Below are 461,373 nucleotides of genomic sequence, written 5' to 3'. Positions count from 1 at the left end.
CCGACCAGATCGCCTGGATGCAGGAGAAGGTCGGCGACTACCCCTTCGAGACGTACGGGCTGCTCGTCGCCGAGGCGCGTACCGGATTCGAACTGGAGACACAGACGCTCTCCCTCTTCGAGAGGGACCTCTTCGCCCGGACCGAGTACCCGAAGTGGTACGTCGAGTCGATCATGGTGCATGAACTGGCCCACCAGTGGTTCGGCGACAGCGTCTCCCCGCGCACCTGGTCCGACCTGTGGCTCAGCGAAGGACACGCCACGTGGTACGAGGCACTCTTCGCCGAGGAGAAGGCCGACAAGCCCATGGAGGCCCGGATGAAGGCCGCCTACCGGTCGTCCGACACCTGGCGAAGCGCCGGCGGACCGCCCGCCACGCCGAAGGAGGCCGAGCCCGGCCGGAAGCTCAGCATCTTCCGCCCGAACGTCTACGACGGCAGCGCCCTCGTCCTGTACGCGCTGCGCGAAGAGATCGGCCGCCCCGCCTTCGAGCGGCTGGAGCGCGCCTGGGTGAGCACCCACCACGACGGTGTCGCCGACACGGCGGACTTCGAGCGCCTGGCCACGGGCATCGCGGGCCGCGATCTGAGCGGCTTCTTCAAGGCGTGGCTCTACGCGGAGAAGACCCCGCCCATGCCGGGACACCCCGACTGGAAGAGCGCGGGGCCCGAGGAGAAGGCCGCGAAACGCGCCGGGTGAACCCCGCGGGGCGCGCCCGGTAATGCCCGAAGGGTGTGCCCCGTAACCCCGGGAATTCGAGTGACGAGACGGGGCGTGCCGTGCGAACATCTTCACGTCGACGGCACTTCGGGTCGGCGGCACGGCCCTGCGGCCCGGCGGGAATCTCCCGGCGGTCCCGGGCGTTGAGGTGAGTGACGGGCGAGGAGTCCGTCACCCGTATCCCCATCGACGTAAGGACCCAATGACCTCCTCTTCTTCCCCTTCCCAGGACACACAGAGCCTCGCGCAGAACCACCCCGACGGTCTTCGGGCCGATGCCCTGATGGAAGAGGACGTCGCCTGGAGCCACGAGATCGACGGAGAGCGGGACGGCGACCAGTTCGACCGCTCCGAGCGTGCGGCCCTGCGCCGTGTCGCGGGCCTCTCGACCGAGCTTGAGGACGTCACCGAGGTCGAGTACCGACAGCTCCGTCTGGAGCGCGTGGTACTCGTCGGTGTGTGGACCTCGGGGACCGCGACCGACGCGGACAACTCACTGGCCGAGCTGGCCGCCCTCGCGGAGACCGCGGGAGCGCTCGTGCTCGACGGTGTCATCCAGCGCCGGGACAAGCCCGACGCGGCCACGTACATCGGTTCCGGCAAGGCCAACGAGCTGCGGGACGTCGTGCTCGAAACCGGCGCGGACACGGTCATCTGCGACGGTGAGTTGTCGCCGGGCCAGCTCATCCACCTCGAAGACGTCGTCAAGGTCAAGGTCATCGACCGGACGGCCCTGATCCTCGACATCTTCGCCCAGCACGCCAAGTCCCGGGAGGGCAAGGCGCAGGTCGCACTCGCGCAGATGCAGTACATGCTGCCGAGGCTCCGCGGCTGGGGTCAGTCGCTGTCCCGTCAGATGGGCGGCGGCTCGGGCGGTGGCCTCGCCACCCGTGGTCCCGGTGAGACCAAGATCGAGACGGACCGGCGCCGTATCCGCGAGAAGATGGCGAAGATGCGCCGGGAGATCGCGGACATGAAGACCGGCCGCGACATCAAGCGCCAGGAGCGCCGCCGGAACAAGGTGCCCTCGGTCGCGATCGCCGGCTACACCAACGCGGGCAAGTCCTCGCTGCTCAACCGCCTCACGGGCGCGGGCGTACTCGTCGAGAACTCGCTGTTCGCGACCCTCGACCCGACCGTGCGCCGGGCCGAGACCCCGAGCGGGCGGCTGTACACGCTGGCGGACACCGTCGGCTTCGTACGGCATCTGCCGCACCACCTCGTCGAGGCGTTCCGCTCCACGATGGAGGAGGTCGGGGACTCCGACCTGATCCTGCACGTGGTGGACGGTTCGCATCCGGCGCCGGAGGAGCAGCTGGCCGCCGTGCGTGAGGTCGTCCGTGACGTGGGTGCCACCAAGGTGCCCGAGATCGTGGTGATCAACAAGGCGGACGCGGCCGACCCGCTGGTGCTCCAGCGGCTGATGCGGAACGAAAAGCGCTCCATCGCGGTCTCGGCCCGTACCGGCCAGGGCATCGCGGAGCTGCTCGCGCTCATCGACGTCGAACTGCCGCACCCCTCGGTCGAGCTGGAGGCCCTCGTGCCTTACACGCTCGGCCGGCTGGTGGCGCGGGCCCACGCCGACGGCGAAGTCCTCTCCGAGGAGCACACCCCGGAGGGCACCCTGATGAAGGTGCGGGTGCACGAGGAACTGGCGGCGGAGCTGGCTCCGTACATTCCGGCTCCGGCAGCCTGAACCACGCGACCGCACCCCAGGTAAGCGCACCGCACGTACGCAACGGCACGTACGCAACCGCACGTACACAACGGCACGTACGCAACGGCACGTACGCAACCGGCAACCGCAGCGAAGGCCCGTCCCCCGGTAGGGGGCGGGCCTTCGGTGTGCGTACGGCGTACTGCGTACCGCGCGTGGGTGTGTACGGCGCTGCGCTACTTGGCGCCGTACTCCTCGCTCATGTTGTCGTAGATGGCCTTGGCGCCCTTGCCCAGTTGGGGACCGGCCAGCCAGATGCTGTCGGTCGGGCCGATCGACGTGTTCGAGACGAGCACGGTCTTGCCGTCGACCGCGCGGAACCAGCCGCCGCCGGACGAACCACCGGTCATCGTGCACCCGATGCGGTACATGGTCGGCAGCCCCGGGCTGAGCGAGAGCCGGCCCGGCCGGTCGACGCACTTGTGCATGATCAGGCCGTCGAAGGGTGCCGCCGCCGGGTAGCCCCAGGCTCCCATCGTGCCCGCGTTCGTGGCGGCGGGCGTGGAGAAGTCCACGTCCAACGCGTTGCCGACCGTCTCCTCAAGGGACTTGTCGCCGGCCTCCGGCTTCACGTGCAGCACCGCGTAGTCGTACGGGGCACCCGCGCCGCCCGACTCCGACCCGCCCGCGATCCACTCGTCGGAGGTCGAGGCCCAGTCGGCCCAGAACTGGCCGTACGGGGCGATCTCCTCCTGCGTGGCGTTGCCCAGTTCGGCCTCGGACTTGCCGAGGTCGTTGTAGGCGGGCACGAAGGCGATGTTGCGGTACCAGCCACCGCCACCGCCGGCGTGCACACAGTGACCCGCGGTCCAGACGAGGTTGGATCTACCGGGATTGCGCGGATCCGTGACGACCGTCCCGGAGCAGACCATCGAGCCCTCGGGGGAGTCGAAGAAGACCTTCCCGACCGGCGCGGCGTTCTCGTGGTACGGGGTCTCCTCGCGCTCCGCCGTGACCGGGGCGGGCGCCGGGTCGCTGACGCCCTGCCCGGCCGCCGCGTCCTTCGTGGAGACCGTCTTCTGCGGGTCCTCGGCGGATGTCATCCGCTCGGGCTTCCAGAGTCCCTCGATCACCGGATTGACGAAGTCCTGGGCTTCAGTGAGCCACTTGTCCTTGTCCCAGTTCTTCCACTCGCCGTCCTTCCAGTCGTCGACATCGATGCCGTGCTCCTTGAGCCTGTCGGCGATGTCGGCCGGAATTTCGATCTTGTCGGAACCGGAGGACTCGGAACCGGAGGACTCGGAACCCGTGGCGGCCGGTTTGTCGGCGGCCTTGTCGTCCCCCGAGTCGCAGGCGGTGCCGGTGAGGGCCAGGGCCGCGGCGAGTCCGGCGGCGGCGAGGAAGCGGCCCCGCCCACGACTACCCGCGAAGGACGGACGTGTGGAACGCATGGTGTGGTTACCCCCGATAGAACGTGTATTTCTGACCTGCGGGTCGGGCACATACGGGTCGGGCACATACAGGTTGGGCACCTGTAGGTCAGGCACCTGTAGGTCGGGCACCTGCGGGTCGGGCACTGCGGTTCAGGCACCTGCGGGTCGGGCGCGGAGAACGCCGGTAAGCCCCTCCGCGGAGCCCGTGCCACCGCGACAACCTGACTGTGCCCGGGAGTCGAGGGCGAACGGCGGCCGGCCGGTGAATGATTCCGTGAGGCCCACCCTGCCGCCGTCCGTCCCCGTGCCGCTACCGCTGTGCCGCGTACTTCTTGCTCACCGCGTCGTAGATCCCCTTGGCCTCCGTGCCCAGGTGCGGACCCGCCAGCCAGCCCGCGGTCACCGGGCCGATCGAGGTGTTGGAGACCAGCGCGGGCTCGCCGTCCGAGCCCGTCGCGACCCAGCCACCGCCCGAGGAACCACCGGTCATGGTGCAACCGATGCGGTACATCGTCGGGTTGGATCTGACGAGCGAGAGCCGGCCCGGCTTGTCCGTGCACTGGTACATGGTCTCCCCGTCGAACGGCTTCGCCGCCGGGTAACCGGTCGCGGTGATGTCCCCGACCTCGGACACGGCCGGAGCGTCGAAGTCGACCGGGAGCGCCGAACCGACGGTCTCCTCCAGGGACTTGCCGTCGCCCCCCTTCTCCGGCGTCACATGAATAACGGCGAAGTCGTACGAGGCGCCCTCGCCGCCCGTCGGGCCGCCCTGCTCGATCCACTGGTCCGAGGTCTGCGCCCAGTTGCCCCACCAGACGCCGTACGGAGCGACCTGCTCCTTGGTGGCACCAGCGTTCTCGGCCGCCGACATGGCGCTGTCGTTGTACGAGGGCACGAAGGCGATGTTGCGGTACCAGCCGCCCTTCTTGCCCGCGTGCACACAGTGGCCGGCGGTCCACACGAGGTTGGACTTGCCCGGGTGGGCCGGGTCCTCGACCACGGTCGCCGAGCAGACCATCGTGCCCTCGGGGGAGTCGAAGAACACCTTGCCCGCCTCGGGCGCGTTCTCGTGGTAGCCCGCCGGAACGGCCTTGGCCTCCACGGGAGCCGGCTCGGGGTCGGTCACGCCCTGGTCACCCGAGAGGTCGTTCTCGTCGACACCCTTGCCCTGGTCCGGGTCCTCGGCCTCGCGCATACGGTCCGGGTCCCATAGGTCCGCGATGATCGGGTTGATGTAGTCGCCGGCCTCGCGCAGCCAGTCGTCCCTGTCCCAGTTCTTCCAGGCGCCGCCCTTCCACTTGTCGATGTCGACGCCGTGCTCTTTGAGTCTGTCCTTGATGTCGTCCGGGATCTCGATCTTGCCGTCACCGGCCGCGGCGGCGGACGTCTCGGCAGCCGCGTCGGCTTCCTCGCCCGAGCCGCAGGCGGTGGTGGTCAGAGCCAGCGCGGTGGCCAGGCCCACCGCGGCCAGCACGGGGGAGATTCTGCGGCGCGGGCTCTTCCCTCGACGGGCGGCGAAGAGCGGGCGTATCGGTCGCATGGTGTGGACTCCCCCTGGAGGTGAACGAACAACTCTGTGCCGCCACGCGGAACTTCGTACGGATCCGGGGACCCGTGCGTACCCGACGTGGACCGTGGGTGCTGATCAGCGAGGATCGCCGAACGGCACCACAGACTATGCCGTTGCTGTGGGGGACTTCCGACGGACCCGCAACGGTTCCGTCACGGCAGGGATCTCAGGTCCGCCGTTGCCCTGCGCGGTCCTCGTCGTTGGTACGTACGGGGGACGTTCCGGCCGCGTTCATCCCCCTGACGCCTCCCATCGGGTGGACCGGCAACTCGCCCCTGGACAACGTGGCGCAACCAGCGTGGACGGCGTACGGCGTACGGCGTACGGCGTACGGCGTGAACAGCGGGAGGACGACAGACGTGACTGTGACGGAGTCCGCACCCGAGGCGGCGCCCGCGACACAGGAAGCGGCGGGGGCGCGCGCGATGCAGGGGAAAGCGACGGCGCGCACGGCGCACGAAACCGCGACCTTACGCACGGTGCATGAGAACGCGACGGCGCGCGCGGCGCAAGAGGGCATCCTGCGACGGCAGTCGGCGCGCGAGTCGGCGGCGCGCACCTACGCGCGCGCCCTGCCGATCGTCCCCGTGCGGGCGCGCGGGCTGACCATCGAGGGCGCCGACGGGAGCCGCTACCTCGACTGCCTCTCGGGCGCGGGCACGCTGGCCCTCGGCCACAACCACCCGGTCGTCCTGGAGGCCATCCGGAAGGTCCTCGACTCGGGAGCCCCCCTGCACGTCCTGGACCTGGCCACACCCGTCAAGGACGCCTTCACCACCGAGCTGTTCCGTACGCTGCCGCCCGGTCTCGCCGACCGCGCGCGTGTGCAGTTCTGCGGCCCCGCGGGCACGGACGCCGTGGAGGCGGCGCTGAAACTGGTACGCACCGCGACCGGACGCAGCGGCATCCTCGCCTTCACCGGCGCCTATCACGGGATGACCGAAGGGGCGCTCGCGGCATCCGGAGGCGCCCCCGACGTACGGGTCACGCGCCTGCCCTATCCGCAGAACTACCGCTGCCCGTTCGGCGTCGGAGGCGAGCACGGGGCCGCACTCGCCGCCCGTTGGACGCAGTCCCTCCTCGACGACGCCAAATCCGGGGTGACGAGCCCCGCGGGCATGATCCTCGAACCGGTGCAGGGCGAGGGCGGAGTGATCCCGGCCCGCGACGACTGGATGCGGCGGATACGGGAGATCACCGCGACGCGCTCCATTCCACTGATCGCCGACGAGGTGCAGACGGGGGTCGGCCGGACCGGCACCTTCTGGGCGGTCGAGCACAGCGGTGTGACACCCGACGTGATGGTCCTGTCCAAGGCCATCGGCGGCAGCCTGCCGCTGGCCGTCGTCGTCTACCGCGACGACCTCGACGTATGGGAACCGGGCGCCCACGCCGGCACGTTCCGCGGCAACCAACTCGCCATGGCGGCGGGCGCCGCGACCCTCGCGTACGTCCGCGAGAACGGGCTCGCCGAGCGCGCCGCCGCACTGGGCGACCGCATGATCGGCCGACTCCGCGCTCTGGAGTCCGACTTCGCCTGCGTCGGAGAGGTGCGTGGCCGAGGACTGATGATCGGCGTCGAGTTGGTGGACCCCGAGAAGCCGTCCGCGACCCCAGGAGGGCCTCCCCCCGCCGCGCCCGAGCTGGCGGCTGCCGTCCAGCAGGAGTGCCTGCGACGCGGACTGATCGTGGAACTGGGCGGCCGGCACGCCGGCGTGGTGCGCCTGCTACCACCACTGACGATCACCGACGAGCAGGCGACCGCGGTACTGGACCGGCTCGCTGACGCGGTGGCCGAGGTGGCGAAGACACCCACCGGCCGAGGTGGCGCGGGCGCCCGAAAGCTGCCGGCCGACCGCACCGACCGCACCGAGCAGACCGAACAGACCGAACAGACCGAACACGCAGGGTAGGGCGGTCGACCTGTGGGGGATCCGGGACCGGGAGCGGGTGCCTCCCCGCTGACAACGGCGTCGACAACGGCGTCGACAACTGTCAGGACTACCCGGCGGACCCTCCATCTCCCCGCCCCGACCAGGAAACGCACAGGTGTCACCTATGCCGGAACAGCCCCGGCTCGTCGCCGTACGAGCCTGAACCACCCCCAAGGAACCCTTTTGAACGCCACGCCCGCATCCGACGGACGCCCCCAGCCCCACGAGCGAGCAGCCTGCCGCCCGCAGGCCCCGCTCGGGCCGGGGGCCGAATCGGTCCCCCGGCAGAAGGGAGGGGCCAGAAAGTCCGAAGGACTGTACGGTGCCACCACCGATCTGCTGGAACACCCCGACCCGCACACCGCCGCCCAGGCCGCGGCGGTGGAGAACCTGCTGCGCTGCTGGGTACGCGAGCACGACCTCCCCGCACCTGCCGACGGCACCCTGCGCATCCCCCTTCCGGCCAGTGGTACGGCCCTCGTCGTCCCGGTCCAGTACTGGTCCCTCACGGGGTGGCACCGGCTGGGCCCTCCTCACCTCGCCAGCGCCCCGGACCAGGCCCCTCCCACCGACGCCGTCACACTCGCGGCCCTGCTGGGGCGCGAGATCCCTACGCACGGGATCCCGACACACGAGATCCCGACACACGAGATCCCTACGCACGGAACTCCTACGCACGGAACTCCTACGCACGGAACTCCTACGCACGGGGCTCCTACGCACGGAACTCCGGCGTACGGGGCGCCGACAGCGTCCGTCGAGTCCGCTTCCGCTTCCGCCTCCGCGCACGCGTCCGCCGAAGCGACGACCCCCACTGCTCCGGGTGCGACCACCGCCGCAGCGAGCGCCTACGTCGCCTCCGCCGCGGCCACCGGGTTCCGGGCCTCGGTCGACGACGGTGACCTGGTCGGCCGGGTCGCGGACTCACTGCGACGGACCGTCGTGTTCATCAGGGACCGCAGGGAGAACCCCGCCGACGGCTCCGACCTCTTCCTCTCCGCCGAACAGTCACTGCTGCTGGGCCACCCGCTACACCCCACACCGAAGAGCCGCGAAGGGCTCTCCGTCGCCGAGAACCGGCTCTACTCGCCGGAGTTGCGCGGCTCCTTCGCGCTGCACTGGATGGCCGTCGCTCCCTCCGTGCTCGCCACCGGCTCGGCGTGGACGGAGCGAGGCCGGCCCGTACCCGCGGAACAGCTCACCTCCCGGCTCGCCGGTGCCGGACTGCAACTGCCCGAGAGCTACGCCGCGCTGCCGATGCACCCCTGGCAGCTTCGTGAAGTCCACCGGCGCTCGGAGACCGGGAGACTGCTCACCGCCGGACTCCTCCGGGACCTCGGCCCCCACGGCTCCCCGTGGCACCCCACCTCCTCCGTCCGCACCCTCTACCGCTCCGGTGCCCCCGCGATGCTGAAGCTGTCGCTTGGCCTGCGCATCACCAACTCCCGCCGAGAGAACCTCCGCAAGGAATTCCACCGGGGGGTCGAGGTCCACCGACTGCTGCGCGCCGGCCTCGCCGACCAGTGGCAGGCGACCCACCCGGGCTTCGACATCGTGCGCGATCCCGCGTGGCTCGCGGTGAACGAGACCGACGGCACCCCGGTGACCGGCCTCGACGTGATGATCCGTCACAACCCGTTCACGCCGACCGACGATGTCTCCTGCATCGCCGGGCTCGTCTCGCCGAGGCTCGGGAGCATGTCCACCGGGCAGCGGCACCCCGAGCCGACCCGGTCCGTGGCCCGGTCCCGGCTCACCGAGATCGTCACCCGGCTCGCCGGCCGCACGGGCCGGCCGCGTGGAGCCGTCGCCGCGGAGTGGTTCCTGCGCTACCTCGAACACGTCGTCCGCCCCGTCCTCTGGCTGGACAGTGAGGCCGGCATCGCGCTGGAGGCACATCAGCAGAACACCTTGCTCCTGCTGGACCCGGAAGGCTGGCCCAGGGGCGGCCGCTACCGCGACAACCAGGGCTACTACTTCCGCGAGTCCCGGCGCGCGGAACTGAACGAACGACTGCCCGGCATCGGCGAGCACAGCGACACCTTCGTCTCCGACGCGGTCACCGACGAACGGTTCGCCTACTACCTCGCCATCAACAACGTGCTCGGCCTCATCGGCGCCTTCGGCTCCCAACGCCTCGCTGACGAACGCCTGTTGCTGGCCGCCTTCCGCCGCTTCCTCACCGATGTCGCGTCCGGCCCGGCCCGCCTGCGGCGAACAACCCTGCCCGCCCTTCTGCTCGACTCTCCCGTCCTGCGCTGCAAGGCCAACCTGCTGACCCGGCTGCACGGTCTCGACGAACTCGTCGGTCCGGTCGACACCCAGTCCGTCTACGTCACCATCGCCAACCCCCTTCATTCCTGAGGACCATGACCCACTCCGTCTCCTGAGAGGAGCGTCGCCGTGCCTCCCCCCGATGCGCGCACCGACGCCGACGCCGACGCCGCCTACCGCGCCGGCGCCCGTGGCGAAACGGGCCCCGCTGCGGGCAGCGCAGGCAGCCCGGACAGGCCGGACAGCCCTGGCAACGCGGACACCCTCGACCTGCGTCTGCCCGACGATTACCTCGCGCTCTTCACCAAGGACGCTGAAGCAGCCGGGGCAACCGGGGCAGCCGAGACGGCCGGGGCAGGCGGGGCGGCCGGAGCAGGCGAAGCAGCCGAATGCCGGGACGCCGCATCAGCCACGGAGCGCGGAGAGCCCAGCGGCGGCGAACAAGACGGCGGGAAGCAGCACCCGACGCCGCACGGGACGGGACCCGCCCGCCTCCTCACCTCCGCCGGTGAGGACCTGCTCGACCGCGTCGGTGACTGGGGGCAGACGGCCACCGCTGCGGGCGCCTTCCACCTGATCCCCGTACACCTCGCCCGTGACCTTCCGCTGATCACTCGCTGGATGAACGACCCTGCCGTGGCCGCCTTCTGGGAGCTCTCCGGCCCCGGTACGGCGACCGAGGGCCACGTGCGTGCCCAACTTTCCGGCGACGGACGCAGCGTCCCCTGTCTCGGCATGCTGAACGGCACACCGATGAGCTACTGGGAGATCTACCGCGCGGATCTCGACCCGCTGGCCCGCCACTACCCGGCCCGTCTGCACGACACCGGGGTCCACCTCCTCATCGGCGGTGTCGCCCATCGCGGGCGGGGACTCGGCACGATCCTGCTCCGTGCTGTCTCCGACCTCGTCCTCGACCGTCGTCCCTCCTGCGCACGAGTCGTCGCAGAGCCCGACCTTCGCAACACCCCTTCCGTGTCCGCGTTCCTGAGCGCCGGCTTCCGGTTCTCCGCCGAGGTCGATCTGCCCGACAAGAAGGCAGCCCTCATGGTCAGGGACCGGGCCCTGCGCGATCTGTTGTAGCGCCGTCACTTCCAGTACACCGCTCTTCCCGATCAGGTTCCCAGTCGAGGAGTCCCTGTGCCGAACCCGTCCGCCGCCCCACCTCCCGGAGAGCCGTCACGTCTCTACGATCCCCCGGAACTGAGCCCGGAAAGATGGGAGGAGGCGGGGCGCCGCCTCCTCGCGAAGATGATCGGCGAGTTCGCGCACGAGGAGATCCTCCTGCCGGAGCCGACCGCGCACCGCACCGGCGGTGCGGCGGCAGCCGACGCTGCTGCGAGTCCCTCCAGCGCCTCCAGCCCCTCCAGCCCTTTCAACGCCGGGGCTCCCGGCGGGTCCCAGGGAACCAGAGGAGACGATTCGCCACTCGATACGGAGGCTCAGCGACCGCCCACCGCGCCGCCCGTCCCCGGGCCCACGACCGCGCCTCCTTACGAGCCCGAGCAGGCCGGCGCCGCCCCCGATGGCGAGCGCTCCTACACACTGCGCCTCGACGCCGGTGGCATCCTCGCCTTCCGCGCCCGCCGCGGTGCGTACGACAGCTGGCGGGTGGACCCGGCGTCACTCACCCTGACCGAAGCGGCCGGGACAACCAGAAGCCCCACCGCCCCCACCGCCCCTCCGGCATCCGGCGACCCCGAGCCACCCCCGCACCAGCGGCCCTACACCGACCCCCTCGACTTCCTCACCCGCGCCCGTGCCGTGCTTCGTCTCGACGGCGCCACCCTCGGTCACGTCATCCGCGAACTGTCCATCACACTCGCCGCGGACGCCCGGCTGGACCACACCGCCCTCCCGGCCGCCCGCCTGGCCGATCTCGGGTACGCGGAGCTGGAAGGCCACCAGACGGGTCATCCCTGGATCGTCCTCAACAAGGGCCGGCTCGGCTTCTCCGCGACGGACGCCGCCCAGTGGGCGCCCGAGGGCAGAAGGGCGACAGTCCTTCCGTGGATCGCCGTCCACACCTCGCTCGCCACCTATCGGGGTGTCCAGGGCCTCGACAGCGCCGACCAGCTCTACGCGCGCGAGCTCGACCCCGCGGTCCGCAAGTCGTACGACACCGCACTGCGCACGCGAGGCCTCACGCCGGAGTCGTATCTCTATCTGCCCGTGCACCCCTGGCAGTGGAACGACGTCGTGCTGCCGCTCTTCGCGCCCTCCGTCGCCGCGGGGGCCATCGTCCCCCTGCCCCCGGACGGTGATCTCCGTCTGCCCCAGCAGTCGATCCGTACGTTCCTGAACACTTCACGCCCGGACCGGCACACCGTGAAACTGCCGCTGTCCGTACTCAACACCCTCGTGTGGCGCGGGCTCCCGACGGAACGGACACTCGCGGCCCCCGCCGTCACCGCCTGGATGCACGGGCTGCGGGACACCGATCCCTTCCTGCACGACACCTGCGGGGTGATCCTGCTGGGCGAGGTCGCGTCCGTGACGGTCGGACACCCGTTGTACGACACGCTGCCGGAAGTCCCCTACCAGTACAAGGAACTGCTCGGCGCGATCTGGCGCGAGCCGCTGTCCCGCCATCTCGTGCCCGGTGAACGCGCCCGTACGCTCGCCGCTCTCCTGCACACCGACCCCGAGGGCCGTGCCTTCGCGGCGGAGCTCGTCGACCGCTCGGGCCTCGACCCGCGAAGCTGGCTGCGCCACCTCTTCGCCGCGCTGCTGCCGCCCCTGCTGCACTTCCTCTACCGCTACGGCACTGTGTTCAGCCCACATGGCGAGAACGCGATCGTTGTCTTCGACGACCACGACGTACCGGTGCGGCTCGCGGTGAAGGACTTCGTGGACGACGTGAACGTGAGCGCCGAGCGGCTTCCCGAGCATGCCTCCATGCCGGACGACGTACGGGCCGTGCTGCTCACGGAGCCGGCCGCCTTCCTCACGCAGTTCATCCACTCTGGGCTCTTCGTCGGTGTATTCCGCTATCTGGCGCCGCTGTGCCAGGAGCAACTGGGAGTTCGCGAGGACGAGTTCTGGTCACTCGTCCGGGCGGAGATCCTCCGGCACCACAAGCTCTTCCCGGAGCTCAAGGAACGCCACGAGACGTTCGACCTGCTCACTCCCCGTATCGAGCGGCTCTGCCTCAACCGCAACCGGCTGCACCTCGACGGCTACCGGGACCGGCTGCATCGCCCGCACGCCGCCGTGCACGGCACCGTTCCGAACCCCCTCCACCAGTCGTGATCACACACAGCGTCGACGCCCGTGTCCGCGTCCTGATCACGTCCCCCTCCACCGCCGCGATCACCCGGTTGTCGGTGCCGACCCGTAGGGTGGTCGGGCTATGACAGAGCCCTCACTCCCCGAACTCCTGCACGCCGCCGTCACAGCCGTCGGCGGCACGGAGCGCCCTGGCCAGGTGACCATGGCCGAATCCGTCGCCCAGTCCATCGACGACGGTTCCCATCTGCTGGTCCAGGCCGGCACAGGCACCGGAAAGTCGCTCGGCTACCTGGTTCCCGCGCTGGCGCACGGGGAGCGGGTCGTCGTGGCGACGGCCACCCTGGCGCTCCAGCGGCAGCTCGTGGAGCGGGATCTGCCGCGCACGGTGGACGCCCTGCATCCGCTGCTGCGCCGCCGACCCGAGTTCGCGATGCTCAAGGGCCGGTCGAACTACCTTTGCCTGCACCGTCTCCACGAAGGAGCGCCGCAGGACGAGGAGGAGGGCCTCTTCGACCAGTTCGAGGCGGCCGCACCCACCAGCAAGCTGGGCCAGGACCTGCTGCGGCTGCGGGAATGGTCGGACGAGACCGAGACGGGGGACCGCGACAACCTCACCCCCGGTGTCTCGGACCGGGCCTGGTCGCAGATCTCCGTCTCCTCCAGGGAGTGCCTCGGCGCCTCGAAGTGCGCCTACGGAGCGGAGTGCTTCGCCGAGGCGGCCCGTGAGCGCGCCAAGCTCGCCGACGTCGTCGTCACCAACCACGCGCTCCTGGCGATCGATGCCATCGAAGGCGCCCCCGTCCTCCCGCAGCACGAGGTGCTGATCGTCGACGAGGCCCACGAGCTGGTCTCCCGGGTCACCGGCGTCGCGACCGGCGAGCTCACCCCGGGACAGGTCAACCGCGCCGTGCGCCGGGCGGCGAAGCTCGTCAACGAAAAAGCGGCCGATCAGCTCCAGACGGCCGCCGAGGGCTTCGAGCGGCTGATGGAGCTGGCCCTGCCCGGCCGCCTTGAGGAGATCCCGGAGGACCTCGGGTACGCGCTGATGGCCCTGCGGGACGCAGCCCGTACGGTGATCTCGGGGATCGGGGCGACCCGCGACAAGTCCGTCACCGACGAGGACGCGGTCCGCAAGCAGGCCCTCGCCTCCGTGGAGAGCGTCCACGACGTGGCGGAGCGCATCACCAACGGCTCCGAGTGGGACGTCGTCTGGTACGAGCGGCACGACCGCTTCGGGGTGTCCCTGAGGGTCGCGCCGATGTCCGTCGCGGGCCTGCTGCGCGAGAAGCTCTTCACGGACCGCTCCGTCGTCCTGGCCTCGGCCACCCTGAAGCTCGGCGGCGATTTCAACGGCGTGGGCGCCTCCCTCGGCCTGTCCCCGGAAGGCGTCCAGGGCGAGGACATCCCGGTCTGGAAGGGTCTCGACGTCGGCTCGCCCTTCGACTACGGCAAGCAGGGCATCTTGTACGTCGCGAAACACCTGGCCAGACCTGCCAGGGACAGCGACCGCGGGGACATGCTCGATGAACTCACCGAGCTGATCAAGGCGGCCGGCGGTCGTACGCTCGGCCTGTTCTCCTCGATGCGGGCCGCCCAGCTGGCCGCGGAGGAACTGCGCTCCCGCGTCCCGGAGTTCCCCATCCTGCTCCAGGGCGAGGAGACACTCGGCGAGCTGATCAAGAACTTCGCCGCGGACCCGAAGACCTGTCTGTTCGGCACGCTCTCGCTCTGGCAGGGCGTGGACGTCCCGGGGGCCAGCTGTCAGCTGGTCGTCATGGACAAGATCCCCTTCCCGCGCCCCGACGACCCGCTGATGAGCGCCCGACAGAAGGCGGTCGAGGAGGCCGGGGGCAACGGCTTCATGGCCGTCGCGGCCACGCACGCGGCCCTGCTCATGGCTCAGGGCGCCGGCCGCCTCGTGCGGGCGACGGAGGACCGGGGTGTGGTCGCCGTGCTGGACCAGCGGCTCGCCACCGCTCGCTACGGCAGCTACCTCAAGGCGTCACTGCCCGACTTCTGGTACACGACGGACGGTAACCAGGTGCGGCGGTCGTTGGCCGCCATCGACGAGAAGGCGCGTAAGGCGGAGGAGGCGGAGGAGGCGGAGGAGGCCGAGGAGGCCTGAACGTCACAGGGGCTGCTCCCTCCGGTGAAAGCCGGGGGAGCAGCCCCTGTGACGTGTGACGCTGCGGACGGACCGCGCAGAAGCCGCCCCGAGGACGGGACGGCACCCTGAGGACGGGACAGCACAGGGCCCCGGAACCGGCGCAGTGGTTCCGGGGCCCGGTCGGGGTGGATCCTCAGATCCGCCGGAGCACCGCCACGACTTTCCCGAGGATGGTCGCCTCGTCACCGGGGATGGGCTGGTAGGCGGAGTTGTGCGGCAGCAGCCACACATGGCCGTCCTCGCGCTTGAAGCGCTTGACCGTCGCCTCACCGTCCAGCATGGCCGCCACGATGTCGCCATTCTCCGCGACCGGCTGGCGACGGACGGTCACCCAGTCGCCGTCGCAGATCGCGGCTTCGATCATCGAGTCGCCGACGACCTTCAGCACGAACAGCTCACCGTCGCCGACCAACTGCCGGGGCAGCGGGAAGACGTCCTCGACCGACTCCTCGGCGAGGATCGGACCACCGGCGGCGATGCGGCCGACGAGCGGGACGTACGACGCCGCCGGCTTTCCGGCCGTGTCGGTGGGCTGCGCGGTGGACTGGTCGGATCCGCGGACCTCGTAGGCCCTGGGGCGGTGCGGATCGCGGCGCAGGAAGCCCTTGCGCTCCAGTGCCATCAGCTGATGGGCCACGGAGGAGGTGCTGGAGAGGCCGACGGCCTGTCCGATCTCCCTCATGGACGGTGGGTATCCCCGCCGCTGGACGGAGTCCCTGATGACCTCGATGACGCGGCGTTGCCGGTCGGTGAGCCCGGAGCTGTCCGCCCGGATGCCTGGAGGTCGGCCCGGCAGGGAGCGGGCGGGCTTGGGCCCCTCCTGGTTCGCGGTTTCATTCATGGCTTGCACCGGCTCAAATTGGCCCTGGGAGCGGTCCTGGGCAGTGATGGTGGCACTGTCTGCGGTGGTGGTCACGTCGGCCCCTCTCGTTCGTCTCCCTGCTGGACAACGGTAGTTGCTTTCGAAAGGTTGCGCCAAACACACGTTCGAGTGAAAAAACGCGAATGGCCTTACGTGATCACGCGTCTGGGTGTATGGCTACCGCTGCACGAGGCGGACGAAGGTGCTCGGTGCCGCACTTTCTCGTACTTTCGCCGCCGATGCCGTGGCCTTGTGGGTCGGAACGGGGCGAAGGCCAGTCTGCCATCAGGTGCCCGGTGGATCGGGAACCGGCCCCCGTACCGCTGCCGCACACCGTATCCCCGTACGCTCCCCGCCGGAATGGACGCGCGGCACATGCCGATACGGGTGCGACACGCGCGTAGAGCGTGAAATCCGGGTCAGGCCCTACATATAGTGGTCGGAGTTCCGCAGCGGCCCAGAAGTTGTGGTCCCCCGGTCTTCCAGGTCCTAGGTCATCGCCTATGCTTGGGGCTGCTTCGAGGGGCTCACGGGCCTGCCGAGGCTATCGAGTCGTGCTGTGCGAGGAGGGTTGGATTCGATGCATTGCCCCTTCTGCAGGCACCCCGACAGCCGTGTCGTCGACAGTCGTACGACGGACGACGGCACGTCGATCCGCAGGCGCCGCCAGTGTCCCGACTGCGCCCGTCGGTTCACGACCGTGGAGACGTGCTCCCTCATGGTGGTGAAGCGGTCCGGAGTCACCGAGCCGTTCAGCCGTACGAAGGTCATCAACGGCGTCCGCAAGGCCTGCCAGGGGCGGCCCGTCACGGAGGACGCACTCGCTCAGCTCGGACAGCGGGTCGAGGAGGCGGTGCGGGCCACCGGGAGTGCCGAACTGACCACCCACGACGTGGGACTGGCCATACTCGGCCCCTTGCAGGAGCTCGACCTCGTCGCCTATCTGCGGTTCGCGTCCGTGTACCGGGCGTTCGGCTCGCTGGAGGACTTCGAGGCAGCCATCACGGAACTCAGGGAAGAGACGCAGGGCCCCGCCACGGCCGACGAAGACGTGTGCGAGGGGTGCCAAGGAAGCGACCGCGGGTCCGGTGAGGCTGTCGAAGTCCCCGTGCCCGCAAACGCCGCCGACTGACGAGAAGGGCCGGCACCGGCCCTGCCGATCGGCGGCGACCACATACCTGTTGCGAGCGGACGCGTAGGCGGTGCTCGCAATACCAGAAAACACACCGTGCCCCGGGAAGAACGAGGCACTTCAGGGCGTTTTAGCCTGATACAGGGAGGCGGCATGACAGAGACGGCGAGCGGTCCGGCACGAGGTTCCCGCGCGAAGGGCACCAAGGCCACCAAGGGACTGCGTATCGAGCGCATTCACACCACCCCGGGCGTGCACCCGTACGACGAGGTGTCCTGGGAGCGCCGTGACGTCGTCATGACCAATTGGCGCGACGGCTCGGTCAACTTCGAGCAGCGTGGCGTCGAGTTCCCCGACTTCTGGTCGTTGAACGCGGTCAACATCGTCACCAGCAAGTACTTCCGGGGTGCCGTGGGCACTCCGCAGCGCGAGGTGAGCCTCAAGCAGCTCATCGACCGCATCGTGAAGACGTATCGGAAGGCCGGCGAGGACCACAACTACTTCGTCTCGCCCGCCGATGCCGAGATCTTCGAGCACGAGCTGGCGTACGCCCTCCTGCACCAGATCTTCAGCTTCAACTCGCCGGTGTGGTTCAACGTCGGCACGCCCCAGCCGCAGCAGGTCTCCGCCTGCTTCATCCTGGCCGTCGACGACTCCATGGAGTCGATCCTCGACTGGTACAAGGAAGAGGGCATGATCTTCAAGGGCGGCTCCGGCGCCGGCCTGAACCTCTCCCGGATCCGCTCCTCCAAGGAACTGCTCTCCTCGGGCGGCAACGCCTCGGGTCCTGTCTCCTTCATGCGCGGTGCCGACGCCTCCGCAGGAACGATCAAGTCGGGCGGCGCGACGCGCCGCGCGGCCAAGATGGTCATCCTCGACGTCGACCACCCCGACATCGAGGACTTCATCCAGACCAAGGTGAAGGAAGAGGAGAAGATCCGCGCCCTGCGCGACGCGGGCTTCGACATGGACCTGGGCGGCGACGACATCACGTCCGTCCAGTACCAGAACGCCAACAACTCGGTCCGCGTGAACGACACGTTCATGAAGGCCGTCGAGAACGGCGAGAAGTTCGGCCTGACGTCCCGTATGACCGGAGAGGTCATCGAGGAGGTCGACGCCAAGGAACTCTTCCGCAAGATGGCGGAGGCGGCCTGGGCGTGCGCAGACCCGGGCATCCAGTACGACGACACGATCAACCGCTGGCACACGTGCCCGGAGTCCGGTCGTATCAACGGCTCGAACCCGTGCAGCGAGTACATGCACCTGGACAACACGTCCTGCAACCTCGCCTCGCTGAACCTGATGAAGTTCCTGAAGGACGACAACAAGGGCCGCCAGTCCTTCGACGTCGAGCGCTTCTCGAAGGTCGTCGAGCTCGTCATCACGGCGATGGACATCTCGATCTGCTTCGCGGACTTCCCGACCCAGAAGATCGGCGACAACACCCGCGCCTTCCGCCAGCTGGGCATCGGCTACGCCAACCTCGGCGCCCTGCTGATGGCGACCGGTCACGCGTACGACTCCGACGGCGGCCGCTCCCTCGCCGGCGCCATCACCTCGCTGATGACCGGCACCTCGTACAAGCGGTCCGCGGAGCTCGCCGCGGTCGTCGGTCCGTACGACGGCTACGCCCGTAACGCGCAGCCGCACCAGCGCGTCATGAAGCAGCACTCCGACGCCAACGCCGTTGCCCCCCGTGTGGACGACCTGGACACGCCGATCTGGGCCGCTGCCACGGAGTCCTGGCAGGACGTGCTGCGTCTCGGCGAGAAGAACGGCTTCCGCAACGCGCAGGCCTCGGTCATCGCCCCGACCGGCACCATCGGTCTCGCGATGTCCTGCGACACCACCGGCCTTGAGCCCGACCTCGCCCTGGTCAAGTTCAAGAAGCTGGTCGGCGGCGGCTCGATGCAGATCGTCAACGGCACCGTCCCGCAGGCCCTGCGCCGCCTGGGCTACCAGGAGGAGCAGATCGAGGCGGTCGTCGCCCACATCGCCGAGAACGGCAACGTGATCGACGCTCCTGGGCTGAAGACCGAGCACTACGAGGTGTTCGACTGCGCCATGGGCGAGCGTTCCATCTCCGCGATGGGCCACGTCCGCATGATGGCCGCGATCCAGCCGTGGATCTCGGGCGCGCTCTCCAAGACGGTCAACCTGCCGGAGACGGCGACCGTCGAGGACGTCGAAGAGGTCTACTTCGAGGCGTGGAAGATGGGCGTCAAGGCGCTCGCGATCTACCGCGACAACTGCAAGGTCGGCCAGCCCCTCTCCGCGAAGACCAAGGAGAAGGCGAAGTCCGCGACCGACGCCGTCACGGCCAAGGCCGAGGACACCATCCGTACCGCGGTCGAGAAGGTCGTCGAGTACCGCCCGGTGCGCAAGCGCCTCCCGAAGGGCCGCCCCGGTATCACCACGTCCTTCACGGTCGGCGGCGCCGAGGGCTACATGACCGCCAACTCCTACCCGGACGACGGTCTCGGCGAGGTCTTCCTGAAGATGTCGAAGCAGGGCTCCACCCTCGCGGGCATGATGGACGCCTTCTCGATCGCCGTCTCCGTAGGCCTGCAGTACGGCGTGCCCCTGGAGACGTACGTCTCCAAGTTCACCAACATGCGCTTCGAGCCGGCCGGTATGACGGACGACCCGGACGTGCGGATGGCACAGTCGATCGTCGACTACATCTTCCGCCGCCTGGCGCTCGACTTCCTGCCCTTCGAGACGCGTTCCGCCCTCGGCATCCACTCGATCGACGAGCGCCAGCGCCACCTGGAGACGGGCTCGTACGAGTCGAGCGAGGAGGACGTCGACGTCGATGTCGAGGGGCTGGCCCAGTCCGCGCCCCGCGCGCAGGAACTGAAGGCCGTCGTCACCCCGAAGGCCGAGGTCGAAGCGGTCAAGCCCGCTCCGCAGCAGGCCCACACCAGCGCCGAGCTGGTGGAGATGCAGCTGGGCATCCAGGCGGACGCCCCCCTGTGCTTCTCCTGCGGTACGAAGATGCAGCGGGCCGGTTCCTGCTACATCTGCGAGGGCTGCGGTTCGACCAGCGGTTGCAGCTGATCCCTGGCGGACCCACGCACCGAGCGGACCCACGCACCGAAGGGGCGGCACAGTCACAGACTGTGCCGCCCCTTCGGCGTGTGTGCGTACTTCCAGCGTGTATGCGTACTTTCAGCGCGTGTGCCCAGGGCACGTGGCTTCAGGACGCGTCATCGTTGCCCATGATCCTCGCGAAGGTCGCCGGATCCGCGTCGAAGCCCCGGACGGCGGGACGGAAGGTCCACTCTCCGGAGTTGTCACGTACGAACTCCGCGACCGTCGTGGCCGTGGCCCCGAGGACGCCGCCGAAGTCGTCCTCGGACAGGACGGTGTAGCCCTCACGGATCCGCAGGGCCGGGTTGGTGACGCCGACGAACGTGCGCCGTCCGGTGCGCTGCTGAATGGCGACGCCGACCATCACGCGCGTGTAGCGCTTGTCCAGACGATTCAGCTCCAGGGTCATCACCTCGTCCCAGCCGAAGCCCTTGCCGTCCTTGCTGTCCCGGTTGAGATAGATGGTGCCGTCCGGGGAACGGCTGCCGAAGTGCACTACGTAGTCGGGGTTCTCATGGGTGTCGGTCGCGAGATAGGTGGCGGCGACGATGTCCAGATCGATGGCCGGTTCCCCGGTGGGACTGGGATCCCATTTCACCGAGACCTCGACCTTGCTGATGCCCTTGTTGAGGCCGTTCACCGCACATCCCTCCTGGTGCCCCTGCGTCGGCCGCCTCAACTGCTGGGCAGGTGAGGCGTGTTGCCCATCGTGCCACGCGCACGGGGGCGCTCGCGCGGATGCAGTGCGCCCGAGGGTGACCGACGCCACGTTCCTGGGCCTTACGATGGCGCCGTGCTGGTCAAGTGGATTCGCTGCACCGTGGTGGACCGCCGCGGTTTCGAACGGGGACAGCGAAAATGGGCGGGACTTCTGGGGGAGCCGGGATTCCGGGGGCAGGGCGGGGGCTGGAGCCGGGGAAGGCCCGGAGTCGCCCACATCTTCGCCTTCTGGGAGAGCCGTGCCTTCTACGACTCCTTCATGGCGCGCTCCCATGACCGGCTGGCCGCGTCCCAGTCGGGCACCTTCAAGGACCAGTACGCCACACTCTTCGACCACCGTTTCGACGTGAAGACCGGCTTCGAACCGCGCTTCACGGAGGCCGATCTCGTGCGGGTGGCGCACTGTCGCGTGCACGAGGAGCGCGCCGAGCATTTCGCGCTGATGCAGGAGAAGGTCTGGAACCCCGCGATGGCCGGCTCGCCCGGCATGGTGCGGGGCCTGTTCGGCGAGGCGCCCGGCCCCGAGTTCCTGGTCCTGTCGATGTGGCAGTCGGCCGCCGAGCACGGCAAATACCGCGCCGAGCGGGTGGAGCGGCTCGCCCTGCGAGCCCAGATAGAGGCGGACGTCGTGGCGCTCACGGGGGACATAGTCCAGTTGGAACCGACCTGGACCGTCTGAGTAAGCCTTCATGGCGTCCTGACGGCGTCCTGACGGAGTTCCATGAGGCCGCGATTTGTGTGACCTGCGACGTATGAAGCCCGTACGAGTGCTCGATCGGGCGTGACCCGATCTAGGGTTCCGGTATGGCACGTCCACGGCGCATCGTTCTTGTCCGGCACGGCGAGTCGGTGGGCAATGCCGATGACTCCGTCTACGAGCGTGAACCCGACCACGCTCTGGCACTCACCGAGAAGGGGTGGCAACAGGCGGAGGAGACGGGCAAGCGGCTCAGAGAGGTCTTCGGCCGCGAGCCGGTAAGCGTTTACGTCTCCCCGTACCGCCGCACGCACGAAACCTTCAGGTCCTTCCATCTGGACCCCGGCCAGGTCCGCGTCCGCGAGGAGCCCCGGTTGCGCGAGCAGGACTGGGGGAACTGGCAGGACCGGGACGACGTACGGCTCCAGAAGGCCTATCGCGACGCGTACGGGCATTTCTTCTACCGCTTCGCACAGGGCGAGTCGGGCGCCGATGTGTACGACCGGGTCGGCAACTTCCTGGAGAGCCTCTTCCGGAGCTTCGAGGCACCCGATCACCCGCCGAACGTGCTCCTGGTGACCCACGGTCTGGCCATGCGGCTGTTCTGTATGCGCTGGTTCCACTGGACGGTCGCCGAGTTCGAGTCGCTGTCGAACCCTGGGAACGCGGAGATGCGGATGCTCGTCCTCGGGGAGGACGACCGCTACACGATCGACCGTCCCTTCGAACGCTGGCGTGATCCGGAGTCGTACGGGGCCACGGGGTAGTCGGCTCATGGCGTCACCGGGGTGGTAGCGCACCAGGATGGTGTTTCACCAGGGTGGTGTTTCACCAGGGTGGTGCTGTATCCGTCATCCGCCAACTGTTGTCCGGCGACTGTCGTCCGTCGTCCGTGTCTGTTGTCTTTTGTCTGGAATCCGTGCGCAACGAACTAGAGTGGCAGGGCGATGACCGCTGACTCCTCTTCCGCCGGGCGCTTCGACCGTGCCCTGGCCAGCCTGCGCGGTCTCGCGGTCGGGGACGCGCTGGGCTCACAGTTCTTCGTGCCCGCGAACTATCCGCTGCTCCAGGACCGCGCATTGCCACCAGGGCCCTGGAAATGGACCGACGACACGGAAATGGCCGCCTCCGTAGTGGCCACTTTGGCCGCCCATCACCGCGTCGACCAGGACGAACTGGCCCGCTCCTTCGCCGAGCACCATGACGCCGACCGGGACTACGGTCCCGCGGTGGACGGGCTGCTCCGGCAGATCAGGGAGGGTGGTGACTGGCGCGAACTGTCCTCGGCCCTCTTCAAGGGGCAGGGCTCGTGGGGCAACGGCGCGGCGATGCGGATCGCCCCGCTGGGCGCCTGGTACGCGGACGACCCGGAGCAGGCCACGCACCAGGCCGAGATCTCGGCGTATCCCACCCATCAGCACCGCGAAGCGGTGGTCGGCGCCATGGCCGTGGCGGCCGCCGCCGCGCTGGCCGCGGCGCCGGGAGGGCCGCCCAGGCCCGACGCGCTGCTCGACGGTGTCATCGATCTCGTGCCGCGCAGCGCCGTGGGCGCGGGTCTGCGGCGCGCTCGGGACATGCTCGACTACGGGGACACGACCACGGTGGCGGCCGTCCTCGGCTGCGGCCGGCGCACGACCGCGCACGACACGGTGCCGTTCGCACTCTGGTCGGCGGCGCGGGCCCTCGGTGACTACGAGGAGGGCTTCTGGGCCACCGCTCAGGTGGGCGGCGACATGGACACGACCTGCGCCATCGTCGGAGGCGTTGTGGCCGCCGGGGCGGCCGGGGCCCCTCCCGCGAAGTGGCTTGAGCGCACCGAGGCGCTGCCGGGCTGGCTGACAGCGGCAGATGCGTTCTAGGCGTCGGGGGCCGTTCAGCAGCGCTTGAGGCGAGCTGTTGGCGGTTGACAGCGGGTGCCGGGCTCAGCTCGTGGGCCACGCGCGCGTGCCCTCTTTTCGCCCGCCCCACGTGTCGATCCCTGTCACAGACCTGCCACAGAGAAGCCTTGCCCCGCTGTCCCGAGAGCCCCGCGGTTACCCTTTCCGCCACGCCGATCGTTGATCATCAAGTCGTCGGCGCCGACGAGAAACCGGTTCCTGAGCTTCCCCCGCAGCCGTGTGCTGCGTGCTGCCCGGACCGGTCGGGGAGGGGGTCCTGTGTCCGACAAACCGTCCGAGGCCGAGCCGCGAAGGTCGGAGACCGAGGAGTCAGCGGATGCTGTGGTGCACTCCGTCAGCGATGCCGATGCCGATGACGATGGCGACGGCGATGCCGATGACGATGGCGACGGCGATGCCGATGACGTCGAGGAGTCGAAGGGCACCGTTCCCGCGGACCTCGACGGGGACGAGAACCGGGACGGTCCCGCCGTGGAGTCCTGGTTCGCGGACATCCAGGCGGATACTCCGGCGCCCGTCCGTACCGCGACTCTCTGGGCCGCTCTGGCCACCGGACTGCTCAGTATGCTTCTGCTCGGCGAGGGCCTGGCGCTCAATCTTCTGCTGGTGGCGATACCCATCACGCTCGGCGTGTACTTCGCGGCCGGGAGGGCGGGCCGACGACCACGTCCCTGGACGCTGGTGTGGGGCGGCGGCGGACTCGCCCTGTTGATCGTTCCGGCACTGCGTGACGCCGCCTGGCCGTCGTTCCTCGCCATCGTCGCCGCTCTGGCGGTGGGCTCGCTCGCCCTGCACGGCGGTCGTACCTGGACAGGGATGCTGTTCGGTCCGATCGGCCTCTACACCTCGCTGGTCACCGGTCCGGGCTGGGGCTGGCGCGGATTGCGCGAACGGACCGGCGGGGCACGCGGCAACGTAGGCCCGGTGCTGCGCGCGATCGCGGTGGCCGCCGTTCTGCTGGTGGTCTTCGGCGCCCTCTTCGCCGGCGCGGACGCGGCTTTCGCCGACCTCCTGGCGGACCTCGTGCCCGACGCGTCGGTCTCCGGTGGTCCCTGGCACGCCGTCCTGTTCGTGATCGGCGTGGTCGGTGCTCTGGCGGCGGCGTACACGGCTGCGGCACCCGTGCAGTGGGACCGCGTCGCGGTGCCTCCGGGCCGTGCCCGCGACCGCGTCGAGTGGGCGTTGCCCCTGGTCCTGCTCGTCGCGCTCTTCGCTGTCTTCAACGCCGTCCAGCTGGTCGTGCTGCTCGGGGGATACGACGCCGTCCTGAGGAAGACCGGCCAGACGTACTCCGAGTACGCGCGTCAGGGCTTCTGGCAGTTGCTCCTGGTCACACTCCTCACGCTGCTCGTCATCGTCCTCGCCCTGCGCTGGGCGCCCCGGGACGACTTGCGCGACCGGACGCTGGTACGCACCGTCCTCGGCACCCTCTGTGCCCTCGCCCTCGTGGTCGTGGCCTCGGCGGTGCGGCGTATGGACATGTACGTGGAGGCGTACGGGCTGACCCGGCTGCGGATCTCCGTGGTGACCGTCGAACTCTGGCTCGGCCTGGTCATCGTGCTCATCATGGCGGCCGGCGTCCTCGGAGCCCGCTGGCTGCCGCGCGTGGTGCTGGCCGGCGCCGCCGCGACAGTGCTCGTCTTCGGGCTCGTGTCGCCCGACGGACTGATCGCCGAGCGCAATGTCCAGCGGTACGAGCGGACGGGCACGTTCGACCTCGACTACGCGCGCGGGTTGTCCGCCGACGCCGTGCCGGCTCTGGACAAACTTGATGAGCCTCTGCGCTCCTGTGCCCTGAAGACCATCGCCGAGGACCTGGGGGAGAACGCCGGCCCGTGGTACGCCACGAGTTGGGGCGAGGCACGCGCCCGGCACATCCTCGACGAGCGCAAGCCGTCCCCCAAGGCCGACTGGCGCGTGTGCAGCCGCTTGGACCAGGAGCTGGCGTACCGCTGAGGCGGGGCGCAGAGGGCGCGTACCGCTCACGTACCGCTTCACATACCGCTTCACGTACCGCTGAAGTCGCCGCGCGCCTGCTGCGTACGCGCCGCTTCGGACGGGTCCGTGCGATGTGCCGCCGCATCGACCGCGTAGGAGCCAAGGAGCCAAGGAACCAAGGAGCCAAGGAACCAAGGAACCAAGGAGCCAAGGAACCAAGGAGCCAAGGAACCAAACAGGCCGGGCCGCCGTTTCTCATACGGCGGCCCGGCCTGTTCATCGCTTCCGGGACGCTGGTCGGTCAGCCCGCCGCGACCCCCGCCGTGCCCGACAGCGCCTCCAGGTCGCTCTTGCGGACCCGGATGACCAGTGTGGCGACGGCAAGAGCCAGCACGGCCATGGCGACGGCCGGCAGGAAGGCCGTGGAGATGCCCTGGGCGAGCACCTCGTGACTCCAGGGAGCGGGCAGCTGGTGCGTGGTGGCGAACTCCGCCTTCTGCTCGGCCGAGGCGTTGGCCATGAAGTCCGTGACCTGCTTCTCCGCCTCGTCACGGCTCGCCGTACCGAAGACCGTGGTGAGGATGGAGAGGCCGAGCGAACCGCCCACCTGCTGTGTGGCGTTGAGCAGTCCGGACGCGGCGCCCGCTTCGTGGGCGGCGACTCCGGAGACCGCGGTCAGGGTCAGTGTCACGAAGTTCAGCCCCATGCCGAAGCCGAACAGCAGCATCGGACCGAGCACCCCGCTGACGTACGAACTGCCGGGGTCGATGAAGGTCAGCCAGCCGAGCCCGATCACCACGAGGGTCGAGCCGACCACCATGAACGGTTTAGGGCCGAGCACCGGCAGGAACCGCTGCGACAGACCCGCGCCGGTGCCGATCGCGAACGTGATGGGGAGGAAGGCCAGGCCGGCCTCGATGGGCGTGTACTGCAGCACGTTCTGTACGAAGATGACGATGAAGAAGAACATGCCGAACATCGCCGCGGCCAGGCTCAGCATGATCACATACGTACCCGAGCGGTTGCGGTCGGCGAACATCCGCAGCGGTGTGATCGGTTCCTTGGCCCGGGACTCGACCAGCGCGAAGGCCACCAGGAGGACGATCGCGGTGCCGAAGGACGCGATGGTGAGACTGTCCCGCCAGCCCTCCTCCGCGGCTCGGATGAAGCCGTAGACGAGCGAAGCCATACCGAGCGTCGAGGTCAGCGCGCCGGCGATGTCGAAGCGTCCGGGATGCCGCTCGGACTCGCTGATGTAGAGCGGTGTGACCACGGCGATCAGTACACCGATGGGTACGTTGACGAAGAGGACCCAGCGCCAGTCGAGCCACTCGGTGAGCATGCCGCCGGCGAGCAGCCCGATCGCGCCGCCGCCGGCCGAGACCGCGGCGAAGACCCCGAACGCCCTGTTGCGCTCGGGCCCTTCGGGGAACGTCGTCGTGATCAACGCCAGCGAGGTGGGGGAGGCTATCGCGCCGCCCACCCCTTGGAGTGCGCGTGCCGCCAGCAGTTGCCAGGGCTCCTGGGCGAGTCCGCCGAGCAGCGAGGCGACCGTGAAGAGCAGGATGCCGGACATGAAGACCCGGCGCCGGCCGAGGATGTCACCGGCCCGGCCGCCGAGCAGCAGCAGACCGCCGAACGTGAGCGTGTAGGCGCTGACCACCCAGGTGAGATCCGTGGTGGAGAACTTGAGCGCGCCTTGAATGTGCGGGAGCGCGATGTTCACAATCGTCGCGTCGAGTACCACCATGAGTTGGCAGGCCGCGATGACGGTGAGCGCGATGCCGGGATGCCCCTCCCGGCGGGCTGCTCCTGGCTTCTGATCTTTGATCAACGGAGAGGTTGTCACTATTGAGTCCCCCACGAGTGCGTTAGTGAACGCTCGCGTTCACTGTCGCGTCAAAAGGTAGTGAGTCCCCGACAGTGAACGCAAGCGTTCACTGAAGTCGCTCCCGACTGGCGCCACTTGACCGCTCACGGACCCCCGCCCGTATGCCGCGTACGTACATGTGTGCGAACGTGCGTGCCCCTCGCCCGCTCACATGGAGACAGGCTCATGGTTACTTCGAGTTGGACGGCCGCCCCCGCTCAGGCGGCCTCCCCGCGCAGGCGCGGCGCCGTACTCGAACGCGCGATCCTCGATGCCGCGCTGGAGCAGCTCAGCACGGTCGGCTGGAACGGCCTCACGATGGAGGGTGTCGCGGCCGGCGCCCAGACGGGAAAGGCCGCGGTCTACCGCCGCTGGCCGTCGAAGGAGGACCTCGTCGCGGACGCGCTCCAGGCCGGGCTGCCGTCGCTCGTGGACGTACCCGATCTGGGAAGTGTGCGGGACGACCTGCTGGAACTGTGCCGGCGGGCGCGCGAGGCGATGTTCTCGCGCCCGGGATTCGCGCTGCGCTCGGTGATTCACGAATGCGACTCGTCCCAGGCCCAGCGTTTCCAGGAAGTGATCCTGTCGGGGGTCGTGGAGCCGACGATACGCCTGCTCGGCGAGGTCGTCGACCGTGGAATCCGGCGGGGAGAGGTCCGGCCGGAGGCGGCGAACTCCTATGTCCTCGACGCCATTCCGGCGATGATGATGTACCGCTCCAAGATGTGCGCGAGCGAATGGAACGAGCGGGACATCGAGGAGATGATCGACCAGCTCATGGTTCCGCTGCTGCGACCGGACGGCGCCTGACCGGGCTTCCGCGGGCACCTTGGGCGGGCCTCGGGGTGATGCTGGGCAGGCTTCGGAGTGGCCCGTGGGCGAGCCTCCGTGTAGCTCCTGGGCGGGCTTCGGTGTGGCTTCTGGGCGGGCCTCGGTGTAACTCCTGAGGGGCCTCGGGGTGGCCAGGTCGGAGGTGTGTCGGCGCTGGGGGGAACCGGGTGTCGTGTGCGGTTCCGGGCGGCGTAGGCTGAGCCTGTCATGCCGTACGAACCACCAACCCACACCGTCGAGCGCTCCCTGCGCGCCACGACCGGAGCGAAGGTCATTGCCGGTGTCGACGAGGTGGGGCGCGGCGCCTGGGCCGGCCCGGTCACCGTCTGCGCGGCGGTCACAGGCCTGCGTCGCCCGCCCGAAGGCCTCACCGACTCCAAACTCCTCACCGTCAAGAGGCGCACAGCACTCGCCGAGATACTGGCGGAGTGGGTGACGTCGTACGCCCTGGGGCATGCTTCTCCGGAGGAGATCGACCAGCTGGGGATGACGGCCGCACAGCGGCTGGCCGCCTGCCGCGCCCTCGAAGCGCTGCCGGTGCGTCCCGATGCCATCATTCTCGATGGAAAACACGACTACCTGGGCATTCCGTGGCAGGTCCGCACGGTGATCAAGGGCGACCAGTCCTGCGTCTCCGTAGCGGCGGCCTCGGTGATCGCGAAGGTCCAGCGCGACAAAATGATGGCCGAACTGGGTGTCGACCATGCAGACTTCGGTTTTGCGGCCAACGCCGGGTATCCGTCACCGGTTCACCGGGCCGCGCTGGAGATGCGGGGCCCCACCCCGTACCACCGGCTGTCGTGGGCGTATCTTGATGCGCTGCCCCAGTGGCGGCACCTCAAGAAGGTCCGCAGTTGGGCGGATGGAAGCGTTCCGGAGATCGAAGGGCAACTCGGCTTCGACTTCTGACGGTTCTGTTCGCACTCATGTGCCACCCGCTTGCGCGAGTCGCACCGGCGTTTGATAAAAATCAGCTCATGCCTCTCATTCCCGAGGAGCCTCAGATTCACGAGAGTGCCCAGGGTCCCCGCGTCAGTCCGGCCACCGGCCGGACCGCGCCGACCCCCCGCCCCGTACCCGGCCCCCGCCCCGCGGCACCTCCGCGTCCAGGCCGTCCGGGTCCTGTCCGGCCGATGCCGCCTGTGCAACGCACGCCGCGCGACACGGCCGTCGCCAAGCCGGGGCCTGCCGCTCCGGCGGCCCCAGCCCTAGCCCAGGCCGCAGCCCCAGCCGCAGCCTCGACTCCGACGATCCAGCTGATCCCGGCCTCGGCCGAGGGCGCGCTGGACGCCGCGGAGGAAGCGGTCGACCTGCTCCTGGACTCGGGCAGGGCCCCCGGTGAGGTGCTGGTGATCACCACCGGCGAACCACACCCGTGGGCCGCGCACGAGCTCTCCTTCGGCGAGGCCGCGTACTGGGCCCAGCACGACGCGGGAGACGACGTGTTCTACGCCGACGCCTCCGCTGTCGGTCGTGCCGCGTCCCGGCCCGTGGTCGTTGTCGCCGTCAATGGCGGGCCCGACGCCACCGCTGCCACCGCGCTGCCGCTGGCCCTCGGCCGAGCCGGTGCCCTGCTGATCTGCTGCGGGGACCCGCAGCAGATCAACTCGGTACTGGGCGCGGGGGTCTGAGAACCCCGCTCTTCCAGGGGGTTCTCACGGCTCGGATGCCACCGCGGTGGCATCCGCTCGGAGCATGCACAGAGGACGGTTCGACGTGTGCCGGTACGGGGGACGTGCCGGCGTGACGCCGTCGTTGTGATGCGGCCGTTGTGATGCGGCGTGCGCGTGAACGCGTGAACGATTCTGATCGCGGCACGGTCATGCGTATCTGCACGACGCCGAGATCCGTTGGAGTCGGCCGAGGTCGTCGGCTTCTGCGCGCAGTCCGGTGTCGACTCCGATATCAACTGCGATACCAACTCCGGTGTCGGTTGGGCTCGGTTTCGGCGTCGCGCGCGGCTGTGCGGTTGTTGCGTGCGGTCGTGCAGGTGCAGGTGCAGGTGCAGGTGTTTGTGCCGGTGCTTGTGCGATGTGTCTGCGGGGTAGTTGTGTGCGTCGGTTGGTTTGACGCGTATCGCCGTAGCAGCCGTGTGCGTGAGTTCCTGGTCACGTCGTGCGCAGGGGCGGTTCGCGGTCGGGCTCGTGCCGACGGCCGAAGTCGGCCGTCGGCTCAGCGTGCGGCCGCGCGGCGCAGTACCTCCGAGGCGGACCCACCGGTGCGCGGCTGTATGGACTCGGCCGCCGCGGACGACTCCAGCGATTCCGGTGGCGAGTCCGCGTTGGGCCGGCGGCCTCCGCGTCCCTCGCCGAGCACCTGCCAGCCGTCACGTGTCAGCGTGATGTACGCCCCGCAGCGCAGGCCGTGCAGTGTGCAGGCGTCGCGCAGCCCCCACATCCACGCCCCGTCCTCCTCCGTCCACCGCGCGTCGCCGTCACGGCAGTAGAGCAGCACGGCGGTACGCACCGGTGTGCGGCGCCGCAGGTCGTGCGGGATGACCCGGCGCAACTGCGCGAGCAGCGCGTTGCGGAACATCCAGCCGTCCGCCGGAGCCGACCGTCTGACGAAGGAAGCGCTCGCGTTCAGCCGTTCGTCGGGATCGAGCACCGCCACGATCGCGGTCGTGGGGCCGGGCCGATGCCGGGAGTGCAGCCCGCTGACGACCTCCCGGGGATTGCGCAGAAGCGGAATCCCCGCAGCGGCCCATTCGGCGGGTTCGAGCATCCGGGTCAGTGGATTGGCGGAAGTGGCGGCCGTCGACATCGATGCCGCCGAGGACGGAGCGAATCCGAAGGTCACGGTCCTCCCTTCGGCTACGCGCCCACACAGCGGGCGAGGTCGGACTGGGGGAGCGCGCCGCAGCACAGCCCGAACGGACAACCTCGGGAGGCCACGCGGGGCGCGAGGCCAATTCTTCCTGTCGAACTTGGTTGCGGCAACGAGCAATTGGGGTCACCGACCGTTATCTGGCGATCCGCTGCTTATATCCCTGCTCGGTATTTACCACCGCACCGCAGGAATCAACCTTGTACGGCGAGTACCAGCGGCAACACCCCCTGTGCGCCGGCCCGCCGCAGCATGCGCGCGGCCACCGCGAGCGTCCAGCCGGTGTCGGTCGAGTCGTCCACGAGCAGGACGGGTCCATCGGCTCCGGCGAGCGCCGCGGCCAGACCGGGCGGCACCACCAGCGCACCGTCGAGGGCCTTCAGCCGCTGCGCGCTGTTGCTTCTGGAGACCTGTGCGGCGTCGGCGCCCGGGGCGTACTCGATGGAGCCCAGCAGGGGCAGGCGGCCGACCTCGGCGATCCGCGCACCCAGCGACTGGACGAGCTGCGGCCGGCGCTGCGAAGCCATGGTGACGACGCCGACCGGGCGTGGCATGGCGCCGGAACCGCCCGAGGCCCAGCCGCCCGGCCCCTTCGCCCAGTCGGCCAGCACGCCGACGACCGCCTGAGCCACATCATCCGGAACAGGTCCGTCCGGGGTCTGGGGGCCGAGCATCGGCCGCAGCCGGTTGCCCCAGCCGATGTCCGAAAGCCTTCCCAGCGCCCGTCCGGTCGCGGCCTGTTCCCCGGCCGGGATGCGTCCCTTCAGGTCGACGCCCACGGCGGGCAGGCCTGTGGGCCACATCTTCCGGGGATCCACTTCGATACCCGCGCGGCCGAGCTCGCCACGCGCCGAGTCCAGGGCGGACGAGGACACGGCGTCGGAGAACCGCGGCTTCGTGCAGGTGTCACAACGCCCGCACGGGGCGGCTCCCTCGTCGTCCAGCTGTCGGCGCAGGAACTCCATCCGGCAGCCGGTCGTCGTCACGTAGTCGCGCATGGCCTGCTGCTCGGCCGCGCGCTGCTTGGCGACCCACGCGTAGCGCTCGGTGTCGTACGTCCACGGGGTGCCCGTGGAGATCCAGCCGCCCTTGACGCGCTTCACGGCGCCGTCCACGTCCAGGACCTTGAGCATCGTTTCGAGCCGCGACCGGCGCAGCTCCACCAGGGGTTCGAGCGCGGGGAGTGACAGCGGGCGACCCGCCTGCCCGAGAACATCGAGGGTGCGCCTGACCTGCTCCTCCGGAGGGAAGGCGATCGATGCGAAGTACTGCCAGATCGCCTGGTCCTCCTTGCCGGGCAGGAGCAGCACCTCGGCATGCTCGACACCACGGCCCGCGCGACCCACCTGCTGGTAGTAGGCAATGGGTGAGGACGGCGAACCCAGGTGCACCACGAAGCCGAGGTCGGGCTTGTCGAAGCCCATGCCCAGCGCCGATGTGGCGACAAGGGCCTTGACGCGGTTGGCGAGCAGGTCCTCCTCGGCCTGCTGGCGGTCCGCGTTCTCCGTCTTCCCCGTGTACGAGGTCACGGTGTGCCCGGCCTGCCGGAGGAAGGCGGTGACCTCCTCGGCGGCGGCCACGGTGAGTGTGTAGATGATCCCGGAGCCGGGCAGCTCGCCCAGGTGCTCGGCGAGCCAGGCCATCCGATGGGCGGCGTCCGGCAACTGCAGCACGTTCAGGCTCAGACTTTCGCGGTCCAGGGGGCCACGCAGGACGAGGGCGTCCGTGCTTCCACCGGTGCCCAACTGCTCGGCGACGTCGGCGGTCACACGCGCGTTGGCCGTGGCAGTGGTCGCGAGGACCGGGACGCCAGAGGGAAGGTCGGCGAGCATGGTGCGCAGGCGGCGGTAGTCCGGGCGGAAGTCGTGGCCCCAGTCGGAGATGCAGTGCGCCTCGTCCACCACGAGGAGACCCGTCGCTGCCGCCAGCCTGGGCAGCACCTGGTCCCGGAAGTCCGGGTTGTTGAGCCGCTCCGGGCTCACCAGAAGGACGTCGACCTCACCTTCGGCCACCTCGTCCTGGATCGTGTCCCACTCCTCCGAATTGGACGAGTTGATGGTCCGCGCCCGGATGCCGGCGCGTGCGGCTGCCTCGACCTGGTTGCGCATGAGGGCGAGGAGGGGGGAGACGATCACGGTGGGACCGGCTCCTTGCTCCCGCAGCAGCGCGGTCGCGACGAAGTACACGGCGGACTTGCCCCAGCCGGTGCGCTGCACGACCAGGGCCCTGCGCTTGTCGGCCACGAGGGCCTCGATGGCGCGCCACTGGTCCTCGCGCAGCCGGGCGTCGCCCCCCGGCGCGCCGACGAGGCGGGCGAGGACGGTGTCGGCCGCTGTGCGCAGCTCTTCGTTGCTCATGGCCCCATGCAACCCGATGGGTCGGACATCGCGCGAATGAGCCGGTCCGCTGTGGACAACTTCTGACGTGCTCATGGTCCTGGTTATCCACAGGGCAAAGCGGAATTCCGGGTTTCGCGGGATGGTCACGGCATGACGAACCACAGCGAACCAGCCGAGAACCTCGGCGACGGCGACACCGGCCGACGCGACGAAACTGCCGAGCAGAACAGCACGGACAGGCAGAGCAGGCAGAGGAGGCAGAGCAGGCAGGACGGGGCGGACGGGTGGGGTGAACTGGGCGGACCGGGCATGGATCACGTTGGACGGCGGGATAGCCACGACCGTACGACCTCTGTCGGCTCGGCACAGGGCGTGGCCGCCGACGTACACGGCGCGGCCGGCAGCCTGGGTCCGGACCACCAGGTCACCCTCCGCACCCCGGCCGAACTGGCCGATGCCCTGCCGTACCTGCTCGGGTACCGGCCCGAGGACAGCATCGTGCTCGTCGCCCTGCACGACAGGGACGGGCGTGGCCGTTTCGGCGGCCGGGCCCGACTCGGCATCCCGAGCCACGCGGACGACTGGCCGTCCGTGGCGCAGCAGTTGACGCACGGTCTGGTGAAGGGCAGCGAGCGCAGGGGTGCCCTGCCCGAGAGCATGGTTGCCTTCCTCTGCCAGGAACCCAGGGAAGGAGAGTCGGGCCGGGCAGTGACGGAACGCCTGCGTCCGCTCGCACAACTGCTGCGCAAGGCCTGCGGAGTACTCGATGTCCCCGTGATCGAGGCACTGTGCATCTCGGACGGCCGCTTCTGGTCGTACTGCTGCCCCAGCGAACACTGCTGTCCGCCGGACGGTACGTCCATGGGGCTGCCGGGCACGTCTGTGCTGGCCGCGGCCGCCACCTATGCCGGGCTTCAGGTGCGGGGCACCCTGCGGCAGCTACGGGCGAGGCTCACTCCATGGGAGAGCGAGGCGGCGCTGCAGCAGGAATCCGCCCTCGACGCGGTGAGCATGGCGCTGATTCCCCGAATTCTGGACGACGGGAGCCGCGCCGGTGTGGCGGCCAGGACCCTGGAGCTGGCTCACCAGGTCATGTGCCGGTTCGCCGACGCCACCTCTGCCGCTCCTGGGCCCGGCACACTGCCGGCGGATCTCCGGGACGACGAGCTACTGCGTCACGAGGAGGCGGCCACGTTGATCCTCGGTCTGCAGGACCGCACGACACGGGACCGGGCGGCGGAGTGGATGGAGGGGGACGAAGCCGGACCGGCTCTGCGCCTCTGGCGGGCCCTGGCACGCCGCTGCGTCGGATCGTACGGGGAGCACGCAGCGGCGCCTCTCACGCTCGCCGGGTGGGTCGCCTGGTCCTCCGGCGACGAACTGGAGGCCCGCGAAGCACTGGCCATGGCGCTCGGAGCGGATTCCGGGTACCTCTTCGCCCGCTTGCTCCACCAGGCGTGCAACGAGGGTCTGGACCCGGAGTCGATCCGCCGCTGTCTACGAGGGGAGCGCGCCGACCGTGTCGACGGTGAGGTGCTTACCCCGCCGGTGGCGGGTGTGGGGCCGTCGGACGCCGATGGGGCGCCCGGAGATGTGCCGGCGGGACCTGTCAGGGTTTCCGCCCGCCACCGACGTCGGTCGCGGGTAACGGAGGGCGCAGCCGACCGGCCTGGTTCCCGACCGGCCGGTGCCGGTGGCACGCGCCGCCCTCGGTCCGCCGCTTCCGGCTCCGGGGCCCCCGCAGAGGGAGGTCCAGGCCGAGGCGGCGACAGCGCTGGTGGTGCGGCTCGCCCTCGCCGAAGTGCTGGGAACACGGGAAATGCCGGGCGGACCGGAACGCCGAAGAGCGTGGCGAGGGGTGAGGCGAGGGGTGAGGCGAGGGGTGATACGAGGGGTGAGGCGAGGGGTGATACGAGGGGTGAGGCGAGGGGTGATACGAGGGGTGAGAGGTGAGGGGTTTTCGGTGAGGTCGACGGGGTGCGAGTGGGGGTTTTTGCCTGTCGGGGTCAGGGTCGGGCTCGGGCTCGGGACTAGAGCCAGGGCCTTGGTCCGGAGATGGCAATGTCAATGGCAATGGGCACGGGTGTCGTGCAGGTGGTGGAGTGGGTCGTCTTCGGGCCGGCGTGAGGCAGCCGGACTCCGGTGTGGAGGCGGGTCGGGCGTCGGTGTCGGCGGATCGGCCGGTCGGGTCCGATCGGTGGGCATCCGCGGTCGAGGGCGTGACTCGGGACAGGCCGGCCCCGTTCATCTGAGTGGCGCAGCCCTCAGGCGTGCCGTGCCATCGCATCGGCCCCGCCCTGTCGGAGCCCTCGCACATCGCCGAGCCCTCGTACACCGCCGAGCACCCACTCAGCGCACGGAGCACAGAAGAAGCCGCCCCATGCCTTCGCCCACCCCGTCCTCCATGCCTTCCGTTCCGAACAGCGACCCCTCGCCCTTCGGCAGGTCCGCACAGCCCTCCATAGGCCGCGGCGCTGTCCCGGCCCCGCAGCCAGCGCCGGTCGTGCAGCGCGGCACGGTGACTCCGCCACCCGCCCACGCCGCACTGATCTGTGTCGCCCTGCCAGGACTGGCGATCTCCACGCAACAGGGACAGCTGACGGGCCATGGACTGGAGGGCTTCTATCGATCAGGTCGGCGCGTGCTCTCCCGATGCCGGCTGCGGGTGGCGGGCCGGGAGCCGCTCGCCGTCCAAGCCTGGATGGTCGCGCCCGACCAGGCGCGATTCGTGGCGGTCCTGAGCCTCTCCGCCGACGGTGGACCCGACCCGGACGTCCTGGTCGAACGCATGCGATACGCGGACGGCACGGAGCGGATCACCCTGCGCAGTGCGGCCGGCCGGCCTCTGCGCCTCCCCGTCGAGGTGGCACTCGGCACGGACCTGGCCGAATTGGGTGCGGTCGCGGCGGGGAGGGCCGGCCCCGATCTGCCGGCCAGTGTCCACGACTCGGGCATGCGGTGGTCGTGTGCCACCGGGCACTCCGTTGTCACGGCCGACCCGCCGCCTTCCGACGCGCTGGCCTCGGCCGGGCTGCTGCGCTGGGAGTTCGAACTGCCTCCCGGCGGCACCCGGAGCGTGGAGCTGAAGGTACGTCGGGCAGGGGCAGGGGGAGGGGCCATCCGGGCCGTCGTACGCGGGGCCAGTCCACTTGCTCCGGCACGGGCCGCAAGTGACGATCCCAGGGTCGCGACGCTCCTGCGCACGAGCATCGAGGATCTGCAGGCTCTCCTCCTGCGTGATCCCGCGCAGCCGTCCGACACGCATCTGGCGGGCGGGGCACCCTGGCGCTGCGGATTGGCACCGGCCGAGGCCCTCGCGGCAGCACGCATGACTCTGCCGCTGGGCACGCGCCTCGCCGCGGGGACCCTGCGGACCCTCGCCCGCACCCAACTCGTGGGCGCTGGACCTCGATCCGGTCTGATTCCTGGCCCGCGCCGGCAAGTCGGCGCCCGACTGCCACCGAGCTGCACGGGGCAGGAAGCGACGCTGCTGTTTCCCGTGGTGCTCGCGGAGGCCCGCCGCTGGGGGCTGTCCGAGCCGGAGACGGAGGAGTTGCTGCCCGCGGCCGAACGTTGCCTCCAGTGGCTGCGGTCCGCCGTCGGTGACGGTACGTATCTGGGGGACCCGCACCCGGGCGGGCCGTGGCGCTGTGAGACGCAGGCGCACGCTCACCGGGCCGCTCTGCTGGGCGCCGACATCCTCGACGCGTACGACAGAGGAGGCGGCGTCGAGCTGCGGCAGTGGGCGGAGAAGATGAGGACAGCGTTCCGGGAGGATTTTTGGATCGAGGACAGAGGTGGCGGCAGACCGGCCGCTGCCCGTCTGCCGGGTGGACGGCTCGTACCGCACCTCGGCTCCGGCGGTGCCCACCTGCTCGACACCGGACTGCTCGGCGCCGGCACACCGGCGCCGGGTCTGCTCGACATGGTGCAGACGGAACAGCTCGCGCGCCTGTTCGGCGGGCCCGCCATGGACTCGGGCTGGGGGCTGCGCAGCCTCGGTGTGAAGGAGACGGGCTACAACCCGTTCGGGCATCGGAGCGGGGCCGTGCGCGTCCACGAGACGGCTCTCGCCGTGGCGGGACTGGCCGCCGCGGGTCACGAGAAGGAGGCAGGTTCACTGCTGCTGGGCGTGCTGGCGGCGGCCGAGACCTTCGGTCACCGGCTGCCGGAGATGTACGCGGGGGAGCAGCGTACGGAAGGCGGTTCCCCGGTTCCGCATCCAACGGCCTGCAGACCGGCGGCCACAGCCGCCGCCGCCGGCGTCCTCCTGCTCGCCACGCTCACCGGGATCCGTCCCGACGCCCCGGCTCGCACGGTGACGCTGCGTCCGGTACGCGGTGCTCCTCTGGGAGAGATCGGGCTGACCGGCCTGCGGGTCGCGGGCGCCCCCTTCTCCGTACGCGTCAGCAGGCTCGGTCTGGCCATGGTCGAGGAGGCGGCCGACGGACTTCAGTTGGGGGCGTGAGGGTCAGTCCCCCGCCGACCTGGTCTCACGGGGGGCGCGGTGTCCTGTCCGAGAGCGTCGGATCAGCCATGTGAGCGACCGGTGAAAGGAGTGTTTATCGTCAGGCAGACGACTATGATCGCGGCATGCCCTACGACCCGTCAGCTTTCGCGCCGTTCGCCGTCACCGTCGACCTGGTCGTGCTGACCGTGCGTCGTCACGCCCTGTGCGCGCTGGCGATCCGCAGGGGCGAGCCGCCCTTCCAGGGGCGGTGGGCGCTGCCCGGCGGTTTCGTGCGGCCCAACGAGGACCTGTCGCAGGCCGCGGCGCGGGAGCTGATGGAAGAGACCGGGCTGTGCGCGCATGCCCCGGATGCTCCCGCGCAGGCGAACGGGGCTCACCTGGAGCAGCTCGCGACCTATGGCGACCCCAAGCGTGACCCGCGCATGAGGGTCGTCAGCGTCGCCCATCTCGCCCTCGCGCCCGACCTGCCCGCGCCCAGAGCCGGCGGAGACGCCAACAGCGCGCGTTGGGCTCCTGTCGAGGACCTGCTTCAGCAAGGTGGTTACGGACGTGACGGGGAACAGGCCGCGCCGCTCGCCTTCGATCACGCCCAGATCCTGTCGGACGGCGTGGAGCGTGCCCGTTCCAAGATCGAGTACTCGTCGCTGGCCACGGCTTTCTGTCCGCCCGAGTTCACGGTCGGCGAGCTGCGCAGGGTGTACGAGGCGGTGTGGGGGGTGGCGCTCGATCCGCGCAACTTCCACCGCAAGGTGACCGGTACGCCGGGTTTCCTCGTTCCTACGGGTGGGACGACGACCCGGCAGGGCGGGCGCCCCGCCCAGCTCTTCCGGGCGGGTGGCGCCACCCTGCTCAATCCGCCGATGCTCCGCCCCGAAGTCTGACGCCGAGCCGAGAGCGATCGGCCACGACGCCGACAACCCGGCCAAGCGGCCGGACCGGTACGGAGACTGCTCCCTCGCACGCCCAAGGTGACCGGAAAACGGTATATATCGCGCTATCTTGCTTTGGGTGATCCAGGCCATCGGACTGACCAGTAACGCCTGCAAGGAGTTGCCACCCGCTGTCGACGACGTCTCCTTCGAGGCGCCCGGCGGCCGTGTCACGGCGCTCCTCGGAGCCCCGGGCGCAGGCAAGACGACCGCCCTCAGGCTCATGCTCGAACTGCAACAGGGCCGCGGTATCACCTACTTCAGAGGCCGCCCGCTGCACCGCATCGCCCACCCCTCGCGCGAGGTGGGAGTTCTGCTCGGCGAGGTTCCCGGCCACCCGGCACGCACAGTGCGAGGCCAACTCCGCATGCTGTGTGCCGCGGCGGGCGTACCCGCACGCCGCGCGGACGACGTCCTGGAGGTGGTGGGTCTGGTCAGCCTGCGCGACGAACGTCTGGGAACTCTCTCGCGAGGTATGGACCGCCGCCTGGGTCTCGCCTGCGCTCTGCTGTCCGATCCGCACACCCTCGTGCTCGACGGTGCCACAGACGGACTCTCCGCTCGCGAAAGCCGCTGGCTGCACGGGGTGCTGCGGGCCCATGCCGGTGCGGGCGGCACCGTGCTGTTCGCCACGGACGACCCCAGGGAGGCCGCGCGGACGGCGGACCGGGTCGTCACGCTGGAGAAGGGCCGGCTCGTCGCCGACCAGGAGGTCGCCGATTTCGCTCGCACCCGGCTCCGGCCCCGAGTCGCCGTCCGAAGCCCGCACGCCGCTCGGCTCGGTGCTCTGCTGATCAAAGAGGCCCGCGCTGCCCGGTGCTCCGTGGAGGTCGTGCGGGAGGACGGCAATCGCCTCTCCGTGTACGGCAGCACCTGTGCCGACATCGGCGAGTCCGCCTACCGCCACGGCATCCTCGTACACCAACTCGCCGACGAGATTGGAGACATGGGGGCGACGCCAGCGCCGCAACCGCAAACGGAACCTCAACTGGAACTGGAACCGGAACCGGAACCGGAGAAGAGTCTTCGCGAGACTGAGACTGAGACTGAGACTGAGACTGAGACTGAGACTGAGACTGAGACTGAGACTGAGACTGAGACTGGCGCTGAAGCCGAGGTCGGAGTCGGGGGTGCGGTCGTGGCGTCGGTGCGGAGTGCGGGGGTGCAAGGCGTGCGCGAGCTGTCGCCCCTGCCGCCGCCCATCACCGTCCGCCAAGGCGTCGGCCCTCTGTGGCCGCTGCGCTACGAGCTGCGCCGCGCGGCGGGGGTCGGCACGGGCTGGCTTACTGCGGCCGGCGTGCTCGTCGTCTCCGCCCTCATCGCCGTACTCCTGGCCAGAGCGGGACACACGCCGCAGTCGCGGCTGCTCGCCGCGTGGCCGCGGGACTTTCCCCTGCCGCCCGCGGCGCTCGGTGCGGGGCTGCTCGGTGCCTTCGCCAGCGGTGACGAGTTCCGTCACCCCGCCCTGGCCGCGGACCGCGGCACCGTCCCCCGTCGCCTGGGGCTGCTGGCCGCCAAACTCGTCGTCGCCGCGGCCACTGCGCTGACGCTCGCCCTCGGCGTGGTGGGTCTGAACGCCGAACTGCTCTACCTCGTCTACGGACGGGAGCTGACCGGAGTTCCGCCGGACTGGATCCCCTTGGGTGCCAGTTGGATCGGCCTCGTGATCGGCTGCGCCTGGGCGGGGGTTCTGGCGGCAGGGATCTTCCGGTCCACGACCGCCGGCCTCGCGGCGGTCCTCGCCGTGCCGATCCTGGTCGTACCGATCGTGCAGAAGGTTTTGGAGGGGCCGTCGGTCCGCACGGCTGCCGGGGTCTCGACCCGGCTGCGTGAGCTCGTACTGGTGCGGTGGCCGTTCGGGGGCGAGCAGTATCTGGTCGCTGCGGCAGGGATGATCGCTCAACCCGTCGCCAGCGCACTGATGTTGTCACTCACAGCTCTGCTCTGCGCATATCTGCTCACGACCCTGCGGAGCCGGGTCCGATGACGACCGCCTGTGCACGTGTGTTCCCCTCATGTGCGCAACTCCGCGCAGAACGCCCATTTCTTTCCGATAAGGCGTCAATTGCGACGGGGTGAGCGATCACCCTTTCGTGTGCTTTTCACCAAAGACCTCAAGGGAGTTGGAGACGACGCCGACAAATGATCCGTGACTACCCTTGCGCACGCCATGATGACCGCCGCCCGTTCCGCAGACTCCGGCCTCACCGGTCCGGGCGAACTCGACCGCTACCCCTATGCGGAGGGCCCCGGCGTAGACCGCGTCAGCAGCTCTGTGTGGGATGCCACGGACCCGGACCTGGGCCGCATGGGCCGACGTGCCGCCGGAAGTCGCGGCCGCGGCCTGCATGGCCAACTGGTTCAGCAGCTGGGACAGATGATCGTCTCCGGTGACCTGGGCGCCGACCGCCCGCTCGTCCCCGAGGAGATCGGCCAGCGATTCGAGGTCTCCCGCACCGTCGTCCGTGAGTCCCTGCGTGTCCTTGAGGCGAAGGGTCTGGTCAGCGCCCGCCCCAATGTCGGCACACGTGTACGTCCGGTCAGTGACTGGAACCTCCTGGACCCGGACATCATCGAGTGGCGCGCCTTCGGTCCGCAGCGTGACGACCAGCGTCGTGAGCTGAGCGAGCTGCGCTGGACGATCGAACCGTTGGCCGCCCGCCTCGCCGCCGGACACGGTAGGCCCGAGGTGCAGCAGCGGCTCACCGACATGGTCGAGATCATGGGTCACGCGATGGGGCAGGGTGACGCGCTCACCTTCTCGCGGGCCGACGCGGAGTTCCACTCGCTGCTCATCCAGGTCGCGGGAAACCGCATGCTGGAGCACCTCTCCGGGATCGTGTCGGCCGCGCTCCAGGTGTCCGGCGGCCCGATCGCGGGCTGCGACCGGCCGAACGAGGCATCTCTCTCGCACCATGCCCGTATCGCCGACGCTCTCGCGGCGGGCGACGCCTCGGGCGCCGAGGCGGCCATGCGGCAGCTGCTCACAGTCCACCCCGAGGTGGAGCGCGTCGTGCCCGCGCCGCGCGAGCACTGATCGCGTACCGCGGGTGGCGCGGTCGGGGGCGTTCGCCCCGCGTGGCACTGTTCGGCCGGCGAACCGTCTGCCGCCGGGCCCCACCGGATTCCTGGAGGATCCGGTGGGGCCCGGCGGTGCGATGGATGCTGGAATCGTCCGCTGACCACCTCTGACCGTATCTGGCCGCTTTTAGGTGCTTACGGGGTGTGACTCGGGCCACGCAGATTGGGCGTAACACTCTTCGGGACAGCGCGATGACCTAAGAGGTGACAGCCGAGTAGGGAATATGGGCGCCGCTTGAGGCGCTGTGACTCTTCCCGGCTCCCGCCCGCGCCGTCGGCCCATTCCAAAGTCGGCGGTCGTCGGCTCCTCTCCGCAGTGGACGGGGCCGGAAGCCGTTTTCCAACGTTCCGAGAGGTTGTTCGTGTCGGCCAGCACATCCCGTACGCTCCCGCCGGAGATCGCCGAGTCCGTCTCTGTCATGGCGCTCATTGAGCGGGGAAAGGCTGAGGGGCAGATCGCCGGCGATGACGTGCGTCGGGCCTTCGAAGCTGACCAGATTCCGGCCACTCAGTGGAAGAACGTACTGCGCAGCCTCAACCAGATCCTCGAGGAAGAGGGTGTGACGCTGATGGTCAGTGCCGCGGAGCCAAAGCGCACCCGGAAGAGCGTCGCAGCGAAGAGTCCCGCCAAGCGCACCGCCACCAAGACCGTCGCGGCGAAGACGGCGACGGTCAAGAAGGCCACCGCCACCGCCACGCCGGCGATGCCCGAGGTCGACGATCCCGCCGAGGACGCGACCGCCAAGAAGGCCGCGGCCAAGAAGACGACCGCCAAGAAGGCAGTCGCGAAGAAGACCGTCGCCAAGAAGGCAGTGGCCAAGAAGACCGCCGGCAAGAAGGACGACGCCGAGCAGGTCGACGACGACGACGCCGAGGAGACCCCGGGCACGGCCAAGGCCGGCGAAGGGACCACCGAGGACGGCGCGCAGGGCTTCGTGCTGTCCGACGAGGACGAGGACGACGCGCCCGCGCAGCAGGTCGCCGCGGCCGGTGCCACCGCCGACCCGGTCAAGGACTACCTCAAGCAGATCGGCAAGGTCCCGCTGCTCAACGCCGAGCAGGAGGTCGAACTCGCCAAGCGCATCGAGGCCGGTCTGTTCGCCGAGGACAAGCTGGCGAACGCCGACAAGCTCGCGCCGAAGCTCAAGCGCGAGTTGGAGATCATCGCCGAGGACGGCCGGCGCGCCAAGAACCACCTCCTGGAGGCCAACCTCCGTCTGGTGGTCTCCCTGGCCAAGCGTTACACCGGCCGCGGCATGCTCTTCCTGGACCTCATCCAGGAGGGCAACCTCGGTCTGATCCGCGCGGTGGAGAAGTTCGACTACACCAAGGGCTACAAGTTCTCGACCTACGCCACGTGGTGGATCCGTCAGGCGATCACCCGCGCCATGGCCGACCAGGCCCGCACCATCCGTATCCCGGTGCACATGGTCGAGGTCATCAACAAGCTCGCACGCGTGCAGCGCCAGATGCTTCAGGACCTGGGCCGCGAGCCCACTCCGGAGGAGCTGGCCAAGGAACTCGACATGACCCCCGAGAAGGTCATCGAGGTCCAGAAGTACGGTCGTGAGCCGATCTCCCTCCACACCCCCCTGGGTGAGGACGGCGACAGCGAGTTCGGTGACCTCATCGAGGACTCCGAGGCGGTCGTCCCGGCCGACGCGGTCAGCTTCACACTCCTCCAGGAGCAGTTGCACTCCGTCCTGGACACCCTGTCCGAGCGCGAGGCGGGCGTCGTCTCGATGCGCTTCGGTCTCACCGACGGTCAGCCGAAGACCCTCGACGAGATCGGCAAGGTGTACGGCGTGACGCGCGAGCGCATCCGCCAGATCGAGTCCAAGACGATGTCGAAACTGCGTCACCCGTCACGCTCGCAGGTCCTGCGTGACTACCTGGACTAGGCCTCGGCCGTAGTACGCCGTCGAGGGCCCGGTTTCCCGTCATGGGAGCCGGGCCCTCGGTCTGTGCGGAGTGCGGAGCGCCGTCGGCTGGATCACTCTGGGTGTCTCGTGACAACCCCGGAGTGAGGAGCGCGCATGCATCGTACTTTCGCCCGTGCACTGGCCCTCGTGGCCACGGCGGCCGTGATACCGCTGGCATCCCCGGCCCCCGCGACGGCCGACGTCGTCATCGGCGGCTACCCGGCGGAAATCGCCGAGACCCCCTGGATGGTGGCCCTGTCCAGCCGTGACCGGTTCGGGACAACACGCGCGGGACAGTTCTGCGGGGGAGTGGTGATCGCGCGGGACACGGTGCTGACGGCCGCACACTGTCTGGGCGAGGACGTACTGGGCGCTCCCCCTCGGCAGGTCCGAGATCTGAGGATCGTCGCAGGTCGCGGAGATCTGCGGGCGGACGGGGGCAAGGAGATCGCCGTGCGCGACATCTGGATCAATCCGCGGCACGACAGCTACACGAATGCCGGGGACTTCGCCGTACTCACCCTCTCGGAGCCGCTCGCCGCCGGTTCGGTCATTAGCGTGGCGGGCGCCGAAGACGCCGCGTACCGGCCCGGTACGGGCGCTGTGGTGTACGGCTGGGGCGACACGACGGGGGACGGGGACTACGCGAGCTCCCTGCGGGCCTCGCCTGTCCGAGTGCTGCCCGACGCCGTCTGCGAGGAGGCCTATCCGGGCAGTGCTGACGGAACGTACCTCGTTGACTCCATGCTGTGCGCGGGAGAGGCGGGTGGTGGCCGGGACGCCTGTCATGGGGACAGCGGCGGACCCCTGGTCGCCCGCGGGCGGCTGATCGGCCTTGTGTCGTGGGGGAGCGGCTGTGGGCGGGTCGGTAGCCCCGGGGTCTATACGCGGGCCTCAGGGGCCGTCACAGCGCTCGCAGCGGGCCGCTGAGAGCTGCTTGACGGCCTCGGTGGGCAGGACGCACCTTCCGCAGCAACGAGCGCGGGCGGCCGTCCCTGGGGTCAGGGGCGGCCGCCCGGTCACCGGCCTGTGCCGGAGATGGCTCGTCGTCTGCGCGAAGTGTCAGTGCTCTTCGTCATTGGCGCTTGCCGGGGCGGCCGTCAGCCGCTCCGTCTCGTCCTGTATCTCAGCGGCGATCTTCTTGAGTTCCGGCTCGAACTTGCGCCCGTGGTGGGCGCAGAAGAGCAGTTCACCACCGTTGAGGAGGACGACGCGCAGATATGCCTGGGCGCCGCAACGGTCGCAGCGGTCAGCGGCCGTCAGTGGGCTCGCGGGGGTCAGAACAGTAGTCACGTCGCCTCTTCTCTAGCTCGACGAGCTGTCGTACCAGGGTCAACATCCAACCAGGCCGAAAACGTTCCCGCTCGTGGCTCTTCCTCGAAAAAAATCTTTCCGAGTCGGCTGTCTGCTGCCGGTTGGCGGCGAATGAGCCGTATTGCGTGTCTTCGTGTCTTACGGGTTCGCGCTCTGTCAGGTTCAGTCCCCACCGGCTGGCTTGCCGGTTGTTCTTGAGGACGTGCCCGGAGCCTAAATGGTTCATGCCTGGAAGGGAACGTGATATGTACTTCACTCCAACGAGGGATCGAACAGGCATACGACTCTGGACTAGTCTGCGTTTGGGGCGAGGGTGGCGTTACAACGGCTCTACCAGGCCTCGGTACCCTCAGACCGGTGACCGAAGCCGGACCCTTACCCAAAAGGGCCCCAACTGAAATTCAGCGAGGAGCGAACCGCGTGACCGCCGAGACGTCCGTGCCGTCCACAGCCCTGCTGACCGGAGCAGACCGGGACGGTTCCAACTACACCGCGCGGCACCTGCTCGTCCTCGAAGGTCTAGAGGCCGTGCGGAAGCGCCCGGGCATGTACATCGGCTCGACCGACAGCCGCGGTCTGATGCACTGCCTCTGGGAGATCATCGACAACTCCGTGGACGAAGCCCTCGGAGGCTACTGCGACCACATCGACGTGACCCTGCATGACGACGGCTCCGTCGAGGTGCGGGACAACGGCCGGGGCATCCCGGTCGATGTCGAGCCCAAAACCGGACTTTCGGGCATCGAAGTCGTCATGACCAAGCTGCATGCCGGGGGCAAGTTCGGCGGCGGCTCGTACGCGGCCTCCGGCGGTCTGCACGGCGTGGGTGCCTCCGTGGTGAACGCGCTCTCGGCCCGCCTGGACGTCGAGGTGGACCGCGGGGGCAACACCCACGCGGTGAGCTTCCGGCGGGGCACACCCGGTGCCTTCAGGGGTGACGGCGCCGATGCCACGTTCGACGCGTCCTCCGGGCTGCGCAAGCTCAAGAGGGTCCCCAAGACCCGCACAGGCACGCGCGTGCGGTACTGGGCGGACCGCCAGATCTTCCTCAAGGACGCCAAGCTCTCCCTGGAACACTTGCACCAGCGTGCCCGGCAGACCGCCTTCCTGGTGCCCGGCCTGACCCTGGTCGTCCGTGACGAGTTCGGGCTCGGTGAGGGCGGCAGCAAGGGCGAGGAGTCCTTCCGCTTCGACGGCGGCATCAGCGAGTTCTGCGAGTACCTGGCCTCGGACAAGCCCGTCTGCGACGTGCTCCGCTTCTCCGGTCACGGCAGCTTCAAGGAGACGGTCCCGGTCCTCGACGACCACGGGCAGATGACTCCGACCGAAGTCACCCGTGAACTGGGTGTCGACGTCGCGATGCGCTGGGGCACGGGCTACGACACGACCCTCAGGTCGTACGTGAACATCATCGCCACGCCCAAGGGCGGCACCCACGTCACGGGCTTCGAACAAGCGGTCGCCAAGACGGTCAACGAAGTGCTGCGCACCAAGAAGCTCTTGCGCGTCGCCGAGGACGACGTCGTCAAGGACGACGCACTGGAGGGCCTCACCGCCGTTGTCACCGTGCGTCTCGCGGAGCCCCAGTTCGAGGGGCAGACGAAGGAGGTGCTCGGCACCTCCGCGGCTCGTCGCATCGTGACGAACGTGGTCTCCAAGGAACTCAAGGCGTTCCTGACATCCACGAAGCGGGACGCGGCAGCACAGGCCCGTGTCGTCCTGGAGAAAGCGGTTGCCGCCGCCCGTACGCGGATCGCGGCCCGCCAGCACAAGGACGCTCAGCGGCGGAAGACGGCCCTGGAGTCCTCCTCACTGCCCGCCAAGCTCGCCGACTGCCGCAGCGACGACGTGGAGCGCAGCGAGCTGTTCATCGTCGAGGGCGACTCGGCACTCGGCACCGCCAAGCTCGCCCGGAACTCCGAGTTCCAGGCACTCCTGCCGATCCGCGGAAAGATCCTCAACGTTCAGAAGTCGTCCGTGTCCGACATGCTGAAGAACGTCGAGTGCGGCGCGATCATCCAGGTCATAGGAGCGGGTTCGGGGCGCACCTTCGATCTCGACGCCGCCCGTTACGGGAAGATCATCCTGCTCGTCGACGCCGATGTCGACGGCGCGCACATCCGCTGTCTGCTCCTGACCCTCTTCCAGCGCTACATGCGGCCCATGGTCGAGGCCGGCCGGGTCTTCGCGGCAGTGCCGCCGCTGCATCGCATCGAGCTGAGCCAGCCCAAGAAGGGCCAGGACAAGTACATCTACACGTACTCGGACCGTGAGCTTCGGGAGACCCTGCTCGAACTCCAGCGGAAGAACGTGCGGTACAAGGACTCGATCCAGCGTTACAAGGGTCTCGGCGAGATGGACGCCGACCAGCTGGCCGAGACGACCATGGACCCGCGTCACCGCACACTGCGCCGGATCAACATCACCGACCTCGAAGCCTCCGAGCAGGTGTTCGACCTGTTGATGGGCAACGACGTCGCTCCGCGCAAGGAGTTCATCTCCAGCTCGGCGGCGACGCTGGACCGCTCCCGCATCGACGCGTAGGTGGTCCCACCGACACGTATGCGGTTCGAGGGGGCCGGCCGGAATTCCGGTCGGCCCCCTCGAACCGCATAGCTGTGTGCGGGCGCGGGGAAGTACGCAGGAGACATGCTCCACCCGGGGGTGGAGACAAGCGGTCGCCAAAATCCACCCACGATCCACCCCGGCTCCGATCCGCAGTCCGACGCGTTTCCGTAGCGTCGAAGGCGTCGACAGCACTCGCTGCAGGCACCTTCCTCTAATCGCTCACGGAGGCCGTCATGTCCGGGCTTGTCGATGTCCTGGCGATCCTCGCCGTAGTCGTCCTGGTGGTCGCCCGCCAGTTCCGCCCTCGGCGGCTGGACGCGGACAGGCGCTGGTGGGTCGCGCCCGGGATACTCATCCTTCTCGCCGTGCGCGAGCCCGGTCTGCTGGATCCCGGCCATCGGACGGCATCGGTTCTCCTCCTGGGTGCCGAACTCCTCATCGCCCTGGTCACCGGTCTCGGCTGGGCATGGACCACGCGCCTCTGGGCGACGCCGGACGGAGCGGTGTGGAGCAGGGGCAGCAAGGCCGGCGTCTGCGTCTGGATCACCGGCACAGCCCTGCGGGCGGGTCTGGTCGGCCTCGGCGCCGCGTTCGGCCTCCACCAGGACACCTCGGCCCTCCTCCTCGGGCTCGCTCTGACGCTGCTCGTCCGCTCCGGGATCCTGGCACGGCGGGCGCAGGAACTGCGGTCGGCGACCGGGCAGAGCGCGGCACACGGTGAAGACGTGGCGCGCCCCTTGTGGAAGGAGCGCGTGTGACGGAGAACGTCTGGCAGCGCTGGCCCTCCCGTGAAGCGCTGTCCGGAGAGGGGGTGCACAGGGCCCGGCGCGCGTTCACGCTGGCCTCGCGCGTTCTCGCCGTAGTCATTCTTCTGGTGGCGACCTTCAAGGACAGCGACCTGCACGGCTGGGGCATCGCGGCAGCCGTCCTGGGTGTCCTCGCATGCGGATTCGGGGCCTGGGGTTTCACCAGGACCACGCTCGACCACCGGCTCCTGCCCTCTGTTGGACTGTTGGCCCTGCTCTTCGCCGTCGCCGTGGTGGCATATGGTGCGGGGTTCCGGGCGCCCGCCCTCGTCCTGTGGTGCGTGTGCGGCGTCATCGCGATGGAGCGTTTGCCCTTGATGACCGCCCTCCCCGCCACCTGCGCGGCGCTGGGAGCGTACGCCGCCGTCAATCACGACGGCCCGCTGTCCACCGTGGCCACGACCGGAGGAATCGCCCTGGCCGGCTACGTGCTCCGGCTGGACGCCGAGGCCCGGGGTGGCACCCAGCGGCTGCTCACCCAGGAGCGTGCGGCGCGGGCGGCGGAGGCGGAGTCCGCGGCACTGGCGGAGCGGGCCCGGATCGCGCGGGAGATCCATGACGTACTGGCGCACAGTCTCTCGGCCCAGCTCGTGCACCTGGAGGCGGCCCGACTGCTGATAGAGGGAGGAGGTGCGAAGGACCAGGTCCTCGACCGTGTCGTGGCCGCGCGAAGAATGGCCCGTGAAGGGCTCGCCGAGACCAGGCAGGCGCTTTCCGCGCTGCGCGGTGAGCTGTCCCCGCTGGAGGAGTTCCTGAGCGAGCTCGTCGCCGAGTCCGACAGCGCCGCCGTCACCGTCACGGGTGAAAGGCGGCTGCTGCCGGCCGAGGCGTCCCAAGCGGTTCGCAGAGTCGCCCAGGAGGCACTGACCAACGTCCGGAAGCACGCGCCGGGCGCCAAGGTCCGCATACGGATGGAGTACGGCCGGCACGAAGTGACGCTGCGCGTACGGGATTCGGGCGCGCCGCCGGGAGAGTTCACGCACTCCGGCGCCGGATACGGTCTGGTCGGAATGCGGGAGCGGGCCGAGCTGCTGGGCGGCTCGCTGGAGGCCGGGCCGGACGAGGAGGGGTTCGTGGTGACGCTGAAGGTGCCCGTATGACGGAGGAGCGCGGTGCGGCACCGGCCCGTGTCGTGGTGGCGGACGATCAGACCGTGGTGCGCGAGGGCATCGTGATGCTGCTCGGCCTGCTGCCGGGGATCGAGGTCGTCGGCGCGGCCGCCGACGGGGAAGAAGCGGTACAGCTGGTGGCCGAGCTCGACCCGGACGTGGTGCTGATGGATTTGCGTATGCCCCGCTGCGACGGAGCCGAGGCGACCAGACGCATCAGGTCCGAACACCCGCGGACGCAGGTTGTCGTGCTCACCACGTTCGCGGACGACGAGTCGCTGTTTCCCGCTCTGAGAGCGGGCGCTCGCGGCTATCTCACCAAGGACGCGGACGGCGACGAGATCGTCCGAGCCGTGCGGAGCGTACTGTCCGGGGACGCGGGACTCTCGCCGGGCATCCAGCGGCGTTTGCTGGAGCGACTGTCGGAACCGGAGGTCGCCGCGCCCGCGCAGGAGGCTCCGGACGGGCTGACCCTGCGGGAGACGGAGGTGCTCGTGCTGATCGCCGAGGGCCTGAGCAACCAGGAGATCGCCCGCAAGCTGCAAGTGTCCACGGCCACGGTGAAGACCCACATCAACAACCTCTTCGCCAAGACGGGACTCAAGGGCCGTGCTCAGGCCGTCCGTTACGCCTTCGGGAAAGGACTTGTGCGGCCACCAGGGGGGTGAGTCACCTGATGGGGTGAAGTGCGCGGAGAGAAGAGTCAGGGATCTTCCCGTTCTGTCCATCCTTGGGCACGCGGCCGAATCGGGCGGCGGACAAGGAGAGTTCGGTGGAGAAGCACGACGGTCCCGACCCCGGACAGGTCCGGATCGACGACCCCTGGTACGACGCGCTCGCCTCCGGGTGGGGCGAGTTGGACGGTACGGGTGCGCCCGCTCCCGCTGTGCCACCCGCGCGCGGGGAGCGGGAGGACCTGAGCGCGCGGGCCGCCGATGTCTATCTGGAGGTGCAGCACAGTGCCGCCTTCCAGGAGGTGCGCAGCCGGTATCGGCGGTTCGTGATTCCGGCCGTCGCGGTGTTCTTCACCTGGTACGTGGCGTATGTCGTGACGGCGACCACGGCGCCGGCCTTCATGGCGCGGCCCGTCGTCGGCGCGGTGAACGTGGCGATGGTCGCGGGGCTCGGACAGTTCCTCACGACGTTCCTCTTCACCTGGGCGTACGCGCGGCACGCGCGGCTGCGCAGGGACCGGGCCGCGCTCGATCTGCGCTGGGACACACAGGAGCTGACGCGCAGCGTCGCGGGTGGTGAGAGGTGACGGGGAACCATCAGACGCTGGCCCTGCTGCTCTTCAGCGTGTTCGTCGCGATCACACTCGGCATCACGACCTGGGTGAGCCGTCACCGGCATGGTTCGGCGGAGGAGTTCTATGCGGGCGGCCGGCTCTTCTCGCCGATGGAGAATGGTTTTGCCATCGCGGGCGACTACATGTCCGCCGCCTCCTTCCTCGGTATCTCGGGGCTGATCGCGCTCTTCGGTTACGACGGGCTGCTGTACTCGGTGGGGTTCCTCGTCGCGTGGCTGGTCGTCCTCTTCCTGGTCGCCGAACTGGTGCGCAACTGCGGGCGGTTCACGCTCGCCGATGTCGTCGCCGCCCGTATGAGCGAGCGGCCGGTGCGGATCGCGGCGGGAACATCCTCGGTGACCGTGTCGGTTCTGTACCTGGTCGCCCAGATGGTCGGGGCGGGCAGCCTGGTCGCGCTGCTGCTGGGAGGCACGAGCGAGGCGGCACAGACCTGGACGGTCATCGGCGTCGGCGCGCTCATGGTCGTGTACGTGTCGTTCGGCGGGATGCGAGCCACCACATGGATCCAGATCGTCAAGGCGGTCCTCCTCATGGGCGGGGCGATCGCGTTGACCGTGCTCGTCCTGGTGCGGTTCCACGGGGACTTCGACCAGTTGCTGCGTACGGCGGCGGAGCGGAGCGGACACGGGAAGTCGTTTCTGGCACCGGGCCTGAAGTACGGCGGGGACTGGACGGCGCGCCTCGACTTCATCAGCCTGGGACTGGCTCTGGTGCTCGGCACGGCGGGCCTGCCGCACATCCTGTCCCGCTTCTACACCGTGCCGACCGCCCGTGCGGCCCGTCGCTCGGTCGTCTGGTCGATCGGGCTGATCGGCGGCTTCTACCTGATGACGATCGTGCTGGGGTTCGGAGCGGCGGCGATCGTCGGCCCCGATGCCGTACGCGGGTCGAACGCGGCCGGGAACACGGCGGTTCCGCTGCTTGCGCTCGATCTGGGCGGCGGGGCCTCATCCACTGGAGGAACGGTTCTTTTTGCGATCGTCGCCGCGATCGCCTTCGCCACGATCCTGGCGGTGGTCGCCGGCATCACGCTCGCCTCCTCGGCTTCCGTGGCGCACGACCTCTATGCGTCGCTGCGGCGCCGGCGTGCCAAGCCGCGTGGTGAGGTGGCCGTGGCGCGGGTCGCCGCGGTCGGGGTCGGCGTCGTGGCCATCGGGCTCGGCCTGCTCGCGCGCGACCTCAATGTGGCGTTCCTGGTGGGACTGGCCTTCGCGGTCGCCGCGTCGGCGAACCTGCCCGTCCTGCTGTACTCGCTGTTCTGGCGGAACTTCACGACGCGCGGCGCGGTGTGGTCCGTGTACGGGGGCCTGGTGCCGGCCTTGGTGCTCGTGGTGCTGTCGCCCGTGGTGTCGGGCAGGCCGGGTTCGCTGTTCCCGGGCGTCGACCTCCAGTGCTTCCCGCTGGACAATCCGGGCCTGGTGTCCATTCCGATGGGCTTCCTCGCGGGCTGGCTCGGCACGGTCACTTCGACGGAGGCGCCGGACGAGGCCAGACACGCGGAGACGGAGGTGCGGGCGCTCACGGGGGCGGGGGCGGTCTGAGGGGCCCGCGGGGGTTCTCCGTCAGGGGCGGGTCGCCCAGACATAGCGGTGTTCGGGGCGGCCCGCGTCGCCGTACTTCAGGCTCAGGGTGGCGCGGCCGGTGCGCTCAAGAAGCTTCAGATAGCGCTGGGCGGTCTGTCGGCTGAGACCGGTCCGCTCGGCGATCTCCTGGGCGGACAGGGGGCTTTCCGCGTTCACCAGGGCTTGGCGCACCGCCTCCGCGGTGGTGGGGGAGTGCCCTTTGGGCAGGTCCGGTTCCGTGCCCGTCGAGAGGGCGCCGAAGATCCGGTCGACCTCGGCCTGTTCGGCCTCGCCGCCGCCGTCGAGGGTGCGACGCAGTTCGGCGTACGCCTCAAGTTTCGCGCGGAGCCCGGCGAAGGCGAACGGTTTCACCAGGTACTGCAGAGCGCCATGCCGCATCGCGGCCTGGACCGTGGTGATGTCACGGGCCGCGGTCACCATGATCACGTCGGACTGGAGGCCCCGCCGCCGCATCTCCTGGACGACCGCGAGACCCGTGTCGTCGGGCAGGTAGTGGTCGAGCAGCACCAGATCCAGCTGGGGCAGCGCCTCCATCTGCCGCAGGGCCTCCGCCGCTGAGTGCGCCTCGGCCGCGACATGGAAACCCGCGACCTTCTCCACGTAGGCGGCGTTAACCCGAGCGACCCGGACATCGTCGTCCACGACCAGTACCTCGATCATCGCGGCTCCTCCTTGGTGGTCGTGGCGGATCTCTCCCGTGCGGGGCCGGGTTCCGGCTGGGGGGTGAGCGCGGGTTCCGCGAGGGCTTCCGGCAGCACGACGGTGAATTCCGCTCCTCCGCCCTCCGCCTGGGCGACCTGCGCGCTGCCACCCTGCCGTTCGGCGAGCCGGCGTACCAGCGGCAGGCCGATCCCGCGCCCCCGGTGGGCCGGCGGTTCCTTGGTTGACCAGCCGTCCGTGAAGATCAACTCATGTTGCCCGGCGGGAACCCCCGGCCCGGTGTCCCGCACCCTGAGCACCGCTGTACGCCCTTCGGCGCGCAGTTCGACCTCCACGCGCGCGTGGAGGGTGCCCGCGACGGCGTCGAGCGCGTTGTCGACGAGGTTCCCGACGATCGTGACCAGTCCCCGGGCGTCGACCAGTTGGTCGGGGAACAGCGTCCTGTCGGAGACCGTCAGGGCCACGGCGCGCTCCGCCGCGACGGTGGCCTTGCCCACCAGGAGGGCGGCGAGCAGCGGATCGTGGATCCTCTCGGTGATCTGTTCCGCGGTGGCCCTGTGGTCGCCGACCACCTCGCCGACGAACTCCACGGCGTCGTCGAACATCTCCAGCTCCAGCAGACCGAGCAGTGTGTGCATCCGGTTGGCGTGCTCGTGGTCCTGGGCGCGCAGGGCGTCGATCAGGCCGCGGGTGGAGTCGAGCTCGCGGCCCAGCTGCTCCAGCTCCGTGCGGTCCCGCAGTGTGGCGACGGCGCCGCCGTCGTCGGTGGGCATGCGGTTGGCCACCAGGACCCGCTGTCCTCGGACGGTGAGCAGGTCGGTTCCGCTGACTGTCCCGGCCAGCACATCGGCCGTACGTCCCTCGCCGAGCGCCGTGCCGAGGGGCTGCCCCACGGCTTCGTCGCCCAGGCCGAGCAGTCGCCGGGCCTCGTCGTTGAGGAGCCGGATCCTGCCCTCGCGGTCCAGCGCGACGACACCCTCCCTGATGCCGTGCAGCATGGCCTCACGTTCCGCCAGGAGTCCGGCGATGTCCGAGAAGGCCAGGTCACGGGTCTGCCGCTGTACCCGCCGTGAGATCAGGTAGGCGGCCAGCGCGCCCACGGCCATCGCCCCGCCCGCATAGGCGAAGAGCCCCGGGATGGCATGGATCAGGCGGGCCCGCACACTGTCGTACTCGATGCCGACCGAGACCGCGCCGACGATGTCACCGTCGGCGTCGCGCAGCGGCACCTTGCCGCGTGCCGAGCGGCCCAGTGTGCCGTCGTCGATCTGCATGACCTCCCGGCCGGCCAGCGCCTGCTGCGGGTCGGTGGAGACGCGTCCCCCGATCTCGGCGGGATGGGTGTGTGACCAGCGCACGCCGTGCATGTCCATGACCACGACATACTCGGCCCCGCTCGCCTTGCGGATCCGCTCCGCCTCGGCCTGGACGGGTCCGTCCGTCGAGGGGCGCGTCGACGTCAGCTCGTCGGCGAGCTGTGGCCGCGCCGCCGTGGTCTGTGCGATGGCGAGCGCGCGACGCATCGCCTGGTCGTCCAGCTGGTCACTGAGAGGGGCGAGGAACAGACCCGTCGCGAGTACGGCGACTCCGGCGGCGATCGCCACCTGCATCAGCAGCACCTGCGAGAACATCCGCCTCGGCATGCCGAGGCGGAGTCGTCGAGCAGGGGGAGTGGGGCTCATACCCATGACGGTACGGGGAACGGCGGACCGGCCCGTACGCGAAGTGGCGTGGATCTCGTTCTGATGCCGTGGCCAGCGGGCCAGCCGGGCAGCACGGCGGTGGGCAGCGGGCCGGTGGGTCAGCAGGTCAACGGGTCAACGTGTCAACGGGTCGCGGGGCTTGTGGCGGCGGTATGTGACAGCTCACGCACCGCCGTCACGTCCATGCGGGCCGGGGAACCGAGCGCGGAGCCGCAGCTCTCCGCACGGGGCGGCGACGAGGCACCCTGGCTGACCGCGACGAGCCAGTGGCGGCCGTCGGTGTGGGCGATGGTCACCTCCCAGAGGGGTGCCTCGCCCTCGGTACGGACCACGCTCAGCGCGCCCGCCGCGTCCTCGCGCACCGCCGTGCGCACCGCCAGCTCGGCGGCCTGGCCGGGGCGTTCCCAGGCGGAGCTGCCGCGGCACCCCTCGGTGACGACACGCCCTTCGCGTACGCCCTGGAGGACTTCCTTCACGGCATGGGCCTCGGCGCGCCCGTACGCGTAACCGAACGGCAGGACGAGGAGGGTGGGTGAGAAGCGGTGGCCTCCCAGGTGTGTGACCTCCCATGCTCCCGCCACCCCGGAGGCGGCGAGTTCGGCGGCGAGGGGTCGGCCGAGCAGGGCGCAGCAGCGGTCGCGCTTGCCGTTGGTGCACACGAGGGCGAGTGGGTCACCGGCGTGGGGGCGGCCGTCGAGCGCGGTGTCGAAGGCGCCGGACAGGCCTCTGCCGAGCGCGGTGAAATCAAGTTCGAGCAGCTGTTCGGGGTCTGATGTGGTGGCGCTGTGCAGCCATACGTTCCCCGGAGTGGTGTGGGCCGCGTACACCTGGCGCTCGGCGACCTTGTGACAGTCCGCGTGGCGTCCGGGGCGGCGGATCAGGGCAATGCGTACACCGGTGTCCTCGGTGGCCTGCTCCAGGGCGCGGCCCAGTACGGGATCCAGGTGACTTGATGTCAGCGCTTCGGCGCCCCAGGGGCCGGGCTGTTCGACCAGCAGCCACGTCCGCGCCGTGGCGGCGGTCCCCGTGAGGGGTTCCTCCAGGCCTTGTGAGACCTTCGCGCACGTACTCACAGAGGTGAGCCTAACCTGACTTGGCTCGATGCGGCCTCCGGGACGTGCCGGGGGCGGGTGCGTAACCCGGGGCGCCGATGACGGAACCGGGCTGAACTTCGATGGGTGCGTGGCGGACTCGCGGCTCCAACCCGGGCTGTTCCGTGGTTGGCGTTCGGAAACGGAAAGGGCCTGGCTGACGGTGCAGCCAGGCCCGCTCTATGAGGGCTCTCCGTGTCTTGCCGTGTTTTGTGCCATTAACGCCGTAGGTGGTCGGAGTGCACGCCTACGGTGTTCGTTTCGTACGGAGTTTCCTCCGGTCAGGCATCCGGGATGTCGAACTTGGCGCGAATGAGGGTTTCCCGAGTGATGACCACGATTCGCTCGTCGCTCGACCGCCCCGCGTCGGCCGGTAGTTTGCCGTCAAGAGCCTCAGTTCTGTCGGCGCCGATGACGGCGAAAGAGCCGTCACTCAGCTCGAAAATATCTGGACAGGTGCCGCCGTCCAGGCTTCCGCGTTGCTGGGGAGATGCGCCAATGCGTCGAATGATGTCTGGTGAGGTCACAGAGGGTAGTTACACCAAAGCGTGGATCATGCGCAACCGGAACGTGCACACGGAGGTCACGCTGAATTGACCATGGACGGGAGAGTTCATGGCTTGGATACGAACAGGTCCTGCTCGTCGGGGATGTCGGCCTTGGCGCGGATCAATGTCTCGCGGCTGACGACCACGATGCGCTCGTGGTCGGCGCGAACGGCGTCGGCGGGGAGCTCGGCGTCTAGGTCCTCAGTGGCGTCGGTGCCGATCACGGCGAAACTGCCGTCACTGAGTTCGAAGATGTCCGGGCAGGTCTGGCCGGACATGCTGCCGCGTTCGCGGGGTGAAGAGCCTATGCGACGGATGATCTTCAATGTAACCCGCTCCAAGCAGTCGGGTGGATGGGACGACAGCAAGCTGTTCGAGCCTTGCTGTCGCGCGCGACGAATCAGGTCACCTGTTCACCGTGCTGCGCGGAGTCTGGGCGCTCGGATGGATTCACTCGGGCGGGTCTCCTACGACCCACCACTCGTCGGTGTCGGCTTCGTCCAGGTCATTGATGAGGTTGTCCATCATCCGGCCCACCCGGGCTTCGACCGAATCCGCCACAAGACTGGCGCGCGCCGACCGAGTTGCCTCCCAGTACTCGCGAAAGATCGGATTCTGCACGGTGTGGCGCAGGTGGCCGAAGAGTTCGGCTCGGTTGACGTTGCCGATGCGGTAAGCCAGGAGCGCGTTGGTGTACAACCCGTTGGCGAAAAGGAGCTGCCGGTACTTGGATGGTGGAATCGCACCGGCGTGCGTGTCGAGAACAGCGGCCAGTGACGGGTCCTCCAGCGCTTTGCTCAGCAGCTCCCAGTGAAGGCGCTGCTGGTTGGCAAGGTTGATGTGCTGCTGTTCGCTCAGGCGGACCCTTCTGGACTGCCGCTGTTGCGCGACGAGAACACCGACGGCGGCCGCGAAGGCAACCCCGGCTGCTGCTGCCGAGCTGCACCCTCGTATGCCAAAGTTCTGTGTGGCCATGTCAACCCCCGGATCAGGCGGCCGTCCGCCGGTCGTCGGTGCGGGTCGACTGATGGGGACCGGCGAGCGTTGGGCGGCGCTTGCCGTCTCCCAGGGTGCCCGAGCGGGTCTGATCGGCTGGGAGGCGGAGAGGCGGCGCACGGAGGTAAGCGCGGGTCGCGCAACTCGGCGCCTTGCCCAACGTGTGCCCCGCGAGCGCCGCTAACAATCGTTCACTTCCAGCGCTTTCCGGGGCGGCTCGTATCCTTGGCGGGCATTCGTCCCCCGTCGTGAGAGCCGGTACGCGAGCCGGAGCACGCAATTGGTGTGAGAGAGGTCGCGTGTCGAGTCAGGCGAGCCCTCAGCAGATCCCGGTCCTCGTCCTCGCCGGTTTCCTCGGTTCCGGGAAGACCACGTTGCTCAACCACCTCCTGCACCGAAGCGGAGGCAGCCGTATCGGTGCCATCGTGAACGACTTCGGCGCCATCGAGATCGATGCCATGGCCGTGGCCGGCGCGCTCGGCGACTCCACCGTCTCGCTGGGCAACGGGTGCCTGTGCTGCGCCGTCGACGCCAGCGAACTCGATCTGTATCTGGACCGGCTCGCCCGGCCCTCGTCCCGGATCGACGTGATCGTCATCGAGGCGAGCGGTCTCGCCGAGCCGCAGGAGCTGGTGAAGATGCTCCTGGCCAGCGAGAATCCGCACATCGTCTACGGCGGACTGGTGGAGGTCGTCGACGCCGCAGAGTTCGACGCCACCCGTGAGAAGCATCCCGGGATCGACCGGCACCTCGCCATCGCCGACCTGGTCGTCGTCAACAAGGCGGACCGCGCGGCGGACCCCGACCGCGTGATCCGGCTCGTGCGTACGCTCGTCGACGGTGCCGCTGTCGTACCCGCCTCGTACGGGAGGATCGACCCCGAGTTCCTCTTCGACTGCCGGCCGACCGAGGAACGTATCGGCCAGTTGTCCTTCGACGACCTGCACCGGGACGAGGACCGTGACCACGGCGACGGCGGGGCCCAGGAACACCTCGGGCACCTGCACTCCGCCTACGAGTCCGTCTCCTTCACCTCCGAAGTGCCCCTCGGGCCCCGGCGGTTGATGGACTTCCTCGACAGCAGGCCCGACGGCCTGTACCGGATCAAGGGATACGTTGACTTCGGCGCCGCCGATCCGCACAACCGGTACACGGTGCACGCGGTGGGCCGGTTTCTGCGCTTCTACCCGGAACCCTGGGCTCCGGGTGAGCGGCTCACCCAGCTCGTGCTCATCGGGTCCGGCATCGACGCCCTCGCGCTCGGCAAGGAACTGCAAGCCTGCAAGGACGACGCCCCACACGCCGACGAGCGCAGCATGTGGGGCGTCCTGCGATACGTACAGGAGCAGGAGCAGGAGCAGGAGCAGGAGCAGGAGCAGGAGGTGGCAGGTCGGGGTGGTGGGGCCGACCTGCCGGACGGCGAGCTCTAGACCGGGCCCGCCACCACCGACACCGTCTTCGCCAGGGAGACACCCGAGCCGTCGCGGCGCGGGTCCATCTCCGGCAGCTCCGCGGGCGTCCCGTCCTTCTGCGCGGCCCGTGCGGGAGCGGGGCCCGCCCAGCCCAGGCTCAGGCAGTCCTCGCCCTTCAGGAACCGCTGGCAGCGCACGCCACCCGTGGCGCGGCCCTTGCGCGGGTACTGGTCGAACGGGGTCAGTTTGGCCGTGGTCTGGACCGAGTCGTCCAGTGTGCCCCGCGAGCCGGCCACGGTGAAGACCACCGCGTCCACGGCCGGGTCGATGGCCGTGAACGAAATGACCTTGGCGCCGTCCGTGAGTTTCACACCCGTCATACCGCCCGCTGGCCGGCCCTGCGGACGCACCTGGGACGCCTGGTAGCGCAGCAATTGCGCGTCGTCGGTGATGAAGATGAGGTCCTCCTCGCCGGTGCGCAACTCGGCCCCGCCGACGATCCGGTCACCGTCCTTGAGTGTGATGACCTCCAGTTCCTCCTTGTTCGACGGGTAGTCCGGGACCACGCGCTTGACCACACCCTGCTGTGTGCCGAGCGCCAGGCCCGGCGACGACTCGTCCAGCGTCATCAGGCAGACCACCTGCTCGTCGCCCTCCAGATTCAGGAACTCCGAGATCGGCGCGCCCCCCGAGAGATTGGGAGCCGAGGCGGTCTCGGGCAGCTGCGGGAGGTCGATGACGTTGATCCGCAGGAGCCGTCCGCTGGACGTGACCGCGCCGATCTCGCCCTGGGCCGTCGCCGGGACGGCGGAGACGATCAAATCGTGCTTGACGCGCCTGCCCTCGCTCTCCCCGAAAGGGTCACCGTTGGCCGTACGCGCGAGCAGTGCCGTCGACGACAGGAGCACCCGGCACGGGTCGTCCGCCACCTGCAGCGGAACGGCCGTGGCGGCGGAACCGGCGGACTCCAGCAGCACCGTACGCCGGTCGGTGCCGAACTTCTTGGCCACCGCGGCCAGTTCGGCCGACACCATCTTGCGCAGTTCGGCGTCCGAGTCCAGGATGCCGGTCAGCTCGTCGATCTCGCCGTTGAGGCGGTCGCGCTCGGTCTCCAGCTCGATGCGGTCGAACTTGGTCAGCCGGCGCAGCGGCGTGTCCAGGATGTACTGCGTCTGGATCTCGCTCAGTGAGAAGTGCTCGATCAGGCGCTGCTTGGCCTGGGCGGAGTTCTCACTGGAGCGGATGAGGCGGATGACCTCGTCGATGTCCAGCAGGGCGACGAGCAGGCCCTCGACCAGGTGCAGCCGGTCGCGCTTCTTGGTGCGGCGGAACTCGCTGCGGCGGCGCACGACCTCGAACCGGTGGTCGAGGTACACCTCCAGCAGTTCCTTGAGGCCCAGTGTGAGCGGCTGGCCGTCCACCAGCGCCACGTTGTTGATGCCGAAGGACTCCTCCATCGGCGTCAGCTTGTAGAGCTGCTCCAGGACCGCCTCCGGTACGAAGCCGTTCTTGACCTCGATGACCAGGCGCAGGCCGTGCGAGCGGTCGGTGAGGTCCTTGACGTCGGCGATGCCCTGCAGCCGCTTCGAGCCGACCAAGTCCTTGATCTTCGCGATCACCTTCTCCGGGCCGACGGTGAAGGGCAGTTCGGTGACGACGAGGCCCTTGCGGCGCACCGTCACGTTCTCCACCGACACCGTCGAGCGGATCTTGAAGGTGCCGCGACCCGACTCGTACGCGTCCCTGATGCCGGACAGGCCGACGATCCGGCCGCCCGTGGGCAGGTCGGGGCCCGGGACGTACTTCATGAGCGTTTCGAGATCGGCCCCGGGGTGGCGGATCAGATGGCGGGCGGCGGCGATGACCTCGCCGAGGTTGTGCGGCGCCATGTTCGTCGCCATGCCGACCGCGATGCCTGACGCGCCGTTGACCAGGAGGTTCGGATACGCGGCCGGGAGGACCGACGGCTCCTGCTCCTGGCCGTCGTAGTTCGGGCTGAAGTCGACGGTGTTCTCTTCGATCGACTCCGTCATGAGGGAGGTGGCGTCGGCCATCCTCGCCTCGGTGTACCGCATGGCGGCCGGCGGGTCGTCGTTGCCCAGCGAACCGAAGTTGCCGTGGCCGTCGACCAGGGGCAGCCGCATGGAGAAGGGCTGGGCCAGGCGGACCAGCGCGTCGTAGATCGACGCGTCGCCGTGGGGGTGGAGCTTACCCATGACCTCGCCGACGACGCGGGCGCACTTCACATAGCCGCGGTCGGGGCGGAGCCCCATCTCGTTCATCTGGTAGACGATGCGGCGGTGCACGGGCTTGAGGCCGTCGCGGGCGTCCGGCAGGGCTCGGGAGTAGATGACCGAGTACGCGTACTCAAGAAAAGAGCCCTGCATCTCGTCGACGACGTCGATGTCGAGGATGCGCTCCTCGAAGTCGTCGGAAGGCGGGGTCTTCGTGCTGCGGCGGGCCATCGCTGCTGCGACTCCTTCACAGTCTCTGCCGGGGCATGAACGGGTTCTGACGCGGTCCATTGTGGACCGCAGTACTGACAACGCGGACCACGACCCGTCCGTACGGGCCTGTCGGGCCGGGTGCGCGACCGCCCCAACAGGCCCGGCGGGCCCCGATCGAGGCGGCCCCGGAGGCTCCACGAGCGCGACCCGCGACTGCCCGCGGAGGTCTGAGGACGCTACCGCCTCACCGGTCGCGCAAGTTCCCCGCGCCCCTGAAGGGCTCCCTCGGAGGAGTGCGGGTGCCCGTACAGCCGTACGGGATGCCCATGATGCTCGCGTGCTCGCTCTCGGCGTACCCGATGCGGGAACTTCGCCAGCTGTCCGCGCGCTTGCATACAGTGGCACGACTAGCAGGAATTCAGCAGTTTTCCGCGATCGAAGGGACGTACATGCCCATGGGTCACACGGCCACAGCCGAGGCCGGTTCCGGCGGCCTGACAGCGACCGAGCACCGCCTGGCCAACGGCCTGCGTGTGGTGCTCTCCGAGGACCACCTGACCCCGGTCGCGGCGGTGTGCCTCTGGTACGACGTCGGCTCGCGTCACGAGGTCGCGGGCCGCACCGGGCTCGCCCACCTCTTCGAGCACCTGATGTTCCAGGGTTCCGGCCAGGTGAAGGGCAACGGCCACTTCGAACTGGTCCAGGGAGCGGGCGGTTCGCTCAACGGCACGACGAGTTTCGAGCGCACCAACTATTTCGAGACCATGCCGACGCACCAGCTGGAGCTCGCTCTCTGGCTGGAGGCCGACCGTATGGGTTCGCTGCTCGCCGCGCTCGACGACGAGTCGATGGACAACCAGCGGGACGTCGTCAAGAACGAGCGCAGGCAGCGTTACGACAACGTTCCCTACGGCACCGCCTTCGAGAAGCTGACCGCCCTCGCGTACCCGGAGGGCCACCCCTACCACCACACCCCGATCGGGTCGATGGCAGACCTGGACGCGGCCACCCTTGAGGACGCGCGCGCCTTTTTCCGCACCTACTACGCGCCCAACAACGCCGTGCTGTCGATCGTCGGGGACATCGACCCGGAGCAGACGCTCGCCTGGGTCGAGAAGTACTTCGGTTCCATCGCGGGACACGACGGCAAGCCCGCCCCGCGCGACGGCTCGCTCCCGGAGACCATGGGCGGACAGTTGCGCGAGGTCGTCGAGGAGGAGGTCCCGGCGCGCGCGCTGATGGCCGCCTACCGGCTGCCGGAGGACGGCACGCGCGCGTCGGACGCCGCCGACCTCGCCCTGACCGTGCTCGGCGGCGGCGAGTCGTCCCGGCTCTACAACCGGCTCGTACGCCGTGACCGCACCGCCGTCGCGGCCGGGTTCGGCCTGCTGCGCCTCGCCGGAGCGCCCTCCTTGGGGTGGCTCGACGTGAAGACGTCCGGCGACGTCGAGGTCCCGGTCATCGAGACCGCCGTCGACGAGGAGCTCGCCCGGTTCGCCGAGGAGGGCCCCACTGCCGAGGAGATGGAGCGCGCCCAGGCCCAGTTGGAGCGCGAGTGGCTGGACCGTCTCGGCACGGTCGCGGGCCGCGCCGACGAACTGTGCCGCTACGCGGTCCTGTTCGGCGACCCCCAGCTCGCCCTGACCGCCGTGCAGCGCGTTCTCGACATCACCGCGGAGGAGGTCCAGGAGGTCGCCAAGGCCCGTCTGCGCCCTGACAACCGCGCGGTGCTGGTCTACGAGCCGCTCGCCCCGGACGAGACCGACGCGCCCGAAGAGACCGACGCCGCCGAGGCCGGCGGCGGCGCCGCCGACAACACCGACGAGGAGGCGGCCAAGTGACCGAGCTCGCCACGATGGAGTTCCACCCGCAGCCCCAGGCCGGCGAGGCCAGGCCCTGGGCCTTCCCGGCGCCCGAGCGCGGCACCCTCGGCAACGGCCTGACGCTGTTGCGCTGCCACCGCCCCGGCCAGCAGGTCGTCGCGGTGGAGATCCTCCTGGACGCCCCGCTGGAGGCCGAGCCCAAGGGCCTCGACGGCATCGCCACGATCATGGCGCGGGCCTTCTCGGAGGGCACCGACAAGCACTCGGCCGAGGAGTTCGCCGCCGAGCTGGAGCGCTGCGGCGCCACGCTCGACGCCCACGCGGACCACCCCGGCGTACGGCTCAGCCTCGAAGTCCCCGTCTCCCGCCTGCCCAAGGCGCTCGGCCTGCTCGCCGACGCCCTCAGGGCACCCGCCTTCGAGGACGGCGAGATCGAGCGGCTGGTGCGCAACCGGCTCGACGAGATCCCGCACGAGAGCGCCAACCCGGCCCGGCGGGCCGCCAAGGAGCTGTCCCGGCAGCTCTTCCCGGCGGACTTGCGGATGTCGCGTCCGCGCCAGGGCACCGAGGAGACGGTCACCGCGATCGACTCGGCGGCCGTCCGCGCCTTCTACGAGAAGCACGTGCGCCCCGCCACGGCCACCGCGGTCGTCGTCGGCGACCTCACGGACGTCGACCTCGACGCGCTGCTCGGGGACACGCTCGGTGCCTGGACCGGATCGCAGGCCCAGGCGCGCCCCGTGCCCTCGGTGACCGCCGACGACACCGGCCGCGTGATCATCGTCGACCGGCCCGGAGCCGTCCAGACGCAGCTGCTCATCGGCCGCGTCGGCGCGGACCGGCACGACCGCGTGTGGCCCGCCCAGGTGCTCGGCACGTACTGCCTCGGTGGCACCCTCACCTCGCGCCTGGACCGTGTCCTGCGCGAGGAGAAGGGATACACCTACGGTGTGCGGGCGTTCGGCCAGGTGCTGCGCTCCGCTCCGGACGGGACGGGCGTCTCGATGCTCGCCATCAGCGGCTCCGTGGACACCCCGAACACCGGCCCGGCGCTCGACGACCTGTGGAAGGTGCTGCGCACCCTCGCAGCCGAGGGCCTGACGGACGCCGAGCGCGATGTCGCCGTGCAGAACCTGGTGGGTGTGGCGCCCCTGAAGTACGAGACCGCGGGCGCCGTCGCGGGCACGCTCGCCGACCAGGTCGAACAGCATCTGCCGGACGACTTCCAGGCGACGCTGTACAAGCAGCTCGCCGCGACCGGCACCGTGGAGGCCACCGCGGCAGCCGTGAACGCGTTCCCGGTGGACCGTCTGGTGACCGTCCTCGTCGGTGACGCGGCGCAGATCGAGGAGCCCGTCAGGGCCCTCGGCGTCGGCGAAGTCAGCGTCGTGCGAGCCGAGTAGGGATCGGTGACCGGGCAGGGCCTGAGATCGAGCAGGACCTGTCACGGCCGGGGCCCGGGTGGCTGGACGAGTCACCCGGGCCCTTTCCTGTCCTTCTACGCCCACGGTGTGTCCGTATTGCAGGGAAGTTGCCTGTCTGCCCTGTGGCGTGCGCTACAAAAATGGTGATCCGTTTGTCTATTGAAAGAGGCGCCGCTTAGCGTCGGTCCGGCTGTTCGTCAGGCACTGCGCCGCGTCCGCGGCACCGGACAGTCATCGCCGAGTCCCCGTACGGCGCGAGCCAGGGGAGCCGGGGACCCATGTCCCTGGGGTGAATCGGACGCCCTTCCCGAAGGGGGTCCGTAGGAGACCTTCCTGCTCCGAACCCGTCAGCTAACCCGGTAGGCGAGAAGGAAGGAAAGGACCAGCCACTTCATGGCGTTCACCCGCGCCACAGGGAAGCACCGTCTTCCCAGCCGCATGACGCGCACCACCCGCAGGACCGTCGGCGTCGCCGCCCTGGCCACCACCGGTGTCGTGGGCACGCTGGCCGCCCCGGCGTTCGCCGCCGAGAGCGAGATCGAGCAGACAGGTCCCCTCAAGGCCGTCACCATGGACGACCTGGTCGCCCACGAGATCGACGCGCAGGCCGCCGCCCAGCGCCAGGCCGCCGAGCAGGCCGCCGCCCGCGAGAAGGCCGAGGCCGCCGCTGAGAAGCGTGCGGCGGAAGCCGCGGCCAAGGCCAAGGCGAAGGCCGAGGAGGAGCGCGAGGCCAAGGTCCGTGCGGCCCGCGAGGCCGAGCGCAAGCGCCTCAACGCCTACACCGCGCCGATCACCGGCTCGTACGTCTCCACCTCCTACCAGGCCGGTGGCGGCGTCTGGTCCTCCGGCAGCCACACCGGCATCGACTTCCACGCCGCCAGTGGTACCGCCGTGCACGCGGTGGGCTCCGGCACCGTCGTGGAGGCAGGCTGGGGCGGCTCCTACGGCAACCAGGTCGTCATCAAGATGGTTGACGGCACGTACACCCAGTACGGGCATCTCTCGTCCATCGGTGTCTCGGTCGGCCAGACGGTCACTCCGGGACAGCAGATAGCCCTCTCCGGGGCGACCGGCAACGTCACGGGGGCGCACCTGCACTTCGAGGCGCGGACGACCGCGGAGTACGGATCCGACATGGACCCCGTCGCGTACCTTCGCGGGCACGGCGTGAACGTCTGACCGCACGGCACCCCGCACCGCACCGCACTGCCGCACGGCACCGCACTGCCGCACGGCAGCCTCCGTCGAAGGCCCCGGCCCCGGCTCACCGAGCCGGGGCCTTCGCGCCTTCGGACGGCTTCCGGTCACTTTCGCACCGGACGACTGCCTGTTCACAAGCGCGGTGTGTCCAAAAAATATCCATGGATTCCCGGCTGCCTTCGGAATTTCCCGTTCTCTGCAATAGAGTCACCGAACAAGCGTCAATCGACCGCGTTTCGCGGGGATTAAGGCGGAGGTCCGGTCATGCGTATTCCCGCGCGCTCGGTATGCACGGCGATCCGGGACGACATCGTCGCGGGTGTCTACGAGCGCGGCAGCCGGCTCACCGAAGAACTGCTCGCGCGCCGCTACGGCGTCTCGCGGGTTCCCGTGCGCGAGGCGCTGCGCACCCTGGAGGCGGAGGGCTTCGTGGTCACCCGTCGGCACGCGGGCGCGTGCGTCGCGGAACCCACGGAGCAGGAGGCCGCCGACCTCCTGGAGATGCGCGTGCTGCTGGAGCCACTGGGCGCCGCCCGTGCCGCCCAGCGGCGCACCGAGGCCCATCTCAAGGTGCTGCGCGGCCTGGTCAGGCTCGGTCAGGAGCGGGCGAGGCGGGGCAACAGCGAGGATCTGCGCTCGCTCGGCGGCTGGTTCCACGAGACGCTCGCGCAGTCCTCGGGCAGCCCGGCGCTGACCTCGACGCTCGGCCAGCTGCGGCACAAGATCGCCTGGATGTACTCGGTCGAGGCGTCCGCGCACCCCGCCGAGTCCTGGACCGAGCACGGGGCCATCGTGGACGCGGTGGCCCGCGGTGACAGCGACCGGGCGAGGACGATCACGGCGCTGCACACGGAGCGGGCGACGTCCGCCCACCGGCTGCGGTTCCCCGGCGGTGGCCGCGCCGAGCGTGTGAGGACTTCGCAACATCCCGTAAACACGGCGGGCCCGCGGCATTAACAGAAGAGCCGTATACAAAGAGGGATATTCGGCGGGGTCCTATTTCTGGTGCCCTTTTCTTCCGCGTGCCTGAAATTGTCGGGCACGTCATTTTCGTGCGCGCGGAAGCGGGCGGAAATCGATACGCCACGCGCAGGAAAACAACGGCTCCCGGCCCCGTACGTGCAAACCCGTGCGTGCAACCCGTGCGCGCAAAAACGGCGGAGCCGCGTCGCCCGGGGTGGGGGTGACGCGGCTCCGCCGTACGGGATCCGACGGGCCCGATGGGGTCCGACGGAATCCGGGAGGCCCGAGGGGGCCCGACGAGGCCCGAGGAGGTCCGAAGAGGTCCGAGGATGCCTGCGGGTCAGACCGTCTCGGGGAGCTCGTCGAGACCTTCGGCGACCAGCTTCGCCAGACGGTCGAGCGCGGCGTCCGCGCCCTCGGCGTCGGAGGCCAGGACGATCTCCTCGCCGCCCTGGGCGCCCAGGCCGAGGACCGCGAGCATGGACGCGGCGTTGACGGGGTTCCCGTCGGCCTTGGCGATCGTCACGGGGACGCCGGTGGCCGTGGCCGCCCGGACGAAGATGGAGGCGGGACGGGCGTGCAGGCCCTCGGCCCAGCCGACGTTGACGCGGCGCTCAGCCATGTGATGCTGCCCTTCAGGTGTCAAGGTTGTCTAGACCAGTGTTCCATACGGTGAACGGTGAGGCGTGCCTTGCGCGGGTGCGGACCCGACTCCAGGACTGCCCCGGCTCCAGGACTGCCCCAGTCCCAGGACTGCCCCGGCCCCACGATCGCCCCGGGCCCTCAGACTGCCCCGGGCCCCCGCCGGACGCGAACCCGCCGTTGTCCGACCCGAGTCGTACTCTGGGCCCCATGCAGACCCCGCCGGACCGGCACGAGTACCCCGCTCACTGGGAGGCCGACGTCGTCCTGCGCGACGGCGGCACCGCGCGCGTCCGGCCCATCGCGGCCGACGACGCCGACCGTCTCGTCAGCTTCTACGAGCAGGTGTCCGCCGAGTCGAAGTACTACCGCTTCTTCGCGCCGTACCCGCGTCTGTCCGCCAAGGACGTCCACCGCTTCACCCACCACGACTTCGTGGACCGGGTGGGACTCGCGGCGACCGTCGGCGGCGAATTCATCGCCACCGTACGGTACGACCGCATCGCCGCGGACGGCCGGCCCGCCTCCGCCCCGGCGGACGAGGCGGAGGTCGCCTTCCTCGTCCAGGACGCCCACCAGGGCCGTGGCGTGGCCTCCGCCCTGCTCGAACATGTCGCGGCCGTCGCCCGTGAGCGCGGCATCCGCCGCTTCGCCGCCGAGGTGCTGCCCGCCAACAGCAAGATGATCAAGGTGTTCACGGACGCCGGGTACCAGCAGAAGCGCAGCTTCGAGGACGGCGTCGTACGCCTGGAGTTCGACCTGGAGCCCACCGACCGTTCGCTCGCCGTGCAGCGCGCGCGGGAGCAGCGGGCGGAGGCGCGTTCCGTGGCCCGGCTCCTCGCCCCCGGTTCGGTCGCGGTCGTCGGAGCGGGCCGCACACCCGGGGGAGTGGGCCGCAGCATCCTGGAGAACCTGCGCGACGCGGGCTTCACCGGGCGCCTGTACGCGGTGAACGGAGCACTTCAGGAGAAGGAGCTCGCCGGGGTCCCGGCCCACCGCTCCGTGCGTGACATCGGCGAGCCCGTCGACCTCGCGGTGATCGCCGTCCCGGCCGAACGGGTCCCGGAAGCGGTGGCGGAGTGCGGCGAGCACGGGGTGCAGGGGCTGGTCGTGGTCTCCGCGGGATACGCCGAGAGCGGCACCGAGGGCAGGGAGCGCCAGCGCGAGCTCGTACGCCAGGCGCGTACGTACGGAATGCGCCTGATCGGGCCGAACGCCTTCGGAATCATCAACACCTCTCCCCGGACCCGGCTCAACGCCTCGCTCGCGCCGGAGATGCCGCGCACCGGACGCATCGGCCTGTTCGCCCAGTCCGGAGCCATCGGGATCGCGCTGCTGTCCCGTCTGCACCGGCGCGGCGGCGGCGTCACCGGGGTGACGGGCGTGTCGACCTTCGTCTCCTCCGGCAACCGCGCGGACGTGTCCGGCAACGACGTCCTTCAGTACTGGTACGACGACCCGGACACCGATGTCGCGCTCATGTACCTCGAATCGATCGGCAATCCGCGGAAGTTCACCCGCCTCGCCCGGCGCACGGCCGCGGCCAAGCCGCTGGTCGTCGTCCAGGGCGCGCGGCACGGCGGAGCCGCGCCCCAGGGGCACGCGGTACGGGCCACCCGGCTGCCCCACGCCACGGTGTCCGCCCTGCTGCGGCAGGCCGGGGTCATCCGGGTGGACACGATCACGGAGCTGGTCGACGCGGGGCTGCTGCTGGCGCGCCAGCCCTTGCCCGCGGGCCCGAGGGTGGCGATCCTCGGCAACTCCGAGTCGCTCGGGCTGCTGACGTACGACGCGTGTCTCGCCCAGGAGCTGCGGCCGCTGCCGCCCCGCGACCTGACGACGGGCGCCACGGCCGAGGACTTCCGTGCCGCGCTGGCGCACGCTCTGGCCGACGACGCCTGCGACGCCGTCGTGGTCACGGCGATTCCGGCGGTGGGCGAGCGGTCCGCGGCGGACGCCGCTCTGGCGGAGGCCCTCCGTTCGGCGTCGGCGGCGGCTCCCGCCAAGCCGGTTCTGGTGGTGCACGTGGAGCTGGGTGGACTCGCGGAGGCACTGTCCGCGGCAGCCGGCACCGCACCGGCCGGGGGCGCCGCACCGGCCGACACCGCAGCGACGGGGGAAGCCGTACCGACCGGCAGCACATCGGCAGCAGCCGGTCCACCACCACAAGCCGCTCCCGTGCTCCCCGGGACGGAGAGCGTCGAGGCAGAGAGCGTCGAGACGGAGAGCGCGGGTACGGAGAGCGCCGGCACGGAGAGCGCCGAGGTGGACTCCCGGCTCATCCCCGCCTATCCCGCCGCCGAGCGAGCCGTGCGCGCGCTCGCCGAAGCCGTGAAGTACGGCCAGTGGCGGCAGGAGTCCGCCGATCCGGGGCGGGTGCCCGAGTACGAGGACATCGACGAGAAGGGCGCGGCCGAACAGATCGACCAGCTCCTGGCCGACGCCGCCGCACGACCGCAACCGCAACCGCGACCCGAGGCGGAAGCACAACCGGAAGCAGAACCGGATGCAGAACCGGAAGCTCAACCGGATGCACGGCCCAGTGGACCTGAGGAGGCCGCGCTCACCCTCGGCCCCGACGACACCTGCGCCCTCCTCGCCCGGTACGGCATCGACGTCCGTCGCGCCCTGCCCGCCCCCACCCCCGGAGAGGCGGTCGCGGCGGCGGAGCGCCTCGGCTACCCCGTGGCGCTGAAGACCACGGCCCCGCACCTGCGGCACCGCGCCGACCTGGGCGGCGTCCGCCTCGACCTGGCGGACGAGGAGCAACTGCGGCGCGCGTACACCGAGTTGACCAGCCTCTTCGGGGAGCCCGAGGAACTGCGCCCGGTGGTACAGGGCATGGCGCCACGCGGCATCGACACGGTCGTACGGGCGGTCATCGACCCGGCCGCCGGAGCGGTGCTCTCCTTCGGGCTCGCGGGAGCGGCGTCGGAACTGCTCGGAGACACCGCACACCGACTGATTCCGGTCACCGACCGCGACGCCGCCTCACTGGTCCGATCCATCCGGACCGCGCCCCTCCTCTTCGGCTGGCGCGGCTCGGCCCCGGCGGACGTCGCGGCACTGGAAGAACTGCTGCTGCGCCTGTCACGGCTTGTCGACGACCACCCCGAGGTCGTCTCCGTGTCCCTGGAACCGGTCGTCGTCGCCCCGCGCGGGCTGAGCGTGCTCGGTGCCTTCGTACGGCTCGCGCCGCCGCCCGCCCGCGACGACCTCGGGCCCCGCACGCTTCCTGTGTACTGAGCGGTGCCTCGCAGTCAGTACGCCCCCGTAGAATGGACGTCATGGCCAAGACCAGTACGACGACCCAGGGGCTGCGAGCGGCGATCGAGCGCAGCGGCTACTACCCGGCCCTTGTGGCCGAGGCGGTGGAGGCCGCTGTAGGGGGCGAGCCCATCCGGTCGTATCTGGTCCACCAGGAGACGACGTTCGACGCGAACGAGGTGCGCCGGCATGTCACGGTGCTCGTCCTCACGGGCAACCGCTTCATCGTGAGCCACACCGACGAACAGGCGGCGGACAGCACGTCCCCCACGCCGTACGCGACGACGTCCACCGAGTCCGTGAAGCTCGGCCGTATCTCGTCCGTCGTGCTCAGCCGGGTCGTGGCGAACCCGGAGAAGTACGTGGTGGGGACCCTGCCGCGCGAGGTCGTCCTCACCATCGGCTGGGGCGCGGTCGCCCGTATCGACCTGGAGCCGGCGGCCTGCGGCGACTCCAACTGCGAGGCGGACCACGGCTACACGGGCAGTTCGACGGCGGACGACCTGAGCCTGCGGGTCAGCGAGGCCGGTGACGGGCCGGACGCCGTGCGCCAGACGCTCGCCTTCGCGCAGTCGCTCTCCGAGGCGACCACGGACGTCACCCGCTGATGTCCCAGCAAGTCTGGGACGACCCCGAACCGCTCACCGTCGAATCCGCGCCCGTACCCGCATACGGAACGGGTTCGCTCGCCGACCTCCTGCCCACGCTGGCCGCGGGCATGGACGTACCGGACATGACCGCCTCGCTGGGCGAACTGAGCCCGGCCGACCGGAACTGCGTCTTCTTGATCGACGGCCTCGGCTGGGAACAGCTGAAGGCGCACCCGGACGAGGCCCCGTTCATGAGCTCCCTGCTGGGCAGCTCGCGCGGCGGCACCGGCCGGCCGCTCACGGCGGGCTATCCCGCGACCACCGCCACCTCGCTGGCCTCGGTCGGCACCGGCCTGCCCCCTGGAGCGCACGGGCTGCCCGGCTACACCGTGCGCAACCCGGAGACCGGCGAGCTGATGAACCAGCTTCGCTGGATCCCCTGGACCAAGCCGGACAAGTGGCAGCCGTATCCCACGGTGTTCCAGCTGGCCGACGCGGCGGGTGTGCACACGGCCCAGGTGTCGGCCCCGCACTTCCAGAACACCCCCCTGACCAAGATCGCGCTCAGCGGCGGCACGTTCCACGGACGGCTGACCGGCGAGGACCGCATGGACATGGCGGCCGAGCAGCTGGCCGCGGGGGACCGCTCGCTGGTCTACACGTACTACGCGGAGGTCGACGGCAAGGGACACCGTTTCGGCGTCGACTCCGACCCCTGGCGCGGACAGCTCATGTACGTGGACCGGCTGGTCCAGCGCCTGGCCGAGCAACTTCCGCCGCGCGCGGCCCTGTACGTCACGGCCGACCACGGCATGATCGACATCCCCTTCGGTGAGCAGCACCGGATCGACTTCGACGAGGACTGGGAGCTGCGCGCGGGCGTCGCCCTCCTCGGCGGCGAGGGCCGGGCCCGGCACGTGTACGCGGTTCCGGGCGCCGAGTCGGACGTCCTGACCTGCTGGCGTGAAGTCCTCGGCGAGCAGTTCTGGGTGGCCTCGCGCGACGAGGCGATCGCCGCGGGCTGGTTCGGCCCGCACATCGACGAGCGGGTGTACGCGCGCATCGGCGACGTGGTCGCGGCCGCCCGGGACGACGTCCTGATCACCGCGTCCGAGCGGGAGCCGAAGGAGTCGCTGATGGTCGGCAACCACGGCTCGATGACCCCGGCGGAGCAGCACATTCCGCTGCTGGAAGTGCGTTCCTGACCCTCCGCCCGCGGCGCGTCACCCCCTGCTCAGCCCTCACGCCGCCTTTGCTCCACCGCTGCCTCACCCCTGCTGAAAGGTGCTGGACCCCCCATGCCCGAGCTGGTCTTCTTCTCCGGAACCATGGACTGCGGGAAGTCGACGCTGGCTCTGCAGCGAATCCACAACCGGTCGGCAAGGGGTCTACAGGGCGTGATCTTCACACGTGATGACCGGGCGGGGGAGGGGAAGCTGTCTTCGCGGCTCGGTCTGGTGACGGATGCTGTCGAGACGGCACCGGAGATGGATCTGTACGGCTATGTCGTGCATCAAATGTCGCAGGGCGACAGGGTCGACTACCTGATCGTGGATGAGGCACAGTTCCTGGCGTCCGAGCAGGTCGACCAGTTGGCGCGGGTCGTGGACGACCTGGACCTCGACGTTTTCGCCTTCGGGATCACGACCGATTTCCGCGCCAGGCTCTTCCCGGGCTCACAGCGACTGATCGAGCTGGCGGACCGGATAGAGGCGCTCCAGGTGGAGGCGATGTGCTGGTGCGGGGCGCGTGCAACGCACAATGCCCGCACGGTGGATGGCGAGATGGTGGTGGAGGGTGAGCAGGTCGTCGTCGGCGATGTGAACCGCCCGACCGCGGAGGTCGGCTACGAGGTGCTGTGCCGGCGTCACCACCGCCGCCGCATGACGAGTGCCGCTGGGCGTGCGGGCGCGCTCTCGCCGGACGTCCTGCCGTTTGCTCCCTCTTGAGCCTCGCACTTCCCTGTGCCCCGGTGGGGGCGCGTCCGCTGCCGATGGGCCGCCCGCGTGAGGGGTGCGGACTCCGGACCCCGGCGCCTTCACCGGCTCGGGGAGCTGGGCGAGTGGACGCCGGAGTCGAGCAACGACGGGCCCTCGGTCCATGAGACGCCCGGGCCGCTGTGCCGCACACCGGTCCCACGCTGAGGCAGGATGGGGCCAAGAGGACATCGCCCTCATCATGAAGTCTGCGCCGTCCGACGGCACTTGTAGCGCAGGCTCACGCGGTTGCGCGTCTGGCGGAGAGAAAGGTGCGACGGTTGGCTGAGGAGAGGACGGCCCCGGTCCCGTCGCCCTGGATGACGCTGTCCGGCCGGTACGGACGCGCCGTCGCCCGTGCATGCGACATGGGTATCGCGCTGGCGGTCCTGGTGGCGGCGCAGTACTACGGAGCTGAGTACGACCTGCTCCTGGGCGGGCTGATGGCACTGTGCCTGCTGGCCCGCAGACCGTTCCCCGGCACGGTGCTGGCAGCCGTCCTGACGCTGAGCGTCGTCCAGTTCGCCCTGCACGGACTGCCCGAACTTCCGCTGGCGTCGGCGCCGGCCTCGTACGACGTGGCCGTGCTGTTCGCCATGATGTCGGTCATCCACCATTCCCGGACGCCCTGGATGCCGTATCTCGCGGGCGGCGTGGTGCTGTTGGCCTCGGCGGCCGGGACGGTGGAGACGGCGGCTCCCGGCATCGAGCCGTCCGTCGATCTCGAATCGCTCCTGATCCTCTGGGGACTGACGCTGACGGTCTGGCTGACGGCCTTCGCCCTGCACACGCGGCGCCTCTACGCCGAGAGCCAGGCGGCCCGCGCCTGGCACGTCGAGCGGGAACAGGAGCAGCGCGTCCGGCTGGCCGCGGCCCGGGAGCGGGCCGAGATCGCCCGTGAACTGCACGACGTGGTGGCGCACAGCCTGGCCGTGATGATCCTCCAGGCCGACGGCGCCGAGTCCGTGCTGCGGAAGTCGCCGGACATGGCGCAGTCCGCGCTGAAGACGATCGCGGCGACGGGCCGGGACGCGATCGACGACATGCACCGCGTCGTCCGGGTGCTGCGCGAGGGGAACCCGGACTCCGCCGACAGCGGCCCGGCACGGCGCCTCGTCACCCTCGACGAGATCAAGGTCGTCGCCGAACGCGCACGGGCGGCAGGGCTGACCGTGGACGTGTCGGTCGAGGTCGGCGAAGGACGGCTGTCGCCGGCGGAGGAGATGACGGCCTTCCGTATCGTCCAGGAGTGCCTCACGAACGTGCTCCGCCATGCCGGAGCCGGGGCCGGGGTCGACATCCGGCTCCACGAGGAGCAGGGCACACTGCTGATCGGTGTGGTCGACGACGGAGCGGGCACCCTCGCCGGCCGCGGCATCGGTGGGCGCTCCGGAGGCAACGGGCTCGTGGGGATGCGCGAGCGGGCGGAGCTGGCCGGCGGCAGCTTCGAGGCCGGCCCCCGGCTCGGCAGCGGATGGCACGTACGTGCCTCGATTCCGACAAGGACGAAGTGATGACGCAGGCAGGCAGGCCGATCCGGGTGGCCGTGGTGGACGACCAGCCGCTGATCCGGGCCGGTTTCTCCATGGTGCTGGCCGGTCAGGACGACATCGAGGTCGTGGGTGAGGCGGAGAACGGGGCGGACGCCCTCGACCTGCTGCGAAAGGTCGAGGCGGACGTCGTCATCATGGACATCCGCATGCCCGTCATGGACGGCATCCAGGCCACGGAGCAGCTGATGCGGATGGACGATCCACCCGGGGTGCTGGTGCTGACCACCTTCGACAACGACGAGGACGCGTTCGCGGCGCTGCGCAGCGGAGCGGGCGGCTTCCTACTGAAGAACGCTCCCGCCGCGGAGGTCGTGAACGCCATCCGGGTCCTGGCCGCGGGGGAGTCGGTGGTGGCGCCGCGTATCACCCGGCTGCTCCTCGACCGGGTCTCCGACCGGCTGGGACCGGCTAACGGACAGGGCGAACGGCTGGACGTCCTCACCGCGCGCGAGCGGGACGTGCTCGCCCTGGTCGCCCGGGGACTGTCCAACGCCGAGATCGCGGCGGACCTGTATGTCGCGCAGGCCACGGTGAAAACGCACCTGGGCAACCTCATGGCGAAACTGCACCTGCGGGACCGTGCCCAGGCCGTCGCGTTCGCCTACGAGTCGGGGCTCGTCCGTCCCTCCCCCTGAGAGTTGCGGTCCTTCCCCCGAGAGTTCCGTCCCTCCCCCTGAGAGTTGCGGTCCTTCCCCCGAGAGTTCCGTCCCTCCCCCTGAGGGTGCAGAGGCGCCGCCGGATTCTGCCCCTGGGGGTGCAGGAGCCACCCCGCCCGGTGGGCCAGATCCGTCGCGTCCGATCTCAGATTCGTGGCCGATGCCCGGCGGGCCGCCGAACTCCAGACTTCTCACTGTCGCCGAACGCGGCCGAGAACCACACTGGAGGACCCGATGAGCACCATGCCCACCACGCCCACCACACAGAACCGCAAGCGGAACCGCCTCGTCATCGGCGCGGTCACGGCCGTGATCGCCGCGGCCCTGGCCGCCGGGGCGGGGTACTGGTGGCAGGACCGCAACGAGCTCAGCCAGGCGTCCGCCGAGGACTGCAAGCTGGCGCAGCGCATCGTCACCGAGGCCGAGGGGATCTCCACCGGCCCCGTGCCGGACGCGGAGAAGTGGTGGAAGGAAACCGGCGACGAGCGTCGCGCGCAGATGAAGGACGGTTACCTCGGAGCCAAGATCTCCCAGTACGAGGGGTGGGCGCTCGGGGCCGCCAAGAAGTCCCCCGAAGCGCCGTCCACGAAGGACGTGAAGAACCTCCAGGAGGACGCGCAGGGACACTGCTCGGATTCCGGCGTCACCCTCTCCATGCCGCCGCTCGGCTCCTGACCCGGATCGCGAGAACTGTTCCCATGGCTCTCCACACCGCCCGCGGTCACACACCGGACGACGTCATCACCGCTACCGCCCTGGTCAAAACCTACTGTCAGGGCACCGCCGAGGTGCGGGCCCTCGACGGGGTGTCCGTCGGCGTCCAGCGTGCCCGGTTCACCGCCGTCGTCGGCCCCTCCGGGTCGGGTAAGTCGACCCTGATGCACTGCGTCGCCGGACTCGACACCGTCACCTCCGGCAGCATCGTCCTGGACGGAACGGAGATCACCGGGCTGTCCGACCGGCAACTGACCCGGGTGCGCCGGAAACAGATCGGGTTCGTCTTCCAGTCGTTCAACCTGCTGCCGCAGCTGACGGCCTACGAGAACATCGTGCTGCCCGTCGCCATGTCCGGCGGGCGCCCGGACCGCGAGCTGGTGGACCACCTCTGCGAAGTCCTCGGCATCGCGAACCGGGTGTCGCACCGACCTGCCGAACTGTCAGGGGGCCAGCAGCAGCGGGTCGCCGTGGCCAGGGCGCTGGTGGCCCGGCCGGCCGTGGTCTTCGCCGACGAACCCACCGGCAACCTCGACTCCCGGGCCGGCGCCGAAGTCCTCACCATGCTGCGCCGGTCCGTCGACGACCTCGGCCAGACGGTCGTGATGGTCACCCATGACCCCGAGGCCGCGCGGTACGCGGACCGCGTGCTGACCCTCGCGGACGGACATGTCGTGAACGACGAGCACGCCGCCCCCACCGGGCGGGCCGCCGCACTCGCCACCGACGTCAGGGAGGGGCGGCGATGAGGACTCCCTGGCGTGCGACCGTCCTGGGCTCCCAGGTGGCGGAACTTCTGAGGCGGCCCGGACGGTTCGCGGCGACCGGACTGTCACTGCTGATCGCGGCATTCGTCGTCTTCGGGGCCGTCATGGCTCAGCAGATCATCACCGCGACCGTCGTCGAGAAGTTCCGCGGAACACCGGAAGCGGTGTCACTGGTGCTCACGCCCGGCGACGACGGCAACGACGGCGACGACGACGGTGAGGACATCGGCGAGGCCCGCCTTCGCGAGGTCCGGAAGACGCCCGGAGTCACCGAGGCCGTCGGCCGGATCGACGGTGGCAGTCCGCTGGCCGGCAGCGCCGTCGAACGCTACCTCGATCTGTCCGCGGACCCCGGCACCGGCGCCCTGGCGGAAGTCCGGTTGCTCAAGGGCACGTACCCCTCAGGCCCGGGCCGCCTCGCCGTCAACACGCAGGCCGCGCGGGAATACGGTCTCGCTCCGGGATCGTCGCTCACCCTGCTGCAGCCCGAAGCCGACGGAGACGGCACCCGACGGGTGACGGTCGAGGTCAGCGGCATCGTCAGCGGCATCGCCACGAACGACATACAGCCCACGGGGTACGCCCCGGGCCCTCAGCTCGGCGAGCTGCTCGGCGTGTCGGACTATTCCCGTATCGACATCCGCACCGACAGCCGCGCCGACACCGCGTCCTCGGCGTCCGGTTCCGTGTCCGCGGAACTGACGGAGCGGATCCGGCAGGCGGTGCCCGGAGCGCGGGTGCGGTCCGGGGACGAGGTGCGGGCGGAGGAGGCCAGTGCGGCGGTGGCGGAGGCGAAGGACATCCTGGAGCTGGTCACCGTCTTCCTCGCCGTCGCCGTCGGCGCGGCCGTTCTCGTCGCGACCTCCACCTTCCGCATCGTCTTCGCCCGGCGCGTACGCCAGTTGGCGCTGCTGCGTGCCATCGGGGCGACCTCACGACGGCTCGCCGCCGCGCTCGTCGCCGAAGGAGCGGTGGTCGGCCTGCTGGCCGGCGCGACCGGTGTGGTGGCGGCCTGGACCTGCGGGCAGCTCGTCCCTCTGGTGGCCGGGCGGTTCGGGCACGACCTGTTCGCACCCTCCCAGGTCCCGCTGACAGAGGCCGTTCTCACCGTTCTCGGCACTGTTGCCCTGGCGATCCTGGCTGTCCTGGCCCCCTCCCTGAGCGCCTCACGGGTCTCCCCGCTGCAAGCCCTGCGGAGCGCGGCGGGCGGGCAGGACACGGCGGGCGGCATCGGACGGACCCTGCTGGGCCTGCTGTGCGCGGCGGGCGCCGCGGGTCTCGCATGGCAGCAGTACGGCGGACTGCCCCAGCCGGGCGACGCGGAGTACGACCGGTTCGAGGCGCTGACCGTCGTGGTGCTCTCGGGCGGGCTGGCCTTCCTGGCCCTGATCGCGATCGGCCCCCGTCTGGTCCGGCCCGTGCTGTCGGCCGTCGCCGTGCCACTGCGTCGCACCGGTGCGGCCGGGCGCCTCGCGGTCGCGGGCGTCGGAGGCGCGCCGGGACGGGCCGCCTCGGTCTCGGTCGTCGTGGCCCTCGGCGTCTGCCTGGTCGGCTCGACCCTGACCTGCCTCGCCTCCCTGAACGCCTACGAGCGGTACCGGCAGGCGGTGGAGGCACCCGCCGACTTCCATCTGTACGCGAGAGACAGCGACTCGCTGGACCGGTCGCTGGCCGCCGATCTGACCTCTCACCCCGAACTGGCCGCTGTGACCGCGTTCCGCACGGCGGAGGTCGTCGAGAGCACCCGCAGCGCGACGATCTCCGACCTCGACCTCACCAGCGTCCGCTCCGGCGTGGGCCTGACCGCCCGTACCGGCTCCCTCGGCAGTCTCGACCCCGCCCACGTCGTAGTGGACGCCGATCACGCGCATCGGCTCGGCGTCCGGGCGGGCGACCGGGTGACGCTGAAGTTCAAGGGCCGTCCCGTCCAGCTCACCGTGGCGGCGACGCTGCCCGGAGCCGGACCCTACGGAGGGAACTTCTTCGTCCCCGCCGCGGACCTCAGCGGTATGGGAATGGCCGCGGCGCCCACCACGGTCACCGCCAACGCCTCGAAGGACGGCGCTCAGGGGCGCATACGCGCACAGCGGGCCATCACCGACACGCTGACCGGCCCTCAGCGCGGCGACGGCCGCGTCATCGCCGAGGACTCGGCAGGACAGGCCGGCGAGTCGGACGACCTGCGGACGATGGCCACGACAGTGATCATGGTTCTTGGACTGACCGTCCTGGTGGCGGTGGCCGGAGTCGCGACCACGGCGAGTCTCACCGTCGTCGAACGCAAGCGTGAGTTCGGGCTGCTGCGGGCCCTGGGCCTCAGCGGAGCGGCCGTGCACCGCATGGTCACGGTGGAATGCGGGCTCTACGGCGTACTGGGCGGAGTCCTCGGTCTATCCCTCGGCATGCCGTACTCCTGGCTGGTGGTCCGCGTCGCCCAGACGAGCGCCCCGTTCAGCGTCCCCGCCAGGGAACTCGCGACGGTCTTCACCGTCCTGGTCCTGGTGACCGCCGCCGCGGGAATGGTGCCCGCCCTCCGCGCCTCCCGGACCTCACCGACAGTCGCCGTGGCCCAGACCGAGTAGCCGCAAAGCGGTCGGCATACCCACCAGGGACCCGGTGGGTATGCCGCGTTGTCGTTGTCGTTGTCGTTGTCGGTGTCCGTGTCGGTACGGGTCCGGGTCCGGGCGTGTTGTCCTTCCGGCGCGCGAGCGCCGTGGCCACGTGCCGCGAGGTGGAGCAAGTGCTAACGAGGCTCAGCGGGTGGTCCGTACCAGCGAGAACGCCGCTCCCTCCAGGTCCGCCACCATGGCGACACGGCCGTACGGGCTGTCGTGGGCCGGTTTGAGGACGTGGCCGCCCAGTTCGACGACCAGGGCCACGGCCGCGTCCACGTCGACGGCCTCGAAGTACGTCAACCAGTGGGCGCCCCGGTCGCGGGGCAGGGCGTTGCCGACGCCATGGATTCCGGCCACCGGGCGGCCCTTGATGTGCAGGGTGACGTAGTCGGAGTCGGCCGAGACGACGGGCTCCTCCTCGTAACCGAAGACCGTCTCGTAGAACTTGGCGACACCCGCGGATTCACGGGTGACGAGCTCGTTCCACGTGGGGGCCCCGGGGACCCCGGCGATGCCCGCACCGAGATGGGCCGCGGCCTGCCAGACGCCGAACACGGCGCCCGAGGGGTCCGAGGCGATCGCCAGGCGACCGGCGTCGTCGGCGACCAGCGGACCGACGCCGACCGTGCCGCCGCAGTGCCGGACGGTCTCCGCCGTCAGGTCCGCGTCGTCCGAGGCGAAATAGGGCGTCCACGCCACGGGCAGATGGCGGTCCGGTGGAAGCTGGCCGATGCCCGCCACCTCCTGCCCGTTCAACTGCGCCCGCACATAGGCACCCAGCTGCTGCGGACCGGGCCGGAACTCCCAGCCGAACAGTTCCCCGTAGAACTCCTGGGTCGCGGCCATCCCGTGCACCATCAGACTCACCCAGCAGGGCGCGCCGGGCGTGTACGCAGAGCCGTTCAGGCCGGCCGACTCCCGTGCCTCGGTCATCGTCACCCTCTCCTCGGCGCCTCGCGGGGCGCCTTCACTTCCGCTGTCGAACCGGGCCTCACCACCGTCGTGGACCACGGCGCCCGGTGCCGATGGTCGCACCACCGGCGGTCGGCCGCGCCACGGCCGAACGGCCCACGGCGCGAGGATGCCCGTATTCCTGTTGCCCATCCGTTTCCCCGCGATTGCCTCGGCATGTCCGACGGCCGTACAGCGTGTGCCCGTTCCCGCACGCCGTGTGGTCGGGTCGGCCCGGCGGAGCACAGTAGCCGGACCCGGACGTTGTAGCCACCCCGTGCGCGAGGATGGTGGCCATGAACGCCATCATCTCCGCATCCCGACTCGCGAGCGACCTGACGGGGCCGAACCCGCCGGTCGTGCTGGACATCCGCTGGCAGCTGGGTGGTCCCAACCTGCGCCACTCCTACGAGGAGGCGCATATTCCGGGAGCCGTCTACGTGGACCTGGACACCGAACTCGCCGGCCCCGCCGGCGCGGCGGGCCGCCACCCGCTGCCCGATCCGGAGGTTTTCGCCGAGGCCATGCGCGCGGCCGGGGTCTCCGAGAACCGTGACGTCGTCGTGTACGACGGAGGGCTCGGCTGGGCCGCCGCGCGGGCCTGGTGGCTGTTGCGCTGGACGGGTCACCCGTCGGTGCGTGTGCTTGACGGCGGCCTCGCGGCCTGGAGCGGTCCGGTCGAGAGCGGCCGTGCGGCTCCGGCCGCCGGAACCTTCGTACCGGCTCCGGGGAAGGTGTCCCTGCTCGACGCCGACGGCGCCGCGGCGCTGGCCCGCACCGGTCTGCTCCTCGACGCCCGGGCCGCCGAGCGCTATCGCGGCGACGTCGAGCCGATCGACCGGGTCGGCGGCCACATCCCCGGCGCGGTCTCGGCGCCGACCACCGGGAATGTGGCCGAATCCGGTCGCTTCCTGCCGGCCGGGGAACTCGCCGACCGCTTCGCGTCCCTGGGGGTCGACGGCTCTTCGGAGGTCGGCGTCTACTGCGGGTCGGGCGTCTCCGGAGCGCATGAGGTTCTGGCGCTGGCGGTCGCGGGCATTCCGGCCGCGCTGTACGTGGGGTCCTGGTCGGAGTGGTCGCAGAACGACGGGCGCCCGGTCGCGACCGGCCCCGATCCGCAGTAGCGCCCGGGGCGCGACAGCGGGTCGGGCCGACAAAGCAGCGCTGACCGGCAGGGGATCGTGGACCGGTGAGCAAGCGTGAACCGGTGAGGAAGCGTGAACCGGTAAGGAAGGGCGGACGGGAGAGCAGAGGGCCCGCACCGAGACGGTGCGAGCCCCTGCCACTTCCTAGTCCTGCTTCTTGCGTCGCGTCCCGAAGACGATCTCGTCCCAGCTCGGTACGGCCGCTCTGCGTCCCGGACGGACACCGTCCGCCTCGGCCTGCCGGTCGGTGGCGCCGACGAGCCGGTCGCGGTGGCTGGCCACCGAGCGCGGCATGAGCACGTCCGCGTAGGCGGAGCCCGCCGAGGCAGCGGGAACCTGCGGCTCCTCCACCTCGGGCTCCGGGACGGGCGGTTCCTCCTCCGCGAGGCGTTCCGTGGTCGACGTCGTGGAGGCCGCCGAGGCGGCGGGTCCTGCCGAGGGCCTCTCGGGCACGACCATGTCACCGCGGAAGCTGGGCACCGCCTCCAGGAGGCTGGTCAGCGAGTCGCGCTCACGCTCGCTGACGCCCTCCTCGATGTCCGGCTCGGACGACGGCGGCAGGCTCGGCCGCTCGATCTGCCGGTCCAGGGCGCGGTCCAGCGGACGGTCGCGGGGCAGCCGCGCGATGCGCGGGACGAACGGGAAGCTGGGTTCGGCGGCGCCGAGGTCGTCGGACTCGCCGATCAGCGAGCGGGCCTCGTCGTCGACGGCCTGGACGAGCCGCCGGGGCGGGTCGTACGTCCAGCTCGCGGAGTGCGGTTCGCTCGCCACGCGGTAGACGAGCAGCACCTCCCAGGTGCCGTCGTCGCGGCGCCAGGAGTCCCACTGGACGGTCTCCTTGTCGGCGCCGCGGTGCAACAGGCGCTCCTGCACGGCCTCGCCGAGCTGGGGACCGGTCGTCTCGCCGGGGCGGCGGACGGGCGTTTTGCGGGCCCGCTCCGCCATGAAGGCGCGCTCGGCGAGCACGGGTCCCTCGAAGCGGCGGACCCGGTCGACGGGGATACCGGCGAGCTGGGCGACCTCTTCGGCGGATGCACCCGCACGTATGCGTGCCTGGATGTCTCGGGGGCGGAGATGGCTCTCCACCTCGATTTCGATCTGGCCGAGGCGGGGACGGTCGCCGCGTACGGCGGCGCGTAGACGCTCGTCAATCGGAAGCGTGTACTCCGTGCTGTCCGCAGCCTTCAGCACCAGCCGTGTGCCGTCGTTGGAGACGGCCACGACACGCAGTTCGGGCATGGGGACCTCCCGGGTGGTGCCTGCCGACGTCACGTGCGTCGCTGCTTCCGCTAGTCGAGTGTGGCCTGCCCGGGTGCAGCCTGCCACAACCTTGCCGAATTGCCCGGCGTGTCGGACGGTGGCCCGAACTCGCCGTTATGGCACGGTTACCTATTCGCAACGCTGAGTGACAAAGCTCATCACCCTGTGCAACGGGCCCCCTCTCGGCGGTCCTGTACGGCTCCGGACACCCTGGCGTGCGTCCGGTCCCAGGGCTCGCAACAGTACTCCATTCGGGCCACTTGCGTGGATCGGCACGCCACCGAACTTCTGTCCGGAGGCGGGAGTTGGCCGCCCGGGGTGACGTTCTCGTGATCATGTTGAGACTCGTTCTTCACATGATCGCCAGAAGTGCGGGGAGCCGCTTCGACCGTACGTCCTGTGCTCGGGCAATCGGTCGACACGACGGCTGCTCACGGCCCGCCTGAACCGTTATTCGCCCAGGATCCGCCGCAGGTAGTCGTTGCCGAAGCGCCGTTGCGGGTCGAGGCGGTCCCGCAGTGCGGTGAACTCGCCGAAGCGCGGATAGACGCCGGCGAAGTACTCCGCGTCACGGGTGTGCACCTTGCCCCAGTGGGGCCGGCCCTCGTGCGCGGTGAAGATCCGCTCGGCGGCGCTGAAGTACGCCTGGTACGGCGTCCCCCTGAACATGTGGACCGCGATGTACGCGCTGTCCCGGCCGGAGGCGGTGGAGAGGGTGATGTCGTCCGCGGGGGCCGTGCGCACCTCCACCGGGAAGCTGATGCGCAGAGGCGAACGATCGACCATGGTCCTCAGCTCGCGCAGTGTCTCGACCAGAGCGGCTCGCGGAACCGCGTATTCCATCTCCGTGAAACGCACCCTGCGAGGAGAAGTGAAGACCTTGTAGGGAATGTCGGTGTAGGTGCGCGCGGACAGGGCGCGGCTGGAGATCCGGGCGATCGAGGGGATCGTGGCGGGGACGGCCCGGCCCACGTAGTTGGCCGCCTGGAAGACGCCGTTGGAGAGGAACTCGTCCTCGTACAGGCCGCGGACGGTGCCGACCGGCTTCTCCGGGCCCACGCTGCGGTTGTTGCGCTTGGTGTTGCAGTTGCCGGTGTGGGGGAACCAGTAGAACTCGAAGTGCTCGTTCTCCGTGCACAGTTCGTCGAAGGAGCCCGTCACCTCGTCGAAGCTCATCGGCTCCTCACGGGCCGAGAGGAGGAAAAGGGGCTCTACGGAGAAGGTGATCGCGGTGATGATCCCCAAAGCGCCTATCCCGATCCGGGCCGCCGCGAAGATCTCGGGGTTCTCCTCCTCGGAGCAGGCGAGGACCGAGCCGTCGGCGGTCACCAGTTCAAGTCCCGTGATCTGGGCGGCTATCGAGGCGGAGTCGCGGCCGGTGCCGTGCGTGCCGGTGCTGGTCGCGCCCGACACCGTCTGCTCCATGATGTCGCCCATGTTCGTGAGCGACAGACCCTCCCGGGCCAGGGCCAGGTTGAGGCGCTTGAGCGGTGTGCCGGCCTCGACCGTGACGGTGCCGTTGTCACGGTCGATCCTGCGGATGCCGGTCAACAGTTGAGGGCGGATCAATACGCCGTCGGTCGCCGCCGCAGCGGTGAAGGAGTGGCCCGTACCGACGGCCTTGACTCTGAGCCCGTCCTCGGCAGCCTGGCGCACGGCGGCGGAGAGCTCCTCGACGGAGGCCGGAGTGACCTCCCGGGCCGGCCGGGCGGTGACGTTCCCTGCCCAGTTACGCCAGGTGCCGCTCTTGCCGCTCACTGTGCTGTTCATGGGTTCCTCCCCGCTGCGGAACCGGCCTGCTGAGCCGGCGATACCCGAGGAAACCCACCGCGACCGCGACAGCTCCGGCCGCGACCGGAACCCCGTACCCGGCCCGCGCCCCGGCTGCGTCGATCACCCAGCCGGACAGGGAGGAGCCGAGCGCGACCCCGACCGCGAGCCCCGTGCTCACCCACGTCATGCCTTCGGTCAGTTTCGCACGTGGTACGTGCAGTTCGACGAGGGCCATCGTCGTGATCATCGTCGGTGCGATGGACAGGCCCGCAACGAACAGCGCCACAGCCAGGAACGGCAAGTTTCCGACCAGTAGCAGAGGGATCATACTCACGGCCATGGCGCAGATGCCCAGTACCCACCTGCGGGCGGGCGCCCCCGTGAAGCGCAGCAGCCCGAAGGCGGCCCCGGCCACGCAGGAGCCCGCCGCGTAGACGGCCAGGACGATGCTCGCGGCACCTTTGTGGCCCTCCTCGTCGGCGAAGGCCACGGTGACCACGTCGACCGCGCCGAAGATCGCGCCGGTCGCCACGAAGGTGGCCACCAGGACCTGCAGTCCGGCCGAGCGCAGCGCCGAGCCTCCCGTGTGGTGCCCGCGGGGATGCGGCGGGGGCTCGGTGGCGCGCTGGGACGTCAGCCAGAAGACACCGGCCGCCAGGAAGCAGGCCGCGAGCAGCGGCCCGGCCTCCGGGAACCACACGGTGGACAGGCCGATGGAGATGATCGGCCCGAAGATGAAGCAGATCTCGTCGATGACGGACTCGAAGGCGTACGCCGTGTGGAGTTCGGGCCTGCCGCGGTAGATGAGCGCCCAGCGGGCCCTGGTCATCGCACCGACGCTCGGTACGCAGCCGATACCGGCCGAGCAGAGGAACAGCACCCAGTCCGGCCCGTCGAAGTGAGTGGTGAGCAGGAGCCCGGCGGACGCGGCGAGCGCGGACAGCGTGGCCGGCCGCAGCACCCGCCGCTGTCCGTGCCGGTCCACCAGGCGGGATATCTGGGGCCCGAGCACCGCCGCGGACAGCGCGATCGTCGCCGAGAGGGCGCCCGCGAGCCCGTACCGCCCGGTGACCTGGGAGATCATCGTGACCACGCCGATGCCCATCATCGACAGCGGCATCCGGCCGAGGAGGCCCGCGCCGGTGAAACCCCTGGAGCCGGGTGCGGCGAACAGAGCGCGGTAGGGGCTGAGCACGGGAGGTCTCCGGTGAGGGTCCGGTAAGGCGTGTATCCGACTGATACAGCTTACGAGTCAGGTGACCCTAACCCATGTGTGGATTTTCCCGGTCACTGCGTCCACCTCCCGTTCGGCCCCCGCCGATGCCCGGCTGTCGGAGGCGGGTGGCAGGATCGAGGCATGCGAGACGTGCTCGATGCCACCCCCTACGACGCCCTGCTCCTGCTCTCCTTCGGCGGCCCCGAGGGCCCCGACGAAGTGGTCCCGTTCCTGGAGAACGTGACCCGGGGCCGGGGCATCCCCAAGGAACGCCTCAAAGAGGTGGGGCAGCACTACTTCCTGTTCGGCGGGGTCAGCCCGATCAACGACCAGAACCGCGCCCTGCTGGACGCCCTGCGCAAGGACTTCGCGGAGCACGGCCTGGACCTGCCCGTGTACTGGGGCAACCGGAACTGGGGGCCGTACCTGACCGACACCCTGCGCGAGATGGCCGCCGACGGCCGCCGCCGCGTCCTGGTGCTGGCCACGAGCGCGTACGCCTCGTACTCGGGCTGCCGGCAGTACCGCGAGGACCTGGCCGGGGCCCTGGCGACCCTGGAGGGCGAGGGCCTGGAGCTGCCGCGGATCGACAAGCTCCGGCACTACTTCAACCACCCGGGCTTCGTCGAGCCGATGACCGAGGGTGTCCTGAAGTCCCTCGCCGAGCTTCCCGAGGACGTCCGCGCGAGCGCGCACATCGCCTTCACGACGCACTCGATCCCGACATCGGCGGCGAACACCTCCGGACCGGTGGCGGGCCACGGCGACGGCGGGGCGTACGTGCGCCAGCACCTGGACGTCGCCCGGCTCGTCGCGGACGCGGTGCGTGAGCGGACCGGGACCGCGCACCCCTGGCAGCTCGTCTACCAGTCGCGCTCGGGAGCCCCGCACATCCCGTGGCTGGAGCCGGACATCTGCGACCACCTGGAGGAGCTGCACGGAGCCGGCGTCCCCGCGGTCGTCATGGCGCCCATCGGGTTCGTCTCGGACCACATGGAGGTCCTGTACGACCTCGACACGGAGGCCACGGCGAAGGCCGCGGAGCTGGGGCTGCCGGTGCGCCGTTCGGCCACCGTGGGCGCCGACCCGCGGTTCGCCGCCGCGATCCGCGACCTCGTCCTGGAGCGGGCCGCCACCGAGAACGGCGGAGACGTCTCGCCCTGTGCTCTCGGCGCCCTCGGCCCGAGCCACGACCTCTGCCCCGCGGGCTGCTGCCCGGCCCGCGCCCCCAAGCCCGCCGCCGCGGGCGCCGACAGCCCGTACGTATGAGGAGCCCCGTGACCGCCACAGCGAACGACGAGCTGAAGGCCGAACTGCTGGAGATCGCGCTCGACGCGGCCCACCGCGCGGGCGCCTTCCTGCGGGACGCTCGCCCCGACGACCTGGGCGTGGCGGCGACCAAGTCCAGCGCCGTCGACGTCGTCACCGAGATGGACATCGCCTCCGAGAAGCTGATCACCGGTCTGCTGGCCGACGCCAGGCCGGACGACGGCGTACTGGGGGAGGAGGGCGCCGACATCGAGGGCAGCAGCGGCGTCCAGTGGGTGATCGACCCGATAGACGGGACGGTCAACTATCTGTACGGCCTGCCCAGTTGGGCCGTGTCCATCGCGGCCCGCAAGGACGGCGAGACGCTCGTCGGGGTCGTGCACGCCCCGATGCGGGCGGAGACCTACCGGGCCGTCCTGGGCGGCGGTGCCCACGTCGACGACCGCCCCGCGCGCGTGCGGCCCGCTCCCGACCTCGGGCTGGCCCTCGTCGGCACCGGCTTCGGCTATCTCGCCAACCGCAGGACCCGGCAGGCCGAGGTGGTCGGGCAGCTGATCGCCCAGGTCCGCGACATCCGCCGCGGCGGCTCGGCGGCCATCGACCTGTGCGACGTGGCGACGGGCCGCCTGGACGCGTACTACGAGAGGGGACTCAACCCCTGGGACTACGCCGCGGGTGACCTGATCGCCCGGGAGGCGGGCGCGCTGACCGGCGGGCGCCCCGGAGAGCCCCTCTCGACCGACCTGACCGTCGCGGCCCCGCCCGGCCTCTTCGAGACCCTCCAGTCCCGGCTCGACGAACTCGGCGCCTGGCACGACTGACACCGCACGACTGACACCGCACGACTGACACCGCACGACGGACGCAGCGCGACGGACACCGCGCGACAGACACCGCGCGACAGACGACCGAGCGGGGCCCCGGGCTGGATCTGCCAGGGCCCCGCTCCTGTCACGAACTCGGTCAGACGTGTGACACGCCGACCTGAACACCGTGCTCCGCGGCAAGGCGGTGCAGGTCGTCGAGTTCCGCCTGCTCGACCTCCGCGAGGAAGTCGTCGCCGGTCTCGCGAGCCATGGTCAGGTCGGACTCGGTCGCCCTTATGCGCTGCAGAAGTCCTGTGGTGAATGCGTCCATGCTGCGCCCCCTCGTCCTGGGTCGTGGGTCGGTGGTGGCACGGGGGTGTGCCGGTCGGAAGGGGCGATCACGTCTCCAGGGATGCCCGGCGCTGCCCAGCCGAGCGGCGTCAGTGCCGGACACCCACGCCCGCCCTGCGGAAGCGGAGCATGACGTACCGCCGGGTGCTGCGGCACAGGCAGAGCGTGATCGCGGGGTGTAAAGCCGTCCTCCCCTTGCTCCCTTTCACGGAAACCTCAACCCTCCGAGAAAATCTGGCATTCCCCGCTCCCGAACCCGTCTTACAGCCGACTTATGGCCGAAAAGGGCAGGATGGAGTCCCACCCTCCCCGCCCTCGGTTGCGTTCGAGCGGGAGGACCCCATCGGACCCCGCCCGTGTGTGCGAGAAGTCGCCGCGCGGGCGGACACAGGAAGGACAAGCGACGTGCGCGTACTCGTCGTCGAGGACGAGCAGCTGCTCGCCGATGCGGTGGCCACCGGACTGCGCCGGGAGGCCATGGCCGTCGACGTCGTGTACGACGGCGCGGCCGCCCTGGAGCGCATCGGCGTCAACGACTACGACGTGGTCGTCCTCGACCGTGACCTCCCGCTCGTGCACGGCGACGACGTCTGCCGGAAGATCGTCGAGCTCGGCATGCCGACCCGCGTGCTGATGCTCACGGCCTCCGGAGACGTCAGCGACCGGGTCGAGGGACTGGAGATCGGCGCCGACGACTACCTCCCCAAACCCTTCGCGTTCAGCGAACTGACGGCACGCGTGCGTGCGCTGGGCCGGCGTACGAGCCTGCCGCTGCCGCCCGTCCTGGAGCGCGCCGGGATCAAGCTCGACCCCAACCGCCGCGAGGTGTTCCGCGACGGCAAGGAGGTCCAGCTCGCGCCCAAGGAGTTCGCCGTCCTGGAGGTCCTGCTGCGCAGCGAGGGCGCGGTCGTCTCCGCCGAGCAGCTCCTGGAGAAGGCCTGGGACGAGAACACCGACCCGTTCACCAACGTCGTGCGGGTCACGGTGATGACCCTGCGCCGCAAGCTCGGCGAGCCGCCGGTCATCGTCACCGTGCCCGGCTCCGGATACCGGATCTGACCCCGATGACCACCACCCCCGCGCCTCCCAAGGCGCCCCCGAAGCCCACCTGGGACCCGAGGAAACCGGAGCCACCCTTCCCCTGGCTGCGCCCGACCATCCGGATACGGCTCACGCTGCTGTACGGCGGCATGTTCCTGATCGCCGGGATCCTGCTGCTGTCGATCATCTATCTGCTCGCGGCCCAGGCCCTGCACGAGGGCAGCGGCGTCGACTTCCAGGTGACCGGCAGCAACCTCGAACTCACCAGTGCAACCTGCCCGCAGTTGAGCGGGGCGGGCAACAACCAAGAGCTGAACGCCATGCTCAAGGAGTGCACCGCCGTCCAGCGGCAGCACGCCCTGGACGGACTGCTCAGCCGCTCGCTGATGGCTCTCCTCGGTCTCGCCGTGATCGCCTTCGCCTTCGGCTACGCGATGGCCGGGCGGGTTCTCTCCCCGCTGGGCCGCATCACCCGTACCGCGCGTGCGGTGGCGGGCTCGGACCTGTCCCGGCGGATCGAGCTGGACGGCCCGGACGACGAGCTCAAGGAGCTGGCGGACACCTTCGACGACATGCTGGAGCGGTTGCAGCGGGCCTTCACGGCCCAGCAGCGGTTCGTCGGGAACGCCTCGCACGAGCTGCGGACGCCCCTGGCGATCAACCGCACGCTCCTGGAGGTGCACCTGTCCGATCCGGGCGCCCCCATGGAGCTGCAGCAGCTGGGCAAGACCCTGCTCGCCACCAACGAGCGCAGTGAGCAGTTGGTCGAGGGCCTGCTGCTGCTCGCCCGCAGCGACAACCAGATCGTCGAGCGCAAGCCGGTCGACCTCGCCGAGGTCGCCTCGCAGGCCATAGACCAGGTGCGTGGCGAGGCGGACGTGAAGGGCGTGGAGGTCCGCGGGGAGCAGGCCGCCGCGGTCGTCCAGGGCAACGGCGTCCTCCTGGAGCGGATCGCCCTGAACCTCGTCCAGAACGCCGTGCGCTACAACGTGGCGGAGGGCGGCTGGGTGGAGGTGGTCACGCAGGTACAGCACGGCCAGGCCGTCCTCACGGTGTCCAACACCGGGCCCGTGGTCCCCGCGTACGAGATCGACAATCTTTTCGAGCCGTTCCGGCGGCTGCGCACCGAGCGGACGGGAAGTGACAAGGGTGTGGGCCTGGGACTGTCGATCGCCAGGTCGGTGGCCCGTGCCCACGGCGGCCACATCGTCGCGGAACCGCGCGAGGGAGGTGGCCTGGTGATGCGAGTCGCCCTACCTATCTGAGAACATGTCGCCGACACGCGAGGATGTTCGCTTTGCGCGGAATTCACCGGGCGGGCGAAAGGCTGGCTCGTGTGTGATCGATCACAGGGCCAATTTCCGGTCATCTACCCTCCGTGATCGACAAGACTGCCGGGAGGCCGGGAAAATCCGGGTTTTCGGGGGTCGAGATCACGGGAAGTACACGGTGAGACGCCTTTGAAGTGCGGCATTCGGACCGTGTACGGTCCGCTTCGCCATCCAAGCCGAACACTCCTGAGGAGTCCGGTTGGGTGTCGATTGAGTAACAGACCTTGATGTGAGGCAAAATCTCCGCCTCAGGTCGGGCACAAGTCCGGCCTCTCACGCGTTACCTGCGCTGAGACACCGCAGACACCCAGAGGGGGAGAGCGACATGGCAACGGATTACGACACCCCACGCAAGACCGACGACGACGTCGACTCGGACAGCCTTGAAGAACTCAAGGCTCGCCGGAACGACAAGTCGACTTCAGCGGTCGACGTGGACGAGTTCGAGGCAGCCGAAGGCCTGGAACTTCCCGGAGCGGACCTTTCGAACGAGGAACTGGCCGTCCGGGTCCTGCCGAAGCAGCAGGACGAGTTCACCTGCATGAGCTGCTTCCTGGTCCACCATCGCAGTCAGCTGGCCCGCGAGAAGAACGGTCAGCCGATCTGCCGCGACTGCGACTGAGGCAGGGTCGGCCGTGACAGGCTCGACCCCGCCCTGGAAGCGCCGCTTTCGTGACCGGGGAGCGGACGGTCCGTCTCAGGACGGCTTGCACGACGACGAGCGGGGCCACCCGGCCTCGCTCGAAGCAGGAGACGCGACAGGCGCCTCCGGCGCCCTGGAGGTGCCGGTGACCAAGGCGTCTGTCGCCAGACGCCGGGCGGTCGCCGTCGGCCACGGGGTCGCGGAAGGCGTCCGTAAGGGCGGCAGCCGGGCCAGGGCCGCCCTGGCGTACGTCACCGACCGCATCATCGAGATCGCCCCGCGGATCCCCGTACGCGACCTCGCCGCACTCCGGAAGCAGTTTCCGGGCCTGGGGCCCGAACAGCTCGCGGACAAGCTCGTCGCGGGCGCGTGCAACGCGACGTCCACCGTGGGCGCGAGCGTCGGCGCCGCCGCGATGATGCCCGTACCGCCGGCCATGCCCACGGAACTGGCCGCCGAGGTCACCGGCGTCGCCGCGATCGAGCTGAAACTGATCGCCGAGCTGTACGAGGTATACGGCCTGCGACCGCCCGGCAACCTGAAGGAGCGCTCCACCACGTATCTGAAGTCGTGGTCGGAGGAGCGCGGCATCGACGTGACCAAACCGTCGACGCTCAACGCGGCCCTCGGGGGCCAGATGAAGCGCGAGCTGCGCCAGCAGATCATGAAGCGCACGGTCCGCAACCTGCCGAACCTCATGCCGTTCATGGTGGGCGCGGCCGTCGGGGCGGTCATGAACCGCCGTGACACGAGAAAACTCGCCGACCGGGTCCGCGGGGACCTCCGCAAGATGCAGGTGCCCTGGGACGCCCTCCCGGCGCTGCCGCCCCTGGAGGAGCCGGCCGACCCGCTGAGCATGGGCCACCTCCGCAAAGAGCTGGGGAGCTGACCCGCACGGGCCGCCACCCGCAGACCTCTCACGGCGGGCAAAGTTCTGACCGGCCGAAGGAAAAGTTTCCGTACGAAGATACGAGTACACGTGCGAGTACACGTGCGAGACCGCGTACTCGCACGCGTTATTCGTACGGAAATCTGTTCGGGTTCGGGCTCGGAGACAGATTCAGGTCGGACACCGGGACGGCCCCGGTGCGGTCCGGCCGCGGTCGCCGCCCGTCTACGCGGCCGTGCGCGCGGCCTCCAGGGCCGCCGCCAGACGCTGCGGGTCGCGGGTCGACAGATAGACGTACGGAGTGGGGTCGGCCGGGTCGGTGATGTCCACGCGCAGGGCCGTGGGGACGTAGGCCCGCAGCAGCATGTGGGCGCGCGCGTCGGCCTTGAACGACCGCCAGGCGCGGGCCTCTTCGGGGTCGAGGACGTGTGCCTCGCCCAGGGCGGAGACCGGGATCCTGGCGTCCCCGGCGATCAGGGCGCCCCCCACCACGCGAATCCGCGCGGAGCCGTACGAACTGGCCACCACCGCCGACACCGCCGTGCCGCCCACCAGGCCGCCCAGGAGGGGCAGCGTGCCGAAGGGGAGCAGGATCAGCGCCATCGAGACGCCCACCAGCAGGCAGACGAACCACCAGGATCGGGGCGCGGTCAGACGTTCTTCGTACGGTGAGGCGGAGGGCTCCATACCGCCAAGCCTGCCACGGTGCGTGCGGGCCGCTGACGCGGAGGTAAGGTCTGCGCCTGTGAGTGGTACATCTTCGGCCCTGCGGCCCCCGGCCGACGCCGTGGCGCCGGTGCGCCATCCCGACGCGCCCGCCCCGGGCGAACTCCTCGGCGCGCACTACGACCGGTGTTTCGGCTGCGGCGGCGGACAGCCGCACGGACTGCACCTTGAGGCCCGCGCGGGCGACGGGGTGCGGATCACCGCCGAGTTCACCGTGCGGAGCGCGCACCAGGGCGCTCCCGGCCTGGCGCACGGCGGCGTTCTCGCGAGTGCCCTCGACGAGACCCTCGGGTCGCTGAACTGGCTGCTGCGCGCCATCGCCGTGACCGGCCGCCTGGAGACCGACTTCGTACGGCCCGTGCCCGTGGGCACCGTGCTGTATCTGGAGGCCGAGGTCACTGCGGTGGCCGGACGCAAGATCTACTCGTCCGCAACGGGACGGATCGGTGGCCCCGAGGGGCCCGTCGCCGTCCGCGCGGACGCTCTCTTCATCGAGGTGAAGGTCGACCACTTCGTCGACAACGGCCGGCCGGAGGAGATCCGGGCGGCCATGGACGACCCCGACCAGGTCCGTCGTGCCCGTGCTTTCGAGGTGAACCCGTGACCCCCGCCCAGGCCCCGGTGGACGTGCTGATCAAGCGCGTCGACCCGGACGTACCGCTTCCGCACTACGCGCATCCCGGCGACGCCGGCGCGGACCTGCGGACCACGCGGAGCCATGTGCTGGAGCCCGGCGAACGCGCCGTGCTCCCCACCGGGGTGTGCATCGCGCTCCCCGAGGGGTACGCGGCCTTCGTGCACCCGCGTTCGGGGCTGGCCGCCCGCTGCGGTGTCGCTCTCGTGAATGCCCCGGGGACGGTTGATGCCGGGTACCGTGGGGAGATCAAGGTGATCGTGGTGAATCTCGACCCGCGCGAGTCCGTGCGGTTCGAGCGCTTCGACCGGATTGCCCAACTGGTCGTCCAGCAGGTCGAGAAGGTGAGCTTCCAGGAAGTCGCGGAGCTTCCCGACTCGGCGCGGGCCGCAGGGGGCTTCGGGTCCACCGGCGGGCATTCCGCGGTGGGCGGCACTACGGGTGGGAATCGATACGCTTCGGTCGTATCCGACCGGGAAGGACAGTGACGTGTTCGGACGTCGCAAGAAGGGCAGTGCCGCCGAGGACGCGGCGGGCGAGGCCGAGCAGGTCGTCGACGGAGTCGACACTGAGGCGGACGGGGCGGAGCGCGAGCGCGTGAGGCTCGAACCGGAGCCGCGCCCCGACGGTCCCTGGGACAGCACCGAGGTGCGCGATCCGGCCGACGGCCGGGTCGACCTGGGCGGTCTTTTCGTGCCCGGGGTCGACGGCATGGAGCTCCGGGTGGAGGTCGCGGGTGACGCGATCGTCGCGGCCACCGTGGTACTCAAGGACAGCGCCGTCCAGCTGCAGGCCTTCGCCGCTCCCAAGCGCGAGGGCATCTGGGGCGAGGTGCGCGAGGAGATCGCCACCGGCATCACCCAGCAGGGCGGTGTCATCGACGAGGTCGAGGGGCCGCTGGGCTGGGAGCTGCGCGCTCAGGTACCGGTGCAGTTGCCGGACGGCACGGGCGGCTTCCAGGTTGTCCGGTTCATCGGTGTGGACGGTCCCCGCTGGTTCCTGCGCGGAGTGATCTCCGGGCAGGGCGCGGTGCAGCCGCAGGCCGCCGGTCTGCTGGAGCAGATCTTCCGGGACACCGTGGTGGTCCGCGGTGAGGGCCCGATGGCCCCGCGCGACCCGATCGTGCTGAAGCTGCCGGACGACGCACAGATGGTCGCCGAGAATGTGCAGCAGGAGGAGCAGGCCGGGTCCCGCTTCTCCGGCGGCATGGGGCAGTTGCAGCGCGGACCGGAGATCACCGAGGTTCGCTAGGCGCTTCGACGGCCGCGTACCCGTACGTGTGCGACGGGCCGCACTCCCTTCGGGGAGTGCGGCCCGTCGTCGTGTGCGACCGGCGCGGCCACTGCGGCCTGGTTGATGTTTTCGGGACCGTGAACCGCAGGTCATCACGGCTGCGGTGGGCGGTGGGCGGGGCCTGGGGTACCCGCGGACGGGCTGGGTGGGAGCGCGGGTGGCGGTCGCGACGGGAGCGGCGGTCGCGAGTGCTCCTCCTCCCTCACTCTCTTTTACTCTCTGCACTCACGTCTGGACATTCATGGCTTGCGGAGGCCCGAGTGTGGGCCGAATGGGTGAAGAAAGCCCCATTCGCAACCCGGATGTGGCTACGCTGCGTCACCTTGGGCATGACGAAGAAGGGTGGGGTTTTCAAGTCCCTTGATCCACACCCGACTTGCCGAGCTTGCGAATCCATGGGGGATGCGAAGTGGGTACCAACTGGATCGAGAAGGCGCAGCGCTTGGGCGACGGGAGCATCGGAGGCGCGATGGCTCATCCGTCGGTACCGGGCCGTGTCGTCTGGCACACCACGGAGAGCGGCACGGGTGACGACGCCTTCAAGTCTGTGGCGGCGCTTCTGATCCGTAAGACCGCCGAGCCGCACCTGCTATACGATCCGACGACCGACCGGCTCGGCCAGTTCGGCCCGCTGAACCACAGCGCCCGCGCACTGCGCAACGACGGGTCGACGAGGACCAACCGCGTCGGAAAGGTATGCATCCAGATCGAGGTGCTGGGACGGGCCGCCGAGCCGTTCACGAAGACCTGGGAGCCGGGTCCGCACTACAAGGCCATGATGGCCGCGATCCGTTCCTGGAAGATCCCGGACACCTTCCCGGCCGGGCGCCTCGCGACCTCGGCCGCCGACGCCACCAACCGCCCCCGCTCGGTCTGGATGAGCAAGGGCGGCCACTACGGCCATGCGAACATTCCGGGCAACGACCACTGGGACCCGGGCGACATCGACCGGTCCGCCCTCTTCGAAGCGGCCCCGGTCGAGAAGTCGGGCAACGCCGGCGCGCCCGTCAAGCCCGTCGTCGACCTCAGCAAGCTGATCGCCGCCGCGCGCCGCGACCCGGGGCTGCCGCAGGGTGACAAGACGCACGGGCCGGACGTCCTGGTCGTCGAGAAGGCTCTGGTGGCCGAGGGATTGCTGCCCGCTCAATGGGCCGACGGATCCTTCGGCAGCAGGACCGTCGAGGCGTACGCGGCCCTGCAGCGCCGGTACGGCTTCAGCGGCGCGGAGGCGAACGGCATCCCGGGGCAGACCACACTCAAGAAGCTCGGCCGGCAGCACGGCTTCAGGGTCAAGGATTGAGCGGTCCGCGGACCGCGGACCGTAGACCGTGGGTTCCGTCGGCGGTCGGCGGTCGGCATCCGGTGTCCGCAGGCCGTATCCGTCATCGGTGTCGGACGTTTCTCGTGACACGTCTCTTGACGCGGACATGGTCTGTACCTATGGTCACCGGCCAACGCCTGTGTTCATAAAGGCATCCTGCGTTCACATACGAGAACGGATGGCCCCCATGAAGCCGACCGCTCCGGTCCCCCCACGTCCCTCACGCCCCGCGCGCCACCGAGGGGCAGCCCGCTTCGCGCTCCTCGTCACCGTCACCGCCCTGATGGCCGGCGCCTTCGCCTGGCCCGCCGCCGAGCGCGCCGAAGCGGCCCCCGCGACCTTCGCGCACCCCGGAGTCACCGTCTCCCGCGGCCAGTTGGACTTCGCCCGACAGCAGGTCAACGCGGGAGCGCAGCCCTGGAAGGGTGCGTACGACCAGATGATGTCGAGCAAGTACGGCTCGCTCACACGCACCGCCAAGCCTCGCGCGGTCGTGGAGTGCGGCTCGTACTCGAACCCCAACTACGGCTGCACCGACGAGCGCGAGGACGCGATCGCCGCGTACACCCAGGCGCTGGCCTGGTACATCACGCGTGACGCCCGGTACGCGAAGAAGGCGATCGAGCTGATGGACGCCTGGTCCGCGACCATCAGGGACCACACCAACAGCAACGCGCCGCTGCAGACCGGCTGGGCGGGCTCGTCCTGGCCGAAGGCCGCCGAGATCATCAAGTACACGTACGACGGCGGCTGGGCGAACTCCGGGCGTTTCTCGACGATGCTGCGTGACGTGTATCTGCCCAAGGTCATCAACGGCTCGAACTCCAACGGCAACTGGGAGCTGTCGATGATGGAGGCCGCCGTCGGTATCTCCGTCTTCCTGGAGGACAAGGCCTCGTACGACAAGGCCATGGCCAAGTTCCGCACCCGTACGGCCGCCTACGTCTACATATCCTCCGACGGCGCCCTGCCGAAGACCGTGCCGAGCCAGAACCTCGACACCACCCAGAAGATCGTCAACTACTGGCAGGGCCAGTCCACCTTCGTCAACGGGGTCACCCAGGAGACCTGCCGCGACTTCACCCACACCGGATACGGGATCTCCGCGATCGCGCACATCGCCGAGACCAGCCGCATCCAGGGCCAGGACCTGTACGGCACCGACGTCGGCGAGCGACTGCGGCACGCGCTCGGCTTCCAGGCCAGGTACGAGCTGGGCGAGGCGGCCCCGAGCTGGCTGTGCGGCGGGTCGCTGCATCTCGGACTCGGACCGGTCACCGAGGTCGGTTACAACGCCCTGCACAACCGTCTCGGCATCGCCATGAGTAACACCGAGCGGCTGACGGCGCAGAACCGTCCGGCGGGCAGCAACAATTTGTTCGTCGCCTGGGAGACGCTCACGCACGGCGACAACCCGAGCTGAACCGTTGCAGGTCCGGGCGTCGGACGGTGATAGTGACGCCCGGTCCACGGGGGACACGGGGACACGGGGGAGGGGCGAGAGACATGACTCAGGTCGCCACAGACACGGACACGGTCGCCACGGACACGATGGTGCGGGTGGAGGGCGTCCGCCGCTCGTACGGGAGCGGTGCCACCGCCGTACACGCCCTGTGCGGGGTGTCGTTCGACATACCGCACGGGGAACTCGTCGCTCTCAAGGGGCGTTCGGGGTCGGGCAAGACCACACTGCTGAACGTCGTCGGCGGACTCGACGAGCCGGACGGGGGCCGGATCACGGTCGACGGACTCGACCTCTCCGGACTCGGCGAGAACGGGCTCCTTGAGCTGCGCCGGGACCGTATCGGCTTCGTCTTCCAGTCCTTCGGGCTCATCCCGATCCTGACGGCCGCCGAGAACGTGGGCGTGCCCATGCGGCTGCGCCGGACCGACCCGCGCGAGCGTGAGGAACGCGTCGAGTTGCTGCTCTCGCTGGTCGGGCTCGCCGACCAAGCGGCACAGCGGCCCGGTGAGCTCTCCGGAGGGCAGCAGCAGCGCGTCGCCATCGCCCGCGCCCTCGCGAACAGCCCGGCGCTCCTCATCGCGGACGAGCCCACCGGCCAGCTCGACGCCGAGACCGGTATCGGGGTGATGGAGCTGCTGAGGGCGGTCGTTCACAGCGAGCAGGTCACCGCGCTCGTGGCCACGCATGACGCCGCCCTCCTGGACCTGGCCGACCGGGTCCTGGAACTGAGCGACGGCGAGATCCTGGAGAGCTGAGGCCCTGGTTCGTGCCGGGGGCATGCCCTTGCCCCTGGATTTCGTCCGCGGGTCCGGTGGGGGCTGGTCGCGCAGTTCCCCGCGCCCCTGAAAGCTGGAGACGAGAAGATTGCGCCGTTCCCCGCGCCCCCAAGGGGCTCGCGCGCGTCAGGGTTGTGTCAAAGACGTCCGTCTGCGTGGTTCCCGTCCCTTTCGCCCGGATCGTCGGCCGTAGGGTCTACCCAGTCACGAGGTGCGTTTGGGAAGACAATGAGGCCATGGGACGCGGCAAGCTTCGGATCTACCTCGGTGCGGCACCCGGCGTCGGCAAGACGTACGCGATGCTGTCCGAGGCGCACCGCCGTGTCGAGCGGGGCGCGGACTGTGTGGTGGCCTTCGTGGAGCACCACGACCGGCCGCGTACGGAGGTGATGCTGCACGGACTGGAGCAGATCCCGCGCAGGGAGCTCGCCCACCGGGACACCGCCTTCACCGAGATGGATGTCGACGCGGTCCTGGAGCGCGACCCGGCCGTCGCCCTGGTGGACGAACTGGCGCACACCAACGTGCCCGGCTCGCGCAACGCCAAGCGCTGGCAGGACGTCGAGGAACTGCTCGCCGCCGGCATCGACGTCGTGTCGACGGTCAACATCCAGCACCTCGAATCGCTCGGTGACGTCGTGGAGTCGATAACGGGCGTACGCCAGCGCGAGACTCTCCCGGACGAGGTGGTGCGGCGGGCCGACCAGATCGAACTGGTCGACATGTCGCCCCAGGCGCTCCGCCGCCGGATGGCGCACGGCAACATCTACAAGCCGGACAAGGTCGACGCGGCCCTGTCCAACTACTTTCGCCCCGGCAATCTCACCGCGCTGCGCGAGCTGGCCCTCCTCTGGGTCGCCGACCGGGTGGACGAATACCTCCAGCAGTACCGGGGCGAGCACGGCATCCGCTCCACCTGGCAGGCCCGCGAACGCATCGTCGTCGGCCTCACCGGTGGCCCCGAAGGACGTACGCTGATCCGCCGGGCCGCCCGGCTGGCAGAGAAGGGCGCCGGCGGCGAGGTGCTCGCCGTCTACATCGCCCGCAGCGACGGCCTCACCTCCGCCTCGCCCAAGGAACTCGCCGTCCAGCGGACCCTCGCCGAGGACCTCGGCGGCACCTTCCACCACGTCGTGGGCGACGACGTCCCGTCCGCGCTGCTGGAGTTCGCACGCGGCGTCAACGCCAGCCAGATCGTGCTGGGCTCCTCACGGCGCAAGGCCTGGCAGTACGTGTTCGGACCCGGCGTCGGCGCCACGGTCGCCCGCGAGTCGGGGCCCGACCTGGACGTGCACATCGTCACGCACGACGAGGCGGGCAAGGGGCGCGGCCTGCCGGTCACCCGGGGCGCTCGCCTGGGCCGGTCCCGGATCGTCGCGGGCTGGCTGACCGGCGTCGTCGGCCCGGCGGTCCTCGCGCTGCTGCTGATCAACGCCGACGCGGACCTCGGGCTCGCCAACGACATGCTGCTGTTCCTGACCCTGACCGTGGCGGCGGCCCTGCTCGGCGGACTGCTCCCGGCGCTCGCCTCGTCGGCCTTCGGCTCCCTCCTGCTGAACTACTTCTTCGCCCCGCCGCTGCATCAGCTGACCGTCTCGAACCCCAAGAACATCGTCGCCATCGTGATCTTCGTGGGTGTGGCCATCTCGGTCGCGTCGGTGGTGGACCTGGCGGCCCGCCGCACCCACCAGGCGGCCCGGCTGCGCGCCGAGTCCGAGATCCTCTCCTTCCTCGCGGGCAGCGTCCTGCGCGGCGAGACCAGCCTCGACGCCCTGCTGGAGCGGGTCCGCGAGACCTTCGGCATGGAGTCGGTCGCCCTGCTCGAACGCGCCGGCGACGTCGATCCGTGGACCTGCGCGGGCAGCGTGGGCCCGCATCCGCCGACGCTCCCCGAGGCCGCCGACGTCGACATGCCGGTCGGCGACCACACCGCGCTCGCCCTCTCCGGCCGGATGCTGCCCGCCGAGGACCGCCGGGTGCTGGCCGCCTTCGCCGCCCAGGCCGTCGTCGTCCTCGACCGCAAGCGCCTGCAGCAGGAGGCCGACCAGGCCCGCACGCTCGCCGAGGGCAACCGCATCCGCACGGCGCTGCTGGCCGCCGTGAGCCACGACCTGCGTACGCCGCTGGCCGCGATCAAGGCCGCCGTGTCGTCCCTCAGGTCGGACGACGTGGCCTGGTCCGAGGAGGACGAGGCGGAGCTCCTGGAGGGCATCGAGGCGGGCGCCGACCGGCTCGACCACCTGGTGGGGAACCTGCTCGACATGTCCCGCCTCCAGACCGGCACGGTCACCCCGCTGATCCGCGAGATCGACCTGGACGAGGTCGTCCCGATGGCCCTGGGCGGCGTACCGGAACACAGCGTCGAACTGGAGATCCCCGAGACCCTGCCCATGGTCGCCGTCGACCCGGGCCTGCTGGAGCGCTCGGTCGCCAACCTCGTAGAGAACGCCGTCAAGTACAGCCCCGTGGGCGAGCGCGTCCTCGTCGCCGCCAGCACGCTCGGCGACCGGGTGGAGGTGCGGGTCGTGGACCGGGGCCGGGGTGTCCCGGACGAGGCGAAGGACCGTATATTCGCCCCCTTCCAGCGCTACGGGGACGCCCCGCGCGGCGCCGGGGTGGGCCTCGGCCTCGCGGTCGCCCGCGGTTTCGCCGAGGCCATGGGCGGCACGCTCAACGCCGAAGACACTCCTGGTGGGGGCCTCACCATGGTTCTCACGCTCAGGGTGGGCTCCCGCCGCCCGGAAGGCCCCGCGGAACCCGTGCACGCAGAGGCCGTGCGAGAAGAACCCGTACAAGAAGAACCCGTACAAGAAGAACCCGTACAACCGGAAAGGCAGGCTTCATGACCCGGGTCCTCGTGGTCGACGACGAGCCGCAGATCACCCGAGCCCTCGTGATCAACCTCAAGGCACGCAAGTACGAGGTCGACGCGGCCCCCGACGGCGCCACCGCCCTCCAGCTCGCCGCCGCCCGCCACCCCGACGTCGTCGTGCTCGACCTGGGTCTGCCGGACATGGACGGCGTCGAGGTGATCAGAGGACTGCGTGGCTGGACACGGGTGCCGATCCTCGTCCTGTCCGCGCGGCACTCCTCCGACGAGAAGGTCGAGGCCCTGGACGCGGGCGCCGACGACTACGTGACCAAGCCCTTCGGCATGGACGAGCTGCTCGCCCGGCTGCGCGCGGCCGTCCGCCGGGCCGAGCCCACCGGCGGCGGCGAGGACGACGTGATCGTCGCGACGGAGGACTTCACCGTCGACCTGGCCGCCAAGAGGGTCCACCGGGACGGCCGCGACGTACGCCTCACCCCGACCGAATGGCACCTCCTGGAGGTGCTGGTGCGCAACACGGGCCGTCTGGTCAGCCAGAAACAGCTGCTCCAAGAGGTCTGGGGCCCCTCCTACGGCACCGAGACGAACTACCTGCGGGTCTACATGGCCCAGCTCCGCCGCAAACTGGAGGTGGACCCCTCGCATCCGCGGCACTTCGTCACCGAACCGGGGATGGGGTACCGGTTCGAGCGTTAGTGCTACGGGTACGTTCCTGTCAGCGGTCCCCGGTACGCTTTGAGGTATGAGTGCTGTCCCTCGATCCGAAAAGCCGGCGGGCCGGTTCCGGCGCATGATCGACCGGCTCTCCTCCTCCCAGGAGGACCTGGAGTCGGAGGAGCTGCGCGAGGACTCCGAGACCGCGGGCTGCACACGCATCGGTGACTGCCGCGACCGACAGGTGGTCACGGTTACTGGTACCTTGCGCACGGTCACCCTGCGCCCGAGGGCCGGTGTCCCGGCCCTGGAGGCCGAGCTGTTCGACGGTTCGGCCGCCCTGGACGTGGTGTGGCTCGGCAGGCGTTCCATCGTGGGGATTGAACCGGGGCGCAAGCTGATGGCGTCGGGCCGTATCTCGATGAGCCGGGGCCGGCGCGTGCTGTTCAATCCGAAGTACGAACTCAGACCCCTCGGACGGGAGTAGCCGGTGACGTCGCTCGACAAGCCGACCGAAGACGCCCAGCGGGACGCGCGGGATGCGCAGGACTCACGGGCGGTGACCGAAGCCGCCCTTTTCGAGGCGTTCGGCGGTCTGCGGGGCATGATCGAGACGGTCCTGCCGGGCCTGCTCTTCGTCACGATCTTCACGATCAACAAGGACCTGCACTCGGCGGCCATCGCCGCCCTCGGTGTCTCGATCCTGCTCGTCGTGGTCCGTCTGGTCATGAAGGACACCGTCAAGCACGCGTTCAGCGGTGTCTTCGGTGTCGCCTTCGGTGTCGTCTTCGCGATGATGACCGGCAACGCGAAGGACTTCTACCTGCCGGGCATGCTGTACACGCTCGGTCTCGCCCTCGCGTACATCATCACAACGCTCGCCGGGGTCCCGCTGATCGGCTTGATCCTCGGCCCGGTCTTCAAGGAGAACCTCTCCTGGCGTACGCGTAATCCGGGCCGCAAGAAGGCCTATGCGAAGGCCAGTTACGCCTGGGGCCTGATCCTGCTCACCAAGTGCGCGATTCTCTTTCCGCTCTACTGGTGGGCCGACACGACTCAGTTCGGCTGGGTTCTGATCGCGCTGAAGATTCCGCCCTTCCTGCTCGCGGTGTGGCTGACGTGGGTGTTCCTCGCGAAGGCGCCGCCGCCGATCGATGTCTTCGCCGAGATGGAGGCCGAGGAGAAGGCAGAGAAGGAACGGCAAGCCGCGGCTCGCTCTGCCGAGTAGGGACCCTGTGCTGGTGCGAGCCACCGGGGGCTGCCACCGGGGGCTGCCGCCCCCGGACCCCCGCGTCGGCCTGAACGGCCTCGTCCTCGAACGCCGGACGGGCTGAAGTACTGAGGGGGCGCCCGGATCTCTCCGGGCGCCCCCTGCTTTCGTATCTTCGGGCAGGGCGTCAGCCCGTCGTGCTCTCCCGGCGTACCGACAGCAGGTCCTCCAGTTGTTCCTCTCGGGCCTGGGCCGCCACGAAGAGGAGTTCGTCGCCCGCTTCCAGCGAGTCCTCGCGCGTGGGAGTGAGGACCCGGGTCCCGCGGATGATCGTGACCAGCGAGGTGTCCTCGGGCCAGGCCACGTCACCGACCTGGGTGCCGGCGAGCGCGGACTCCGGTGGCAGGGTCAGTTCGACGAGGTTGGCGTCGCCGTGGCTGAAGCGGAGCAGGCGGACCAGGTCGCCGACGCTCACCGCTTCCTCGACCAGGGCCGACATCAGGCGGGGGGTCGAGACGGCTACGTCCACCCCCCATGACTCGTTGAAAAGCCACTCGTTCTTGGGGTTGTTGACGCGGGCGACGACCCGCGGGACCCCGTACTCGGTCTTCGCGAGCAGGGAGACGACGAGGTTGACCTTGTCGTCACCCGTGGCCGCGATCACCACGTTGCAGCGCTGGAGCGCCGCCTCGTCCAGGGACGTGATCTCGCAGGCGTCGGCGAGCAGCCACTCCGCCATGGGGACGCGCTCGACCGAGATGGCGGTCGGCGCCTTGTCGATCAGCAGGATCTCGTGCCCGTTCTCCAGGAGCTCGCCCGCGATCGAGCGGCCCACGGCGCCGGCACCGGCAATGGCGACCCTCATCAGTGACCGCTCTCCTCTTCGGGGCCCTCGGCGAACGACGCCTCGACCTTCTCGATGTCGTCCGTGCGCATCATCACGTGCACCAGGTCGCCCTCCTGGAGAACCGTCTGCGAGGAGGGCAGCACAGCCTCACCCAGGCGGGTGAGGAAGGCCACGCGTACGCCGGTGTCCTCCTGGAGCCGGCTGATCCGCTGGCCCACCCACGCGGTCGACGTATGCACCTCGGCGAGCTGAACCCCGCCGGTGGGGTCGCGCCACAGCGGCTCGGCGCCCGACGGCAGCAGCCGGCGCAGCATCTGGTCGGCCGTCCAGCGGACGGTGGCGACGGTGGGGATGCCCAGGCGCTGGTACACCTCGGCGCGCCGCGGGTCGTAGATACGCGCCGCCACGTTCTCGATGCCGAACATCTCGCGGGCCACCCGGGCGGCGATGATGTTCGAGTTGTCGCCGCTGGAGACGGCGGCGAAGGCGCCCGCCTCCTCGATGCCCGCTTCGCGCAGGGTGTCCTGGTCGAAACCGACGCCGGTCACACGACGGCCGCCGAAACCGGAGCCCAGTCGTCGGAAGGCGGTGGGGTCCTGGTCGATCACGGCGACCGTGTGCCCCTGTTGCTCCAGGGTCTGGGCGAGAGCGGAACCCACTCTGCCGCAGCCCATGATGACGATGTGCACGACCGTCCTTCCGGTGTGAAAAGTACTGCTCAGGCTGAAACAGGGTCTCAGACCGACGCCCAAGCTACACACGCGCGGTCCGTCGGCGGCACCCCCGTGCACATCGGCCCCGCACCGTGACGACGATCGACTCGTCGGTGATCAGCGGCGGCTGATGCTGCGCACGCTGACGAGGGCCAGGATGCCCAGGCCGACAAGTCCGGCCGCGGCGCCGATGAGCTCGGCGGTGGCGCTGGTGAGTTCCGCGGTGGCGAGCATGAAACCTCCATGAATTGGCAAAGGGGAGCAAAGTTTTGGCTTTTTTCATATAGGCATGGAGATTCGCCTGGCCAGGGATTACATAAGCGAGCGCACACAAGATTTCACTCGTAGAGCAGATCCCTGTCACAGATCCCGCCGATCAGGCCTTCCGGCGGGCGGGGAAGGGTGGGCGAGGCCGTGTTCGAGCGCTTACGATCCTCACCGTGTCCAAACTGACCGACGTGCCCAAACGGATCCTGATCGGGCGCGCACTGCGCAGTGACCGGCTCGGAGAAACTCTCCTGCCGAAGCGCGTCGCGCTCCCCGTTTTCGCTTCCGACCCGCTCTCCTCCGTGGCGTACGCGCCGGGAGAAGTGCTGCTCGTCCTGTCCATCGCGGGCGTGTCGGCCTATCACTTCAGCCCCTGGATCGCCGTCGCGGTCGTCGTGCTGATGTTCACCGTCGTGGCCTCCTACCGGCAGAACGTGCACGCCTACCCCAGCGGCGGCGGCGACTACGAGGTGGCCAACACCAACCTCGGCCCCAGGGCCGGTCTCACCGTCGCCAGCGCGCTGCTCGTGGACTACGTACTCACCGTCGCCGTGTCGATCGCGTCCGGCATCGAGAACCTCGGCTCGGCGATCCCGTTCGTCGTCGAGCACAAGGTCCTCTGCGCGATCGCCGTGATCGTGCTGCTCACCCTGATGAACCTGCGCGGGGTCAAGGAGTCGGGGAAGCTCTTCGCGATCCCGACGTACGTGTTCGTGACCGGCGTCTTCCTGATGATCGCGTGGGGGGCGTTCCGCGGGATCGTCCTCGGCGACACCATGAAGGCGCCGACCGCCGACTTCACGATCAAGGCCGAGCACCAAGGGCTCGCCGGCTTCGCCCTCGTCTTCCTGCTGCTGCGCGCCTTCTCCTCCGGCTGCGCGGCGCTCACCGGCGTCGAGGCGATCAGCAACGGCGTCCCGGCCTTCCGCAAGCCCAAGTCCAAGAACGCCGCGACCACGCTCGCGGCGATGGGCCTGCTCGCCGTCACCATGTTCTGCGGCATCATCGCCCTCGCCATGGCGACGAAGGTCCGCATGGCCGAGTACCCGGCGCACGACCTGCTGGAGAACGGGGTCGCGGTCGGCTCCGACTACGTCCAGAACCCGGTGATCTCCCAGGTCGCCGAGGCGGTGTTCGGCGACGGCAGCTTCCTGTTCATCGTCCTCGCCGCGGCCACCGCGCTGGTCCTTTTCCTGGCCGCGAACACCGCGTACAACGGCTTCCCGCTGCTCGGCTCGATCCTCGCCCAGGACCGCTACCTGCCGCGCCAGCTGCACACCCGCGGCGACCGGCTCGCCTTCTCGAACGGCATCGTGCTGCTGGCCGGCGCGGCCATCCTGCTGATCTGGATCTACGGCGCCGACTCGACCCGGCTCATCCAGCTGTACATCGTCGGCGTGTTCGTGTCCTTCACGCTGAGCCAGACCGGCATGGTCCGGCACTGGAACCGTCACCTGGCCACCGAGAAGGACCCGGCCAAGCGCCGCCACATGGTGCGCTCGCGGGCCATCAACGCGTTCGGTGCCTTCTTCACCGGCCTTGTCCTGGTCGTCGTCCTCGGCACCAAGTTCACGCACGGCGCCTGGGTCGCCCTGCTGGGCATGGTGATCTTCTACGCGACGATGTCCGCGATCCGGAAGCACTACGACCGGGTGGCCGAGGAGATCGCCGCGCCCGAGGGCCCGTCCGACGACAGCGTGCGCCCCTCGCGCGTCCACTCCGTCGTCCTGATCTCCAAGATCCACCGGCCGGCGCTGCGTGCCCTCGGCTACGCCAAGCTGATGCGCTCCGACACCCTGGAGGCGCTCAGTGTCAACGTCGACCCGGCCGAGACGAAGGCCCTGCGGGACGAGTGGGAGCGACGCGGCTTCACCGTGCCGCTGAAGATCCTCGACTCGCCGTACCGCGAGATCACCCGGCCTGTCATCGAGTACGTGAAGGGGCTGCGCCGCGAGTCCCCGCGTGACGTGGTGTCGGTGATCATCCCCGAGTACGTCGTCGGCCACTGGTACGAGCACCTGCTGCACAACCAGAGCGCGCTGCGGCTCAAGGGCCGGCTGCTGTTCACACCGGGCGTGATGGTGACGTCCGTGCCCTATCAGCTGGAGTCCTCCGAGGCGGCCAAGAAGCGGGCCCGCAGGCGTTCGGAGTGGACCGCTCCGGGCTCGGTGCGGCGCGGTCCGGCGGAGCACCGGCCGAAGGAGCCGTCGGGGCCGTCGGGGCCGTCGGGCCCCAAGCGCTGAGCGCGCCCGCCGTTGCCAGCGGCTTGTGGTGAGCGGCCGGGCGGCATCCACGTAGACTGGTGGGCTGTGGTCCGGCCGCTCTGGCCGTTCGTTCCCCCCTTTCGCATCTGGAGTCACCCCGCCATGCAGGCAGAACCGAAGAAAACGCCGGCGGGGTCGCTCGTGGGGCAGGAGTACGAGGTCGAGGTCGGCCCCGTCGCGCACGGCGGGCACTGCGTCGCCCGCAACGACGCCGGCCAGGTCCTCTTCGTACGGCATGCGCTGCCCGGTGAGCGGGTCCTCGCGCGGGTGACGGACGGCGAGGAGGACTCGCGCTTCCTGCGCGCCGACGCGGTCGAGATCCGGGAAGCCTCCAAGGACCGGGTGGAAGCCCCGTGCCCCTACGCGGGACCCGGGCGCTGCGGCGGCTGCGACTGGCAGCACGCCAAGCCGGGTGCGCAGCGGCGGCTGAAGGGCGAGGTCATCGCCGAGCAGCTCCAGCGGCTCGCGGGCCTCACCCCGGAGGAGGCGGGCTGGGACGGCACGGTGATGCCGGCCGAGGGCGACAAGCTGCCCCCCGGCGAGGTGCCCGCATGGCGCACGCGCGTGCAGTACGCGGTCGACGCGGACGGCAACGCCGGTCTGCGCCGCCACCGTTCGCACGAGGTCGAGCCGATCGAGCACTGCATGATCGCCGCCCCCGGAGTCTCCGAGCTGGGCATCGAGAAGCACGACTGGTCGGGCATGGAGTCCGTCGAGGCGATCGCGGCGACCGGCTCGCAGGACCGCATGGTGATCCTCGAACCGAGGCCCGGCGCCCGGCTGCCCCTCGTCGAACTGGACAAGCCCGCCTCCGTCATGCGCGTCGAGGAGCACGACGGCGGCATCCACCGGGTCCACGGCCGCGCCTTCGTCCGCGAGCGCGCCGACGGCCGTACGCACCGGGTCGGCAGCGGCGGCTTCTGGCAGGTCCACCCGCAGGCGGCCGACACCCTGGTCAAGGCCGTGATGCAGGGCCTGCTGCCGCGCAAGGGCGACATGGCGCTCGACCTGTACTGCGGCGTCGGCCTCTTCGCCGGCGCCCTCGCCGACCGCATCGGCGACAAGGGCGCGGTCCTCGGTATCGAGTCCGGCAAGCGCGCGGTGGAGGACGCCCGGCACAACCTCGCCGCGTTCGACCGCGTCCGCATCGAACAGGGCAAGGTCGAGGCGGTCCTGCCGCGCACCGGCATCACCGAGGTCAACCTCGTCGTCCTGGACCCGCCGCGCGCCGGCGCCGGCAAGAAGACGGTCCAGCACCTCACGTCACTGGGCGCCCGCAAGATCGCGTACGTCGCCTGCGATCCGGCGGCGCTGGCGCGGGACCTGGCGTACTTCAAGGAGGGCGGATACCGGGTGCGGACGCTGCGGGCGTTCGACCTGTTTCCGATGACGCATCATGTGGAGTGCGTGGCGATCCTTGAACCGGTGGCGAAGGGCGCCTGACCTGCGGTTTTGCGCGTGCGCGTTATGTGCGGTGTGGGCGTTACGAGCGATATCTTGACGCTGAAATGACGCTCGTGACGCTCATTTGACGCTCGTTCTGATGGGGAGTCAGGCGCCTTGTCGGGCAGGTCAGACCCTGTCGAGGTGGCGAGCGTCGATGGGACGCCGAGGGCTGTCGACGCTGAGCGCAGACCTGCTGAGTCCTGCTGGTCAGTTGTCCAGGAAGACACCAGCGAGCGCCGTGACCTGCCGCGATGGGTGGCTCCGAGCTGCTGACCTGCGTGAACGGCCTTTGGGCTGTTGCGCGTTCAAGCCTGTTGATGCAGCCGGAAGTCCCAGGAGGCTCCCACAGCCCGGTGTCACTCTTTCGGTCCTATGCACAGTGTGTGGGTGGGGTGTGGGCTGGTGTTCGTGCATCGGTGGTCGGCCCTGAACGAACGGCAACGCGTGCTTCTCGAACGGCTCGCGGCCGGAGAGGAGCCCGGGCTCTGGGCGCCGGGTGAATGGCGCTCGGCTTATGCCCTGCGTGATCGCGGGCTCCTGACTATCAGCCGCGGTGGCGGTGACGTACGTATCGAGGTCACTGAGGCCGGACGGTTCTCACTTCGGCATGGTCATCATCCAGACGACCCGGCGTTCGCGGACGTCCGTGTTCACGGGGTGTCCGCCGAACCTGTGGCGTCGGCGAAAAGGGGGGGGCTGGCGCGAGGCCACGAGCCGAAGGCGCAGTCCGCCGCCTTATGGCGAGCGGCCTGTCGCACGCGCTCGACAGGCGAAGGCGCGGGAGTTGATCGAGCGGCTGGTTACCGAGGGGCGTGTTCGCCTTGCCGACCTCGATGACGGCGAGGTTGCGGAATGGCGGCGTGTGGTCAACTACGCGAAGCGACATGGCTTGGAGCCGCAGGGCAAGCGCATCGAGAAGGCGGGCCTCGGCGGGCGTGGGTTGGAGATGCGCCTTGTGGAGGGCCCTCATCCCAATTCACGGAGCCAGCGGCCGAAGGACGACGCGTTGGTGGTCCCGGTCCCGAGCGGCTGAGTTCCCTCCATCCGACCGTGGTTGCGCTCAGGGACGACGAGGGGCAGCTGGTGATTCCGCCGGTGCTCCGTCGCCGGTCGCTCCTGATGCTGCAGGCGTTGGCTGCCGAGGCGGTGCGGCGAGGGTACGAGGTCAGGCGCGGCCGGTTGTACTACTCGCAGTGTGAAGGCGGAGTGGACGTGGTCGTCGACGGCTTCGCGCACGCGGTCACTGTTAGGCAGGAGTTCCCACAGTCCACGAATCCCGAGCGCTCCGCGCGTCTCGTGGCCGAGCTTGACCACGGTCGTTCCGGCCAGTCAGGCCGGCCGGGTCGATGGCGGGATCGAAAGGGCCGGGTGCTTGAGGACGCCCTGGGGTTGATTCTCGGGGAGATCGAGGCGCGAGTCCTGGAAGACGCTCGGCGCAGAGACAGAGAGGAGCAGGCCAAGGCGGAGCGTGCAGTTCGCTGGCGAGAGGTTATGGAGGAAGCGAAGGAGCGAGCGGTTCAGGATCAACTCGCCGAGGTGCTTCGTGAAGAGGCCGAACGCTGGCGGGAGGCCGTCGTGCTTGGTGAGTACTGCACGGCACTGGAACGTCGTCTCGGCGAGCTGGGCGGTGCCATGGATGAGTCGGCTCTGGACTCGGCCCGGCGCTGGTTGGAGTGGGCGTACGGCTACGCGCGGGCGCTCGACCCCTTGACCCGGCTTCCGGGGATGCCGCACACGCGTGAACCGACGCCGGAGGAGCTCGAACCACATGTGAAGGGATGGAGCCCTTACACGCCGGAACGACGAGGCGGACGGTGACTTGGGAGTGAGCATGTCTGTCTGTGGCTGTCGAACACGGTGGCTTCTTCGCCGTAAGCGTCCCCGAGGACCGTGACGGAATGCCGCGGAGCAGAGACGTCGCCATGTGGAGCACTGGATGACGACGTCACCCGCTGAGCCAAGAGATCCGAGAGTCTCAATCGCCCTCCGTGTGAGCCGACGTACGTTCATCCTAGGGGCATGACTCAGGCCGAACCCTTGCTGGCACCGCGTGGTACGCCGAGCATCACGGCGGTGACGCGACGCGACCTCTTTGACTACCTGCGCGGCGAGGGCGGTCCCTGGTGGGGACGGCTCGATGAGATCGACTTCCTGGGGGGGCTTGTACGACTTGGACGGTCTGGCGTCGACGGACTTCCGGTTCACGACGGCGCGTGGCGACATAATCCAGCACCGGATCAACAATCCATTGGACTTGCCGGACGACTGGGTCTTCGAGGACCCACGCTTCCAACTCCTCAATGGTCCCGATGAGGTGCTTCTCGCTTTCCTGGCACGGCTCGTTCATCCGGAGGTTCAGCTTGACGCCGACCAGTCCTCCCGACGAGTCGAGGAGCTGAACCGCCTCCTCGGGCCGGACGGCTGGACGTTCCGTACCTTCGAGTTCCTATCGGGCCGGCCGATTTACACACCGTTCGCCATACAGGCCACGGGCCCGATGGTCTCCCTGCCGCTTGCCGACGACGACACCGGAAAACTCGACCTCGTTCTCGGGCAGACCTACAGCCTCCTCGGCCGCGACGGCGAGGAGGTGGCTCGCGACCTGCTCCGCGCGACCGTCCTGACGCTGCGCGGAGACGGCGGCATTTACCACCCCATGCCCGGTGACCGATGGACGGACGATACGTACGCGGCTGTTCTCACCGTGGATCGCGTGTTGCTGCCCGCGTTCACAAAAGCGGTCACTGACGCGATCTGGCAGCGGCTGGAACCCGTGCTCAAAAGTCTCCAGCGCCAGGATGTTCAGTCGCTTGTGGTCGAAGGCGACCTGGAGCCCCTGCCGGCCGTCCCACCGGACTGGAGGAACCAGACGGCCGACGCCGATCCGCCCATCGCTCGACGTCTCCGCATCGGTCTGGTGACCCCGGAATTCGACGTCACACGGCAGGACTTCTCTGACCTTGAGATCCGCGGCACCGGACTTCCCTACTTTTACGACATCCGCCGAGGTCGTCTGATCACCGAGTTCCTTCTTGACGACCGGCCGCAGGTGGCCACGTTGTGCCACGTCACACTCATCAACAAGGATGGCGTCTTTTCGCCCAGGATCAAACTGTGGAAGAAGGACAAGACCAAGGCTGAGAGGACGGCCGCCATGGTGGCGATTCCCGGCACCGAGGCCCCTCAGATCGTCAAGGCACTCGTTGACACCAGCGATGTCCACGAGAACTTCTGGAAGGTCATCAGCTTCCTCCAGAGCTGTGTCGGGCTGGACATCCCCGGAAGCAGCCTACGGCTGGTCGCCGGCGACGAAGCCGAGTTGGCTCGACTCCTGGCCGACCAGGACCGCACGACGCTCCTCGAAGCCGTCAGGACGGCCGTCGGCGGCGCCCTCACGGAAGAGGACATCCGGCTGATCAGTAACCGCAAGGCGCAACTCCAGCGGTTCAGGCAGTTGTTGAACAACCCGGAGTTCTTCGAGTGGGAGCACGGGGAGGCAGGGCCGGAGGCGGTCTGGCAGGGCTTCTTCGAGGAGAACCCGTGGATCTTCGGGTACGGCCTCAACCTCGTCGCCTGTGGCCCCCTCGACGACGGCAAGCTGGAGCGCATCACGGCCGGCGCCAACATCTTCACAGGGGCAGGAAAACGCAGTGACGCCGTCATGCGCTCCAAGGGCTTCATCAGCAGCCTGCTGTTCTGCGAGATCAAGACTCATAAGACGCGACTGCTGGCCAGTGCGCCATACCGGCCCCCAGACGTCTACCAGGTCTCCAAGGACGTCGTCGGCGCCGTGGCGCAGGTGCAAAAGACCGCGCACAAGGCCCTACGACTGGTCAGCGGTGAACTGCACAGGCACTTTCGGGACGACGGCGCCCCGACCGGCATCGAAATCTCCACCGCCCACCCCCGACAGGTACTGGTGATCGGAAACCTCGGCGAGTTCACCGACGGCGGCGCGGCGAACCCGGAGAAGATCACCTCCTTCGAGCAGTACCGGCGATCTATCCAGGACGTCGAAGTCATTACGTTCGACGAGCTCTACGAACGGGCCTGCTTCATCGTGGAGGACCACTGAGGCGCAATCGACCGCACGGACGAGTGCCCACCACATGCGGTGCTGTCAGTACACGTCGCGGACGTAGCGCTTGTCTGCGGCCAGGCGCCTGACTTACGCGGCGGCTTCGTTGGTGTCCATGCCTCCGTGGGCGGCGGCGATGTCCTTGAGGGCCTGGTCGACGTCTTCGGCCATGCGGCCTGCGTCGCCGCAGACGTAGAAGTGGGCGCCGTCCTGGAGCCACTGCCACAGGCGGGGGCCGTGTTCGCGCATCCGGTCCTGGACGTAGATCTTGTTGCGTTGGTCGCGGGAGAAGGCGAGGTCGAGGTGGCCGGATGCCTGGTATGCCTCCAGGTCCTGACGGTAGTAGATATCGGTGGTTTCGCGTTGTTCGCTGAAGAAGAGCCAGTTGGGGCGATGGGTGCAGTCGGTGCGGCTCGGATGGGACCAGCTTCACGACCATGCAGCAGTTGGATGTGCGAGCAGGTCCTCGGGACCGAGCCCGCGGCTGAGGACGAGAAGCAGCCGCCGCGTCGCACGCAGGCCGACAAATGGGCGAAGAACTACAAAGGCCGCCAAGCAGTTCTACGAGCGTGAGAGACACCCTTCAGGTCCCGAGGAAGCATGTCGAGCGGATCGGTGGCGAGGACCAGGAGGAGTGGGAGCACAAGCTGGGGGCCTGGATCGGGAATCAGCGGAGCAGGGCGGCGACGCTGACGCCGGAGCGGATGGAGAAGCTGTCCGCGATCGGGATGCGGTGGTCGTAATGGCCATCGTCGTCACCGCGGTCGCTGCCCTCGCGGCCAGCTATCTGCTCGGGCGGCTGCGCCCGTGCAGTGGAAGGACGGCTGGGCGTCCGATCAGGAAGAACCCAAGCGGTTACAGCCGCGGTGCAGAGAGCCGATGTCCCGGAGCGGTTTAGCCGAACAGGGCCGGGTGCGGCCGCTATAGGCCGGCGGCAAGCCGGGCCGGCCTGTGCTTGGTCTGCCGCCGCAGCGCTTCTACAGGTCGGCGATGCCCTTGGAGGTGCGGGCGGAGTTGGTGGCGGGGCGGGCAAAGCCTGGGCGACCAGCAGGTCGGGAAGAGGCGAGCCATGTGATGCTACTTACGTTTGAGGCGGCGGACCCTTGGCAGCTCCGCCGCTTCTAGCGCCGCCGACTTTGGCGTGATCATGCTCGGCTGGAAAGTTCATTCACCAAGTGGGTCTCCCTTCCTAGAGTCCCTCCTCGTGCCCTTTTTCGCACAGGAGTTCCATAGGAAGGACGCGGTGCATCGTGCAACAACACCAGAGATCCCGCTTAGCGCCAAGACGCAGACGCCTCGGACACATGGCGGCGATCGCCGCTCTGCTGCTGACCGCGCAGGCCGGTATCGCCCTGACCGGGCAGGCCGTCGCGGCCCCCACTCCGGGTGACGGGGAATCCTCGGTCGGCGGCGTAGAACCCTCGAAGGCGGACATCGAGGCGTCGGACCGGGCCTGGGCCGCCGCGCACGCCAAGGGCTCGCGGGCGTGGGCGCTGGCCGAGGCTGAGCGGACCGGGAAGAAGACCGTCGTCACCGACGAGACGTCGGCGACCACCTACACGGTGGCCAATCCGGACGGCACGCTGACCTCCGAGCTGACCGCCGGTCCGGAGCGGACCTGGCAGGACGGCGCGTGGCGGAAGGTCGACGCCACCCTCACCAAGGCCGCCGACGGCACCATCACCGCCAAGGCACATCCGAACGGGCTGCGGCTGGGCGGCAAGGGCGGCACGCCGCCCAAGTCGCTGCGCGCCGCGCAGGACGCCACAGCCCGGGACCTGGTCACCCTCGGTGCCGGCGACGACCAGGTGACGCTGGGGTGGAAGGGCGGTCTGCCGGAGCCCGAGCTGGACGGTCCCCGCGCCCGTTACGAGAACGCGGTGCCCGGCGCCGATGTCATCGTCGAGGCCACCCGTACCGGTTTCGAGCAGTTCGTGGAGATCGGAGAGCGGCCCTCCGGCGCCTACTCCTACACCCTGCCCGTCAAAGCGAAGGGCCTGAAGGCGAAGGCGAACAAGGACGGCTCGGTCACCTTCACCGACGCCGCCACCGGCGCCGAGCGCGCCGTGATGCCCGCCCCAGTGATGTGGGACTCCGCCGTGGACAAGAGGTCCGGCGAGCACACCAACCGGGTCCGTGTCGCCATGGAGGTCGTCGACAAGGGCGCCGGTGAGATCGACCTGGTCGTCACCCCGGACGCCGGCTTCCTCGCCGACCCGGGCACCCGGTACCCGGTGACCGTCGACCCGTCCACCTCCGCGCTGACCAACACCTTCGACACCTACGTGCAGCAGGGCGAGACCGTCGACTGGTCCAGCGACGTCGAACTCGACCTCGGCAACCCCGGCACCACCAACTCCAACGGCACCCCACGCACCGCACGCTCCTTCATCACCTGGAACACCACACCGATCCAGGACGCGCTGATCGTCGACACCAACCTGTCGCTGTACAACTTCCACTCCGGCAACACCGACTGCAGCGCCCAGAAGTGGACCGTCTGGGACACCACCGCCCCCTCCACGTCCTCGCGCTGGACGTCCCAGCCCACGTGGAATCAGGAGTACCACTCCTCCACGGAGACCAAGGGCAACCCGTCCTGCACGGCCACTCAGCCGGACGGCTGGATCAACGCCGACGTCGACGCCCTCGTGCAGACCTGGGCCTCGGCCAAGGCCACCCGCGGTCACATGGGCCTGCGCGCCGCCACCGACTCTACCGACGCGTGGAAGCGGATCAACTCCGCGAACGCCACGGCCAACCAGCCCAAGCTGTCGGTGACGTACAACTACCGTCCCTCCGACGGCACGAACCGTCAGGCGGGCGGCCCGTTCCGGTCGTACGCGGGGGTTTGGGCGGTGAACACCACCACCCCGACCCTGCGGGACACCTTCACCGACCCGGACGGTGACACCGTCAACGGCACCTTCCAGGTCTACGACGCCGCCACCAACACCCCGATCACCACGCCGGCGGGTGAGGGGCTGCTCGTCTCCGCCTTCGTCGCCTCGGGCACGCCGGCGTCCGTCACCGTACCGGCCGGCCAGCTCCGGGACGGCAAGACCTACAAGTTCCGCACCAACCCCTACGACGGCACCCATTACAACCTGAGCTGGTCCGGCTGGACCCAGTTCGTTGTCGACACCACCGCACCCGGCGAGCCGGCCTCCATCACCTCCGCCACCTACCCGGAGAACTGGGGCGGCGGCGGCGCCGGCGTCGTGGGCACCTTCGACGTCGCGACCGGCGACGCGTCCCCGTACGAGGTGCAGTACCGCCTCGACCCCTACGAGGACGACGCCGCGGACTACGGCTGGTCATCCGTACGCACCACCACGCCGACCGGGTCCGGCAGGGCCGTGGCGCCCGAAGCCTCCTACACCGCGACCCCGGCCGCCGACGGCAACCACCTGACGCAGACACGCACTGTGGACCGGGCGGGCAACGTGGGACCGATCAAGGACTACGGGTTCACCGCCGGGAACCGGAACTACAACCGCGCCCAGAAGGTGGACATCAAGCTCCCCGTGCTCGACACGGCCTCCGTGGACCCGGTGCTGACAGATGCCCCGCAGCCGCCGCCTGCCCACCCGGACGACGGGAACATCGCGTGGAAGGGCTGGGAGCCGCGAACCTTCGACAGCGGCGGCACAAGGGTGACCGTCACCCCGCTGCAGGAACGCTCGCTGGAGGGGACCCGTAAGGCAGCGAAGGAAGCCGCTCAGCGGGACAAGACCCGGGCGCCCGACTACCCGGACCCGATCATCAAGGGTGACTGGTGCCAGCCCTCTCTGTACGGCGAAGCGCAGAAGTCGCTGATCACACGCAATGAGGCGTGCCTGTTCTTCGGCCTGGATTTCACCGCGACATACAGCTGGAACGGCGTCCCGGTCGCCGAGCATCACGCATCCTTCGAGGTCGCTTACCAGGTCAAGACCGACCCGAAGAACGGCGACATCAAGACGTGGATCCAGATCAACCCCATCTTCAACGACTTCCCCGGGCATGACGAGTCGGTGCTGCTCGGTGCGGGAAGCGAGGATGCGTACATCGACTCCATGTGCTTCAGTGCTGCCTGCGAGGGAGCCGTGGACAGCAGGGACGTGAGGAACTTCGACTTCTACAACGACCTGAGCTGGAAGGGCGGCGGCGACAGTCAGCCGGTCGACACCCACATGGCCACGGGAACGGCCAGCCACAAGTGGGACGGTTCGGTCAACAGCGCCACCGGTTCCCGGGACATCGACCTGTCGAAGGGGCTCCCGGTCTGGTTCATCGGCCAGTTCGACACCTACTACGAGCCGGCCGAGGGCAAGAAAGACGACACCTTTCACACTCCGTTCCGCTCTCCGCGCATCGACGTGCGCTGCGACAAGGTCACGGCGAACGGCGCCGACCCCGGCTGTGTGCTGCCGCAGTACTTCCCTCAGTACAAGTTCAACACCGGCAAGTACCCGGCCGCCGCGGCGCATGCCTGGCTGATCCAGAACAAGTCGAAGGTCAAGGGAAGCGGCAAGAACCGCTCCGATCCACTGACCTATCTGCCGCCCCAGAAGCGAAACGCGACCGGCTATGACACTGATAACAACCGGGAAAAGGTGATGTGCTCCAAGTCCCGGTCCAAGCGCACAGACGGATGGGTTCCCAGCAAGCCGTTCCTCAAGCACCCCTGGACGGCCCTGCACCCGGAGATCACCGAAGGCGCCGCTGAAGGGATCTCCTGCGATGAGTTCCCGTTCTCCTCCACCTACCAATCCCCCGGCACGCCCAAGGTGAACGGCGGGATGAACACCGCTGGTGCGAACGGTGGCGGCGAGTGCATCCAGACCGTTGCAGCCAAGACCGACGACGGCAGTGAACACCTGCTCGATGACACCCGTTACGACGCCCCGACGTTCGCGGAAAACTGCGGCCGGTCGTCGATGTCGCTGAAGGTCAACTCCGGATCGATGAACAAGTTCGGGTTCACCGATCCGACATTCATCAAGACGTTCCGGGTTCTGGACGGCGACGCCTACACCCTCGACCCGGGCAATGCCTGGTTCAAGGCGTGTGACCCGTCCAAGGCCACACTGGTCTGCACGATGGCCAAGCCGTAGCAAGTAATCCTTGACGGTCCCCGCCCGGATCCGGGCGGGGACCGCTTTGGTCAGTGAACCGGGCTCCAGTGCTCCGCGGCATCCGTCAGCCAGGACCCCTGAGGACGGTCCCAGATCAGGCAGCCCCACACGACGCCGGGCACATCGGAGCCCATCAGGTTCGCAGGGCCTACGTTCAGCGTGCGGTGAACGCTCTCCAGGTAGACGGCCATCGACGGGTAATCGGGCGTGCCGGCCGGGTTGTCCTCGAACGACCACTTCCCGACACCACGGGCGCCGATGTAGGAGCCCTGCAGTGGAGCGTCCTCGTCGTCCCCCGTGAGCCAGGGAACCACCTCGGCGCCCCAGAAGTCCTCCGTCCCAGGCCCGGGAAGGCGCGGCCCCAGCGCCTTGGACGGCGACAGAAGCAGCCCGTCCGGGAAGAACGCCCCGGAGAAGACCTCGCCCTGCTCGTCGGCATCGATGTCCTGGTGCTCCACACCACCGCACAGTCGCCACAACTGCCGAAGTTCAGCGGGAAGTTCAAAGCCGAGGCGTTCGCGGAGAAGAGTATCGGCGCGCTCGATCTCAGCCTCGGACGCGGGCGGCAGGAGTGAGGCGTGCGAGAGGGGTGCGTGTTCGGCGAGCCATGCGGTGATGTTCCGCCAGGCCGCCTCGACGCGGGCGGGGTCGGTGTTCTGTTCGACAGGCATGCGGGCAACCGTAGTGCAGGGCGATGGACGGGACGACTGCCTCATGGTCGGTTCGGAGGTACCGGTGCGGACCTGGCGAAACCACGGTCCCGGCGCGGCCGACGGCCCTCACCACTGGACCGACCCGGCAGTCACAGCCGTCGGCGTGAGCGGCATTCGCGCGAGAGGCACTGTGCATGAGGTGCCGTTCGCCTCGACGTATGAGTCCGTCCGCGGCCCGTCGCCGCGGGCAGGAAGACCCCGGCTGGCAGCACGTTCACTTCGGCGTCCGTCTCCGCGGCCGACAGCTCAGCCAGCACCTTCGAGACGGTCTCCCGCGTGATCTCCAACCGCGACAGGTTCACTTGAGTAGCCTCCTGCCTGAGCGCCGACTCCGCGGCCTCTGCCCGCAGTTCCCCGGCCCGCCGCCGAGCCGCGGCCTCCCGTGCCTCGAGCTCCTCCGGCAAAGACACCATGGCGCCCCACCTCCACTCTGCAACGGTAGAGGGAAGTCGCAGTCTCGCGCCCTGTCAACCAGCGTCTTCCCGGGGCAGTCACCCCTGAAGGGCAGCACACCCGAATCTGTTGGCGCTGACGCGACGGGAGTGTGAGGCTGCCGTCCCAGGGCACCGATGAAGAAGGCCCAGATGATGCACGACGCGGCACTCAAGCAGCTCAGCCGCCTTGCGCGAGAAGGCATGTCGGATCCGACCGCCTCATTTCAGGCCGGGCTGGACGCCCTGATCACCGGCGTTGAGAGCCCTTCACTCGCCATGCCGGCGGGACTCCTTCGCGCAGCGAGGAGCCCGAAGCACCCGAGATCCGAGGGGCCCCTCACTCCACCAGCACCGCGGGGTGCTGCGGCAAGCCGGAGCCGTCTACCAGTTCCGACACATCGAGTTTCAGCGGTATCTTGCGGCAAGCTCGCGACAACGGTGAAGCGCGACGGGTGGGCCACCGTTGCCGGCTCCGGCTGATGTTTCTGCGTGGGCACGGGCGAGTACGCGCAGCCCGACCCTGTGACATGTGATGAAGCGTCAGACATGGAGTGGCGTGGCGCGGCGCACCTGGATCGGATGGAGAAATTGAGCACAACTCTCACCGACCGTGACGGCTCCCTATGATCGCTGCCAGATCCCGAATGACGACGTCAGAGCCAAGTGAAGGCATCTGCGAACTGACACAAGGAGTACGCAATAGAGCAGGCGCTTAGAAGGCGCCTGCTCTATTCCTCTTGGCGTCGGCAATCAGTCGAGCGCGTTGGTAGGCACGCTCCTCCGCGACGCAGGGGCGGGCTGATTCGCTGACGGCAGACGCATTAAGTGCGCAATGGATTGGAACAGCGCGGCGAAGCAAGCAAACCTAGAACGGTCCGGAAGAGCGCTGTCACGCCCCGCTACGCGTGCATACATCTTGACGTCGGGAGTGTAGCGCCGGGCGCAACATAGCCGACGATCGCCGGTTGGCCAAACCGGCGAACCCGTAGACCATTGCATTTGCCAGGGGACGCCTGTACGTCCCGATTTTCCGTGTTAGGGGTCAAGTAGCGTGCCGCATCCTGCAATAGACGAATCGGCCATGCTTTCTTCGGAGCAGATACGCTCCTTGCTGAGCTGGGTGCGGGAAAACACGGAGGCGCAGAGCGCTGTGTACCCGTTCCTGGCCTCCATCGAGAAGGCGGCCTTGCTTCCTGGTGAGGCGACCGCTCTTCGAGTGGACGATTTGATGCTTCCGGATGGCCGGGTCGGTGAACTGCTGATCCGTGCCGGTGAAGGTCGGAAGGCGCCCGTCGGTCCTCGGCTCGCCGATCTGCTGAAGGAGTGGATCAGCAGCGCAGGTCTGAAGCCAGGTGATCTCCTCTTCCCCGGTAAGAGCGGTGCACCGCTGTCGTCTTCGGCGTATCGGCGGGTGTGGAAGCAGGCTCGCGAGGCCGTTCTTAGCCCGAACGAAGTGGAAGTGGGTCTGGGGAAGCACGTCGCCAGCCTGCGCGATTTCCGTGTGGCGACGTGGCTCACAGCGGACATACCGCCGTGGGCCGTTGCCGAGTGGGTCGGCATGACCGCGAACTGGGTGGCCGTGCGTTACCCGCACTGTTTTCGCACGGGGCGTGCCGAGATTGACTGGGACTACCTGGCCGAGGTACTGGCACTTCCGGACGTGTCCACGTCGTAGTTCTCGCCCCGCGCTCTGGCTGTTTCCAGAGCGCGGGTGCCTTGAATTTTCCTGATAAACGTCGCTGGCCTTTACCCCAACGGCGTTGTCACGAGCACAACCACTCTCCCTGACTCGGTCTCACTGCCCTGACGAGGCTGGTTGACCTTCGTATCTGGACCGGTTGATGGTCCGGCTGTCGACTCGTCGGGCGTCCATCTCCCCACACCTTCAAGGACCCACCCATGCCCGCCCGCCTGCTGTCCATTCCCGCCGTTGCTGCCGCCCTCGATGTCGACCGCCGAACCGTCTACCGATTCATCGCCGCTGGCGACCTGCCTGTCATTGACCTCCGTACCGGTCCAGGGCGGTCCCGCGTGCGGGTCCCGGCTACCGGTCTCGACGAGTTCATCACCCGCCGCACCGTCGTATCGCCGGCAGCACGCCGCTGACCCTGGCCGTTGCGGCCCCGTCACCGTTGAACAAGGAGTAGAGCCTCGTACATCCGCAAGTTGAAGTCCGGCAACTGGCAGGCCACCGTACGCAACCGGGCAGGAGACCGGTTCAGCGAGTCCTTTCCCCTCAAGGCCCAGGCACGCGCCTGGGGCATCGAGATGGAGACCCAGTTCGCCCGCGGCGGACTGCGCGATCCGCGGGTCGGCGAAACGGCGTTCCGAGACTGGCACGACCGCTGGTGGAACGCTCGCATCGTCGAGCCCCACACCCTGCGGGGCGATGCCTCCAGCATCAAGAACCACGTCATGCCCTACTGGGCCGACTGGGAGATGCGGGCCATCACCCGCATGGACATCCAGAGCTGGATCCGGGCCCTGGTCGAGAAGGGCGCAGGGGCCGCCGCGATCAAGCGGGCCTACAACCTGACGTCCTCCATCATGCGCGCGGCCGTCGACGACGACGTGATCGCGGTGTCCCCCTGCCGCAGCATCGACCTACCGACCATCGCGGTCAAGCCGCCGCAGTGGTTCACGCTCGACCAGGCCCAGAGCGTCTTGGACGAACTCCCCGCCGCGTGGCGGACAATGTGCCTGCTCGGCTTCTATACCGGGCTGCGTTGGGGCGAACTCTCCGGTCTGCACCGCCACCGCATCGACACGCGTTGCTCGCGCCTGTTCGTGGTGGAGGTCAATACCAACAGCGGCATCAAGGAGTACCCCAAGAGCTCCAGGAGCCGCAGAGAAGTCCCGCTCCCACCCCACGTCCTGGAGGCGCTTGAGCACCACATCCACAGGCTCCACCGGGACGCCGTGGTCTTCACCACTGTCACCAAGGGCCGTACCGGACGCCTCCTCGCCGACAGCAACCGGCGCCGGCAGACCTGGTGGCCCGCCGTCGGAGGCGCCTGCTACTTCGACAGCGACGGCGAGCAGCAACTCGTCCCGCACTATCCGCCACACTCGATGCGTCACACCTGCGCTTCTTGGCTGGTCCAGAAGGGAGTCTCGCTCTACGAGGTCCAGCACCTCCTCGGTCACGAGAGCTTCCAGACCACCCAGCGCTACGCCCACCTGCAGCCGGACGCCCACAAGGCTGTCCTTGGCGCTTGGGAGCGTCTGGACGCTCCGCTGAGCATTGCTGCATAAACCTTCTTGCGCCCTGTCCTTCGTGGACAGGGCGCAGGTGCTTGCGTAGTGCAGACGCAGGGTCAGGGGCGCTGGTCGGTCGGCTTGTCGTTCCTGGGCGGGATGAGGGCTGCCCGGGCGCTGGACGCCTGGTCGGGTGGCGTGGTGGCTTGGTGGCCGTGGAGTCGGTAGACCATTTCGTCGGGACAACGGTCGAGGCGGGCTTGGCGCCACGCGGCGTCGTACGACAGGGTGGTTGTGCTGCGCCGTTGAATGGCCAGGGCCCGAAGGCTGGTGAGGGGGGCCAGCAGCGCCCGCCACAGGACGAGCTTCATGGATGCGCCCTTCGCGACGCCCCGTCGGACCCGGATATGTCCATCGGCGCGATGCCGCTGGGCAGGCTGCCGCCGTTGAGAGCCTTGAGGGAGTCGGACAGCACGAGCATGGCCTGCTGTCGCTTCTCGATGTTCGTGAACCCTTGGCCGACTTGCTCCCATTGCTGCAGGAGTGGGAACCACCAGCGGTCGCAGGAGCAGATCAGGCGCGCGAGGCGCTGGAGTTCGGCAACATGCTCGTCGCCCAGGACACCGGGGGCGTGGTGTTCAAGTTGGTCCAGGACGACGAGGTCCGGGTGATCGTAGAGGTTCTTCTTCAGGAAGCGCAGGCGGCGGATGCGCTGCTCGTCTGCCGCCCGCTGTGCCAGTAGCTCCTGCGCTGTGCTGGGCAGACTGAGAGCCGCGTGGGTGTTCAGCAAACGGTAGTTCGGGGCGCGGCGAGGCAGACAACCGAGGGCGGCGTTGACAGCGTCCTGTGCGGCGGGCACGTCCGAGGCTTGCAGGCGCGCCGCCGTCTCGAGCGCCGTGGCCTGCACGGTGGCACGTACTGTCTCCTCCACCTTGGGAGGCACCCGCCAAAGCGGTCGCCAGGTGATTGTGTACACGGCGTCGAAGGTGATGCCGTCGGTAGCGCTGGGCAGCAGACGCGGCTGGGCAGACCTACTTGTACGGACTGCGCGGCGCAATGGCCACCTCATGCGAGGTTCGTTTCGAGCGGGAAGACCGTGCGTAGACGGCTGTCGACGAGGTGGTTGTGGAAGTCGTCGGCCACGCTGACGCCCTCAACGGTGGAGATGCCGCGCAGTTCGTTCATGAACCTCCAACTGGCCGAGAACATGTTGTGGCCGCGCAGCGCCGGCAGGAGCTGGTCGCGCAGCTGCGTGTAGGCGCTGGGATCGTCGGCACAAGTACGGATCCAGGCTGTCAGACGCGAGATGACCTCGGCGGCGGTCTCGGAAGAGGACAGCAGGTCATGGACGGCACGCTGTACGTCGATGTCCGTGGGAGGGGAGCCCACGAGCCACGGCGTGCCGTCGTGGTGGACGGTCATCAATGCGAGGAAGGCCAGTGCGCCGCTGCGCGCGGAGGAGACCTTGCCCTGCTGCCAGCTCTGGACCTCACCGGCCAGTCGCTGGGCGATGGTGGGGTGTGGGACCAGAGAGTCGAAGGCAGCCTGGACTTGGCTGACTACGGTGGGGTCGGTGTTCTTGTGCGCGACGCGGCGCAGACGCACCATTGCCCGCTTGGCCAGAGATGTGGCGACAGAGGCGTCCTCCAGGATGCGTCGGCACAGTGCAATCACGGCGGGCGCGTAAATCTCTTTCTCCGCCCACCCGTACAGCGCTTCCCACGCCAGTCGTCCGACGTGTTCGTTGCGCACGGCGCTTTCCATGACCGCGCCGAGCATCTTTGGCTGACTGCTTCCGACGAGGCCGCCCAGTGTCGTGAGGTAGTCCACCGATCCGTGCCGCACGGTGAGCTCGGCCAGTGCAGCCACTGCGTGGTCTTCCGGATCGGGGCTTTGAGCTGTCGCGACGAGCCAGGTCAGCAAGGGCTCACGCATGACGTCGTAGTTGTCCCAGACGTACTCCAGCACCGCGCGCCCATAGGCGGGCCGGTCGAAGACCACGGTGTCCTGCAGGTCGACTTGGCCCCCGACATCCTGGATTCGTCGGCGCATTCCCCGTCCGGCCAGCGCACTGAGGGTCGGCGAGAATCCTGTTGCTGCGTCGGGAGTGTCGGGGGAGTCCCCGATGGCTTTCAGTAGAGCGGCTGCACTGCGCGCGACGACGGGCATGGGTGCGGACTGCTGCACTGCCAGGGCCAGCAGCAGACAACGGTCGTCCACGGTGAGTGAGGGGTTGTCGTGGGTGTGTAGGCTGCTCATCTCGCCGAACCGGCTGTCGAGTTCACCGCGCCAGTCGGTCAGCGCCGCGATGATGCGTCCCTCCAGGGCGGCTGGGCTTCCACCCTCGCCGTCTGCCTGCACTCGCGACTGCTGGGAGCTGGCGTGGATGTGTTCCTTCCAAGCCGTCACGGCGGCGTGCGCGGCCCGCACCGCGGCTACCGCCGTCAGTCCGCGCAAGGAAGCGGTGGCCTTGGGGAGGGACCGCAGCGATGTGACCAGCTGTCCGTAGCCGTAGGCGTCCAGATGCGCCTTGACCACTTCCTGGGCATCGGGCGCCTCGTGCAGACGAACCACTTGGATGCCATCACGATCGCTGAGGCGGTGATCCTTCCAGAGGTCCGGTGCCACGGTCAGCGCCAGATAGGAACGGCAGCCCTGGAGGTGAGTGGCGTATTCCGACAGTGCGTTCAGGAAGTCGGCCGATACCTGGTCGTTCTCCGGATGCTTGAGGTCAAGTTGGTAGGCGTGCGCCTTCTCCAGAGGCAGGCGGCCCTTGCTGGGGGTCTTCCAGTCCGCGTCCAGCTTGACCACGGTGGTGTTGGCAGCAGTGTGCTCGGCGAGAAGGCGCAGTGCGAGGGTCGTCGAGCCGCAAGAGCGGGGCGCGATGATGATGATCACGGATTGGTGGGGGCGGCCGGTAGTGGGATTGACGATCTGCTCCCAGATCGTGTCCCAGTGTGAGCTGCGAACAAACGGCTGAGCGAGTAGTCCCTCTCGACTTTGTTCGACGCCCTCCAGTAAGTCCTGCGTTCGGGTCTCCAGGATCAGCTGTTCGATGACGTTGGCGACGACGTCGGCGTCCCCGTACAGGTGTGTGGCTGCACCGGCGGTTTCGTGCAGTCGTGGCGCGGGCTGGACAGCCCCCGGCGGCGGGGGAGCCGGGGCGGGGGATGGGCTGTCGGGGTTCGCGTCCGGCCGATCGGGAGCGCCGGTGCCCGGACGCAACCGATGCAGCCAGCTGCCGGAGCCGTTGGACTGGTTCTCACCGGCTTCGCTGGTCGGCGGGGTGGTGTCGGAGGGGGTGGGGTCGAACGGCACGTCAGGCATACGGGTGCTCCAGGGTGATTGTGGGGAGACGGGAAGGGCTAGCAGCCGTGTGTCTCACCGCTGGCGACGGTCGATCCGCAGGTTCTCGATGCGATTGGCGATCGTGGGGTCGCTGACCCGACCGTGGAACTGGAACGTGCCGCCGCTGTCGGCAACCGGTGCCGTCGGCGCGTGGCTCGGCTGCGCGGTAGGGGAGGGTGCAGAAGCCGGTGATGCGGCATCGGTGAGGTAAGGGCGTACGGCAGGGCCGGTCAGGCCCGGCACGTGAATCCGGCAGGGCTGCTCGAAGCCGGGCTTGTCGCTGACGCGGGCAACCGTCTCAAGGAAGTGGTGCGGGCTCAGATCCGGCGTGCGTCCCGCGTGCACGGTGCGCTGGAAGACGACCTCGGAGAGCGCGGCCGCGAGGAAGGCGCCGCTGTCCTTCGCGGCGGAGAGTGCTTGGCGGGTTGCCTGGCTGTCGAGCAGCCGGGCGGTCTCGTTGATGGCAGTACCGCGGTGGTGGGGCAGGGACAGCGGCCCGACGTGCACGCTGGCCCGCAGCCGCAGGTGCGGACTGCTGGCCAACCTCTGCCGTTCATAGCGCACCAGCGCCGCATTCAGCCGGCCCAGCAGCGGGTCCACGAGCCGGGCCAGCACCGAGGGCGGGAACAGCAGGATCGCTCCGTCGCCGCTGTCCTTGTAGCCGCCGGGGAAATCCTGCGGGGCAGGCAGATGGCACTCGGCGAGCACGTTCGCCACGATGTCGTCCACGTCGCACCGCGTGGCGGCCATCTTCGCCTCGGGGATCTGACTGTACTTCTCCATGTCGATCGCCACGAGGGCGAGTTCAGCGGGCACGTCCAGGGGCTCTGCGTGCAGCGGCGCATCCATCGGGCACCGTCCTTTCAGCACAGGCGGTCAGGGGAGTGCCCATGCTGATCGGGCGGGACGGCCGCCGCTGCCCAGCAGTGGGCACGGCTGAAGTGCGGCCCGTCACGCCTGCGTACGTGCGTGCGACTGAATCGAATGGATGTCGCGAACAAGGAGCCCGCCACCAGAGGTGGTGCGGACCCAGTCCTGCTCGCGCCACGGCTTGAGCGCGTTGACCACCCCGTTGCGAGAAGCCCCGATCATCTGAGAGAGCTCCGTCTGTGTCAGACGGACGGCGAGATCCGAGGCAGAAGAGGACGCGGCATCGACCAGTCGCGACAAGGCCGATGCCAGACGCAGCGGAACCGACGCTGTGGCCAGTTCGAGCCGGACGGCCTCCGACTCCCTGACGCGGGCAATGGCATGGCGCAGCAGAGGAGCGAGCAGGTCATGCTCGTCGACAAAGGTGAGAAAGGCGGGGGCCGGAATGATGTGGATGTGGCAGGGCTCGGCGGCAATGACTGTGGCGGTGCGCGGCTGAGAGTCCAGAACCGCCAACTCTCCAAGCAGCTCACCGGCGCCGCGCACGGCGAGCAGTGTCTTTTCCCCACCGGTCCCGGCCAAGGTGATCAGCGTTGACCCGGATTCCAGCACGATGACATGTGTTGCCGCATCTCCTTGGCGCAGCAGCACACTTCGAGCGGGACGGATGCGCTGCGGTGCCAGCGCCCTCAGGCGGACCCATAACGCGTTACCGATCACCATGGCATGCGGCTGATACATACGTCCCCCTGCTGCGCGGCCCCGACACACACTGAGGCGATCTTCTCAATTAACCGGAAAGCAACTCAACAGGCATATTCCAGCCATTAGAAGAGCTGCCAGGGCAAAATCCACGGCCAGGCGGGCCGCGCGCAGCTTTCTGTCCGCCAGCCGGGCAAGAACCCGCAAGCGACGTGCCTCGACGTGTTGTTCAAGCTCCCCAGGCGCAGCTGCACTCACGCCGGACCTGAGGGGTACGACTGCCTCGGCCAGCAGTTCGGCTCGCAATCCTGCCCCTGGGACCACGGGTCGCAGCACGAGCAACGCAGCCCCTATTGCGAACAGCAGCAACAGGCACATCAGTACTAGGGAGAAAACCCCGATGGGGGGCAGGCCGTCCGTACTCGACAGTACGGCGACCCCTGCAGCCAGCAGTCCACCGGCTATTCCACACAACGCCGTTGCTTTGGTATCCGCCCGCTGCACTTCGACGAAGGCGCGTTCGGCGTGCGCTTGCAGCCGCTGAATCACTGTCGGAATGCCCCATGGCTCCTGCATATCGACCTCGTCCTCCGCTACCGCCGCGTGCTTGTCATGGCAGTAGCCAGCCTGCTCGCGGAGGCCAAGGAGTGTTGCCTATCGCAGGGCACGAGGAGCGCTGGTTCCCTCACTCCTCGGCTGTGCGAACGCGGTAGTCGTAGAGGTGGGTTGTGTCTGTGCCACGACGTCATGTCCGCAGAGAGGTGCGCTCGCAGCATGTCTGCGGCTTGTCGCTCTACAGCGGCGAAGACTTTGCCTTACGTTGCCGTCGAGCTCATGAGTTGCGCCCCCGACAAGGTTCTCTGGCCAGCATTCGCCCGCAGATCTCTTGGCTAAGCGCGCCGCAACCGTCAAGTGATCATGTGTGGCGACGATCAGGCGAATCCGCCCTTGCGGGTGGGGTCAGAACTGACTCCAAAACCGGGCGTAAAGAGATCCTGACCTGCGGTTTGGTGCGTACACATTGCGCGAGGCGCGGGCGCTGACGTTCTCGATCGGTGCCGGTTGGCTGGCTCTCCGTTACCGATTCACCACGAAAGGCGCGCAGTACGTGCGAAAATCCCACCGGTCGATCATCACCGTGGAGAGTGCGTGCCGCCCGCGGCACCGGGGGAGGGGAGCCTCACGTGGCCCTGCTGTCGTTGAGCCCGAAGTGGCCCACTCTTCCCGACTATTTCCACAACTGGGCGCTGGTGGATGTGGAGACCTCCGGGCTGAGACCCGGCCGGGATCGTGTCCTCTCGCTCGCGATCCTCACGCTGGACGCGCATGGCAACCAGACGGGGGAGTTCTCCACCCTCCTCAATCCGGGCTGCGACCCCGGCCCGGTGCACGTCCACGGACTCACCCCGGCCCGTCTCGCAGGTGCGCCCACCTTCGAGGAGATCGCGCCGCAGGTGGGGGCGCTGCTCAGCAGTCGTGTCCTGGTCGCCCACAACGCGCAGTTCGACTACGACTTCCTGGCCCACGGGTTCGCCCACGTCCGTTCCTGGGTGCCGGTGAGCAGACGGCTGTGCACGCTGGCTCTCAACCGCCTGGTCGGCCCCGCGACCCTCGATCTCAAGTTGGGCACCCTCGCCGCGCACTACGGCGTGCGCCAGGAGAAGGCCCACGACGCGCAGGACGATGTACGCGTACTCTCCGGCATCCTGCGCGGTTCGCTGGGCGCGGCCGAGCAACTGGGCCTGTCCCTGCCGCTCCTGGACTGCCCGCCCCGGCAGGACTACAGGCCGTATGTCCCCAAGACGGCGTGCGCGTACCGCAATTCGGGTCGTTTGGAGTCGGGCGGGGCGCTGGTGCAGGGAATGAAGGCCGCCATCACCGGCGACACTCAGGTCTCCCGCGAGGAACTGGTCGCCCGCTCGGTGGCGGCCGGGCTGAACATGATGACCTCGGTCAGCGGCCAGACCAGCGTCGTTGTCACCAACGATCCCGGCGCCGGATCCGCCAAGCTGCGTCGCGCCGCGGACGAGGGCGTGCCCCTCGTAGACGAGCCGACCTACCTGCGACTGCTGGAGAGTGTGCAGCCGGGCCAGGCCAAGGGCACTGCCCAGCAGCGTCGCGCCGTCGAGACGCCCGCGAGTGCGACGACCGTACAACCTGAACCCGTACCGGGCGTTCCGGCACAGCGCACGGCCACGTCAACCGCGCCCGCTGCCCGTACGGACCAGTCACTCACCGGACGCAGGGTCCTGGTCCTGGGCGGCGCCCACGAAGAGGCCGCCGAGGCACGCGCTCGTGCTGTCGCCCTTGGTGCCTCCGCGGCGGTCAACCTCTCGGCCGGCGTGACCGACGTCGTCGTGCTGCCCGGTGGCGAGGCGGACCGGCGCATGAGTCGCATCGCCGCCCTTGGCCTCCGCGTCCACGAGGCCGACTGGCTCCTCGCGCCTACGCCCGCGTCGGCACAGAGCATGGCCGGGGACCAGCTGGACGTGGGAGAGGTACTGGTCCGAGGTGCCGTCAGCGACCTGTCCGACACCGCAACGCCCTGGACGGTTGCTGCCACGTGGCGTCAGCAGACCGCCTGCGACGTGGACATCGTCGCTTTCGCGGTCGACGCGCAGGAACAGGTGGCGGGAGACGAGGACTTCGTCTTCTACAGCGCACCCGAGCATCCGGACGGCACCGTGCGGCTCGCCACGGACGGCCCGACGGAGCAGGCCGTCACCGCCGACCTGGAGCGTCTGCCCTTGGAGATCCGCAGGGTCGTCATCGCCGCCGCGATCGACGGTGCCGCGACCTTCTCCGACGTAGGAGCCATCGAGATCACCGCCACCTGCGGGATCGGCGCGGCCCCGACCGCCCGGGCCACCCTCGACGCAGCCACCACCGAGCGCACCATGATCCTCGCCGAGATCTACCGCCGAGGAGAGGGCTGGCGGCTGCGCGCCGTCGGGCAGGGCTACGACCATGGCCTGGCTGACCTTGCTCGCGGCTACGGCGTCGACGTCGCCGAATGACAGATGGGCTCCCAATTGACCAGCTGCTGTTCTGGCTGGTCGTGACGCTCGTTTGACGCTCTGGGTGTCCGAGGAGCCATCCAAAAGAGCCGTAAGCCGGTACTGACCTGCGGTTATGTCAAGCGCCTTGCATGGTGATCTGTTTCCGATGACGCATCATGTGGAGTGCGTGGCGATCCTTGAACCGGTGGCGAAGGGCGCCTGACCTGCTGATCTACGGTAGAGGGATGACCTCGCCGGTGTCGACGACATGGCACCGCTCAAGTTTTTGACGCTGGATTGACGCTCGGTCCGAAGATCTGGCTCGGCCTTTTCCGGCCGCGTCCAGGGCGTGTGGAGGCAGGCGAGGCGGCTGCCTGATGTCTTGTCTTATCGGGTGGCGATGCCGCGCCAGGCGGTCAGCTCGTTTCATCGGGCCGTACCTGCTGATCGGCGGGGTTGAATGCGGACAAGGACCCCTTCCCGGTCCAGGGGAGGCGGTGCCTGTCGTGAGAGCTGTGCGAGACGACGACGCCCGCCGGGAACCACGCCACGGGGCTCCCGCACGGAGCCTTAAGGCGAAGAAGCCCCGCAAGCCCCACACCGGAGCGCTCCGGTGGGGCGGTCGCCAGGAGGTGGAGCAGTCGTCCGCCTGTTCGTCGGAGATCCTGGGGCTCCCGGGGCCCCAAGGGATCACCTCAGAGGGTCCGGAAGTTCGGGCGCCGGTCGGAAAATCTGGGTGTCACGGATGCTGGGGACGCGGCCGGCTGTGTCGACACCATCCAGGGCATCGGTCCCGCTCCGTCGCCGAATGGTGGTCCGGCCCAGCCGTTGGGTGGCTCAACCTGCACCGCTTCGTCCATGAAGCCCGCCTCTCACGCTGGTGGCGGCCACCGGCCTCGCCGCCGCTGAGGTTCCCCCGCCGACGGGAGCCTCCCGCGCCGCAGCTTCGAGTCGGTAGCCCGCGCCCGCGAGGAACTCGGCCGCCCCGGACCAGAGGGACTTCGGCTCGCAGGGGCGCGGGAGTCGGGTGCGCGGTTGGACGTTCGTCATGCGCAGGCGGTGTCGTTCTTCGGGACTGTTCCGTCGAGCAGGTACTTGTCGACGATCCCGGTCAGGCAGTCGTTGACGCCGTAGGTGCCGTGTCCTTCGTCGTCGACGGTGAGATGGACACCGACTCCCTTGCCCAGCTCGTCCGCCATCTTCTTGGCTCCCTCATAAGGAGTGGCGGGGTCGCCGGTGTTGCCGATGACGAGAACAGGGTCCGCGCCGTCAGCGGTCACATCGACGGTGGGGGCGTGGCCGGCCACGGGCCAGTCGGTGCACTGGAGCAGTTGCCAGGCCATCCAGTCGCCGAACACGGCAGATGCCTTGCGGAATGCGGGAAGGTGCTGACGCACGTCGTCGGTGGTGAAGCGATCCGTGTGGTCGGCACAGCTCACGGCGGTGAAGGCGGGATTGAGGTTGGAGTATCCGTCGTCGGAGCGGCCGTTGAGGCCTTCGGAGAGGTACAGCAGCACGCTGCCGTCCCCCTTGGCGGCCATGATCAGTGCGTCCCTGAGCACCATCCAGCCCATCTCCCTGTCGTAGAGGGCGGCTGCGATGCCGTTGAGTGCGAGGCTCTGGGTGAGGGGGCGTCCGAAATCCGTGGGCAGGGGCTTCGAGTCCAGGCTCTCGATGAGCGCGGTGATCTCCTTCTCGCCCGCGGCCGGGCTCTCTCCCTTGAACGAGCACACTTTCTGCTTCACGCAGTCCTCGGTGAAGCTCCGCAGTGCGCCCTGGAATCCTTCTGCCTGGCCGAGTGCGTTCGCCAGGACGTTCTGGGTGGGATCGACGACGGCATCGAGGACGGTGCGCCCGACGTTCTCCGGGAAGAGGTGGGCGTAGACGCCGCCGAGTTGCGTTCCGTAGGAGATGCCGAAGTAGTTCAGTTTCTTTTCCCCGAGGACGTGACGCATCAGATCGAGATCGCGTGCGGCCTCCTGTGTGCCGACGTGGTCCAGCACAGCGCCCGAGCTGTTCTCGCAGGACTTGGCGAAGGCGCGTACGCCACGAACGGCGTCCTTCTCCTCCGCGGTGTCGTCCGGCGTCGCGTCCGCAGCCAGCCAGGCGTCCATGGCCTTCGTGTCCAGGCACTCCACACCGGCACTTTCCCCGACCCCGCGTGGGTCGAAGCTGACCAGGTCGTAGCGCTTGTGCAGTTTCCTGTAGTCGTCGTCGGCGAAGAGGGGAAGCGACGACACCCCGGAATCACCGGGGCCACCGAAGTTGAAGACGAGAGACCCGAGTCGTTCATGGCCGGAATCCCGCGAGGCCTTGGCCCGGATGAGAGCGAGGTCGATGGTCCTACCGTCGGGATTCGCGTAGTCCAAGGGTGCCTTCATGGTGCTGCACTGCCATGTCGTCCCGTCGGACAGATTCTCGGGTTTGTCACCACCGCCCTGAATCGTGGACGGGGCAGAACACGCGGTCCAGTTCAGTTTCTGGTCGCTGAGGGCGGCGGGGACCGAGGGGGTCGCGGCGGATCCGTCGGTGTCGGCGCCGGGGCCGCAGGCTGTGACGGTGGCGGCTGCCAGCACGGCGAGCGATGCCAGGAGGACGGCGGTCCGGGAGGAGTGGTGGTGGGGCATGCTTCTACCGATCTGAGGTCGTTGCTGATGAGAAGCACGGATGCTCAAGCGTCGATTTCCTGGCCGTGTTGCCGGCGGTCGGCGCGTGTGCCCCGGAAGGACTTGAATCCCCGGACCGCCTGCGAGACGAGTACGGCGAACACGAGACTCGTGCTGACCGTAAAGACAGACGACGCCCATGTGCCGACGTCGCCCGTTGCCGATTCCAGCGCCGCCAGCAGCTTCCTGTCGACGGGAAAGGAGACGGCGGCCACGCCGACGACGAGCCAGAACGACGTGTTCTTCAGCGGCTTGGCCATGACAACGATGACCAGAACGGCGACCAGGACGATAATGACGTCGGTTCGATGCATGTGTTGATCGTCTCGCCCCGCGACGGCCGCGGCGTCTACCACCAGGAGGAACGGCTTCTAAGCCGGAAGGCATAGAAGGGCGGCCCGACGTTCGGACCGGTCGGGCCGCGGCGCACGAGGTCTGCCCGCGCGAAGCCCGACTGCTGCGCCCGGCTCTACACTTGTGCCGATGGGAAAGACTCGACGCCTGCTCCTGCCAGGCGTGTTCGCGATGGCGCAGTCGGTTCTGTGGTTCGCCGACATCGCGACGCTGGAGAACCCTCCGAGCGCCACGACGTGGATCACTGTTCTCACCGCCACGGCACTCTCCACGCATGCGCTCGAACGACGGAACCGGGCACCGCTGCCCGCCCTTGCCCAGGTCCTCGCGTCGTCCGTGCTGGTGCAGGTTCTGGCGCCGCCCGACACCATGGGCATGGTGGCAGGCCTGGCGGTCCTGGTGGTGATCTTCTCCGTCACCGCTCTGAGCGACTGGACCATCGGCCTGGGCGCGACCGCCGCTGCCGCCGTCGTACAGCTCCTGCCGGGCGCCGTACTGTACGGATTCGGCAGCGCTCTCGCCTTCGACTGGCTTGTCACCGTCTGCCTCTACCTGGTGGCCTGTGCCCTTGGCGCCGGCCGTCGGCACTGGCTGCGGGAACGGCAGGTGACGCGGCAGCGGCTGGCCCGCGCCGAGCAGGAGCGGGGGCAGGCCGCCGCCACCGAGCGGGACCGGCTGGCACACGAGTTGCACGACATCAGCGCGCACCACCTCACCTCGGTCGTGGTGTCCGTCGAAGCCGCCCGCAGGCTCGGTGACAGCAGACCCGAACTGGCCGCGGAAGCGCTCACGTTCGCGAGCCGCACCGCGCGGGAGACCCAGGTGGCGCTGCGGCGTCTCGTGGCAGTCATGCGAGTGGACGAGGAACCGGCTCCCCAGTCGATGACTGCCTCGATCGAGGCCCTGATCGCGGGCTTCGGCAGACTGGGGCGGCCCATCTCCGTATCCCTCCCCGCCGATCTCGTCGGCCCTGCGGCGAAGGCGGCATACGGCATCATCCGGGAGGCCCTGACCAACGCCCTGCGTTACGCGCCGGGTGCCTCGGTCGCCATTCGGGCGGAACGAGCCGGGGAGGCACTGCGCCTGACCGTCGACAACGGCAGACTGCCGGGCGGCATCGGCGGCGACAAGCTGGGTATCGGCTCCGGCCGTGGTGTGGACGGCATGAGCCGGCGTGCCGCAGCCATCGGCGGGCAGCTGTCCGCGGGGCCCCGCCCTGACGGGGGTTGGCGCGTACACGCCGTACTGCCCGATGCCCGGTCCGTACGGCAGTCGGCCACGGGACGACGGCGCGACTTCACACGAGAGCAGCGGAGCGTGGATGGGGCGGTCTTCGGCTCGGTCACCGTGGCGTCGTCGGGCTATGCCCTGGAGAAGGCGGTGGACGCCGGCCAGGGAGTCTCGGTCTGGCTGCTGCTCATGCTGTTGACGACCGTTCACGCGCTGCCGCTGCTGTGGCGCCGACGAGCCCCCTGGCTGGTCCTCGCGGCGATCGGAGCCAATGTCCTCGTCTGGCCGGTGCTGCTGGCGTGCGGTGTGCTGCCGTCGTCCGCCGCGAACTGTCTCGTGGGAGGCGGAACCGCCGAACTGGCCGCTGTCTACGCTGTCGCGGCCTACGGCCGCGTTCTGAAACCGGCAACCGTGCCTGTCGGCTGGTGTGTTCAGTCCCCGGCCGCACAGATGACGTTTCCGCCTGGTCACCGGCTGTCATATCTGGCGGTTCCTGCCACGGTCCTCTCGTTCGGCGTCTCGATGACGGCTGCCTTCGCCGGCGACGGGATGCTGCTGGGGGAGTCGACCGGTCCTTTTCTCGTGCTGTTCGTTCTTGCCGAGGCGCTGCTGGGGCTCGGTCTGGTGTTCACGGCGGTGTGGTGGGCGGGGTGGCTGATGCACATGCGCCGAAGGCGGGTGCTGGCCCGCGAGGACGCGACGCTCACCGGCCTGCTGTCGAGCACGAGGGACATGGTCCACAGCGAACGGCAGCGAGTCGCCGGCGGTCTGCAGGAGACGGTGCTGCAACAGGCCACCCTGGTGATCTCCTCGGCGGAGGCGGGCAGTCTGAACGACGTCGCCGCAGCCACGAGAGCGACGCTGGCCGCCATGCGGCAGCTGCTCGGGAGCCTGGATGCGGGTAAGGCGCCGACGGTCCCTCGGGAGGCCGCCTTGCGGAGCGCCCCTGGTACGTAGGAGTGGCCGACGCGAGACCCGTCTGTACAGGCTGTTCGGGGTCGATCGTGTTCAGTTGCCCGTGGGTGTGTGGGCCCGTCTGGCATGCCCTGCTCATGGCCGCCATGGGAGGATGCGACGCGGGCAAGACGCAGGCAAGGGGCCCGTCATGGGCGAGGTGAGGAGATGTGCCATCAGCATCCGAGTACTGGTCGTGGATGATCAGGCGATCGTTCGCGCGGGTTTCGTGGCGATTCTGACGGCTGAGGCCGATATGACCGTGGTCGGCGAGGCCGCGGACGGGGACGCGGCCGTGTCGATGGCCGCCGAGCTCACGCCCGACCTGGTGCTGATGGACATCCGTATGCCCGGTATGGACGGGCTGACGGCCACCCGGCTGATCACGCGTCACACCAGTGGCACCAAGGTACTCGTGCTCACCACGTTCGACCTCGATGCCTACGTCTACGAAGCTCTGCGTGCCGGGTCCTCCGGTTTCCTGCTCAAGGATTCCGAGCCGGAGGCCCTTCTGGCCGCGATAAGGGTTGTCGTCTCCGGTGACGGAGTCCTCGCGCCCGCGGTCACGGGACGTCTGATAGCGGCTTTCGCTCACGGAGCCCCGGTGACTCCGGAGATCAGCGGAGCCCTGAACAGCCTCACCCATCGCGAACGCGAGATCATGACTCTGGTGGCCACGGGTTTGAGCAACGCGGAGATCGGAGAGCGCCTGGGGCTGGCCATCGGCACGGTGAAGGTCCATGTCAGCGCGGTACTCAACAAGTTGGGCTGCCGGGATCGCGTGCAGGCGACCATTCTCGCCTATGAGAGCGGGCTGATCCGTCCGTTGGGGATGTCCACTCCCTGAGGACTCTCAACGCCGCGTTCGGACTTCGCCGAGGGGTGGCCCGATCCTCCCGCGCCTGCCAATCCTGCCGCGCCTGCGGCGTACCGGAGCCGCTCGTCCGCGTCAGTCGCTTTCCTCCCTGTGCGGGGCGAGGCGCTCTTGGAACAGTACGCCGCCCCGGATGTCACCGGCAGCGTCGGACAGTTCGCGCTCCTCGCAGTCATCGGCACCCGGACGGGCAGGTCGCGGTGTCCTGAGCGGGCATCAGACCGGCAGGAGCGTCAGGACGGAGACCCGCGACCCGGATGGCGTCGTCGTGGCCAGCGTCAGTCCGGCTCGCTCGAAGAGGTTCCGGAACTCGTCGAGGTCGCGCTCCCGTCCGGTCGACAGAGCCATCATGTTGAGGTCCATCAGCGGTTCAAGACCGGGCGTGCCCACCTTGTCGACAAGGAGCTCCATCACCAGTACGCGTCCGCCGGGCTTGAGGGCTTCCCGGCAGTTGCGCAGAATGCGAACACAGGCGTCGTCGTCCCAGTCGTGCAGGACGAACTTCAGCAAGTGCACGTCTGCGGACGGCACCTCGTCGAAGAAGTCACCGCCCACGAAGGTGAACCGGTCGGTGACGCCCAGGCTCGCCGCGGAGGCGTCCGCCTCGGCACCCACGTGCGGGAGGTCGAGGACCACACCGGTCAGGCCGGGATGCCGCTGCATGAGCGTCTGGACGAGGTTGCCTCCGGCGCCACCGACATCCACGGCCACCCGGGCGTCCTCAAGATCGATCACGTCCGCCAGCGTGTGGGCCAGCCCACGGGTCATGGCCGTCATGGCGTTGGTGAAGACCTCGGCTTCTCCCGGGGCGGCGGCAAGCCAGTCGAAGATGGGTGCGCCGAGGGCGGCTTCCGCCTGAGGGGTGCCGGTGCGAATCGCGTTCGCCAGCCGCCCCCACGGCAGCCAGTGCGACTCGGCCCCGCCCCACAGCGCCAGGTCCCGCAGGGAATCCGGGGCGTCGGAGCGCAGGGTGTCGAGCAGAGGTGTACTGGTGAACCGCTTCCCGTCGGTGGAGGTGGCCAGGCCGAGGGAGGCACACGCCCGCAGGAACCGGAAGGTCGAGTCGGGGTCCGACGACTCCGCTTCAGCCACCTCCGCAGAGGTGGCACCGTCGCCGAACAGGTAGTCGGCGATGCGCAACTCGGCTGCGGTGCGTACCACTTGGGTGACCCAATACCCGGTCATCATCTGGAGCATTCGCCCCGTGTCACCCACCGGCTGTTCCGCGGAACCCGCCGCGACGAAATCATGCTCGAACAAGGTCATGCATTGAGCATGGTTCCCCGGAGGCGCCCCGGCGTCATCCGCCAAGAGGAACAGCAACCAGGTCGCTGGACATAGTTCCACCGGCGGACGGCAGGCCCTGGGCTCGGTGAAGGCGCCCTGTTCCCCTGCCGACGCCACCGACGATCTCGTACGACCGCCGTACGACCGCCGTACGACCGCCGCACGACCGCCGTACGACCGCGTGGACCGCGAGACGCTCACTTTCGGCTGCGCGGGCGGGCACTCCGGCCTCCCGCCTTCCGCCTCTCGCCTCTCGCCGCACGCCGAGGGCGTCGAGGTCCGGTCGGAGGTCAGTGAGACACGATCACGCACATCGCCCTGACCTGCAGGAGGTGACGACCGCCGACTGAGCCGGTGCCGGGTCGCCGCGCTCGGCGGTCCCGCACCGGGACGGCCAGCCGTTCGGCCAGGGTTCGCCCATGCTCCTGGCCACGGATATATCGTGACGCTCATATGACGCTGCGGACCTCCGTGGTGCTCACGGCCCCGAGGGAAATGCCGCTGACCTGGACGTATGCCTGTTGACGGATGTGACACGGGAACCTCCCAAGCTCGATCGTCCGGGCCGAGGCGGTGCTCGTGTTTCCGGCGGACGGCTGGGTCGCCTGCATGTCGATGGGTGCGAGTGGGCGCTCGGGTGTGTGAGCCGAGGTGCGGTCCGTTCGACACCATGGATCGGCACGGTGACCGAGGGAATGCGCAAGGTGGCCCTCGGCGCGCCCTCGCCCACGCGGCCGGGCCCGCGGCACAGCCGACGAGCCGCTCCGCCGTCAGGAACGTAGCCGCGCCTCCTGGAGCCGCTGCGCCGAACGCGGCCTCGCGGTCGACTTCTCAAGCGGGCGACGAGACTCTGCCACGGTGTCCCGCGCCGCGCTGGTGTTCGCGTGGCTCACTCGGCGTTCTTCTGCAGCAAGCAGTCGTAACTCAGCTGCAGGGTGTCCGCGATCGCCAGGGTGGTGAGCCCGCTGGTCACCGCCCGGGTCGTGCTCGGCCAGAGCAGACGGGCGCCGGTGAAGGTGGTCGTCAGCCACACGCTCAGGCAGAACGGGCAGGTCACCAGCTCGCCCACGGTCGACTTGACGGCCCCTCCGCGCGGACTCTCGCTCACCTCGGCGGGGCCTGTCGCCGACTCGTACCGGGTGAACGGCGCCCGGAGCGGGCTCGTCACTGACCCCTTGCTGAGCAGTCGGCTCAGCCGGAAGACGGCCGTCGCGGTCAGCGCGATGTCCCAGGGTTCATAACGGTCGGGCAGCTTGGTCTTGTGCCGCGCGAGCACGGCGGCCCAGGCGGCCGTGTACCCGCCAAATGCGACGACGGCCCCGAGGTGGCCGCCGAGATGGCGTTCCTTCCGCGGTGCGTAGGCTCTGGCGACTCGGCGGAACGCTTTCCCGACCCCGTGCAGCCGGCTGTCTGTCGCTTCTGCTTTCTGGTTCACAGCGGCCTCCGCCGGACGGTGTCGATGGTCGGCCCCGTCCGATCCCCGGGACCGAACCCGAGGGAACGCGACGGGGAGAATCCCGACCTGGTGTGCAGGTCTCACAAGTAACCATGCGGCGGGTGCCGAAACAGCGTGCCGTGCCTGTTGTGAGGCGTGCCGAATCGCGCCTGTAGCGGGCGAGATCGAAGCGGCCGCCGCCTTCGGCAGCGGGTCGCTGGAAGAGCGGTCGGGTGGTGTGATGGTGGGAGGGCCCGGCAGGAGAAGGCCGACGGCCCGGACGGCCCGGACGGCCCGGGCGTGAGGGGCAACCTGAGGGCTGTCTACGGCAGGAGGCCGAGATGAGCGAGCAGACACCGTCCCAAGCCGAGGGGGAACGGGAGGACGACGACGTGACGGATGACGGGCAACCGGAGCCGGACACCCGCGAGACACCGCGCACGACCCCGTCACAGGCGGAAGGCGGGAGCGGCGGGAGCGGCGAGCAAGAGTAGAGGGTGGCCTCGACGGGCACCTTCGTTTATCGCGCCAGTACCCCGAGTGCGCAGCCGATGCCGACGGAGCAGGCCACGAGCGCGGAGCCCCAGGCCGCGTGGCGTCTGAGGAGGTGGTGACGGAGCTGCTGGTAGCGCGTCTCGTACTCCTTGCGCAGCCCCCGCGCCCGCTCGGCCGTCGTAGCGAGCATGTGCCGGGTCAGGGCCATGCGGCGGTCCACGTAATGATGGGTGACGTCCTGGGCCTGTGCCGCGGTCAGCCACGACATCGCGATACACAGCGCTTCGGCTTCCCGGTGTGCCTCTTGGTGGCAGGAGCGGGCCAGGAGGAAGCCCTCGGCCTGGGCCGCGATTCCAGTGACCGCTTCCCTTGGCGCGGGGTGGTCCGGGCGGGGCATGTCTACCGGTCGCCTTTGTGGTCGCCGGGGTCGACGAAGTCGCGCTGTCCGGTGTGTTCGGCCTGATCGAGTTTCATCACCTGGGGGTGGTGCAGGTCGAAGGCGGGGGATTCGGAGCGGATCTTGGGCAGGGTGACGAAGTTGTGGCGGGGCGGGGGGCACGAGGTCGCCCATTCCAGGGAGCGGCCGAATCCCCAGGGGTCGTCGACCTCGACACGCTCGCCCTTCTGCGCGGTCTTCCAGACGTTGTAGAGGAAGGGCAGCGTGGACAGGCCCAGGAGGAAGGCGCCGATGGAGGAGATGGTGTTGAGGGCGGTGAAGCCGTCGGCGGCCAGGTAGTCGGCGTAGCGGCGTGGCATGCCTTCGGCACCGAGCCAGTGCTGGACGAGGAAGGTGGTGTGGAAGCCGACGAACAGCGTCCAGAAGTGGATTTTCTCCAGGCGGGTGTCGAGCATGGTGCCCGTCATCTTCGGCCACCAGAAGCTGAAGCCGCCGAACATGGCGAAGACGATCGTGCCGAAGAGCACGTAGTGGAAGTGGGCGACCACGAAGTAGCTGTCGGTGACGTGGAAGTCCATCGGGGGAGAGGCGAGGATGACGCCGGTCAGTCCGCCGAACAGGAAGGTGACGAGGAACCCGGTGGCCCACAGCATCGGGGGCTCGAAGGACAGGGAGCCCTTCCACATGGTGCCGATCCAGTTGAAGAACTTCACCCCGGTGGGCACGGCGATGAGGAAGCTCATGAAGGAGAAGAAAGGCAGCAGTACGGCGCCGGTGGCGAACATGTGGTGGGCCCACACGGTCACCGAAAGGCCGGTGATGGCGATGGTGGCGCCGATCAGCCCGGTGTAACCGAAGATCGGCTTACGGGAGAACACCGGAATGATCTCGCTGATCACGCCGAAGAACGGCAGCGCGAGGATGTACACCTCAGGATGGCCGAAGAACCAGAACAGGTGCTGCCACAGCACCGCCCCGCCGTTCTCGGGGTTGAAGACCTGCGCGCCGAAACGCCGGTCCGCTTCCAGCACCAGCAGCGCCGCCGCCAGCACGGGAAAGGCAAGGAGCACCAGGACCGAGGTCAGCAGCACGTTCCAGGTGAAGATCGGCATCCGGAACATCGTCATGCCCGGAGCGCGCATGCAGATGATCGTGGTGATGAAGTTGACCGCACCGAGGATGGTCCCGAACCCGGACAGCGCAAGCCCCATGATCCACAGATCGCCGCCGATGTAGGGGGTACGTTCTCCGCCGCTGAGCGGGGTGTAGGCGGTCCAGCCGAAGTCCGCGGCGCCCTGAGGGGTGAGGAGGCTGCTGAGCACGATCAGACCGCCGAAGAGGAACAGCCAGTACGAGAGCATGTTCAGCCGGGGAAAGGCCACGTCGGGGGAGCCGATCTGCAACGGCATGACCGCATTGGCGAACCCCGCGAAGGTCGGGGTGGCGAACAGCAGCAGCATCACTGTGCCGTGCATCGTAAATGCCTGGTTGTACTGCTCCGCCGACAGGATCTGCATGCCCGGGCGGGCCAACTCTGCCCGGATCGCCATGGCCAGCGCGCCGGCGATCAGGAAGAACGCGAACGATGTGATCAGGTACAGGTGACCGATCTTCTTGTGATCCGTCGTCGTCATCCATGAGACGACGACGCGGCCCCGGCCACGACGCCCCTCGGTCGGCACCAGCGTGACCGGTTCCGTCTGCGCAGTCATCACATGCCCTTCTTCCGCGAACCTGCATGTCGTTCCAAAGCTCCCTGACGGCACGTCGGGACCACACGCGACGCGCTGGCAAGCCGCGTGACACAAGCCGCGTGACAGATGCCGAATCACCAGATGGGTGAGAACCACACCGGTCACTTTCGGCCGTTCTCCAGCCCCGGTCCCAGGTCAGGTGCAAGGGAGGGTCCCGCACCGCACGGCCGCAGGGTTTTCCGGGCAGTCGGGGCATGGGATCTCGTGGCGCGGGCACATGTTGGCGCGACAGGTTCAGTGACCGGAAAAGGAGCGCGACGGGCCTGCGTGGCAGAGGGCCCGCGTGCACCGGAGCGACGTGAAGATCGGAGTCGTCATGATTGTCCTTGGCGTCATATTGCTCATCATCGGCCTGCTGGTCGGCATCTCGTTGCTGACCACGATCGGTGGAGTACTCATCGTGGTCGGCGCGGTCCTGTGGGTTCTCGGCGCGACCGGACGGGCGGTCGGCGGGCGCAAGCACTACTTCTGAGAATGGCAGTGCCCGTCGTCCGTGTGGCGACGTGGATGAATCTTCCTGGCCTGGCCCGGAGCCCTGCGGAGCATCCTTCCGCAGGGCTCCGGGCCATGCCGGGGGCGTGTCAAGGCCACGGGCCGGCCGAGACCGGCGGGGTGGCGTGGGATCGCCGGCCCGGCAGTTCGCCCCGCACGGCGATGAGCTGGTGACGCTGGACGCGCTCGAAGGTCCGACGGTCGACGTAGCGGTTGACCAGGCGCCAGTGCCTCGCACCGCGGGTGGCACCGGAACTGCCGGCGAGCGGACGGACGCATCTGCTCCACCGGGCGTTTCGGACGGGAGCTGATGAGCCACTCGTGGATGGACACGTGTTTTGGTGCACACGAGAGGCAAGGAGGCCAGTCGATGTCGAACCCGCAGCAGCCCGAGGTGCGGCGCAGTGACAAGGGCGCGGCCACTCCGCAGGACAGCCAGGCCCGCAAGGCGGCACAGCCCGCCCGTGGGAACGGCCGCCACGCCCATGGCACGGACCGCGGCGACAAGGGCGGAGGGGAAGGCGGCGGTACGCCGCCCGAGCAGCAGCCGGACCACCCGGCCTGAATCCCCGTTGCCGTGCGGCAGGGCGGGGCCGTGACGGCGCCGGGGGCCCTGCGACGAGTCCTGACGTCGCCGGCAGGGTTCCCCGCCCCGGCGGAAAAGGGGTCCGTTCGCTCGCGGCGCCGACTCGTCGCGGGTTCTCTCAAGACCGGAACCGGTGAGACCGAAGCCCGGAACCGGTGACACCGAAGCCCAGAACCCGTGAGACCGAAGCCCGGAGCCGGTCACACCGAAGTTGAGCCGAGACGTACGAGCCGGGGGGCCCGAGGCCTCGGACCTGGGGAGGCAGCATGGCCATCACGACCGACGTCGCGTACGCCCGTATCGGACGGGAAGTGACCGCTCGCGCTCAGCAGCTGTGGGAGGTCGCACTGGAGCTGCACCGCACGCCGGAGCTCGCATTCCAGGAGCACCGGGCGGTCGAGTTGCTGACCGGGCACTTCGAGCGGGCGGGCTTCCTCGTCGAACATGACGTGGCGGGCCTGCCCACGGCGTTCATCGCCCGGACGGGTGACGGCGACGGGCCCTGCGTCGCGCTGCTCATGGAGTACGACGCGCTCCCGGACATGGGGCACGCCTGCGGACACAACCTGATCGCCGCGGCGGGACTGGGAGCGGCGCTCTCACTGCGCGACGCGCTGGAGCGGGTCGACGGCACGCTCCTCGCGGTCGGCACCCCGGCCGAGGAGGGCGGCGGCGGCAAGGTGACGCTCACCGAGGCGGGGGTCTTCGACGGGGTCGACGCCGCCCTGATGTTCCATCCGGGCGTGCACACCTGGACGTGGGCGCCGTTGACCGCGCAGTGCCAGGTGCGCGTGGGATTCCGCGGTCGCGCGGCGCATCCCACGGGTGACCCGACCGAGGGCGTCGACGCGCTGGCGGCGCTCGTCCAACTGTTCAACACGCTCGCCGTGCTGGGCCGGCGCCTGCCACCCGGATCGCACGTCCAGGGCATCGTGACGGAGGGCGGCACGGCCACCAACATCGTGCCGGCCTTCGCCGAGGGCCTGTTCGGACTGCGCGGCGAAACCACGGCCGCGCTCGACGACCTGGTCGCCGAACTGGAGCGGTGTGCCGAGGGCGTCGCGCTGTCCACCGGTACCACGGTCGACACGGCGCGTGTGACGGCCGGGTACGAGCACTTCCGCGACAACGACGTGCTGTCCGGGCTGTTCGCGGGGCATCTCGCACGGGCCGGCGTTCCCGCCCGGGAACCCGAACCGGGGGTCTACCTCGGCTCGTCGGACATCGGGAACGTCAGTACGCGGGTCCCCGCCATCCATCCCTTCGTAGCGATCATGGACGAGTCGGGCAGCGACCACACCCCGCAGTTCGCCGAGGCCGCCGCCGGTGAGCGCGGGCGTGCCGCGATGCTCGCCGCGGCCGAGGCGCTGGCCTGTACGGCGGCGGACGTGCTGCTCACCCCCGGGACCGCGGAGCGGGCGTGGCGGCGCCTGCGGGAGAAGGCGGCAGCCGGCCGGTAGTGGCGCGGGCCCGGTCTGTGAGGGCTCGTAGAGCCGCCGGTCCGGCGCCGCCCGCCGAACGGGTGCGCCCGGTTCCGCGGTACACCTGCACGGCCGCACCTGAGGCGGCGAGCCGTTTCCCTCCCACGAGGCAAGGGCAGTCGAGGCACATGGACCACTCGAAAGCGCCGGTACTCGAAGCCCTGGCGGCCTACCACGCCGAAGGGCAGACCCCCTTCACCCCGCCGGGCCACAAGCAGGGACGCGGCGCCGACCCCAGGGTCCGCGAGGTACTCGGAGACGCGGTCTTCCACTCCGACGTACTGGCGACCAGCGGGCTGGACGACCGGACGTCCTCCCACGGCGTCCTCGCGGAGGCACAGACCCTGATGGCGGACGCCGTCGGGGCCGATCACACCTTCTTCTCCACCTGCGGCAGCTCGCTGTCGATCAAGGCGGCGATGCTGTCGGTGGCCGGGCCGCACGAGAAGCTGCTCGTGGGGCGCGACGCGCACAAGGCGGTGGTCTCAGGACTGATCCTGTCCGGTATCCGGCCCGTCTGGGTCACCCCGCAGTGGGACTCCCGGCTGCACCTGGCGCACCCGCCGTCCGCGGAGGCGTTCGAGGCGGCCTTCGCCGAACACCCCGACGCGAAGGGCGCGCTCGTCACCACGCCCACGCCGTACGGCACCTGCTCCGACCTGGCCGCCATCGCGCGGGTCTGCCACGAGCGGGGCAGGCCGCTCATCGCGGACGAGGCGTGGGGCGCGCACCTGCCGTTCCATCCGGACCTGCCGACCTGGGCGATGGACGCCGGTGCCGACGTCTGCGTGACCTCCGTGCACAAGATGGGCTCGGGACTGGAGCAGGGTTCGGTCTTCCACCTCCAGGGCGAGCTGATCGCCCCCGAGGTGCTCAGGAGCCGTGAGGACCTTCTCGGCACGACGAGCTCCTCGGTCCTCGTCTACGCGGCCATGGACGGGTGGCGGCGCCAGATGGTCGAGCACGGCCGGGCCCTGTACGACGACACGCTGGCCCTCGCCGCATCCGTACGGGACCGGATCGCGGACATCGAGGGCATGCACGTACACGGGCGTGACGACTTCTGCGGCAGCGGCCTCGCGGCCGACATGGACCCCCTCCAGATCATCGTCGACATCACCTCGCTCGGTACGACCGGCTACCGGGCTGCCGACTGGCTGCGCGAGCACCACCGGATCAACCTCCACCTGTCCGACCACCGCCGCATCAGCGCCCAGTTGACCCATGCCGACGACGAGGAGTCCACGAGGGTCCTCCTGACGGCCCTGCGGGATGTCGCCGCACACGCGGACCAACTGCGTCCCGCCGAGCAGGTCGACGTCCCGGACCCCGAACAGCTCCGGCTGGATCAGGTCATGCTCCCGCGCGACGCGTTCTTCGGACCGACCGAACAGGTGCCGTGGGAGAAGGCGATCGGACGGATCACCGCGGAGATGATCACTCCGTACCCGCCCGGCATTCCCGCCGCGGTGCCCGGCGAGCGCCTGAACGCCGAAGTCCTGCGCTATCTGCGTACCGGCGTGGACGCCGGCATGGTCGTGCCGGACGCCGTCGACACCTCGGTCAGGACCGTGCGTGTCGTCGCCGAGGACTGAACCGTCCGCCGTGACCCCCGGGAGACGTGCCGCCCGACCCGGCCGCGCACCCCCGCGTCTGCGGTTCGTCCATCCCGGAATGATCCCCCACCTCGAAGATCATGTCGTTGCTGATTCCTCGGGCCGGCGATTCCACAGATCGTCACTCGGGCATACTCGGGCGCCCATGTTTCGCTCCATCATGAGCAGTGCCGCGTCCGCCAGATCAGGGTGGATGTGGGCCACCGCGTCGCGCGGGATCGTCACGTCGAAATGACGGATGTGCGCGTCCAGGGCCGAATAGAGGACGCACTGCTCGGTGACCTGACCGCACAGGACCAGATGGTCGATGTGCTGCTGCGACAACAGATAGTGAAGGGGCGTCTCGTAGAAGACCGAGTGGCGTGCCTTGATCACGAAGAGCGAGGACTCGTCGGGGCGCAGTGGTTCGACCAGGGACGCGTGCTGTCCTGCGAGTGTCTTCTCCAGCAGCTCACCGTGGTGTGAGCGCCATTCGCCGAAATTGTCGTTGACGTAGATGACGGGAGAGTCGCTGTCGCGTGCCCGTTTCAGAAGTGAGGCCACTCGGGGCACCACCTTTCTCACCGAAGGCAGCAGGAGTTCGGCATCCGGGTGGTCGTAGGTGTTCATCATGTCGATGACGATCAGAGCGGTTCTGCCCATCGGCTTCCCATGCCCCTTTCCCGAAACCTGCTGTGTGAGCGTGAGCCGCGGACGCTCGGTGTCGTACCGGTCGGGCGACTGCGCGACCAACGCGGCTCAGGAACCTTCAGTCGCCGTGGGTCCCGCCGGATCGGCGGGACCCACGGCACGCGCGTGATTCAGACCGCGGTGGGGAAGCGGTCCCAGACCCGGTGGCGAGCCAGCAGCGGGACCAGGCCGGTGAGTGCTGCTTCACCACTGTCGGCGAGCACCACGCCAGGAGCGCCCGCGGCCACCCCGGCTGCCTCCAGGACGGTTTCGGCCCCGGCCCAGCCGCCGATGGCCTTGGCGTGCCGGAACGCCTCGGAGACCAGCAACAGCAGGCGTGGGTCGAGCGCTGTCCGGCCGGGCGCTCCGGCCTTGGCGTCCCGGGCGCCGTAGGCGTCGTCACCCAGGGCTGGTGCACCGGCGAGGACGACGGCGTCGAACTCGATCGAGCGGGCGGTGGCGAAGGTCCGCTGAACGGTGATCGCGTCGGCGCCCGTGCCGATCTCTCCGCCGGCGGGTGCGACAACCAGCGGGACCATGTCCGCGTCCAGTACCGCCTGGCGCAGTGCGCGCACACCGTCGGGGTCCGTGGCGCCGTCGGTGACGATGCCGATGATCCGGCCGTCGGAAGGCCATTCCTGTCCGACCTGGGACAGCGCCGGGCTGGGTTGCACGTCGACGGGCGGCTGACCGGCCTGCGGAGCGGGCAGACCCAGGCCCTTCGCCACCCGGGCACACAGTTCGGAATCGATGTTGGCGAGCGCCCTCAGCTGCCGTTCCTTGATGGCGCCGCTCCAGCACTTGCCGAGCTCGAACGTGTAGGCGGCGATGATGTGCTCGCGTTCCACCGGGGACATGCTCAGCCAGAACAGCCGGGGCTGGCTGAAGTGGTCGGCAAAGCTGGTTGGGGCTTCGCGGACCTTGCGGCCGGCCGGTACTTCGACAGGTGTCTCGATGAAGGCACCGGTGTCCGCCCCTGCGAAGAACGGGCAGCCTCCGTCCAGCGAGTTCGGCTTGTACGGTGCCACGCCGGTGTGCACGGCCTGCTGGTGGAATCCGTCGCGGAGCATGTCGTTGACGGGCGCATGGGGCCGGTTGATCGGGATCTGGCCGAAGTTGGGCCCCGCGAGACGTGTGAGCTGGGTGTCCAGGTAGGAGAAGAGCCGTCCCGCCAGGAGCGGATCATCAGTGACGTCGATTCCGGGGACCAGGTGTCCGACGTGGAAGGCGACCTGCTCGGTCTCCGCGAAGAAGTTGCTCGGGTTGCGGTTGAGCGTCAGCAGACCGACGGGCTGGACCGGGGCGAGCTCTTCGGGGACGATCTTGGTGGCGTCGAGCAGGTCGATACCCTCGAAGGTCTGCTCCGCGTTGTCCGGGAAGACCTGGATGCCCAGCTCCCACTGCGGGTGGGCGCCGGCCTCGATCGCGTCGGCGAGGTCACGGCGGTGGAAGTCGGGGTCGACGCCGCCGGCGATCTGGGCTTCCTCCCACACCTGGGAATGCACTCCCAGCTTCGGCTTCCAGTGGAACTTCACCAGTGTCGTGCCGCCCGCACTGTCGACCAGGCGGAACGTGTGCACTCCGAAGCCTTCCATGGTCCGGTAGGAACGGGGGATGCCCCGGTCGGACATGTTCCACATGGTGTGGTGCTGGGCCTCGGTGTGCAGCGAAACGAAGTCCCAGAACGTGTCGTGCGCACTCTGTGCCTGCGGGATCTCGCGGTCGGGGTGCGGTTTGCCCGCGTGGATGACGTCGGGGAACTTGATGGCGTCCTGGATGAAGAAGACCGGGATGTTGTTGCCGACGAGGTCGAAGACTCCCTCCTCGGTGTAGAACTTCGTGGCGAACCCGCGGGTGTCCCGCACGGTGTCGGCGGAGCCGCGGGACCCGAGCACGGTGGAGAAGCGGACGAAGACGGGTGTCTCGGTGCCCTTGCGCAGGAACGCCGCGCGGGTGACGTTCTCCGCGGTGCCGTAGGCCTGGAAGATGCCGTGCGCTGCTGAGCCGCGGGCGTGGACCACGCGCTCCGGGATGCGCTCGTGGTCGAAATGCATGATCTTTTCGCGCAGGTGATGGTCCTGGAGCAGAACCGGCCCGCGCGCGCCCGCCTTGAGCGAATGGTCGGTGTCGTACAGCCGGGCGCCCTGCGCGGTCGTCAGGTAGGAACCGCTCTGAGCCTTGCGGGCCGGCTCGGCGCCGGTCGGCTGGCCCGTGGGACTGACCGTTTCAGGGGTGCCCTGATCGGGCTTGGGCGGCAACGGCCCACGCGGTTCCGTGGGCTCCTCCAAAGCTACGGGTTCAGGGGAAGGCGCGCCGGGAATCCCCTCGGCGGGACCGCTGTCGCGCAGGGTGTCGGCCAGTTTCTCGGCGGCGGCTTTCAGTGGATTGACGTCGGCCATCGTTCCTCCAAGCTAAGGAGCAGGACTACACACTCATGACCGCCGCGGCCCGGAGCGTAACGGGCGGCTTACCGACGTCCGCCCGACAGCGGACACAGCCTCCGCGTATCCGGCTGCGGCCGGTCATGGCAGCGCAGGTACCCCTCTGCGGGGGTGGAAACCGCTGGCTACTGGTCAGAATGGTGACGTGCTGTCTCGAACGCGCGTGCCGGCAGGCGGTGGTCACATCACCGGTGCCTTGTTGTGGCCTCAGGGGCTCCCCGGCCAAGTCGATCAAATCTCGCAGTCGACCCGAAACCATGCTTGCCTGGAGAGCGGGCATTCGCCCGAGCCCGAGCGCCTCCGTCCGCTCGGCCGTTCCATGTCGGCCGAACACACCTGTCTCCCGCAGCGACAACGTGATCTGCCTGCTCATGACACGTAGCAAGGGACTGCTCCTGACACGTAGCAAGGGAACGCACCTGCTTCTTGCCGGACGTCTGAGGCGGGTGTGGACCTGTATCGCTTGGGAACCCACGTGGCGTCCGGGCTGGATCGCCGGGCATCTCGGGACTGTTCATCGTGAGTACCGGTTCCCCGGTCAGGGGCCCTGCTGAAGGAGTGGTGCGATGGGAACACCGACCTGGGCACCCGCTCCGCCCGCGGTGTCCATCACGCCGCCGGGCGTCCACGCCCCGCAGTGGGACACCGGACTGCTCACGCACGCGCTGCGTCGGGAAGACATCGGTTCTCGGTGACCGACCAAGCGAGCGTGCCGTACGGCCCCGTGCTGAGCCGAGAGGAACTCGTGGTCGTCCGTGCGCAACGTGCCTGAGCACCAGTGCAGCACCGACGTCCACCCCGACGTCCACTTCGACGTCCGATTCGACATCCAACCAGGGCCGGGCGGGCCGCCCCGCCCGTCCCTGCACCGACAAGACAGAGGAGGTAGGTCCTCGTGACTCAGAACCCCGCCCAGAAGCATCCGCGCCCCGAATTCCCTGATCAGGAACAACAACATCCGGGCTGGACCGGCCCCATGGACCCGCCGCCCGACCACGGGGAGACCTCGTACGAGGGCACCGGGATCCTCCGCGACCGCAAGGCGGTGGTGACGGGAGGCGACTCGGGCATCGGCCGTGCCGTCGCCCTCGCCTACGCCCGTGAGGGCGCCGACGTACTGTTCACCTATCTGCCCGAAGAGGTGAAGGATGCGCAGGAGACCGTCTCCCTCGTCGAGGAGGCGGGCCGCACAGCTGTCGCGGTCGCCTGCGACATCCGTGTGGAGGACCAGTGCCGGCAACTGGTGGAGCGTGCCGTCGCCGAGTTCGGCCGCATCGACATCCTCGTCAACAACGCCGCGTACCAGATGTCGCAGACCGACGGTATCCAGGCCATCTCGACCGAGCAGTTCGACCGCGTCGTACGGACGAACCTGTACGGCATGTTCTGGCTGTGCAAGATGTCGTTGCCGCACATCCCGTCGGGCGGCTGCATCATCAACTCCGCGTCCGTGCAGGCGTACAAGCCCAGCCCGCATCTGCTGGACTACGCGACGACCAAGGGCGCCATCGTCACGTTCACCCAGGGGCTGGCCCAGATGGTGATCGGCGACGGTATCCGGGTCAACGCCGTCGCTCCCGGGCCGGTGTGGACACCCCTGATCCCGGCGACACTTCCGGACACCACCGAGTTCGGCAAGCAGGCGCCGATCGGCCGACCGGCTCAGCCGGCCGAGATGGCACCCGCCTACGTCTTCCTGGCTTCACCACAAGCCAGCTACATCACGGCGGAGATCCTGAACGCCACCGGCGGCACGCCGCTGCCCTGACCGGGCACGCCCGCCTCACGGTTCCAGCGGCGCAGGGGCCGCGAGGAGGTCGTCGCCATTGACCGCGTCGCGGCTCTCCCGCGGGCAACTCGGTACGGCGGCAAGCGCGTCGCAGGTGACCGAGCCGACACAGTCCCCTGTCCCGGCGCAGCGCAGCCATCGCTGGTCCCGGTCGTTGCACAGAGCCTCCGCCAACTTGAAGCCGCAGGTCAAAGGGCTGGTGTGACCGATCCTCGGGGTACTCGTGCTGGTCGTGGGCGGGAGCCCACGGAGAAGATCATCCGTCAGCGGTTGATTTCGAGGTTCGTCAGGACGAGCAGGGCGCGCAGGAGGCGGGTGGCGCGGGCGGGGTCGGTGCGGAGCTTGGTCAGGATGCGCCAGCTCTTGAGGTGGGCGAAGCCGTGCTCGACCGGTGCACGTCCGACGGCGAGGACGCGGTTGGCCTCCTTCTCGCCTCGAGTGAGCTTGTGGGTACGAGTGGCGATGTAGCCGGTGACGATCACGGGGTCGAGGATGTCGTTGTCCAGGCCGCGGAAGCCGAGGTCGGCCAGCGCTCCGAGGCCGACGGTGCGCAGGTGGGTCAGGATGTGGTCGTGGCGGGCGGCGGTGTTGTCGTGGGTGCGGCCGGGTCGGGCGGCGGATATCCAGATCAGGCGCCCGTTCTCGTCTGTCAGGGCGAGGAAGTGCAGGCCATGGCTGCGGTGCTTGCCGGAGTAGTTCCGCCGGTCGGCCTTGCCGGTGCGGCGCTGGGTGCGGATGAGGGTGCCGTCGATCAGGACCACCTCCCCGCCCTTCTTGGCGACCTTCTTCAGGGCGCGGTCCAGGCGCGGCGCCTGGGCGGCGAGCAGCCCGATCAGCTCGTCGCGCCAGCGGCGGACGGTGGACTCGGACACATTGTTTCCGCCGGCCATGTCGGCCAAGCGCTGGTCGTGACGCAGCACGGCCAGGACGATCACCGCGATCTTCCCAGGCGGCAGGATGCGCCACCTGGAGCGAATCGCCTTCAGGCGGCGCCGTAGCAGATCGGCGAGGTGGTTGACGGTGCTCGTGGACAGCGGCAGACGGCACTGGTAGACAAGCGGGCAGTTGTCCTCGGCGCGCTCTACGGTATTCGTCACACAATTCCAACGGCCTCCGGGTACACCCTGGTTACGCCCGTGCCAAGCCGCTCCGAGTGGCGGTGTTGCTGCTCACAGGCGGGTGGTGAACCGGCCGTCGGGCAGTTTCCGCAGCCAGCCGCGATCGACGAGTTTGATCAGCTTGCTGCGTAGCGGTTCCAGTTTGGCTTTCACGCTGACGTCCACGCCCACCACCTCGCCGACCTCACGGGCCATGACCGGTCCGGCGGCCTGCCGCACGGCGGCGATGATGCGCTGGTAGTCCCACGGCAGGGCATCCTCCTCCACGCCCGGCTCGCGGTGCGGGATCAGCATCACCGCCCGTCCGCCCACCTGCCCCGGCATCGGGCGGGTTGAGGAACGCTCCTCAGCGAGCTGCCCGGTCACCCGCTCAAGGACGCGTTCGGCGACGGCGAGCTCGTCACGCTCGGCCCGCACTTCTGCCAGCTGCTTGGCCAACTGTTCTTCGAGTTCGTCCAGTTCCGCACGGCGCGTGGTGATCCGTTCCAGCAGTTCGGGATCCAGCATGAGCAGAATCGTAGGGGCCATCGGGCCTCCGCGGTCAGGAAGTGGAACGGGCCCGCACTCCGTGCTGGAGAAGGTTTCGAGCAGCTCGTCGTCAGTGCGCCCAAGGCAGACGAACTGCCTCGATTTCACTGTCGTTCAGCAATGCGTTGATGAGGTCGGGGGGCCCGGCGACCTTGGTGCCCCACAGGTCGTAGTCGGTGCACAGGACCCACGAGCGGTCCTCGGCCCAGAGGTTGGACGGGCTGAAGTCGGCCTCGGACTGGTCGTACAGGATCTCGGCGTCGCCGATCCGGCCCGCGCGCACATGGAGGTTGTCGAAGTCGATGGCCCCCAGCGTCATCGGGTTGTAGTAGGCCAGGCAGCGGGTGTCCGGGCCCGCAGGGCTGAACTGGGTGAGGATGCCGATCAGCCGGTTCCACGTCTCACGGTCCAGGCTCCCCTCGGTCGGCGGGACCATGCCCAGCGGCCAACTGCCCTCCTTCTTGGCCGAGGGAAAGCAACGGTAGGAGGGCATCAGCCCGTCAGGCACGACCGGGTCGCCGCTCCGCCGGGCCAGCTCCGCCCAGCGCAGCCGCCGCCAGCCGGGGCCCGGGTGCTGGGCACGGCCCAGCCCTCCCCCGGTGGCGATGCCCACGGCGTCGAGGTCAATGCTTCCGACGACGTGCGGCTGGACACTCCCGTCCGCCAGCCGCGCCTGGTGGTACTCGTGGTACGACACATCGGCCGGCCCCAGATTGTGCTCGTACATAGCGTTGAGCACCCACACGGCGTCAGGCATCGCCGGAGGCATGAACCCCGTGATGCCATCACCGCACAGCTCCAGCAGCCAACCGGTGACCTCGGAGGGCATGAGCGGCCACAGGCTGGACATCGGGTTCGGTTCCTCGGACATCCGCTCATGATCCCAGGCGCGGATCCGCGCCTCTGTGAGGGGCCGACATGACGCCATCCCGAACCCCGCCCCCCGAGGCCGCTGGCTAACGATCTACGCCTCAGACACCCGCCCACGACCAGCACGAGTACCCCGAGGATCGGTCACACCAGCCATTTGACCTGCTACTTCAAGTTGGCGGCAGCTCACAGACCGACACCACGCTCTCCCGGCCATCGTGTGCGCCGTAGGGGCCCGCACCGCGCCCGGTCACCGGGCCCCTACAGGCTCCGCCCTACCGCGGCACCGGGGCGGCAGCCTCGCAGATCGCGACGTCGGCGGTCCGACCGTCCTGAACCGCGGCGCCGGGCGCCTTCCTCGGTACCGTCCGCCGGAACCGCCCCGACGTCGGTGCCGCACCCGACCTGCGGTTGGGCCGGGCATGAGGGCTGTGGCCGGCATGGGCGTGCCAGGACGGCGCGGACGGGGGATGGTGGTGGTATGACCGGCTCCGCGCTCATCGTCATCGACATGATCAACACCTACGAGCACAAGGACGCGGAACTTCTGCTGCCCGCCGCCGAGGCGGCGCTGCCCGCGATCGTGTCCTTGCTCCGCCGGGCCCGCGCGGACGGAATCCCGGTGATCTACGCCAACGACAACTGGGGACAGTGGCGTTCCCATCACGGCGAGCTGCTCGACAAGGCCCTGGCGACGCCGCATGCCGCTCTCGTGGAGCCCTTGCGTCCGGACGAGGAGTCCTTGTTCATCGTGAAGGCCCGGCACTCCGTCTTCTTCGAGACGCCGATGACGTACCTGCTGGCGGAACTGGACGTCGGCCGGGTGGTTCTGACCGGCCAGGTGACCGAGCAGTGCGTGCTGTACTCGGCGCTCGACGCGCACATCCGGCATCTCGACGTCGTCGTACCCACGGACGCCGTGGCCGCCATCCACCCGGAACTCGCGGAAGCCGCGCTGAGCATGATGCGGCGGAACATGGACGCGGAGATCACGCGGGCCGCGGACGTCGTGTGGTGAGTCGGCTGCCGGGGGAGCTGCTCGGCGACCTTCACCCAGGGCAGGCCCCGGATGGTCACGGCCGGCGGCGAACGGCGACGGCGACCGCGACAACGCCGTGGCGCCGGGGCCGGTCCGGGTCCCTCTTGTGGCCTGCCCCTTGTTTTCTGTTCTCGCGATGTTGAACGAGCTGCGCCGCCGCGGAGATCGTCGACCGACGCCACCGGTGGTTCACCCGTCCCGTGACGCCCGCCACCGCGCGAGTGCCGCGGGCAGATGCTCCTCGATGTATGCGGGCAACGGCTCGTTCTGCGTCGTCGCGATGAGGGCTTTCGCCACATCGTGCACCTTGGTGTTGGAGTGCTGGGAGACCCAGACCAGGATCTGCCAGCCCTCCTCGGCGGTGCACGACCAGGCCGCCATCAGCACCCCGCGCGCCATGTCGACGACCGGCCGCCGCTCCAGTGCCTCCTTGAGCTGCTCCGTCTCCGCGAGCAGTTGCTCTCCGGTCGGCATCCCGCTCTCGGTACGGCCGACTTCACGCGCTGTCTCGCGCGACGCACCACGCGGGGGTCGTTCGGCGAGGTCGCGCCGGGGGCCGGGGCGCTGGGAAGGGCGCATATATGGACCCTTCCCGTCCGTTGCTCCTCGACACATCGACACATCGACACATCGACAGTTCGGCGTTATCGCCGGGCCGTCAGGACGAAGCCGCTGCGTGGCGCGGTGGGGATGCGCCGCAGCGGGATGCCGAGATCCTGGGCCGGTACGTCGTAACGCAGCGCGGCGAGCCGGGGGACGAGGGTTTCGAGGACCGTCAGCGTGACGTCCTCGCCGGGGCAGCGGTGGTTGGCGGCGGGATCGCCGCCGCCCTGCGGCACCAGTTCGTCGCGCTCGGGCTCACGGCCCAGGAAGCGGCCGGGGTCGAAGGTGTACGGCTCGGGCCAGAGCCGGGGGTCGTGGTTCTGCCCGTACAGGTCGAGCAGGACCATGCCGCCGACGGGGATGTCCTGCCCGTCCCAGCGCAGATCGGTGGTGGCCAGGCCCCCGATGAAGGGCGCGAAGGGATAGAAGCGCCGGACCTCGTGGGCGAAGGCGCGGGCGTAGGCCGCGTCACCGTCGGCGAGGAGCTTGCGGTGCGAGGGCCAGCGGTGCAGGGCGTGCGCGGCGAAGGTGAGGAACCACGTGACCGCCACCGTCGGGCGGATGACGTTCAGGATCTCGACCGCCGCGGTGTGCGGATCCAGAGGCTGCCCGTCGGCGTCGACGTGGGCAGCCGCGGTCGCCAGTACGGAACCGGCCGGAGCCTTCTCCGTACCGTCGCGGACCGCCGCCACCTGCTGGGCGATACGCGCCTCCTGACGGCTGCGCGCACGGCGTGCCCGCAGATGGCGCGGCCCCGCCGAAGCGAAGCCGTCGACCATCGCGATGAGATCGCGGGCCGTCTGCCGGGCGTCGTCGTCGGTACGGGGGATGCCGGACCAGGCACAGACCGCGCGGGTGAGCAGCAGGCTCGACTCGTCGAAGAGCACCACCTGGTCGAGGCCGGCCCACCGCTGACGGGCCAGGTCCCACTGGGCACCGAGGTGATCGGCCAGTGAGCCGAGGCCGTCGCGGTCCTTGAGCAGAGACATGAACAGGGCCTTGCGCACCCGGTGTTGCGGGCCGTCCAGTGTGTGTACGGCCCCGCGCCCGAACAGTGTGTCGAGAAGAGGGCCCGGCAAGGCTCCCTGACGCTTGATGTGGCTCTCGTCGTAGAAGAAGCGCACCGCTTCGGGGCCGTGGAGCGCCACGGTGTTCTTGCCCATGAGGCGGGTGCGCACCGGTCCGCCACGGCTGCGCCGGCGACGGTCGGGCAACCACGCGTAGCCCTGGGCCAGCAGTGCCATGGTGCTGTCGAACACGTGAAGCCTCTCTGCGGCTCTGCGGCTCTGCGGCTCTGCGGTGGTGGTCAGGAGTCGCGTCGGTCGCGCCGCTGGACGTCGTCCTGGGCGTCCTCGTTCGGGGTCAGGGCGTCTGCCGCCTCGCGGTCCTTGCCGCGTCGCTCTCCGCCGTCCACGACGGTCGTCTCGGCTTCCTCCGCCGCGTGCAGAACCTCGTCGGCTGCCGTCCTGGGGTGCTTCCCGTGCTCGTCGTGCGCCGACTTGTGCTGATGCCGGTGCTCGTGGTCATGGGTGGTCATGCGGCGGCTCCTCCTTCGTCGGCGAGTCCGCCGCGGGGGCGGCGGACTCGCCCGTGTGCTTCCTGGCGGTCGGTCGTCGGTCGTCGGTCGTCGGTCAGCGGCCGAGGGCCTTGGCCAGTTGCTGTTTGTTCATCGACGAACGGCCGTCGACACCACGCTTCTTCGCCTCCGCGTACAGCTGGTCCCTGGTCGGCCCCTGGGCGCCGCTGTGGGAGCGCTCGCCGCCGCGCTGCGGGGCGGACTTCTTGTCCCGGGTGGATGTCTTGGCGGCCGTCTTCGACTCGCCGGAGCGTGCCCTCTCCTTGTTCACGGTGCGTGCCGCGATCTCCTTCGCACGCCCCGTGGAGGTGCCGCGCTTCTCGGCGCCCTCCTTGATGTGCTCGTACTGACGCTCTCGCTTCGCGTTGGAACCCTGCGGCATGACGAACTCCTCCCGGACTGGGGGCGGGCGGCTCGGCCGGACCCGCGTTCGGACGACTCTGCGCGTACCCCTCGGTCGGCTTCTCACCCGGAACACGCGTTTCCCATCTGATGCGCAGCCCCACCGGGTGTGCGAGCGGACCGCGACCGAACGGATGAGCCGACAACTCCGCCCGGGCAGGGAGGTGGGTGTCCGACGACCGACTCCGCGCCACCACCTCCAGGGGTGTGCGCCAGGCGGTGTCCTCCCGGTCGCTCGGCCTGGCGACGGCCCGACTCCTCCTGTCCTGGCTCGCCCGGTCCATCGCGGGGGTCGCGGGCCTGCGACGAGGAGCGGTCGCGGCGGCTCCGGGCGGCCCATGACGCCGGATGGCCGCGGATGGAGCACCGCAGGTGTCGGCCGTCCCGCCGCGGGGCACTCGTCGGCAGCGGCCGATCGCCTCAACCCGCCGACCGCCGGCTCGACCCCGTCCCGACGGCATCCCGACAGTCACGCCCCGGTGCGAGATGTTCTCGCCCCCCGCAGCGGAAAGCCCCACACCATGGATCACTCGACAGCTCCTGTACTCGACGCGCTGGTGGCGTACCAGGCGCAGGACCAACTGCCGTTCACACCGCCCGGTCACAAGCAGGGCCGGGGCGCCGACCCGCGGGTGCGGGCCGTACTGGGCGACGCCCTGTTCGGCGCGGACATGCTCGCGGTGTCCGGGCTCGACGACCGCACCACGTCCCAGGGGATTCTGAAACAGGCCGAAGCCCTGATGGCGGACGCGGTGGGCGCCGATCACACGTTCTTCTCCACCTGTGGCAGCTCCCTGTCGGTGAAGGCCGCCATGCTCTCGGTCGCCGGGCCGCACCAGAAGCTCCTGGTCGGGCGTGACGCGCACAAGTCGGTCATCTCCGGCCTGATCCTCGCGGGAATCCGCCCGGTGTGGGTCGACCCGCAGTGGGATGCCGATCTCCACCTCGCCCACCCGCCGTCCCCGGAGGCCTTCCGCGCGGCGTTCGCGGAGCACCCGGACGCGCGGGGGGCACTGGTCACCAGCCCCACCCCCTACGGCACCTGCGCCGACATCGGAGCCATCGCGACGCTCTGCCACGAGCACGGCGTGCCGCTGATCGTGGACGAGGCGTGGGGCGCCCACCTGCCCTTCCATCCGGAGCTGCCGACCTGGGCGATGGACGCCGGTGCCGACGTATGCGTCACCTCGGTCCACAAAATGGGCTCCGGGCTCGAACAGGGGTCGGTCTTCCACCTGCGGGGCGACCTGGTAGGGGTCCAGACCCTCGCCTCCCGCGCCGACCTGCTCGACACCACCAGCCCCTCGGTGCTCGTCTACGCGGCCCTCGACGGATGGCGCCGACAGATGGTGGAACACGGCCATGAGCTGATGGAGGGGGCTCTTGCGAGGGCCCGGCGGGTACGAGCCGCCATCGAGGGCATCGAGGGCCTGCACGTCAACGACCGTGACGACTTCTGTGCCCCCGGGCGCGCCTTCGACATGGACCCCCTCCAGGTCTTCATCGACCTGAGCGGGGTCAAGTTCAGCGGTTACGACGCCGCCGACTGGCTGCGCCGGCACCACCGCGTCAACCTGCACACCTCCGACCACCGGCGTATCAACGCCCAGCTCACGCACGCCGACGACGAGACGACCACGGAACGGCTCCTCGACGGTCTGCGCGACCTGGTCGCCCATGCCGACGAGCTGCCGCCCGCCCCGGACATCCGCGTCCCGGACCCGGGGAGCCTGCGTCTGCGACAGGTGACGCTGCCGCGTGACGCCTTCTTCGGCGAGGTCGAGCAGGTTCCCGCGGACAGCGCGGTCGGACGGATCTGTGCCGAGATGCTCACGCCCTATCCGCCCGGGATCCCCGCGGCGCTCCCGGGCGAGATGCTCGACCGGGCCGTGGTGGACTACCTGCGCAGTGGTGCCGACGCGGGGATGCTCATTCCCGATGCCGCCGACAGCAGCGCCGACACCATCCGTGTGTCCGTGCACGACGTCGACGCGGACTGACACCGTCCGAGCGCGGACCGGCTGGTGGCGCGGGCTGACGTTGTCCGGGCGCGGGCCGGCTGGTGGGTCCGTGCTCGGAGTCGGGTGCTCGGGTCAGACCGTCCGCGGCGGCAGCGGGCGTACGGCCGGTCCCTGGAGGACCGAGCCGTCGACGCCGAACCGTGAACCGTGGCACGGGCACTCCCACGCGGTTTCCGCCTCGTTGAACGCGACCAGGCAGCCGAGATGCGTGCAGCGTGCCGACACGGCGTGGGCCGCGCCGGCCTCGTCGCGGTAGACGGCACAGCGCTGCCCCTCGACCCGTACGACCGCGCCCGAGCCGGGGGCGATCTCGTCCACGGAGTCGACGTGGGTGGGCTTCAGCCGGTCGCCCACGAAGTGCTTGGCCACTTCCGCCTGCTGTTTCAGCAGCGTCGCGCCCTCCCGGACGGTGCTCCACAGGCGACGCGGGTCGTACAGCCCCGCCCACTCCGGTTCAGCGCCGGTGAGCGTCGACGCCAGCAGCTGTCCGGCCATGGCACCCCCGCTCATGCCCCAGCCGGCGAAGCCGGTCGCCACGTACACATGGCGTGCGCCCGGATGGAACGGGCCGACCAGCGGCACGCCGTCGCTCACGTGGTTGTCCTGGGCCGCCCACCGGTACGCCGTGTCGCCGACCGGGAAGTGTTCGTGCATCCACGCGTCGAGCCGCAGGAAGCGCTCGTTGCCGTCGCCCGTGCCGGGAGTGAAACTCTCGCCGGTGACGATGAGCAGCCGCCGTCCCTCGTCGAGCGGAGCGGTACGCACGGACCGCTTGCCCAGGTCGTCCGTGATGTACATGTGCTCCGGCGCCGCCGAGGCGGGCAGGGGAGCGGCGACGACCAGTTCGCGGCTCGGGGACATGCGCGCGAAGTGCAGGGCGCGGTCGAAGACCGGGTAGTGCGTGGCGACGACGACGTCGTTCGCCGTGATCGTCGTGCCCCGCTCGGTCGTCAGTTCGCACGGGCTGCCCTCGGAGAGGCCGGTCACCCGGGTCCGTTCACGGATGACACCTCCTCGCGCGGTGATGTCGTCCGCCAGGGCCAGCAGATACTTGCGCGGATGGAACTGGGCCTGCCCCGTGACGCGTACCGCCGCGGCGACGGGGAACGGCAGGTCCGTCTCCGTCACGAGGTCGGCGGCCAGCCCCGCTTCGGCGGCGGCCTCCGCCTCGGCCTCGAACGTGGCACGCCGGTCCGGGTCGACGGTGAAGGTCAGGGCCGACGAGCGCTCGAAGTCGCAGTCGACGCCGAGTTCCGCCGCCACGGACGCGACCCGCTCCACCGCGGCCTGCTGGGAGTGCGCGTACTGGCGCGCGCCTTCCTTTCCGCGTGTGCGGCGCAGGCGTTCGTACACGAGCGAGTGCGCCGCGGTGAGCTTCGCCGTCGTGTAGCCGCTCACCCCGGCGCCTACGCGGTCCGCGTCCAGCACGAGGACGTCGCGTCCGGCCCGGGTCAGTTCCCAGGCGATGGACAGGCCCGCCATGCCCGCCCCGATCACGACGACGTCCGCCGTCGTGTCGGTCTCCAGTGCCGGCCACCGGGTGCCCGGCGCTGTGGCCATCCAGTACGACTCGGCGGTGCCCGGCAGTTCAGATCGCGTGGTCATGAAGCACGGGTTCCCGCATCGGCCGAAAGGAGACGTGGGGAAGCGAATCTTCCCCTGAGCGGCCCTGTCCGGCCCCGTCCGCACGGTGCCCTCGCCCGGACGGTCGTGTCCGGCATGCCCCGAACCGGCCGACGGGGGACCGTGGGTGCGCAGGGATGGGGCGCCTCCAGGCGGCCCACCGGCGTCCCCGGCGTGATCGAACGAGGAGACACCTGTGCCCGAACCGGCTGATCGCCACCGCTCCGCGATGTCCGGTCCGGCGTCCGGGACCGGCGGCATCATCCGTGTCGCCTCGGTTCCCGCCGGGCACGTGTACGTGCGCCACCTGTCCCCGCCGGGCGGCGACCGCGTGATCCGGCTGGCCGACCCCCGCCCCTGCGGCGCCCCCAGCGGGTCCGCCCAGTGGTGGCCGCCCGTCATGCTCGACCCGGACTGGGTCGACGAGCACGCGGACACCTTCGACGTCTTCCATCTCCACTTCGGCTTCGACGCGCAGACTCCGCAGGCGCTGGAGGACTTCGTCGAAGCCCTGCGCCGCAACGGCAAGCCGCTCGTCCAGACCGTCCACGACCTCGTCAACCCCCACCACCGGGACGAGGGCGAGCACCGGGCGCAGCTGGACGTGCTCGTCCCGGCGGCGGACCGGATCGTCACGCTCACCCCGGGTGCCGCGCGGGAGATCGCCGCACGCTGGAGCCGTACCGCGCTGGTCCTGCCGCACCCGCACGTGGTCGGACAGGCCGGTCTCGTACGCCCCCGGCCCGTACGCGACACGTTCACGGTCGGTCTGCACGCCAAGAGCATCCGCGCCAACATGGACCCGCTGCCGGTGGCCCGGGTGCTCGCCGACGCGTTGTCGGAACTGCCCGACGCGGTGCTGCGCGTCGACTGCCACCCGGAGATCGACGATCCGGCGAGCCACTGGTACGCGCCCGGAGTGCTCGACGAACTGCGCGAGATGGACCGCAAGGAGCGGCTGCGGTTGTACGTCCACGACTACTTCGACGACGACGCGCTCTACGACTATCTGATCAACCTCGACGTGTCCGTGCTGCCCTACCGCTTCGGCACCCACTCCGGCTGGCTGGAGGCGTGCCACGACCTGGGGACCACCGTCCTCGCGCCGTCCTGCGGGTTCTACGCGGAGCAACGGCCCTGCCTCGGCTACGGACACGACCGGGACGGGCTCGACGAGGCGTCGCTGCGGGAGGCGGTGCGCACCGCCTACGAGGAGCGGCCCGTCTGGCGGGCCGACCCGGCCGACCGGCGGGCCGAACGTCTCATGCTCGCCCGCGCGCACGAAGCGCTCTACGCGGACCTGTGGTGACGGCGTCCGCCGAGCGGCCCCCACCGCGACCCGGCCCCACCGCCCCCTTGCGGATCGCCCTGATCGCCTCCGCCCGGCATCCGATCCGTGACCCCTTCGCCGGCGGTCTGGAAGCGCACACCTGGACGCTGTCCAAGGCCCTGCGGGCCCGCGGCCACGAGATCACGATCTTCGCGGGGCCGGGCTCGGACCCCGGCCTCGGGGTGGTGGAGATACCGTTCCGGCCGCCCCGGATCAGCGAGGCCGCCTGCCGGGACACGAGCATGGTGGCCGCGCACTGGCTGGCGGAGCACCACGCCTACCTCCAGCTGATGCTCGACCTCTCCCGGGAGCCGACGCGGTACGACATCGTGCACAACAACAGCCTGCACTACCTGCCGGTGGCGATGGCCGCCGTGCTCTCCGTGCCGGTCGTCACCACCCTGCACACCCCGCCCACCCCGTGGCTGGAGTCGGCCATCCAGGCGCCGCCGCACTGCCCCATGCGGTTCAGTGCGGTCAGCGACCACACCGCCGCGGCCTGGCGGCACGTGGTGCCCGCCGCCACCGTGGTGCGCAACGGCATCGACACCGAGCGCTGGCGCCCGGGGCCCGGTGGCGAGGAGCTGGTCTGGTCGGGCCGGATCGTGCCGGAGAAGGGCGCGCACCTGGCGATCGAAGCGGCACGTCTCGCGGGGCGGGGGCTGCGGCTGGCCGGGCCGGTGGGGGACACGGAGTACTTCGAGACGTGCGTCCGCCCCCGACTCGACCGCACGATCACCTACGCGGGCCACCTCTCCCAGCCGGAACTGTGCGAGCTGGTCGGCTCCTCGGCCGCCGCCGTCGTCTCGCCCTGCTGGGACGAGCCGTACGGACTGGTGATCGCGGAGGCGCTGGCGTGTGGCACACCGGTGTGCGGGTTCGCGCGCGGCGCGCTGCCGGAGATCGTCACGGACGACTGCGCCCGGCTGGTCGAGCCCGGCGACCGCACGGCGCTGGCGGCGGCCGTCGAGCCGACGATCGCCCTGTCCCGGGCCGCCGCGCGACGCCACGCGGAGGCCTTCTGCTCCATGGAGGTCATGACCCGCCGTTACGAGCGCTTCTACCGCTCGGTGTCGGCATGATCGGCTACTACGTGCACCACCAGGGCAGCGGCCATCTGAACCGGGCCAGGACCGTCGCCGCGCACTGCCCCGTCCCGGTGACGGGTCTGTCCACCCTTCCCGAGCCCCAGGACTGGCCCTGGCCCGGGAACTGGGTGCGGCTGCCTCGCGACGACGACGGCGACCCCGCCGCGCTCCGCGACGTGACGGCGGGCGGACGGCTGCACTGGGCGCCCGTCGGGCACGCCGGGCTCCGTGCGCGCATGGCGCTGATCGCGCGGTGGATCGAGGCGGCCTCGCCACGGCTCCTGATGTCCGACGTCTCCGTCGAAGTGGCTCTGCTGGCACGGCTGTTGGGCACACCTGTCGCGGTGGCGGCGATGCGGGGCGAACGCACCGACCCGCCGCACCGGATGGCGTACGACCTGGCCGACCTCCTCCTCGCCCCCTGGCCGGCCGCGCTGCCCGAACCGGGCCGGCCCGCGTGCTGGTCGGCCAAGACCGTCCACACGGGCGCCTTCTCCCGCTTCGACGGCCGCCCGCGGCCCGCGCCCGCGCCGGGGCGTACGGACCGGTCGCGTACGCCGCGCAGGGTGCTGCTCCTGCTGGGTTCGGGCGGGAGCGACGTCTCACCCGGCGAGGTGAAGGCCGCGCGGGCGGCCACCCCCGGCTGGGAGTGGACGACGCTCGGCGGTCCGGACGGCGGCTGGTCGGCCGACCCGTGGGCCGCCCTGTGCGCGGCGGACGTCGTGGTCACCCACGCCGGCCAGAACGCGCTCGCCGAGTGCGCCGCCGCGCGCCGCCCCGCGGTGGTCGTCCCCCAGGAACGCCCCTTCGGCGAACAAGCCGCCACGGCCCGCGCCCTGACACGCGGCCACCTCGCGGTGGTCGCCCCCACCTGGCCGACCCCCGAGAGCTGGCCCGCCCTCCTGGAACAGGCCCACGAGCGGGGCGGAGACCGCTGGTCCCTGTGGGCACCGGGCAACGGTGCGTCCCTGGCGGCGACCGCCCTGGCGGAGGCGGCGCGGGACGCCGCCCCCGCAGGGCATCCCGGTGCCCCCTGATGCGTACCGCCGTGATCACCATCGCCGCCGGTCGGCACGGGCATCTCGCTCTGCAGCATGCCGGGCTCGGCGGCGGGTCGTGGGTGCCGGAGCAGTACGTCGTCGTCGCCATGGGGGACCCGGGAGTGGGCGCCGTTCTCGACGGGCGGCGACCTGCAGCGAGCGTCGTCGACTGTCCGGTGCGGGACGGGAGGCTGCCGTTGGCCCGCGCCCGGAATCTCGGCGCCGCGCATGCCCTCGCCCGCGGTGCCGAACTGCTGGTCTTCCTGGACGTCGACTGCGTGCCCGGTGACAGGCTGCTGGAGCGGTATGCCGAGGTGGCCCGCGAGCCCGCCCGCCCCCGCTCCCTGCTCTGCGGCACCGTCGCGTACCTGCCGCCGCCGGACCCCGTCGGCGGCTACCGGCTCGCCGATCTGCCCGCGCTCGCCGAGCCGCACCCCGCGCGGCCCGCCCTCGCAGCGGGCGAGACGCGGGACAGCACCGACCACACCCTGTTCTGGTCGCTGTCCTTCGCGCTGACCGCCGACACCTGGCACGCGGTCGGCGGCTTCTGCGAGGAGTACGAGGGGTACGGCGGCGAGGACACCGACTACGGCCAGCGGGCCCGCGCGGCCGGTGTCCGGCTCACCTGGGTGGGCGGCGCACCGGCCTTCCACCAGTACCACCCGACCTCCAGTCCGCCGACGGAGCATCTGCACGACATCCTGCGCAACAGCGAGCTCTTCCACCGCCGTTGGGGCTGGTGGCCGATGAGCGGCTGGCTCGACGCGTTCGCCGAACGCGGACTGATCCGCCGGAACCCCGCCACCCTCCGCTGGGAGCCCGCCCCATGAGCGTCCTCCATGCGCCACCAGAGCCGGTCGACCACACCGCACACCGCCTCGGCGCCTCGGCGCGGGTCGGTCGTGGTGCGGGCGGCTCCGCGAGAGGCGGGGCGCCCCGGCGTGTGCCGCGTACCGCCCGCGCCGTCGTGCGCTTTGATCTGCGGAGGAAAGCGTCGCGCCACGCAGGGCGCCGACGAGGCGACGACTCGTCGACGGAGCGCTCGGCATGACAAGGAACGCGGCTGGGAACGTGTCTGGGAACGTACCTGGGAACGCGGCTGGGACAGCGGCTGAGAACCGGACCGGGGGCGAGCCCGGCACCCACCACTGGCTCTTCGGCGACCAGCTCGGTCCTCATTTCGTCGATCCCGCGCGCGGCGGCCCGCACCGGGACGCGCCGCTGCTGATGATCGAGGCCCGCAGTGTCCTGCGCCGACGGCGGTTCCACCGCGCCAAGGCCCATCTGATCCTGTCGGCGATGCGCCACCGCGCCGCCGAACTCGGTGAGCGCGTGCGCTATGTCAAGGCGGACACCTACCGCCAGGGCCTGCGCGAGGCGGTCGGGGACGCCCCGGTGACCGTCCACCACCCCACGTCCCACGCGGCCCTCGCCTTCGTACACTCCCTGCCCTTCGTACGTGTCCTGCCGGCCCGCGGTTTCCTCGTGTCGCACGACGAGTTCAAGCGCTGGGCGGACCGCCGCGCCACGAAGCACCTGCTCCAGGAGGACTTCTACCGCTGGGTCCGCCGGACGCACGACCTGCTGATGGAGGGCGACCGGCCGGTCGGCGGGCGCTGGAACCTGGACCACGACAACCGGCGGCCCCCGCCGCGCGGCGCCGCCGACCTGGGCGTTCCGGCCCCGTACCACCCCCGCGAGAGCGAGATCGACGACGAGGTGCGGGCCGATCTCGACCGCTGGGAGCGCGAGGGGGACGTCGAGTTCGTCGGCGAGGACGGGCCGCGCGGGTTCCCCGCCACCCGCCGGGAGGCGCTGGCCGCGCTCCACCGCTTCGTCGAGCACCGGCTGCCGACCTTCGGCGCGTACGAGGACGCGGTTCTCGCCGGGGACGCGACGATGAGCCACAGCCTGCTCTCCTCCTCGCTCAACCTCGGCCTGCTCGACCCCGCCGAATGCGCCGAGCGCGCGGAGGCGAGCTGGCGGTCGGGCGACGTACCGCTCAACAGCGCCGAGGGGTTCGTACGGCAGATCACCGGCTGGCGCGAGTACGTCTGGCACGTCTACTGGCACTTCGGGACGCGGTACCGCGAGAGCAACGCCCTGGGCCACCACGAGCCGCTGCCCGACTGGTTCACGGAACTGTCCCCGGACGCGACGGACGCGAACTGTCTCTCCCACGCCCTCGGGCAGGTCAGGGCCACCGGCTGGACGCACCACATCCCCCGTCTGATGATCCTCGGCAGTCTCGCCCTGCAACGGGGGTGGGACCCCGGGGCCGTCACCGACTGGTTCCACCGCAGCTTCGTCGACGGCTACGACTGGGTGATGGTCCCGAACGTGGTCGGCATGTCGCAGTACGCGGACGGGGGCCGCATGACCACCAAGCCGTACACGTCCGGGGGCGCGTACATCAACCGCATGAGCGACTTCTGCGGGCCCTGCCGCTACAGGCCGACCGTGCGGGTGGGCGAGGACGCCTGCCCCTTCACCGCCGGGTACTGGAACCTCATGCACCGCCACCGCGCCCGGTTCGAGCACAACCCGCGGATGACCCAGGCGGTACGGGGCCTCGACCGCCTCGCCGATCTCGAAGAGCTGCTGGAGCAGGAGCGCGACCGCAGGGACTGAAGGTGAAGGCAGGGCCCGGCCCCTGCTCCGGAGAGGAACAGCACGTGGAGCCCGAACAGCAACCGCTCTTCGAGTGGTCGGACACGGCACCGGCGCCCGCGCCGCCCGCGAGTACCGGCGGGACAGCGAGTACCGGCGGGACAGCGGACGGGTCGTCCGCGTTCCGGGACAGCGCTCAGGCCCGCCGGATGCTCGACGTACGGGAGGTGTACGCCGAGCCGGCGGCCCTCGACTCCCCGCGCGGGCAGCAGATCATGGCCCGGCTGCCCGGCGTGCGGGTGACCGAGGTCGACGGCCACTGGCGCATCCCCTCCCTGCACGGCAACGACGGCAACATCGCCCGCTGGGTCCGCATCAAGACCGACACACTCGTCCTCGGCGTCAAGCACAGCCTCACCACGCGCCCCAACGGCAGGTCGGCCGACTGGATCGCCCCCGGCCCCTCCAACGGCTGCGCGATGGCCTGCGCGTACTGCTACGTCCCCCGCCGCAAGGGGTTCGCCAACCCCATCACCCTGTTCACCAACATCGAGGCGATCGTGGCCCACGTACAGCGGCACGTACGGGCCCAGGGCCCCAAACCGGAGCCCAACCAGTGCGACCCCGAGGCCTGGGTCTACGACATCGGTGAGAACGGTGACTGCTCCGTCGACGCGCTGGTCTGCGACAACACCGCGGATCTCGTCGCCGCGTTCCGCCGTCTGCCGACGGCGAAGGCCTCCTTCGCGACCAAGTTCGTCAACCCCGACCTGCTCGCACTCGACCCGCGGGGCCGCACCCGTGTGCGCTTCTCCGTCATGCCGACCGACGACGCCCGGCTCCTCGACATCCGCACCAGCCCGGTCCCCGAGCGCATCGCGGCGGCGGCCGACTTCCTCGACGCCGGTTACGAGGTCCACTTCAACCTCTCGCCCGTGGTGCTGCGCCCGGGGTGGGAGCGGGACTGGGCCGACCTGCTCACCCACCTCGACGACGTCCTGCCCGCCCGGGTGAAGGAGCAGGCGGCGGCCGAGGTCATCATGCTGACCCACAACCAGGCGCTCCACGAGGTCAACCTGGGCTGGCACCCCCGTGCCGAGGACCTGCTGTGGCAGCCGGAGATCCAGGAGACCAAGCGCTCCCAGAACGGGGCGCTCAATGTCCGCTACGCCCTTCAGACCAAGCAGCGGGCCCTGGCGCGGCTGCGGGAACTGCTGGCGGCGCACGCGCCGTGGCTGCGTATCAGGTACGCCTTCTGAGACGGGTACGCCTGCTGAGACAGGTACGCCTTTTGAGACCGGTGGGAAAGGGAACCACGTCCCGTGCGGGTCGTGGTCCCGCAGGCCGCGGGTGAACGGAGGAGGAGCGTGATGCGGTTCCGGACGAGTGACCTCACGGGCCCCGGCTACGGCCGACGCCGGCACGGCAGCGGGTTCCGCTACCTCGACACCCAGGGCCGGTCCCTGCCCGACGGCCCGGAGATGCGGCGCGTACGCGGTCTCGTCATCCCGCCGGCCTGGCGGGACGTCTGGATCTCCCCGCACCCCAACGGCCACATCCAGGCGGTCGGCACGGACGAGGCAGGTCGCCGCCAGTACCTCTACCACCCCCTCTTCCGCGAGAAGCAGGAAGCCGCCAAGCACACCCGCATCCTGGAGGTCGGCGCCGCCCTGCCCGAGGTGCGACGGCAGGTCGGCAAGGGCCTCGAAGGCTCGGGCCTGAGCCGGGAGAGGGTGCTCTCGCTGGGGGTCCGCCTCCTCGACCTCGGCTTCTTCCGCGTCGGCGACGACCGGTACGCGAAGACGAACGAGTCCTACGGCCTGACGACGGTCCGGCGCCACCAGGTCACCTGCAGCAAGGGCGCGGTCGGCTTCGACTACGCGGCCAAGAGCGGGCGCCGCTACTGCCGCGAGATCGTCGACGAACAGGTCTACACCGGCGTCCGGGCACTGCTCCGCCGCCGCGACGACAACGACCACCTCTTCGCGTACTACGAGGCACGCCGCTGGCACACCATCGACGCGACCGACCTGAACGGGCACCTGCGCGATCTCGCGGGACTGGACATCACCAGCAAGGACTTCCGGACCTGGCACGCCACGGTGCTCGCCGCCGTCGCGCTCGCGGTGTCGGCCGAGGTGGCGGACACCTCGCCGGCCGCCCGGAAACGGGCCGCCGCACGGGCGGTCCGCGAAGTCGCCGGCTACCTCGGCAACACGCCGTCCGTCTGCCGGGCCTCCTACATCAACCCGCGCCTGTTCGAACTCTTCGACGAGGGCAGGACGATCGCGCCCGCCCTCGCGTCCCTGGGCTCCGTACCGGCGACGGGCGCACTCGCCACGCAGCCGGTGGAGGAGGCGGTACTGCGGCTGCTCGGCGCCCGGTAGGCGGAGTCCGGCGGTCGGAATATCAGCAGTACCCGCGTGGTTGTCCGCCCTTGTCGATCAACAAGGAGGCCCCATGTCCACGATCCGTCGTCCCCGTGCGCTGCGTCCCGGCGATCTCGTCGTCGTCACCGCGCCCTCGGACCGGCTGGAGCCCGGAGACGAGCCGCTGCTCGCCCGCGGTGTGGCGATATTGGAGCGGATGGGTTTCCGCGTGCGGGTCAGCCCGATGGTCGACACCGCGCGGAGCCGCTGGTGGGCGGCGGGCGCCCCGGCGGAGCAGGCCGCCGAGCTGAACGCGCTGCTCCGGGACCCCGAGGTGCGGGCCGTCGTCGCGCACACCGGTGGCCAGGCGACCATCGGCTATCTCGATCTGATCGACCTGGACGCGATCCGCGCCGACCCGAAGCCGATCCTCGGTTACAGCGACATCTCCGTGCTGCACATGGCGTTGTACGCCAGGACCGGCCTCGTCGGCTTCCACGCCGACATCGCCACCCACGGTTTCGGCGGCGACTGGTACACCTTGGGCGACGAGGCCCGCCGGTCCGAACTGGTCGACCTCTACACCCGTGTGCTCACCAGGGCCGAGGCACCGGGCGCGCTGCCGGCGGGCGGCACGTGGGAGACCTGGCGGCCGGGCCGCGCGCAGGGCCCCCTGTTCGGCGGCCTGCTGAACCGGCTGGTCCAGGTGCAGGCGACCCCCTTCGCACTGCCCGCCGAACGGTTCGACGGCGCCGTCCTGTTCTGGGAGGAGCTGCAGCGGCCGGTCACGCGGATCTGGTGCGACCTGCACACCCTGCGGCTGTCCGGTGTGCTGGACCGGATCGCCGGCATGGTGGTCGGCATTCCGCACGAGGTCACGCCCTGGGAGGGCGGCGGGGAGCAGGTCGGTCTGCGCGAGGTGGTGCTCGACGTCCTCGGGGAGCGTGACATCCCCGTCCTCGCCCAGGTCGACTTCGGCCACACCTCGCCGAACCTGCCGCTGCCCCTCGGCGTACGCGCGGACGTGGACGCGGACAACCGGACCCTTTCCCTGCTCGAACCGGCGGTCGAGGCAGCCGCGGATCGCTGACCGGCGGTATCTCCTCCGACCCGTTTCCGTCCAGTTTCCGTCCAGTTCCCGACCAGTTGGACGCCGCCGAAATGCGCCCCGCCACGAAGGGCTGGACAGTGGTAGGGGGCGTCCATCGCGGGGGCCGAGGTCGAGGGAGCGTGCGGATCGTGGCGAAGGACAAGAAGCTCAGCAAGGGTGACAAGGTCTCCTGGAGCAGTCATGGGCAGACCGTCCCCGGCAAGGTGAAGAAGAAGATCACGGGACGCGCCGAGGTGGCGGGCCGTACCGTCGACGCCTCGAAGGACGAGCCGCAGTACGAGGTCGAGAGCGACAAGTCGGGCCGCAGCGCCGTCCACAAGCCCAAGTCGCTGCGCAAGAAGAGCGGCGGCTCATGAGTGGCGGAAGCGGAAGGACCGAGACCGACACGGATCGCGCGGACACGGTCAAGGAGTTCGGCGAGGCCGTCAACATGACGCCCAGCGCCCTCAAGAAATGGCTGGACACGGACGACTCGAAAAGCGTGGGCCAGTCGGACGGTGACGGCGAGAGCGTGGGCCACGCGTCCGGGCGCCGTATCGTCCGCCTGCTGGAGAAAAAGAAGGCAGACCTCACCGACGACGACGTCGCCCACATGCGCAAGGTCGTCGGCTATGTGCACCGCCACCTCAAGCAGCGCCCCTCGGGCGACGTCACGGACACACGGTGGCGCTACTCCCTGATGAACTGGGGCCACGACCCGAAGTCGTAAGGGGACGGCCAAGAGCGTCAGGTGCTGTGCTTCATGGAAGCCGTCTCGATGAACCCCGCCCATGCTTCACGCGACAGGCGTACGACCGGCCCGGCCACGGCCTTCGAGTCCCGGACGTGCACAACTCCCGTACCGGCCGCGATCTCCACGCACTGACCACCCTCGGCTCCGCTGTAGCTGCTCTTGAACCAGGTGAGGTCGGATGCGATGGCCGAGGACTCAGCGTTGTTCATAGCGATCCCGACAACCCTTCGATGAAAGCCAACGACTCTCGCGGAGTGAGAGCCTGTGACCGGATAATCCCATAGCGCGCAGCAGCGAGAACCGTCTGTTCCGGGTCTGTCTCCTGTGACTGAGGGGCGCGTCGGCCGGTCCGGCTGATCCCGCTGAACGCCGTGCACGTGCCACGTCATGCACGCGGGGCGGGTGGCAGCCCAGCCCGCTCCGGCGATGTCCGCTCGCGACCTATGATGCGATCCCGGCCCTCCACCTGCTTGGAGAAGACGCATGACGGATGCGAGCACCGGCGAAGTGGTCGTGAACAGGGCGATGTCCCTCGATGGGTTCATCGCCGGTCCCGGCCACACGATGGACTGGATCTTCGAGCACATGACGTCGGTGACGTTCCCTGAGGTCATGGCGGCCACGGGCGCCATGCTCATCGGCCGGGGCACGTACGAGGTCGGCAAGCGCATGTCCGACGAGAACCCCGACTACGACGGCGGGGCGCAGTTCGTCCTCACCCACCGCCCGCCTGACGAGCCGGACGCCGGCGTCACCTTCCTCACCTGCGACATCGAGGAAGCCGTGGCCACGGCACGCCGCGCCGCCGGCGACAAGAACCTGGAGATCCTCGGCGCCGACGTGGCCGCACAGTGCCTGCGGCGCGGCCTCGTCGACGAGATCCTGGTGTACGTGCTGCCGGTGCTGCTCGGCGACGGCGTCCGCTTCACGCCGCCGGGCCTCGACCGGATCGACCTGGAACCGTTCAGCAGCGTCCAGTCGGGCGGGGTCACCATGCTGCGCTTCCACGTGCCGAAGTAGGCACGCCCGCAAGTAGGCACGCTCGCAACTACCGGTCTGCACGCGAAGAAGTCCGGGACGGCCCTGGAGGGCCGACCCGGACGTCATTCCTGCGTGACTGAAACGATCAGACCAGGTCGAAGCGGTCCGCGTTCGAGACCTTCGTCCAGGCCGCCACGAAGTCCTTCACGAACTTCTCCTTGGCGTCGTCGCTCGCGTAGACCTCGGCGAGCGCGCGCAGCTCGGAGTTCGAGCCGAAGACCAGGTCGGCACGGGTGCCGGTCCACTTGACCTCGCCGGTGGAGGCGTCGCGGCCCTCGAAGGTGGTCTGGTCGGACGAGGTGGAGCTCCACGTGGTGCCCAGGTCCAGGAGGTTGACGAAGAAGTCGTTCGTCAGGGTTCCCGGGGTGTCGGTGAAGACGCCGTGCGCGGACTGGCCGTGGTTGGCGCCCAGGACGCGCAGGCCGCCGACGAGGACGGTCAGCTCGGGAGCGCTCAGCTTGAGCAGGTTCGCCCTGTCGAGCAGCAGGAACTCGGCGGGGAGGCGGTTGCCCTTGCCGAGGTAGTTGCGGAACCCGTCGGCGGTCGGCTCCAGCGCGGCGAACGACTCCACGTCCGTCTGCTCCTGCGACGCGTCGGTGCGACCCGGCGTGAACGGCACCTCGATGTCGACGCCGCCGTCCTTGGCCGCCTTCTCGACGCCCGCCGCACCGGCGAGGACGATCAGGTCGGCGAGGGAGATCTGCTTGCCGCCGGTCCGCGCGGAGTTGAAGGACTCCTGGACGCCTTCCAGGGTGCGCAGCACCGAGGCGAGCTGGTCGGGGTTGTTGACCTCCCAGCCGCTCTGCGGCTGGAGACGGATGCGCGCGCCGTTGGCGCCGCCGCGCTTGTCGCTGCCACGGAAGGTCGAGGCCGAGGCCCACGCCGTGGACACCAGCTCGGAGACCGTGAGGCCCGAGGCGAGGAGCTGGCTCTTGAGCTCGGCGATGTCCGCCGCGTCGACCAGCTCGTGCGTGACCGCCGGGACCGGGTCCTGCCACGGCAGGGTCTCCTCCGGAACCTCCGGACCGAGGTAGAGGGACTTCGGGCCCAGGTCACGGTGGGTGAGCTTGTACCAGGCACGGGCGAAGGCGTCCGCGAACTGGTCGGGGTTCTCGTAGAAGCGGCGCGAGATCTCCTCGTACGCCGGGTCGAACCGGAGCGCGAGGTCGGCCGTCAGCATCTTCGGGGCGTGGCTCTTCGACGGGTCGTGCGCGTCCGGGACCGTACCGGCGCCGGCGCCGTCCTTCGCGACCCACTGGTTTGCACCCGCGGGGCTCTTCGTCAGTTCCCAGTCGTACTCGAACAGGTTCTTGAAGAAGCCGTGGCTCCACTGCGTGGGCGTGCTCGTCCAGGTGACCTCAAGGCCACTGGTGATGGTGTCGCCGCCCTTGCCGGTGCCGTAGGTGCTCTTCCAGCCGAGGCCCTGCTCCTCGAACGAGGCGGCCTCGGGGTCGTCGCCGACGCTCTCCGACGGGCCCGCGCCGTGGGTCTTGCCGAAGGTGTGACCGCCCGCGATCAGGGCGACCGTCTCCTCGTCGTTCATCGCCATCCGGCGGAACGTCTCACGGATGTCGCGGGCCGAGGCCAGCGGGTCCGGGTTGCCGTTCGGGCCCTCGGGGTTGACGTAGATGAGGCCCATCTGGACGGCGCCGAGCGGGCTCTCCAGCTCACGGTCACCGGTGTAGCGCTGGTCGTCGAGCCAGGTGGTCTCGGGACCCCAGTAGACGTCCTCGTCGGGCTCCCACACGTCGGCGCGGCCACCGGCGAAGCCGAAGGTCTCGAAGCCCATCGTCTCCAGGGCGACGTTGCCGGTGAGGATCATCAGGTCGGCCCACGACAGGCTCTGGCCGTACTTCTTCTTGACGGGCCACAGCAGACGGCGGGCCTTGTCGAGGTTGACGTTGTCCGGCCAGCTGTTCAGCGGCGCGAAACGCTGCTGACCGGCGCCGCCGCCGCCGCGACCGTCGCTGATGCGGTACGTGCCGGCGCTGTGCCAGGCCATACGGATCATGAGCGGCCCGTAGTTGCCGAAGTCGGCGGGCCACCAGTCCTGAGAGGTCGTCAGTATCTCGGCGATGTCACGTTTGACCGCGGGAAGGTCGAGGCCCTGGAACGCCTCGGCGTAGTCGAACTCCTCACCGAGCGGGTTCGACACGGCCGGGTTCTTGGCAAGGATCTTCAGGTTGAGGCGCTCGGGCCACCACTGACGGTTGTCTCCGCCCTGGGTCGGGTGCGGGGCGCGGCCGTGGGCGACCGGGCAGCCGCCCGACTCCTGCGGCTCAGGGTCCGTGACGATCGCGTCATGGTTGTCGGTCATGGGGAATCCTTCCGAACGGCGTGGTTCACATGCTCAGGAACTACAGGAACAGGAGTTGCAGGAGCCGGAACTACAGGAATTACAGGAACTAAAGAGGGGTGGAAGCGGGGGCGCAGGCGGGGCACAGGCCCCAGTAGATGACCTCGGCCTCGTCGACCGAGAAACCGTGGTCCTGGGACGCGGTGAGGCAGGGGGCGTGGCCGGTCGCGCAGTCGACGTCGGCCACGACTCCGCACGACCGGCACACGAGATGGTGGTGGTTGTCCCCGACGCGTCCCTCGAAGAGGGCCGGGCTGCCGGGCGGCTCGATGCGACGGACGAGCTTCGCCGTGGTCAGCGCGTGGAGCGCCTCGTACACGGCTTGCAGCGAGATGTGGCCCACGCGGGCCCGTACCTCGGTGGCGATGGCCTCCACACCGAGATGAGCACCGGACCGCACGGTTTCGAGCAGCGCGACACGGGCGGCCGTCACCCGCAGGCCGGCGCCGCGCAGCTCTTCGGCGGTCGTCGGAGTCCGGGGTGCGGTCATGCCCCCAACCTACTGACATAAACACGAACAGTTCAAGTAAACGAACGGTACAGGTTTAGGCGCGGAGGCCGTGGCTCAGTACACGTCCCTGACGTAGCGCTTCTCCGCCGCCAACTGCTTCAGGTACGCCGCGGCCTCCGTCTCGCCCAGCCCGCCGTGGGCGACCGCGATGTCCCGCAGGGCCCGGTCGACGTCCTTGGCCATGCGGGAGGCGTCGCCGCAGACGTAGAAGCGGGCGCCGTCCTGGAGCCACGACCACAGCTCGGGTCCGTGTTCGCGCAGCCGGTCCTGGACGTAGACCTTGGCGCGCTGGTCGCGGGAGAAGGCCGTGTCCAGCCGGCTGAGGGTGCCGTCGGCGAGGAAGCCGTCCAGCTCCTCCTCGTAATAGAAGTCGGTCGCCCGGTGCTGTTCGCCGAAGAACAGCCAGTTCGGTGCCCGGTGCCCGAGGGCCCGCCGCTCCTCCAGGAAGCCGACGAAGGGGGCGATGCCGGTGCCGGGCCCGACCATCACCATCGGGGTCGCCGGATCGGCCGGGGGCCTGAAACGCGGAGAGCGCTGTACGAACACGGGTACCGGTGTCCCCGCTTCGGCGTCGGCGAGGAAGGGCGAACAGACCCCGCCACGGGCCCGCCCGCCGAGGTTCTCGTACCGCACCACGGAGACCGTGAGTGACACGTGGTGCGGGTCGGTGAGCGGGCTGGACGATATGGAGTACAGGCGGGGCTGGAGCCGCTTCAGGACCCCGGCCCACTCCTGGGCGCTCGCGCGCACCGGGTGCTCGGCGATGACATCGACGGCCTGTCGCCCCCAACTCCACTTGGCCAGCCCGTCCTTGTTGTCGGGCCGCAGCAGCCGCCGCAAGTCACGGTTGTCACCGGTCCGTTCGGCGACGAAGCGCAGCAGATCCGGGGAGATGCGGGTGATGTCGAGATGCCGTCGGAGGGCATCGCCGACGGAGGTGTGCCCAACTCCGGCGACTTCGACGGTGGTTGTGGGATCGAGTCCGGCCACTGCCAGCCATTCATCCACCAGCGCGGACGAGTTGAGCGGCCGTACGCCGAGCGCGTCCCCGGCCTCGTACGCCAGCGGGACGTCACCGCCCCGGGTGTCGAAGGTGAACCGGCGCACCTCCTTGCCCGCGCCGGGCAGGCTGAGCAGCCGGTTCCCGACGAGCCGGGCGGTGACGGCGGCGGGTTTCCCCGACGCGGTCGACGCGGGGGCCGGTGCGGCAACCGCTGCTGCCGGGGCGGGTTCCCGGCCGGTGGCGAGCGCGCCGACCACCTGGTCGAGCCAGGCCCGCGCGGGCACCTCGTAGTCCGGCTCGCAGTCCGTACGCGGAGCGAGCCGCACCCCGCCCAACTCGTCCAGCCGCTGGTCGAGCCGCCGACCGTGCCCGCAGAAGTCGTCGTACGAGGAGTCGCCCAGGGCCAGCACGGCATAGCGCACGCCGTCCATGCGGGGCGGCTCGGGCAGCTCCAGGGCCGCCCAGAAACCGGAACCGTTGTCGGGAGCCTCCCCGTCGCCGAACGTACTGGTGACGAGCAGCAGGTCCGCACCCGGCGGCAGGGCACGCGGGTCGGCGTCGTCCATGCCGAGGAGCGTGGCCCTGTGACCGCCGGCGGTGAGCCGCTCGGCAGCCGCCGCGGCGAAGTCCTCGGCGTTCCCGGTCTGCGAGGCCCAGAGGACGACGACTTCGCGGAGGGGAGCGGGGGCCCGCGTGACCCGCGGGATGTCGGTTGCGCGGGAGTGCATACCGGCGAGAACACCGTTCAACCAGAGCGCGTGATCCGCGTCGAAGGGCGCGTCCGAGGGAAGTACGGGCACACCGGGTGAGCCCGCGGGGAGTCCGGCGAGAAAGCCGGTGAGGTACTGGCGCTCGGAGGAGGAGAGGACAGGCGGGGGACCGGGCTCCAGCCCGAGAACACCGGCGATCGCAGCCCCTCCTGCCCCCGTGCTTTCAGCCCCTCCGGCGTTTGAGGAGCGGGGGCCCGGGGGCAGCGCCCCCAGCGGGGAGGAAACCCGCGTCAGAGCCACCGCACACACCTTCAGCTCCGGCTGAAAGGACACAGGATCAACGGCGTCACTGGTGACGGCATTGACGCTCAGATACTCCCCGAACAGGTCGTTCCAGTGGAACGGCGCGAACAGACACCCCACCTGCACCCGGTCCGTCACGACCGCGGGCAGCACGGCACGCCCCCGCCGCGAGGCGACCTCGACCCGGTCCCCGTCACCCACGCCGAGCACGGCCGCATCGTCCGGATGCACCTCGACGAACGGCCCCGGATCGAGCTTGTTGAGCTTGGCCACCCGCCCCGTCTTCGTCAGCGTGTGCCACTGATGCTGAAGCCGCCCGGTGTTGAGTACGAAGGGAAAATCGTCGTCGGGCAGCTCGGCGGCGGGCATGTGCGGCCGGGCATGGAACACGGCCCGCCCACTGGCCGTCGGAAAGACGGGGCCACCGGACCCGACGTACCGGATCGGATTCCGGTCGGGCCCCTCCTCGTCCGCGACCGGCCACTGCACGGACGCACCCCGCAACCGCTCGTACGTGACCCCCCGCAGATCCCATCCCGTCGCCGGGTTCCACGCGCGCTTGATCTCCTCGAAGATCTCCTCCGCGCTCCCGTACGAGAACCCCTTCTCGTAGCCCATCTCGCAGGCCACGCGCGCGATGAGCCGCCAGTCCGCGAGCGCCTCGCCGGGCGGCTCCACGGCGGGCCGGGCGAGCGTGAGGTCGCGCTCGCTGTTGATGAGGACGCCCTCGGTCTCGGTCCACATCGCGGCGGGGAGCACGACATCGGCGTACGCGTTCGTCTCGGTCTCGGCGAACACGTCCTGCGTGACGACGAACTCGGCGGCCTCAAGGCCCTCGATGACCGTCCGGCGGTTGGCCATCGAGGCGACCGGATTGGTGCAGATGATCCAGCAGGCCTTGATCTCGCCGTCGGCCATCTTCCGGAACATCTCGACCGTGCCCCTGCCGACCCCGTCCTTGCGGAGGGTGTCGGGCGGCAGCTCCCACAGCTCCTCGACGAAGGCGCGCTCGGCGTCGACGAGCACGGAACGCTGCCCCGGCAGACCGGGCCCCATGTACCCCATCTCGCGACCGCCCATGGCATTGGGCTGCCCGGTGAGCGAGAAGGGGCCGGACCCCGGACGGCAGATCGCGCCGGTGGCGAGATGCAGGTTGACCAGGGCGTTCGTGTTCCACGTGCCGTGTGTGGACTGGTTGAGGCCCATGGTCCACAGGCTCATCCACTCGCCCGCCTCGCCGATCAGCCGCGCGGCCGTACGGATGTCGTCCTCCGGTATGCCGGTGATTGAGGCGACGGCGGCGGGCGGATAGTCGGCGAGGAAGCCGGGCATGGCCTCCCAGCCCTCCGTGTGGGCCGCGACGAAGGCGGGATCCGTGTGCCCGTTCTCGTGGAGCAGGTACAGCAGCCCGTTCAGCAGGGCGAGATCCGTACCCGGCTTGACCCGCAGGTACAGATCGGCCTTGTCGGCGGTGGCGGTGCGCCGCGGGTCGACGACGATCACCTTCGCGCCCGCCGACTTCACCCGGTCCATCATCCGCAGGAACAGGACCGGATGGCAGTCGGCCATGTTCGAGCCGATGACGAGGAAGACGTCCGCCGACTCGAAGTCCTGGTACGAGCCGGGCGGCCCGTCGGCCCCCAGCGACAGCTTGTAACCGGCACCCGCGCTCGCCATGCACAGCCGGGAGTTGGACTCGATCTGATTCGTCCGTACGAAGCCCTTGGCCAGCTTGTTCGCCAGATACTGGGCCTCCAGGCTCAGCTGTCCCGAGACGTAGAGGGCGAAGGCGTCGGGCCCGTGCTCGTCGATGACCGCGCGCAGCCGCCGCGCGGTCTCGGCGATCGCCGCGTCCACGGACACCGGTGCGGGCCCGGCTCCGCGGTCCTCCCGTACGAGCGCGGTGGAGAGCCGCCCCGGCGCCGCGAGCATGTCCGCGGTGGTCGCCCCCTTGGTGCACAGCCGGCCGCGGTTCGCCGGGTGCGCCTTGTCCCCGGACGCCTTCAGGACCGTACGCCGCCCGTCGGGGCCCATCCCGATGTCGAGGACCATGCCGCAGCCGACGCCGCAGTACGAGCAGACCGTGCGCACCTGGGACATGGGGGAGGACGTGGGGATGGTCGTGCTCACGCGCTGCCCTTCGCCGGCTTCTCTCAGGGTTCCGACTGTACGAATTGCCCGTTACGCCTGTGTCACGTGGCGCGATCTTGAGGGGTTACGCCCGTCACACAGCGGTGGCCGGCCCGGTGTGAGGAGCCGGTGCGAGGGTTCCGCAGACTACGGCGGTCGGCTGCGGACCGTGTCGCATTCGGCCGAACGGGTGACCATGCGCAACAATGGCCCGACAACGACTGGTGCAGGCAATCAGCACGATTCCGGGCACTACTCAGGCACGACAGGGTGGGGGGAGCCGGTGAACAGCCACGACGTCACCGATGAACAGTGGGAAGGGCTCGCCCAGGTAGTTCCTCTGCGCGGCCGCGATGCCTGGCCGTCGGCGGTCGGCCATCGGGCGCCGCCGGAGGCCGAGACCGAGACGCGGCGCCGCTTCGTGGTGCTGCGCATCAACATCTTCGCGGACGCCCGCGAGGTCGCCGAGACCCTGATGGCCGGTATCCCGGTCCTTCTGGATCTCACCAGCGCCGATACGGACATCGCCAAGCGTGTGCTCGACTTCAGTACGGGTGTGGTCTTCGGCCTGGCGAGCGGGATGCACCGGGTCGACAAGAACGTCTTCCTGCTGACGCCACCGGGCACCGAGGTGGCGGGGCTGATGCAGGGGGCCGGGATCCCCGGCGTGTGACTTCTCCGCGCGGACGTTCTCGGCGCGGACCTTCCCGGCAACCACTGTGTTCCCGGCAACCGCTGTGACCGGGTACCCCGATCGTAGGAAGGTCCGCGGACGAAACGGTTCCGCCTCGGGGCGGAGTCCTACGGTCCGGACATGACCGTGCCTCTCCGCTGCCCCGCAGGCGAAAAGATCGCGCCGTTCCCCGCGCCCCTGACGGGGCCGGGGCGCGCGGAGGCGGAACAGCCTCGTCCCGACCGGCCGAGCGTCACCGAGTTGCGGCTGTCCGCGTTCGCCGCCCACCGCGGTGCCGGATTCCCGCTCGGGCCTCTCAGTCTCCTCTGCGGGCCCAGCGGCAGCGGCAAGTCCAGTGCCTTGCGGGCCTACGAGGCACTGGCCCGGCTCGGCGGCGGCGCCGAACTCGGCGAGGTGTTCCTGGACCCGGCCGCCTGTGTGCCCGAGTGGGCCCGGCCCGACGCCCAGCGGCGCCGCGGGTTCCGTATCGGCTGCACGGCGGACGGTCCCGAGGGTCCCGTACGGCTCGATGTGGCCGTACAGGCCGAGCCACACCTTCGTATCGTGGGCGAGCGGCTGACCGCCGGCGGGCGCACCCTGCTGGAGACGGCCCTGCGAAATCCGGGCCGCGGGGCGGTGCAGGCGGCCTGGCACACGGCGGGCCCGTCCCTCGTGACGAGGGCGGCGCTTCCCGACGACCGGCTCGGCACCGCGCTGCTGCCGCTGCGGGTAGCGGGCAGGACGGACGGCCAGCGCCAAGTCCTCGCCGCCGCCGAGCAGATGGTGGTCGCGCTGCGCTCGGTCTTCGTGTGCGACCCGCTGCCCCGCTCCGTGCGCACCGAGGTGCCGCTCGGCGCGGGACGGCTGCTGCGCGGCTGCGACAACCTCGCCGAAGTTCTGTGGCGTACGCGTTCCGAGTGCGGGCGGCGGCACGGGCTGCTGGTCGACGCGGTGCGGGCGGGGTGCGCGGGGCCGGTGTGCGACGTACTGGCGGAGCCCGGGGCCGGTGGGGCGGTCGGCACTGTTCGGGCATGGCTCGACCGGGGCGACGGGCTGCGGACACCGCTCGGCCGACTGGGGAACGGGGAACTGCGCTATCTCGCGCTGGCCCTGGTGCTGCTCACCGGGCCCGGCGTACTGGAGGTCGACCCGGTGGGGGAGGTGCCCGCGGCGCTGCAGACGCTCACCGTGCTCGTCGACGGGTTCGACCGTGATCTGGACGCCCGGCAGCGGGAGGGGCTCGTACGGCTGGCGGCCCGGATGTGCGAACGGGGGCACATCCGGCTGGTGGGGGCCGTGAGCGACGCGTCCTGGGCGGCGGGGGTGGACGGGGTGACGGTGGTAGACCTTGCACCGTGACCGAACTTGATGTGGCGACCCTGCAGCGCCGGCTGGCCGCGTTCGCCGCGGCGCGGAACTGGGAGCCCTACCACACGCCCAAGAACCTCGTCGCTGCGCTCAGCGTGGAGGCGTCCGAACTTCTGGAGATCTTCCAGTGGTTGACGCCCGAGGAGTCGGCCCGGGTGATGGACGACCCGAAGAAGGCGCCGCGCGTACGGGACGAAGTCGCGGACGTGCTCGCGTACTTGCTCCAGTTGTGTGACGTGCTCGGGGTCGATGCCCTCGCGGCGCTGGACGCGAAGATCGAACGGAACGAGGTGAGATTCCCGGTGGGGGAGTGACTCACCCCGGACGGCCTGCTGCCTGCTGCCGACTGCCCCCGACCGCCTGGCTCTGCCAACTCGACCAACCGCGCCAACTCCCGTGCTGTGCACGGAAAAACGGACCAACAATTCCGATTGTCACTCTTCGTAGTTGTTGATCTGCTCGTATTCGATTCCGTGTCCGCAGATTTCAGACTTCCTCTGGCTTTTCGTCCCGAGGTACCTCACTCTGGGTAGTGGCAGGCGGAGTTCGGGCAGGCGTGTGCACAACGCGTCGGGACAGACGGGGACAGTGGATGGATGCGGTGCGGCTCATCGGTGCGAGCAGGTGTGCCCTGATGAGGAGCGGCGACGCCTCCGGGACCATGGCCGAGGCCTGGCAGGCCCAGGCCCTCGCCCAGGCGATAGGCAGTCGGCTGGCGGTGTCCGGACCCCCCGAACTGCGGGGTGAGGCCTTGGGGTTGACGGAACTGGCCGGTCGGGGTTGCGGGGTTCTGGGCGCTCCGACGGTCGATGTCAGCAGCTTACGGGCGGCGCAACTGACCGAGCTGGGTGATGCGCGGCGGGCGCTTCTCGAACTCGGAGGGTTGCTCGGGGAGGTCGGGATCGCCCTGGTCGGTATAGCCTGCGCGGCTGCGGACGAGGGGACGTACTGGCAGTGCATGGAGGCGATCGACGCGGCGGACGAGTCGCGGGACCGGGTTCTTGAGATGTTGCGAAGACTGGCGGTCCGGGATCAGGGGGCGGCGGCGGGGTAGTGGGCTTTGCCCCCTGGCCCCTCAAGCCCCTCACCCCCTCGCCCTCTCGCCCCCTTTGTCCTCAAACACCGGACGGGCTGAAAGATGCCTACGGGCTGAAAGACGCCTTCCGGCGAGCCGGTCACGGGGGCGGATTTCACCCGACCGGGGGTGTGGACGACCGGCGGTACCGATGGGGTCCACCGGCGTGCGACCGTGCAGGATGGAGGCATGGATCTTCGCATCTTCACCGAGCCCCAGCAAGGGGCGACCTATGACACCCTGCTCGCCGTGGCGAAGGCCACCGAAGACCTCGGCTTCGACGCCTTCTTCCGCTCCGACCACTATCTGCGCATGGGGTCCGTGGACGGCCTCCCCGGCCCCACGGACGCCTGGATCACCCTCGCCGGACTCGCCCGCGAGACCAAGCGCATCCGCCTCGGCACACTGATGACCGCCGGCACCTTCCGCCTGCCCGGCGTCCTGGCGATCCAGGTCGCCCAGGTCGACCAGATGTCCGGCGGCCGAGTCGAACTGGGCCTGGGCGCGGGCTGGTTCGAGGAGGAGCACAAGGCGTACGGCATCCCGTTCCCGAAGGAGAAGTTCGCCCGCCTGGAGGAGCAGCTGGCGATCGTCACCGGGCTGTGGGAGACCAAGGCCGGCGAGACCTTCACCTACGACGGCACCTACTACCAGCTCACCGACTCGCCCGCGCTGCCCAAGCCGGCGCAGTCCAAGGTGCCGGTGCTCATCGGCGGCCACGGCGCGTCCCGTACGCCGCGCCTCGCGGGCCGGTACGCCGACGAGTTCAACATGCCGTTCGCGTCCGTCGAGGACAGCGAGCGCCAGTTCGGCCGGGTGCGGGCCGCCGCGGAGCAGGCCGGCCGCAAGGGCTCCGACCTCGTCTACTCGAACGCGCTCGTCGCCTGTGTGGGCAGGGACGACGCCGAGGTGGCCCGCCGGGCGGCCACGATCGGCCGTGAGGTGGAGGAGCTCAAGGCCAACGGCCTGGCGGGTTCCCCGGCCGAGGTCGTCGACAGGATCGGCCGTTTCGCGGAGATCGGCTCCCGGCGGATCTACCTCCAGATCCTCGACCTCGACGACCTGGACCACCTGGACCTCATCTCCTCCCAGGTCCAGTCCCAGCTCTGAGCGGCGGTGCCCGCAGGGGCGCGGTGCTGTGTCGACGGCCCCGCGCCCTCGAAAATGCCTGCGTGCGGCGGAAGTGTTCGCTGTACGTTGGGCGGGCGCCCGGACAGGGCAGGTTTCCGCAGTTCAGATGACATTTCGAGGCAGCTCAGTGTTCCTTTCGATCAGTACCACCGGCGCCCCGGGGCGCCCCGCGACCGAGCTCGGGTATCTGCTGCACAAGCATCCTGACAAGGCGCAGGCGTTCAGCACCTCCTACGGCAAGGCGCACGTCTTCTACCCCGAGGCGAGCGCGGAGCGCTGCACGGCGGCGTTGCTCCTGGAGCTGGACGCGGTGGCACTGGTCCGGCGCGGCAAGGGCAGGGGCCGTGGCGGAGCGCCGGACGCGGCTCTCGCGCAGTACGTCAACGACCGCCCCTACGCCGCCTCCTCGCTGCTCGCCGTGGCGCTGAGCAACGTGTTCTCCAGCGCGATGAAGGGCGTCTGCCAGGCGAAGCCGGAGCTGCCCGCCCGCCCGCTGCCCCTGCGCATCGAGGTGCCCGCACTGCCGGCCGCCGGCGGCACCGATGTCGTACGCGCGCTCTTCGAGCCGCTCGGGTGGACGGTGAGCGCGGACCCGGTGCCGCTGGACACGGAGTTCCCCGAGTGGGGCGACTCCCGGTACGTGAGCCTCGTACTCGAAGGCGATCAGCGCCTGGCCGACGCGTTGCGGCACCTCTACGTCCTCATGCCGGTGCTCGACGACGCCAAGCACTACTGGGTCTCCTCCGACGAGGTGGACAAGCTGCTGCGAGCCGGGGAGGGCTGGCTGCCTGACCACCCGGAGCAGGAACTCATCACCAGCCGCTACCTGGCGCGCCGTTCGACGCTCACCCGGCAGGCCATGGACCGGCTGGAACTCGTACGGCTCGCCGAGACGGACGACAACGCGGTCGAGGAGATCGACAACGCCGTCGACGAGCGGACGGACACCGCGGAGGCGCCCGTACCGCTCGCGGTCCGGCGGCGGGAGGCGATCGTCGCCGCGCTGCGGGCGACCGGTGCCAGCAGGGTGCTCGATCTCGGGTGCGGGCAGGGCCAGTTGGTGCAGGAGCTGCTGAAGGACACGCGCTACACCGAGATCGTCGGGGTCGACGTGTCGATGCGGGCGCTCACCGTCGCCGCGCGGCGGCTCGGCCTGGACCGGATGGGGGAGCGGCAGTCCGAGCGCGTCGAACTCGTCCAGGGCTCGCTCGCCTACACCGACAAGCGGCTCAAGGGATACGACGCGGCGGTGCTCAGCGAGGTCGTCGAACACCTCGACCTGCCGCGGCTGCCCGCCCTGGAGTACGCGGTGTTCGGCTCCGCACGCCCCAGGACGGTGATCGTGACGACACCGAACGTCGAGTACAACGTCCGCTGGGACACCCTCCCGGCCGGCCATGTGCGCCACGGCGACCACCGCTTCGAGTGGACGCGCGCCGAGTTCAGGGCCTGGGCGGGCGAGGTGGCCGAACGGCACGGGTACGGCGTGGAGTTCGTACCGGTCGGGCCGGACGATCCCGAGGTGGGTCCGCCGACCCAGATGGCGGTCTTCGCACTGCGCGCACAGGACACGAAGGAGGCGAAGGCCGCATGACCAGCACCGACAGCACCAGCACCGACAGCACCAGCACCGACAGCAGCAGCACCGACAACAAAGTGCGTACCCTGCCCGTCACCGACCTCTCCCTCGTCGTGCTGATCGGCGCGTCCGGCTCGGGCAAATCCACCTTCGCCCGGCGGCACTTCAAGCCGACCGAGGTGATCTCGTCGGACTTCTGCCGGGGCCTCGTCGCCGACGACGAGAACGATCAGAGCGCCGGCAAGGACGCCTTCGACGTCCTCGGCTACATCGCGGGCAAGCGTCTCGCGGCGGGCCGGCGCACCGTCGTGGACGCGACCAGCGTGCAGTCGGACAGCCGCAAGCAGCTGATCGAGCTCGCCAGGAAGTACGACGTGCTGCCCATCGCCATCGTGCTGGACGTGCCCGAGGCAGTGTGCGCCGAGCGCAATGCCTCGCGCACCGACCGCCCCGGCGTGCCGCGCCGCGTCGTCCAGCGGCAGTCCCGCGAACTGCGGCGCTCGCTGCGGCACTTGGAGCGCGAGGGCTTCCGTAAGGTGCACGTCCTGCGGGGTGTGGAGGAGGCCGAGACCGCCGAGGTCCGCACCGAGAAGCGGTACAACGACCTGACCCACCTCACCGGACCCTTCGACATCATCGGCGACATCCACGGCTGTGCCTCCGAACTGGAGTCGCTGCTGGCCACGTTGGGCTACGCGGACGGCGTGCACCCCGAGGGGCGTACGGCCGTGTTCGTCGGCGACCTCGTCGACCGCGGCCCGGACTCCCCGGGCGTCCTGCGCCGGGTGATGTCCATGGTCGGCTCGGGCAACGCCCTGTGCGTACCGGGCAACCACGAGAACAAGTACGGCCGCTACCTCAAGGGCCGCAAGGTCCAGCACACCCACGGCCTCGCCGAGACCATCGAGCAGATGGAGGGCGAGAGCGAGGAGTTCACGCGGCAGGTACGCGAGTTCGTGGACGGGCTCGTCAGCCATTACGTCCTCGACGGCGGCGGGCTCGTCGTCTGCCACGCCGGCCTGCCGGAGAAGTACCACGGCCGTACGTCGGGCCGGGTGCGCTCGCACGCGCTGTACGGCGAGACCACCGGCGAGACCGACGAGTTCGGGCTGCCCGTGCGCTACCCGTGGGCCGAGGACTACCGGGGCCGGGCGGCGGTCGTCTACGGGCACACCCCCGTGCCGGAGGCCACCTGGCTCAACAACACCATCTGCCTGGACACCGGAGCCGTGTTCGGCGGCAAGCTCACCGCGCTGCGCTGGCCCGAGCGCGAACTCGTCGACGTACCGGCCGAGAAGGTCTGGTACGAGCCGGTCAGGCCGCTGGCCTCCGAGGCGCCTGGCGGCCACGAGGGACGGCCGCTCGACCTCGCGGACGTGCACGGCCGCCGGGTCGTCGAGACCCGGCACGCGGGGCGCGTCTCCGTGCGCGAGGAGAACGCCGCCGCGGCCCTGGAGGTCATGAGCCGCTTCGCCGTGGACCCGCGCCTGATGCCGTACCTGCCGCCGACCATGGCACCCACGTCCGCCTCGCGGGTGGAGGCCCGCGGCGGAGCCGCCGACGAGCACTTCCTGGAACACCCGGCCGAGGCCTTCGAGCAGTACCGGGCCGACGGGGTCGCGCGGGTCGTGTGCGAGGAGAAGCACATGGGCTCGCGGGCGGTGGCGCTGGTGTGCCGGAACGCGGAGACGGCGCGCGCACGGTTCGGGGCGACGACCGGGGCCACGGGCGCGCTGTACACCCGTACGGGCCGCCCCTTCTTCCCGGACTCGGCGCACTCCGCGGACTCCGTGGAGGGCTCGGCCGCGGGTGTCTCCCTCACCGAGGAGATCCTCGGGCGGGTGCGGGACGCCGCCACGGAGGCCGGCCTGTGGGAGGAACTGGAGACGGACTGGCTGCTGCTCGACGCCGAGCTGCTGCCCTGGTCGCTCAAGGCCGCCGGCCTGCTGCGCTCGCAGTACGCCGCCGTGGGCGCCGCGGCCGGGGCGGTGTTCCCGGGTGCGGTGGCCGCACTGGAGAGGGCGGCGGCTCGGGGCGTCGAGGTGGGGGAACTGCTCGCCAAGCAGCGGGAACGCGCCGTCGACGCGGCTGCTTTCACCGACGCGTACCGGCGGTACTGCTGGCCCACGTCCGGTCTGGAAGGAGTGCGGCTCGCCCCCTTCCAGATCCTCGCCACCCAGGGACGGAGCCTGGCGGCCGTGCCGCACGACGAGCAGCTCGCGCTGATCGACCGGCTGGTGACGGCCGACCCGTCCGGACTCCTGGGGACCACCCGGCGCCTGTTCGTCGACACGGACGACCCGGCGTCGGTACGGGCCGGGGTCGACTGGTGGCTGGAGCTGACCGGCCGCGGCGGCGAGGGCATGGTCGTCAAGCCCGTCCAGGCGGTGGCACACACCGGGAACGACCGGCTGGTCCAGCCGGGCATCAAGTGCCGGGGCCGGGAGTACCTGCGGATCGTCTACGGGCCGGAGTACACGCGGCCCGAGAACCTCGACCGGCTGCGGGGACGCTCCCTCGGCCACAAGCGCTCACTCGCACTGCGCGAGTACGCGCTGGGTCTTGAGGCCCTGGACCGGCTCGCCGGGGGCGAACCGCTGTGGCGGGTGCACGAGGCCGTGTTCGGCGTGCTGGCGCTGGAGTCGGAGCCGGTGGACCCTCGGTTGTAGGCGTCGGAATCCGGTCAGCTCGCGCGTCCGACGGTACGCGTTGGGACATCGCGTACCGGGGTTCCAAATGTCCCTGGTTAAGGCCCACTCGGCGTGCTAGCTTCGCAGGTCGGTCAGGCAGGCGTACCGGCTCACGGGGGACGGTCGGTGGAGGCAGGAGTGGGTTTTGGTGAGCCCGGTGGTGAGTCCGGGCGTGTGCCGGGCCTTCAGCTGCTGTTTCAGCTGACCGAGGCCCTGTGCGAGTTGAGCTGTCTGGAGGACCCGCAAGGGCGTGTGCAGTTCGCCGTGGTCCTCGGCGAGCAGCTGACCCAGCAGGTCGATGTGCGGGGCGGCAAACTGCGCGAGGACGCCGTGACGATGGTGCGCATGGCGTTGAGTGTCACGGGCGGAGAGCACGTATTGGTAGGGGTGGTACGGGTCTTCGAGGGGGAAGAGGCTGCTGCCGGGTTCGAGCGGCTGCTCGTCCCCGTCGTTCCGGCCGCCGCCTCCGTGGCGCTGCCCGGCCCGCTGTCCGAGTACGAGAAGAACAAGGCGCGTGCCCTTCTGGACGCGGCCAAGGGGGAGGTCTCCGCGAGCCGCCTGCGGGACGAACTCGTTGAGGAACTGCACGGGGTGGATCTGCCCATCGGGCTCTCCCCCGGACAACTCCTGGCCTATGTCGCCGAGTTGAACGTCCAGCCCGACGGCCTGCCGCCGGCGGTGCTGCTGGTCGACCGGGCCGCCGGGCCCGCCGGGGCGCCGGGGCACCGCGCCGAGATGTCCGCCTGGGTCGACGGCTGGGCAGAACGCGCCGGCCTGAGCGAGGCGTTGGAGGAGCGCAGGGTCCAACACGCCGCGGCGGCGTACGACCCGGAGATCCCGCGCTGTCTGATGGTGGCGGCCGAACCGGCCCGGGACGGCTCCGACGAGATCGTCGTACGGGCCTGGCTCAACACGGCGCCCGGCCGCTGGGACCCGCAGCCGGGTGAACCCGCCACGACCGACCTCGACGGTCTCGGGGCGGCCGTCGAGGTCGCTCTGCGCCAGGGCGCCCGGCTGTGGCCGGCGCAGCGGGACTCCGATCCGGGTGGACACGAGCAGTCGCCGCCGTACATAGAGTTCATCCTTCCGTACGACCTCCTCAACCACGATGTGGCCGGCCTGAGGATCGGTTCGGGCGACGGAAGGCCGATGCCGCTCGGGCTGAAGTACGGGATTCACTTACGCAGCCTGGAACGGATGCGTACAGATGATGTCCTGGTCAGACTGCAGTGGCTGGAGCGTTGGCGGACCCTGCGGCGGCACGGGGTCGCCGTCTACGGCTGGAGCGAGGCGGACGCCCAACGGCTCGACGAGTGGCAGACCGCCCTCGCCGGGGAAAGCAGACATACGGCCGTGGTCCTCGACGCTCCGGCCGGGGCCTCCGCCATGGAGGCGCTGAAAGCCGCCATCGCCGAGGGGATCGGCCTGGCGATCTGGGACCGCAGGGGGGTCTTCATCGAGGAGCGGCGGGAGGTCGTCACCGCTGTCTTCGCGTCGGTTCCGACGCCCGCACAGATTCCCATGGCCGTTCACCGCCTCCGCCGAAAAGCCGAACTCAACACCCAGGGACCACTGTTGCTCGGGCGGCACATCGCCTTCCTCTGGGACGACCCCACTCGACTCGTTGACATCCAGAGCACTGATCCCGGCGATCTCGCCAGCGAGGAGGCACCCGCGTGAGCGCGCACGAGCAGCAGGAGCAGCAGGACCTGAGCGCGTCGGGAGAGCCGGGCCGTCCGGAGGTGAGTGTGCCGGACGAACAGGAGCAGCCGGATCCACACGGCTGGCGGGTGTTCCACGCCACCGGCCGCGTCCCCGGCGAATCGCGGCCGCGACTGCCCGAGGCTCCGCCGTGGCGACGCTTCCGGGGTGCCCCGCCCCAGCCGTCGCCGCCGGACGACGAGGAGGCCGCGCTGCGGCGCCTTGGATCGAGTGAGGCCATGCCCCAACTGGGCGAGGACGAGATCGACGCGGTGAACGCCGCCCTGCTGCTGCGCCGGCCGCTCCTGGTGACCGGGCCACCCGGTATCGGCAAGTCCACCCTCGCGTATCTGATCTCCCGCGAACTGGGTCTTGGGCGCGTTCTGGAGTGGAACATCGTCAGCCGTACGACCTTGCGCGACGGCCTGCACATCCATGACGCGATGGGCCGGGCCCAGGCCATCGCGGCCTGGCAGGCCGGCCTGCGGGAGGCGGCGTCGGCGGGCACGGCCCCGGCGGTGGAGGCCGGCCGGTCAGCAGGAGGGGAGGGGAGGAGGGAGACGGACGCCGGTTCCACCGAAATCATGTGCGACAACCGGGAGGTGACGGCACATCAGCGTGCGCCTGTTCTCGGTGACTTCATGACCCTCGGGCCTCTGGGGACGGCTCTTCTGCCCTACGATCGACCCCGGGTCCTCCTGATCGACGAGCTCGACAAGAGCGACATCGACCTGCCCAACGATCTTTTGCACGTCCTGGAGAACGGCAGTTATGACATCCCGGAGCTGGTGCGCGACGCCGCCGACACCGCGCTCGTGCACACCAGCGACCCGGGAGGACGTGCCGTCGTGGCCGGTGGCCGGGTCGAATGCAGTGAGTTCCCGGTCGTAGTGATCACCAGCAACGGAGAGCGGGAGTTCCCGGCCGCCTTTCGCCGCCGCTGTCTGCCGCTGGACATGCCCACCCCGACGCGAGAGCAGCTTCTGGCCATTGTGGAAGGGCATCTGGGGGCCCCTCCGCGGGACACCGAGGGGCTCGTGGACCTGTTCGTACAGCGGGTGCAGGCGGGTGGCACGCACTCGCTCGATCAGTTGCTCAATGCTGTCCAGTTGACTACTGCGGGTGGTTTCCAGGCCGAGGGTGGCGGGCGTAAGCTCTTGGAAATGCTCCTACGCGACCTCGCGAAGGGCCGCTGAATGACCGGGTTTCCCAGGGGGCGCGCATCCGGACCCGGCGACGGTGAGCCCGCCTCGGGGCCGTCGTCCCCTTCGGTGCATCCCGAGTCCGTCGAGTACGCGAGTCGGCACGGGGCGCGGTCCGTCCACGCCCCCGACGGGCACCGCACCTCCCACGGGGACACGGAGACCGGAGGGTGGCACTCCGATGCCGAGGGTGCCACCGCACCGCACTGGCAGACGGTCGCCGACGCGGTCTATCTGGCAGCTCACTGGATGCGGCACAACCGTCCCGCGGCGGGCCAGAGGGCCCCGGTGGCCGGTGACGGCGTACCCGAGCACCGGCCGGACTGCCGGCCCCCGGCTTCCGGCGCCGGCGGACGAGAGGCCGGCGGACGAGAGGCCGGCGAAGACGGAGAAGCGCCGAAGGGGCCGTCGGACGGGCCCGCGGAGCCGGTCTCCGGTGAAGCGTGGGACGACCCACGGCCGCCGGGCGGGGCCCTCGGCGACACAGGCCGCCCGGACGGACGGCTGCCGTACGGCGATCCCCTGTCGCGGCCCCGGCAGACGGGTGGCCGCGCGCCGGACCCGTCGGCGTTCTCCCGCCTGTTACCCGTCCCCGATCCGGAGGGACCCGAGAGGGCGCACCCGGGCCGGCCTCTGCTGCCCGTGTCCGGGCCGGAGGCCACCGTGCGGGGTCCGGGCGGGGGCACGGCCCTGCTCGCCCGCGCCATGCACCGGCTCGCCCGCCGTGTGCCCTCGCGGACCACGATGGAACTCGACGAGGAGACGACCGCGGAACGCGGAGTCGTGGACGGCATGTGGATGCCTTTTCTGCGGCCCGCCCGTACGTCGGCGTTCGATCTGGTGCTCCTCGTCGACGACGCTCCCACGATGAGGATCTGGCAGGACGCGGCGGCCGGGCTCGCCGAGGCCGCCGAGCAGAGCGGCGCCTTCCGGGTCGTACGCACCGTCAAGGTGGAGTTGCCGCGATCGGGCGGCCCCACCCTCCGCTGGTCCACCGGACGGACGCTGGCGTCCCCAGCGGAACTGCTCGACGGAGGCGGGAGCCGGATCTTCCTGGTCGTCACCGACGGCCTGGGGCACGGCTGGATCTCCGCCGCCGCGGACACGCTGCTCCGCCGCCTCGCGGGCGCTGGGCCCACGGCTCTGGTGCACCTGCTTCCGCCTCACCTGCGCCATCGCTCCTCCCTCTACCCGTATCCCGCCGTGCTGGAGGCAGGTGGCTTCGGCGCGGCCAATGTGGGTCTCGCCGACTGGGCGTCGCCGGGCGGCTCCGATCCCATGCGTCCGCTGCCGGAGGCGGGTGACGGGTGCGTTCCGGTGCCCGTGCTGTCCCTGAAACCCGGTTCGATCGCCGCCTGGGCCGACCTCGTGACGGGCAAGCGCGGAGTGCGCCGCGCCTTGCCCGTCGTGCTGGCCGGCGCCCTCACCAAGGGGGCGCCCGCACCGGGACTGCGCCCCCCACGGCTTCCGCGCGCCGCGACGGCCGCCGTGCGCCGGTTCTTCACGCTGGCCACCCCGGCGGCCCGTCGTCTCGCCACCCAGTTGGCCGCCGTCCCCTTCGAGTTCGACCTGGTCGAGCAGTTGCGCAAACGGACCATGCCGGAGACCGGACCCGCCCATGTCGCCGAGATCCTGATGGGTGGTCTGATCGACTGGGACGGCGGCGACGGCCGTCCGGAGTTCGCGGACGGCGTCCGGGAAGCCCTGCTCGCGACCACCACCAGGACCCAACTCGCCCTGACCGTCAGCATGCTGGGGGATCTCCCGGCCGCGGGGAAGCGCGGTGTCGCACTGCGCGCCGCGTTACGGGACCCGGCGGGGGCCACGCTCCCCGACCCCGGCGAGCGAGGCTGGCTGCGGACCGAGCTCGCCGTGATGCGTGTGCTGGCCGGCCCCTACTCCGAACGTGCGAAACGTATCGACGCGGGCTCCGCCGGATTCGGGCCCCCTGCCGTGTCCGGGCCCGCACCCGCCCCTCCCGCGACCTCAAACCACCCGGAAAGTGGCGGGTCGGCCGGTGGCGGGAGGGGGAGTGATCCAGGGTTGGTCGTCCCCGATCCACCTGGAGAGCCTGTGCCGCTGGTTACCGACATGTCCCGACCGAAAGCCCCGGAGGCTGAGCCACCCATGCAGAGCACCACGACCGGAACGTCGGCCCTATTGGTGAGCGTTCCCCTGCGGAACACCTCGTTCGTGGGCCGCACGGCGTTGCTCCGTGCCGTGGAGGACCAACTCGGAGCTCAGGACACGGCGGCCGTGCTGCCGCACACGCTTCAGGGCATGGGAGGCGTGGGGAAGTCGCAGCTCGCGCTGGAGTACGTCTACCGGCACCAGCTCGACTACAAGGTGATCTGCTGGATTCCAGCCGAGCGGGAGAGCCTCATCCTGGCTGCCCTCGCGGGTCTGGCCGCGCGCCTGCGGATCACCCCGGCGGGTCCGGAGGGCGGTCTGCCCGCGGCCAACACGGCGGTGCCCGCCGTTCTGGAGGCGCTCCGTACCGGCATGCCCTACGACAACTGGCTGCTTGTCTTCGACAACGCCGAGAATGTCGAAGCGGTCCGGTCGTACTTTCCCGCCAACGGGCCGGGAAAGATCATCGTCACCTCCCGCAACCGCGACTGGGAGAGGGTCGCGACGCCGTTGCCGGTGAACGTCTTCGAGCGCGAGGAGTCGATCCAGCTGCTGCAGAAGCGCTCCCCGGATCTGTCGGAGCGTGACGCGGACCGGCTGGCCGAGGCCCTGGGCGATCTGCCGCTCGCCGTCGAGCAGGCCGGTGCCTGGCGCGCCGTCACGGGCATGCTCGTGGACGACTACCTCGCACTGCTGAGCGAGCGCAGCCCCGACATCCTGCACCTGGACCCGGCCCCCGACTATCCGGTCTCGGTCGCCGCCGCCTGGGACATCTCACTGGAGCGGATCAAGGAGAACAACCCGGGTGCGCGGGAGCTCCTCGACATCTGCGCCTGCATGGCCCCCGAACCCGTGCCGCTGTCCATGCTGCGCGGCAAACGCGGCGTCGACATCACACCCGACGTCGACCCGCTCCTGCGCGAGTCCATCAAACTGAGCCGCGCCATCCGGGACCTCAACCAGTTCTCCCTGGTGAAGCTGGACCTGCGCTCGGACACCCTGCAGATGCACCGCCTGCTGCAGAACGTACTCCTCGCCAAACTGAGCGCCGAGGAGCGCGCCCGTATGCGGGACGCCGCCCATCAGCTGCTGTCGGCGGCCAAGCCCGGGCACTACGCCTCGTCCATCGAGTGGCCCGCCTACCAGGCACTGCTGCCGCATGTGCAGGCCTCCGAGGCGATCACCAGCACGGATACCTGGGCACGCGAACTGGTCTACGACACCGTGCTGTTCCTCTACTACTGGGGGGACCACGAGAACGCGGTCGAGCTGGCCCGGCAGGCCTGGCGCACCTGGCTCGCCGCTTCTGGCGAGGAGGACATCCACGTCATCAGGATCGCGAAGATCTTCGCCTTCGTGCTGCGCGTCGTCGGTGAGGTGGAGGAGTCCATCCTGCTCAACGAACGTGCCCTCGACGTGTCGCGCCGGGGGAACGTCGACGCCGAGGACCTCATCGACTCCATGACCCAGCTCGCCGCCGCCCGGCGTCACCAGGGCCGGTTCACGGAGGCGGAGGAGCTGGACCGGGAGGCCACCGAGCGGGCCCGCACGTTGTTCGGTCCTGAGGACCCCAGCACCCTGAACGCCGCGCACGGCTGGACCGTCTCGCTGCGCCTGTGCGGTGAGTACACGCAGGCGGTTCCCCTGGACCAGGAGACGGCCCGGCTGCGCGACCGGCTCTTCGGGCCCAACAGCGGCCTGACCCTGAACACCCTCAACGGCCTCGCGATCGACATGCGCGAGGCCGGCGACTACCCGGGAGCCCGCGACTTCCAGGAGGACGTCTACCGCAGGGTGCGCGAGCTGTTCGGCGACGAGAACATCACCACCCTGCGGGTCGCGCGCAACCTGGCCGTCTGCAGGCGCCGTGACGGAGCGGTCACCGAGGCGGCCAAGCTCTCCGAGGAGACACTGCGCCGTCTCGTGCCGGGCTACGGGCGCGACCACTACGACACGCTGTCGACGGCGATCAACGTGGTCGTCGACCGCCGCCTCACGAACGACCTCGACCGCTCGCGCGAACTGGGCGAGGCCACGATGCGCAGTTACGAGCACCGCCTGGGCGAGAACCACGCCTACACCCTGATCACGAAGGCCAACCTGGCCGCCACCATGCGGGCCCTCGGCGCCCTCGAAGCGGCGCGGGAACTCGACGACGACGCGGCCCGCCGGCTCCGCGACACCCTGGGATCCCGCCATGTGACGACCCTGACCGTCGCACTCGGCCAGGCCAACACGGCGTACGCGGGCCTGGACTTCGACCTGGCCCGGGAGATCGACGAGACCACCCTGCCCCTGCTGGCCGCGACCGCCGGTGAGGACCATCCGCTGACCCTGTCGTGCACCGCGAACCTCGCCATCGATCTTCGCGGCCTGGGGCGCAGGGCCGAAGCCGACGAACTGGAGCGCAAGGCGGTGGAGGGATTCACCCGCGTGGTCCGGGGCGACCACCCCTGGCTGCTGTCGGCCCGGCAGCGCCGCCGCATCGAGTGCGACCTGGCGCCGGTGCCGATGTAGTACCGGAGCCGACACGGAGCCGGGCGGCCCCGGCCACATCCGACGACGGCCCGGCGGGGGGTGGCACCCGGTGCCGCCCCCGCGCCGCGTCAGCCCGCTTCCGGGACGGGCCGTGGGCTGTCACCCGGCGGATGCCAATGATCCTGCTCCCCGGCCTGGGACGGCACATCGGCGTGCGCCGTCCCACCGACGGCCGCGCGGCGGGCCGGGCGGCGCCCTCGCGGTCGCCGGACCAGCAGCAGGAGCGGCTGGGTGAACAGCGTGGTGGCCAGTGCCATGAACACGAGGACCGTGTACAGCGGGGTGCTGAGCAGCCCGGCCTGCAGGCCCGCGTTCAGGGCGATGAGTTCGGTCAGGCCCCGAGCGCTCAGCAGAACGCCGACCGTCCACGCGTCCTGACTGCCGAGACCACCGAACCGGGCCGCGGCCGTCCCACTGCCGATCTTCGTGACGACGGCCAGCGCTGTCACCACCAGCAACGCCAGCCAGCCCGTGGAGTCCATGCTGTTCAGCGCCACGGACTGGCCCGACACCACGAAGAAGAACGGCAGCAGCAGCGAACTGACACCGTGCAGGGGCCGCAGCAGGTCCGGATCCAGCCTCCCGCCCTCCTCGCGCGGGACGACGCTTCCCGCCAGCAGCGCTCCGAAGATCACGTGCAGGCCGATGGCGTGCGTCAGCCAGGCCGACCCCAGGGCGAAGCCGATCAGCAGCGCGAGGCGCAGTGAGGGCTCCATCCGGGTGCGCCACAGCAGCAGACGCAGCGCGGGCCGGGCCACCAGGAGCATCGCGGCCACGAAGACGACGGCGATCGTGAGCCGCACCGGCCAGCCGAGCGCCTGGCCGTGTCCGTTCTCCAGCAGCGTTCCGGCAAGGACCGTCCAGCCGATCACGTCGAGCAGTCCGGCGGCCGACACGGCCACCACCCCGGGTACCGTGCGGGCCAGACCGTTCTCCCGCACGATCGCCGTCAGCACCGGCACCGCCGTTATCGACAGGGCGACACCGACGAAAACGATCATGGAGGGGGAGAGCTGACGTGGCATGCCGAGGCTTCGCAACTGCTCGCCGAACAGCAGGGCGCAGCCGCTGCCGACGGCCATCGGCACCACGAACGCGGTCACCGCGACGGTCACCGAGGCGCGCGCCCTGGCCCCCAGGATCTTCAGATCCAGTTCGTAACCGACGGCGAACAGGAACACCACGAGGGCGAACTGCGCGAAACCGGTCAGCGCGGGCCCGATGCCCGGCGGAAACAGGGTGGCGTACGCGTCCGGCGCCACCGCACCGAGGAGTGAGGGACCGAGAGCGATCCCCGCGGTCAACTGGCCGACGATGTACGGCTGTTTGAGCTTGCGCGCCAGCCAGCCCGCGGCGTGCGCGGCCACCAGGACCAGAGCCGAGGCTCCTACGAAATGCGTGACCATCGCGTCAGGGCTCACGGCGTCCCCCGGTAGAGCAGCAGTCGGACAGCAGGGCCGGCCCGGAACGCCGTGCGCGGATTCCGGGCAGAACCAACCTTTGTGCAATATCGTGGAGTTGACGCCGTGGCAGCAGTCGTAACGGCGGTCGTACGGGGACTCGGCCCCGTGTCACGGGGGGCGCATGTCGACGGTCGTCTTCGTCCATGGGACAGGTGTACGCGAACCGCACATCTCGATACTGACGGACCGGGTGGCCGCCGACCTGACCGCCCTGCGCGCAGGACTGCGTTTCGTGCCGTATTCCTGGGGAGACACGCACGGCGCGGCACTCGCCGCGGGCGGGGCGAGCCTGCCACCCGAAGGGAGTACCTCCCGAGGGCTCACGGAGCTGCCGTCCGTACCCGCCACCGGTCCCGACGAGCCGGACGACGCGCAGGCCTGGGCGGTCCTGTACGCGGACCCCGACGCCGAACTCGCACTCGCCGCGGCCGGGGCCGAGCCCGACGCCGAGCGGCCGCCCGGCTCCCCCGTCCCGGAGCAGGGGCTGCGCTCGCGCCTGCTCGAACTGGCCGCCCAAGGTGACCTGCCCGCAGCGGAGCTGGGCCCCGGGCTGGGGCGTGCCGCCGCGGAACTGGCCGGCCACCGGCTGCTCGGCCCGGCCGCGGCCGTCCTGGCGCCCGACGACCTCGCGATCCTGGCGGCCCGGTGGCTCGCAGCCCGCCTCATCGCCGAAGCGCTCGCCGCCGACAGCCCGCTCGTCCCGGCCGGTGACACCCGCGACTCCGTCGTCGACCGGCTGGCCCAGGCGCTCGGAGCACCGCCCCGAGGCACGGAACGCGGTCTGCGCGCCCTGTTGTTGCGGATGGGGACCTCGGCCGCCTCCCGCGCCGTCGTGCGCCGCCGGCGCGCCCTGACCGAGGCCGCCCATCCCGCCGCCGGGGACGTCCTGCGCTACCTCAGCCGCGGCGAGGCGCTCCGCGCCGACCTGCGTGCGCTCCTCGCGGACCTCGACTCGCCCGTCACCCTGATCTGCCACAGCCTCGGCGGCATCATCGCCCTGGACACGCTGATCACCACCCCGCTCCCTCAGGTACGCCTCCTGGTGACAGCCGGCTCCCAAGGGCCGTTCCTGTACGAGTCCGGGTCGCTGCCCTCCCTCGAACACCCCGCGCCGCTGCCGCCGCACATGCCGGACTGGCTGAACCTGTACGACCCGCGCGATCTGCTCGGCTACCTCGGCGGCGGCCTCTTCCCCGGCCGGGTCACCGACGTCCGCGTCGACAGCCGTCAGCCGTTCCCGGCCGCCCACAGCGCCTACTGGACCAACCCGGCCGTGTACCGGCACATCGTGGACCGACTGCCATGACCACGGCGGAGCGGCGGACCGTCCGGCAGGTGGATCCGGCCAGGGTCCACGCCCTGATCGTGGGCATCGAGAGGTACGACGCGGGCCACGCCTGGAACCTGCCGGGCCCGGCCCGCGACGCCCTCGCGTTCCACCGACTGCTGCGCGCGGCGGGGGTTCCGGACGCCCACCTGCGGCTGCATCTGGCCCCGCTGCCCCCGTTCGTGCCCGACACGGAACACGCCCCCGCCGACCACGCCACCCTGCGCCGCGTCCTCGTACGCGAACTGCCCGCCCACTTCGGCGACGTGCTGTGGGTGTGGTGGGGCGGCCACGGTGTGCTCGACCGGGCCGGGCACACCAGGCTGTTCTGCGCGGACGCCACCACCGCCGACAAGGTGGCCGTCGACCTGGAGTCCGCGCTGACCCGCTACGCCAGTGACGCCGTGCCCGGCTTCGCCGAACAGCTGTGGATCGTGGACGCCTGCGAGACCTTCGAGGAAGTACTCGCCTTCCGCGACCCGCTGCCGCCCGACGTGCTTCCCGCGGGGCATCGCACCCTCGTGCACCAGCAGACGCTGCTGCGGGCCGCGGGCCGCGGCCGGGAGGCGGCCAACGACCCCGCACGCGCCACGGGGCTCTTTTCGGAGATTCTTCTCGAACTGCTCGCCGAGCGTTCGGGCACGCTGCCCGCGCCGCCCGATCCGGAGGAGCTGTTTCCGGCCGTAAAGGCCCGGATCTCGGCTCTCAGAAAGGCGGGACGGACGGCGCAGCACCCCGAGATCCGGTTGTGGAGTCCCGAGCGGACCGAGATCGTCGCACCGCCGTCGAAGGCACGTCCCGCCACGCCACTGGTGCGCGCCGTGGACGCGCTGGTCGCCTATCCGTTGATGAACGATCCCGCCGAGCGGCAGGCCGTGGTCGCCGCGCTGAACCCCCGGGTCACGGGAACACTCTCCCGTCACCCCAAGGCCCGCACGGACGCCACTGTCATCCTCACCGGGCTCGCCCGCCGTCACCCCGAGGTGCTGTGGGAGCTCTACGACGCCGTCGTGGCCCTGGACGACGATCCCGACCTGGGGAGTGAACTGGCCGAAGCCCTGAGGGAACTGGGCGCAGCGGACGAACACGGACACGGCCGCCGGTGATCAACTGGCGTGATCGTACGGGTTTCCCATACGGGCAGGGTTCGCCATGATGGACAGGACACGGGGCATCGCGTGCCACCGTGCGAGAAGGGGGACGCATCTTGGACCAGTCGCTCGCTCCGCACGAAGCCGAAGCCGCAGCCCTGGGGACGGCCCCCATCGCAGGCACCCCCGTCTGGGAGTCGGATCTGGCGGATCTTGAGACGGTGCCGCTCGTCGCTGTGGAGAGCCTCCCCCCGCTCCGGCCCACCGCCCGCGTTCTCGCGGAGGTGCTGCGTTCGCGCGAACGCATATGGGGCGACGGCGAACCGCAGGGCAGGGCGGAGTAGCCGAGCCGCATCGGCGCTTTTGACGAGGCCGGACCTGACGGACGCAGTCACCATCGGAGGTCACCTGGCATGACGAGCCAGCAGCACGGTGGGCGGCCCCTCCGGATGCCGGACCGCCTCTTCGCCGAGTTCGCCGCCGGTGGAGGCTCGGCCGAGGCGCTCGCCTTCCTGGAGCGGGGCGAACGGGCCCGTCGACTGCTGCTCCTGCGCACCGTCCTCGCCGGCGTCGACGGGCTCGCCACCCCGCTGGACCCGCCGGCCGAGGCCTGGCGCACCCTCAGGACGGCAGCGGGCCGGGCGCCCGAGCTGATCGAGCACCTGCTGCTCGCACCGGCCACCGGCGGCTGGCTGGCCCATATGCTGCGCCGGCTCCACGGCACGGCGGCGGGGCCGCCCCTGTGGGTGGAGGCCGGACACCTGGGTTCGCTGGCCGTCGCCGCGGCCCTGCGTGCGCGCACGGAGGCGGACCTCCTCGTCCCCCTCACCGACGGCGCGCTGAACCTGCCCGGCCTCGGCCTGGTCCGCCTGCCCGCCGCGGAACAGGGTCCGACCGTCGGCCGGGCCCGAACGAGAGCGGGCGAACTGACGCTGACCGGCACGGAATCCGACGGGCGGGCCGGCTCCGTCCGCTGCCGGCCCGCCACTGTGCCCGTGCGCGGCCTGGACGTACCGCCCACCTCGACGGCCGCCGCCGGCGGGGTGCCGGCCTCCACGCCGGCCGAGGGGCACTGGATCCCCCTGCGTACTCTCACCCACGTCACGGCCTCGGGTTCCGTCTCCATTCCTCTCGACGACCTGGACCCCTACCGGGACCTCGACGAGCCGATACCCCCGGCCAGGCTGGACGCGGACGAGGCCTCCGCGTGGCAGGAACTGTTCGACGAGGCCGTCGGCGTCCTCGCGAACCAGGACGGCGGGCACGGCCCCGGGCGGCTCGACCCCGCCGTGATCCGGTCCGTCGTACCGTGGGGCCGCACCAGCACCATGCCTGAGGTGCGGCCGGGCACGCGGGGCTCGGCATCGAGCGGTGACGCCTTCGGCGCCATGAACATCTCGCGCCCCGCCACCGCGCCGGTCCTCGCCGAGATCCTCGTCCACGAGTTCCAGCACAGCAAACTCGCCGCCCTCCTCCACCTCTTCCCTCTGGTGGAGGACGACCGGGAGGAGCGTTACTACGCCCCCTGGCGGCCCGACCCACGCCACCTCACCGGTCTGCTGCACGGCGTCTACGCGTTCACCGGCGTCAGCGGGTTCTGGCGGGACCGCATGGCGGACGCCGAGCACGAGGAGCAGGCCGCGGTCGCCGCCTACAACTTCGCCCTGCGGCGCACGCAGACCCGCCTGGTCGTGCGCACCCTGCAGCTGAGTGGCCGGCTCACCGCTCCCGGCCGCGGGATCGTCACGGGTCTCGCCCGGACCCTCGACGGCTGGCTGCGCGAACCCGTGGACCCGGCGGCCCGGGCGCGCGCCCGTACCGCGGCCGTGCTGCACCGCACCGAATGGCGGCTGCGCAATGTCGCACCGTCCCCCGAGGGAGGGGCGGCGGGGAGCCTGGGGGCCGGGGCGGCGGCTCATCGCTTCCGAACGGACCGGAGTTCCTGGCCCGACCTTCGCACCCACGCCTTCGCCGCCCGCCCACGCGTGCCCCGCACCGCCGACGAGCACCTCGCCGCCGGGGACCCGGCCACCGCGATGACCGCCTACGCCCAGGCCCTGGCCCATGATCCGACCGACCCGCACGTCCTCGCCGGCTGGATCGTCGCCCGCGCAGCCCTGGAGCCGGGCCGCTCCGGGCGCCGGATGCTGGCCCGCCCGGAACTGCTCCAGCCGCTGCCCAGCGGTTGAGCGGCCCAGGGGTGCACGGCGCAGGGGGTGCACGGCCCGACGGGGTGAGTCCCGCTCACCCCACCAACCGCAACCGCCGCCCGCAGACCCCCACCCGCACCGACTGCCCCCACGTGAGTTCCAGCGCGTCCCCCTCCATCCCGTCCCCGAACGCGATCAGGCGTTCGGATTCGGCGGTGAGGGTGAGGTGGGAGCCGGCGGACAACTGGCCGGCGACCTGCGACGTGCCGGTCGCCGGGGAGGGCCAGGCCTCGCGGACGAACCACACCAGGCGGTCCTCCGTGGGACGGGGGAGGGGCAGGGGGTCGCCCCGGTCCTGCCACACCGACCGGATCCATCCCGTCGCGCCCGTCCCCGTGCCCACCAGCACCCCGGAGGAGGCCTGCGCCTCGACGAGACCCCCGCCGCCGCCCGTGGCACCCCCCTCGCCCTCGACGCCCAGGCGGTACCGCGCCGTCTGGTGGCCCGCCGCGCCCAGGTAGATCTCGTTCAGGGCGAGCAGCCGCTGCGTGTCGTCGGCCACCGCCTCCACCATGGTGAGTTCCTCCACCCCCGTCCCGGCGGCGAGCGCCGCGGGCAGCAGACGGGACGCGTCCGCCGGGCGGTGGCGCACCAGGACGCCCGGGTTGCGGCCGGGTTCCGCGTCGATGCCCACCACCGGCTGCCCGGTGAGGTACTTGGCCGCGTTCGCCACCAGGCCGTCCTGGCCGACCACGACCACCACGTCCTCCGGCGCGAACAGGAACCGGTCCAGATCGGCGCGCTCCACCCGGCCCTGACGCCACGTCAGCGGAATCGCGGAGGTCACGTCCGTCAGGGCACGCCGGGTGCGGCGGTGGCGTTCGGCGACCTCCTCGATGTCCCGGCCCCGGGAGGAGAGGAAGAAGGCGGCCTGCCCGTGCGTGCCGTGGTGGGCCACCAACTCCTCGTACTCCGTGGTGCGGTGGACCAGCACGATCCGCGGGGCGAGGCTCATGTGCCGTCCCGGACGCCCAGTTTGGCCAGCAGGCCGGTCAGCACGTCCGGCGAGATGGTCACGCTGTCGATGCTGGGCAGGTTCTCCGCCAGCCGCGACCCGGTCAGGGCGTGCAGGGTGCTGACGTCGACATCGGCGTGCACCCGCAGCCAGGCGGCCTGGGCCTGCGCCCGCGCCTCCCCGACCTCGCGGGCCGCCTCGGCCTCCGCCCGCGCGAGCCGCACGGTACGGGTCGCCTCGGCGTCCGCGAGCCGTACCGTCCGCTCGGCCTCCGCCTTGGCCAGCCGCTCGTTCCGCCTGCCCTCGGCGTCCGCCAGCTGCACGGACCGCTCGGCCTCCGCCCCGGCCAGCTTCACCGTCCGGGCCGCCTCGGCCTCGGCGCGTACCGCGTCCGCCGCCGCGTGCTCCTCCGCCTCACGACGCGTGTTCGTCCCGCGCTGGTCGACCAACTGCTCCTCGCGCCGCGCGAGTTCGATCTGGCTCGCCAGTTCGTTCTCGGCGATCGCCCGCTCGCGCTCGACGGCCACCGCCCGCCGCTCGTACGTGGCGCGGTCCGCCTCCTGCTGGATCTGCTCGCGGGCCGGGGTGCGCAGGGCCCGTTCCACCTCCGGCTCCGGGCGAAGGGCGACCACGCGCACGGCGACGACCTCGATGCCGGTCGCGGGCAGCCGAGGTTCCGCTCCCAGCCCCGCCGCGACCCGCTCCCGTACCGACGCCACGCCGTCGACCAGCGCCGACGCCAGTGTCGTACGGGCCAGCACGTCCAGTGCGTGCTGCTGGGCCGACTCGGTCAGCAGGGTGCCCAGCTGCTCCAGCGGCGTGCCCCGCCACACCCCCGTGTCGGGGTCGATGGAGAAGTCCAGGCGCGCGGAGGCCAGCGCCGGGTCGCTGACCCGGTAGGTGACGGTCGCCTGCACCGCGACGTCCTGGAAGTCGGACGTACGGGCGTGGAAGGTCATCGCCAGCTCGCGGTCGTCCACCGGCACCTCGGACAGCGCGGCGCTCAGCGCGCGGTACCAGAAGCTGAGTCCGGGGCCGTCGTGCAGCAGCTCCGCGCCTCGGTGGTGCCGGATGTGCGCCGTCGGAGCGCCGCGCAGGTGGCGCCGGCCCAGGCGCCGGGTGATGTCGGCCATCGGACTCTCCCTCGCTTGTCGTCTGTGCGACGATAACCAGTTCTCCCCTTTATAGTCAAGAAGACTATAAAGGGGGAGGGTGGTGGGAGGGGGAGAGCGGGCGGGCGGAGGGAGGGTAGGTCATGGGAGCGCGCCTGCGGACGAGTGGGCGAAGAAAGTGTCGACCGGTGGGTCAAGCGGCCTTCCGGTGGTCAGGATGGAGTCATGGGATTTCACGTCGACTCCGAAGCCGGGCGGCTGCGCCGCGTCATCCTCCACCGGCCGGATCTGGAGCTCAAAAGGCTCACCCCCAGCAACAAGGACGCCCTGCTCTTCGACGACGTGCTGTGGGTGCGCAGGGCGCGCGCGGAGCACGACGGGTTCGCGGACGTCCTGCGCGACCGCGGCGTCACCGTCCACCTCTTCGGTGACCTGCTGACCGAGACGATGGCCATCCCGGAGGCCCGGTCGCTCGTGCTGGACAGGGTCTTCGACGAGAAGGAGTACGGGCCGCTCGCCACCGATCATCTGCGGGCCGCCTTCGAGGGGCTGCCGGCGGGCGAGCTGGCCGAGGCACTGGTCGGCGGGATGACCAAGCGGGAGTTCCTGGCGGCGCACCCCGAGCCGACGTCCGTGCGCTTCCACGTCATGGACCTGGACGACTTCCTCCTCGGACCGCTGCCCAACCACCTCTTCACCCGCGACACCTCCGCCTGGATCTACGACGGCGTCTCCATCAACGCCATGCGCTGGCCCGCGCGCAGACGCGAGACCGTGCACTTCGAGGCGATCTACCGTCACCACCCGCTGTTCCGCGCGGAGACCTTCAACGTCTGGTCCGAGGGCCAGGCCGACTACCCGTCCACCATCGAGGGCGGCGACGTCCTCGTCATCGGCAACGGCGCCGTGCTCATCGGCATGAGCGAGCGGACGACACCGCAGGCCGTGGAGATGCTCGCGCACAAGCTCTTCGCCACCGGCTCGGCGCAGTCGATCGTGGCGCTCGACATGCCCAAGAAGCGGGCCCTGATGCACCTCGACACGGTGATGACGATGGTCGACGGCGACACCTTCACCCAGTACGCGGGCCTCGGCATGCTCCGCTCCTACAGCATCGAACCGGGTGTCGGGGACAAGGAGCTGAAGGTCACCGACCATCCGCCGGAGCACATGCACCGCGCGATCGCCGCGGCGCTCGGACTGAGCAGGGTCCGCGTCCTGACCGCCACCCAGGACGTCCACGCCGCCGAGCGCGAGCAGTGGGACGACGGCTGCAACGTCCTCGCGGTCGAGCCGGGCGTCGTCGTCGCGTACGAGCGCAACCAGACCACGAACACGCATCTGCGCAAGCAGGGCATCGAGGTGATCGAGATCCCGGGCAGCGAACTGGGGCGGGGGCGGGGCGGCCCGCGCTGCATGAGCTGCCCGGTTCAGCGGGACGCCGTGGGCTGACGGCCGACAGGCCGGACGGAAACAGGGGCCCGTATAGAAATGTGGGTCGTCGTATAGAATTCCAAGAGTCCCTGTTTACGTAACCCTGGAGCGCCCCCATGGCGACAGTCCCGAACGCCCTCGCCGGCCGCCACTTCCTGAAGGAGCTGGACTTCACACAGGAGGAGTTCCGTGGCCTGATCGAGCTCGCCGCCGAGCTGAAGGCGGCGAAGAAGGCCGGGACGGAGACCCAGCACCTGCGGGGCCGGAACATCGCGCTCATCTTCGAGAAGACGTCGACGCGCACGCGCTGCGCCTTCGAGGTCGCCGCCGCGGACCAGGGCGCGTCGACCACGTACCTCGACCCTTCCGGCTCACAGATAGGGCACAAGGAGTCCGTGAAGGACACCGCGCGGGTGCTCGGCCGGATGTTCCACGCCATCGAGTACCGGGGGGACAGCCAGGAGGGTGTCGAGGAGCTGGCCGCCCACGCCGGAGTGCCCGTCTACAACGGACTGACCGACGTGTGGCACCCGACGCAGATGCTGGCCGACGTGCTCACGATGGTCGAGCACCGCGACCGGCCGCTGAACGAGATCGCCTTCGCCTACCTGGGCGACGCCCGCCTCAACATGGGCAACTCCTACCTGGTCACCGGCGCGCTGCTCGGCATGGACGTACGGATCGTCGCGCCCAGGGCCTACTGGCCCGCCGAGGAGGTCGTGGTGCGGGCGCGCGAACTCGCCGTGAGCAGCGGGGCGCGGATCACGCTCACCGAGGAGGTCGCCGAGGGGGTGCTGGGCGTCGATTTCGTCGCCACGGACGTGTGGGTGTCGATGGGGGAGCCCAAGGAGGTCTGGGACGAGCGCATCGCCGACCTCGGCCCGTACGCCGTGACGATGGACGTCCTGCGGGCCACCGGCAACACCGACGTCAAGTTCCTGCACTGCCTGCCCGCCTTCCACGACCTGGGCACCAAGGTCGGCCGCGAGATCCACGAGCGGCACGGTCTTGACTGCCTTGAGGTCACCGACGAGGTCTTCGAGTCGGCCCACTCCGTCGTCTTCGACGAGGCGGAGAACCGGCTGCACACGATCAAGGCGGTACTGGTGGCGACGCTGGCCTGAGTGATGGGCCGAGTGCGGTGTCGAGCGCTGTGTCGAGCGCTGCCCGGACGCCGTCAGGCGGACCTTCGCTGGTGGGGGACGACCGGCAGCCGGAACCAGACCGCCTTGCCGGACTCCGTCGGGCGGTGGCCGCACGACGAGCTGAGGGTGCGGATCAGCAGCAGCCCGCGGCCGTGCTCCTGCCAGGGGTCGGCCTCGCACGACGGATCGGGGATCGTGAGGTCGCCCGGCGGGGACGGGTCAGGGTCGTGCACCTCGACCTGGCATCCGGTGGGCAGCAGCTCCACGACCAGCTCTATGGGCGCGTCGCCCCTGGTGTGCTCCACGGCGTTGGCCACCAGTTCGGCGGTGAGCAGTTCCGCGGTGTCGCAGTCGGCGGTCAGCTCGATCTCCGCCAGCGCGGTACGGACCAGCGCGCGGGCGACCGGCACCGCCGCGACGGTGTGCGGCAGGGCGATGCGCCAGGAGGCTGGGGCGTGGGGCTCGTGCAAGGCGGATCCGTTCATGGAGCAGGATGTCCTGCTTTCAACTTTAGGAATGGTACGTCGCATCCCGACAGAGGCGCTCGGTGGCCCTTTATCGGGACGTTCGGCCCGGTTCCGGGCTGTCCACCCGTTCGGGCTGTCCACCCGGATGAACGGTTCGGCTCCCGCGGACTGCTCCCGCCGTTACCGAGCTGTCGACGAGTCGTGACTCGGTGACCGGGCGTGTCACGACAGCGGGAGGCCGGGCACCTTGTCGCTCGGTGCCCGGCCTCGTACGGCTGCTCGGTCGGTTCGCTCAGCCGGTGCCGGCGGCCTCGCTCAGATCGACCATGCCAGCCGTCAGCGTCGCCCCGTCCGCCGGGTCGATCAGGATGAACGCGCCGGTACGGCGGCAGTCGGCGTAGTCGTCGAGCGCGAGCGGCTCGGCCGTGCGCAGGGTGATCCGGCCCAGGTCGTTCGCGTACAGCCCGGCCTCTCCCGCTCTCGGCGCCGACCCGCCGAAGTGGCCCCCGTCGGTCAGGTCCCGCACGATCGCCTTGACCGTGCGGGTCGTGTGCCTGACCAGGACACGGTCGCCGACGCGCAGCGGACGGTCGGCCAGATGGCAGACGGCGGCCCGGACGTCCCGGGTGAGCGCCGGCGCCTCCGCCCCGCTGGTGATCATGTCGCCGCGGGAGACGTCGAGGTGGTCCGTCAGGCGCAGGGTCAGCGACTGCGGCGCGTACGCCTCCCGCACCTCCTCACCGAGTACGTCGATGCCCTCGATCGCGGACGTTCCGCCGGAGGGGTGGACGGTCACGCGGTCGCCGACGCGCAGCGAGCCGGAGGCGAGCTGGCCCGCGTAGTGACGGGCCTCGCCGTGCCGGATCACGTACTGGACGGGGAACCGGGCGGGTGCGCCCATCGGGTCGGCGCCGACCGGGACGGATTCCAGGTGCTCCAGCAGCGCGGGGCCCTCGTACCAGTCCATGTGCGCGGAACGGTCCACCACGTTGTCGCCGGCCAGCGCCGATACGGGGATCGGGGTGAAGCCCGGCAGGTCCAGCTCGGCGGCGTGGCCCGCGAAGTCCTCGACGATCCGGTCGAACTCCTTCGCCTCGTACCCGACGAGGTCCATCTTGTTGACGGCGAGCACGATGTGCGGGACGCGCAGGAGGGCGGCGATGGCGGCGTGGCGGCGGGTCTGCTCGACGACGCCGTTGCGCGCGTCGACGAGGACCACCGTCAGTTCGGCGGTGGACGCCCCCGTCACCATGTTGCGGGTGTACTGCACGTGGCCGGGGGTGTCGGCGAGGATGAAGCGGCGCTTGGCGGTGGCGAAGTAGCGGTAGGCGACGTCGATGGTGATGCCCTGTTCGCGTTCGGCGCGCAGGCCGTCGGTGAGCAGGGCGAGGTCGGGGGTGTCCTGGCCGCGGTTGCGTGAGGCGTGTGCGACGGCTTCCAGCTGGTCGGTGAGGACCGACTTGGAGTCGTGGAGCAGGCGGCCGACGAGGGTGGACTTGCCGTCGTCGACGGAACCCGCGGTCGCGAACCGCAAGGTGTCGACGCCGTCGACGCCTGCGCGGATCGCCGAGGTGGTGGCGTTGGAGATGGTGGTGCTCGTCATGGCTAGAAGTACCCCTCGCGCTTGCGGTCTTCCATCGCGGCCTCGGACATCTTGTCGTCGGCGCGGGTGGCGCCGCGCTCGGTGAGCCGGGAGGCGGCGATCTCGGTGATCACGGCCTCCAGGGTGGTGGCGTCGGAGTCGACCGCGCCCGTGCAGGACATGTCCCCGACCGTGCGGTAGCGGACCTGCCGTTTCTCGATGGTCTCGCCGTCCTTGGGGCCGCCCCATTCGCCGGCCGTGAGCCACATGCCGGCCCGCTGGAAGACGTCCCGTTCGTGCGCGAAGTAGATCTCGGGCAGTTCGATGCCCTCGCGGGCGATGTACTGCCACACGTCGAGTTCGGTCCAGTTGGAGAGCGGGAAGACGCGGACGTGCTCGCCGGGGGCGTGGCGGCCGTTGTAGAGGTTCCACAGTTCGGGGCGCTGGCGGCGCGGGTCCCACTGGGAGAACTCGTCGCGCAGGGAGAACACGCGCTCCTTGGCGCGGGCCTTCTCCTCGTCGCGGCGTCCGCCGCCGAAGACGGCGTCGAAGCGTTCGGCCTGGATTGTCTCGGTCAGCGGCACGGTCTGCAGCGGGTTACGCACCCCGTCGGGGCGCTCCCGCAGCGCGCCGCGGTCGATGTACTCCTGCACGGAGGCCACATGCAGGCGCAGGCCGTGCTTCTTGACCGTGCGGTCGCGGTACTCCAGGACTTCCGGGAAGTTGTGTCCGGTGTCCACGTGCAGGAGTGAGAAGGGCACCGCGGCGGGCGCGAACGCCTTCAGTGCCAGGTGCAGCATGACGATGGAGTCCTTGCCGCCGGAGAAGAGCACCACCGGCCGCTCGAACTCACCCGCCACCTCGCGGAAGATATGCACCGCCTCGGACTCCAGAGCGTCCAGATGGCTCAGGACGTACGGGTGGCTCGGGGCGTACGGGTGATCGGTGGCAGCCGGGGCCGGGGCCGGGGCGGCCACCGTCGGTGCCGCCGCCGGGGTCGTCGAGGGCCTCATACCAACCCCCTGGCCGACAGCACCGCGTGTACCGAATCGGCCGACTCCTCGGGCGTCTGCGACCGGGTGTCCAGCGCGAGCGCCGGGTCGAGCGGGGGCTCGTACGGGTCGTCGATCCCGGTGAGCCCGGTCAGCCGTCCGGCCGCCTGCCGCGCGTACAGGCCCTTCACGTCCCGCTCGCTGCAGACCTCGACCGGCGTGGCGACATGCACCTCGATGTAGGGCGTCCCGCTCGCCTCGTGGCGCTTGCGCACCGCCTCGCGGCTGTCGGCGTACGGGGCGATGACGGGGACGACGGCGAGGACGCCGTTGCGGGCCAGTACCTCGGCGACCAGGCCGATGCGCTGCACGTTGGTGTTGCGGTCCTCGCGGGAGAAACCGAGTCCCGCGGAGAGGAAGCGGCGGATCTCGTCGCCGTCGAGGACCTCCACACGATGCCCCTCGGCGCGCAGCCGGCCGGCGAGGAAGCGGGCGATCGTCGTCTTGCCCGCGCTCGGCAGCCCGGTGAGCCAGACCGTGGCCCCCTGAGCGGTAGGAGGCTTCTGACGGCTCCTTGCCGTGGTGGTCATGCGTGGTGTCCTTTCGCGGCGTCCGTGGTGCGGTGCCGTGGGCCGGGGAGAGCGGGGGGCGTGCCGGGTCGGTCCGGTGCGCCGAGGCCGTTGCTGAGTTCGTTGAAGAGGGCCTCCCAACGCGGGTGCACCGCGTCCGGGCCGTACGACGCCGCCGTCAGCACGGCCGCGACGCCCATGTCGGCGCGCAACGCCCGGTCGCCCATCAGCTCGGCCATGGACTCGGCGAGGGCGTCGGGGTCCTCGGGCGGTACCAGCAGGCCGTCGACGCCGTGGGTGAGGACGTCGGAGGGACCGGTCGGACAGTCGAAGGCCACCACCGGCAGCGAGTGGCTCATCGCCTCGATCATCACCATCGGCAGCCCTTCGAAGCGTGAGCTGAGCACGTAGAAGGAGGCCTTGGCGAGTTCGTCGTCCAGCCGGTCCGTGTGACCCATCAGGAGCACATGGTTGTAGAGGTGGTGCTCCTCGATGAGCGCCCGCAGCTCGGCCTTCTTCTCGCCGCTGCCGTAGATCCGCAACTGCCAGTCGGGGTACGTCTCGACGAGCCTCGCCCACGCGGGGATCAGCAGGTCGAAGCCCTTCTGCGGGAACAGCCGCCCGGCCGCCACCGCGATCTTCGACCGGTGGTCCGAGGGGATCTGGTCGAGGGAGTGCACGGCGTTGGGGATGCGCACCACCCGGGTGCCGGGCAGCAACTGCTCGTACTCCTCGCGGTCCCGTTCCGTCAGGACGGCGACCGCGTCGAAGCGCGAGTAGGTCTCCCGGATGCGTCGCTGCACGTCATGCTTGTGTGTGCCGTGGTTCATGTGCTCCTGCGCCACCCGCAGCACGCCGCCCGTCGCGTGTTCCGCGGCGAGGAAGTTGAGCGCGGGCCTGGTGGTCACGAGAATGCCGTCGCGCAACGAGGAGAGGTACGCGATCAGCCGCTGCTCCACGAGCCGGTTGAAGTACCGGTAGCCGAACTCGCCCGACGGGATGTGCCGCGCGGGCCGCTCGGTCAGCCGCCCGCGGCGCCAGTCCCGCCAGCGTCCGGCCACACCCCGGCCGGGGGAGTGGGCGCTCTCGCGAAGGTCGACGACCGTGCTGACGCGGACGCGCGGGTCGAGCGGGAACTGGATGTCGTCCCGGCGGCGCAGCGCGCTCACCAGCTCGACCTCCCAGCCGGCCTGCACCAGGGAGTTGGCCTGGTTCATCACCGTACGGATGGTGCCGCCGCGGCCGTAGGCGTGCAGCAGCAGATAGCGGACCTTCGGCCGTCCGGCCGCGTCCGCGGGATGTCCCGCCAACTGATGGACCGTCATGAGGCGGCTCCCGTGCGGCACTCCAGTGAGAGGTTGTCCTTCACCGTGTAGTACGGGCGCACGCGCAGACCGCGTACGCGCTGCTCGGGAAAGACCATGATCTTCTTCTTGCCGTGGATGTCGTCGAGTTGTCGTCCGGCCCTCAACCGGGCCTCGCCGTCGGTGAGATGGACGTCCCACTCCTCGATCTCGGCGGGGTCAGGCGTCACCAGGTCGGTGAGGGGCAGCTCGCCCTCGAAGCGGTCGCCCTTCACCTGCGCGGGGTAGTCGAGGGGGCGGCCGGTGTGGCCGCGGCGGGTGAGCAGCAGCCGCCAGTCGCCCTCGGCGGGACGTCCGTGGATGCGACCGACGAGCCGTACGTGTCCGTCGCGCGGCCACACCTCCGTGATCTCGGCGTGCGGCTTCACGCGCTCGTGCCGATTCACGAGCCGTATCCCCAGGCCGTGCACATGGGTCGCAGCAGCTCAGGGATCTCGTCCTCGGCGGGCAGCGCGCGTCCGCTCTGCACCTGGCCGGTGCGGATCTTGTCCCGCCAGTCGCCGAGGCCCTTCACCACCTGGGTGTCGTCGCGGTGGCCGTAGTCGAGCATCGACGGTTCGAAACCGACGCCCAGGAAGGCGCAGAGGTCGCGCATCTCCTTCTCGGCGTCGGCGGTGAGGTCCTCGTAGCGCAGGGTGTGGTGGACTGCGTGGCCGCCGGGGTGACCATCCGGGTGGCCGCCGGGGTGACCGTTCGGGTGGCCGCCGGTGGTCGCCCGGCGGGCGCTCTCGACGGCCTTCATGTAGCGCAGGGCGTCGGCCGCGGCCTCGTCGAAGGTCCGCTTCTCGGGGTCGCCCTCGTGCCAGGACCGGGCGATGGACACCGGGTGGCGGAGCAGGAAGACGAAGCGGGCGTCGGGCCAGCAGTCCCGGATGCGCCGGTGGACGAACGCGTTGCTGGGTGTCTTCTCGACCAGGACGTCCTTGCCCGACCTGACCAGCTCCCGGTGCATGACCCGGTCCCAGAGCAGGTGCTCCAGGTCGCCCCGTTCCAGGTCGAGGGCGCTCATGGCGCGCTGCGAGAGTCTGCTGCCGAAGTCGACCTCAAGGCGGCGGATGTGCAGCTCGTGCGGGGAGTGCAGCCGCGAGTGCGCGTTCAGTAGCATGCGCAGCAGCGTCGAGCCGGAGCGCACGGGAGACATGATGAAGACCGGACGCCGCAGCAACCGGTCCGTGGCGAGATCTCCGGGGGCCGGACATCGGTACACCGGCGTGGGCCGCTTGCCGGGTTGCGCCCCGGCCCTGTTCGGCTGTGGCGGCGCGGCGGGAGTGGCCCGGCGCACCTGAAGGCCGGTGGTGGCGGAGAGCGCCCGGTTCAGATTGCCCATCAGACTCATGCGTCCCGACGCTAGGTAAGGATTATGAGAAGAGGGATTGAGCGACCTGAGCGTTGCCTTAGCGACGGGGATTGTGCCTCACGTCACATGGGTTCGGGTTTGAGTGTGCTGTGACGTCACTCGTGGCCGGATTCAGGAAGGTCCCCGGGCACACCCGCGAAGGTCGCCCCGGCGTCCCGCAGCCGCTCGTGCAGCGCCCGGAAGACGGCGGCGGAGCGGGCTCCGGGCCAGTCCGGGGGCAGCAGTGAGGGAGGCAGTCCCGGATCGGTGTACGGGAGGTGGCGCCAGGAGTCGAGAGCGAGCAGATAGTCGCGGTACGCCTCTTCCGCGGGGGTGTCGGCCCTGTTCTCCCACTCGTGCAGCACGCGCGCGTGCCGGTCGAGGAACGCCTCGTGCTGCTTGGCGATCCCGGCGAGGTCCCACCAGCGCGCGACCGCCTCGGCCGTCGGCGCGTACCCCAGGTGCGCGCCGCGGAACAGTTCCACGTACGCGTCCAGCCGCAGCCGTTCCAGCGTGTGACGGGTCTCTTCGTAGAGGCGGGCCGGGGCGATCCACACTCCGGGGGCGGCCGTCCCGAAACCGAGGCCGGCCAGGCGTGAGCGCAGTACGTGCCGTTTCTGCCGCTCGGACTCCGGTACGGAGAACACGGCGAGGACCCAGGTGTCGTCCTCGGGCGGGGAGGTCGCGTAGACCCGGCGGTCGCCGTCGTCGAGGAGCTGTCGCGCGTCCGGCGACAGGACGTACCCGGCCGCGCCGGCCGCCGTACGGGCCGGCAGGAGCAGTCCCCGGCGTTTGAGCCGGGACACCGACGAACGCACGGAGGGCGCGTCCACGCCGGCCGCGGCGAGAAGCCGGATCAACTCGGCGACGGGTACGGGACCAGGGGCGAAGCGGCCGTACGCGCCGTAGAAGGTGACGATGAGGGACCGGGGTGCGTGCTGCTCGGACACGTTGATCACTTTAGGCCGTCAGCGACTTCTTGACGACAGTCAACGGTACGCGACAGACGGGCGGGCTGTGCTTCTGCCGGTGCGGGGCGGTCAGGCCGCGATGGCCAGCTGCTCGGCCGGCACCCGGTGCGGACCGACGACCCGCCCGTCGGGCAGCAGCGCGCCGGTGTCGTCGAAGGCGATCGCCCCGTCGCACAGCAGGTACCAGCCCTGCTCCGGGTGCGCGGAGACGATGTGCGCGTCGGAGCGGTCGGAACCGTTCGAGCCGTTCGAACCGTCCGGGCGGTCGGAGCGGTCGGAGCGGTCGGCGGACGGGCACGAAGTCTGGTGAGAACACATGGTGGGCCTCCACGTGCGAGGAGTCGGGCGGCGTTTTCGTCGCCCGTATGGATAGACCATGCGCTTGCCGCGAACTCATCGGAACAGCCGGACGGGAAACGTGACAACACGCGGACAACACGCGGACAACACTCGGACGAGTCCAGGACGGACGGTGCGGATTCGCCATCAACTCGCCATCAACTCGCCACCAAAGGGGTGAGGGTCACGCCCACGGGCCCGCCGGGCCGGTACCTGTGGAGGCCCCCACTCCAGGAGGTATCCCGATGCGATTGCACCAGGTCATGGGCACAGCCGCCGGTGCGGCGCTGCTGCTGGCCGCCGCCCCGTCCGCGGGCGCGCTGTCCCAACAGGCCGCGTCCGCCGAGCCGGTAGGGCTCTCGGAGACGGTGACCGTCGACCCGACGGCCCGCCTCGCAGCGGACGGCACCGTCACCCTGTCCGGCACGTACCGCTGCAAGGGCAGTACGGGCCCGGTCCTCGTCAGCTCCTCCCTGAGCCAGGACAAGCCGTCCCTCGGTCAGGACAGTTCGTCCCTGAGCCTGGGCAGGAGCAACGTGCGCAAGGGCATCGGCAGCACCACCGCGGTCTGCGACGGCGCCGAGCACCGCTGGACGAACACCGAACCCACCGATCCGGGCCGCTTCGAGCCGGGCGCGGCGAAGGTCGAGGCGACGCTGATGGAACTGCGCTCCAGCGGTCTGCCGTTGCCGATGTTCCACGCGGTGAAGGAACAGAACGTCACGCTCGTCGGCTGACGCCGGCTGACGGCGCTCGACGGCAGCCGACTTCGGCGTACACCGGTCCGGTCCGCGCCACGGCCACCGGCGCGTCCTTCGAACCCAACAGGCCTGGAGGACGCGCCGGTGCGAAGTCCCCGCCACGCACATTGCCCGGCCTGTTCTCCTCGCCGGCGAAGCTGAGTCGTGAGGTGCGCCGCCGTGTGCGTGCGGGGACGCGGCGGCGGGATCAGCGGAAGCTCATCGAGGCGGGGGCGGCGGAATTCCTGGCTGAGCACGACGTGCACCTGGGCGGGTTCACGCCGCACCAGACAGGCATCATCAACAACGACAATCTCCGTGTCGGCGACATCAGCGGTGGCTCGCACGTGGCCGTTGGCAACTGCTCAGGTCAGTCACGTACAGAACTCAGCCCCTGACGACCGCCGCGCGGACGTGCTGCGAGACCTTGACACCTACCTGAGACCCGCCGACCCCGGCAGGGCGCGGACGCCGTACTTCATCGAATGGCAACACCCGAAGCACGGACGCGGCTGTCTCACCATGCGCCGCGAGGGTCCGGACCCAGGGCCTGCTGGAACCGTGGCCGTGGAAAAGCTGTGACGCCACTCGGTCCTACCAGCACTTCCACATCGAGCGTCGGCAGGGACGCCGCCCGCCACATCCTCCGCCTGGAGGACACCCGGCGCTGCGGGGGCCCGCGCGGCAACTCCACCGCGACCGGAGCCGACGTCACGGTCGAGCCCTGCGACGGACGGGCCGACCAGAGGTTTCTGATCAGTTAGGCCGCCTGAGACCGCTTCTGACCTGACCTCTGTGCCCGTGGCCCCGCCGATGTCGGCCCGGCGAGCGAGAAGCGTGTAAACAGCCGCAGGCTATGTGCTCCGCCCCTGTGTCCTCCGGCGGACGGACGCGTGGGGAGAAGGGGCGTGCCTACCCCTTGTGGCGAACTCTTCGAGTCGGCCGGACTGATGCGGCCGGCGCTTCTGGCGTGAATGCCGATGTAGGGCGCCCTGAAGAGCGGTGCCGGCCGGCCGGAGGAGCTGCCAGGGCTCGCAGGCGGGTTGCACTGTGGGTGACTTCGGCCGGCGCGATGCGGGGTGGGTCGAGCAATGGGTGGTCGGTAGTCGGTATGGGTGTGGAGGCGAGTGGGCGGGTGAGTGAAGTGGTGCCCCCTCCAAGACCGGAGGGGCCGGGCCGCAGGAACGCACGCCACTTGTCCTGGAGACAAGGAAGAGTGACGGCGACCGCCCGTCAGCTGCCCCGGGGGAGACCTGAGGGTCCTATGACCGGGGTGTGCCGTGCGGGCTCGGCGGGTCACTGCCGGTACGGCGGAGGTCCGCCGCGGCTTCGCTCCCGCTGCCCCGAACACCGGGGGCGGTGAGTGAACCGTGCGAGGGGCCTCAGCCGTAGGTGGTTGCCATGAACAGCACCCGGAGGCGAGCGGCCTCCCCGTCACCCCTGGCGTCGAGCAACCCCGATGGTGCCCGCCGCCCACCCGGTGAACGGCACCCCCCGTCCCGGCCCCGGGGGAGCACGCCGCCCATCCGCCCTGGTGGCGGGCGAGTCCCGCTCGCGAAAGTGTCCCGGCTCCCGCAGATCGACGTGTTGCGCGGCTTCGCCCTGCTCGGTATCTGCATGGTCAACGCCCCGGTGCTCGCCGGAGCCTGGAGCGTGACGGCGGGCCCGGCCGCGACACCGTTGGACCGGACGGCCACCTGGCTGGTCACGGCCCTGTTCACGACCAAGTTCTATCTGCTCTTCGCGTTCCTGTTCGGCTACAGCTTCGTGCTCCAGGAGGAGGCGGCGGCACGCGACGGCGCGCCCTTCGCCCGCCGCCACGCCCGCCGCCTGCTGGGCCTGTTCCTGCTGGGTCTCGCCCACGCCGTCCTGCTCTACCCCGGCGACATCCTCATGACGTACGCCGTTCTCGGCGCGCTCCTCCACTCGCTGCGGAGGCTGGACACACGAGCCCTGCTGTGGACGGCCGTGGCCCTGGTCGCCTTCCTCACTGCCGTGTTCGTCGTCGTCGGCGTCCTGGTGCTGAGCCTCGACGACGCCGGACAGGTCCTTGATCCGGTGCTCCAGGCGCGTCAGGCCGCGGCTTACCGGGGCGGCATCGGCTCGGTCGTGCACGCCAACATCACCGCCTACCGACAGGCGTTCACGGGCGCGCTCCTCTACGGCCCGCACCTCCTCGCCGCCATGCTGACAGGCCTCGCCGCGGGCCGCCGGGGATGGCTGGACCCCGCACGCCTCACAGCGGTCTCCCCCGCCAGGGGGCGGCTGCTCACCGCGGGCCTCCTGATCGGCCTGCCGGGCGGCGTCCTGACGGCGATGTGCAGCCACGGCTCCTTCGGCGCCCGCTATTACTACCTCGGCCAGGCGGTCGACATCCTCACCGCGCCCCTGCTCAGCGCCGCCTACGCGACCGCACTGCTGTCGCTGCTGCGCGGCAGGTACGGCCCGGCGATCGTCGCGGCTCTCGCACAGGGCGGCCGTATGACCCTGTCGCACTACCTTCTTCAGTCCGCCGTACTGGCCTTCGTCTTCACCGGCTACGGCCTCGCCCGTTACGGTTCCGTCGGCCCGGCTGCTCTGGCCTGCGGCTGCACGGTCCTCTGGACCGCGCAACTCGCCCTCAGCGCAAGCCTGTCGGCGCGCATCCGTTACGGTCCCGCGGAGGTGCTGCTTCGCCGGATCACCGGTGGCCGTCCGGCGGCGCAGCGGTCGGCTCCTCGGCATGGTGGTGGGTGAGGGACTTCTTCAGGGCCGAAAGGCCGTAGTGCACACGGGACTTCAGGGTGCCCGTCGGTATGCCCAGAATCTGGGCTGCCTCCTCCAGGGTGCGGTCACGGTAGTACACCTCGAACAGGGCCTGCTGGTGTGCCGGGGACAGCGTGGCGAGGGCCGCACGTACCACCATCGCCGTCAGCACGCCCTCCTCGATGTCCCCTCCCATGTCCGCGTCGTACTCCCTCCACGCCTCGCTGTCGATCTCCTGGGGGCGGGTCCTCGCACTGCGGTAGTTGTCGACGACGAGGTTGCGCGCCACCCGGAACATCCAGGGCCGCAGGACGCCGTCCCCGCTGCTGCCGTGGGCGCGCCAGCAGCGCAGCAGTGTCTCCTGGACAATGTCCTCGGCCCGGAGAGGATCGCCCCGCAGCAGGCGGCTCACATAGGCGTGCAGGGCGAGGACCTGGGCGCGGTGGTCGGCACGGCTCTCCTCGGCGTCCGGCCGAACCGATCCGTCGGGGCCCATGAACGTCCAACTCATGATCACTCCTTGGGGTGTCCGGACCACGCGCTTCGGCGCATGACGGCGCTCCCCGCCGGACCACGCCCGCGCGGTGGTCGGCGGAGGGGGAGAGGCGGGGGAGCGGGGAGAGGGGGCCCGGCGGTCAGGTCACGCCGTGGGCCAGGGCGGACCGGGGAGGTGCGGGAACGGGAGACGGTCAGCGGGCGAGCTCGGCCGTTCGCTCGCGTACGTCCGGGAGGTCCAGGTAGGCCACGGATCCCGGGCATTCGGTGGACGTCCAGTCCCGGTGGCCGCCGAGGGCGGGACCGTCGGTGGACTTGCCGCTGGTGGGACTGACGTAGGTGACACCGGCCAGCGGGTCGAGCTTGTGCCGTGCGGCGAGGGACGCGGTCAGCCGCACCAGGGAATCCCGCATCCGGGCCGACGGCTTCTCCTTCTCGAAGTCGCCGAGCAGAGCGATGCCGATGTTCCCGGCGTTGAAGCCGAAGGTGTGGAACGCGGTGACGACCTCGTCGCCCGCGTTGTGTGCCGGAACGCCGTCCGTGCCGCTGAACCGGCCTTCGTAGACCCGACCTTGACGATCAATCAGGAAGTTGTAGCCGATGTCTCCCCAGTCGTTGGAGACGGCGTGCTGCTCGTAGATGGCACGTACGGTGGCGGCGGGGTCGGGATCGTTCACAGGCGTGGCGGTGTGGTGGACGGTGATCGCCTGCACCGGGGTGAAGCGGGTGGGCGACGACTCCCTCCCGTCCGCGGTCAGGCGCTTCGCCTCGTCGGCACCCCAGTCCGCGCGGAGCACCAACCCGGGCGGCGGGAAGGCGACGCCCGGTGCGGATCCGGACGGTGCGGCTGACTTCGACGGGGCGTCCGACGACTTGGCGCGCTTCTTCCGTCCAAGCCGCCCGGCGTCGATGGCGATCGCCTCGACGACCCTCACCCCGGCGTCGACGTCGAGCTGATAACCGTAACTGCCCCGCGCCGGTACGAGGGCCCGGTGCGGCGGCGCCGCCGACCTGGTGCGCAGGATGTCGGGGTCCTTGCCGCACGGGCAACCGGCGGTCACGTCCTGCCAGTCGCCCGGCTTCCCACTCCGGTCGATCAGCCGCAGCCGTACCCCGCGCGGGGGCCCGGTCCACGTGATACCGACCGCGGTGATCGGGAAGGAGGTCCGCTTCACTCCACGCCCCGGGGAGGCCGCCTGAGACACCCGGACCCGGGGCAGCCTGCCGCCCATCGAACCTCCATGGTCCGAGGCGGCTGTCCCGCCCGGGCCGGCCCTGCACGCTCCGAGCAGCGGCAGTCCGGCGGTGGCGGTCCCGAGGACTGTGAGGAAGCGCCGACGGGACGCGGGAAATCCGCGCTCCGCCGGGGTTCGGTGTCGGGTATACGTATTGGTCACCATGCGCTCCGTCGGGATCGGCTGCCTTGTACCGACACCTACGGCGCGTTGTGGAAAGTGAGTTCACTCCACTTCGGCGAGACCCGCGGGAGGCCGGAGCGTCCCCGCGGCCGGGCCCCGCGAAAGACCGGGGCGATGTCCGGACGCGACGGATCACGTCAGTCGGGATCAAGCCAGACAGCTGCTTTCCGGTCAGCCCGGATGGGAATCGAACCGCCGCCGTCCTGGTCGCCGTAGTAGTGCGTGGATGCCGGGTTCGCCGAGGTGAGCCAGTGACCTTGTCCCCCGCATCGGTCGGTGGTGCGCCTCCCCGGCATCCGCTCCCGTCCCGGCGCTCGTGCCGGGACGGGAGGGCCGTGGCCCGCCTCCGCCCCGCGTCGATGGAGCTGAGGCGGCCTACGTCGCTGCTCCGAGCTGCCGGCCCCGTGGCACCCATGACTCCAGCGACACCCATGACTCCCGTGGGTGTCTCAAAGGGCTGCCATGTGCCACAACAGGGCTTCCGGAGACGGTGGTTGGCGAGTGATCCATGTCACCGGCGTCCGTTGAACTTCGGGACCGAACTGCTCGATGTGTCTATCAAACCGGCGGGGAACATGGGAGACAGTGAATGGCGATCCTGCGGCTAGGGGCCACAAAAGCCACAAGTCACGAAGCGGTCATCAGGGCTCTGTATGCCGAGCACGGGAAAGCGTTGCTGGCGTACGCGACGCGTCTGACAGGGGACAGACTGATCGCCGAGGACGTGGTCCAGGAGACGTTGATACGTGCGTGGCGTCATCCCGAGATCGTCAACGACCCGCAAGGATCCTTGCGGGGCTGGCTGATCACGGTGACGCGCAACCTGGTAGCGGATCGCTATCGTGCGAAGGCGGCTCGTCCGACCGAGGTGGGGGAGAGCGAGGCGACGGTCCCGGTGCAGCAGGACCACGCCGAGAACGTCGTCGAGTCGGTCGTCCTGATGGAGGCGCTGGCCCAACTGAAGCCCGATCAGCGCAACGTGTTGATGGAGGTCTACTACCACGGGCGCACTGCTGCGGAGGCGGCGGTTCGGCTGGGTATTCCGGAGGGTACGGTCAAGTCGCGTGCTCATCATGCTCTGAAGGCGTTGCGCAAGGTGTATGTGGGCAGGCCGGGCAGTGATGTTCAGCTCCGAGAGGTGGCAGTGTGACGACGCGGGAGCACTCTCATGACGTACTCCTCGGCGCGTATGCGCTGGGCCTTCTTGACGCCGATGAGCGGTCCGGGCTTGAGCGACAGATCGAGGCGTGCGAGGTATGCCGAGTGGAGCTGGCTGATCTGAAGGCGCTTGAGGCGGAACTCGGTGAGGTGCCACCGGAGTTCTTTCTGGAGGGTCCGCCGGAGGACGGTGATCTGATGCTGCGGCGGACGTTGCGGCAGGCGCGCGCGGAGGACGCGGCGAACCGGCGGCGCCGGGGTGTGCTGGTGGGTGTCGCCGCGGCGGCCCTCGCGGGGGTACTCCTCGGCGGCGGGTACGTCACGGGCCAGGCGCATACCTCACCCGACACACTCGCGTCCCGGTCCGCCGAGGGGGACGGGGGCTGGACGGGGTCGGCGACGGACTCGGCGACGGGGGCAACGATGAAGGTGAGCCTGACACCGGCCGTGGGCTGGGTCCGGGTCGACGTGACGGTCGGCGGCCTCCAGCCCGGCGAGAAGTGCCGGCTGGTCGTTCGGTCGAAGTCGGGGGAGCGCGAGATCGCGGGCAGCTGGGTGGTGGGGCAGTCCGAAGAGGGTGCAGTGGGGGCGGGCTCGGACCTCTCCGGCTTCGCCGCCGTACCCCTGAACCAGGTGGAATCCGTGACCGTCGAGAACGACCAGGGCAAACAGTACGTCGAAGTCGCGGCCTGATCCGGAACCCCGGTCACCGACCGACGGACCACCACCGAACGGCCCCTTGGTGCAATTCTCAGCCTGGCCCACGCATTCGGGCCAGGCTGTCGTCGCTCTTCGAGCACGTGTCGTCCCGGTCCCAGGCGCGACAGAACTCCACGCGCCGGCGACCGTATAGCTGGATGAGGGTGCCTCGTAGGCGAAAGGGAAACACCTGCCGAACAAGGTCGAGAACGGCCGCCGAGCAGATGCCCGTTCATCAGGCCGTCGCGCTCCGCGCCAGACGGCAAAGCCCGGCACCGCCACCCTTCTCCAGGTGACGGTGCCGGGCTCCGGAACCCACCGCGCCCCACCGGCCGCGTGGGCGATCAGCTCATCGCCGCTGAGACCGCTGCTGTTGCTGAGACCGCTGCTGGGCGGCCCAGTACGCCGTGATCTCCGCCTCGGTGGGCGGCCGCTGGGTGTGGGTGGGCGCGGGAGGGAGTGCCGACGCCGCGCCGCCGTGGCCGAAGAACTGGTCCTGCTCTCCGGCGGAGTGCCGGTGCGCGCTTTCCGCGATGCCGGTCGCGGCGCCCACGAACTCCTGGAGCCTCACACGGGTGTCCAGGTGGACACTCGTGGCGGCGCGAGTGCCCGCGCTCGGTCGCTGCGAGTGCTCCGGTTCCCAGTACTGGGTCTCTCCGCCGGCGACCATGCGGTGTGCCGCCCTGGCCGCGGGGCGGTCGCTGGTCTTCGTCAGGTAGGCCTCAGTCAGACGGGGGTCGATGAAGGCCTTCTGGACGCTGTGGGATCCGCCCTCGCCGGCGACAGCCCTGATGCCCTTGATGGCCTCGCTCACGTCCCGTCCGACGGTCGGTTCTCCGTACGCGCCGTTGCGACGGAGGGTGTCGTCGATGTGCTGCGCGGACTCCCTGCGCGGCTGGCCCGGTCCGCCCGGAGCCTCTCCTCGCAGACGGACAGTCGCCTGTACCGCCTGGGCCATGGCCCCGAGCGATCCGGGCCGGGGCCCCGAAGAACTGGCTTGAGGCCGCTGAGAGGCGGCATCTGACGCACTCGGCATGTGAATCGAACTCCTTCGGTGTGAAACATCTGCTACGACGATGAGCCGGCCGGCGGAAACGGTGTCAGGAAACCGTGTCCCTGTCGGTCAAGCTCTTTCACCCTGCACTACGCCGATGAACGCGCCGACAGTTCAATAGATCCGGCCCGAAGACTGATTGAACCCACCGCCCCTTCTCCGCGTTGTTGCAGTTGAACCCGGATACTTCCGGGATTTGCGGAAGGTGCTGAAGGAATCTGCTGTTTCGCCGATTCCGAGAATGCTTTGAACGGGATTCGCGGCACCGAAAGGGAGCAGCGGACGGCGAATGGGCGTCGTGACGTCGTGGCTCGATGGCGTCTGCTTCGGTGAGGGGCGTCCTGCCCCGCCCGCGCGACGCCCGGCCCTCCGGTAATGGCCCCGGCCCGGGGCCGCGCGTTCCAGCGTCGGCATCCATCTGTTGTTGAGTACCACTGTCGAACACGACGGGACGCGAGCCGAAAGGGCTGACCGAGCACCGGGGCCGAGAAGGCACACGGCCTCCGGTGACGGCGCCGGCCCTCCCGGCGGGGACGGACTCAGCCCGCTCCCGTGCTCCCGCTCGTGTCCGTGCCGACGGTGGTGAGCAACTTCTTCGCCTCGGCGCCGAGGCGGGGACCCGCGAGCCATTGCGCACTGCTCGGACCGACCGAGGTGTTGCTGACGAGCACCAACGTGCCGTCGGCCCGGCCCATGAACCAACCGCCCCCGGACGCGCCGCCGTTCATCGTGCAGCCGATCCGGTACAGCGTCGGGTCCTTTTCGACGATGGACAGCCTGCCGGGCCGGTCCTGGCAGGAGAAGAGCAGATTGCCGTCGAACGGGGTCTCCGCCGGGTAGCCCCAGATCTTGAGGGTGGGGATCCCGGTGATGGCCGGCGCGTCGAGCACCACCGGGATCGCGTACCCGATCGCCTCCTCCAGGGAAGCCGTGGGATCGCCGGAGCGACGGACATGCAGGACCGCGTAGTCGTAGGCGGCGCCCGCCCCGCCGATCTCCTCGCCCTCCCGCGCCCAGCCGGTGGAGACGGCCGCCCGGTCGGCCCACCAGACGCCCAGCGGCGAGATCTCCCGCGTGCCCGTGTCCGCGCTGCTCACCCCGGACTGCGCCTCGTTGTTGAACGACGGCACGAACACGATGTTCCGGTAGAAGACGCCGGTCCGGCCGGTGTGCACACAGTGGCCCGCGGTCCACACCAGGCTCGACGCGCCGGGGTCCGCGGGATCCGTCACCGCGGTCCCGGAGCAGACCCGGCGGCCCTTGGGGGTGTCGAAGAACACCTTGCCCAGGACAGCCGCGTTCTCGACGTAGGGCGCCTGCTCGGGCTCGGCCCGGACGGCCTTCGGCTCCGGGTCGGACACCCGCGGGTCAGTGTCGGCCTTGTCCGGCATCGCCATGTCGTAGGGGGTGGCCTCGGACATGTCCGACGGCGACCAGGTCTCCGGCTCGGTGAACTCACCGACAGTCGGGGGAGCGACGGCGGGCGGGCTCGTGCAGCCGGTGATCGTGAACAGCAGGGCGGCTGTTATCCACAGCAGGTTTCCGAACGGCCTTCCGGCCCTGCCGTCGCGCCCCTTCATCGCGTTCTTCCTCATTTGGTAGCCGTTCCTTCCCTGTGTCCTGCAGATGTCCGCAGTGATCCGGCCGCTTCCCGTCGCTTCCCCCGCTCCCCGTCTCCCGCCGTCTCTGCGTCTCGGTTCACCGGCGCAACCGCGCGTGGCCCTCCCCGTCGAGGAGGGAGCGCCTCGACAGAGAGGGCCTGTCATGCGCCAAGTGCGCGCGCAGGAAGGGGAGATCAGGGGCTAGCGTCTGGTCACTGGCCGGCGAACTCGCCGATGAAGATGGAGCGGGTCTTGTTGTCGAAGTCCTCCGTGGCGAGGTTCGCGGAGACGCCACGCTCCAGGAGGAGGGACTTTCCGGTGCAGTCGGGGCCGTCCCAGAGCTTGATGGGCTTGCTGCCCGACTGGTCGTCGTCCGGGCCGATCGAGGAGATGGCGCCGCCCAGGGAGGTGTTGCGGCAGCCTCGCCCGGAGACGGTGCCGACCGCGCTCTCGGAGTCGTTGGGGTCGTCGGCGAACTTGTAACGGCCGTCCTCGGAGCGCTCGACCAGTTCCTTCGACCCGCTGTCGGCCGAGCCGCCTCCGCCGGTGCCGTTCTCCTCGATCTCGGGCTCGGCCGCGTCGCCGCCGTCCTGGCCGGCACGCTGACCGTCGGGGGTCACGCCGAACCAGGTGCCGCCGACGCCCTGGCCGTTGGTGTCACCGGGGGCGGTGTCCTTGCTGAAGAGGTAGACCGGGGCCTTGCCGAGGGTGAGCTGGAAGCCCTTGCCCCGCTGGATGAAGCCGACGTCGGACTTCTTGATGCCGTCGATGAACACCTTGCCGCCGGGCTTGACGAGGTAGGGCGGCCAGGTCTTCTCGCACTCGTCGAAGCAGTTGGACTTCGACGGCTCGTCCTTGTCGAACCGGTAGAGAACGAAACCGGCGGCGTTCGTCACCACGGGATCGAGGTCTCCCGCCGCGGCGGCCGACAGCTGGACCCAGTTGCGGATGACGGGGCTGGACTGCTTGGACTGCTTCGCGGGGGCCGCGTTGGCGGCGAAGTCACCCGTGCTGAGATCGGCCTTGTTCTGCTCGGCCGTACCGTCCTTGAAACTCACCTCGTCCGCCGCGACCGACGTTTCCGAGTCCTTCGCGGCATCCTCGTCCCCGCCGCCGCAAGCGGTGAGGAGAAGGGCACCGGCCATCACGGTCGCCGCGACGGTGGCCATACGAGTGCGATACATGGGAAAACCCCCGAAAGAAGGTGGTGATGGAAATTCTGGTTTTTCAGATCGGTTGACATCCGCAACACGGCTGCCGCTTCGGGTGGAGTTCTAAAAAGAGCCCCACGTTACTCAACCGTGATGATTGTGGAATGTGGTGATGGAGCAGGAGGTCAGAGCTGCACACCGTGATCGGCCAGATAGGCGACCGGGTCGATGTCCGAGCCGAAGACCGGTTCCGTCCGCACCTCCAGGTGGAGATGAGGACCGGTCACATTGCCGGTGGCCCCGGAGAGCCCGATCCCCTGCCCGGCGGACACGGTCGCCCCCTGCCGTACGTCCAGCCGGGAGAGATGCGCGTACAGGCTGTACTCGTGCTCGGCGTGCCGGATCAGCACGTAATGGCCGTAACTCGCGTCGGTGGCCGACATGAGCACCATCCCCGGCAGCACCGCCACCGCGGGCGTGCCGACCTTCACCGCCAGGTCGACCCCGGTGTGATGACCCGTGGTCCAGTTCCCCGCCTGCGCGTAGGTGGAGGTGATCACATACCCCTTGACCGGCACGGCGGCCGTGCCGGCCACCCGGCCCGACCCGGTCCCGGCCCCCGCACCCGTCCCTGAGTCCTGGGGCTGCCCCGCGCTCGGCGAAGGCTCGGACGCGCCTGGGTCCGCACCCGGATCGGCGTCGGAGTCCGGCGGCGCGGCGACCGTGCCCGAGTCGCCGTCGGACTCGGAGTCCGCGCCCTCGTCCCCCGTCAGGTCCGGCGCCAGGATCACTCCGCCGTCGGGCTGCTCGTCGGCGTCCGCGGGTGGCATGACGCTCGCGGTCGGAAACGCCGGGAAGGTGGTGACGGTCGACAGCGGCGGCGCATCCCCGGCGACGGTCCGCTCCCCGCTCGACAGCGTGAACGCGGCCACCGATCCGACGACGAGAAGAAAGCCGACGCCGAGAATCGTCAGGGTCTTCCGATCGAGACCGAACAGGATCGCCGGACGATCGGAGGAACGCGCGATACCGGGAAGAGGCGGCTCGGCGCGAAGGCGTGGCTCCCTCCGAAACCCCGGAACTCTTGTGAAGCGCGGGACACGCAGGCGAAAGCGTGAGCGTTCCGGTGCCCCGAAGTCCGCGTCAGCAAGAAAATCCGCGTCCGGATCGACGTCCGGTTCCCCGTTCTCGTCGCGGTCTGCCAGGAGATCGGGCCGGATCGGCTGCTTGAAATACTCCACGGGAATCTCCGGACGTCGAGGCTCAGTTCTCGTACTTCGGTACGACGTTGTCGCTCGACTCGGGCTGCCAGGACGAGATCTTCTCGTCGATCCCGTTGTTCGGACCCTCCGGGTTCAGATTCGGCAGATAGGTCCGTGAGATCATCTTGATGGCCGCGCCCTGGTTGTTCTTGTCGACGTAGAAGACGAGGTCGAAGTCGCTGAGATTCTGGATCGAGCTGATCTTGTCGTTGAGTTTGGTGCTGACCTGGAAGATGGGCAGGTCCTGGCACTCACCGCGCAACTCCGGCTCCGTGCAGACGGTGACCACCGCCCGCTCCGCCGCACGCCCGACCACCTGCGGCTGCCATGAGCTGATCTTGTCGTTCAACTCGATCGGGGACTGCGGGGTGCTGAGGTTGTCAATGGATTCATGAGGCTTGATCGTGATGGACGCGCCCGCGAATTCATTCTCGGAGTAGAAGGTGATGCTGAAGTTGTTGTCGTTCCTGATCGAGCTGATCTGGTCGGCCAGCAGAAAGGCATCGGTCGAAGTCACTGGCATCGACTTGCAGCCTTTGAAACCTGTGTCCGCGCAGACTTCGACCTTGAAGGCGCCCTGAGGATCGGGGTTGTCCTCGAACGCCGGGAGGGGGACAGGCTGTTCCGTGACCTTGCGCTGCTCACCGCTGAGTGCCGCCAGGTCGGACGTCTTCGAGGACTTTCCGGCGCCCTGGTCGGGCTTGTCGGCCCCGCAGGCCATGAGTCCGAAAGAGGCCACCAGAAGTGCCGCCGTATACGCTGCCATTCGCGTCTGAGTCATTTCGATCTCCTCATGTGTGTCGATCTTGAATTTCGTGGACGAAGTCACTCGGTGAAGCGGCCGGAGGGTTCATGCTTTTCAACGGGAACCGTCGGCGGGCAGTTCAAAAAATGTTTCCGAGGGACGCCGCGAACGCCGGCGGAGCCACCTGGGCCAGCGTCGACAGACGCCGCTCGGCCGCCGCGTAGCGCTCGGTGCCGTCGGCGCCGCTGATCTGGTTCCACAGCGGCAGCAGCCGCTTCCCGAGCGGCACGGCGGCGATCGGGGTCGCCAGCAACTCCCAGCTGGCGAGGGCACGTTCGATGTCCTCGTGGGCCCGGTAGTCACCCTGCCGATGCCGTAGCGCGGCCACCTGGAGCGAGAGCGTGGTCGCCGCGACGTGATCGCCCATCAGATGCGCCACATACGCCTCGAGGGCGCGGGCCTCCAGCGTGTAGAGGTGTTCCGGCCCGAAGCGATGGGCCGCCTGCCGTTCGAGCGCCGCCGCCTGGACCTTGGCCAGCGTCAACTCACCGCTCGTGACGCTCTCGCAGACCAGCGTCACCCCGCCGACCAGCTCCTCCGGAACGGTGACCGGCCCGGGAGCCGGGGAGGCGGTCGGGTTCGGGACGGGCTGTGCCCGGGGTCTCGGCGCGGGTCCTCTGACCACGCTCAGCACGGTGGTGTCGTATTCCTGGTACGAACCGCGCCGCACGTCTCCCGCAGTCCTCGAACCCGCGGTCGTACCCGTACCCGTACCAGGCACGTCCTGCGGCGGCTGTACGGCTGGTGCGACGGTCGGGGTCGCCATGGGCGGCGGGCCCACCGGGGTGGCGGTCGTGGGCGCTGGAGCCACCGGAGCCAACGGGGCAGGACTCGGCGCGGGCGCGGGCGCGGGAGCCGGTGCAGGCGCGGGTACAGGCGTGGGCACCTGCGCCACATCGACGGCGTCCAACGGCAGGGGCTCCTCCAGCAGTTCGCTCGCGCCGTCCTCCCGTACCCGGATGCGCAGTACGAGGCGCCGCTGCTGGTCCAGGATCGACGCCTGGACCGGCGCCGCCCGGTCCAGCGCCCGCTGGTGCAGCCGGTCGAGCACGGCTGCCTGCGCGGCGTCGCCCGAGGTGGCCGTCGCGATGACCTCGCCGTCGACCGTCACGGTGCCGTCGGTGGAGATGAAGACGGGGCACGGCCGGTCTTCGAGCCGGTCGCCCCGGTCCACGTCGGTGCCGGGGTCGGGCTGCGCGTTCTTCGCGCCGCGCCGGTCCAGTCGGTACATGGCTTTCACTGTCCTTCGGTGTCTTGGGCGGGCGGGGACGCGGGCACCGCGCCCTCGTAGATCGCGAACTTGGCCCGGATCGCCATGACGTACTGCTGGGAGGCGTTGGTCCGGGGAACACGGCCGGCCTCCAGCACGGCCTCCGGACCGGCGTCGTAGGCCGCCAGAGTCAGGCTCACCAGATCGCCGAGCGGTTCCGAGCTCACCAACGGCCTCAAGGTGTCCGCCAGTTCACACATGAAGCGGCCCTGGGCCAGGATCGAGTCGACCGCGTCGAGCGCAGAGGTCTCACCGTTGTCGTCGTCATCCGCACCGAGACGGGTGAACTCGTCGGGCGGCAGTTGGGACACTCCCTGCTCACCGTCGGGGCCGGTCCGGTTGCTCTGGAAGCCGGACTCCTGGTCGATCTGGGCGGCGATGACCACCGGGCCGATGTCGGCGCAGAGCGCGCCCGCCTCGGTGATGGCGTCGGCCATGCCCTCCGGCACCGACTTCGGGTCGAACTCGCCGCTCCCGTCGCCCTGGATGATCCCGGCGATCCGGTCGAGGTCGGGCCGCTCACCGGCATCTCCGCCCCCGCCGCCTCCACCGGTGAAGAAGAGGATCAACGCGATCAGCGGCGCGAACAGCACTCCGAAGCCGCCGATCGCGAACACGGAGGTAATCGCCACGGCCATGGCGACGGGGGACAGCAGACACCCCAGACCACCCACGGCCACACCGGCCTTCACCGCGGTCCCCATGCCCTCGGCGCCCGTACCTCCTCCGGCGTCGTCCGCGTTCCCGCTCACCGCTCCCACCTCTCCCGACGGCCGTCCCCGCGCGGCCTCTTGCGGCCGGATCCGGCACGCGCCCCGTGCTCGGGCGCGGGACGCGTATCTGTTCGTGCTCGGCAACGGCCCCGACCGTCCGGGCGGTTCAATTCCGAGCAATCGGATCCGGGATTGAACTGTCCGCGGGACTTCGGCCGTAGGTGGCTGTCGTAGGGGGCACGCGGAGGCGAACAGTTCTCCTCCAGACACCTCCGAAGCCCGGCACCACGGCCCGACGGCCGCGCCGGACGACTGAACCCGGAACCCGGCACCCCGCTATGGGCAGGACGCCGTACGTCCGCACAGGTCCGCGGGCTCCCCGAACCGCCGTCACCGGCCTGGTCCGGCGTGCCCGGAGACACCCCGCGCGGAAGAAGGAAGAGGGACCCGATGAGCGCCACGGCCGGTACCCCCCCGACGGACCCCTGGGTCCGCGGTCCGGTGAGGGGTCGTCAGCCCGAGGCCGCGCCGCGGCCATTCGAGCGGCCGACGCCGAGGCCTGCCACCTCGGCCCCGGCGTCCGCGCCCACCCCTGCCCCGATCCCCACCCCGGCCCCGGTCTCCTTGGTCCGGCCGGGTTCGCCCGCCGCGACCGCACCGCCCGCTCCGGACCCGGAGGCCCCGTCCGCGTCCAGCCGGGACGCCTCGGCCACTTCCGTCCTCACCCTGCCGGCCTCGATCCGGGACGCCCCGCCGCCCGTGGTCCGGGAGTCGCCCCCGCACACCTCCGGCATCAGCTGGGTCGGCGCGCACGGCGGCGCGGGCGCGACCACGTTCGCGGGAGCGCTCGGCGGGACGGACATCGGGCATGCCTGGCCGGTGGTCGCCGAGGGCGAACCCGGCGATGTCCTGCTGCTGGCCCGGACCCATCTGGCCGGGCTCCAGGCCGCGTCCAAGGCGCTGGACTCACTGCGTACGGGCCGGCACCCTGCCGGGATACGGCTGGTGGCGCTCGTCCTGGTGGCCGACGCACCCGGCCGCATCCCGCCCGAACTGTGGCGTCGAGTGCGGGTGTTGCGCGCCGCCGTACGCACCTTCAGCGTGCCGTGGATCCCGCAGTGGCGGGTGGGCAAGTCCGCCCCCAAGGCGCCCCGGTCGATCGTGGAACTCGCGGCGTTCATCTCGACGCGGCCGGAGACCACCCCACCCCGCTGAGGGCTTCTGAGGGATCTCCGCGACGTCACGACGCCGTGGAGATCCCCCGGAAGCTCCCTGGCACCACGCGCCGCTCGCCGTCGGACGAACCCGGCGCCGGTGAGAGCACTTCTCGCCACCCCGGCCCACCGACCCCCGACCCGAACCCAAGGACGGACCATGCCCCGCGCCACCGCCGCCCACGAGGTCCTCGCCGCCACCTTCGACCCCGGCGCGGACGCCGACTTCCTCCTCGGCGTCCTCGCCTGGTGCGCCTCCGCCGCGGGTGTCGCGGGCGTCCTGATCACCGGCATGCTCCTGGGCCTCCAGCTGCGCCGCGGCGAACCCGGCGAAGGCGCCTCCTACATGCGAGGTCTCTTCTTCGTGATCGTCGGGTGCGTGCTCGCCGCGACCGCCGGACCGATCGTGCAGTTCCTCGGCCCCCTGGGGCTCTGATGCACGGTCCCCCGGGCCGCCCCAGGACGCCTGCCGCTCACCCCTTCTCGTCCTCACCACCATCCATCAGGAGATTCGTCATGCTCACCTTCCCCGTCGCCGCCATTCCCGACCCGCAGCGCCAGGCCCCCGCGGCCCTCACCGAGAAGGTCGACCTCGTGCTCGGCATCGCCGCCTGGGCGGGTACCGCGGCCGGGGTGGCCGGCGTGTTGGTGACCGGCGCGATGATGGCCATCTCCGTCAAGCGCGGCGAGAGTTCGGAGCACATGAGCCGGCTCGGCATGGTGCTGGGCGGCTGTGTCCTGATCGCCACCGCCGGCCCTCTCGTCCAGTTCGTCTTCAACTGAACCGGCGAGGGACACCACACCATGTCCACCCCACCCGACCACGGGCGAGCGCCGGGCGACGACGCGATCAGCGACCTTCCGGCCACTCCGGTCACCCCCCTCCCCGCTCCCGTCCCCCGTGACGGCGCGGACCCGTTCGCGGCCCCCTTCTGGAAGGAGCGCGGCTGGCTGCTCGCCGCCGGTTTCCTCGCGGCGGCCCTCGCTCTCTCGCTGCTCGCCCTCGTCACCCGCCCCGACACCCCGCCGCTGCTCGAAACCGCCTCCGCGGCGGGCCCGTTGACCCAGGGCGCCGCAGGCTCCGGGGGCCGCCCCACGGGCTGCGCCACCGACGACGGCGACCGCGCCGACCCCGGGGCGCCGCCGGCCGACCTGCGCTGGCGCACCCTGGGCGGCACCCGTGTGCCCGTCTCGGCTGCCGCCGGTCCCACCGAGAAGACCGGACCGGTGCGGTGGTGCTTCGCCCACACCCCCATGGGTGCGGTGCTCGCCGCTCATGTCATCCCCGCCCAGATGACGTCGTCCGACTGGCGTGAGGTGACCCGGGACCAGGTGGTCGCCGGGTTCGGCCGCGACCTGTTCGTCTCCCAGCGCGGCTCGTTCTCCGACGCCCGCCTCAAGACCCGTAGGAACGGCAGCTACGCCGGATTCCTGCTCGCCGACTACGGCTCCGACGACGCCACCGTCGACGTACTGATCAAGAGCCCGGACGGGCCGTACTTCAGCACCTCGGTCCGGCTGCAGTGGAGCGGCGGCGACTGGAAGGTCCTGCCCGCCAACGACGGAGGGCTGCACACCGAACTGACCTCGGTCGGCGGCACCGACGGCTACGTGCTCTGGAAGGTGTGACATGGCCTGCGAAACGGGCAGCGGCCCCGGCGACGTCATCAAGGGTTTCTTCGACTTCCTCGGCGACCCCATCGGCACGATTCTGGAGGTCATCGCCAACAAGGTGCTCGCCGGAGCCATCGCGGTCTTCGGCGACCTCACCACAGGCATCCCCACCCTGGTCTCCGACGGCACCGCGGACAAGGTCAGCCGGCAGACCCAGTGGATCGTCGTCTACACCGCCGTCGGCTCGCTCCTCTTCGCCGCCGCACGCATGGCGCTGGAGCGGCGCGGTGAGGCGGGCACCGTCGCTCTCAAGGGACTGCTGCGGGTGATCCTGGTGGCCGGTGGCGCGACCGCCGTCGTCACCGCCCTGGCGAGCCTCTCCGACCGGTACGCCGACCATCTCTTCGCCACCGGAGCCCAACAGCAGCTCACGACCATCGGGTGCAGCGGCGGCGACGGCATTCCGGCGGTGCTGCTGCTGGTCCTCGCGTTCTTGCTGCTCATCGCGGCCATCGTGCAGACCGTGCTGCTCTACGTCCGGCTCGGCGTCATGATCATCCTGCTGGGCACCCTTCCGCTGGCCGCCGCCGCGTCCATGACCAACTGGGGCGGCGGCTGGTGGCGCAAGCACATCGGCTGGATGGTCGCCTGGCTGCTCTACAAGTCCGCGGCCGGTCTGGTCATCTTCGCCGGAAGCGCGATGCTCTCCAACGACGGCGACAGCGGCATCCACGAGAAGATCGCCGGTATCGGGGTTCTGCTCCTGTCGGCCCTGGCCCTGCCGGCCCTGCTCAAGCTGATCGTGCCGGCCACGGCCGGGCTGGGCGGCGGCGCCCCGGGCAGTACCGGAGCCGCGGTCGGCGGGCTCGCCTCGGGCGCCAAGTCCATCGGCGGCGGGAACGGTTCCTCCGGTGGCATGTCCGGCGCCGCGGGACCCTCCGGGATGGCCGGACCCTCCGGCGCGGGCGGCGGATCCGGAGCCGCCGGGGCAGGCGGAGCGCGCGCCGCCGCGGCTGCCGGACCGGCCGGCGCCGCCGCTGCCGCCGCGATCAGCGCGGGCCAGTTCGTCGGCCGCGTGGCGGCCGGAGCGGTCGAAGGCGCGGACGGCGACCGGGGTCACAACAAGTGACACACCGGATGAACCGCCGGGGCTTCGACCGGTGACGCACCCGGAGACTTACCGGTGTTCGGACCGGTGACGCAGTCGGAGACCCGCCGGCGCTGGGACCGGTGACACCGCGCCGGTGCGGCGCGGCCCCGGCGACTGCGGCGGCACAGCCCACGACACCGCCGTATCCGCACCGCACCCGCGGAAACCTCCAGCCCCCGACGGGCCACCACCACCCCATCAACCCACCATCCCAGGAATCCCCATGTCGACGGATACGGTTGTCCATCCCACCTACGGGAACTGGCGCCGCCCCCGCCGCCCCGGACTCGGCCCGCTCGGGCTGCTCGGTACGTTCGGGGTGTTCGGCGGGCTGGTGCTCACCCTTCTTGTCTCCCTGGTCTCCCTTGTGGCGGCCCTGTTCGTCCTGTTCCCGCTCGCCGCGGTCATCGTGCCGCTCATGGTGCGCACCCGGGACGGCCGCAACCTCTACCAGTTGCTCGGCCTGCGCGTCGGCTGGCTGCGGCGCCGCTCCAAGGGCTCCCATCTCTACGTCAGCGGCCCGCTGTCCACCCGTCCCGGCGGCCGGTTCGGGCCGCCCGGCCTGCTCAGCCGCCTCACCATGAGCGAGGGCCGCGACGCCTACGACCGGCCCTTCGGCGTTCTGCACCACCCGGGCCGTAACACGTACACCATCGTGCTGGGCTGCGATCCCGACGGCGGGTCACTCGTCGACCCCGACCAGACCGACGTATGGGTCGCCGCCTGGGGACAGTGGCTGGCGCGGCTCTCCCAGGAGCCCCAACTCAAGGGCGCCTGCGTCGTGGTGGAGACCGCCCCCGACTCCGGCACCAGGCTGGCGAACGAGGTGCTGCCGAGGATCAGGCAGGACGCGCCCGCCGCCGCCCAGGCCGTGATGCGCGAGGTCGTGGAGCGCTACCCGTCCGCCTCCTCCGAGATGAACACCTACATCGCCCTCACCTACGGCGTCCTCCCCGGCCAGCGCCGCCAACAGTCCGATATCGTCACCGAGTTGGCCATGCGCATCCCCGGTCTGCTCGGTGGACTCGTCGGCGCGGGCGGCGGCTCGGCCGCGCCGCTGTCCGCCGAGCGCATCGCCGAGGTGGTCCGCATCGCCTACGACCCCGACATCGCCGGGGACGTTCTCGACGCCCGCGCCCGCTACGGCGCGACCGGCCTGGACTGGGAGGACGCGGGCCCCGCCGCCGCCGTCGAGGCCGTGGACGCCTACCAGCACGACTCAGGGATCTCCCGCACCTGGCTGCTCACCCTCGCCCCGCGCGGCACTGTCGGCTCCAATGTGCTGCGCGGCCTGCTGGAGGCCGCGCCGAACACCCGCCGCAAACGGGTCGCCCTGCTCTACCGACCCATCGACCCGGGCACCTCGGCCCGCATCGTCGAAGCCGACCGCCGCGCCGCCCAGTTCATGGCCACCTCCGGCAAGGGCATGGTCCAGGCCCGCGCCGCCTCCGAGATGCGTGCCGCCGAGCAGACCGCCGCCGAGGAGGCCGCCGGCGCGGGACTCGTGGAGTTCTCCCTCATGGTCACGGTCACCGTCGACACCCAGGAGCAGCTCGCCGACGCCGCCGTCACCGTGCGCAATCTCCAGGCCGCCGCCCGGCTCTCGCTGCGCCCGGCCGACCGGATGCAGGCCGCGGCCTTCACCTGCACCCTCCCCCTCGGCATCCTGCCCTGGGAGCACACCCTCGTTCCGCAGGCACTTCAGGAGGCACTGTGAGCAGCACCGGTCGTCGGCCCCCGGCATCCAAGGTCCCGCCGGCCCGGTTGCCCGGCGCACGCGGCTGGCCCGGCCCCGGCGGCGGCGAGATCGGCCATCTCGACCCGCCCACCATGTGGCGTGCCACGACCGTACAGGCCTGCGGGCTCTGGCCGTTCGCCGCCGGATCGGGCTCCCCGATGACGGGGGTGCCGCTCGGCCAGCACCTGGGCACCGGCGCCACCGTGTGCGGTGACCCCATCTCCTGGTTCACCAGAGCCCGCTACATCTCCAACCCGTCCCTGTTCATGCTGGGCATGCCGGGCCTGGGCAAGTCCACCCTCGTCAACCGGATGCTGATCGGCCTCGCCGCGACGGGAGTCGTGCCCCTGGTCCTCGGCGACCTCAAGCCCGACTACGCCGACACCGTGCGCGCGCTCGGCGGGCAGGTCATCTCCATCGGGCGCGGGGTCGGCGGCATCAACATCCTCGACCCGGGTGCGATGGGCGCCGCCGCCGAGCGTCTCGGCGGAGCGGCCGGGGAGAGCCTGGCTGCCGAGGCGCACGGCCGTGTCCTCAACATGGTCGCCGCACTCATCTCCGTCGTCCGCACCCGCCCCATGGAGGACCACGAACAGTCCGTCCTCGCTGCCGCGTTGCACCACCTGCGCGAACGCACTCCGACCGGCCGCGCACCGCTCCTGCCCGACCTGCTCGCCGTGCTGCAGCAGGGCCCCGACCGGGTGCGCGCGGTCACCCTCGACCGCGGCGACGACTCCCGCTACCACGACGCCGTCGACCCGCTGCACCGCTCCCTGCTCGGCATCCTCGACGGCCCGCTCGGCCGCACCTTCTCCTCGCCGACCTCCACCCGCATCGACCCGTCCGCGCCCGCCGTGTGCGTCGACATCTCCCGCATCGGCGAGTCCGACACCCAGCTCACCGCCGCCGCCATGCTCGCCGCCTGGTCCGACGGACTCGGCACGGTCGCCGCCGCGCACGCACTCGCCGACGCCGGACTCGCCCCCCGCCGCTGGTACTTCACCGTCCTCGACGAACTCTGGCGCCCACTGCGGGCGGCCTCCGGCATCGTGGACCGCATCGACGCGCTCACCCGCCTCAACCGTTCCCTCGGCCTCGGCGACGCGAAGATCACTCACACCCTCAAGGACGCCGAGGCGCTCGGCAGCGAGTCCGACCGGGCCAAGGCGCGCGGCTTCGTCGAACGCGCCGGCATGGTCATCTGCGCCGGACTTCCCCGCACCGAGATGGAGGAACTCGGCCGTGTCGTAGGAATGTCGGAGCGCGAGGTCGACCTCGTCTCCTCCTGGTCCTCCCCGCCCGGCTGGGCCGTCACCGGCGGCCACGAGGAACCTCCCGGTCGCGGCCGGTTCCTCATCAAGGTCGGTGGACGCCCCGGCATCCCCATCAAGGTCGCCATCACCCAGACCGAACGCGACCTGCACGACACCAACAGCCGCTGGGCCGCGGCCAAGCCGCCGCGCCCCGGGGACGCCGGAGGCATCGCGTGAGCGCCCGTCCCCACCCCACGGGCAACGAACTCGCCCCCTGGGCGATCGTCGCCGTGGCGGCCGTGGCCCTGCTGCTCTCCACCACCGTCTGGCTCGGCGGTACGACGGCCGCGGCGCTGACCGGCGCGGGCTGGAACCCGCCCCCCTTCGCCCTGTCCACCTTCGCCGAAGTCACCGCCCACGGGACGCAGAAGGCGTGGCCCGGAGCCTCGCCGTTCGCCGTGTACAGCGGCATCACGGTGGCCTTCGCCGCGGTCGCCGCCATCGTCGTCGCCCTGTTCACCGTCGTACGGGGGCACCAGCGGCCCACCTCGGGGCTGGCCGGCGTCCGCGAACTGGCGGCGCTCGCCCCCGCCGGCATCGCCGCCCGCGCCCGCGATCTGCGCCCCTCCCTCAAGGGCATCAAGGAGCTCGACCCCGACGACACCGGCAACCTCCTCGGCGACCTCGATCCCAACGGGCCCGAACTCCGATCCTCCTTCGAGGACGTGGAGCTGGACCTCATGGCGCCGCGCGCGGGCAAGTCCACCGGCATCGCCATCCCGCGCGTCCTGCGGGCCCGCGGCGCCGTCCTGCTCACCTCCAACAAGTCCGACGTGTACGCCGTGACCCGCGCCGCCCGGACCGAGGTGGGCCGGGTCTGGACGTTCGACCCGCAGGGCATCGCCCACGCCCCCCGCGAGATGTGGTGGAACATGCTCGCCGACTGCGCCACCATCGAAGGCGCCCGCCGTCTCGCCGGCCACTTCGTGGCCTCCGTCAACGACGACTCCTCGAAGAAGGATTTCTGGATCTCCGCCGCGCAGAACACCCTCACCGCCCTCTTTCATGCCGCCGCGGGCGGAAAACGCCAGGTCACCGACCTGCTCGCCTGGCTCGCCGACCCGGCCGACCGCACTCCGATCGACCTGCTGCGCGACATGGGCATGCACGCCTTCGCCGAACAGCTGCAGGGCACTGTCCGGGGTGCCGTCGAGACCCGCGACGGCATCTACGAGACGGCGCGCCAGTGCGTTTCCTGCCTCCTGGACCCGGAGATCGTCGCCTGGGTCACCCCGCAGCCCGACCTCCCCGAGTTCCGTCCCCACGACCACGTCCTCACCCGCGACACCCTCTACCTCCTCTCCAAGGACGGCGGCGGCTCCGCGGCCGGGGTCGTCGCGGGAATCGCCGACGGCACCATGCGCGCCGGGGTCATGGCCGCCGAACGCATGGGCGGACGCCTCGACCCGCCCATGACCGCGGTCCTCGACGAAGCCGCCAACGTCTGCCGCATCTCGGATCTCCCCGATCTCTACAGCCACTTGGGATCCCGGGGCATCAACGTCGTGACGCTGCTCCAGAGCTACCGCCAGGGCAGCCGTGTCTGGGGCGAGGCCGGTATGGATGCCCTGTGGAGCGCCGCCACCATCAAGCTCCTCGGCGCGGGCCTGGACGACGCCGACTTCGTCGACAAGGTCTCCAGACTCGTGGGACAGCGGGAGGTCAGCACGCTCAGCGTCTCCCGCAGCAAGGACGGCACCTCGCGCTCCACGTCCTACCGCCTCGACCCGATCCTGCCACCCGACCGCATCCGCGCCCTTCCCAAGGGCACCGCCCTCCTCCTGGCCACCGGCGTCAAACCGGCCATGATCCGGCTCCGCCCCTGGTTCAAGGAACCCGGCGCGGCGGCCACCTCCGCCGCCGCCAAGGCGGAGGCGGACGCGATCACCCGCCGAGCGGCGGAGAAGTGGACGGGCCATGGCATCGAGCACTGACCCGGAGGCGGTCGCGAAGGCACCGGGCGCCGCGCGCACGGGCGGCTGGGTGCGGTCCGCCCCCTCGCCGGACCCGGCCGACGGGGCTTCGGTGAAGGCCTCCGCCCCGGCCCCCGTCCCGGCCCCCCGGGCGGATCCACCGACCCCGCCCGATCCGCCCACAGGGAACCCTCCGGAAGCGGGCTCGGCGGAGTCGGCGCCCACGGACCCGGAACGGGACGAGCCCGTGCCCCCGCGACCCGCGCCCGACGCTCCGCCCCCTTCCGGCGCCCCGCCCTTCGTCCTCTACAAGTCCGGGGGGCAGTTCGGTTCGGCCGTGTCCGATCTCGCGGACTGGGTGCACGGCCTGCTGATCCCGGTCTACGGCCGCGAGATCTCCTCCACCGCCCCCTGGTGCCCCCGCTGGTACGAACACATGGAGGCCATAGCGCAGTTGTACGGCCTGTGGATGGCCTGGCAGGACCTCACCGGTTCGGGCTCCCCGATGACCGGGCCCGCGATGTGGCACCGGGACTACTTGACCCCGGTGATGAACTCGCTGCGTGACCCCTCCGGCGTCTTCGCGGGCTGCAAGCCGGGTCAGCACCGCCCCAAGGAGCCACCGCCGATCGACGCCCCCGACGCCGCGTGACGGTGCGTGCCCCGCTGGGCCCCGCGCAGCAGGCCCCCGGGCACCGTGCCGGAACCCGTGCGGCAGTCCGGGGGCCCTCCCTCAGGCCGGGCGCACTGCGGCGGAGGCGGCGGTTCGGCTGGGTGTTCCGGAGGGTACGGTCAAGTCCCGTGCTCATCATGCTCTGAAGGCGTCTGAAGGCGTCTGAAGGCGTTGCGCAAGGTGTGTGCGGGCAGGCCGGGCAGTGATGTTCAGCTCCGAGAGGTGGCAGTGTGACGACGCGGGAGCACTCTCATGACGTACTCCTCGGCGCGTATGCGCTGGGCCTTCTTGACGCCGATGAGCGGTCCGGGCTTGAGCGACAGATCGAGGCGTGCGAGGTATGCCGAGTGGAGCTGGCTGATCTGAAGGCGCTTGAGGCGGAACTCGGTGAGGTGCCACCGGAGTTCTTTCTGGAGGGTCCGCCGGAGGACGGTGATCTGATGCTGCGGAGGACGTTGCGGCAGGCGCGCGCGGAGGACGCGGCGAACCGGCGGCGCCGGGGTGTGCTGGTGGGTGTCGCCGCGGTGGCCCTCGCGGGGGTACTCCTCGGCGGCGGGTACGTCACGGGCCAGGCGCGCGCCCGGTGGGGCGGAGAGCACGTTCCGGGGGCGAGGTCGGGTGTCGGCGGCTACAGGTTGGGCCTGGCCCGTGCGTCGGGGCCAGGCCGCGGTCGCGTCGTCTGCCGGTGGCGGGCGCTCAGTGGTCCGTGGCGTCGGTCATCAGCTCGCGTTGCGCGGCGATCCGTTCCCTGAGGACCACCGCCGCCACGTGGGTCGACAGCCGGAGCATGAACTGTTCCTCGGCCTGCCGCAGCACATCCGAGACCAGGACCACACGTTCGCGGCGCCGCACCGCGTGCCGGACCGCGGCCTCGGCGGCGGCTCGGGCCCGTCGCCAGTCGTGCACCGAGGCGGAGAGGGTGAGGTGGTTCTCGCGAAAGGCGGCCGCGCGGCGGCGGAGCAGCAGCTCCACGATTTCCGTCCATTGCATGCGATGCATATATGAACAAACGGTTCGGGATCTGATTCGGGTCAGTATGCAGCGCACATTTTTTCGCACCGCCCCACGTCACTCGGCGGCGAGCCTGCGTCGGAGGGCGTTGAGCGCGTAATGGTGCCGAGATTTCACGGTGCCGACCGGTATGCCGATCAAGTCGGCGGCTTCCCGCAGGCTGTGCTCAAGCACGTAGAGGTGGAGGACGACCTCCCGGTGCTCGGGGGAGAGGCCGTGCAGCAGCGCCAGGGTGTGCATGGAGGTCGCGACGGACTCGGCGTGGTCCGGCAGCGTCCTTTCGGGTCGGCCCGTACCGAACAGTCCGTCCGAGCCCACCACCTCGTTGCGCGCCATGGAACTTCGTGACCGGTCGATGATCAGGTGACGGGTCACCGTCAGTAGCCAGCCGCGGATGGAGCCGGCGGTGGAGCAGAGCCGTTCCGTGTGCGGCCAGGCCCGGATGAACGCCTCCTGGGCGATGTCCTCCGCGAGATGCCGGTCCCGAAGAATCCTCTCCGCGTAGGCGATGACGGCGGGGGAGTGCTCGGCCATTAGAGCGTCCAGCAGATTGGAGTCCGGCTCAGGGTTTGCGAGTGTCGTATCAGGCGTATTCATCGTGCATCGGGTTTCTGGTGCAGAACGGCGGTGACCGCCGATTTCGGCGGTCGCCCTTACGCGATCCAGGTAACCAGCCGTCCGTATATGTCCCGTTGACGAACTGTCTACGGGTCGTGTGCGCCCACCTCCGACCCACTTCACGGGCCGTGCACGCCCCGTCCTGAACCCGTCGAAACCTCCTGCCGTGGCGCTGTCCGCCCTACGACGCGTCCCGTCCCGCGAGGCCGAGTCGCTGGCCGCGGTGGCACCGTGCCGTCCCCGCCTGTCCCCGCCCGTCCCCGCCCGTCCCCGGTTCGAAGGAACTCCCCCTTTCCTTGAGAGACTGGAGACCGCTCACGGACAACGGGAGAGGCCTCGACGTTGGAACAACCAGTGCGGTTCTCGGTGCTGAGCCCGGTCCGGGCCTGGCGCGGCGGGGCCGAGATCCCGCTCGGCCCGCCGCAGCAACGCGCCGTGCTCGCCGTACTGCTGCTGGCGGAAGGTTCGCAGGTCTCGACGACCGCGCTGTCCGACGCCCTGTGGGGCCCCGACGCGCCCGCCTCCGCCTCGGCCGTCCTGCGCGGCTACATCCACCGCCTCCGCAAGGTCCTCGACCCCGGTACGGACCTTGCGTACTCCCTGATCCGATCCGTCGGTGACGGCTACCAGCTGGGCCCCGCGACCGAGTTGGACCTGTACCGCTTCCGGGAACTGAGCGCCCTTGCCGAACGGGCCCGCGGCGATGGCGACCTCGCGGGCGCGGTGAAGCTCCTCCGGGAGGCGGCGGACCTGTGGCACGGCACCGCGCTGGCCGGACTGCCCGGCGCCCACGCCCAGCAGCAGCGCCACCGCCTCACCGAACTGTGGCTGTCCGCGACAGCGGCCCGCCTCACCACCGAACTCGGCCTCGGCGCCCCCGCGGAGGCCGCCGCCGAACTGGCCGAACTCGTCGCCGTACACCCCATGGACGAGCGCTTCCGCGAACTGCTCATGCTGGCCTACTACCGCTCGGGCCGACAGGCCGCCGCACTGGCCACCTACCAGGAGGCGCGGACCCTGCTCGCCGAGGAACTGGGCGTCGACCCCGGTCAGGCCCTGCGGACCCTCCACCAGCGCATCCTCCGCGCCGACCCCGGCCTCCTCGACCAGCCGTCCGAGCCCGAGCGGACGCCCCCGCCCACACCGCCCACCATTCCCGCCCCTTCGCAACTCCCGCCACCATCAGCCGTGTTCGTCGGCCGGGAACCCGAACTCGACCGTGCGGTGGCCATGGCCACGGACGGCACCGTCGTCGTCAGCGCCGTCGCGGGCACGGCGGGCGTCGGCAAGACCGCGTTCGCCGTGCAGTGGGCCCACCGCGTCGCCGACCGCTTCCCCGACGGACGGCTCTACCTGAACCTGCGTGGCTTCGACCCGGTCGGCGTGCCCGTCGCCCCCGAACATGCCCTGCGCACCCTGCTGGCCTCCCTCGGCGCCGATGTCCGTGCCCTGCCCCAGGACCTCGACGTCCTCACCGCCGCCTACCGCACCCACCTCGCGGGCAGCAAACTGCTGCTGCTCCTCGACAACGCCCGCGACGCCGCCCAGGTACGCCCGCTACTGCCCGGAGCACCCGGCTGCCTGGTCATCGTCACCAGCCGCAACCGGCTCGCCGGCCTCGTCGCCGTCGACGGCGCACACTCCCTCCACCTCGACGTCCTCGCCCCAGCCGAGGCGCGCGCCCTGCTCGCCCGACGCCTCGGCGCGGCCCGAGTGGAAGCCGAACCGGACGCCGTCGACGAGATCATCGCCCGCTGCGCCCGCCTCCCGCTCGCCCTCGCCGTCACCGCCGCCCGCGCGGCCACCCGCCCCACCTTCCCGCTTGCCGCCCTCGCATCCGAACTCCGCGCCAGCGCCGCCGACGTGGACGCCACGTGCGCCTTGGACGCCTTCCAGGACGAGAGCGACACCGCCGCCGACGTACGCGCCGTGCTCTCGTGGTCGTACCACGCCCTCACCTCCGAGGCGGCCCGCCTGTTCCGCCTTCTCGCCGTGCACCCCGGCCCCGACATCACCGCGCCCGCGGCCGCGAGCCTCGCCGGCCTCACCCTCGCGCACGCCCGGCGTCTGATCGCCCAACTCGTCCGGGCCCACCTCCTCGACGAGGCCGTCCTGGGCCGCTACGCCTCCCACGACCTGCTCCGCGCCTACGCCGCCGAACTCGCCGAAACCGGCGAACTTCCCGAGGACCTGCGGGCCACCCGCCACCGAGTGCTCGACCACTACCTCCACACCGCCCACGGCGCCACCGGACTCACCAACCGCGCCCGCGTGCTCATCCCCCTCGCCCCGGTGGCCGAGGGAGTGCGCCCCGAGGACTTCGGCGGCGACCCGGCGCAGGCGACAGCCTGGCTCACCGCCGAACAGGCCGTCCTCAGCGCGGCCGTGGCGCAGGCGGCCACCCACCACCACGACACCCACACCTGGCAACTCGCCTGGGCCGTCGCCAACCACTTTCATCTGCGCGGCCTCTGGCAGGACGAGGAGGCCATGCAGCGTGCCGCCCTAGACTCCGCGCGCAGACTGGCCGACCCGGTCGCCGAGGCGTACGCCCGTCGCGGCCTCGGCCTGGCCATGGCGGGCCGCGGGCACTTCGACCAGGCGGCGGCCGAGGCCCGGCAGGCCGTCGAACTCCTGATCCGTGCAGGCGACGTGAGATCCGCCGCCGAGAGCTACCGCACCTTGGCCTGGGCGGTGGAGCAGAGCGGGGACCTGGACGCGGCGCTGGAAGCCGCCCAGCGTTCCCTCGAACTGTTCCAAGCCTGTGAGAGCCAGGCCTCCGACGGAATGCGTGTCCGTACGTCGATCGCGTCGGCTCTCAACGCCGTCGGCTGGTACCACGTCCTCCTCGGCCAGCATCGCCAGGCCCTCGACCACTGCCGGGAGGCCCTGACCCTGTGCCTGGGACTGGGCGACCACATCAACGCCGCCCACACCTGGGACAGCATGGGCCACGCCCACCACCACCTCGGCCAGTACGCCGATGCCGTCACCGCTTTCGAGCACGCCCTGGGCCTGTACCGGCGCCAGGGCGACCTGCCCTGGTTCATCGCCGGAACCCTCACCCGTCTGGGCGACACCCACCAGGGCGCGGGAACTCCGGACGCGGCCCGAGCCGCCTGGACCGAAGCCCTGTCCATCATGGAGGACTTGGGCCACGCCGACACCGAGTCCCTCCGCGACCGGCTGAACCCCGAGCGGCGTAGAACTCGCCACCCGGTTCAGAGCGTCACTGACTGACGGGTGAAGCCGTTCCACTCGTCGCAGCGGAACGCACCGACGGTCGGCCGAGGTTGACGCAGGCGCTCACTGTGGTTCGCCAGCCGGAGGTGGCTTCGTCGCCGGGGCGGGGGAACTTGGCATGTCGGTCCTCCGTCGATGATTCTCGTCTCGCGGTCCGGGCGGGTGAGATTCGGGAAGGCCTGGCCGTTGACGTCGCGAGTCCTCACCGATGGCTACGCACAGCCGCAGTGATCCAGTGCAACAAGGTTCCCGACAGAGGTATTCGGCCCCCTCCCCTCCCGCGCCAGCAACCGTGGTGTCGTCACCGTCGTAGGCCTGCGTAGCCCGTCTCGTTGGCGCGGTAGGCGATCGGAACGGACTGCGCGGAGTACCGCGGAGCGGCGTAGGCGGCCGGCACGGGGTGCCGCATGGCTGCGGAGGTCACCTCGCCCATCAACTCGTCCGGAAACCGCGAGGACTTGCCGATGCCTCGAAGCTCCCGCTCGGTGAGGGGAGCGATCGACCGGTAGCGGCGATAACTGTTGTCGTACGTGAGCTTGTTGCTGGAATGTGTGTGAGCGGCCCACATCTCCGCGCTGCTGAGAACCTCATGCGCCGTGTGATGCCCGTGTTCCACGAAGACGGCGATCGCGGCGAGCCGGACGAGTTCGAGGTCGATGTGCCGCGCGCCTTTGTCCTGGGCCACTTTGGCTATTTCGAGCAGGGCCATGGTCGATCCGGAAAGACCGGTACCGACAAGCCCGCCCGAGGGCTCCGCGTCGTGGTGGGGGGAGGCGGAGGACGGGAGCGTGATGAACTGGTCGCCCCGGCACCATTCGACGTACCGCTCGCCGTTCGCCGTGAGACTGGACGCGAACCGTTTCTCGTCCGCGGAAAGCGGCGGGTGCACGTCCCTGGCCAGCCTGCGCTGCAACTTGACGGGATGCTTCTCTCTCTTCGCGCGCTGCTGCTGCAGAAGTCCCGTACTCCCGAAGTCCGACAGCCCCCTGAACGCCCCGTTCCGTTCCCCCGCCAGGAGGAAGGCCACGGTCTCCCTGAGGTTCCCGGACTCGGCGACTCGCCGCAGGGCACCTGGATCGTCCCCCACAGCGCCTTGCTGAATCCGGTTGGTCTCGGCGAACTTGCTGGTCCTGGCCGGATCGATCGCGCTCACCATGTGCCATGCCGCGCACGCGACCGTTCGCATCTGCCTGGCGACCTCCGGCCGCCGATCGATGATGTGGCGCGCCAGTGCGGCCTCGAACCACGCCGCCTCCTCCTGGTACACGATCGCCGCGGTGTCGCAGGGGGAGGCGTCCAGAGGAACGAACCGGGGCACCGGGTGGCCGAGTGCCGGCCGTCGCGCAAGAAAAGGTGGCGCCGTCGGGAGTGGGACGGTGACGGACGGCAGTGGGACAGACGGGCGCCCGAAGGGAACGGCCGGAGCGTGCGAAGGTGCGGGAGCGGGTGCGCGCACCGGATAGCGCACGACCGGACCCGCCGAGAAGGCCTCGGAGCCCCGGGCTATCGGATAGCGCACGACCGGGCCCGCCGCGAGCGCTTCCGAGCCCCGGGCTACCGGATAGCGCGGGACCGGATCCACCGGATAGCGCACGACGGGCGGCCTCGGCGGAATGGCGACCGGTGGCTGCGCCACCGTCCGGGCTGCCTCCTGTTGGCGCCGCACAGCGGCCTGATGGCGCAGCGCCATGTCCTGCTGCACCTGATCCCGACTCTGCGGATCCGGCGCGCCGAGAACCTCGTAGGGGTAATGCCAGGAAGCCCCGTGGGCCTCAGTGGTTCCAGCAACCCTGTACATGGACACACTCCATTCCTCCGCGTCTTGCGGGCACGAATTCCTGCACGAACACCGCTACTACGCGCAGAGGGAGACCGAAGTTCGCGCGGCTGTCGGCGACTTCGCGGGAGGCTCCTACGAGCTCGTGACACGATCATGGTCGAGCCTCCTTGCGACGTCTTCGGCAGATAAGGCCGCAGGCCGGGGAGACGAGGGCAGCGTGGTGTTCGGCGCGGCGCTCCCAGCGGGGAGGCAGTGGTACGCGCCGTCCCCGAACCAGTCCACCGGCCGGAAGTGCTCCGCCGTCGCGGACGGGCAGGCCGACGAGGCTCCGTGGGCAGGCCAGAAGGTCGTCCTCCCCACCTCGCCATGCCGGTGACGGCCGTGATCGCCGCCGCGGACCCCGGACCCGGACCCGGACCCGGACCCAGACCCCCGGACCCCGGACCCGGACCCCGGACCCGGGCCCCAGACCCCGGGCCCCGGACCAGGGCCATGGCGACCGCTGCGATCTCGCCATCGGCGTGCTGAGAGCCGCCGGAGCCGACAACATCGCCAAGACCACCCGGGCGATCCGCCATGAGCCCCGACGAGCACTCCCCGTCCGGGGCATCACCAACGATCCGGACACCTACGGAACTTGATCAGGCTCTGCGCTCTCGACGGCCTGCCGGGAGGCCGTCGAAGAGGCTCGTCACATCCGCCGGGTCAGCGCTTCTGCCCCGGAGTGGCGGAGTGAGAGGTCCCGTACGCGTGCTGGTTCACCATCTGCCTCGTTCGCGGGTCCGCCGACTGCTGGAACTGCTCGTTGTCCGCCAGTCGCTTCGTGGCCGCCTGGCTGGCCTTGTACGCGGTATTCAGTAGCGCGTCGATCTTGGCGTCACTCTCGCGGAACTGGGCCTCAAGAGCGGCGTCCGCCGTGTTTCCACTCATATTTCTGTCCTCCACAGTTGAAGTTCTCGTGCATTCAGATGTAGCTACGCCCGTCAGCATGCGAAGGGTTCAATCCGACTCCGGCCCAAGCGGCGGACGGTATCGCCCCGGGCAAGGCCCTGCCGACCGTCGTCCCGCCGGCCGCCAGGAGTATGTGGGACGGTGCGTGCGGATCGGACAAACGGAGGTCGATTCAGGATTGTTCGGTGCTCACTGCATTCTGGGTAGGGACGTCGGGTCGGCCGTCGTCCATGCGGACCGTCAAGTGTCTGCCGGCATCTCCCGCGGCAGCATCGGCGTCCAGGTCCAGGTCCCTATACTCGACATCGAGGTCCGCACCTGCCCGCGAGCGCTGATCGACCGTAGAGGAACTCCTGCGAAGGAGACGGAAGGTCATCCAGGTGTGGCCCGCGGGCGCGGGGAGCGGCGCGGCGCCTCCATCGCTTCCCAGGAGGGAGCACCCCCGTACGGAGCCGGTGTGCGGCACGAAAAAGTCAGGGGCACGCGAGCACACCGCATCAGTGACTCACTCGTTTCGACGCCCGGTGGCCGTCAGGTGCACTTGATCCTCCAGCTCGTACGCAGTGAGCCCAGGCGGACGTGGCTCGCCACAATGAGCTAGATCCTCGACGGCGCGCATGGCTTGTCGGCGCGGGCCAAGGCTGCAGCGTCTGCGGGGCCGGGGGCCAGATCCCGCCCCGGTTCACTGGTGCAGATTCAGCCCGTCACCGTCAACGGACCGCGCCAGGGCCCGGGATCCGGACAGCCCGGCCACGGGCCTGCCTCCTATCGGCTGAGCCCGGCTCTGCGAACCGCGTTGTACGGGGCTCCGCCCGCTTGTCCGCAGTCGGCCGGGCCGTCGACACTCCCGGAGACGCCGGATCCGACCCGGCGGGTTCTGTCACCAGGGCCGCGACACCATCCGGTCAGGCTGCGTGTCCCGCCGAACCGAAGCCTGAATCGGCACATCGTGCGCATTTCTGCGAGCGCCCGCACCTGGCCGGGATCATCCTCACGATCCCCCATCCCTCCGGTCGGTGAACTCTGCTCGCGTGTGCCCCGTCGTACAAGTCGAGAGACGGAAACCGTGTGCAAGCCCATGTGGAGAGGTGCGCGCAGCACGGTCTGCTGTGGATGATGCGTTGCATGGATTCGGGATAATTCGACCGTCGTAAATCGTTACGCAAGGGAAGATATGTACTATGTCTGATACATCACCAAACGCCTCTCTTGGGGAAAAAAGGTGGGGGATTCGGAGATTCTTTCGGAATAGTGGCGAAACCCCTGACGTATCGCGCCGAAGGGATGATCAACGAGCTCAATTCATAAGGCAACAGATGGCAGACATGCCTGGTGATGAAGAGCGGATGCTGATCGCACGCGCCAAGCAGCAGAGCCTGGCCGAGGCGGCCTCGCCGAAGCCTCCGACCGCCCCTCTGAGTCCGGCTGAAGCGCGGGAGTTGGGTGAGGCCATCGCTCGCAGTCGGGTGGAGGTCGGTGCTCCTCTGAGTCCGGCTGAGGCGCGGGAGTTGGGTGAGGCCATGGCTCGCAGTCGGGTGGAGGTCGGTGCTCCTCTGAGTCCGGCTGAGGCGCGGGAGTTGGATGAGGCCATCGCTCGCAGTCGGGTGGAAACCGGCGCCCGTCCGAGACCGGCCGAAGCGGTTGGCCGGCAAGGGAAACACGAGTACCCGCGAGAGGGGTATGCCTACTTCGCTGGACTGAAGGTTTCTGGTAGTGCCGTTGCAGGTTCGTCCAAGCGCAGCTCCGCACCCGGACCATACAAGCAAACTCCAGAGACAAGGCAGAGGCGTTCTCGCGGGGCGCAATGAGAAACTCGTACGCGGCGGCGTTCTGATGGCTTGTCCGTGCGTGGTCGCGACACACGTGACCCCTGCTGACAACGGCCCTCGACGCCGTAGGCCGCTATGACGGCACCCTGTGGCACGAACACCTGAGGCCGACGTGAGGCCGACGTGAGACCGACGGCTCAGTGACGCTTCCTCAGCGCCCCGCCTGCCTGCGGGTGCGGGAATTCCCCTGTGTCTGTCCGCCGCCGCAGACGAGACCGCTCGTCCACCTCAGGGCCGACTCGAAGACGGTCGACCTCGTTTCCTGGCTCTACCCGGGACGTGACAGCTCTCGGCCACTTCACGGCACGGTGCTCGCAGGGTCGGTTGCGTGATCAGTTCTGTCCGGATTCATCCGGTGGCGCCGAGGGTGGCCTGCGTCTCCGCGTCGAGGGCGCCGGTCGCGGAGTCGCCTCGCAGGCCGGGGCCGGGGGCTCCTGCGATAGAGTCCCGGGTCTCATGACATCTGCTGAAGTCCACGACCTGAGGTTTTCGGTGCTTGGGCCGTTGCGGGCCTGGGTGGGTGCGTCCGAGTTGACGCTAGGGCCTCCTCAACAGCGTGCGGTGTTGGTCGTGTTGCTCTTGTCAGGGAACCGACCTGTCACTGTGAGTGAGTTGGTTGATGGTCTGTGGACCGGCGAGCCGCCGTCAACTGCCGTGTCGGTGGTCCGCACGTATCTGTCTCGCTTGCGCAGCTTATTCGGCCGGGTGGTTCCGGGTAAGCAGGTGCTGGTTTCCGCGAGTGGCGGATACGCGCTTCGGGTAGCCGATGAGTGTCTTGATCTGACGGTGTTCGAGCGGCAGGTGGACGAAGCGCGGGGGCTGGCGACTGCTGCGGCTGCGGAGAAGATGCGGTCGGCGCTGAAAGCGTGGACCGGCCTGCCGTTGTCGGGCGTACCGGGGCCCTTCGCTGAAGTCGAGCGGACGCGTCTGAGTGAGCTCCGTCTGTCGGTGACGGAGGCCTGTATCGAGTGCGAGTTGGAGCGGGGGGCGCATCGTCAGGTGGTGCCGGAGTTGATTGCGCTGACGGCAGCGCATCCTCTTCGGGAGCGGTTGTGCGGGCAGTTGATGCTGGCGTTGTATCGGAGTGACCGTCAAGCGGAGGCCCTTGCTGTTTTTCACGATACGCGACAGACGCTTGCTGAACAGTTGGGTATCGAGCCGGGCCCGACACTGCAGGATCTATTGTCACGGATTCTGAGATCCGATCCGTCCGTTGTCGCGGATTCAACGGATCAGAAGGAGCGTTCGAGTTCTGTCCGGCCTGCGCAGTTGCCTGCTGATCTGGCTGATTTCACCGGGCGCGTCTCCGAGGTGGCGCGTTTGACGGAGCTGTTGCTGGACCGGACGGGGACAGCTGCGCCGGTGGCGGTGCTGACAGGGATGGGCGGGGCGGGCAAAACGGCACTGGCCGTGCACACGGCGCATCGTGTCGAGAAGCACTTTCCTGGTGGGCAGCTGTACGTCGATCTGAGGGGTGCTGACGGAGTACCCGCTGATCCAAAGGATGTTCTGGGTTTCTTCCTTCGGACGCTCGGTCATCCCGACCAGAGCATTCCGGCGGATCTGGAGGAGCGCGCGGCGGTGTACCGGTCGGTGCTTGCGGAGCGGCAGTTGCTCGTTCTGCTGGACAACGCGCGGGCTGCCGAGCAGGTGCGTCCGTTGCTGCCGGGGTCGAGTAACAGCGCGGCTGTGGTGACGAGCAGGTCGCGGTTGATCTCAGTGCCGGCTACGGGTCGTTTCTCGGTGGATGTCTTCGATCTCCGAACCGCGGGGGAGCTGTTCCGGCGGGTGGTGGGCAGTTCACGTACGACGGCGGAACATCTGACGGTGCTGCGGGTGATCGAGCTGTGCGGTGGGCTTCCGCTGGCGGTGAGGATCATCGCGTCGAGAGTGGCAGTGCATCCGGAGTGGCCTATCTCGGATGTGCTGGAGCGTCTGCTTGATGAGCAGCGGAGGCTGGGAGAGCTGCGTATCGAGCAGCTGACGGTCGAGTCGTGTTTTCATCTCGGTTACACGCAGTTGAACCCCGAGCAGGCACGTTCGTTGCGTGTTCTGTCTCTGCTGGAACTGCCGGTGATTGAGCTCGGGGAGGCGTCGGCGGTGCTCGATCTGGCGGAGGGTGAAGTGGAGCGCCTTCTGGACTCGCTCTTCAGCGCGGGGGTGCTCGAATCTCCGGCACCAGGGCGTTACCGGTATCACGATCTCATCAGGCTGTTCGCGCGGAGGCGGGCGGCAGAGGAGAACGAGGCCACGATGCGGCCTGAGGCTGTTGCTCGTCTCGTGGACTATTTCCAGGCTACGGCGCGCAACGCCTACGAGTTGCTGCGTCCCGGCCACACGCTGCCGCTGGGGTTCAAGGCAACGAAGGTGCAGGGACAGTCCTTCAGGAACGAGGCGGCTGCCATGCGGTGGGCGAGCCGGCGCCTGACAGACGCTCTCAGTGTGGTGGCGCAGGGCGCGGAGGAGCACACGGCAGCCGCCGCGGACCTGCTGATCGCGCTTGATCCCATCCTCATGGCGGACCACCGGTGGCGCGACATGATGTCGGCCGGGCGGGCAGTCATGAAGGCCGCCGGCCACGCGGGAGACCATCAGGCCGAACTCCGGGCCGGTTACATGCTCGGCGGCGCTCTGATGGAGATGGAATCCTTTGATGAGGCCCGTACGGTCACCGACCGGGCAATCAAACTGTCCTTTCAGGAAAACGACCTCACCGTACAGGCCATGGCCCTCAACGTCAGCGCCGTCCTCGAAAGGGAGCGGCAACGTATCGACAAGGCGATTGAAGAGGGGCGCAAAGCCTCGATTGTGGCTCTTGAAATCGGCGATCACTCGATCGAAGCGATGGCGCTGGGAAATGTCATCAATTTTCGGCTCCTCGCAGGTGAACGTGATCCTGAATTGCTGGATGTTGCCCTCCGCCAGCTTCACTTGCAAGATATTCTGGGTGACACGCAGGGCAAAGCCTGGGCGCTTTATAGAATGGGTTGCGTGCAGCACAGCCTGGGCCAGCCGGTCGATGCGGTGGGCACCTTGCAGCAAGCCCTGGATCTTCTGCCGCAAAAAGAACTCCTCCTGCGTACAGGCATCACTTCGCGATTAGCCCAGTATCAAATGGAACTCAAATTATTTGAGGGAGCTGCCCGAACGGCCGAAACTGCTGTTTCCCTGGCGCGCGAAATGAGGGCAACCCGATTGGAGGTCACCGCATCCATGATTCTCGGCGACGCCTTGATTCGACTCGGGTACACGGCGTGGGCTAGGTCCGTCTGGACCCAGGCACATGGTTTGACCGTCCGCAGTCAGTACGCTCACCTTGAAAATGAACTGCTCGAAAGAATCAAAGCGGACAGAATTCGGCGCGGTGCGGATACCTGAGTGCGCAGCGCACTGCTGATGCCGGGATTCCCGATCCGCCCCGAGGCCGCGCTCACCTCAGGCATTCCCGGAACATCTTCGACACGTACCTCCGGATAGTGGAGGACGTCGCAGCCCGAGCCGAGGGGCAGCGACGGAGCAAGTGGCCCGCGCGGATTGTGGAGTTGTCCTCGCGGAAGGTGTTGTCGCGGACATGGTGCAGAAGATCAGGGCCCCCGGCGATTGGCCTCGACCGGGGCGATGTAGTGGCGCCGCGGGCACGGAGGTAGGTGCCGTGGGCGTGCTGAGCGTCGACGGCGATCGCCCGTAGCCCTGGCTCGGTCGGGGTGGCCCGCACGGCGAGGAAGGCGCCGATCGCCCGGTCCGAGGCGTCGCCGTCGAGCTGGGTCGGGAGACGGCGCGGAGTGTGGGGATGCGGGACCGACGCGGTGCCCGTCATGGTGCCGGTCAGCCGGTCAGCCGGTCGACGGGGGAACCGAGGGCCCGGCAGGCGCCCAGGCCGGGGCATTTGCGATGTGCTCGAAAGCCGTTGCTCCCGGCTCAACGCCCCGAAAACTCCCGGAGGCTCCGTCGCACCCCACCGTGCCTTGCGGTCATGCAGTCATGCAGTTCAGGAGGGTGTGACGGAGCGTTTCCCGACGGCTCTCAGATGTCCCGGAAGATCTCGATCTGCGCCCCCACCGAGTTCAGCCGCTCCGCCAGGTCCTCGTAGCCGCGGTTGATCACGTACACGTTGCGGAGGACCGACGTGCCCTCCGCCGCCATCATCGCGAGGAGGACCACCACGGCGGGGCGCAGCGCCGGTGGGCACATCATTTCGGCGGCTCGCCAGCGCGTGGGGCCCTCGACCAGGACGCGGTGCGGGTCGAGGAGCTGGAGGCGTCCGCCCAGGCGGTTCAGGTCCGTGAGGTAGATCGCGCGGTTGTCGTAGACCCAGTCGTGGATCAGCGTCTGGCCCTGCGCGGAGGCCGCGATCGCCGCGAAGAACGGGACGTTGTCGATGTTCAGGCCAGGGAAGGGCATGGGGTGGATCTTGTCGATCGGCGCTTCGAGCTTCGAGGGGCGGACGGTGAGGTCCACCAGGCGCGTACGGCCGTTGTCGGCGAAGTACTCCGCCGTGCGGTCGTGGTCGAGGCCCATCTCCTCCAGGACCGCCAGCTCGATCTCCAGGAACTCGATGGGGACGCGGCGCACCGTCAGCTCGGACTCGGTCACCACCGCCGCGGCCAGCAGGCTCATCGCCTCCACCGGGTCCTCGGACGGCGAGTAGTCCACGTCCACGTCGATGTTCGGCACGCCGTGCACGGTGAGCGTCGTGGTGCCGACTCCCTCCACCCGGACACCGAGAGCCTCCAGGAAGAAGCACAGGTCCTGGACCATGTAGTTGGAGGAGGCGTTGCGAATGACGGTCGTGCCCTCGTGGCGGGCGGCGGCCAGCAGCGCGTTCTCCGTCACCGTGTCGCCGCGCTCGGTCAGCACGATGGGGCGGCCCGGGGTCACCTTGCGGTCCACCCGCGCGTGGTACATGCCCTCGGTGGCGGCGATGTCCAGACCGAACCGGCGCAGCGCGATCATGTGCGGCTCGATGGTCCGCGTACCGAGGTCGCAGCCGCCCGCGTACGGCAGCTTGAAGCCGTCCATGCGGTGCAGCAGCGGGCCGAGGAACATGATGATCGAACGGGTGCGGCGGGCCGCCGTCTCGTCGATGGACGCCATGTCCAGCTCGGCCGGCGGCACGATCTCCAGGTCCACGCCACCGTTGATCCACCGGGTGCGTACGCCGATGGAGCCCAGTACCTCCAGAAGGCGGTACACCTCCTCGATGCGCGCGACGCGGCGCAGCACCGTGCGGCCCTTGTTCAGGAGCGTCGCACAGAGCAGCGCCACGCACGCGTTCTTGCTGGTCTTGACGTCGATCGAGCCGGAGAGCCGGCGTCCGCCGACCACACGGAGATGCATCGGGCCGGCGTAGCCGAGCGAGACGATCTCGCTGTCCAGCGCTTCACCGATTCGAGCGATCATCTCAAGGCTGATGTTCTGGTTGCCTCGCTCGATGCGGTTCACCGCGCTCTGACTGGTGCTGAGCGCTTCGGCCAGCTGCGTCTGTGTCCAGCCCCGATGCTGACGGGCGTCACGAATGAGCTTGCCGATGCGTACGAGGTAGTCGTCTGCCATAACGGCAGGCTATCTCACATATGAGATGCCGCATCTGGAGGGGGCCGATGGGGTGACGGTGCCTCAGTGGCGCTTGCCGCGGGTGGTGCGCCGCCAGCCGAAGGGGCCGGGGAGGTCCATCGAGGTCGTCCGGCGTCCCGTGCTGCTGTGCGTGTGCTTGGGGCCGTTCTTGCCGCCCGTGGTGATGGACCACGACTTCTTGTTGATGTTCAGCCGTACTCCGGGCAGGATCCGGAAGCTCTTGCGGAATGTGAGCGGCATGGGTGCCCCCTTCGTCGTCGTCCGCTGCCGGGTACCCCGGATGGCGGCCGGCACGCCGAACACCCTTGCGGCCGGGCCGGGTTCGGTCCCGGTCCGGCGGCGAGGGGGCTCGTGGGGGGCTTCTCGCTGTGACGTGCGGTGGCGCCTCCCCGTCGGCCCGGGGGTGCCGCGTGACGGCTGCCGACCGGGTTCGCGAAGTGTGCGACCGGGTCGGGTGGTAATCCGGATGAGGGCGGTCACACGCCCTCCGGGCATGACCGTGCCGCGGTCATGTACTAGAGTTATCTCGACATCGAGATATCTGCCGAGGCGTGCCGCAGCCGCCCAGGACCGGTAAGGGTTACCTAACTTAGCTTGACCTTAGCGGATCGGCCAAGAGGGCGTGGCGGCAGGATGCGGTGGTACGCGCACATGAATGAAGGAGACTGTCGTGTCGGCGAACAGCTTCGACGCCCGTAGCACGCTCAGCGTGGGCGACGAGTCCTACGAGATCTTCCGGCTGGACAAGGTGGAAGGCTCGGCCCGCCTTCCGTACAGCCTCAAGGTCCTGCTGGAGAACCTGCTCCGTACCGAGGACGGCGCGAACATCACCGCCGACCACATCCGTGCCATCGGCGGATGGGACTCGCAGGCCCAGCCCAGCCAGGAGATCCAGTTCACGCCGGCCCGCGTGATCATGCAGGACTTCACCGGCGTGCCCTGCGTCGTGGACCTCGCCACCATGCGCGAGGCCGTGAAGGAGCTCGGCGGCGACCCGGCGAAGATCAACCCGCTGGCCCCGGCCGAGCTGGTCATCGACCACTCCGTCATCGCCGACAAGTTCGGCACCCACGAGGCGTTCGCCCAGAACGTCGAGCTGGAGTACGGCCGCAACAAGGAGCGCTACCAGTTCCTGCGCTGGGGCCAGACCGCCTTCGACGAGTTCAAGGTCGTCCCGCCGGGCACCGGCATCGTCCACCAGGTCAACATCGAGCACCTGGCGCGTACGGTCATGGTCCGCAAGGGCCAGGCGTACCCCGACACGCTGGTCGGCACCGACTCCCACACCACCATGGTCAACGGCCTCGGTGTGCTCGGCTGGGGCGTCGGCGGCATCGAGGCCGAGGCCGCGATGCTCGGCCAGCCGGTCTCCATGCTCATCCCGCGTGTCGTCGGCTTCAAGCTGACCGGTGAGCTCACGCCCGGCACCACCGCCACGGACCTCGTGCTCACGATCACCGAGATGCTCCGCAAGCACGGTGTCGTCGGCAAGTTCGTCGAGTTCTACGGCGAGGGTGTGGCGGCCACGAGCCTCGCCAACCGCGCCACCATCGGCAACATGTCGCCGGAGTTCGGCTCCACCGCCGCGATCTTCCCGATCGACGACGAGACCCTGAAGTACCTGCGCCTGACCGGCCGTGACGAGCAGCAGGTCGCGCTCGTCGAGGCGTACGCCAAGGCGCAGGGCCTCTGGCTCGACCCGGCCGCCGAGCCCGACTTCTCCGAGAAGCTGGAGCTGGACCTGTCGACGGTCGTTCCGTCGATCGCCGGCCCGAAGCGCCCGCAGGACCGCATCGTCCTCGCGAACGCCTCGCAGAAGTTCGCGCAGGACGTCCGCAACTACGTCGAGGACGACGACGAGGCGGGCAAGGAGTCCTTCCCGGCCTCCGACGCCCCGGCCACCACCAACGGCGTACCGTCCCGCCCGACCACGGTCACGGCCCCCGACGGCTCGACGTACGAGATCGACCACGGCGCCGTCACCGTCGCCGCGATCACCTCCTGCACCAACACCTCGAACCCGTACGTCATGGTCGCCGCCGCGCTCGTCGCGAAGAAGGCCGTGGAGAAGGGCCTGACCCGCAAGCCCTGGGTCAAGACCACCCTCGCGCCCGGCTCCAAGGTCGTCACCGACTACTTCGACAAGGCGGGGCTCACCCCCTACCTCGACAAGATGGGCTTCAACCTCGTCGGCTACGGCTGCACCACCTGCATCGGCAACTCAGGACCGCTGCCGGAGGAGGTCTCCAAGGCCGTCAACGAGCACGACCTCGCGGTCACCTCTGTCCTCTCCGGCAACCGGAACTTCGAGGGCCGCATCAACCCCGACGTCAAGATGAACTACCTGGCCTCCCCGCCGCTGGTCGTCGCGTACGCCATCGCGGGCTCCATGAAGGTGGACATCACCAAGGACGCGCTGGGCGCCGACCAGGACGGCAAGCCGGTCTTCCTCGAAGACATCTGGCCGACCGAGGCCGAGGTCAACGACGTCGTGGCGAACACCATCGGCGAGGACATGTTCAACAAGTCCTACCAGGACGTGTTCGCTGGCGACGCCCAGTGGCAGGCGCTCTCCATCCCCACCGGCAACACCTTCGAGTGGGACCCGCAGTCCACCTACGTGCGCAAGCCCCCGTACTTCGAGGGCATGACGATGGAGACCACCCCGGTCTCCGACATCACCGGCGCGCGCGTGCTCGCCAAGCTGGGCGACTCGGTCACCACCGACCACATCTCCCCGGCCGGCGCCATCAAGGCCGACACCCCGGCCGGCAAGTACCTCAACGAGCACGGTGTGGAGCGTCGTGACTTCAACAGCTACGGCTCGCGCCGCGGCAACCACGAGGTCATGATCCGCGGCACGTTCGCCAACATCCGCCTGCGCAACCAGATCGCGCCGGGCACGGAGGGCGGCTACACCCGCGACTTCAGCCAGCCGGACGCGCCGGTGTCGTTCATCTACGACGCCTCGCGCAACTACATCGAGCAGGGCACCCCGCTGGCCATCCTGGCCGGCAAGGAGTACGGCTCCGGCTCGTCCCGCGACTGGGCCGCCAAGGGCACCGCGCTCCTCGGCGTCAAGGCCGTCATCGCCGAGTCGTACGAGCGCATCCACCGCTCGAACCTCATCGGCATGGGTGTCATCCCGCTGCAGTACCCGGAGGGCCAGACCGCCGAGTCCCTCGGTCTGACCGGCGAGGAGGCCTTCTCCTTCACCGGCATCACCGAGCTGAACGAGGGCACCACCCCCCGTACGGTCAAGGTCACCACCGACACTGGTGTGGAGTTCGACGCGGTCGTCCGCATCGACACCCCCGGTGAGGCCGACTACTACCGCAACGGCGGCATCCTGCAGTACGTGCTGCGCAGCCTGATCTCCAAGTAGGCGATCCGGCACGGCAGTCGAGGGCCGCACTCCCGCACGTCGGGGGGTGCGGCCCTTCGCCGTGCGCGGGGTGTCCGGAGCGTACGGAGCGTACGGAGCGTACGGAGCGTACGGGGCGTACGGGGCGACCGGCGGGTACGTCGGCAGCAGCGATCAGCCCCGTTCGCGTCGTTCCCCGCGCCCCCGAAAGGATGGCGCCGTTCCCCGCGCCCCGAAAGGATTGCGCCGTTCCCCGCGCCCCTGAGGGGGCAAGGCCGCAGCCGAGCCCTCACCTCAGAGGGGGCGCGGGGAACTGCGCGGCCGGCCGCAGCGGGCCCGCACCTTTCAGGGGTGCGCGGGTGCGCGGGTGCGCGGACGCACGGCTGCGGCTCAGGCGGAACACAGGGTTCTCCCAGCCGATCGGGACAGGATCACTACATGTCTGGCACCCGAAGCGAGCCCGTCCGCGTGCTGATCGTCGACGACGAACCCGGTCTGACCGAGCTGCTCTCCGTGGCCGTCGCGGAGGCCGGCTGGCGGCCCTACCCGGTGGCGGACGGGCGGTCCGCGCTGCGCGTCGCGCGCGCCCGTGCCCCGCACGCCGTCGTCCTGGACGGAATGCTCCCCGACCTGGACGGAATCCAGGTCCTGCGCCGGCTGCGGCAGGAGAACCCGAAGCTGCCCGTCCTGATGCTCACCGCGCGAGACGCGCTGGAACACCGCATCGACGGCCTCGCCTCCGGCGCCGACGACTACGTGACGAAGCCCTTCTCCCTGGAGGAGGTCGTGCTGCGACTGCGCGGACTGCTGCGGCGGTCGGGTGCGGAGGACACCGGGTCCGGCGGTTCGGTGCTGGTCCTCGGTGATCTGGTGCTGACCGAGGAGACCCGGGAGGTGCACCGCGACGGTACGCGGGTCCAGCTCACCGCCAAGGAGTTCGACCTGCTCAACCTGCTGCTGAGCCATCCGCGCCAGGTGCTGAGCAAGACACAGATCCTCGACCATGTGTGGAGCAGCTGCTTCGACGGCGGAGGGAACCTCGTCGAGGTCTACATCTCCAGCCTCCGCCGCAAGATCGACAGGGGGCGGACGCCGATGATCCACACCGTACGGGGCGTCGGGTACGCCATCAGACCGCCGGGGGACGGCAGATGAGGCCGCGCCTGCCGGAGCGGCGTTCACTGCGCACCCGCCTCCTGCTCTTCATCGGCGTCATCCTGGTCGTCGTCTGCGCGGCGATGGCGCTCACCACCGTCCTCGCCCAGCGCGCGTACCTGATGGGCAACCTCGACCAGCGCGTCACCGACGCCGCCGAGCGCAGCCAGGGCGGACTGCAGCGCCGCACGGGCGACGACACGGACCTCGGCTTCCTGAACGAGCGCGGCCAGGCGGTGGGCACACTCGCCGCCCGCTTCGATCCCGACACTGATGCCGCTCCCGATCCCGACACCGATGCCGACACCGATGCCGACACCGATGCCGATGCCGACGGGACCGGACAGGTCATCGCGGCCCAGGTGGTCACGGACGACGGTACGCAGCAGACCCTCACCACCGCCCAGCGCGCCGCCCTGGACGGCATCGCCACCGACGGCTCCCTGCACACCCGTACGATCCCCGGCCTCGGCACCTACCGCGTGACCGCCATCGCCGGTGACGGTGTCCCCGTACTCACCGGGCTTCCGATGGACGACGTACAGGACATGATCGGCGGCCTGGTCCTGATCGAGGCCGTGGCGGGGGGCCTCGGCCTGACCGCCGCGGGTGTGATCTGCGCCGTGGTGATACGCCGTCAGTTGCGTCCGCTGGGCCGGGTGGCCGCCACCGCCGTCGAGGTCTCGCGGGTTCCGCTGGGCCGGGGCGCGGTCACCGGCCTCACCCGGGTACGCGAACGCGACACCCACCCCGGCAGCGAGGCCGGGCAGGTCGGTGCCGCCCTCAACCGCATGATCGACCATGTGGAGTCCTCGCTCGCCGAACGCCAGCGCAGCGAGGAACGCATGCGCCGCTTCCTCGCGGACGCCAGCCATGAACTCCGTACGCCGCTCGCGTCCATCGCCGGATACGCGGAGCTGATGAACCGCGGCACCCAGCGGATCGAGCCCACGCTGGCCTGGCGGCGGGTCTCCGCCGAGTCGGCGCGCATGACGGGGCTTGTGGAGGACCTGCTGCTGCTCGCCAGGCTCGACGAGGGGCGTCCGCTCCAGTCGTCCGAGGTCGACCTCGCGGCGGTGGTCGCCGAGGCCGTGTGGGACGCGCGGGCGGCGGGCGCAGGCCAGGACTGGCAACTGGCGCTGCTCCTCGACACCCCGGCGCTCGTCCTCGGCGACGAGGCCCGCCTCCATCAGGTGGTGGCCAACCTGTTGGCCAACGCGCGTGCGCACACGCCGGTGGGCACGACGGTCGTCGCCTCGGTGGAGGCCACGCAGGCACACTGCGTGATCCGCGTCCGCGACGACGGTCCCGGCATCCCACCGCACCTGCTGCCCGCGGTCTTCGAGCGCTTCACGAGGGGCGACACATCCCGTTCCCGCAGCGGCCCCGCCGACGGCGGCTCCGGCCTCGGGCTCGCCATCGTCGCGGCCATCACGGCCGCGCACGGCGGCCGCATCGACGTCGAGAGCGAGCCGGGGCGTACGGAGTTCACGCTCACCCTGCCGCCCTCCCACGTGCTCCTGGAGGCACCCCCGGAGACACCTCAGGCGCCGCCGACCAAGAGCACACCACGACCCGACCCGCACCACAGAGCCCCCGCCCCCGCCCCCGACCCACGCTGACCACCCACACCTCACCCCGGACCTGCAAGGGCCACAGGGAACGGCGCAGCCTTCTGCCTCTCAGGGGCGCGGGGAACGGCCCAATCTTCTGCCTTTCAGGGGCGCGGGGAACGGCGCAATCTTTTGGCCTTCACGGGGGCGGGGGGCCTGGCGCAGCCTCTCAGGGGCGCGGGGAACGGCGCAGTCTTTCGCCCTTTCAGGGGCGCGGGGAACGGCGCAGTCCCTTGCCCTTCAGGGGCGCGGGGAACGGCGCGACCAGCCGCAACGCGGCCCGCACCCAACCCAACCCAACCAAACCCAACCAAACCCACCCCGCCCCCGCCCCACCCCCTACTTCAGGTTGGACTCAGGTCGACCCCCCAAAGTCGTCCCACGCGGCCGTCCGGCAGGGACCGGCCCACGGCGAAAAGGGGTTGGCCATGGCGGAGCAGGAGCCGGTTGCGATGACGGAGTTCGACAGCGGGGAGCCGACGGCGCAGGAGCCGCAGACAGGCCGTCAGGCCCACGCGAACCGACGGAACTTCATGCGCAAGGTCTTCTTCGCCAGTGGCGCCACCGCGGTCGCGACGATGGGCGGGGCCGGCGCCTGGGCCGCCCTCGCCGCCGACGAGACCGGCGCGACCGCCTCGGCCGTCCCGAGCGGCACCCCGAGCGGCACCCCGAGCGGAGGTCCCGGCGGCGGCGCCGGAGGCCCCGGCAATCAGTCCATCACCGAGGACTTCTTCGGCCTGACCACCGACGGCAAGAAGATCGACGACCTGTTCACGGTCCACTCCGAGGGCGTCGCGACCGCCCCGGTGATCGCCGCGGCCAACGCCTTCCTGGCCGGACTGAGTGCCACGCAGAAGTCGTCGACGCAGTTCACCGTGCACTCCACCGAGTGGCGGCTGTGGAGCAACGTCGACGCGTACGACCGTCAGGGCGTCTCGATCGCCGACCTCTCCGACGAGCAGCAGGCGCTCGGCAAGGCCCTGCTGAAGTCGGCGCTCAGTGCCGACGGCCTGGAGACCACGGAGAAGATCCGCAGGATCAACCAGGCCGCGGGGGAGGCGATCGACAACACGGCCTCCTTCAACGAGGAGGCCTTCTCCTACACAGTGATGGGCACGCCGTCCGCCACCGAGCCCTGGGGCTTCCAGTTCGACGGGCACCACCTGGTCATCAACTACTTCGTGCTCGGCGGCCAGGTCGTCATGAGCCCCTGCTTCTGGGGCTCGGAGCCGACCGAGATCGAGATCGACGGCACGACCGTCTCGGTGTGCAAGGAGGAGGTCACGGCGAGCCTCGCCTTCATCAACTCCCTCACCGAGGCCCAGCGGACGGTCGCGATCGAGTCGACCACGAAGTCGAACGAGTCCATGAAGGCCGGCGCCTTCGCCGACAACGCGGTCCAGGAGTACACCGGCATCCGCGGCACGGCCCTCACCGGCGCCCAGAAGCTCAAGCTCCTCGGCATCGTCGAGGCCTTCGCCGGCCGGGCCAAGGCCGATGTCGCCAAGGCCCGACTGGCCGAGGTCCGGGCCCACCTGAACGACACGTACGTCACCTGGGCGGGCGGCATCGCTGACGACTCGGCCTTCTACGTACGGGTGCACGGCCCGGTCGTCTGGGTCGAGGTCGACTGCCAGGCCCCCGGCCCGCTCGCGGGCGCCTACGGCGCCTCGCAGGGCAGCGGCGCGACCCAGATGCACGTGCACTCCATCATCCGCACCCCCAACGGCAACGACTACGGCAAGGAGCTCCTGCGACAGCACTACCTGACGTCACCTCACCACCGCTGAGCTTCGTCGGAAGCCCCCTCCGAGCGTCATGAGTCACCCGTCATCGCGAGGGCCGCACCTGTCCGGGTGCGGCCCTCGCGCGTCAGCCGTTTACATGTGCGTTGCTCCGCGCTAGCTTCGACAGCACGTGGGGTGGGAGCGCTCCCATTCCGGGTGGACCGGAACCCGCCCCGGGGCCGCCCCCACCTCACACATCCCGTACGTACACCACACGCACATCACACGGCCTGTGAACGAAGGGATGGACGCTGCTGTCATGAGCCTGACAATGACCCCGCCCCAGCCACCTCGACGCCCGCCACGCCGCTCACCGCTCGGCCGTCTCCCGCTCCCCGCCCGCGGCAGAGCCTTCCTCCTCATCCTGCTGGCCCTGGTCGTCACGGTCCCCGCCCTCGGCCTGGTGGTCTCGGCGGGTGGCGAGGCCGAAGCCCACGGCACCCCGATGAAGCCCGCCAGCCGCACCTTCCTGTGCTGGCAGGACGCGCTCACCGACACCGGTGAGATCAAGCCGGTCAACCCCGCCTGCAAGTCGGCACAGCAGGTCAGCGGTACGACGCCGTTCTACAACTGGTTCTCGGTCCTGCGCTCCGACGGCGCCGGCCGCACCCGCGGCTTCGTGCCCGACGGCGAACTGTGCAGCGGCGGCAACACCAACTTCACCGGCTTCAACACGCCGAGCGCCGACTGGCCGCTCACCCATCTCACCTCGGGCGCGACCGTCGACTTCTCCTACAACGCCTGGGCCGCGCACCCGGGCTGGTTCTACGTCTACCTCACCAAGGACGGGTTCGACCCGACCAAGGCGCTCACCTGGAACGACCTGGAGGAACAGCCGTTCCTGAGCGTCGACCACCCGCCGCTCAACGGGTCCCCGGGCACGGTCGAGGCCAACTACTCCTGGTCCGGCCAACTCCCGGCCGGCAAGTCGGGGCGCCACCTCGTCTACATGGTCTGGCAGCGCTCGGACAGCGCGGAGACCTTCTACTCCTGCTCCGACATCGTCTTCGACGGCGGCAACGGAGAGGTGACCGGCATCCACGACCCGGGCAACCCGACCGAGCCCCCGGCCGGTGCCTGCTCCGCCGACCGCCGTACGACGGGCAGTTGGTCGGGCGGCTTCCAGTCCGAGGTGACCGTCACCAACAGCGGGGACGTGCCGCTGCTCGGCTGGATGGTCGACTGGTCGCTGCCGAGCGGGCAGTCCGTGGCCAGCCTCTGGAGCGGCAACGCCACGTACAGCGGCCAGAACGTGATGGTCCACAACGCCGACTGGAACGGGTCGCTCGACCCGGGCGAGAGCACCACGTTCGGTTACGTCGTCCAGGGCTCCGGAGGTGATACGGCGACCGCTCCGGCGTGCCGTCCGGGCTGAGCGGCTTCGCGGCCCGTCCGGGACCGGCCCCGTCGACTCCGGGGCGGGAACCTCCCGGGCTGCTCTGGGCGGACCCGGTGGCCGTAATCCACCGGGTCCGCGAGCCGGGCAGGTCGGGGGAAGGCCTGGCCGGAGGGGAGGGGGTCGTGTGGACCACGGACGCGACAACGTTGTCCGGTGGTCGGTGGTCGGTGGTCGGTGGTCTGAAAACGACTCTACCTCCCCAACGGAGCCCGCATCCGCCGCAGTTGGAATCTTGAGCCACTTCTGAGGTGGGTACGTTCTCCCGCGGAAGGGCGCATGAACGAGCGGGACACGGTACGGCGACCGGCCGCCGTCTGCCTGGCGCTGGCGCTGGTGATGCCGCTGTCGCTGGGCGGACTCACCGGCTGCGGCACCGGCCCCGGGGGACGACTCCGGGCCGGAGAAGAAGGTGCCCTTCCACGTCCGGGCCGAGGACATGACGGCCAGGAGCCGTGTCGGCACGCAGGACGACACCCACGCCGACTTCGAGGTCTTCCCCGTCGAGGTGAGCGGTGAGCGGTGAGCGAGGCACCGAGCACACGTGCGCCTGAAAGTGCGCAACAACGGGCCGGCCACCCCCGGGCGTCACCGTGGTCGAGCAGCCCGAGGGGGCCGTCGACGAGGACGTGTACGAGCCCTCCCGCGACCTGGACAAGGGCACGTACTCATGTCCTGTGGTGAGGGCGGTGTCCGCGTGACGGACACCGCCGACACCTCCCGCCGGGACCCCGAACCCGACCCCAACCCCGACCCCGCCAACGACACGGCACCGGTTACCGTCCTGCCGTAACCGGTGCCGTGTGCGGGGGAGTTCAGCCGGGCCGGTGTCAGCCCAGCAGTTCCACCTCCGCCAGCGTCGCCTCACCGTCGAGGACCAGGCGGTACTTCGCGTACGTACCGGGTGCCGCGACCGAGAAGGCCCGCGTCTGCTTGTCCCAGGCGAAGGACTGCCCGGAGCGCTTGTCGAGGTCCTTCCACGTGGTCCCGTCGGACGAGCCCTGGAGGACCCAGCCCTTGGGAGCCTTGGCGCCGTCGGCCGACGTCAGCGTGTACTGAACGGCCTTGACCGGGTCGGCGGTCGGCAGGTCCGCGGACGTGACGGTGGCGTTCGTGGCCGACGTGTTGTCGAACAGCGCGCCCTCGCCCTTGACGGCATCGCTCCGGGGAGCCGGCACCTTGTCGTCCTGCGTGATCGACACGGGCGCCGCGTTCTTGCCGGTGCCCCACGAGGACGGCTTCGACCCCATGTCGAACTCGATCACCGCGCCGCGCGAGATGAGCGAGTGCGGGAGCGAGGTCGACGTCCACTTCTTGCCGTTGACCTTCAGACCCTGCACGTAGACGTTCTTCGCGCTGTTCTTCGGGGCCTTCACGACGAGGTCCCGGCCGTTCTCCAGGTGCACGGTCGCCTTGGTGAACAGCGGTGAGCCGACGGCGTATTCGCCGCTGCCCATGACCAGCGGGTAGAAGCCGAGCGAGGAGAAGAGGTACCAGGCCGACTGCTCGCCGTTGTCCTCGTCGCCGTGGTAGCCCTGGCCGATCTCGCTGCCCGTGTAGAGCCGCGAGAGGACCTCACGCACGTTCTTCTGGGTCTTCCAGGGCTGGCCGGCCGCGTCGTACATGTAGTTCACGTGGTGGGCCACCTGGTTGGAGTGCCCGTACATGCCCATGCGGACGTCGCGGGCCTCGGTCATCTCGTGGATGACGCCCCCGTACGAGCCGACGAACTCGGGCCCGGCGGTCTCCGGGGTGCCGAAGTACGTGTCCAGCTTCTCCGCGAGTCCCGACCGGCCGCCGTACAGGTTGGCCAGCCCGCGCGAGTCCTGCGGCGCGGTGAAGGCGTACCCGTAGCCGTTGGTCTCGGTGTAGTCGTAACCCCACACGCGCGGGTCGTACTTCTCGGAGTCCACCCGCCAGTCGCCCTTGGCGTCCTTGCCCTGGAAGAAACCGGCCTTCGAGTCGAAGAGGTTGACGTACTCCTGGGCCCGGTTGAGGAAGTACGCGGACTCCTCCTTGTACTTCTTCTTGCCGGTCTCCCTGTAGAGCGCCTCGCCCATCTTCGAGATGCCGTAGTCGTTGAGGTAGCCCTCAAGCGCCCACGACAGGCCCTCGTGGGTGTCGGTGCTCGTGTAGCCGATGAAGGGCGAGGTGGTCATGCCCTTGCGGCCCACACCCGAGGAGGGCGGCACGACGGTCGCGTTCTTCACGGCCGCGTCGTACGCCGACTCCGCGTCGAAGTCGACGCCCTTGACGTACGCGTCCGCGAACGCCACGTCGGAGGACGTGCCGGTCATCAGGTCCGCGTAGCCGGGCGAGGACCAGCGCGAGGTCCAGCCGCCGTCCTTGTACTGCTGCACGAAGCCGTCGACCATCTCACCGGCCTGGCCGGGCGTGAGGAGCGAGTAGGCGGGCCAGGTCGTCCGGTAGGTGTCCCAGAAGCCGTTGTTGACGTACACCTTGCCGTCGACGATCTTCGCGCCGGTGTGTGTCGGGGTGTCAGGGCCTGGCATCGCCGAGAACGGCGAGGCGTACTGGTACTTGCCGCCGACCTTCTCGAAGCCGGAGTTCGGGTACAGGTACAGCCGGTAGAGGCTGGAGTACAGCGTCGTCAGCTGGTCCGGGGTCGCGCCCTCGACCTCGACCTTGCCCAGGATCTTGTCCCACGCCTTCTGGGCGCGCGACTCGACCTTGTCGAAGGACGTGCCGTCCGGGATCTCCTGACGGAGGTTGTCCTTGGCCTGGTCGATGCTGATGAGCGAGGTGGCGATGCGCAGGGTGACCGTGCGGTCGGCGCCCGGCTTGAACTTCAGATAGCCCTTGACCCCCGAGGAGCTTCCCTCGGTGACGGGCGCGTCGAAGGTCCCGTACACGAAGAGGCGGGTGGCGCCCGTCGACAGACCGGACTTGACGTCCGAGTAGCCGGTGAAGGTGCCGCTCTCCTTGTCGAGGGTCAGACCCGCCTGGTCCGTGACGTTGTCGAAGAGGACGTTCGCGTCGTCACCGGGGAAGGTGAACCGCATCGCCGCCGCGTGGTCCGTCGGCGTCATCTCCGTCTTCAGCCCGTTCTCGAACGTCACGCCGTAGTAGTACGGGCGTGCCGTCTCGTTCTCGTGCCTGAAGGGCAGCGCGCGGGCGGTGCGGCCCGTCTCCGGGGTGCCGGACGCGGCCGACGGCATCACCTGGAAGGTCTGCCGGTCGCCCATCCAGGGGCTGGGCTCGTGGCTCGCGCTGAACGCCTGGACGGTGGGGAGGTTGTCCGCGTTGTTGGAGCGCGCGTAGTCGTACAGCCAGCTCAGCGAACCCGCGTTCGTCACCGGGGTCCAGAAGTTGAAGCCGTGCGGCACGGCCGTCGCCGGGAAGTTGTTGCCGCGCGAGAAACCGCCGCTGGAGTTGGTGCCGCGGGTGGTCGACGCGTAGTCCGAGAGATGCGCCTTGGGCTTCTCGGGCTTCTTCACGCTCAGGTTCACGTCGTCCAGCCAGCCGCGGAACTTGGCCGGACCCTTCGGGGAGTCGTACGCGACCAGTACGCGGTCCACGGTCCGGCCGGCCGCGACCGAGCCGATCCGCGAGGTGACGTCGTTCCACTGGTTGACGTACAGCACCTTCGAGGCGCCCTGGCCCTGCGGTGTCAGCGCGAACCCGTGCTGGTCCTGGGCGCGCAGGTCACTTAGGTAGGTGCCGTCCGTGAAGGCGAGGTCGACCGACACGTTCGTGGCGTCGTAGTCCCGGTCGCCGTCCGCCATCGACGGGAAGATCCGGTAGGCCAGCTCGGTGTCGCGGCCGACGGCCACGTTCACGTCGAAGACCTTGTTGTACGAGTAGGCGCGGCCGTCCGCCTTGTGGGTGCCCGCGTACCGCAGGGCCTTCTTGCCGGTGAAGCCCGCGCCCGCCTTGGCCGTCGGGGAGCCGCTCGGACCGCGGTCCACGAGGGAGAGCATGTCCTTGGGCGTGGGGTCTTCCTCGTCGACCGTCGAGAACTGGACGTCGGCGAGCTGCAGGGCGTCGGAGGCCCCGTTGTTCTTGGTGATGTCGAGCCGGAAGTGCTGGTACTCGGCCGGTTCGCCGAGTTTGTACGACTTCGTCTGGAACCGCTCGGCGAAGGACTCGCCGGTCCGGGTGTCGAGGGTCTTCCAGTCCTTGCCGTCCGTGGAGCCCTGGAAGGTCCAGTCGACGGGGTCGCGCTCGTCGTGGTCGTTGGCCGACGTGAGCGCGTACGAGAGCAGCTTGACGGGGGCGTCCAGCTCGAACTCCGCCCAGCCGGTGGGCGCGAAGGTCAGCCACTTGGTGCTGGGCTCGACATCGGCGAGGTTCTCCTTCACCTCGCCCCCGCCGGTGTTCTCGGCGCTCGCGCGGACGTCCGTGACGTGGTCCGTCACATTGCCGGGGATGCCGGTGCTGTAACCGCCGTCGACTCCCGCGGCGCGCTTGGTGCCGTCCGCCGAGGTGTCGACCGTGTTGAGCCAATCGGGTGCGGGTTCACCCGTCTCGAAGGAGGAGCCGAACTCCCTGTCCGCCGCCGCCGCTTCACCGGGACGGGCTACGGCGGCGCCCTGGGAGGCCACCACCAGTGCGAAGGCGGCGGCTCCGAGGACCGCCGTGGAACCCCACCCGTGCCGTGTTCCGAACCGGGATCTGTACGGAGACCCTTGCCGAGATCTGTGGTGCATGCGCCAGCACCCTCCCTGTCACGTGCGCCTGGACAACGTTGTCAAATTCGCTGCGCAGGTCCAGTAGGGAGTCAAGTGGCCGGTGCTGTCAAGGGTGTTGTATGTGGTGTACGGGGGTCATGGCGACAACCGGCTCGACGGCCCCCTCGTGGACCCGCCTGTCGGGCTCCTGTTCGGGCGCTGGTCGTTGCCTGATCGCCCGCTGTGCGGCCCCCGGCGTCCGGGCAGCTCATATTTCCGCGAGGTCTCACTTCGGGAAAGAGGTCGGCCAACTGTGCATTCGATCTTGCTCCGTTGGCGGGAAGTGGACTATACCTGTCGGCGTCCGCCCCGATCGTTCGACCGGTCGCGGGCAGGCGGTTGCCGGCAGGCGAGGGGGCGCGGCGAACAGCGGCGTGCCGTGCATTCCCGCGGCTCCCGGTATTCCAGGCACGATCCAGCTCTACTGATGTTCCCTCGCTCAAGCGCCGGGCAGTCCGTCCGACCTGCTATGCCTGCCGGGGGACCGGGGGTTTCCCCCGGGTAATGCAGTACCAACCGCGGTGCCGGGGAGGGTCCGGTTCACCGCCTGAGTCCTGACGAAGGCGAGGACTTGAGCATGGGATCCACTTCCGCACACAACGACCGCGAGGGTGTCGGCCGGCGCGACCTGATCAAGCGGTCCGCCGCGCTCGGTCTGATTTCCGTACCCACGATGGGCTTTCTGTCCGCGTGTGCCAGCGGTGACAGCGGCAGCGACGAAAAGGTCGACAAGGGAAAGAAGACCAAGGGGAATCCGCTCGCCGTCAACGCGAGCGCGCCGCTGGAGATCGTGATCTTCGACGGCGGTTTCGGTACGCAGTACGCCGAGGACGCCAAGGCGGTCTACGAGAAGAACTTCCCCAAGGCGAAGGTCAAGTTCTCCTCGACCCAGAAGATCCAGTCGGTCCTGCAGCCGCGCTTCAACCAGGGAACCCCGCCCGACCTGATCGACAACTCCGGTGCCGAGCAGATGGACATGGGCGTCCTGGTCGGCAAGAAGCAGCTCTCGGACCTCACCCCGCTGCTGGACGCGCCGTCCTTCGACGACCCGGCCAAGAAGGTCCGGGACACCCTGCGCCCCGGCATCGTCGAGATGGGCCAGTTCGACGGCGACCCGGTCTGGATCATGTACTACGCGTACACGATCTACGGCGTGTGGTACTCGCAGAAGGCGCTGGACGGCCTCGACGCGACGTACCCGGAGACCTGGGACGACATGCTCGCGGTCTGCGCGAAGGCGAAGAAGAAGGGCATCGCGGGCTGGACGTACGCGGGCAAGCACCCGTACTACGTCCCCTTCTCGCTCTACCCGATGATCGCCAAGGTCGGCGGCCGTGAGGTCCTGGACGCCATCGACAACCTGGAGCCGAACGCCTGGAAGCACCCGGCGGTCAAGACCTGCTTCGAGGCGTACTACGAGCTCTACAAGAAGGGCTACATCCTCAAGGGCACCCCGGGCCTGGACCACATCCAGTCCCAGACCGCCTGGACCGAGGGCAAGGCGCTCTTCATCCCGAACGGCTCCTGGGTGGAGAACGAGGCGGCGAAGACCATGCCGAAGGACTTCGACCTCGCGGTGAACGCGCCCAGCGGCATCGACAGCTCGGACAAGATGCCCTTCGGCACCATCTGGGCCTCCGGCGGTGAGCCCTTCATCGTGCCCGCCAAGGCCAAGAACACCGACGGCGGAATGGAGCAGCTGCGCATCATGCTCAGCGAGGCCTCGTCGAAGAACTTCACCTCGTCGGTCAAGTCGCTGACCGCCTTCAACGGCGGCACCGACGGAATCGAGCTGACGCCGGGTCTGAAGGCCGGCGTGGCGGCTCTGGAGAAGGCCGGCGACAACGTGGTCAACCCGCGTATCCAGGACTGGTACGTGGCGCTCCAGAAGGAGAAGATCGGCGTCGGCGGCCTCGGCGAGATGATGGCGGGGCGGCTCACCCCGGTCGAGGCCATCAAGAAGATCCAGGGCTACGCCGACGAGGCGGCCAAGGACGAGAACATCCAGCACTACAAGCACCAGTGAGCGCGGCCGGGGCCCCGGACGCCGTCCGGGGTCCCGGTTCTCGTCGCGCGGCGTCGACGGCAGCCCCCGCGGGAAGATCGGGTCGGTAGGAATGCAACACGGTAAATACCGTTTCATCGTGGGGTTCTTGACGGCCCCCCTGGCCATTTACGGCCTGTTCGTCATCTGGCCCTTCATCCAGTCCATCTACTACTCGTTCACGGACTGGAGCGGTCTCAGCCCCGAGTTCAAGATGGTGGGCTTCAAGAACTACACGAGACTGCTCGATGACGAGGTCTTCTGGAAGTCGTTGCAGCACAGCGTGATGCTCGTCGTGCTGCTGCCGTTGGTGACGCTCACCATGGCGCTGTTCTTCGCCTTCATGCTCAATGTCGGCGGACGGCGCCGGAAGAACGCCGCGATCGCCGGCGTACGCGGCTCCGCCTTCTACAAGGTGGTCTACTTCTTTCCGCAGGTGCTGTCGATCGCGATCGTCGCGCTGCTGTTCCAGTTCGCCTACAACCCCAACAGCGGCGCGATCAACTCCGCCCTGAAGGCGGTCGGTCTCGACAGTGTCCAGCCCGACTGGCTGGGCGATCCGGAACTGGCCCTCTGGTGCGTCTTCGCGGTACTCGTCTGGTGCACGGTCGGTTTCTTCGTGGTGCTCTTCTCCGCGGGAATGGCCTCCATTCCCAGGGACTACTACGAGGCGGCGCTCCTGGACGGCGCGAACCGCATCACGACCTTCTTCAGGATCACCCTGCCGTTGCTCTGGGACACCGTGCAGTCGGGCTGGGCCTACGTGGGCATCCTGGCGCTCGGCGCCGAGTCCTTCGCGGTCGTGCAGATCATGACCGTGGGCCCGAACGGCGGCGGCCCCGACTACTCGACGACCGTCCTGCCGCTGTACGTGTACCAGAAGGCGTTCCGCGACGGCCAGGCCGCCTACGCGACGACCATCGGTGTGGCCCTGCTCGCCGTGACGCTGCTGTTCGTGGCGGTCGTCATGAAGCTGGGCCGGCGCGAGCGGCTGGAGTACTGATGCGAACCGAGCTGACCGACCCGCGAGGAGGCCACGAGTGAAGACGACCGACACGCCTCCCGCCGACACCGCCGGCGAGAGGCCGCCTGTCACCAAGACGGCGTCCGCGCCCCCGCCCGAGGAGAAGGCCACCGGCAGGACCCTCAACGTCTTCTCGCACGGATTCCTGATCCTCTGGGCGATCATGGTGGTGATGCCGCTGCTCTGGGCGGTGATGACCTCGTTCAAGACGGACAAGGAGATCTTCAGTTCGCCCTGGGCGCTGCCCGACTCGCTGCACTTCGACAACTGGTCGCGCGCCTGGACCGAAGCGAACATGAGCGACTACTTCCTCAACACGATCATCGTGGTGGGGTTCTCGCTCCTCGGCACCATGCTGCTGGGCTCCATGGCGGCGTACGTCCTCGCGCGCTTCGAGTTCCCCGGGAACCGCTTCATCTACTTCCTCTTCATCGGAGGAATGAGCTTCCCGATCATCCTGGCGCTGGTCCCGCTGTTCTACGTCATGCAGAATCTCGCGCTGCTGAACACGCTGCCCGGACTGATCCTGGTCTACATCGGCTACTCGCTGCCGTTCACCGTGTTCTTCATGACGTCCTTCTTCCGCACCCTGCCGACCTCGGTGGCGGAGGCGGCCTTCGTGGACGGGGCCTCGCACACCAGGACGTTCTTCCAGGTGATGCTGCCGATGGCCAAGCCCGGCCTGATCAGCATCACCATCTTCAACTTCCTGGGGCAGTGGAACCAGTACATGCTGCCGACGGTGCTCAACACCGAGCCGGAGAACAAGGTGCTCACCCAGGGGCTCGTCCAGCTCGCCGTCAGCCAGGGATACAAGGGTGACTGGTCCGGGCTGTTCGCGGGCCTCGTGATGGCGATGCTGCCGGTGCTCGCCGCGTACATCGTCTTCCAGCGCCAGGTCGTGCAGGGACTGACCGCGGGAGCGCTCAAGTAGCAATCGGGTCATCGGTTCGGTTTGTGAGGGGTGGTCCCGGATTGGAGCCGGGGCCACCCTCGCCCTACGGGTGCCCACCCGCCCCTTCCTTGCTCAACCTCTTGACGGGAGGCGACCCCAACGGCTCAGCTTAGGGTTCACTAGTTGGACATAGACGGGGTCTCACCGAGGCGACCCCGTACGCAGGAGGTCGTCGTGGAGACTCCGGGGTCGCAGTCGTCGCTGCACCGAGCCAATCTCGAACGGGTCGTACGCGCGGTGCGCCTGGCCGGGTCGCTCACGCAGGCGGAGATCGCGAGGGCGACGGGCCTGTCCGCGGCCACGGTCTCCAACATCGTGCGGGAGCTGAAGGACGGCGGGACGGTCGAGGTCACACCCACCTCGGCCGGTGGCCGAAGGGCCCGCAGCGTCAGCCTCAGCGGCGACGCCGGCATCGTGATCGGCGTCGACTTCGGACATACGCATCTGCGCGTCGCGGTCGGCAACCTCGCGCACCAGGTGCTGGCCGAGGAGTCCGAGCCGCTCGACGTGGACGCGTCCGCCGCCCAGGGCTTCGACCGGGCGGAGCAGCTGGTCAGCCGTCTGATCGCGGCCACCGGCGTGGACCGCGCGAAGGTCGCCGGGGTGGGTCTCGGCGTGCCAGGGCCGATCGACGTGGAGTCCGGGACGCTCGGCTCCACCGCGATCCTGCCGGGCTGGACCGGCACCAAGCCCGCGGAGGAGCTCCAGGGGCGCCTGGGCGTCCCCGTGCACGTGGACAACGACGCCAACCTCGGAGCCCTCGGGGAACTCGTCTGGGGGAGCGGCAGGGGCGTTCGGGACCTGGCGTACATCAAGGTGGCCAGCGGTGTCGGCGCCGGGCTCGTGATCAACAGCAAGATCTACCGCGGCCCGGGTGGCACAGCGGGAGAAATCGGGCATATTACTCTTGATGAGTCCGGTCCCGTCTGCCGCTGCGGCAACCGGGGCTGCCTGGAGACCTTCGCGGCGGCGCGCTATGTGCTGCCGCTCCTCCAGTCCAGCCACGGCACGGATCTGACCATGGAAGGTGTCGTGCGGCTGGCGCGGGACGGAGACCCCGGCTGTCGTCGGGTGATCGCCGACGTCGGCCGACATATCGGCAGTGGAGTGGCGAATCTGTGCAACCTGCTCAATCCGAGCCGGGTGGTGCTCGGCGGTGATCTCGCCGAGGCCGGAGAGCTCGTGCTAGGACCCATAAGGGAGTCCGTCGGCCGCTATGCGATCCCTAGTGCGGCGCGTCAACTATCCGTTCTGCCAGGGGCACTTGGCGGTCGGGCGGAGGTCCTCGGGGCACTCGCCCTCGCACTGGGCGAGATGGGCGATTCAACCCTTTTGGACGGATCGCTCGCTGCTGTCACGCCTGCCTTCACTTAGAGAACGGATGGCAGCGTTGCCATTCCGTTAAGGATTTACTTCTTGACGTCGCACGTGCGGCCGAGTTGACTTCCAGCCACCTCGGCCGCAACGTCGCGGCCTCGTCAGGGAGGTTTCTGAAGTGAATACGCGTATGCGTCGCGCCGCCTTTGCCGTTGCCGCTGGTGCGATGGCCGTCTCGCTGGCTGCCTGTGGCAGCGCCGAGGAGTCCGGCGACAAGAGCGACTCCACGAAGACCGCCGCCAAGGGCGACAACATCAAGGTCGGCCTCCTCCTTCCGGAGAACCAGACCGCTCGGTACGAGAAGTTCGACAAGCCCCTGATCGAGAAGAAGGTCAAGGAGCTCACGAACGACAAGGGCGAGGTCGTCTACGCCAACGCCAAGCAGGACGCCACCACGCAGTCCCAGCAGGTCGACACGATGATCACCAACAAGGTGGACGTGCTGATCGTGGACGCGGTGGACTCCAAGGCCATCGCCAACGGCGTGAAGAAGGCCAAGGACGCCGGCATCCCCGTCGTGGCGTACGACCGCCTCGCCGAGGGCCCGATCGACGCCTACACCTCCTTCGACAACGAAGAGGTCGGCCGCGTCCAGGGCAAGGCGCTCCTGGAGGCCCTGGGCGACAAGGCCAAGCCCTCCGCGAAGATCGTCATGATGAACGGCGCGGTCACCGACCCGAACGCCGCCCTCTTCAAGAAGGGCGCGCTCTCCGAGCTCGACGGCAAGGTGGACATCGCCAAGTCGTACGACACGAAGGAGTGGAAGCCGGAGAACGCCAACCTCAACATGGAAGGCGCCATCTCGGCGATCGGCAAGACCAAGATCGTCGGCGTCTACTCCGCCAACGACGGCATGGCCGGCGGTATCATCACCGCCCTGAAGGCCGCGGGCGTCTCCCCGCTGCCGCCCGTGACCGGCCAGGACGCGGAGCTGGCGGGTGTGCAGCGCATCGTCTCGGGCGACCAGTTCATGAGCGTCTACAAGTCCTACCCGCAGGAGGCGGACGTCGCCGCGCAGATGGCCGTCGCGCTCGCCAAGGGCGAGAAGCTCGACTCCATCGCCAAGGACTCGGTCGACAGTCCCACCACCAAGGGCGTCCCGTCGGTGCTCGTCCCGGTCGTCTCGCTGACCAAGGCCAACATCAACGACACCGTCATCAAGGACGGCATCTACACGATCGACGAGATCTGCACCGCCAAGTTCAAGTCCGCCTGCAGCAAGGCCGGCCTCAACTAGGTACTGACACGTCCCCTGTCACGTACGGGAATTCGCGTCACTGAATTCCCGTACGGGCCTGTGGTCCACGAAAGTGTGGTCCATGAGGGACGGTCGTACCAGAAGCCCCTCCGGCGCCCCGCAACCACCAGCCCCGCAAGCTAGGGCGGGGCGCCGGACGGAACACTTCCTCCCCCAACTTTTCTGCACAACCTCCCGCCGGGTCAGGCGGCGAAGGAGATGGTTAACGTGTCCGCTACGCCTGTTCTGGCGTTGCGCGGGGTCTCGAAGCGATTCGGTGCCGTTCAGGCGCTCACCGATGTAGAGCTTGAGGTCCACGCCGGCGAGGTGGTCGCCCTGGTCGGCGACAACGGCGCCGGAAAGTCCACGCTGGTGAAAACGATCGCCGGCGTGCACCCGATCGACGAGGGTGTCATCGAATGGGACGGCAAGGCCGTCCAGATCAACAAGCCGCACGACGCCCAGCACCTGGGCGTCGCGACGGTCTACCAGGACCTCGCGCTGTGCGACAACATCGACGTCGTCGGCAACCTCTACCTGGGCCGTGAGCTGAAGAAGCGCGGCATCCTCGACGAGGTCGAGATGGAGCGCCGCTCACGCGAACTGCTCCAGACGCTGTCGATCCGCATCCCCAGCGTGCGTATCCCGATCGCCTCGCTCTCCGGCGGTCAGCGCCAGACCGTGGCCATCGCCCGCTCCATGCTCGGTGAGCCCAAGCTGGTCATCCTCGACGAGCCCACCGCGGCCCTCGGTGTCGAGCAGACCGCCCAGGTCCTCGACCTGGTCGAGCGGCTGCGCGAGAGGGGCCACGCCGTCCTGCTCATCAGCCACAACATGGCCGATGTGAAGGCCGTCGCCGACAAGGTGGCCGTGCTCCGGCTCGGCCGCAACAACGGCGTCTTCGAGGTCAAGGCGACCTCGCAGGAAGAGATCATCTCCGCCATCACCGGTGCCACGGACAACGCCGTGACCCGTCGTGCGGCGCGCAACGGGGAGGCTCAGAAGTGAGCATCGACAAGACCTCCGCCAGCACGGACGAGCATGCCGTCGCGAACCCCGAGGCCGCCGCCGACGCGGTGACCGTGGTCGACCCCAGGCTGCTCGTGCGCGAGCAGGGCCTGGCCGGCTACGTCGGCGAGTTCAAGCGCAAGATGAAGGGCGGTGACCTGGGCTCCGTCCCGGTCGTCCTCGGCCTCATCGTCATCTGCATCATCTTCCAGAGCCTCAACTCGGCCTTCCTCTCCGCCGAGAACCTCAACAACATCGCCGTCGCGATGGTCGCCACCGGCATGATGTCGGTCGGCATCATCTTCGTGCTGCTGCTCGGCGAGATCGACCTGTCGGTCGGCTCGGTCAGCGGTGTCGCGGGTGCCATCACCGCCGTACTGAGCGTCACGCACGGTGTGAACGAGTGGCTGGCCGTCCTCATCGCCCTCGCGAGCGGTGCGGCCATCGGCGCGCTCCACGGCTTCTTCTTCGCCCGGATCGGCGCCCCCGCGTTCGCGGTCACCCTGGCCGGCCTGCTGTTCTGGCTCGGCTTCATGCTCCAGATCCTGGGCGAGAACGGCACCATCAACATCGACGGCGAGGGCGTGGTCGGCAAGCTGACCACGTACTACTTCTCGGACGTCGCGGCCGCCTACGGCCTCGCGCTCGTCGCCGTGGTGCTCTTCTTCGTCACCAGCTTCCTGGACAGCCGCCGCCGTGAGGCCGCGGGCATCCCGTCCCGGCCGCTGGGCGACCTGATCATGCGCACCGTCCTGCTCGCGATCGTGGCGTTCGCCGCCGCGATCATGTTCAACCAGTACAAGGGCCTGCCGCTGGCGCTGCTGCTCTTCATCCTGGTCCTGGTGCTGAGCGACTTCGTCCTGCGCCGCACCAGCTACGGCCGCAAGATCTTCGCGCTCGGCGGCAGCGTCGAGGCGTCCCGTCGTGCCGGTATCAACGTCACGGCGGTCCGTGTCTCGGTCTTCGCCCTGGCGGGCTTCTTCGCCGCCGTCGGCGGTCTGTTCTGGGCCTCGAAGATCGCCGCGGCCAACCAGAGCGCGGGTGCGGGTGACCTCCTGATGAACGTCATCGCGGCGGCCGTCATCGGTGGCACCAGCCTCTTCGGTGGCCGTGGCCGCACGTGGAACGCGCTCCTCGGTGTCATGGTGATCACCTCGATCCAGTACGGCCTCGCCCTTGAGGGCATCGCCACGCCGGTTCAGTACATGATCACTGGTGGTGTGCTCCTCGCCACGGTCGTCATCGACTCGATCACGCGCAAGACGCAGAAGACCGCGGGTCGCGCGTAGGGGTTCGTGGTTGCCCCTCAGGTTGTGGGGCTTGCTGTTCGTGGGGGGCGGCGGGGCCGTCGTGGCTGGTCGCGCCCCGCGGCGAAGCCGCGAATGTCACAGCCCCGCGCCCCTGAGGGGCGCAGCCGCTCTCGAAAGTGCCCGGCACCCGATGGTGGTGCCGGGCACTTTCGTGTTCGTCGGGGGGTTCGGTAGGGAAGGGGATGTACGGCCGAACGGGTGATGTACGACGCACAGCCCGGGCGTCGGCGGGAAAGACGGAACATTAGACTCGACAGGCCCGGCAACGCTCGATCGCTCTACTGCAAGGAGGCACGGGTGCCGCTGCTGACCCGCATCAAGGGACCGCGCGATCTGGACCGGCTCAGCCTGGAGCAGCTGGACCAGCTCGCGGAAGAGATCAGGACCTTCCTGGTCGACGCGGTGTCCAAGACCGGCGGCCACCTCGGCCCCAACCTCGGCGTCGTCGAGCTGACCATCGCCCTGCACCGGGTCTTCGAGTCCCCCAAGGACCGGATCCTGTGGGACACCGGACACCAGTCCTACGTCCACAAGCTGCTCACGGGCCGCCAGGACTTCTCGAAGCTCAAGATGAAGGGCGGCCTGTCCGGCTACCCCTCACAGGCCGAGTCCGAGCACGACGTCATCGAGAACAGCCACGCCTCCACGGTCCTCGGCTGGGCCGACGGCCTCGCCAAGGCCAACGAGGTGCTGCGCAAGGACGACCACCACGTCGTCGCCGTCATCGGCGACGGAGCGCTCACCGGCGGCATGGCCTGGGAGGCGCTCAACAACATCGCCGACGCCAAGGACCGCCCGCTCGTCATCGTCGTCAACGACAACGAGCGGTCGTACGCGCCGACCATCGGCGGCCTCGCGAACCATCTGGCGACCCTGCGCACCACCGACGGCTACGAGCGCTTCCTGGCCCGCGGCAAGGACCTCCTGGAGCGCACTCCCGTCGTCGGCAGACCCCTCTACGAGACCCTGCACGGCGCCAAGAAGGGCCTCAAGGACTTCATCGCCCCGCAGGGCATGTTCGAGGACCTCGGCCTGAAGTACGTCGGACCCATCGACGGGCACGACATGGAGGCCCTGGAGTCCGCGCTCGCCCGCGCCAAGCGCTTCGGCGGCCCGGTCATCGTGCACTGCCTCACCGAGAAGGGCCGCGGCTACCAGCCCGCCCTGAGCGACGAGGCGGACCGCTTCCACGGCATCGGCCCCATCCACCCCGACACGGGCCTGCCGGTCAAGGCCTCCGGCGCCGACTGGACGTCCGTCTTCGGCGACGAGATGGTCGCGCTCGGCAAGGAGCGCGAGGACGTCGTCGCGATCACGGCGGCCATGCTGCAGCCGGTCGGCCTGAAGAAGTTCGCGGACGCCTTCCCGAACCGCATCTACGACGTCGGCATCGCCGAGCAGCACGGCGCCGTCTCGGCCGCCGGCCTCGCCACCGGCGGACTGCACCCCGTCTTCGCGGTCTACGCGACCTTCCTCAACCGCGCCTTCGACCAGGTCCTCATGGACGTGGCCCTGCACAAGTGCGGCGTCACCTTCGTGCTCGACCGGGCCGGCGTCACCGGCACCGACGGCGCCTCCCACAACGGCATGTGGGACATGTCGATCCTCCAGGTCGTACCGGGCCTCAGACTCGCCGCGCCCCGCGACGCCGACCAGGTCCGCGCCCAGCTGCGCGAGGCCGTCCAGGTCACGGACGCGCCGACCGTGGTCCGCTTCTCCAAGGGCGCGGTCGGTCCGGCCGTACCCGCCGTGGGCCGCGTCGGAGGCATGGACCTCCTGCGGGAGCCGGGCACCGACACCCCGGACGTGCTCCTCGTCTCGGTCGGCGCCCTGGCGCCCATGTGCCTGGAGATCGCCGGGCTCCTCGACCAGCAGGGCATCTCCACCACCGTCGTCGACCCCCGCTGGGTCAAACCCGTCGACGAGGCCATGGCCCCGCTCGCCGAGCGGCACCGCGTGGTCGTCACCGTCGAGGACAACTCCCGCGTCGGTGGCGTCGGCTCGGCGATCGCCCAGGCCCTGCGCGACGCCGGCGTGGACGTACCCCTGCGCGACTTCGGCATCCCGCCGCGCTTCCTCGACCACGCCTCCCGCAAGGAGGTCATGGCCGAGATCGGGCTGACCGCACCGGACATCGCCCGGCAGGTCACCGGACTGGTCTCCAAGCTGGACGGACGGTACGACCAGGCCCACGCCACCCCGGAGCCCGCCCGCGACTGACCCGCACGGCCGACCCACCCGCATGGGCCGGTTCCGCACCCTTTACGGTGGCTGAACCGGCCCATTCGCGTGAATCCCCACGCGCCGGGGCATACGGACCACGCACCCTCTCGATCATGTCGAGGACGACAAGCGTGGGAGGTACGCCCGTGAGCAACACCCTCTTCAGGACGAAGAAGATCGAGCAGTCCATCCAGGACACCGAGGAACCGGAGCACGCGCTCAAGAAATCCTTGTCCGCCCTGGATCTGACCGTCTTCGGCGTCGGTGTCATCATCGGCACCGGCATCTTCGTCCTCACCGGCACGGTCGCCAAGAACAACGCCGGTCCCGCCGTCGCCCTGGCCTTCGTCGTGGCCGGGGTCGTCTGCGCGCTCGCCGCGCTCTGCTACGCCGAGTTCGCCTCCACGGTCCCGGTGGCCGGCTCCGCGTACACGTTCTCGTACGCCTCCCTCGGTGAACTGCCTGCCTGGATCATCGGCTGGGACCTCGTGCTGGAGTTCGCCCTCGGCACCGCGGTGGTCGCGGTCGGCTGGTCGGGCTATGTCGCCTCGCTGCTCGACAACGCGGGCTGGCACCTGCCCGCGGCGCTCAGCGGCAGAGAGGGGGCCGACGGCTTCGGCTTCGACATCCTCGCCGCCGCCCTCGTCCTGGTGCTCACCGGCATCCTCGTGGTCGGCACGAAACTCTCCGCGCGGGTCACCGCCGTCGTGGTCGCCATCAAGGTGACCGTCGTCCTCGTCGTGATCATCGCCGGTGCCTTCTTCATCAAGGGCGACAACTACGACCCGTTCGTCCCGAAGGCGAAGCCCGTGGACGCGGGCAGCGGCATGGACTCGCCGCTCGTCCAGCTGATGTTCGGCTGGGCGCCCTCCAACTTCGGCGTGATGGGCATCTTCACCGCCGCCTCCGTCGTCTTCTTCGCCTTCATCGGCTTCGACGTCGTCGCCACGGCCGCCGAGGAGACCAGGAACCCGCAGCGGGACATGCCCCGCGGCATCCTCGGCTCCCTGCTCATCTGCACCACGCTGTACGTGGCGGTGTCGGTCGTCGTGACCGGCATGCAGCACTACACCAAGCTGTCCGTGGACGCCCCGCTCGCCGACGCCTTCAAGGCCACCGGACACCCCTGGTACGCGGGCTTCATCAGCTTCGGCGCCGCCGTCGGCCTCACCACCGTCTGCATGATCCTGCTGCTCGGCCAGACCCGGGTCTTCTTCGCGATGAGCCGCGACGGACTGCTGCCGCGCTTCTTCTCGCACGTCCACCCGCGCTTCAGGACCCCGCACCGGCCGACCATCCTGCTCGGCGTGATCATCGCGATCGTCGCCGGCTTCACCAGCCTCAGCGAACTCGCCGAGCTGGTGAACATCGGCACGCTGTTCGCGTTCGTCGTCGTCGCGATCGGCGTGATCATCCTGCGCCGCACCCGCCCGGACCTGCCCCGCGCCTTCCGCACCCCGCTGGTCCCGATCCTGCCGATCGTCTCGGTCCTCGCCTCGCTGTGGCTGATGCTGAACCTGCCCGCCGAGACCTGGCTGCGGTTCGCCATCTGGATGGTCCTCGGCTTCCTCGTGTACTTCGTCTACGGCCGCTCGCACAGCCGCCTCGGCCGGGACGAGAAGGCAGCCGCCGACCGGGGTTGATCCGGGACGGGACCACGGGACCACGGGACCACGGGACCACGGGATTACGGGACCACGGGACCACGGGACCACGAGGTCACGAGGTCACGGTCGGACGGTCCTCGGGCCCGTGACCTCGGCGCCCAACTCCGTGACTCTGCGCCGCAGTTCCCGGTCGGCCGTGACCACCAGGCGTGCGCGGTCCGGATGTTCGGCGACCAGCTCCACGATCCGGTCGTCCCCGCTGCCGGGCGCCGCCTCGACCCGTACCCCGGGCACGGACGTCACACCGCGGGCGCCGCCCTCGACCACGAGGACCAGCTCCAGGGGCCCCGCGAGGCCCGGGAGCCCCTCGTCGGCGTACGGGACGAGCTGGTCCCGTACGCGCTCCGCCGCGCCCCGGCGATCGCGCCACCAGCCGTCGGGGACGGACCCCACCACGTTGGCGGCGTCGACGATCACGAGCGGGGCAGCGTCCATACGGCCAGGGTCGCACGGAGGGCGATCACACGGCCCGATTAGAGTGGGGGAGTGTCAATGGCCCGCACACTCAACGGCACCTGGCTCATACGCGGCCGGGACGGCAGACTCAGCGCCTACGCTCCCCTTGAGGAAGCGGTGTGGTGCTGGGCCGAGCAACGTCCCGGCGGCCCGTGGACGGCACCCCGCGCGGTCGGTGGCGATCAGCGCGTCAACCCGGTGCTCGCCGTGGGCCAGGGGGCCGACGCCTACGCCCACCTGGTCTCCTGGCGGCCCACCGTCGCCGGGGAGGCGGGACTCGTCCACTCGACCCACTTCAGGCCGCACCTGGCAGCCCTCGACTGGAACCCGCTCGGGCATCCCAACGCCAAGGGGGGCCAGACCGGTGTACCGGCCGTCACCGTGGACGCCGAGGGCCGCGCGCATGTCTTCGTACGCAACAAGGGCGGCGGGGTCAGCATGCGGGGCCAGAAGGAGCGCGGGGGCTGGGGCCCCTGGCGCGACCTGAAGGGCCGTGAGGTCACCGGCGAACTCGCCGCCGTCACCCGCGCGAGCGGACTCGTCGAGCTGTACGCGGCCACGCCGGCCGGCATCCTGCGCTGGACGCAGGCCGGTCCCGGCCATGTCCCCGCGCTCGACGAGGAGCCGCTGAAGGTGGCGGTCCGGCCGGGAACCCTGCGGGCGCTGACCACCTCCGACGAGCATGTGACGCTGTTCTACACGGACGACAACGACACGGTGTGCGCGTGGCGGGCCGGCGCGGAGCCGGTGGAACTCCTCGGCTGCGCGGGGCCCGGGGCGGTGTCCGCGGTCCGGTGCACGCTCGACGGGGTCGACTGCACGCTGCTCGCGCAGCGGTCCACGAGTGGGCGGGTGGCGTTCGCCGCGTATCCGACGGAGCAGGAGTCGGCGGGGGCGTGGTGGACGGATTCGGGTCCTGAACTTCCCGCCGACGCGCAGGTGTCTCTTGCCGAGGACGCGCAGGGGCGGGTGGTCGCGGCGACCCTCGCGCCGTCCACGGGCGCCCTGTCGCTGAGCCACCGCAAGGACGAGCCGGGCCTGGCGCTGGAGGCGTGGCGGGCCATTTGATTCGCCCCCGCCGCCCCTACCCGTTCCCGTCACTACTCGGGGGCGCTGCCCCCGAACCCCCGGTGCGCAGTTCCCCGCGCCCCCAAAAGGGGCGCGGGGAACCGCACAGTCTTCCAGCCCGTCCGGCGTGTGAGGACCGGGGGTTCGGGGGCAGCGCCCCCGAATACGTGAAAACTACGCCGGGACGGAGGCCACGCCCGGCGCCAGGAACGGCTTGCCGTTCACGCGCTGGGAGACACCCTCACGGTCCAGGTACGGCGTGATCCCACCCAGGTGGAAGGGCCACCCCGCACCGGTGATCAGGCACAGGTCGATGTCCTGAGCCTCGGCCACGACCCCCTCGTCGAGCATGAGCCCGATCTCCTGCGCGACGGCGTCGAGCACCCGCGCCCGCACCTGCTCCTCGCTCAGGACGACATCCCCCTGCCGCAGCAGCGCGGCGACCTCGGGGTCGAGCTCCGGCTTCCCGGAGTCGTACACGTAGAAGCCGCGCTTACCGGCCTTGACGACCGCCGCGAGGTTCGGGGAGACCGTGAAGCGGTCGGGGAAGGCCCGGTTGAGCGTCTCGGAGACGTGCAGACCGATCGCGGGGCCGACCAGTTCGAGCAGCACCAGCGGAGACATCGGCAGGCCCAGCGGCTCGACCGCCTTCTCGGCGACCGCGACCGGCGTGCCCTCGTCGATGACGTTCTGGATCTCGCCCATGAAGCGGGTGAGGATGCGGTTCACGACGAACGCCGGGGCGTCCTTCACCAGGACCGCGGTCTTCTTCAGCTTCTTGGCGACACCGAAGGCGGTCGCGAGCGCGGCGTCGTCCGTCGCCTCGCCCCGCACGATCTCAAGGAGCGGCAGGATCGCGACCGGGTTGAAGAAGTGGAAGCCCACGAGCCGCTCGGGGTGCTTGAGCTTCGACGCCATCTCGGTCACGGACAGCGAGGAGGTGTTGGTGGCGAGGATCGCGTGCGCCGGGGCGACCGCCTCGACCTCCGCGAACACCTGCTGCTTGACGCCGATCTCCTCGAAGACGGCCTCGATGATGAAGTCGGCGTCGGAGAAGCCCTCGGCCTTGTCCAGCACACCGGAGACCAGGGCCTTGAGGCGGTTGGCCTTGTCCTGGTTGACACGGCCCTTGCCGAGCAGCTTGTCGATCTCGGCGTGGACGTAGCCCACCCCCTTGTCGACGCGCTCCTGGTCGATGTCGGTCAGCACGACCGGCACCTCCAGGCGGCGCAGGAAGAGCAGGGCGAGCTGTGAGGCCATCAGGCCGGCGCCGACGACACCGACCTTGGTGACCGGGCGGGCGAGGGACTTGTCCGGGGCGCCCGCCGGGCGCTTGCCGCGCTTCTGGACGAGGTTGAACGCGTAGATGCCGGAGCGCAGTTCACCGCCCATGATCAGGTCGGCGAGCGCCTTGTCCTCGGCGTCGAAGCCCTGCTGCAGGTCGCCGTTCTTGGCGGCGGCGATGATGTCAAGGGCTCGGTACGCTGCCGGGGCCGCCCCGTGCACCTTGCTGTCCGCGATGAAGCGGCCCTTGGCGACGGCCTGGTCCCAGGCCTCGCCGCGGTCGATGACCGGGCGGTCGACGACGATCTCGCCCTTGAGGACGGCCGCCGTCCAGATCAGCGACTGCTCAAGGAAGTCCGCGCCCTCGAAGAGCGCGTCGGCGATCCCCAGCTCGTAGACCTGTACGCCCTTGAGCTGCTTGTTCTGGTTGAGCGAGTTCTCGATGATCACCGAGACGGCCTTGTCGGCCCCGATCAGGTTCGGCAGCAGGGCACAGCCGCCCCAGCCGGGCACCAGACCGAGGAAGACCTCGGGGAGCGAGAAGGCGGGCAGGGACGCGGACACCGTGCGGTAGGTGCAGTGCAGGCCTACCTCGACGCCGCCGCCCATGGCCGCGCCGTTGTAGTACGCGAAGGTCGGGACCGCGAGGGCGGACAGCCGCTTGAAGACCTCGTGGCCGCCCTTGCCGATGGCGAGCGCGTCCTTGTGCTCCTTGAGGAGTTCGACGCCCTTGAGGTCCGCGCCGACGGCGAAGATGAACGGCTTGCCGGTGACACCGACGCCGATGATCTCGCCGGCGGCGGCTTCCTTCTCGACCTGGTCGATCGCGGCGTTGAGGTTCGCCAGCGAGGCCGGGCCGAAGGTGGTCGGCTTGGTGTGGTCGAAGCCGTTGTCCAGCGTGACGAGCGCGAAGCGCCCAGCGCCGAACGGCAGGTCGAGGTGGCGTACGTGCGCCGACGTCACGACCTCGTCGGGGAACAGCTCCGCTGCGCCCTTCAGGAGTTCAGTGGTGCTCACTTGTCGCCTCCGGCGTCCTTGTGGTGCGGGTTCTCCCAGATCACCGTGGCGCCCATGCCGAAGCCGACGCACATGGTGGTGAGGCCGTAACGGACCTCCGGCTGCTCCTCGAACTGGCGGGCCAGCTGGGTCATCAGCCGGACGCCGGAGGAGGCCAGCGGGTGGCCGTACGCGATGGCGCCGCCGTACTGGTTGACGCGCGCGTCGTCGTCGGCGATGCCGTAGTGCTCCAGGAACGCGAGGACCTGGACGGCGAAGGCCTCGTTGATCTCGAAGAGGTTGATGTCCTCGATCGACAGACCGGCCTTCGCGAGGGCCTTCTCGGTGGCCGGGATCGGGCCGTAGCCCATGACCTCGGGCTCGACACCCACGAAGGCGTAGGAGACCAGTCGCATCTTGACCGGCAGGTCGTGCTCGCGGGCGAACTCCTCGGACGCGATGATCGAGGCGGTGGCGCCGTCGTTCAGACCGGCCGCGTTGCCGGCGGTGACCCGGCCGTGCACGCGGAACGGGGTCTTGAGCCCTGCCAGGTTCTCCAGGGTGGTCCCCGGGCGCATCGGCTCGTCGGCGGTGACCAGGCCCCAGCCCGTCTCACCGACCTCCGCGTTGGTGTTGCGCACCGAGATCGGCACCAGGTCCTGCTGGATCTTGCCGTTGGCGTACGCCTTGGCGGCCTTCTCCTGCGAACGCACGGCGTACTCGTCGGCGCGCCGCTTGGTGATCGTGGGGTAGCGGTCGTGCAGGTTCTCCGCGGTCATGCCCATGAAAAGGGCCGACTCGTCGACGAGCTTGTCGCTGACGAAGCGGGGGTTCGGGTCCACGCCCTCGCCCATGGGGTGGCGGCCCATGTGCTCGACACCGCCCGCGATGACGGCGTCGTACGCGCCGAACGCGACGGAGCCGGCGGCGGTCGTCACCGCGGTCAGCGCGCCGGCGCACATGCGGTCGATCGAGTAGCCGGGCACGGACTGGGGCAGCCCGGCCAGGATGCCGGCCGTGCGGCCCAGCGTCAGACCCTGGTCGCCGATCTGCGTGGTCGCGGCGATGGCGACCTCGTCGATCTTCTTCGGGTCGAGTCCGGGGTTGCGGCGCAGCAGCTCCCGGATCGCCTTCACGACGAGGTCGTCGGCACGGGTCTCGTGGTAGATGCCCTTCGGGCCCGCCTTGCCGAACGGGGTGCGGACGCCGTCGACGAAGACGACGTCCCTGACGGTACGAGGCACGATGGCTCTCCTCCAGATGCGGATTGCACTGCTGCGATGCGATGCGCTGAGCGCGCGCTCAGGTCCCATGCTACTTACGGGTAACGTAGCTGCCCAGTCCCGGGGCCCGGAGCGGCGAAGGTCACACTTCCAGTGTGGCCGCGGGGCGGGGGTGTGTCACACCTGCGGGGCCGCTGTGGCCGGTCGCGCAGTTCCCCGCGCCCCTGAAGGGCGAAAAGCTGGGGCGCAGCCCCGTTTTTCAGGGGCGCGGGGAACTGCGCGCTCAGCCGCGACGCGCCCGCACCTGACGTGCAACCGTCACCCACCCCTCCCAGGGGCGCGGGGAACTGCGCGACCGGCCCCCACCGGGGCCACACCCTCGGACGGACCGTTACCGCGGCGGCGCCGTGGACCCCCGGGGGGTCAGCACCGGGGTGGGCACCGGGTGAGAACCCCCGGCCCCACCGCCGGTGATGACGCCGAACAACGTTCGGGCGACCTCCGCCCCGAACCCGTGCACGTCATGACTCATCGCCGACAACGTCGGATGCGTCAACCGGCACAGCTGCGAGTCGTCCCACGCCAGCAGCGACACGTGCCCCGGCACCGACAGCCCCATCTCGGACGCCACCGACAGCCCGGCCACCGCCATGATGTCGTTGTCGTACACGATCGCGGTCGGCCGATCCGTGGCGGACGCGGTCAGCAACGACCGCGTCGCCCTCGCCCCCGCCTCACCGGAGAAATCGGTGGCCACCTGCCACGCCCCGCCCAGTTCCAGCTCCCGCGCGGCCGCGTCGAACGCGGCCGTACGGATCGCCGTGTGCCCGAGCGCCGCCGCCCCGCCGACCCGCGCGACCCTCCGGTGCCCGAGCGCCGCGAGATACCGCACGGCCTCCGTGACAGCGCTCGCGTCGTCGGTCCACACGGAGGTGAGCCCGCCGGTCAGGGAGGGGTGCCCGACGGCCACGACGGGCATCCCGAGCCGTTCGACGGCGGCCACCCGCGGATCGTCCGCCCGGAAGTCCACCAGGATCGATCCGCTGACGTGCTTGCCCCGCCACCAGGAGTCCTGGAGCCCGACCTCCTCCTCCACCGTCCGCAGAAGGCGCAGCAGCAGCGAGCAGGAGTGCTCGGTCAGCACGCTCTCCACACCCGAGATGAACTCCATGTAGAACGGTTCGAGCCCGAGCAGCCGCGCCGGCCGGCAGATCGCGAGGCCCACCACGTCCACCCGCCGCCCGGCCAGCGACCGCGCGGCGAGGTTCGGTGCCCAGCCCAGCTGGCGGGCCGCCTCGAAGATCCGGTCCCGGGTCGCCTCGGACAGTCCCGGTTTGTGGTTGAAGGCGAGCGACACGGCCCCCTTGGACACCCCGGCGCGGGCCGCGACGTCCTTGATGGTGACGCGGGGTGGTGTCGTCATCGTGCGGGCTCCACGCAGTACAGGGCGGAGCGTACGGTCTCCGCGTCCGGGTCCCCCAGAGTCTCCCAGCCCCGCACACCGATGGTCACCTGTTCGCCCGGGAGCAGCGTGACGAGCCCCCGGTCGGCCGACGCGGCGGATGACAGCCGGTCGGCCTGCAGCAGCAGATCCCGTACGAGCGTGTGAGCGGTGACGGTGACCTCTCCCGGAGCGGCGACCGAGACGTCGAACCGCGGCCTGGGGTACGGGATCTCGTGGTCGGCGACGGGAAAGTGCAGGGCCCGCAGCCCACCCGAGCCCTCGCTCGACTCCCCACCCGACTCCCCACCCGACTCCCCGCCCGAACCCCCGCCCCCGCCCGTGTCCGCCACCAGGAACTCCTTGGGCCCCACCGGCTCAAGATCCTTCGGTACGCGCAGGTCCCCGACCGCCCTGGCCCTCGCCGCCAACTCCACGGCGGCCTCCGCCACCACCCCGCCCTCCACCGACATCCGGCGCAGCACCGCCCGGCACGCCCACGGCTCGGCCGACTGGTTGACCGCCGCCAGTACGAGCCCTCCGGGCCGCGGTTGCAGCGTCAGCAGCCGGTCCGCGTACAGCCGTCTCAGCTCGTGGTAGAGCGGCTTCTCGCGGCCGTCCCCGTCTATCGCCGCCCAACTCGTCACCGGCCAGCAGTCGTTGAGCTGCCAGAGGATGGTGCCCGCGCACACCGGCCAGTGTGAGCGCCAGTGCTCGATGCCCGTGGCGACGGCCCGTGCCTGGTTCACCTGCGTGAGGTAGTGCCACCGGTCGAAGTCGGCTCCACCGAAGCCCTGTTCGGGCACGGGGAAGTGCCGGGCGAGCCCGCGCGCCAGTTTCCCGTTGCCGTCGTCCGCCTTCTGGTGGTGCAGCATGCCGGGGGAGTCGGGCGCGAGTACCTCGCCGGGCAGGGCGCGCCGCAGCGTGGCGTACGCGGGCGGTGCCTGCCAGCCGAATTCGGCCACGAACCGCGGTACTTCGAGCCGGTAGTCCGCGTAGTCCCGCCGGTTCCACACCTCCCAGGAGTGATGGGTGCCGTGGGCGGGGTCGTTGGGGTGGTGGTCCCAGGAACCCGACCACGGGCTGCCCGCCGCGTACGGCCGGGTCGGGTCCAACTCCGCGACCAGCCGCGGCAGCAGACCCAGGTAGTAGCCCTCACCCCACGAGTCCCCGGCCAGCCGCCGCTCCCAGTCCCAGTCCCGGAAGCCCCACAGGTTCTCGTTGTTGCCGTTCCACAGCACGAGCGAGGGATGCGGCATCAGCCGTACGACGTTCTCGCGGGCCTCGGCCTCCACCTCGCCGCGCAGGGGCTGCTCCTCCGGGTAGGCGGCGCAGGCGAAGGGGAAGTCCTGCCAGACCAGCAGGCCCAGTTCGTCGCAGGTGTCGTAGAAGTCCTCGCTCTCGTAGAGGCCGCCGCCCCACACGCGTACGAGGTCCACGCCGGCGTCGGCCGCCTGGGTCAGCCGGGTGCGGTAGCGCTCGCGCGTGATCCGGGAGGGGAGGACGTCGTCCGGGATCCAGTTGACGCCACGGGCGAAGAGCCGTTCGCCGTTGACGACGAAGGTGAACCCTGAGCCGTGCTCGTCGTCCCGACGGTCCAGTTCGACGGTCCTGAAGCCGACCCGACGACGCCAGGCATCCAACGGCCCGCCCGCTTCCGAGAGGACCAACTCGACCTCGAAAAGCGGCTGTTCACCGTATCCGCGCGGCCACCACAGGTCGACGTCCGGCACCTCGACGCGTACGACCGCACGTGTGCCGACGACGTCCACGGCCGCCTCGGCCCCGCCCACGCGCGCGCTCAGCGTCAGTCCGGCCTCGACCCGTGACCGCTCGACCTCCACATGCAACTCGACCCGCCCCAGGCGCTGTTCGACCGTCACGAGCGGACGCACCCGGGATATGCGCGCCGTCGTCCAGTGCTCAAGCCGCGCCGGTTTCCAGATGCCGGCCGTCACCAGCGTCGGGCCCCAGTCCCAGCCGAAGGAGCAGGCCATCTTGCGGAGGTACTGGAAGGGCTCGGGATATGCGTTCGGCCGCTCGCCGAGCCGCCCGCGCACCGCCTCCGCCTCGTCGTAGGCGGACCGGAAGTGGACCGAGAGGCGCCCGCCGAGCCCTGTGACGTCGAAGCGGTGCGAGCGGTGCATGTTCCGCGCCGTGCCCAGGAGTTGGCCGTCGAGCCGGACCTCGGCGACCGTGTCCAGGCCGTCGAGGACGAGGTCGGTCTGCTCGTGCCCGCCCGGCGTCAAGGCGAGCTCCGTCTCGTACAGCCAGTCGCGCCGCCCCACCCACGCCACCTCGGTCTCGCCGCGCCCGAGGAACGGGTCCGGCACGACCCCCGCCGCCAGGAGATCCGTATGCACGCAGCCCGGCACCGTGGCCGGGAGCTCGGCCCCGTCGTGTCGCAGGACCCATCCCTCGTGGATCGGCGTGACATCCAGCATGCGCACTCCTAAACCGGTATAGGCCAATGGGGACCCGACGGTAGTAAAAGCCTCTCGATCCTTGGCGAAATAAGGACTTTACCGGTTTAGCGACGGCTGCCAGAGTGCGGAACCAGCCATCCCACCCGTGCTCATCCGTCCCTGAACGGAGCTGGTGCAGATGAACCACCGCACGAAGATCGCCGGAAGCCTCCTCGCCGCCGCGCTGCTGGCCGCGGGGTGTACCGGAAGCGGAGGCACGTCGAAGGGCGCGGACGCCAAGGCCCCCGACGACCCGGAGAAGGTGTCCGGCACGATCACGGTCCTCACCCACCGGACCGACCTCGTGCAGGACGGCACGATGAAGAAGTACGCGGCCGAATTCAACAAGACCTATCCCAAGGTCGAGGTCGAGTTCGACGCCCTCACGGACTACGAGGGCGAGGTCAAGATCCGGATGAACACCGAGAACTACGGCGATGTGCTGATGATCCCCGCCGTGATCAAGAAGAACGACTACCCGAAGTTCTTCGCGTCCCTCGGCACCGGGACCGACCGCGCGAAGAAGTACCTGTTCACCGACTTCACCACGGTCGGAGGCAAGGTCTACGGGCAGAGCCCGATGGGAGCGCTCCCCGGCTTCCTCTACAACAAGCGGGTCTGGAAGGAGGCCGGGATCACCGACTGGCCCACGACACCGGCCCAGTTCGTCGCCGGTCTCAAGGCCATCAGAGCGAAGACCGACGCGACCCCGTACTACACGAACTTCAAGGACATGTGGCCGCTGACGCAGTGGACGTACGTCAACGGATCGGTCGGCTGCGACCCGCAGGCGACCAGCAGGCTGGCCGAGGGCGACCCGTGGGCGAAGGGCGAGGACCTGCGCGTCGCCGACACCCTGCTGTACGACATCGTGCGCGGCGATCTGATCGAGAAGGACCCGACGACCACCAACTGGGAGGCATCCAAGCCCAAGTTGGCCAAGGGTGACATCGCCACCATGTGGCTCGGCTCCTGGGCGATCACGCAGTTCCGGGCGGCGGCGAAGCAGGCGGGCGCGGACCCGGACGACATCGGCTTCATGCCCTTCCCGGCCCAGAAGGACGGCACGTTCTGCGCGACCATGTCGCCCGACTACAACCAGGCCGTCAACATCAACTCCGACCACAAGGCGGCGGCCCGCGCCTGGATCGACTGGTTCACCGACAAGTCCGGCTACGCGGCCGACAACCTGACCCTCTCACCGGTCAAGGGCGCCCCGCTGCCCGAGGTGCTGCGGCCGTACAAGGACGCGGGTGTGCGGCTCATCGAGCTGGACGACGCGAAGGGCGCGCAGGTCAAGGAGGTCGACAACCAGTCGGAGGTCGGCATCTACAAGCCCGACTACCGCCAGGACCTCGTCGACCTCGCCCGTGGCGCCAGGAAGGGCAGCCTCGACGACTTCCTCGGCGACCTGGGTGAGCGCTGGGCAGAGGCGCGGAAGTCCACGGGGTCCTGATGACGGACACGACCGAGAAGGCGGCGCGGCCCGAGGAGGCCGCGCCCGCCGTCCGCGCGACTCGCGCCCGCGCCCCTCGCGGGCTGCGTCTGCGGCGGGGCCTCACCCCGTGGCTCTTCCTCGCCGCCCCGCTGGTCCTGCTGATCACGTTCACGTACGCGCCGGTCGCCAACATGGTCGCGTACAGCTTCACCGACTGGGACGGTGTCAGCCCGGAGCTGAGCTACACGGGCGGAGAGAACTACGTCGAACTCCTCACCCGGCCCGAGCTGTTCGAGGTCTTCTTCGTCAGCGGCTACTACCTGGCCGCGTCCGTCGTGCAGATCGTCGTCGCGCTCTACTTCGCGACGGTCCTCAGCTTCCACGTGCGCTTCCGGAACTTCTTCAAGGGGGTGCTCTTCTTCCCGTACCTGATCAACGGGGTGGCGATCGGTTTCGTCTTCCTCTACTTCTTCCAGGACGGCGGCACCCTCGACTCGGTCCTGAGCCTTGTCGGTGTCCACTCCGACCGCGCCTGGCTGGGTACCCCGGTCTCCGCGAACGTCTCACTGGCGGGTGTCTCCGTCTGGCGCTACCTGGGCCTGAACTTCGTCCTGTTCCTCGGCGCGATCCAGTCCATCCCGGGCGAGCTGTACGAGGCCGCCGAACTGGACGGAGCGACCCGCTGGCACCAGTTCCGGTACATCATCGCGCCCGGCATCAGGCCCGTACTCAGCCTGACCGTCATCCTGTCCATCTCCGGCTCGCTGTCCGCCTTCGAGGTGCCGTTCATCATGACCGGCGGCGCGACCGGCACGGAGACCTTCGTGATCCAGACGGTGAAGCTGGCCTTCCAGTTCAACAAGACGGGGCTGGCCTCGGCGGCGGCGGTCGTACTGCTCCTGATCATCCTGGCGGTGACCTGGGTCCAGCGACGCCTCGTCCCGGACGACAAGGTGGATCTCGTATGACTCGCGTGTCACGCACCCGGGTCGCCCGGACCCTCACCTACCTGTCGCTGATCGCCGCGAGCGTGGTCGTCCTGCTGCCCCTCCTCGTGGTCCTCCTGACCTCCCTCAAGTCGGAGCAGGAGATGGCGAACGACAGCGGGGCGCTGCAACTCCCCGACGACCCGCTGAACTTCGACAACTACGTGACGGCGTTCCAGGACGGCCGGATGCTCTCGGCGTTCGGGAACACCGCGTTCATCCTGCTCTTCTCCGTCACCGGCACGGTGATCATCGGGTCGATGGCGGCGTACGCGATCGACCGCTACACCTTCCGCTTCAGGAAGCTGGTCGTCGCGCTGTTCCTGGTCGCCACGCTCGTACCCGGCGTGACCACCCAGGTGGCGACCTTCCAGATCGTCGACAGCTTCGGCATGTTCGACAGCCGCTGGGCGCCGATCGTGCTCTACATGGGCACGGACATCGTCTCGATCTACATCTTCCTGCAGTTCGTCCGGTCGATCCCCGTCTCGCTCGACGAGTCGGCCCGGCTCGACGGCGCGAACGCGTTCACGATCTACCGGAAGATCATCCTGCCGCTGCTGAAGCCCGCGATCGCGACGGTGGTCATCGTGAAGGGGATCACCGTCTACAACGACTTCTACATCCCGTTCCTCTACATGCCGTCCGAGGATCTTGGCGTGATCTCAACGTCGCTGTTCCGCTTCAAGGGCCCGTTCGGAGCACATTGGGAGAACATCTCGGCGGGAGCGGTCCTGGTCATCCTCCCCACGCTGCTGGTCTTCCTGTTCCTGCAGCGCTACATCTACAACGGCTTCACGAGGGGCGCGACGAAGTAGGGCGCCCCGTAGGGCGCCCCTTCAGGGGCGCGGCCTCAGTCCTTGGTCCTGGCCTTGGCGGCCAGCGCGGCGACAAGCACCGGCGCAACCAACGCGACCTGCCACCCCCGGGCCCCGTACCCCTCAAGAGCGGCAGCGACGGACGCCACGTCCGGAGCGACAGGCGGCTCCCAGCAGACCCGCCGAACCGTGTCCGGAGTGATCAGATTCTCCTGAGGCATGTTGAGCGTCTCCGCCAGCGCGGACACAGCGGCCCGCGCCGCCGACAACCGCGCCGCGGCGGCCGGATCCTTCTCGGCCCAGGCGCGCGGCGGAGGCGGCCCGGTGAGCGCTTGCCCCGGCTGCGGCAGCTCGGCGTCGGGGAGTTCCTTCGCCCGGTCCACGGCCGCCTGCCACTGGTCCAGCTGGCGCCGGCCCATGCGGTGCCCGAAGCCGTTCAGCGCGGCGAGCGCGTGCACATTGGCCGGTACGGCCAGCGCGGCCTCGACGATCGCCCCGTCGCCGAGGATCTTGCCCGGCGAGATGTCCCGCCGCCGCGCCGCCCGGTCCCGGGTCTCCCACAGCTCCCGTACGACAGCCATCTGCCGGCGGCGCCGCACCTTGTGCATGCCCGACGTGCGGCGCCACGGGTCCTTGCGGGGCTCCGGCGGGGGCGCCGAGGCGATCGCGTCGAACTCCTCGCGGGCCCACTCCAGCTTGCCCTGCCGGTCGAGCTCCTTCTCCAGCGCGTCCCGCAGGTCGACGAGCAGCTCCACGTCGAGCGCCGCGTAGCGCAGCCACGGCTCGGGCAGCGGACGGGTCGACCAGTCGACCGCCGAGTGCCCCTTCTCCAGTACGAAGCCCAGGACGCCCTCGACCATCGCGCCGAGCCCGACCCGCGGGAACCCGGCGAGCCGGCCGGCCAGCTCGGTGTCGAACAGGCGGCTGGGGACCATACCTATCTCCCGCAGGCACGGCAGGTCCTGGGTGGCCGCGTGCAGCACCCACTCCACTCCGGAGAGGGCCTCGCCCAGGCCCGACAGGTCGGGGCAGGCGACGGGATCGATGAGCGCGGACCCCGCGCCCTCCCGGCGCAACTGCACCAGATACGCGCGCTGGCCGTAGCGATAGCCGGACGCCCGCTCGGCGTCGACGGCGACGGGGCCGGTGCCGGCCGCGAACGCGGCGATCATCTCGGCGAGGGCGTCCTCGTCGGTGATCACCGGCGGAATTCCGTCGCGGGGCTCCAGCAAGGGGATCGGCGCCGGTTCGACGTCGTCCGGAGGAGCGCCTCCGGTGGTTCGCAGTGAACTGTCTGCTGCGGTCTCTTGGGCGTCGGTCACCTGTCAAGGGTATCTGTGTATGACAGACGCCCGTCGACGGAACGTTCCGTCGACGGGCGTCAGAGGGTCGTAAACCAGTCAGGTCGGTGAATCCTGCACCGGTCGGGCGTCCTGGTTCGGGCGGAGGGGATGATCCGGTTCGGGCGGAGGGGAAGAGGTCGGCGGGGTCAGTGGATGATTCCCGTGCGCAGGGCCACCGCCACCATGCCGGCGCGGTCGCCCGTGCCGAGCTTGCGGGCGATGCGGGCGAGGTGGCTCTTGACGGTCAGCGCGGACAGGCCCATCGAGACGCCGATGGCCTTGTTCGACTGGCCCTCCGCCACCAGTCGGAGCACCTCGACCTCACGGCCGGACAGCTCGCGGTAGCCGCCCGGGTGGCTCGGGGAACCCGGGGGGCGGCGGTGCATACGGGCGGCGGCCGAGCCGATGGGAGCGACGCCCGGCCGGGTGGGCAGTCCGATGTTCGTACGGGTGCCGGTGACGACGTAGCCCTTGACGCCGCCCGCGAGGGCGTTGCGTACGGCACCGATGTCGTCGGCGGCGGACAGGGCCAGGCCGTTCGGCCAGCCCGCGGCGCGGGTTTCGGACAGGAGGGTGAGGCCGGAGCCGTCGGGGAGATGGACGTCTGCGACACAGATGTCGCGGGGGTTGCCGATGCGGGGACGAGCCTCCGCGACGGACGAAGCCTCGATCACGTCGCGAACACCGAGCGCCCACAGGTGGCGGGTGACGGTGGAGCGCACGCGGGGGTCGGCCACGACCACCATCGCGGTCGGCTTGTTCGGGCGGTAGGCGACCAGGCTTGCGGGCTGCTCAAGGAGAACGGACACCAGGCCTCCTGGGGTGCGGGGAAGGGGGATCGGCTGTGGGGATGAAGCCGGGACGAACCGTGCTTTCAAGGTCACAGAGGTCTTCGGCATCAAACCCGTCCGCCTTTAGAGAATGATCACGATTTGGTGAGTAATAATGCGTGCAATTCGGACGCACGATCGATCAACCGAAGATCGAAACGAGTCCGCTCCGCTTCGATACGAGGCCGAAAGTGGTCGTATCGATAAAAGGGCAAACGTGTTTTCGTGCAGGCCGCGGGTGATTCGGGGTCACGCGAGAGGGGCGTGGAAGCGCGTTCGGGGCGCGGGCACGGTTCGGCCACCCCCCGGCGGCGCTCCGGAAGGGGGAGAGCCGACGGAGGGTTGACGGCGAGCCCCGGCAACACGACTGAAGCCGCACCTCCCAGGAGGCACGGCTTCAGCACGGCTTCGAGTAGGCCCCGTCGAGGGGCGAGGGGCGAGGGGGGAGGGGCGAGGGGCGAGAGGCGCGGAGAACCGCGCGACCGCCACGACGCACCGGTGGACGACATCCGGCCGTCCAGCGGGGCGTTCGGCGAAGCGCCTAGCGGCTCTGCGGCCCCCGCCGCTGCGGCAGCGTGACGATCGACGCGTCACCGGGCGCGGCCGGCGGCAGCCCGGCGATCTGGGCGAGCAGGTCACACCAGGAGGCCAGATGTGACGCCGTGTCGGGGACCCCGCCCAGACCCTCACGCGGAGTCCAGGACGCCCGGATCTCGATCTGCGACGTCGGCGGTCGCTCCGACAGACCGCCGAAGTAGTGCGAGCCGGCCCTGGTGACCGTGCCACTGGGCTCGCCGAACGACAGACCGCGAGCCTGGAGCGCACCCGTCAGCCAGGACCAGCAGACGTCGGGGAGCAGCGGATCGGAGGCCATCTCCGGCTCCAGTTCCGCACGGACCAGCGTCACCATGCGGAACGAACCCTGCCAGGCGTCGTGTCCGGCCGGGTCGTGCAGCAGGATCAGACGGCCGTCCGCCAGATCCTCGTCACCGTCGACGACGGTGGCCTCCAGCGCGTACGCGAACGGCGCGAGCCGTCGCGGTGCCTTCGTCGGATCGATCTCGATCTGCGGCCGCAACCGCGCGGCCCTCAACGCATCGACGGCAGCTCGAAAAGGCAGCGGAGCCGCCTCCATCGCATCCCGCTCCCCCTCCTTCGGGTCGTCCATTCCAGCGCCGTCCGACAGTCGTCCCTGAGCCGCAGCCATGCGGGGAAGATTAAGGGGAACCGAGCCTTTGCGCAGGGAGAGACACCCGTGCGCCGGACCACTGTCCGGATCGCGTTGCCGAAAAGCGACCCTTGACGCGCCGTTTCGCGGCGGTGCGGGAGGGAGTGCCGGGCTCGGTGCGAGTGCGCGCGGGCCGGGGCGTCCCCGCGTCGGACCCCGGCTCCCGGTGCCTGCGGAGCGTGCGAGACTTTTCGTCGTGAGCGTCATTGACCGCCCCAAGGGCCAGCAGCCGACCGCGACCTACGACTCCGCCTTCCTCAAGGCGTGCAGGCGTGAACCCGTGCCGCACACGCCCGTGTGGTTCATGCGGCAGGCCGGGCGCTCACTGCCCGAGTACCTGAAGGTGCGCGAGGGCATCCCCATGCTGGAGTCCTGCATGCGGCCCGAGCTGGTCGCCGAGATCACCCTCCAGCCGGTCCGCCGGCACAAGGTGGACGCGGCGATCTACTTCAGCGACATCGTCGTACCGCTGAAGGCCATCGGTATCGACCTGGACATCAAGCCCGGCGTGGGCCCCGTCGTCGAGAAGCCGATCCGCACCCGCGCCGACCTCGACCAGCTGCGCGATCTGACGCCGGACGACGTCCGGTACGTCACCGAGGCGATCGGACTGCTCACCCGTGAACTGGGTCCGACCCCCCTCATCGGCTTCGCGGGCGCGCCCTTCACCCTCGCGAGCTACCTCGTGGAGGGCGGTCCCTCCCGCAACCACGAGCACACCAAGTCCCTCATGTACGGCGACCCGCAGCTCTGGGCCGACCTGCTCGACCGGCTCGCCGACATCACCGCCGCCTTCCTGAAGGTGCAGATCGAGGCGGGTGCCTCCGCCGTCCAGCTCTTCGACTCCTGGGTCGGCGCCCTCGCCCCCGCCGACTACCGGCGTTCCGTGCTGCCCGCCTCCACGAAGGTCTTCCGGGCCGTCGAGTCGTACGGCGTTCCGCGCATCCACTTCGGTGTGGGTACGGGGGAACTGCTGGGGCTGATGGGCGAGGCGGGCGCGGATGTCGTGGGCGTCGACTGGCGTGTGCCGCTGGACGAGGCGGCGCGGCGGGTCGGCCCCGGCCGGGCCCTTCAGGGGAACCTCGACCCCGCGGTGCTCTTCGCCCCGACCGAGGTCGTGGAGGCCAAGGCCCAGGAGGTGCTCGACGCTGCCGCGGGGCTTGAGGGGCATGTGTTCAACCTCGGGCACGGGGTCCTGCCGTCGATGGATCCGGACGCGTTGAGCCGGCTCGTGGAGTACGTGCAGACGCGTACGGCCCGGTAGGCCCTGTTTCGGCTGCGGCTCCGTCGTGGCCGGCCGCGTGGTTCCCCGCGTCGCTTTCGGGGCGCGGGTCGCTCACCGGCGATGGTGGGCCCTTCTGCCCCACAGGAGGCCGCGGGGCTGGGGTGGGGGCGGGGTGCCCCGGCGCAGGGGCCAGGCCAGGAGCATGCCTGTCAGGAAGCCGACCACGTGGGCCGCGTACGCCACGGTGCCGGCTTCGGAGACGCCCTTGCCGGACGAGTACATCGCCTGGAGGCCGAACCAGAAGCCCAGCACGATCCAGGCGGGCAGCCGCAGCGGCAGGAAGATCAGGAACGGGACCAGGACCCAGACCCTGGCCCGTGGGTAGAGGACCAGATACGCGCCCAGCACTCCGGCGATCGCGCCCGACGCACCGATCAGCGGGTCGATGGAGTCGGCGTTGACGAGCGCGAAGCCGTAGGCCGCCGCATAGCCGCAGACGACGTAGAAGAGCGCGTAGCGGATGTGGCCGAGGCGGTCCTCGATGTTGTTGCCGAAGATCAGCAGGAAGAGCATGTTGCCGAGCAGGTGCACCCAGCCGCCGTGCAGGAACATCGCGGTGAGGACCGAAAGCTGCGGTGACTTGTCGTAGCCGGGCGGGCCGACGACGCAGCCGCGACCGGTGGCGCCCACCCCCACGTCACCGGTGGGGACCGTGGTCGGGAGCTGCCCGTGGATCAGCTCCCGCGGGACCGCGGCCCAGTGGTCGAGGAACGCCTGCAGATGACACAGCTGCGACAACTGGGACGGACCGCCCTCGCCGGTGAGCGAACTCGCCACGCCCGGAGTGGCCAGGAAGACCGCGAAGTTGGCGACGATCAGCGCGTACGTCACATACGGCGTGCGGCGTGCCGGGTTCACGTCATGGACGGGTATGACCACGGGGGAATCCTGCCCCGGTTCAGGGAGTCTGAACGGGGGCGGGGTGGTGTGCGTATGTTTCGGCAACCGCCAGTGATCCCAGCAATACGTGAGGAACAGGTCATGAACGACCGAGCCACTCAGCCCTTGATCGCCACGCCGGACGGCGAGGCGGAACTCGCCGTGGTACTCAGGCTGTCCTGGGAGGACGTGGCCGCGCTCGGCCAGGAGGCGGGGCGGCTGGCCGCGAGCATGCAGCGGCCCGTGACCCTGGACGAGGCGGCGAGTCATCGGCTGCGGGGACGGCAGGCGGCGTCGCATGCGCGGCCTGCCGCCGCCTCGGCCATGCCGGCGGCGGCGCCCGCTGTGGGTGGCCCCCAGGTTTCCGCGGTGTCGTCGTTGTCGCGGACGCCGGGGGAGCAGGCTCGGCAGGCCATAGAGAAGATCAACGGCAATGCCCAGGGGGCTTGAGACGGCGGCGCCGCTGTTCGGCTGACGGCCGGTGGGGGTCGGGCGCGCAGTTCCCCGCGCCCCTGAAGGGGCTGCGCCACTTCGGCGGCGCGGCCCTACTGGGTGGTTTTGCGTACCGCTATCACCGCCTTGCGGGCCGCTACCAGGATGGGGTCCCAGACCGGGGAGAACGGTGGGGCGTAGCCGAGGTCCAGGGCTGTCATCTGTTCGACCGTCATGCCTGCGGTGAGGGCGACGGCGGCGATGTCCACGCGCTTGGCGGCGCCCTCGCGGCCGACGATCTGGACGCCCAGAAGGCGGCCGGTGCGCAGTTCGGCCAGCATCTTCACCGTCATGAGGTCGGCCTTCGGGTAGTAGCCCGCGCTGTTCGTCGACTCGATCGTGACCGCCTCGAAGCGCAGCCCCGCCCGGCGCGCGTCCTTCTCGCGCAGGCCCGTACGGGCGATCTCCAGGGCGCAGACCTTGCTCACCGCCGTGCCGACGACACCGGGGAACGTGGCGTAGCCGCCGCCGACGTTCGAGCCGATCACCTGGCCGTGCTTGTTGGCGTGGGTGCCCAGCGCGATGTGGCGCTCACGGCCCGAGACCAGGTCGAGGACCTCGACGCAGTCGCCGCCCGCCCAGATGTTCTCGTGGCCGCGCACCCGCATGGCCAGGTCCGTCAGGAGCCCTCCGTGGTCGCCGAGCGGCAGTCCCGCGGCCTCGGCGAGCGTGGTCTCCGGCCGGACGCCGATGCCGAGGACCACCACGTCCGCCGGGTACTCGGCGTCCTGAGTGGCGACCGCGCGGACCCGCCCGTCGTCACCGGTGAGGATCTTGGTGACCTCGGCGTCGTTCACCATGGTGATGTTCATTCCCTCCATGGCCTCGTGCACCAGGCGGCCCATGTCCGGATCGAGCGTGGCCATCGGCTCCTTGCCACGGTTGACGACCGTCACCTCGTACCCACGGTTGATCAGCGCCTCGGCCATCTCCACGCCGATGTAGCCCGCGCCGATCACGACGGCGCGGCGGCCCTCCGTACGGCTCAGCGTGTCGATGAGGGCCTGTCCGTCGTCGAGGGTCTGCACCCCGTGCACCCCGGGGGCGTCCATACCGGGCAACGACGGCCGCACCGGCTGGGCGCCCGTCGCGATCACGAGCTTGTCGTACGACGTCCACGCCTCGGTCCCGGAGTCCAGGTCGCGGGAGCGCACCCGGCCGCCGTCGACATCGAGTTCCGTGACCTCCGTACGCATCCGCAGGTCGATCCCGCGTTCCCGGTGCTCCTCGGGCGAGCGGGCGATCAGCTTGTCCCGGTCGTCGACCTGGCCGCCCACCCAGTACGGGATGCCGCACGCGGAGAAGGAGCTGAAGTGTCCCCGTTCGAAAGCGATGATCTCCAGTTCGTCGGGGCCCTTCAGCCTGCGTGCCTGGGACGCGGCGGACATGCCCGCCGCGTCCCCTCCGACGACCACCAGACGCTCTTTCGTACGGTTCTCGCGGCTCATAGTCATGCGAACACGCTACGGGGGCCCCGCGTTTCAGTCCCGCTCAGGCTCGCCGCCCGTAGCCGCGGGGGTGGTCGCAGGGGCCGTCGTGCCGCCCCGTGTCCGGCCGCGCAGGAAACGTACCCACAGGAACAGCAGCAGCGCCGCGCCCACCAGGAAGGGCAGTACCGCGCTCAGCGCCAGCGCGATCCAGCGGAACATGCTGACGAACGCGTCCCAGCCGCCCCCGAGCGCGTCGGCGAAACCGGGATCGTCGTCCCCGGAGGCCTTCTTCACCGGTGTCTCGGACAGCGACAACGTGATCGTGGCCAGGCTCGTACGGTCCTTCAGCGAGGCCTGCTGGGCCAGCAGCGACTCCAGGTCGGCCTGGCGCGTGCTCAACTCCCCCTCCAGGGTGACCACATCGCTCAGCTTGGAGGCCCGGTCCATCAGCTCGCGGATCCGCGCCACGCTGGCCCGCTGCGACTTCACCCGGCTCTCCACGTCGACGACCTGCTCGGTGACGTCCTCCGCCTTCGCCTTCAGGTCGAGGAGCTTGCCCGAGCCCGCCAGTTCGGCGCGGACCTCCTCGTACCTCTCCGCCGGGATCCGCAGGACGACGCGGGAACGCTCGCGGCCCTCGGAGTCGCGGTCCGTGGTCTCGTCGCCGACCATGCCGCCCGCGTTCTCGACCACGGTGCGGGCCTCGGCGAGCGACTTCGGTACGTCCTTGACCCGCACGGTCAGCGAGGCGGTGTGGATGATGTGGGCGGCCGGCCCCGGTACCGGTGCGGCCTTCTCGCCCTTGGCGCCACCCGCGCCCCTGTCGGCCGCACTGCCCTCGTCGGCCGCGCCCGCTCCCGCGTTCAGGGCGTCCGGGGCGGCGGCCTTGTCGCTGTCCGACCCGCCGTCGCCCGAGTTCGTGCACCCCGTCAGGGCGAGGGCGCCGGAGAGCAACAGCGCCGAGAGGAGCTGTATGGGCTGTACGGGGCGTGAGGAGCGGTACCGGGTCGTGCCGCTGCCCTCGCCGCCGCTCTTGCCGCTGCCACGTGTCCGCATGTCGGTGTACCCCCGAGGTGTCGTGATGAGCGTCGTGATGACTGACGTTCCTTCGACGCCCGAGACCCGCGGGACGTTGGCCGGATCCGGTCCCGAAGAGGTCACGGTCCGGCCTCGTCATGGACACCGCGCCCGCTCGCCGGGGCGCCGGGGCCCGGGGACGGCGTACCGGGTCTGGGACAGTGGACACATGCACGCAGACACACGTACGGGCCCGGGTCACGTCGTCGTCATCGGGGGCGGCATCGCCGGTCTGGCCGCCGCGCACCGGCTGCTGAACGGCGGCGCGCGCGTGACCGTCCTGGAGGCGTCCGACCGGCTCGGCGGCAAGTTGCTGCCGGGCTCCATCGCGGGCGCCCGGGTCGACCTGGGCGCCGAGTCGATGCTCGCGCGACGGCCCGAGGCGGTCGCGCTCGCCCACGAGGTGGGCCTCGCGGACCGGCTCCGGCCGCCGAACACCGTGGGCGCCTCGATCTGGACGCGCGGCGCGCTCAGGCCCATGCCCAAGGGACACGTCATGGGGGTCCCCGCGGACGCGGCGGCCCTCTCCGGGGTGCTCTCCGACGAAGGCCTGCGCCGCATCGAGCGCGACCGCGACCTGCCGCGCACGGAGGTCGGCGACGACGTGGCGGTGGGCGCCTTCGTCGCGGAGCGCCTCGGCCGCGAGGTCGTCGACCGGCTCGTCGAGCCGCTGCTCGGCGGGGTCTACGCGGGCGACGCGTACCGCATCTCGATGCGTTCGGCCGTCCCCCAGCTCTTCGAGGCGGCCCGTGCGCACGCCTCGCTCACGGAGGCGGTCCGCGAGATCCAGGCGAAGGCCGCGCGCGGCCGGCGGCCGGATCAGCAGGCCGGCCCGGTCTTCATGGGCATCGAGGGCGGCGTCGGCCAACTGCCGCTCGCCGTCGCCGAGTCGGTACGCGCCCGGGGCGGCGAGATCGTCACGGGAGCGGCGGTCACGGAGCTGCGACGGGTCACGGGCGACGCGGCCGGTGCCGAGCGGCACGAGGGCTGGCGGATCGTCGCGGGCGGCCGGGTGCTGGCGGCCGACGCCGTCGTCGTGGCGGTGCCCGCGGGCGCCGCCGCCGCACTGCTGGGCACGGAGGCCCCCGCCGCCGCGGCCGAGCTCGCGGCCGTCGAGTACGCGTCCATGGCGCTGATCACCCTCGCCTATCGCCGGGACGGGACGGCCCTCCCCGAGGGCAGCGGTTTCCTGGTCCCGCCCGTCGACGGGCGGACCATCAAGGCGTCGACGTTCGCGTCCCAGAAGTGGGGCTGGATCGCCGAGGAGAACCCGGACACGGTGGTCCTGCGCACCTCCGTCGGCCGGTACGGGGAGACGGAGATCCTCGGCCGCGAGGACGCCGACCTCGTCGACGTGTCCCGGCACGACCTGCGCGAGGCCACCGGCCTCAGCGCGAAGCCCCTGGAGACCCGGGTGACCCGCTGGAACGACGGACTGCCCCAGTACCCGGTCGGGCACCACGCGCGCGTGGCCCGCATCCGCGAACACGTCGGCAGGGTGCCGGGCCTCGCCGTGTGCGGAGCGGCGTACGACGGCGTGGGCATCCCGGCCTGTGTAGCGAGCGCGAACACCGCCGTGGACTCGCTCAGGGGCGACGACCGGCTCACGGACGCGCTGACCACCGACCCGGTGCGGAGCCCGCACGGCGGAGCGGGAGAATAGCCCCATGAGTGACGACGCCCCCACCACCGGCCAGGCCAGGACCGCGAACGCCGGCAAGAAGGCCAAGGACCTCAACGAGGTCATCCGCTACACCCTCTGGTCCGTGTTCAAACTGCGTGACGTGCTGCCCGACGGCGCCGCGCGCGCCGGCTACGCGGACGAGGTCCAGGAGCTGTTCGACCAGCTCGCCGCCAAGGACGTCACGGTCCGTGGCACCTACGACGTGTCGGGGCTGCGCGCCGACGCCGACCTCATGGTGTGGTGGCACGCCGAGACCGCCGACCAGCTCCAGGAGGCGTACAACCTCTTCCGCCGTACGAAGCTGGGGCGCGCGCTCGAACCGGTGTGGTCGAACATGGCGCTGCACCGGCCGGCGGAGTTCAACCGTTCGCACGTGCCCGCGTTCCTCGCCGACGAGACGCCGCGCGACTACATCAGCGTGTATCCCTTCGTGCGCTCCTACGACTGGTACCTGCTGCCGGACGAGGACCGGCGGCGGATGCTCGCCGACCACGGGAAGATGGCCCGCGGCTACGCGGACGTGCGGGCCAACACGGTCGCCTCGTTCTCGCTGGGCGACTACGAGTGGATCCTCGCGTTCGAGGCGGACGAGCTGTATCGCATCGTGGACCTGATGCGACACCTTCGCGCGTCGGAGGCCCGCATGCACGTCCGCGAAGAGGTCCCGTTCTACACGGGCCGCCGCAAGTCCGTAACCGAACTGGTGGCGAGCCTCGCCTGACCTTCCAGGAGGCGCGGGGAACGGCGCAGTCTTTCAAGGGGCGCGGGGAACGGCGCAGTCTTTTGGGGGCGCGGGGAACGGCGCAATCGTTCAGGCCCGGTAGGGGCTGGTCGCGCAGTTCCCCGCGCCCCTGTAAGGCAAAAGACTGCGCCGTTCCCCGCGCCCCTGAAGGACGAAAGCCCCTAGCGGGGCTCCGGGGGCCTGTGGGGGGCGCAGGTCGTCCGGGGGGCCGGGACCCGGCCCTCCAACAGGTACGCGTCCATGTGGGCGTTGACGCACGCGTTGGACCCGCCCCCGATCCCGTGCGAACCAGCCCCCCGCTCGGTGACCAGCGCGGAGCCCGAAAGACGCCGGTGCATCTCCAGCGCACCGGCGTACGGCGTCGCGGCGTCGCGTTCCGCGGCGAGGACGAGCGTGGGCGCCAGCTCACCGGGGAACGTGCGGATGTCGAGCGGCCGTTGGCGCGGCAGCGGCCAGTAGGCGCAGGGCAGGTTCATCCAGGCGTTGGACCAGGTCTCGAAGGGCGCCACGCGCGCGAGGCGCGTGTTGTCGCGGTCCCAGGTGCGCCAGGCCCGCGGCCAGGGCGCGTCGTTGCACTCGACGGCCGTGTAGACGGCCTTGCTGTTCTCCTGCTCCTTCACCGCGTCCCGGTGCGGCCCCGCCTGCCGGATCAGCGGCTTCGGGTCGCCCTTCAGATACGCGGAGAGCGCCAGCGCACGCTGCGGCCAGTAGTCGTCGTAGTACCCGGCCTGCAGGAACGCGCCGTGCAGCTGCCCCGGTCCGACCTCGCCGCCCGCGGGTTCCGCCGCGAGCCGCGCGCGTACCCGCTCGTAACTGCGTCGCACCTCCTCCGCCGTGCGGCCCAGCCCGTACACCTTGTCGTGTGTGGCGGTCCAGGCGCGGAAGTCGGCCCAGCGGCGCTCGAAGGCGGCCGACTGGTCGAGGTTGTTTTGGTACCAGACCTTCGCCGGGTCCGGGTTGACGGCCGAGTCGAGGACCATCCGGCGGACGTGCGAGGGGAACAGCTCCGCGTACAGGGCCCCGAAGTACGTGCCGTAGGACGCCCCCATGAAGGTCAGCTTCCGCTCACCCAGGGCCGCGCGCAGGACGTCCAGGTCACGGGCGTTGTTGACCGAGGTGAAGTGCCTGATCGCACGGCCCGACCGCTCGACACAGCCTCGCGCGTACGCCTTCGCCCGCGCGACGCGCTCCCTCTTGTACGACTCCGAGGGGTGCGTCGGCGACTGCGAGGGCCCCTTCAGGAGCAGTTTCGGGTCCTGGCAGGACAGCGGGGCCGAGCGGGCCACCCCGCGCGGGGCGTACCCGACGAGGTCGTAGGCCGACGCGATGCGCTTCCACTCCGGGATCATGCCGATCAGCGGGAAGTACATGCCGGACGCGCCGGGCCCGCCGGGGTTGTAGACGAGCGAACCCTGTCGCGGGACGGACCGCTTGCTGTCCTTGGCGTCCTTGCCGGTCGCCCGCACCCGGCTGACGGTCAGCTTGATCTGCTTGCCTTCGGGGTGCGCGTAGTCGAGCGGGACCGGCACCGTGCCGCACTGCAGGGTGGCCGGGCCGTCCTGGTCCTCGGAACACGTCCCGAAGCGGATGCCGTCGGCGGCGGCGCGTTCGGCGGCGACCGCCGTACCGTGCCGCTCGGCCCAGCCGGAGCCCCACGTCGGCGCCCGGCCCGATGAGGCCTGGGCGCTTCCCGCGGGCGGTGCGACCGCGACGACAGCGGTCAGGATCAGGGATCCGGCTGTTCCGCGGAGGACGGCAGCTCGCATCAGATTCCCTTCAGCGCACGACAGTAATAAAAGGGATATTTGGTCCGGGGCTCGGCGAAGTAAAGAACCGGCCCGCGGATGTCGGCCCAATGACCCCGATGCGCACCCGGCACGCGCCGGTGGCGCCCCCTGGGACCCGCCACGTTCCGCGTCGGCGGTACTTCGGCTGCTAGTGCTTGTTGTCCCTGCCCTCTGCCCTGCGCTCTGCCCCGTCGTCGGCTGGCGGGGCGGTCGCGGCCGGGGGCAGGGAGTAGGTCGGGGTGGGGGTGGCGGGCACGGGGGGACTGGGTGAGGCCTTCGGGCCGGGAGGCGCGGGGGAGTGGGTGAGTGGGGGCGCGCTCGCGGAGGCCGCGTCACGGGCCAGGGCGTCGAAGTCGACCAGACCGGTCGCCTCCAGGACCGTGATGTGGTCCAGCACCGTGGTGTTCGCGTCGTCGGCGAGGTCACGGACGAGTGAGTTGCGGGTGTTCGCGCGGATCTGGGCGACCAGGCCGAACACCTTGCCGTGCGCGGCGCGCAGGATGTTCGCGAACTGCCTGTCGTACTCCCCGCCCCGTGCCGCGCTCAGCGTGGCGAGCCAGGCCCGCTGCTGTTCGCTGGGCTGGTTGGGCAGTTCGAGGCCGAGCCGCGCTGCCACGTCGCGTACGCGCGCGTCCAGGAACGTATGGCCCCCGACGAGGTGCTCGCCCGCCGTCCGTACGGCCTTGGTGGTGCCGCGTTCCTCGGCCTGCTGCCCGGCGGGCAGCTCCCACAGGCCCGCGAGCCGCACCTTCGTGACGAACTCCCGGTCCTGCGCGGACAGCGGTCCGAAGCTCGTCGACACGGTCTCGGCGTTCAGCGTGTCCACGCCCGTGCCCGACCGGTCGGCGTACGACCAGATCGGGAAGAACAGTGCCACGAGGGTCGTCGTCAGACCCGCGATGATGAGCCCGGTGCCGGTGAACAGTCCGCGGCCGTCGATGGATCGCATGGTGCCTCCTGTTGCGGCACCGCACGTTAGTGCGCTTCTGGTGGAGGTTGGCATAGTACTTCGTGGCGTACGCCAACTGTGGTACGGGTTTGGACGAATGAAGTATGCGCTCCGAACAGGTCGGCGGTACCTGCCAGACCGGGTGTTTCCGCAGACGGGGGCGGTGCAGCCCGCGACGCCCGACAGTCGTCCGGGCTCGGCCAGTGACACGCGCGTACAGGACTTGCTGTGTGCCGACTGGGTGCGCGCCCGCGCGGCCCGATCGTCGCGGGGCGGCGCTGAGCAGGCACGGGGTCCGCGTTGCTGTACACACCGGGCACGGCTGTCGCCCTGGTGAGCGAAGTCACGGGTGACGAGGGCCTTCTACGTCTCCCGTCGACCGATTCTCAACGCCTCAGCAGCACCCGGCGCGTGGCGCGTACCAGCCGGGCCGCCGGGCGCTGCGACAACGGCGCCGGGCCCGAACGCTCCAGCCACCAGCCGCTCACCCGGCGCCGCACGTCCGCGTCCTGGAGGCGTCCGTCGAACAGCAGGTGCTCGGCGAAGTCCAGCGCGTCCCGCCGGTAGCCGTCGGCCATCGGGTGACCGTGGGCGTACGCCAGGAACGCCTTCCGGTACGCCTCGGCCAGGATCTCCGTCAGCTCCGGAGCGACCTTGGCCACGACGTCGGCCCGCTTGCCCGCCAGCGCCCGGGCCTGCACGGCCAGCCGGGCCCGGTCGAACCCCTCGGGCACGGGCGTCCCGGCGACGAGCGCGGACAGGAGGGCGGCCTGCGCGAGCGCGAGCCGCTGCCGGGCAGGACCGATGGGTGCTCGGGCCTCTGCCCCTACGACGGAGGCGCGGCCGTCGCCGGTGGCTTTCTGGGCTTCACCCTGAACGACGGAGGCCTGACTGTCGCCGGTGGCTGGTTGGGCCGCTGGCCCGGAGATGCGGCTGCCGCCGGCCCCCGCGACGCGGGGGGCTTCCGCAGCCGCGTCGTTCTTCGCGACCCCGACGACCCCCGCGACCCCGACGGGCTCCGTGTCGCCGCCGGCCCCCATGCGGGCAACGGTCCCCGTGCGGGCAACGGTTTTCGGGGCGTCGTCGACCTCCGTAGTTCCGTCCGTCTTCGGGAGGCGGTCGGCTTTCGTGGCTCCGGCGGTCTCCGTGCGGCGGCCGGTCCTCGTGGCGCCGGCGGATCGCGGGCCGCTGCCGGTTCCCGGGTCGCCGCCCGTCCTCGCGGGCGCGGCGCTTCGTGGTGTTGCCGCTTCGGATGCGGCACCCTTCTCCACCGTTTCGCGGATCGCGATCAGTTCGCGCTCCAGCTCGGCCGGTTCGGGGAAGTTCTCGTCGCGCTCAAGGAGCACGCCCGGCGGGCGGACCCGGGAGGCCAGCTCGGCGAGCACGTCGAGGACCGCCGGGGGCACGGCGTGCGCGTGGCTGTCGTGCCAGACGCCGTCACGCTCGAAGCCGCCGGCGACATGGACGTACGCGATGGCCTCGACGGGCAGTTCGTCGAGCGCGCGGGCGGGGTCCTCGCCGCGGTTGACGTGGTTGGTGTGGAGGTTGGCCACGTCGATGAGCAGGCGTACGCCGGTGCGGTCGACCAGGTCGTACAGGAACTGGCCCTCGGTCATCTCCTCGCCCGGCCAGCAGATCAGCGCCGCGATGTTCTCCACCGCGAGCGGCACGGGAAGCGCGTCCTGTGCGATCCGGACGTTCTCGCACAGGACGTCGAGGGCGTCCCGGGTGCGGGGGACGGGCAGCAGGTGTCCGGCCTCCAGGAGCGGCGAGGCGGTCAGCGCCCCGCCCGCCCGGACGAACGCGATGTGCTCGGTGACCAGCGGGGAGCCGAGGGCCTCGGCGCGGGCCGCCAGGTCGGCGAGTTTCGCCTCGGCGGGGCGGTCGGCGCCGCCGAGCCCTAGCGACACCCCGTGCGGGACCACGGTCACGCCGCGCTCCCGCAGCCGCACCAGCGATTCGGGGAGATGTCCGGGGCAGACGTTCTCGGCGACGGCCTCGACCCAGTCGATGCCGGGCATGCGCTCCACGGCCTCGGCGATCTCCGGCCGCCACCCGATCCCCGTACCCAGGTTCCTCATCGTCCCCCTCCTCCACTCCCGCACCACGACTTCACCAGGACCTGTACGCGTCTCCTTCGACGGACCTGTGTTCCGGCGTGACGGGGTGATGGCCCCGGCGGGCGGGGCCGAACCCATCGGCGGGGACGTTCAGAGCAACATTTGAGGTTCCGGCCGTCACCGCGAAGTGGGGGTGGCGTCCGGGTCCTCGGGGTCGGGGCGGTTCGTGTTGACCGTGCCCGGCTCCCCGGGGGAGGGCCGTGACGTGGTGTTGATGTCACCGGTCGCCTTGGCGGGCGGCGCCGAGCTGGGGACCACTCCTGGGACCGGTGCGGCCGGACCGGACGGGCTGGCCGTGGTTCCGGCCACCGAGTCGTTGGCGATCGCCTCGAAGTCGACGGCGCCGGTCTTCTCAAGCACCGTGATGTGGTCGAGCACGGTCTGGTTGGTGTCCGAGGCGAGCTGCCGCACCAGCGTGTTGCGCGTCTGGTTCCGCACCGTCCCGATCGCCGGGAAGATCTTGCCGTGGGCGGAGCGCAGCAGGTTCGCCCACACCTTGGGGTAGTCCGCGTCGCTCGCGTTGGTCATCTGCTGCAGCCAGCCCTGCTGCTGCTCGTTCGGCTGGTTCGGCAGTTCGACGCCGAGCTCCCGCGCGACCACCCGCACCCGCTTGTCGAGGTCGGTGTGGCCGACGACCAGGTGGTCGGCGGCCTCCTTCATCGCGGGGCTGGGATTACGTTCGAGGGCCTGCTGCGCGGCGGGCAGTTCCCACAGCCCCGCCAGCCGGACCCGGACGACCAGGTCACGGTCGGTGGCGGTCAGCGGCCCCCACTTCGTCTGTACGGTCCCGGCGGCGAGGTTCGCCGGTCCCGTCCCGGCGCGGTCGGCGTACGACCACACGGGGAACGCGAGCGCGCCGAGGGTTCCGACGAGTGCCACGATGACGAGGGCCGTACCGTTGATACGCCGCACAGGTGCCTCCGGATCTCTACCAACTGGTCGTTGGGAATCTGTACTTGGCCAGCGCCAGAAGATACGTGCGGGGCGGCGGATGTGTTCAATCGTCGGTGTCTGCTGTGTCACAGTCCTCGCACGGCCGCGGCACAGTCCCGCGCCGCGTCCCACGCGTGCACCACGTGGTCCGTGCGGTGGAGGCCGATCGCACGCGACCCCTGCCGTCCAGTCGTGTCATCGCCTGTCCTGCCGCGGACCGCCCGTCATCCGCCTACCGCCGGTCATCCGCCTACGGCCGGTCGAGGCGCAGCGCCGGATGGTCGGCGACCACCGTGCACGAACCGGGGGCGATCTCCGTGAAGCCGGCGTCGCGCACCAGCGGCAGGCCGCTCGTGACGAGTCGCTCCCATCGCTCGGCGTCGGCCGTGCGGACGGCGAGCGGGAAGCCGGCCTCGCGCCAGGCAGTGCGGTCCTCGCCGGACAGCTCCCACCAGGCCAGCTGGGCGCCGTGGCCCGCCTGGGCCATCGCCTTGCCCGCCGACATGTCCAGGTCCGGGCTCAGCCACAGCACGGGCGTGGCCGTGTCGGTGTCCGCTGGCGGCTCCGGGTCGTCGAGGTCCGTGCCGGAGACCTGGAGGCGGGCCAGGTCCTTGGGCCATCCGTCGAGCGGGACCGGGGGGAACACGCGGACCTCGGCGGACTTGCCGGTGACGGTGATGCCGGGCAGGGCCTCCGCACGGCGCCACTCCGCGCCGCGGGCCCGGCGGACGACCTTGCGGATGCGGGCGTCCTGCCAGTCGTGGACGGCCCGCGCCCACTCGCCCTCGCCGAGCGAGCGCTCGTCGCTGAGGAGGACCAGGACGGCGCGGGCGGCGGTCTCCAGCGCGTCCGTGCGGGCGGGGGGTTCGTTCCGTTCGATACGGGCGACCAGGGGCAGGACGAACTGCGGTGCCTCGTCGCGGGTGGTGCGCTCGTGCTGGAAGGGGCTGTGCTGTGTTCCGTCGCTGCTCACGTGCTCAGTCTGCCAGGAGGGGGTGGGGGCGCAGGGGCCGGTCGCGCAGTTCCCCGCGCCTCCAAAGACAAAGACTGCGCCGTTCCCCGCGCCCCTGAAAGGCGAAGGACTGCGCCGTTCCCCGCGCCCCCCAAGGACAAAGACTGCGCCGTTCCCCGCGCCCCTGAAAAGGGGCGCGGGGAACGGCGCAGTCTTTTACGCCGCGTCGAGGCGGGACAGTTCCTCCGGGGACAGGGCCAGGCTCGACGCGGCGGCCGAGTCGCGGATCGTCTCCGGGCGGGAGGACCCCGGGATCGGGATCGTCACAGGCGCCTTCGCGAGGATCCACGCCAGACAGACCTGCTGCGGACTCACCCCGTGCTCACCCGCCACCTCCGCGAACACGCCGTAACGCGAACCCAGTTCACCCGCCTTCGAGATCCCGCCCAGCGGACTCCACGGCAGGAACGCGATGCCGAGTTCCGCGCACAGCTCCAACTCCGGCTCGCTGGAGCGGAACGCCGGCGAGAACTGGTTCTGCACGCTCACCAGCCGCCCACCGAGGATCTCGTCGGCCTGCCGGATCTGGTCGGGGCCGGCGTTGGAGACCCCCGCGAAGCGGATCTTGCCCGCGTCCAGCAGATCGCGGATCGCGCCGACCGACTCCGCGTAGGGGACCTTCGGGTCCGGCCGGTGGAACTGGTAGAGCCCGATGGCCTCGACACCGAGCCGTCCGAGCGAGGCGTCGCACGCCTTCTTCAGGTACTCCGGCGAGCCGTTCAACGTCCACGAGCCGTCGCCCGGACGCAGATGCCCGCCCTTCGTCGCGATCAGCACGTCCGAGGTGTCGCCGCCGTACGAGGCCACCGCGCGGGCGATCAGCGACTCGTTGTGACCGACCTCGTGGGCGTGCAGGTGATAGGCGTCCGCGGTGTCGAAGAGCGTGACACCCGCGTCCAGCGCCGCGTGCACGGCCGCGACCGAACGCGCCTCGTCCGGGCGCCCCTCGATGGACATCGGCATCCCGCCCAGACCGATCGCTCCGACCCGGACGTCACCGATGGTGCGTGTCTGCATGGAGGCTCCTCCTGGGGGTTCGTTCGGTATTCCAAGCCTCCACCGTGACGTTTTCGCCGTCCAACAGGAGAAGGCGATCGCTTTGAGAGACGCGGACGATGAATCGCATACCGAACTCAAGCGTGCGGTCGGATCAACTCCGACACCTTCACGAAGCGGTAGCCGCGCTTTCGCAGCTCGGGAACGATCGCGCGCAGGGCCTCCTCCGTCGCCGGGGCCGCGCTGCGCGTGCAGTGCATGACGACCACCGAACCGGGCCGTACGCCGTCCAGTACCTGCCGTGCCACGGCCCCCGCGTCCGTCGCGAACGCGTCCCCGCTCACCACGTCCCACTGCACGGCCGTCACGCCGGTGCCGCTCAGCGCCCTCAGCGCCCGTTTGTCGTAACAGCCGCCCGGGAAGCGGAAGTACGGCATCGGGTGCTCGATCCCCGCTTCGCGGAACGCGGTGAACGCCCTCTCCACATCCGCCCGCATCCCCGACGCGGGAACGGTCGGCAACCCGTAGCAGTCCTCGGTGAAGGCGTGATGGCTGTAGGAGTGGTTCGCGACCTCGAAGAGCGGCTCGCGCCCGATGGCCCGCGCCTGCCGGGGGTACTCCTCGGCCCAGCGCCCCGTCATGAACACGGTCGCCGACACCTTCAGCCGTCGCAGTGTTCCGATCAGCCGCGGGTTGTCGAAACGCTCCCCGGCGGCGGCCCGGGGCCCCTGGTCGGCCGTCATGTCGGCGTCGAAGGTGAGGGCGACCGTCTTGTCGCGCGCCCTGGCCGCCTTCATGAAGACGGGGGTCAGGCCGCCCGGTCCAGGGGCGAGCGTGGGCGGCCGGGAGAGCGTACCGGCCGCGGGCGCGGGGGCCGTGGTGGCGCGGGAGGCGCCGTGAGCGCCGCACGCCGTGAGGGCGACCGCGCCCGCCGTCGTCAGGACGCAGGCGGCGGTGGCCCTCTTCAGGAACAGGAAGGTGTTCACGCGGGCGACATTAACCGGATGAATAGGAAAAAACGGTTATATCGCTACCGGTGTTGCTCAGCCCTCCTCCCGCAGCCGCTTCCGGCAGGCCTCCACATCGATGTCCGGCTTCGGGTACTGCGGGTCCAGAGCCGTCAGATGCTCCAGCAGCAGTCGGCTGATCGCCCAGTTCCGGTACCACTTGCGGTCGGCGGGGATCAGATACCAGGGGGCGGCGTCCGAGGAGCAGCGTTCGAGGGCGATCTCGTACGCCTCCTGGTAGGCGGGCCACAGGGTCCGGTCGTCGATGTCCGACGGGCTGAACTTCCAGTGCTTGTCCGGATCGGCGAGCCGGCGCAGGAGCCGCAGGCGCTGTTCCTCGAACGAGATGTGCAGGAAGCACTTCACGATGGTCGTGCCGTCGTCGGCGAGGGCCCGCTCGAAGTCGTTGATCCGGTCGTACCGGGACTCGATCTCGGTGCGCGGGGCCAGTTCCCGGACGCGGCCGACGAGGACGTCCTCGTAGTAGGAACGGTCGAAGATGCCCAGCTCGCCGTGGAGGGGGAGCTGCCTCCTGATCCGCCAGAGGAAGTCGTGCTCCAGTTCCTCGGGGGTCGGCGCCTTGAAGCCGCGGACACGGCAGCCGACGGGGTTGAAGAGCCCGATGACGTGTTTGACCGTGCCGCCCTTGCCGCTGGTGTCCATGCCCTGGAGGACCAGGAGGACCCGGCGGTGGTCACCGGCGGTGCTCGCCGCCCAGAGGCGTTCCTGGAGACCGGCCAGGGGTTCGGCCATCCGGGTGCGGGCGGCGCGGCCGTCGGCCTTGGACCTGGGCGCCGTCGCCCCGCCGGGGGTCGCCGAGGCGTCGTACGAGGAGAGGGAGATCCGTTCGCCGACCGGGACGCGCAGCGCGTCGCGCATGGCGACGGCGCTCTCCTCGGCCCGCTGTGCCCCCGTCCTGCCGCCCTTCGCGTCCTTCGCGCCCCGCTCGTCCTCCGCGGACCCGCTGCCCTTCGTGTCCTTCCTGCCCTTGCTGTCCTTCTTGGCCATCGCGCATCCCTTCGGGGCGGTTCTCTCGATCCTGCGCCGCGGGGGCGGGGGCCGCTACCCGCGGCGCACCCGCCCCCGGACCCGGCGACCGCTACGGCCGCCGGGTGCCCTGCGCGGCGCGGTTCACTACCTGCTCCAGGGCCCCTTCACCGCGAACGTCGTCCCCGGCGTGTAGCAGTTCACGTACATCGTCCGGCCGTCGGGCGAGAAGGTGACGCCCGCGAACTCGCCCCACTCCGGGGCGTCAGGCGTGCCGATGTTCTGCCGGTTGCGGGCCATCGGGTACACCTCGCCGCGCCGGGTCACGCCGTACACGTGCTGCGCGCCCCCGCCGTCCTCGCAGACCATCAGGCCGCCGCTGGGGGCGAGGCAGATGTTGTCGGGGGACTCGCCGGGCAGCTGTACGTCGGTGTCGGGACCGAAGACGATCACCAGCGTGAGCCGGCGGGCACCGGGGTCGTACCGCCAGATCTGGCCGTAGTGGTCGGCCGCTGAGCCCTCGCTGCTGTGCGCGAAGGAGGACACGAAGTAGACGGACGAGCCGCCCCAGTAGCAGCCCTCCAGCTTCTGCGCGTGGGTGATGCCCTTGGGGCCGAAGTCCTGGTCGCGGATGGGGGTCTCGGTGGCCAGCGGGTCCGGCACGTCCACCCACTCGACGCGGTCGAAGCTCGCACCCGTCTCCTGGATCGAGGAGAGATCCGGGACGCCGGGTACGCGCATCGCCTGGAGCCGGCCGCCCGCACGGAGCGAACCGAGGCCGCCCTCCGGCTTGTCGGGCAGGAAACGGTAGAAGAGGCCGAAGGGCTTGAGGAAGGCGTCCTCGGTCTCGTAGACGATGCCGCGCTTCGGGTCGACGGCGATCGCCTCGTGCTGGAAGCGGCCCATCGCGGTCAGCGGTACGGCTCCGGTGCGCCGGGGGTCCACCGGGTCGACCTCGAAGATGAAGCCGTGATCCTTGGTGTAGCCGTTCGTGCCGGCCCTGTCCTCGGTCTCCTCGCAGGTCAGCCAGGTGCCCCAAGGGGTGGGCCCGCCCGCGCAGTTGACGGCCGTACCGGCGATGGCGACCCGTTCGCCGACCACGTCGCCGCGCCGGTCGAGGGTCAGCGCCGTACAGCCGCCCTTGCCCGTCGGGTCGTAGGTGAGTCCGTCGACCGTCGGGACGCCGATCCTGCCGGTGACGCGGTTCTCATGGTTGCGGACGAGGTGGACGCGGCCGTGTCCACCGGCGAAGGCGGACATGCCGTCATGGTTGCTCGGCACCCGGCCCTCGCCGGAGCGCAGTTCGTCGCCCTCGCGGGACAGCACCCGGTAGCGGAAACCTTTCGGCAGGTCCAGCAGGCCGTCCGGGTCGGGGAGCAGGGGGCCGTATCCGGAGTGGCCCAGTGCGGCGGCCGTACCCGTGAAGAGTTCCGACACGGCACCCGTGAAGGCGATGCCGACTCCCAGGGCTCCGGAGCGGGCCAGTACTTCGCGTCGTGTTGCGGACATGGGGCAACCTTCCTGTTGGCGGACAGGAGTACGTGACCCGCTTGTGTGTATCACGTGGTCCCGATCACGTGAACCACGCGCGTAGCGTGACGTTCTCACGCGCCGTCGGGCGGCCCGGACAGCCCGAAGGGCCCGGTGCGGGACTCGTGTGGAGTCCCGCACCGGGCCCCGGGCGGCGGTTCCGGCTCAGGTTCCGGTGCCTACGGAGCCGGAGTGGTGACCTTCACCGGCTCGGTCCCCTTCGCGCTGTGCCGCCGCGACCAGTCCTCCAGCGCTGTCCGGCACGCGTGGTCCAGGTGATGCAGCCCGGACAGGTCCACCGTCACCGGGCGGTCCTTCGGCAGCCCCTCCAACTCGTCCAGTATCTTCGGCAGCCGCAGGAAGGTGGCGTTGCCCGACAGGTACGCCTGTACCGGCCCGGCTCCCTTGTCTATGACCTCCAGTTTGCTGTGCGAGGCCTCCCAGGCGGTCTTGGCGACGGCGAGCGCGAGTCCGATCAGCACGCCCTCGAACATGTTCACCACGACGATCGCGACGGCGGTGACCACCAGGATCAGTGCCTCGCCCCGGTGCCCGCGCCACAGCGCCGCGATCGAGCGCAGCGGGATCAGCTTCCAGCCCGCGTGCACCAGGATGCCCGCGAGTGCGGGCAGCGGGATGTAGGCGAGCACGGCCGGCAGCAGTGCCGCGAACAGCAGCAGCCACACCCCGTGCAGCACCCGCGACGCCTTCGTGCGGGCGCCCGCGGACACGTTCGCCGAGCTGCGCACGATCACGGCGGTCATCGGCAGCGCGCCGAGCAGCCCGCAGACCGTGTTGCCCGCGCCCTGTGCCATCAGTTCCTTGTCGTACTCGGTGCGCGGCCCGTCGTGCAGCCGGTCCACGGCGGCGGCGCTGAACAGCGACTCCGCCGAAGCGATCAGCACGAACGCCAGGACCGTGCCGAGCACGCCCACGCCCGCCAGCCCGCCGACGGCTTCGAGCCCCGGCAACTGGATCGAGTCGAGCAGTCCCCTTACCTCCACCGTCGCCACGGGCAGGTCGAAGGCCAGGGTCGCGAGCGTGGCGAGCGCCACCGCGGCCAGCGCTCCCGGCACCGTACGGACCTTGGCCGGCAGGTGCTTCCACAGCACGAGTACGGCGACGGTGGCGGCGCCGAGCCCGAAGGAGGTCAGCGCGGCGGTGGATCCGGCGGAGTCGGCGACGAGACCCGGCAGCCCGGCGAGCTTGCCCAGACCAGAGGCGGGGGCCTCGGCGCCGGCCACCGAATAGAGCTGGCCGGCGATCAGGACCAGGCCGATGCCCGCCAGCATGCCTTCCACGACGGCCACCGAGATGGCCCGGAAGTAGCGCCCCAACTTCAGTGCGCCCATGGCGAGTTGGATGAGGCCGGTGGCCAGGACGATGACACCGAGCACGGCCAGGCCGTACTCGCTCACCGCCTCGAACACCAGCACGGTCAGACCCGCGGCCGGGCCCGAGACCTGCAGGCTGCTGCCGGGCAGGAACCCGGTGACCAGACCGCCCACGATGCCGGTGATCAGGCCGAGTTCGGCGGGCACACCGGACGCCACGGCCACACCCACGCACAGCGGCAGAGCCACCAGGAAGACGACGAGGGAGGCGGCGAAGTCCTGCCGCAGGAAGGGGAATCGCTTACGCCGGCCCGGGTCTCTCCCGCTGCCGGTCGCGGGCGTGCCCGTCGCGGCGCTCACAGCGCCTCGAAGGAGTCGGAGCGGACGTCGTGCGCGAGGACGGCCCCGGTGTGGACCTCGTAGAACCAGCCGTGCAGGCGCAGGTGACCGCCCGTCAGCCGCCATTCCACGCACGGGTACGAGCGCAGCCGCAGGAGTTGTGTCAGTACGTGGTTCTGCACGGCCTCGGTGACCGTCGGGTCCTCCGGGGCGCCGTCGGGCCGTGGGGTCGAATGCGCGAGCCAGTCGCGGACGGCGGGTACGGCGGTCAGGTCGTCGCCGCGTACCAGCGCGCCGACGGCGCCGCAGTGGGAGTGGCCGCAGACGACGATGTCGGTGACCCCGAGCACCTCCACCGCGTACTCGACGGTGGCCGCCTCGCTGGTGGGCTGCGAAGAGGTGTGCGGGGGGACGATGTTGCCGGCGGTGCGCAGTTCGAAGAGTTCACCGGGCCGGGCTCCGGTGATCAGGGCCGGGACGACCCGCGAGTCGGAGCAGGTGATGAACAGGACCTGCGGGGACTGGCCTTCGGCGAGTCGGGCGAACTCCTCCGGGCGGTCCGCGGACTGCTTGCGGAAGGAGCGTGCGTGATCGATGAGGGGCTGCATGTGTCAGTTCCTCCTGGCGCGCGTATGCGAGCGCGTCGGCGTACAAAACGGAGCGCATGCGGGTACGGCGACATGACCCCACGTCGACGCGCTCGGCGGACGTGGCGTGGTGAGGGGTGGGTCAGGTCGGAGTCGCTTCGTGCCCGGTGGTCAGGTCAGAGCCTGTGCTCTCAGCAGCGGAAGACCTGGAGGGCCGCTGTGGAGTGGGCCGACGAGGATCTCGTCGTGCGGTGGTGCGCCGCGGGGGCCGCGGTGTGCGACGGGTCCTCGTGGGCGAGCGCGACGTCCTTGCAGAGCAGGGGCCGCGCGGAGGCCGGCGGGACCTGGTCCGCGACACGGATCCGGTCCCGGGTGCGCAGGGGGCCGGTCGGGCCGTGCGCGTGCGAGGTGTCGCCACAGGTGACGAACTCGGCCCTGGCTTCGGGGCCGTCCCCGGGTCCGGCGAGCCGGGGTGTGTGCGCGGATGCGAACGCCGGTGCGAACGCCGCGGTGGAGGCGGAGAGCTGCAGGGCCAGCAGGACGGCGGCGAGAACGGCGAACAGTGTCCGGACCGTCGTACCACGTCGCATGGGCCCCCTCTCGGCCGGTTCCAGGTCGGCTGTTCCCTTGCTGACACGAACGTTAACGCGGGAAGTTGTTTGCTGGGTTAACTTAACGTTTCACCCTGAAGAGAGCCTGAAGAGGGCCGAAGAGCGTCGGTGGCGGGCCGGAAATCGCCGAGCGGCAGGACCGGGCGGGGCGGGATGTTCAGTCCCGTACGAGCCCCTTGGCGTCCCGTGCCAGCGCCGTGAGCCGGGATATCGCGCGGAAGTACTTCTTGCGGTAGCCGCCGTTCAGCATCTCCTCGCTGAACAGCCGGTCGAAGGGCATCCCCGAGGCGAGTACCGGCACCTCGCGGTCGTACAGCCGGTCGGCGAGGACCACGAGCCGCAGCGCCGTGGACTGGTCCGGGACCGGCTGGACGTCCGTGAGGCAGACCGCCACGATCCCGTCCGTCAGCGCGCCGTACCGGCTGGGGTGCACCCGGGCCAGATGGCCGAGCAGATGCGGGAAGTCGTCGAGCGAGGCGCCCGGCGTCGCGTACGCGGCCTTGGTGACCTGCTCGTCCGAGTAGGGGGCGGGGGCCTCGGGCAGCCCGCGGTGGCGGTAGTCGTCGCCGTCGATGCGCAGCGACCGGAAGTGGGCGGACAGGCCCTGGATCTCGCGCAGGAAGTCGACCGAGGCGAACCGGCCCTCGCCGAGCTTGCCCGGCAGCGTGTTGGAGGTCGCGGCGAGCGCCACCCCCGCCTCGACCAGCCGGGCGAGCAGACTGGACACGAGGACGGTGTCGCCGGGGTCGTCGAGCTCGAACTCGTCGATGCAGAGCAGCCGGTGGCCGCTCAGCGTCCGCACGGTCTGCTGGAAACCGAGGGCGCCGACCAGGTTCGTCAGCTCCACGAACGTGCCGAAGGCCTTGAGCGAGGGCTCCGCCGGGGTCGCGTGCCAGAGCGAGGCGAGCAGGTGTGTCTTGCCGACGCCGTAACCGCCGTCCAGGTAGACACCGCGGGGGCCCGCCGGGGCCTTCGCGGCCTTCCTGCCGAATCCGAATCCGAGGCCGAGGAAACCGCGCGGTGCGGAATCGGTGGACCGCGTCCCGCCGAGACCCGCCGCGAACTCGGCCAGGACGCGCACGGCCTCGGTCTGGCTCGGCTGGTTCGGATCCGGGACGTACGTGTCGAAGCGGACCGAGTCGAAGCGAGGGGGCGGCACCATCTCGGCGACCAGCCGGTCCGCGGGGACACGCGGCTCACGGGCGCACAGGGACGACGGGGTCGCGTCGGCTATCGGGCCGGAACCGGAGGCGGTGGTGGAGGTTGACACGGTTCCCCACTCTACGTCTCGTGCCAGACTGCACCACATGCGACGCCTGTTCCCTGTGACCGACGAGACAGCGGCCCCGGCCTCGGACGGGGTACCGGGTACACCGGGTACACCGGGTACACCGGGTACGGAGACCGTGGCCCGGGAATGGGGGCTCGACGAACTGGCCGAGGCGTACGCCTATCCGGTGGGCGTCGCGGGACCCGAGGGCCCCGAGCCGTGGCTGCGGGCCAACATGGTCTCCACGCTCGACGGGGCCGCCCAGCACGACGGGCGTTCGCAGCCGATCTCCAGCGCCGCCGACATGCGGATCTTCGGCACGCTGCGCGGACTCGCGGACGTCGTGATCGTCGGTGCGGAAACGGTACGGCAGGAGGGTTACCGCCCGGCGCGGGCCCGCGAGGACTTCGCCGCGCGCCGGGCGGCGGCGGGGCAGGGCCCGGCGCCCGCGATCGCCGTGGTGAGCGCGAGCCTCGACCTGGACTTCTCGCTCCCGCTCTTCGCCTCGCCGCTGCTTCCCACGCTCCTGCTCACGGGGGCCGCGGCGGCTCCCGACCGGATCGCCGCCGCCGAGAAGGCCGGCGCGCGGGTCGTGATCGCGGGCGACGGCGCGGGGGTGGACCCCGCACGGGCCGTCCGCGCGCTCGCCGACCTCGGCCTGCGCCGGCTCCTGACGGAGGGCGGGCCCCGGCTGCTCGGCCAGTTGGTCGCGGCCGGCGTCCTCGACGAACTCTGTCTGACGGTGTCCCCGATGCTCACCGTCGGAGACGCCCAGCGCATCGCGGGCGGCCCGTCCGTCGCGGTGCCGAGGCGGTTCGAACTGACGTCCTTGCTGGAGGAAGCCGGGTTCCTCTTCAGCCGTTACCGTCGGACCTGATCAAGGAAGTGGGCCTGGACAGAGAAGTGGAATCAGCTGTTCCGGTCAGCTTTCGCCGGGCACACTGAAAATCGCAGTCCCGTGCGGTCACGGGGCAGGATGGTTTCCGCAGGGGTCTACGAACGGCCCACGGAATGAGAAGGGCGTTTGTCGTGTTCACGAGCGTATTGATGATCGAGAAGGCCCTCACCTCCGCGGACGTGGAATTCGTCACCACCTTGCACGGCGACGAGGGCGTGGACTTCCACGTACTGCTCCAGCCCCGCGGCGATCAGGCGGACCGGCTCCTGCGGGCGATCGACGACGTGGCGCTCGGGGAGCTGGACGAGGCGGCCCGTGAGAACGAGACGCCCGAGGGCGCGGAGGCCGTCGGGCAGGGGGAGCGGGCTCTGGAGGTGTCGCTGGTGGCGCTGCGGGCCACCGGCAGTGAGGCTCGGGGGCGGCTGATCGAGGAGCATCCGCTGGACGCGCTGAAGGGGTTGGTCGACGAGGTGGGGGCGGATGAGGTCATCGTGCTGACCGATCCGCACTACGTGGAGGAGTTCTTCCACCGGGACTGGGCCTCGCGGGCGCGGCACAAGGTGGGTGTGCCTGTGCTGAAGCTGTTCTCACACAGCAAGGTGTGACGCCTGCCGCTGTGGCTCGGGCGGGGCGCTGTTGGATGCACGGGTGTGTCGTCCGCGGGTCGGACGTGGCTGGGCGCGCAGTTCCCCGCGCCCCTTATCGGGGGTGGTCGCGCCGACGGGTCGCGTTGTGGGTGCGGGCCCGGTGGGGGCTGGTCGCGCAGTTCCCCGCGCCCCTGGCGGGGCCGTCCCGTACGGGGCCGACCAGGTGGTCGTAGCGAATAGGGTGGGGGCGCTCATCGTCACAGCCGCATCCTGGGAGAAATACGTATGGCACCCGGCCTTCCTACCGCCATGGATCGACCGCACTTCATCGGCATCGGCGGGGCCGGGATGTCGGGGATCGCGAAGATCCTCGCGCAGCGCGGGGCCGCGGTGGCGGGCAGCGACGCGAAGGACTCCGCGACCGCCGAGGCCCTGCGCGCGCTGGGCGCCACCGTCCACATCGGACACGCCGCGGACCATCTCGCGTCGGACGCCACCTGTGTGGTCGTCTCCTCGGCGATCCGCGCGGACAACCCGGAGCTGGCCCGCGCCGCCGAGCTGGGCATCCCCGTCGTCCACCGCTCGGACGCCCTCGCCCGCCTGATGGACGGCCTGCGGCCCATCGCGGTGGCCGGCACGCACGGCAAGACGACCACGACGTCGATGCTGGCGGTCTCCCTCTCCACCCTGGGCCTGAACCCGTCGTACGCGATCGGCGGCGACCTCGACGTCCCCGGTTCCAACGCCCTGCACGGCGACGGCGAGATCTTCGTCGCCGAGGCCGACGAATCGGACCGCAGCTTCCACACGTACGCGCCCGAGGTGGCGATCGTGCTGAACGTGGAGCTGGACCACCACGCCAACTACGCGTCCATGGACGAGATCTACGAGTCCTTCGAGACGTTCGCCGGCAAGATCGTGCCGGGCGGGACCCTGGTGATCGCCGCGGACCAGGAGGGTGCGCGGGAACTGACCAGGCGGCTGCCGGACGGCATCAGGGACACCATCGAGGTGGTGACGTACGGCGAGTCCGAGAACGCGGACGTACGCGTGCTGTCCGTGGTCCCGCAGGGTCTGAAGAGCGAGGTGACCGTCGAACTGCACGGCTCCGAGCTCACCTTCACGGTCTCGGTGCCCGGCCGTCACTACGCGCACAACGCGGTGGCGGCGCTGGCGGCGGGCGTTGCCCTGGGCGTCCCCGCGGACGAGCTGGCCCCCGCCCTCGCCTCGTACACGGGTGTGAAGCGGCGCCTCCAGCTCAAGGGCGAGGAGGCGGGCGTGCAGGTCATCGACTCGTACGCGCACCACCCGACGGAGATGACGGCGGACCTGGAGGCGATGAGGGCGGCGGCGGGCGACTCCCGCATCCTGGTCGTCTTCCAGCCCCATCTCTTCTCGCGCACCCAGGAACTGGGCAAGGAGATGGGCCAGGCCCTGTCCCTGGCGGACGCCTCGCTTGTCCTGGACATCTATCCGGCCCGCGAGGACCCGATCCCGGGTGTGACGAGCGAGCTGATCATCGACGCGGCGTGGGCGGCGGGCGCGGACGTGACGCCGGTGCACGACATGTCACAGGTACCCGCGGTGGTGGCGGGAATGGCGAAGCCCGGTGATCTCGTTCTCACCATGGGCGCGGGAGACGTGACGGACCTCGGACCCGAGATCCTGACCCGCCTGTCGAAGTAGCGGTACCTGAACAGAGGGGTTGAGCTTCATGTCGTACGACATCGAGAAGCCGGACGAGCAGTGGCGTGCGGAGCTGAGCCCGGCCGAGTACACCGTCCTGCGCCAGGCAGGCACGGAGCCGGCGTTCCGCGGCGAATACACCGACACCAGGACGAAGGGTGTCTACTCCTGCCGGGCCTGCGGCACCGAGCTCTTCACCTCCACGGAGAAGTTCGAGTCGCACTGCGGCTGGCCGTCCTTCTACGACCCGAAGGACTCCGACGCGGTCGAGCTGATCGAGGACCGCTCGCACGGCATGTCGCGTACCGAGGTGCGGTGCGCCCGCTGCGGATCGCACCTCGGGCATGTCTTCGAGGGTGAGGGCTACGCGACGCCGACCGACCAGCGGTACTGCATCAACAGCATCTCGCTGCGGCTGACGGCGGCCGAGGACTGAGCCGACAGGCCTGCTGGGAGAACGCCGTGAGCAGGTTGCCGGCGTCGATCTGGACAGTGCCGGATGGCGCCAGGGGCACGGCAGGCATGTACTTCCGGTCGTGAGCGGCGTCGACCGCGTACGACACCCGGCCGCAAGTCCCGCAGACCGGACACGATGCCTGCCGCGTACCGTACGGTCCGTGGCCCTGCGCCAGGGGTATCGCGCTCCCACAGGAAGGCGTCACCGTCCGGGAAGACGAACGGTGTCGGCTGCGCCGGGATCCGCTCGACGGACTGGGCCCCCCACCCTCACCGGGCTCTCGTTCAGGACGGAGGAGCCGCACCCGGCCGGGCCCGGCCGGCGGCCTGCGCCCGCGCTCGGGCTGTCCGGGGAGACCCGGCGCGGGGCCGGGGTAATCGACGGCCGAAGGACATCTTGTCGGTTCCGGCTCCGGAGCGTTCGGTCCGGAGCCGACCGGAGCCGATCCGGTTTGTATACAGGTCGAGTGGGCCGGGAACGCCCGGCAGCAACGTGTCCTGACGCGGGCGTCACCGGGAACCAGCAAGCCGTCTGTCGTTCAGTTCGGCTCTGCGTCGCCCACGTCGAAGGTCTCGCTGCTCACCTCGTCCACGTACCACTCGCCCTCGCCCTGCTCGTCCTCGGTCGTCCCCTCGTCGAGGTAGCCGGGCTCGTCGTCGCGGAACCAGTGCCGCACCATGCCCCGGACCCGGTAGAGCGGAGTGAGCTCCCCCTCGGACAGCAGTTGCAGGCTTGCCACGGAGCCGCCGGCCCAGGTCAGTCCGCCGGACGCGGTGAGCAGATCCAGGCCGCTCACGCCGGGGTCGGCACTGGCCCTCAGTTCGACGTGTTCCTTGCTGTTCCTGCACATGAGGACCGTGGTGCGCGCGGCGTGGGTGACCTCGGTCACCACCACGTAACCGCGCGGCCACTTCTTCTCTTCGCTCAGCTTCCGCATCCTGGCCTCCACCGACTCGATGTTCTTGATCTCCTCGGACCAGCAACCGGTCGCGTGGAAGAGCACCGCGTCGGCCTTGCCGAAATGCAGGCGGAGAGAGGCGTCGGCGGCAACCGGACCGGCGGCGACGCCGGCTGTCCCGTGGGAATGAATCCGTACGTTGCCGTCGGAGTCGCAGTGGTAGGAAGTGCTGTTGCCCGGCACGTCGCGCGGTATCGCCTCGACTCCGAACAGCGACTCCATCGTGCCTTTGCGTTCGAACTGACCGTTCCGGAACACGCCTACGTCACCGAGTTCCCGGTGCGCGGACGGTGGCCAGGACGGCTGCATCCGGGTGGCGCCGCGCACGGCCTTGATGTACTTCCTGGGACGGTCCTTCGGCATAGCGGTCCCCCGTCATTCAAAGATACGAACTTCCTTTTTAGACTAGATAAACTGGCACCTGTACAGAATGGAAAATACAAAATCGAAGGTGAATGCGAGAAAAGACGGCAGGTAGCGACATGATGCGATCCGCATTGCTCACCATCGATCAACGTCACTGCCGCGGCGGCGCGATCGACGGCCGTCCGACATCGTGGGTGTGGGAGCTGTGGCGGCCCGACACCTTCCGAGCCGAGTTCACCCCTGTACGGCTGAGCTGTGTCGATCTGGCCGAGCTGGACCGGCTCCACGCGCTTCCGCAGCGGATCGCCGCACTGCGCGGGAAGCCAGGCGGACTCGCCAGGATCGAGGACGAGGTGCGGTGCGCGGGGGAGTGGATCGCCCGAGTCGGGCTGGGCGGGATGACACACCGTCTCAAGGCACTGGGTCCGGCAGTGGTGCGGTTGGAGCTGCCTTCGCAACTGGCCGGCTTCGAAGCCCTGCCGTGGGAGCTGGCGCTCGTGGACGGCCGGCCGCTGGCGCTGCACGGCACGACCGTGGTGCGGGGCGCGCGGTCGTTGTCCGAGGCCGTACGCGACCGGCCCGACCTGCTGCCGCGCCTGCGCATGCTCGCCCTCTTCAGCCTGCCACGGGCCACGGCCGCCCTGGACCTCGGAGCGCATCGCGCGGCCCTGCGCGGAGAGCTGCTCGCGCTCGCGGCGGGCGGACGGGCCGGTGCTGTGCCCCTGGAGCTGAGGACGCGGCAGTTCGGCGTGGGCCGGGCGACACTCTGCGGCGTGCTGGACGAGGCGGACGGGTGGGACATCGTCCACGTCGTGGCCCACGGCCTCCCCGGGACCCTGCGCCTCGAACTCCCGGACGGCAGCGAGGACCCGGTGGCCACCCGGGATCTGATCAAGCTGCTCGGCGGGTTGCGGAACCGCGTGAGGCTGGTGTTCCTGTCGGCGTGCTGGTCGGGCGGCCAGACCGCCGGTGGCCCGGACGGCGCGGGCGAAGAATCAGGAACGGAGGCCCACACGGGTCGCGAGGAGGGTGGCGGGGACGTCCTGGGTGCGGCGGGCGCGGCGCACCCGGCGCTCACTTCGCTGGCCTCGGCGATGGCGGACGAGCTGGGCTGCGCGGTCATCGCGATGCGCTTTCCCGTGGGCAACGACTTCGCGCTGGCTTTCGCCGTCCGTCTGTACACGCGCCTTCTTCGCCACCGCCACACCCTTCCCCAGGCTCTCCACAACGCCCTGGTGGAAACCGTCGCCGATCCCGAACTGGGCGAGAGCCGCTACCAGTCGTTCTCGGCTGCCACGCCCATGCTCTACGGTGCCGCCGCCCTCGACCGGGGACTCCTCGACCGACCCCCGCTCCGCGGGCACCTGCCCGGCCGCTACACGGGCAACGCCGGACCACTGCCCGACCGGCCCGCCTCCTTCGTCGGACGGCTGCGCGAGATGATCGGCGCGAACACTGCGCTCGCCCCCGCGGGCGGCGTGCCGGGTGCGGTGATCCACGGCGACCGGGGGATGGGAGCCACGACGTGTGCGGCCCTTCTCGCGCACGATCACCGTGAGGCGTTCTCCACGATCGTCTGGCATCCAAGGCCGGAATGGGCCGAAGCGATCACGCCGTCCTGCGCCGACCCCGTAACCGATTTCATGCGCCATCTGGAAATTCGGCTTCCTGAACTCGCCGGTCTCTCGGACGATCTCTCCTGGACCGAGGCGATGGCACGTATAGCAGGCGTCCGCGCTCTCGTGGTCGTCGACGCCGCCGACCGGCTCCACGATCCGCGCTGGGCCGAAATGATCGAGGCCCTGGCCTCGGCCGAAGGCCCCGGCAGACTTCTGCTCACCTCCCGCACCGACCTGCCGGACCTCGCGCCGGCCCTGCGTCGCGTCCCTCTGTCGCCGCTCGAACCCGCCGAGATGCGGCAGATCATCCGTTCCCTGCCCCGCCTCGGGCCGATCCACCGTGCCCGGGAGACCTCCCGGGCCGCCGATCAGGTGCTTCGGCGGGCAGCGGGGAATCCGGGGGTATTGCACGAAGCGGAGGCAGGCGCGGGGACTCAGGAGGAACTGAATGCCTGGTTGCGTGGGTGGAGCGTCTGAAATCGCAATTCCCTTCGAACGTTCAGCAGCTTTTGATCTCGTCCCGGAATATTCCGTGAGCTCTTTTGCCGCTTCGGGGTGCGCACCGTCCGCGCGGGACTACCCTGCTCTCCATTGGCATATGCGAGGGGTTCTTGGGGGGACTGAGAACATGCCGGGGGAATACGACGCGTTACTGGAGGTCCTGGATTTTGCCAAGGAGAAGGGGGAGGCGCCACGTTGGCGGTGGCGACTGACGCGTCATCGCGGGCGGCGGACGCCGGTCGTCGCGGACGTCGACCTGGCACCGGGAGCGGACGGGGAGTCCGACTTCGAGGACTACCGCTTCCTGACGGACCCGTACGACTTCATGCGGCACCGGGCACTGTACGACGAGGGGGAGGCCAACACCCTGCGCCGACTGGGCCGTTGGCTGTGTACGTCCGTGCTCACCCCGGCCATATGGCAGGAGCTGCCCACGGAGCGGCCGTCCACAGTGCTGGTCAAGCTGAACGGGGACGGTCCCGAACGTGAGATCGTGCGGTACCCGCTCGCCCTGGCGGCTGACGAGAACGGCTCTCTCGCGGATCACAAGCTGACCTTCGTGTACGACGTGGCGGCCGAGGACAGTTCGACACGGATCGATTTGCACTACCGGGCCAAGGAGAACACCCCGCTCCACCTCGTCGGTGTCTTCAACCGCACCGAAGCGGGCGAGCCCCTGGACATGCACGCCGAGCAGACACGGGTCTTCAAGACCGTGCGCAGGCTCGCCGCCCAGGGCGGGGGCAGGGACATCACCCTGAACGCGCTGGCCTACCACGTGACGCACGCTCGGCTGAAGGACCGGCTGGAAAGCGCCAACCGCTCCAGCCGGCACCAGGACTCCAGACCGTGGCAGATGATCCTGCACCTGGCCGACCGGGGCGCTCCGGGAACCTGGTCGGCGATCGACCGGAACCACCAAAAGACCTCGCTGAGCGCGGACGAGCTCATCCAGATGCTGCAGCCCGGGGGCAACGACTTGCGGTTGCGGCTGGCGGTCGTCACCACCCGGCCGGCGGGCAGCCCTTCTCTCGCCGACCAGTTGGAGAAGTTCGACATCCACTCACTCCGGCCGGCCGCAGGCGATTCCCCCGCCCAAGGACCCGAGCACGACGACCCGTTGGCCTTCGAACTGGCCCGAGGGCTGGAGTGCGCGGTGCTCGCCTTCCGGCACCGGATCGCCGACCGGTCTGCGATCGACATCGTCGAAACGGTCTACGAGAAGCTCCTGCAGCAGCATCTCACCCTGCCGCAGGCCCTGGCAGAGGCCATCGCGACGCACCGCGAATCGCTCGCGCCCGTGGATGTCGCCGCCCCGATCCTCTACGGCGCCGACGCGTGCGGCCTGAGAGTGGAGCCGCCGCTGCGCGAGACGGGCAGGTACAAGGGCGGGCCACCCCGTCAGCACGCCGCTCCTCGCCTCGTCGGACACCACGAAACGATGTGGACGGCCAGCGAGATCTTCTCCCGGCCCCGCGAGGGTGATGTGAACGGCGCCGTGCTCTACGGCATGGACGGAGTGGGCAAGACCACCTGCGCCACCGAGTTGATCAGCCACTACGCGGACGACTACCGCACCGTCGTGCAGTACCCGCCGACGGGGCAGGCGATGGATGCCGATCCGTCCGAGGCGCTGAAGGACTTCGTCAGCATCCTTCTGGCGGACGGTGCGATGAAACAGGCCTTCAAGGAACACGGCGAGAACATCCCGGGCCCGGCGGAGCTGGAGCACTTCCTCGCGGACAGTATCGCCTTCGACCGGTTCTGCACCGACATCGCCATCTGGCTGACGCGCAGCGAGGACTCGAATGCCCTGGTGTTTCTGAGCGGGGTCAAGAGCCTGCTGTCTCCCGGGAGCAACTCCAGCCGGGCTTCCTGGCTGCACCCGTACTGGGAGCAGCTGATAGCGGCCATGACGGGTCCCGAGGCAATGGGCTTCCGGTTGCTGATCACGAGTCCGTACCCGCTCAACCTGGGCCCCCGTATGCCGGACGTGCTCGTGCCGCTGCTGGCGCCCGCCGAGGCGTTCCTGTACGCCCTGAGTCTGCCCCGCCTGGGTAAGATCATCGGCGCGGCGCCCAGAGCTCTGCCCACCCCGGTGAAGCGCAAACTCGTCCACGACGTACTGTCCCTGGCCGACGGCCATCCCGGCCTTCTCCAGTACGCGGACCAGGAGGCCCCGCGGGGCGAGGCACATCTGCGGAGCCTCGCCGACACCGGGATCGAACGGCTGGCGGAGGACGAGCCGGGCCGGCGCCCCGATGCCTGGCGCAAGATCGGGGATTGGGCGGTCGACGCGTTGCGGCGCATCCCCGGCGCCGACCCCCACTACCTGCTGATGCTCGTGCTGTGCAGGCTCAGACCGGTGGACCGGGTCCTGCGGCGCCGACAGGGGGACCACTCGGTGCCCTGCTTGCTGTCCCAGATCTGGGCCGCCCTGCGGGGCAGTCAGGGCGGACGGCTGCCGGTGGCCGAGGAGCTGGAAGCGATGCTGAAGGAGCTGCGCCGGGAGTCACTGGTCGATCTGATCAGGTTGCCCGACGCAGGGCGCGCCGACACGTTGATCCAGGTGCGCATCCATCCCGCGGTCGTCGATGCGGCGGGCCACAGCGATGTGAAGCTGGGGGACGGAGCCTCGCTGCGGGCGGAGGTGGATCGGATCGCCATAGAGCACACGGCGGAACGCGCGAAGGAGGCACTGCGACACCGGCTGTACGGCGGGTCGGCCGAGGTGCAACGGCTCATCCGCAGGGCACTGCCCTACCTGGAACGCTGCGAAGACTGGGACACGCTCCTGGTGCTCATGGCCGTACTGATGGCCAGGTCGCGGCGGGACTACGGCCTGGACGACATGATGAACCGCCTCAGGCGGGTCCGGGCCCGCATGTCGAACGTGGACTCCGCGCAGTCCACCATGGCCACACGCCTCCTCCTGGTCCTTGACCGCCTGAATCACGGTGACCGTCCCGGGCTGTCGGTTCTGCTCGGCGAGGGCCCCGGCGACGCCGTCGTGGACAGTTCGCCGGTGGCCACCGCGATGGGAGCGGGAATCCTCAGGGGCCTGCGCGACACCGGCCGCCTCAAACGGGCCAGGGAGGTGGGCGGCGACTATCTCCAGCATGTGAACCCTGGCGGCCCCGTCAGCCTGATAGCCAGCGCCGTCAAGACGGAGTTGCTGAGGGTGATGGTGGATCAGGGTGAACTGCGACAGGCACTGGAGGGGTCTGCCGCGGTCTTCGAAGCCCTCGTCGACGTGCGCTTCCGCGACACCGCGCACGAGGACTGGGCGGACGGGGAGATCCTGCGCAGAAAACTCTTCACCATCCGTCGCGACTGTCACGTCCTGCTCGCGGAGGCGCACGAGTCGACGGCCGAGGGCGGTGAGTGCGGTGCCGAACCCCGCGCGGCCCACCACGAGAGGGCTCTCACCGCCCACCGCCGACTCGGGCAGTACCTCAAACTCGCGGACCCGCCCGAGAAGGACTGGCATCTGCACACCGTGGAGGGCTGCCTCACGGGGCTGGACGACAGGCTCAAGGGCGACGCGGAACGACTTCGGCTGCTGGACGACGAGTTGACCGCGCCCCTGGCCGAGGTCGAGCGGTCCGGCGACATCGCTCTGCGCGCGATGATCGACGTGGCTCGCGCCCGGATCCACCGGGAACGGGCCTGCAGGGCCGACCGCGAAGAGCTGCCGAACGAGGCACACCGTGCCATGAAGGTCGCGCGGGACTACGAATTCCAGGCGCTGCGCCAGCTCTACGTGGGGGGTACGCCCATGGACGTAGGAGCCTGCCATCGGCGGATCGCCGATGATCAACTGGTCTGTCCGTCCGCTCGGTTGACGTCGAGCACGCCCGTCCACCAGATGTACGCCACGCTGGTCGGCGACCTCACCGGGGCATATCTGCTGCGCCTCCGGGAGCAGGACGAGGTGTTGTGGAGGCCTGCGACTCCTGACCGCGGGCTGCCTTCCACGTACCAGGAACTGTGCGCAGGCGTCCGCGGCGATCTCGGCTTCGCAGAAGGGGGCAATATGTCCAGCGCACCGGATCCCGAGCGTCTGCTCCGCAAACTCGTGGATGAGGAGGCGGAGCTGACGGACGCTTTTCGGAGATTGTTCACCGGATGACAAGGCTCCTCCAAGAGAGTCCCAGATATCAGGGGTGGGGTGAATGGTGCACGTTGTCCACCTGAGGCTCAAAGCCGCCGAAGCGGATTCCGCGGTGGCCTATGACGTCGAAGCGACGATTCTCTCGGGGAACGAGCCCGTCGGGAGACCAAAGGTGATCACCATCCCGCTGAAACCGGAGGAGCCGAGCCCGGGCGAGGAGTTGTGGCGCGCCCTGACCGGTTTCTTTCCCTCTCGCGCCGACGCGGCGCCGGACGGGGGGACCGGCGCCCCGGCTCTGGCGGTCCTGCGGCTGCACGCTCCCGAGCTGCACGACGTCGACTGGGAAGGCCTGGCACGCGCAGCCGTGGAAGCGGGCGAGACCCAGCCGGTCACCGTGCTGCGGAGTGAGGTCGGAGCCGGGAATTTTCAGCCGGGCGATCCTATGCCGTTCCACGATCTTCCGCTGCGGGTACTGGTCGTTGGGGTGGATTCGAGCAAGGAGCAGGGGGCGGAACCCGCATGGCATGAAGATGTGGCCGTGCACACCGCACTCTCCGCGCGCGCCGAACGGTGGGAGGTCGACGTGCTCCCGGGGCCAGTGAGTCACAACTCCCTTTCCGAGACCCTCAACGGCATCCAGCCCCACGTGCTTCATTTGGCCGGATGGGCCGCCCGGGATCTGTTGAGGTACGGTTCCGACGGTCTCGGCGGGCTCAACCTCTCCTCCGTCCGGCTGGTGGTCTCCAGCAGTGACGCCGATCCGCCGGAGGCACACCGGCGGCTTCGGCCCTACGTGGAGGCGGACGCGCTGCATCCCGCGCTGGCCGCGATATCCCTGACACCCGCGCCGGAGCACAGCTGTGACCGGTGCTCCACACCTGAGGGCGTACGTGACCTGTGTACGCCGGTGGAGGCGCTGTACGGGGCACTGGCCGAGGGCCGGAGCATCGATGAGGCGGTTACCCGTGCCACCGCCGGTGCGGGTGGCTGCGCGACCGCCGCCTCGGTCACGGTGAACTGCCTCCCGGACCGGGTCCTACCAGGGCATCCGGCTCCGGTCGAGGCTCCCGCCGACGCATCCGACCGGGACGAGGATCTCCACGACCTCTACAGGCCGCTGATCGGGGCCACCGACCGGGTGGCGCAGCGCAGAACCGCACTGGACTGGCTGGAGTTGGGGGCGGCCGTCAAGAAGCTGATCGTGCTGTCCGGGAGCGGCACCGGGGGGCGTGCCGGGACGACCTGCCTGATGCTCTCGCTGCTCCAGGTCTGGGAGAGGCGGCCCGGATGCCGGGCGCTCTACCTGAACTTCAGCGAACTGCGCCGCAGTGTGCCGCCCCGGCACGTCGGAGCCCTGCCGCCACCGGCACCGAACGTGGTCGTCGAGACGGTGGCCCTGCTGGCCGAGAGCATCAGACGGGACAGCCTGCGCAACGGCGGCTGGGACATCGACGACGACCTCGAAGACCTGGTAGCCCGGGTCGACGCCATACGCCAGGACCACCGCAACGGCGGACGCAGAGCCACACTCGACGCCACGCGGGACAGCCTCCTCGGCGCCGCGACGAACCTGGTCGTCAAGCTGGCGCCGCCCGGCACACACCTCGTACTCGCGCTCGACCACTTCGCCAAGGGCGACGCCGATACCGAGGCCGAGCGGCGCGAGGCCCCCGGTCTGGTGGCCGATCTCTTCAACACCGTCCTGCACAGTCGCGGTGCGGTGAGCGTCGTGGTGACCGCGGAAGATCCAGAGGGCGAGGCGGCAGCATGGATCGATCGCTTCGACGCGCCTCGCCGCCCCATCCAACTCCAACCGTGGCCGCAGTTGCGTGCCAGATCCCTCCTGCGTGAACTCGGAGTTCGGTTGCGGTACGACTGGCATCACAAAGAGGAGTGGCGGGCAATGGTGGTCAACAACCTCGGAACGGTCTCCGGTGATTTCGGACCGGCCTTCCTGGAAGACGCGTATTCGGCCGCCGTAACCCAGATCGGCTGAGAGGGGGCGAGGGTATGGGCATGAGGTCACGCGCCATGGAGACCGGGTTCGGCACCTACGCGGAGCCGTACGAGCTGTTCCGAGGTTCACGCGAGCGAGATCCGGTGCGCTACGAGGTGCTGAAGCGCTGCAGTCTGATGACCTGTGTCAGCCAGTCCGCCTTCGCCGCCGCCACCGGCGACCTCGACTACTCCTTCGCGAAGCTGCGGCGCGTGCTCGTCCCTCACCACGGCGAAGCCGGATGGTTCCAGATCAACGAGATGACCCGAATGGGCGCGTGGGCGGCCTGGTGGCACGAATCCGAGGGCATCGATCCGAGCACCGACCGCCCCGTCGGCATGGCCGAGACGGCGTCCCGACTGGCCGGTCACCTCGCCACCGTGAACGGCGACACCGCGATGGTGGAACGCCTGCGGCTGCTGGCGGTGGCGGGTGACCGGGACGGGGTGATCGCCCAGTTCGAGAAGTGGTACGCGGCGTTCGAGCGGGTGGCCGACTTCACGGTCTGCCGGCGACTGGCGCAGGCCGTGGCGCCGGACGACCTGCGGGAATTCGCCCCCGACGGGATCTATGAGGACCTGTGGGACCGCCGGCAGCGGGCCGAGTCGCGTCTCGCGATGAGCGCGGGGCTGCACGAGTACTTCGAACAGACCAGGGACTATCTCTCCCGCCCCGAGCTGGAAGGCATCCTGGAATCGGCGGTCCTCGGCACGGATCCGCCCCGAACCGGGATCACCCAGGAGAACATCCCACCAGGCCCGCCCCGGGTGATCCACATGCACGCGCCCGGCGGTATGGGAAAGAGCACGCAGCTCGCCTGGCTCGTGGCGAGGTACGGAGCCCAGCAGGACCCCCCGGTGTTGTCAGCCGTCTGCGACGTCCAGACGCTGGTCCCGGGCCGCCTGCTGGCCCGCCCGACCCTGCTGCTGGTGCAGATCGCCGACAAGCTCCTGGCCCAGGCGCGAGCGCTCGGCATCGATCGGCGAGCAGGACGGTTGCGTACGTTCTGCGCGCGTTACCGGGAATACCGGCTGGAGCTCGACCCGAAGTTCGACAGCCCCGACGACACCCCGCTCCAGTGGAATTCGGCGCCGCCTCCACAACGTATGGCCGACGACTTCGTCGACGCGCTGAACGACATGGCCCAGGCGCCGCTGCTGCTGTGCCTCGACACCACGGACGAAATCCTGCAGGCGGGCACGGCCGAACTCGAAGGCCTGTTGCAGTTGCTCGGTTATCTCGCAGGGAAGGTCCTCTGGCTGCGTGTCGTGCTCTCCGGCCGTGCTGACGTCACCCGGCGGGCCGTCTTCCGAAAAGCCTTCAAAAAGGTGCCGTGGAGGGCGCTGGAGCTGGGGCCGTTCACGGCCTGCCAGGCGAACCGCTATCTCCGGGACCTCCGGTGCATCGACGCCGGACAGGCCGAGCGCATAGTGAGCGTGTGCGAGCAGGACGTCGAGGGGTCACCCGGATTCACCCCCCTCGTTCTCGCGCTACTGGCCGACACACCGTCCGAACTGCCGTCCGTCACAGGCGAGTCGCTCTACCTGTTCGTCGTGGACCGGGAACTGAACAACATCAAGGACCGGCGCACCCGCCGCGCCCTCGACTACTGCTCGGTCGCCCGGCATCCCACCCGGGAGTACTTCGCCAATGTCCTCGTCCCGCTGCTGGACACCGGGCGGAGTACTGGCGAAGGCGCCCCGGCCGACGAGGATCCCATGCAGTTGTGGGACACGCTGATCGAGTACGCGAAACGGTCGGCATGGATCAAGGCCGAGGACAAGCGCCTGTTCGTGCATGTGAACGTAAGGCGTGAACTGCGTCAGCGCATGCGCTCCGACCCCGGTTCGGACTGGCGGCGGCTCCACCGCGACGGCACCGACCGCTGCGCCGAACTCGCCGAGCGGGCGGTCAGGGGAATGCTGCCGGAGAAGGCCGCCGGGTGGGTCGCCGAGCAGGTCTACCACCAACTGCACGACGCCGCCGAACGCAAGCAGGACCACCGGGACAGGCTGGCCTCGGCGGCGCGTACCTGGCAGCAGGAAGTCGCCCGCGCCTGGCAGCGGGGAGCCTTCGCCACCGTGATCGACCTGGCCGACCGGCTGCTCAGCGCCGACCTGGAGACCGCGGAGAGCGAACGGGACGGACTCGGTGAGCCCGACCCCCGCGTGATGCCGCTGCAGCTCTGGTACGACATTGCCCTGGAGCGGGCCTACGGTGAGCTCCACGCCGTGCTCTACGGCGGCAGCCACAGCTGGTGGGACGTCAGCCGCTATCTGAAGCTGGCCTGCAAACGGGCCGGCATGACCATCGACGGTGAGCCTCCGGTGCGGCCCGACGAACGACGGGCCGAGCTGATCGCCGCCGCCCTGAAATTGTACGAGGGGACGTGCACCGGAGCCGCCCAGGTGCGGGAGGCCGACGAGAAGCTGCGGAAGGTCCTCGACGCGTACGCCGTCGACACCGGGCCCCGCGACAGCCTGCACGACCTCTGGACCGTCGACGCCCGGCTCCTGCTGGCCGGCTGCCGTGTCCGCATCGGCCGCACCCAGGAGGACGGCAGCCACAGCCACGCGCAGGCCGACGGCGCGTTCACCGAGGTGTTCGACGAGGCGGTCCGGCGGCAGGCCCCCCAGGCGCTGCTGGTCGCCCGGTACGCGGTGCAGGAGTGGCAGCCGGCGGACCGCCCGGACCTGGTACGCGGTTGGCTGCGGCGTTACGAGGCGGAGTACCGGGCTCACCATGCGGAGCACGTCGGCCGAACGCCGGACTGGGTGCTGCTCGCCGGAGCGGAGGCGGAGCTGAGGTCGGGGGCGCCGTTGTCGCGAGAGCTGCCCGGGGGGTCGGGTCTGGACGCCGTGGCTCTGCGCGCCGACATCCTGCGGGCCAGGTCTCATCTGCTGGCCGGTGATCCCGGGGCCGCCGAGTCCCTGCTGCGGGAGTTGACCCTGCCCGCGGTGTCCGGCCAGGTGGAGCCCGGACCGGCCTTCGAGACGCTCATGGTCCTGGCACAGGCCAATGCCGAGATGCTGGAACTCGAACGTGCCGAGACCTGTGCCGAGATGGCCATGAACCGCGCCCCCGGTGACGAGGAACGGCTGTCGGTCATGGCGTTGCGCGCCTCCACCGCACTGGCAGTGGCCGGCGACCTTGCCCTGGCCGACCGGTGGATCGCCCGCGCCCGGCCCCTGCGCGAGGATCCGCGGGGTGCGGCGGGATCGGCCGTCAACCGCGCGGAGTGTGTGCTGCTGCACCGCTGGAGGCGCACGGACGACGTGGCCGCGCTGCTGGCTCGCTGGGCCGCGGAACTCCGGGCTCGTCGCGACGGCGTCCGAGGACAGGGCCCGCCGCCGAGTCCAGCGGAGTGGCTCGCGTACGGGCTGCACGCACTGGTGTGCGGGCTGCCGCAGGAAGCCGGAGTCCACCTCGCGACGATCACAGCCGCGCTGGAGTCCATTCCGGAGACGGGCCGCAGGCTGATGTTGCTCGCCAGCGAAGTACGGCTGTATGGACCTGTCGCCGACGAACCCCTGCTGGCCGACAAGCAGCGCGTCGACGTCGGCCGTCGCTTGCTGGCCCGGCGCCGCGCCGAGTACGGCGAGGACCCGCGCACGACCGGGCTGACGGCACTGTGGGCGGCCCAGCTACACGCTCGACTGCTGGGTGCCGGCCCTGGAGTGGCGGTCGAAATGCGCGCGGCCACCGAGCAGTTGGGCTCGAACAACGGTCAGGTACGTGCCACGTGGCTGCGCCTGCACCGGATGCTGCCCGCCGATCTGGCGCCCGCCCCCCTCCCGCCGGCCGACGCCCACGACGCCCAACGGCCCGTCCTGCGCGCCGCCGACATGCTCGCGCGGGCGCATCACGCGCGGCGGCGGCAGGCCCGCAAGATCGCGGCCCAGGCCGCTGAGCTCCTCGGCCCCGCCACCGCGAGTCCCACGGAATGGCATCTGAGCGCCGCCCGCCATGGCGCCGACGTCGGTCTGAGCACAGCCGAGCTGGCCGAGCGGCTGCGCACACCGCTGCTGGAGGACTCACGCCGTCAGAACCTGCAGTTCGCCCTGCAGCGGCTCGGGCGGTACGACCGGGAGCCGCTGCCCGTCGGCGAGCCCGACGAGACTTGGCGGAAGGCCTGGGCGGTGCTGGACCGCGAGGCCTCGGGGAATGTTCCGGCGCTTCTGAGGCAGGCCGTGCGGAAGGCCGCCACCGAGCGGCCGGTCACCCAGATCGAGATCGACGTCCGGGGAGACACCGCCGTCGGCGGCGTCCCGCTGCCCCCGCCCACCGCGGCCAAGACGTCCGCGGTCGCCGGCGGGCCCGTCGTCTGGCGGGTGACGGAGAACTTCCTGCTCTCCGACGCCGCCGACTCCGAAGCGGGCCCGGGCACGGCGGTCGACGTCATCCTGTTGCACGGCGAGATGCGGCCCTTCGACCGCGGAGCGGCCCTTCGCCTGCCGGGCAGCGCCCGGTCCATCCGGCCCGAGGACGTGGACCAGGCCGTGCGCAGGCTGTGCGAGCGACGGCGGCAGCCACCGCCGTTGCTGGTGCTGGACGCACTGCCGCAGGACACGGCCGACGGTCGCGAGTCGCAGTTACGTGACCTGTTCGCGTACCAGCTGCATCTCCTCGGTTACGTACCGGCGGTGCTGGCCTCCGGCCCGGTGCGGTCCGACCCGGACGGGACCTGGCGCGCGGCGGCGCTCGGCTACGCCATCGGCTTCGGCCGGACAGCCGAGCAAGTGGCCGAACGGCTCCAGCAGTTCGCGTCGGACCACGGTGTGGGGGGTCCCGTGGCGGCCCGCGTCCGGCTGCTGTCGCACATCCCGAAGGAGGAGATGTTCGGCCTCGGCCTGCTGTGAGAAAGCAGACTGGGCCCACGGCTCACAAGAGGGTCAGCCACACCAGGACGACGAGCATCGCCAGGGGGGCGTAGATGAAGAGGAACACCTTCGTGATCAGCCGCAGGTTCGGAGCCGGACCTCCCTCGAACGGCACGTCCTGAGCCTGGCCGCACCCGGATTCCGGTCGAGGTGGAGGGCTTTCACGCGTGTCCAGGCCCAGGGCGCGCGGGATGGCCCAGTCACCCAGCGTCCGGAAGAAGACAGGATGAACGGCGATGCTCCGGCAGTCCAGTTGCTCGTACATCCGCCGTACCACCGCCCGCAGCGGCTCGGGCAGTGCCGTCCCGGCCTCCACCGTGAGGAACTCGGCCCAGGAACGGGCGGGTTCCTCACGGTGGAGGGCGCCACTGATCAGCACGTCGTAGAGGTACCGGGGGCCGTCGGCGGCCTCAGGTACCCAGGGGACGACACCTCTGCGGGGACCCTGGAGTCCGAGCCGGAGGTCGATCGCTCTCCGGCAGGCGGCGTCGATCTCCTGCTCGCTCCAGCCATCGACCGCGTTCTCCAGCGCCAGACGCAGTTTCCGGTCCTCAAACGGGCGGTGCGACCCGATCAGCCTGCCGACCAGGTCGTCGCTGTCTGAGGGGTGGTCCTCGGCGTCCGGCACGGGCGCCAGGGCCGGCGCCTCGGCAGGGAGAGGCGGGGTGCCCGGGACCGGAGGCGGATCAACCCCCGGGTCGGGGACCCGGGGGGCCTTCTCGGACACGGCCTCAGGCTGCTCTTCGGCCGTGTGCGCGGCGGATTCGGTGAGCCCCGCTGATTCGCCGGTTCCCTCCCCGCGGTATGCCGTGGCGGCCGACGCGTACGCCGTGCCTGCCGGCAGCGCCAGATGGACCGGTGCAGCCGGCTGCACCATCAGCATTCCGAGCAGCGACTCCGCCCGTTCGACCGGCCGCATCCGCTGCCACAGCCGGGCGTGCCGACTCAGGAAAGTCAGTCCGTCCGGACCGTGCTCCTGATAGCGGTCCACCAGCAGGGACGCCGTGGTGTGGGCAGGTCCCTCGGGCGGTTGCTGACCGACCAGGCGGAGACGGCCGTAATCGGGACTGCCGGTGCGGGGCCAGTCCTCCATGATGATGAGGCGGTAAGGGCCCGACTCGACCGATTCCAGGGTGGAGAGGGACCACGGGCCGGGGACGAGGGGGCCGAGGATGTCCACGAGGCCGAGCAGGACGGCCCGGGGGTTGTCGCCGACCAGTGAGGCGGCGATCGACAGTTTCTGAGCGGGCTCGCTGAGCACCCAGGTCACCAGGTGACGCAGCGGTTCGGCGAGTGCCGGGTCGCGACTGGCCGAGCGGAGGCGTGCGGCGCCGTCATCGCCACGGCGGCACAGGTCGGCGTAGTCCACACGGCGCAGCGACTCGCCCAGTCGTACGGCCGCGACGTTCTCGCCCAGGGGCCAGTCGTCCGGGCCGAGACCGAGGCCGAGTTCTGCGCAGAACTGGCCGGGGGCGCCGACCAGGGCCTGGCTGAGCACGTTGCCGCGGCGCAGGGCGTCACGAGCCACGATGCGCCGGACGAGCAGTTCCTGACCGGAGGGGAGCAGGGCGCAGGCGACCGAGTCCAGTTCGGTGAGGGAGTCCCCAGGAGGCCGCATGATCTGTCCGGCGACCTTGAACAGGCTGAGCGCTTCCGCCATGGCGAAGGAGACGGCGACGGGGCCGAACCCCTTGTTCTCGGAAGGGTTGTCGGGATCGTAGGCGCAGATCACCTGGTGTACGTCGGAGCCGGTCACGGACATGTCCTTACACCTCCCTGAGCCGGGGGGCCGGTCTCGGCGAGTCCAGTAGGCCGCACATCTGGAAGACCGACAGCAGCGGACCGAGGACCCGGCGGGGCCGGATGCCCCCGGTGAACGCTGTGGGCTGCCCGGCGGGTCCGGTGTGGCCGTTGCCTGCGGACAGTACGGCGGGGGACATCCCGGTGGCCGACACGAAGTGCAGCGTGCAGCGGCGGCACTCCATGAACGGCCGCAGCCAGGGCGCCGCCTGATGGTGCGTCAGGAAAGCGTAGACGTCCTGGCTCTCGCGGAAAGCCTGCACGGGGTCGGGACTGCTCTCGATGCGTCCATCCTCGCGCAGCCAGTGGTCGATGGGAGGCTCGAAGCGCAGGACGTCGCACTTGTTCAGCACGACCGCCGTCGGTACGTCGCAGAGATCGCCGTCGCGCGGCAGCCGATCCAGGACGGCCGAGAAGGTGGGGTCGGCGATACCCGCCTGCTGCTGGGGGACGCCGGCGGTCTCCCGGGCGGGAACCAGCTGCTTCAGACGCAGCGCGCGCAGCGCGTCGACAACGAAGATCAGCGCATCCACGCCGAGGAGGAACTCGGTGACCTTGCCCGGTAGTTGCAGCGACTCGCCGGCGATGTCGAAGAAGGCCACCGGCCGCGTCTGCCCGTTGACCGTGACCAGCAGCGCGTCGGTGAACTCCACGAAGTCCGTGATACCGGTGGCCGGCAGCACCCGCCCGGCCTCCAGCTCGTTGACCGCGCGGGCAAGGAAGGCGTGGTGTTGGGAGGTATTGACCGAACGGCAACGGATGCCCAGGAAGTCCAGGCCGCCGCGCCCGATCTCCGCCATCATGGCGGCCAGCAGGTGTGTCTTGCCGGTGCCCGACTGGCCGACGAACGCGATCGTGAGCGGCCGGCCGAAGAGCAGGTAGGGCACGGGGAGGAAGTGCCGCTGGGCACTCTCGTTGGGGCACTTGAGGAAGGCCTGGTTCAGCTGGTCCTGGCGGCGCATCCCGTTGGGCTCCGAGGCGGGGTCCCACGGTGTGAGCTTGTTGGTCTGGGGATCGGGGACGAAGAGCTGCTTGTCGTCGAAGCGCAGATTCTCCAGGCAGCTCGGACAGCGCACCGGCTGCTCCGCCTGCTCGTCCGGCATTCCGTTGTCCACTATCCGCCTTCCTCTGCCCTGCGGTGGCCCGTGCCCCAGCGACCCGTCCCTGCGGCGCGTGAACGACGCCGCGTCCAGGCCGTGCCGGAATCCTGCTGTCCGCCCGCGCCCGGGGGCGCCTCGGCTCGGGGTGGATCCGGGTGTCGGGCCGAGGGGGACAAGGGCCAGGCCAGCGGTCCCTTGCCGGCCAGAAGATCGGCGAAACGCTGCCGTGCCGCGCGCAGCGGGTCCGGCGGACGGCCGAGGTCGTCCCAGGGATCCGCTGCGGCGATGCGTCGCAGCATCGTCCTGGCGTCCGGCCGCTGATCGGCGCGTTCGGCGAAGACGTCCTTGAGCAGGTCGTCGCGGGTCGGACCGGCCAGCGGGGGTATTCGACTGGCGCTCGCCACACGGGAGTTGGCGACGAAGTACACCAATTGGCCGGCACTCCAGATGTCGTCGCGGTGGTCGTTGGTGCCGATCCCCTCGCGCTGCTCGGGCGAGGCCCAGGGCAGTGCGCCCAGCCGCTGCCGGGGCCGGCCCACCTGGTCGGCGCTGCCGAGATTGGTCAACTGCACACGGGTGCCGTCCCAGCGAACGGTCGCAGGGCTGATGGACCGGTGCACCAGCGCCGCCCACTCCAGCAGCCGCAGGGCCCGGAACAGACTGCTCTCGAACTTCTTCTGCTCTGTCGACAGCACCAGCCCCCGGGCGATCTCGGCCATCGGCTGCCCGCCCCGCAGAGGATCCAGCAACAGGAAGGGTGACTCGACCTCAATGGCGTATCCGGCCAGCCGGGTGAACTCCGCCGGGTATGTCACCTCGGAGAACGCCCGGATCAGGGTGAGTCCCGCGCGGATCTCCGCCTCCAGCGAGTCCACGCTCTCCGTGCGCTGGGCATAGGTAGGCAACAGCCGCCGTTGCAGCATCGGGCGCCCGTCCTCCAGCCGCAGGGTCCGCGTGCGGAACCCGGAACCCGGCTGGTGGGGTTCGTCCGCGCCGATGTCGAACACCCGTACTCGTTCGGGCATCCCGGAGGAATCGACAAAGGACAGCGTCTCGTTCATACCGCCACTCTCCGGAAATCCTTCAGCGCGCTGATCCAACCCTTCCGTGCCCTCTCCGGGTCATCCCGTCTCGCCCGGCGTACGGGACACCGGAGGGGGCGAGGCGGTCTCCCGCGCGGTACCGGTCCCGTCGGTCTCCTCGGGCCACACCGAGCGCACGGCGCCCACCGACAGCGGCACCAGCCGCAGCAGCCCGGCGAACCGTCCCGATCCGGTCCATACGATCTCCGGAAGCCGCACCGACACCGATGCCGGTGTGCGGGCCGCCGACCGGGCGCCGGCCTGCACGCCCTCGTCCCCGCTGCCGTCGCCGCCCCGCCCGGCGTCCGACTGGTCCTCCACCGTCTGCCAGAACGCGCCCTGGACCGCCTGTGGTACGAATCCGAAGCTGTGGGCCGCGGCCGGAGCGCGGTCGAGCATGCGCAACTGGTCGGGGGAGCAGAGCTGGAGGGCGTCACCACGGCTGTCCGGCAGCAGTACGTCCACGATGCGGGTCAGGTCCACGCCGACCAGGGTGGCGGGATCCGGCCGACTGGCCGGCACCCGCGCGAACGGCGGCGGAGGCGTGGTACCGACCCGGGACAACTGCCGCTGGTACTCGTGAACCAGCTCGTCGGTACGGGCCACCACCGGCAGTGACGCCGCGCTGGACGGGTCCCGCAACACCGCGTGCCAGTATGGGGAGAGCACCTCGGCCACCAGATCTTCGATGTCCCCGGCCAGCGTGGTCTGGAGGGCCTGCCCGGCCTGGCCGATGTACTCCACCGCGAACGTGCTCCCACCGCGTCTGCCGGACTCGCCGGTGCGTTCGCCGCCGCGCGGTGTGGCGTTCCAGGCCGGGCGGGCCCTACGGCCAAGCTGCTCGGCGAACTCGGCAAGCGTGTCGCAGACCGTCTGCACCAGATGGGCCAGCGCCTTGGCCTGGTCGGACGCCCCGGCTCGTACGTCGGCCAGCAGCCAGTGCCCCAGCACGCCCTGGTCGAGCACTTCGGCGAGGCCCTCGGTGGCCGTGACGGCCTCGCTCAGGCAGGTGGCGGCCCGCCAGTCCCGTACCGCCGCGGTCCACAGGGCGCGGGCCGACTGAGCCATCGCCAGCAGGGCCAGCACCAGCAGCGGCGCGTCGGCCCAAGCGGGCACTCCGGCCGTGTGCAGGGCGAGGCCGGTGGCACTGCCGACCGCCCAGGCCCCCGCCAGAGCCGCGACGACCGTCGGCGGCATCCGGCGGACCGAGCCCGCTGCGCGCACCGCCCCCGCCGCCAGCAGTACCAGTGCCAGTACCGTTCCCCAGGTGCCCAGCGGGCCCGACGCGGCGAGCAGCGCGGAGGCGGCGCCCCACAGGGCGGGGCGCACGAGGGTGGCGCCACCCGAAGAGGACGGCGGTTCGACCAGAGTGTCCAGCAGGGGGTCCGGGCAGATGCGGCGCAGCCGTTCGATCTGGGCGGCGCTGCCGGTGGGCACCGCACGCCCGGCGAAATCCCGCAGCCAGGACACGATCTCGGGCAGGGGGCGACGGCGCTCCAGCCGTACGGTCACCTGCCGGCGCAGTTCGGCCCCCACCTCGTCGGGACGTGTGCCGGGCACGTGCGGAAGCTGGATGCCCATCTGCGTCAGATGGTCGCGGCCGTCGGCGTTGAGCCCGGCCCGGCCGTCCACCCACTCGAAGGTCTGCTCGATGGAGTCCCGGTAGTCGGCCAGGGCGTGCCCGGCACCGCGGAGCGCCTCGACCACCTCGACGGCCGGATCGTCCAGCCCCAGCAGCCCGCGCCAGCTCGCCAGCCTGTTCAGACCCTCGTCCGCCTCGCTGAGCCCCTGCACGCTGCGCCAATGCGCTTGCCGCAGCAGGCTGCTCTCCGGCAGACAGTCGGCCACCGACAGGTCCTCGGGCTCGGTGTACCCGGCGAGTACGCCGAGCGCCCCGCCCGGCGCGGGCCCGATCCGCAGGTCGTCCGGCGGCGAGGTACACGAGTCCAGCGCCTGCAACTGGGCGCGCATCAGGTCCTCTTCGGGCACTTCGTGCACCAGCAGCCGCAGCGCGGGGCTGGCCACCGCCGACGGCAGTTCGCCCAGCCTCGCGACCGTTTCGTCGAACACCTCGGCCACCTGGAGCAGGTCGATCAGCGGCTCCAGGCCCGCGATGTCGTCCGCCGCCAGGTCGGTGTCGGTCAGCGCCAGCGAACGGCCCTGCCCCGGACGCCAGCCGATGCCCCGCACGTCCCCGATCCACAGTGTCGCCGCCATCGGGGGCCGCAACTGCGCGGGCAGGCTCAGTACATGCTCATCCGGACCCGGTGCCGGTCCCACGGCCAGGCACAGCACCGTGGACACCAGGGACTTGGAACACAGCCGCTCGTACGCGGCATGGTGGGACACCAGTGCCACGGCGGTGTCGATGACCAGCACACGGGAGACGTCCGCGGACCGCACATGCGCCTCGCGCATCGCGTCCCGGAAACGCTGCTCCAGTGCCCGCGGATCCATCACGTCGGCCAGTTCGTGGCGCAGATCGAGACAGATGACGAGCCTGTCGTCGCTCGGGTCGCTCATTGTTCCTCCCCCTGTGAGTTCGGAGGACTCATGGACCCCTTGGGTCCCAGCGGCGCGTCGGTGGCACCGCTGCCGAAGCGCCGGTCGTGCACCGCGGGCGGGTACTGGCCTGGGGCGGGGGGAAAGGATTGGTCGAGCTTGCGCAACGTCCAGCCGGACATCCGATGGGCCCGGGGAAAGGGGAGATCGAGGGCGCCGGGCAAAGTCTCGTTCCAGAACGCCACCAGCTCGGTGTACCCGACGGTCCGCTGCCCGTCCGTCCGGTCCGCCATGCGACCCAGCAGCCTGCTCTGCTGCGGCGCCACCTCGTGCACCAGCGCGCGGAACAGTCCGTGCGGCGGAACCGGAGCGCCCTCCAGGCCGTGCGGAGTGGTCGCCATGAGCTGCTCGCAGAAGGCGTTGCGGATACCCCCGCTGTCCTCGGCCAGCGTCCAGGACTCGTACGCCCGCAGCAGACTTCCCCAGCTGGACATCCCCGCGCCGGGCGAGTCCAGCGGGCACACCATGGCCGCCGAGTCGCGGTCCTGCAGCCCTATGCGGATCTGCCGGGGATTGCTGATGTCCCCGAAGACATGGAACTGGTCGTTCCACATGGCGCAGAGCAACCGGTGCAGAATGTGCCGCCGGTCCTGCTCGGTGCCCATCAGGAAGTCGTACTCGTAGCCCAGCCGCTGCCGCCATCTCAGATGATCGCCGGGCTGCTCGGCGGCGAGCGCCTCCGCCCACAGGGTCAACGTCGCCCGTACCTCCGGCACCTCGGTCAGACTCATCGCGCTGCGGAACAGCACCACAGTGATCGACTCCGTCGACACCGGCCGGAACTCGATCTCCCGCTCGCTGTCCCGGGGCAGCCGCATCTCCCGCTCCAGGAACTTGCGCACCGTCGTGTCCGAAGGCGTCGCCGGGTACACGATGAGTACCTTCAGCCGGCCGCTGCCCTCCGGGGAGAACCCCACCGGCAGCAGCGAGGCGAGCTTGTGCCGGCACTGCTCCAGCGCGTCGTCACCGACCTGCCCACCGCCTCCCGCCGCGGCCTCCGCCAACAGGGTGCCAAGCCTCGGCAGCAGCGGTCGTTCCTCTCTGCTGCCGGGTTCCACGAACAGCCGTTTGACGCGGTGCTGGAGGTGCTCCTTGATCACTCCGACCGCACGCCGGGGGTCGGTACGCGCCTCGTTGAACGCGGCCCGCCACCGCTCGGCACTCACCAGCCGCCCCAGCAGCGCGTGTTCGTTGTCGGTCTCCCGCAGCCCCTCGGCCAGCAGCAGCCGATGCACCACCGCGTTGTAGAAGGAGGTCAGATCGCTCTGCGCGGGTAGCAGGTACGAGACGCCGGTGCGCGGTCGGTACAGGTGCCGGGTGCGCTGGGTGAACGAGGTGTGCTCCTCGTCGGCTTGCTCGCGGAAGGCGGCCACCAGGGCGTTGATCTCAACCTTGAGCCCAGCCATCGTACGGTCCCAGCGCATCGCGTGGTCCGCCCAGTGCCGATGCCAGGTGCGCCGGGCCTCCCACTGGTACCAGGCATCCTGCTGGGCCAGGACGGCTGATACCTCCGGATCGGTCCACTTGGCCTTGACCAGTCCGCCCATCCGGTCCCGGACGCCCTGTGGCTGCGGTGGACCGGCCGTCAGCTCCGGCGGGCGCTCGGGTTCGCGGCGGCGGTTCTCCAGCAGCCCGGCGAAACCGACCCGCTCCAGCCTGTCCTGGGCGGCCGGGTCGCCCAGGAGGGCCTGGTGCACCTCCAGCAGATCGCATCGGCCCAACAACTGGCGTACACCCCGTACCGGGTCGAAGGCGGTGGCCAGTTCGGCGACCTGCTGGCGCAACTGCCGGTCCAGGTCGCCCAGGGCGTCCTCCATCGCGGCCTGGCGCGTAGCCAGCGCGTCCAGAATGGCGCGGGCGCCGGTGACCGGGCGCGGCTCGTTGAACGGAAGGCCGCCCCGGCTCCACAACGGGTCGATGTTGGAGGCGGTGAAGAAGTCACGGATGAGCTCCCGTCCTGAGCCGTCCGGTGGTCGTGCGGCACTGGTCTGCAGGCGCAGCGCCGTGGCCTGCAGCCGGGAGGCCAGCAGCTCGGCCAACTCGTCGACGGGCACCGTCATGGAGGCCACCAGACTGGTCGACACCCCGCGATGGCCGATGCCGGTGGGCGCGACGGCGGCCCGTTCCACATTCGTGTTGATGAACGAGTCGGCGAACGACTGGTAGAGGTGGTCGCTGTCGCGTATCCGCCCGTCGTCGTCGCCCAGTTCCGTGCCCAGGAGCGACATCACCAGAGACACCACGCTGCGGTGCAGGTCCTCCCGCTCGATGCCGGAGGTGCGGCTGAACAGGAACGCGGTCTGCGCGGTGGACGGCCGCAGCCGCACCGCCAGCCCGCCCGGGTACTCCAGCCGCAGTTGGCCCTGTACTCCCACATCGTCCAGGCTGTCGTCGGCGTCGGGCGCGTTCTGGTCGTCCACCAGACGGAACAGGTCCACCAGGGAGCGGCCGGCGTTGAGCCGGGCTGCCCGGCCGCCGCCCCGGCCGTCGTCGAAGGCGGAGGGCATCAACACCAGCGGGTAGATCTTGACCCGGTAGTGGGCCTCCTCGAAGGCCTGTCCGATCAGATGAAGATAGTCGTAGAAGAGGCCTGATCCGGTGCCACCCGCCACCGAGAAGGCCACGAACACATCGCAGCTGTCCGCCAGCGTGCCCCCCAGTGAAGTCAGGTCCCCGCCTGACTTGCTGATCAGCGAGATCGCCTCCCGCAACGGCTCCAGCGCTGGGCCAAGACCGCTGCGGAACGTCTCGAACAGCGCCGATCGCCCCACCGTCGGCAGCTGCCCCGCCCCCCGGATCAGCGGTGCGATCCGGGGTTCCCCGGCGCGCGGCGGCAGCCACCGGCAGAGCGGCCCCGGCAGATTGGTCCGCAGGCTCCGGGCCACCTCCGGATAGGAGTCGAAGCGCGGCAGCAGTCCGAACGTGGCCCGCGAGGTCCTGCTGTAAGCAGCTTTGAGCGGGCCGTCCGCACGCATGTGCGGCAGTCGGTTCAACTCGGCCTCGTTGAGGTCCGCGTAAACGAACTGCACACAGTCCGGCAGCTGGTACGGCAGTAACTGCCGACCCCGCAGCGCGGCAGACAGCGCGGTACCGTCCGGCCCGCACAGCGCCTCACGCAGGCGGTTCTCCAGCTCCGCGCCGATCAGGCACCCGGTGCCGCCGAGGCCGACGAAGAGCATCGGCTGATAGATCTTCACTGGTGTTCACCTCGTGATGGGTGCCGGATGCGCTCGGTGGCTGATGTTCGCGTCGGGGCACGGGACCTCGCGCCGGTGCAGTAGCAGCAGTGGGTTTCCCCTCGCTCGCCGCCCAGGCCGTCGGCAGGGCAGCGCGCACCTCAGAAGTCGTCGTCATACGGTCGCCGGGTGACGAGCGTGGCGCTGTCGGCGGTGCCCTTACGGGGGCGCTCGCCGCCGAGACGCGGCTTGCCCGCAGGGCCGGCCGACCGGTTTCGCCCTGTCCCGGAGCCTGCGGACCGTGCCGTCCCGGCAGCCCGGGTGGCAGCACGGTGATCGGCGAAGCCGAGCGAGAGCCCGTCGGTCACCACCGCGCGCTGCCCGCGCGGGACGGCGATGCGCTCCCCGGCCGGCAGCCGCACCGTCAGACCGCCGTCGCCCGCCCGGCGCACCCGATAACGCTTACCGGAGTCGTCCAGCAGCAGACGCTGGGTGCCTCCCGGACTCGCGCGCAGGGAGAAGCCGAATTCGGCGCCGGCCCGCGCGGGGGCCCGCAGCCTGCTCATCTCGGATTCGTCCTTGTAGAGAATCAGCTGGATGTCGGAGACGTCGCGGTTTCGGTGGCGGTCCTGCCAGCGCAGGGCCACCACCACGAGCACCGCCAGCAGCAGCGCGGCCACCAGGCCGATCGCCTTCCCGTACCGGTCGAGGAAGCTCGGCACCGGCACCACCCGCACGGTCACGAAGGCCTGGGCGACGACCCGGCCCGATACCTCGTCCCGCACCGTCAGGCTTCCGGGAACCGCTCCCAGGTCCGCCCCCGCCCCGAACCGCAGTCTCACGGGCACTCGCACCTGCTCGCCCGCCGCCACCGTCATCCGCTGAGGGGTCACGGTGAGCGCGCTGCGGGCCGAACCGCCGGTCAACGTCAACCGCAGCCGGTGCGAGGTGTTGTCGTTGTTGCGCAACTCCACGCCGCCCCGGGCGATGCCGCCCGGGTGGGCCTCGCGGTCGTCGAACACGATCGAGCCGGTCAGCGGCGGTGCCGCGGTGGCCAGTTCGGTCGCGTACGAGCGCTGGTCGCCCGCGATGCCCTCGCCGGTCATCACCCCGGTGAACAACAGTGCGCCGGTGGCGGTACGGGGCACGGTGACGTGCGCCGAGAACTCGCCGTCGTGAGCCGTGGTATCAGCTCCCTTGCCGTCGTCCCTGAGGCGCAGTTTCCGCGCGCCGAACCCGTCGCCCGTCAGCTTCACCGACACGTTGACCCCGGCCAGTTGCCGCCGCTCGGTCAGGACCACCCCCTGCCGGGTTTGCAGCGTCACACGCGTCGAGACGCGCTGCCCGGCGGTCGGCACCGGTGGGTCCACCACGATGAACGAGCGCAGAACTCCCTGCCAGATCGCGCTGGCGGTGATCCGCTGCGCCGCTGCCCCGCCCAGCACCTCGACGTGCACCCGCCATGTTCCCGGATACGGATTGCGGATCCTCAGCGCCTCCACGGGTCCCGACTGGCCGACCAGGTCGAACTCCGAGCCGTCGGCCCTGCCGTGCAGTGGCACCTTGCGGCCGCGCGGATCGTAGTACGTCACCGCGACCGCGTCCGGATTCTCTTTGACCACCGCGATGGAGCCGTCTGTGGCCACCGGCGGGATCGTCACCTCCAGATCGGCACTGGAGGACACCGACGGGTTCGTCTGCCCGGGTGTCGCGATCGCGCACCGCGCCCCCGCGAAGGCGGCGAGCAGCACTTGGGCCACATCAGAGGAACCTGACGTCACCTGTGCGGTCGGACGGGCCGAGGGGAGGTTCGCGCAGCGGCTCTGATAGCCGCCCGACGCGAGCGTCTCCAGCTGTGCCTTGTCGATGCCTGAGCCGAACCCCAGCGGCCAGATCTGCACCTTGTCCGCGGCGGCCTGCGCGACCGTCGTCCGCAGCCTCTTCTTGGCGTTGGCATTGCGAGAGGCGGCGTCAGCGCCGTATGCAGGGCTGTCGCTGACGTCGAGACGTCCGTCGGTGAGCAGGAAGACGATCTTCGGAGTCTCGTCGTCGCCGTTCGCGAGCAGCGAAAGGCCCTGCGCCAGCGCCGCCGGGAAATCGGTTCCGTTGCCCTCGGCGTCGGTGCGTCGGCGTAACCCCGACACACAGGCGCTCAGCTGCTCCCGACCGCTCCCGTCCACCCTCGTCAGCGGACAAACCGTGTCCACCGGAGGCCGGCCGTCCCCGGTCGCGCTTCCGAACCCGACCACGGCCGCTCGCGACTTGTCGGATACCTCCCCCAGCACCAGTACCGAGGCCGCCGCCCGCTCCGCGGCCACGTCCTGCGCCGACAGACTGCCCGACTCGTCCACCAGGATCACGAAATCGACCGGTGCGGGTTCCAGCGCGTCCGCCGCGTGGGCGCGGGGCGCGGTGATCACGGTCAGTAGCGCCCACAGCAGCACGCACACCGTCCCGACCGCGCCGGCACGGCGTGCGTTCAACGGTGAACTCCCCTTATCAGACCGGTGTTCGAAGGGGTCCGTCCGCACCGGACCACCCCCCTTGGCGTCCTGAGAGAACCGCGCTAGGTGGTAGTTGTAGCACCGCGCGATGACTCCCCGTAAGGGATTCACGCAATCACGTACGAGTGACACGCGCAGTCCTGTAGAACCTCGGCCCACGCCTGCATGGACCGGCGGTGGCCGTTCCGCCACGGCGATCAGTTCCTCTGTGCCGTCCGCGCGCCCCGGGCGCGACCAGGACGGCGGCCACTGGTGTCGGGGCACAGGGCGCCGCGGGGGTGACAGCTGCGCGGGGATTTGTGGTCGGCGGGCCCTGCCCGGAACAGGGCACATGCCGGGCACCAGGCACGAGAAGCCGGTCCGGACTCGCGTACGGGCCGAGCGCCGGCCCCGGGTGCCGTCGTGGACCCGGTCCAGTCGGGCCCTTTTCATCGCCCGCATCTTCGCTCTCTGAGGCGGCCGGGCGCCAAGTTCGTGGTCGGCGTGACCGGTGTCGTGCGCGACGACGAGGCGCGGACGCCCCTCAGGGGCGGGCGGTGGGCGCCGATCGGAACGGCGGGCGGTGCCGGTCGAAGCCCCGGTCGAGGCGCCGGTCGAGGCGCCGGCCGCGGTGTCGAATGCGGTGTCGGGTGCGGGCCGGCCAGGGCGTGGCGGCGGGCGCGGGCGTCATGGTCGACCGCCCGGCGTCGATACGATGGACCGCCCGTGTTTCGGAGTCGGCGGAAGGGAGGCAGGGCGTGACGGACCGGCGACAGCGTCCCCCGCGGCGGGGACAGGGTGAGCTGGAGGCCCAGGTCCTGTCGGCCCTGCGTGCGGCGGAGGGGCCCGCGACGGCGGGCTGGGTGCAGGAGCGCCTCGGCGGGGACCTCGCCTATACGACGGTGATCACGATCTTGACGCGGTTGCTGGCCAAGGGCGCGGTGAGCCGTGAGCGCGTCGGCCGGTCCTTCGTGTGGACCCCGGCGTCGGACGAGGCGGGTCTGGCCGCCCGACGGATGCGCCGGGTCCTCGACGGCGAGCGGGACCGGGAAGCCGTACTCGCGAGCTTCGTGACGTCCCTGGAGCCGAACGACGAGCGACTGCTGCGCGACCTGCTGGCCCACCCCGAGGCGGCACTCGCCCGCAACAAGGCGGAGAGGGAAGACTGAGGTTCCATGGGGGTGTTCGTCTTTCTGCCGCTGGTCCTGCCGTTGACGGCGTGGCCGATCGCCCGGCTCGCCGAGCAGCGGCTGTGTCCGCGGACCGCCACCCGGCTGCTGACCGGGCTCGCCGTGGTCATGGCGGTGTGCAGCACCGTGTGCCTGGGGCTGCTGATGGTGGTCGGCACGGCACAGCTGCCCGGCAACCCGCTGCCCGACGGCTGGTCGGATCCCGAGGTGCGCGAGGCGGTGCCGTACGACGAGATCGCCGGAAAGCTGGCGATTCCGGCGCTGCTCGCGGTGCTGCTGGTCTGCGGACGCACGCTGTGGCGGCACGGGCGGGTCCGCCGACGCGCCCACGCGGCGCTCGCCGACCTGCCCGGCACCGAGGTGGCCGTCCTGCCCGACGAGGTGCCGTACGCGTACGCCCTCCCCGGCGGGCGGCGGGACCGTGTGGTGGTGACCACCGCGCTGCTCTCCTGCCTCGAACCGGCCGAGCGGCGTGCCCTGTTCGCCCATGAGCGCGCCCATCTCGCCGGCCGGCACCACCGGTTCCTGCTCGCCGCCCGACTGGCCGCGCGCGCCAACCCGGTTCTGCGCCCGCTGTGCACGGCCGTGTCCTACACGGCGGAGCGGTGGGCGGACGAGGAGGCCGCACAGGTGGTCGGCAGCCGCCGGGCCGTGGCGTGCGCGATCGGCAAGGCGGCCCTGGTCTCCCGCGGCACCGCGGTGCCCACGCTCGCGGGCCTCGCCGCGCCGGGCCCGGTGCCGCGCCGGGTCGCCGCGCTGCTCGGCCCCGCGCCCGTGCCGCGCGACTGGCCGTCGGTGTTCACCTCGGTGGGGCTCGCCGCCTGGGGCGCGGCGGCCGGGACCGCGGTGTCCGCCCTGTCCTCCGCGAACTCCGCGGTGACGATGGTCCTCGTCCTGCACGCGGCGACGCCGCTGTGAGCACGTGCCGGGCGGCAGGCCCGCGGGGTGAGTCGTACCCGCTTCCCGTCCGTATCTCTACATGAATGTAGAGTTTCGCCGTTCGGAGTTCGGAGTTCGGAGTACGGGGGCGCTGGGCGCTCGTGAGTCAGGGCCGGCCGGGTGAGGCCGAGCACGGGAAAGGGGCGCCTGTGGGCGGTAGGGGACAGCGGCGGCACGCTCCGGCCGGAAGCAGGTCGGCGCGGGCGGCGGGTTCGGCGCGGCCGACGAGACTGACGCGGCGGGGCCGGATCGTCGCGTGGACGGCGGGGGTCTTCGCGGTGCTCGTCCTGGGCTCGGCCGGGGTCGGCGCCTGGATATACCAGGACCTGAACGGGAACATCGGGGCCGCCGACATAGACAACAAGCTCGGCGGGGACCGTCCCGTCAATCTCAGTCCCGGCTCGAAGAACATCCTGGTCGTCGGCTCGGACAGCCGTGACGGGGACAACGCGAAGTACGGCAAGGACCTGACCACCATGCAGTCGGACACCCTGATGGTGATGCACGTCCCCGCCAACCGGAAATGGGCGACCGTGGTGTCCTTCCCGCGCGACTCCTGGGTGCGGATATCCGCGTGCGAGAAGGGTGACGACACCACTTCCGCGGCGCACCACGCCAAGATCAACGAGGCGTTCGCGATCGGCGGGAGCACCGGCGAGGTCGCCGGCGCCGCCGCCTGCACCATCAAGACGGTCGAGGCGAACACCGGACTGCGTATCGACCACTTCATGTCCGTCGACTTCCAGGGCTTCAAGGGCATGGTCAACGCCCTGGACGGCATCGAGGTCTGCCCCGAGCAGGCCATCCACGACGAGAAGGCCCACCTGGACCTGGAGGCCGGCTGCCAGACCGTCAAGGACGAGGAGGCGCTCGGCTACGTACGCGCCCGTTACAGCGTCGGCGACGGGTCCGACCTCGGGCGCATCGGCCGCCAGCAGGAGTTCATGGAGGCGCTGACCAAGAAGGCGCAGTCCAAGCTGACCAGCCCGACCTCGCTGTACGACTTCCTGCAGTCGGCCACCAAGTCGCTGACCACGGACAAGGACCTGGCCGGTATCGAGCCGCTGTACGGCCTGGCGTCCGAGGTGAAGGGCATCCCCAGCAAGAATCTGACCTTCCTCACCGTGCCCAACTACCCGCGTGAGGCGGACGTGGCCGCCGACAGGGCCAACGTCGTGTGGCAGTACCCGCAGGCCGACGACCTGTTCACCTCCCTGGCCAAGGACAAGGAGGTTGACAAGAAGGCACTGCAGGCCGCCGCCAAGGACGACCTGATCTACGCGTCCGGTGTCCGGGTCCAGGTCCTCAACGGCACCGGTGTCCCGGGGCGGGCCGCCGTCGTCGCCGCGAAACTGCGCCAGGCCGGGTTCACCGTCGTCGGTACGGGCAACGCCCCGGAGACGACCCGCGCCACCACGGCCACCTATCCGCAGGGGATGGGCGCGCAGGCGAAGGTGCTCGCGTCGCGACTGCCCGACACGCGGGCCGCGCAGAGGGCGGACGCCGCCGCGGGAGTGGTGACCCTCGTCGTGGGAACCGGCCTCGACCCCGAGGGCATTCTGTGACCCTGTCGGAACGGGCGGGTCGGCCGCCCCGCCCGTTCCGATTCCGGCGTCGACGCCCTCGCGGTTCCCGGGGACCGAGGCCGAACGCGCGCCGCGCGAGCGGATCGTGACCGCGCGACGCATGCGAGGTGGCCGCGCTCACAGCCAGGTCGTCGCCAACCAGACGGTCGCCCCGGCGGCGACGAGAAGCGTGATGTTGAGGGCTATCCGACGGTCCCCGAGGTTCAGGTGCACCCTGGTCGCGCCGATCTGCAGGACCACGAACCCGATGGCCGCGGCCAGGGCCAGCCAGGGTGCGGTGCCGGTCAGCGGCGGGAGGATCAGCCCGATCGCGCCCAGGACCTCGATCACGCCGATCGCCCTGACGGCCGGCATCGGCGTGGTGTCCACCCAGGCCATCATCGGGCGCAGCCCCTCACGGCTCCTGACCACCTTCACCCCGCCCCCGTAGAGGTAGACGAGGGCGAGCGGGCCGGCGACGATCCAGTAGGCGAGTTCGAGTGCGTCAGTCATGCCTTGATCACACTGCGGGGGCACCCCGGCTGTCCAAGACCCGTTCCGGCATCTCGATACCGTACGGGTATCGGTCTGGACGTCGGTATGGCTATCGTGGCGCCCATGGAGCTACGCACGCTGCGCTACTTCGTGGCGGTCGCCGAGGAACTCCACTTCGGCCGGGCCGCCACCCGGCTCCACATGAGCCAGCCGCCGCTGAGCCGGGCGATCCAGCGCCTGGAGAGCGAGCTGGGCGCCGCGCTGTTCGACCGGTCCTCCGCCGGGGTCACGCTCACTTCGGCGGGGGCGCTGCTGCTCGACGAGGCGCGCGACCTGCTCGGCCGGGCCGACAGGATCGGCGAACGCGTGGCCGCGGCGGCCGGTGCCGCGATCCTCACCGTCGGCATCCTCGGGGACAGCAGGGACCCGGGCGCGCTCAGGCTGGCCGCCGCCCATCGACGCCTGCACCCGCACGTCGAGGTACGCGTCCGTGAGGCCGACCTCACCGATCCGACCTGCGGACTGCGCGCCGGGTCGGTCGACATCGCCCTGACCCGCGGGCCGTTCGACGAGACCGGTCTGGCCGTGCGTGAACTGCGGGCGGACCCGGTGGGGGCGCTGCTGCGCGCCGACGATCCGCTGGCCTGCCGCGAAAGCCTGAAACTGGCCGACCTGACCGGCCGCCGCTGGTTCCGGTTCCCGGAGGGCACCGACCCGCTCTGGCAGTCGTACTGGAGCGGTGGGGAGCCCCGCGAGGGGCCGGTGGTGCGAGCGGTGCAGGAGTGTCAGCAGGCTGTTCTCTGGAACGGCACGGTCGGTATGACGCTCCTGGACCACGAGCCGGCGCGGGGGCTCACGGTGGTACCGCTGATCGACATGGAGCCGAGCCGCGTGGTCGCGGCCTGGACCCAGGGCGACACGAATCCCGTACTCCGCTCGTTCGTCCGGATCGCGGTCGCCGCCTACGGGTGACGGGTGACGGGTGACGGGTGACGGATGAGGGGTGACGGACGAGGGGTGACGGACGGTGGAGGTCCGTCGGCCGCGCCGGGTAGTCTCCGGCGCATGCGGATCTCCGTCTCCTCGGACATGGACGAACCCGTGGCCCGCGCGCTGGTCGCGGAACTGCGCGAGCGCGGCCACGAGGTGCGGGCGTACGGGGCGTTGCGGCCCGGGGGCGACGCGCGGTGGGCGGTGTGCTCGGAGGCGGCGGCCCGTGATGTCGCCGCCGGGCGGGCGGACCAGGCGGTCGTGTGCTGCTGGACCGGCACGGGCGCGTCGCTCGCCGCGAACAAGGTGACGGGCGTACGGGCCGCGTTGTGCACGGACGCCTACACGGCCCGGGGCGCCCGCCGCTGGAACGACGCCAACGTGCTGGCCCTCGGGCTGCGGCTGACGTCAGGACCGCTGCTCACGGAGATCCTCGACGCCTGGTTCGACGCCGAGCCCAGCACGGACGCCGACGACCGCGAGAACGTGTCACATGTGACAGAAATCGACCGCGGAGGGGCGGCCTCGTAGCCGGGGCAGGACGAACGCCGCCGTTCACAGCACCCGCCGTTCACAGCACCCTGCGGTGCACCAGGGCCGAAAGCACCAGCGCGCCCGGCAGCAGCGGCACCCAGACCGTCAGGACGCGATAACCGACGACGGTCGCCGCCGCGATGCCCACGGGGGCGCCGAACGCGACCATGGTGAACACCAGCGCCGCGTCCACGGGCCCGATCCCGCCGGGCGCGGGGACGGCCCCGACCGCCGTACTGGCCAGGAGCAGCGCGAGGACCACCTGGGTCCAGGACAGCGGGAGCCCGAGCGAGAAACCGACCGTGGCGATCACGCTCCCCTGCAGCAGCGGGGTCGCCGCCGACCCGCCCCAGAGGGCGATGATCCGGGCGGGCCGCCGGTGCAACAGCCGTACGTCGGTCAGGGCGGTGCGTACGCAGTCCAGGGCCGGGCGGCGCAGCGGACGTACGGTCGTCACGAGCAGCGCGGCCGTGCCGAACCCGGCGGCGACGGAGCCGGCGACCAGGACCATGGTCCGTTCGTCCGGAACCAGTTCACCGAGGTGGAGCAGGTCAGGGTGGACCACCATGAAGACCAGCAGCACCATCGTCTTGGCGATCGGTCTGACCAGGGAGTACAGGGCGAGCGAGGCGGTGGCGCGCGACAGCGGTATGCCGCGGCCCTGGAGGAAGCGCAGGGTGACGGCGTGGGCGCCGATGCTCGCCGGGAGCAGATGGTTCGCGGCACCGGCGGCGAACTGTGACGCGAGCAGCGGTCCCGGCGGCAGCCGGTCCACGATGGCGCCCTGGCGCACGCACGCGGCGGCCACCCAGCCCAGGCAGGTGAACAGGACGGCGGCCAGCAGCCACCAGGGGTCGGCGGCGGCCAGCCGGGCGGTTCCGTCGCGGACGGTCCGCCAGTCGGCCGCCGCCCAAGCCGCGATCAGCAGCAGCGGGAGCAAGGCCAGCGCCCAGCGGACCGGGCGCCCGACCGAGGGAAGGCGGGAGGGAGCCGGATCGGGGGAGGGATCCGGGGAGAGGGGCGGAGAAGGGGCGGGCGTGGGGAGCGCCCGGGGGACGGATTCGAGCGGGAGCGAGGACACGGCGCACGTCGTCCTTCCGCGTCATACCCGCGCGGCGCGGGCGGACGGTCACGGCGAGGCAGGAGGGGGACGGCCGAAACATGCCCACCCGGTGTGACGCCATGGTGTCCGCAAGCCGACGGGGCGTGGACGGCCCGCCGTCGCGCACGGCTCCGGCTCCTTTGTTGTGCCCACGCCCACCAGGTCTCAAGCGCACCCGGTGCCGGGCCCACTTGCCGCCGGGCCCGCCGGTTCTCAGGCCAGGCTGCCGGGCAGCCCGCTTCCGTTGCTCCGGGCCGAGGTCGCTATCAACTGGTCGATCAGCGCGATCAGCACGTCCCGGCACGAGTCCCGGTCCCGGGCGTCGCACAGCAGCACGTGCGCGTTCTCCGGCAGCGCCAAGGACTCCCGGATCTCCTCCGGCGAGTACGGGTGCTCGCCATGGAAGCCGTTGACGCCGACGACGAACTGGATGCCGCGCCGCTCGAAGAAGTCGATGGCGGCGAAGCTGGACTCCGGGCGGCGGACGTCGACCAGCACCACGGCCCCCAGGGCGCCGATGGCCAGGTCGTTCCACATGAACCAGAACCGCTGCTGGCCGGGCGTGCCGAAGAGATACAGCACGAGTTCCTGGCTGAGCGTGATCCGCCCGAAGTCCAGGGCCACCGTGGTCGCGTGCTTCTCCGGGATGCCGCCCAGGTCGTCGACGCCCAGGCCGGCCGCGGTGAGCGGCTCCTCGGTGCGCAGCGGCACGATCTCGCTGACCGAGCCGACCATGGTGGTCTTGCCCACGCCGAACCCGCCGGCGATCAGGATCTTCACCGTGTCGGGTGCTGAGGTCCCCTGGATGACGGGGTCAGAGCCGGCCAAGGCCGTCCCTCACTTTCTGCAGCAGGTCCAAGTCCGAGGTACGGGAGATCTCACGCGGTGCCCGAGCGGTGATCCGCCCCGCCTCCAGCAGATCGCAGAGCATGATGCAGACCACGCTCACCGGCAGATCGAGCTGGGCGGCGAGCTCCGCCACCACGACCGGCTTCGCGCACAGCCGCAGGATCCGAGCGTGCTCGGGCTGTGGCCGCGCGGCCCGGGCGGGCGGCGGATCCACCGTGGTGACCGACGTGATGAGTGTGAAGTCGGCGCGGCTGGGCCGGGTGCGCCCGCCGGTCAGCGCGAACGGCCGGACGAGACGGCCCGCCGAGTCGCCTCCGTTCACCTCACTCGCCGGAGTCGGTGGCGACGCCGGCTCGCGGTGCCGCGCTGAGGTGCTCGCCGATCTTCTTCACCAGCATGTTCATCTGGTACGCGACCACTCCGACGTCCGCGCCCCGGCTGGTGAGCACGGCCAGATGGGCACCGGGTCCCGCCGTGGTGAGGATCAGATAGCTGTTGGCCATCTCGATGAGCGCCTGCCGTACGGGCCCGCCGCGGAAGTCCATGCTGACGCCCTTGCTGAGGCTCATCAGGCCGGACGCGGTCGCCGCCAGCCGCTCGGCGTCGTCCCGCAGGAACCCCGTGGACCTGCTGACGACCAGTCCGTCCTCGGAGAGCACGACGGCTTGGTTCACCTCGGCGACCCGGTCCACCAGTCCGGTGAGCAGCTGGTCGAGCTGACTGTGCGTGGCAGGGATGGGGCGTGTCATTTCTCTGTCCTTCATGAGCGGTCAGCGGGCGGAGTCGAGGTGACGGAAGCGCCTTCGGGCGGGGCTTCCTCCCCTTGGTCGTACGACGGATCCGCGTCGTTGTCACGCGCCTGGAGTGTTCCGCGCTGGAATCCGGCAAGGGAGGAGGCCGCGCGTTCCGCGGTGAAGTCGTCGGTGGAGCCGTCGAAGGAGGTGTCGGCCTCGTCGGCCGCGGAGTCCTCACGCAACTCGGCGGCCAGGCTGGTTTGCGGCACCCGGCGCGGCAGCGCCTTGAGGCCGTCGCGCGCCTTGAGGCCGCCCGGCTCGGAACGGCCCGCACGGGCATGGTCCGCATCAGCATGGCCCGCGTCGGAACGGCCCGCGTCGGAAGGGGGTCTGACGGTGCCGGTCCGTGCCGCGGGCACCTCGGCGGTCCGCGCGTGGGCGGGCTGCGCCTCCCATGTGCGTTCGCGCGTGGCGCCGGCCTTCTCGGCGTCCTCGGTGCCCCGCGCGAACGTGCTCTTCGCGGCGACGGCGGGCCGGGCCGGTTCCCCGGCGGGCCCGCGCGCCTCGTCGGCTCCCCGTGCGCCCCCGTCGGCGGACTCCGGGGACTCGCGCACCACGATCTCGTACGGGATCAGCACGATCGCGGTGGTGCCCCCGTACGGCGAGGGGCGCAGCGTGACGGTGATGCCGTGCCGGTTGGCGAGCCGGGCGATCACGAACATGCCGAGCCGCAGGTCGTCGGCGAGGGCCACCACGTCGAACTGCGGGGGCACCGCCAACTGGGCGTTGAACGACGCGTAGTCGTCCTCGGACATGCCGAGCCCGCGGTCCTCGATCTCCACCGCGAGGCCCTTGGCCACCAGTCCGGCCCGTACCCCGACGGGGCTGGGCGCGGGGGAGTACGTGGTCGCGTTGTCGATGAGCTCGGCGAGCAGGTGGATGACGTCGGCCACCGCGGGCGGGGCGAGGAACACCTCCTCGTCGGTCTGCACCTCCACGCGCTGGTACTCGGCGACCTCGCCGACCGAGCTGCGCAGGATGTCGATCAGGGCGACCGGCTCGGTCCAGCTGCGGCCGGGCCGCTCACCGCTGATGATGACCAGGTTCTCCTCGTAGCGCCGCAACTGGCTGGCCGTGGAGTCGAGCTCGTACAGGCCCTTGAGGATTTCCGGGTCCTGGTGCTGGCGTTCCAGCGCGTCGAGCTTGGTGAGCTGGAGGTTGACCAGGTTCTGGCTCTGGCGGGCGATGCCCAGGATGACCTTCTGGAAGCCGCGCCGGGTGTCGGCGAGTTCCACCGCCGTGTTGACCGCCGTGCGCTGGGCGGTGTTGAACGCCTGTGCCACCTGGCCGAGTTCGTCGTGCCCGTAGTCCAGCTCGGGCGTCGCGGACTCCACGTCGACCGTCTCGCCGCGGTCGAGCCGCGCCACCACGTCGGGCAGCCGCTCCTCGGCCAGGCCGAGGGTCGCGATCCGCAGTCCGCGCAACCGCCGGGACAGGGAGCGGGTGATGCGCCAGGACATGAAGACGCACACCAGCAGGGCGACGAGTCCGGCGGCGCTCAGCGCGGCGGCCTTGATCAGCAGCGCCTCGGCCTGGTCGTCGCTGCGTTCCAGCAGTGCCGACGTCTCCTGCTGGATCAGGGTGGAGTACTGCAGCCTGAGCTTGTCGTACGCCGAGTTCCAGCGCTTCTCCGCGTCGGGGAGGTCGATCGTGCCGCCGTCGCCGCCCTTCGCGCGCGCCGCGAGCACCTGCTCCTCGACGGTTTCCAGGGACTTCCAGTCCGAGCCCTGCAGGATCCGCTCGGTCTGTGTCTTGACCGAGCCGCGCAGCGACGGGACGAGCTGGTCCTCGACGAGGAAGCGCCGGGCGTTGACCAACTGGGTGAAGTGGCTCCACGACTCGTCGTCGAGCCTGCCCGCCGGCCACACCAGGTGGAGCTGGGCGTCCTCCTGGGAGACCAGTTCCGCCGAGTGTTCGAGGGCGACGAGCGGGCCCGCCTGCGAGGTGAGTTCGCCGTCGTCGACCTGCGAGATCTCCTGGAACGCGTGGATCTGGTCGTCGATGATCGAGGTGTACTGGTCCAGCGCCTGCTCGGGGGTGATGTCGGTGGGGTTGTCCACCTGCCCCCGGTAGTACTCCAGGCTGCTCACCGACGCGATGACCGAGTACATCCGGTCGCGGATGCGGGTGGGTGCCTCCCGGATCCGGTCGGACTGGCCGACCAGCGTCGCGATGGCCTTGTCGGTACGTCCCCGCTGCGCGTCCAGGGCGCTGCGGGAGCCGTCGGGCGAGGCCAGCAGCACGGCCGACAGGCTGCGTTCCTTCTGCAGCGCCAGCGTCGCGTCGGTGCCCATGGCCCCGGTCGACCGGCTGAGCCCGGTCTGGTCCCGCAGCCGCAGGCCCTCGGAGAACATCTGGATCGTCGTCACACCCCACATGGCGGCGAGGGTGACGCTGGGAACCAGGGCCAGCAGGATCAGCGAGAGACGTATGGAGCCGAGACGGCGGCGGGCGCCTGTCCGTGGAGACATCGTCGTCCTAGAGCGATCAGCGGTGAGCAGGTGTCAGTCGCGGGGGAGTCGGGCGGTGGCGGGGGTGTCGGATCGTCGTCAGGGCAGGGGACGGACGCGCCGGGTGAGCGCGTGTCCTGTACACACAGGGGGTCCGCAGGATGCTATCCGTACAAGTGACCGTACGCACCGTGAGTACCCCAAACCTTGTCATCGCCGTTATAAGGCGATCTCCGTCCGGGCAGCCCCGTCAGGTGTTCAGCGGGTCCCGTTGGCCGCGTACTCGGCCACCGAGGCGACGTTCTGCTTGGTGACGAACGCCGGTCCGGTCAGCACGGGTTCCTCCCCGCCGCCGCTGACGTTGCCATTGGTCTCGTACAGCCAGAAGGCGTCCACGGCGAGATACCCCTGCAGGTAGGGCTGCTGGTCCACGGCGAACTGCACGTCCCCGCTCTGCACGGACTTGACGATGTCGTTGTTGAGGTCGAAGGTGGCGATCTTCGCCTTGCTGTCGGCCTCCTTCACCGACTTCACGGCCGCGAGGGCGAACTGGGCGCCGTTCATCACGACTTCGTCGATGGTCGGGTCCTGGCGCAGCGAGGCGGCGACGGACTCGATCAGAGCGTCCTCGTCGGTGCCGTCCACGTAGACCAGGTCGGTACGGCCGCCGAAGGTCTTCTTCACGCCGGCGCAGCGGGCCTCCACGGCCACGTTGCCGCGCTCGTGGATGACGCACAGGGCGTGCTTGGCGCGCAGCGAGTCCAGCTTGTCGCCGACGGCCCGGCCCGCGACGCTCTCGTCCTGGCCGAAGTACTGCAGCAGACCGCCCGGCTTCCAGGCGTCGATACCGGAGTTGAGGCCGACCACCGGGATGCCCGCCGCCCTGGCCGCGGCGACCGCGCCCTTCATCGCCTCCGGCTTGGCGAGGGTCACCGCGATGCCGTCGACCTTGTCGGCGACCGCCTCGCGCACCAGCTTCGCCTGTCCGGCGGCGTCGGGGTCGCTCTGGTACGCCAGGTCGATGCCGTCCTTGGCGGCGGCGGCCTCGGCGCCCTTGCGCACCCGCTCCCAGAACGCGTCGTCCGGGGCGCTGTGGGTGATCAGGGCGACCTTGATCCCGGAGCCGCCCGCCTTGCCCGCCGTGGTGGCGTCCGAGTCGGTCCCGTCCGAGCCGGTGCAGCCGGACGCGAGCAGGGAGACGGCGGCGCAGGCGGCGAGGGCGGCGGTGCCGCGCGCGGATCTGGCGGATCTGCTGGAAAGGGGGCGGGAGGGGGTGTGGGTCATGGGGGAACAGCACCTCGCTGTGCGGCCGACAAGCGGATGGGGGCGGCAAGTCGCGGTGACGGGCGGCGGGAGGAGGGTGCCGACTGTCCGACTTTCGCTGGCCGGAGCCAACCGTGTGTGACGCCCGGTCGTCAAGTGAGTGACCGCATGGCCGGAGTTGTGTGCTTTTGATTTGAGGCAGGGATGAGCCTGAAGCCCCGAAGGGACGCCCCCGAAGGGGCGCGGGGAACTGCGCGGCCCACCCCCACCGGCCCGCGGATGTCGTAGGACGGTCCGCAGGCCGGTTCCGCACCGGATCAGCCCCGGCTGCGCGCCGAATGCGCACCTGCGCACCTGCGCACCTGCTCACAGCGGCAGCGTCACCCCTTGCGGGCGATCGCCCCGTACATCGCGATGTCCTCGTCCCGGACACCCTCCTCGCCCGTCCCGTCCGGATGCCACTTGTGCACCTGGACGATCCCGGGCTCGACCAGCTCAAGGCCGTCGAAGAACTCCTCGGCCTCACCCATCGTCCGCAGCCGCATCGGCATGCCGCGCGCCGCGTACTCACGGGCGACCCGGCCGACCTCGTCCGGCGCGAACTCGGCCGTGCCGATGGTCATCGCCAGATAGCTGCCCGAGGGCAGGGAGTCCAGGAGGCGGCGGACGATACCGACCGCGTCGTCCTCGTCCAGGACGAAGTGGACGATCGCGATGACGGTCAGCGCGACCGGCTTGTCCAGGTCCAGGGTCTCCAGGAACTCCGCGGAGCCCAGCACGGCCTCCGGGTGCTGGAAGTCGGCCTCGATGTACGCCGTCCTGCCCTCGGGAGTGCTGGCGAGCAGCCCCTGGGACAGGGTGAGGACGATGGGGTCGTTGTCGACGTAGACCACCCGGGACTCGGGGGCCACCGACTGGGCGATTTCATGGAGGTTCGGGGAGGTGGGGATGCCCGTCCCGATGTCCAGGAACTGGCGTATCCCCGCGCTCTCGGCGAGCCAGCGCACCGCGCGGTTCATCCAGTCGCGGTTGGCGCGCATGTGCACGGGCATGGCGGGCCACCCCCGCACCATGGCGTCACTCGCCTCCTTGTCGGCGGGGTAGTAGTCCTTGCCTCCGAGGATGTAGTCGTAGATGCGAGCCGAGTGCGCGCTCTCGGTGTCGATCCGGTCGGCAGGCCATCCGTCGTTGTCGGGCAACGCCGATCTCCCATCATGTCGTCGGTTCACGGTGAACGCTCAAGCAGCAGCAGGAGTTTCGGAACAGCGGTCGGAGTGTCAGAGCAGGAAGTCGGCGCGGCCGGCCTTCACGCCCGCCAGGAAACTCGTCATCTCACGCGGAGTGAAGACCAGCGCGGGACCGTCGGGGTCGGTGGACTGGCGCAGCGCGACCCGGCCGTCGCCGAGCTTCTTCGCCTCGACACAGGCGCCGCCCACGTCGTCGCTCCACGGCTTGTACCAGCCGCGGTTGCCGAGTTCGCGGGACGGGACGCCGTTGCGTATGTGGTGGTGCACGTCAGAGCTCCTTGCGGATCGCACCGAGGAGAGCCTCGGTCTTTCTGGCGGGCGCCGACTGGGCGCCCAGCCGGTCCAGAGCCTCGCGGTAGACCACGACGTCGTCGTCCTTGTCCAGGTACACAGCGCCCACCAGGCCGCTGAGATAGACGATGTCGGGCAGCTCGCGCGCCCGGAACCGGAAGAGATGGAACGCGCCGGCCCGCATGGCCGGGTGCGGGCCGTTGGCGAACGGCATGATCTGCAGCGTCACGTGGGGAAGCGAGTTGACCTCGATCAGATGGTCGATCTGGGCCCGCATCACCTCGGGACCGCCGACCGGCCACCGCAGCACCGTCTCGTCCATCACGATCCACACACGCGGCGGCGAGGGCCTGGTGAGCAGTTCCTGGCGCCGCATGCGCAGGGCCACGCGGCGGTCCGTCGCCTCCACCGAGGCGTGCGGGTTGCCGGCGCTCAGCAGGGCGCGCGCGTACTCCTCGGTCTGCAGCAGCCCGTGCACGAACTGCGCCTCGTACGCGCGGATCTGCAGCGCCGCCTGCTCCAGGCTCAGATACGCGGAGAACCAGTCGGGCAGTACATCGCGGTAGGTGTGCCACCAGCCGCGCTTGTTCGCCTCACGGACCGACTTGAGGAAGGTGTCGATCTCCTGCTGGTCGCTCACGCCGTAGATCTGGAGCAGTTTCTCCGCGTCGGGGAGCCGCAGCCGGGCCACCTTGGCGGCCTCCATGCGGCGGATCGTGGAGTGGCTGACCCCGATCGCCGCACCGGCCTGCTCGAACGTCAGCCCGGCCCGGTTGCGCAGTTCCTCCAACTGTCTGCCGAGGATCATGCGCAGGACGGAGGGCGCGCCACCCCAGTCGGTCTCCGCGGTCACGCCTTACCCCCTCACAGCGGGCTTCGAGGTCGCAGTCTGTCACGATCACCCGTTCGACAGAGGAAGCATGCACCCGCTGAATTGCAATTTTCAACTTGCCGGTTGCGAGCTGATGTTGGCAGGTGTCACAGTAGGGCGTACCGTCACGGCCCGGTGAACGACCTGACGACGCGGCCCAGTTGGGGGAGAACGGCCCGCGCACCGTCACTGTCCGCAACGGGGTGTGCGCACCCCGCGGCGCAGCGGATCCGTGGGGTACCGGCACCGGTCTGACCTCCGGTGCGAAGGCAGACGAAAGGCGAACGGCGATGGCTCCGCCCTCTCTCCCCAAGCCATTGGGCCGACTGCCCGCGGACGAACGCAGCAACAGGACATCCGCCGGGACATCCGCCGGGACTTCCGACAGAACACCCGACAGGTCAGGCGTGTTCGGCCTGCCCCCCACCCCCGCCTCAGTGGGCCTGGCCCGCCGGAACGTGACCGAACTGCTCACCGCGTGGGGCACGGATCCCGAGGCATGTGACAACGCTGTCCTGGTGACCTCCGAGCTGGTCACCAACGCGCTCACGCACACGGCGAGCGAGCGGATCGTGTGCAGACTGCGCTCCGACGGACAGCGGATCCATCTGGAGGTCGAGGACCAGAACCGCGGTCTGTCGATCCCCGCCCAGCGCACCGCCCGACTCGACGACCAGGGCGGCCGCGGACTCATGCTGGTCGGCATGCTCAGCAGCGACTGGGGCACGCGGGACACCGCGCACGGCTCCGGACGCGTGGTCTGGGCCGTCCTGCCTGCGCGTCCTGCGACGGTCCCCCCGCCGTCCCCGCCCTCCCCCCTGCCGCCGGACATACGGGCACACGCCTCCTCCGGCCTCGTGTCCGCCCCGCATCTCACCCGGCCCGCCCCCCACTCGGCCGAAGGATCCCTGCCTCATGGAACCGCAGCACGCCCCTGAACCCTGGTCGCGTACGACCGTGACATCCCCGTCCGAGCGCCCGATCCGCCTGGTCATACCCGCACAGTTGCGCACCGGTCTGGGGTGTGACGTGGTGGGCACGTCCAGGGAACACGGCGAACGCATCCTGGACTGTCTGCCCCGTATCGGTTGTGTCTTCGCCGACGACCGCGGCGACGGCTTCGCGGACGGCGAGCGCTGGTGGTGGGTGGTTCCCGCCGGGTCCCACATCGGCGTCAGCTGGCCGCCCTCCGTCACCTACACGGTCGGCGCCCGCCGGGCCGACCCCTCGTGGACCCGGGCCCGCCGCGGCCGCTCCTCCTCGAAACCCCGGCTGATCCACAGCCCGGCGGGCGACTCGCCCTACACCCCGCCGATCCCCCTGTACTTCCTCGCGTGCCGTCTGGCCGGGCGCGTCCCGAGCTGGTCCCTCGGCGCGGGGTCCTGAGCCGTCCGCGACCGCCTCTCTCCGGCGCCGGCGTACGCGGGCCCGCCGCCGCGTCCCCCATCGCCCCCAGCCCGACGCCGTCGGCCGACCCGCACCCGGCCCGTGGGCCGCGCAACGCCCCACGGGCCGGGTGCGGGGGCGGAGCTAGGGGCGCGGCCAGGGACGCTCGTCCAGGTTCTCGATGTCCGTGTTGAACCGCTTGAGATTCGCGGCGAAGACCGCGACCTCCTCCGGGTCCCACCCGGCCAGCACCTTCTCCAGCCCCTGAACGCTCTCCCGGCGGTGTGTGTCGAGCCGGCGCTCGCCCTCCGCGGTGATACGGAACTTGCGGGCGATGCCGCCTTCGGGGTCCGCGATGCGTTCGACGAGGTTGCCGCGCAGCATGGCCGCGGTCTGCCGGTTGAGCGTGGAGGCGTCCAGGCCGAAGGCGTCACTGAGCTGGCCGATGGACATCGGGCCCTCCATGCGGATGCGGCTGAGGACGATGTACGCGCTGCGTTCGAGGCGACCGCCGGCCCGGGGAGAGTTCAGATAGAGGTGCCGCCCGAGCAGCATCGTCTCGAACTCGATCAAGTGCGTGGGCTTGTCCATGTCGGTCACCGGTCCTTCCCCGGAGCTGGCTCTCGCCCCCGGCCTTGCGTCCGGTCCCGCGGCCAGGGGCATCAGACATGACATCAAATATGCATCCGGCACGTCTTGTGCATGATGCATGTCATCCGCTGCCCCATGGGTCGGCGCCCCGGCCTGGCGGCGGCCCGTGACCGGTGCCATCCGCCGACGACGACCTGGTGGACGACTGCTGGTCGCAACGGGACCGCCCGAACGAGCCGGCCGACGTTCGGGCGCTCCCGTTGGACACGTTCAACCGGCCCGACGTGACGCTGGTCGACACGGCCGACCACGGTGGCGTCGAGCGCAGCACCGAGAACGCCGTGGTGGTCGGCGGTACCGAGTGCGAGGTCGACCGCGTCATCTTCGCAACCGGCTTCGCGACCGGCTTCGCGACCGGCTGCCCGACCACCTCTTCCAGCTCGGCCCGCTGCGGAACGCCGGCGCCGCCGCCATGCCGTCGTCGGCCGCCACGCGGCGGGCCTGCGCGGCGGACATGACGAACACGGTGGACCGCACCTCGTACTCGCCGCCCAGCGAGGACTCCCGGCGGCTCTGTCAGTGGCATCGGCGATACTTCATCGAACCCTTCCAGTTGGCACGAGACGTCGGTCGAGTGCGGGGGAGAGCCGACCGTTCCAGGGGGAGTACCGTGCCGCAGTCCCAGCCGCCCGACCCGGCAGCCACACCGTCGTGGCGGCTGCTCCTCGCCTACGTACGCCCGTACCGCTGGACGCTGTTGCTCGGCGCCGTGCTGTCGCTGCTGACCGGGGCCGCCGGGCTCGCGCTGCCGCTGGTGGCCAGGTCGCTGATCGACGACCTGGGGCACGACCGGGCCGTCACCGGCGCGCTGCTGGCCATGTCGGGGCTCGTCGTCGCCAACGCCGCGATCGGCGCGCTGGGTTCGTACGTGCTGCGGTACACCGCCGAGTCCGTCGTGCTCGGAGCCCGGCGGGGGCTCGTCTCGCATCTGCTGCGGTTGCGGATATCCGCCGTCGACAGGAGTGAGCCCGGGGACCTGATGGCCCGGATCACGTCGGACACCACCCTGCTGCGGGAGGTCACCACCGACTCGCTGGTGGGGTTCGGCACGGGCGGACTCACCCTGCTCGCCACGCTGGTGATGATGGGGTTCGTCGACCCGGTGCTGACGGGCGTCACCCTGGGTGTGGTGGTGGGCGCGGGCACGGTGATCGGCGTGATCGTGCCGCGCATCAACCGGGCCAGCCGGCGGGCCCAGGACGCGGTCGGGGCGATGGGCGCCTCGCTGGAGCGGACCCTGGGCGCGCTGCGGACCATCAAGGCGTCCGGCGCCGAGCACCGCGAGGAGCGGATCGTGCACGCGGCGGCCGAGGAGTCCTGGCGGCAGAGCGTCCGGGCCGCCAAGTGGGCGGCGCTGGCGGGGAACACGGCCGGACTCTCGATGCAGATCGCGTTCATCACCGTCCTCGCCGTGGGCGGCGCGCGGGTGGCGACCGGGGCCGTCGACATCGGCACCCTCGTCGCCTTCCTGCTGTACGTCTTCTTCCTGATGTCGCCGATCCAGCAGGTCGTAGGAGCGGTCGCCCAGTACCAGACGGGCTCGGCCGCCCTGGCCCGCATCGAGGAGGCGCGCCGGCTGCCCGCCGAACCGGCCACCGCGCCCGCGCCCCTGCCCGGCCCCGGCGCCGAACCGGCCTCCATAGCCTTCCAAGACGTCCGCTTCCGGTACGCCGAGGACCTGCCGTACGTCCACCACGGCGTGACCTTCGCCGTACCCCCGAGCGGCATGACCGCCTTCGTGGGACCCTCGGGCGCCGGCAAGACCACCGTGTTCTCGCTCATCGAGCGGTTCTACGACCCCGACGAGGGGACCATCGCGCTGGACGGCCGCGACCTCACCGACTGGGACGTCTCCGGGCTCCGGTCGGCCATCGGCTACGTCGAGCAGGACGCGCCCGTCCTCTCCGGCAGCCTCCGCGACAACCTCCTGCTCGGCAACCCCGACGCCGACGAGGAGGAACTGCTCCGCGCGCTCAGGACGACCCGGCTCGACACCCTCGTCGCGAAGCTGCCGAAGGGCGTGGACACGCTCGTCGGCCACCGCGGTACCAAGCTCTCCGGCGGTGAGCGCCAGCGCGTCGCCATCGCCCGCGCCCTGCTGCGACGGCCCCGGCTGCTGCTTCTCGACGAGGCCACCAGTCAGCTCGACGCCGTCAACGAGGCCGCGTTGCGCGACACGGTCGCCGAGGTCGCCCGGACCACCACGGTCCTGGTCGTCGCCCACCGGCTGTCCACCGTCACCATGGCCGACCGCATCGTCGTCATGGACGCCGGGCAGGTACGGGCCGTGGGCACCCACCGCGAACTCGTCGCGGGCGACCCGCTGTACGCCGAACTCGCCGCCACGCAGTTCCTCGCGGCCGAGGACGACGCCCGTGCGCCACAGAACGTCTGAGGCGTCACCGGCACACAGGGGCGCGGGGGCGCGGGGGCGCGGGGACACGGGGGCACAGGCTCACGGGGCCACAGTGAGCACGACCTTGCCCCGGACATGACGACGACTCGTGGTGCAGTCGATGAGGAACGACGCGTGCGCGCCCGATGTCACCGCGACGACCTGCGCTCCCTTCCACCTGGCCGGCTGCACCGCGAAGTGCCCCACGCCGCCCGCGGCGCCGTTGACGAGCACCGTGGTGCCGACACCGAGTGCCGTCGGACGACGGCGGGCGGCGGGCGGCGACGTCACGGAGGGCAGACCCTAGGGGCGGGCCAGGGGTGCCCGGGGGAGGGTCGAGGGTTTTCCCCGTATCGGAGGGCGGGGATGCCGCCTATCGTCGTTCGAGCCACGTCCGAACCGTGGGTAACACCTTGAACGGTCACCGCGCACCGCCGGTGGACGGCTGACCGGGAACCGAGGACCACCCCCCACAGGGTGGGGCCGAAAGGCCCCACGGGGGCGGCCGACGCGAGCGGGCGCCGGCCGCCCCCGCCTTTCGTCGGGCGGCCGGATACTTTCGGCGGCGCCTTTTCTCCGGTCGCGGGATGGTGCAACCGACGCCTCGCGGGACAGGATGCCCGGATGAAGGGTGATCTGTTTTCCAACGAGTACATGGTGCAGCCGGCCGCCACCGCGGGCATGAGCGTGCAGAACGCCAAGTCGATCAGATACGCCGTCAACGGCGAGATGCTGGCCCGGCAGGGCGCGATGATCGCCTATCGCGGCAGTCTGCAGTTCGAGCGCAAGGGCCAGGGTGTCGGCGGCATGCTCAAGCGAGCGGTCACCGGCGAGGGCCTGCCGCTCATGGCGGTGCGCGGGCAGGGGGAGGCGTGGTTCGCGCACGAGGCGCAGAACTGCTTCATCATCGACATCGACCCCGGTGACGTCTTCACCGTCAACGGCCGCAACATCCTGTGCTTCGACGCCTCGTTGCAGTACGAGATCAAGACGGTGAAGGGCGCGGGCATCTCCGGCGGCGGACTGTTCAACAGCGTCTTCACCGGGCAGGGCAGGCTCGGTCTGGTCTGCGAGGGCAATCCGCTGGTCATCCCGGTCTCACCGCAGTGGCCGGTGTACGTCGACACGGACGCGGTCGTCGGCTGGACGGCCAACCTCCAGACCTCGCTGCACCGTTCGCAGTCCATCGGCTCGATGATCCGCGGCGGCTCGGGCGAGGCGGTGCAGTTGATGCTGCAGGGGGAGGGATTCGTCGTCGTACGGCCGAGCGAGGCCACACCGCAGAAGGCCCAACAGCACTGATACGGCCCCGTGGTGGGCCTTTCTCATGGCGGTCGGGCCTTCCGCGTCCGTCCCCTCCGCCCCGTCCTCGGCCTCCCTAGGGCTCCAGCCGTCCGTTCGTCCGTCGGCGCCACAGAATCGCGGCGGTGCCGGCGGCGAGCAGCGCGGCGGTGCCCGCGACGGCGGGCAGGAGCAGGTCGGAGCCGGTCGAGGCGAGCGACCCGTCGCCGGTGGTGCCGAGCGAGCCACCGCTCACCGAGCCACCGGCCGTGCCCGGCACGCCACTCGTGTCACCGCTGTCGACCGTGCCGCCCGCGCTGCTCCCGTCGTCGGCGGGACCGTCGACGGGAACCGTGGTCCCCGAGTCGGTCGGGTCGGGCGGTCCGGAACTCGGGTCCGGGGCCGGGTCCGTACCGCCGGGTGTCGGATCGGGCGACGGTGACGGGGACTCGGGGTCCGTCGGTGTCGGTGTCGGTGTCGGGGAGGGGGCCGGTGGCACCGGGGCTTTGAACACCGTGAGCGAGGCATCCGAGGGACTCGCGACGAACACCGCGTCGCCGCCCGGTGCCACCGCCACGGAAGAGGTTCCCAACTGGCCGTTGACGCCGGGCAGTTCGGCACCCAGATCGAGATCCTTGAGCGTCGCCGTGTCGTACACCGCGAGCCGCCCGACGCCGTCCCCCTCCTCCGGCGGGTTGCCCCAGTCCTGCCACACCGCGAACGCCCGGTCGGAGCGCGGGTCCACGGTGACATCGGCGACGGTGTCACCCGGTCGCGCGTCGAAGGAGGCGGCCAGTTCCCCGGAGGCGATGTCGTACGCCTCCAGTACGGTGCCGCGCCCTGCCCACAGCACCCCGCGGCCGGTGTCCCACTCCAGGAAGGACACCGCGGCTCCGGTGCCGAGCGCGATCTCCTTGCCGTCCGGCGCGAAGTCGGCCGAACCGACCCTGCGCAGCACGCCGTTGGTTTTGTCCGTCACCCAGATCTGCCCGGCCGCGGTGTCCACGGCGAGCGGGCCGCCGGTGGCCGGCAGGGTGAGGGAGCGCTCCACGGTCACCGACGTCTGGCCGACAGCGACCTCCTCCAGTCTCGTCCCACGTACGACCACGACCGTGCCGGCTTTCGCACCGGACCTGGCCTGCGTGATCGACGTACCGGTGAGCCAGCCCCCGCTGCCCGCCGCGTCCGAGTCCTTGGCGGCCGCGATCCCGCGCAGCCCGACCAGGTAGTGCACTCCGTCGCCCGGCAGCGGCCCGGCGAGCCGTTTGCCCGGCAGTTGGGCGGGCGCGCCCGTACTGCCGGGGGACGTCTTCACCCAGCTCAGTACGTTCCCGGAGGCCGGGTCGACGGCGTAGACGCCGGCCAGGCTGCCGTCCGGCGTACCGGCGACGGTGTCGGAGCCGACGTACAGCTTGCCCGACTCGGGGTGCAGCAGCAGGTCGAGCGGTTTGCCGACGGTCGTGAGACGGGCCGTCTGCTCGTACCCCTCGGCGGCCGGCGGTTCGTCGGCGCCGGCGGTGGGCGTGCCGGCCGCGACGACGGAGAGGACCACCGCCGTGACGCCGGCCAGGGCGCCCGCCGCCCGGGGGCGGAGCAGATCGCTCCGCCCCCGGGTTCTGAAGGGCGCGGTCACGAGAAGGTGACCGGGAGGTAGACGTCGTACGAGCGGTTGCTGCTGCCGGTGTGGTCGGCGCGCGTCACGATGGCGCAGTCGACGTCCGTGCCGCAGACTTTCCCGGCGGCGATGTTCGGGTTCACGTGCACACTCACGCCGAACGAGCCGCCGGAGCCGTAGACGGAGCTGTTGGCGACCGTGCCGCCGCCGAGGTTGGACACCCAGTGGGAAGCGCCCGTCGTGCCGGACTGGTCGGCGCCGCCCAGGCAGGGGGTCGGCCGGGAGGTGTACGTCGACGGGTTCCCCGGCTCGACGCCCTCGGGGATCACACACAGGCCGACGTAGACGCCCTGGAGCGTGTTGTAGCCGCTGCCGGAGACGGTGATGTTCTGCCCGGCGGCCGAGAGGCTGTCGGGGGCCGTCAGCGACAGGTTGTACGTCGTGCCGCTCACCGTCACGGACCGCGTCGCGGTGGCGGCCGACGCGGAGGTGGCGAGCCCGACCGTCAGCGCGACGGCGGTGGCTCCGACGGCGGCGATACGGGCAGCACGGGAGAAAGGTGTGGGGCTTCGCCCCCAGGCCTCCGTTGTCCCCAGACGCCGGACGGGTCGAAGGCGTTTCAGCCCGTCCGGCGTTTGAGGACCGGGGGTTCGGGGCCGGGCCCCGAGTGAGCCCCCACCCCTTCCCAGGCAGGACCCCGTTCACTCATCCGTTCACGCGATGGTGCGATCATCCACCCCCGCACGGATGCCTGCGGACAACCCCGGGTAGGCCCCGCCCCATGACGCAGCCGTTCGAACTTCCCCACTTCTACACGCCGTACCCCGCACGGCTGAATCCGCATGTCGACGAGGCCCGCACCCACACCACCGAATGGGCCCGCGGCATGGGCATGCTGGAGGGCTCCGGCATCTGGGAGCGGGCCGACCTCGACGCCCACGACTACGGACTGCTGTGCGCGTACACGCATCCCGAATGCGACGGGCCCGCCCTCTCGCTCATCACCGACTGGTATGTGTGGGTCTTCTTCTTCGACGACCACTTCCTGGAGACCTTCAAGCGCAGCCAGGACCGCGCGGGCGGCAAGGCCTACCTGGACCGCCTGCCGCTCTTCATGCCGCTCGACCTCGCGACCGCCGTGCCCGAGCCGCGGAACCCGGTCGAGGCCGGCCTCGCCGACCTGTGGGCCCGTACGGTCCCCTCGATGTCCATGGGGTGGCGCAGGCGGTTCGCCGAGTCCACCGAGCATCTGCTCAACGAGTCGATGTGGGAGCTGTCCAACATCAACGAAGGGCGGATCGCGAACCCTGTCGAGTACATCGAGATGCGCCGCAAGGTGGGCGGCGCCCCGTGGTCGGCGGGGCTCGTGGAGTACGCGACCGCGGAGGTTCCCGACCGGGTCGCCGGCTCACGGCCGATGCGCGTGCTGATGGAGACCTTCTCCGACGCGGTCCACCTGCGCAACGACCTCTTCTCGTACCAGCGGGAGGTCGAGGAGGAGGGCGAGCTGAGCAACGGCGTGCTCGTCCTGGAGACGTTCTTCGGGTGTACGACGCAGCAGGCCGCCGACACCGTCAACGACGTCCTCTCCTCACGCCTGTACCAGTTCGACCACACGGCGCTCACCGAAGTGCCCGCGCTGGCCCTGGAGAAGGGCCTCACACCGGGCGAGGTCGGTGCCGTCGCCGCGTACACGCGGGGACTGCAGGACTGGCAGTCGGGCGGCCACGAGTGGCACATGCGATCGAGCCGGTACATGAACGAGGGGGCTCTGGAGTCCTCCCCGCTGAAGGGCCTCACCGGCCCCGGCACCTCCGCCGCCGACATCGGGGCGCTGCTCGCCGCGGCGGGCGCCGAGCGGCTGCGGGCGTACACGCATGTGCCGTTCCAGAAGGTGGGCCCCTCGCGACTCCCCGACTTCTACATGCCGTTCGAGGTCCGGCTCAACGCCGACCTGGAAGGGGCCCGGCGGCGCATCGCCCCGTGGGCGCACAGCATGGGCATCCTTCAGGAGGGCGTCTGGGACGAGGACAAGCTCGCCGCCTACGACCTGCCGCTGTGTTCGGCGGGTCTCGATCCGGACGGCACCCCCGAGGCGCTGGACCTCAGCGCGCAGTGGCTCGTGTGGGGGACGTACGGCGACGACTACTACCCGATGGTGTTCGGGAACCGCAGGGATCTGGCCGCCGCGAAACTGTGCACGGCGCGGCTGTCCGCCTGTATGCCCGTGGAGGGCGAGGAGATCCCGCCCCCGGCCAACGCCATGGAGCGCGGCCTCGCCGACCTCTGGCGGCGTACGACGGCCACGATGACGCCGGACGCGCGCCGCACCATGCGGGCCTCGGTGGAGGTCATGACGGAGAGCTGGGTGTGGGAGCTGTCCAACCAGCTGCAGAACCGCATCCCCGACCCCGTCGACTACCTGGAGATGCGCCGCGCCACCTTCGGCTCCGACCTCACCAAGAGCCTGTGCCGGCTGGGCCACGGCCCCGCGGTACCGCCGGAGGTCTACCGCAGCGGCCCCGTCCGGGCACTGGAGAACGCGGCGATCGACTACGGGATGCTCATCAACGACGTCTTCTCGTACCAGAAGGAGATCGAGTACGAGGGCGAGGTGCACAACCTCATCCTCGTCGTGCAGAACTTCTTCGGCTGCGACTACCCGAAGGCGCTCGGCGTCGTCCACGACCTCATGACCCAGCGCATGCGGCAGTTCGAGCATGTCGCCGCCCACGAGTTCCCCGTCCTGTACGAGGACTTCGACCTGTCCGACGAGGCCCGCGCGATCATGGAGGGCTATGTCGTGGAGCTGCAGAACTGGATGGCCGGCATCCTGAAGTGGCACTACGACTGCCGCCGTTACGGAGCCGCCGACCTGGCACGCCGCGCCCACGGCTTCGTGCCGGGGCAGCTCCCGGAGCTGCCGTTCGGCAGTGTCTGGCGGACGGCCACGGCCACGGCCACGGCCACGGCCACGGCCTCCTGAGCCGGGCGACGACTCACGACCCTGTTGGTCAGCCCGTTCTTCGGGACACTCCTCGTGCTGTCGGGGTGGGGGTCGGCATCGTGCACTTGGTCGCCCGTCGGGTCCCGTCCAGGTGCAGGTCGCTGATGTGCGCCAGCACGAGCACGGTTCCTCCGCCTCGCTGAAGGGCCACCACAACTAATGGCCCGTTGCCATCCAAACATTGGATTCGATGGTCGAGCAACGGGCTTACAACCTTTACGTGTGGTTTGCGGGACGGATGGGGACCGTGCTGTCCCGGGCCGGTGTGCGGCGGTGTGCGGCGCAGGCCGGAGCAGATCTCCCCCGACCGGCTCGCGTCACCCCCGCTGTCCGGGCAGGATGCTGCCCGTGGCCCCTTTCGACCCGCGCCCCACCCCGCACCCCACTCCGCACCCCACTCCGGGGACCGACCCACGGAGGACCGGATGACCGGCACACCCGCGCCCTTCACCGCCGACGACTACCGGGCCCGGATGGAACGCGCCGCACGGGCCGCCGTCGAGGCGGGGCTCGCCGGAGTGCTCGTCGCGCCCGGACCCGATCTCGTCTGGCTCACCGGCTACGCGCCGCCCGCGGCCACCGAGCGGCTCACCCTGCTGGTACTCGCCGCCGGGCAGGACCCCGTGCTCGTCGTGCCCACGCTGGAGGCCCCGGACGCCGAGAGGGCCGTGGGCGCTCCCGCCCTGAAACTGCGCGACTGGACCGACGGCAAGGACCCGTACACCACCACGGCCCCGCTCCTTGACGCCTCGGGCCGGTACGGCGTCAGCGACAACGCCTGGGCGCTGCACCTGCTGGGCCTCCAGAGAGAGTTGCCCGGCACTTCGTACGCCTCCCTCAGCGAGGCACTGCCGATGCTCCGGGCCGTCAAGGACAGTACCGAACTGGAGCGGCTGGCGGCCGCGGGCGCCGCCGCCGACCACACGTACGAGGAGATCCTGAAGGTCGCCTTCGCCGGCCGCCGCGAGTCGGACGTCGCGGGCGACCTCGCCGATCTGCTGCGGCACTTCGGGCACGAGCAGGTGGACTTCACGGTCGTCGGGTCGGGGCCGAACGGCGCCAACCCGCACCACGAGGCCGGCTCCCGTGTCATCGGGCACGGCGACACGGTCGTCCTCGACTTCGGCGGACTGAAGCACGGCTACGGCTCGGACACCTCCCGCACGGTGCACGTCGGCGAGCCGGGCGCCGAGGAGCAGCGGGTGCACGACATCGTCCGCGCCGCCCAGCAGGCCGCGTTCGAGGCCGTGCGGCCCGGTGCGGCCTGCCAGGACGTCGACCGGGTCGCCCGCGCCCACATCACCGAGGCCGGGTACGGCGACCGCTTCATCCATCGCACCGGGCACGGCATCGGCGTCACCACCCACGAACCGCCGTACATGATCGAGGGCGAGCAACAGCCCCTCGTGCCCGGGATGTGCTTCTCCGTGGAGCCCGGCATCTATCTGCCGGGCCGCTTCGGAGTACGCATCGAGGACATCGTGACGGTCACCGAGGACGGCGGACGCCGCCTCAACGACACCCCCCGGGAGATGGCCGTCGTGAACTGACCACGCTCGGCGGGCGCCGGACAGCGGCTCCCGCGCCCCGGACTCCCCAACGGCGGACGGCGCGACCATGACCCAGGCAGCGACACCCACCGCGGACACCGTGCGACGCGTCGTCCGCTCCCTGCTCCAGGGCTCCCTGCTCCAGGACTCCCCGCTCCCGGACTCTCAGCTCCCGGACGGTGGCGGGCTCCGGATCGCGCCGGTCGCCGAGGGCGGCGAGCACTCCACCTGGTTCGTGGGCGCACGGCATGTGCTGCGGCTCGCCCCGGACCGCGAGGCGTCCCGGCGCCAGCGGCGCGAACTGCGACTACGTGACCTGGTACGCCCCCACATCGGCGTCGCCGTCCCGGTGAGCGTCGCCCACGGCGAATGGGCGAGCGGGCTGACGTACACCCTCGACACGCTGATCCCCGGCGGATCCGGCGAGCAGCGGGACGTCTCCGCGGTCGGCGAGGCCGATCTGGCGGGGCTGCTCAGTGGACTGCGCGAGGTGTCGGGGCACCAGGCCGAGTCGCTCGGTGTGCCCCGCGCGGCGCCCCGGCCCCTCGAAACGCTGCGTACCGCCGCCGAGCGGGCCGCCGAACAGCTCGCCGCCGCCGACGAGTTCGACCCCGCCCGGCTCCGGCAGCTCACCGCGGCCGGCGTCGTCCAGCTCGCGCCGCAGCCGGGCGCCGCCTTCCTTGTCCACCACGACCTCAAGGGCGAGCACCTCGTGGTCAGCGGCGACGGGCGCGTCCGCGGTGTCCTGGACTGGACCGACGCCGCCGTCGGCGATCCCACCGAGGACATCGCGGGTCTCGCCCTGGCCGTGGGTGCCCCCGCGGCGGTCCGTGCGGCGACCCTGGCCGGTTACGGGGCCCGGCCCTGTCTGCGGGGTCTGTGGCTCGCCCGCTGCGACACGCTGACCCGGCTCGCGGACCGTCTCCGCGACCGCTCCGACAGTCCGCTGCCGCTGCTGCGCGCGCAGCTGGCCCGCTCGTGGGAGGCGATCCTGCTGGAACGGGTCACGGACGAGACGTGGTGATTCCCTGCGGGTCGGCGGGGCCGTTCGCGCAGTTCCCCGCGCCCCTGAAGGATCGGGGGCGGGCGCCGCGTTCCCTGTGCGCCTCAATGCCAAAAGATTGCGCCGTTCCCCGCGCCCCTGATGGGGCGCAGCCCCCTAGGGGGCGCGGGGAACGGCGCAATCTTTTAGGGGGCGCGGGGAACGGCGCGAACGGCCCCCACCCGGCCCGCAGGTGAATCACCCCTGCAGCAGCACCACACACGACTCCCCGGGCAACCCCAACAGCCCGTCCGCGCCAGGGACATCCACCGGCTCCCACGCGGCCAGCACCCGCGCCTGACGGCCACCGAGAGGAATCGCCGCCCGCTCCGAGCCGAGGTTCACGGCCACCCGGACGTCACCCCGCCGGAAGGCGAGCCAGCGGGCACTCTCCTCGAACGCGACCTTGACGTCCGCGAGATCGGGGTCCGTGAGGTCGGCCTGGGCGTGCCGGAGAGCGATCAACTCGCGGTACCAGGCGAGCACGCGCGCGTGAACCCCCTTCTCCGGCTCGGACCAGTCGAGACATGACCGGTCGCGGGTGGCCGGGTCCTGCGGATCGGGGATGTCCTCCTCGGCCCACCCGTGGGATCCGAACTCCCGCCGCCTGCCCCGCCGTACGGCCTCCGCCAGCTCGGGATCCGTGTGGTCGGTGAAGAACTGCCAGGGCGTGCCCGCGGCCCACTCCTCGCCCATGAACAGCATCGGTGTGAACGGCCCGGTGAGGGTCAGCGCCGCCGCGCAGGCCAGCAGACCGGGCGAGAGGGAGGCCGCGAGCCGGTCGCCCAGGGCACGGTTGCCGACCTGGTCGTGGGTCTGCGTGTAACCGAGCAGCCGGTGCCCCGCGACCCGCGTACGGTCTAGCGGCCGGCCGTGCCGCCGGCCCCGGAAGCTGGAGTACGTGCCGTCGTGGAAGTAGCCCGCCGTCAGCGTCTTCGCCACCGCCGCGAGCGGGGCCCGGCCGAAGTCCGCGTAGTAGCCCTGCGCCTCACCGGTCAGCGCGGTGTGCAGCGCGTGGTGGAAGTCGTCGTTCCACTGCGCGTGCAGCCCGAGCCCGTTCTCCCTGCGGGGCGTGATCAGCCGCGGGTCGCCGAGGTCCGACTCGGCGATGAGGAACAGCGGCCGGCCCAGCTCCGCGGAGAGTCCGTCCACGGCCGCCGACAGCTCCTCCAGGAAGTGGCACGCGCGCGTGTCGTACAGCGCGTGCACCGCGTCCAGGCGCAGCCCGTCGAGCCGGTAGTCGCGCAGCCAGGAGAGCGCGCTGCCGAGCAGGAACGCGCGCACCTCGTCGGAACCGGGCGCGTCCAGGTTCACGGCCGAACCCCAGGGAGTGTGGTGCGTGTCCGTGAAGTACGGCCCGAAGGCGGGCAGATAGTTGCCGGAGGGCCCCAGATGGTTGTGCACGACGTCCAGGACGACGCCGAGACCCAGCTCGTGCGCCCGGTCGACGAAACGCTTCAGGGCCTCGGGGCCGCCGTACGGTTCGTGCACGGCCCACAGCGACACCCCCTCGTACCCCCACCCGTGCCGCCCCGGGAACGGGCACAGCGGCATCAACTCGACGTGTGTCACGCCCAGTTCCACCAGATGCCCGAGCCGCTCGGCAGCCGCGTCCAGCGTGCCCTCACGCGTGTACGTGCCCACGTGCAGCTCGTACAGCACGGCGCCCGGCAGTCCGCGCCCCGCCCAGTCGGCGCGCCAGGCGTACCGCTCCTGGTCGACGACCGCGCTCAGGCCGTCCGGTCCGTCCGGCTGCCGGTAGGAACGCGGATCCGGCAGCACCGGACCGTCGTCCACCGCGAACCCGTACCGCGTGCCGTCCCGCGCCTCGGCCTCGCCCGTCCACCACCCCGGGCGCCGCGGATCGGGCTCCATCGCGCGCGGGGTGCCCGCGCAGTGGAGCGTCATGCGATCGGCCTGTGGTGCCCACACCTCGAACTGCACGGACGGTTCTCCCTCGTCTGCTCACCGTGACCTCGCCGGTCCCATGGTGCGTCAAACGAGATCAATTCACCTTCGGATCCCCTCGATCGGACGACGTGAAACGGCCGTGCCCGGAGTGCGTACTCCCCTGAAGTGCTGTGCATTCTGGACACTCCGGCCGCGCTGCCAGACAATCGGCTGCGTGACGTCGTCCCCGGAGTTCCACACCTATCCCGCTCCCGCGCGGCTGTCGGACGCCGAGCGGGACAGGACGCTGAAGGCGCTGCGGGAGGGCGCCGCCCTGGGGAGGCTCTCGCACGACACGTTCCTCCTGCGGATGGAACTCGCGTTCGCCGCCCGCACCGCGGACGAACTCGCCGCGCTCACCGCCGATCTGCGCACCGAGAACCGCTGGTCGCGGCTGCTGTTCGGCACGGTCGAGGCGGTCTCCGGTTTCAGCGTGCGGCTGCGCCGGGCCTGGCAGGCCGAGCGACTCCCCAAACTGCTGCTGCCCCGGCCGGAGAGCCGGTACCCGCTGCGGATAGGCCGTGACCCGGCCAGCGGTCTGCGGCTCAGCCACGAGACGGTGTCGCGCGTGCACGCCGAACTCACCCGCCAGGGCGGCCTGTGGGTGCTGCGCGACCTCGGCTCGACCAACGGCACGGCCGTGAACGGGCGGCGGGTGATCGGCGCCGCCGTCGTCCAGGTCGGCGACCAGGTCAGTTTCGGCCGGATGGCCTTCCGGCTCGCGGCGGACTAGGCCGACGGGGCTCCGGGCGGCCCAGGCCCAGGTTCCGGACCACGGGCCCGGTGGGTGCAACCGCCGGCTCCGCCGAAGCCGGCCCGCGGGAGCCCGACGGGCGTGCATATTTCTATTCGCACCGACTGTTGACGTACCTCCGCGACCGTGACTCACTGTGCGTACACCATGCACACCAAGTGAACCGGTGGTAACTCGTCGCGGAGGTAGTACCCTGCCGCCACTCCTCCGCTATCCCTCCGTCGGCGAACTGGGCGTCCGGGCGGCCGAGCTCGTGAACCGCCGCCCACGGGACGCCCGGCTGCGCCAGGTGGGCACCTCCCGGGCCGGACTTCCGCTGCGGCTGCTGTCCGTCGGACACGGCAGCCGCCAGGTCCTCGTCGTCGCGGGCCCCCACGCCAACGAACCGGTGGGCGGCGCCACCGTCCTGCGCCTGGCCGAACGGGCCCTGGCCGACCCCCGGCTGTGCGACGGCGCCGACGTGACCTGGAACCTCCTGCTGTGCCTTGACCCCGACGGCTCCCGCCGCAACGAGGGCTGGCTGGCGGGCCCGTACACACTCGGCCACCACTTCCGGAACTTCTTCCGCCCCGGCTTCATGGAACAGCCGGAATGGCTGCCCGACGGCGCGGCGGGGGCCGCACTGCCGGAGACCCGTGCCCTGCTCGCCCTCCAGGACGAGCTGCGGCCCTTCTTCCAGTGCTCCCTGCACGGCGTCGACGTGGGCGGCGGCTTCGTCGAGCTGACGCGCGACCTGCCCGGCATGGCACCCCGGCTCGCGCACATCGCGACCCGCCTGGACATCCCGCTCGAACTCGCCCCGTACGACACGCTGTACTGGCCCGTCCTGGGGCCGGCGGTCTACCGCATCCCGCCCCCGACGCGCGGCGACCTCGCCGCGGCCATCACGGAGGCGGCCGTCGAGTCCACCTGGTTCCACCCGCACCCGTACGGAACGGTGACCGCGGTCGTCGAGGCGCCCATGTGGGGCGTGGCGGCCGTGCAGGACCCCTCGGCGGCGGCCGACAGCGAGAGCGCGCTGAGGGACGTCGCCCGGACCCTGCGCCGGGACACGGCCCTGCTCCAGGAACTGCTGGCCCGTATCCGCCCTCACCTGGCCACGGCAGGGGGCGCGGCCGGGGACGTCGACCGTCTCCTCGCGCCCGTCGACGACCACATGCTGGTCTGCCCCGGCCTCGCCGACTCCTGGGACCCCGACACCGGCCCGGGTACGGACGTCGCCGGTGCCGTCCGCCCGCTGCCGCCGCTCAACACGTCCGGGCTGACCGCGCTGCGCATCTCCGCCCGCCGGACAGCGCTGCGCACGGCGGGGCTGCTGCACCAGCTGGCGACCACCACCGGACAGGACCCGCACGGCGCGGCGGCCGACCTCGACCGGCTCATCGACGGCTGGTGCGCGGAGTACCACGACGGCCACGGGGCGCGCTGGATCCCGGTCGCGCGGCAGGCCGAGTACCAGGCGCGGGTGGTGCTCGCCGCGTTCGACCTGGCCCGCCGGCGGAGTGTTGCGGCGCGTCCGCCCGGCAGGCCCGTGCCGAGGGCCGAAGTACCGTTCGAGTGAGTCGGGGTGGGCCCGCGGGCCCCGCGTGCCGATGCACAGGCAATGACGAACAATCAGAAAGCGACCGCGGCGGTACGGGCCTTCCTGCTGGCCGCCTGCGCACTCCTCGTGGCGGGACCGGTGCCGGCCCGGGCGGTGGCGCTCCCGCAGTCGCCGTCGGGCGACTGGCTCTATGTGACGGTCGGCCGCGGCGAGCCCCGCTCCGGCGACCTCCGCGGCACGCTGCTGCTCTGCGATCCGCCCAGAGGACACGAGCAGGCCGCGCGCGCCTGCGAGGAACTGCGGGCCGCGCACGGCGACGTCGGCAGGATCCCGCTCAAGGACACCTTCTGTCCGATGGTCCACGCGCCGGTGTCCGTCTCCGCGCGCGGCGAGTGGGGCGGCCACGCGATCACGTATCAGGAGACGTTCGCCAACTCCTGTGTGATGGCGGCGCGGACGGGCGCGGTGTTCGCCCTGCCGCACTGACCCCGCGACCGGGGGAGTCTCACGGCGCTCCGTCCCGGGCGTGCCGTGCCGCGGCCACCACCGTGCGGCTCTGGTGCTCGACCTGCTGCTCCAGCGGCACCCAGCGCGCCCGGAAGCGCTGGGCGAAGGCCTCGCTCCAGGAACCGACGAGGTGTTCCAGGGCGGGCGCGGCATGGTCGTCGGCCTCCCGCAGCACCCGCAGGAGCATCGCCGCGGATCGCAGCGGGAGCCGTCGGCCGAACGCGTCGACGCTGCCCACGTGCGCCATCGTGGTGTCCGCCGCCGGCGGCCGGACCCAGTCGCCGGCCAGCCCGGGAACCAGCTCCAGCGCCCACCGGGCGGCACGCAGCAGCGGCCCGGCGGGGCCGGGAAGACGCGGCAGCGCGTCGGCGAGGACGCTCTCGACCTGGTGGGCGTCCTGGCGGAGCCGGCGTGCCAGCCGCCCCATCGCCGCCGCGGGCGCGGGGTGCGGCGTGGGATCGTCCACCAGGTCGCTCGCCCACATCGGCACCTCGACGACCGCGGTGAGACCGCCGTACAGGTGGGCGCGGTACCAGGTGCTCTCGCGGGCGTCGTCCGGCATGCTCAGGTACGCCGGGTCCCCGCCGGGTGCGGGCATCACATGCACCCCGGGCCCGGAGGCCGGCCAGCCGGCGGCGTCCGAGGCGCCCGTCTCGACCGGGATGTTCAGTTCCGCCGCGGACTTGCCGAACGGCTCGGCCAGCCCCGGGATGTCCCTGGTGAGCTGCACCCAGCTGCCGCCGAGGTCGGTGCCGTGGAGTGTCACCTGGAGGTAGGGGCGCAGTTCGTCGATGACCCGGATGAGGGCCAGGGTCTCGGGCGGCAGCCGGTCGGGCGGCAGCACCGAGGGCGACCACTCGGGCTGCTCGGGCCCGGCGGGGCGGAAGAAACCGAGGTGGTAGTCGAGCAGGGTGCGCGGCGCCGGAGTCACATGGAGGCCGGCGCCGTCGGGGTCCGCGCAGAGCAGGAAGTGCCAGGAGGTGTCGTCCCGCAGCCGCCGCTCGCGCACGACCCGTTCGGCCAGCGCCAGCAGGGTGGCACCGCCGACGGGCTCGTTCGCATGGGCGCCCGCGACGACCAGCACCGCGCGCTCGGCGTGGCCCACGGACAGCAGACACAGCGGCCGGCCGGCACGCGAGGAGCCGATGGGCCGGAGGGAGCACAGGCCCGGCCGGTGGGCCGCCAGAGCCCGGGCGGAGCGTTCGAGTTCGGTCACACTGGGGTAGCGCAGCTCCGGCAGGAGACTCACCCCCGACTTGGTCCACCCTGCGTCGCAATCCGCAGTACTCCACGGTCTGGATGAACTGTCAAGCACGTGGAGGGGCGCCTCCGGGGAGCGCCCAGCAGCACGTATGGGTGCCCGGGGCGCCGATGTCACCCGGACGGCGGACGCGTTCGGCGTAGGCGCCCCGGCGCCGCCCGTCAGCCGGCGGGCACCGGATCGTCTCCCACCCGCTCCAGCAGCACCACGGGCAACCGTCCGAAAAGCGCCTCCACGCGTGCGTGCCCCGTGAACTCCCGTCCGGGCGCGAGCAGATCGGTCCAGCGCCCCGCGGGCAGCGGCAGCTCGGTGTCGCGCCAGCCGCCCTCCTCCGCCAGGCGCAGCGACAGCCGGGAGACGGCTGTGACCACCTCCGCGGAGCGCGCGAAGGCCAGACAGTGCGCGGCCCCCGGGCCCCGGGCGGGCAGCGGCTCGTAGGCGGCGGACTCGCCGAACACGGCGGGGCGCCGCCGTCGCAGCCGCAGGGCGGCCGTCGTGAGCGCGGCCTTCTCGGCGGACAGAGAGCCCGTCTCCTCCGGCGGGAAGTGCGCGGGCCGCCGGTTGTCCGGGTCCACCAGGGCCCGGTACTCGGCCTCCGTGCCCTGGTACAGGTCCGGTACCCCCGGCATCGTCAGATGCAGCAGGGCGGCCCCGAGGACGTTCGCCCGCACGTACGGCTCAAGCGACCTCCTGAACTCGGCGACACGCTGCCCGGGCGCCCCGCACGGGCCCGCCTTCAGGAAGTCCGCCACGGCCTCCTCGTACGCGGGATCCTGCTCGGTCCACGCCGTGCCGAGGCCCGCCTCCCTGATGTGCTTCAGCAGCGCCTCCCGCAGCCGTTCGCCGTCCGCCGGGCCGAGCCCGACGGCGGTCTGCCAGGCGGCCCAGGCCACCTGCGGGTCCGGCGCGCCCACGCCCTCGGCGGCCGTTCGCCCGGTCACCTCGGCGAGCAGGTCGGCCCAGCGCGAGGGGGCCTGCGTCAGCACGGAGATCGCGGCCCTGACGTCGGCGCTGCGCTTCGTGTCGTGCGTGGACAGGGCGGTCCCGGTCGCGGGCCAGTCGCGCTGCACGCGCGCGCAGTACGCGTGGAAGTCCTCCGGGGACACCGCGGGGGACCCCGGCTCGCCACCCACCTCGGTGGCCGACAGCAGCGGTACGTACCGGTAGAACGCCGTGTCCTCCACGGACTTGGCCCGCAGCGCCGACGCGAGCTGGGCGAACCGGGCCCGGAACGCCGCGAACTCCGGCCCTTCGCCGACGCGCCCCAGCACCAGATCCCGTACGAGATCGACGGCCCGCGCCTCCTCGGGGACCTTGAAGGCATGCTTCGCCTCCCGCGCGGCCTCCTCGGTGAGGACGGACGCGGCGTCCCCGGAGGTGTACGGCCGGTAGACCTCCAGCCGGACGAGCAGTTCCCGCAGGGCGGTGCGCAGGGCCCAGGGGGCGCGGTCGCGCAGCACGGCGTCCGCGGACGTACGGCACAGCCGGTCCGCCTCGCGGGTGAGCCGGTCGACCTCGGCCGCCAGCTCGTGATGGACGACCTTGTACGCGGCCCGCCGTACGGTCGCCTCCCAGACGCCCCCGCGGTCGGCCTGGGGGGCCGCGAACCGCCGGTACTGGCCGAGGAGGTCCCCGGCGCCCGCCGGGTCCGTGAGGACGCCGTCGATGTGCCGCAGCGCGTCGTAGCCGGTGGTGCCGGCGACCGGCCAGGCGGCGGGCAGCGGTTCGCCGTCCGCGAGGATCTTCTCCACCACCGTCCAGCGCCCGCCCGTCGCCTCGTGGAGACGGCGCAGATACGCGTCCGGGTCGGCGAGGCCGTCCGGGTGGTCGACGCGCAGTCCGTCGACGACGCCCTCGTCCAGCAGCTGGAGGATCTTGCCGTGGGTCGCGTCGAAGACCTCCGGGTCCTCGACACGCACCCCGATGAGCTCCGAGATGCTGAAGAACCGCCGGTAGTTCAGCTCGGTGCGCGCCAGCCGCCACCACGCGAGCCGGTACCACTGGGCGTCCAGCAGCTCCGGCAGCGGCAGTTCGGCGGTGCCGGCCCGCAGCGGGAACACGTGGTCGTGGTAGCGCAGGACGTCCCCGTCGACCACGAGGTCGCCCGTCTCCGCGCCCACGGGCTGCCCGAGCACCGGCAGCAGGACGCGCCCGCCCTGGGCCGCCCAGTCGATGTCGAACCAGCGCGCGTACGGCGAGTCGGGGCCCTCGCGCAGCACCTCCCACAGGGGGTGGTTGTGACGGGGAGACATCGCCATGTGGTTCGGCACGATGTCGAGCACGAGCCCGAGGCCGTGCTCGCGGGCGGTGCGGGAGAGGTCGCGCAGTCCCTGCTCGCCGCCGAGTTCGTCGCGTACGCGCGCGGGGTCCACGACGTCGTAGCCGTGTCCCGAGCCCGGGACGGCCTCCAGGACGGGGGACAGGTGCAGATGGGAGACGCCCAGCCCGGCCAGGTACGGGATCGCCCGCGCGGCTGCGTCGAAGGGGAAGTCCGGCTGGAGCTGGAGGCGGTAGGTGGCGGTCGGCACGACAGGTGTCATGCAAACCTACGTACCCGTCTCGCGCCGTTTCGTGTCACGTCTGCGGGCGCGGCCCCGGTGGGGCCGTTCGCGCCGTTCCCCGCGCCCCTGGAAGACCGGGCTGCGCGCCGCGTCGCCCGTGCCGCTCAAAGCCAAAAGCCTGCGCCGTTCCCCGCGCCCCTGATGGGGCGCGGGGAACGGCGCGAACGGCCCTCACCGGGCCCGCACCCGGAAACGGCGCACCCCGCGGAGCGCTACGCCGGGCGCTGCAGCACCACCATGCTCCGGTCCACCAGCGACAGGCGGTCGCCCGCCTTCACCTTCGCCCCGGTCCCGGGCGCGACCCCCGCGGACCGGCCCGTATCCACGACCACCTGCCACTGCCGCCCGTGGTTGACCGGCACCACGAACTCCAGCGTCTTCGGCGAGGCGTTGAACAGCATCAGGAACGAGTCGTCGTTGATGCGCTCCCCGCGCGGCCCCGGCTCCGAGATGGCGTTGCCGTTGAGGAACACCGACAGCGCCCGCGCCTGCGTGGAGTCCCAGTCGTCCTGGGTCATCTCCTCGCCTGCCGGGGTGAACCAGGCGATGTCCGACAGATCGTCGTGGGTGCCCTCCACGGGCCGTCCGTGGAAGAACCGGCGCCGCCGGAACACCGGATGCTCGCGCCGCAGCCACACCATCGCGCGCGTGAACTCCAGCAGCTCGCTGCCGTCCTCGGGCCACGGGACCCAGGCCAGCTCCGTGTCCTGGCAGTACGCGTTGTTGTTGCCGCCCTGCGTACGCGCGAACTCGTCGCCGTGGCTGAGCATCGGCACGCCCTGCGAGAGCAGCAGGGTCGCGGTGAAGTTGCGCATCTGGCGTGCTCGCAGCTCCAGGACCTCCGGGTCGTCGGTGTCGCCCTCGGCCCCGCAGTTCCACGAGCGGTTGTGGCTCTCGCCGTCGCGGTTGTCCTCGCCGTTCGCGTCGTTGTGCTTCTCGTTGTACGACACCAGGTCGTGCATCGTGAAGCCGTCGTGGCAGGTGACGAAGTTGATGGAGGCCAGCGGGCGCCGCCCGTCGTCCTGGTAGAGGTCCGAGGACCCCGTCAGCCGGGACGCGAACTCGGCGAGCGTCTGCGGCTCGCCCCGCCACATGTCCCGTACGGTGTCGCGGTACTTTCCGTTCCACTCGGTCCACAGCGGCGGGAAGTTGCCCACCTGGTAGCCGCCCTCGCCGACGTCCCAGGGCTCGGCGATCAGCTTCACCTGGGAGACCACCGGGTCCTGCTGGACCAGGTCGAAGAACGAGGACAGCCGGTCCACCTCGTGGAACTGCCGGGCCAGGGTCGCCGCCAGGTCGAAGCGGAACCCGTCGACGTGCATCTCCGTCACCCAGTACCGCAGCGAGTCCATGATCATCTGGAGTACGTGCGGGGAGCGCATGAGCAGGGAGTTGCCCGTGCCCGTGGTGTCCATGTAGTAGCGGGCGTCGTCCATCAGCCGGTAGTACGAGGCGTTGTCGAGCCCCTTGAAGGACAGTGTCGGGCCCAGGTGGTTGCCCTCGGCGGTGTGGTTGTAGACCACGTCGAGGATGACCTCGATGCCCGCCTCGTGCAGCGCGCGGACGGCCGACTTGAACTCCAGGACCTGCTGTCCGCGGTCGCCCCAGGACGCGTACGCGTTGTGGGGGGCGAAGAAGCCGATCGTGTTGTAGCCCCAGTAGTTGTTGAGACCCATGTCGACCAGGCGGTGGTCGTTCACGAACTGGTGAACGGGCATCAGTTCGAGGGCTGTGACGCCCAGTTCGGTCAGGTGTTCGATGACGGCCGGGTGGGCGAGCGCCGCGTACGTGCCGCGCAGCTCGTCGGGCAGCCCGGGGTGCCGCATCGTCAGGCCCTTCACATGGGCCTCGTACAGCACGGTGTGGTGGTACTCCGTGCGCGGGAGCCGGTCGTCTCCCCAGTCGAAGTACGGATTGACCACCACGGAGCTCATCGTGTGGGGTGCCGAGTCCAGGTCATTGCGCCTGCCGGGCGACTTGAAGTGGTAGCCGTACACCTCCTCGCCCCATTCGACGCTGCCGCTTATGGCCTTCGCGTACGGGTCGAGCAGCAGCTTCGCCGAATTGCAGCGCTGCCCCCGCTCCGGCTCGTAGGGACCGTGCGCGCGGAAGCCGTACCGCTGGCCCGGCATCACGCCGGGCAGGTACGCGTGCCGGACGAACGCGTCGGTCTCGCGCAGCTCTATCGCCGTTTCCGAGCCGTCGTCGTGCAGCAGACACAGCTCGATCCGGTCCGCGGCCTCCGAGAAGACCGCGAAATTCGTGCCGGCGCCGTCGTACGTGGCACCGAGTGGGTACGCCTGTCCAGGCCAGACCTGCATGGATGCAACTCTTCCAGTTGTGCGACGTCGCAGAGGGCGACTCCCGCCCGAGTGTCCCCGAAACTGATGGAACCACCTAGGACTTACCTCCCTCTTACCGGTCGACCAGTGCATACGCGGTATGCCGAATCAGTGGGACTCGATCGACTCCTAGAGATGCAGGGGGAGTAGGGGGAAATGTGCGCACAATAGTGCACCGCCATCTGGGCAAGGTGGTGGCGGGCGCGGCCATAGCGGTCGCCGGAACCGCCGTGATGGTCGGAATCACCCTGCCGGGCTCGGCGGGCGCCGACGACTCCGGCGGCCAGGGGACGGGGCGGACCGCGCAGACGGCGGGTCAGGCCCAGGAACAGGGCCAGGGCGCCGTGCGGCCGGGCGTCGTGGAGCAGGCTCCGGCCGAGGGCGACCGGGGCAAGGGGCGCGACCCGCTCACCGACGACGAGACCGAGCGGGTCGAGACGCTCGCCCTGGACCGCGGGCTCTCGCGCAGCAGCGAGAACGTCGAGGGCGACAAGGGGCCGCAGCGGATCACCGTCGACCTCTCCGAGCCCGAGGTGAGCGAACTGGACGACCCGAACGCGCCGCGACGCGCCGAGGTGTCGTTCTACGACTACAAGGACGACTCGCTCGTCACCAGGACGGTGAACCTCGACACCGGCAAGGTCGAGTCGACCGACACCCAGCACGGCGTCCAGCCGCCGCTCAGCCGTGACGAGACCGTCGAGGCCGCGCGGCTCCTGATCGCCGACCCGCTGGGCGCCGGACTGAAGGCCGACTACAAGGACGCGACCGGCAAGGAGCTGACCACTCCCGACCAGCTGATGCTCAACAGCATGGTCTTCCGGGCGGTCCCGGGAACGCCGGCCTCCGTCGCGGACTGCGGCAAGCACCGCTGCACGCGGCTCTTCGTGAAGGTCAGGAACGGGTCCTGGATCGACAGCCGTGACCTGGTGGTCGACCTGAGCACCCGCAAGGTCGCCAAGGTCGGCTGAGTCTCTTCGGTCCACCGGCCTCCGTCCATCGGTCCATCGGTTCATCGGCCCCACTTCACCTTTCCCACTTTCCTGCTTGTGCAAGGGAGTAATTTCTTCATGCGCGTGAACAGAATCAGCCGCGCCCGCAGGCGGGCGGCGGTGGGCCTCTCGGCGGTCGCCCTGGCCGCCGGCGTCACGACGGCCGCGGGACCGGCCGTCGCCGAAACGAGAGCCGCCCCCGCGGCCGCTGCCGCCGACTGCAGCGCGGCGTACAAGATCGAGCAGAAGCTCGCCACCGGCACCACCTGGACGATGTGCTGGCACTACGAGAGCGAGGCCGGGCTCGTCCTGGAGAACGTCTCGTACCAGCCCAAGGGCGAGACCAAGCCGATACGGGTCCTGACCAGCGCGAAGCTCGCCCAGATCCACGTCCCCTACGACGACGGCTCGGTCGAGTACGACGACCTCACGGGCTTCGGCTTCGGACAGGGCCTGATGGAGATGGCCCCCGGTGAGTGCCCGGGCGGCACCATCAAGACCGTCAAGGTCCCGGACGCCTGGGACCCGGCGCACCCGAACGTCAAGGGGCTGTGCACCACGACCCGTTCGCGCGGCCACGCCTACCGCATGCAGGGCGACACCGCGGGCAAGGTCTGGCAGAAGCAGGGCAAGGACCTGCTCGTGTACACGGTCAACCAGGTCGGCTGGTACGAGTACATGACCGAGTGGCGCTTCCAGGACGACGGCACGATCAACATGAACGTCGGCGCCACCGGCAGCCTCTCGCCCGCCGACTACGACGCCGGTGACGGCCGCGGCTGGCCGATAGGCAAGGGCGCCAAGGCGTACGCCACCAGCCACAGCCACAACGTCTTCTGGCGGCTCAACTTCGGCCTCGACGGCAACTCCAAGAACAAGGTCGAGCAGTACGACTCCGTGGTCAGCCCGCCGGCCGCGGGCGGCGAGGCCCCGCGCAACAAGACCACCCGCACGAAGGTCACCAAGGAACTCGCGGGCGACGCCAAGAACATGCGCTGGTGGCGCGTCGTCAGCACGACCGGAAAGAACAAGGACGACCACGCCCGTTCGTACGAGTTCGTGCCGGGCGCCACCTCCAAGTACCCGGGCCGCAGCTTCACCAAGCGCGACATCTACTTCACCGAGTACAAGAAGTGCGAACAGTTCGCCAGCAACAACATCCGCAACTGCGGTACCGGCGGCGGCAAGTCCGTCGACAAGTGGGTCAACGGACAGACCCTCACCCACCCCGTGGCCTGGGTGAACATCGGCTTCCACCACGTCGCCCGGGACGAGGACCAGCAGCCCATGCCGGTCCACTGGCAGGGCTTCTCGCTGGCCCCGCGGGACGTCACCGCTATGAATCCGCTCACTCCGCCGGAGCTGGCCGACCAGAACGGGCAAGTGGAACGCGGTAGTTGAGAAACGACCTGTCCATCCGGCTGCACCGCCCGCCGCTCCCGGAGTACCCTTCCTTGATCGTTGGCTGGGGGAGTGCTCGGGGGAGCGGAAGGCGGTGTGCGGGTGGGGTCCGGAGGGCTGGAGTTGCCCCCTGGTGACGGCGGTCACGAGGGGAGCTCCGCAGATGCCCCACCGGGAGCGGTGTCCCTCGCCCGGCCGATGGAGATCGGCGCGGAGCTGGACTGGGGCGCCGAAGCCTGGCGTGAGGTGCGCACGCGCGCGCAGCGGGCCGGGCGGGCCTACATCTGGCTGAACCTCGTCGAACAGCGGCTGCGCGCGGTCGTGGCCGCTGTTCTGCGCCCGATCTACGAGCCCATGCACGGCGAGGACGACTGGGTGGTCGCCGCCGCCGGACCCGCGGGACAGGAATGGGTCCAGCGCGCCGTCGCCGTACGCGAGGTCAGCCGCCGCAAGGGTTACCTGCTCGACCCCGCCGACGACAACGTCCTGAGCTTCCTCACCCTGCCGCAGCTGCGTGAGCTGATGGTGCAGCACTGGCCGTGCTTCGAGCCGTACTTCGACGAGCGCCGGGACGTCGAGCTCGCCCTGGACGAACTGGAAGTCACCCGCAACGTCGTCTCGCGGAACCGGGCCCTGTCCGAGGCCGTCCTGGCCCAGGCCGAGCGCGCCTCCGCGAAACTCCTGGAGATCCTCGGCGCGGGCAGCGACGTACCGTCCGCCCGCCGGCTGCCCGTCGACGCCGTCGAGAACCTGGTCGGCGACCGGTACGCCGACGTGGTGGCCGTGCACTCGGACCGGGTACGGCTGCTGCGGCAGTTCCCCGCCGAGGACTTCTTCGGCGGCTCCCGGCGCCTCGACGCGATCGGTATCGGCCTGAACCTCCTCGTGCAGAACTTCTCGGGGCGGCGGCTCGTGCGGCTGGCCGAGTCCGGCTGCCGGACCCGGCTGCTGTTCCTGAACCCCGCGTCCAGCGCGGTGAAGCGGCGTGAGCGCGAACTGGGCATAAAGCGGGGTGAGTTGAGCCGGTCCGTGGAGATGAACATCCTGCACATGCGCCGGGTGCGGGCCCGGCTGCGCGATCCCGGTGCCTTCGAGATCCAGGTCTACGACGAGACGCCCCGCTTCACGGCGTACCTCGTGGACGGGGACGGCTCGGACGGTGTGGCCGTCGTGCAGTCCTATCTGCGCCGCACCCGCGGGATGGAGGCCCCGGTCCTCGTCCTGCGGGGCGGTGGCCGGGTGCTGAAGCCGGACGAGATGGGTGAGGAAGGGCTTTTCGGGACGTATCGCGAGGAGTTCGAGGTGGCCTGGGCGGATTCGCGGCCTGTGTCCTGACCGGTCCCGTTCCCCCGGCTGGCGCGCTGGCGCGGTGGCGCGGTGGCGCGGTGGTGCGATGGCCGGTAAGCGGAACGCGGTCCTCGGATTGTCAGTGGCCCGTGGCATCGTGGAGATCACTGGGGGAACGCACCACGAAGAAGGGGGCCGGCATGGCTTGGCACGGGGAGCTGCTGATCGGCTTCGACCTGGAGACGACCGGGACCGATCCGCGCGAGGCGCGCATCGTCACCGGAGCGGTGATAGAGGTCCGCGGCAAGGAGAGCGCCGGGCACCGGGAGTGGCTGGCGGACCCGGGGGTCGAGATCCCCGCGGACGCGGTCGCGGTGCACGGGATCAGCAACGAGAGAGCGGTGGCCGAGGGCAGGCCCGCCGACCAGGTGGCCGACGCGATCGCCTCGGTGCTCGTCTCGTACTGGCAGGTGGGCGTCCCGGTCGTGGCGTACAACGCGGCCTTCGACCTGACCCTGCTCTCCGCCGAACTGCGCAGGTACGGACTGCCGTCACTGCGCGAGCGGCTCGGCGGGATCGACCCGGGGCCGGTCATCGACCCCTACACGATCGACCGCTCGGTGGACCGCTACCGCCGGGGCAAGCGGAACCTCGAAGCGGTCTGCGCGGAGTACGGCGTCTCGCTGGAATCCGCCCACGACGCCACGGCGGACGCCCTGGCCGCGGCCCGGCTGGCCGCCGCGATAGCCGACCGCCACCCGAAGGTGGCCGCGCTCGGTCCGGCGGAGCTGCACCGCCGCCAGATCGAGTGGTACGCCCAGTGGGCGGCGGACTTCCAGAGCTTCCTGCGCCGCAAGGGGGACGCGGAGGCCGTGGTGGACGGCGTCTGGCCCGTCCGGCACCTGACGGACGAGCGGGTCTGAGCCGGGGTCAGCCGGTGCCGGGGCCGGCGATGCGCTCGACGCGCGGTCCGGCGAGCCGGGCGTAGTCGGCGCCGGAGGTGACCAGGGAGCGGTCGAGGCGGGCCGCGTTGAAGTAGAGGCGCGGCTGGGCCACGACATCCGGGTCGGCGACGACTTCGAGGTCCGCGTCGAAGCTGAAGGGGAGGACGGTGCCGGGCACGGAGCGGGCGAGCCTTTCCGCGGTGGCCGCGTCGCTGAAACCGGCGTAGCGGGCCGTGTAGAGCGCCTTGACCGCGTCCAGGTCCACGCGGCGGTCGCCGGGGACGACGGCGAGGACGTTGCGGGTGGTTCCGCGGTCGACCTTGACCCTGAGCACGATGCACTTCGCGGCTTCGGACTCCGGGTGGCCGCGCAGGGCGCTGACCGCCTCGGTGTTGCCTTCCGGCTCGTGGTCGATGAGCTCGTACTCGACGGAGGCGCTGTCCAGCAGGGTGATCAGACGCTCGTAGGTGTCGTGGTTGTCGTGCTCGGACATGCGGGGTCCTCTGCGAGAGCTGGCGGGGTGGGCGCGGTCGTGACGTGCGGGTCCGCTGTGGCTGGTCGCGCAGTTCCCCGCGCCCCTGAAGGCACGCTGCGCGCTGCCTTCGTCGTCCGGGCCCGGTGGGCGCGTTCTATCGCCTGACCCCAGTAGGTTCCGGTGACCAGCAGGGTCGCGCCCAGGCCCGTCAGGGGGGTGAAGTGGTCGCCGGCCAGGGCGATTCCCACCGCCGCGGCCCAGATCGGCTCGGTGCCCAGCAGGAGGCTGGCCCGGCTGGCCGAGGTGCGCTGGACGGCCCAGGTCTGGGCGAGGAAGGCGAACACACTGCAGAACAGGGCGAGATAGAGGAGTTGGGCCCAGCCCGCCGCGCCGACGTGCACGAGAGTGGGCAGGTCGCCGGAGGCGGGGATCAGGAACAGCCCGGTGCCGACCAGGGTCTGCACGGTGGTCAGCCGCAGCGGCCGGACGGCGCGGCCCACGGCCAGCCGGCCGACGAGCGCGACATGCCCGGCGCGGATCACCGCGGCGCCGAGCATCAGCAGGTCGCCGAGGCGGGGCGCGTGGAAACCGTTGCCCGACATGAGGAGGCCGACGGCCAGCAGACAGACGCCGGCGGCCGCGTAGAAGGCCGGAGGGAGTCCGCCGCTGCGGCCGGTGCGGTCCAGGAGAGGAGTGATCACGATGGTCAGGCTGATGATGAGTCCCGCGTTGGCGGCACTGGTGTGCGCGACGCCGTACGTCTCCACGACCAGGACGGCCGCCTGGGTGACTCCCAGGGGCAGACCGAGCCGGATCTCGTCACGGGTCCACGGTCCGGACTTCCGGTCGGCGGCGGCCAGGCCGAGACAGGCGAGCGCGGACAGGGCGTACCGCGCGAACAGCACCACCAGGACGGGCAGCACGGCGGTCGCCGTCTGGGCGGCCAGATAACTGGAGCCCCAGACGAGAGCGACAAGGAGGAGTACCGCATCGGTACGGCGGGCATCAGGCACGCGCTCACCCTGCCCTGTCACGACTCTGAAGCACAGAGCCAACTTCTAAAACGATCCTTTAGCATCACTACATCGGAGGGCGGACCGTGCGGAAGGCGGGGAGAGCCGAGGAGAGCCGAGGAATCTGAGGACATGGACGAACGACAGCTGAGGATCCTGCGTGAGCTGGGCGAACTGGGCAGTGTCACGGCGGTCGCCGAGGCGCTGCTGGTGACGCCCTCGGCGATCTCCCAGCAACTGCGGCTGCTGCAGCGCGCGATTCCCGTACCGCTCACCGAGCGCCAGGGGCGGCGGCTGGCCCTCACGGACGCCGGGCAGGCCCTGGCCGGCGCGGCGATCGAGGTGGAGACGGCGCTGGAGCGCGCCCGGCACACCGTCGAGGAGTTCGTGGACCGGCCGGACGGCGAGGTGTCGGTGGCGGCCTTCCACAGTGCGGGATCGGCGTTCTTCCCTCTGCTGCTGCGGGCGCTGGCCGCACCCGGCGGGCCGAGCCTGTCCCTGGCCGACGCGGACGTGACGCAGGACGATTTCCCGCCGCTGACCAGGGAGTACGACCTGGTGCTCGCCCACCGCCTCGAACACACCCCCGGCTGGCCGAGTACGGTCACCGCCACGACCCTGCTGCGCGAACCGCTCGACGTGGCCATGCCCGCCGACCATCCGCTGGCGGTCAAGCGCCGGCTCACCCCGCTCGACGTGGCCGACCAGCCCTGGATCACCGCGCACGACGGCTTCCCGGTGGTGGCCACCATCGACGCGATCGCCACGGCCGCGGGCCGCCGGCTGCGGCTGGCCCACCGCATCAACGAGTTCGCGGTGGTCGCCGAGGCGGTCGCCGCGGGCGGGGGCCTCGCCCTGATGCCCCGCTGGACGATGCGCCCGCACCCCGCCCTGGTCCTCAAACCCCTCAGCGGCGTCCGGGCCCGCCGCCAGATCGACGCCCTCCACCGCCCCGAACGCACAGCCCGCAAGGCGGTACGCACGGTCCTGACGGAACTGCACAGGGCCGCCGGCACGATCCGCGCCCGGGGTTGAGCCCTCAAGGGTGCGGAGCTGTATCAGTATGCGGCTCCGCCGCGCGGGCGCGACCAGCCACGACGGAGCCGCAGGTGACACACCGGGCAGGCCGCGGAGCGCCTAGAAGGGGTGCCAGCGGACCGTCTCGTCGCCGTCCCGCAGGGACGACACCCGTCGCTCGAACTCGGCGAGCGCCCGAGGATTGCTCGGCGCATGCTGCGCGACCCACGCACAGCTCGCAGTCTCCCGCGCCCCGCGCAACACCCCGCACCCCTCCCACTCGCGCACGTCCCACCCGTACGTCCCGGTGAACGTCTCGTACGCCTCGGCGGACAGCCCGTACCGGTCGCGGGACAGGGCCAGCACGACCAGGTCGTGTTCCCGCAGGTCCGCGGAGAACGTCTCCAGGTCGACCAGGACAGGCCCGTCGGGACCGACATGCACGTTGCGGGGCAGCGCGTCGCCGTGGATCGGCCCCGGCGGCAGCTCCGGAGTGAGCGCGGCGGCGGCCGTGGCGAACCCGTCCCGCCGGTCCCGCAGGAACGCCGCGTCCGCCGGATCGATCACGTCACCCGCGAGCCGCAGCCACCGCTCCACCCCGCCCAGCAGTTCACGGCGCGGCAGCGCGAACGCGGGGGAGGGCAGGGCGTGCACCACCCGCAGCAGTTCGGCCAGATCACGCGGTTCGGCCGGGCGGACGGGGTCGGACAGCCGGTGCCACAGCGTCACCGGGTGACCGCCGACGAACCGTGCCTCGGGCTCGGCGGGCCGCACCGCCGGGACGCCCGCCTCGGCGAGCCAGAGCGCGACGGCCAGCTCCCGCCGCGCCCGGTCGAGGAGTTCGGTGTCGCGGCCCACCTTGACCACCAGGTCACCGAGGGCGAAGACGGCGTTCTCACCCAGCGCGAGCAGCACCGCGTCCCGGCCGTCCCGGCCGTCCCGCCCGACCGGGCCGATACGCGCCTCGGCGAGTACGTCCCGCGCCTGTGCCTCGTCCATCACTCGCCTTCCATGAAGCCTCCGGCCAAGCCTGTGGCCAAGCCGTCGGCTCCCGCAGTTCCCGCGCACGGCATCGCACGCCATCGCACGCCATTCTGCCCCGGTCCGTGGACACGGCAGGACGCCGTACGTCGTCAGGTGTCCGGTGTCCCGTCCGCACTGGTGGGGGCCGTCGGCCGAGCGCGCGTGCTGTCTTGACGCGATGTCGCCGGATCACGACGATGACGGGGGCCACCGGGACGGCCAGATCGACACGAACCGCTCAGAGGAGCCGATTCCGTGACATTGGCGAGCGCGAGGAAGCGGTCAGTGAAGCGCTCACCGCGGGCCGGCGGGCCGGGCCGCCCCGTCGACCACGGCGCCTGGTTCCTGGTGCTGCCCGCGCTGATCCCGATCCTGGTGCTCAGCGTCGGTCCGCTCCTGTACGGCATCGCCCTGGCGTTCACCGACGCGCAGTCGGGCCGGACCGAGCCCACGCGGTGGATCGGCACCCTCAACTTCCAGGACCTGCTGCACGACACCCTGTTCTGGGAGTCGTTTTGGATCGGCCTGGTGTGGGCGGTCGGCGTGACCGTCCCGCAGTTCCTGCTCGCGCTGGGGCTCGCCCTGCTGCTCAACGCGGAACTGCGGCTGCGCTGGCTGGCGCGGGCGCTCGCGATCATCCCGTGGGCGATGCCCGAGGTCGTGGTCGGCATCATGTGGCGGCTCGTCTACAACCCGGACGCGGGCATCCTCAACGAGACGATCCGCGATCTGGGCCTGGGCGACGGGCGGGACTGGCTGTCGGGCCTCGCGACCGCGCTGCCCGCGGTGATCGTCGTCGGGATCTGGGCCGGCATGCCCCAGACGACGGTCGCCCTGCTCGCCGGACTGCAGAACACCCCGCACGAACTGCACGAGGCGGCCGCCATGGACGGCGCAGGCGCCTGGCGGCGCTTTCGCACGGTCACCTGGCCCGCCCTGAAACCGGTCGCGCTCGCCATCACCGCGCTCAACCTCATCTGGAACTTCAACTCGTTCGCCCTGGTCTACGTGCTGACCAACGGCGGACCGGGCGGCCGTACCCGGCTGCCGATGCTGTTCGCCTACGAAGAGGCCTTCCGCTACGGCCAGTTCGGCTACGCGGCGGCGATGGGATGCGTGATGGTCGCGGTGATCTCGGTGTTCCTCGCCGTCCAGTTGGCCGGCCGGCTGCGGGGAGGTGAGGACGCGTGAGGACGAGCAGAAGGGCCCGCGCGGGCCAGTACGCGGCGCTTCTCGCGTATCTGGTGTTCCTCGCCTTCCCGTTCCTGTGGCTGGTCTCCACCGCCTTCAAGCCGGCGCGCGAGCTGGCGAGCCTGCACCCGACCTGGCTCCCCCAGGACCCGACCCTCGACAACTTCCGGCAGGCCTTCGACGAACAGCCGCTGCTGCGGGCCGCGTCGAACTCCCTGGTCGCGGCACTCGGCGCGGCCGTGATCGCCGTACTGATCGCCACCCCGATGGCGTACGTCATGGCCCGGCACCGCACCCGGCTCGCGAAGGCGGCCACCGGCTGGGTGGTCGTCAGCCAGGCCTTCCCGTTCGTCCTGGTGATCATCCCGCTGTTCCTCGTCCTGAAGAACCTGCGCCTGATCGATTCCGTCGGCGGGCTGGTCATGGTCTACGTGGTGTGGGCCCTGCCGTTCGCGCTCTGGATGCTGGTGGGGTACGTACGGGCGGTGCCGGCCGAGATGGAGGAGGCCGCCGCGGTGGACGGAGCCGGCAAGGTGCGGACGCTGGTCTCGATCACCGCGCCGCTCCTCGCGCCGGGCATCGTGGCCACGGCCCTGTTCGCGTTCATCAGCGCGTGGAACGAGTTCTTCTTCGCGCTGGTGCTGCTCAAGACCCCGGAGAAACAGACCTTGCCCGTCGTCCTCACCCACTTCCTCGGCGCGGAGGGCGTGGCGGACCTCGGCCCCCTCGCCGCCGCCGCGTTCCTGGCGACCATCCCGTCGCTGGTCGTCTTCGCGCTCATCCAGAAACGGATCACGGGCGGCATGCTCGCCGGGGCGGTGAAGAGCTGATGCGTATGCGTATGGGGATGTGTATGGGGATGCGGTTGCGGTCGCGCGGGAGGTGGAGCGCCGCGCTCGTCGCGGGGCTGCTGGTCGCCGCCGGCTCCGGTTGTTCCGGTGACGGAGGCGGCTCCGGGGACGGGCGGATCACGCTCCGCTTCCAGTCGCTGGCCTGGCAGAAGGAGTCCGTGGACGCCAACAAGGAACTGGTGCGGGAGTGGAACGCCGCGCATCCGGACGTCCGGGTCGAGTACGTGCAGGGCTCCTGGGACAGCGTCCACGACCAGCTGCTCACGTCCTTCGAGGGCGGTGAGGCGCCGGACATCATCCACGACGCCTCGGACGACCTCGCGGACTTCGCGTACGGGGGGTATCTCGCGGATCTGCGAGGGCTGCTGTCCGAGCGGCTCACGTCCGACATCCCGGGGCGGAGCTGGGAGACGACGACGTTCGGGGACGGGGTCTACGGTGTGCCGTTCCTCCAGGAGCCGCGGGTTCTGATCGCCAACGCCGAGTGGCTCAAGGAGTCGGGGGCTCGGATTCCCACGCCCGAAAAGCCCTGGAGCTGGGCGGAGTTCAGCCGGATCACCGACGAGCTGAGCGGCGGTGACGGCGAGGGCGACGGGAAGTACGGGGTGGCCTGGCCGCTCAAGGAGCCCGTCTCGGCCACGCTCAACCTGTCGCTGTCGACCGGCGGGCAGTTGTTCCACCGCGGCGCCGACGGCAAGGTGCGGATCCGGTTCGAGGAGGGTGACGAGGTCGTGCCGCGCACGATCCACGACCAGGTCAACGTCGACGGCAGCGCGTCGGGCTCGACGCTCGGCAGCGGCGGATCCGACACCCTGCCCGGCTTCTTCGGCGGCAAGTACGCGATGGTTCCGCTCGGGTTCTCCTATCGGCAGCAGATCGTGCAGCAGGCGCCGAAGGGGTTCGACTGGCAGGTGCTGCCCGCGCCCGCCGGGGCCGACGGGCTCACCCAGGGGGTGAGTCCGCAGACGCTGTCCGTCGCCGAGGACAGCCCGCACAAGAAGGAGGCCGCGGCCTTCATCGACTTCCTGCTCCGGCCGCGGAACATGGTGCGGCTCGCGCTGGGGGACTGGATGCTGCCGACCGGGACGGAGGCGTTGCGGGATCCGGCGCTGCGGAGCGAGAAGAACGGCTGGGCCGTGGGGGCCGCGCTCGCAGGGGAGCTGCGGTCGGCGCCCGCGCAGTCCGTGCGGGGGTACCCGGAGTGGAAGGACAAGGTGGCCACGCCCGCGTATCAGGAGTACTACAGCGGGGCTATCGGCATGGGGGAGTTGCGGCGGCGGCTGGTGAAGGACGGGAACCTGGTGCTGGCCCGCTACCAGAGGTGACGGGCCGTTGCCCCGGGGCGGGACGGGTTCGGTGGGTTGGCGGTGCGGATCCGTCGTGGCTGGTCGCGCGGTTCCCCGCGCCCCCAGAAGCGCGGTGGGCTTAATTGTCTTGCACGAGACGTCTCGTCTCGCTTAGGGTCGGCGCATGACCACCCCGCATCCCGCCCCCGCCCATATCGCCATGTTCTCCATCGCCGCCCACGGGCATGTGAACCCGAGCCTCGAAGTGATCCGGGAGCTTGTCGCCCGTGGTCACCGGGTCACGTACGCGATTCCGCCCGTCTTCGCCGACAAGGTCGCGGAGACCGGCGCCGAGCCGAAACCGTGGAGGTCTACCCTGCCCTCGCCCGACGACGACCCCAGCGCCTGGGGGACCACGCTCCTGGACAACGTCGAACCCTTCCTCGCGGACGCCGTTCAGGCACTCCCGCAGCTCATCGAGGCGTACGAGGGCGACGAGCCGGACCTCGTGCTGCACGACATCACCTCGTACCCGGCCCGCGTCCTCGCCCACCGCTGGGGCGTCCCCGCCGTCTCGCTCTCGCCGAACCTGGTCGCCTGGGAGGGGTACGAGGAGGAGGTCGCCGAGCCCATGTGGGTGGAGCCGAGGAAGACCGAGCGGGGGCAGGCGTACTACGCCCGCTTCCAGGCCTGGCTGGACGAGAACGGGATTGACCTGGACCCGGACTCGTTCGGCGGGCGCCCCGCCCGTTCCCTGGTCCTCATCCCGAAGGTCCTCCAGCCGAACGCCGACCGGGTCGACGAGTCCGTGTACACCTTCGTCGGCGCCTGCCAGGGCGACCGCGCCGCCCAGGGGGAGTGGCGGCGGCCCGACGGCGCCGCACGTGTCGCCCTCGTGTCCCTGGGGTCCGCCTTCACCAAACAGCCCGCCTTCTACCGCGCGTGCGCGGAGGCGTTCGGCGCGATGCCGGGCTGGCACCTGGTGCTCCAGATCGGCAAGCACGTCGACCCGGCCGAACTCGGCGAGATCCCCCGGAACGTGGAAGTCCACGACTGGGTCCCGCAGCTCGCGATCCTCAAGCAGGCCGACGTCTTCGTCACGCACGCCGGAGCGGGCGGCAGCCAGGAGGGGATGGGGACCGCCACGCCGATGGTCTGCGTACCGCAGGCCGTCGACCAGTTCGGCAACGCGGACGTGCTCCAGTCGCTCGGAGTCGCCCGCCTGCTGCCCATGGAAGAGGTCACCGCCGACACCCTGCGCGAAGCCGTAATGGCGGTCGCCGACGATCCGGAAGTGGCACGGAAACTCAAGGTGATCCAGGCCGAGATGGCGGCCGAGGGAGGAACTTCCCGAGCCGCGAATTTGATCGAGGCGGAAATTCCCTACGGGCACGACAAGGCGCGACAGGGCACAGAAGGCCTGATCAGGTGACCGACAGCGAACCCGGAATTCCCCCGGGTCACGGTTCCATGTAATTGGTGAAGCCCTGGCGCACTTTGTATAACGGGAAGGTCATTCGGTAACGCTCGGGTAACGCAGGGTCTGTCCTGTCGGGTCATGGATCAGGTTGTTGAGTTCGACCCCTGACCCCCGCAAAAGGTTGCACGGGCATCTTCTTGTTCTTTTCCCCAACAGGTTCCTAGCGTGAGGTGAACTCGTTACGAACTTTGGGAAGTTGACCTATGCGCCGTGACATACCGCCCCTCGCAGAGGTGCGCCGCATCACCGAGAAGAAGCGGGACGCCTGGTGGACCGTGCTGCTCGTCGACCCGGTCGCCACCCCGCTGGTGCGGTTGACCGCGAAGTACACGCGGATCACACCGAACCAGATCACCTGGGGCGCGTTCCTGCTCGGCCTGGTCTCGGCGGCGTTCTTCGCGTTCGGTGACTGGCGGTGGCTGATCGCCGGCGCGTTCGTCTACCACCTGAGCTTCATCCTCGACTGCATGGACGGGAAGGTGGCCCGCCTCACCGGGCAGGGCTCGGTCTTCGGCGCCTGGCTGGACTTCGTCTTCGACCGCATCCGGGTGGCGGTGTGCGGCGTCGCGCTGATGGCCGGGCAGTACGACCGCACCGGCGAGACGATCTACATCTGGCTGGCCGCCGCGGTCGTCTTCCTCGACACGCTGCGCTACATCAACGGCCTGGAGATCTTCAAGATCCGCCACACCATGCGCAAGCAGATCAAGGCGCGGGTGCGGGCGGCCCGGCGCGCGGAGAACTCCGCGGAGCTGGCCTTCATGGAGGACCTGCTGCGCAACAACCCCGAGGCGGACATCGAGCAGGACATCCGCCAGGCGGCGACGGCCACGGTGACACCGGTGGGCACCGCGGAGGTCGCGGAGAGCGCCGAGGTCGCCGAATTCGCAGAGCGCGAGCACGCGCCGGCGGGAGCGGCAGCAACCGCGACCGCGACGGAGGCTGCTGAGGTCGAGGCTGGGGACGAGGCTGGGGCTGAGGCGCAGAACAAGGCTCCGGCCCGTGTGATCGACCTGCACCAGGAGTTCAGGCACCGCTTCCCGGTCTATCTCCGCGCCCGCTCCTTCTTCCTGCGCCACCGCATCCGTACGCACCTGGTGAGCGGTATCGAGTTCCAGATGGGCGTCTTCATCCTGGGCCCGCTGTTCGACTCCGTCATCAAGGCGACCATCGTCTCCGGGGCCCTGCTCCTCGTCTTCGAGCTCGCCATCATCTACAAGCTGCTGCTCTCCACCCGGGACTTCACGCGCACGATCGACTCCTTCGAGCGCGAAGAGGTCGCCACCGCGGCCTGACGGCCGGACCGCGCAGGGCGGACCGCGCACGGCAGCGGGGCCGGGGCACATGCCCCGGCCCCGCTGCCGTTCAGTGTTGCCGTTCAGCGCTGCCGTTCCGTACGGACCGGGCCGGTCAGACGCCGACCCTCTCACCCTCGACCGCCGGAGGCTGAGGCGGCTGCGGCTGTGTCGACGGCTCCTCGAACGACTCGTCGTGACTGAGGTCCGGCAGCCGGTTCAGCCACTTCGGGAAGTACCAGTTGCGCTCGCCGAGCAGGGCCATGACCGCCGGGAGCAGCACACCGCGGATGATCGTGGCGTCGATGAGGACCGCCGCCGCGAGGCCCACACCCATCTGCTTCATGGACTGCATGGACAGCGTGCCGAAGATCCCGAAGACGGCGACCATGATGACGGCGGCGCTGGTGATGACGCCGGCCGTGGTGACGACGCCGTGCTGGATGGCGTCCCGGGTGGTCAGCCCGCGCAGCCGCGCCTCACGGATCCGCGAGACCACGAACACGTGGTAGTCCATCGAGAGCCCGAAGAGGATCACGAAGAGGAACAGCGGCAGCCAGGTGATGATCGCGCCCACACCCTCGGCGCCCACCAGCGACGCGCCCCAGCCGTGCTGGAAGACGGCGACCAGGATGCCGTACGCCGCCCCGACCGACAGGAGGTTGAGGACGATCGAGGTGACCGCGATCGTCAGCGAGCGGAACGACAGGAGCATCAGCACGAAGGCGAAGACCACGACGAAGGCGAAGACCGGGGCCACCGCACTGCCGAGTTGGTCGTTGAAGTCCTTCGAACCCGCCACCTGACCGGACACCGGGGCCTCGACCCCGTCGACCTTGCCGAGCGTCGCGGGACGGACCTCGTCGCGGATGATCGTCAGGCTCTTCTCGGCCTTGTCGAGGTTCGAGCCGCCCACCAGCGGTACGTACACGAAGGCGATGTTCTGCGCGTCGTGCACCTTGACGTCGACCGGACCGCGTGAGGCGCCCGAACTGACCGCCTGCGCACGGAAGTCGGCGAGCGCGGACTTCACCTCCGGAGAGTTGATGTCGTCGGCCCTGACGACCACCTCGGCCGGGTCGGAACCGCCGGGGAAGGCCTCGTTGACCCGCTCGTACGTCGCCACGATCGGCAGCGAGTCGCCGAACTCCTGGTCCAGCGTGAGGTTCTGGGTCTTCATGCCGAGCGCGGGAGCGGCGATGGCCAGCAGGGCGCCCGCCGCGACGACCAGCGAGATCGCGGGCTTGGCCAGCACCACGCGCAGGACGCTCGTCCAGAAACGGCTGTCGTTGCCGGAACCGCCTTTGCTCTTGCGGCGCTTGTCCGGGTGGAGGAACGGGATCCGCCCCTTCTCGACCCGCGTGCCGAGCAGCGAGAGAACCGCGGGCAGCACCGTCACCGAGCCGACCATGGCGACCGCCACGACCATCAGGGAGGCGAGCCCCATCGCCTTGAAGGTGGCGATCCCGGTGAACAGCATGCCCGCCATCGCCACGCACACCGTGACACCGGAGACGATGATGGCCCGGCCACTGGTCGCCGCCGCGATCCGCAGCGCGGTCTCGGGGTCCCGGCCCGCGGCGCGCTCCTCACGCTCGCGTCGCAGATAGAACAGGCAGTAGTCGACGCCGACCGCCAGCCCGACCAGCAGCATCACGGAGCTGGAGGTGTCGTCCATCGGCTGGACATGGCTGACGAGCATCATCAGGCCCATGGTGGCCATGATCGCGGTGATCGCGAGCAGCACCGGCACCAGCGCCGCCACCAGCGCGCCGAACGCCACCAGCAGGATGCCGAGGGCCACCGGCACGGCGGAGAACTCGGCCTGCTGGAAGTCTTCGCCGAACGCGTCGTCGAACGTCTTGTTCATGCTGGCGCCGCCGATCTCCTCGATCCGCACCGCCTCATGGTCCTTCTGGACCTCCTCCACGGCCTTCAGGACGGGCTCCACCCGCTCGCCCGCCGTGTCCGCGTCGCCACGCATGTCGAACTGGACCAGCGCGCTGCGGCCGTCCTTCGAGATCGTCTCCGTGTCGTACGGCGAGGTCACGTCGGTCACCTTGCCGGTGCCCTCGACCGCCTTGATCACGGCGGCGACGGCGGCACGGAACTCGCTGTCGGTCGCCTTGAGACCCGTGTCCTTGCCCTGGAGGAGCACGGTCTCCCCGGCCGGCTCCTCGATCCCCGCCTGCTCCGCGATGGCCGCGGCCCGGCCCGTCTCGCCCCCGAGCTGCTCGCTGTCCTTGAGCTCGACCGTGCCCGCCGCCGAGCCGAGTCCCATCGCCAGAACGACGAACAGCACCCAGATCCCGACGGCCGCCCAGCGGTGCCTGGCGCTCCAGCCACCGGCCCGGGCCGCTATCCCCCGTACCCGCGTGTCTCGCTTCCCCATGACGGGCATGCCCCCTTGTCCTGGGTGCCGACCCCCTGCCGACACCTCCCGATATGAAGGTATGGCGCGGATAAGGGCCTCTCCTCGTGCTATCCGGTGAAGTCCTGCGGTCGGAAGTCCTCCCCCCGGACCCCGTGACCTCCGCACTGAGGAGGATGAGAGGCCCTTACATGTAAAGCCGCCCCTCGGGGGTCGCGCCCGAGCTGACCGGTCGGTAACCTGCGTTGCGCCGGCCCGGCCCGGCCCGGCGGCCGTCGTGCCCACCCCCACGGGGCACGACGGCCGCCCTAGGGTGTGCGGATGACTATGGGGACGACGACGTACGCGGCGCTGCTGCGCGGGATCAATGTGGGCGGCAGCCGGAAGGTGCCCATGGCCGAGCTGCGCACCCTTCTGGAAGGGCTCGGGTACGGCGGCGTACGCACGTATCTGCAGAGCGGGAACGCCGTGTTCACCAGCGACCACGGCGACGAGGACTCCCTCGCCGGGGAGTTGGCGGGAGCCCTCGCCGAGCGCTTCGGTTTCACGGTCGACGTGCTGGTGCGCGACCACGCGTATCTGCGGGCCGTCCTCGACGCCTGCCCCTTCCCGGCGGCCGAACTGGAGGCCAGGCAGCTGCACGCCACGTACTTCTCGGCGCCGGTCGACGCCGAACGCTTCGCGTCGGTCGACCGACAGACCTTCCTGCCGGAGGAGTTCCGCCTCGGCGACCGCGTCCTGTACCTGTACGCCCCCGACGGCCTCGGCCGCTCCGAACTGGCGGAGAGCCTGGCGAAGCCCCGGGTGACGAAGGGCGTCGTCGCCACCACGCGCAACTGGAACACGGTCGTGAAACTGGCCGAGCTGACCGGTGGGTGAGCCCGGGCCCCACGCGGCCGTCGAGGCGGCTTTCGAGTGCGTACACCCATCGTTGGGTCGTACACGCGACTGTGGCAGGCTCGGGCGTATGCGCTACATCATCATCGGAGCAGGGGCCGTGGGCGGGGCCGTCGGCGGACGCCTCGCCGAGTCGGGACACGACGTGGTCCTAGTCGCACGAGGCGCGCACCACGAGGCGTTGCGCGAACGGGGACTGCGGCTCGTGACCCCCGACGGGACACGCACCCACCGACTGCCCACGGTCGACAGCCCGTCCGCCCTCGGCGAACTGCGTGCGGGGGACGTCCTCGTGCTCGCCGTCAAGACGCAGGACAGCGTGGCGGCGCTGGAGGAATGGGGACCCGTCCCGGTGGCGGGCGGCGGTACGGCGGCCGAACGGCTCCCCTTGCTGTGCGCGCAGAACGGGGTGGAGAGCCAGCGACTCGCGCTGCGCCGCTTCCGCCGGGTGTACGGGGTGTGCGTGTGGCTGCCCGCCACCTTCGTGGAGCCGGGCGTGGTGTCGGCGGCCGGTACGCCGCTGACCGGCATCCTGCACCTGGGGCGCTTCCCGCACGGGACGGACGACACCGCGCGGGCCGTCGCCGCCGACCTGTCCGCGTCCCGCTTCGAGGCGCCGGTCGTGCCCGATGTGACGCGCTGGCAGTACGCCAAGCTGCTCGCCAACCTCGCCAACGCCATCGAGGCGGTCAGCGGGGACATCGTCGGCGAGGAGGCCGTGGCGCTGCAGGCCCGGGTACGCGCGGAGGGCGAGGCGGTGCTCGCCGCCGCGGGCATTCCGTACGCCTCGCAGCAGGAGCAGAAGGAGGCCAGGGCCGACAAGATGCGCCTCGTGCCGCTCGACGGGCAGGGGCGGGGCGGCGGGTCGTCCTGGCAGTCGCTGAGCCGTGGCACGGGCACGATCGAGGCGGACTACCTGAACGGGGAGATCGCCCTGCTGGGGCGCCTGCACGGCGTCCCGACGCCACTCAACGACCTGCTGCAAGGGCTCGCGAACGAGTTCGCGCGGGAGCGGCGTGCGGCGGGTTCGATGGAGGTGGCCGAGCTGGTACGGCTGGCCGACGAGGCGGTGGCGTAGGCACTCCCGCTCTCCGGTGCCGCAACTCCGTGACACACGGCCCCTCATATCCCTAGGGTGATGGAGCGATTACGGGGTGGGGGGACCGGAATGGTCGGAAGACAGTTGCCGTCGTTGCCGAAGATGCGCAAGGACGCGGTCACACGGCGGCTGTGCGCGTCGGTGCATCTCGACGCGGACTTCGCCCACGAGGCGGACCACAGACTTACCGGGGACGGCCTGAACGCCATGGGCCCGGCCCTCGGCGTCAACCTCGTCGCGCTCGCCCGGCACGCGCGCGTGGCCGTCAGGGCCCGCGCCGCGCTCGACCGGCAGCTCGCCTGGCTCTTCGCCGCCGGCTGGGCCGCGCTGCTCGCCGGCCTGGTCGCCCTCGTCAAGGGCCACGGGCCGATCGCGATGACCGCCGTGTACGGGCCCGTGGCCGTGCTGGCCGCCGCCTGGTGGCTCGTCCACCACGACCAGGCACGTGCCAGGGCCGCCGCCCAGGGCGTCTACCGCAGCCAGGACAAGGCCGAGAACCTCGCCCCCGCGGTCGAAGCGGCGGCCGAGGCGCGGCTGCACGAGCTGAAGCGGGCCAACGTCGTCCCGTACACCGACTCCGCGGAGCGCACCAACCCGTTCGTCGGCAGCGGCGACAAGATCAAGGAAACGCTCTGGCAGCCGATCGACGTCAGCAGGCCCGCGGACTCGCCCACCGGCGGCAAACTCACCATCCGCCCCTTCGACGCCGTCGATCTGCACACCTACGTGGCCCGGGAGATGGAGGGGGTCTCCGGCCTCGACGGGCTGCGCGCCAGGAACCGCCTCTACGTACTCGGCAGCAACGCCCTCCACCTGCCCGACCTGCTGCCCGACCGCACCCAGCACCCCCGCGCACAGATCCCCCGGCAACTCGTCCAGGCCGGCCTGCAGAGCCCCGGCGCCGGCATGCGCACGTACCTCTGCCTCGAACGTGTCGGCGAGGGCGGCCGGACCATCGTCTCCATGTACCTGCGTGCGCGACTGCACCGGCCCAGCCTCACCTGGGAGGTCGCCGCGTACGCGATCCCGCCGCTGCACGGCCGCTTCCACCGGGTGGACGCCCTGCCCGTCGCCCGCGCCGAGAGCTGGTGGAGCCTCGTCTCGTACGCCACCACGCACGTCTGGCCCGAGCTGCGCGGCGCTTCCCGGCGTCTGCGTGCCCGGCGCCGGTTCCACCGCGAGGCGGAGCGCGCCCTGGCCAGGACCCGCCGCGAGATCAAGGAACGCCATCTGGTGTACGACTACGGGGCGTTCGACAGTCTGCGCGAGAGCCTCGGCGACTGGGAACGGGCCGGGTACTCGGAGAAGACCGACGCGCAGGACTTCCTGTTCCGGCTCCAGCAGGGCGTACTGGTCGCGACCGAGCGCTTCCTGCAGGACCACAACGTCGACACGGGCTCGTTCGACAAGGCGCAGCAGATCATCAGCACCCAGACCTACAACATCTCCGGGGACATCAACGGCCCCAGCAACATCGGCAACCAGGGCCAGATCAACATGGCCGGCGGCCAGCCGCAGCCCGGGCAGGGCGGTGGCGGCCACCCGGGCGCGGGGCAGGGCGGCGGGCCGTGACCCGCACCGCACTCTCAAGGCACCCGTCCCTCGAAGAACCCGCCCCACGACGAACCCGTGCCCACGACGAACCCGTGCGCAAGGCGAACAGCACCCCGACCAGGAGCCAGGCATGAGCACCTTCAACTTCCACGGCGACATCAACGGCCCCTCCAACTTCGGTGACCACGGCCGCATCGAGGTCAACCACGGGGCGGACGCCGCCCAGTCGCTGCGCCTGGCCGCCGAACTCGTGGAGCGGCTGCGCACCGAGAACCCGCCCCTCGTCGCCCAGGCGGAGGTCGTACGCGGCGAGTTGGCCCGTGCCGAGCAGGACTGCGCCGCCCCGGACCGCGGGCGGGTCCGCTCGGCCCTGGACACGATCTCCGTGGGCGTCGCGGCCGGTAGCGGAGGGCTCGCCCTGGCACAGGAGCTGAGCCGGGTCCTCGGCCTGTGAACCCCGCCCAGCCCGCTCACAGATGATCCGGGGCGCTCACTTCGCCCGTACGACCGCGCGGGTCCCGTCGCCCAGGTCCAGCTCCAGGCCCGCGCGCAGCGGTACCGTCTGGCCGGGCCCGATCTGCTGCGACGTACCGTCCGAGCGCGTGCCCGCCCAGGTCCGGCTGCTTCGGTTCGCGATGCCGAAGCGGCCCGGCTTCGTGGGGTGTTCCACCAGTTCGGCCACCAGGCTCGCGTCCGAGTAGTCGTGCCGGGCGGGCTCGGCCTGCAGATGGTGGGCCTGCACCCGGGCCGCGCGCGGCAGCCGGATGTGGCGCTCGGTGCGCGGCGGGGGAGTGGTCACCGTCAGGCGCGGCGGCAGCACCAGCAGCGCCCCGCAACCCCAGCACGGGCGGGAGGCCTGCGCCTGGTGCTCGCCCGGCTCCGTCATGTTCTGCCGCCCGCAGGACGCGCACTCCACCACCGCGTCCCGCACCGCCCGCAGCGCGTCGCGCCACTCGGACTCCCGCACCCGGACCGCCGGATCGTGCAGCCCGGCCGTGAAGCCGCGCCGGAACAGTTCCTGCAGGGCGCCCGCGGAGGCGTCCCAGGTGGCCAGCACGGTCGCGTGCTCCATCGGATCGGGCTCGTTCGAGTCGTCCACCGGGTCGAAGACGAACAGCGGGTTCTTCCCGTAGAGCTTCCGCTCGGCGGCCTCGTCCAGACAGTGGATCGCCAACTCCCGCCTGCCCTTGAGCGGGTGATGGTTCATCAGGAACATGAACAGCAGTACGGCCAGCGAGTGCAGGTCGGACTGCGTACCGGGACGGGCGCCCGGATCGGCGCGCACCAGCTCGGGTGCCATGAACTCCATCGTCCCGGAGATCCCGCTCGCGTCACCCTCCACCACCGCGTTGTCGTTGTCGCAGACGAGGATGTCGCCGGTGTCCGGGTCGAAGAAGACGTTGCCCCAGGAGATGTCCCGGTAGGCGATGCCACGCGAGTGGAGCGCCTGGTACGCCTCGACGGTGTAGAGGCAGGCGGTCAGCAACGCACGCGTGCTGGTGCGCAGCTGGCGGCGGAACAGGGCAGGCAGTCCCTTGAACCGGTCGGGCCGCAGCCCCATCAGATACCCGAACGAACCGTGGTGCCAGGGCACGTACACCTCGGGCCACAGGAAGCGGTCGTCGTCGAAGTCGCGGGACACCAGTTCCCGTACGATCCCCTCCTGCTCGGAGGTCGCGCAGGTCGGGTAGTACCACTTGAGGGCCTTCTCGCCCGCGGACGTCTTCACCCGGTAGACCTCGCCCTGGCCGCCCGCCCCCAACATGTCGACGACCTGGACCTCCTCACCGGTCTCCACGGTCAGGCGGGTTCCGCTGTCGAGCATGCCGGTCATCTAGGTCTCCGTCCTTCGTTCGGTTTCCGTGTCGGTCACGGTCCCTGCGTCCGGTTCGGCGCCGGGTTCCGCGCCGGGCTCCGCGTCCGGCTTCGGCTGCGGGCGGGCCGCGTACGAGTGCAGGAGGGCCGCGGCCAGGGTCGTGTCGTCGCCGGAGTACCGGGAGGCGTGCCGCAGCCAGTCGGGCAGCGCGGCCCGTACCCCCTCGAAGCCCTCCGTCGCGAGCCGCCCGTCCATGTCCCCGACGAACTCCGTGAAGCCGTCGCCCGAGGCGAAACTCTTCGACAGACCGTCCGTGGACAGCACCACCAGACGCGGCACCCGCGCCTCCTCGAACACGGGCGCCCAGTGCGTCCGCACCGCGCGCCACGCCTGCGGCCCGCACAACGACTCGGTCTCGTCGCCCAGGTCGTCCTCGGCCGGGGCCAGTGGCCGGTCCACCGAGCCGTCGTGGCCCACCACCGCCAGATCGCCGTCACCGATCTGCCAGGCCGTCAGGAGCCATGGCGTCACGACCGCGCCGATCAGCGTGGTCCCGTACAGCGTCAGCTTCTCGTCGGGTCCGGGCTCGGGCAGGCCGAGGTCGGCCACCGGGCGGTGCCGCGACCAGTGCCCGAGGGCCGCCTCGCGCCAGGCCTGGACGAGGGCGCGTGGCATGTCGTTGCGGGCGTAGTTCATCAGCCGGGCGAGCCCGCCCGGCTCGTGGCAGGCGTCGGCCGCCCGGCCGAACTCCGTCGCGAGCGCGACGAACCGGTCCACGGCGAACCGTGCCCCGAGCGCGCTGCGCGCGTGCGCGGCCGAGCCGTGGCCGTCCGCCACCGCGAGGACGAGGGGATCGGCCGAGGAACCGGTCCCGGAGAACGCGTACCAGTCCTGGTTCTGCCGTTTTCCGGTCCCCTGGATGCTTTCGGCGAGGGTGGCCCAGCGCCGCACGAGTGCCGTCACCACACGTCGTCGTCATCGTCGTCGTCGAGGACCGGTGGCGCGAAGGGCTGCTTCGCCATGGGGTCCCCCGAGCCGGCGACCGGCTGCGAGGCCGCCTTGACCGCCGCCGTCGAGGCCCAGCGGATCGCCGCCGCGAGCTGCTTGGGACTGTTGGCGTCCAGCGGCTGCAGTTCCGGATTGGCGAGGAACTCCTGGAGTACGGAGCGGTCGGCGTCGTGGCCGATGGCGATCGCGACCCGGACCGCCTTGCGCCCCCAGGGTGTCGCGTCGACCGCCTTGAGACCCGCCTTCCAGTCGTCGGTCGGTACACCGTCCGAGACCAGCGCGAGGACCGGCTTCAGGGCCCGCTGCGGCATCGGCGGGCTCTGCAGCTCGCGCGAGACCAGGTGCAGCGCCTCGCCCAGGTTGGTCATGCCGTCCACCTCGACGTCCTGCCAGGTGAAGTCGTCGACGGGGACGGGAGTCTGGTGGTGCCACCTGGCCGTCGTGGAGAACGTGACCGTGCGCAGCAGCAGTTGGGCCGCCGGGTTGTCGTGGGCCACCGAGCGCATCTCCGGGACGGACTCCCGGATCGCGTAGTTGAGCCGGGCGATCTTCTCGCCCTGCATCGAGTACGAGCAGTCGAGCAGCCAGATGAAGTGGACCGGACGGTTCGCCATGGGCCCGCCGGGGATGTCACTCACTGCGTGTCCTTCCGTGGGGTGTCGGTGGGATGTCGGTGCTGTGCCGGGGTCGGTTCCGGACGGGGGTCGGTGCGCCTCGGTCGGTGCGCCTCTGTCAGCGCACCGCGTACAGGACGGCCGCGACGAGGAGCGCGCTCGTCAGGACCAGTGCGGTGACGAACAGGCCGAGGGCCATGCGGCGCCCCCACCTGATGTGCCGCGTCACGGTGCTCATGCGGTCTCCAGCTTCTTCTCCTTCGGCTTCTTCCCCTTCGGGCCGGCGGCAGGGTCGGGGCCGACCAGGGGGCCCGTGCGCAGTCCCGACGCGGCCAGCAGCCACAGCACGGGCTCGGCGGCCCGCCGCTGCTCGCTGTCCAACGAGCCCGCGCCGGTGGCCGCGTGGGCGCTGACCGCCCAGTAGCGGTCGGCCCTGAAGTCGTGGCCGAGGGCGCGGACGAGCCCGCCGAGGCCGATCTCGGTGAGCCAGGTGTCGATCCGGGCGCCGGCCACCGGCAGTGAGCCGAGCTGGTCGAGGACGTCCCGTTTGGTGACGACCGTCGCCACCGACATCCTGCCGCGCCGCCCGGTGAGCGCGGACAGCTCGCCCGCCAGCCGCTGGTACGTCTCCCAGGGGCCCTGCGGCGAGGGCCGTGCGGCGGTGGCCCGGTCGGCGTCGGCGCCGGTCAGCTTCGCGCGTACCGTCGGCTCGGCGAGCACGTCCGCGACCAGGACGACCCCGTCGGTGTGCGCGAGGTAGTGCTGGGCGCGCACCCGCTCGGCGTCCTCAAGGGACTCGCCCATCGGGTCGTAGAGGTAGAGCAGTCGGCGGCGCCGCCCGAGCGTGACGGTCAGCATGAAGGCGCGGGGCTGGCCACCGGTCGTGGCGTGCGCCCACGTTGCCTGCCGCAGCTCCTGGTTGAGGGAGTTCGCCGTCTGCCGGTCGTTTGTCGACGCGTACTCGACGCGCAGCCCGCTCCGTCGTGACCAGGCGTGCAGCCCCTCGACCATGGCGGCCATCAGCATCGTCTTGCCCGACGAGGTGCCCCCGATCAGCGGCGCGTGCACGACACGCGTGGTGCCCACCGCGTCCGGCAGCACCTGGTCGCAGTGGGGGCACAGGGCGGTGAGCCGGCCGCGGCCGGCGAGTCGGCTCGCCCCGAGCCGCTGTCCGCAGGCGCACATGTGCCGCAGTGCCCCGTAGCGCCCGGGACGCAGCCGGGCGTGCGGCTCCCGGCAGCCGGGGCAGCGGTGCACCGCGAGCGGCACCGGCCGGTAGCAGCCCGGATAGGGGCACTTGACGCGGATCCGCAGGACCGTGGCGCGACCGCGCTCCAGGCCCCGCAGGACGAGCGCGGTCCCGGCGGCACCCAGCCACACGAGGCCGAGGAGCAGGGCGAAGACCGCCAGCGCGAGCGTGAGGAACACGGTCGCGAGCGTGGCGCCCACCAGGGCGCCGAGGAACGTGCCGGGCGCGACGAGCCACATCGCCAGCTGCACGAACGAGTTGCGCTCGGGGAGCCCGTTGGAGCGGACGCCGCGGAACAGCCTCGCGGTCGTGCGCTGGGTCCACTGCCCGGTGAACCGCAGCCAGATCACCCGGATGCCGAAGCCGCCCGCCGTGGCCGCGTCCACCCACATCTGCCGCCACCAGTAGGCGAGTTCGGCCGGTTCGCCACCGCCGCTGCCACTCCCACTGCCGCCGCCGACAACCGGGATGCGGGTGTCGGCCAGGCCCTCCTGCCGCGGCCCCAGGGCGGAGCACACCGCCCGCACCCCCAGGGCGAGGAGCTGCCACAGGGCGTTGCCGAAGCAGACGGCGCCCGCGACCAGCGCGACGAAGCCGAGGACGTACTGCGCGACCACGTTCACCGGTGCTCCCGACCCTCACCCGGAGGGGGTGCCACGTCCCCGTACCGCGGGGACGGGCCGTTGTCCCTGACGCTGTCCCGGCCCCCGTCCCTGCCACCGTCCCTGCCGCGTCCGCGGCCGGTGAACCGGCCCGCGAGACGGCCGAGCGTCCCGGGCCGGTTCCAGGCCCGGAAGGCGTCGGGCTTGCCGCGGCCCGCCCGGTCGAGGCTCGACTCCACCAGCGCCAGATCCTCGGCGGGCAGTGCCCGCACGATGGGCCGCAGCACCTTGGCCAGCAGCGCGGCACAGGTCTCGTCCCACGCCGGGTGCGCGCCCGCGTGCGAACTCCAGTCGCAGAAACAGTCGGCGACATAGCCGGGGACGGTACGCAGCCGGTCGCCCACCCGGTTCGACTGTGCCGCCGCTTCGTACGCGGCCAGCAGTCCCGCGTCGCCGGAGAGGGCCAGCGCGTACAGCTCACCCGGAGGCGCCGAGCCGCGCAGCAGACGGCGCGCGAGGGCGCGGTGGACCCGTTCGAGGACCGGCGCGGGTACGGGGCGGGCGTTGGCGCCGAGCGCTGCCGCGCGCCGCACCCAGTCCAGTCCCTCGCCCTCGGTGCCGAGCAGTCCCGCGAACTCCAGCAGCAGGAGCGCCGCACGCTGTTCCGGTGCCAGTTCGGTGGTGAAGCAGCGCAGCAGGTCGGCGGCGAGCGCCGGGATGTCGCGGTCGTCGGCCGGTGCCGCGAGCGCGGCGTCGATGAGCAGGTCCCTGGTACCGGCGGCGCGGTGCGTGTCGGAGCCGAGTTCGTTGAGCAGCAGGCTCGCCTCCTGGCCCGTGGGCAGTTCACCGGGCCACACCAGGTTGAGCGCGGTCCGCAGCACGGCCGGTTCGGTGTGCGGCGAGACCCCGGCGGATCGCACCACGCCGTGGAACGCGGTCAGCCGGTCGCCCGCGCCGGCGAGCGGGGCGTGCGACGCGCACATCCGCAGATGCGGGAACCCCGGGTGGCCCCGTACGGGGAGATCCGCGACGGCCAGCATCCGCGCGGCGGACACCGGCCGGTCGCCGGCGATGGCGTCGAGCGCGCCGAAGAGGGCGATCCGCAGGGTCGGGTGCGCGGCGACGGCGTCGCGCAGCACGGCGAGATCCTCCGGGCCGACGGGGCCGACGGAATCGACAGGGCCTGTGGGGCCTGTGGGGCCGACGGGACCGACGGGACCGGCAGTACCGGCAGTACCGGCAGTACCGGGAGTACCGGGAGTACCGGCGCCGCCGTCGCGCTCGGCACCCCCGGGGGCGCCGACGCGGGGATCAGCCCCGTCGCGCATGCCGGTACGAGCGCCGATGTCGGTCCTGCTTCCGGCCCCGAAGCCGGCCTCGTACCCGGTACGGGCCGCCGCTTCCGCTCCGGGGTGCGACGGGCCCGTACGGGTGCTCCACCAGGGGATCGCCCCGTCGCGGTCGGCGGTCGCCGCCGGGGTACGCCGGCCCGGATGCCCGGCGTCCGTACGGGGCTGCGGTCCTGTCGTGGAGGGGTGCACCCGCGCCTCGGGGATGTCCATGAGGGCCTGGGCCAGGCGTGCCGCGAGGTCCGGGAGGAGGTCGGTGCAGTCGACCTCCAGCAGATCGGCGACGCGCAGCAGACCCAGTGGGCGCCCGGTCGGCGGCTGCGCCGGGTCGGCGACGCCCGAGCGGATCGCGTACCCCAGTTCCGCGCCGAGCCGCGTCCGCGCCTCGGGAGGGAACGAGGCACCGTGGACGACGGGGACGGGCCCGCCGCCGCGCACCGCCGCCGTCAGCACCCGCGCGGCGAGCGGCGCGGAGACGAAGGCGGGCACCTGCCCGTCGAGGCGTTCGAACAGCGAGGTCAGCCCCGCGACGAAGTCACCCGCCGAGGCCGTACCGGCTGCCTCCTTGTCCGCCGGCCGTGTGTCGTCCGACGGCCGTGCCTCGCACAACGCCGTGACGAGCTGCGCCAGTTCGTCCTCGGGCAGGCTGCCGGCACGGTCGCGGACCCAGTGCGTGGCCGCCGTGAGCGCGGCCGGGGGAAGAGGGACACGAGCCGTGAGCGCCGCCGCGGCAAGCGGACCGAGGTCCGGCCCGTGCTGCCGGAACAGATCGGGCCTGCCCGCCCGCCACACCAGGGCGCACACCTCCGCCCAGGGGTCCGCCACAGCCCCGGCAGACGTGGCGGGAGCAGGGGGAGCAGTGGGAGCGGGCGGCCGGGTGCAGTCGTGGACCCGGTGCCGATGCCCGTACGCGACGGTCTCGGACGACGGCAGTACGCCGATGATCTGCTGCCTGGCCCGCTCGGGCCGGCGCGTGTACGTCGTGAAGGTCAGCCGGTGCGCCTGCTCGCGCGGCAGTACCGCGCAGGCCAGTGCGATCCACTGGGCCACGGCGGCGCTGTCCCGCTCCACGAGCACGACCTGTCCGGCTCCCGGGTCGTCCGCGACCGCGCGGACATCCGCGAGGACCGCCGCGAGCCGGTCGGCGCGGGACACCGCGAAGGCCACCAGCGCCTCCTGCTGCATGAGCCCCGACGGCTCGAAGCGGTCGATCGGCTCGGGCCTGCCGTCGGCCGGTGTCGCCCGGCACCAACGCCGCGACTCCCAGGCCGCGATGGGCAGCGCACCGTCCGGCAGCCGTCCTCCGGGAGGCAGATGAAGGGCATGGGCGTGGAAGTTGCCCCACCGCCCGCTGTAGTCGACACCCGTGTAGACGCAACGGCTCAGCAGCCGTCCGCCGTCGGAGAGCTCGCTGAGACTGAACGCCGTCGGGAAGTCCGCAAGTTCGTCGGCGTCGGGCCGCGCGGGGAAGTCCCGCGGCGGCTCGTACCCGATGAGCTGCTCCGCCTCTCTGAGCACACCCTGCGGCACGTCCGCGCTGACCGCCGTGAAGCGGAAGCCGGACCCGCCGGGTCCCGGCGGCGCGGAGGTGTAGTGGAGCTGGGAGAGCGTCACCTGGACGGTCCTTTCCGTGCGTTGGTCACCGGCAGCAGCCCGCGCCGGGCCAGCAGCCACAGCAGTGGATCCTCCACGCGCAACGGCTGCGGCCCCGACTTCGGTACGTCCGCCGGGGCGTCGGCGGGCGGTGGCGCACCCAGCGCGGAGAGACCGAAGAGGGACAACTGCGCGAAGTCGCGCTCCAGTTGCCGGTACAGCGCCCCCGAGTCCCAGTCGGCCAGTTGGGAGCGCAGCTCCTCGTGCACCGCGAGCCGGTCGTCCTCGTCGAGCGTCCCGCCCTCGTGGGTGGCGCTGCTCAGCAGCGGCGAGTGCGGGTCGAGCAGCGGCCGCAGCATGTCCGTCTTCGTCACCGCCACCGCTATCGGTGTGCTCACCCGGCCGCGTGAGCCGCCCCGGCCGTGCGCCCGCAGCTGTGTCGCGAGATCCGCCGCGATCTGCTGCGGCGGTGTCTCCACGGCGGGCAGCAAAGGCCCGTCGCCGATCGGCAGCCTGTCGCGCACGGAGCCGAGTTGCAGGGGGTCGACGAGCAGGATGATGCCGTCGGCCGCGCTGAGATAGCGGGTGTAGCGGTCCACGGCGTCGGCGCCCGCGAGGTCCTCGCCCGCCGCGTCGAAGAACACGAGGGTCGTGTGCCGGCTGCCCGTACCGAGCCGCCCGCGCCGGGGCAGACTCAGCCGGTACAGCAGCGGATCGTTGAAGCCCAGCGCGGCGGGCCGGGTCGCGTCCGGCAGCCGCAGCCGCTCGTACAGGTCCTGTGCCATCTCCTTGTCGCGCTGCTGCGTGCCCTGGCCCATCGCGGCGAGCGAGGCGTCGAAGGCCTGGCCGACCCGCCGGTTCAACTCGTTGACCAGCACGGCGACATAGGTGCTCTTGCCGGACGCCTTCGCGCCGACCAGGGCGATGATCCGGCTGTCCTGCTCGCAGTAGTCACTGGGCAGATCGCTGTGGCAGGAGCCGCACACCCGTACCGTCGTGGTCACGCCACAGCCCGGACAGACGGCGGGGCCCGCGTTCGCGGCGGGCCGCAGCCTCGACACCGGCGAGCGCGGCCGGTTGAAGACCGGGCCGCGCATCCGGGCCGACGGCGGGATGCTCGGACCCATGAACTCGGCCCACACGTCGTCGCGTTCGGGCCCGCACGGCTGCGATCCGCGCACACCGCCCGCGATCATCAGACAGCGGTACGGCAGCCGGGCGGCCGACGAACGGGCGAAGCAGTAGGGGCAGATGACGGTCGTCATGGGTTCAGCGCACCACCAGGGTCGCGGGGGACGGTTCTTCGAGTCGTACGGACGTGGCGTGCGCGCCGAGCAGGAACCCGCGCAGGGTGTACGGGACGGGGCAGGGGGCCGAGTCCAGCTCGTGCTCGACCGTGCGCAGTTCCAGGAGTTCGGCACCGGCGATCCTGAGCACGGTCGTGCCGTCGGCGGGGCCGCGCGGACGAAGCGTGCCGCTGCGCGCCACACAGACGAACTCCGGCAGATGCTCCGGCAGATGCACCGGCAGCTCGGACTGCGTTCCCTCGGCGCAGGCGTCGGCACATGCGTCGGGAGATGTGTCGGGAGAGGAGAGGGTGACACGGATCAGGGGCTTGCCACGCCGCAGCATCCGGCGCGGCGCGGGCACCAGGCGGTATGCGACGGACGTGTCCGGCGGCAGCACCGTCTCGGCGGCCGACGGCAGCGCCACCACGGACCCCGAGGCACGCGGCGCGGGCACGGCCCTGATCCGCACACCACCCCGGCCGACCGGCAGCCGCAGACCCTGGCGCCGGTACTGGTGCGCGGTGACGGCCTGTTCGCCCGTGCGCCCGCCGCTCTCCGTCCAGCTGACGATCAGCAGGCCGGTGCCCTCGGGCCAGTCCAGGACCACCTGCACCTGGCCGTCCGGCTGCCGCCGCGCGCTCAGCCCGGTCACGGCGACGGGCGCCTCCACGGTGACGGCCGGCCCGGCCACGGCACGTTCCCCGAGCACGGCGACGGCCGCGACCTCGGCGTGGGTGCCGGGCGGCGGACACAGCACCGGTTCGCCGTCGTTCCGGCGGGGCCACGACAGCGGCTCGGGCAGCTCGGCGGCGGCCAACTCGGTGCCGGGTGCGGGTACTTCGCCGGGCCAGCGCACCAGCCGTACCTCCGGGGCCGTCCCGTTCACGCCGGCCTCGGCCCCCGCCCCGGTCCCGTCGCCGCCCGTCCAGGCGAACCGGATCGCCTCACCCTCGGCCGTGGCCGTGAGTGTCCGCACGGGTTCTGGCCAGCGGTGCACCGTGCGGGTCGCCCCGACGCCAAAGGAGGCGACGGCCTGTCCCTCGGGCGCGCGGTAGTGGCAGACGACCCGGAAGCGATGCGGGCCGGGCTGCAGCCCGGTGGCCGCGAACCGGCCGCTCTGGCAGGGGAGCGAGCCGGTCGTGCCGTCGGGGCCGGTGTGCTCGACCGTCACCTTGGTGGCGCCGGGCGGTGTCCGCCAGGTGCCGTCGATCCGCTCCCGGCCGTCCGCCAGAGCGAACTCGCCCACCTCGGGGGTGACCGGCAGCTCCCGCGCGACGAGGGGTACGCCGTCCACCCGGCCCTGGCGCACGGGGAGAGCCACGTAACGCACCATGCTGCCGAGCGGGATCGTCCGGTCCTCCGTGCCGCACACGCCGCCCGTGCCGCCCGCGTCCGAGGGCACCAGGCACACCTCGCGCAGCTCGGTGCTGCCGCGCCCGGTCCGCCGGAGCCGCAGAATTCGCCAGGTGATGCCGGGCTCCGCCGCATCCCAGGCCAGCACCGCTGACCCCGCGCGGAGTTCGCACCGCAGCCGCCCGGTGCGGTCGTCGTGACGGGGGCGGTGGATGCGTACCAGGCTGAACAGTGCCTTGCGGTCGTCCGCGGCGAGGCGCAGGGTCCGCAGGTACTCCTCCGTCGCGGCCTCGGTGTCACCCGCCTGCTCGGCGGCACGGGCCGCCTCCAGCGCGGCGTCGGCATGGCCCAGCCGCCGGGAGAGGGTTACCCGGAGCGTGCTGAGCGACGGGTCGCGACCGGTCGGCGGCAGCCGCTCCAGGAGTTTGCGCGCGCGACGGAGCCGGTGTTCGGCCCAGGCGTCGGCCAGCGACTCGGCGGCGGCCCGCTGCCCCTTGTCCAGGACGGGACGGACGCGGGCGGCGGCGACGAGGCCCGCGGCCTCCTCGGCGTGGACGCCCAACGACCGCGCGGTGTCGGGGTGTTGGCCGTGCGGATGGTCCTGGAGCAGTTCGATCAGCTGGTACAGCACGACTCTGCGCAGGGTTTGCGGGTCCTGCCGGTGGAGTTCGGCGAGTTCGTTCGCCAGGGTGGCCGTCGGGCCAGCGCCTCGGCCCAGGTCGGTCAACAGCGCGTGATCGACCCGCCGTTGGCCGCGGGCGCCGACCGGGACGAACAGGCCGTCCAGGACGCGCAGTCCGGCGCCGGGTCCGAAGAGTTCGCCGATGTGGCGCAGGCCGGCGGCGCGTTGGGTGGCCAGCAGGTGGGCGTAGCCGGGGGTCAGGGGGGACAGGGGGAGTGCGGACAGCGCTTGGGGCAGGCCGAGGTGATGCCCGAACTCCAGACCTGCCACCTGTACCGCTCCCCCGGTCGTGCCTGCGACCGACATCCCATCAGATTTGCGGGGTGGGAGGGGGTGGATTTCGGAATCCGGCGAGGTGGGAGGGGTTGTGTGTGCCCGGTGGGGCTGGAGTGAAGAGGACGTACCTCTCCCGTCACCGCATGGGGGCTCCGCCCCCGACCCCCCGTTGCGCAGTTCCCCGCGCCCCTGGACACCTGCGGGCCCGGTCGGGTGTGCCCCCTGACGATTGCGCAGTTCCCCGCGCCCCCAGACACCTGGGGGCGCGGGGAACTGCGCAATCGTTGAGCGGCGCCCCCACCGGCCCGCAGGCGGAGGTTCAAGTCCCCGCGGCGGCCAGAGCCGATACGGTGGCGGCCGCGTCGTAGCGGGCGAGGAGTACGCGGGCGACCTCAGGCGCCGCGCCCAGCACAGGCGCGAGCAGGTCCGCCTCGCCCGCCCCCCGCGCGACCCGGTCGGGCAACCGCCCCGGCGCGAGGAAGTACGGCGCCACAACCACCCGCGCACACCCCGCCGCACGCAACGACCGCACCACCTCCTCCGTGCGCGGCAACGATGCGGAGGCGAACGCGGGCCGCACGGCGCACCAACCGGTCCGCCGCCACTCCCGCGCGATTTCTGCGATCACCGCGATCGCCTCCGGGTCGGTGGACCCCGCCGCGGCCAGTACGACCCCGGTCGAGGACTTGTCGGCGGGGGACAACCCCGCCTCGTACAGCCGCCGTTCGAGCGCGGCCGTGAGCAGTGGCGACGGGCCGAGGACCTCGGCCTGCCTGATCCGCAACCGGGCCGGTGCCTCGTTCAGCACCGCCGGGATGTCCGCCTTCGCGTGGAAGGCGCGGGTCAGGAGCAGAGGAAGGGCCACGACGTCACGTACGCCCTCCGCCGCCAGGGACTCCAGCCTGCCCGAGACGGAAGGGAGGTTGAACTCCAGGAAGCCGGTCTCCACGCGCACCCCGGGCCGCCGCGCCCGCACCTGGCGTACCAGGGCGTGCACGGTCGCGGCATGACGCGGGTCGCGGCTGCCGTGGGCGATGACGAGGAGTACCGGTTTCGGCATGGAGGTCAGCTCTTCACCAGGAGACCGCGGCTGCGCAGCACCCACCGCTCCAGCGGACTGAAGATGAGCAGGTCGATGGCGATACCGACGATCAGGATGAGGAGGATGGCCAGGAACACCATGGGCATGCTGTTGGCCGTACGGCCGTTCTCCAGCAACTGGCCGAGGCCGACGCCGAGGTCGGGCGAGGACGCGATGATCTCGGCGGCCATCAGCGAACGCCAGGAGAACGCCCAGCCCTGCTTCAGCCCCGCGAGATATCCGGGCAGCGCGGCCGGGATCACGATGTGCCAGGTACCGCGCAGGCCCGTCGCGCCCATCGTGCGGCCCGCCCGCAGGAACAGCGGCGGGACCTGGTCGACGCCGGAGACGAGCCCGTTGGCGATCGAGGGGACCGCGCCGAGCAGGATGACCGCGTACATCATCGAGTCGTTGAGGCCGAGCCACAGCACGGCCGGCGGCACCCAGGCCACCGACGGCAGCGACTGGAGTCCCGACAGGATCGGGCCGATCGCCGCGCGCACGAACTTCACCCGCGCGACGAGCAGCCCCAGCGGGGTGCCGATGACGAGAGCCATCAGGAAGCCCAGCAGACCGCGCGAGACGCTCGTCCAGATGTATTCGAGGAGCGTGCCCTCCAGCCAGGCCTCCTGGACCTCGTCCCAGACCGCGGACGGGGCCGGCAGCTTGTAGCTGTCGGTGACTTCCGCCCACACCAGGACCTGCCAGATCACCAGCACCAGGGCCACGGCGACCATAGGGGGGAAGATCTTCTCCACGAAGGTCTTACGGAACGGAACCCTCTTCGTCTGGACCGTGTCCAGCGCGTCGAGACCGGCTTCCAGTCCGGCGAGATCCCCGCCGCTGTCCCCGGGACCGCTGTCCCCGGGACCGCTGCCCCTGGGACCGCCGTCCTTGACCGGGCCCGCCCCGGACGCGGACTCGGCGGCGCTCGTCTCAGTGCTGGCCATGACGGCGGATCTCCCCACGCAGTTGTTCGGTGATCTCGACGGACAGTTCCGCCACGGCGGGGTCCTCGATGCGGCGCGGCTGCGGGATGTCGACCGTCCACTCCCGCGCGATACGCCCCGGGCGCGAGGACAGCAGCACCACGCGCTCGGCGAGCCGTACCGCCTCGCGCACGTTGTGCGTCACGAACAGCACCGACACGTTCGTCTCGCGCCAGATACGGGTCAGTTCGTCGTGCAGCACGTCCCGCGTGATGGCGTCGAGGGCCGCGAACGGCTCGTCCATCAGCAGCAGCCGGCTGTCCTGCGCGAGCGCGCGGGCCAGCGCGACCCGCTGCCGCATACCGCCCGACAGCTCGTGCACCCGCTTGCCGTACGCGCCCTTCAGCCGGACGAGCTCCAGGAGCTCCTCCGCCCTGGTACGGCGGTCGGCCTTGGGCCGGCCCCGCAGTTTCAGGGCCAGCTCGATGTTCTTGCCCGCGGTCAGCCACGGGAAGAGGGCGTGCTCCTGGAACATCAGGGCAGGGCGGCCTTCGGTGCTGATGCCGCCCGCGGACGGCTTGTCGAGCCCCGCGACCAGATTCAGCAGCGTCGACTTGCCGCACCCGGAAGCCCCCAGGAGGGTGACGAACTCGCCGGGCGCGACATCGAGCGTGATGTCGTCCAGGACGAGCTGCTGCCCGGCGGGGCCGGCGAAGGACTTCGAGACGTGCTCGATCCGGGCGGCGTACTCCACCGACGTACCGGTGTCGGCGTCGGCGGTCTTGGCGAGGGCGGTTGCCATGGTCGTCACCTCCTGGGAACTCATGGGTGTGCGGGCCCGAACTCTCGGCTGTCCGGGCTTACTTGACGCCGAGACCGGCGTCGTCGACCGCGCTCGCGCCCTCGGCCTTGAGGACCTTGTTCAGCGGTGCGAGGTCGTAGATGCCGTCGAGCAGCGGCTTCTCCAGCAGACCGGCCTTCACCGCGTGCTCGGCCTCGCTGTTGAGGGTCGAGGCCAGCGGGTCGTCGGTGAACTGGATCGACTTCCACGCCGGGTCGATGACCTCGGCGGGCAGCTCCTTGCCGGACAGCGCCTTGAGCTTGGTGTTGGCGGCGGCCTTCGCCTCGTCCGGGTTGGCGTTGATCCACTTGTTGGTCTTCACCGAGCCGCGCAGCACGGCCTCGACGACGTCCGGGTGCGCCTTCAGGAACTTCTGCGACACGATGATGTTCGTGATCACGAACTTCTTGTCCGGCCACAGGTCGGCCTCGTCGAGCAGCACCTTGGCGCCCTCGGCGACCAGCTTGGACGCGGTCGGCTCCGGCACCCACGCGCCGTCGATGGACCCCGACTTGTAGGCGTCCGGCGTGATCTTGTTGTCCGTACGGACCACGGAGACGTCGCCCTTGCCGCTCTGGGCGTCCACCTTCCAGCCCTGCTCGGCGATCCAGTTGAGGAACGCCACGTCCTGCGTGTTGCCCAGCTGCGGGGTGGCGATCTTCTTGCCCTTGACGTCCTTCAGGGACGTGATCTTCTTCGGGTTCACGACGAGCTTCACCCCGCCGGACGCCGAACCGCCGATGATCCGCAGGCCCTTGCCGTCGGTCGTGCTGTAGCCGTTGATGGCGGGGGAGGGGCCGATCCAGCCGATGTCGATCGAACCGGAGTTCAGCGCCTCGATCTCGGACGGACCCGCGTTGAACTGGGAGTACGAGGCCTTCGTGCCCCCGAGTTCCTTCTGCAGCAGTCCCTCCTGGTCACCCACGAGTGCGGTGGCGTGCGTCAGGTTCGGGAAGTAGCCGATCCGGACGGTGTCGGCGGAGAGCTTCTTGCCCTCGGCCGCGACCTTCGTGGTGTCCTCGTCCTTGTCGGAACCGTAGCCGCAGGCGGCGAGGGTGAGGAGGGGAAGTGCGGCGGCCACGGCGATGCCGCGGCGAAGCAGTGTGGAGCCCTTGGCAGGCACGGGAGGGTTTCCTCTCGTCGGCCCGGCGGTCACGGTTCTTCAGGTCGTGGCCGGGAGGTCGGCAGGTCTTCGTCGTATCCGCGACGGCGGGCGGGGGGACGGGGCGCGCAGGCAGTGCGCGTACGTCAGCACGCACATCGTGCGACTCCGCCCTGCCCGGCACCGAGGGCGCCGCTGCCGACGCGGCCGCCCTCCTTCGCGAATGTGGAGTAGAAGTCCGTGGTGGCCGTCATGTCAGAAGTCCCACCCGTCCTCGTCCGCCTCGGCCCTGACCGGCTCCGGGGAGGCGAAGGACTCGCCGACCATGCCCGCGGTGAGCGTGGTGCCGTCCGCGGGGTCGATCAGGATGAACGAGCCGGTGCGCCGCGAGTCGGCGTACGAGTCCACCGGCAGCGGCTCGGCGGTACGGATCTTCACGCGGCCGATGTCGTTGGCGACCAGGTGGCCCGGGTGCGGGTGCAGGGACAGGTCGTCGAGGGTCAGCCGCGAGGGGATGTCCTTGACGAGGGCCTTGACCGTGCGGGTGCCGTGCTTGAGCAGCACCCGGTGGCCGATGGTCAGCGGCGCGTCGGCCACGTGGCAGACCGTCGCCTCGATGTCCTGCGTGGTCGCGGGCGCGTCCTTGGTCGGCACGATCAGGTCGCCGCGCGAGATGTCGACGTCGTCCTCCAGGAGGACCGTCACCGACTGCGTCGTCCAGGCCAGGTCGACCGGCTCGCCCAGCAGGTCGATCGAGGCGATCCGCGAGGTACGCCCGGAGGGCAGCACGGTGACCGCCTCACCGACGCGGAACGCCCCGGCCGCGATCTGACCGGCGTACCCGCGGTAGTCCGGGTGCTCGGCGGTCTGCGGGCGGATCACGTACTGCACGGGCAGCCGCGCGTGGCAGGTCGCGAGATCGTGGCTGACCGGCAGGGTCTCCAGGTGCTCCAGGAAGGTGGGGCCGCCGTACCAGTCCATGTGCGCGGACGGGTCCACCACGTTGTCCCCGGCGAGCGCGGAGATCGGGATCGCGGTGATCTCGGGAACGCCCAGTTCGGACGCGTACGCCGTGAATTCCTCGGCGATCGCGGCGAACACCGGCTCCTGGTAGTCGACCAGGTCCATCTTGTTGACGGCGAGCACGACGTGCGGGACGCGCAGGAGGGCGGCGATGGCGGCGTGGCGGCGGGTCTGCTCGACGACGCCGTTGCGGGCGTCGACGAGGACCACCGTCAGTTCGGCGGTGGACGCCCCCGTCACCATGTTGCGGGTGTACTGCACGTGGCCGGGGGTGTCGGCGAGGATGAAGCGGCGCTTGGCGGTGGCGAAGTAGCGGTAGGCGACGTCGATGGTGATGCCCTGTTCGCGTTCGGCGCGCAGGCCGTCGGTGAGCAGGGCGAGGTCGGGGGTGTCCTGGCCGCGGTTGCGTGAGGCGTGTGCGACGGCTTCGAGCTGGTCGGTGAGGACCGACTTGGAGTCGTGGAGCAGGCGGCCGACGAGGGTGGACTTGCCGTCGTCGACGGAACCCGCGGTCGCGAACCGGAGCAGCGTCGTCTCGGACAACTGCTCGACCGACAGCGGTTCGACGGGTTCGGTGGGCTCGATGGTGCTCGTCATGGCTAGAAGTACCCCTCGCGCTTGCGGTCTTCCATCGCGGCCTCGGACATCTTGTCGTCGGCGCGGGTGGCGCCGCGCTCGGTGAGCCGGGAGGCGGCGATCTCGGTGATCACGGCCTCCAGGGTGGTGGCGTCGGAGTCGACCGCGCCGGTGCAGGACATGTCACCGACCGTGCGGTAGCGGACCTGCCGTTTCTCGATGGTCTCGCCGTCCTTGGGGCCGCCCCATTCGCCGGCTGTGAGCCACATGCCGGCCCGCTGGAAGACGTCCCGTTCGTGCGCGAAGTAGATCTCGGGCAGTTCGATGCCCTCGCGGGCGATGTACTGCCACACGTCGAGTTCGGTCCAGTTGGAGAGCGGGAAGACGCGGACGTGCTCGCCGGGGGCGTGGCGGCCGTTGTAGAGGTTCCACAGTTCGGGGCGCTGGCGGCGGGGGTCCCACTGGGAGAACTCGTCGCGCAGGGAGAAGACGCGCTCCTTGGCGCGGGCCTTCTCCTCGTCGCGGCGTCCGCCGCCGAAGACGGCGTCGAAGCGTTCGGCCTGGATTGTCTCGGTCAGCGGCACGGTCTGCAGCGGGTTACGCGTCCCGTCGGGGCGCTCCTTGAGGGCGCCGCGGTCGATGTACTCCTGCACGGAGGCCACATGCAGGCGCAGGCCGTGCTTCTTGACCGTGCGGTCGCGGTACTCCAGGACCTCGGGGAAGTTGTGTCCGGTGTCCACGTGCAGGAGTGAGAAGGGCACCGCGGCGGGCGCGAACGCCTTCAGTGCCAGGTGCAGCATGACGATGGAGTCCTTGCCGCCGGAGAAGAGCACCACCGGACGCTCGAACTCACCCGCCACCTCGCGGAAGATGTGCACCGCCTCGGACTCCAGAGCGTCCAGGTGACTGAGGGCGTACGGGCTGTCGGTCCCCTCCTCGGAGACGTCGGCGACGGTCGTCGTCATGCGAGACCCCTCTCGGCGAGCAGCGCGTGAAGCGCCGCCGCGGACTCCTGCACGGACTGGGTGTGCGACTCGATGCGCAGATCGGGCGACTCGGGCGCCTCGTACGGGTCGTCGACCCCGGTGAGCCCGGAGATCTCACCCGCCGCCTGCCTGGCGTACAGGCCCTTCACATCCCGCTCGCTGCACACCTCGACCGGCGTGGCGACATGCACCTCCAGGTACGCGGCACCGCTCGCCTGGTGGCGCTTGCGCACCGCCTCGCGGCTGTCGGCGTACGGGGCGATGACGGGGACGAGCGTCTTGACGCCGTTGCGGGACAGCAGGTCGGCGAGGAAGCCGATGCGCTGGACGTTCGTGTGCCGGTCCTCGCGGCTGAAGCCGAGGCCCGCCGTCAGGAACGTACGGATCTCGTCGCCGTCGAGCACCTCGACGCGGTGGCCCTCCTCGCGCAGCCGTCCGGCCAGTTCGTACGCGATGGTGGTCTTGCCGGCGCTCGGCAGACCCGTGAGCCAGATGGTGGCTCCGGTCACTTGGTTCTCCTGGTTCATCGAGGTCGTCGAGCCGGTCACGGTCGTCGCGGTCGTCAGGGGCGTCGCGGTCATGGTCAGCCGTGCAGTCCGCACTCGGTCTTCGCGCTGCCCGACCAGCGGCCGGCGCGCGCGTCCTCGCCCTCCAGCACCCGGCGGGTGCAGGGGGCGCAACCGACGGACGGGTAGCCGTCCATGAGCAGCGGATTGGTGAGGACACCGTGCTCGCTCACGTACGCGTCCACGTCGTCCTGGGTCCAGCGGGCGATCGGCGAGATCTTGACCTTGCGGCGCTTCTCGTCCCAGCCGACGACAGGGGTGTTCGCCCGGGTCGGCGACTCGTCGCGGCGCAGTCCCGTGGCCCAGGCGCGGTACTTGGTCAGCCCCTGCTCCAGCGGTGCGACCTTCCGCAGCGCGCAGCACAGGTCGGGGTCGCGGTCATGGAGTTTCGGCCCGTACTCGGCGTCCTGCTCGGCCACGGTCTGCCGCGGGGTGAGGGTGATGACGTTGACGTCCATCACGGCCTCGACCGCGTCCCGGGTGCCGATGGTCTCGGGGAAGTGGTAGCCCGTGTCGAGGAACACGACGTCCACGCCGGGGTTCGCGCGGGACGCGAGGTGGGCGACCACCGCGTCCTCCATCGAGGAGGTGACGCAGAACTGCTTGCCGAAGGTCTGCACGGCCCACTGGAGGATCTCCAGCGCGGAGGCGTCCTCCAGATCGCGGCCGGCCTGCTCGGCGAGCGCCTTGAGCCCGGCGTCTGTCTCGGTATCAGTAGCGGTATCAGTAGCGGTATCGGTCCGAACGGCTGTCATATCTCGTCCCCTCCACCGTCGTTGCGCTGAAGTCCACGGGTCAGCAACCCGAGGAACTTCAACTGGAAGGCTCGGTTGCACGCCCCGCATTCCCACGCGCCGTGGCTCTGCTCGCCGGGACGCAGGTCCTCGTCGCCGCAGTAGGGGCAGTAGAAGGGCGCCGCACGCTCACTCATGTCAGCGACTCCTCGGAAGCGCGGGTGGCCCACGTCGCGAAGCGCTCGCCGTCCGCGCGCTCCTCCTCGAAGCGCTTCAGGACCCGCTCGACGTAGTCGGGCAGGTCGTCCGCGGTGACCTTCAGACCGCGGACCTTGCGGCCGAATCCGGCTTCGAGCCCGAGCGCGCCGCCCAGGTGGACCTGGTAGCCCTCGACCTGGTTGCCCTCGGTGTCGAGCATCAACTGGCCCTTGAGACCGATGTCCGCGACCTGGATACGGGCGCAGGCGTTCGGGCAGCCGTTGATGTTGATGGTGACGGGCTCGTCGAACTCGGGCATCCGGCGTTCGAGTTCGTCGATCAGCGAGGCGCCGCGCGCCTTGGTCTCGACGATGGCGAGCTTGCAGTACTCGATGCCGGTGCAGGCCATCGTGGAGCGCCGGAAGGTGGACGGCCGGACCCGTAGATCGAGCGCCTCAAGACCCTCCACCAGGGAGTCGATCCGCTCCTGCTCGATGTCGAGCACGATCATCTTCTGCTCGACGGTGGTCCGCAGACGGCCGGAGCCGTGCGCCTCCGCCAGCTCGGCGATCTTCGTGAGGGTGGTGCCGTCCACGCGGCCCACGCGCGGGGCGAAGCCGACGTAGAAGCGGCCGTCCTGCTGCCGGTGCACGCCGACGTGGTCGCGCCAGCGGGCGAGCGGCTGGTCGGGGGCCGGGCCGTCGACCAGCTTGCGCTGCAGGTACTCGTCCTCCAGGACCTGGCGGAACTTCTCGACACCCCAGTCGGCGACCAGGAACTTCAGACGGGCGCGCGTACGAAGGCGCCGGTAGCCGTAGTCGCGGAAGATCGACAGGACGCCGATGTGGACGTCGGCGACCTCGTCGAGCGGGACCCAGGCCCCGAGGCGCTGGCCGATCTTCGGGTTGGTGGAGAGGCCGCCGCCGACCCAGAGGTCGAATCCGGGGCCGTGCTCCGGGTGGTTCACGCCGACGAAGGCGACGTCGTTGATCTCGTGCGCCACGTCCAGGAGCGGCGAGCCGGAGACCGCGGTCTTGAACTTGCGGGGCAGGTTCGAGAAGTCCTTGTTGCCGATGACCCGGCGGTGGATCTCCTCGATGGCGGGCGTGCCGTCGATGATCTCGTCCTCGGCGATACCGGCGACGGGCGAGCCGAGGATCACACGGGGCGTGTCACCGCAGGCCTCGGTCGTGGACAGCCCGACGGCCTCCAGGCGCTCCCAGATCTCCGGGACGTCCTCGATGCGGATCCAGTGGTACTGGACGTTCTGCCGGTCGGTGAGGTCGGCGGTCCCGCGCGCGAACTCCTGCGAGATCTCGCCGATGACCCGCAGCTGCTGGGTGGTGAGGCGCCCGCCGTCGATCCGTACCCGCAGCATGAAGTACTTGTCGTCCAGCTCCTCCGGCTCCAGGATCGCGGTCTTGCCGCCGTCGATGCCGGGCTTGCGCTGGGTGTAGAGCCCCCACCAGCGCATACGGCCGCGCAGATCGTTGGGGTCGATCGAGTCGAAGCCCCGCTTGGAGTAGACCGTCTCAATGCGCGTCCGCACGTTGAGACCGTCGTCGTCCTTCTTGAACTGCTCGTTGCCGTTGAGCGGGGTGTAGTGACCCACGGCCCACTGGCCCTCACCGCGGTGACGGCTCACCTTGCGGCGGGGCGTTGCGGCAGCGGGATCCTGCGGAGTGGCGGCCATGGTTTCTACGTCCTTCGGGACAGACGGATGCGGCTCTGACCTGCGCGTACGAATGCGTACGGGCATGCGTGCGCGGCATTGCGCAAGTCGAGACAGGGGGGATGTCGGTAGTGCTGGGCACGGGGGCGTGGCCCCTGGTGCCGTGGGTCAGCGGACCGGACAGATGGCGCTGGACATGCGGCCGAGGTCGACGTGCCGCCGACTCACCAAGGCAATTCCAGTTCCAGACATGACGGAAGCGTGTCACGGCGATCTGGACACAGTCCAGCTTCGTCCAAAATGCGGACACCCTTGTCCCGGAATGCGAGACAAGGGTGGTGACGGTCACAAGATCCGGTGCGGATCACATCCCGCCAGGTCAGCCGACCCGCGCTCCGGGCCAGGGCCCGGGGGCGGCCACGTCCGGCTCCTCCTCCACCTTGGTGTCGAAGAGCTTGAAACCGCGGCGCAGGTAGTTGTCCATCGCGTGCTCCCCGTCCTTGCTGCATGTATGCAACCAGACGCGCTTCGTCGGCGCGCGCCCCGGCCGGCGGTCGGCCAGGTCCCAGGCCCGTGCGACGCCGTACGAGAGGAGGTGTCCGCCGATGCGCCGGCCGCGGAACGCCGGGATCAGCCCGAAGTAGACGATCTCCACGACGCCGTCGTCCTGCGCCTCCAGTTGTACGTAGCCGGCGGGTGTCCCGCGGTCGTACGCGACCCAGGTCTCCACGCCCGGCCGCTCCAGGTCCTCGCGCCACTGCGCGTACGTCCAGCCGAGCCGGTCCGTCCAGCGGATGTCGCCGCCGACGGAGGCGTAGAGGAAGCGGCTGAACTCGGGGGAGGGCACCTCGGCGCGGACGATCCGGACGTCACCGTCGGGCGCGGCGGCGGGCAGCCCGTCGGCCGGGGCGGTCTGCTCCAGGGACCAGGTGGTCACGGCGATGCTCATGCGGGCCAGCGAACCACGGGGACGGGCTTCCCTCCAAAGCGGGATGCCCGTCCCTGCGGCGGGTCACTGCACCGAGTCGTCGACCACCGACAGCGGGACCGAGTACAGCACCCGCTCCGGGATCGCCGGCGCCTCCCACGCGTTGTCCTTGTTCGCCGCCCACTCGGTGAGCGTCCACAGCTCGCCGGTCTCCTGCCAGTACGACAGCGACTCGGTGTGCCGGCCCCAGCAGGCGTACGACGTTCCGCCGTCGCCGCACTGCGCGGCCTTCGCGGCGCTCTCGTTCTGGCGCCAGAGCGTGCCGTGTCTGTCGCGGCTGCCCGGCGCGTAACCGGTGTACCAGTCGGCCTTCTCCGCCCCGTCCGGCTTGTGCGAGAGGACGCCCTGCAGCCCGACGGCCTTCGTCTCGTACGCCTCGTCGGCGTCCACGATGTCACCGGCGCTGCTGCCGAGCAGGCCCGCGCGGTCGCTCGCGGTGCTGTAGTGATAGCGCCAGACGCGGGCCGGTTCGGTGCCGCCGGAGCTGAACCACTCGTTCGCGACCAGGCTGTCCGGTGTCGAGGTGCGGTCCAGGGAGACCGACGCGAAACAGGGACGCCCGTTGTTGTCGCTCGCGCCGCACGCCCCGCCGGTGAGGTTGTACGAACCCATGGCCGGCAGCACGTACTGGTAGCCGCGCGCCGACCAGCCGCCGCTCACCCTGCCGATCTCGGTGCTGTTCACATCGGCCCGCAGGACGCGGTTCATGTCGAAGACGAACAGGGCGTTGTCGTGATCGGCGCCGTTCTTCGCGGTGACGATCAGCTTGTCCTGGTACCAGACCATGCCGCCGACGTGCGAGCGGACGGCTCCGAAGTCCTTGCCGCCGGAGAGCGGGGCGACCAGCAGGACCCAGCGGTACCTGAGGTTCTTCGGGTCGTTCGCGTCGATGAAGGCGACCCGGGCCAGACCCTTGTCGGCCGCGGGTTCGCCCGCCTTGTGGTCGTTGTGGGTCCAGCCCGCCAGGATGACCCGGTCGGAGCCCCACCTGCCGTCGTTGTCGGCGTCCCCGGAGGTGGTGACGGACTGCGGCAGCCACTTCTGCGTCGTGGCGTCCCCGCTGTCCCAGCAGTACGCGCGGGACGCGGTGGGCTCGACAGGCAGGGCGGCCGACTCGGTCGCGTCGCAGTCGGCCTGGTTGCGCATCGGGTGGTTGGCGCTCCTGAGGACGGCGTCGACCCCGACGGACCCGCCCATTTTGCTCTGCAGGGTGTCGAGCGTCGACTCGGCGACCAGGTTCTCGTGCAGTTGCAGCTTGCCGATCTCCGACGACGAGGTGAGCGGCTTCAGGGGGCCGGGGTTGTCGCTGCCGGCGGCCTGCGAGGTGGTGATGATGGTGGCGGCGGCGGTGAGGGCGAGGGCGGCCCCGGACAGGGTGGCCCGCAGGACACGCCCCTTGTTCCGGCGGCGATGTCTGCCTCGATATGTCATAGGTCCTCCCGTCGGCGGCCAACTGCCTCCTGCGATCCGGCGGTTGGGCCGGAGGAGACGGATGTGGGGGGCCGTGGGTTGGATGGTACGGCAGAGGGGGGCGAGCCTGGTCGAATACCCGGTAATAGGTCGGGATTGCGCCCAATGGCTCCCGCGGGGGAGTCCCGCGGGCGAGGGGGATGCCGCTGTCACCCCGGCCGGTGGTCCGCGCGGCCCGCCTCCACCGGTCCGGTCGCGGTACCCGTGACGCGTGAGCGCACCACCCCCGGAGCCGTCGAACACGGAAGCAGGTCGAGAGGGTCGGTGGGGAGGACCAGCTGTACGTCCGCCGTCTCGCGGAAACGGTACGGCCGGTGCTCCAGGACGGCTCCCAGATAGCGGCGCACCCGCGACATCTCGGCCCGTACGGTCACCGTGCGGGCCGGGTCGCCGAACATGTCGTCGGCCAGGGCCGCGGCGCTGCGGCCGGTGCGGTGCAGGGCGAGCGGGTACAGCAACTCGGTGTGGCGGGGGCTCAGTTCGTGGGTCCAGGTGCCCGCCCCGTCCGCCACGGTCACCGACCAGCGGCGCGGCCGTGACACGTCGAGCTCGATCCGGGTGGCGTCGCCCGGCGACCGGCGCCCGTCCGAGGCGCGTATCAGCCAGCCGTCGGTCAGCGGTTCCACCGAGCACAGGCCGATCGACGGCAGCCGGATGCGGTCGGTGCCGGGCGCGGCGGGCAGCGCGACCCGGTCCAGGTGCGGCATGCCCGTGACCGCGGCGGTCCAGCCGTCCCGGTCGACCGCGAGAGCGCGGCCGGTGATCCGGGCGAGGACCGGCGCGGCCACCGAACGCAGCCGGTCCAGCGCGGCCAGATGCCGTTCCCGCAGCCGTGCCTCGGCGAGTTTGGCCACCGAGTCGACCCACGCGAGGGTCGACGGGTGCATCGTCTCCCAGGGCCCGCTGACGTCCACGACACCGATCAGCCGGCCGTCGCGCGGGTCGGTGATCGGCGCGCCCGTGCAGGTCCAGGTGGCGTGCGTGCGGACGAAGTGTTCGGCGGCGAAGACCTGGACGGGGCGGCGGACGACCGCGGGGGTGCCGATGCCGTTCGTGCCGACGACGTTCTCGCCCCAGTGCGCGCCGAGTTCGAAACCGAAGCCGTCGGCCCTGTGCAGCACGGGACGGCTGCCCTCGCGCCACAGCACCCGGCCCTCGCCGTCCGCCACGACCATGATGTGGCGGGTGCTGTCCGCGACCGAAAGCAGTCCTTCGCGCAGCACCGGCAGGACGTGCCGCAGCGGGGACTCCCGTCGCCGTCGCTCGATCTCGTCGCGGTCCAGCAGGCCGGCGCGGAAGTCGTGGTCGGGGTCGACGCCGTCGCGCAGCATGCGCTCCCAGGACTCCCCGATGACCGGGCGCGGCCCGAGCGGCCCCGGCTGCCCGGACAGTATGGCGTCGCGTACCTCGTCGAGTACGCGGGCCGCCCGCGCCGCGTCCCCGGCGGCCAGCCGTGCCACGTCCGTCGGCGAGTGTGCCACCGTGTCCTCCCGAGGGGCCTGAGCGAACAGCCGACAGGGTGCGAGGGCGTTGCAACCCTCTGCAACTCTGGCGCGACGCCCGGTGCGCGGCTGAGACTTTACGACGCACGAGGGTGGTGCCGTGTCGGCGCAGTACCACCCCCGTGCCGAAGCCGGCCGGAAGACGGCTCAGGAGACGGGGCGCGCCCGCTCCACCACCGAGGCCAGGTCGAGCGTGTGCGGCAGCGTCCCCAGCGACGATCCCCAGTCCCCGCCAAGACGTGACGCGCAGAACGCGTCGGCGACCTCCGGCGGCGCGAAGCGCACCAGCAGCGAACCCTGCAGCACCACGGCGATCCGCTCGACGATCCGCCGGGCGCGCCCCTCGACCCCGCCCAGGTCGGCGAGTTCGGTCAGCAGGTTCTTGATCGCGCCGTCCAGCCGGTGATCGGCGCCGCGCGCCAGGCCGACCTCCTGGAGGTACGCGTTCAGGGCGGACGGCTCCCGCTGGAGAGCCCGCAGCACGTCGAGCGCCTGGACGTTCCCGGCGCCCTCCCAGATGGAGTTGAGCGGCGACTCGCGCAGCAGCCGCGGCATGCCGGACTCCTCCACGTACCCGTTGCCGCCCAGGCACTCCAGGGCCTCCGCCACGACCGGGGTACACCGCTTGGTCACCCAGTACTTCGCCGCGGGCACCGCGAGCCGCAGGAAGGCCCGCTCCTGCTCGCCGCCGTCGTCGTACGCGGCGGCGAGGCGCAGCGCGAGGGTCGTCGCCGCCTCCGACTCCAGGGCCAGGTCCGCCAGGACGTTCCTCATCAGCGGCTTGTCGACCAGCCTGCCGCCGAACGCCTCGCGGTGCTCGCAGTGGTGCACGGCCTGCGCGACGGCCTGCCGCATCAGCCCCGCCGAGCCGAGCACACAGTCCAGCCGGGTCGCCGCGACCATCCCCATGATGGAGCGCACCCCGTGCCCCTCGTCACCCACCCGGCGCGCCCAGGTCCCGTCGAACTCGACCTCGGCGGAGGCGTTCGACCGGTTGCCCAGCTTGTCCTTGAGTCGCTGGATCCGGAAGACGTTGCGGGTGCCGTCCGCCAGCACGCGCGGCACCAGGAAGCAGGTGAGCGTGGACCGGCCGCCCTGTTCGCCGGCGGGGCCCGCCTGCGCCAGGACCAGGAAACCGTCCGACATCGGCGCCGAACAGAACCACTTGTGGCCCGTCAGCTCGTACGTCCCGTCCTCGGCGAGCGGACGGGCGGCCGTGGTGTTCGCGCGGACGTCACTGCCGCCCTGCTTCTCCGTCATGCCCATCCCGAACAGGGCGCCGGCCTTCTTCGCGGCCGGGCGCAGGTCCTGGTCGTAGACGGTGGACGTGAGCCGGGGCTCCCACTCGGCGGCGAGCGCCGGGTCGGTGCGCAGCGCGGGCACCGCCGCGTGGGTCATCGACAGCGGGCAGCCGTTGCCCGCCTCGACCTGGCTCCAGACCAGGAAGCCGGCCGCGCGCCGCACATGCCCGCCCGGCCGCGACCAGGCCGCCGTCAGCCCCGCCGACACGCCCTTGCCGAGCAGCCGGTGCCAGGACGGATGGAACTCCACCTCGTCCAGGCGCTCACCGTAGCGGTCGTGGGTGAGCAGTTTCGGCGGGTTCTCGTTGGCCAGCGCTCCCCATTTCTGGACCTGCGCGGACCCGGAGGTACGCCCGAGGGCCGACAGCTCGCTGTGCGCCTCGTCGAGGAGCGCGGGATCGAGATGCCGGCCGACCGCCTCCACGAGGGCCCGGTCGGCGTTGAAGAGGTCGTACGCGACCAGCGGCGGAGCCTGGTTGGTCACGGTGTGGGTGCGGGCTGCCATGACTGCGAACCTACCCGCGGTGCGGCGATCGTCACCAAACTCCCGCCGCACCCCCCGTACGTCGGAGCGCCTTCGTCGTTGTCGGCCGGACGCCAGGCCGGACGTCAGGCCGGACGCGACAGCGCCGCCAGGTCGCCGGAGCCGAGCGTGTCCTCGCCGCGCGGGCTCACCGACCAGCTCGGGCTGTGGACGGTGTCCAGGTAGCGCTCGCCGAGGTCGGGGGCGATGCCCACCGACGTGAGGTCCCGTGCCCCGTGCAGGTCCATCCAGGTGGACGCCCCGCTGACCACCGTGCCGGTGGAGCCGCCGAACAGGAAGCCCCGTGCGGCCAGCCGGCGGCAGACACGGACGGTGTCCACCTCCTCCACGTGCACCACGTCGTCCACGTACGAAGCGTCGAGCATCGGCGGACGTACGCCCATGCCGAGACCCGGGATCAGCCGCGGACGCGCGGGCCCGCCGAAGGTCACCGAACCGGCGCTGTCCACCGCGACGATCCGCACCCGGCGCCGCCACTGCCAGAACCAGCGCGCGCAGCCCATCAGGGTGCCGGTCGTGCCGGCCCCGACGAACAGCACGTCCAGGTCCGGGAAGCGGCGCGCGATGGCGGGCGCCGTGGTGCGGTAGTGCGCCCGCCAGTTGCTGTCGTTGGCGTACTGGTTGAGCCAGACGTACCGGTCGTCCGAGGCACACAGCGCCCGTACGTACGCGATCCGGGCGCCCAGGAAGCCGCCGTGCAGCGCGGGCTCCTCGATGACGTGGACCACGCTGCCCAGAGCTTCCATCATCCGCCGGGTCGCCGGGTTGCAGCGCGCGTCGGTCACGCACCGGAACCCGTAGCCACGGCTCGCGGCGATCACGCTCAGTGCCACGCCCAAATTCCCGGACGACGACTCGACCAGGACGGATCCCGGTCGCAGGGCGCCGCTGCGTTCGGCGGCGTCCACCATCTCGGTGGCCGCCTTCATCTTGATCGACCCCGCGAAGTTGAACCCCTCGCACTTCAGGAAGAGCGGCAGCCCCATCGCCGCCCGCAGGTCGACGTACAGCTCGTTCTCGTTGAATTCCGAAGGATCGGAAATGACAGGCATGAGTCCCCCTCATTCATGCGGCCTTCGTGCGGCGCCGTGCCCACGTCCCGTGCGGCACGGCGCCCGCCGGTCAGCCGTGCCGGCGCAGCTCGTGGAAGAAGCCGTCCACGACGTGCGGCTCGCCCCGCCGGGCCACCTCGTCGTGGACGAACTTGCCGACCGCGAGGTCGAGGACCCCGAGGCCGAAGGGCGAGAAGATCACCGTCCGGTCGGCCGGCACGGTCACCCGCCCGGACAGCACGTCGTCCAACGTGCCGTCGATGAAGTCCCGGCCGCCGCTCAGGCGTTCGGCCAGATGCGGAGACGTCTCCGCCTTCAGGCAGTGCTCGATGTCATCCACGAAGTTGGCCGAGGCGAGCAGGATCTCGGGCGCCAGGTCGCGCAGCGACACATGCAGCACCAGCGGAGCGTGGTCGAACCACCCGAGGTCGTGGATGTGCGGAGCGCCCGCGACGGTGGCGAGGACCAGCAGATCGCTGGAGCGGACCAGCGACTCGGCACTGTCGTGCACGGTGATCCGGCCCTTGGCGCCCGACCGTTCCAGATAGCCGCGGAAACCGGCCGCGCTGTCCGCGGACAGGTCGAACACCCCGGTCTCCTCGAACGACCAGCCGGTGGCCGTGAGATGGGTGTGGATGTGGCGGGCGATCAGCCCGCTGCCGACGAAGCCGACCCGGACCGGCCGGGTGCGGCCCCGGCTGAGCCGGTCGGCCGCGAGCGCCGCGGAGGACGCCGTCCGGGTGGCGCTGATGATCGAGCTCTCCAGGCAGGCGAACGGGTAGCCCGTGTCGTGGTCGTTGAGGATCAGCACGGCCGAGGCACGGGGCAGTCCGGACGCCGTGTTCCCGGGGAAGCTGGAGACCCACTTGATGCCGTCCACCCCGATGTCTCCGCCGATCGACGCCGGCAGCGCGATGATCCGCGACGACGGGCGGTCGGGGAAGCGCAGGAAGTACGACGGCGGGTTCACCGAGTCGCCGGCCCCGTGCAGCCGGTACACCCGCTCGACGAGGTCCGCGATCTCGGACTCCCGCCCCTCCAGGGCCTGCTGGACCTGGGCGCCGGAGACGACGGAGAACGGGGGAGCGGTGAGCGTTCCAGGTGCCCGTGCCTCGGACGCATCGGACACCTCGGGTGCCTCGGACACCGCGGGTGCTTCGGCGGCCTGCGCCGCCTGTTCCGTGCCGGTCGTGCCGGTCGTGCCGGTCATGCGGTCCTCACTTCGGTCGTGGGTGTGCGGTCGGTCAGCCGGACCGGGTCGGCCAGTGCGGCGAGCACCTCGCGCGGACCCTCGAAGGGCTCCCTGCTGTGCGCGGTGCGGATGTTGTCGACGATCATCAGGTCACCGGAGCGCCACGGCTCGCGGACGGTGTGGGCCTCGTACACCTCGTTGATCCGGCGGACGACGTCCTCGCCGATCGGATCGCCGTTGCCGTGGCGGGTGTTGAAGGGCAGCCCGTCGGGGCCGTAGACGTCCATCAGGTACTCCCGCACCTCGGGGTCCATCGTCCACTCGTTGAGGAAGGCGATCTGGTTGAACCAGCAGAGCTGTCCCGTGACGGGGTGCCGGACCACCGCGGCGCGGCGCTGGCGGGTGTGCAGGGAGCCGTCGCCGTGCCAGGCGAACTCGATCGCGTGGGCCCGGCAGTACCGCTCGACGGCGGCGCGGTCCTCGGTGCCGAAGGCCTCGCCGACCGACGCCCCGATCTCGTCGTTGTACGTCCGTGTGAGCAGCCAGCCCTCCCGGGCGAACCGTTCGGTGAGGTCGCCCGGCAGCGCGTCGAGCACGGTGGGCGCGTCGGCGACGGCGGTGGCGCCGCCCCCGGCCGGCGCGTCGAGGCACGCGAACAGCATGAGAGCGGGGAACTCGACCGCGTAACTCAGCTCGTGGTGCATGCACATCTGCTGGTTGGGCGGCCACTTGGTGGAGGAGTACACGCCGTCCGTGTACGTCCGCCGGGGCGCGAAGGACTCCCGGTCGGGCATCAGGCCGGTGGCCAGGCGGCGGAACACGTCCCCGGTCGTGTCCGGGTCGCTCAGACCCAGACCGCGGACCAGGACGCTGCCGTGCTCGGCGACCACGGCGCGCAGCGCGTCACGGTGGACGGCCGCCCAGCCCGCCGTGTCCCCGGCCACGTCGGCGCGCAGGATCGGGGGACTGCCGGGACTCAGGACGACTTCGGGAAGCAGCGTCGGAGTCGAGGACGTCGAGGACATCGTGTGGTTCCTTCCGGTCTCGCGCGGTTCGGACTGTGCGCGGATGCGCGTGTGGTCGTGGGCCGGCTCCTGTGCCGGTTTCCGGCCCCGGTGCTCGGCGCGGTTCACGAGGCCTCCCGGGCCGGGGCGTCGAGCAGTCCCGCCAGATCGGCGAGGACGGGGTGGCGGGCGACGTCCTTGAGGGTGATCGCCCGGTCCAGGGCGACCGCCAGCTTCACCGCCGCCAATGAGGTGCCGCCGCGGTCGAAGAAGTGGTCCAGGCGGCCGATCCGGTCCTGCGGGATGCCCAGCACCTGGGCCCAGGCCGCCGCCAGGCGCAGCTCGCCCGGTGTGCCCGGCGCGTGCTCGCCGTCGCCGCCGCCCGCGCCGCTCCCCGCGAGGTCGAGCTCCTCGGCGAGCGCGGTCAGCGTCCTGCGGTCGATCTTGCCGTTGGCGGTCAGCGGCAGGCTGTCGCGCCGGTGGACGGCCGACGGCACCATGTACGCGGGAAGCGACACGGCGAGCCGCTCCAGCACCGTCTGCGGGTCGAGCGGCTCCGACCCGGCGCAGAACGCCACCAGACGTGTGCCGCCCGCGACCACCACGGCGCCGTCCCGGACGCCGGCCACCCGCAGCAGCGCGTTCTCGATCTCACCGATCTCGATGCGGAAGCCGCGGATCTTCACCTGGCTGTCCCGGCGGCCCAGGAACTCCAGCTTCCCGCCGGGCAGCCACCGGCCGTGGTCCCCGCTGCGGTAGAGCCGCTCACCCGGCCGGTACGGGTCGTCCCCGAACGCGGCCTTCGTGCGCTCGGGGTCGTTGACGTATCCGCGGCCGACGCACACCCCGGAGAAGACGATCTCGCCGGGCGCGCCGAGCGGTACGGGGGCCAGGTGTTCGTCGACGACGTACACGCGCACGTTGGCGACCGGCCGGCCGAGCGGGACCCGGTCCTCGTCCGGCACCCGGTCCATGACCTCGTGGTTGGTGTCGTCGCAGGTCTCGGTCAGCCCGTACGCGTTGGCCAGCCGGATGCCCGGCTCGGCCGCGAACCAGCGCTGGACGAGTTCCTTCTTGACGGCCTCCCCGGTGACCGACACACAGTGCAGGTCGGCCAGTTCGCGCGGGTGCTGCTCCAGTTCGGCGAGGACGGCTTCGAGGTACGACGGGACGACCTGGAGCACGTTGACCCCGCCGTCCGTGATGGTGTCCACGAAGCGCGGGACGTCCAGGATCACCTCCTGGGCGACCAGCAGCGTCCGCCCGCCGACCAGCAGCGCGGAGACCAGCTGCCACAGCGAGATGTCGAAGCACTGGGGCGCCGTCTGCGCGACGACCTGCCCCTCGCCGACCCGCAGGTCGTCGATCTTGGCGAGGACGTGGTTGACGAAGCCCGCGTGCTCGCACATCGCGCCCTTGGGCTCGCCGGTGGAGCCGGAGGTGAAGTAGATGTAGGCGAGCTGGTCCGCGGCGACCGCGACGCCGAGGTCGCCGTCGGAGTGGTCCTCCGCGTAGGCCGCCTCGACGTGCAGGACGCGGGCGCCGGTGTCGGCCCCGTCCAGCGTGGCGGTGCTGCGGTGCTCGGTCAGGACGAGTTCGCACCCGGCGCGCCTGAGCGTCTTCTCGATACGCCCGGCCGGGAAGTGCGGCTCGACGGGCAGATAGACGCCGCCCGCCTTGAGGACCGCGAGGACACCGGCCATCCAGTCCAGATCGCGTTCCATGACGACCGCGACGACCCCCTCGGGCCGCAGTCCGCGGGCGAGCAGCGCCCGGCCGATCCGGTTGGCCCGCGCGTTCAGCTCGCGGTACGTCCACTCCTCGTCCCCCTGGACGGCGGCGACGGCGTACGGATGGGCGGCCACCCGCTCCTCGAAGAGCTCGTGGACGCGGCGGTCCGGCAGTTCGCGGTGCGGCCCGGCCAGCCCGTCGAGCTGGAACCGGAGTTCGTCCTCACCCAGGAGACCGTGCCGGTCGTGCGCGGCGTCCGGGTCGGCGGTCAGCAGGTTGAGCGCGGTCAGGTGGTAGCCGGCGACACGCGCGGCGGCGTCGGCGTCCAGGACGTCGGTGCGGTAGCGCAGCCGCAGGACGCGGTCCGCCACGCTCACGTGCAGCGCGGCGTTCGCGGTGTGAGCGGTGTGCGCGGTCCGCCCGGTGCCGTCGTCACCGTGCGGGTCGAGCACGGCCGCGAAGGGGACCGGGGCGCCGCCCGCCTCCCGCACGGGCGGCTCCCCTGCCGGTTCGTGGGCGGCCTCGCGGACCGCCAGGTCCGCCTGTGCCAGCAGGTCGCGCCAGGTGCCGGGGCCGACGGCCAGCCGGCGGAGCAGCGGTGCCGCGCCCTTCGCGGTGACGTAGCCGGTGACGGCCTCGCGCTCACCGGAGAGGGCCGCGAGGACCTTGGCGTGTGCGGCCAGGAGCGCGGACGGCTCCGTCGTCAGTCCTTCGGGCAGCGGGACTTCGTACTCCGCCGTGCCCGGGCCCGGGTCGAGCGTCCACCTCGGGATCGTGTCCATTCTTTGTTCCCCCCTGTGTTCCGTATGTGCTGTGGTGCTTGCGGTGCTGTCAGGCGCGCCGCTGTTCGGCCGCCGGGTTCCCGCCCCAGCGCGCCCCCGGCGGTACCTCCTCGCCCTTCATCAGGAAGGAGTCGGCGGCGATCACTGCGGCGTCCCCCACGGACGCGCCGTAGTGGACGAGCGCGCCGACGCCGAGCGTGACGCCGTCGCCGATCTCGATGTGGTCGGACTTGAAGGTGCCGTCCTCCTGCGAGTGCGACTGCACCTTGCTGTGCGCGCCGAGGGTGCAGTCGTCCCCGATGGCCGTGAGCGTGCGCTCGGTGATGTAGGCCCCGTCGTCGAAGACCCGGCGGCCGATGCGGACCCCGAGGAGCCGCCAGACCACGTTCTTGAACGGGGTGCCGTTGAACACGGCGAGGTGCTTGTCGGGGAGCTTCCACAGCCGCTCCTGCCGCCAGAAGAGCGGGTCGTAGATGGAGTGCAGCCGCGGCTCCAGCGGACGGAACCGCAGGATGACCCGCTCCACCAGCACGTAGTAGCCGGTGGTGAACACGAGGCCGACGATCAGGGACGCCCCGATCAGCAGCCCGCCGACGGCGCCGTACTCCCCGTACAGGTCGAGGGCGGCGAAGCCGAGGACCGTGAGCACGAACATGTCGAACCACCGGATGAACAGGAACAGGCCCATCGTGCGCAGGTTGTGGCGGTTCTTCGCGGCGAGGCGGCGGTGCAGCTCGTCGCCCTCGCGCAGGTGGTCGAAGCGGGTGTCGCGCTCCACGGTCCGCGGGATCTCGAAGGGCGGCGAACCCAGCAGGCCGACCCCTTCGCGGACCTCCCCGTCGAGCGGGACCATGACCTTCGTCGCGAGCAGGACGTTCTCGCCCGTGCGACCGCCCACCGGGTAGGCGATGTGGTTGCCCAGGAAGCTGTTCGGTCCGATCGTCGCGCGCGAGACCCGGAACGACGTGCCCGAGAACTCGGCGTTCATGATCGACAGCCCGTCGGCGACCATCGTGCCGCGCCCGACGGTGGCCAGGAACGGTGTCTCGTGCGCCACCGCCGTGCCGAAGTTGGAGCCGGTCTGCTCGACGTGCGAGAGGTCGTACCCGATGGCCCGCAGGTAGTGGACGATGTACGAGCTGTCCCCGCACAGCCACTTGAAGAACTTGACGTTGGTCAGCCGCGCGACGGAACGCTGCACCGAGTAGTGGAAGCCGTAGAGCGGGTAGACCCGGTCCGGCTCCAGGAACCGGTTCAGCAGCCGCGGGACCACGGTCACGACGGCGAGGCCGACCACGACGAAGCCCACGAAGAGAGCGACCGAAAGGGCGAACGCCTCGGCGTAGAACCGTCCGGACGTGATGTGCCGCGCCTGCGTGTTCAGCAGCACGTCCAGCGAGGGTGCCACCGTCAGCAGCATGTACGTGCCCCCGACGAGGAGCGGCATGGTGACCAGGAGCGTCTGCAGGACGGTGGCCAGGCCGTAGCCCACCCGGCGCGCGGTGCCGCACTCCGCGGGGGCGACCCGTACGTAGTCCACGTCCGTGCGCTCGGCCGGCGAGCCGTGCCAGTGCTGCCCGGTCGGCACCGCGGCGCCGCCGTACAGCGCCGACGCGTGACCGAGCTGCGATCCGTCGCCGAGGGAGGCACCGATGTCGAGGACGGTGTTCTCGCCGACGAACACGTCCTTGCCCAGCGTGACCCGGCCGGTGCGGATGCGCCCGGCGTGCGCCTGATAGCAGAGGAAGTGCGAGTCCTTGCGGATCACGGTGTTCGCGCCGACCGTGAACAGGTCGGTGCAGACCGGGACCGCGTGGGAGAGGATCGTGACGTTCCCGCCGATCCGCGCGCCGAGGGCCCGCAGATAGAGCACGTAGAGCGGGTTGCCGGCGAACAGGACCATCGGGTTCGCGTGCACCAGCACCTTGACGGTCCAGAAGCGCAGATAGGCCAGGCTCCAGACGGGGAACTCGGTCTCCTTCCAGCGGCCGACCAGCACCCATTTGGCCACCACCGGCAGCGTGCACAGGCCGACGAAGACACCGCCCCCGAAGAGGGCCGAACGCAGGTAGACGTCCAGGACGCCGTCACCGGCCGACACCCAGGCGTACCCCTGGGCGGTGACGAGCCCGGAGAGCAGGCAGTACACCGCGAAGACGAGGAACTGCAGCGCCCCGCACAGGACGTACCGTGCGCTGCTGCCCACCGCGGGCGGCGCGGCCGGTTCCTGCGGCGGCGCGGGCGCCTCGGCCGGGACCTCGGCGAGCGCCGCCGCCAGAGTGCGGATCGTCGGGTGGCCGTAGACGTCGCGCATCGACACGGCCGGCAGGTCGGGGTGCTTCCTGACCCGGGCGCAGAAGTGTGCCATCACCAGGGAGTTGGCACCGAGGTCGTCGAAGAAGTGACTGTCGACGGGGACCTGCTCGGTGCGTACGACACCGGCGAGCACCTCCGCGAGGACAGGTTCGATCCCGTTCACCGGGTCGCGGGCGGTCACGGACAGCGCCGGAGCGACAGTCGTCACCTCAGTGGGATTTCCCACCACTTGATCTCCTTGCTGGCGATTGCTCGTACTTATGGACTGTTCGGAAGGTTTGGCACCTCGGATGGGAATACGTCGGAATCACGCCCGCAGTTTCATCGCACACCCGAATTGGTGACGAAAGATGTTCTGGTGAACCACAGTGATTCCTGTGTGACTCGGGTGTGCCGGAAGGTAGACTTGTTTCTCGCGCAAGCTGTGTGGTGGCAGGGCAGGCGAGAAGAGGATGTTCGGGAAGTGAGTGAAGTGGCCGCGTGGAAAAGGCGCGCTGCAGCACGGCGTGATCCGCGTGGGTTCCCACGCGGATCACGGGTAACGCGGCTGTGTAGGGCCCTCCTCCGGGCCTTCTGAGTCCCCCCGTGTCGCGGTGCCACCGAGCCGTCCCCACGTGCCCAGTGCAATGCAATCCGAATTGTTTCGGCGGGCTCATGAACGGGTCAAGGGCGTTTCGTCCTATGGCGCTTTTTCGCTGTTCGATGCTTCAACCGGAACGACCCTGAATGATCTCTTCCGTCCGTGCCGCCGGGGAACTCACCCGTGGAGAGTGCATGTGTGGTTGCGCGTTCCACTTCTGCAGGGCATGCAATTCGGCCGCGCGGTCATGACAGGAAAAGAGTTCGATTTCTCTTTACGATTACCGCGGAATTGCTGCCGCTTTTCCGTCGTATGACGGAACCGGATCAGTACCGTCCCGCCACCGGGTCCCGTGCGCCGCTCCCGCCCCACCCGCTCCGGTCGCGGGACCGGGGGATGAGCGCGACCCCGCACGGCGGATACCTTTAGGGCGTGCAGCCAGCAAGTGAACCCCCTCAGAGGACGTCCGGCCGTCTCCACCGGGCGCGTGCCCTCTATCGGAACGTCTCGAAGCGCAGGACCGCCTGGCTGCTGCTCAAGGACACCGTGAACTCGTGCGTCGAGTACCGGATCCTCGGACTCGCGGCGGAGGCGGCGTTCTTCACGCTGCTGTCCGTGCCGCCCCTGCTGCTGAGCATGCTCGGCCTGCTGGGCTACGTCGACGACTGGACCGGCGCCGACACCATCGCCAGCGTGGAGACCAGCCTCCTGGAGGCCTCCCGCACGGTCCTGACCGACAAGGGCGTCGCCCAGATCGCCGAACCGCTCCTGCACGACGTGATGGAGGGCGGCCGGCCCGACGTCATCTCCCTGGGCTTCCTGTTCGCCCTGTGGTCCGGCTCGCGCGCGGTGAACGTCTTCATCGACACCATCACCGTGATGTACGGCCTCGACGGAGTGCGCGGCATCGTCAGGACCCGCCTGATGGCCTTCCTGCTCTTCCTCGTGGCCCTGCTGATCGGCTCGGTGGCCCTGCCGCTGATGGTCGCGGGCCCCGACGCCGTGGTGAACGTCGTGCCGTGGTCGACGACCGTCGTACAGGTGCTCTACTGGCCCGTCGTCATCGTCCTGTCCATCGTCTTCCTGACCACGCTGTACCACGTGTCAGTACCGGTGCGCTCACCGTGGATCGAGGACGTGCCCGGCGCGCTCGTGGCGCTCACCATGTGGGTGCTGGGCAGCCTCCTGCTGCGCATCTACCTCACGAACACCGTCGAGGGCCCGACGATCTACGGCTCCCTGGCCGCGCCCGTCGCCGTCCTCCTGTGGATCGGTGTCGCCGCCTTCGCCGTGCTCGTGGGCGCCGCCGTCAACGCGGCCATCGACCGCGTCTGGCCCGCCGCGGCCACCGCCGCCGCCCGCGCCGTCAACGAGCGGCTGCGCGCCGAGCAGGCCGCCGACCTCGTGGCCCGCGCGGCAGCGGCCCGCGCCGCGCAGGCCGAGGACGGCTACGACGACCCCGACGACCCCGACATGCCCTCCGAGTTCCCGGAGCGCTGGTCCCGCTTCCTGCCCCCGGAGGACGTGACCTCCCGCTTGCGGACCCACGCCAAGTCCACCCCCAAGAGCAGCGACGAGACGCCCGGACCGCGGTGACGGGGCGCCCCCGCCGCGTTGGTCGCGGCGGGGCCGTCGGGGCGACCTCGGGGGCGTGGGCGTCAGACCTCCCACACCCCGTCCGCCACGTGCTCCCGCGCGAAGTGGGTGAAGTGGGTGAAGTGGGTGAAGTCGGCGAAATCGCGCGGCGCACGGCCCAGGACCTGCCCTGCCCCTGCCCCTGCCGTACGACGTAGGAGCACCGGACGCGGGCGGCCCGGCCGTCGGTCGGCGTAGCCTTCTGACTGTGGCCGAGCCGTACGCCGAGCAGCACTCGCAGTCGTCGCCGGCGCCGTACGGGGAACGGGCGTCGCGGCTCGCGGGTGCGGTCGTGTGGACCCGTACCGCCGTGCCGGGTGACGCCGCCCCGGTGCTGCCCGACGGCTGCATGGACCTGCTGTGGACCGAGGGCCGGCTGTTCGTCGCGGGCCCCGACACCCGCGCGTACCTGAGCGGGAGCGGCGACCCCGGAAATGCGAGGCGCTACGCGGGTGTGCGCTTCTTCCCCGGGACCGCGCCCTCCTACCTGGGCGTACCCGCCCACGAACTGCGCGACCGGCGGGTCGACCTCGCTGAGCTGTGGGACGGGGAAGAGGTGCGGCGGCTGACCGAGCGGGTCGACGCGGCGGCCGATCCCGCCGCCGCGCTGGAGGCGGTCGCCGTGCGGCGGGCGGCCGACGCCGAGCCGCCCGACCCACGCCTCCGGGCTGTCGTGGCGGCCCTTTCCGCGGGATCCACCGTCGCCTCCACGGCTGAGGAAGTGGGCTGGAGCGAGCGGCGGCTGCACCGGCGCGCGCTGGCCGCCTTCGGGTACGGGCCGAAGACCCTGGCCCGTGTGCTGCGCATGCAGCGGGCGTTGTCGCTGGTGCGGAGTGGGGTGGCGGCGGCGGACGCGGCCGCCGTCGCGGGGTACGCGGATCAGGCGCATCTCGCGCGGGAGGTGCGGGAGTTGGCGGGGGCGCCGCTGGGGGAGTTGCTGCCGGGAGAAGTGGCTCGCAGTCGGCGCGGTGTCCGACGGCAATCCTCCGCGTGCGTCGTTGACAGACCGAGTAGACCGGTCGTATAGTTCTGGACATCGGAGCGCGGCACACGTCGGCACCCTCCGCTACTCACCGAAGGAGCAGGCATCATGGGCCGTATCAAGGTCGGCACGGAGAACAGCACGGACATCGAGCTGCACTACGAGGACAAGGGGGCGGGGCAGCCCGTAGTGCTGATCCACGGCTATCCGCTGGACGGGAACTCGTGGGACGGCCAGACGTCGGCACTGCTGGACGCCGGCTACCGGGTCATCACCTACGACCGGCGGGGATTCGGCAGGTCCAGCCAGCCCTCGACGGGTTACGACTACGACACCTTCGCCGCCGACCTGAACGCCGTACTGGAGACGCTGGACCTGCGCGAGGCGGTGCTGGTCGGGTTCTCCATGGGCACCGGCGAGGTGGCCCGCTACCTCTCCGCCCACGGCTCCGCCCGGGTCGCCAAGGCCGTCTTCCTGGCCTCCCTGGAGCCGTTCCTGGAGATCACCGACGACAACCCCGACGGTGCCGCGCCCGCCTCCTTCTTCCAGGGCGTCTCCGACGCGGTCAAGAAGGACCGCTACGCCTTCTTCACCGGCTTCTACAACGACTTCTTCAACCTCGACGAGAACCTCGGCACCCGGGTGAGCGAGGAAGCGGTGCGCAACGCCTGGAACGTGGCGGCCGGCGCCGGCGCGATCGCCTCGGCAGCCGCGCCCCTTACCTGGCCCACCGACTTCCGCGCCGACATCCCCAGGATCGACGTCCCGACGCTGATCGTCCACGGAACCGCCGACCGCACCCTGCCCATCGACGCCACCGGACGGCGCTTCGCCAAGGCCCTGCCCACCGCGCAGTACACCGAGATCGACGGCGCCCCCCACGGGCTCCTCACCACCCACACCGCCGAGGTCAACGAGATCCTGCTGGACTTCCTCAACCGCTGACCGAGGCGACCGGTCTAGTTGGAGATAGGATGGTACGCATGCCAGTCATTCAGGGCGACACTCGCCGCAGCATTCTCGACACGGCGCAGCGGATCATGTCCCGCAAGGGATTCGCCGCGGTGGGGATCAACGAGGTCCTCTCCGAGGCCGGAGTCCCCAAGGGGTCCTTCTACCACTACTTCAGCTCCAAGGACGCCTTCGGTGAGGCGATGATGCGGTCGTACTTCACCGACTACCTCGCCGACATGGACCGCGTCTTCGCCGAGCCGGACACGACCTCGGCGCAGCGGCTGCTGAACTACTGGCAGGGCTGGCGCGAGACGCAGAGCCTCGACGAGTGTCAGGGCAAGTGTCTGGCCGTCAAGCTCGGCGCGGAGGTCTCCGACCTGTCGGAGTCGATGCGGCTCGCGCTGAAGGAGGGCACCACCGGCATCGTCGACCGCCTGGAGCGGGCGATCGCCGCAGGTCTGGAGGACGGCTCGCTCTCGGTCGACGGCGACGCCCGCACCACCGCGCAGGTCCTGTACGACATGTGGCTCGGTGCGAGCGTCATGGCCAAGATCCACCGGGACATCGGCGCCCTGGACGCCGCGATGACGGTCACCCGCCGGCTCCTGCACCTGTAACACCCGCCCCATCCCCGGTCCGCCGCCGTCCACCATGCTCGCCCGTGGCCGCGCGGTGTGACCGATGGCCTGACCGACAATCAAAGACGACCGGTCTATTCTGAAAGAGCCGACCGGTCTACTCACTAGAAGGAGCAATCACCATGAAGGTTCTCACCGTCCTCACCTCGCACGACGAGCTGGGCACCACCGGCAGGAAGACGGGCTTCTGGCTGGAGGAGCTGGCCGCCCCCTACTACCGCTTCAAGGACGCCGGTATCGAACTCGTACTCGCCTCTCCTCAGGGCGGCCGCCCGCCGCTGGACCCCAAGAGCAACGAGCCGGCCAACCAGACCGACGAAACCCGCCGCTTCGAAGCCGACTCCGAGGCCATGGACGCCCTCGCCCACACCGTCCGCCTCGACTCCGTCTCCGCCGACGACTTCGACACCGTCTTCTACCCCGGCGGCCACGGCCCTCTGTGGGACCTGGCCGAGGACGCCACCTCCATCCGCCTGATCGAGACCACCCTGCGCGCCGGCAAGCCGCTCGCCCTGGTCTGCCACGCTCCCGGTGTGCTGCGGCACGCGGTGAACGCGGACGGTACGCCGCTGGTGCGGGGCAAGAAGGTCACCGGGTTCACCAACAGCGAGGAAGAGGGAGTCCAGCTCACCGAGGTGGTCCCCTTCCTGGTCGAGGACGAACTCGTCCGGCTCGGCGGCGACTACTCCAAGGGTGCCGACTGGGCGCCGTACGTCCTGCGGGACGGCCTGTTGATCACGGGTCAGAACCCCGCCTCCTCCGGCCCGACCGCCGACGCACTCATCGACCTCGTCACCAAGACCGCCGGGACCGACAAGGCCGGCGTGTGAGCGTCTACGTCGTGAAGCCGCGTGAGCGGCTCGACGACCCCGCCGGGCTGGAGGCCTGCACGGCCCTGGCCCGGCGGCCCTGCCCGGCGGCGCGCTCACCACGGGCGGGGACGCGAACCTCCTGATCGCGCACCTCGACAGCCACTGAGGATTCGGCTGCCGACGTCCGCGGAAGAAGGGCCGGCTACGGGGTGTCGAGGTGGGCGAAGAGGTCCACTCCGTTGCCGTCCGGGTCGTGGACGACCGCGTACCGCATGCCCCAGGGGGCGTCGAACGGCTTCAGCTCGGCCTTGTGGCCCGCGGTCAGCAGCGCTTCGTACGTCGCGTCGACGTCCGCGGGGCTGTCGCACAGGAAGGCCGGTGCGATCCGGCCGCCGCCCGTCGGCGGTCGCCAGTCGGGGTGGAACGAACGGACCGTGTCCTCCGTGTCGAGCGCGAAGCGCAGACCGCCGGGCAGTTGAGCCTCGACGTGCGGCGCGCTCTCCGCCCCCTCGGGGAATTCGAGACCGAGACGGCGGTAGAAGGCGAGCGACGCGGCCATGTCGGAGACGACGAGGCCGATGAGATCGAATCGTGGAGTCATGGGACCACCGTAGGGACCGTGGTGGTGCGGGTCTTGAAGGAATCGGACGTTCATGTCACGGCGGCCGGCGCACGGCGGGTGACACGGACAGGGCGGCGTACTCCGACGCGTTGTCGGGGTACGCCGCCCTGGGGCGGGACGAGGTGCGGGAGCCGGCCCGCGCTGCCATGGCGGTTACTTCGAGTCGCGGTTGAACTGCGAGGCCGACCAGGAGTAGCCGAGCGCGGCCAGGCCCACGCACCAGGCCACGGCCAGCCAGCCGTTGTGGCCGATCTCGGTGCCGAGCAGCAGCCCGCGCAGGGTCTCGATGGCCGGAGTGAAGGGCTGGTACTCGGCGATCGGCTGGAACCAGCCCGGCATGGTGTCGGCCGGGATGAAGGCGCTGGAGATGAGGGGCAGGAGGATCAGCGGCATGGCCATGTTGCCGGCCGCCTCGGCGTTCGGGCTGGCCATGCCCATCCCGACCGCGATCCAGGTCAGGGCCAGGGCGAACAGGGCGAGCAGCCCGAACGCCGCCAGCCATTCGAGGACCGTGGCATCGGTGGACCGGAAGCCGATGGCCACACCGACGGCCCCCACGAGGACCAGGCTGGCGAGCACTTGCAGGACGCTGCCGACGACGTGCCCGATGAACACCGACCCGCGGTGGATCGCCATGGTGCGGAAGCGGGCGATGATGCCCTCGTTCATGTCGGTGGCGACGGACACCGCGGCTCCGATCACGGTGCTGCCGACGGTCATCATCAGGATGCCGGGGACGATGTAGGCGATGTACTCGGAGCGGTCCGCGCCGCCGTCCCCGATCCCGGCGCTCATCACGTCGCCGAAGATGTAGACGAAGAGCATGAGGAGCATGACCGGGGTGAGCAGCAGGTTCAGGGTGAGGGACGGGTAGCGCCGGGCGTGCAGGAGGTTGCGGCGCAGCATGCTGGCCGAGTCGCGGACGGCGAGGGAGAGGGTGCTCATCGGACGTTCTCCTTGGGCTGGTTGCTCTGGCCGGGGACGTCGGCGGTGTCGCCGGTGCTGCTGCTGGTGCTCGTGCTGGTGTTGCCGGTGAGGGCGAAGAAGACGTCGTCGAGGTCGGGGGTGTGCACGGTGAGTTCGTCGGCTTCGACGCCGGCGGTGTCGAGCCGGTCGAGGATGGCGCGCAGTTCGCGCTGGCTGCCGCCGCTGGGGATCTGCAGGGCCAGAGCCTCGTCGTCGCGGGTCACTCCCGCCAGGGCGGAGGCGGCGGACCGGTAGGAGTCCGGGTCGGCGAAGCGCAGCCGTACGTGCCCGCCGGGGACGAGCCGTTTCAGTTCCTCGGCGCTTCCCTCCGCCGCGATGCGCCCGTTGTCGAGTACGGCGATGCGGTCGGCGAGTTGGTCGGCCTCTTCGAGGTACTGGGTGGTGAGGAAGACGGTGACGCCGGTGGTGACGAGTTCGCGGATGATCTGCCACATGGTGTGGCGGGAGCGGGGGTCGAGGCCGGTGGTGGGTTCGTCGAGGAAGATGATCCGCGGGCTGCCGACCAGGGTCATGGCGATGTCCAGGCGGCGCTTCATGCCGCCGGAGTAGGCGGAGGCAGGTTTCTTGGCTGCCTCCACCAGGTCGAAGCGTTCAAGGAGTTCGGCGGCGATGCGCCGCCCCTCCTTCTTCGGCAGGTGGTGCAGGTCCGCCATGAGCAGCATGTTCTCCTCACCGGTGATCAGCCCGTCGACCGCGGAGAACTGCCCGGTGACACCGATCACCGCCCGCACGGCCTGCGGTTCGGCGCCGAGGTCGTGGCCGCCGACCCGCAGCGCGCCGGAGGCGGGGTCGGGGGAGACGAGGGTGGAGAGGATGTTGACGACGGTGGTCTTGCCCGCCCCGTTCGGGCCGAGCAGGGAGAAGATCGTTCCTTCCGGGACGACCAGGTCGATGCCGTCGAGCACGACCTTGTCGCCGTAGGACTTGCGCAGCCCGTTCGCCGCGATGGCCGGGTCGGTCATGAGGGATGCTCCTTCGAGAACTGCGGATCAGGGACTGCGGATCAGGGACTGCGGGTCGAGGACTGCGGGGCAGAGGCTGAAAGTGCGGGTTGTGAGGGCCTGGGAGGGCTCGCGGGTCAGAGACTGCGGGCGGTGATGTCGCCGTAGGACGTGGTCGCGTGGATGTTCAGACCGGCGGCGCCGTCGGAGTTCTTGAGCGCGTTGTTGATCCGGCCGAAGGCGGTACCGGCGTCCAGGGAGGCGGAGACGCCGCGGGCGGCGCCGACCGACACCTCGCCGGCCTCGGTGCGCAGCACGACCGTGCCGCGCACGGCCTCGGTGATGCGGATGTCGCCCTTCTGGACGCTGATCTCCGCCGGACCGCCGAGGCGGCCGACCGAGATGTCACCGGCGAGCAGGGTGAGGCGGGCCTCCGCGGTCTCGTCGAGCTTGACCGAACCCTGCGCCCCCTCGAAGGCGACGTCACCCAGCCGTCCGACGCCCCGGAACTCGGCTGCGGCCGTCTTCGCCTCGACGTGGGAGCCGGCCGGGAGCTGGACGGTGACCTCGACGGACCCGGAGTTGCCCAGGATCCGGTTCTTCGCCGGTGCGGCCTCGATCCGCAGGATGCCGTCGCCGTATGCGACCTTGATCTGCTCGGCCGCCTTCACGTCGCGGCCGTTCGAGGCGTTCGCGGGCAGGACCTCGACCGTGGTGTCGGCCCGGTCGGCGGCGATGAACCGGATGCGTCCCGCGGGGATGTCGAGGACGGCGGAGACCTGGGTGGCGGTGTCGAACTTCTGCATCGTGCTCTCCTCGGTTTGGTTGTCCGTTCGCCCGTTCGGCGTTTCCGACATTGGAAAAGCTACGTTGCGTTCATGATTACGGCAACGATGCTGTTGCGCACAGATATCTTAAGCGCAGGTCAGGGCCGATATATCGTTGCGGTCGGTGAGGACTTAACGCAACGACAGGGGTGGTGTTCGTTGCAATGTGCCTGGAGTGAACGCTATGCTCAAGGCGCCAGGCACGACCGAGGACCACGAAGGAGACCGCGATGCCGGGAGGCAGGCTCACCCAGCAGGAACGCCAGCAGATCGCGCTGGGGCTGGCCGACGACCTCGCGTACGCGGAGATCGCCAGACGTCTCGACCGCCCGACCTCGACGATCACTCGCGAGGTCATGCGCAACGGCGGCCCTCTCGCCTACCGCGCCGACCTGGCCCACCGGGCCACCGAACACCGCGCACACCGGCGCAGGGAGGCAGCGCCCAAAGGGCGGGAAGCGCCTCCGCAGGCCCACGGCCGTGACGCCGAGGCCGTACGCGAGTACGTGGAGGTGTTCACCACCCTCATGATGCAGTCGGGTCTGCCCAAGATGACGTCCCGGGTGCTGGCGCACCTCTACACCACCGACGAGGGCAGCCTCACCGCGTCCGAACTGGTCCAGCACCTCCAGGTCAGCCCCGCGTCCATCTCCAAAGCGGTCACACTCCTGGAAAGCCAGGGCCTCATCCGGCGGGAGCGGGACGAACGCCGCCGTGAGCGCTATGTCGTCGACAACGACGTCTGGTACGACGGGATGATCGCCGCCGCCAAGTCCCACGCCCAGCTCGCCGAGACCGCACGGCAGGGCGTCAACGTCCTCGGCCCCGACTCCCCGGCCGCCGCCCGCCTCGAAGGCATCGCCCGCTTCGTCGACTTCGTCGGCGAGGGCATGACCCGTGCCGCGGAACAGGCACGTGAGGTCCTCTACGCGAAGCCCGAACCGCCCGCCGGACCCACGCAGTAGAGAACTGGAGCCCGCCCTCATGGCAGCACAGCACCCGAAGCCGAGTGCCCTTCCCCCCTCCCGCCCCCGAGTCCTCGTCTACACCCGCACCACGGACTACCGCCACGACTCGATACCCGACGGCACGGCCGCCGTACGGTCACTGGGGGCCGCGCACGGCTTCACCGTCCACGCGACGGAGGACCCAGGCTTCTTCGACGCCCCCGTGGGCCCGTACGCGGCCGTCGTCTTCCTCTCCACCAGCGGTGACGTCCTGACACCCGCGGGCCGGGAGCACCTGGCCGCGTACGTCGAGGCGGGCGGCGGCTTCGTCGGGGTGCACGCGGCGGCCTGCACGGAGTACGGCTGGCCCTACTACGGCGAGTTGCTGGGCGCCCGTTTCGCCCGGCACCCCGACCACCAGCCGGGCCGGGCCGTGGTGGAGGACCACGATCATCCGGCGACCCGGCATCTGCCCGCCGCCTGGGAGTTCACGGACGAGTGGTACGACTTCCGGACCAGCCCCCGGGGTGCGGTACGCGTACTCCTCTCCGCCGACGAGACCTCGTACGACGGAGGCGGAATGGGCAGCGACCACCCCCTCGCCTGGTGTCGCGACCAGGGCGCGGGCCGAGTCTTCTACACGGCCCTGGGCCACGCCCCGGAGGCTTACGAGGACGAAGCCTTCCGCACCCACCTACTGGGCGGAATCACCTGGGCAGCCGCCTTCTGACGGTTGGCGGGGGCCTGCAAGGGGCGCGGGGAACGGCGCGGCCGGCCACGACGGACCCGCACATCCCGTACGACGAGGCCCCCGCCCCGCTCACCTCACCGCGCCGCCGTGCTCGCCCGCGCAACCAACCGCGTCGACAACTCGGTCCGAGTCCCCTCCGGCTGCTCCCCGGCCATCATCCGCACCAGCAAGCGCAGCGCGACCGCCGCCATCTCGGAAAGCGGCTGCCGGACAGTGGTCAAGGCGGGCGAAGCCCACCGCGCCTCGGGCAGGTCGTCGAACCCCACCACACTGACATCGTCCGGCACGGACAACCCCCGCTCCGCGAGGGCACGGTACGCACCGAGCGCCATCCGGTCCGAGCAGACGAAGACGGCCGTGGGCGGCTCCGGCAGATCGAGCAGCTCCAGCATCCTGCGATGCGCGGAGCCCTCGTCGAAACCGCCGTACCGCAGGTACTCGGACCGATGCCGCACCCCCGCCGCCGCGAGCGCCGAGCGGTACCCCGCGACGCGCGCGCCGCTGCACGTCCTGCGGCGGTGACCCGCGATGACGGCGACCCGTTCGTGACCGAGCGAGAGCAGATGCTCGGTGGCGAGCACCCCGCCGTGCCAGTTGGCCCCACCGACCGAGACGACACCCGACGGCGGTTCGAGCGCCGGGTCGATCAGCACGAACGGAATGCGGTGCTGCTCCAGCCAGGCGTACTGGGACACGCTCAGTTCGGCGAGGTTGAACAGCACCCCGGACGAGCCCCGAGTGGCGAGCTTGTCCAGCCAGCCACGCTCCGGACGGTCGACCCTGGTCCGCGTCAGCCCCGCCGAGACCACCACCTCAAGACCCGCGTCCTGCGCCGCCTCCTCGACCCCGTGCAGGATCGCGCCGGCCCAGGGGCTCTCCAGCGAGTGCACGACGAGGTCGACCAGACCCGGCGACTTCGCCGCGTCGAACCGGGGTCTGCGCACGTAGCCGAGCCGGTCGAGTGCCTCCGTGACCCGGCGGCGGGTCTCCGGTGCCACGTCCTCACGGCCGTTGACCACCTTCGAGGCCGTGGGTACGGACACCCCTGCCTCGCGGGCGACGACCGCGAGGGTCGGTCCCGCCACGCTCCCGGTACGCACCATGGAGCCCACCTCTCCGGCCCCGTCCCGAGGGCCCGCGAAAGTTTCGGATAGAAAGCGCTTCCTACCGTGGTCCCTACAGTAAGGCCGTGTGAACTCGCCGTGGAAGAGCGGGTGCTAGGTGGAATTCCACGGAGCCGAAAGTCTCGAAATGCCGGACATACTGGTCGTGTTCGGCTCGCTGAGGGGTTACAGGAGCAGCTTCCTGAGCGGTTCGGTGAGCGGTTCGGGGCGGACGGCACGTCCGACATCGGCACCCCGGGGCTGCGGAACAGAGGGGTTCTGTGATGCGGTGCCCGAGATGCGGTGACCGTGATGCGGTGGAAGCGCGGTTCCCACGCGCCCGGAGCTGGAGCGGTTTTTCTTCCTCGACGGTGACGACCGCGATCTATTCGGGCGACGTCGTACGGACGCGCACCGGCTGGGGATGGCGGTGCAGATCTGCACGGTCCGCTACGTCGGCCGGTTCCTGGGCGAGGAGCCGCTCTCGGTGCCGTGGGAGGCCGTGGAGTACCTGGCCGGGCAGCTCGGCATCGCGGACGCCTCGTGTGTGAAGCGGTATCCGGAGCGCCGGTCGACGGTGTACGAGCACGCGGACCAGATCGCAGGAGCGGTTCAAGTACCGGGACTTCACCGACCGGCGGTGGGGCCGGGAGTTCCGCGGCTTCCTGTACGGGCGGGCGTGTACACACGCCGAGGGGCCGGTGGCGCTGTTCAACCACTCGGTGACGTGGCTGCGCAAGAACCGGGTGCTGCTGCCCGGGGTGTCGGTGCCGGCCCGGCAGGTGTCGGAGGCCCGCACGGTCGCCGAGCGTCGGTTGTACACCGACGACGAGGCCCTGGGCTGATCGGTCAACCGTTGGGTTCGGCTTGTCAGTTGTTCCCCGTGGGGCTGAGCCCGGAACTGTGGGCAAGTGTCGCAAGCATCAGCGCTGATTCCGCATGGAGCGTGATGCGCACCGGTGTGAAGGTGGTGGCGTCCACCGGCGACTTCCCGGTGCCAGGATTGCGGGCGTAGCGCGGGTGGGCGCCTCCGCTGATCTGCCAGCGTATGCGGTGACCGACGGCGAAGCGGTGGGCGGTGGAGCTCATCGGCACGGTGATCTGCGACGGCTCCTGCCCGTCCGTCCGTAGTCGGCCGAGCCCGTCGCAGATGTTGACGGAGCGGCCTTGTGTGTCCACGTCGCACAGGCGGGTGAAGACGTCGGCGTGGCCGGTGTCCGTGGAGATGCTCAGCCGTGCGGAGACCGGGCCGAGGATGTCCATGGGCTCGGTCAGCGCGGGGCCGGTGAAGGTCAGTACGTCGTCCCGGATCTCCAGGGTGCTGTTGTCGCGAGGACCGGCCGTACGGGAGAGCAGCGGGCCGCCGAGAGAGGGGGTGGGGTCGCTCGGGTCGTAGCGGAACGACATCAGTGGTGCGGATTCCGTAGGAGCCTGCTGGGTGAGGTGCTTCTGTCCGGTGGGAAACCACGGGCCGACGACCGTGGCCGGCGGCCAGTCGTCGATGTCCCGCCAATCGTCTTCGCCGCCGACGTGCACGCGCACCCTTGTGGGACGGAGGCCAGAGGGATCGGCGTACAGGTGGGCGCGGAGCCAGGCGAGGCTCTCGGCGAACACCTCGGGCCACCCCTGCTGCAGCGCGGATGTGTGGGTCCAGGGGCCGACGAGCAAGGCGGTCTCGCACCCGGCCTCACGTAGTCGGCGGTACTGCTCGAAAGTCTGGTCGCCCAGCACATCATGCCATCCGGTGATCAAACTGGTCGGCACCGTCAGCCGCTCCGCCGCCGCTGCCAACGACGCACCGCGCCAGTACGCGTCCTCGGCATCCGGGTGCGACATCACACCGTCCAGCCAGGGCACATCGCCCCCGAGGGCGGACGCGTGCGCCCCGCGCAGCGGCTGCGCGGTGGTGACATCACGCAGGCGCCGCTGCAGACGCAGAGTCGCCTTCACGAACGGTGCCATCCCCTGGTGCTGGTACGTCATACCGACGCCGACGGCGAGAGCGTTCTCCAGGCGGAGCGCACCATGTGCGTGGAACAGGGCGTGAGGATCATGCAGCCCCACCTGCACCACCATCGCCTTCAGCTCCGGTGGCGGGTCCACGGCGAGGGCCCACTGCACGTATCCCAGGTAGCTGGGGCCGACGGTCCCCATTGTTCCGTTGAACCAGGGTTGCTCGCGCAGCCAGGACACTGTGGCCTGGCCGTCGGCGGCCTCGTTGCGCCACAGGTCGAACTCGCCGCCGGAACCACCGGTGCCGCGGCAGCTCTGCAACACCACGTGGAAGCCCTGTTCGGCGAAGAGCACGCCGTACATGGGAGACCACGGCAGGCCCCTGCCGTACGGCGAGCGCACCAAGAGGGTGGGGAAGTCGCCCTCGGCGCGTGGGAAGTAGTGGTCCGTGATCAGCGGGCTGCCGTCGGCCGCCGGCGCCAGCAGTCCCGGCTCCCACCCGGCATCGTGCCGCTTGGCCGGGAGGCCGCGCCATGTCGCCCTCATGATCCGTGAGGCCAGTGGCGGCCTACCGGAAGGTGGTGCCCAGGTCGGCCTCGCCGCAGGACCGTGCGTGCGTGCTGCCATCGTCCCCTCCTCTTTATCCGTACGATGTACGAGAATAGACCATGCTTGGATGCGACCCGCAAGGGCCACCTCGGTCAACGGAGGGAGCGTGGACCATGCCACGTGCAAGGAAGGCCGGCACCCCGGGCGTCGACCCTGAGCAGCTCTGGCTGAGCTCCGCCCAGCCCCGTAGGGGCCGCAAGCCCTCCTACAGCCGAGAGGCGATCGCGGCGGTAGCCGTCGCCCTGGCGGACGCGGAGGGGCTCGAAGCGGTCACCATGCGGAACGTCGCCGCAGAGGTCGGAGCCGGTGCCATGTCGCTGTACAGCTACGCCCCCGACAAGGAGACGCTGCTGGAACTGATGGTCGACCACGTCAGCGGCGAACTGCCGACCGCGAACACGCCCACCGGCGACTGGCGTGCCGAGTTGAAAGCCATCGCCCACCTCCAGCGCGCCCACATGCTGCGACACCCCTGGCTGCCCGCCGCTCTGGCCGGCCGCCGCATCCCCGGCCCCAACACCCTGGCCTTCCTGGAACGCGCGCTTGCCGCCCTGCGGCCCACCGGGCTGGACGGTGCGGCGAAACTGGAGGTCTTCGCCCAACTCACCGCATTCGTGGCCGGATGCGTCGCCCATGAGGTTGCGGGGGGCGCAGCCTTGCAGTCCCCCGACCGAGCCGCAGCCGAAGCTCGCTACCTCGCCGCTGTCGCCGCGGACGGCCGTCACCCCGAACTCGCCGAGGCCCTCGCCGCCCCCGGACGCCCCCTCACGCCCGAAGCCACCTTCACCCGGTTCCTCAACCGCCTGATCGACGGCCTGGACACCGACTGATCCCGCTCCGCCGCACCGTGCCCGCCCGGTCGCCCTGGCGGCGGCGAGGGTCCGCTGCCGCTGCGGTCCCCGGGTGCCGCGCGGCTACCGGCCGGCCCGTCCCGGGGTGAGCACCGCCGATCTGGTGGGGCAGCTGGTCACCGACTTCCTCCTCCGCGTGCCGCTGCACCGGCTCGCCGACGCCCACCGGGCGCGCTCGCACGTCTACGAGTTCGCCTGGCCGTCGAACGTACCCGGTCTCGGCGCCTGCCACGCCCTGGAACCGGGCTTCGTCTTCGACACGACCGACGTACCCGAGACGGCGAAGCTCGCGGGCCCGGGGGCGCCGCGGTCCCTCGCCGACGAGATGCACTCGGCGTGGGTACGGTTCGCCGTCATGGGTGACCCGGGCCGGCCCGCCTGGGACGACACCCATCCTGTACGGGTCTTCGGGGCGGGCGGGCCCGAGGTCGAACGGGGGCCTCGGGACCGGGAGATGGCCCTGTGGGAGACCGGGTCCCCGGTCCCCACCGGGGCCGAGCGCGACCCGGTGTCGTCCGAGCCGGGCGTAACGCCCAGAACCGCGATGCGACGGCTTCGCGGGCGGGGTGGAGTGCGGAGGGCCTGACGGCGACCCACCTCGCTCGGGCCGGGGCAGGTGCCGCGTCAGCGTTCGGTCGCCGCCGGGTTCCGCTGCGACTCCCGGCTCCTGGTGCTCGGCGGGCGCCGGGTCAGGACGAGCGGGCCGCTCTCGGTGATGGCGACCGTGTGCTCGGAATGAGCGGTGCGCGAGCCGTCGGCCGAGCGGATGGTCCAGCCGTCGGGGTCGTACACGATCTTGTCGGTGCCGGCGGCGAACCAGGGCTCGATCGCGATCGTCAGACCGGGGCGCAGCTTCCAGCCGCGGCCGGGACGCCCGTCATTGGGGATGTGCAGCTCCTCGTGCATGGTGCGGCCGATGCCGTGACCGCCGAATTCGAGGTTGACCGGGTAGCCGTACTCGGCGGCGACCGAGCCGATGGCCGCCGAGATGTCCCCGAGCCTGTTGCCCGGCCGGGCGACCTCGATCGCGGCCTCCAGGGCGACCTCGGTGGCCTCGATCAGCCTCAGGTCCTCCGCGGCCGGGGTGCCGACGACGACGGAGAGGGCCGAGTCCGCGGCCCAGCCGTCGACGGTCACGGCCATGTCCATGGTCAGCAGATCCCCGTCGCGCAGCGTGTAGCTGTGCGGCAGCCCGTGCAGCACGGCGTCGTTGACGGAGAGGCACACCACGTTGCGGAACGGGCCCTTGCCGAAGGAGGGCTCGTAGTCCCAGTAGCAGGACTCCGCGCCGCGCTCCTTGATCCGGCGGCGGGCGTGATGCTCCAGATCCAGCAGGTTGACCCCTACCGCCGCGAGGTCACCGAGCTCGCCCAGCACCTGACCGAGGAACTGTCCGGTGACGTGCATACGCTCGATGTCTGCGGCGGATTTGTGCTCGATCACTGCGTTCCTCGATTCCCCTGGGCGGCCGACCGGTATATTTATACCAGAGGGCGGAGTGGTTGCCCGCCGGACACCGGCGCCTCTAGCATGTGCGGATGGTCCGCCATCCGCTCGCCCCCGAACAGATCGAGGCGGGCCGACGTCTCGGGGTCGCGTTGCGCTCCGCCCGCGCCGGACGCAGCCCCGTCGAAGTGGCCGCGGCGGCGGAGATCTCGCCGGAGACCCTCCGCAAGATCGAGACCGGCCGCATGCCGACGCCCGCGTTCGGCACCATCGTCCGGCTCAGCGAGGTACTCGGCGTACCCCTGCCGGAGCTGGCCAGCATCTGGCGCACCGATCCCGCCCTGAGCGCGGCTTCCTGATCTCCTCGTCTCTGTAACTGTCTCTGCAACCGTCTCTGTGACTCTTCGGTGCGCCTTCGCCCCGCTCACAACCGTGAGCGGGGCGAAGGCTGTAGGTGTGCCAGGTCAAGTCGAGCCGGGTCCGATCAGGGCAGGGTCCATTTCTGGTTGGCGTCGGTGTGGCAGGTCCACAGGTGGACGGCTGTTCCGTCGTTCCACGTGCCGCCGGACGCGTCGAGGCATTTGCCGGACTGCGGGTTGCGTACCGTGCCGTCGGACTGGGTGGCCCAGGTCTGGGCGCCCGAGCCGTTGCAGGTCCACAGCTGGATCCTGGTGCCGTCGGCGCCGGCTCCGCCGCTCACGTCCAGGCACTTGCCGAGCGCCTTCAGTGTGCCGTCGGCTCCGGTGGTCCACTTCTGGGCGGTGGATCCGTTGCAGGTCCAGATCTGGACCTTGGTGCCGTCGGCGGTCTGGGCGTTGTCGATGTCCAGGCACTTGCCGTTCACGCCCTTCACCTCACCCGTACGGGGTCCGGGGTCCTGCCCGCCTCCGTCGCGCTTGACGCGGATGTCGCGGAAGGACACGTCGTCGCCGTCACCGTGGTTCTGGATGCCGATGTGCCCCTGTCGCAGACTCCGTGCGGGGTCGGTGTTGGTGAAGTCGTTGATCTTGCGGCCGTTGAGGAAGATCTCCAACCGCTCTCCGGTGACCCGGAGTTCGTAGGTGTTCCACTCGCCCGGCGGATTCAGCGCGGCGTCCCGTGCGGCGACGTCGGCGGACTTGAAGCCGTAGACGGAGCCCGTGGTGCGGTCGACGGCGTCGGTGGCGTCGATCTGGATCTCGTAACCGTTGTCCACCGCCGTCCACGGGTCGTCGGAGGCCGGGAAGCCGATGAAGACACCGGAGTTGTCGTCGCCGGCCATCCGCCAGTCCAGCTTGAGGGAGTAGTCACCGGTCAGCTCCTGGGCGTTGTGCCAGAACAGCCCCATCCCGCCCACGGAGGTGAGGGTGCCGTCCGCGAGAGCGAACTGCCCCGGCCCGGCCTGCTTCCAGCCGGTGGTGGACGAGCCGTCGAACAGGGACGTGTAGCCGGTCTCCGGGCGGCAGTCCGCGTCGGTCATCCCGGCGGCCCAGCGGACACCGCCGAGGAGGTGGCGCCGGAAGCCGGGATCGGCGTACGACTCGTCGGTGTGCCCGCCGCCCGTGTAGAAGGCCCGGCCGCCCTGGTAGTCCTTGCACCAGGCGATCGGATGGTCGCCGGACATGTTCCCGCCCGAGTAGCTGGACTCGTCGAGCGAGGCCAGGACATGGGCGGTGGTACGGGGGTTGGTGCGGTAGTTGTACCACTCGTCCGTGCGCTGCCAGGTGCTGCCCAGGTGGGCGGTGGCGTCGTGCGCCCGGTCCTCCACCTTGACCGTGGCGGACTGGATCGCCGGATGCGAGTGGAAGAGCGCGCCGGCCAGACCCTCGTAGAAGGGCCAGTCGTACTCGGTGTCGGCGGCGGCGTGGATGCCGACGTAACCGCCGCCGCCCTGGACGTAACCCTCGAAGGCCGTCTGCTGGGCGGCGTTCAGCACGTCACCCGTCGTCGACAGGAAGACGACGCTCTTGTACTGGGCGAGGTTGCCGGTCGTGAAGGTGCCCGAGTCCTCGGTCGCGTCCACGGTGAAGTTGTTCGCGCCGCCGAGGGCGCGCAGGGCCGCGATGCCCTCGTCGATCGAGTCGTGGCGGAAGCCCGCCGTCCTGGAGAAGACGAGGATCTTGTACGCGGGGTCGGCCGCCGCGAGGGGCCGTGCTTCAGCGGTGACGGACGGGCTCACCGCTCCGGGCAGCGCGGCTGCCTGCGGGGTCAGACAGAGCGCGGCGCCGACGAACAAGCCGAGGGCGGCTTTCAGGCAGGTTTGT

The 461,373-nt window shown here is 70.4% G+C and carries 366 protein-coding genes, 4 pseudogenes and 1 riboswitch (2 of these 371 cut by a window edge); of the genes and pseudogenes, 198 read left to right on the top strand and 172 right to left on the bottom strand.

Annotated features, from left to right (window positions below; all coding sequences use genetic code 11):
* On the top strand, positions 1-698 hold the 3' end of the coding sequence (locus ACIOKD_RS03485) for a M1 family metallopeptidase (protein ID WP_402077527.1). 844 nt of this gene lie to the left of the window's left edge; only the last 698 of its 1,542 coding nucleotides appear in the window; its start codon lies beyond the left edge, outside the window; it ends in the stop codon at positions 696-698.
* A gap of 223 nt (positions 699-921) precedes the next feature.
* Entirely contained in the window at positions 922-2,415 is a 1,494-nt protein-coding gene (hflX, locus tag ACIOKD_RS03480) for a GTPase HflX (protein ID WP_402077524.1), read from the top strand.
* Positions 2,416-2,612: 197 nt separating this feature from the next.
* Here hflX and ACIOKD_RS03475 read toward each other — a convergent pair whose 3' ends face one another.
* Entirely contained in the window at positions 2,613-3,827 is a 1,215-nt protein-coding gene (locus tag ACIOKD_RS03475) for a trypsin-like serine peptidase (RefSeq protein ID WP_402077521.1), read from the bottom strand.
* Between the two features lie 292 nt (positions 3,828-4,119).
* A complete protein-coding gene (locus ACIOKD_RS03470) occupies positions 4,120-5,349 on the bottom strand; it encodes a trypsin-like serine peptidase (RefSeq protein WP_402077519.1) in 1,230 nt (409 codons plus the stop codon).
* Between the two features lie 455 nt (positions 5,350-5,804).
* On the opposite strand from ACIOKD_RS03470, the gene ACIOKD_RS03465 reads away from it, so the two are divergent.
* The 5 genes from ACIOKD_RS03465 (at position 5,805) to ACIOKD_RS03445 (ending at position 14,943) form a co-directional block, all read left to right on the top strand.
* Complete coding sequence (locus ACIOKD_RS03465; protein WP_402077701.1) at positions 5,805-7,292, top strand: diaminobutyrate--2-oxoglutarate transaminase family protein; 1,488 nt, start codon at positions 5,805-5,807, stop codon at positions 7,290-7,292.
* Positions 7,293-7,496: 204 nt separating this feature from the next.
* Positions 7,497-9,677, top strand: a complete 2,181-nt coding sequence (locus ACIOKD_RS03460) for an IucA/IucC family protein (protein WP_402077516.1) — start codon at positions 7,497-7,499, stop codon at positions 9,675-9,677.
* Positions 9,678-9,716: 39 nt separating this feature from the next.
* Positions 9,717-10,670 carry a GNAT family N-acetyltransferase gene (locus ACIOKD_RS03455; protein WP_402077513.1) on the top strand — a complete coding sequence of 318 codons (954 nt, stop codon included), beginning with the start codon at positions 9,717-9,719 and terminating at the stop codon, positions 10,668-10,670.
* Positions 10,671-10,838: 168 nt separating this feature from the next.
* Positions 10,839-12,839 carry an IucA/IucC family protein gene (locus tag ACIOKD_RS03450; protein WP_402077699.1) on the top strand — a complete coding sequence of 667 codons (2,001 nt, stop codon included), beginning with the start codon at positions 10,839-10,841 and terminating at the stop codon, positions 12,837-12,839.
* A 100-nt stretch (positions 12,840-12,939) separates the two neighbouring features.
* Positions 12,940-14,943 (top strand): ATP-dependent DNA helicase, encoded by a 2,004-nt coding sequence (locus tag ACIOKD_RS03445; protein ID WP_402077510.1) that lies wholly within the window; start codon positions 12,940-12,942, stop codon positions 14,941-14,943.
* A gap of 175 nt (positions 14,944-15,118) precedes the next feature.
* On the opposite strand, the gene lexA is transcribed toward ACIOKD_RS03445, so the two are convergent.
* Entirely contained in the window at positions 15,119-15,901 is a 783-nt protein-coding gene (gene lexA, locus ACIOKD_RS03440; RefSeq protein WP_402077507.1) for a transcriptional repressor LexA, read from the bottom strand.
* 526 nt (positions 15,902-16,427) lie between these two features.
* On the opposite strand from lexA, the gene nrdR reads away from it, so the two are divergent.
* On the top strand, positions 16,428-16,979 hold the full coding sequence (nrdR, locus tag ACIOKD_RS03435; protein ID WP_402077505.1) for a transcriptional regulator NrdR: 552 nt from the start codon (positions 16,428-16,430) through the stop codon (positions 16,977-16,979).
* A gap of 153 nt (positions 16,980-17,132) precedes the next feature.
* Complete coding sequence (locus tag ACIOKD_RS03430; protein ID WP_402077502.1) at positions 17,133-20,042, top strand: vitamin B12-dependent ribonucleotide reductase; 2,910 nt, start codon at positions 17,133-17,135, stop codon at positions 20,040-20,042.
* A 139-nt stretch (positions 20,043-20,181) separates the two neighbouring features.
* On the opposite strand, the gene ACIOKD_RS03425 is transcribed toward ACIOKD_RS03430, so the two are convergent.
* Positions 20,182-20,715, bottom strand: coding sequence for a TerD family protein (locus ACIOKD_RS03425; RefSeq protein ID WP_402077499.1), 534 nt, complete (start codon positions 20,713-20,715; stop codon positions 20,182-20,184).
* Positions 20,716-20,868: 153 nt separating this feature from the next.
* Here ACIOKD_RS03425 and ACIOKD_RS03420 point away from each other — a divergent pair, with 153 nt between their 5' ends.
* The 4 genes from ACIOKD_RS03420 (at position 20,869) to ACIOKD_RS03405 (ending at position 25,346) form a co-directional block, all read left to right on the top strand.
* On the top strand, positions 20,869-21,474 hold the full coding sequence (locus ACIOKD_RS03420; protein ID WP_189774568.1) for a YdbC family protein: 606 nt from the start codon (positions 20,869-20,871) through the stop codon (positions 21,472-21,474).
* A 125-nt stretch (positions 21,475-21,599) separates the two neighbouring features.
* On the top strand, positions 21,600-22,259 hold the full coding sequence (locus ACIOKD_RS03415; RefSeq protein ID WP_402077497.1) for a histidine phosphatase family protein: 660 nt from the start codon (positions 21,600-21,602) through the stop codon (positions 22,257-22,259).
* Between the two features lie 180 nt (positions 22,260-22,439).
* A complete protein-coding gene (locus tag ACIOKD_RS03410; protein ID WP_402077494.1) occupies positions 22,440-23,351 on the top strand; it encodes an ADP-ribosylglycohydrolase family protein in 912 nt (303 codons plus the stop codon).
* A gap of 510 nt (positions 23,352-23,861) precedes the next feature.
* The gene (locus tag ACIOKD_RS03405; RefSeq protein WP_402077696.1) at positions 23,862-25,346 is read left to right on the top strand and encodes a DUF4153 domain-containing protein; all 1,485 of its coding nucleotides are present in this window, start codon (positions 23,862-23,864) and stop codon (positions 25,344-25,346) included.
* A gap of 283 nt (positions 25,347-25,629) precedes the next feature.
* Here ACIOKD_RS03405 and ACIOKD_RS03400 read toward each other — a convergent pair whose 3' ends face one another.
* Positions 25,630-27,177 (bottom strand): MFS transporter, encoded by a 1,548-nt coding sequence (locus tag ACIOKD_RS03400; protein WP_402077491.1) that lies wholly within the window; start codon positions 27,175-27,177, stop codon positions 25,630-25,632.
* A gap of 207 nt (positions 27,178-27,384) precedes the next feature.
* Here ACIOKD_RS03400 and ACIOKD_RS03395 point away from each other — a divergent pair, with 207 nt between their 5' ends.
* The 3 genes from ACIOKD_RS03395 (at position 27,385) to ACIOKD_RS03385 (ending at position 29,660) form a co-directional block, all read left to right on the top strand.
* Positions 27,385-28,008 carry a TetR/AcrR family transcriptional regulator gene (locus ACIOKD_RS03395; protein ID WP_402077488.1) on the top strand — a complete coding sequence of 208 codons (624 nt, stop codon included), beginning with the start codon at positions 27,385-27,387 and terminating at the stop codon, positions 28,006-28,008.
* A 228-nt stretch (positions 28,009-28,236) separates the two neighbouring features.
* Positions 28,237-28,938: a ribonuclease HII gene (locus ACIOKD_RS03390; RefSeq protein ID WP_402077486.1), complete on the top strand. Its 702-nt coding sequence runs from the start codon at positions 28,237-28,239 to the stop codon at positions 28,936-28,938.
* Positions 28,939-29,006: 68 nt separating this feature from the next.
* Positions 29,007-29,660: a hypothetical protein gene (locus tag ACIOKD_RS03385; RefSeq protein WP_402077483.1), complete on the top strand. Its 654-nt coding sequence runs from the start codon at positions 29,007-29,009 to the stop codon at positions 29,658-29,660.
* Positions 29,661-30,201: 541 nt separating this feature from the next.
* Here the strand turns inward: ACIOKD_RS03385 and ACIOKD_RS03380 are convergent.
* Together ACIOKD_RS03380 and ACIOKD_RS03375 are read right to left on the bottom strand one after the other, a co-directional pair.
* Positions 30,202-30,828, bottom strand: a complete 627-nt coding sequence (locus ACIOKD_RS03380; protein WP_402077481.1) for a hypothetical protein — start codon at positions 30,826-30,828, stop codon at positions 30,202-30,204.
* A gap of 221 nt (positions 30,829-31,049) precedes the next feature.
* Complete coding sequence (locus tag ACIOKD_RS03375) at positions 31,050-33,212, bottom strand: RecQ family ATP-dependent DNA helicase (protein ID WP_402077479.1); 2,163 nt, start codon at positions 33,210-33,212, stop codon at positions 31,050-31,052.
* Positions 33,213-33,344: 132 nt separating this feature from the next.
* Here ACIOKD_RS03375 and ACIOKD_RS03370 point away from each other — a divergent pair, with 132 nt between their 5' ends.
* From ACIOKD_RS03370 to ACIOKD_RS03340, 7 genes are all read left to right on the top strand, one after another.
* Positions 33,345-35,147 carry a DUF4192 family protein gene (locus ACIOKD_RS03370; RefSeq protein ID WP_402077477.1) on the top strand — a complete coding sequence of 601 codons (1,803 nt, stop codon included), beginning with the start codon at positions 33,345-33,347 and terminating at the stop codon, positions 35,145-35,147.
* 427 nt (positions 35,148-35,574) lie between these two features.
* Entirely contained in the window at positions 35,575-37,662 is a 2,088-nt protein-coding gene (locus tag ACIOKD_RS03365) for a glycogen debranching N-terminal domain-containing protein (RefSeq protein WP_402077474.1), read from the top strand.
* A gap of 125 nt (positions 37,663-37,787) precedes the next feature.
* The gene (locus ACIOKD_RS03360; protein ID WP_402077471.1) at positions 37,788-38,546 is read left to right on the top strand and encodes an NUDIX domain-containing protein; all 759 of its coding nucleotides are present in this window, start codon (positions 37,788-37,790) and stop codon (positions 38,544-38,546) included.
* A 127-nt stretch (positions 38,547-38,673) separates the two neighbouring features.
* Positions 38,674-40,581, top strand: a complete 1,908-nt coding sequence (locus ACIOKD_RS03355; RefSeq protein ID WP_402077468.1) for an ATP-binding cassette domain-containing protein — start codon at positions 38,674-38,676, stop codon at positions 40,579-40,581.
* A gap of 162 nt (positions 40,582-40,743) precedes the next feature.
* Entirely contained in the window at positions 40,744-41,631 is an 888-nt protein-coding gene (locus ACIOKD_RS03350) for a FadR/GntR family transcriptional regulator (protein WP_402077466.1), read from the top strand.
* A 406-nt stretch (positions 41,632-42,037) separates the two neighbouring features.
* Positions 42,038-43,576, top strand: a complete 1,539-nt coding sequence (locus ACIOKD_RS03345; RefSeq protein ID WP_402077463.1) for an RNA polymerase sigma factor — start codon at positions 42,038-42,040, stop codon at positions 43,574-43,576.
* A gap of 135 nt (positions 43,577-43,711) precedes the next feature.
* Positions 43,712-44,527, top strand: coding sequence for a S1 family serine peptidase (locus ACIOKD_RS03340; RefSeq protein ID WP_402077460.1), 816 nt, complete (start codon positions 43,712-43,714; stop codon positions 44,525-44,527).
* Between the two features lie 132 nt (positions 44,528-44,659).
* Here ACIOKD_RS03340 and ACIOKD_RS03335 read toward each other — a convergent pair whose 3' ends face one another.
* The gene (locus tag ACIOKD_RS03335) at positions 44,660-44,890 is read right to left on the bottom strand and encodes a hypothetical protein (protein ID WP_107021495.1); all 231 of its coding nucleotides are present in this window, start codon (positions 44,888-44,890) and stop codon (positions 44,660-44,662) included.
* 441 nt (positions 44,891-45,331) lie between these two features.
* On the opposite strand from ACIOKD_RS03335, the gene ACIOKD_RS03330 reads away from it, so the two are divergent.
* From ACIOKD_RS03330 to ACIOKD_RS03305, 6 genes are all read left to right on the top strand, one after another.
* Complete coding sequence (locus ACIOKD_RS03330; RefSeq protein ID WP_402077457.1) at positions 45,332-47,455, top strand: type IIA DNA topoisomerase subunit B; 2,124 nt, start codon at positions 45,332-45,334, stop codon at positions 47,453-47,455.
* Between the two features lie 257 nt (positions 47,456-47,712).
* On the top strand, positions 47,713-48,237 hold the full coding sequence (locus ACIOKD_RS03325) for a DUF1453 domain-containing protein (RefSeq protein ID WP_402077455.1): 525 nt from the start codon (positions 47,713-47,715) through the stop codon (positions 48,235-48,237).
* Positions 48,234-49,385, top strand: a complete 1,152-nt coding sequence (locus ACIOKD_RS03320; protein WP_402077453.1) for a sensor histidine kinase — start codon at positions 48,234-48,236, stop codon at positions 49,383-49,385. Before ACIOKD_RS03325 ends, ACIOKD_RS03320 begins: the two co-directional genes overlap by 4 nt.
* Positions 49,382-50,062, top strand: a complete 681-nt coding sequence (locus ACIOKD_RS03315; RefSeq protein ID WP_402077451.1) for a response regulator — start codon at positions 49,382-49,384, stop codon at positions 50,060-50,062. Before ACIOKD_RS03320 ends, ACIOKD_RS03315 begins: the two co-directional genes overlap by 4 nt.
* Before the next feature lie 104 nt (positions 50,063-50,166).
* The gene (locus ACIOKD_RS03310) at positions 50,167-50,655 is read left to right on the top strand and encodes a DUF485 domain-containing protein (protein WP_402077448.1); all 489 of its coding nucleotides are present in this window, start codon (positions 50,167-50,169) and stop codon (positions 50,653-50,655) included.
* Positions 50,652-52,244 carry a cation acetate symporter gene (locus ACIOKD_RS03305; protein WP_402077445.1) on the top strand — a complete coding sequence of 531 codons (1,593 nt, stop codon included), beginning with the start codon at positions 50,652-50,654 and terminating at the stop codon, positions 52,242-52,244. Before ACIOKD_RS03310 ends, ACIOKD_RS03305 begins: the two co-directional genes overlap by 4 nt.
* A gap of 21 nt (positions 52,245-52,265) precedes the next feature.
* Here ACIOKD_RS03305 and ACIOKD_RS03300 read toward each other — a convergent pair whose 3' ends face one another.
* From ACIOKD_RS03300 to ACIOKD_RS03275, 6 genes are all read right to left on the bottom strand, one after another.
* Positions 52,266-52,946: a response regulator gene (locus tag ACIOKD_RS03300; RefSeq protein WP_402077443.1), complete on the bottom strand. Its 681-nt coding sequence runs from the start codon at positions 52,944-52,946 to the stop codon at positions 52,266-52,268.
* A complete protein-coding gene (locus ACIOKD_RS03295; protein ID WP_402077441.1) occupies positions 52,943-54,628 on the bottom strand; it encodes an ATP-binding protein in 1,686 nt (561 codons plus the stop codon). The genes ACIOKD_RS03300 and ACIOKD_RS03295 overlap by 4 nt, the downstream gene beginning before the upstream one ends.
* A gap of 143 nt (positions 54,629-54,771) precedes the next feature.
* On the bottom strand, positions 54,772-55,722 hold the full coding sequence (locus ACIOKD_RS03290; protein ID WP_402077438.1) for a sucrase ferredoxin: 951 nt from the start codon (positions 55,720-55,722) through the stop codon (positions 54,772-54,774).
* A 299-nt stretch (positions 55,723-56,021) separates the two neighbouring features.
* Positions 56,022-56,267, bottom strand: coding sequence for a hypothetical protein (locus tag ACIOKD_RS03285; protein WP_402077436.1), 246 nt, complete (start codon positions 56,265-56,267; stop codon positions 56,022-56,024).
* Positions 56,268-56,353: 86 nt separating this feature from the next.
* On the bottom strand, positions 56,354-56,614 hold the full coding sequence (locus tag ACIOKD_RS03280; RefSeq protein WP_402077434.1) for a hypothetical protein: 261 nt from the start codon (positions 56,612-56,614) through the stop codon (positions 56,354-56,356).
* Positions 56,615-56,738: 124 nt separating this feature from the next.
* Positions 56,739-57,263 carry a DUF6082 family protein gene (locus ACIOKD_RS03275; protein WP_402077431.1) on the bottom strand — a complete coding sequence of 175 codons (525 nt, stop codon included), beginning with the start codon at positions 57,261-57,263 and terminating at the stop codon, positions 56,739-56,741.
* Between the two features lie 320 nt (positions 57,264-57,583).
* On the opposite strand from ACIOKD_RS03275, the gene ACIOKD_RS03270 reads away from it, so the two are divergent.
* Complete coding sequence (locus ACIOKD_RS03270) at positions 57,584-58,714, top strand: CobW family GTP-binding protein (RefSeq protein ID WP_402077428.1); 1,131 nt, start codon at positions 57,584-57,586, stop codon at positions 58,712-58,714.
* Here the strand turns inward: ACIOKD_RS03270 and ACIOKD_RS03265 are convergent.
* Positions 58,711-61,161: a DNA topoisomerase (ATP-hydrolyzing) subunit A gene (locus tag ACIOKD_RS03265; RefSeq protein ID WP_402077426.1), complete on the bottom strand. Its 2,451-nt coding sequence runs from the start codon at positions 61,159-61,161 to the stop codon at positions 58,711-58,713. The genes ACIOKD_RS03270 and ACIOKD_RS03265 overlap by 4 nt on opposite strands.
* A 437-nt stretch (positions 61,162-61,598) precedes the next feature.
* On the opposite strand from ACIOKD_RS03265, the gene ACIOKD_RS03260 reads away from it, so the two are divergent.
* From ACIOKD_RS03260 to ACIOKD_RS03245, 4 genes are all read left to right on the top strand, one after another.
* Positions 61,599-62,984, top strand: coding sequence for a M16 family metallopeptidase (locus tag ACIOKD_RS03260; RefSeq protein WP_402077693.1), 1,386 nt, complete (start codon positions 61,599-61,601; stop codon positions 62,982-62,984).
* On the top strand, positions 62,981-64,369 hold the full coding sequence (locus ACIOKD_RS03255; RefSeq protein WP_402077424.1) for a M16 family metallopeptidase: 1,389 nt from the start codon (positions 62,981-62,983) through the stop codon (positions 64,367-64,369). The genes ACIOKD_RS03260 and ACIOKD_RS03255 overlap by 4 nt, the downstream gene beginning before the upstream one ends.
* A gap of 246 nt (positions 64,370-64,615) precedes the next feature.
* Positions 64,616-64,771, top strand: a riboswitch (cyclic di-AMP (ydaO/yuaA leader).
* A 12-nt stretch (positions 64,772-64,783) separates the two neighbouring features.
* Positions 64,784-65,569 carry a M23 family metallopeptidase gene (locus ACIOKD_RS03250; protein WP_402077421.1) on the top strand — a complete coding sequence of 262 codons (786 nt, stop codon included), beginning with the start codon at positions 64,784-64,786 and terminating at the stop codon, positions 65,567-65,569.
* 285 nt (positions 65,570-65,854) lie between these two features.
* A complete protein-coding gene (locus ACIOKD_RS03245; protein WP_402077419.1) occupies positions 65,855-66,547 on the top strand; it encodes a GntR family transcriptional regulator in 693 nt (230 codons plus the stop codon).
* A 346-nt stretch (positions 66,548-66,893) separates the two neighbouring features.
* Here the strand turns inward: ACIOKD_RS03245 and ACIOKD_RS03240 are convergent, their stop codons facing one another.
* Positions 66,894-67,175 (bottom strand): HPr family phosphocarrier protein, encoded by a 282-nt coding sequence (locus ACIOKD_RS03240; RefSeq protein ID WP_107021509.1) that lies wholly within the window; start codon positions 67,173-67,175, stop codon positions 66,894-66,896.
* Between the two features lie 230 nt (positions 67,176-67,405).
* Between ACIOKD_RS03240 and ACIOKD_RS03235 the strand changes: the two genes are divergently transcribed.
* The 9 genes from ACIOKD_RS03235 to ACIOKD_RS03195 all read left to right on the top strand — a co-directional run bounded on the left by ACIOKD_RS03235 (position 67,406) and on the right by ACIOKD_RS03195 (position 79,300).
* Positions 67,406-70,441, top strand: a complete 3,036-nt coding sequence (locus ACIOKD_RS03235; protein WP_402077416.1) for a GNAT family N-acetyltransferase — start codon at positions 67,406-67,408, stop codon at positions 70,439-70,441.
* A gap of 41 nt (positions 70,442-70,482) precedes the next feature.
* Entirely contained in the window at positions 70,483-71,070 is a 588-nt protein-coding gene (locus ACIOKD_RS03230; protein WP_307535894.1) for a DUF5998 family protein, read from the top strand.
* Entirely contained in the window at positions 71,070-72,257 is a 1,188-nt protein-coding gene (locus tag ACIOKD_RS03225) for an alkaline phosphatase family protein (RefSeq protein WP_402077410.1), read from the top strand. Before ACIOKD_RS03230 ends, ACIOKD_RS03225 begins: the two co-directional genes overlap by 1 nt.
* 93 nt (positions 72,258-72,350) lie before the next feature.
* Positions 72,351-73,001, top strand: coding sequence for a thymidine kinase (locus ACIOKD_RS03220; RefSeq protein ID WP_402077407.1), 651 nt, complete (start codon positions 72,351-72,353; stop codon positions 72,999-73,001).
* 299 nt (positions 73,002-73,300) lie between these two features.
* Positions 73,301-74,542, top strand: coding sequence for a sensor histidine kinase (locus tag ACIOKD_RS03215; protein WP_402077404.1), 1,242 nt, complete (start codon positions 73,301-73,303; stop codon positions 74,540-74,542).
* On the top strand, positions 74,542-75,216 hold the full coding sequence (locus tag ACIOKD_RS03210; RefSeq protein WP_402077400.1) for a response regulator: 675 nt from the start codon (positions 74,542-74,544) through the stop codon (positions 75,214-75,216). Before ACIOKD_RS03215 ends, ACIOKD_RS03210 begins: the two co-directional genes overlap by 1 nt.
* 255 nt (positions 75,217-75,471) lie before the next feature.
* Positions 75,472-75,912: a hypothetical protein gene (locus ACIOKD_RS03205; protein WP_402077396.1), complete on the top strand. Its 441-nt coding sequence runs from the start codon at positions 75,472-75,474 to the stop codon at positions 75,910-75,912.
* A gap of 23 nt (positions 75,913-75,935) precedes the next feature.
* Positions 75,936-76,700, top strand: a complete 765-nt coding sequence (locus tag ACIOKD_RS03200; protein WP_402077393.1) for an ABC transporter ATP-binding protein — start codon at positions 75,936-75,938, stop codon at positions 76,698-76,700.
* Positions 76,697-79,300: an FtsX-like permease family protein gene (locus ACIOKD_RS03195; RefSeq protein ID WP_402077391.1), complete on the top strand. Its 2,604-nt coding sequence runs from the start codon at positions 76,697-76,699 to the stop codon at positions 79,298-79,300. The genes ACIOKD_RS03200 and ACIOKD_RS03195 overlap by 4 nt, the downstream gene beginning before the upstream one ends.
* A 171-nt stretch (positions 79,301-79,471) precedes the next feature.
* On the opposite strand, the gene ACIOKD_RS03190 is transcribed toward ACIOKD_RS03195, so the two are convergent.
* On the bottom strand, positions 79,472-80,266 hold the full coding sequence (locus ACIOKD_RS03190) for a VOC family protein (protein WP_402077388.1): 795 nt from the start codon (positions 80,264-80,266) through the stop codon (positions 79,472-79,474).
* Between the two features lie 314 nt (positions 80,267-80,580).
* Between ACIOKD_RS03190 and ACIOKD_RS03185 the strand changes: the two genes are divergently transcribed.
* On the top strand, positions 80,581-81,408 hold the full coding sequence (locus ACIOKD_RS03185) for a sulfurtransferase (RefSeq protein ID WP_402077385.1): 828 nt from the start codon (positions 80,581-80,583) through the stop codon (positions 81,406-81,408).
* A gap of 165 nt (positions 81,409-81,573) precedes the next feature.
* On the opposite strand, the gene sepH is transcribed toward ACIOKD_RS03185, so the two are convergent.
* The 3 genes from sepH to ACIOKD_RS03170 form a co-directional block, all read right to left on the bottom strand.
* Positions 81,574-82,668, bottom strand: a complete 1,095-nt coding sequence (gene sepH / locus ACIOKD_RS03180; protein ID WP_402077382.1) for a septation protein SepH — start codon at positions 82,666-82,668, stop codon at positions 81,574-81,576.
* 471 nt (positions 82,669-83,139) lie between these two features.
* A complete protein-coding gene (locus ACIOKD_RS03175) occupies positions 83,140-84,459 on the bottom strand; it encodes a D-arabinono-1,4-lactone oxidase (protein ID WP_402077379.1) in 1,320 nt (439 codons plus the stop codon).
* Positions 84,419-85,657 (bottom strand): MFS transporter, encoded by a 1,239-nt coding sequence (locus ACIOKD_RS03170; RefSeq protein WP_402077377.1) that lies wholly within the window; start codon positions 85,655-85,657, stop codon positions 84,419-84,421. The genes ACIOKD_RS03175 and ACIOKD_RS03170 overlap by 41 nt, the downstream gene beginning before the upstream one ends.
* Positions 85,658-85,819: 162 nt before the next feature.
* On the opposite strand from ACIOKD_RS03170, the gene ACIOKD_RS03165 reads away from it, so the two are divergent.
* Together ACIOKD_RS03165 and ACIOKD_RS03160 are read left to right on the top strand one after the other, a co-directional pair.
* A complete protein-coding gene (locus tag ACIOKD_RS03165; RefSeq protein ID WP_402077374.1) occupies positions 85,820-86,947 on the top strand; it encodes a ferrochelatase in 1,128 nt (375 codons plus the stop codon).
* On the top strand, positions 86,944-87,768 hold the full coding sequence (locus ACIOKD_RS03160; protein ID WP_402077371.1) for an inositol monophosphatase family protein: 825 nt from the start codon (positions 86,944-86,946) through the stop codon (positions 87,766-87,768). Before ACIOKD_RS03165 ends, ACIOKD_RS03160 begins: the two co-directional genes overlap by 4 nt.
* 142 nt (positions 87,769-87,910) lie before the next feature.
* Here the strand turns inward: ACIOKD_RS03160 and ACIOKD_RS03155 are convergent, their stop codons facing one another.
* Positions 87,911-88,084 carry a hypothetical protein gene (locus ACIOKD_RS03155; protein ID WP_398293507.1) on the bottom strand — a complete coding sequence of 58 codons (174 nt, stop codon included), beginning with the start codon at positions 88,082-88,084 and terminating at the stop codon, positions 87,911-87,913.
* Positions 88,085-88,509: 425 nt separating this feature from the next.
* On the opposite strand from ACIOKD_RS03155, the gene ACIOKD_RS03150 reads away from it, so the two are divergent.
* From ACIOKD_RS03150 to ACIOKD_RS03135, 4 genes are all read left to right on the top strand, one after another.
* Positions 88,510-89,163 carry a response regulator transcription factor gene (locus tag ACIOKD_RS03150; protein ID WP_006380516.1) on the top strand — a complete coding sequence of 218 codons (654 nt, stop codon included), beginning with the start codon at positions 88,510-88,512 and terminating at the stop codon, positions 89,161-89,163.
* Between the two features lie 5 nt (positions 89,164-89,168).
* A complete protein-coding gene (locus ACIOKD_RS03145; protein WP_402077367.1) occupies positions 89,169-90,410 on the top strand; it encodes a sensor histidine kinase in 1,242 nt (413 codons plus the stop codon).
* 391 nt (positions 90,411-90,801) lie between these two features.
* On the top strand, positions 90,802-91,098 hold the full coding sequence (locus ACIOKD_RS03140; protein WP_005481602.1) for a DUF4193 domain-containing protein: 297 nt from the start codon (positions 90,802-90,804) through the stop codon (positions 91,096-91,098).
* 13 nt (positions 91,099-91,111) lie between these two features.
* Entirely contained in the window at positions 91,112-92,008 is an 897-nt protein-coding gene (locus ACIOKD_RS03135; protein ID WP_402077365.1) for a hypothetical protein, read from the top strand.
* A gap of 225 nt (positions 92,009-92,233) precedes the next feature.
* Here ACIOKD_RS03135 and ACIOKD_RS03130 read toward each other — a convergent pair whose 3' ends face one another.
* The gene (locus ACIOKD_RS03130; RefSeq protein ID WP_402077363.1) at positions 92,234-92,695 is read right to left on the bottom strand and encodes a DUF3093 domain-containing protein; all 462 of its coding nucleotides are present in this window, start codon (positions 92,693-92,695) and stop codon (positions 92,234-92,236) included.
* Positions 92,696-92,753: 58 nt separating this feature from the next.
* Between ACIOKD_RS03130 and ACIOKD_RS03125 the strand changes: the two genes are divergently transcribed.
* The 10 genes from ACIOKD_RS03125 (at position 92,754) to ACIOKD_RS03080 (ending at position 102,935) form a co-directional block, all read left to right on the top strand.
* On the top strand, positions 92,754-93,338 hold the full coding sequence (locus ACIOKD_RS03125; RefSeq protein ID WP_402077360.1) for a PaaI family thioesterase: 585 nt from the start codon (positions 92,754-92,756) through the stop codon (positions 93,336-93,338).
* Positions 93,339-93,361: 23 nt separating this feature from the next.
* Complete coding sequence (dut, locus tag ACIOKD_RS03120; protein ID WP_373312051.1) at positions 93,362-93,856, top strand: dUTP diphosphatase; 495 nt, start codon at positions 93,362-93,364, stop codon at positions 93,854-93,856.
* 1 nt (position 93,857) lies between these two features.
* Positions 93,858-94,619, top strand: a complete 762-nt coding sequence (locus tag ACIOKD_RS03115) for a DUF3710 domain-containing protein (RefSeq protein ID WP_402077358.1) — start codon at positions 93,858-93,860, stop codon at positions 94,617-94,619.
* Positions 94,620-95,070: 451 nt separating this feature from the next.
* Positions 95,071-95,961, top strand: coding sequence for a peptidoglycan-binding protein (locus ACIOKD_RS03110; protein WP_402077356.1), 891 nt, complete (start codon positions 95,071-95,073; stop codon positions 95,959-95,961).
* A gap of 208 nt (positions 95,962-96,169) precedes the next feature.
* A complete protein-coding gene (locus tag ACIOKD_RS03105) occupies positions 96,170-97,405 on the top strand; it encodes an alginate lyase family protein (protein ID WP_402077353.1) in 1,236 nt (411 codons plus the stop codon).
* An 83-nt stretch (positions 97,406-97,488) separates the two neighbouring features.
* Positions 97,489-98,202, top strand: coding sequence for an ABC transporter ATP-binding protein (locus ACIOKD_RS03100; RefSeq protein ID WP_402077351.1), 714 nt, complete (start codon positions 97,489-97,491; stop codon positions 98,200-98,202).
* A gap of 257 nt (positions 98,203-98,459) precedes the next feature.
* Positions 98,460-101,069, top strand: a complete 2,610-nt coding sequence (locus tag ACIOKD_RS03095; RefSeq protein WP_402077349.1) for an ATP-binding protein — start codon at positions 98,460-98,462, stop codon at positions 101,067-101,069.
* On the top strand, positions 101,066-101,749 hold the full coding sequence (locus ACIOKD_RS03090) for a response regulator (RefSeq protein ID WP_402077346.1): 684 nt from the start codon (positions 101,066-101,068) through the stop codon (positions 101,747-101,749). Before ACIOKD_RS03095 ends, ACIOKD_RS03090 begins: the two co-directional genes overlap by 4 nt.
* A 46-nt stretch (positions 101,750-101,795) precedes the next feature.
* Positions 101,796-102,194: an OB-fold nucleic acid binding domain-containing protein gene (locus tag ACIOKD_RS03085; RefSeq protein ID WP_189774656.1), complete on the top strand. Its 399-nt coding sequence runs from the start codon at positions 101,796-101,798 to the stop codon at positions 102,192-102,194.
* Positions 102,195-102,197: 3 nt separating this feature from the next.
* A complete protein-coding gene (locus tag ACIOKD_RS03080; protein ID WP_402077342.1) occupies positions 102,198-102,935 on the top strand; it encodes a DUF3159 domain-containing protein in 738 nt (245 codons plus the stop codon).
* Positions 102,936-103,104: 169 nt separating this feature from the next.
* Here ACIOKD_RS03080 and ACIOKD_RS03075 read toward each other — a convergent pair whose 3' ends face one another.
* Together ACIOKD_RS03075 and ACIOKD_RS03070 are read right to left on the bottom strand one after the other, a co-directional pair.
* Positions 103,105-103,782 carry a potassium channel family protein gene (locus tag ACIOKD_RS03075; RefSeq protein ID WP_402077340.1) on the bottom strand — a complete coding sequence of 226 codons (678 nt, stop codon included), beginning with the start codon at positions 103,780-103,782 and terminating at the stop codon, positions 103,105-103,107.
* Complete coding sequence (locus tag ACIOKD_RS03070; protein WP_402077337.1) at positions 103,782-104,453, bottom strand: potassium channel family protein; 672 nt, start codon at positions 104,451-104,453, stop codon at positions 103,782-103,784. Before ACIOKD_RS03070 ends, ACIOKD_RS03075 begins: the two co-directional genes overlap by 1 nt.
* Positions 104,454-104,917: 464 nt before the next feature.
* Between ACIOKD_RS03070 and ACIOKD_RS03065 the strand changes: the two genes are divergently transcribed.
* The 5 genes from ACIOKD_RS03065 to ACIOKD_RS03045 all read left to right on the top strand — a co-directional run bounded on the left by ACIOKD_RS03065 (position 104,918) and on the right by ACIOKD_RS03045 (position 112,529).
* Entirely contained in the window at positions 104,918-106,987 is a 2,070-nt protein-coding gene (locus tag ACIOKD_RS03065; protein ID WP_402077334.1) for an APC family permease, read from the top strand.
* 123 nt (positions 106,988-107,110) lie between these two features.
* On the top strand, positions 107,111-108,451 hold the full coding sequence (locus ACIOKD_RS03060; protein ID WP_402077331.1) for a class I SAM-dependent RNA methyltransferase: 1,341 nt from the start codon (positions 107,111-107,113) through the stop codon (positions 108,449-108,451).
* A gap of 787 nt (positions 108,452-109,238) precedes the next feature.
* A complete protein-coding gene (locus tag ACIOKD_RS03055) occupies positions 109,239-109,487 on the top strand; it encodes a hypothetical protein (RefSeq protein WP_402077329.1) in 249 nt (82 codons plus the stop codon).
* A gap of 17 nt (positions 109,488-109,504) precedes the next feature.
* Positions 109,505-110,272: a hypothetical protein gene (locus ACIOKD_RS03050; RefSeq protein ID WP_402077327.1), complete on the top strand. Its 768-nt coding sequence runs from the start codon at positions 109,505-109,507 to the stop codon at positions 110,270-110,272.
* Positions 110,273-110,591: 319 nt separating this feature from the next.
* The gene (locus ACIOKD_RS03045) at positions 110,592-112,529 is read left to right on the top strand and encodes a Shedu anti-phage system protein SduA domain-containing protein (protein WP_402077324.1); all 1,938 of its coding nucleotides are present in this window, start codon (positions 110,592-110,594) and stop codon (positions 112,527-112,529) included.
* Between the two features lie 93 nt (positions 112,530-112,622).
* Here the strand turns inward: ACIOKD_RS03045 and ACIOKD_RS03040 are convergent.
* Positions 112,623-112,922 (bottom strand): annotated as a pseudogene (locus tag ACIOKD_RS03040) (hypothetical protein); the annotation flags it as partial.
* A gap of 179 nt (positions 112,923-113,101) precedes the next feature.
* Between ACIOKD_RS03040 and ACIOKD_RS03035 the strand changes: the two are divergent.
* Together ACIOKD_RS03035 and ACIOKD_RS03030 are read left to right on the top strand one after the other, a co-directional pair.
* Positions 113,102-113,275, top strand: coding sequence for a helicase associated domain-containing protein (locus ACIOKD_RS03035; protein ID WP_402077321.1), 174 nt, complete (start codon positions 113,102-113,104; stop codon positions 113,273-113,275).
* A gap of 561 nt (positions 113,276-113,836) precedes the next feature.
* The gene (locus ACIOKD_RS03030) at positions 113,837-117,631 is read left to right on the top strand and encodes a DNRLRE domain-containing protein (protein ID WP_402077317.1); all 3,795 of its coding nucleotides are present in this window, start codon (positions 113,837-113,839) and stop codon (positions 117,629-117,631) included.
* A 50-nt stretch (positions 117,632-117,681) separates the two neighbouring features.
* Here ACIOKD_RS03030 and ACIOKD_RS03025 read toward each other — a convergent pair whose 3' ends face one another.
* Complete coding sequence (locus tag ACIOKD_RS03025; protein ID WP_402077314.1) at positions 117,682-118,323, bottom strand: hypothetical protein; 642 nt, start codon at positions 118,321-118,323, stop codon at positions 117,682-117,684.
* Positions 118,324-119,880: 1,557 nt separating this feature from the next.
* Between ACIOKD_RS03025 and ACIOKD_RS03020 the strand changes: the two genes are divergently transcribed.
* From ACIOKD_RS03020 to ACIOKD_RS03010, 3 genes are all read left to right on the top strand, one after another.
* Positions 119,881-120,474 (top strand): tyrosine-type recombinase/integrase, encoded by a 594-nt coding sequence (locus tag ACIOKD_RS03020; RefSeq protein ID WP_402077311.1) that lies wholly within the window; start codon positions 119,881-119,883, stop codon positions 120,472-120,474.
* Between the two features lie 224 nt (positions 120,475-120,698).
* The gene (locus tag ACIOKD_RS03015) at positions 120,699-120,905 is read left to right on the top strand and encodes a helix-turn-helix domain-containing protein (protein ID WP_402077308.1); all 207 of its coding nucleotides are present in this window, start codon (positions 120,699-120,701) and stop codon (positions 120,903-120,905) included.
* A 60-nt stretch (positions 120,906-120,965) separates the two neighbouring features.
* Entirely contained in the window at positions 120,966-122,054 is a 1,089-nt protein-coding gene (locus tag ACIOKD_RS03010) for a tyrosine-type recombinase/integrase (RefSeq protein WP_402077305.1), read from the top strand.
* A 62-nt stretch (positions 122,055-122,116) separates the two neighbouring features.
* On the opposite strand, the gene ACIOKD_RS03005 is transcribed toward ACIOKD_RS03010, so the two are convergent.
* From ACIOKD_RS03005 to ACIOKD_RS02980, 6 genes are all read right to left on the bottom strand, one after another.
* Positions 122,117-122,368, bottom strand: coding sequence for a hypothetical protein (locus tag ACIOKD_RS03005; protein ID WP_402077302.1), 252 nt, complete (start codon positions 122,366-122,368; stop codon positions 122,117-122,119).
* Positions 122,365-122,973, bottom strand: coding sequence for a hypothetical protein (locus ACIOKD_RS03000; protein WP_402077299.1), 609 nt, complete (start codon positions 122,971-122,973; stop codon positions 122,365-122,367). Before ACIOKD_RS03000 ends, ACIOKD_RS03005 begins: the two co-directional genes overlap by 4 nt.
* Positions 122,974-123,062: 89 nt before the next feature.
* Positions 123,063-125,324 carry a hypothetical protein gene (locus ACIOKD_RS02995; RefSeq protein ID WP_402077296.1) on the bottom strand — a complete coding sequence of 754 codons (2,262 nt, stop codon included), beginning with the start codon at positions 125,322-125,324 and terminating at the stop codon, positions 123,063-123,065.
* Between the two features lie 54 nt (positions 125,325-125,378).
* Complete coding sequence (locus ACIOKD_RS02990) at positions 125,379-126,194, bottom strand: hypothetical protein (RefSeq protein WP_402077293.1); 816 nt, start codon at positions 126,192-126,194, stop codon at positions 125,379-125,381.
* 102 nt (positions 126,195-126,296) lie between these two features.
* The gene (locus tag ACIOKD_RS02985) at positions 126,297-126,956 is read right to left on the bottom strand and encodes a Crp/Fnr family transcriptional regulator (protein ID WP_402077289.1); all 660 of its coding nucleotides are present in this window, start codon (positions 126,954-126,956) and stop codon (positions 126,297-126,299) included.
* A gap of 45 nt (positions 126,957-127,001) precedes the next feature.
* A complete protein-coding gene (locus ACIOKD_RS02980) occupies positions 127,002-127,493 on the bottom strand; it encodes a hypothetical protein (RefSeq protein ID WP_402077286.1) in 492 nt (163 codons plus the stop codon).
* Positions 127,494-128,101: 608 nt separating this feature from the next.
* Here ACIOKD_RS02980 and ACIOKD_RS02975 point away from each other — a divergent pair.
* Positions 128,102-129,934 (top strand): TerD family protein, encoded by a 1,833-nt coding sequence (locus ACIOKD_RS02975; protein ID WP_402077283.1) that lies wholly within the window; start codon positions 128,102-128,104, stop codon positions 129,932-129,934.
* Positions 129,935-130,962: 1,028 nt separating this feature from the next.
* Here ACIOKD_RS02975 and ACIOKD_RS02970 read toward each other — a convergent pair.
* The gene (locus tag ACIOKD_RS02970; RefSeq protein WP_402077280.1) at positions 130,963-132,543 is read right to left on the bottom strand and encodes an alpha/beta hydrolase; all 1,581 of its coding nucleotides are present in this window, start codon (positions 132,541-132,543) and stop codon (positions 130,963-130,965) included.
* 44 nt (positions 132,544-132,587) lie between these two features.
* Positions 132,588-132,896, bottom strand: coding sequence for a hypothetical protein (locus tag ACIOKD_RS02965; RefSeq protein WP_402077277.1), 309 nt, complete (start codon positions 132,894-132,896; stop codon positions 132,588-132,590).
* 169 nt (positions 132,897-133,065) lie between these two features.
* On the opposite strand from ACIOKD_RS02965, the gene ACIOKD_RS02960 reads away from it, so the two are divergent.
* Positions 133,066-135,123 carry a sensor histidine kinase gene (locus tag ACIOKD_RS02960; RefSeq protein ID WP_402077274.1) on the top strand — a complete coding sequence of 686 codons (2,058 nt, stop codon included), beginning with the start codon at positions 133,066-133,068 and terminating at the stop codon, positions 135,121-135,123.
* Between the two features lie 172 nt (positions 135,124-135,295).
* On the top strand, positions 135,296-135,967 hold the full coding sequence (locus tag ACIOKD_RS02955) for a response regulator (protein ID WP_402077690.1): 672 nt from the start codon (positions 135,296-135,298) through the stop codon (positions 135,965-135,967).
* Positions 135,968-136,210: 243 nt separating this feature from the next.
* Here ACIOKD_RS02955 and ACIOKD_RS02950 read toward each other — a convergent pair whose 3' ends face one another.
* Both ACIOKD_RS02950 and ACIOKD_RS02945 read right to left on the bottom strand, forming a co-directional pair.
* A complete protein-coding gene (locus ACIOKD_RS02950; RefSeq protein WP_402077271.1) occupies positions 136,211-137,260 on the bottom strand; it encodes a methyltransferase in 1,050 nt (349 codons plus the stop codon).
* Between the two features lie 910 nt (positions 137,261-138,170).
* A complete protein-coding gene (locus ACIOKD_RS02945) occupies positions 138,171-138,716 on the bottom strand; it encodes a DUF1360 domain-containing protein (RefSeq protein WP_402077269.1) in 546 nt (181 codons plus the stop codon).
* Between the two features lie 341 nt (positions 138,717-139,057).
* Here ACIOKD_RS02945 and ACIOKD_RS02940 point away from each other — a divergent pair, with 341 nt between their 5' ends.
* The gene (locus tag ACIOKD_RS02940) at positions 139,058-139,210 is read left to right on the top strand and encodes a hypothetical protein (RefSeq protein ID WP_402077266.1); all 153 of its coding nucleotides are present in this window, start codon (positions 139,058-139,060) and stop codon (positions 139,208-139,210) included.
* A 26-nt stretch (positions 139,211-139,236) separates the two neighbouring features.
* Here the strand turns inward: ACIOKD_RS02940 and ACIOKD_RS02935 are convergent, their stop codons facing one another.
* Positions 139,237-139,608, bottom strand: coding sequence for a hypothetical protein (locus ACIOKD_RS02935; protein ID WP_402077263.1), 372 nt, complete (start codon positions 139,606-139,608; stop codon positions 139,237-139,239).
* A gap of 2 nt (positions 139,609-139,610) precedes the next feature.
* The gene (gene ctaD, locus ACIOKD_RS02930) at positions 139,611-141,320 is read right to left on the bottom strand and encodes a cytochrome c oxidase subunit I (RefSeq protein ID WP_402077261.1); all 1,710 of its coding nucleotides are present in this window, start codon (positions 141,318-141,320) and stop codon (positions 139,611-139,613) included.
* A 358-nt stretch (positions 141,321-141,678) separates the two neighbouring features.
* On the opposite strand from ctaD, the gene ACIOKD_RS02925 reads away from it, so the two are divergent.
* The 4 genes from ACIOKD_RS02925 to ACIOKD_RS02910 all read left to right on the top strand — a co-directional run bounded on the left by ACIOKD_RS02925 (position 141,679) and on the right by ACIOKD_RS02910 (position 145,516).
* Positions 141,679-141,834, top strand: coding sequence for a hypothetical protein (locus ACIOKD_RS02925; RefSeq protein WP_402077259.1), 156 nt, complete (start codon positions 141,679-141,681; stop codon positions 141,832-141,834).
* Between the two features lie 390 nt (positions 141,835-142,224).
* Positions 142,225-142,419 (top strand): hypothetical protein, encoded by a 195-nt coding sequence (locus ACIOKD_RS02920; RefSeq protein WP_402077256.1) that lies wholly within the window; start codon positions 142,225-142,227, stop codon positions 142,417-142,419.
* A gap of 287 nt (positions 142,420-142,706) precedes the next feature.
* Positions 142,707-143,900, top strand: a complete 1,194-nt coding sequence (locus ACIOKD_RS02915) for an amidohydrolase (RefSeq protein ID WP_402077252.1) — start codon at positions 142,707-142,709, stop codon at positions 143,898-143,900.
* 149 nt (positions 143,901-144,049) lie between these two features.
* Entirely contained in the window at positions 144,050-145,516 is a 1,467-nt protein-coding gene (locus ACIOKD_RS02910; RefSeq protein ID WP_402077250.1) for an aminotransferase class I/II-fold pyridoxal phosphate-dependent enzyme, read from the top strand.
* Between the two features lie 99 nt (positions 145,517-145,615).
* On the opposite strand, the gene ACIOKD_RS02905 is transcribed toward ACIOKD_RS02910, so the two are convergent.
* Together ACIOKD_RS02905 and ACIOKD_RS02900 are read right to left on the bottom strand one after the other, a co-directional pair.
* Positions 145,616-146,179: a cysteine hydrolase family protein gene (locus ACIOKD_RS02905; RefSeq protein ID WP_402077248.1), complete on the bottom strand. Its 564-nt coding sequence runs from the start codon at positions 146,177-146,179 to the stop codon at positions 145,616-145,618.
* A 158-nt stretch (positions 146,180-146,337) separates the two neighbouring features.
* A complete protein-coding gene (locus tag ACIOKD_RS02900) occupies positions 146,338-148,605 on the bottom strand; it encodes a catalase (RefSeq protein WP_402077245.1) in 2,268 nt (755 codons plus the stop codon).
* Positions 148,606-149,213: 608 nt separating this feature from the next.
* Between ACIOKD_RS02900 and ACIOKD_RS02895 the strand changes: the two genes are divergently transcribed.
* Positions 149,214-149,342, top strand: a complete 129-nt coding sequence (locus ACIOKD_RS02895) for a hypothetical protein (RefSeq protein ID WP_402077242.1) — start codon at positions 149,214-149,216, stop codon at positions 149,340-149,342.
* Between the two features lie 200 nt (positions 149,343-149,542).
* Positions 149,543-150,415, top strand: coding sequence for an SDR family oxidoreductase (locus ACIOKD_RS02890; RefSeq protein ID WP_402077239.1), 873 nt, complete (start codon positions 149,543-149,545; stop codon positions 150,413-150,415).
* A 284-nt stretch (positions 150,416-150,699) separates the two neighbouring features.
* Here the strand turns inward: ACIOKD_RS02890 and ACIOKD_RS02885 are convergent, their stop codons facing one another.
* The 3 genes from ACIOKD_RS02885 to ACIOKD_RS02875 all read right to left on the bottom strand — a co-directional run bounded on the left by ACIOKD_RS02885 (position 150,700) and on the right by ACIOKD_RS02875 (position 152,953).
* A complete protein-coding gene (locus ACIOKD_RS02885; RefSeq protein WP_402077237.1) occupies positions 150,700-151,533 on the bottom strand; it encodes a transposase family protein in 834 nt (277 codons plus the stop codon).
* 72 nt (positions 151,534-151,605) lie between these two features.
* Entirely contained in the window at positions 151,606-152,061 is a 456-nt protein-coding gene (locus ACIOKD_RS02880; RefSeq protein ID WP_402077234.1) for a hypothetical protein, read from the bottom strand.
* Positions 152,062-152,152: 91 nt separating this feature from the next.
* Positions 152,153-152,953 (bottom strand): hypothetical protein, encoded by an 801-nt coding sequence (locus ACIOKD_RS02875; RefSeq protein ID WP_402077232.1) that lies wholly within the window; start codon positions 152,951-152,953, stop codon positions 152,153-152,155.
* Between the two features lie 480 nt (positions 152,954-153,433).
* On the opposite strand from ACIOKD_RS02875, the gene ACIOKD_RS02870 reads away from it, so the two are divergent.
* Positions 153,434-153,970: a cysteine hydrolase family protein gene (locus ACIOKD_RS02870; RefSeq protein WP_402077229.1), complete on the top strand. Its 537-nt coding sequence runs from the start codon at positions 153,434-153,436 to the stop codon at positions 153,968-153,970.
* A 210-nt stretch (positions 153,971-154,180) separates the two neighbouring features.
* Here the strand turns inward: ACIOKD_RS02870 and ACIOKD_RS02865 are convergent, their stop codons facing one another.
* The 4 genes from ACIOKD_RS02865 to ACIOKD_RS02850 form a co-directional block, all read right to left on the bottom strand.
* Positions 154,181-154,465 carry an ANTAR domain-containing protein gene (locus ACIOKD_RS02865; RefSeq protein WP_402077227.1) on the bottom strand — a complete coding sequence of 95 codons (285 nt, stop codon included), beginning with the start codon at positions 154,463-154,465 and terminating at the stop codon, positions 154,181-154,183.
* Positions 154,466-154,635: 170 nt separating this feature from the next.
* Positions 154,636-155,853 (bottom strand): cytochrome P450, encoded by a 1,218-nt coding sequence (locus tag ACIOKD_RS02860; protein WP_402077224.1) that lies wholly within the window; start codon positions 155,851-155,853, stop codon positions 154,636-154,638.
* Positions 155,854-155,900: 47 nt separating this feature from the next.
* Entirely contained in the window at positions 155,901-156,131 is a 231-nt protein-coding gene (locus ACIOKD_RS02855) for a hypothetical protein (RefSeq protein WP_402077222.1), read from the bottom strand.
* 94 nt (positions 156,132-156,225) lie between these two features.
* Positions 156,226-156,552: a plasmid stabilization protein gene (locus ACIOKD_RS02850; RefSeq protein ID WP_402077220.1), complete on the bottom strand. Its 327-nt coding sequence runs from the start codon at positions 156,550-156,552 to the stop codon at positions 156,226-156,228.
* Positions 156,553-156,740: 188 nt separating this feature from the next.
* Here ACIOKD_RS02850 and ACIOKD_RS02845 point away from each other — a divergent pair, with 188 nt between their 5' ends.
* Together ACIOKD_RS02845 and ACIOKD_RS02840 are read left to right on the top strand one after the other, a co-directional pair.
* Positions 156,741-156,914 (top strand): hypothetical protein, encoded by a 174-nt coding sequence (locus ACIOKD_RS02845; RefSeq protein ID WP_402077218.1) that lies wholly within the window; start codon positions 156,741-156,743, stop codon positions 156,912-156,914.
* A 179-nt stretch (positions 156,915-157,093) separates the two neighbouring features.
* Positions 157,094-158,572, top strand: coding sequence for an aminotransferase class I/II-fold pyridoxal phosphate-dependent enzyme (locus ACIOKD_RS02840; RefSeq protein WP_402077216.1), 1,479 nt, complete (start codon positions 157,094-157,096; stop codon positions 158,570-158,572).
* Between the two features lie 93 nt (positions 158,573-158,665).
* Here the strand turns inward: ACIOKD_RS02840 and ACIOKD_RS02835 are convergent, their stop codons facing one another.
* Positions 158,666-160,198 carry an FAD-dependent oxidoreductase gene (locus tag ACIOKD_RS02835; RefSeq protein ID WP_402077214.1) on the bottom strand — a complete coding sequence of 511 codons (1,533 nt, stop codon included), beginning with the start codon at positions 160,196-160,198 and terminating at the stop codon, positions 158,666-158,668.
* Positions 160,199-160,412: 214 nt separating this feature from the next.
* Between ACIOKD_RS02835 and ACIOKD_RS02830 the strand changes: the two genes are divergently transcribed.
* The 10 genes from ACIOKD_RS02830 (at position 160,413) to ACIOKD_RS02785 (ending at position 170,473) form a co-directional block, all read left to right on the top strand.
* Positions 160,413-161,525: a glycosyltransferase family 1 protein gene (locus tag ACIOKD_RS02830; RefSeq protein WP_402077212.1), complete on the top strand. Its 1,113-nt coding sequence runs from the start codon at positions 160,413-160,415 to the stop codon at positions 161,523-161,525.
* Positions 161,522-162,628, top strand: coding sequence for a glycosyltransferase (locus ACIOKD_RS02825; protein ID WP_402077209.1), 1,107 nt, complete (start codon positions 161,522-161,524; stop codon positions 162,626-162,628). Before ACIOKD_RS02830 ends, ACIOKD_RS02825 begins: the two co-directional genes overlap by 4 nt.
* Complete coding sequence (locus ACIOKD_RS02820) at positions 162,625-163,671, top strand: glycosyltransferase (RefSeq protein WP_402077207.1); 1,047 nt, start codon at positions 162,625-162,627, stop codon at positions 163,669-163,671. Before ACIOKD_RS02825 ends, ACIOKD_RS02820 begins: the two co-directional genes overlap by 4 nt.
* The gene (locus tag ACIOKD_RS02815) at positions 163,671-164,504 is read left to right on the top strand and encodes a glycosyltransferase family 2 protein (protein WP_402077204.1); all 834 of its coding nucleotides are present in this window, start codon (positions 163,671-163,673) and stop codon (positions 164,502-164,504) included. Before ACIOKD_RS02820 ends, ACIOKD_RS02815 begins: the two co-directional genes overlap by 1 nt.
* Before the next feature lie 217 nt (positions 164,505-164,721).
* Positions 164,722-166,305, top strand: a complete 1,584-nt coding sequence (locus tag ACIOKD_RS02810) for a cryptochrome/photolyase family protein (RefSeq protein ID WP_402077202.1) — start codon at positions 164,722-164,724, stop codon at positions 166,303-166,305.
* A gap of 44 nt (positions 166,306-166,349) precedes the next feature.
* Complete coding sequence (locus tag ACIOKD_RS02805; RefSeq protein WP_402077200.1) at positions 166,350-167,543, top strand: spore photoproduct lyase family protein; 1,194 nt, start codon at positions 166,350-166,352, stop codon at positions 167,541-167,543.
* A gap of 111 nt (positions 167,544-167,654) precedes the next feature.
* Positions 167,655-168,671, top strand: a complete 1,017-nt coding sequence (locus ACIOKD_RS02800; RefSeq protein ID WP_402077198.1) for a DNA topoisomerase IB — start codon at positions 167,655-167,657, stop codon at positions 168,669-168,671.
* A gap of 73 nt (positions 168,672-168,744) precedes the next feature.
* Positions 168,745-169,743, top strand: a complete 999-nt coding sequence (locus ACIOKD_RS02795) for an LD-carboxypeptidase (RefSeq protein ID WP_402077196.1) — start codon at positions 168,745-168,747, stop codon at positions 169,741-169,743.
* Between the two features lie 149 nt (positions 169,744-169,892).
* Positions 169,893-170,120, top strand: a complete 228-nt coding sequence (locus ACIOKD_RS02790; RefSeq protein WP_402077194.1) for a DUF2945 domain-containing protein — start codon at positions 169,893-169,895, stop codon at positions 170,118-170,120.
* A complete protein-coding gene (locus ACIOKD_RS02785) occupies positions 170,117-170,473 on the top strand; it encodes a DUF3140 domain-containing protein (RefSeq protein WP_402077192.1) in 357 nt (118 codons plus the stop codon). Before ACIOKD_RS02790 ends, ACIOKD_RS02785 begins: the two co-directional genes overlap by 4 nt.
* Positions 170,474-170,490: 17 nt before the next feature.
* On the opposite strand, the gene ACIOKD_RS02780 is transcribed toward ACIOKD_RS02785, so the two are convergent.
* Together ACIOKD_RS02780 and ACIOKD_RS02775 are read right to left on the bottom strand one after the other, a co-directional pair.
* A complete protein-coding gene (locus ACIOKD_RS02780) occupies positions 170,491-170,706 on the bottom strand; it encodes a DUF397 domain-containing protein (protein ID WP_402077189.1) in 216 nt (71 codons plus the stop codon).
* A pseudogene (locus ACIOKD_RS02775) lies at positions 170,703-170,819 on the bottom strand (transcriptional regulator); the annotation flags it as partial. The gene ACIOKD_RS02780 and the pseudogene ACIOKD_RS02775, both read right to left, overlap by 4 nt.
* 161 nt (positions 170,820-170,980) lie before the next feature.
* Between ACIOKD_RS02775 and ACIOKD_RS02770 the strand changes: the two are divergent.
* Positions 170,981-171,517 carry a dihydrofolate reductase family protein gene (locus tag ACIOKD_RS02770; protein WP_402077186.1) on the top strand — a complete coding sequence of 179 codons (537 nt, stop codon included), beginning with the start codon at positions 170,981-170,983 and terminating at the stop codon, positions 171,515-171,517.
* 106 nt (positions 171,518-171,623) lie between these two features.
* Here ACIOKD_RS02770 and katG read toward each other — a convergent pair whose 3' ends face one another.
* The 3 genes from katG to ACIOKD_RS02755 form a co-directional block, all read right to left on the bottom strand.
* Positions 171,624-173,855 (bottom strand): catalase/peroxidase HPI, encoded by a 2,232-nt coding sequence (gene katG, locus ACIOKD_RS02765; RefSeq protein WP_402077183.1) that lies wholly within the window; start codon positions 173,853-173,855, stop codon positions 171,624-171,626.
* An 88-nt stretch (positions 173,856-173,943) separates the two neighbouring features.
* Entirely contained in the window at positions 173,944-174,384 is a 441-nt protein-coding gene (locus ACIOKD_RS02760) for a Fur family transcriptional regulator (RefSeq protein WP_402077180.1), read from the bottom strand.
* 75 nt (positions 174,385-174,459) lie between these two features.
* Positions 174,460-178,521 carry a molybdopterin-dependent oxidoreductase gene (locus ACIOKD_RS02755; RefSeq protein WP_402077687.1) on the bottom strand — a complete coding sequence of 1,354 codons (4,062 nt, stop codon included), beginning with the start codon at positions 178,519-178,521 and terminating at the stop codon, positions 174,460-174,462.
* Positions 178,522-178,834: 313 nt separating this feature from the next.
* On the opposite strand from ACIOKD_RS02755, the gene ACIOKD_RS02750 reads away from it, so the two are divergent.
* From ACIOKD_RS02750 to fxsT, 10 genes are all read left to right on the top strand, one after another.
* Complete coding sequence (locus ACIOKD_RS02750) at positions 178,835-179,224, top strand: cell division protein SepF (RefSeq protein ID WP_402077178.1); 390 nt, start codon at positions 178,835-178,837, stop codon at positions 179,222-179,224.
* Between the two features lie 141 nt (positions 179,225-179,365).
* Positions 179,366-180,583, top strand: a complete 1,218-nt coding sequence (locus ACIOKD_RS02745) for an ATP-binding protein (protein WP_402077175.1) — start codon at positions 179,366-179,368, stop codon at positions 180,581-180,583.
* A complete protein-coding gene (locus ACIOKD_RS02740) occupies positions 180,580-180,906 on the top strand; it encodes a nucleotide pyrophosphohydrolase (protein WP_402077172.1) in 327 nt (108 codons plus the stop codon). The genes ACIOKD_RS02745 and ACIOKD_RS02740 overlap by 4 nt, the downstream gene beginning before the upstream one ends.
* 278 nt (positions 180,907-181,184) lie before the next feature.
* On the top strand, positions 181,185-181,646 hold the full coding sequence (locus ACIOKD_RS02735; RefSeq protein ID WP_402077170.1) for a DUF6099 family protein: 462 nt from the start codon (positions 181,185-181,187) through the stop codon (positions 181,644-181,646).
* A 210-nt stretch (positions 181,647-181,856) separates the two neighbouring features.
* Complete coding sequence (locus ACIOKD_RS02730) at positions 181,857-182,777, top strand: LLM class F420-dependent oxidoreductase (protein WP_402077167.1); 921 nt, start codon at positions 181,857-181,859, stop codon at positions 182,775-182,777.
* A gap of 148 nt (positions 182,778-182,925) precedes the next feature.
* Entirely contained in the window at positions 182,926-184,392 is a 1,467-nt protein-coding gene (locus tag ACIOKD_RS02725) for a 3' terminal RNA ribose 2'-O-methyltransferase Hen1 (RefSeq protein ID WP_402077164.1), read from the top strand.
* Positions 184,389-187,046: a polynucleotide kinase-phosphatase gene (locus ACIOKD_RS02720; RefSeq protein ID WP_402077162.1), complete on the top strand. Its 2,658-nt coding sequence runs from the start codon at positions 184,389-184,391 to the stop codon at positions 187,044-187,046. Before ACIOKD_RS02725 ends, ACIOKD_RS02720 begins: the two co-directional genes overlap by 4 nt.
* Before the next feature lie 195 nt (positions 187,047-187,241).
* Positions 187,242-188,747 (top strand): hypothetical protein, encoded by a 1,506-nt coding sequence (locus ACIOKD_RS02715; RefSeq protein WP_402077158.1) that lies wholly within the window; start codon positions 187,242-187,244, stop codon positions 188,745-188,747.
* Between the two features lie 68 nt (positions 188,748-188,815).
* Complete coding sequence (locus ACIOKD_RS02710; protein ID WP_402077685.1) at positions 188,816-189,964, top strand: MoxR family ATPase; 1,149 nt, start codon at positions 188,816-188,818, stop codon at positions 189,962-189,964.
* Entirely contained in the window at positions 189,965-194,617 is a 4,653-nt protein-coding gene (gene fxsT / locus ACIOKD_RS02705) for an FxSxx-COOH system tetratricopeptide repeat protein (protein WP_402077155.1), read from the top strand.
* Positions 194,618-194,706: 89 nt separating this feature from the next.
* Here the strand turns inward: fxsT and ACIOKD_RS02700 are convergent, their stop codons facing one another.
* A complete protein-coding gene (locus ACIOKD_RS02700) occupies positions 194,707-196,059 on the bottom strand; it encodes a cation:proton antiporter (RefSeq protein ID WP_402077153.1) in 1,353 nt (450 codons plus the stop codon).
* A gap of 163 nt (positions 196,060-196,222) precedes the next feature.
* On the opposite strand from ACIOKD_RS02700, the gene ACIOKD_RS02695 reads away from it, so the two are divergent.
* The 4 genes from ACIOKD_RS02695 (at position 196,223) to ACIOKD_RS02680 (ending at position 200,708) form a co-directional block, all read left to right on the top strand.
* Positions 196,223-197,407, top strand: coding sequence for a hypothetical protein (locus ACIOKD_RS02695; RefSeq protein WP_402077150.1), 1,185 nt, complete (start codon positions 196,223-196,225; stop codon positions 197,405-197,407).
* Positions 197,404-198,534, top strand: a complete 1,131-nt coding sequence (locus ACIOKD_RS02690) for a caspase family protein (protein WP_402077147.1) — start codon at positions 197,404-197,406, stop codon at positions 198,532-198,534. The genes ACIOKD_RS02695 and ACIOKD_RS02690 overlap by 4 nt, the downstream gene beginning before the upstream one ends.
* A 101-nt stretch (positions 198,535-198,635) precedes the next feature.
* Positions 198,636-198,863 (top strand): hypothetical protein, encoded by a 228-nt coding sequence (locus ACIOKD_RS02685; protein ID WP_402077144.1) that lies wholly within the window; start codon positions 198,636-198,638, stop codon positions 198,861-198,863.
* A 69-nt stretch (positions 198,864-198,932) separates the two neighbouring features.
* A complete protein-coding gene (locus tag ACIOKD_RS02680) occupies positions 198,933-200,708 on the top strand; it encodes an HEXXH motif domain-containing protein (protein ID WP_402077141.1) in 1,776 nt (591 codons plus the stop codon).
* Positions 200,709-200,763: 55 nt separating this feature from the next.
* Here ACIOKD_RS02680 and ACIOKD_RS02675 read toward each other — a convergent pair whose 3' ends face one another.
* Positions 200,764-201,684: a hypothetical protein gene (locus ACIOKD_RS02675; protein ID WP_402077139.1), complete on the bottom strand. Its 921-nt coding sequence runs from the start codon at positions 201,682-201,684 to the stop codon at positions 200,764-200,766.
* Positions 201,681-202,817, bottom strand: coding sequence for an SPFH domain-containing protein (locus ACIOKD_RS02670; RefSeq protein ID WP_402077135.1), 1,137 nt, complete (start codon positions 202,815-202,817; stop codon positions 201,681-201,683). Before ACIOKD_RS02670 ends, ACIOKD_RS02675 begins: the two co-directional genes overlap by 4 nt.
* Positions 202,818-203,021: 204 nt before the next feature.
* On the opposite strand from ACIOKD_RS02670, the gene ACIOKD_RS02665 reads away from it, so the two are divergent.
* Positions 203,022-204,248: an arginine deiminase gene (locus tag ACIOKD_RS02665; protein ID WP_402077133.1), complete on the top strand. Its 1,227-nt coding sequence runs from the start codon at positions 203,022-203,024 to the stop codon at positions 204,246-204,248.
* A gap of 98 nt (positions 204,249-204,346) precedes the next feature.
* Complete coding sequence (gene argF, locus ACIOKD_RS02660; protein ID WP_402077131.1) at positions 204,347-205,354, top strand: ornithine carbamoyltransferase; 1,008 nt, start codon at positions 204,347-204,349, stop codon at positions 205,352-205,354.
* A gap of 53 nt (positions 205,355-205,407) precedes the next feature.
* Here the strand turns inward: argF and ACIOKD_RS02655 are convergent, their stop codons facing one another.
* From ACIOKD_RS02655 to ACIOKD_RS02615, 9 genes are all read right to left on the bottom strand, one after another.
* The gene (locus tag ACIOKD_RS02655) at positions 205,408-205,860 is read right to left on the bottom strand and encodes an ATP-binding protein (protein ID WP_402077129.1); all 453 of its coding nucleotides are present in this window, start codon (positions 205,858-205,860) and stop codon (positions 205,408-205,410) included.
* A gap of 274 nt (positions 205,861-206,134) precedes the next feature.
* Positions 206,135-207,445, bottom strand: a complete 1,311-nt coding sequence (locus tag ACIOKD_RS02650; RefSeq protein WP_402077127.1) for a sulfate adenylyltransferase subunit 1 — start codon at positions 207,443-207,445, stop codon at positions 206,135-206,137.
* Positions 207,446-207,447: 2 nt separating this feature from the next.
* Entirely contained in the window at positions 207,448-208,437 is a 990-nt protein-coding gene (gene cysD, locus ACIOKD_RS02645; protein ID WP_402077125.1) for a sulfate adenylyltransferase subunit CysD, read from the bottom strand.
* Positions 208,434-209,006, bottom strand: coding sequence for an adenylyl-sulfate kinase (gene cysC / locus ACIOKD_RS02640; protein WP_402077122.1), 573 nt, complete (start codon positions 209,004-209,006; stop codon positions 208,434-208,436). The genes cysD (ACIOKD_RS02645) and cysC (ACIOKD_RS02640) overlap by 4 nt, the downstream gene beginning before the upstream one ends.
* Positions 209,003-210,310 carry a glycosyltransferase family 4 protein gene (locus ACIOKD_RS02635; RefSeq protein WP_402077119.1) on the bottom strand — a complete coding sequence of 436 codons (1,308 nt, stop codon included), beginning with the start codon at positions 210,308-210,310 and terminating at the stop codon, positions 209,003-209,005. The genes cysC (ACIOKD_RS02640) and ACIOKD_RS02635 overlap by 4 nt, the downstream gene beginning before the upstream one ends.
* Complete coding sequence (locus tag ACIOKD_RS02630) at positions 210,307-210,735, bottom strand: hypothetical protein (RefSeq protein WP_402077117.1); 429 nt, start codon at positions 210,733-210,735, stop codon at positions 210,307-210,309. The genes ACIOKD_RS02635 and ACIOKD_RS02630 overlap by 4 nt, the downstream gene beginning before the upstream one ends.
* Positions 210,732-211,685: a sulfotransferase family protein gene (locus tag ACIOKD_RS02625; protein WP_402077114.1), complete on the bottom strand. Its 954-nt coding sequence runs from the start codon at positions 211,683-211,685 to the stop codon at positions 210,732-210,734. The genes ACIOKD_RS02630 and ACIOKD_RS02625 overlap by 4 nt, the downstream gene beginning before the upstream one ends.
* 116 nt (positions 211,686-211,801) lie before the next feature.
* Positions 211,802-212,644 (bottom strand): PaaX family transcriptional regulator C-terminal domain-containing protein, encoded by an 843-nt coding sequence (locus tag ACIOKD_RS02620; RefSeq protein WP_402077112.1) that lies wholly within the window; start codon positions 212,642-212,644, stop codon positions 211,802-211,804.
* Between the two features lie 81 nt (positions 212,645-212,725).
* Positions 212,726-212,974, bottom strand: coding sequence for a DUF5999 family protein (locus ACIOKD_RS02615; protein ID WP_402077110.1), 249 nt, complete (start codon positions 212,972-212,974; stop codon positions 212,726-212,728).
* A 266-nt stretch (positions 212,975-213,240) separates the two neighbouring features.
* Between ACIOKD_RS02615 and ACIOKD_RS02610 the strand changes: the two genes are divergently transcribed.
* The 3 genes from ACIOKD_RS02610 to ACIOKD_RS02600 all read left to right on the top strand — a co-directional run bounded on the left by ACIOKD_RS02610 (position 213,241) and on the right by ACIOKD_RS02600 (position 216,471).
* Entirely contained in the window at positions 213,241-213,732 is a 492-nt protein-coding gene (locus tag ACIOKD_RS02610; protein ID WP_402077107.1) for a DUF6299 family protein, read from the top strand.
* 581 nt (positions 213,733-214,313) lie between these two features.
* Positions 214,314-214,499, top strand: a complete 186-nt coding sequence (locus ACIOKD_RS02605; protein ID WP_402077105.1) for an RICIN domain-containing protein — start codon at positions 214,314-214,316, stop codon at positions 214,497-214,499.
* A 796-nt stretch (positions 214,500-215,295) separates the two neighbouring features.
* Complete coding sequence (locus ACIOKD_RS02600; RefSeq protein ID WP_402077102.1) at positions 215,296-216,471, top strand: DUF418 domain-containing protein; 1,176 nt, start codon at positions 215,296-215,298, stop codon at positions 216,469-216,471.
* Here ACIOKD_RS02600 and ACIOKD_RS02595 read toward each other — a convergent pair.
* Positions 216,416-216,991: a sigma-70 family RNA polymerase sigma factor gene (locus ACIOKD_RS02595; RefSeq protein ID WP_402077100.1), complete on the bottom strand. Its 576-nt coding sequence runs from the start codon at positions 216,989-216,991 to the stop codon at positions 216,416-216,418. The genes ACIOKD_RS02600 and ACIOKD_RS02595 overlap by 56 nt on opposite strands.
* Before the next feature lie 178 nt (positions 216,992-217,169).
* Positions 217,170-218,150 (bottom strand): peptidoglycan recognition family protein, encoded by a 981-nt coding sequence (locus ACIOKD_RS02590; RefSeq protein ID WP_402077098.1) that lies wholly within the window; start codon positions 218,148-218,150, stop codon positions 217,170-217,172.
* Between the two features lie 832 nt (positions 218,151-218,982).
* On the opposite strand from ACIOKD_RS02590, the gene ACIOKD_RS02585 reads away from it, so the two are divergent.
* On the top strand, positions 218,983-219,543 hold the full coding sequence (locus ACIOKD_RS02585; protein WP_402077096.1) for a sigma-70 family RNA polymerase sigma factor: 561 nt from the start codon (positions 218,983-218,985) through the stop codon (positions 219,541-219,543).
* Entirely contained in the window at positions 219,540-220,244 is a 705-nt protein-coding gene (locus ACIOKD_RS02580; RefSeq protein ID WP_402077094.1) for an anti-sigma factor, read from the top strand. The genes ACIOKD_RS02585 and ACIOKD_RS02580 overlap by 4 nt, the downstream gene beginning before the upstream one ends.
* 355 nt (positions 220,245-220,599) lie before the next feature.
* Here ACIOKD_RS02580 and ACIOKD_RS02575 read toward each other — a convergent pair whose 3' ends face one another.
* The 8 genes from ACIOKD_RS02575 to ACIOKD_RS02540 all read right to left on the bottom strand — a co-directional run bounded on the left by ACIOKD_RS02575 (position 220,600) and on the right by ACIOKD_RS02540 (position 228,819).
* Positions 220,600-221,208, bottom strand: a complete 609-nt coding sequence (locus tag ACIOKD_RS02575) for a hypothetical protein (RefSeq protein ID WP_402077092.1) — start codon at positions 221,206-221,208, stop codon at positions 220,600-220,602.
* 635 nt (positions 221,209-221,843) lie between these two features.
* On the bottom strand, positions 221,844-222,899 hold the full coding sequence (locus tag ACIOKD_RS02570; protein WP_402077089.1) for a trypsin-like serine peptidase: 1,056 nt from the start codon (positions 222,897-222,899) through the stop codon (positions 221,844-221,846).
* Between the two features lie 218 nt (positions 222,900-223,117).
* Complete coding sequence (locus ACIOKD_RS02565) at positions 223,118-224,074, bottom strand: hypothetical protein (RefSeq protein WP_402077086.1); 957 nt, start codon at positions 224,072-224,074, stop codon at positions 223,118-223,120.
* A 167-nt stretch (positions 224,075-224,241) separates the two neighbouring features.
* Positions 224,242-224,988, bottom strand: coding sequence for a M23 family metallopeptidase (locus tag ACIOKD_RS02560; protein WP_402077083.1), 747 nt, complete (start codon positions 224,986-224,988; stop codon positions 224,242-224,244).
* 331 nt (positions 224,989-225,319) lie between these two features.
* Positions 225,320-226,099, bottom strand: coding sequence for a hypothetical protein (locus ACIOKD_RS02555; protein ID WP_402077079.1), 780 nt, complete (start codon positions 226,097-226,099; stop codon positions 225,320-225,322).
* Between the two features lie 103 nt (positions 226,100-226,202).
* Positions 226,203-227,354, bottom strand: coding sequence for a hypothetical protein (locus ACIOKD_RS02550; protein WP_402077076.1), 1,152 nt, complete (start codon positions 227,352-227,354; stop codon positions 226,203-226,205).
* A 5-nt stretch (positions 227,355-227,359) separates the two neighbouring features.
* Positions 227,360-228,145 carry a transglycosylase SLT domain-containing protein gene (locus ACIOKD_RS02545; protein ID WP_402077073.1) on the bottom strand — a complete coding sequence of 262 codons (786 nt, stop codon included), beginning with the start codon at positions 228,143-228,145 and terminating at the stop codon, positions 227,360-227,362.
* Between the two features lie 473 nt (positions 228,146-228,618).
* Positions 228,619-228,819 (bottom strand): hypothetical protein, encoded by a 201-nt coding sequence (locus ACIOKD_RS02540; protein ID WP_402077071.1) that lies wholly within the window; start codon positions 228,817-228,819, stop codon positions 228,619-228,621.
* A gap of 46 nt (positions 228,820-228,865) precedes the next feature.
* Here ACIOKD_RS02540 and ACIOKD_RS02535 point away from each other — a divergent pair, with 46 nt between their 5' ends.
* From ACIOKD_RS02535 to ACIOKD_RS02490, 10 genes are all read left to right on the top strand, one after another.
* Positions 228,866-229,321, top strand: a complete 456-nt coding sequence (locus ACIOKD_RS02535) for a DUF6668 family protein (RefSeq protein ID WP_402077068.1) — start codon at positions 228,866-228,868, stop codon at positions 229,319-229,321.
* A gap of 159 nt (positions 229,322-229,480) precedes the next feature.
* Positions 229,481-229,756, top strand: coding sequence for a hypothetical protein (locus ACIOKD_RS02530; protein WP_402077066.1), 276 nt, complete (start codon positions 229,481-229,483; stop codon positions 229,754-229,756).
* Positions 229,757-229,836: 80 nt separating this feature from the next.
* A complete protein-coding gene (locus tag ACIOKD_RS02525) occupies positions 229,837-230,103 on the top strand; it encodes a hypothetical protein (RefSeq protein ID WP_402077064.1) in 267 nt (88 codons plus the stop codon).
* 21 nt (positions 230,104-230,124) lie between these two features.
* Positions 230,125-230,949 carry a hypothetical protein gene (locus ACIOKD_RS02520; RefSeq protein WP_402077061.1) on the top strand — a complete coding sequence of 275 codons (825 nt, stop codon included), beginning with the start codon at positions 230,125-230,127 and terminating at the stop codon, positions 230,947-230,949.
* Position 230,950: 1 nt separating this feature from the next.
* Entirely contained in the window at positions 230,951-232,063 is a 1,113-nt protein-coding gene (locus ACIOKD_RS02515) for a hypothetical protein (protein WP_402077059.1), read from the top strand.
* 244 nt (positions 232,064-232,307) lie between these two features.
* Complete coding sequence (locus tag ACIOKD_RS02510) at positions 232,308-233,801, top strand: SCO6880 family protein (protein WP_402077056.1); 1,494 nt, start codon at positions 232,308-232,310, stop codon at positions 233,799-233,801.
* The gene (locus tag ACIOKD_RS02505; protein WP_402077052.1) at positions 233,798-235,312 is read left to right on the top strand and encodes an ATP/GTP-binding protein; all 1,515 of its coding nucleotides are present in this window, start codon (positions 233,798-233,800) and stop codon (positions 235,310-235,312) included. Before ACIOKD_RS02510 ends, ACIOKD_RS02505 begins: the two co-directional genes overlap by 4 nt.
* Complete coding sequence (locus ACIOKD_RS02500; protein WP_402077049.1) at positions 235,309-237,069, top strand: type IV secretory system conjugative DNA transfer family protein; 1,761 nt, start codon at positions 235,309-235,311, stop codon at positions 237,067-237,069. Before ACIOKD_RS02505 ends, ACIOKD_RS02500 begins: the two co-directional genes overlap by 4 nt.
* Positions 237,053-237,700: a DUF4913 domain-containing protein gene (locus ACIOKD_RS02495; protein ID WP_402077046.1), complete on the top strand. Its 648-nt coding sequence runs from the start codon at positions 237,053-237,055 to the stop codon at positions 237,698-237,700. Before ACIOKD_RS02500 ends, ACIOKD_RS02495 begins: the two co-directional genes overlap by 17 nt.
* Positions 237,612-237,887 (top strand): sigma factor-like helix-turn-helix DNA-binding protein, encoded by a 276-nt coding sequence (locus ACIOKD_RS02490; protein WP_402077043.1) that lies wholly within the window; start codon positions 237,612-237,614, stop codon positions 237,885-237,887. The genes ACIOKD_RS02495 and ACIOKD_RS02490 overlap by 89 nt, the downstream gene beginning before the upstream one ends.
* Positions 237,888-237,930: 43 nt before the next feature.
* On the opposite strand, the gene ACIOKD_RS02485 is transcribed toward ACIOKD_RS02490, so the two are convergent.
* From ACIOKD_RS02485 to ACIOKD_RS02475, 3 genes are all read right to left on the bottom strand, one after another.
* Complete coding sequence (locus tag ACIOKD_RS02485) at positions 237,931-238,320, bottom strand: hypothetical protein (protein WP_402077041.1); 390 nt, start codon at positions 238,318-238,320, stop codon at positions 237,931-237,933.
* A 97-nt stretch (positions 238,321-238,417) separates the two neighbouring features.
* The gene (locus tag ACIOKD_RS02480; protein ID WP_402077039.1) at positions 238,418-238,711 is read right to left on the bottom strand and encodes a hypothetical protein; all 294 of its coding nucleotides are present in this window, start codon (positions 238,709-238,711) and stop codon (positions 238,418-238,420) included.
* Positions 238,712-238,789: 78 nt separating this feature from the next.
* Positions 238,790-239,266 carry a sigma-70 family RNA polymerase sigma factor gene (locus ACIOKD_RS02475; protein ID WP_402077036.1) on the bottom strand — a complete coding sequence of 159 codons (477 nt, stop codon included), beginning with the start codon at positions 239,264-239,266 and terminating at the stop codon, positions 238,790-238,792.
* Between the two features lie 426 nt (positions 239,267-239,692).
* Between ACIOKD_RS02475 and ACIOKD_RS02470 the strand changes: the two genes are divergently transcribed.
* A complete protein-coding gene (locus ACIOKD_RS02470) occupies positions 239,693-242,590 on the top strand; it encodes an AfsR/SARP family transcriptional regulator (protein WP_402077034.1) in 2,898 nt (965 codons plus the stop codon).
* 304 nt (positions 242,591-242,894) lie between these two features.
* Here ACIOKD_RS02470 and ACIOKD_RS02465 read toward each other — a convergent pair whose 3' ends face one another.
* The 3 genes from ACIOKD_RS02465 to ACIOKD_RS02455 all read right to left on the bottom strand — a co-directional run bounded on the left by ACIOKD_RS02465 (position 242,895) and on the right by ACIOKD_RS02455 (position 247,630).
* Positions 242,895-244,283 (bottom strand): hypothetical protein, encoded by a 1,389-nt coding sequence (locus tag ACIOKD_RS02465; protein WP_402077031.1) that lies wholly within the window; start codon positions 244,281-244,283, stop codon positions 242,895-242,897.
* 795 nt (positions 244,284-245,078) lie between these two features.
* Positions 245,079-245,303: a hypothetical protein gene (locus ACIOKD_RS02460; protein ID WP_402077029.1), complete on the bottom strand. Its 225-nt coding sequence runs from the start codon at positions 245,301-245,303 to the stop codon at positions 245,079-245,081.
* 2,198 nt (positions 245,304-247,501) lie between these two features.
* Positions 247,502-247,630 (bottom strand): hypothetical protein, encoded by a 129-nt coding sequence (locus ACIOKD_RS02455; protein WP_402077027.1) that lies wholly within the window; start codon positions 247,628-247,630, stop codon positions 247,502-247,504.
* Between the two features lie 126 nt (positions 247,631-247,756).
* Here ACIOKD_RS02455 and ACIOKD_RS02450 point away from each other — a divergent pair, with 126 nt between their 5' ends.
* Positions 247,757-250,531 carry a BTAD domain-containing putative transcriptional regulator gene (locus ACIOKD_RS02450; protein WP_402077024.1) on the top strand — a complete coding sequence of 925 codons (2,775 nt, stop codon included), beginning with the start codon at positions 247,757-247,759 and terminating at the stop codon, positions 250,529-250,531.
* A 645-nt stretch (positions 250,532-251,176) separates the two neighbouring features.
* On the opposite strand, the gene ACIOKD_RS02445 is transcribed toward ACIOKD_RS02450, so the two are convergent.
* Both ACIOKD_RS02445 and ACIOKD_RS02440 read right to left on the bottom strand, forming a co-directional pair.
* Complete coding sequence (locus ACIOKD_RS02445) at positions 251,177-252,706, bottom strand: helix-turn-helix domain-containing protein (protein WP_402077022.1); 1,530 nt, start codon at positions 252,704-252,706, stop codon at positions 251,177-251,179.
* Between the two features lie 63 nt (positions 252,707-252,769).
* The gene (locus ACIOKD_RS02440) at positions 252,770-252,967 is read right to left on the bottom strand and encodes a DUF4236 domain-containing protein (RefSeq protein WP_402077019.1); all 198 of its coding nucleotides are present in this window, start codon (positions 252,965-252,967) and stop codon (positions 252,770-252,772) included.
* Positions 252,968-253,397: 430 nt separating this feature from the next.
* Between ACIOKD_RS02440 and acnA the strand changes: the two genes are divergently transcribed.
* The 5 genes from acnA to ACIOKD_RS02415 all read left to right on the top strand — a co-directional run bounded on the left by acnA (position 253,398) and on the right by ACIOKD_RS02415 (position 262,021).
* The gene (gene acnA / locus ACIOKD_RS02435; RefSeq protein ID WP_402077017.1) at positions 253,398-256,112 is read left to right on the top strand and encodes an aconitate hydratase AcnA; all 2,715 of its coding nucleotides are present in this window, start codon (positions 253,398-253,400) and stop codon (positions 256,110-256,112) included.
* 417 nt (positions 256,113-256,529) lie between these two features.
* Positions 256,530-257,246 carry a response regulator transcription factor gene (locus ACIOKD_RS02430; protein WP_402077014.1) on the top strand — a complete coding sequence of 239 codons (717 nt, stop codon included), beginning with the start codon at positions 256,530-256,532 and terminating at the stop codon, positions 257,244-257,246.
* Positions 257,243-258,868, top strand: a complete 1,626-nt coding sequence (locus ACIOKD_RS02425) for an ATP-binding protein (protein ID WP_402077012.1) — start codon at positions 257,243-257,245, stop codon at positions 258,866-258,868. Before ACIOKD_RS02430 ends, ACIOKD_RS02425 begins: the two co-directional genes overlap by 4 nt.
* A gap of 419 nt (positions 258,869-259,287) precedes the next feature.
* Positions 259,288-260,649 (top strand): DUF3500 domain-containing protein, encoded by a 1,362-nt coding sequence (locus ACIOKD_RS02420; RefSeq protein WP_402077010.1) that lies wholly within the window; start codon positions 259,288-259,290, stop codon positions 260,647-260,649.
* A gap of 256 nt (positions 260,650-260,905) precedes the next feature.
* Positions 260,906-262,021 carry a lytic polysaccharide monooxygenase gene (locus ACIOKD_RS02415; protein WP_402077008.1) on the top strand — a complete coding sequence of 372 codons (1,116 nt, stop codon included), beginning with the start codon at positions 260,906-260,908 and terminating at the stop codon, positions 262,019-262,021.
* 851 nt (positions 262,022-262,872) lie between these two features.
* On the opposite strand, the gene ACIOKD_RS02410 is transcribed toward ACIOKD_RS02415, so the two are convergent.
* Positions 262,873-266,712 carry a GH92 family glycosyl hydrolase gene (locus ACIOKD_RS02410; RefSeq protein ID WP_402077006.1) on the bottom strand — a complete coding sequence of 1,280 codons (3,840 nt, stop codon included), beginning with the start codon at positions 266,710-266,712 and terminating at the stop codon, positions 262,873-262,875.
* 598 nt (positions 266,713-267,310) lie between these two features.
* On the opposite strand from ACIOKD_RS02410, the gene ngcE reads away from it, so the two are divergent.
* The 9 genes from ngcE (at position 267,311) to ACIOKD_RS02365 (ending at position 279,554) form a co-directional block, all read left to right on the top strand.
* The gene (gene ngcE / locus ACIOKD_RS02405; protein ID WP_402077004.1) at positions 267,311-268,759 is read left to right on the top strand and encodes an N-acetylglucosamine/diacetylchitobiose ABC transporter substrate-binding protein; all 1,449 of its coding nucleotides are present in this window, start codon (positions 267,311-267,313) and stop codon (positions 268,757-268,759) included.
* A gap of 91 nt (positions 268,760-268,850) precedes the next feature.
* Positions 268,851-269,780: a carbohydrate ABC transporter permease gene (locus ACIOKD_RS02400; RefSeq protein ID WP_402077002.1), complete on the top strand. Its 930-nt coding sequence runs from the start codon at positions 268,851-268,853 to the stop codon at positions 269,778-269,780.
* Between the two features lie 37 nt (positions 269,781-269,817).
* Positions 269,818-270,735, top strand: a complete 918-nt coding sequence (locus ACIOKD_RS02395) for a carbohydrate ABC transporter permease (RefSeq protein WP_402077000.1) — start codon at positions 269,818-269,820, stop codon at positions 270,733-270,735.
* A gap of 195 nt (positions 270,736-270,930) precedes the next feature.
* Entirely contained in the window at positions 270,931-272,130 is a 1,200-nt protein-coding gene (locus ACIOKD_RS02390) for an ROK family protein (protein WP_402076997.1), read from the top strand.
* Between the two features lie 133 nt (positions 272,131-272,263).
* The gene (locus ACIOKD_RS02385; RefSeq protein WP_402077682.1) at positions 272,264-273,370 is read left to right on the top strand and encodes a substrate-binding domain-containing protein; all 1,107 of its coding nucleotides are present in this window, start codon (positions 272,264-272,266) and stop codon (positions 273,368-273,370) included.
* A gap of 219 nt (positions 273,371-273,589) precedes the next feature.
* Entirely contained in the window at positions 273,590-274,378 is a 789-nt protein-coding gene (locus ACIOKD_RS02380; RefSeq protein ID WP_402076994.1) for an ATP-binding cassette domain-containing protein, read from the top strand.
* Positions 274,375-275,667: a sugar ABC transporter permease gene (locus ACIOKD_RS02375; RefSeq protein ID WP_384815339.1), complete on the top strand. Its 1,293-nt coding sequence runs from the start codon at positions 274,375-274,377 to the stop codon at positions 275,665-275,667. Before ACIOKD_RS02380 ends, ACIOKD_RS02375 begins: the two co-directional genes overlap by 4 nt.
* Before the next feature lie 318 nt (positions 275,668-275,985).
* A complete protein-coding gene (gene dxs, locus ACIOKD_RS02370) occupies positions 275,986-277,908 on the top strand; it encodes a 1-deoxy-D-xylulose-5-phosphate synthase (protein WP_402076991.1) in 1,923 nt (640 codons plus the stop codon).
* 149 nt (positions 277,909-278,057) lie between these two features.
* Entirely contained in the window at positions 278,058-279,554 is a 1,497-nt protein-coding gene (locus tag ACIOKD_RS02365) for an amino acid permease (RefSeq protein WP_402076988.1), read from the top strand.
* Positions 279,555-279,638: 84 nt separating this feature from the next.
* Here the strand turns inward: ACIOKD_RS02365 and ACIOKD_RS02360 are convergent, their stop codons facing one another.
* Positions 279,639-280,013 (bottom strand): NTP pyrophosphohydrolase, encoded by a 375-nt coding sequence (locus tag ACIOKD_RS02360; protein WP_402076985.1) that lies wholly within the window; start codon positions 280,011-280,013, stop codon positions 279,639-279,641.
* Between the two features lie 57 nt (positions 280,014-280,070).
* On the opposite strand from ACIOKD_RS02360, the gene ACIOKD_RS02355 reads away from it, so the two are divergent.
* On the top strand, positions 280,071-281,102 hold the full coding sequence (locus ACIOKD_RS02355) for a hypothetical protein (protein ID WP_402076982.1): 1,032 nt from the start codon (positions 280,071-280,073) through the stop codon (positions 281,100-281,102).
* Between the two features lie 174 nt (positions 281,103-281,276).
* Here ACIOKD_RS02355 and ACIOKD_RS02350 read toward each other — a convergent pair whose 3' ends face one another.
* The 4 genes from ACIOKD_RS02350 to ACIOKD_RS02335 form a co-directional block, all read right to left on the bottom strand.
* The gene (locus tag ACIOKD_RS02350; protein WP_402076979.1) at positions 281,277-283,403 is read right to left on the bottom strand and encodes a 3-hydroxyacyl-CoA dehydrogenase NAD-binding domain-containing protein; all 2,127 of its coding nucleotides are present in this window, start codon (positions 283,401-283,403) and stop codon (positions 281,277-281,279) included.
* On the bottom strand, positions 283,400-284,626 hold the full coding sequence (locus ACIOKD_RS02345; RefSeq protein ID WP_402076976.1) for a thiolase family protein: 1,227 nt from the start codon (positions 284,624-284,626) through the stop codon (positions 283,400-283,402). The genes ACIOKD_RS02350 and ACIOKD_RS02345 overlap by 4 nt, the downstream gene beginning before the upstream one ends.
* A 370-nt stretch (positions 284,627-284,996) precedes the next feature.
* Positions 284,997-286,028, bottom strand: coding sequence for a LacI family DNA-binding transcriptional regulator (locus ACIOKD_RS02340; protein WP_402076973.1), 1,032 nt, complete (start codon positions 286,026-286,028; stop codon positions 284,997-284,999).
* Positions 286,025-288,490 (bottom strand): glycoside hydrolase family 2 protein, encoded by a 2,466-nt coding sequence (locus ACIOKD_RS02335; protein ID WP_402076970.1) that lies wholly within the window; start codon positions 288,488-288,490, stop codon positions 286,025-286,027. The genes ACIOKD_RS02340 and ACIOKD_RS02335 overlap by 4 nt, the downstream gene beginning before the upstream one ends.
* 160 nt (positions 288,491-288,650) lie before the next feature.
* Here ACIOKD_RS02335 and ACIOKD_RS02330 point away from each other — a divergent pair, with 160 nt between their 5' ends.
* Genes ACIOKD_RS02330 through ACIOKD_RS02320 form a run of 3 tightly spaced genes read left to right on the top strand, consistent with a single transcriptional unit; the run spans position 288,651 to position 291,753 of the window.
* Positions 288,651-289,967 carry an ABC transporter substrate-binding protein gene (locus ACIOKD_RS02330; protein ID WP_402076968.1) on the top strand — a complete coding sequence of 439 codons (1,317 nt, stop codon included), beginning with the start codon at positions 288,651-288,653 and terminating at the stop codon, positions 289,965-289,967.
* On the top strand, positions 289,967-290,917 hold the full coding sequence (locus ACIOKD_RS02325; RefSeq protein ID WP_402076965.1) for a carbohydrate ABC transporter permease: 951 nt from the start codon (positions 289,967-289,969) through the stop codon (positions 290,915-290,917). The genes ACIOKD_RS02330 and ACIOKD_RS02325 overlap by 1 nt, the downstream gene beginning before the upstream one ends.
* The gene (locus tag ACIOKD_RS02320) at positions 290,914-291,753 is read left to right on the top strand and encodes a carbohydrate ABC transporter permease (protein ID WP_402076963.1); all 840 of its coding nucleotides are present in this window, start codon (positions 290,914-290,916) and stop codon (positions 291,751-291,753) included. Before ACIOKD_RS02325 ends, ACIOKD_RS02320 begins: the two co-directional genes overlap by 4 nt.
* A 35-nt stretch (positions 291,754-291,788) precedes the next feature.
* On the opposite strand, the gene ACIOKD_RS02315 is transcribed toward ACIOKD_RS02320, so the two are convergent.
* From ACIOKD_RS02315 to ACIOKD_RS02305, 3 genes are all read right to left on the bottom strand, one after another.
* On the bottom strand, positions 291,789-293,075 hold the full coding sequence (locus ACIOKD_RS02315) for an HRDC domain-containing protein (protein WP_402076961.1): 1,287 nt from the start codon (positions 293,073-293,075) through the stop codon (positions 291,789-291,791).
* Positions 293,076-293,242: 167 nt separating this feature from the next.
* A complete protein-coding gene (locus tag ACIOKD_RS02310; protein ID WP_362780558.1) occupies positions 293,243-293,905 on the bottom strand; it encodes a response regulator transcription factor in 663 nt (220 codons plus the stop codon).
* A 562-nt stretch (positions 293,906-294,467) separates the two neighbouring features.
* Positions 294,468-295,094, bottom strand: coding sequence for a DUF3000 domain-containing protein (locus ACIOKD_RS02305; protein WP_402077679.1), 627 nt, complete (start codon positions 295,092-295,094; stop codon positions 294,468-294,470).
* Positions 295,095-295,350: 256 nt separating this feature from the next.
* Here ACIOKD_RS02305 and hemE point away from each other — a divergent pair, with 256 nt between their 5' ends.
* Complete coding sequence (hemE, locus tag ACIOKD_RS02300) at positions 295,351-296,418, top strand: uroporphyrinogen decarboxylase (protein WP_402076956.1); 1,068 nt, start codon at positions 295,351-295,353, stop codon at positions 296,416-296,418.
* A gap of 72 nt (positions 296,419-296,490) precedes the next feature.
* Here hemE and ACIOKD_RS02295 read toward each other — a convergent pair whose 3' ends face one another.
* A complete protein-coding gene (locus tag ACIOKD_RS02295) occupies positions 296,491-297,318 on the bottom strand; it encodes a rhomboid family intramembrane serine protease (protein ID WP_402076953.1) in 828 nt (275 codons plus the stop codon).
* Positions 297,319-297,420: 102 nt separating this feature from the next.
* Here ACIOKD_RS02295 and ACIOKD_RS02290 point away from each other — a divergent pair, with 102 nt between their 5' ends.
* Positions 297,421-297,768, top strand: a complete 348-nt coding sequence (locus tag ACIOKD_RS02290; RefSeq protein WP_402076951.1) for a hypothetical protein — start codon at positions 297,421-297,423, stop codon at positions 297,766-297,768.
* Positions 297,769-297,863: 95 nt separating this feature from the next.
* On the opposite strand, the gene ACIOKD_RS02285 is transcribed toward ACIOKD_RS02290, so the two are convergent.
* Both ACIOKD_RS02285 and ACIOKD_RS02280 read right to left on the bottom strand, forming a co-directional pair.
* Positions 297,864-299,264, bottom strand: a complete 1,401-nt coding sequence (locus ACIOKD_RS02285) for an FAD-dependent oxidoreductase (protein WP_402076949.1) — start codon at positions 299,262-299,264, stop codon at positions 297,864-297,866.
* Positions 299,265-299,291: 27 nt separating this feature from the next.
* Positions 299,292-300,296: a DUF4349 domain-containing protein gene (locus ACIOKD_RS02280; RefSeq protein ID WP_402076946.1), complete on the bottom strand. Its 1,005-nt coding sequence runs from the start codon at positions 300,294-300,296 to the stop codon at positions 299,292-299,294.
* A 190-nt stretch (positions 300,297-300,486) separates the two neighbouring features.
* On the opposite strand from ACIOKD_RS02280, the gene hemG reads away from it, so the two are divergent.
* Both hemG and hemQ read left to right on the top strand, forming a co-directional pair.
* Positions 300,487-301,980, top strand: a complete 1,494-nt coding sequence (hemG, locus tag ACIOKD_RS02275) for a protoporphyrinogen oxidase (RefSeq protein WP_402076944.1) — start codon at positions 300,487-300,489, stop codon at positions 301,978-301,980.
* 4 nt (positions 301,981-301,984) lie between these two features.
* A complete protein-coding gene (hemQ, locus tag ACIOKD_RS02270) occupies positions 301,985-302,722 on the top strand; it encodes a hydrogen peroxide-dependent heme synthase (RefSeq protein WP_402076942.1) in 738 nt (245 codons plus the stop codon).
* A gap of 182 nt (positions 302,723-302,904) precedes the next feature.
* Here the strand turns inward: hemQ and ACIOKD_RS02265 are convergent, their stop codons facing one another.
* The 13 genes from ACIOKD_RS02265 to zapE form a co-directional block, all read right to left on the bottom strand.
* Entirely contained in the window at positions 302,905-304,509 is a 1,605-nt protein-coding gene (locus ACIOKD_RS02265) for an alpha/beta hydrolase (RefSeq protein WP_402076939.1), read from the bottom strand.
* A gap of 169 nt (positions 304,510-304,678) precedes the next feature.
* A complete protein-coding gene (locus ACIOKD_RS02260; protein ID WP_402076937.1) occupies positions 304,679-305,479 on the bottom strand; it encodes a DUF4142 domain-containing protein in 801 nt (266 codons plus the stop codon).
* A 386-nt stretch (positions 305,480-305,865) separates the two neighbouring features.
* The gene (locus ACIOKD_RS02255; protein ID WP_402076934.1) at positions 305,866-307,560 is read right to left on the bottom strand and encodes a DUF692 family multinuclear iron-containing protein; all 1,695 of its coding nucleotides are present in this window, start codon (positions 307,558-307,560) and stop codon (positions 305,866-305,868) included.
* Positions 307,561-307,716: 156 nt separating this feature from the next.
* Positions 307,717-308,511: a DUF4142 domain-containing protein gene (locus tag ACIOKD_RS02250; RefSeq protein WP_402076932.1), complete on the bottom strand. Its 795-nt coding sequence runs from the start codon at positions 308,509-308,511 to the stop codon at positions 307,717-307,719.
* A gap of 271 nt (positions 308,512-308,782) precedes the next feature.
* Positions 308,783-309,505 carry a peptidyl-tRNA hydrolase gene (locus ACIOKD_RS02245; protein WP_402076929.1) on the bottom strand — a complete coding sequence of 241 codons (723 nt, stop codon included), beginning with the start codon at positions 309,503-309,505 and terminating at the stop codon, positions 308,783-308,785.
* A 195-nt stretch (positions 309,506-309,700) separates the two neighbouring features.
* Positions 309,701-310,561 carry an aldo/keto reductase gene (locus ACIOKD_RS02240; protein ID WP_402076927.1) on the bottom strand — a complete coding sequence of 287 codons (861 nt, stop codon included), beginning with the start codon at positions 310,559-310,561 and terminating at the stop codon, positions 309,701-309,703.
* Positions 310,562-310,677: 116 nt separating this feature from the next.
* Positions 310,678-311,526 carry a polysaccharide deacetylase family protein gene (locus ACIOKD_RS02235; RefSeq protein WP_402076925.1) on the bottom strand — a complete coding sequence of 283 codons (849 nt, stop codon included), beginning with the start codon at positions 311,524-311,526 and terminating at the stop codon, positions 310,678-310,680.
* A 57-nt stretch (positions 311,527-311,583) separates the two neighbouring features.
* Positions 311,584-312,555, bottom strand: a complete 972-nt coding sequence (locus ACIOKD_RS02230) for a PPK2 family polyphosphate kinase (protein WP_402076923.1) — start codon at positions 312,553-312,555, stop codon at positions 311,584-311,586.
* Between the two features lie 126 nt (positions 312,556-312,681).
* The gene (locus ACIOKD_RS02225) at positions 312,682-314,043 is read right to left on the bottom strand and encodes a PhoX family protein (RefSeq protein ID WP_402076921.1); all 1,362 of its coding nucleotides are present in this window, start codon (positions 314,041-314,043) and stop codon (positions 312,682-312,684) included.
* Between the two features lie 200 nt (positions 314,044-314,243).
* Positions 314,244-315,863, bottom strand: coding sequence for a SulP family inorganic anion transporter (locus tag ACIOKD_RS02220; RefSeq protein WP_402076918.1), 1,620 nt, complete (start codon positions 315,861-315,863; stop codon positions 314,244-314,246).
* Positions 315,755-316,345 (bottom strand): carbonic anhydrase, encoded by a 591-nt coding sequence (locus tag ACIOKD_RS02215; RefSeq protein ID WP_402076915.1) that lies wholly within the window; start codon positions 316,343-316,345, stop codon positions 315,755-315,757. Before ACIOKD_RS02215 ends, ACIOKD_RS02220 begins: the two co-directional genes overlap by 109 nt.
* 170 nt (positions 316,346-316,515) lie before the next feature.
* Positions 316,516-316,914 (bottom strand): hypothetical protein, encoded by a 399-nt coding sequence (locus tag ACIOKD_RS02210; protein ID WP_402076911.1) that lies wholly within the window; start codon positions 316,912-316,914, stop codon positions 316,516-316,518.
* Positions 316,915-317,092: 178 nt separating this feature from the next.
* Entirely contained in the window at positions 317,093-318,205 is a 1,113-nt protein-coding gene (zapE, locus tag ACIOKD_RS02205) for a cell division protein ZapE (RefSeq protein WP_402076908.1), read from the bottom strand.
* A 37-nt stretch (positions 318,206-318,242) separates the two neighbouring features.
* Here zapE and ACIOKD_RS02200 point away from each other — a divergent pair, with 37 nt between their 5' ends.
* From ACIOKD_RS02200 to msrB, 4 genes are all read left to right on the top strand, one after another.
* On the top strand, positions 318,243-319,082 hold the full coding sequence (locus ACIOKD_RS02200) for a pyrimidine reductase family protein (RefSeq protein WP_402076906.1): 840 nt from the start codon (positions 318,243-318,245) through the stop codon (positions 319,080-319,082).
* 152 nt (positions 319,083-319,234) lie between these two features.
* Positions 319,235-319,708, top strand: coding sequence for an indole-3-glycerol phosphate synthase (locus ACIOKD_RS02195; RefSeq protein WP_402076904.1), 474 nt, complete (start codon positions 319,235-319,237; stop codon positions 319,706-319,708).
* Positions 319,709-319,975: 267 nt separating this feature from the next.
* Positions 319,976-321,376: a UDP-N-acetylmuramate--L-alanine ligase gene (gene murC, locus ACIOKD_RS02190; RefSeq protein WP_402076901.1), complete on the top strand. Its 1,401-nt coding sequence runs from the start codon at positions 319,976-319,978 to the stop codon at positions 321,374-321,376.
* A 28-nt stretch (positions 321,377-321,404) separates the two neighbouring features.
* Entirely contained in the window at positions 321,405-321,812 is a 408-nt protein-coding gene (gene msrB, locus ACIOKD_RS02185; RefSeq protein ID WP_402076899.1) for a peptide-methionine (R)-S-oxide reductase MsrB, read from the top strand.
* Between the two features lie 559 nt (positions 321,813-322,371).
* Here msrB and ACIOKD_RS02180 read toward each other — a convergent pair.
* Complete coding sequence (locus ACIOKD_RS02180; RefSeq protein ID WP_402076896.1) at positions 322,372-323,154, bottom strand: hypothetical protein; 783 nt, start codon at positions 323,152-323,154, stop codon at positions 322,372-322,374.
* Positions 323,155-323,273: 119 nt separating this feature from the next.
* On the opposite strand from ACIOKD_RS02180, the gene ACIOKD_RS02175 reads away from it, so the two are divergent.
* The 4 genes from ACIOKD_RS02175 (at position 323,274) to ACIOKD_RS02160 (ending at position 336,246) form a co-directional block, all read left to right on the top strand.
* Positions 323,274-325,253 carry a CHAT domain-containing protein gene (locus ACIOKD_RS02175; protein WP_402076894.1) on the top strand — a complete coding sequence of 660 codons (1,980 nt, stop codon included), beginning with the start codon at positions 323,274-323,276 and terminating at the stop codon, positions 325,251-325,253.
* A 151-nt stretch (positions 325,254-325,404) separates the two neighbouring features.
* Positions 325,405-329,409 carry a hypothetical protein gene (locus tag ACIOKD_RS02170; protein WP_402076891.1) on the top strand — a complete coding sequence of 1,335 codons (4,005 nt, stop codon included), beginning with the start codon at positions 325,405-325,407 and terminating at the stop codon, positions 329,407-329,409.
* 154 nt (positions 329,410-329,563) lie between these two features.
* Positions 329,564-331,387 carry a hypothetical protein gene (locus ACIOKD_RS02165; protein ID WP_402076888.1) on the top strand — a complete coding sequence of 608 codons (1,824 nt, stop codon included), beginning with the start codon at positions 329,564-329,566 and terminating at the stop codon, positions 331,385-331,387.
* A 20-nt stretch (positions 331,388-331,407) separates the two neighbouring features.
* The gene (locus tag ACIOKD_RS02160) at positions 331,408-336,246 is read left to right on the top strand and encodes a hypothetical protein (RefSeq protein ID WP_402076885.1); all 4,839 of its coding nucleotides are present in this window, start codon (positions 331,408-331,410) and stop codon (positions 336,244-336,246) included.
* A gap of 22 nt (positions 336,247-336,268) precedes the next feature.
* Here ACIOKD_RS02160 and ACIOKD_RS02155 read toward each other — a convergent pair whose 3' ends face one another.
* The 6 genes from ACIOKD_RS02155 to ACIOKD_RS02130 form a co-directional block, all read right to left on the bottom strand.
* Positions 336,269-338,029, bottom strand: coding sequence for a hypothetical protein (locus tag ACIOKD_RS02155; RefSeq protein WP_402076881.1), 1,761 nt, complete (start codon positions 338,027-338,029; stop codon positions 336,269-336,271).
* A gap of 4 nt (positions 338,030-338,033) precedes the next feature.
* Entirely contained in the window at positions 338,034-339,182 is a 1,149-nt protein-coding gene (locus tag ACIOKD_RS02150; protein ID WP_402076878.1) for a hypothetical protein, read from the bottom strand.
* Positions 339,182-340,228: a hypothetical protein gene (locus ACIOKD_RS02145; protein ID WP_402076876.1), complete on the bottom strand. Its 1,047-nt coding sequence runs from the start codon at positions 340,226-340,228 to the stop codon at positions 339,182-339,184. The genes ACIOKD_RS02150 and ACIOKD_RS02145 overlap by 1 nt, the downstream gene beginning before the upstream one ends.
* 60 nt (positions 340,229-340,288) lie before the next feature.
* Positions 340,289-342,772, bottom strand: coding sequence for a hypothetical protein (locus tag ACIOKD_RS02140; RefSeq protein ID WP_402076874.1), 2,484 nt, complete (start codon positions 342,770-342,772; stop codon positions 340,289-340,291).
* Entirely contained in the window at positions 342,769-346,008 is a 3,240-nt protein-coding gene (locus tag ACIOKD_RS02135) for a tubulin-like doman-containing protein (RefSeq protein WP_402076872.1), read from the bottom strand. The genes ACIOKD_RS02140 and ACIOKD_RS02135 overlap by 4 nt, the downstream gene beginning before the upstream one ends.
* A gap of 140 nt (positions 346,009-346,148) precedes the next feature.
* Complete coding sequence (locus tag ACIOKD_RS02130) at positions 346,149-348,470, bottom strand: VWA domain-containing protein (RefSeq protein ID WP_402076869.1); 2,322 nt, start codon at positions 348,468-348,470, stop codon at positions 346,149-346,151.
* A gap of 758 nt (positions 348,471-349,228) precedes the next feature.
* Here ACIOKD_RS02130 and ACIOKD_RS02125 point away from each other — a divergent pair.
* From ACIOKD_RS02125 to ACIOKD_RS02115, 3 genes are all read left to right on the top strand, one after another.
* A complete protein-coding gene (locus ACIOKD_RS02125) occupies positions 349,229-349,639 on the top strand; it encodes a BlaI/MecI/CopY family transcriptional regulator (protein WP_402076867.1) in 411 nt (136 codons plus the stop codon).
* A gap of 6 nt (positions 349,640-349,645) precedes the next feature.
* On the top strand, positions 349,646-350,578 hold the full coding sequence (locus tag ACIOKD_RS02120; protein ID WP_402076864.1) for a M56 family metallopeptidase: 933 nt from the start codon (positions 349,646-349,648) through the stop codon (positions 350,576-350,578).
* A gap of 170 nt (positions 350,579-350,748) precedes the next feature.
* Entirely contained in the window at positions 350,749-352,164 is a 1,416-nt protein-coding gene (locus tag ACIOKD_RS02115; RefSeq protein WP_402076861.1) for an LCP family protein, read from the top strand.
* A gap of 138 nt (positions 352,165-352,302) precedes the next feature.
* On the opposite strand, the gene ACIOKD_RS02110 is transcribed toward ACIOKD_RS02115, so the two are convergent.
* Positions 352,303-352,677 carry a DoxX family protein gene (locus ACIOKD_RS02110; RefSeq protein WP_402076858.1) on the bottom strand — a complete coding sequence of 125 codons (375 nt, stop codon included), beginning with the start codon at positions 352,675-352,677 and terminating at the stop codon, positions 352,303-352,305.
* A 105-nt stretch (positions 352,678-352,782) separates the two neighbouring features.
* Between ACIOKD_RS02110 and ACIOKD_RS02105 the strand changes: the two genes are divergently transcribed.
* Positions 352,783-353,631 (top strand): LysR family transcriptional regulator, encoded by an 849-nt coding sequence (locus ACIOKD_RS02105; protein WP_402076855.1) that lies wholly within the window; start codon positions 352,783-352,785, stop codon positions 353,629-353,631.
* 93 nt (positions 353,632-353,724) lie between these two features.
* A complete protein-coding gene (locus tag ACIOKD_RS02100; RefSeq protein WP_402076852.1) occupies positions 353,725-354,180 on the top strand; it encodes an RpiB/LacA/LacB family sugar-phosphate isomerase in 456 nt (151 codons plus the stop codon).
* Between the two features lie 40 nt (positions 354,181-354,220).
* Here the strand turns inward: ACIOKD_RS02100 and ACIOKD_RS02095 are convergent, their stop codons facing one another.
* From ACIOKD_RS02095 to ACIOKD_RS02055, 9 genes are all read right to left on the bottom strand, one after another.
* On the bottom strand, positions 354,221-355,264 hold the full coding sequence (locus tag ACIOKD_RS02095; RefSeq protein WP_402076850.1) for a YbhN family protein: 1,044 nt from the start codon (positions 355,262-355,264) through the stop codon (positions 354,221-354,223).
* Positions 355,265-355,498: 234 nt separating this feature from the next.
* Positions 355,499-356,113, bottom strand: a complete 615-nt coding sequence (locus tag ACIOKD_RS02090; RefSeq protein WP_402076847.1) for a GTP-binding protein — start codon at positions 356,111-356,113, stop codon at positions 355,499-355,501.
* Positions 356,100-356,456, bottom strand: a complete 357-nt coding sequence (locus ACIOKD_RS02085; RefSeq protein WP_402076845.1) for a DUF742 domain-containing protein — start codon at positions 356,454-356,456, stop codon at positions 356,100-356,102. The genes ACIOKD_RS02090 and ACIOKD_RS02085 overlap by 14 nt, the downstream gene beginning before the upstream one ends.
* A 1-nt stretch (position 356,457) precedes the next feature.
* Positions 356,458-356,883 carry a roadblock/LC7 domain-containing protein gene (locus ACIOKD_RS02080; RefSeq protein WP_402076843.1) on the bottom strand — a complete coding sequence of 142 codons (426 nt, stop codon included), beginning with the start codon at positions 356,881-356,883 and terminating at the stop codon, positions 356,458-356,460.
* A gap of 11 nt (positions 356,884-356,894) precedes the next feature.
* Positions 356,895-359,399, bottom strand: a complete 2,505-nt coding sequence (locus ACIOKD_RS02075) for a nitrate- and nitrite sensing domain-containing protein (protein ID WP_402076840.1) — start codon at positions 359,397-359,399, stop codon at positions 356,895-356,897.
* Positions 359,400-359,636: 237 nt separating this feature from the next.
* Positions 359,637-360,662, bottom strand: a complete 1,026-nt coding sequence (locus ACIOKD_RS02070; protein ID WP_402076838.1) for a substrate-binding domain-containing protein — start codon at positions 360,660-360,662, stop codon at positions 359,637-359,639.
* 359 nt (positions 360,663-361,021) lie between these two features.
* Positions 361,022-361,840 (bottom strand): SAM-dependent methyltransferase, encoded by an 819-nt coding sequence (locus ACIOKD_RS02065; protein ID WP_402076835.1) that lies wholly within the window; start codon positions 361,838-361,840, stop codon positions 361,022-361,024.
* 78 nt (positions 361,841-361,918) lie between these two features.
* Positions 361,919-362,155, bottom strand: coding sequence for a DUF397 domain-containing protein (locus ACIOKD_RS02060; RefSeq protein ID WP_402076833.1), 237 nt, complete (start codon positions 362,153-362,155; stop codon positions 361,919-361,921).
* Between the two features lies 1 nt (position 362,156).
* Positions 362,157-363,032: a helix-turn-helix domain-containing protein gene (locus tag ACIOKD_RS02055; RefSeq protein ID WP_402076830.1), complete on the bottom strand. Its 876-nt coding sequence runs from the start codon at positions 363,030-363,032 to the stop codon at positions 362,157-362,159.
* A 425-nt stretch (positions 363,033-363,457) separates the two neighbouring features.
* Here ACIOKD_RS02055 and ACIOKD_RS02050 point away from each other — a divergent pair, with 425 nt between their 5' ends.
* On the top strand, positions 363,458-363,988 hold the full coding sequence (locus ACIOKD_RS02050) for an ATP-binding protein (protein WP_402076828.1): 531 nt from the start codon (positions 363,458-363,460) through the stop codon (positions 363,986-363,988).
* The gene (locus ACIOKD_RS02045; RefSeq protein ID WP_402076825.1) at positions 363,966-364,436 is read left to right on the top strand and encodes a hypothetical protein; all 471 of its coding nucleotides are present in this window, start codon (positions 363,966-363,968) and stop codon (positions 364,434-364,436) included. Before ACIOKD_RS02050 ends, ACIOKD_RS02045 begins: the two co-directional genes overlap by 23 nt.
* 144 nt (positions 364,437-364,580) lie before the next feature.
* Here ACIOKD_RS02045 and ACIOKD_RS02040 read toward each other — a convergent pair whose 3' ends face one another.
* A complete protein-coding gene (locus tag ACIOKD_RS02040) occupies positions 364,581-365,027 on the bottom strand; it encodes a MarR family winged helix-turn-helix transcriptional regulator (protein WP_402076823.1) in 447 nt (148 codons plus the stop codon).
* Positions 365,028-365,200: 173 nt separating this feature from the next.
* On the opposite strand from ACIOKD_RS02040, the gene ACIOKD_RS02035 reads away from it, so the two are divergent.
* Both ACIOKD_RS02035 and ACIOKD_RS02030 read left to right on the top strand, forming a co-directional pair.
* Positions 365,201-365,545 (top strand): hypothetical protein, encoded by a 345-nt coding sequence (locus tag ACIOKD_RS02035; protein ID WP_402077718.1) that lies wholly within the window; start codon positions 365,201-365,203, stop codon positions 365,543-365,545.
* Between the two features lie 152 nt (positions 365,546-365,697).
* Positions 365,698-367,482: an ABC transporter ATP-binding protein gene (locus tag ACIOKD_RS02030; RefSeq protein ID WP_402076821.1), complete on the top strand. Its 1,785-nt coding sequence runs from the start codon at positions 365,698-365,700 to the stop codon at positions 367,480-367,482.
* 102 nt (positions 367,483-367,584) lie between these two features.
* Here the strand turns inward: ACIOKD_RS02030 and ACIOKD_RS02025 are convergent.
* A pseudogene (locus ACIOKD_RS02025) lies at positions 367,585-367,758 on the bottom strand (NADP-dependent oxidoreductase); the annotation flags it as partial.
* A gap of 348 nt (positions 367,759-368,106) precedes the next feature.
* Here ACIOKD_RS02025 and ACIOKD_RS02020 point away from each other — a divergent pair.
* Positions 368,107-368,784 (top strand): AIM24 family protein, encoded by a 678-nt coding sequence (locus ACIOKD_RS02020; RefSeq protein WP_402076818.1) that lies wholly within the window; start codon positions 368,107-368,109, stop codon positions 368,782-368,784.
* 76 nt (positions 368,785-368,860) lie between these two features.
* Here ACIOKD_RS02020 and ACIOKD_RS02015 read toward each other — a convergent pair whose 3' ends face one another.
* Positions 368,861-370,396 carry a hypothetical protein gene (locus ACIOKD_RS02015; protein WP_402076815.1) on the bottom strand — a complete coding sequence of 512 codons (1,536 nt, stop codon included), beginning with the start codon at positions 370,394-370,396 and terminating at the stop codon, positions 368,861-368,863.
* Positions 370,393-370,974, bottom strand: coding sequence for a hypothetical protein (locus ACIOKD_RS02010; RefSeq protein WP_402077677.1), 582 nt, complete (start codon positions 370,972-370,974; stop codon positions 370,393-370,395). The genes ACIOKD_RS02015 and ACIOKD_RS02010 overlap by 4 nt, the downstream gene beginning before the upstream one ends.
* A gap of 185 nt (positions 370,975-371,159) precedes the next feature.
* Here ACIOKD_RS02010 and cyc2 point away from each other — a divergent pair, with 185 nt between their 5' ends.
* The 3 genes from cyc2 to ACIOKD_RS01995 all read left to right on the top strand — a co-directional run bounded on the left by cyc2 (position 371,160) and on the right by ACIOKD_RS01995 (position 375,959).
* A complete protein-coding gene (gene cyc2 / locus ACIOKD_RS02005) occupies positions 371,160-373,364 on the top strand; it encodes a germacradienol/geosmin synthase Cyc2 (RefSeq protein ID WP_402076813.1) in 2,205 nt (734 codons plus the stop codon).
* 446 nt (positions 373,365-373,810) lie between these two features.
* Entirely contained in the window at positions 373,811-374,935 is a 1,125-nt protein-coding gene (locus ACIOKD_RS02000; RefSeq protein WP_402076810.1) for an aminopeptidase P family protein, read from the top strand.
* A gap of 67 nt (positions 374,936-375,002) precedes the next feature.
* Complete coding sequence (locus ACIOKD_RS01995; RefSeq protein WP_402076807.1) at positions 375,003-375,959, top strand: aminoglycoside phosphotransferase family protein; 957 nt, start codon at positions 375,003-375,005, stop codon at positions 375,957-375,959.
* A 216-nt stretch (positions 375,960-376,175) separates the two neighbouring features.
* Here ACIOKD_RS01995 and treZ read toward each other — a convergent pair whose 3' ends face one another.
* Positions 376,176-377,921, bottom strand: a complete 1,746-nt coding sequence (gene treZ, locus ACIOKD_RS01990; protein WP_402076804.1) for a malto-oligosyltrehalose trehalohydrolase — start codon at positions 377,919-377,921, stop codon at positions 376,176-376,178.
* Positions 377,922-378,102: 181 nt separating this feature from the next.
* Here treZ and ACIOKD_RS01985 point away from each other — a divergent pair, with 181 nt between their 5' ends.
* The 3 genes from ACIOKD_RS01985 (at position 378,103) to ACIOKD_RS01975 (ending at position 380,710) form a co-directional block, all read left to right on the top strand.
* Positions 378,103-378,660, top strand: a complete 558-nt coding sequence (locus ACIOKD_RS01985; RefSeq protein ID WP_402076801.1) for a DUF1707 and FHA domain-containing protein — start codon at positions 378,103-378,105, stop codon at positions 378,658-378,660.
* Positions 378,661-378,847: 187 nt separating this feature from the next.
* Complete coding sequence (locus tag ACIOKD_RS01980; protein ID WP_402076798.1) at positions 378,848-380,242, top strand: M14 family zinc carboxypeptidase; 1,395 nt, start codon at positions 378,848-378,850, stop codon at positions 380,240-380,242.
* A 42-nt stretch (positions 380,243-380,284) separates the two neighbouring features.
* Complete coding sequence (locus tag ACIOKD_RS01975) at positions 380,285-380,710, top strand: SSI family serine proteinase inhibitor (protein ID WP_402076795.1); 426 nt, start codon at positions 380,285-380,287, stop codon at positions 380,708-380,710.
* Positions 380,711-380,729: 19 nt separating this feature from the next.
* Here ACIOKD_RS01975 and ACIOKD_RS01970 read toward each other — a convergent pair whose 3' ends face one another.
* The 3 genes from ACIOKD_RS01970 to glgX all read right to left on the bottom strand — a co-directional run bounded on the left by ACIOKD_RS01970 (position 380,730) and on the right by glgX (position 386,874).
* On the bottom strand, positions 380,730-381,980 hold the full coding sequence (locus tag ACIOKD_RS01970; protein ID WP_402076793.1) for a M14 family zinc carboxypeptidase: 1,251 nt from the start codon (positions 381,978-381,980) through the stop codon (positions 380,730-380,732).
* 173 nt (positions 381,981-382,153) lie between these two features.
* Positions 382,154-384,532, bottom strand: a complete 2,379-nt coding sequence (treY, locus tag ACIOKD_RS01965; RefSeq protein WP_402076790.1) for a malto-oligosyltrehalose synthase — start codon at positions 384,530-384,532, stop codon at positions 382,154-382,156.
* 233 nt (positions 384,533-384,765) lie between these two features.
* Positions 384,766-386,874: a glycogen debranching protein GlgX gene (gene glgX / locus ACIOKD_RS01960; protein WP_402076787.1), complete on the bottom strand. Its 2,109-nt coding sequence runs from the start codon at positions 386,872-386,874 to the stop codon at positions 384,766-384,768.
* 179 nt (positions 386,875-387,053) lie between these two features.
* Between glgX and ACIOKD_RS01955 the strand changes: the two genes are divergently transcribed.
* The 4 genes from ACIOKD_RS01955 (at position 387,054) to ACIOKD_RS01940 (ending at position 391,498) form a co-directional block, all read left to right on the top strand.
* Positions 387,054-387,866, top strand: coding sequence for a Tat pathway signal sequence domain protein (locus tag ACIOKD_RS01955; protein ID WP_402076784.1), 813 nt, complete (start codon positions 387,054-387,056; stop codon positions 387,864-387,866).
* A gap of 99 nt (positions 387,867-387,965) precedes the next feature.
* Entirely contained in the window at positions 387,966-389,288 is a 1,323-nt protein-coding gene (locus ACIOKD_RS01950; protein WP_402076782.1) for a copper amine oxidase, read from the top strand.
* 102 nt (positions 389,289-389,390) lie between these two features.
* Positions 389,391-390,623, top strand: a complete 1,233-nt coding sequence (locus ACIOKD_RS01945; RefSeq protein WP_402076780.1) for an SAV2148 family HEPN domain-containing protein — start codon at positions 389,391-389,393, stop codon at positions 390,621-390,623.
* A 152-nt stretch (positions 390,624-390,775) separates the two neighbouring features.
* Complete coding sequence (locus tag ACIOKD_RS01940; RefSeq protein ID WP_402076777.1) at positions 390,776-391,498, top strand: 3'-5' exonuclease; 723 nt, start codon at positions 390,776-390,778, stop codon at positions 391,496-391,498.
* A 7-nt stretch (positions 391,499-391,505) separates the two neighbouring features.
* Here the strand turns inward: ACIOKD_RS01940 and ACIOKD_RS01935 are convergent, their stop codons facing one another.
* Both ACIOKD_RS01935 and ACIOKD_RS01930 read right to left on the bottom strand, forming a co-directional pair.
* Positions 391,506-392,012: a YbaK/EbsC family protein gene (locus ACIOKD_RS01935; RefSeq protein WP_402076774.1), complete on the bottom strand. Its 507-nt coding sequence runs from the start codon at positions 392,010-392,012 to the stop codon at positions 391,506-391,508.
* Complete coding sequence (locus ACIOKD_RS01930; RefSeq protein WP_402076772.1) at positions 391,973-393,007, bottom strand: DMT family transporter; 1,035 nt, start codon at positions 393,005-393,007, stop codon at positions 391,973-391,975. Before ACIOKD_RS01930 ends, ACIOKD_RS01935 begins: the two co-directional genes overlap by 40 nt.
* A 132-nt stretch (positions 393,008-393,139) precedes the next feature.
* Between ACIOKD_RS01930 and ACIOKD_RS01925 the strand changes: the two genes are divergently transcribed.
* Complete coding sequence (locus ACIOKD_RS01925; RefSeq protein WP_402076769.1) at positions 393,140-394,042, top strand: LysR family transcriptional regulator; 903 nt, start codon at positions 393,140-393,142, stop codon at positions 394,040-394,042.
* 102 nt (positions 394,043-394,144) lie between these two features.
* Here the strand turns inward: ACIOKD_RS01925 and ACIOKD_RS01920 are convergent, their stop codons facing one another.
* Complete coding sequence (locus ACIOKD_RS01920) at positions 394,145-395,023, bottom strand: phosphotransferase enzyme family protein (RefSeq protein WP_402076767.1); 879 nt, start codon at positions 395,021-395,023, stop codon at positions 394,145-394,147.
* A gap of 279 nt (positions 395,024-395,302) precedes the next feature.
* Between ACIOKD_RS01920 and ACIOKD_RS01915 the strand changes: the two genes are divergently transcribed.
* The 5 genes from ACIOKD_RS01915 (at position 395,303) to ACIOKD_RS01895 (ending at position 401,150) form a co-directional block, all read left to right on the top strand.
* Positions 395,303-396,238: a carbohydrate ABC transporter permease gene (locus ACIOKD_RS01915; RefSeq protein WP_402076765.1), complete on the top strand. Its 936-nt coding sequence runs from the start codon at positions 395,303-395,305 to the stop codon at positions 396,236-396,238.
* Positions 396,235-397,068: a carbohydrate ABC transporter permease gene (locus ACIOKD_RS01910; protein WP_402076763.1), complete on the top strand. Its 834-nt coding sequence runs from the start codon at positions 396,235-396,237 to the stop codon at positions 397,066-397,068. The genes ACIOKD_RS01915 and ACIOKD_RS01910 overlap by 4 nt, the downstream gene beginning before the upstream one ends.
* A gap of 29 nt (positions 397,069-397,097) precedes the next feature.
* Complete coding sequence (locus ACIOKD_RS01905) at positions 397,098-398,414, top strand: ABC transporter substrate-binding protein (RefSeq protein WP_402076761.1); 1,317 nt, start codon at positions 397,098-397,100, stop codon at positions 398,412-398,414.
* A gap of 145 nt (positions 398,415-398,559) precedes the next feature.
* Entirely contained in the window at positions 398,560-399,807 is a 1,248-nt protein-coding gene (gene mgt / locus ACIOKD_RS01900; protein WP_402076759.1) for a macrolide-inactivating glycosyltransferase, read from the top strand.
* A 251-nt stretch (positions 399,808-400,058) separates the two neighbouring features.
* Positions 400,059-401,150: a CDP-alcohol phosphatidyltransferase family protein gene (locus ACIOKD_RS01895; RefSeq protein ID WP_402076757.1), complete on the top strand. Its 1,092-nt coding sequence runs from the start codon at positions 400,059-400,061 to the stop codon at positions 401,148-401,150.
* Positions 401,151-401,265: 115 nt separating this feature from the next.
* Here the strand turns inward: ACIOKD_RS01895 and ACIOKD_RS01890 are convergent, their stop codons facing one another.
* Positions 401,266-403,542: an MMPL family transporter gene (locus ACIOKD_RS01890; RefSeq protein WP_402076755.1), complete on the bottom strand. Its 2,277-nt coding sequence runs from the start codon at positions 403,540-403,542 to the stop codon at positions 401,266-401,268.
* Positions 403,543-403,842: 300 nt separating this feature from the next.
* Here ACIOKD_RS01890 and ACIOKD_RS01885 point away from each other — a divergent pair, with 300 nt between their 5' ends.
* The 4 genes from ACIOKD_RS01885 to ACIOKD_RS01870 all read left to right on the top strand — a co-directional run bounded on the left by ACIOKD_RS01885 (position 403,843) and on the right by ACIOKD_RS01870 (position 407,525).
* Positions 403,843-404,400 (top strand): DUF1697 domain-containing protein, encoded by a 558-nt coding sequence (locus ACIOKD_RS01885; RefSeq protein WP_402076753.1) that lies wholly within the window; start codon positions 403,843-403,845, stop codon positions 404,398-404,400.
* 88 nt (positions 404,401-404,488) lie between these two features.
* Positions 404,489-405,496 carry a ketopantoate reductase family protein gene (locus ACIOKD_RS01880; RefSeq protein WP_402076751.1) on the top strand — a complete coding sequence of 336 codons (1,008 nt, stop codon included), beginning with the start codon at positions 404,489-404,491 and terminating at the stop codon, positions 405,494-405,496.
* A gap of 90 nt (positions 405,497-405,586) precedes the next feature.
* Positions 405,587-407,089 (top strand): hypothetical protein, encoded by a 1,503-nt coding sequence (locus ACIOKD_RS01875; RefSeq protein ID WP_402076749.1) that lies wholly within the window; start codon positions 405,587-405,589, stop codon positions 407,087-407,089.
* Between the two features lie 112 nt (positions 407,090-407,201).
* On the top strand, positions 407,202-407,525 hold the full coding sequence (locus ACIOKD_RS01870; RefSeq protein WP_402076747.1) for a hypothetical protein: 324 nt from the start codon (positions 407,202-407,204) through the stop codon (positions 407,523-407,525).
* A 36-nt stretch (positions 407,526-407,561) separates the two neighbouring features.
* Here ACIOKD_RS01870 and ACIOKD_RS01865 read toward each other — a convergent pair whose 3' ends face one another.
* The 27 genes from ACIOKD_RS01865 to ACIOKD_RS01735 all read right to left on the bottom strand — a co-directional run bounded on the left by ACIOKD_RS01865 (position 407,562) and on the right by ACIOKD_RS01735 (position 442,721).
* Positions 407,562-408,905 (bottom strand): protein kinase, encoded by a 1,344-nt coding sequence (locus tag ACIOKD_RS01865; RefSeq protein WP_402076745.1) that lies wholly within the window; start codon positions 408,903-408,905, stop codon positions 407,562-407,564.
* The gene (locus tag ACIOKD_RS01860; RefSeq protein ID WP_402076743.1) at positions 408,906-409,853 is read right to left on the bottom strand and encodes a protein phosphatase 2C domain-containing protein; all 948 of its coding nucleotides are present in this window, start codon (positions 409,851-409,853) and stop codon (positions 408,906-408,908) included.
* Positions 409,847-410,509, bottom strand: a complete 663-nt coding sequence (locus ACIOKD_RS01855) for a tellurium resistance protein (protein ID WP_402077675.1) — start codon at positions 410,507-410,509, stop codon at positions 409,847-409,849. The genes ACIOKD_RS01860 and ACIOKD_RS01855 overlap by 7 nt, the downstream gene beginning before the upstream one ends.
* A gap of 234 nt (positions 410,510-410,743) precedes the next feature.
* Positions 410,744-412,381 carry a hypothetical protein gene (locus tag ACIOKD_RS01850; RefSeq protein WP_402076741.1) on the bottom strand — a complete coding sequence of 546 codons (1,638 nt, stop codon included), beginning with the start codon at positions 412,379-412,381 and terminating at the stop codon, positions 410,744-410,746.
* Complete coding sequence (locus ACIOKD_RS01845; protein ID WP_402076739.1) at positions 412,378-415,323, bottom strand: GTPase-associated protein 1-related protein; 2,946 nt, start codon at positions 415,321-415,323, stop codon at positions 412,378-412,380. Before ACIOKD_RS01845 ends, ACIOKD_RS01850 begins: the two co-directional genes overlap by 4 nt.
* Positions 415,320-416,567 (bottom strand): hypothetical protein, encoded by a 1,248-nt coding sequence (locus tag ACIOKD_RS01840; RefSeq protein ID WP_402076737.1) that lies wholly within the window; start codon positions 416,565-416,567, stop codon positions 415,320-415,322. The genes ACIOKD_RS01845 and ACIOKD_RS01840 overlap by 4 nt, the downstream gene beginning before the upstream one ends.
* Positions 416,568-416,571: 4 nt before the next feature.
* Positions 416,572-418,932, bottom strand: coding sequence for a hypothetical protein (locus ACIOKD_RS01835; protein ID WP_402076735.1), 2,361 nt, complete (start codon positions 418,930-418,932; stop codon positions 416,572-416,574).
* Between the two features lie 289 nt (positions 418,933-419,221).
* Positions 419,222-419,962: a sirohydrochlorin chelatase gene (locus ACIOKD_RS01830; RefSeq protein ID WP_402076733.1), complete on the bottom strand. Its 741-nt coding sequence runs from the start codon at positions 419,960-419,962 to the stop codon at positions 419,222-419,224.
* 5 nt (positions 419,963-419,967) lie between these two features.
* Positions 419,968-420,933 carry an ABC transporter permease gene (locus tag ACIOKD_RS01825; RefSeq protein WP_402076731.1) on the bottom strand — a complete coding sequence of 322 codons (966 nt, stop codon included), beginning with the start codon at positions 420,931-420,933 and terminating at the stop codon, positions 419,968-419,970.
* Complete coding sequence (locus ACIOKD_RS01820; protein WP_402076729.1) at positions 420,920-421,714, bottom strand: ABC transporter ATP-binding protein; 795 nt, start codon at positions 421,712-421,714, stop codon at positions 420,920-420,922. The genes ACIOKD_RS01825 and ACIOKD_RS01820 overlap by 14 nt, the downstream gene beginning before the upstream one ends.
* Positions 421,715-421,772: 58 nt before the next feature.
* The gene (locus tag ACIOKD_RS01815; protein ID WP_402076727.1) at positions 421,773-422,876 is read right to left on the bottom strand and encodes an aliphatic sulfonate ABC transporter substrate-binding protein; all 1,104 of its coding nucleotides are present in this window, start codon (positions 422,874-422,876) and stop codon (positions 421,773-421,775) included.
* 234 nt (positions 422,877-423,110) lie between these two features.
* On the bottom strand, positions 423,111-424,475 hold the full coding sequence (locus tag ACIOKD_RS01810) for a sulfate adenylyltransferase subunit 1 (protein WP_402076725.1): 1,365 nt from the start codon (positions 424,473-424,475) through the stop codon (positions 423,111-423,113).
* A gap of 2 nt (positions 424,476-424,477) precedes the next feature.
* Complete coding sequence (gene cysD / locus ACIOKD_RS01805) at positions 424,478-425,419, bottom strand: sulfate adenylyltransferase subunit CysD (protein WP_402076723.1); 942 nt, start codon at positions 425,417-425,419, stop codon at positions 424,478-424,480.
* Positions 425,416-425,967 (bottom strand): adenylyl-sulfate kinase, encoded by a 552-nt coding sequence (gene cysC / locus ACIOKD_RS01800; RefSeq protein WP_402077672.1) that lies wholly within the window; start codon positions 425,965-425,967, stop codon positions 425,416-425,418. Before cysC (ACIOKD_RS01800) ends, cysD (ACIOKD_RS01805) begins: the two co-directional genes overlap by 4 nt.
* Before the next feature lie 56 nt (positions 425,968-426,023).
* Entirely contained in the window at positions 426,024-426,761 is a 738-nt protein-coding gene (locus ACIOKD_RS01795) for a phosphoadenylyl-sulfate reductase (RefSeq protein ID WP_402076721.1), read from the bottom strand.
* The gene (locus ACIOKD_RS01790) at positions 426,758-426,937 is read right to left on the bottom strand and encodes a hypothetical protein (protein WP_402076719.1); all 180 of its coding nucleotides are present in this window, start codon (positions 426,935-426,937) and stop codon (positions 426,758-426,760) included. Before ACIOKD_RS01790 ends, ACIOKD_RS01795 begins: the two co-directional genes overlap by 4 nt.
* On the bottom strand, positions 426,934-428,631 hold the full coding sequence (locus ACIOKD_RS01785; RefSeq protein ID WP_402076717.1) for a nitrite/sulfite reductase: 1,698 nt from the start codon (positions 428,629-428,631) through the stop codon (positions 426,934-426,936). The genes ACIOKD_RS01790 and ACIOKD_RS01785 overlap by 4 nt, the downstream gene beginning before the upstream one ends.
* 147 nt (positions 428,632-428,778) lie before the next feature.
* Positions 428,779-428,862 (bottom strand): putative leader peptide, encoded by an 84-nt coding sequence (locus ACIOKD_RS01780; protein ID WP_349817346.1) that lies wholly within the window; start codon positions 428,860-428,862, stop codon positions 428,779-428,781.
* A gap of 127 nt (positions 428,863-428,989) precedes the next feature.
* The gene (locus tag ACIOKD_RS01775; protein ID WP_402076715.1) at positions 428,990-429,559 is read right to left on the bottom strand and encodes a GNAT family N-acetyltransferase; all 570 of its coding nucleotides are present in this window, start codon (positions 429,557-429,559) and stop codon (positions 428,990-428,992) included.
* Positions 429,560-429,622: 63 nt separating this feature from the next.
* Positions 429,623-431,029, bottom strand: a complete 1,407-nt coding sequence (locus ACIOKD_RS01770) for a hypothetical protein (RefSeq protein ID WP_402076713.1) — start codon at positions 431,027-431,029, stop codon at positions 429,623-429,625.
* Positions 431,030-431,217: 188 nt separating this feature from the next.
* Entirely contained in the window at positions 431,218-432,549 is a 1,332-nt protein-coding gene (locus ACIOKD_RS01765; RefSeq protein ID WP_402076711.1) for a GAF domain-containing protein, read from the bottom strand.
* Between the two features lie 168 nt (positions 432,550-432,717).
* Positions 432,718-434,376 carry an acyl-CoA dehydrogenase family protein gene (locus tag ACIOKD_RS01760; RefSeq protein WP_402076709.1) on the bottom strand — a complete coding sequence of 553 codons (1,659 nt, stop codon included), beginning with the start codon at positions 434,374-434,376 and terminating at the stop codon, positions 432,718-432,720.
* A gap of 104 nt (positions 434,377-434,480) precedes the next feature.
* Positions 434,481-435,467 (bottom strand): 2,3-diaminopropionate biosynthesis protein SbnA, encoded by a 987-nt coding sequence (gene sbnA / locus ACIOKD_RS01755; RefSeq protein ID WP_402076707.1) that lies wholly within the window; start codon positions 435,465-435,467, stop codon positions 434,481-434,483.
* Between the two features lie 70 nt (positions 435,468-435,537).
* On the bottom strand, positions 435,538-436,677 hold the full coding sequence (sbnB, locus tag ACIOKD_RS01750; protein WP_402076705.1) for a 2,3-diaminopropionate biosynthesis protein SbnB: 1,140 nt from the start codon (positions 436,675-436,677) through the stop codon (positions 435,538-435,540).
* Positions 436,674-437,684, bottom strand: a complete 1,011-nt coding sequence (locus ACIOKD_RS01745) for a TauD/TfdA family dioxygenase (RefSeq protein WP_402076703.1) — start codon at positions 437,682-437,684, stop codon at positions 436,674-436,676. Before ACIOKD_RS01745 ends, sbnB begins: the two co-directional genes overlap by 4 nt.
* 104 nt (positions 437,685-437,788) lie before the next feature.
* Positions 437,789-440,176, bottom strand: coding sequence for an amino acid adenylation domain-containing protein (locus tag ACIOKD_RS01740; RefSeq protein ID WP_402076701.1), 2,388 nt, complete (start codon positions 440,174-440,176; stop codon positions 437,789-437,791).
* Positions 440,177-440,225: 49 nt separating this feature from the next.
* Positions 440,226-442,721, bottom strand: coding sequence for a Pls/PosA family non-ribosomal peptide synthetase (locus ACIOKD_RS01735; RefSeq protein WP_402076698.1), 2,496 nt, complete (start codon positions 442,719-442,721; stop codon positions 440,226-440,228).
* 783 nt (positions 442,722-443,504) lie between these two features.
* Between ACIOKD_RS01735 and ACIOKD_RS01730 the strand changes: the two genes are divergently transcribed.
* The 5 genes from ACIOKD_RS01730 to ACIOKD_RS01710 all read left to right on the top strand — a co-directional run bounded on the left by ACIOKD_RS01730 (position 443,505) and on the right by ACIOKD_RS01710 (position 448,111).
* The gene (locus tag ACIOKD_RS01730; protein WP_402076694.1) at positions 443,505-444,668 is read left to right on the top strand and encodes a YihY/virulence factor BrkB family protein; all 1,164 of its coding nucleotides are present in this window, start codon (positions 443,505-443,507) and stop codon (positions 444,666-444,668) included.
* A gap of 247 nt (positions 444,669-444,915) precedes the next feature.
* Positions 444,916-445,734 (top strand): helix-turn-helix domain-containing protein, encoded by an 819-nt coding sequence (locus ACIOKD_RS01725; RefSeq protein ID WP_402076693.1) that lies wholly within the window; start codon positions 444,916-444,918, stop codon positions 445,732-445,734.
* A 63-nt stretch (positions 445,735-445,797) separates the two neighbouring features.
* Positions 445,798-446,634 (top strand): alpha/beta fold hydrolase, encoded by an 837-nt coding sequence (locus tag ACIOKD_RS01720; protein ID WP_402076692.1) that lies wholly within the window; start codon positions 445,798-445,800, stop codon positions 446,632-446,634.
* Positions 446,635-446,672: 38 nt separating this feature from the next.
* A complete protein-coding gene (locus tag ACIOKD_RS01715) occupies positions 446,673-447,260 on the top strand; it encodes a TetR/AcrR family transcriptional regulator (RefSeq protein ID WP_402076691.1) in 588 nt (195 codons plus the stop codon).
* Positions 447,261-447,403: 143 nt separating this feature from the next.
* Positions 447,404-448,111 (top strand): type 1 glutamine amidotransferase domain-containing protein, encoded by a 708-nt coding sequence (locus tag ACIOKD_RS01710; RefSeq protein ID WP_402076690.1) that lies wholly within the window; start codon positions 447,404-447,406, stop codon positions 448,109-448,111.
* Between the two features lie 184 nt (positions 448,112-448,295).
* Here the strand turns inward: ACIOKD_RS01710 and ACIOKD_RS01705 are convergent, their stop codons facing one another.
* From ACIOKD_RS01705 to ACIOKD_RS01690, 4 genes are all read right to left on the bottom strand, one after another.
* Positions 448,296-448,694 carry a VOC family protein gene (locus ACIOKD_RS01705; protein ID WP_402076689.1) on the bottom strand — a complete coding sequence of 133 codons (399 nt, stop codon included), beginning with the start codon at positions 448,692-448,694 and terminating at the stop codon, positions 448,296-448,298.
* A 174-nt stretch (positions 448,695-448,868) separates the two neighbouring features.
* Positions 448,869-449,660, bottom strand: a complete 792-nt coding sequence (locus tag ACIOKD_RS01700) for an ABC transporter permease (RefSeq protein WP_402076688.1) — start codon at positions 449,658-449,660, stop codon at positions 448,869-448,871.
* Positions 449,657-450,664 carry an ATP-binding cassette domain-containing protein gene (locus ACIOKD_RS01695; RefSeq protein ID WP_402076687.1) on the bottom strand — a complete coding sequence of 336 codons (1,008 nt, stop codon included), beginning with the start codon at positions 450,662-450,664 and terminating at the stop codon, positions 449,657-449,659. Before ACIOKD_RS01695 ends, ACIOKD_RS01700 begins: the two co-directional genes overlap by 4 nt.
* Before the next feature lie 116 nt (positions 450,665-450,780).
* Complete coding sequence (locus tag ACIOKD_RS01690) at positions 450,781-451,449, bottom strand: DUF4097 family beta strand repeat-containing protein (RefSeq protein ID WP_402076686.1); 669 nt, start codon at positions 451,447-451,449, stop codon at positions 450,781-450,783.
* A 251-nt stretch (positions 451,450-451,700) separates the two neighbouring features.
* On the opposite strand from ACIOKD_RS01690, the gene ACIOKD_RS01685 reads away from it, so the two are divergent.
* A complete protein-coding gene (locus ACIOKD_RS01685; RefSeq protein WP_402076685.1) occupies positions 451,701-452,435 on the top strand; it encodes a MarR family transcriptional regulator in 735 nt (244 codons plus the stop codon).
* Positions 452,436-452,454: 19 nt separating this feature from the next.
* A complete protein-coding gene (locus ACIOKD_RS01680) occupies positions 452,455-453,147 on the top strand; it encodes a ThuA domain-containing protein (protein ID WP_402076684.1) in 693 nt (230 codons plus the stop codon).
* A gap of 95 nt (positions 453,148-453,242) precedes the next feature.
* Here ACIOKD_RS01680 and ACIOKD_RS01675 read toward each other — a convergent pair whose 3' ends face one another.
* Positions 453,243-454,271, bottom strand: a complete 1,029-nt coding sequence (locus ACIOKD_RS01675) for a LacI family DNA-binding transcriptional regulator (RefSeq protein ID WP_402076683.1) — start codon at positions 454,269-454,271, stop codon at positions 453,243-453,245.
* A gap of 331 nt (positions 454,272-454,602) precedes the next feature.
* On the opposite strand from ACIOKD_RS01675, the pseudogene ACIOKD_RS01670 reads away from it, so the two are divergent.
* A pseudogene (locus ACIOKD_RS01670) lies at positions 454,603-455,092 on the top strand (DUF4158 domain-containing protein); the annotation flags it as partial.
* A gap of 49 nt (positions 455,093-455,141) precedes the next feature.
* Here the strand turns inward: ACIOKD_RS01670 and ACIOKD_RS01665 are convergent.
* Positions 455,142-456,770, bottom strand: a complete 1,629-nt coding sequence (locus ACIOKD_RS01665; RefSeq protein WP_402076682.1) for a CocE/NonD family hydrolase — start codon at positions 456,768-456,770, stop codon at positions 455,142-455,144.
* 176 nt (positions 456,771-456,946) lie between these two features.
* Here ACIOKD_RS01665 and ACIOKD_RS01660 point away from each other — a divergent pair, with 176 nt between their 5' ends.
* Positions 456,947-457,663, top strand: a complete 717-nt coding sequence (locus ACIOKD_RS01660) for a TetR/AcrR family transcriptional regulator C-terminal domain-containing protein (protein WP_402076681.1) — start codon at positions 456,947-456,949, stop codon at positions 457,661-457,663.
* A gap of 106 nt (positions 457,664-457,769) precedes the next feature.
* Positions 457,770-458,270: a carboxylesterase family protein gene (locus ACIOKD_RS01655; RefSeq protein WP_402076680.1), complete on the top strand. Its 501-nt coding sequence runs from the start codon at positions 457,770-457,772 to the stop codon at positions 458,268-458,270.
* 38 nt (positions 458,271-458,308) lie between these two features.
* Here ACIOKD_RS01655 and map read toward each other — a convergent pair whose 3' ends face one another.
* Positions 458,309-459,127, bottom strand: a complete 819-nt coding sequence (map, locus tag ACIOKD_RS01650) for a type I methionyl aminopeptidase (protein ID WP_402076679.1) — start codon at positions 459,125-459,127, stop codon at positions 458,309-458,311.
* A gap of 95 nt (positions 459,128-459,222) precedes the next feature.
* On the opposite strand from map, the gene ACIOKD_RS01645 reads away from it, so the two are divergent.
* Positions 459,223-459,489 (top strand): helix-turn-helix domain-containing protein, encoded by a 267-nt coding sequence (locus ACIOKD_RS01645; protein WP_402076678.1) that lies wholly within the window; start codon positions 459,223-459,225, stop codon positions 459,487-459,489.
* Between the two features lie 125 nt (positions 459,490-459,614).
* On the opposite strand, the gene ACIOKD_RS01640 is transcribed toward ACIOKD_RS01645, so the two are convergent.
* A protein-coding gene (locus ACIOKD_RS01640; RefSeq protein WP_402076677.1) for a ThuA domain-containing protein crosses the window boundary here: on the bottom strand, positions 459,615-461,373 show its 3' portion. It continues 26 nt past the right edge of the window; the window shows 1,759 of its 1,785 coding nt (coding positions 27-1,785); its start codon lies beyond the right edge, outside the window; it ends in the stop codon at positions 459,615-459,617.

The sequence above is a fragment of the Streptomyces sp. NPDC087844 genome (assembly GCF_044742785.1).
Lineage (GTDB): Bacteria > Actinomycetota > Actinomycetes > Streptomycetales > Streptomycetaceae > Streptomyces.
Note: the sequence above shows the minus strand (reverse complement) of the source record. Positions and strands in the feature narration are given on the sequence as shown.

Excerpts from the sequence above, each read along its gene's own strand:
- hflX (WP_402077524.1), top strand. The coding sequence starts at position 922 with ATGACCTCCTCTTCTTCCCCTTCCCAGGACACACAGAGCCTCGCGCAG.
- ACIOKD_RS03475 (WP_402077521.1), bottom strand. The coding sequence starts at position 3,827 with ATGCGTTCCACACGTCCGTCCTTCGCGGGTAGTCGTGGGCGGGGCCGC.
- ACIOKD_RS03470 (WP_402077519.1), bottom strand. The coding sequence starts at position 5,349 with ATGCGACCGATACGCCCGCTCTTCGCCGCCCGTCGAGGGAAGAGCCCG.
- ACIOKD_RS03465 (WP_402077701.1), top strand. The coding sequence starts at position 5,805 with ATGCAGGGGAAAGCGACGGCGCGCACGGCGCACGAAACCGCGACCTTA.
- ACIOKD_RS03450 (WP_402077699.1), top strand. The coding sequence starts at position 10,839 with ATGATCGGCGAGTTCGCGCACGAGGAGATCCTCCTGCCGGAGCCGACC.
- ACIOKD_RS03445 (WP_402077510.1), top strand. The coding sequence starts at position 12,940 with ATGACAGAGCCCTCACTCCCCGAACTCCTGCACGCCGCCGTCACAGCC.
- nrdR (WP_402077505.1), top strand. The coding sequence starts at position 16,428 with ATGCATTGCCCCTTCTGCAGGCACCCCGACAGCCGTGTCGTCGACAGT.
- ACIOKD_RS03430 (WP_402077502.1), top strand. The coding sequence starts at position 17,133 with ATGACAGAGACGGCGAGCGGTCCGGCACGAGGTTCCCGCGCGAAGGGC.
- ACIOKD_RS03415 (WP_402077497.1), top strand. The coding sequence starts at position 21,600 with ATGGCACGTCCACGGCGCATCGTTCTTGTCCGGCACGGCGAGTCGGTG.
- ACIOKD_RS03410 (WP_402077494.1), top strand. The coding sequence starts at position 22,440 with ATGACCGCTGACTCCTCTTCCGCCGGGCGCTTCGACCGTGCCCTGGCC.
- ACIOKD_RS03395 (WP_402077488.1), top strand. The coding sequence starts at position 27,385 with ATGGTTACTTCGAGTTGGACGGCCGCCCCCGCTCAGGCGGCCTCCCCG.
- ACIOKD_RS03390 (WP_402077486.1), top strand. The coding sequence starts at position 28,237 with ATGCCGTACGAACCACCAACCCACACCGTCGAGCGCTCCCTGCGCGCC.
- ACIOKD_RS03385 (WP_402077483.1), top strand. The coding sequence starts at position 29,007 with ATGCCTCTCATTCCCGAGGAGCCTCAGATTCACGAGAGTGCCCAGGGT.
- ACIOKD_RS03375 (WP_402077479.1), bottom strand. The coding sequence starts at position 33,212 with ATGAGCAACGAAGAGCTGCGCACAGCGGCCGACACCGTCCTCGCCCGC.
- ACIOKD_RS03370 (WP_402077477.1), top strand. The coding sequence starts at position 33,345 with ATGACGAACCACAGCGAACCAGCCGAGAACCTCGGCGACGGCGACACC.
- ACIOKD_RS03365 (WP_402077474.1), top strand. The coding sequence starts at position 35,575 with ATGCCTTCGCCCACCCCGTCCTCCATGCCTTCCGTTCCGAACAGCGAC.
- ACIOKD_RS03360 (WP_402077471.1), top strand. The coding sequence starts at position 37,788 with ATGCCCTACGACCCGTCAGCTTTCGCGCCGTTCGCCGTCACCGTCGAC.
- ACIOKD_RS03340 (WP_402077460.1), top strand. The coding sequence starts at position 43,712 with ATGCATCGTACTTTCGCCCGTGCACTGGCCCTCGTGGCCACGGCGGCC.
- ACIOKD_RS03325 (WP_402077455.1), top strand. The coding sequence starts at position 47,713 with ATGTCCGGGCTTGTCGATGTCCTGGCGATCCTCGCCGTAGTCGTCCTG.
- ACIOKD_RS03315 (WP_402077451.1), top strand. The coding sequence starts at position 49,382 with ATGACGGAGGAGCGCGGTGCGGCACCGGCCCGTGTCGTGGTGGCGGAC.
- ACIOKD_RS03300 (WP_402077443.1), bottom strand. The coding sequence starts at position 52,946 with ATGATCGAGGTACTGGTCGTGGACGACGATGTCCGGGTCGCTCGGGTT.
- ACIOKD_RS03295 (WP_402077441.1), bottom strand. The coding sequence starts at position 54,628 with ATGAGCCCCACTCCCCCTGCTCGACGACTCCGCCTCGGCATGCCGAGG.
- ACIOKD_RS03275 (WP_402077431.1), bottom strand. The coding sequence starts at position 57,263 with ATGGCCACACAGAACTTTGGCATACGAGGGTGCAGCTCGGCAGCAGCA.
- ACIOKD_RS03265 (WP_402077426.1), bottom strand. The coding sequence starts at position 61,161 with ATGGCCCGCCGCAGCACGAAGACCCCGCCTTCCGACGACTTCGAGGAG.
- ACIOKD_RS03260 (WP_402077693.1), top strand. The coding sequence starts at position 61,599 with ATGGGTCACACGGCCACAGCCGAGGCCGGTTCCGGCGGCCTGACAGCG.
- ACIOKD_RS03250 (WP_402077421.1), top strand. The coding sequence starts at position 64,784 with ATGGCGTTCACCCGCGCCACAGGGAAGCACCGTCTTCCCAGCCGCATG.
- ACIOKD_RS03245 (WP_402077419.1), top strand. The coding sequence starts at position 65,855 with ATGCGTATTCCCGCGCGCTCGGTATGCACGGCGATCCGGGACGACATC.
- ACIOKD_RS03240 (WP_107021509.1), bottom strand. The coding sequence starts at position 67,175 with ATGGCTGAGCGCCGCGTCAACGTCGGCTGGGCCGAGGGCCTGCACGCC.
- ACIOKD_RS03235 (WP_402077416.1), top strand. The coding sequence starts at position 67,406 with ATGCAGACCCCGCCGGACCGGCACGAGTACCCCGCTCACTGGGAGGCC.
- ACIOKD_RS03230 (WP_307535894.1), top strand. The coding sequence starts at position 70,483 with ATGGCCAAGACCAGTACGACGACCCAGGGGCTGCGAGCGGCGATCGAG.
- ACIOKD_RS03225 (WP_402077410.1), top strand. The coding sequence starts at position 71,070 with ATGTCCCAGCAAGTCTGGGACGACCCCGAACCGCTCACCGTCGAATCC.
- ACIOKD_RS03220 (WP_402077407.1), top strand. The coding sequence starts at position 72,351 with ATGCCCGAGCTGGTCTTCTTCTCCGGAACCATGGACTGCGGGAAGTCG.
- ACIOKD_RS03210 (WP_402077400.1), top strand. The coding sequence starts at position 74,542 with ATGACGCAGGCAGGCAGGCCGATCCGGGTGGCCGTGGTGGACGACCAG.
- ACIOKD_RS03205 (WP_402077396.1), top strand. The coding sequence starts at position 75,472 with ATGAGCACCATGCCCACCACGCCCACCACACAGAACCGCAAGCGGAAC.
- ACIOKD_RS03200 (WP_402077393.1), top strand. The coding sequence starts at position 75,936 with ATGGCTCTCCACACCGCCCGCGGTCACACACCGGACGACGTCATCACC.
- ACIOKD_RS03195 (WP_402077391.1), top strand. The coding sequence starts at position 76,697 with ATGAGGACTCCCTGGCGTGCGACCGTCCTGGGCTCCCAGGTGGCGGAA.
- ACIOKD_RS03190 (WP_402077388.1), bottom strand. The coding sequence starts at position 80,266 with ATGACCGAGGCACGGGAGTCGGCCGGCCTGAACGGCTCTGCGTACACG.
- ACIOKD_RS03185 (WP_402077385.1), top strand. The coding sequence starts at position 80,581 with ATGAACGCCATCATCTCCGCATCCCGACTCGCGAGCGACCTGACGGGG.
- sepH (WP_402077382.1), bottom strand. The coding sequence starts at position 82,668 with ATGCCCGAACTGCGTGTCGTGGCCGTCTCCAACGACGGCACACGGCTG.
- ACIOKD_RS03175 (WP_402077379.1), bottom strand. The coding sequence starts at position 84,459 with ATGAACAGCACAGTGAGCGGCAAGAGCGGCACCTGGCGTAACTGGGCA.
- ACIOKD_RS03165 (WP_402077374.1), top strand. The coding sequence starts at position 85,820 with ATGCGAGACGTGCTCGATGCCACCCCCTACGACGCCCTGCTCCTGCTC.
- ACIOKD_RS03160 (WP_402077371.1), top strand. The coding sequence starts at position 86,944 with ATGAGGAGCCCCGTGACCGCCACAGCGAACGACGAGCTGAAGGCCGAA.
- ACIOKD_RS03155 (WP_398293507.1), bottom strand. The coding sequence starts at position 88,084 with ATGGACGCATTCACCACAGGACTTCTGCAGCGCATAAGGGCGACCGAG.
- ACIOKD_RS03145 (WP_402077367.1), top strand. The coding sequence starts at position 89,169 with ATGACCACCACCCCCGCGCCTCCCAAGGCGCCCCCGAAGCCCACCTGG.
- ACIOKD_RS03140 (WP_005481602.1), top strand. The coding sequence starts at position 90,802 with ATGGCAACGGATTACGACACCCCACGCAAGACCGACGACGACGTCGAC.
- ACIOKD_RS03130 (WP_402077363.1), bottom strand. The coding sequence starts at position 92,695 with ATGGAGCCCTCCGCCTCACCGTACGAAGAACGTCTGACCGCGCCCCGA.
- ACIOKD_RS03105 (WP_402077353.1), top strand. The coding sequence starts at position 96,170 with ATGAAGCCGACCGCTCCGGTCCCCCCACGTCCCTCACGCCCCGCGCGC.
- ACIOKD_RS03100 (WP_402077351.1), top strand. The coding sequence starts at position 97,489 with ATGACTCAGGTCGCCACAGACACGGACACGGTCGCCACGGACACGATG.
- ACIOKD_RS03095 (WP_402077349.1), top strand. The coding sequence starts at position 98,460 with ATGGGACGCGGCAAGCTTCGGATCTACCTCGGTGCGGCACCCGGCGTC.
- ACIOKD_RS03090 (WP_402077346.1), top strand. The coding sequence starts at position 101,066 with ATGACCCGGGTCCTCGTGGTCGACGACGAGCCGCAGATCACCCGAGCC.
- ACIOKD_RS03085 (WP_189774656.1), top strand. The coding sequence starts at position 101,796 with ATGAGTGCTGTCCCTCGATCCGAAAAGCCGGCGGGCCGGTTCCGGCGC.
- ACIOKD_RS03075 (WP_402077340.1), bottom strand. The coding sequence starts at position 103,782 with ATGAGGGTCGCCATTGCCGGTGCCGGCGCCGTGGGCCGCTCGATCGCG.
- ACIOKD_RS03060 (WP_402077331.1), top strand. The coding sequence starts at position 107,111 with ATGCAGGCAGAACCGAAGAAAACGCCGGCGGGGTCGCTCGTGGGGCAG.
- ACIOKD_RS03045 (WP_402077324.1), top strand. The coding sequence starts at position 110,592 with ATGAGATCGACTTCCTGGGGGGGCTTGTACGACTTGGACGGTCTGGCG.
- ACIOKD_RS03030 (WP_402077317.1), top strand. The coding sequence starts at position 113,837 with ATGGCGGCGATCGCCGCTCTGCTGCTGACCGCGCAGGCCGGTATCGCC.
- ACIOKD_RS03025 (WP_402077314.1), bottom strand. The coding sequence starts at position 118,323 with ATGCCTGTCGAACAGAACACCGACCCCGCCCGCGTCGAGGCGGCCTGG.
- ACIOKD_RS03020 (WP_402077311.1), top strand. The coding sequence starts at position 119,881 with ATGCTTTCTTCGGAGCAGATACGCTCCTTGCTGAGCTGGGTGCGGGAA.
- ACIOKD_RS03015 (WP_402077308.1), top strand. The coding sequence starts at position 120,699 with ATGCCCGCCCGCCTGCTGTCCATTCCCGCCGTTGCTGCCGCCCTCGAT.
- ACIOKD_RS03005 (WP_402077302.1), bottom strand. The coding sequence starts at position 122,368 with ATGAAGCTCGTCCTGTGGCGGGCGCTGCTGGCCCCCCTCACCAGCCTT.
- ACIOKD_RS02995 (WP_402077296.1), bottom strand. The coding sequence starts at position 125,324 with ATGCCTGACGTGCCGTTCGACCCCACCCCCTCCGACACCACCCCGCCG.
- ACIOKD_RS02990 (WP_402077293.1), bottom strand. The coding sequence starts at position 126,194 with ATGGATGCGCCGCTGCACGCAGAGCCCCTGGACGTGCCCGCTGAACTC.
- ACIOKD_RS02985 (WP_402077289.1), bottom strand. The coding sequence starts at position 126,956 with ATGTATCAGCCGCATGCCATGGTGATCGGTAACGCGTTATGGGTCCGC.
- ACIOKD_RS02980 (WP_402077286.1), bottom strand. The coding sequence starts at position 127,493 with ATGCAGGAGCCATGGGGCATTCCGACAGTGATTCAGCGGCTGCAAGCG.
- ACIOKD_RS02970 (WP_402077280.1), bottom strand. The coding sequence starts at position 132,543 with ATGCCCCACCACCACTCCTCCCGGACCGCCGTCCTCCTGGCATCGCTC.
- ACIOKD_RS02965 (WP_402077277.1), bottom strand. The coding sequence starts at position 132,896 with ATGCATCGAACCGACGTCATTATCGTCCTGGTCGCCGTTCTGGTCATC.
- ACIOKD_RS02960 (WP_402077274.1), top strand. The coding sequence starts at position 133,066 with ATGGGAAAGACTCGACGCCTGCTCCTGCCAGGCGTGTTCGCGATGGCG.
- ACIOKD_RS02950 (WP_402077271.1), bottom strand. The coding sequence starts at position 137,260 with ATGACCTTGTTCGAGCATGATTTCGTCGCGGCGGGTTCCGCGGAACAG.
- ACIOKD_RS02940 (WP_402077266.1), top strand. The coding sequence starts at position 139,058 with ATGAGCGAGCAGACACCGTCCCAAGCCGAGGGGGAACGGGAGGACGAC.
- ACIOKD_RS02935 (WP_402077263.1), bottom strand. The coding sequence starts at position 139,608 with ATGCCCCGCCCGGACCACCCCGCGCCAAGGGAAGCGGTCACTGGAATC.
- ctaD (WP_402077261.1), bottom strand. The coding sequence starts at position 141,320 with ATGACTGCGCAGACGGAACCGGTCACGCTGGTGCCGACCGAGGGGCGT.
- ACIOKD_RS02925 (WP_402077259.1), top strand. The coding sequence starts at position 141,679 with ATGATTGTCCTTGGCGTCATATTGCTCATCATCGGCCTGCTGGTCGGC.
- ACIOKD_RS02920 (WP_402077256.1), top strand. The coding sequence starts at position 142,225 with ATGTCGAACCCGCAGCAGCCCGAGGTGCGGCGCAGTGACAAGGGCGCG.
- ACIOKD_RS02915 (WP_402077252.1), top strand. The coding sequence starts at position 142,707 with ATGGCCATCACGACCGACGTCGCGTACGCCCGTATCGGACGGGAAGTG.
- ACIOKD_RS02910 (WP_402077250.1), top strand. The coding sequence starts at position 144,050 with ATGGACCACTCGAAAGCGCCGGTACTCGAAGCCCTGGCGGCCTACCAC.
- ACIOKD_RS02905 (WP_402077248.1), bottom strand. The coding sequence starts at position 146,179 with ATGGGCAGAACCGCTCTGATCGTCATCGACATGATGAACACCTACGAC.
- ACIOKD_RS02900 (WP_402077245.1), bottom strand. The coding sequence starts at position 148,605 with ATGGCCGACGTCAATCCACTGAAAGCCGCCGCCGAGAAACTGGCCGAC.
- ACIOKD_RS02895 (WP_402077242.1), top strand. The coding sequence starts at position 149,214 with ATGGGAACACCGACCTGGGCACCCGCTCCGCCCGCGGTGTCCATCACG.
- ACIOKD_RS02880 (WP_402077234.1), bottom strand. The coding sequence starts at position 152,061 with ATGCTGGATCCCGAACTGCTGGAACGGATCACCACGCGCCGTGCGGAA.
- ACIOKD_RS02875 (WP_402077232.1), bottom strand. The coding sequence starts at position 152,953 with ATGTCCGAGGAACCGAACCCGATGTCCAGCCTGTGGCCGCTCATGCCC.
- ACIOKD_RS02870 (WP_402077229.1), top strand. The coding sequence starts at position 153,434 with ATGACCGGCTCCGCGCTCATCGTCATCGACATGATCAACACCTACGAG.
- ACIOKD_RS02865 (WP_402077227.1), bottom strand. The coding sequence starts at position 154,465 with ATGCCGACCGGAGAGCAACTGCTCGCGGAGACGGAGCAGCTCAAGGAG.
- ACIOKD_RS02855 (WP_402077222.1), bottom strand. The coding sequence starts at position 156,131 with ATGACCACCCATGACCACGAGCACCGGCATCAGCACAAGTCGGCGCAC.
- ACIOKD_RS02850 (WP_402077220.1), bottom strand. The coding sequence starts at position 156,552 with ATGCCGCAGGGTTCCAACGCGAAGCGAGAGCGTCAGTACGAGCACATC.
- ACIOKD_RS02840 (WP_402077216.1), top strand. The coding sequence starts at position 157,094 with ATGGATCACTCGACAGCTCCTGTACTCGACGCGCTGGTGGCGTACCAG.
- ACIOKD_RS02835 (WP_402077214.1), bottom strand. The coding sequence starts at position 160,198 with ATGACCACGCGATCTGAACTGCCGGGCACCGCCGAGTCGTACTGGATG.
- ACIOKD_RS02820 (WP_402077207.1), top strand. The coding sequence starts at position 162,625 with ATGATCGGCTACTACGTGCACCACCAGGGCAGCGGCCATCTGAACCGG.
- ACIOKD_RS02815 (WP_402077204.1), top strand. The coding sequence starts at position 163,671 with ATGCGTACCGCCGTGATCACCATCGCCGCCGGTCGGCACGGGCATCTC.
- ACIOKD_RS02810 (WP_402077202.1), top strand. The coding sequence starts at position 164,722 with ATGACAAGGAACGCGGCTGGGAACGTGTCTGGGAACGTACCTGGGAAC.
- ACIOKD_RS02800 (WP_402077198.1), top strand. The coding sequence starts at position 167,655 with ATGCGGTTCCGGACGAGTGACCTCACGGGCCCCGGCTACGGCCGACGC.
- ACIOKD_RS02795 (WP_402077196.1), top strand. The coding sequence starts at position 168,745 with ATGTCCACGATCCGTCGTCCCCGTGCGCTGCGTCCCGGCGATCTCGTC.
- ACIOKD_RS02785 (WP_402077192.1), top strand. The coding sequence starts at position 170,117 with ATGAGTGGCGGAAGCGGAAGGACCGAGACCGACACGGATCGCGCGGAC.
- ACIOKD_RS02780 (WP_402077189.1), bottom strand. The coding sequence starts at position 170,706 with ATGAACAACGCTGAGTCCTCGGCCATCGCATCCGACCTCACCTGGTTC.
- ACIOKD_RS02770 (WP_402077186.1), top strand. The coding sequence starts at position 170,981 with ATGACGGATGCGAGCACCGGCGAAGTGGTCGTGAACAGGGCGATGTCC.
- katG (WP_402077183.1), bottom strand. The coding sequence starts at position 173,855 with ATGACCGACAACCATGACGCGATCGTCACGGACCCTGAGCCGCAGGAG.
- ACIOKD_RS02760 (WP_402077180.1), bottom strand. The coding sequence starts at position 174,384 with ATGACCGCACCCCGGACTCCGACGACCGCCGAAGAGCTGCGCGGCGCC.
- ACIOKD_RS02755 (WP_402077687.1), bottom strand. The coding sequence starts at position 178,521 with ATGTCCCAGGTGCGCACGGTCTGCTCGTACTGCGGCGTCGGCTGCGGC.
- ACIOKD_RS02745 (WP_402077175.1), top strand. The coding sequence starts at position 179,366 with ATGACCGTGCCTCTCCGCTGCCCCGCAGGCGAAAAGATCGCGCCGTTC.
- ACIOKD_RS02735 (WP_402077170.1), top strand. The coding sequence starts at position 181,185 with ATGGATGCGGTGCGGCTCATCGGTGCGAGCAGGTGTGCCCTGATGAGG.
- ACIOKD_RS02730 (WP_402077167.1), top strand. The coding sequence starts at position 181,857 with ATGGATCTTCGCATCTTCACCGAGCCCCAGCAAGGGGCGACCTATGAC.
- ACIOKD_RS02720 (WP_402077162.1), top strand. The coding sequence starts at position 184,389 with ATGACCAGCACCGACAGCACCAGCACCGACAGCACCAGCACCGACAGC.
- fxsT (WP_402077155.1), top strand. The coding sequence starts at position 189,965 with ATGACCGGGTTTCCCAGGGGGCGCGCATCCGGACCCGGCGACGGTGAG.
- ACIOKD_RS02695 (WP_402077150.1), top strand. The coding sequence starts at position 196,223 with ATGTCGACGGTCGTCTTCGTCCATGGGACAGGTGTACGCGAACCGCAC.
- ACIOKD_RS02690 (WP_402077147.1), top strand. The coding sequence starts at position 197,404 with ATGACCACGGCGGAGCGGCGGACCGTCCGGCAGGTGGATCCGGCCAGG.
- ACIOKD_RS02680 (WP_402077141.1), top strand. The coding sequence starts at position 198,933 with ATGACGAGCCAGCAGCACGGTGGGCGGCCCCTCCGGATGCCGGACCGC.
- ACIOKD_RS02675 (WP_402077139.1), bottom strand. The coding sequence starts at position 201,684 with ATGAGCCTCGCCCCGCGGATCGTGCTGGTCCACCGCACCACGGAGTAC.
- ACIOKD_RS02670 (WP_402077135.1), bottom strand. The coding sequence starts at position 202,817 with ATGGCCGACATCACCCGGCGCCTGGGCCGGCGCCACCTGCGCGGCGCT.
- ACIOKD_RS02665 (WP_402077133.1), top strand. The coding sequence starts at position 203,022 with ATGGGATTTCACGTCGACTCCGAAGCCGGGCGGCTGCGCCGCGTCATC.
- argF (WP_402077131.1), top strand. The coding sequence starts at position 204,347 with ATGGCGACAGTCCCGAACGCCCTCGCCGGCCGCCACTTCCTGAAGGAG.
- ACIOKD_RS02655 (WP_402077129.1), bottom strand. The coding sequence starts at position 205,860 with ATGAACGGATCCGCCTTGCACGAGCCCCACGCCCCAGCCTCCTGGCGC.
- ACIOKD_RS02650 (WP_402077127.1), bottom strand. The coding sequence starts at position 207,445 with ATGACGAGCACCACCATCTCCAACGCCACCACCTCGGCGATCCGCGCA.
- cysD (WP_402077125.1), bottom strand. The coding sequence starts at position 208,437 with ATGAGGCCCTCGACGACCCCGGCGGCGGCACCGACGGTGGCCGCCCCG.
- cysC (WP_402077122.1), bottom strand. The coding sequence starts at position 209,006 with ATGACCACCACGGCAAGGAGCCGTCAGAAGCCTCCTACCGCTCAGGGG.
- ACIOKD_RS02635 (WP_402077119.1), bottom strand. The coding sequence starts at position 210,310 with ATGACGGTCCATCAGTTGGCGGGACATCCCGCGGACGCGGCCGGACGG.
- ACIOKD_RS02625 (WP_402077114.1), bottom strand. The coding sequence starts at position 211,685 with ATGAGTCTGATGGGCAATCTGAACCGGGCGCTCTCCGCCACCACCGGC.
- ACIOKD_RS02615 (WP_402077110.1), bottom strand. The coding sequence starts at position 212,974 with ATGTGTTCTCACCAGACTTCGTGCCCGTCCGCCGACCGCTCCGACCGC.
- ACIOKD_RS02610 (WP_402077107.1), top strand. The coding sequence starts at position 213,241 with ATGCGATTGCACCAGGTCATGGGCACAGCCGCCGGTGCGGCGCTGCTG.
- ACIOKD_RS02595 (WP_402077100.1), bottom strand. The coding sequence starts at position 216,991 with ATGAGTTGGACGTTCATGGGCCCCGACGGATCGGTTCGGCCGGACGCC.
- ACIOKD_RS02585 (WP_402077096.1), top strand. The coding sequence starts at position 218,983 with ATGGCGATCCTGCGGCTAGGGGCCACAAAAGCCACAAGTCACGAAGCG.
- ACIOKD_RS02575 (WP_402077092.1), bottom strand. The coding sequence starts at position 221,208 with ATGGCCCAGGCGGTACAGGCGACTGTCCGTCTGCGAGGAGAGGCTCCG.
- ACIOKD_RS02570 (WP_402077089.1), bottom strand. The coding sequence starts at position 222,899 with ATGAGGAAGAACGCGATGAAGGGGCGCGACGGCAGGGCCGGAAGGCCG.
- ACIOKD_RS02565 (WP_402077086.1), bottom strand. The coding sequence starts at position 224,074 with ATGGCCACCGTCGCGGCGACCGTGATGGCCGGTGCCCTTCTCCTCACC.
- ACIOKD_RS02555 (WP_402077079.1), bottom strand. The coding sequence starts at position 226,099 with ATGACTCAGACGCGAATGGCAGCGTATACGGCGGCACTTCTGGTGGCC.
- ACIOKD_RS02550 (WP_402077076.1), bottom strand. The coding sequence starts at position 227,354 with ATGTACCGACTGGACCGGCGCGGCGCGAAGAACGCGCAGCCCGACCCC.
- ACIOKD_RS02530 (WP_402077066.1), top strand. The coding sequence starts at position 229,481 with ATGCCCCGCGCCACCGCCGCCCACGAGGTCCTCGCCGCCACCTTCGAC.
- ACIOKD_RS02525 (WP_402077064.1), top strand. The coding sequence starts at position 229,837 with ATGCTCACCTTCCCCGTCGCCGCCATTCCCGACCCGCAGCGCCAGGCC.
- ACIOKD_RS02520 (WP_402077061.1), top strand. The coding sequence starts at position 230,125 with ATGTCCACCCCACCCGACCACGGGCGAGCGCCGGGCGACGACGCGATC.
- ACIOKD_RS02515 (WP_402077059.1), top strand. The coding sequence starts at position 230,951 with ATGGCCTGCGAAACGGGCAGCGGCCCCGGCGACGTCATCAAGGGTTTC.
- ACIOKD_RS02510 (WP_402077056.1), top strand. The coding sequence starts at position 232,308 with ATGTCGACGGATACGGTTGTCCATCCCACCTACGGGAACTGGCGCCGC.
- ACIOKD_RS02495 (WP_402077046.1), top strand. The coding sequence starts at position 237,053 with ATGGCATCGAGCACTGACCCGGAGGCGGTCGCGAAGGCACCGGGCGCC.
- ACIOKD_RS02480 (WP_402077039.1), bottom strand. The coding sequence starts at position 238,711 with ATGCAATGGACGGAAATCGTGGAGCTGCTGCTCCGCCGCCGCGCGGCC.
- ACIOKD_RS02475 (WP_402077036.1), bottom strand. The coding sequence starts at position 239,266 with ATGGCCGAGCACTCCCCCGCCGTCATCGCCTACGCGGAGAGGATTCTT.
- ACIOKD_RS02465 (WP_402077031.1), bottom strand. The coding sequence starts at position 244,283 with ATGGCGCTGCGCCATCAGGCCGCTGTGCGGCGCCAACAGGAGGCAGCC.
- ACIOKD_RS02460 (WP_402077029.1), bottom strand. The coding sequence starts at position 245,303 with ATGAGTGGAAACACGGCGGACGCCGCTCTTGAGGCCCAGTTCCGCGAG.
- ACIOKD_RS02445 (WP_402077022.1), bottom strand. The coding sequence starts at position 252,706 with ATGGCAGACGACTACCTCGTACGCATCGGCAAGCTCATTCGTGACGCC.
- ACIOKD_RS02440 (WP_402077019.1), bottom strand. The coding sequence starts at position 252,967 with ATGCCGCTCACATTCCGCAAGAGCTTCCGGATCCTGCCCGGAGTACGG.
- ACIOKD_RS02430 (WP_402077014.1), top strand. The coding sequence starts at position 256,530 with ATGTCTGGCACCCGAAGCGAGCCCGTCCGCGTGCTGATCGTCGACGAC.
- ACIOKD_RS02425 (WP_402077012.1), top strand. The coding sequence starts at position 257,243 with ATGAGGCCGCGCCTGCCGGAGCGGCGTTCACTGCGCACCCGCCTCCTG.
- ACIOKD_RS02420 (WP_402077010.1), top strand. The coding sequence starts at position 259,288 with ATGGCGGAGCAGGAGCCGGTTGCGATGACGGAGTTCGACAGCGGGGAG.
- ACIOKD_RS02415 (WP_402077008.1), top strand. The coding sequence starts at position 260,906 with ATGAGCCTGACAATGACCCCGCCCCAGCCACCTCGACGCCCGCCACGC.
- ACIOKD_RS02410 (WP_402077006.1), bottom strand. The coding sequence starts at position 266,712 with ATGCACCACAGATCTCGGCAAGGGTCTCCGTACAGATCCCGGTTCGGA.
- ngcE (WP_402077004.1), top strand. The coding sequence starts at position 267,311 with ATGGGATCCACTTCCGCACACAACGACCGCGAGGGTGTCGGCCGGCGC.
- ACIOKD_RS02400 (WP_402077002.1), top strand. The coding sequence starts at position 268,851 with ATGCAACACGGTAAATACCGTTTCATCGTGGGGTTCTTGACGGCCCCC.
- ACIOKD_RS02385 (WP_402077682.1), top strand. The coding sequence starts at position 272,264 with ATGCGTCGCGCCGCCTTTGCCGTTGCCGCTGGTGCGATGGCCGTCTCG.
- ACIOKD_RS02380 (WP_402076994.1), top strand. The coding sequence starts at position 273,590 with ATGGTTAACGTGTCCGCTACGCCTGTTCTGGCGTTGCGCGGGGTCTCG.
- ACIOKD_RS02360 (WP_402076985.1), bottom strand. The coding sequence starts at position 280,013 with ATGGACGCTGCCCCGCTCGTGATCGTCGACGCCGCCAACGTGGTGGGG.
- ACIOKD_RS02355 (WP_402076982.1), top strand. The coding sequence starts at position 280,071 with ATGGCCCGCACACTCAACGGCACCTGGCTCATACGCGGCCGGGACGGC.
- ACIOKD_RS02340 (WP_402076973.1), bottom strand. The coding sequence starts at position 286,028 with ATGACGACACCACCCCGCGTCACCATCAAGGACGTCGCGGCCCGCGCC.
- ACIOKD_RS02335 (WP_402076970.1), bottom strand. The coding sequence starts at position 288,490 with ATGCTGGATGTCACGCCGATCCACGAGGGATGGGTCCTGCGACACGAC.
- ACIOKD_RS02330 (WP_402076968.1), top strand. The coding sequence starts at position 288,651 with ATGAACCACCGCACGAAGATCGCCGGAAGCCTCCTCGCCGCCGCGCTG.
- ACIOKD_RS02325 (WP_402076965.1), top strand. The coding sequence starts at position 289,967 with ATGACGGACACGACCGAGAAGGCGGCGCGGCCCGAGGAGGCCGCGCCC.
- ACIOKD_RS02320 (WP_402076963.1), top strand. The coding sequence starts at position 290,914 with ATGACTCGCGTGTCACGCACCCGGGTCGCCCGGACCCTCACCTACCTG.
- ACIOKD_RS02305 (WP_402077679.1), bottom strand. The coding sequence starts at position 295,094 with ATGGACGACCCGAAGGAGGGGGAGCGGGATGCGATGGAGGCGGCTCCG.
- ACIOKD_RS02290 (WP_402076951.1), top strand. The coding sequence starts at position 297,421 with ATGAACGACCGAGCCACTCAGCCCTTGATCGCCACGCCGGACGGCGAG.
- ACIOKD_RS02285 (WP_402076949.1), bottom strand. The coding sequence starts at position 299,264 with ATGACTATGAGCCGCGAGAACCGTACGAAAGAGCGTCTGGTGGTCGTC.
- ACIOKD_RS02280 (WP_402076946.1), bottom strand. The coding sequence starts at position 300,296 with ATGCGGACACGTGGCAGCGGCAAGAGCGGCGGCGAGGGCAGCGGCACG.
- hemG (WP_402076944.1), top strand. The coding sequence starts at position 300,487 with ATGCACGCAGACACACGTACGGGCCCGGGTCACGTCGTCGTCATCGGG.
- hemQ (WP_402076942.1), top strand. The coding sequence starts at position 301,985 with ATGAGTGACGACGCCCCCACCACCGGCCAGGCCAGGACCGCGAACGCC.
- ACIOKD_RS02265 (WP_402076939.1), bottom strand. The coding sequence starts at position 304,509 with ATGCGAGCTGCCGTCCTCCGCGGAACAGCCGGATCCCTGATCCTGACC.
- ACIOKD_RS02260 (WP_402076937.1), bottom strand. The coding sequence starts at position 305,479 with ATGCGATCCATCGACGGCCGCGGACTGTTCACCGGCACCGGGCTCATC.
- ACIOKD_RS02255 (WP_402076934.1), bottom strand. The coding sequence starts at position 307,560 with ATGAGGAACCTGGGTACGGGGATCGGGTGGCGGCCGGAGATCGCCGAG.
- ACIOKD_RS02240 (WP_402076927.1), bottom strand. The coding sequence starts at position 310,561 with ATGCAGACACGCACCATCGGTGACGTCCGGGTCGGAGCGATCGGTCTG.
- ACIOKD_RS02230 (WP_402076923.1), bottom strand. The coding sequence starts at position 312,555 with ATGGCCAAGAAGGACAGCAAGGGCAGGAAGGACACGAAGGGCAGCGGG.
- ACIOKD_RS02225 (WP_402076921.1), bottom strand. The coding sequence starts at position 314,043 with ATGTCCGCAACACGACGCGAAGTACTGGCCCGCTCCGGAGCCCTGGGA.
- ACIOKD_RS02220 (WP_402076918.1), bottom strand. The coding sequence starts at position 315,863 with ATGGCGGCTGACGGGCGGTCACCTGCGCCTGCACGGCTGGTTCTACGA.
- ACIOKD_RS02215 (WP_402076915.1), bottom strand. The coding sequence starts at position 316,345 with ATGCAGCCCCTCATCGATCACGCACGCTCCTTCCGCAAGCAGTCCGCG.
- ACIOKD_RS02210 (WP_402076911.1), bottom strand. The coding sequence starts at position 316,914 with ATGCGACGTGGTACGACGGTCCGGACACTGTTCGCCGTTCTCGCCGCC.
- ACIOKD_RS02200 (WP_402076906.1), top strand. The coding sequence starts at position 318,243 with ATGCGACGCCTGTTCCCTGTGACCGACGAGACAGCGGCCCCGGCCTCG.
- murC (WP_402076901.1), top strand. The coding sequence starts at position 319,976 with ATGGCACCCGGCCTTCCTACCGCCATGGATCGACCGCACTTCATCGGC.
- msrB (WP_402076899.1), top strand. The coding sequence starts at position 321,405 with ATGTCGTACGACATCGAGAAGCCGGACGAGCAGTGGCGTGCGGAGCTG.
- ACIOKD_RS02180 (WP_402076896.1), bottom strand. The coding sequence starts at position 323,154 with ATGCCGAAGGACCGTCCCAGGAAGTACATCAAGGCCGTGCGCGGCGCC.
- ACIOKD_RS02175 (WP_402076894.1), top strand. The coding sequence starts at position 323,274 with ATGATGCGATCCGCATTGCTCACCATCGATCAACGTCACTGCCGCGGC.
- ACIOKD_RS02170 (WP_402076891.1), top strand. The coding sequence starts at position 325,405 with ATGCCGGGGGAATACGACGCGTTACTGGAGGTCCTGGATTTTGCCAAG.
- ACIOKD_RS02160 (WP_402076885.1), top strand. The coding sequence starts at position 331,408 with ATGAGGTCACGCGCCATGGAGACCGGGTTCGGCACCTACGCGGAGCCG.
- ACIOKD_RS02155 (WP_402076881.1), bottom strand. The coding sequence starts at position 338,029 with ATGTCCGTGACCGGCTCCGACGTACACCAGGTGATCTGCGCCTACGAT.
- ACIOKD_RS02145 (WP_402076876.1), bottom strand. The coding sequence starts at position 340,228 with ATGAACGAGACGCTGTCCTTTGTCGATTCCTCCGGGATGCCCGAACGA.
- ACIOKD_RS02140 (WP_402076874.1), bottom strand. The coding sequence starts at position 342,772 with ATGAGCGACCCGAGCGACGACAGGCTCGTCATCTGTCTCGATCTGCGC.
- ACIOKD_RS02120 (WP_402076864.1), top strand. The coding sequence starts at position 349,646 with ATGGGGGTGTTCGTCTTTCTGCCGCTGGTCCTGCCGTTGACGGCGTGG.
- ACIOKD_RS02110 (WP_402076858.1), bottom strand. The coding sequence starts at position 352,677 with ATGACTGACGCACTCGAACTCGCCTACTGGATCGTCGCCGGCCCGCTC.
- ACIOKD_RS02105 (WP_402076855.1), top strand. The coding sequence starts at position 352,783 with ATGGAGCTACGCACGCTGCGCTACTTCGTGGCGGTCGCCGAGGAACTC.
- ACIOKD_RS02100 (WP_402076852.1), top strand. The coding sequence starts at position 353,725 with ATGCGGATCTCCGTCTCCTCGGACATGGACGAACCCGTGGCCCGCGCG.
- ACIOKD_RS02080 (WP_402076843.1), bottom strand. The coding sequence starts at position 356,883 with ATGACACGCCCCATCCCTGCCACGCACAGTCAGCTCGACCAGCTGCTC.
- ACIOKD_RS02075 (WP_402076840.1), bottom strand. The coding sequence starts at position 359,399 with ATGTCTCCACGGACAGGCGCCCGCCGCCGTCTCGGCTCCATACGTCTC.
- ACIOKD_RS02070 (WP_402076838.1), bottom strand. The coding sequence starts at position 360,662 with ATGACCCACACCCCCTCCCGCCCCCTTTCCAGCAGATCCGCCAGATCC.
- ACIOKD_RS02045 (WP_402076825.1), top strand. The coding sequence starts at position 363,966 with ATGGAACCGCAGCACGCCCCTGAACCCTGGTCGCGTACGACCGTGACA.
- ACIOKD_RS02040 (WP_402076823.1), bottom strand. The coding sequence starts at position 365,027 with ATGGACAAGCCCACGCACTTGATCGAGTTCGAGACGATGCTGCTCGGG.
- ACIOKD_RS02020 (WP_402076818.1), top strand. The coding sequence starts at position 368,107 with ATGAAGGGTGATCTGTTTTCCAACGAGTACATGGTGCAGCCGGCCGCC.
- cyc2 (WP_402076813.1), top strand. The coding sequence starts at position 371,160 with ATGACGCAGCCGTTCGAACTTCCCCACTTCTACACGCCGTACCCCGCA.
- ACIOKD_RS02000 (WP_402076810.1), top strand. The coding sequence starts at position 373,811 with ATGACCGGCACACCCGCGCCCTTCACCGCCGACGACTACCGGGCCCGG.
- ACIOKD_RS01995 (WP_402076807.1), top strand. The coding sequence starts at position 375,003 with ATGACCCAGGCAGCGACACCCACCGCGGACACCGTGCGACGCGTCGTC.
- ACIOKD_RS01975 (WP_402076795.1), top strand. The coding sequence starts at position 380,285 with ATGACGAACAATCAGAAAGCGACCGCGGCGGTACGGGCCTTCCTGCTG.
- treY (WP_402076790.1), bottom strand. The coding sequence starts at position 384,532 with ATGACACCTGTCGTGCCGACCGCCACCTACCGCCTCCAGCTCCAGCCG.
- glgX (WP_402076787.1), bottom strand. The coding sequence starts at position 386,874 with ATGCAGGTCTGGCCTGGACAGGCGTACCCACTCGGTGCCACGTACGAC.
- ACIOKD_RS01950 (WP_402076782.1), top strand. The coding sequence starts at position 387,966 with ATGCGCGTGAACAGAATCAGCCGCGCCCGCAGGCGGGCGGCGGTGGGC.
- ACIOKD_RS01940 (WP_402076777.1), top strand. The coding sequence starts at position 390,776 with ATGGCTTGGCACGGGGAGCTGCTGATCGGCTTCGACCTGGAGACGACC.
- ACIOKD_RS01935 (WP_402076774.1), bottom strand. The coding sequence starts at position 392,012 with ATGTCCGAGCACGACAACCACGACACCTACGAGCGTCTGATCACCCTG.
- ACIOKD_RS01925 (WP_402076769.1), top strand. The coding sequence starts at position 393,140 with ATGGACGAACGACAGCTGAGGATCCTGCGTGAGCTGGGCGAACTGGGC.
- ACIOKD_RS01920 (WP_402076767.1), bottom strand. The coding sequence starts at position 395,023 with ATGGACGAGGCACAGGCGCGGGACGTACTCGCCGAGGCGCGTATCGGC.
- ACIOKD_RS01905 (WP_402076761.1), top strand. The coding sequence starts at position 397,098 with ATGCGGTTGCGGTCGCGCGGGAGGTGGAGCGCCGCGCTCGTCGCGGGG.
- mgt (WP_402076759.1), top strand. The coding sequence starts at position 398,560 with ATGACCACCCCGCATCCCGCCCCCGCCCATATCGCCATGTTCTCCATC.
- ACIOKD_RS01895 (WP_402076757.1), top strand. The coding sequence starts at position 400,059 with ATGCGCCGTGACATACCGCCCCTCGCAGAGGTGCGCCGCATCACCGAG.
- ACIOKD_RS01890 (WP_402076755.1), bottom strand. The coding sequence starts at position 403,542 with ATGGGGAAGCGAGACACGCGGGTACGGGGGATAGCGGCCCGGGCCGGT.
- ACIOKD_RS01885 (WP_402076753.1), top strand. The coding sequence starts at position 403,843 with ATGACTATGGGGACGACGACGTACGCGGCGCTGCTGCGCGGGATCAAT.
- ACIOKD_RS01880 (WP_402076751.1), top strand. The coding sequence starts at position 404,489 with ATGCGCTACATCATCATCGGAGCAGGGGCCGTGGGCGGGGCCGTCGGC.
- ACIOKD_RS01875 (WP_402076749.1), top strand. The coding sequence starts at position 405,587 with ATGGTCGGAAGACAGTTGCCGTCGTTGCCGAAGATGCGCAAGGACGCG.
- ACIOKD_RS01870 (WP_402076747.1), top strand. The coding sequence starts at position 407,202 with ATGAGCACCTTCAACTTCCACGGCGACATCAACGGCCCCTCCAACTTC.
- ACIOKD_RS01865 (WP_402076745.1), bottom strand. The coding sequence starts at position 408,905 with ATGACCGGCATGCTCGACAGCGGAACCCGCCTGACCGTGGAGACCGGT.
- ACIOKD_RS01855 (WP_402077675.1), bottom strand. The coding sequence starts at position 410,509 with ATGGCGAACCGTCCGGTCCACTTCATCTGGCTGCTCGACTGCTCGTAC.
- ACIOKD_RS01840 (WP_402076737.1), bottom strand. The coding sequence starts at position 416,567 with ATGACGACCGTCATCTGCCCCTACTGCTTCGCCCGTTCGTCGGCCGCC.
- ACIOKD_RS01835 (WP_402076735.1), bottom strand. The coding sequence starts at position 418,932 with ATGTCGGTCGCAGGCACGACCGGGGGAGCGGTACAGGTGGCAGGTCTG.
- ACIOKD_RS01830 (WP_402076733.1), bottom strand. The coding sequence starts at position 419,962 with ATGCCGAAACCGGTACTCCTCGTCATCGCCCACGGCAGCCGCGACCCG.
- ACIOKD_RS01825 (WP_402076731.1), bottom strand. The coding sequence starts at position 420,933 with ATGGCCAGCACTGAGACGAGCGCCGCCGAGTCCGCGTCCGGGGCGGGC.
- ACIOKD_RS01820 (WP_402076729.1), bottom strand. The coding sequence starts at position 421,714 with ATGGCAACCGCCCTCGCCAAGACCGCCGACGCCGACACCGGTACGTCG.
- ACIOKD_RS01810 (WP_402076725.1), bottom strand. The coding sequence starts at position 424,475 with ATGACGAGCACCATCGAGCCCACCGAACCCGTCGAACCGCTGTCGGTC.
- cysD (WP_402076723.1), bottom strand. The coding sequence starts at position 425,419 with ATGACGACGACCGTCGCCGACGTCTCCGAGGAGGGGACCGACAGCCCG.
- cysC (WP_402077672.1), bottom strand. The coding sequence starts at position 425,967 with ATGAACCAGGAGAACCAAGTGACCGGAGCCACCATCTGGCTCACGGGT.
- ACIOKD_RS01795 (WP_402076721.1), bottom strand. The coding sequence starts at position 426,761 with ATGACAGCCGTTCGGACCGATACCGCTACTGATACCGCTACTGATACC.
- ACIOKD_RS01790 (WP_402076719.1), bottom strand. The coding sequence starts at position 426,937 with ATGAGTGAGCGTGCGGCGCCCTTCTACTGCCCCTACTGCGGCGACGAG.
- ACIOKD_RS01785 (WP_402076717.1), bottom strand. The coding sequence starts at position 428,631 with ATGGCCGCCACTCCGCAGGATCCCGCTGCCGCAACGCCCCGCCGCAAG.
- ACIOKD_RS01780 (WP_349817346.1), bottom strand. The coding sequence starts at position 428,862 with ATGTCTGGAACTGGAATTGCCTTGGTGAGTCGGCGGCACGTCGACCTC.
- ACIOKD_RS01775 (WP_402076715.1), bottom strand. The coding sequence starts at position 429,559 with ATGAGCATCGCCGTGACCACCTGGTCCCTGGAGCAGACCGCCCCGGCC.
- ACIOKD_RS01770 (WP_402076713.1), bottom strand. The coding sequence starts at position 431,029 with ATGACATATCGAGGCAGACATCGCCGCCGGAACAAGGGGCGTGTCCTG.
- ACIOKD_RS01760 (WP_402076709.1), bottom strand. The coding sequence starts at position 434,376 with ATGGCAGCCCGCACCCACACCGTGACCAACCAGGCTCCGCCGCTGGTC.
- sbnA (WP_402076707.1), bottom strand. The coding sequence starts at position 435,467 with ATGCCTGTCATTTCCGATCCTTCGGAATTCAACGAGAACGAGCTGTAC.
- sbnB (WP_402076705.1), bottom strand. The coding sequence starts at position 436,677 with ATGACCGGCACGACCGGCACGACCGGCACGGAACAGGCGGCGCAGGCC.
- ACIOKD_RS01745 (WP_402076703.1), bottom strand. The coding sequence starts at position 437,684 with ATGTCCTCGACGTCCTCGACTCCGACGCTGCTTCCCGAAGTCGTCCTG.
- ACIOKD_RS01740 (WP_402076701.1), bottom strand. The coding sequence starts at position 440,176 with ATGGACACGATCCCGAGGTGGACGCTCGACCCGGGCCCGGGCACGGCG.
- ACIOKD_RS01720 (WP_402076692.1), top strand. The coding sequence starts at position 445,798 with ATGGGCCGTATCAAGGTCGGCACGGAGAACAGCACGGACATCGAGCTG.
- ACIOKD_RS01715 (WP_402076691.1), top strand. The coding sequence starts at position 446,673 with ATGCCAGTCATTCAGGGCGACACTCGCCGCAGCATTCTCGACACGGCG.
- ACIOKD_RS01710 (WP_402076690.1), top strand. The coding sequence starts at position 447,404 with ATGAAGGTTCTCACCGTCCTCACCTCGCACGACGAGCTGGGCACCACC.
- ACIOKD_RS01705 (WP_402076689.1), bottom strand. The coding sequence starts at position 448,694 with ATGACTCCACGATTCGATCTCATCGGCCTCGTCGTCTCCGACATGGCC.
- ACIOKD_RS01700 (WP_402076688.1), bottom strand. The coding sequence starts at position 449,660 with ATGAGCACCCTCTCCCTCGCCGTCCGCGACTCGGCCAGCATGCTGCGC.
- ACIOKD_RS01695 (WP_402076687.1), bottom strand. The coding sequence starts at position 450,664 with ATGACCGACCCGGCCATCGCGGCGAACGGGCTGCGCAAGTCCTACGGC.
- ACIOKD_RS01690 (WP_402076686.1), bottom strand. The coding sequence starts at position 451,449 with ATGCAGAAGTTCGACACCGCCACCCAGGTCTCCGCCGTCCTCGACATC.
- ACIOKD_RS01685 (WP_402076685.1), top strand. The coding sequence starts at position 451,701 with ATGCCGGGAGGCAGGCTCACCCAGCAGGAACGCCAGCAGATCGCGCTG.
- ACIOKD_RS01680 (WP_402076684.1), top strand. The coding sequence starts at position 452,455 with ATGGCAGCACAGCACCCGAAGCCGAGTGCCCTTCCCCCCTCCCGCCCC.
- ACIOKD_RS01675 (WP_402076683.1), bottom strand. The coding sequence starts at position 454,271 with ATGGTGCGTACCGGGAGCGTGGCGGGACCGACCCTCGCGGTCGTCGCC.
- ACIOKD_RS01665 (WP_402076682.1), bottom strand. The coding sequence starts at position 456,770 with ATGAGGGCGACATGGCGCGGCCTCCCGGCCAAGCGGCACGATGCCGGG.
- ACIOKD_RS01660 (WP_402076681.1), top strand. The coding sequence starts at position 456,947 with ATGCCACGTGCAAGGAAGGCCGGCACCCCGGGCGTCGACCCTGAGCAG.
- ACIOKD_RS01645 (WP_402076678.1), top strand. The coding sequence starts at position 459,223 with ATGGTCCGCCATCCGCTCGCCCCCGAACAGATCGAGGCGGGCCGACGT.